Below are 455,966 nucleotides of genomic sequence, written 5' to 3'. Positions count from 1 at the left end.
CCTCACGCTCGCCGGCACCCGCTATGAGGTCATGAAGGGCGCACTCGACGTGGTCCTGGCGGCACCGGAGTTCGACGCCGTTGTGGCGGTTCCGGGCAGCTCCGCACGGTTCCACCCCGACTTGGCGGTCAAGCCGATCGTGGATTGCGCGGCGGGTGGCAAGCCCCTCGCGGCCTTCGTGATGCCCGCGGCGCCTGAGGCGTTGCGCCTGCTGAGGAGCAGCGGGGTGGCTGCCTTCCGGACCGCCGAGGCCTGCGCCGACACCGTCCTCGCGGTTTTCGGCCGCCGCGGACCGGCAGGGGGCGAGCGGCCGCGCCTCAAGGCGCCGGTCGGCGGGTCGGAGCTTCTGGACGAAGCCCGGTCGTATGAGGTCCTTGGTGAAGCAGGTGTTCCCTGTGCCCCGCACGCCGTGGTGACGGCGACGTCGTTGCCGTCCGACCTTCCCGTCGCGGGGCCGGTGGCGGTCAAGGTCCTCTCGTCCGAGGTACCGCACAAGACCGATGCCGGCGGCGTCGTCCTCGGCGTCACCGACGGCGCGGGCCTGCGGGCGGCGGTGGGCCGCATAGCCAGGACGGTGGGGGAGAGGCTCCCTGGAGTGGCGGCCGACCGCCTCCTGGTGCAGACGATGGTGCGGGGGGTCGGCGAGGCGCTGGTCGGTTTCCGGCATGACCCGGACGCCGGTCCGGTCGTGGTGCTGGCCGCCGGGGGAGTGCTCGCGGAGCTCTACCGGGACCGGAGCGTCAGATCCGCACCGGTCGACGCGGCGACCGCCCACGAGATGATCGACGAAGTCGTCGCCTTCCGCGCGCTCGGGGGATACCGGGGCGCTCCGGCGGGAGATCTCGACGCCCTGGCCTGCGCCGTCGTGTCGGTTTCACGGCTCGCCGAGACGGGCGGCGCGGCGATTCTCGAGGCAGAGGTCAACCCGCTGCTGGTGCTCCCCGAAGGCCATGGCGTCATGGCGGTGGACGCCCTCGTCCGCCGCGGGAGCGAGGACTGAGGAGATGACCGGGACGATCGGAACGGTCGTGGATGCCCTCACGGGCCATGCGATGGAACTTCGTGCCGCCTCGCTCAGGCCGGCCGTGGCCGACGCGGCGGAACTGGCCATCGTGGACTGGCTCGGGGTCACCCTCGGCGGCAGCACCGGCACTCCGGCCCGCGCCCTGCTTGACGGGCTCGGCCCCCTCCAGGGCCCCAGCCGTGTGGTCGGCGGAGAAACGGCGCCGCCCTCGCTGGCAGCCCTGGTGAACGGCACCGCCGCGCACACGCTGGAGCTCGACGACATCTACGCGCCCGGACTCTTCCACCCGGGCGCCCCGATCATCGCCGCGGCACTCGCGGTCGCCGACCAGGTGAAGGCGCCGGGAGAGAAACTGCTGCGGGCGGTGATCACGGGATACGAGGTGGGCTGCCGGGTGGCCGCGGACCTGGGTCCGGCGCACTACGAGAACTGGCACACCACCGGAACGGCCGGCAGCATCGGCGCCGCCGCGGCGGCCGCGGAGGTACTCGATGCCGACGGGGACGTCTTCTCGCACGCTCTCGCTTTGTCCGCGACCATGGCCTCCGGGTTGCAACAGACTTTCCGCAGCGACGCGATGGGAAAGCCGCTGCACGCCGGGAACGCGGCGCAGGCGGGCGTGGTGGCCGCCGCCCTGGCACGCGGAGGCGTGACCGGAGCGTCGGACGTCCTGGAGGGCGGGGCGGGACTCGGGACGGCGACCGGAGCGCCGTCCGGCTGGGAACGCTGCCGCGCTCCGCTGGGCGCGGACCTGGCGATCAACGCCGTCACGGTCAAGCCCTACCCTTGTTGCGGGCACGCGTTCGCGGTGATCGACTCGGCGCTGCAGCTGCGTGCGGAGGGGCTGTCGGCCGACGACGTCGTTCATGTGGAGGTCGGCACCTATGCGACGGCGCTGGCGGTCGCCGGCATCGCCCGGCCGCGCACCGTCGCCGAACGCAGGTTCAGCATCCCCTACCTGGCCTCGGTCGCGCTGATCGACGGTGCCGTGACCGCGGAGTCGGTCGAATCCGAGAGGGACGCAACGCGATTCTCGGTCCTCGTGGACTCCGTGCGCCTGGAGATCGACCCCATCTTCGAAGCGCGGTTTCCCAGCCGCCGCGGTGCACGGGTGACGGCGGTGACCCGCTCGGGAGCGCGGCTGACCGCGGAGGCGCCGGACCGTTCCGGCAGCCCGCAGAACCCGCTGCCGCCAGATCGGGTGCGCCAGAAGTTCCTCGGAACCGCGGCGCCGGTCGTGGGGACGCGGAGCTCCGAGGTGCTGGCACGGATCGCCTGCCTCCGCACCGGTGGCGACGTCACCGACCTCGATCTCGCCGCCACGACTTCGGCGTCGACGTGACGACGGCGATGCCGGCCGATCGGCCGACCGCCGAACCGATCGAGATCACCGCCACGGTGGTCGCCCTGCCCGAGGCGCTTCCGGTCCCGCCCGGGTCGTGGTCAGGAGCTGCTGGGAAGCAGACCGATGGGACGGCCGGCGGGCGCGGCGCCGTAAAGCTGAGGCAGGGCCTCGACCAGTTCGTCGGCGGTGATCGCCCCGCCGGAGCGGGCCGGGTGGGTCGCGGAGATCGTCCAGGACTGCATCCGGTTGAGCTTGTCGCCGTCGACCCTCAGGACCTGGCCGGTGAGCCAGCTCGCCGCGTCGGAGGCGAGGTAGACGACGACTCCCGAGGCATTGGCGGGGTCCAGGGGATCGAAGCCGTTCTCGCCGGCCGCGGTGTCCTTGAGCATCTCCGCCGTCATGCGGGTGGCCGCGATGGGGGAGATGGCGTTGACGGTGACGCCGTAGCGGCGCATCTCCATGGCGGCGATCGTGGTCAGGTTCGCGATGCCCGCCTTGGCCGCGCCGTAGTTGGACTGCCCGACCTGACCGAACAGGCCGGTTCCCGAGGTGGTGTTGATGACCCGTCCGGCGACCGGCTCGCCGCGCTTGAACGCCTCGCGCCAGTAGGCGCAGGCGTGCCGGGTGAGCCCGAAGGTCCCCTTGAGATGCACCGCGATCACGGCGTCGAATTCGGCCTCGGTCATCGAGAAGATCATCCGGTCGCGGAGGATGCCCGCGTTGTTCACCACGATGTCGAGCCGGCCGAACTCGGCGACCGTGTCGGCGACCAGAGCCCCGGTGGCCTGCCAGTCCGCGACCGAACTTCCGTTCGCGACGGCGCGTCCGCCGAGCTTGGTGATCTCGGCGACCACCTCGTCCGCCGGGGATTCCGCGGCCTCCTCGCCGTGCAGGCCGGCGCCGAGATCGTTCACGACCACGGTGGCGCCCGCTTCGGCCAGCGCCAGGCAGTGCGCCCGGCCGAGTCCCCGGCCGCCGCCGGTGACGATGGCCACCTTCCCGTCCAGAAGCCCCACGACATGCCTCCTCTTGCGTTGGTCGCACCCAACGTCCGACAAAATACTTTAATTATCTTACTGTATAACCTCTTCTCGGTGACCTAGACCTTGGCAGGTCTAGCTAAATAGGGTAGATGTTTAAGCGGAAGCGAGGTGGCGATGAAGGTCGGTGTCTGGTTCGACCTGCGCAACCCGCCGCGATGGCGGCGGGACCCGGCGCGCCTGTACGCCTTCGTGCTCGAGATGTGCGAGGAGGCCGAGCACCTCGGCGCGGACTCGATCTGGTTCACCGAGCACCACCGGTTCGAGGACGACTACCTGCCCCAGCCGCTGACGTTCGCCGCCGCGGCGGCCGCCCGCACCCGCCGGGTGCGCCTGGGGACGGGCATCCTGATCGCCCCGCTGCGCAAGACCGCCCAGCTGGCCGAGGAGGCCGCGGTCGTGGACCTCGTCAGCGGGGGAAGGCTCGACCTCGGACTCGGCGCCGGATACCGGGTGCCCGAGTTCGACCTGTTCGGAGCCGACATCGCCGCGCGGTACCGGACGCTGGACGCACAGGTCGGCGAGCTCCGGCGGCTGTGGGGCGAGGGCGGTGTCACGCCCGCGCCCGTCCAGGAGCACCTGCCGATCTGGCTCGGCTACCTCGGGCCGAAGGGGGCGCGGCGCGCGGGCCGCATGGGGGAGTGCCTGCTCTCGGCCGGCGCCGAATCGTGGCCGGAGTACCGAGCCGGACTCGCCGAGGGCGGGCACGATCTCCGCGGGGCCCGCATGGCGGGGGGCATCGACGGCTTCGTCAGTGACGACCCCGAGCGGGACTGGCCCCTGGTGGCACCGCACGTGGCCTACCAGTTCGACAGCTACCGCCGCTACATGGTGGAGGGCACCGGTCGTCCCGTTCCACGCCCCGTGGACCCGGACCTACTCCGGTCGCGCCCATCGAGAGGTCCGCTGTCCTCGTTCGCATTCGACACTCCCGAGAACATGGCCGCCCACGTCAGGAAGCAGACCGGGGCGGCGCCGGTGGAGACGGTGTGGTTCGGCGCCTCGGTCGCCGGGTTGCCCGAGGCCGCGGTGGCCGGGCATGTGGAAGTGATCTGCAGGCGGCTGCGTCCGCTGCTTCAGGAGGATGCTTCGTGAGCAGGCTGCACGGCAAGATCGCGGTCATCACCGGAGCCGCGTCCGGCATCGGCGCGGCGACCGCGCGACGCGTCGCGGCCGAAGGAGCGCGCACGGTCGTGGCCGACCTGAACAAGGACGGTGCCGCCATGGTCGCCGAGGAGATCAACTCGTCCGGCGGGACCGCGATCGCCGTGGAGATGGATCTGGGCGACACCGACTCGGTGCGGGCCATGGTCGAGAGCACTGTCGACGCGTACGGCGGCATCGACGTCCTGCACAACAACGCCGCCGCCACGCATCTCGCGGCCACGCGGGACCTGGCCGTCGCGGAGGCCGACCCGGCGGTGTGGGACGAGACCATGCGCGTCAACGTGCGCGGCACGATGGTCGCGATCCAGGCCGCCGTGCCGTACATGATCGCCGCCGGCGGCGGCTCGATCATCAACACCTCGTCGGGTTCCGGGCTCGCCGGGGACCTGCGCAATCCCGCCTACGGCGCGTCCAAGGCCGCTCTGATCAACCTGACTTGGTACGTGGCCACCCAGTACGGCAAGCAGGGCGTCCGGTGCAACGCGATCACACCCGGATTCATCGTGACCAGGGCGACCGGCCACTCCGCCTACGGCGCGATGCAGGAGACGATGCTGCGCCACCACCTGACGCCCAGGCTCGGGACGCCCGAGGACGTGGCCGCGGCGGTCGTCTTCCTGGCCTCGGACGAGGCGGGCTTCGTCACCGGGCAGACGCTCGGCGTGGACGGCGGACTGCTCGCCCACCAGCCCTACGTCGCGGACATGCGGCAGGGATAGCACGAGGGACACCCGCCGCCAAGGCCATGCCGGCGGTGACAGCGAAGGAGCGCCAGATGGTGAACGTTGACATCGAGTTGCACCGGCGTAGGGCAGCCGCCGATCTGCCGCGGCCGCGGCTGATCATCGGGGGCGCGGACGTCCTCGAAGCCAGCGGGGGCGTCCACGAGCACGTCAATCCGGCGACCGGTGAGGTGCAGGCCTCCGTCCCGCTCGCCGGGGCCGGCGAGGTCGACCGGGCCGTCGCGGCGGCGCGCCGTGCGTTCGAGGAGGTGTGGGGGCCGATGCGGCCTGCGGAGCGCCGCCGCCTGCTGACCCGCTTCGCCGCCCTGATCCGTGAGCGCATCGAGGACTTCGCCGCGATCTGCCCGCTGGAGAACGGGGTCTGCATCGGCGGATGGGCCGAAGGGGTGGGCCCGCACGTCGCCGAGTGGACCGAGTACTACGCGGGCTGGGCGGACAAGATCGAGGGCACCGTCTCCGCCGCCTACAGCCCGAACGAGTTCATGGAGTACACGGTCGCCGAGCCGTACGGGGTGATCGGGCACGTCATCACCTGGAACTCGCCGGCGCTGTCGCTGGCGATGAAGGTGCCGCCGTCGCTGGCGGCGGGCAACACCGTCGTGATCAAGCCGGCGGAGAGCACACCCTTCTCCGCGCTGCTGTTCACCGATCTGGCGCGTGAGGCCGGTATCCCGGACGGGGTGATCAATGTCGTCACCGGTCTCGGGGAGGCCGGGCAGGCGCTGGTGACCCACCCCGGGATCGACAAGATCTCCTTCACCGGCGGCCCGGTCACCGCGCGGCACATCATGGCCGCCGCGGCGGCCTCTCTCAAGCCGGTGCTGTTCGAACTGGGCGGCAAGTCGGCCAACCTCCTGTTCGCCGACGCCGACCTCGACACCGTCGGCCCCTACTGCGCCGCGTTCGCGATGAGCAATTCGGGTCAGGGCTGCGCGCTGCCGACCCGGCTGCTGGTGGAGCGTCCCATCTACGACGAGGTCGTGGAGCGGGTGGTCGGCACCGTGCAGGCGCTGCCGGTCGGCGATCCGCTGGACCCGGCCACCTATATCGGCCCGCTGATCAACCCGGCCGCGCGGGACCGCGTCCAGGACATGATCGAGAAGGCCGTCGCAGACAAGGCGGGGCGCCTCGTCTACGGCGGCGAGCGCATCGAGGCCGACGGCTATTTCGTCGCTCCGACCGTCTTCGCGGACGTCGAGAACAAGAGCGAACTGGCGCAGAAGGAGGTGTTCGGCCCGGTCCTGGCCATCACGCCGTTCGACACCGAGGACGAGGGTGTCGCCTTGGCCAATGAGAGCGAGTACGGGCTGTCGGCCTACATTCAGTCCCCGAACGTCGACAGGATCAACCGCCTCGTCCCACGGCTGAAGGCCGGCACCGTCTACGTCAATCCCGGCCCGAATCCGATCACCTGTGCCGGTACGCCCTTCGGCGGCGTCGGGATCAGCGGTTTCGGCCGCGAGGGCGGCAAGGCCGGATTGGACGAGTTCATCCACGTCAAGGGCGTCGGTGTCGGTCGCCTGTGAGCCCTACCCCCGGTCCGAGCTCCCCTCCTCGGACCGGGGGTGACGTGACCAAGATCGCAGCAAGGCGGCTTGACATGTGATGCCCCCGTAACATTGTGATCAACCGATTCCGATGTTACTGTCGGCCCGTATTTCGCCCGTTTCCTGGCCGTGTCCGGGCCGGCCATCGCGTTACTCGGCTCGCGGATGGTGCGTGATGAGCGATACAGACCTGCGGGAGGTCCTGGCCGGCGTCGACTGGGGGCTCTCGACGTCCGTGAGTCTCGCCGCCACCTCGGGCGGCTCTCCCGATTTCGTCCTGTCCGATTCCTCACGGCGGTGGTCCATGGATCTGGCCGCGGTGTTGGGCAGGACGCCGACCTCCTGCCAACTGGTCGCCGGCTGGCCGTACCTCCAGCCGACGCGCCCCGGGCACTGGGACCGGGCGGTGCTGGACCGCTGCGACCGCAGGTTGGATCAGCTGCTGGACCGCGGGATCAAACCGGGCGTCACACTTCTTCATGTCGACATGCCGCGCTGGGCGGATCAGTCCGGAGGCTGGCTCGACCGTGACACGGCGTCGCGCTTCGCCGACTTCGCGGCGGGGATGGGGGAGCGGTTCGGAGATCGCGTGTCCCGCTGGACGACCGTCAGCGACGTGTTGGTCCACTCGGTGGCCGACTACGTGGCGGGAATGCTTCCGACCGGCAGGGGCGTGGGGATGCGGGGCCTGGTGGCCCTCCACCACGTTCTCCTCGGGGCGGGCCTCGCGGTGCGGGCGCTCCGGCAGACCGCGAGCGGCGCCGAGGTGGGCGGCTCCCTGACGGTGATAGGCGGATACGCCGCATCCGACGACATCGAGGATTACATCGCCCTGGAGCGGCTCGAGAGCTGGGCGCACCGCCTCCTGCTCGATCCGATGCTGCTCGGCCGGCACATGGTCGCCGAGGGCGGCCGCTCGCCGGTGGAGGACTCGGGATGCGTGCGGCCCGGCGACATGGAGGCCATCGCCGAGCCCGCCGACGTACTGGGGGTGGTCTGGCACGTGCCCACGCGGGTGGCGGCACCGGAGAACCTGGCCAGGCTGCTGCCGGTACGGGAGTGCTTCAGTGCGCTCAACGACGCCAACCGCGTACTCGCCCGCCTCGGATTCGTGCTCGCGCCGATGGAGGCCGTCCAGACCAACCGCTACGGATGGCCGGTGGTACCCGAGGCGCTGGCCGATGCCGTCGCCGCCCTTCACGACATCTACGGTGACGCCCTGCCCTCGCTGCGCATCATCGACAACGGAATGTACGACCTGGATCCCGCCTCCGATACCGATGAGGAACGGGACCGCCGCCAGGCCGGCCTCACGGCCCAGCTGAAATGGCTGGCCCGGGTGATGGCGGAGGGGGTCGAAGTCAGCGGATACGAGTACTGGTCGCTGATGGACAACGCCCCATGGAAGCTGCGGTACACGCGGCATTATGCGATGGCGGCCGACAACCGGCAGTACCCGCCGCAGCCCGCCATCCCGCGCGACTGGCCCCATCAGCCGGCCTTCGGCGGCCCCCCTCCGGCCGGAAGGGCCGCCAAGCCCGGACGGCGCGCCCTCTACTCGGTCTAGGTCCGCTCCTGTAGGCCCGGGAGCGTCGACCCGGCCTTCGGCGGATGTCAGAGGCCTTCGACGGCGTCCTGCTCGGCGAGCCATTTCTCGTGACGGTCGAAGTGTCCCCGGTCGCGCGTGACCCAGATCCCGGACGCACGCGCCAGGAGCGCGCCGGCCGGCAGCAGTGTCATCTCACCCGCGATGTACCAGCGCGACCCCTCTCGGCGGTCCACCCAGGCCCTGATCTGGACGGGTCTTTCCACGGGGACGGGCTTGACGAAGCTCACCGTCAACTCGGCGGTGACCGAGAGCGTCCGGTTGAGCAACGGCACGTGGCCCAGGCATTCGTCCATGACCGATGCCGTCCATCCGCCGTGTGCGACGTTGGGGCCGCCCTCCTGGTCCCTCGGACAGGACACGTGGAACCAGGCGTTCCCCGCGTCGTCGAGGCGCTCACGCTGGACGCCGAGCCGGCACCGTCCGGCCGCGCGGCACGCGCCGCACAGTGCCACCCCGCCTTCGGTCCGCGGCGGGTCCTGGAAGTCGGAGCCCGCCCAGCGCCGGTTGGGTGTCCGGGCCTGGTCGCCGTCAGCCTGCATGAAGGGCTCCTCCGGTAGATGGTCTTGCGTATATCTTTTAAATAAGTTATCTATATCATGATATTACACACATCTCTCCGGAGGGCGACTCGTGGCCGACCCCTACGACCGCACGCGGTTGTCCGACCTGACCGGCAAGATCGCTCTGGTCACCGGCGGCAGCCGCGGTCTCGGCCGCGAGATGGTCCTGGGCTTCGCGGCCGCCGGTGCCGACGTGGTGATCGCCAGCCGCAAGCTCGCCGCGTGCGAGGAACTCGCCGAGACCGTCCGCCGGACCACCGGCCGGCAGGCGCTCCCCATCGCGTGCCATGTCGGCAGGTGGGACGAGATCGACCACATGGTCGACGCCGTGTACCGGCACTTCGGGCGTATTGACGTCCTGGTCAACAACGCCGGAATGTCGCCGCTGTACGACAGCGTCATGGACATCACCGAGGAGCTGTACGACAAGGTCCTCGGGGTGAACCTCAAAGGGCCCTTCCGGCTGATGGCCCAGGTCGGCACGAGGATGGCGGCCGGAGCGGGCGGTTCGATCATCAACATCAGCAGCATCGGCGCCATCCGCACCGGCAAGGACGTTATCCCCTACGCGGCGGCCAAGGCGGGGCTGAACAGCATGACCGCCTCGTTCGCCCACGCTCTCGGCCCTACCGTCCGGGTGAACGGGATCATGCCGGGCGGGTTCTTCACGGACGTGTCCGCGCACTGGGACCGCGAGGCGTTCGATCGGCACGCCGCCCAGACCTTCGCGCTCGGCCGCGGTGGGGAACCTCGCGAGATCGTCGGCACGGCCCTCTACTTCGCCTCGGAGGCGTCGAGCTACACCACCGGTTCCGTCCTCGTCGTCGACGGCGGCGTTCCGGCCTAGGCACGAAAGGGAAGACCATGGCAGAAGCGGGACGGCTCCAGGGCAAGGTCGCGGTGGTGACCGGCGCGGGCTCGGGCATCGGCAGGGCGATCGCGCTCAGGTTCGCGGCCGAAGGCGCCCGGGTGGTGGCCGCGGACATCTCGGGGGACCAGGAGAAGGTGGCCGCCGAGGCCCACGGTGACGTGGAGCCCTTCCCGTGCGATGTCAGCGACGAGACGGCGGTCCGGGCACTGATGGATCACTGCCGGGAGCGTCATGGCCGACTCGAGGTCCTGGCGAACAACGTCGGCATCTCGGGCGGCCGGGCCCGCGTCCACGAGACCGGCATGGACGCCTTCGACCGGGTGATGTCCGTGAACGTGCGAGGTTCCTACATGGTCCTCAAATACGCCCTGCCGCTCCTGCTGGAAGCGCCGAACGGGGCGTCGGTCGTCAACACCGCCTCGATCGGGGGATTCCGGGCCACGCCCGGCTCGTCCCCGTACATCACCTCCAAGGGGGCGCAGGTGATGATGACCAGGGCGGCGGCCTTGGAGTACGTCAAGGACGGGATCCGGGTGAACGCGGTGTGTCCCGGCACGACACAGACCGCGATCCTGGACGGCAGCCCCCCGGACCTGCTTCGGATGCTGTCGGAAAGGATCCCGATGGGTCGGCTGGGGACCGCCGACGAGGTGGCGAACCTCGCGCTCTTCCTGGCCTCCGACGAGGCGTCGTACATCACCGGACAGTGCTACGTGATCGATGGCGGCCGCAGCGCGGGCTGAGCGGCGATGAACGCACCAAGGCGGCGGAGTGCCCGGCACGGGCTCCGCCGCCTTGCGCGTTCGTGGAACGGTCCTTCAGACCGCCGCCTGCCGAGGCGTCTGCTCCGGGACGTTGAAGAGCTCGCTGAACGCGCCGCGGGTGACGCGTTCGCGGACCTCGTCCGGCACGCCGTCGAAAAGCCCGCGGAGCGTCTCCTGCGTGTGCCCGTACGTGCCCTCCAGATGGGGGTAGTCGTCACCCCACATGACGTTCTGGTAGTCGGTGTAGCGGACGGTGTCCACGGCGCTGACGTCGTGCTGGAATGACGCGTACACCTGCTGCTTCATGATCTCGCTGGGCAGGCGGCTGAGCTTGGGCCGCACGAACATGCCGTGCTGGCGGTAGGCCTCGTCCATCCGGTCGGCGATGGCCGGCAGCCAGGAGGCGCCGCCCTCGGCGATGAAGATCTTCAGGTCGGGGTGGCGGTCCAGGGCGCCGCCTGCGACCATGTGCGACACGACGCGCATGCCTGGGTAGGTGGTCTCCATGAAGTTGACCACCGCCCCGCCCGGCCCGCGGTAGAGGACCGTGTCGCCGCCGGTGCCGATGTGGAAGGCCAGAGTGATGCCGGCCCGTTCCGCGACGGTCCAGAGCGGCTCCCAGCGGTCGAGGCCGTACTCCTCTCCGGGGGCGGTCTGGGTGGGCAGGAAGACCGCCTGGAAGCCCATCTCGGCGGCGCGTTCCAGCTCGGCGACCGCGTCGTCCATGTCCGCCATGGAGACGCAGGCGGGCGTGAAGATCCGCTCGGTGCGCTGCATGATCTCCGCGTGCGCCCAGTCGTTCCAGGAGCGGACGACCTCGCGGGCCAGTTCCCGGTCGCGGATCAGCACGGACCAGAAGCCCATCGAGGGGAAGGCCACCTGGCCCCAGACGCCCTCCTGGTCGAGGTCCTTGAGGCGGACGTCCAGGTCGCGCGCGCCCGGTGGGCGGATGGCGTCCATCATGTCGTTGAGCTGACGGCTGACCCGGTCGCCGTCGATGTAGAGCACCTCGAACCGGTCGCCGCGCTCGCTGCGCGGGGCGCGATCGGCCAGCCGCTTGGGGAGCGCCTGGAGCCAGAGGTCGTCGGGCTCGAGTACGTGGGAGTCGGCCGAGTTGGCCCAGATCTTGGTCATCCGTCCTCCTGAACCTGCGCCGGTATAGTCCAACTATTCTATATATCTAGCTATATTCGGCAAGCCTGGCGAGCGTCGTCCTGAGGGTGGCGAGCTGCGCAAGCTTTGCTAAAGTAGTCTAATTATATACCTATATCTGGAAGGGGGTCCGATGGGTGGACTGGTCGCCTACGGCGCCTACGTTCCGCGCCACAGGCTGCGGCGAGCGGAGATCGCCGCCGTGCTGGGAGCCGGGCCCGCGCCCGGCTCGCGCACGGTGGCCGGGCACGACGAGGACAGCACGTCGATGGCGGTGGAGGCCGCGCGCGCCGCGCTGCGCGGCCTCCCCGAGGGCCACGCCCCTCGTCAGTTGCTCTTCGCCTCGTCGGCCCCGGCCTACACCGACAAGACGAACGCGACCGCCGTGCACGCGGCGCTGCGGCTCGACCGGACCGCTCCCGCGGCGGACATGTGCGGCGCCGTCCGGTCCGGCTTCGCGGCGGTCACGGCGGCTCAGGACTCTCCGGTGCCGACCCTGGCCGTCCTGTCGGATCTGCGTGGCGGGCTTCCCGGCGGCGCGGACGAGCGCGACGGCGGTGACGCGGCGGCGGCGTTCCTGTTCGCGGGCTCGGGAGACACCGCCCCCACCGCCCCGGTGATCGCGGACGTCCTCACCCGCGCCTGGTCCACCGCGGAGTTCCTGGACCGGTGGCGGATCCCGGGCGAGGCGTCGTCGCGGACGTGGGAGGAGCGCTTCGGCGAGCAGGCCTACGCACCGCTCGCCGGCGCGGCGTTCGCCGACGCGCTCAAGCAGGCGGAGCTGACGCCGGAGGACGTCGATCGCCTGATCGTCGCGGGCACCCACGGGCGTGCGGTCCGGAGCGCCGCGGCGCGGACCGGCGTCCCGCGCGAGGCCTGGGCGGACGATCTCGCGAGCACCATCGGGAACCCGGGGACGGCCCAGTTCGGCGTCGTGCTGTGCGACGTGCTCGACCGGGCCGGGCCCGGCGAGACCATCGCCGTCATGCTGCTGGCCGACGGCGTCTCGGTGCTCGTCCTGCGCACCACCGAGGCACTGGCGGCACGAAGGACGACGCCGGCGGTCGCCGAGCAGATCGAGAGCGGGAACGACTCGCTCACCTATGCGACCTTCCTCACATGGCGGGGCCTTCTCGACCGGGAACCGCCCCGCCGGCCCGACCCCGAACCGCCCTACGCGCCGCCCATGCTGCGCTCGGCCGAGTGGAAGTACGCCTTCGTGGCGGGCCGGTGCGCGGCCTGCGGCACCCGCCATCTCCCACCGGGCGACGTCTGCCGGGAATGCCGGCATGCCGGGCCGATGGAGCCCGAGCCGATGGCGGACGTGGCCGGGACGATCGCGACCTTCACCATCGACCATCTGGCGTACTCGCTCAGCCCGCCCACCGTCATGGCCGTCGTGGACTTCGACGGCGGCGGCCGGATGCGGTGCGAGCTGACCGACGCCGACCCCGGATCGCTCCGGATCGGGGACCGGGTGGAGATGTCGTTCCGACGCACCAGGACCGCACGGGGCGTGCACAACTACTTCTGGAAGGCCCGGCCTGCGCGCCGCGCCGCCGCACGAGGCTGAGGAGGAGACCGGTGGGATCGAACGGCATCCGGGATCGGGTCGCGATCGTCGGCATGGGCTGCACCGCCTTCGGGGAGCACTGGGGCAGGTCGGTGGACGGCATGCTGGTGGAGTCCACCACCGCCGCCGCCGAATCGGCGGGCGTCGCCCTGGCCGACGTCGACGCGTTCTGGCTCGGCACGCAGGGGTCGGGCGTCTCGGGACTGACGCTCAGCAGGGCTTTGCGCATCGCCGACAAGCCGGTGACCCGCGTGGAGAACTTCTGCGCCACGGGCTCGGAGGCGCTGCGGCAGGCCTGCTACGCGGTGGCGTCGGGCGCCTACGACATGGCCATGGCGGTGGGTGTGGAGAAGCTCAAGGACTCGGGCTTCTCCGGCCTGAGCGGGGCTCCCGTGCCCGACGACGGCACCGTCGGCATGAACGACATGACGGCTCCGGCGTCCTTCAGCCTTTTGGCACCTGCGTACGCCAGGCGGTACGGGGTCGACACCGCGGAGCTGAAGGACGTGCTGGCGCGGGTCGCGTGGAAGAACCATGTGAACGGCGCGCGCAACGAGAGGGCGCAGTTCCGCAAGGAAGTGCCGATCGAGCGCATCAAGGCGGCGCCGGCCGTGGCGGGCATGCTGGGCGTGTTCGACTGCTCCGGCGTGTCGGACGGGTCGGCGGCGGCGATCGTGGTGCGGGCCGAGGACGCCCACCGCTACACCGACAAGCCGATCTTCGTGAAAGGGCTGTCCTTCGTGGCAGGGGCGGCCACCGGCGCGAGCGATCCGGGTTACGACTTCACCACCTTCCCCGAAGTGGTGGCCTCGGCGCGGGATGCCTACCGGCAGGCGGGCGTGACCGACCCCCGGGCGCAGATCGCGATGGCAGAGGTGCACGACTGCTTCACCCCCACCGAGCTGGTCCTGATGGAGGACCTGGGGTTCTCTGATCGGGGCCAGGCCTGGAAGGACGTGCAGTCGGGCGTCTTCGACCTCGACGGGGACCTTCCGGTGAATCCGGATGGGGGGCTCAAGGCGTTCGGGCACCCGATCGGCGCGTCCGGGCTGCGGATGATGTTCGAGGCATGGCTGCAGCTGCGCGGTGAGGCCCCGCCTGAACGCCGGATCGCGTCCCTCGTCGAAGGACGCCGGCTCGCTCTCACCCAGAACCTCGGTGGCGCCCCGGGTGAATGCGTCTCCTTCGTCTCGCTGGTCGGCGCCGAGCCCGGCGCCTGATCTCCCCGCCGGAAACACGGAAGGACGACGGATGACCGTCACCAGGCCAGGCCCGCCGAGCGAGCAGGAACAGCAGGAACTGCGCGCGTGGTTCCGCGAGCACTGGGAACGCGGAGTCGAGTTCAACCGGGACTGCCGCATGAGCGTCAGGCGATGGGACCCGGACGGGGTCGAAATGGCGCTTCCGTTCGCCACACGCCTGACCGCGCACGACGGTGTCTTCCACGGCGGCCTGATCGCCGCCCTGATCGACACCGCCGGCGGTGGCGCCGTCATGGCCGGGCACGACTTCTCCAGGGGCAGCCGGATCAGCACCGTGTCCCTGTCCGTCCAGTACCTCGCCCCGGCACCGGGCCCCGAGGTGGTCGCCCACGCGCGTTGCGTGCGACGCGGAGGCCGCGTCCATTTCTCCGAGGTCGAGGTCCGCCGGGCCGACGGGGCCGTGTGCGCCCGAGGCCAGGTCGTTCTGACCGTGTCCGGAGAGCGGCCCGGTGTAGGGCGGCCGATCCCGAGCCGAACGACATGAGGAGCGAGTGATGTCCGAGCGAGCCGACGCCCGAGCCGATACGGATCTGGTCCTGTACGACGTGGACGAGGACGGCGTCGCCACCCTCACCCTCAACCGGCCGGAGCGTAAGAACGCGTGGAATCCGCTCATGGAGACGCGGTTCTTCGAACTGCTGGACCGGGCGGCGTCCGACCCCCGGGTCCGCGTCGTGATCGTCACAGGTACGGGCAAGGCGTTCTGCCCCGGCATGGACATGCAGCGGCTGGAGCAGAATTCCCAGCCGGGGGAGGGCCTGCACCTGGAAGGCCGCAGTCCCATGTACAGCCGGCGGCTGCTGCCGAAGCCGATGATCGCCGCCATCAACGGCGGGTGCGCGGGCATCGGCCTGATCCAGGCGCTGATCTGCGACGTGCGGTTCGCGGCGCGCGGGGCCCGCTTCAGCACCGCGTTCACGCGGCGCGGGCTGGCGGGCGAGTACAACCTGCCCTACGTGCTGCCCAGGCTCATCGGCCTGGAGAACGCGCTCGACCTGCTGCTTTCAGGACGGACATTCGACGCCGACGAGGCGAAGGCACTGGGCCTGGTCAGCCGGGTCGTGGAGCCCGGTGAGCTCATGGACGCCGTCCGCGCCTACGCCCGCGACATCGCCCGCAACTGCTCACCTCGCGCGATGGCCGTCGTCCGGCACCAGGTCTACGGCGACCTCGACCGGGACTTCACCGAGGCGCTTGCGCGCAGCTACTCGGCGATGGAGTACTTCGCGGGCTCCCCGGACTTCAGGGAAGGCGTGGAGAGCTTCACGCAGAAGCGCCCGCCGAAGTTCGCGGGGCTTCCCCCGGAGTTCGACCCGCAGGAGGCCACCCGCGATCCGTTCCTGCCCGGTTGAGCACGGAGAGGACGAACGTGCCCACTGTCAATTCTTCGACGGCGTCCGGCGGCGCCGTCGCCACTCCTTGGAACGCGGAGGCGTGGCAGAGCCTGCGGCCACTGCTGACGATCGAGCGCACCGGTCCGGACGCCTTCCGCGCTGCGGCGACGCTGACCAGCCGCGGAACGGTGTTCGGGGGCCTCGTCGCCGCCCTGGCGGTACTCGCCGCCGGGCACACGGCCGCTCCGGGGCAGACACCCCACTCACTGCATGCCTATTTCCTGAGACGGGGGACTGAGCATCCGTTCCTGGACATCGGTGTGCGCCGCGTGCGCGACGGCCGCTCGTTCGCCGTCCGCGAGGTGAAGGTCAGCCAGGGAGGACAGACCATTTTCGTCGCGACCACCTCCCTGCAAGCTTCCGAGGAAGGGGACGACTGGCACGCGGACGTGCCGGTGACCGACCCCGGCACGGCGGCCGAGACGCTGCCGACACAGCGGCTGAGCGATGTGGGACGGCCCTTTGAGATCCGGCATTTCGCCGCTCCCCGGAAGGACGGCTTCGTCCCGCTGCATCCCTTCTGGCTGCGTCATCGCGGTGCCGTCCCCGACGACCCGCTGTGGCAGATCGCCGCGCTGGCCTTCATCTCCGACCTCGGGGTCGTCATGGACGCCCGCCCGCCCGGCTCGTCGCTGCCGCATGACGTCATCGGCGTCAGCCTGGACCACACGGTCTGGTTCCACCGGCCCGCACGGGTGGACGAGTGGCTGCTGATGGAATGCGACCCCCAGAGCAGCAGCGGCGGCCGTTCCCTGGCCCACGCGCGCGTCAGCGACCGGGCCGGACGGCTCGTCATGACGGTGCTCCAGGAGGGGCTGCACCGCCATGCCCGCTGATCCGCGCGAGATCACGTGGTCGGAGATGGTGGCCGCGGCCTACGATCACGGCCGGCCCGCCACCGTCTACGGTGACGTGACCTGGAGCGGCCGCGAACTGCTCGATCGTGCGGCCGGAGCCGCTCACTGGATGGACTCGCTCGGCCTCCCGGAGGGGGAGGCGGTGCCCGCTCTGATCGCCTCCTCGCCCGGAGCCCTCGCGCTAGTGATCGCCGGAGCGGGCACCGGGCACCCGGTCGCCCCCCTGGGCACGCGGATGACGGCGCGCGAGATCGCGGCCGTGGTCGAAGGGCTCGCCGCACCGGTGGTAGTGGCGCAGCCGGAGTACGCCGCACTGGGACACGAGGTGGCGGAGCGGACCGGGCGCCGGCTCGTACCCGTACCCCCGTTCGAACCGGGGGAGCGGCCTCTGTCCGCACGGCCGGCGGACGTCGCCGTCGTCCTGCACACCTCCGGCACCACAGGGGCCCCCAAGCCGGTGCACATGCCCCAATGGCGTCTGGCCGCCCGAGCGAGCGTCAACGGCGCGCTCTGCGACCTGGGCCCCGACAGCCTCTACGGCGGCAGCGCGCCGTTCCACCATCTCTCCGGTCTGGGGAACGTTGCGGTCGCGCTCGCCGCCGGGGCGCGCATGACCGGGATTCCGCGCTTCACCGTCGAGGGCTGGCGGTGTCTGTGCGCCATGGGCGCCACCCACACCAGCATGGTGCCGTCCATGCTGGAGATGCTCCTGGCCGTCGGCGAGCTCGGCCCCGCGCGGTGGCGGGTCCTGCAGTACGGCGGTGCCCCCATGCGCCCGCAGACGCTGAGGGCGACGTACGCGGCGGTGCCCGGGGTCCGCATGCTCAACATGTTCGGGCAGACCGAGGGCTCGCCGATCTCGGTGCTCACACCCGGCGACCACCGCGCGGCGGTGGCGGGGCGCGAGGAACTGCTCCTGTCGGTCGGCCGGGCGGCCCCCGGCGTCGAGCTGCGCATCGACCGTCCCGGTCCGGACGGCGTGGGCGAGGTGCATGCGCGCGGAGACCACCTGTTCGTACTGGACGCCGAGGGCTGGCTGCACAGCGGGGACCTGGGGCGGATCGACCCGGACGGCTACGTGTACCTGTCCGGCCGCCGCAGCGACATGATCATTCGAGGAGGTGAGAACGTGCACCCGGTGGAGGTGGAGACGGTCCTCGCGGCGCATCCGGGGGTGGCCGACGTCGCCGTGGTGGGCGTGCCGGACGCGCGGCTCGGCCAGACCGTGGCCGCCTTCCTCGTCCCGGCGGACCCGGGCGCGCCACCGGAGCCCGAGCTGTTGAGGGCCTTCGTCCGCGCCGAGCTGTCCGGCTTCAAGGTGCCCGCGCACTGGCACTTCGTCACCGAGTTGCCGCGCAATGCGAACGGCAAGGTCCTCCGCCGCGTGCTGCGCGAGACCGCGCCCCGGTAGGGCGCCCCGTCCGAACGTCCTGCGCACGATGACCGAGGCGGGCCGTGTCCGATGTCCGGACACGGCCCGCCGCCGACCTCAGGCGCCGATGTAGCTGGCGAAGAGATCGCCGCGGAGCAGCTCCCCCGGCTCGCCGTCGTAGCCGATCCGGCCGCGCCGCAGCACGTAGGCGTGTGTGGCGATCTGCAGCACCCGCTTGGCGAACTGGTCCACGACCAGCAAGGACACTCCGCGCGCCGCCAGACCCTCCAGGAACGCGAACACCTCGTCGACGATCACGGGCGCGAGGCCGAGCGACGCCTCGTCCACCAGCACCACCGCGGGGTCGCGCAGGAGCGCCTGCGACATGGCCAGCATCTGCTGCTGGCCTCCGCTCAGGGTGCCGGCGGTCTGGTCGAGGCGGCCCGACAGCGCGGGGAACGCCTCGGCCGCCCGCTCGACGGCGGTGGGCCCGCCGCGGGGCGCGGCCTGAAGCGCGAGGTTCTCCCGTACCGTGAGATTGCGGAAGATACCGCGCCCTTCGGGGATGTAGCAAAGCCCGCGTCCGGTGCGCCGGTGGGCAGGCAGCCCGCTGACGTCCTCGCCCAGCAACTCGATCCGGCCCGCCTGGACCCGGTTCAGCCCGGCGGCGGTCCGCAGCAGGGTCGATTTGCCGGCGCCGTTCGCTCCGAGCAGGGCGACCACCGCCCCTTTCGGCACGGTCAGCGAGACCCCGTGCAGGACGGTGGTCTCCTCGTAACCCGCCCGCGCCTCGTGCAGCGAGAGCACCGCAGGTCCGTCAACGGTGGCGGAGTCGCTCATCGCTTGGCCTCCTGGACGTTGTCGACGCCCTCGATCTCGCCCTCGCCCAGGTAGGCCGAGCGCACCAACTCCGAGGACCGGACCGCATCCGGGTCGCCCTCGAACAGCATCTCTCCGAAGTCCAGAACATGGATGTGGGCGCACACGCGCATCACGAGGGACATGTCGTGCTCGACCAGGAGGATGCCCACACCGCGTTCACGGACGACCTCCTTGAGCACCTCGGCGAAGCGCTCCGTCTCTTCCTGGTCGAGACCGGAGGACGGCTCGTCCAGCAGCAGCACGTCGAACCGGCCCGCCAGGCATCGCGCCAGCTCGACGAGCCGGCGTTCGCCGGTGGAGAGCTCCCCCGCCTGCCGGTCGGCCAGATGCGTGATGCCGCACAGCCGCATCGCCTCGACGGCGGCGGCACGGGTCCGCCGCCACTGCGCGCGCGGCGCGGCCAGTTGCGACCACGGGCGAACGCCGGCCAGGGCGCTCTCGTGGCCGAGCGAGACGTTGTCGGCCACGGTGAGCGAGTCGCACAGGTTCATGATCTGGAAGGTGCGGCCGAGCCCGGCGCGGCCCCGGGTGGCGGGCGGAGTCCGGGTGATGTCCCGGCCGTGCATGGTGACCCGGCCGGAGTCCGGTCTGATCAGGCCGGTGCCGGCGTTGAACATCGTGGACTTGCCCGCGCCGTTCGGGCCGATCAGACCGGTGATCTGTCCGGTGGGCGCGTGCAGGTCGACGCCGTTGACGGCGGTCACGCCGCCGAAGCGCACGGTCAGCCCGCGGATCCGGAAGCCGTCCCCCGAGCGGGCGCCGGCCGCCGGGGCGGTCTCCTGCGCGGAGCCGCCGCCGGCCGACGCCGCATCCGCGGTACGCCGCTTCCCGCCCAGCCGTTCCAGGGCCTTGCGGAGGCGCTCGGGCATGGGCGGAGTCCCGCCGGACATGGCCACCTGGACGGCGAACAACCCGAACGCGGCGTTGAGCCAGTAGCCGGTGTCCGCACCGGGGAGGTAGCCGGGGATGATCGCGGTCATCCCGATGAAGACCGCATACCAAGGCTCGGCGAACGGCGCGAGTGCCAGCGTCGCCAGCAGGATGATCGAGTGGAACGAGGTGTAGTGCACGTCGGTCGTCCCCGCCGAGTGCAGCGTCGCCCCGTAGAGGATGCCCGAGATCCCGGCCACGAACGCGGAGAGGCAGAAGACCAGCAGCTTGGTCACGTTGGTGCTGAGGCCCGCCGTCGACACCGCGACCGGTGCCTCGGCCATGCCGCGCAGCATGCGGCCCAGCCGCGCGCGCTGCACGGCGACGGCGCCCGCGCCGATCACCACGACCGTCGCGAGGACGAAGTAGTAGAAGGCGCGGTCGTCCTGCGCGAACGACGGCCGGGGCATGTCCCGGCCGTTGCTCAACGGGGTGAACATCCAGTTCAGCGGATACAACAGCCGTTCCACCATGATTCCGAAGCCCAGCGTCGCCAAGGCCAGGAAGAGCCCTGAGAGCCGGATCGCGGGCAGCGCGACGAGCGCGCCGACCGGTACCACGATGAGCGCGCCCAGCAGCATCGCCACCAGCCACGGCAGGCCGTGGTCCACGGCCAGCTGGGAGAAGGCGACGGCGCCGATAGCGCCGAAGGCCGCGTGGCACAGGGAGACCTGCCCCGAGGTGCGTACCAGGAGCCCAAGCGACAGGAACATCACGACCTGGGTGAGCCCGACGATGTAGAAGGTCAGCTTCGTGCCGGCGAAGAGCGGGACCGCCGCGAGCAGGGCCACCACCACGACCGCCGCCGCGAGCCGGACCCGGCCGGGCGCCCGCCACTGCGGCGGCGGCCGGTGTTCGACGGCGGACGGTGGCCGGAGCCTGCGCTTGGGGGTGAACAGCAGCGCCGCGACCAGGATCACGAAGGGCAGGCTGGACGGGACACCGGACAGCCAGCTCACGTCCACCAGGTACTTCTTGGTGATGTCGCTCGCCACGCCAAGCGCGAGGCCGCCGAGAAGTGTCAGCGGGATGTTGGTGAAGGCGCCCATCGCGGCGGCGCCGAACGCGGTGACCACCAGGAACGTCAGGGCGATCGGCTCCAGTCCCACCAGGGGCAGCAGCAGCACGCCCGAGAGCGCGGCGAACGTGGAACCGATGAGCCAAGCGATCCGCCGCACGCGTATCGGGCTGATGCCCTTGACGTCGAGGAGGTCTGGGTCGTCCACCACGGCGCGCATCGCCAGCCCGGTCCGGGTGAAACGGAACAGGGCCCACAGCGCGGCGACCGCGACGACGGCGATCGCCGCCGTGAACACGTACTTGTATTGCACGTTGACCGACCCGACCGAGAAGGCTCCCTCCGCGTTCGGCAGGAAGCTCTGCACCATGATGGGATCGGGGCCGTACTTGATCGTCCCAAGGCCCTGCACGAGAAGGATCAGCCCCGCGGTGCCGACGATCTTCATGGGCACCCGCTGCGGGGCCAGCCGGCGGGCGATCAGCTCCATGACCAGCCCCAGCAGGGGACCTGCCAGCAGCACGGTCACCGCCGCCGACACCTGCCAGCCGAGGCCCTGGTCGACGTGCAGCCAGTAGAAGACGTAGGCCGCGACAGTGGCGAGCGCACCGTGGCCGAAGTTGAAGATGCCGGACGTCTTGTAGGTCACGACCAGGCCGGTGCCGATCAGGCCGTACACGGCGCCGATCGCCAGCCCGCTGACGATGAAGGGGATCAGCTCTTGCATCACGAATCTCAGCCCGCGGTGGGGGCGGTCACGCAGTCGGTCTTCAGCGGGCCGCTGGTGACGCTGTTACCGGACGGGCCGGAGAGCGGGGCGCTGGTGAACTTGCCGTTCTCCAGCTTGTACAGCCACACGCAGTTGATCGCAGGGCCGTTCTTGCCCTCCGCGTAGGTCAGCTTCTGGGGCAGCAGGCCGCCGAGGTCCTCGTCCTTGAACGTGTGCAGACCGGCGATGATGTCCTTGCGGGCCGGCTTGTCGCCGACGTTCGCAGCGGCCTTGCGGGTCACCTCGAGAGCGGTCCAGACCGCGGTGGCGGCCGGGTTCTCGTGGTCGGCGTCCGGTGCGTACTTCTGCATGGCGTCGCGGAACTGCGTGACCGGCTGGTCGTCGGCCCACCAGGGGAAGCCCTGGAGACCGCCGGCGAGCTTGACGTTCGGCACCTTGGTGAGCTCGGCGTTGACCGAGCCGGCGGTGGCGCCGAAGTAGCCCTTGTACCCCTGGGCGGTGCAGTCGGAGATGAGCTTGTGGCCGGCCGCCGGGGCGATCGAGATCTGGAGGAAGTCGGTGCCCTTCTCCTTGAGCCGCAGGCACTCGGCCGTGTAGTTGGGCGCCGTCGTCGACACGGCGACCGATCCGGTGAGCTGGAGGCCCACCTGCTGCGCGGCCGGCCCGTACAGGGCGGTGGCCTCCTTGCAGGCGGCGACTTCGGCGCAGTAGGCGGAGCCCCACTTGGTGGCGCCGACCGCCTTGGCCGCGGCGAACTGCGCGAGCACGTTGCCGGGGAACGCCTGAGGCGTTGTGGGGAAGTAGTTCGGGTACCCGGTCCAGATCTTGGTCTGGTAGCCGGTCGCGCCGATGATGGGGACGTCCTGGCCGCCGAGCACGGCGGACACCGGCTGCTCGGTGTTGGCGGCTTCGGTGCTGATCGACAGCACCTGCGGATCCGCGAGGAGTTCCTTGGCGGCGGCCGTCGCGCTGGCGCCGTCGCTCTTGTCGTCCTTGATGATCACCTTGACCGGGTGCCCCGCGATGCCCTGGCCGGCGTTGACCCAGCGCTCCCACGCAAGGGCGGCGTCCGCTCCGCTCTTGCTCGACGAGGAGCTGGCCCCGGTCTTCGACACGATCATCCCGATCTTGATCTCGGACTTGGTGAGGGCGGGGTTGACGGTGCCGCCCGACGCCTCCTCGCCGGAATCGCCGCAAGCGGCGAGGGTGAGAGCCGCGGCGCTGAGGCAGACGGTTCCGAGCAGGCGAAATGGTCTGGTCATCAGGTGTCTCCCTCGTAGACGGGGCGCCGGTGACAGAAGGGCGGCGGCCCCGAGGATTGCTCCAGGGCGCGCGCCGGACTCAGAGCCGTGCGCGTGTGAGGAACGTAACAGTGCAACAAGAACAAGTAAAGAGATTCGTTATATATTTAACCTGTATCTACGGGACGTCATCCCTGGTGACGGCCTGATGAGGGCGGCATGGGCGACGCCGCTCCCCGCCTACGGCGAACGCCGATCGACCTGGGAGGCCGTGATGAACCATCGGGACGCGGAGAGGGCTCGCAGCAGGGCCGCGACGCTGCGGCTGCGCGGGGACCGGCTGCACGGGCGCTCCGCTCTGGTGGCCGGCGGGGGCGGTGGCCCGGACCCGGGCTTCCTCGGCACCGGGGCGGCCACCGCGGTTCTTCTCGCCGCACAGGGAGCCACCGTGGGCGTGCTGGACACCGACGCCGAGCGTGCGGGATGGACCTGCGCCCTCATTGAGCGGCAGGGTGGGCGCGCGCTGCCGCTCGCCGCGGACGTGACCGACGAAGCGGACGTGGAGCGCGCCGCGGAGCGTCTCGTGACCGAGACGGGGCGGCTCGACGTGCTCGTCAACAACACCGGCGTCACCGGCGGGGCCGTGAACGACCCGGATCGGCGCCGGTGGGACCGGGTCGTCGAGGTCAACCTGCGCGGGACGATGGTCACGTGCCGCGCCGCGCTGCCGTACCTGCGGGCGTCCGGTGGCGGCTCCATCGTCAACGTCTCCTCGGTCGCGGCCGTCCGCGCATTCGGGAGCGGCGCCTACGGCGCCTCAAAGGCGGGGGTGATCGCGCTGACCGCGGACCTCGCCTACGAGTGGGGCCGCTTCGGGATAAGGGTGAACTGCCTTGTGCCCGGCCACCTGCACACCCCGATCGGGAACCACGGCGGGGATGAGGGCCGCGAAGCGCGCCGCAAGGCGAACCTGCTGCAGATCGAGGGCTGCGCCTGGGACGTCGCCTGGGCAGCGCTGTTCCTCGCCGGTGACGAGAGCGGCTGGATCACCGCCGCCGTGCTGCCGGTCGACGCGGGTGCCACGGCCGTGACGGCACTGGGCATGCTGTCCCGGATGTGATCCTGACCGGAGTGCCGGTCTCCCGAGGCCCATGCGTAAGTCGCTCCACCCGATGCCGGCCGGCTCGTGGTGGAACGGCTTACGTGTTGTGGCGGGAATCCTGGTCCGTGGTCGGGCCCGGTCAGGAGGACAGCAGGGGCAGCGCGTTGTCGCGCAGGAACTTCCTGCGGTTCTCCTCGCCGAGGCCGGCGACCTTCTCGAAGTAGTCCCGCGGGTCGGCCATCCCCTCCGCGTGGGGCCAGTCCGAGCCCATGACCAGCGAGTCCGCGGTCCCGAGCCGGTCGACGAGGCCGAGGATGTCGTCCTCGGGGTAGGGGACGACCTTGACGTGCTGGTGGAACACGCGGCTCGGCCGCTCGGCGAGCTGTCCGCCGAGCCAGACGCCGTTGCGGCCCATGCCGCGGCTCTTGTCCATGTGCTTGAGGAAGTGCGGCACCCATTCGGCGCCGAACTCGCTGACCACGACGTTGATGTTGGGGTAGCGGCCGAAGAGGTTGTCGAAGATCAGCGCCGAGAGGGTGTCGGTGATGGGCCGCTCGCCGTAGGTGTTCTGCCACTGCCAGGCGGAGAACTGGAAGGGCGGGACGAGGCCCCAGCCCCAGTGCGAGGCGACGTTGGCCTGGTAGTGGAATTCGGAGATGTGGAAGGCGACGTGCGCCTTGGCCTCGTTGATCCGCGCCCAGAACGGGTCGAAGTAAGGGTCGCCCGGAGACCGGCCGTAGGCCGGGCCTGCGGGGAGCAGGATGAAGCGGGCGCCGGCGTCGAGCACCGCCTCCAGTTCGGCGACGGCGTGGTCGAGGTCGCGCAGCGAGAGCATGGCGGGGGCGTAGATGCGGTCCTTGTAGGCGAAGCCCCAGTCCTCGTTCATCCACCTGTTGAAGGAGCGCAGGTTGTCGTACAGCGGCTCGATGCCGTCGAGGTAGGCCTCGGCGAGCAGGCCCCAGCCGCCGGGGTACATCAGCGCCCGCTCGATCTCCTGCTCGTCCATCTTGGCCAGGCGGGCGTCCCGGTCGAGGTACTCGTCCTTCATCTCCTCGAAGAACCGCTCGGCGTCCACGGCGTCCCCCTGGGAGCGCTGCCGGAGCATCTCGGCCAGGGATCCCGGCACGTAGGCCTTGTCCAGGTGGTTCTCGAGGGCGTTGACGATCCGGTGGTTGGCCAGCAGGGCCTGGTCCCCGGAGGCGAGCGTCACCGGCTGGACGGCGGTGTCGAGCCTGTCCTTCGGCATGAAGCGGGTGAAGCAGTCCGTGGTCTCGTAGGAGTGGGTGTCGAAGTCGATCATCTGGTACGGGAGTGCGCCGCTCATCGGCCGTCCTCTCTCGCGCGGAAACGTGTGTCCTCAATATAGCTATATAAATAAAACTTGCTAGCGTTAACTCCCTCGAGGAAGCGTGTGAAGGGTGAGGTGATGGCGCATGACGTCGGTGGACGTGGCGGCTCTGCTGGTGCGCGGGGTCGTGGGGGCGACCATGATGGCCCACGGCTACAACCACCTGTGGGGAGGAGGTGGCCTGGCCGGAACGGCCCGCTGGTTCGGATCGATGGGGATGCGCCCCCCGAAACTGCACGCGTTGCTGAGCGGGGCGGGCGAGATCGCGGCGGGCGCCGCCCTGGTTCTCGGGCTCCTCACGTCGTTCGCCTGCGCCTTCGTGGTCGGGACGATGGTGGTCGCGGGGGTGGCCGCCCATCGCGGGAACGGATTCTTCGTGTTCAAGGACGGATACGAGTACGTGCTCGTCCTCGCCGTGGTCAACGTGGCCCTCGCCCTGCTCGGCCCTGGGCGGATCTCCCTCGACCGGGCGCTCGGGCTGGATCGCGTCCTGGACGCGGGTGCCGGAGCGCTGACCGCCGGCGGTGCGGGGGTGCTGGGTGCGCTGGTCCTGCTCGCCGCGACATGGCGTCCGGCGGGCGAGGGGGCGGCCACGGGTGCCGATAGCTGAGATTATTCAGCTGAATCAGTTGACTGATTTGAGTGATTCAGGTGATGATGCCCCGAGGACGAGGAGGGCACATGCCGGATGACAGATACCTGGAGCCCGAGGTGGAGACGATGCCTCGGGAAGCGCTCCGGGAAGTGCAGGAACGGCGGATCCTGGAGCTGCTGCCCGCCGTCTACGAGAACTCGTCCTTCTACCGGGAGCTGTGGGACTCCCACGGCGTGCATCCGCGGGACGTCAAGACCCTGGAGGATTTCCAGGAGCGGATCCCCTCCTTCAGCAAGGACATGTTGCGCGAGTACCGGGCGCGCTCCGGTGACTCGTACGGCGGACTGCTCTGCGTGGCGCCCTCCGAGCTGACCTCGATCACGTCCAGTTCCGGGACCACGGGAGATCCGGAGTTCTTCGCGGAGATCTGGGACGGAGCCCCGCCCCTGGTCACCGCCCAGCTGCGGGACCTGTGGGAGCTGGGCCTGAGGCCGGGCGACCGGGTGCTCAGCCCGCCGGGAACCTTCCGGAACCTCATGGACTACGGCTACCACGCCCTCGGGGCGGTGGTGATCTCGGCCGACACCTGGTTCGGGCGCATGCCGGAGACGCTGGAGGTTGTCCGGCGCTACCGGCCGGCGTACATCCAGCTCATGTACCCGCAGCTCGTCGAACTGGAGCACCTGGAGCACGAGCACGACCTTAAGGAGATCTTCTCGTCCCTGAAGGGGGCCGCGTGCGCAGGGCAGCCGATCAGCCCGCGGATGCGGCGGAAGGTGCAGGACGAGTGGGGCATCGAGCTGTTCGAGTACACGAGCGCGGCCGACACCGGTACCGCCTGGGAATGCCGCGAGCACGACGGCTTCCACCTGTGGGAGGACACGGTCTTCGCGGAGTGCCTGGACCCTTCGACCTACGAGCCGGTGGACGACGGTGCGATGGGCGAGCTGGTCGCCACCGACCTGGACAACCGGGCCGCGCCGCTCATCAGGTACCGCAGCGAGGACCTGGTGCGCCTCACCCGGAACGGTTGCGCCTGCGGGCGCACGCACGCGCGCATGTGGGTGGCCGGCAGGCGCGGCGACGAGACCGTGGTCCGGGGAAGGCCCGTGGTACTGCGCGATGTGTGGCAGGCCGTGGAGGCGGAACCGGAGACGGCGGCCGGGGTCTTCCAGATCGTCCGGTCTTCGCGCGAGGTGGAGCGGCTGCACGTCCGGGTGGGGTACGACCCGTCCGCCACCGCGGACACCGGTGACCTGGCCGAGCGCCTCCGCGAGGGCATCGGCAAGCGAACCGGTGTTGAACCGGATCTGGAACTGCATACCGAGGAGGAGCTGATGTCGACCGTGCGGAGCGTGGCGAAGTTCCCGAGGGTGGTGAAGCAGTGATGGTGCGCAGGGACACGCTCGCCCGCGCCTGCATGCTCGATCACCCGGCCACCGCGTACCTCGTCCCCGTCAAGCGGCCGGACGGCGTCGCGGAGTACGAGGTCACCTGGGACGACCTCGCCCGGGACGCCGCCTGGACGCAGGAGCGGTTGCAGGCACTGGGCCTCGAACGCGGTCACTGTGCCCTGGTGAGCTTCTCGGGTCACGAAGGAGCCTGGTTCCAGCCGGTCATCGAGGCGCTGCGCAACCTCGGGGCGACCTACGGGACGGCAGAGGCGATGGGGTGGGACCACGCGCGCACCAGGGTCTTCCATCGCGAGCTGGACCTGCACGCGCTGCTCGGACTCTCCGCCGACACCCTTGAGGCGCTGAGCGGCCAGGTCATGATCGGTGATCTCTTCCACGACACGCCGGTCATCCTGGTCCGTCCCGGAGCGGCCGAGCGGCTGCGCGCGGCCGGAGTGCGAGCGGGGATCATCGCTCCGCTGGGGCCGGCGCTGGCGATCGAGTGCGCGGAGCGCTCGGGCGCCCACGTCAACCGGTCGGAATGGCACGTGTCGGAACGGGACGGAGTCCTCGCCGTGGCCGCCGTCAGGGAGAAGCGCGGCACCGGCCTGGACGAGATCGTCCTGGACACGCGGGGCCGGGTTCTCACCGAGCGCTGCGGCTGTGGCAGCGACGACCCCCGTGTGGTCCTCGGCTGAGCGGGGACCTGAGCGGGCGCTGAGCGGGCATGGCCTGGCCCCGGACGATGCGGAAGCACCGTCCGGGGCCACGTCGTTTCCGTCGGCGGCATGAACACGCTGAGTCCGGCCCGATCGGCACGGCTCAGTCCGAACCGGTACGGCCCGCCGCAGGCGCGGCGGGCCGTACCGGGTGGCGTAGGGAGATCAGATTCCGAGCCGCTCCAGGAGCCGCTCGTGGGACGCGGACGGCCCCCCGAACAGCAGCTGTGCGGACTTGGCCCGGCGGAAGTACAGGTGCGCCGGGTGCTCCCAGGTGAATCCGATGCCGCCGTGGACGTGGATGTTCTCCGTCGCGGCGACCAGGTACGCACGGGAGCACGTCAGGTGGGCGGCGGCGGCCGCCGCGGCGAACCCCGCGTCCCCCAGGTCGGCGAGCCGCGCCGCCTCCCGCGCGGCGGCCTGTGCCAGCTCCACCTGGACCAGCATGTCCGCGCACTTGTGCTTGACCGCCTGGAAGCTGCCGATGAGGCGGCCGAACTGTACGCGGGTGCCCGCGTAGGCGGTGCTGCTCTCCAGGCACCGTGCCGCGCCACCGGCCTGCTCGGCGGCCAGTCCCACGGCGGCGAGGTCGAGGATGCGTGCCATCAGCCGCCCGCCCGCGCCGTCGGCGCCCACCAGCAGGGCGGGCGTGCGGTCCATTTGCAGCCGTGCCAGGGCCCTGGTCGCGTCCAGCGTCTCCATCGGCTCGGCGGTGAGACCCGGGGCGTCGCGGTCGACCGTGAAGAGGGACGGCCCCGCCGTGGTGCGCGCGATCACCAGCAGCAGGTCGGCCGACGTGCCGTCGATCACGAAGGACTTCGTGCCGGTCAGCTCCCACCCTCCGGCGGCGTCCTCGCTCCGCCGGACGGCCTTCGTGGTGATCTGCACCGGGTCCCAGGCGCCGGTCCGTTCCGCGACCGCGAGGGCGGCCGTCGTCGTCCCCGCCGCGATCCCCGGGAGGTGGCGGGCGCACGCGTCGGCGTCGCCCGAGGCGAGCAGCGCCTGGGCGGCGAGCACCACCGTCGCGAAGAACGGCGAGCAGACAAGGGCCCGGCCCATCTCCTCCAGTACCGCGCCCAGCGCGACGTGGCCGAAGCCGTCCCCGCCGTACTCCTCGGGGATCGCGAGCCCTGGCAGGCGGAGCTGCTCCGCCATCTGCGCCCACACCTGTGGGTCGTACCTGGGCTCGCTCTCCATCGCCTTGCGGACCGCCTCCTCCGGCGACTTGGCGTCGAGGAAGGACCGCACGGCGGATCGCAGCTCGTCCAGCTCCGTCTCGGAGAGTTCGGCGACCTCGCTCATGCCGTCTCCTTCCCGGACCCGGAACGGCGCAGCTCACGGAACGGCGACTTGGTGTCGATCCCCGGTTCCTTGGGCAGGCCGAGCACCCGCTCGGCGAGGATGTTCTTCATGATCTCTTCGGTTCCTCCGAGGATGCGCAGGGCGGGCGTGGCGAGCAGCAGCTCCGACCACGCGTAGGTGCCCCACTCGCCCGAGTCCGCGATGGCGCGCGGGCCGAACACGTCGGTGACCAGATGCGCGGCGCGGGTGAGGTTCTGGGCGTACATCAGCTTGGACACCGACATCTCCGGGCCGGGCGTCACGCCGGCCTGCATACTCCGCCTCGCCCGTGCGTTGAGGTGGTCGGTGGCCATCACGTCCGCCAGTAGTTCGGCCACTCGTCCCCGGACCCCGTGGTCGTCCAGCGTCCACGTGGCCCGCATCACCCCGGCCAGCCGTTCCGGTGACAGTGCCCCGGCGGCCGGCCCGCCGTCGTCGCCGCCGACGGTGGCGCGCTCGTTCATCAGCGTGGTGAGCGCAACCGTCCAGCCGCCGTTCACCTCGCCCAGCCTGTGATCGTCCGGAACCCGGACCTCGTTGAGGAACACCTCGTTGAAGTCGGATCCGCCGGTCATCTGGCGGAGCGGACGCACCTCGACACCCGGAAGGGTCATGTCGACCAGGAACGCGGTGATGCCCTTGTGCTTGGGGGCGTCGGGATCGGTGCGGGTCAGCGCCAGGCCGATCCGGCTGTGGTGCGCCACCGACGTCCACACCTTCTGGCCGCTGATGACCCACGTGTCCCCGTCGCGGACCGCACGGGTCTGCACGCTCGCCAGGTCGGACCCCGCCTCGGGCTCGCTGAACAGCTGGCAGGCGATGGCATCGCCCCGGTACATCTCGGGCAGCCAGCGGTCCTTCACGTGCGGCCGGGCGTGGGCGAGGATCGTCGGTCCGATCATGCCCAGGCCGACGACGCTGAGGACGCCGGTGTCCGGCACGCCGTACTCCGCCTCGACGGCGTTGTAGACCATCTCGTGCACCGGGGTCAGCCCCCGGCCGCCGTACTCACCGGGACCGGTGATCCAGCCGAATCCGTTCTCGTAGCGGGTGCGCTGCCAGTCCCGCGCCTCCTGGATCTTGCGCTTCTCCACCTCGGGCGGATCCGAGCTGAAGTAGGCCACCCGATCGTCGCCCGTACCCCAGGCGAACGACTTACCCTCTCCTTTGCCCGCTCCCACGCCCCCGGCCGCGGCGTGGGCGTCGAGGAAGGCGCGGACCTCGGCGGTGAACGCCGGCAGGTCGCCGACGCCGCCGTCGGTTTCGTGGGCCATCGGTGTGCTCCTTGGGCGATTCGCCGACCGCGTGGGCCGGGTCAGGTGGACAGGATGGTGACGGCGGAGACGCCGGGCGCCCCGTACAGGTGCGTGTAGCCGACCCGAGGCGAGCCGGGGACCTGCCGTGCTCCCGCGGTGCCGCGCAGCTGGTGCACGATCTCGTGGATCTGGCGGAGGCCGGACGCGCCGATGGGCTCGCCGTTGCCGATCAGGCCGCCGTCGGTGTTGACCGGGAGCCGGCCGCCGGGCTCGGTCGCCCCCTCGGCGATGAGGAGCTCCTGCTCGCCGTCCTTGCACAGCCCGTTCTCGGCCATGTGGATGATCTCGGAGCCGGCGTCGGTGTCCTGGAGTTGCGCGATCTGGACGTCCTCGGGGCCGATCCCCGCCGCCTCGTAGGCCGCCTGTGAGGCGTCCACGCTCGGGCTCGGCGCGTGCTCTCCGGCGGGCATCGCCGGGCTCTGCACCTCGAAGGCCCCCAGCCTCCGGCTGCGCAGGACGCTCGCCCGGACGCGCACAGGGGCGGACGTGTACTTGTGCGCCTGCTCCGCGCGGCACAGCACGACGGCCGCCGCGCCTTCGTCCGGGCCGCAGTACATGTACTGCCGGAGCGGGTGGTTCAGCATCGGGGACGCGAGGATCTCATCCACGGTCAGCGGCGTGCGCCGCCACGCCTTCTCGTTGCCGGCGGCGTTGCGGAAGTTCTTGGCGGCGACCCGGGCCAGTGTCCGCTCGGTGATGCCGTGGTCGTGCATGTAGCGGTTGATCTTCATGCCGAAGAAATGGGTCGTGAGGAACATGCCGGTCTGCCCGTACCAGTCGGGCAGGCCCGCGACCGAGGGGTCCGCCGCGAACGCGCCGCGCGGATGCTTGTCCATGCCGATGGCGATGGCGAGATCGTGCTCGCCGGTCTCGATGGCCCTGGCGGCCATCGAGACCGCGGTGCCGGCGGTCGCGCAGCCGTTGAACACGCCGCGCAGGGGGATGCCCGTCAGGCCGAGCCGGCCGACGATGGCGTCCGGGTTGGCCACCTCCAGGCTGCCGATGAAGCCGCCCTGGATCTGGGGCCACGTGACGCCCGCGTCCGCCAGTGCGAGCCGGACGGCCTCGGCGCCCATGTCCATGGCCGACTTCCCGGGGAAGCGCCCGAACGGGTGCAGCCCGACGCCGATGATGACCGCTTCCATCACGCCTCCTCAGCGGCGCCGGCCGGCGCGAACGCGAACGTCAGGATCTGCGTGCCGTCGTCGGCGACGCTGTAGGGGACGACCACCATGCGCATCGGCTGCCCGATGGTCAGGGCCGCCGGGTCGGGCTCGGTCAGCCGGGCCTCCACCAGGACACCGTCCGGCAGTTCGATATAGCCGACCGTGTACGGCTGGAAGGTCTCGGCGGTGTCGTAGCCGTCGTAGGGCGGGGACGGCGGGCGGAACCCCTGGGTCGTGAACGTCCACAGCGTCCCCTCGTTCGACAGCGGCCGGCGGGCGGTCTCCTCGCTGCCGCAGCGCGCGCACTGGCCGGCCGCGGGGAAGGCGACCAGCCCGCAGCCGGCGCACTGCGAGCCGATGAGTCTCGGGTCGTCGGAGGGCCAGGTGAAGAGCTCCTCGGCGACCGGCTTGGCCTTGGTCTTCGTCATCGACGACTCCTTCGTTCCGGGCCGAGCCCGGCGATGTCATCCCGTTCGCAGCGTATCCAGAAAGAGCTAGATATGTAAATTAGTTAGCCTTTTTGTGTTCTTGGTGACGATGATGGCCCGAAGAGGCCGGGAGGGGGCCTCCTGGAGTGGCCTGGATCACAAGGCGGGGGTCTTGACGGAAGCCGCCGCACAATGGGGGATCCTGATACTCTTGTTGCGCTAGTTGAAATCATCTGACTGTTCTTGCAAGGTGTCCGGAGGGGTGTCAGAAGTGGCTGAGGTAGCGCGGGCCGTTCCATCGACGGAGGTCTCCGCCGTCCCTGTCGCGGGGCGTGCGCGAGTGGGCCGTCGGGTCCGGGTGCCCAAGACGGCGGAACTCGTGGCGAGCGCGTTGCGTCGTCAGATCATCCGTGGCGAGCTGGCGGTGGACGACGTCCTGCCGTCGGAGTCGGCGCTGATGGAGCAGTTCGGGGTGTCGCGCCCCACCTTGCGTGAGGCGTTCCGGGTGCTGGAGTCCGAGTCGCTGATCACGGTGCGCCGCGGTGTCCACGGCGGGGCGCGTGTGAGCGCTCCCGATCCCGAGGTGGCGGCACGGTACGCGGGACTGATCCTGGAGTACCGCCACACATCGCTGGGCGACGTGTTCGGGGCGAGCGCGATCATCGAACCGGCGTGCGTGCGGGCGCTGGCGCAGAAGCCGCCGGCGGGCGCCGTCGCCCGGCTGCGGGAGGCGCTGGACGCCGAGAAGGCCGCGCTGGAGGATCCGGACGCCCTGGTGGAGGCCCAGGACCGGTTCCACGGGCTCTTGGTGGAGCTGACCGGGAACCAGACCCTGATCCTTCTGGCCGGGATGCTGAGGTACATCGTGGACCGCGCGAACGCGGCGCATGTCGCCGCGGAGGGCTCCGACCCCGAGCACGCGGCGCAGGCGCGCAAGGGGCACCGGGCGCATGTGCGGCTGGTGAACCTCATCGAGGCCGGCAAGGCCGAGGAGGCGGCCAAGCTGTGGCATCGCCACATCACCGCGGCCGACGACGTGGTCAATTCCGCCGGGCCCAAGACCCTCCTCGAACTCATCGACTGACCGCGTCGTCCTCCGCCGCACACGCGCCGTCCCGTCCGCTCAGAGGTCGAGCGGGCTCTTCCGCCCCACCGCCTCGAAGTCGGGACGGCGCTTCTCCCTGTGCGAGGCCACGCCCTCCAGGACCTCCGGCCCGCCGAACCCGAGGAACTCGAGGCCGAGGGAGGCCTCGAAGATCGGGGAGGCGGAGCGGTACCAGTGGTTGAGGGAACGCTTGGTCCAGCTGATGGCGCTGACCGAACCCGCGGCGAGGCCGGTGGCCACGCGCAGGGCCTCGTCCTGCTCGCCGCCGTCGTCGACGCACTTGGACACCAGGCCGATCCGCTCGGCCTCCTCACCCGTGAGCGCCTCGCAGGTCAGCAGGTAGTACTTGGCCTTGGCCATGCCGCACAGCAGAGGCCAGCAGATGGCGGCATGGTCACCCGCGGCGACGCCCAGCCGGGTGTGCCCGTCGACGATCTTCGCGGTGCGGCCGGCGATGGAGATGTCCGCCATCATGCCGATCACCAGCCCGGCTCCGACAGCGGGCCCTTGAATGGCCGACACCACCGGCTTGGCGCAGTTCAGCACGCCGTAGACCATGTCGCGGGCCTCCCGCATCACGCGGACGCGCACCGCGTAGTCCTCGACCATCGCCTCGATGGAGTCGAAGGTGCCTCCGGCGGAGAACGCCTTGCCTGCGCCCTGGACCACGACGGCGCGCGTCTCCGCGTCACGGTCGATGACCGGCCACACGTCGGCCAGTTCGCGGTGCATCCGCGGGCCCACGGCGTTGAGGTTGGGGGCGTCCAGGACGAGCCGCAGCACGCCGGCGGCGGGACGGTCGAACTTCAGCGAGCCGAACCCGTCGTAAAGGTCGGTCATGGCATCTCCAATTCAGGGGGAACGGTCGGTGTGCGGGCCTGTGCCCCGAGGGCCTCCTAGGCCGGACGCGGCTCGCGCGGCAGGCCGAGCACCTTCTCGGCGAGGATGTTGCGCTGCACCTGGGAGGTGCCGGCGTAGATCGTCCCGGAGCGGGCGATCAGGTACGTGGCCGCCCAGGAGCCGGAGGAGTTCGCGGCGCCGGGATCGTCGGTGCGGTAGGTCCGCAGCGGTGGCCGGCCGGCGGGCACCTGGGCGTGCATGCCCATGATGTCCATGGCCAGGTCGGTGACCTGGAGGTGGTACTCGCTCCAGTAGAGCTTGGCGATGGACGACTCGGGGCCGGGCTCGCCGCCCTTGAGCCAGCCGGTCAGGATCCGGTAGCCCAGATGGCGCATGATCTCCACCTTCGACCAGCACCAGGCGATGCGCTGGCGGATCACGGGATCGCGGTCCCTGCCGTACGTCCGCGCCAGCTCGACCAGCCGTTCGAGTTCGGCCTTGAAGAGGATGGGGTTGGTGGCGGCCTCCTCGCCGCGTTCGACGCCGAGCAGGCTCTGGGCCACCGTCCAGCCGTTGCCGGCTCCTCCCACGACGAGGTCGGCCCGGGTGCGCGCCCCGGTGAAGAACACCTCGTTGAAGTGCATCTGCCCGCCGGCCATCCGGAACGGCCGCACCTCCACGCCAGGCTGGTCCAGCGGCACCAGGAGGAACGAGATGCCGCGGTGCTTGGGAGCCGCCTGGTCGGTCCGGGCCAGGACGAAGATCCAGTCGCTGTGGTGGGCTCCGGAGGTCCACACCTTCTGCCCGTTGATGACCCACTCCCCGCCCGCCTCACCGTCGCCCTTGTCCAGGTCGGCGCGGGTGGTCAGCGAGGCCAGGTCGGATCCGGCGTCCGGTTCCGAGTAGCCCTGGCACCAGGTGTCCTCGCCGCTCAGGATGCGGGGCAGGAAGTGCTTCTTCTGCTCCTCCGTGCCCCAGCGCAGCAGCGTGTTCGCCAGCATCTTGACGCCGAAGGTGTCCTGCGGCAGGCCGAAGGGGACGCCGGCGCGGGCCAGTTCCTCCACGAGCACGACCTGGTGCAGTTTCGAAAGGCCGCGGCCCCCGTACTCCTCCGGCCAGGCGATCGACAGGTAGCCGCGTCCGGCGAGCAGTTCACGCCATCGCCGGGCGAACTCCCACGCGGCCTCCTCGTCCAGTGCTCCGATTCCGGGCCAGTCCGCCGGAAGGTGCTCGGCGAGGAAGCCCTTGACCTCCGCCCGGAACGCCTCGGCCTCGGGCGGGTAGCTGATGTCCACGGAGCCCTCTCTTCACCTCATGAGTAGTTAGATGATTGTACTAGTTAGTTGATTCCGAAGCTCGGACGGGCTCGTTCCCCGGCCGGGTGAAGGTGCCCGGCCCGATGCCGAAGCGCTGCTTCAAGGGCTCCTTGCGGATCTTTCCCGCCGGGGTGCGCAGCGGCTCGCCGGTGAACTCGATCGAGCGCGGGCACTTGTAGCCCGCCAGGTGCGCCCGGCAGTGCTCGAACAGCCGCCCGGCCGTGTCCGCGTCCGCCGGCCGCCCCTCCTCCAGCTGGACGACCGCCTTGACCTGCTCGCCCATCTCCGGGTCCGGTACGCCGAGGACGGCGGCGTCGGCGGCGTCGGGATGGTCGACCAGGACGTTCTCCACCTCCTGCGGGTAGATGTTGACCCCGCCGGAGATGATCAGGTTGATGGCACGGTCCGTCAGGTAGAGAAAGCCGTCCTCGTCGAGCCGGCCCATGTCCCCGACCGTCCGCCATCCTCGGCGGTTCGTCGCCGCGGCGGTCTTGCCCGGGTCGCCGCGGTACTCGAACGGCGTGCCGCCCTCGAACCAGACCACGCCCACCTCGCCGGGCGGGAGTTCACCGCCGTGCTCGTCGAGGACGTGCGGACGCCCCATGAGCGGCCGTCCGACCGAGCCCGGCTTGCGCAGCCACTCCTCGGAGGTGATCGCGGTCGCGCCGATGCCCTCGGTCGCCGAGTAGAACTCGAACAGGATCGGCCCCCACCACTCGATCATCCGGCGCTTCACCGGCACCGGGCAAGGCGCCGCGGCGTGCACCGCCCAGCGCAGGCTCGACAGGTCGTACCGGTGGCGGGCCTCCCCGGGCAGCTTCAGCATGCGGACGAACATCGTCGGCACCCATTGGCCGTGCGTCACCTTGTGCCGCTCGATCAGCCGAAGCGTCTCCTCGGCGTCGAAGCGCTCCATGACGACAACGGTCGATCCCGTGCGGTGGCAGGCCATCGACCAGGCCAGGGGAGCGGCGTGGTAGAGCGGGGCGGGGCACAGGTAGACATCGCCCGGCCGCATGCCCAGGGACTCGCGGAGCCAGTGCCCGGGGACGTCCGGGTGGGTGCCCATGGGGGTCGCGCGCACCTCACGGCGGATGCCCTTCGGGCGTCCGGTCGTCCCGGACGAGTAGAGCATGATGTCGCCCTCGCACTCGTCCGGGATCGGGGTCTCCGGCATCCCTTCGAGAGCCTCCTCGTACGCCTCCCAGCCCGGGATCGTGCCACCGATCATGAGCCGTCGCTCGATGCTCGGGAGTTCTCCGGGGCGCAGGGCCTCGGCGGTTCCGGCGAGATCCCGCGTCGCCGCCACGACCCTGGCGCCGCTGTCACCGACGATGTAGGCCGACTCCTCGGGAGTGAGATGGTGATTGACCATCGTCAGCTGGAGCCCCGAGCGCTGGGCCGCCCAGGCGAGATCGAAGACCTCGGGCCGGTTCCCGCTCAGCACCGCCAGCGTGTCGCCCGGCCGCAGCCCCTGGCGGCGGAGCAGGTGGGCGATGCGGTTGGAGCGGCCATCGAGGTCGCGGTAGGTCACGACTTCGCCGGACCCGCCCATGATGACGGCCGGCAGTGCGGGGGACGATTCGGCGAACGTTCCTGGATACATGGTCCCTCCTGGTGGTTCCCGGTTCCTGGACGTGATGCCGCGGTCACAGGCCGATCGCCTCTGCCAGCAGTTCCCGGTGATAGGCGGAGTCGCCCAGCAGGAGTTGCGAGGTCTTCGCGCGCTTGAAGTACAGGTGCGCGGGGTGCTCCCAGGTGAACCCGATGCCGCCGTGAACCTGGATGTTGTCCTGGGTGGCCTTCACACACGCGTCCGAGCAGAACGCCTTGGCGAGGCTCGCCGCCGCCGGCAGGTCCGGATCGCCGTTCTGCGCGGCCAGCAGAGCGGCGTAGGCCGCCGCCCTGGCGGACTCGACCTCCAGGAGCACATCGGCCAGGAGATGCTTGACGGCCTGGAAGGAACCGATCGCCCGGCCGAACTGATGCCGCACCTTCGCGTACTCCACCGCCATGTCCAGTGCCCGGGAGGCCACGCCGACCTGCTCGGCCGCCAAGGCCGCGGCGCTGTGGTGCAGAACCAGTTCGACGAGTTCCCATGCGTCGCCCCGGGTGCGCAACCGATGCGCCCAGACGCCCTGGTACTCAAGGCGGGCCTGCCGCCGTGTGGGATCGAGCGTGGGCAGGACGGTGCGCGTGAGCCCGGTGGCGTCACCGTCCACCCGGAAGAGGCCGATCCCGTCGGCGGTCCGTGCCACGGTCAGGACGATGCCCGCCTGCGCGCCGTCGAGGACGAAGGTCTTGTGCCCGTCGAGCAGCCAGCCGCCGTCCTGGCAGGGGCGGGCCGCCAGCGTGACGCCCTGGCGGTCCCACCGTGCCGAATCCTCGGTCAGCGCCAGCGTCCCGATGCGCTCCCCAGCGGCCAGGGCGGGGAGGAGTTCCGAGCGAGCCCCCTCATCGTCGCTGTGCAGCAGCGCGGTCGTGGCCTGCACCGCGCTGGCCAGGTACGGCGCGCACAGCAGGGCGCGTCCCATCTCCTCCATGACCAGCCCGATCTCGACGGGACCGGCGCCCGCACCGCCGTGGCGCTCCGGCACCGCGAGCCCCTGCAGGCCGAGTTCGGCTCCCATCCGCTTCCACAGCGCGGGGTCGTACCCGGCTTCGGTCTCCATGACGCGGCGCATCTCGGATTCCGGCGCCGTGGCCTCCAGGAACGCGCGCACCGTCCGGCGCAGCTCCTCCTGGGCCTCGTCGAAGGCGAAGTCCATTTCCACTCCTGACGCGATCGGTGTGCCGCGGTGTGACGGCGAATCGGGCGAGCCCTGCGGGCAGGCTCCAGAACGTGCCGGATCAGCCCTTGGACAGGAGCTTCTGGACGATCTCGACGTGATCACGGGAGTGCATGCTCTCCCGCTCGGCGATCAGTGCGGCCTCCTGGACGCTCGCCATCGCCTGCTCCAGATGGAGGTTCACTGCTCGCTTGGTATCGCGCAGCGCCTGGACGGGCAGTTCCGCCAGGCGCCGCGCGAGCTTCATGGCCTCCTCCAGCACCGCGTCCTTGGGGACGACCGAGTTGGCGAGCCCCAGCCGGACGGCGTCCTCGGCATCGACCTTGCGGCCCAGGAAGAGCAGTTCCTTCGCGCGGGCCAGCCCTACGATCAGCGGCAGCACCAGCGCTCCGCCGTCGCCCGCGACAAGGCCCACCTGGACGTGCGGGTCGGCCAGGTGGGCGCCCTCCGCGATGAGCACGAGGTCGCTGAGCAGGGCGAGGCTGCAGCCCAGCCCGACCGCGGGGCCGTTGACGGCCGCGACCACGGGCAGGGGGCAGCGCACCATGCCGGTGACGATCCGGCGGGCCTCGTTGACATTCTGGTCCCGGAACGCCGCGTCGCGCTGAACCCGGGTCATCACCTCGAAGTTGCCGCCGGCGCTGAAGGCGCGCCCGCGCCCGGTGAGCACGACGGCGCGGGCCCCGGGGTCGGCCGCGATGCGGTCCCACACCTCGGCGAGCGCGGTGTGCAGGCCCTCGCTCGCCGAGTTCAGCTGGTCGGGACGGTTCAGCTCCACCAGCCGGATCGGCCCGTGGGCGGTCACCGCCAGGTCGGGGGACAGGCCGTACATCGGACCTCCACATGGGTTGCTCGTCAAAGGTCAGCATAGTTGAATGGTCTAACTAAATATACGAAAGAGCGTTTGATGTTCGCGATGGAGGGGTGGCCGTGACCGGAGGAGCCCGGCGGGAGTGCCGGACGCTGCTGACCGACGTGACGGACCATGTCCTGACGGTCACGCTCCATCGTCCCGACCGGCTGAACGCCTTCACGCCGCGCATGATGGACGACCTCCTCGCCGTGCTCGACGAGGCGGACCGCGAGGACGAGGTGCGCGCCGTGATCGTCACCGGTGCGGGACGGGCCTTCTGTACGGGCGCCGACGTGAGCGCGGGTGGCGGTTCCTTCGACCATCGCGAGGCGGGCCCCTGGCACCGGGACATCGGCGGCCGGCTGGCCCTGCGCCTGTACGCGTCGACGAAGCCGGTGATCGCCGCGATCAACGGCCCCGCGGTGGGCGTGGGGGCGAGCATGACCCTGCCGATGGACATCCGGCTCGCCTCCGAGACGGCGCGCTTCGGGTTCGTCTTCGCCCGCCGCGGGATCGTCCCCGAATCGGCGTCCAGCTGGTTCCTGCCGAGAGCGGTGGGGGTGCAGCGTGCGATGGAGTGGGTCGCCACCGGGCGGCTGTTCGGCGCCGGAGAGGCGCACGCCGCCGGTCTGGTCCTGTCCGTGCATGAGCCGGACGAACTGCTGCCCGCCGCTCGCGGGATCGCCCGTGAGATAGCCGACAACACGGCGCCGGTGTCGGTCGCGCTCGCCCGCCAGATGATGTGGCGGATGCTCGGTGAGCCGCACCCCATGACGGCGCACCGGCTCGACTCCCGGATCATGAGCCAGATCGGCGGCGGCCCGGATCCGGTCGAGGGCATCGAGTCCTTCCTGGCCAAGCGCCCGCCGGACTTCCCGGGGCGGGTCAGCTCCGACATGCCGCCGATCTATCCGTGGTGGGAGGACGAGGAGTTCCGGCCGCTGGACGAGGGGCGCGAGCGCCGTCCCTGACGATCGGCGCCACCCTGCCGACTGTGGCTATTTCAGCTAAATAGTTATACTATTCAAGCGGTTATCGCCCATTGAGTCCGCCCTCGCCCGTACAGGAGTGCCTGTGACCACGATCCGTCGCATGACCTTCGGTGATGTGATCCGCGAGCATCGCCGTTCCTACGCCGGCGCCGACGCGCTCGTCGACGGCGACCTGCGTCTCACCTGGTCCGAGCTCGACACCCGGACCGACCGGCTTGCCAACGCGCTCACCGGCGCGGGCGTGCGGACGGGAGACCGGATCCTGTGGCTCGGCCAGAACTCGTTCCGCGTCTACGAGCTGCTGGGCGCCGCGGCCAAGATCGGCGCCATGGTCTGCCCCGGCTACTGGCGCTGGGCGGTGCCGGAGATGGTCTTCGCGATCGAGGACTTCGATCCGAAGGTGATCGTCTGGCAGCAGGAGGAGATCGGCGAGACCGTCGAGAAAGCGCGCGCCGAGGTGGCCGGCGATACGGCACTGTGGCTGCGCCACGACGGTGACGGCGACGACGGGTACGAGTCCTTCCTCGCGTCCGGCGCCGACGAGGACCCCGGCCTGGAGGTCGATCCCGACACCGCGCTGATGGTCATCTACACGGCGGCGATCAGCGGCCGGCAGTGCGGGTCGATGCTCTCGCATCGCAACCTGCTGGCGATGGGCACCAGTTCCGCCTGGATGGGCGACATCGGCCAGGAGGCGGCCTTCCTCAATGCCGGCCCGATGTTCCACATCGGCAACTACCAGATCTGGGGAATGCCGGTGTTCGTCCACGGCGGTAAGAACGTCGTGGTACGCCGTGCCGAGCCCGAGCACCTGCTCCCGCTGCTCGTCCGTGAGCGGTGCACGCATGCCTACCTCATGCCGCCGACCATCGCCCGCCTCGTCGAGCTCAACAAGGACGCGGGGCACGACCTGTCGTTCCTGCGGGCCAGCATCGCCCCGCAGTTGTGGCAGGGCATGGCGACCACCGACACCAGCCGCTTCACCCGCAACGGCGGCGGCGAGGGCCGCGTCTACGGGCAGACCGAGGTGACCGGGCTCCCCGTCACGTCGGCGTTCGGGGGAGCCGGCATTGGGAACGCGGGCCGGCCGGGCCCGTTCGCGATGGTCCGGATCCTGGACCGCGATGGCCGGGAGTGCGCGGCCGGCGAGGCCGGGGAGATCTGCGTGCGCGGGGATCTGGTGCACCTGGGGTACTGGAACCGGCCCGAGATCAACGCCGAGCGCTTCCGGCACGGCTGGTGGCACACCACCGACCTCGGCCGAAGAGAGAGCGACGGCACGATCAGCTTCCTCGGCACCACGACCCGGATGCTCAAGTCCGCGGCCGAGAACATCTTCCCCGCCGAGGTGGAGAACTGCCTGGAGTCGCATCCGGCGGTGCGCGAGGCGGCGGTGATCGGTGTCCCGAACGAGCGCTGGGCGCAGGACGTCAAGGCGGTCGTGGTCCTCCACGACGGCGCCGAGGCCGGAGCGGACGAGCTGGTCGGGCACTGCCGCGAGCGCATCGCCTCGTACAAGAAGCCCAAGACCGTCGAGTTCCTCGACGCGCTTCCCCGTACGGCAGCGGGTGCCAAGGACTACGACGCGCTGGACGAGCGCTTCGGCGGCGGCGGCTACCCCGGCGCCGACACTCTCGGGGCGGGCCGCTGATGAGCCTCATGCCCGGCACCGGGGAGGCGGTGTGATGCCGCGCCAGGCCGTGGTCGTCGGCGTTCACGCCACGGAGCAGGCACTGTCGCTGCCGCACCGGACCGCGATGGATGTGGCGCTGGAGGCGGTGCGCGGGGCGATCTCCGATGCCGGACTGACCCCGGCGGACATCGACGGCGCCCAGCTCGACTGGCCGGGCCCCGGCGGCGTCGCGGGCGAGGGGAGCTCCTGGGCCCGCCTGTTCGGCCGGGACCTGCGCTGGACCAGCGACTCCATGCTGGACAATGCCGGTGCCCGCGGCTTGCTGAAGGCGGCCGCGGCGGTCACGGCGGGCTATGCAGAGACCGTCGCGGTGGGCGGCTGCCGCCTGGTGTCGCGCGGGCCGGAGAACGCGCCCGTGGGCGCCGGCGCGCCCCTGGAGTTCACCGACGTCTGGGGCTCCTACGTCGTCGCGCAGTTCGCCCTGATCGCCGCGCGGCACATGCACGAGTACGGCACCACCTCCCGCCAGCTCGCCGAGGTGGCGGCCACGATCCGCAACAACGGCTCGTCCAACCCCGAGGCGATGATGCACGGGAAAGGGCCCTACACCGCCGAGGACGTGCTCGCCTCCCGCATGGTCGCCACCCCGTTCCACCTCCTCGACTGCTGCATCGTCGGCGAGGGCGGCGCGGCGTTCGTGGTGACCACCGCCGAGCGCGCCAGGGACCTTCCGTGCACCCCGGTGGCCGTGCTGGGCGGGGGGATGGAGTACCACCAGGCGGCCTACGCCAACCCGGCCCTCTACCGGGAGGTCGGGCAGATCGGCCGGGACGCCTCGACCCGCGCCTACGGGACGGCCGGGGTCAACGCGCACGACATCGACGTCTTCTCGCTGTACGACCCCAACTCCTTCGAGATCATCCGCCAGCTTGAGGCCCTGGGAGTCTGCGCGGAGGGGGAGGGCGGACCGCTCGCGGAGAGCGGGGCCATCGCCCTGGACGGCAAGCATCCGGTGAACCCGGACGGCGGCTGCCTGTCCTACGCCTGGAACGGAACCCAGCAGATGACGCTCAAGGTCGTGGAGGCCGTCCGGCAGCTGCGCGGTACGGCGGTGCACCAGATCGAGGACGCGCGGCTCGCCGTGGTCGGCAACGCGGGCTCGGGTGCGCAGCACTACGAGATGGCCGTGCTGGGGGAGGCCCGATGAACCGGCCGCTGCCCGTGCCGACGCAGCTCACCCAGCCCTTTTGGGAAGGGACCCGCCGGGGAGAGCTGCGGATTCCGCGCTGTGCCGACTGCGGGGAGCGCTTCTTCGTTCCCGAGCCCGTCTGCCCGGGTTGCATGTCGGAGAACTGGAGCTACGAGCCGTCCAGCGGGCGCGGGAGCGTCTACTCCGTGACGGTCGTGCACCGGGCGCCCGGCCCTGGCTTCGAGGTGCCCTTCGCCCTGGCGGTGATCGACCTCGACGGCGGCGGAACGCTGCTCTCCCACGTCGTGGACGTGGAGCCGCACTCGGTGGCGATCGGAACCCGGGTGCGGGTCTCCTTCCGCGCGCTCGACGACATCATCACGTTGCCGTGCTTCGTCCCGGAGGATCACTCCGACCCTCAAATATAGTCAAATCATTAGACTGTTTTCGGTGGGTAGTCAGGAGGAGATGTGGAATTGCAGGGCAGGGTCGCGATGGTGACCGGCGGTGGCCGCGGCATCGGGGCCTCGATCGCCGACGCGCTCGCCGCCCGCGGCGCGGCGGTCGCGGTGTGCGACGTTGACACGGGCGCCGCCGAGAAGAGCGCCGCCGCAGTGGCCGGGCGGCACGGCGTCCGCGCCTTCGGCGTCGCCGCCGACATCTCTGACGGAGCCGCCGTCCGTTCCGCCGTGAGCGTCGTCACGGACGCGCTCGGGCCGGTCGATGTCCTCGTCAACAACGCGGCCGTGGACGTGGTGAAGAGCTTCGTGGACAGCACCGAGGAGGAATGGGACCGGATCATCTCGGTCAACCTCCGCGGCACCATCACCGTGACCCGCGCCGTACTCGACGGCATGATCGCCCGGTCCGGCGGGAAGATCATCAATATCGCCTCCGACGCGGGCCGGGTCGGTTCGTCCGGCGAGGTCGTCTATTCCGCCACCAAGGGCGGTGTGATCGCCTTCGGCAAGGCGCTGGCCCGCGAGGTCGCCCGGCACGGCATCACGGTCAACACCGTCTGCCCCGGCCCGACCGACACCGCTCTGCTCGGGCAGGTCGCCGACTACAGCCAGAAGATGTACGACGCGACGATCCGCGCGATACCGCTTCGCCGCTCCGCCGAGCCCGCCGAGATCGCGGGGGTCGTGGCGTTCCTCGCTACGGACGCCGCCGCCTACATGACCGGCCAGACGCTGTCGGTCAGCGGCGGCCTGACGATGCTGTGAGGAACGCCCGCATGCCCGAGACACTCACCACCGAGATCCTGACCACCGAGGTGCGAGGCCGCGTCGCCATCCTCACCCTGAACCGCCCCGGCAAGCTCAACGCCATCGGGACGCCCCTGCTCGACAGGCTGGAGTCCGAACTGCACCGGCTGCGCGGCGAACACGACGTCCGCGCGCTCGTCATCGCCGGCTCGGGACGCGCCTTCTCGGCCGGGGCGGACCTGGACGAGATCGAGGGCTGCGCCGGCCCCTACGACTTCCATGAGTTCGTCCACCGGACGACCGATGTGTTCGGCCTGCTGGAGGAGTATCCCAAGCCGTCGGTGGCCGCCGTCCACGGGTTCGCCTTCGGCGGCGGGCTCGAACTGGCCCTGGCCTGCGACCTGCGGGTCGCGGAGGCGGGCGCCCGGCTGGGCGTGCCGGAGATGAAGCTGGGCGTCCTGCCCGGAGCGGCGGGCACCCAGCGCCTTCCCAGGCTCGCGCCGCCAGCGATCGCCAAGCAGATGATCCTCACCGGTGAGCCCATCACCGCCGAGAGGGCCCACGAGGTGGGGCTGGTCAACGAACTCGCCGAACGCGGTGGCGCGCTCGACGCGGCGCTGGAACTCGCCGGACGGCTGGCGGCCGGCGCGCCGCGCGCCCTGGAGGCGGGCAAGCACCTCGTGGATCGCGGCCTCGCGATGGATCTGGGGCCTGCGATCGCGTACGAGCGGGAGACCGTGACGGCGCTGTTCACCACGCTCGACCGCGAGGAGGGCCTGAAGGCGTTCCGAGAACGGCGGGAGCCCGAGTTCCAGGGCCGGTGACCGGTGCCGAGACAAGGAAGATGACCATGGACTTCAGCTTCAGCGAGGAGCAGGAGGAACTGCGCGAGGTCGTGCGCTCCTTCCTCGCGGCGCATTCGGCCGAGGCCGACGTGCGCCGGATCTCCGAAGGCGGGCAGGGCCACGACCCCCAGGTGTGGGGGCGCATGGCCGGCGAGCTCGGGCTCCAGGGGCTCGCCGTCCCGGAGGAGTACGGCGGCGCGGGCTTCGGGTACGCCGAACTCGGGATCGTCTTCGAGGAGATGGGCCGGGCGCTGCTGTGCGCACCGTACTTCGCCTCGGTCGCCCTGGCCGCCGAGGCGCTGCTGCGCAGCGGTGACGACCTGGCCGCCAAGGACCTGCTCCCGGGGATCTGCGCCGGGACCACCGTGGCGACCCTCGCGTTGACCGAGGAGGACGGACACTGGACCGAGGACGGCGTCCGCCTCACCGCTGCGCGGGCCGATGACGGCTGGGCGCTGTCGGGCCTCAAGACGTACGTGCCGGACGGCCATCTCGCCGACCTGCTACTGGTCGTCGCGCGCGGCGAGGACGGCATCAGCCTCTTCGCGGTCGACGCCGCCGCGCCCGGCCTCACCAGGACCCGGCTGCCGACCCTGGACCAGACCCGCGAGCAGGCCCGGCTGGAGTTCGCCGGCACGCCCGCGCGGCTGATCGGGCAGGCCGGGACGGCGTGGCCGGTGGTCGAGCGCACCCTCGCCACGGCGGGGATCCTGCTGGCCGCCGAACAGGTCGGCGGTGCGGCGGCCACGCTCGCGACGGCGGTCGAGTACGCCAAGGCCAGGGTGCAGTACGGCCGCCCGATCGGGTCGTTCCAGGGCATCAAGCACCTGTGCGCCGACCTTCTGACCGAGCTGGAGTCGGCCCGGTCGGCCGCATACGGCGGACTGTGGGCCCTCCAGTCGTCCGACGAGCAGGAGATCCGCGTCGCGGCGGCCCTGGCCCAGGTCTGCTGCTCGGAGGTCTTCACGCGGGTGGCGGGCGGCAGCATCCAGGTCCACGGTGCCATCGGCTTCACCTGGGAGCACCCGGCACACCTGTACTTCAAGCGGGCGAAGAGCGCCGAGACCCTCCTGGGCTCGCCCGCCCACCACCGCGAGCTCCTGGCCTCGGCGCTGGGGCTGTGACCGCGTGGCACGCGGGGCCCGGCGCGGTCCAGAGGAGGAATCGATGATGGAGTTGCGGTTCGGCGCGGAGGTCGAGGACTTCCGTGCGGAGGTGCGTACCTGGCTGGCCGAGCACCTGGTCGGCGAGTTCGCCGCGCACCGCGGTGTGGGAGGCCCCACGGACGGTGAGGCATGGGAGGTCCGGCTCGCCTGGGACCGGGAGCTGGCGGCCGGGGGCTGGCTGGGCGTCGGCTGGCCGCGGGAGTACGGCGGACGCGGTCTGGGCCTGCTGGAAGAGATCGTCTTCGAGTACGAGTACGCGCGGTCCGGGGCCCCCTACCGGGCCACCGGCAGCGCCCTCGACCTGCTCGGCCCCATGCTGCTCGCGATGGGCAGCGAGGAGCAGAAGCGGCGTTTCATCCCGCGCATCCTGGCCGTCGAGGAACTGTGGGGCCAGGGGTTCAGCGAGCCCGGTGCGGGATCGGACCTGGCGTCCGTGCGCACCCGTGCCGAGCTGGACGGGGACGATTGGGTCGTGAGCGGCCAGAAGGTGTGGACCACCTTCGGCATGCACGCCGACTGGTTGTACGTCCTGTGCCGGACGGACCCCGACTCCAGGCGGAGCAAGGGTCTCAGCATGCTGCTCATCCCGGCCGACCAGCCGGGCGTCGAGGTCCGTCCCATCCGCTCGCTGGCCGGGCAGGACGAGTTCGCGGAGGTCTTCTTCACCGACGCCCGGACACGGGCCGACATGGTCGTCGGCGACGTGGGCCAGGGATGGCGGACCGCGATGGGCACGCTCGGCATCGAGCGGGGCGCCACGCTCCTGCCGCTGCAGCTCACCTACGAGCGCGAGATGGACGCGCTGCTGGAACTCGCCCGCGAGCGCGGCGCGCTGACCGATCCGATGCATCGGCGCTCGCTGCTGGACGCGTGGATGTCGGTGCGGATCATGCGCACCACCAACCTGCGCACGGTGTCCGAGCTGCTGCGGGGGCGCACCCCGGGCCCGCAGGCGACGACGGCCAAGCTGTACGCCTCGACCAACCACCAGCGGCTCGGGCACCTCGCGATGGAGATCGCGGGGGCGTCCGGGCAGATCGTCGGGGACGGGTACGGCCTGGACACTCGGCAGCGCACGTTCCTGATCTCGCTCGCCGAGACCATCTACGGCGGAGCGAGCGAGGTGCAGCGCAACATCATCGGTGAGCAGGTGCTCGGGCTCCCGAGAGATCCGAGACCGGTGTGAGCGGGGCCGGATCCGGGTCCGCGCCGTCCCCGGCCGGGCCCGGTCTCCTGGAGCGGCTCGACCGGATCGAGTCGCATCAGGCCATCGGGCAGCTGCCCATCCGCTATGCGATCGCGGTCGACTCCAGGGATCTGGACGCGTGGGTCGCCTGTTTCCGCCCGGACGTGGACATGGGCCGGCGGGGGACCGGCCGGGCGGCACTGCGCGCGTACATCGAGCCCCTCGTCCGCGGGTTCTACCGCTCGGTGCACCAGATCTGCGGGCACCGCATCGAGTTCACCGATCGCGACCACGCCACGGGCGCCGTCTACTGCCGGGCCGAGCACGAGGTCGGCGACCGGTGGATCGTGATGGCGATCTGTTACCTGGACGACTACGTCCGGGTCGACGGCGAGTGGTACTTCTCCCGGCGCAGGGAGAAGCACTGGTACGCCGCCGACGTGACCGAACGTCCCCAGGCGGTGGGGTTCACCGGCTGGGACGGGGCCGCCGAGCCTCCGCTGCCCGCCGGATTCCCGTCCTGGGCGCTCTTCTGGGACGGCGACCCGGCGGTCGAGGGGCTCACGGGACGGCCGTGAGCGGAGCATTCACCATCTTAGGAGCCAGTGCATGTCCGAGAAGAAACTGTGCGAGGGACGCGTCGTCGTGATCACGGGCGCCGGGAACGGGCTCGGGCGGGCGCACGCGCTGGCGTTCGCCGCCCAGGGTGCCAAGGTGGTCGTGAACGACCTCGGTGGGAGCCGTGACGGTGACGGTGCCTCCAGCGGTCCGGCGCAGCAGGTGGCCGACGAGATCGTCGCCGCCGGCGGGGAGGCCGCGGCCAACACCGACGACATCTCGTCCTGGGACGGCGCGCGGCGGCTGGTCGCCCAGGCCGCGGAGACCTTCGGCGGCCTGGACGTCCTGGTCAACAATGCCGGCATCCTGCGTGACCGGATGGTCGTGTCGATGACCGAACGCGACTGGGACAGTGTGCTCGCGGTCCACCTCAAGGGCACCTTCGCGACCCTGCACCATGCTGCCGCGTACTGGCGTGAGCAGGCTAAGAGCGGCCGGGCGGTGGACGCCCGGGTCATAAACACGACATCTCCTTCGGGGTTGTTCGGCAGCGTGGGCCAGGGCAACTACGGTGCCGCGAAGGCGGGGATCGCGAGTCTGACGATCATCGCCGCCGCCGAGCTGAACCGCTACGGCGTCACGGTCAACGCGGTGGCGCCCACGGCGCTGACCAGGCTGACGGAGGATATCGAGTTCATGCGGGACGCGGCGGCGAAGGCCGACCTGAGCCCGGAGGCGATCTCGCCGCTGGTGGTGTGGCTGGGCTCGGCCGCGTCCAGGGACGTGACTGGCCGGGTGTTCGGCGCGATGGGAAACCGGATCACGGTGCTCGAAGGCTGGGTCAACGGCCCGTCGGCCGATTCCGCGGACCGGTGGGAGCCCGCGACCCTGACCGGTGTCGTGCCGGAGCTGGTGGCCAAGGCCGCGCCCAACGCCGACGGGATGGGCGAGCGCGCCGTGCGCTGAACCGCATCCCGCCGTCGCCGGTCCACCGGCTTGCAGCTCACGCATCTCATAGAATAATCTAACTAAATTAACTCTTAGTGGAGCCGAGGTGGGTGCATCGTGGACTTCGCCCTGACCGATGAGCAGGAGCTGCTGCGTGCGACCGCACGCGAGTTCGTCGCGGACGTCTGCCCGGCCGAGCGGGCCAAGGAGTGGGACGAGCGGTCGACCGTGCCTCCGGAGCTGTTCAAGGGCATGGCGGAGCTCGGCTGGTTTGCTCTTCCCTTCGCCGAGGAGGACGGCGGCGACGGCGGAGGACCGCTGGAGCTGATCCTCATCGCCGAGGAACTGGGACGGGCGAGCTTCGATGTCGCGATGTGCTACATCGGCGTGCTGATCCCCGGGCTGACGGTGTTCCGCTGGGGTGGCGAGGCGCAGCGGGCCTTCATCCGCGAACAGGTCATGACCGGCCGCCACCGGCTCGCGGTCGGGCTCAGCGAGCCCGACACCGGCTCGGACGCGGCGGCGCTCCGCACCCAGGCCGAAGACCGGGGGGACCACTACCTGGTCAACGGGCAGAAGGCGTGGTGCACCGGGGGCGGGCTGCCGGACACCACGATCGCGACCTACGTCCGCACCGGCCCGCGCGAGCCCAAGCACGGCGGGATCAGCCTGCTGCTCGTCGACCCCGCGGCCGAAGGCGTCGAGGTCAGGCGCACGCCCACGCTCGCCCGGCACATCCTCGGCACCAACGAGGTCTTCTTCAACGACACGATCGTTCCGAAGGAGAACCTGGTGGGGCCGCCGGGCGAGGGTTGGAAGGTGATGCTCTCCAACATCGAGCTGGAGAAGGTCATCATCTCCGGCGGCTACCTCGGCGCGGCACAGGCCACGCTGGACGAGATGCTGGAGTACTCCCGCGAACGGCACGCGTTCGGACGGCCGATCGGCAACTTCCAGTCCCTGGGCCACGCCATGGCCGACCTGCAGACCGAGATCGACTCCGCCCGCCTGCTCGCCTACCGGGCCGCCTGGCTCCTCGCGCAGGGCAGACCCTGCACCCGCGAGGGGTCCATGGCGAAGCTGAAGGGGTCGGAGACCTACGTCAGCGCGGCGCGGCTGGGCATGCAGGTCTGCGCCGGGCACGGGTTCTCGACGGAGAGCGTCATGAGCTTCCGCTACCGGGAGTCGATCGTCGCCACGATCTCGGGCGGGACCAGCCAGATCCAGCGCAACGGGATCGCCCGCAGCATGGGCCTGCGTACCTACTGACCGTCCGGGCCCGGGGCGGATCGGTCCCGCCGGGCCGGCTCGCCGAAAAGGCCACCAGGGGAGGTGGATCATGATCGATCCGATGGACCCTTCGATCGTCGGCCCGCTGGCCGCCGGGGTCGATCCCGGCAGGCTGGAGGTGCTGTTGCGCCGGGTCAGGCTGGAGGTCGAGCACGGGTCGCTGCCCTCGGCCCAGCTGGCCGTCGCCCGGGAGGGACGGCTGGTCGCCTTCGAGACCTGGGGCGACGCCGATCCCGGCACGCGGTACATCCTGCAGTCCGTGGGCCGGTCGGTGGTGGCGGGCGTGGTGTGGAAACTGCTGGGGGAGGGGCATCTGCGCCTCGACGAGCGCATCGCCGAGATCATTCCCGAGTTCGCGCCGAACGGGAAGGAGGCGGTGACGGTCGAACAGGTCCTCACCCACACCGCCGGCTTCCCGTTCGCGCCGCTCGGCTACCCGAAGATGTGCGACCGCGAGCGGCGGCTCGCCGCGTTCGGCCGGTGGCGGCTGGACCACCCGCCCGGCACCCGGTTCCAGTTCCACCTGACCTCGGCCGCGTGGCTGATCGCCGAGATCGTGGAACGGCGGACGGGCCGGCCGTTCGCCGACTACCTGCATGAGCAGGTCACCGGCCCGCTCGGGCTTCGCAGTCTGGAACTGGGGGTGCCGGTCGAGCGCCAGAAGGACACCGTCGCCCCGATGATCGCCACCGACCGCACCAGCGAGGACCAGGGGGCCGACCCCTGGGGCGCCTGGTACCTGTCCGACCCTGAAGTACTCGCCGCGGGCGAACCCAGCCACTCCATCGTGGGCACGGCCGCAGACGTCGCGCTGTTCTACCAGGCCCTGGAGCACTCCGGGCTGTGGCGGCGCGAAGCGGTCGAAGAGGGCAGGCGGATGCGCTTCGCCGAGCGTCCCGCGGGAGACGAGCTTTACGGTGGCGGCAGCAAACGTGTCGGGATGGGCTTGTTCGTAACGGTCGCCGGCCCCGACGCCGGGGGCAACCTGCCCTCGACCGGCTCGCCCGCCCTCTACGGCAACAGCGGGGCCGCCTACCAGTTGGCCTTTATGGACCCCGAGACTGGCCTGTCGTTCGCCTGGCTGTGCAACGGCTTCCCGCTGGCCGGCTACGACCTTTCACGCCGGGGGAAGGCCCTGCTCACCAACGTCGCCAACCTAGCCGCCGACCTGCTCTGAGCCCTCCCCGGCCGGCGGGGGCGACCCCGGTTCCGAAGGACTCGGCAGGCCGTCCCGCAGGACGTGCTTGCGGATCTTGCCCGAGGCGGTCAGCGGGAGGGAGTCGAGGTCGTCGGACAGGCCCGTGGACGTCGCGTACGGGCTCTCGGACTGCCCGTAGGCGATCTCCAGCCGCGCCCCGAGTTCGGTTTCGAAGCGCCGGACGAGCTCGGGCGGCATGGTGGCCCCTCCGCCGCAGACCACGCGCAGGCTGCTCAGGTCGCGGGCACGGAGGTCCGGGCCGGCCAGGATGTCGGTCATCATCGTGGGGACGAGCCCGAGGATCGTGGCCCGCGACCGCTCGACCAGCCGCAGGACGGTCGTGGCGTCGAACGACGGGGCCAGGACGTGGGTGCCGCCGACGGAAGCGGTGGCGAGCACGGCGCAGACCGAGGCGCCGACGTGGTTGAGCGGCAGCGGACTGCAGTAGATCTCGTGGACGCCCGGCTCGTGCAGCGCGGCCATGCCGAAACGGCCGCTGTTCACGCAGGCCAGGTGGCTGAGGACGGCTCCCTTGGGGGTTCCGGTCGTGCCGGAGGTGTACTGGATGAGGAACGGCGAGCCGGGCTCCGGCGAGGGCAGATCCCCCGGCCGCGGAGCGGAACGCCAGGCGTCGGTGCCGAGGACCGGGCACGGGGCCGGAAGATCCGCCGTGAGCGCGCGGGCCCGTTCCCGCAGCGCCTTCCCGCGGAAGGTCTCGGGCGCCAGGAGCAGCCGGGCACCGGAGTCGCGGAGCTGGTAGGCGGCCTCGGCGTCGGTGAGGGCGGTGTTGATCGGGACCAGCGGCGTGCCGGCCAGTGCGGCCCCGTACTCCAGCACGACCCAGTCGGCCGAGTTCGCCGACCAGACGGCGACGGGGTCGCCGGTGGAGACCAGGCCGAGGATGAGCCCGGCCGCGCGCTCGGCCGACTCCAGCAGCTCCCGCCAGGTCATCTCCCCGAGCCCGTCCCCCTCCGGCCACAGCAGGGCGGCGCGGTCCCCATGCCGGGCGGCCGTGTCGCGGAGCAGGTCGCCGACCGTCGTCTCCCAGAGGGATTCCTCCTCGTCCGCCGGACGGTGCGCGATGGTCAAAGGCGCCGGGTCTCCGGTCTTCGGCATGGGCTCGCCTCCTGGCGTACCGGGTGGTCAGAGGCCCAGCGAGCGGCCGACGATCTCCTGCATGATCTCCGACGTGCCGCCGAACACGCGCTGGACGCGGTTGTCGCGCCAGATGCGGGCGATCTCGTACTCGTTGACGTAGCCGTAGCCGCCGAAGAGTTGCATGCAGCGGTCGATGACCGCCCAGGCGGTCTCTGACGTCCAGTACTTGGCGGCGGCGGCGTCCTCGGCGGTCAGGTGCCCCTCCACCAGGGCCATGGTGCAGCCGTCGACGTAGACGCGGGCGGCGTCGAGCTTCGCGCGCGCGTCGGCGAGCGCGAACCGGGTGGCCTGGAAGCTGCCGATCGGCTGACCGAAGGCGGTCCGCTCGCCCGCGTACTCCAGCGCGATCGTGAACGCGCGTTCGGCCGCCGCGAGCGAGGAGACGGCGATGGCCAGGCGCTCGGTGGGCAGGTTCCCCATCATGTGGTAGAAGCCGCGGCCCTCCTGCCCGATCAGGTTCTCCGCCGGCACCCGGACGCCCCGGAAGAACAGCTCGGCGGTGTCCTGCGCCTTCATGCCGACCTTGTCGAGCTTGCGGCCGCGTTCGAACCCCTCGGCGCCGCGCTCCACGACGATCAGGCTGATGCCCTTGTGCCCGGCTTCGGGATCGGTCTTGCAGGCGACCACCACCAGGTCCGCGAGGATCCCGTTGGTGATGAACGTCTTGGAGCCGTCGACCACCCACTCGTCGCCGTCCCGGCGGGCGGTGGTGCGGATGCTCTTCAGATCCGATCCGGCACCCGGCTCGGAGAGGGCGAGCGCGCAGATGGTCTCGCCCCGGACCACGCCGGGCAGCCAGCGGGCCTTCTGCTCGTCGGTGGTGAGGTTCATCAGGTACGGGGGGATGACGTCGTTCTGCAGGCCCAGCCCGATCCCGACCGAACCGGTCGCGGCCATCTCCTCGGCCATGATCGCGTTGTAGCGGAAGTCCCGGACGCCCTGCCCGCCGTACTCCTCGGGGAACTCCCAGCCGATCAGCCCGGCCTTGCCCGCGGCCGTCCATGCATCCCGGCTGACCTGGCCCGCGCGCTCCCACTCGTCGGCGTACGGGGCACACTCGCGCTCGAAGTACGCGTGGGCGGTCTCGCGGAACAGGTCGTGTTCCGCAGTGAAGATCGTTCGACGCATCTGGCTGCCTCCGGGACGGACGGGGGACCGGCCTGCACCGCGGCAGACCAGGCAGGTTGACGATAGATTAGTGTATATAGCTAAATGATTCATAGATGCTTCCGGTGACAACGGATGGCGGCCCGGTGCGGCCGATCGTGAAAGGACCAGACGCATGGCGATGATCAGGCTCCCGGTCGAACCCGGGCAGATGCTCACGTTCGCTCGCGCGATCGGCGACGACGATCCGGCCTACCTGGCCGCCCTCGCCGACCCGCACCGGCATGCGGTCGCGCCGCCGACCTTCGTCATGAGTTCGGCGCACTTCGATGACGACTACCCCCTGCGGCCCAAGCCCGGCGAGGAGTGGTTCGGTTCCGGCGCGGGTCCGGGGACGGCCAGGGAGGGCGGCGGTGGCCTGCACGCCGAGCAGCACTTCGAGTACCACCGGCCCGTGCACGCGGGCGATGTCCTGACGGCCGAGACCAGGCCGGGACGCAGCTGGGAGAAGAAGGGCCGGGCCGGGCTGCTGCGCTTCACCGAGACGATCACCGAGTACCGGGACGCCGAAGGCGGTCTCGTGGTCACCGCGCGTTCGGTGGGCGTGGTGCCCGAGGCGCCGGTGTCCGGGCCTTCGGCCCGCGGTGGAAGGGAAGAGACCTGATGGCTGTTCCGAGGGATGAGATCAAGATCGGCGAGACCCGTGAACACGTCGTCGTCGAGGATCTGAAGCGCACGCGGATCGTGCAGTACGCCGGGGCGTCCGGCGACTTCAACCCGCTGCACACCGACCAGGAGTTCGCGGTCGCGAGCGCCGGTTACCCGGGAGTGTTCGCCCACGGGATGCTGACGATGGGCATGACCGGCCGCGTGATCACCGAATGGTTCGGCAGGGAGAACCTGCTGCGGTTCGGCGTCCGTTTCAAGGCCCAGGTGTGGCCCGGCGACACGCTGACCGTCACCGCGACCGTCGAGGACATCGCCGCCGAAGATCACGGTCCGGTGGCCGAGGTGTCCCTCCGCACCGTCAACCAGGACGGTGTCGAGGTCGTTGCCGGCACGGCGGCGGCCCGGCTCGACGGCGGGGCCTGACCGTGCGACGCGAAGCGGAGGCGACGATGACCGGTGGACGTTCGGAGGCGGGATCCCGGGGGACGGACGAGGCGCCGGTCATTCTCAGCGAGCTGACCGATGACGGTGTGCTCCTGCTGACCCTGAACCGGCCGGAGCGCCACAACGCGTGGACGCTCGACATGGAACTGCTCTACAACGAGCTGTTCGACCGTGCCGAGTCCGACCTGGACGTGCGCGCGGTGGTGCTCACCGGCGCCGGCCGCAGCTTCTGCCCGGGGATGGACATGAGCGTGCTGGACGCCGCCTCGTCCGGGGCGAAGCCGTATCCGACGGACCGGCTTCCGCCGCGCACCCGTCCGCTCGACTGCCCCAAGCCCGTCATCGCCGCCGTGAACGGGGCCTGCGCGGGCATCGGGTTCAACCAGGCGCTCATGTGCGATGTGCGCTTCGCCGTGCCGAAGGCCAAGTTCGCCGCCGCCTTCAGCCGCCGCGGCCTGGTCGCCGAGGACGGCGTCGCCTGGATCCTGCCGCGCGTGGTGGGCTACGGGCAGGCGAGCGACCTGCTGCTGTCCTCCCGTCCGGTGACGGGGACCGAGGCCGTGGACATGGGGCTGGTCAACCGCCTGGTGGAGCCGGCGGACCTGCTGGCGACGGCGCTGGAGTACGCGGGCGAACTCGCCCGCCAATGCAGCCCGTACGCCATGTCGCTGATCAAGCGGCAGTTGCGAGACGACCAGGCCCGCGGGTTCGCCGAGGGCAACCGGGACGCCCGCGCGCTGCTCGTGGAGGCCAGGAAGGCCCCCGACTACCGCGAGGGGGTGCGCAGCTTCATCGAACGGAGGCCGCCGCGCTTCTCCGGCCTCGGTGACGGGAAGGAGGCCGGATGAACGGCGGCATGCGGCTGGACGGAAAGGTCGCGCTCGTCACCGGGGCGGGCCAGGGCGTGGGACGCGGCGTCGCGCTGGCACTGGCCGCGGAGGGCGCGGCGGTGGCCGTCACCGGCCGTACGGAGAGTAAGCTCCACGCCGTCGTCCGTGAGATCGCGGACCGCGGCGCCACGGCCCATCCCGTGACCGGCGACGTGGGGCGGTGTGAGGATGTCGAACGGATGGTCGCCGAATGCGTCTCCGCCTTCGGAAGGCTCGACATCCTGGTCAACAACGCGCAGTCCTCGGTCCAGCGGCTGCTGAAGGACACCGGTGACGAGGACATCGAACTGGCCTATGGCACTGGTCCGCTGGCGACCTTCCACGCAATGCGGGCAGCGCTGCCGCACCTTCGCATGCAGGGGGGAAGCATCGTCAATTTCGGATCGTCCACCGCCGTGCTCGGGGATCCCACGTTCGGCTCGTACGCGATGGCCAAGGAGGCGATCCGGGGCCTCACCCGGACGGCGGCCCGCGAGTGGGGACGCTACGGCATCCGGGTCAACACCATCTGTCCCGCCGCCCTGAGCCCGGCCGCCGCCGAGTACCGGGACGCCGATCCCGAACGCTTCGAAAAGGTCGTCCAGCAGATCCCGCTGGGACGCATGGGAGATCCGGAGCGGGACATCGGACGCGCCGTCGCGGCCCTGGTCAGCGACGACATGGCCTATCTAACGGGCGCCACGCTGATGCTCGACGGCGGCCGCACGCTCCTGGGCTGACCTCCGAGGCGCGAAAGGACCCGGCCCCCTGCGGCCGGGGCCGGCGTCCCGGTCACTCGTCGTCGCCCGGGGCGGCCCGTGCGAACAAGTCCAGGCGGGACCTGACACGGCGTTCCAGGAACTCGCCGAGTACCCGGTCGAAGACGGCGTTGTCATCGCCGGCGACCATGTGATGCGCACCCTCGACGTCGGAGAACTCGGCGTGCGGCACCAGTTCGAGGAAGCGTTTGGAGTCGGTGACGCTGAGCACGTCGGACTCGCCGCCCCGCACCAGCAGCGTCGGGACCCGTAGCGACATCGCCGCGGCGCCGAGCCGTGCGGGATCGATGAGCTTGTCGCGCTGGACGGCCTCGTCCGCGCGGCTGCTGAGGAAAGCCGGGTCCCAGTGCCAGAAGAACCGGCCGTCCACCTCGCGGAGGTTCTTGCGCAGCCCTTCGACGTTGCGCGGCCGTGGCCGGTGCGACAGGTAGGCCGACACGGCGTCGGCGGCCTCTTCCAGGGAGGTGAATCCTTCGGAGCCGGTGCTCATGAACTCGCGGATCCGGTCGGTGCCCTTCGGCTGCAGGAACGGCGACACGTCCACCAGCACCAGGCCGAGTGCGAGCTCGGGATGGTGGCCGAGGGCCGCCAGGGAGGAGTTGCCTCCCAGGGACGCTCCGACGAGGACGGGCGGGCGCCCGAGGAACTCGGCGATCCGCACGACGTCGGACGCGAACCTGTCCAGCCCGTACCGCCCGTCGGGAGACCAGCCGCTCTCACCGTGGCCGCGCAGGTCCGCGGCGAGCGTGTACCAGCCGGACATGGCCAGATCACGGGCGGTGGCACGCCAGGAATGCCGGGTCTGACCGCCGCCGTGGAGCAGCACGACAGGCGGATCGGCCGGATCCCCGTGCGCGTCCGCGACGAGCGTGACCTTGTCGTCACATTCGATTCCGAGCGTCGTCACATGCCCTGTGCCCACCGGGCGTCTCCCCTCTACCGTGAACGCACGCCTTCGACGGCTGCGACCATCGTTATGAAATAATTTAATTAGTTCACTCTAGTGTGGGAGTTGGTGTCATGCTTTTGCAGGGCAACGTCGCGTTCATCACCGGAGCTGCTCGGGGGCAGGGGCGCAGCCATGCCGTCCGCATGGCCCGGGAGGGTGCTTCGATCATCGCGGTGGACGTCTGCTCGCCCGTGTCGGCTGACAACGGCTACCCCGCGTCCAGTCCCGCCGATCTGGAGGAGACCGTCCGGCTCGTCGAAGCGGAAGGCGCCTCGATCGTGGCCCGCCAGGCCGATGTCCGGGACTCCGCCGCGCTCGAAGCGGTGCTCAAGGAGGGCAGTGCGCGGCTGGGCGGCCGGCTCGACGTGGTCGTGGCCAACGCGGGCGTCTGCAACTGGGGCCGGTTCTGGGAGATCTCGGACGAGCAGTGGCGGGCGATGATCGACATCAACCTGACCGGGGTGTGGCGGACGCTCAAGGCGGCCGTGCCGTACATGATCGACGCGGGCAACGGGGGGTCGATCATCGCCGTCAGCTCGGTCGCGGGCATCAAGGCGCTCCCGGGCCAGGGGCACTACAGCGCTGCCAAGCACGGCATCGTGGGACTGACCAAGGCGGCGGCCATCGAACTCGGCGAATACGGGATTCGGGTGAACTCCGTGCACCCATGGGGCGTGCTGACCCCGATGGGCGAGGACCCGAACGTGAATGAGCTGCTCTCGCGTCATCCCTCCTATGGAGCGTCGTTCGCCAGCCTCTTGCCCGGCCTTCCCATCGCCGAGCCCGGGGACATCTCCGACGGGGTGCTCTGGCTGGCGTCCGACCTGTCCCGGTCGGTCACCGGAACCCAGTTGACCCTCGACATGGGTGCCACCAAGGTCTAGGCGGCCTTCCGGCCCTGGACGTCTCACCGCGATGGGGGCGAGCCTGGCCTCCTCAGTCCGAGAGGCCGAGCAGGTCGATGGCCGCGACCACCATCGCGGCGGGATCGTCGCTCCCGTCGGAACGCACCCACGCGTTCCAGCCGACGATCGCGGCACTGGACACCGCTGCGGCGATCACGGCCGGGTGGATGTCGCCGTGCGCCGCCTTCATGCGGCGGCCCAACTCGGCCGGTACCGATTCGTCGAGGACCGTCTCGCCCAGATCCTTCGACCACAGGTCGGGCGCGGCCACCAGCACGCGGGCCACCGCGTGCACCCTGGGCCGGTCGCCGGGCTCGACATGCGAGGTCTGCTCGTACGCCGCACGAAGCGCGGCGACGGGTCCCTCACCCTTCGGCCGAGCCTTGAGCGCCTGGATGAGCCCTTGCCGCAACGAACGCCTGTAGCGCCGCAGCACCTCGTCCTTGGTCGCGAAGTAGCGGAAGAACGTGCGCTGTGACATGCCGGCGGCCTCGGCGATCTCGTCCACGGACACCGTGTCGTAGCCGCGCTCCGCGAACAGCCGGATGGCGATCCGGGCCACGTCGTCCTGGACGAGGCGCCTGCGCCTGGTCCGGAAGTTCTCGGCGGGGGCGCCGGAACTCGGAAGCGGGCCGGTGTCCAGCCCGCCGTCGGCGGAGCGATCGGGGAGCATGACGCCTCCTGGCGGTCACGGTCGTGGGGGTCTGCGTCGCGGTGCGTTCAGCATGGCATGCGGGTACCGGCGGTGAGTTCGCCACCTCAATCCGTTGACTAATGACAGAAGCAGACTTTATTGTCAGCCACTGTCACAGCCAAGTCAGCCCTGGAGCGCGTTCATGATCAGATCGGCCGCCGCTGCGGCGAGTACGTCCCTGCAACTCGATGTCGCCGCTCTCGCGGACTGGATCGACGGGCGCCTCGGCGATCCCGGCGCCCCGCTCACGGCGACGCGGATCGGGACGGCCACCGGCATCGGGAACGCACTGTTCGAACTGCGCGTGGGGGAGGACTCGTACGTCCTGCGCAGACCGCCGGCGGTGCTCAATGACGCGAGCGCCTCGAACATGCTCCGTGAGTGGCGGATCCTCACCGCGCTGGAAGGCACGCCCGTCCCGCACCCGGCGCCGCACCTGCTCTGTGAGGACCCCGGCGTGATCGGCGCGCCGTTCCTGGTGATCGGCAAGATCGTCGGCTTCACGCCGGGTTTCGAGATGCCGGAACCGTTCGGTTCGGACTCGGCCCTCCGGCGCGGGCTGGCGGAGGCCTACGTGGACGCGCTCGTCGACCTCGCCGAGGTCGACTGGTGCGCACGAGGACTCGAAGGGCTCGGCAGACCCGACGGTTTCCTGGAACGGCAGGTGCCGCGATGGCTGGCGCAACTCGACCGCTACCGCACGCGGGACCTGCCGGAACTGGACTTCGTGACCGGCTGGCTGGAGCGCAACCGCCCGTCCGGCAGCGCCCCCGCCCTCATCCACGGTGACTACAGCCCGTTCAATGTCATGGTCGACCCGGCCCCGCCGCCGCGGCTCGCCGCGGTCATCGACTGGGACACCGGCACGGTCGGTGACCCGCTGCTGGACATCGGCCACCTGGTGGCGCGCTGGACGGACCCGGGCGAGGAACCGGTCCTGACTCCGCTGCCCGGCCGTCCAGAAGGCGACCCCACCCGTTCGGAACTTGTCGCGCGTTACGCGCGGCGGTCGGGGCGTGACGTTTCCGCTCTGCCCTACTACGCCTGCCTGGCGCTGTTCAAGCTCGGCGTGATCCTGGAGGGCACCTATGCGCGGGAGGTGCGGCGGGGAGTGCCGGAGGAGAAGAACAGCATGGCCGTCATGGTTCCCCGGCTGATGGCCGCGGCGGCGGAGTTCGCCCGCGGCGAGCGCGGCCTGTGATGGGCGGGACCGGCCGCGGGCACTACCGGCGGATCTCCTGAGGAGGAACGGACATGTGGGAGTTCTACACCGAGCCCGATTTCGCCGCGCGCCTGGAGTGGATGCGCGAGTTCGTCCAGGAGGAGGTCGCGCCCCTGGAGGTCCTCTGGCCGCACCACCACCACCGGGTTCCGCCACCCTGGTTGAAGAAGGTGATCGATCCCCTCAAGGACGAGGTCCGCCGGCGCGGGCTGTGGGCCTGCCATCTCGGCCCGGAACTCGGCGGGCAAGGGTTCGGTCAGGTGAAGCTCAGCCTGATGAACGAGATCCTGGCGCCCTACCAGTGGGGACCCACGATCTTCGGTGTCCAGGGGCCCGACACCGGCAACGCCGAGGTCCTGGCGCATTATGGGACGGCCGAGCAGAAGAGGCGGTATCTGCGGCCGCTCCTGGACGGAGAGCTGTTCTCCGCGTTCTCGATGACCGAGCCGCACGGCGGCTCTGACCCCACCGGATTCCGGTGCCGTGCGGTCCGTGACGGCGACGGCTGGATCATCGACGGGGAGAAGTTCTTCACCTCCAACTCCGAGCAGGCGGCGTTCCTCATCGTCATGGCGGTGACCGACCCCGGCGCCGCCCCGCACCGCCGGATGTCGATGTTCCTGATCCCCCGCGACACCCCCGGTATCGAAACCGTGCGGCCGACCCGGTACATGGGCGAGCCCGCCGAGGCGATCGACCACGCCCTGCTTCGCTACAACGGCGTACGGGTGCCCGCCGATGGCCTGCTCGGCGAGCCTGGTCAGGGCTTCGAGATCGCGCAGACCCGCCTCTCCGGAGGACGCGTCCACCACGCCATGCGCGCCGTCGGGCAGGCCCAATACGCCTTCGACATGGCCTGCGAACGGGTGCTGAGCCGGACCACCCGGGGCAGTTCGCTGGCCGACCGGCAACTCGTCCAGCAGGCGATCACCGACAGCTACGCGCAGATCGAACAGTTCCGGCTGTTCGTACTGCGCACCGCGTGGCGGATCGACCAGGGGCACGGCTACACCGCCGAGGTCCGGCGTGACATCGCCGTGGCGAAGGTCCTCTCGGCGCAGGTCGCGCATGATGTCGTGCACCGCGCGATGCATCTGCACGGAGCACTGGGGGTGTCCGACGAGATGCCGTTCTCGACGCTGTGGCAGCTCGTCCCCGGCTATGGCATCTGGGACGGTCCGACCGAGGTGCACCTTTCGGCCGCCGCACGTCTGATCCTGCGGGACCGCGAGCCGGCGCCGGGGGACTGGCCCACGCAGTGGTTGCCCGCGAGGGTTGCCGCGGCCCGCGCCAAGCACACCGAGGCTCTCGCGGCCCAGGCCACCGAGGCACGGGAGACAAAGGAGCCCGGGGTATGAGCGGCCCGCCTGTGCGGACAATACGCGCCTGTCATCAGGCGGACGTGTAGCCCAGGTACATTCTGTTGCGCCACCGCTCAGCCGTCAGCTCGTTCGCCCGCATGTACAAGCCGTGCTTGCCGCCATAGCGATCGGGCACCGTGCCGGGGATCGACACCGGTGGCACTGGCGATCATCCGATGCTGCGCAAAGCGGGGCAGGGCGCTCAAGGGGCTGATGCCATGGCGGCGCCCGATGGGCGATGATGACCGGTAATGGATTCTCCCTCGCCGAGATCGCGGCGCAGTCCGTCGACGGTCCGGTCCCTGGTGCTGAGGGCCGCGCGAGAACTGTTCGCCGAGCAGGGATACGCCCAGGCCTCCACACGGCAGATCGCGCAGCGGGCAGGCGTCACGCAGGCGCAGGTCTTCCGGCATTTCGGCTCGAAGGCCAGATTGTTCGTAGAGGCCGCCTACCAGCCGTTCCGCGACTTCGTCGCCGACTATGTGCACCGCTGGGCCGAGCAGGGGCACGGCATGGACAGTTCCGTCCACGACGCCGAGGTCTTCGTCGACGGCCTGTACCGGCTCCTGCTGGAGAACCAGAGGCTGCTGGGAGCGATGTCGACCTCGGCGGCCGTCGACGTGCCGGAACTGGGCACCGAGACAGCGGCGTTCCTGCGCGAGGTCTTCGATCGCCTGCAGAGCGAGGTCGCGCTCGAGAGCGGGGCCAAGGGCGGCAAGACCATGGACCCCGCCTACGCGGTGCGGTTCGCTTTCGCGCTGGTCTTCGGCGTGTCCGCCCTGGACGAGGCGTTGTTCCCCACTGGCGACCGGCCGGGCCGCGCGCAGATCGTCGGGGAGATGTCCGGCTTCATCCTGCGCGGATCGTCCATCCCGGAGTCCTGACCGCCGCACGCGTACGGCGGGTTCATCGAAGGTAGCAGCGATATCTTGACGGGCTTCGCGCCGCCTGGCAGTGTGAGCTACAACGCAATCATTCAGCTATTTCAATTTTTTCGACGGTTGACCTCTGGTCGGCGACCGGAAGGAGCTGAGGCGTATGCGGGTCACAGTGGAGCCCACCCGATGTCAGGGGCACGCGCTGTGCGTGATGAACGCGCCGGGAGTGTTCGACCTGGACGACGAGGGACATGCCGCCGTCCTGACCGATCCGGTGCCGGATGACCTGGGCGAGGCGGCACGCGAGGCGGAGGGCGGATGCCCGGAGCGGGCCATCAGGATCGAGCAGCGGCCGCGCGGACGGCGCGGACAGGAGGGATGAGCATGGAGGACGAGTCGGCCGCCCCTGTGTTCTGTGCCGCACACGAGCTCTCGTCGTGGGATGAGCGCCATCCGCAAGCGGCCTTCACCGAACTGTCCGGGCAGGCCTGTCCGGTGCGGCCGGACGGCACGCTCGTCGTGGCCAACCGGCAGGAAGCGGTCGACTTCCTGCGCCATCCGGCCGTTCGCGCAACGGATGGCGTGCACTACAACCTCGGTGGCAAGCGTCCGCTGATCCCTCTGGATCTGGACGGTGACGCGCACCGCAAGTACCGGAGACTGCTCGATCCGCTGTTCACTCCCAAGCGGGTCGCCCGCCTGGAGCCGCTCATCCGCGCCCGCACCAACGCGCTGATCGACGCGTTCGCGGATGCGGGCTCCGCCGACCTGATGCCCGATCTGTGCGGGCCGCTGCCCACCCACCTGTTCATCGATCTGCTGGGCCTGCCCACGGCGGATCTTCCCCGCTTCCTTGAGTTCAAAGAAGCCGTCGTCCGGCCGAATGGGGCGACGGAGGAAGAACAGCAGGCGTACATGCGGGCCGCCGGCGACCGGATGTACGCGTACCTGGAGGCCGTGCTGGCCGAGCGCCGGTCGGAGCCACCGCGCGACGACGTGCTCGGCGGCTTCCTGACCACCGAGCACGAAGGCCGGCGGCTCACCGACCAGGAGATCATCGATGTCTGCTACCTGCTGGTGATCGCGGGACTGGACACCGTGACCTCCTCGCTGTCCTGCCTGCTCGCCTGGTTCGCCGAGCATCCGGTCGAACGCCGGCAGGTGGTCGCCCATCCGGGCCTGCTGAGGAAGGCGGTGGAGGAACTGATGCGCTTCGAGTCGCCGGTGCCGCTCGCCCACCGGTGGGTGGTCGAGGACATCGAGGTGGGCGGCCGCCGCTTCCCCGCCGGAGCGAAGGTCGAAGTGGTCTGGGCGGCGGCGAACGCCGATCCGGTTGCGTTCCCCGCGCCGATGGCGGTCGATTTCGATCGCCCGCGCAACGCGCACGTCGGGTTCGCTGCCGGACCGCATAGGTGCCTCGGCTCGAATCTGGCCCGCCTCGAGTTGCGGGTGGCGATCGAGGAGTTCCACCGGCGCATCCCCGACTACGAGATCACCCCAGGGGACGAGGTGGTCTACACGAACTACGGCGTGCGCGGCGCGATCCGGTTGCCGATCACCTTCCCGGTCCGCTGAGTCCGGCAGGGCTGCCCCCAATCACGAGGAGAGACATCATGAGCGGTCGTCTGGACGGCAAGATCGTCCTGATCAGCGGAGCGGGATCGGGCCTTGGGCGGGAGAGCGCGCTGCTGTTCGCAGCCGAGGGCGCGGCGGTGGTGGTCACCGATCTGATCCCGGACCGCGTCGACCGGGTCGTCGAAGAGGTGCGAGCCGCCGGCGGCCGGGCCGTCGGGACCAAGGCCGACGTGCGCGAGGCACAGGACAGCGTCGACGCCGTGGCGCTGGCCGTCGACACGTTCGGACGGCTGGACGTGCTGATGTGCTCGGCCGGGGTGCCCGAGGAAGGGTTCGGCACACTGGCGTTCGAGGAGATCTCCGTCGAAGGCTTCACCTCGATGCTGGCCACGAACCTGACCGGCGTCTTCCTGGCCGCGCGGGCCGCCGTTCCGGTGATGAAACGGCAGCGGCGCGGAACCATCCTCGCCGTTTCCTCCATGGCCGGCTACGTGGCCTACCCCGGGTTCCCGGGCTACGCCGCGGCCAAGCACGGCGTCAACGGGCTGGTGAAAGGCATGTCGCTGTCGCTCGGCGGTGACGGTATCCGGGGCAACGCGCTGTGCCCGGCGCACGGCATGAGCGTCAACTTCGCGATGCCGCCCGACGCCGACGTCCTCGGGAAGAGCTACGAGCAGATGCAGCCGTGGGATCCCGCGGTGACCTCGATCCCGTTGAAGCTCGACCGCCCGCCGACGCTTCGTGACAACGCCAACGCGGCGCTGTTCCTGGTCTCCGACGAATCGGCGTACATCTCGGGCGTGTGCCTGCCCGCGACCGACGGCGGCAACCTGGCTCGGACATCGATCATCTTCCCCGGCGACCTCGGTGGCGACGCCGGCGTCCTGCCACCACAACTCGCGGGCGAGATCAGCGAGGCTTGAACTTCGAGTGCGGCTACCGGTGGCTTCGCAAGCTTCTGCCGGATCGCGACGGTATTCAGAGGCTCGCCACTTGGGCGCGATGGCGAGCAGCCAATGCGACCAGACGCGGACTGCCGGGCACGGTTCCTGATTCGCTACGGCGACGGCAGGTGTCCGGTTCTTCGACTCCGTCGTGACCGCTAGACGGCGAGCAGCGCTTCGTCGGCCTGCATCTGATCTGCCTGCACCTGCGGAAGCTGGCCAAAGACTTGGGCGACGAACAGAGCCCTTTGGCCAGCTTCGCCTTCGACGGCGGCGACCTCAGCCAAGCCGTCTTCATTGTTCCAGGACGCTCGGTTCGAGAGCGGCATGGTCTACTCCGACGAAGCGACCGCGCGGAGACCCACGGGCCTCGCAGACAGCATGACCAGTCACTTGTCGTGAAACGACGTTTTCCAACGGTCACCGTGAACTGGGCCCCCAGGAGCCGCAGAGCCCGCCGGCGGGGAACCGGGGCTACTCCCAGCGCGGTTCGGCGACGCGGAACGCGTGGGTCGTGCGGGCTCGGGCACGCTGTGAGATCTCTCTCAGACATCGACGTACAGCTGAGACGGCCGTTACCGTGACGATCACCCGCAGTTGATCCCCGGGAGTGAGTACATGGGCGACGTGGCCCCTTCTGAACCGCCGAGCCAGGCAGCCGCCGCGCTGGCCGCCGAGCGCAGCCTTGGGAATTGGCTCTTCACGGTCGAGGCGAAGAAAGGATTCGGCCTGAAGAAGTGGCGTGACTCGCGCCTGTACATGCACCACAACGGCGCGGTCATCACCGGCCGGGACGGCTACATGGCTTCTTACGAGTGGCACAACGCGCGGATCTTGCAGAACCTCCGCACAGTGAACGGCATGAACGCGGACGCTCGCTACACGCTGATCGACCCGAACGGCGCGGCCCTGAGCATCGGCTTCGGGAGTTGGGCCTTCATCGGACGCCAGAAGGCACGTTCCTCTACCCGCACGACTGGGGACAGCACATCCAGGCCAGCATCAGGAACTTCCAGCTCCCGGAGGTTCTGGCGCGCATCGAACGCGGCGAGACGATCGACTTCGGCGTCTACCGGGCCGACAAACAGGGTGTGAGCGGCAGCAAGCACCGAGCCGACTGGGAGGAGATCACAGAGCTGGGATACGTCGTCGGCAAAGTCTGCTTCAACGGTTCACAGAAGCGCACGACCGTGGACTCGGAGCCGACCAGCTATGTCGTCAACCTGGACCTTTTTATGAAGCTCTGCCACCGTCTGGCCCCCATCGCAACGCGCTGAGCCCCTGACTCGTTTCACACTCCCGCCGATGGAATGGTGCGAATCGGGTCGCGGGGCCATGTCGGATCCCGAGCGTGGCCCTGCCCTCGCGGTGAACAGGGCCACAATGGCCGCAACAAGGGACTCCGTGAGCTCGTGGACTACGACCTCCTCGATCTCCAACGGCGCTCCGTTCCCCAGGTCGGCTTCGACGAGGCCTACCGGGCTCGCAACGCCTACCGCATCCCCCATCGCCCAGCGACTCACCACTCATCAGCCCACCCATCACCCACCCGGCGACGACCTCACCCCCTTCGGCTAGGTATTCAGCGGCGCTGGCGCTGGCTCAGTCGCTGCCCGTAGAGGGGCCGCGCCAAAGGCCGGGCAACAGTCTGCGCGAAGCGTCCGGGATCGGCCGTCGGGACGTGGTAGGTCGTCGTCGATCTGTGGCTGGGCGTACGTTCGGAACATGGTGTGGTGGCAGGCGGCGCTGTGGGGAATCGCCGGCGGTTTCCTGGTGGAGGCGCTGGAGCTGTACGCCTCCATCCGCCGCTCGACGCGCCGTTGGACCTGGCGCCGCCCGATCCCGCAGGGCATGGCCGCGTTCGTGGTGTCGATCGTGATCCGGATGGGGGCCGGTGGCACGGTGGCGGCCGCCCTGGCGCAGGACGGTCAGGTGGCGGGCGCGCTTGCGGCGCTCGGCCTGGGGGTGGCCGCGCCGCTGGTGATTGAGAAGCTGGCGCGGGTCGTGCCACTCAACGTGGACGTGCAGGCCGCCATGGAACCCGCGCCCGCGCCGTCGCCGTCATCCGGTGCTCCTCTGCCCGGTTCGGCGGGCCAGCCGGGAGGAGGAACCCATGCGCCCTGACTGGCGCGCGCGGCTGGTGGCCGCGCTGGCCCGCCCACCCGAACCCATCTGCTCCGCGCCGCGAGGCCTGCGAACAGACGAGCCGGCGGGTCGGCTGGTGGCCGCACTAGCCCGCTTCCCCGAAGACCCCACGTTTCTCCCGGAAGGCGATGTAGCCCCCGGGGTGCCTCGCAGCGCCATTCACCCTTATGCCCAGTTGACCCACGCGGACCTGACCCGTGCGGACTTGTCTGGCGCGGACTTGTCCGGCGCGGACCTGACCCGCGCGAGCCTGACCCGTGCGGACTTGTCCGGCGCGGACCTGTCCGGCGCGAACGTGACCCGCGCGGACCTGTCCGGAGCGGACCTGACCCGCACGAACCTGTCTGGCGCGCTCCTGTCTGGCGCGAACCTGGACGGCGCGGACCTGTCCGGCACGCACCTGGGCGGCGCGACCCTGATCGATGCGCACCTGTCCGGCGCGTACCTGTCCGGCGCGAACCTGGGCCGCGCCAACCTGGAGGCCGCACACATGGACGTCGCGATCCTGCCCGGCGCGAACCTGGACGGCGCGAACCTGTCCGGCGTGGACCTGACCCTCGCGCACCTGCCCGGAGCGGACCTGACACTCGCGAACCTGGAGGACGCGATCCTGACCCGTGCGGACTTGTCCGGCGCGAACCTGACCGGCGCGAACCTGACCCGCACGAACCTGGTCGGGGTGCGGTGGACGGTGCCGGATACGCGGTGGCCGGCGGGGCTGGCCGACACGATGCGGGCACAGTCCCGGGAGATCGAGCCGGGGGTGTGGGAGGTGGTCGGGGCGGACGGCCCGGACCGCGCCCTGGCGCCCGCCGGATAGCTCGGGTCGCGAGGAGCATCGGAACGGTCAGTGGCGGCAGCAGCCGTTCCGGCTGATTGCGAAGCGGCATCACGGCACGGGGAAGTCTTCCGCAAACAGGGCCTCCCTGGCTGCTGAACTCCAGGGGGCTTATTTTCTGAAAAGATCTCGCTCATCGCCACCATCACCATGGTCGCGATCTTTGGTTCCGAGCGTCGTCGGCATGCCGCTCCGGCCGTCCTTCAACTGCTGTTGGACCTGCGACCCGGCCGTGAGGTCCGGTCCGAACGATCTGAGCGCGGCCTGCCGCCGCCGAACCCGCCGGAGCAGGCGTAGCCGGGCCCCCGCATGTGCTGGAAGCTACGGCGACCTCGGCGGCACCCCCGATCCTCGTTCACGCCGCCAAGAAGGCGCGCGCCGCCTCCGCCAAGGCGCCAAGAACACCGAAGCCCTTCGCGCCGAGCGCGGCCAAGACGAGCGCGGCCAGGACGAGCGGGACGTCGCCAGCGACGCGGTCGGTGCCGAGCTGGCCGCGCTGCTCCAGCGGTGGACGGCCGTCAATGACGCGGCCGCCGACGCCGACCAGGCCATCGACGACCGGCGGGTTTACGACCCCTATGCCGCCGCGCACGCGATGACCACGCGCGGCCGGGCGCTGACGAGCCGGCCGTTCTGCTGTCGCTCGCCGCCCGCACCGGGCTGCCGGGTGAGGCTGGAGGGCGACGCCGTCCGGGTGACGGCGCTGGCCTGCCGCCGGGTCGGGGCGCTGGACGAGGCCGACGCCGCCCGGCACCGATCTTCACATGCGGACGGTCTGCGGTTGGCAGGGCGCTCCGAGGTATTCGATCTGCTTCTCGGCGGACGGGCAGCACCTGCCTGCCCGCAATGGCCCGTCGCGAGGCCCCGCGCGGGGTCCCCTCGCAAGTCCGGAACCGTCCTGCAGCACCGCGTAGACCATGTGCCACCTATGTGATCACGTGAGCCGTGGTAGGCCTTCGACTCCGGCTGGTTCAACAGGACTTGCTTCTCCAGCCCGCAAGGCCCGCCGTCGTCTGTGCTGTCCGCCGAGGTGTGCCTACGACTGGCGCCTGCGTCCACACTCCGTGCGCCCTGGCGGTGAACTGGCCGGGGCGCTTGATGAGTGGGGACTGTCCTTGGTGAGCCCTCTCCGAGATGCTCCCGCGTCGACTGCGCGGCCAAAGCAAGAGCAAGGACAGATCATGACAAACAAGACTCCCCGCCTGTCCGTGGTGTCCGCCGACACGATCTGCTACTTCGCGATCGTCACTTTCATGACCGAGACCGGGCCGGAAACCTTCGCGGAGACGGTTCACCTCGACCCGAAGATGAAGGACATGGATCGGTGCCGTGCGGTGTTCTCAGCGATCCCGGGGTTCCCCGGGAGGCAGGCGGTCGCGTTCTGCTCTGTGGAACCCAACCGGCTCAGCGAGGCGGGCGAAGAGTGCGAAGCGTTCGCGTTCTCCACCTACGTGGCTAAGGGCGGCGGAGTCAAGTACTCCAGCGACCGGGTCACCAACTCGGATCCGGCTCCTGAAGAGCAGATCCAGGGCCAGACCTGGACCGATCACTATCTCGAGGGTACGACCCGAGAGCTGCTCTACCGGGGGTTTGTCTCAATGGTCCCCATCGCGTCGTGGCCGTTCTCGGCTTCTCGATCGTCTTCAGCAAGATCGACTAGATCGGCGCCGCTAGACGGTCGATGAACCGCCCGGTGCTGGATCCTGAACAAGACACTCCTTGGTCGTGAGGCCATGGGGCTGCGCGCCGTACTAGGCGCGTCCGACTTGGGGCCCGGCAGATGCCGGGCCCTGTCTTTGTGTCAAGGCGACGCGTAGCGGCGCCCTTAACCCTGTAATGAAACTCCTCGACGCCGGGTGGTCCGGACTGGCTCGCCTTCCGCTCCTCGTCAGGCTCGGTGAGCTGCCTACGGATGGCTCTCGTCGCGCGGGCGGCAGAGCGTTATGGCGTGTACTGGCCGACCGCCAAACGCTGGGCCGGGCGGTACCGCCGCCATGGTGCGGCCGGGATGGCCGACCGATGGTCCCGGCCGCATCACAGCCCGTCCCGCACCCCGCAGCCGGTGGTCCGCAAGATCGTGCACCTGCGCTGGAAGCCGCGGCTGGCGCCGGTGTAGATCGCCGGGCGGCTGGCCATCCCGGCCTCGACCGTGCGCGGCCTCCCACTAGAGTGCCTGCGTTATGGCCACCGATACCAGGGAACTCACCAGGTGCGCTTCGATCGCCGTGGGCCTAACGCTGTCCGGGCTCGCGGCCGAAGTCGCCGGCCTCGTCATCGCACCCGCACACGACGAATTCCCGCCAACACTCCTGATCGTCGGCATGACCGCCGCCGCCGGGCTGTTCTGCACCGCCTGTTTCGTCTCGGCCGTGCGACGTTTCTGCGCCGCATTGGCGGCAGGAGTCTCGGCCGTCATCTGGCTCGTCCCTGGCTACAACGCGTTGCACAACACGACTGTGGGGGTCGTATCGGCCGCGTTGCCGGCGATCGCGCTCGGTGGCCTTTTGGCACTGATCGGTTCGGTTCTGCTTGCCCTACCTCGAACCTTGACGTTCCAGTTGCGATGGCGTGCGTTCCTTCCCGGGGGTGTCGCACTCGCCTCTGCCATGGTTCTGGTCGGCGTCATCGTCCCGGTATGGGTCGGGCTACCGGCCACCGTGACCACCACCACCGCAACCGGTGCGCCTGCGGTGCCGGGATCGGTCACAGCGGTGCGATGGTCCTGGAAGGCTCCGGGCCGGGTGAGTCACGTTGTCGCCGCCGGGACTGGAGTCGTCCTTGCCACGTCCGATGAGCTCATCGCGATCGACGGCACGAGCGGCAGGCAGCGATGGCGGCAGCGCCGCGACGGTGCCGCAGTCAGCGGTCTCGTTGCCACCCCGGACGGCCGTACGGTCGCCACGATGTCAATCGGTATTGACGCAAGCCCACCTGACGATGGCCTGGTCGCCGCCTTCGACGCGTTCACCGGCGAACAGCGCTGGCAGCGGCCGTCCGAGGACCTGTCCGTCCTTGGCGCCGCGACCAACGGCACGGTGCTGGGTATGAACGATCGGCTGAGTCAGCTGGTCGGCCTCGACCTCGCCGACGGCACGGAACGCTGGCGCCGCACACCACCGGAGCACTGCACACCGCCCGCAAGCGATGACCTGATCGTGGGTGCGGTGGGAGCCGTGCTGCTGCCGCTGTGCGGCCCGGATCCCGCGCATCCGTTCGTGCAGGCGCTGAACGATCGCACGGGAGAATCTCTGCATCGGGTTCCCGTGCCATCCACGAAAACGTCCGGACTTGTGCATGAGCCACATGTCGCGGTTCTGGCCGGCGGCACGATCGCGAAAGCGGTCAGTGACGCCGACCAGTACCGCACCCCGCCCGGCTCGGCGGTGACGTTCGATCCGCGCACTGGCGCGCCGCGTGCCACACCACCAGCCTCTCTGGTGTGGCCGTACGGCTCTCAGGTCATTCTCGCCGACGGCTCACAGCTGCGGTTGCGTGGCGGCCCCGACGAACCCGGCCGGGTGGAGCGGACCGCACCGGACGGGCAAGTGACGACCACCCCGTTGCCCGCGGGTACCAGCCTCAAGGCACTGTCGGAATTCGTGGTCGCGCCCGGCGCGATCGTGCTCTCGATACCGAACGATGATCGTGCCTCGCACTCGGCCCCAGCGTTGCTCGGTTTCGGTTGACCCGCCGACCACCACGGTTCTGGCCGGTAGCAAGCTTCTTGATCGGTTTACCTGAACCAGTCGTGCAGGCTGGCCCGCGAGTGCTCGGGGTGGACGACTCCGCGTTGCGGCAGGGGCGCACCCATGGCACGGTCCTCATCGACCTGGTGGCCGGTCGTCCCATCGACGCGCTGACCGACCGGGTGGCGGACACGCTCGCCGGATGGCTGAAGAGCCATCCTGGAGTCGGGATCATCTGCTGGGACCGGGCCGGTGGCCATGTCGGGGGCGCCTTCCGCGGCGCCCCGGCCGCGAACCGGACCGTTCGCCGACCGCATCCGGCAGCGACATGCCGCCGTCCACGAACTCCTCGCGCACGGTCACGATCTGCGAGCCATCGCACGGACACTCGGCTTGGCGCGCAACATCGTCCGCAAGTTCGCGCGGGCCGCCTCACCTGAGGAGCATCTGGTCGACACCGGGGCCGGCCGCCGCCCCAAACTGGCCGATGAGGGCTGGCGATGCCCCTTCGCGGCGAGCAGTGCGTCGCGAATCTGCCGATGCCGGAACCGGTAGCCGCGGAGGGCCCGTTCGCCCTCCGGTACCGCCAGCGCCGCGTCGAGGCAGTCGAACGCCTCGTCCTCGTCCGGCAGGCCGCACAGCGCGATGCACTCGTCGGTGTCGAACATCGATCCCGCGGTCTCGACGTGTTGGAGCGCGGTGCGCACCTGGGGCGACAGCACCGCTGGCTCGGCGTCGCGTCGACCACGTGGCTCCCGATGAACCCCGCCGCACCAGTAACGACCACCCGCACGCGGGCACTCCAATTCGCAGTAGCCCGAGCCGGAACAGGGCACGGTTCGCCTTCTCGGCGGCCTCTCGTTGTGGTATCCAGGCCGGGCGGCCTCGGCCGGACAACGGGGTCGCGCTTTCGCTCACGAGCGGTGGGGCAGAGCCGATGGGTTTGGACACCGAACTGCTGACTGAGGCGTTCCTTAACGGCGATCGGGGCCGGGCGGAGGCGCAGCCTGCTGCCAGGCGGCTCGTCGTGGTGGTGTTCGACGGAGCTCCGCTGGCGAGCATGTCCTTCGCCTTCGGCGCGTTCGGCATGGCCGCCCACCACGGCGCTCTGCCGGGTACCGACCTGCGGATCGTCGCGGGCGAGCCGGGCGCCGCGATCGTCGGCGGGGGCCTGTCGTGCCCCGTCCCGCATGACCTGGAGGCGATCCGGGCCGCGGACCTGGTCGTCGTCCCGTACCTGCCGCAGCCGACGGCCGAGGGTCCGCCCGAGCCGGTGCTGGAGGCGCTGCGCGCGGCCCATGCGCGGGGTGCGCGAGTGGCCGGGCTGTGCAGCGGTCCGTTCGTGCTGGCGGCCGCCGGCCTGCTGGACGGCCGGCCGGCGACCACGCACTGGTCGCTGGCGGCGCGGCTGGCCGAGCTCCATCCGTCGGTCCGGGTCGACGCGTCGGTCCTGTACGTCGACGACGGGGACGTGCTGACCGCGGGCGGCGGCGCCGCGGGGATGGATCTCGGGCTCCACCTGATCCGGTCCATGCTGGGCGCCGCGGACGCCAACCGGCTGGCCAGGGCGCTGGTCGTGCCGCCGCACCGGCCCGGCGGCCAGGCCCAGTACATCGAGGCGCCAGTGCCCGAACTCGACGCCGGGGACCCGGTGGCCGAGACGATCGCGTGGGCGCTCGAACACCTGGACTCGGCGTTCCCCGTGGCCGCCCTGGCCCGGCGGGCGCACATGAGCCGGCGCAACTACGACCGCCGGTTCCGGGAGATCACCGGCTCCGCGCCGGCGCAGTGGCTGGCCCACCAGCGCGTCATCCGCGCGCAGCGGTTGCTGGAGACGAGCGACCTGCCGGTGGACGAGGTCGCCCGGCACTGCGGGTTCCCTTCGGCCGCCGCGCTGCGCGCGCGCTTCCGGCAGGTGGCCGGGGTCACCCCCACCGCCTACCGCGAGACGTTCTCACACCGCGCAGAGGGTCGCGGGTTGTCCTGAAACCGTTGCTCGCTGGCTGGAATCGGGCTCACGCCTGCGCAGCCGGCAGATGAGAATCGGTCTCGTCGGAGCTTTCGCCAAGGTGCGTCGTGCCTCGCCGGAACCCCCGCCTCACAGCAACGGAACCCCGCCTGAACGGGAAGGGAAACCCCCACGCCATGCGCTCCCGAGGTTTCACGCTCGCCGCCGCGATTCTGGCCGAAGGGCCGGCCTGGCCGTGCCCACGTAGGCGTCCGCCACCGCACCGCGGGACACCGGACGGCCGCCCCGGCCCTCACCAACACCGCCACGTTGAACGACCCGCCCGGGAACAAGATCGACACGCACCGGGTGGGCGTGATCAAGAACGCCGAGCAGGGTTCGACGACCACGTTCACCGAGTTGCCGCAGGCACCAACGACCCGGTCCTGCCCAGCGGTCTCGACGGTGTGCGCCCCGGCCAGGTCGACATCGTCGGCAGTGGCAGCCTGCTGCAGCCTCCCGGCAGCGATCTGCGCTGGATCGGCGACGGCCTGCCGGTCGGCGACCTGAACGGGGACGGCAGGCCGGAACTCACGGTCGGGGTACCTGAATGGTCCACCCGGGCGGGCGCAACTACATCCTGCCCGGCGGGCGGGCTCGGGGCAGCACGACTATCAGCGGTGCCCAACTGGGTCTGACCCAGTAACCAGACGGCGGTTTCGGCCAAATCCTCCTGTCAGGTTGGCGTACGCCTGTATCTGCTCGGTCCCGAGGCCAGTCGGACTGGACGGCCGGCTATTGCTCCTCGAGCGAACCGTTGTTCGCGCTCAGGGACGGCGCGCCCGCGACTCCTTTGGAGAGGGGCTCAACAATCATGCAAGCGGCGGACGTGGCCCGGCCACAGTGGAAATCCGGCCCCGGGAACATCCCGAACGTGTTGGAAGCGGCGACGGATGCTTCTGGGCAGAAAGGCAATCAAGGCAGCCAGTTCTGCGCGCAAGCGGTGATACCTGCCCGTCATGCGCCACCGCCCGCGAGTCCGCTGGGGCTTGCCGGTTACAGCGGCAATGGGCCTGACCTCTGGTTCTCGTCATGCCACGGAGGGGCCGGCGCCTCCACGTTGGCCGCCCTCATTCCCAACGGTATGTGCGCTGGACGGTACTGGCCGATGCCCGAGCCCCCTGGACGTTCCCGGGTGCTGCTCGTCGCGCGCACCCATGCCCACGGTCTGTGCGCGGCCCAGGCCGCCGCCCGGCAGTGGGCTGCGGGTGTGCTACCGAATGTGCGGCTGCTGGGAATGGTGGTGGTCGCCGACGCCCCCGGAAAGCTCCCGAGGCCGCTGAAGGACCTGCTGCGCCTCATTTCCGGCGGCGTACCCCGGGTCTGGGAGCTTCCCTGGGTGGAGGCTTTGCGCCTCGGTGACCCACCAGGTCAGATCAATTTGCCGTCCGCCCATGCACGTCTGGCTCAGGACCTCAAGCACATCATCTCGGAGGACGCACATGCTTGATGTGACACTGCCGTGGGCAGTCGACCTGCTTCACCATGTGGCGCTTTTGGATCCGGCGGTCCCCAACCCGGGCGATGGGAAACAACCGCCGGGAGAAATCTCCGACAAGATTGAAACGCTACTCAAGTGGGGAGTGTGGGGTGCCCTCACCTGTTGCGTGGCGGGGTTCATAGTAATCGGAGCCAGAATGGGGATCAATCACAAGAGGGGCGAGGGTGGCTCCCACATGGGAAGCATGGCCATCGTTGGGTTCGCCACCGTCCTCATAGTGAGTGCGGCCGCTCTCGTCAGGGGACTCGCCGGAGGCGCAGGCTGATGACGCTCCGGCGCACCCATGCGGTATGCCGTGAGCGCCGCCAAGACCTGACGTGGTTGAGGCGGCGCGTGACCATCCTGTCTGCCGCAATCCTTGCGCACGGCATCATGTCGGGCGCGATCAGTTTTCCTGGTGGTCCCGCCCCGGAGGAAGTTCGCTCTGTCTCAGGCAGGCACGAGCCGGTGGAAATATCGCAGACGGCCGGTCGACCCCGTTTTGGGCCGGCGCAAACTCCAGCCGATGTCGGCCGGGCCGTTCAGGAACTTGGCCGTACGACCACGGTCGGCCTTGCGGCGCAATCGCTACTCCCCAGTGGCAATGGTTCCGCCAAGTGGGACGTCAGCATCCGGACCACCGAACTTCCAAACCCCTGGAAAAACGTCGGCGGCAAGCTGCAATTTAACCGCACCACTGGTCGGGTGAGTGTGAGCGACACCGAGGAGGACGGTCACCTCGTGCGCGGCGGAGTCGCTGAAGATGGCGTCCTAGTGGTCCGCCTGCGCGCAGGCGAACAAGGAAAAGAGGATGTGGCCACCATCCCCGATTACGATAAAAATAAAAATTACATCCTCAAAGTCTGCCTGGCCAAGAGTGATGTGACCTCCGACATGTTCTGCGAAAGCATTGACAGTCGCCCTGGAGCTGAACCGGACAGGGGAAAAGCGGATCCGTGTGGCGCCAATATTATTACCGCAGGATCAAGAGATAACTGCATAAATGGGAAGGGGGGGATATGGGGATTTGAAGGCAAGGATAAAGAATATGAGAAATGGAAGAACGCTATCCGGGGTCCGTCTCTTGACAAGCCGCCGCTTCCCCGTGGGCGCCCTCCATCCATCAATGATGAACCCGATATGCACTTGTCGAAGGGTCACGCAAAGGGAGCCTCCAGAGTCGCGGAACCCGCGGGAATAATCCTTAGATGGTTGATCTGGGCCGTTTATGGAGCCTGTGTGACAGGATTTGTGATCATCGGCGCCAAGATGGCGATCAAACATAAGAGGAGCGAGGCCGGTGCGCACGGTGCCGGTCTGGGTTGGGTGGCGATCGCGTGCCTCGTACCCGTTCTGGCCGCCGCCATGATCTACCTTCTGATTGATCCACTCGGCGCAAAAGAGCCGGACAAGAAAAAGGGATGCGACATGGCAACGGGACCGGCCAGGGACATTTGTGAAGAAGGGAAGTGATGAACCTGGCGGCGACGGCGATCCTGGTCCGGATGGTGATGGACTGATCCGCGAGAGCTTTCCGCGCACGGGAGTCGAAGGTCGCAACAACATCGGTTGAATTGCACAGTTGGCCTGAGATCGTTCTATGTCCTTTTAAACGAATCGTCCTGACGTAGAAGGCTGTTCGTGCCTGAGTCAATCGATTCCACAATGCTCATTCCAGACCATGGGGGATTTGTTGATATGGGCGTCAAAAGCGATGACGTGGGGCCAATCCTAGACGGCATATTCGATTGGCTTGCCGATAAAGTTATCGACTGGGCGCTGGGCGGTTTCCAGACGTTGGTGACTTATTGGATAAGTGATACCTATAGTGTGTCACTGAATGGGGAGGCTGGTGGTATACTTTACTTTTTGCGGGAGCATGCCAATTGGCTGACCCTGGTGATGGCGTTCGCGGGGTTTCTTGTCGCTGCCTTCCGGGTCGCCGTCCAGCGTAAGGGTGAGCCCTTCCGAGCAGCCCTTTCACAGTTTTTTGAATTGGCCGCGATAGTGCTGATTGTGGCCACTGTGGTAAATCTGGCGAATGTTGGCGGCGATAGGTATTCAGACTGGATCCTTAACGACGCGCGACCGAAGAACGACCAGTGGATCGATGACTGGAAATCTGGGTTCGGTCCGCTTAAGTCCGCTGATACGATGTTCATCCTTCTCATCTTCGGGCTCGCTGCGGCAGTCGCCACGGCAGTACAGTTCGCGTTGATGCTTTTCCGAAGTGGTGTTCTGATCGTACTGATCGGCATTCTCCCGACGGTCGCCGCTTCAAGGTTCAGCACATATGGAAACCAAGCCTATAGAAAATGTGTCGGCTGGTTGATCTCCTTCATATTGTACAAGCCGGTAGCTGCGACAATCTATGCCGCGGCTTTCAGGCTGATGGCGTCCAAATATGAGGCAGATCGTCTTTTTGGGCTGGCTCTCCTCGCCGGCGCAGTTTTCAGCCTCCCTGCGGTCATGCGCGCCGTAATGCCGGCAGTCGCGGAAGACAACAGCTCCTTCGGCATACGTCAGGTCGGCCATTTCGTGTTCGGCAGCAGCGCCGTGAACGCCGGCAAGTTGACCACCGTTGGGTCGGGTACTGGAAAGGGATTGCAGAAATTGTTCGGTGGTTCAGATGGCGGTCCGGAGGGGAGCGGCCGGAAGGGTGGTGGTCCGGGTCGTGGTGGTCCGGGTGCCCGCGGCGGTGCTCCATCTGGTGCAATGGATGATCAAGCACCGAACATTGCCGATCGTGGTATTCCGGGTGTCGTCTCTTCGGGCTCTGGCACTTCGAGCAGTACTTCGAAGAGCGCTTCTTTGAATAACGGTAGACCGAACGGCAGCGGCAAAGACGGGGCCCGAGGTGAGAGGTCTACGGTCGATTGGGCTTCCGGCAACCGCGCGATTCCGTACACCTCGCCTCAGGGCCCGTCTTCGCTCGGGTATTCGTCGCCAGGGTTCAACTCGCCTGGGTACACATCACCGGGTCGTCCTGATTTCAGCGATAACCCCACTGGCAATGACGGGAATCGTGACTGACCGGTGGCAGGTATGAGGGCCCTGAGGGGCCGAGCGGCGCTAACCGCTAAGGAATGAGGTGAGTTGCAGTGGCGTCCGAGTACCGTGAACCCACGTACGGGAACTGGCGCAAACCGGTTTCTCCGGGGATCGGGCGGCTGGGGCTGGCCGGCACGCTGATCCTCATGGTCGGGCTGATCGTCGTGACCATGATCGCGATGTTGTCGCCGGTGGCCAGCCTGGTCGCTGTCGTGGTGCTGGGGTTGGTCATGGTGCCGCTGGTCATCCAGGACCGGCATGGGCGGACCGCGCTTCAGACGCTCACGGCCCGGTTGAACTGGTGGTGGGGTCGTTCCCAGGGATGGCATCTCTACCGTTCGGGACCGTTGAGCGTCGTCCCGCACGGCTCGTGCCGGCTTCCGGGGCTGCTCGCCCAGTCCCGTCTGGTGGAGGGCCGTGACTCCTACGGGCGCCCGTTCGCCCTGATCGTGATCCCGTCCACGAGGCACTACACCGTGGTGTTCGAATGCAACGCCGACGGGGCGGCGCTTGTGGACCAGGAGCAGATCGACACGTGGGTCGCTCACTGGGGGCACTGGCTGGCCGCGCTGGGCTACGAGCCGGGGCTGGTCGCCGCGAGCGTGACCGTCGAGACGGCCCCCGACCTTGGGCACCGCCTCCGGGAGGAGGTTCAGGCCACCTTCGATCCGAAGGCTCCGGAACTGGCTCGGGCGGCCTTGGAGGAGATCGTCTGGAATTACCCGGTGGGCAGCGCGCGGGTCTCCACCCGTATCGCGGTCACCTACGCGGCGCTGCCGCATCCTGGCGGCAAGCGCCGTGACCAGGACTCGATGGTGCGGGAGATCGGGATGCGCATCCCCGGGCTGATCTCCGGGTTGGAGATGACCGGCGCCGGGTCCGCTCGCCCGATGACCGCTGACCAGCTTGCCCGCGCCGTGCGGCTCGCCTACGACCCGGACGCGCAGTCGGACATGGAGGCCGCCGAAGTCGGGGGAACACGCTGGGACGATGCCGGGCCCGCCGCGGCGCAGGAGTCGTGGGACCACTACGTGCACGACAGCGGCCATTCCATTACCTGGGGCATGTCGGAGGCGCCGCGGGGCGAGGTGCTGTCCAATGTGATGAGCAGTCTGGTGGCCCCGCACCACGACATCGCCCGTAAACGCGTCACCTTCCTCTACCGGCCGCACGACCCGGCCTCCGCGGCCCGGATCGTGGAACGGGACCGTAAGGACTCGCGTTTCCGCCTCGACGGTTCCGCCAGCGCCGCCCGGAACGAGATCGACGTCATCAAGAGCGACCAGTCGGCCCTTGAGGAGGCCAAGGGGGCGGGGGTGACCCGGTTCACGGTTCTCGTCACCGCCACCGTCCGGTCGGCCGAGGAGCTCCCGGTGGCGGCGGCCGCCGTCGACACGATCGCGGCCCCCGCCCGGCTGCGGTTGCGGCAGATGTACGGGTCGCAGGCGTCGGCGTTCGCGGCCGCCCTTCCACTGGGGATCGTCCTTCCTGATCACCTCAATGTTCCTGCGCTGGTAAGGGAATCTCTGTGAGCAGTCCATCGGAATCGATCGCGAGCAGCGCGGACGAAGAGCGGCTCGCCGCACAAGGTGCCGGAAAGGACAAGAAGCGCAAGAAGCACAAGGACAAGAAGACCGAACTCAAGCCTGGATTCAGGGGGTTCACCCGCCGGGGCGGGGGGCGGGCCTCCTTTGTGGAGATGCCTTCGGAATGGCGCGGGACCACGGTCCAGGTGTGCGGGCTGTGGCCGTTCGGGGCCGGTTCGGGGACCCCGATGGTGGGGGTGCCGCTCGGCCGGGAGCTGACCACCGGCGCGGCGCTGTGCTGCGATCCGATCTCGTGGTTCCAGCGCGCGAATCTGATCCACAACCCCTCGGCGCTGGTGCTGGGCAAACCGGGGCTGGGCAAGTCGACGCTGATCCGCAGGATGGTGCTGGGGCTGGTCGGGCAGGGAGTGTTCCCCATGGTGCTCGGCGACCTCAAACCCGACTACGTCGATCTGATCCGGGCGATGGGCGGGCAGATCATCAAGCTCGGCCGCGGGCTGGGATCGCTGAACGTGCTCGACCCCGGTGCGACGGCCGCGGTCGCGGCCAGGCTTCCGGAGCAGGCGCGGGCCAAGCTGATCGCCGACGCGCACGGCCGCCGGCTGAACATGGTCGCCGCGCTGCTCACGCTGCTGCGCGGGGGGCCGATCGCCGACACCGAGCGCACCGTTCTCAACGCGGCGCTGCGGGTGCTGGACGAGCGCCACCCCGGCGTGCCCGTCCTGCCCGACCTGATCAAGGTGATCGATGACGGGCCGGAACGGCTTCGCGCGGTGACCCTGGCGCGCGGCGACGAGGCGCGGTACCGCGCGGCCGTCGACCCGTTGCACGCCTCGCTGCTCGGGGTGCTGGACGGGCCGATGGGCGAGACGTTCGCACACCAGACCACCACCGCGATCGAGCTGGACAACCCGGGGGGCGTCTGCATCGACATCAGCGGGATCGACGACGCCGACGCCGAGTTGCAGGCCGCCGTCCTGCTGGCGTGCTGGTCGGACGGGTTCGGCGCGATCGAGGCCGCGCACGCGCTGGCCGACGAGGGCCTCGAACCGCAGCGGCACTTCTTCGTCGTCCTCGACGAGTTGTGGCGGGTGCTGCGGTCCGGGCGCGGCCTGGTGGACCGGGTCGACGCTCTCACCCGCCTCAACCGGCAGCGCGGCGCGGGGCAGGTGATGATCACGCACACGATGGCCGACCTGCTGTCGCTGAGCGACCAGGCCGACCGGCTCAAGGCCAAGGGCTTCGCCGAACGCGCGGGCATGGTGATCTGCGGCGGGCTGCCCCAGGCGGAGATGGCGATGGTGAACGAGGTGGTGCGGATGTCCTCCATCGAGGAACGCATGATCGTCGACTGGTCGTCGCCGCCGTCCTGGAATCCCGATCTCAAAAAGGACAGCGAACCTCCGGGCCGCGGCAGGTTCCTGGTCAAGGTCGGCGGCCGCCCCGGCATCCCGTTCAAGGTGGAGCTCACCTCCGTCGAAAAGGACGTCAACGACACCAACAAGCGCTGGACCAACTCGACCACGAGACCACCTGCCGACATCATCTGATTGCGCGCGACCGGCTTTCTGATTTTGCGCCGCCGGTATCGATCAAGCAGGCCAGGCAGGTCGTCGCGGTGGTCGCATCACCTGCCTTCTGGTCGAGAATGCGGCTGTCATTTACGACAAAATTTCGAACCATCGACTGGCGAGGGATGAAGGTCCATTGATCGCCCTCGACGGTATCTCCGCCGAAAGAGGAGTGGCGACGTGAGAAAGAAAACGACGCTATGGATACTTGGTATTTTTGCCGGGAGTAGCATAAGTCTTGTCGTGGTCTTCGTGATGTCGGCGGTTGTGGTTCTGCTGGTAATTAGTTCCAATGCTCCCGCCGGGGCATGTGCCCCGGAGGGAGAGGCGGGCGCGCTGCAGGCGAAGGCGTCATCAAAGGCAGGCGACATACCCCGGAACTACCTTAAGCTGTATGTTGAGGCCGGGAGAAGGTGGAACATCCCATGGAATGTGCTTGCCGGGATCGGATATATCGAGACCCGTCACGGTACGCCGGCGCAGGGCGTTCACTCCGGACAGAACTATGCAGGTGCCGGTGGTCCGATGCAGTTCCTCCAGGCGACGTTCGACGGGGTGGCGATAGATGGCGACGGCGACCGCACAAAGAGTCGGTATCAACCGGCTGATGCCATCTATAGTGCAGCAAAACTACTCAAGGTCCACATCATGGGAATCGATGCAAAGCCGCAGGAACTTAAACAGAGAACGCTGACGGCGGCCGAGATACGCAGATCGCTCTATTCATACAATCACTCGTGGAGCTACGTCAACGATGTGCTGGCGCAGGCTAACCGCTATTCCAAAGGTCACACTGTCGCGGCGGCCAACTATGCGGGCGCGGCCTGCTCGGAGGGGATGACACTAGGGTCGGGATCTTTCGGTCAACGCATAGCCAATGCGGCCGCATATTGGGCACGACGGGAACCGAATACTCCGCATCCGCCAAGTCAGATACGTAAGTCCGTCTTCTATTCATGGGGTGGGGGAGACTTCAGCGGCCCGACCAAAGGTCTCTGCTGCTCACCCGGCGGGTACGACGGGCGCGACCTCTCAGGTTTCGATTGCTCGGGTCTTGTGCAGCACGCCGTCTACGAAGCGTCTGACGGGAAGGTCAAGATGTACCCACCGGCGTCAGCGATGTGGAGCAGCGGCAAGGGAGTCAAAGTACCTCGAGACCAGCTGGCTCCGGGTGATCTGGTCTTCTTCAGCGGTTTGGGCCATGTGGCTATCTATTATGGCGAGTTCAAGGGTAAACGCTGGATGGTCGAGGCACCCGAAACCTGGCTGGCTCCAGGGGTTCGCGGCTACGTTAGATTCAGTGACTTCGACGCAAGATCGTCTTACGTGGGAGCCCTTCGTGTGACACCGCCGTCCGGCATGGCGAGCAAGTCTCCAGATGTGATTCACGCAATGGCTCGATCCGGTGCGGGTGTCGTCGAAGGTGCGATGTGACGAGCGGGTCGGCTACCGGAGTCCGTTTGGCATGCTGTGTCGTTTCGACCGTCGCTCTTATGGTCGGCTGTAGTGGCGGCTCGCGGGCACAGCGCGATGCGCGGACGTCCAGTCCCGGTTCGGCGAGCAGTATCCCTACGGTCCGTGCCGACACGCGGTCGCCGCCGTCGAGCCCCCGCCTACCTGACGGGCTGCCAGACCCCCGCCGAATCGATCAACAGGACCCGACCGCGTTGTCGAAGACCGCCCTGACCATCATGTACACGGTCGACAGTACTGTCGATGAAGGACTGCGGGACGCCAGACTGCGTGCCGCCCGCTACCTCACCTCCGATTACACGGCCAAAGTCAAGGCGGAGCCCAGGCAGTATCTGCCTGATATTTGGCGGCAGCACCGGGCCTACCTCGCGGTGCGCCTCAGGTCACTCGCCCGGGAGGCAGGGGCACCGTCCGATGGACCGGCCGCCGCCTATCGACAGTGGGAAATGACCACGACCCCCACAGGCCGGGATGAATGGCACGGAACTCCGGCCAAATTGGTGATTTTCCTGATGCTCGCCCGGCCGTCCAAACGCGATCCCTGGCGGATCTCCGACGTTCTCGTCAACGACGGGGGCTAGAACCTGGCAGATGCCGGCCGCAGCCGGTACGTAGTCGAACCGAGGAGCCATCGTGAGCAGCGAAGATGACGACGTCTACGGTTTCCTGTTCGCTATCGCTTTTATGGTCGTCCTGATGGGCGGAGCGGTCAGCTTCTTGATCTGGCTGGCCGGTCAACTGTCCGGTCTGCTTATGGGCGGTGGCTGGCCTGATTCAAACCCAGGGGACTCCCTGAGGGTCGCTTACAATTTCGTGTGCGATCCCAGCGATCCGCACGGCGCATGGCCGCCGGCGGCCGCGGCCGCGATGGGGCCTGCCACGCTGTTCTTCGTCTTGCTGGTCCTGCTTCTCGCTCTGGCGTCGATGGGGATCTACTTCTCGGCACGACTGTTCCTGAACGTGCGACGTCACCGGCCGCTTCGGCGGCTGCGCCTGGGCTTCGCCTCCGGCTGGGAGGTCCGCAGGCTTCTCAGCGCGCAGACTGTCCTGGGCAAGGCGCGGCAAGTCCGACCGTCCACCGCGACCCAGGCGGCGCGTGAGGGGAAACCCGAGGACGTCGGCTTCTTCCTCGGACGGGACATCAGATCCCGGCGGAAGTTGTACGCGTCGGTGGAGGACACCGCGATCGTCGTCGCGGCGCCGCGGCAGGGAAAGGACGTGCATTTCGTCACGCCGTTCACCATCGACGCGCCCGGCCCCTGCATCGTCACCTCCACCCGGCGCGAAACGTTCGTGAACACCGCGACGGCGCGGGCGCAGGTCGGCGAAGTGCATGTGTTCGACCCCTTCAACTGGACCGGATGGCCGAATCGGATGCGCTGGTCACCGTTGCAGGGATGCGAGGATCCGAACGTGTGCGCGGTCAGGTCGGGGACGCTTGTCCAGGCCAGCAATTTCGATATCAAGAGAGAGGGGACTCACCTCGCGGGGGTTCTTACCCTCATCCGCTGCCTGCTGCATGCCGGCGCTATCGGCAAGGTCAACTTTCGCGACGTGATGCGCTGGCTCCATGAGGTCGACGCCGACGACGCGATCGACATCCTGCGCCAGGGTGAACGCGAAGGCAAGGCCGCCCCGGGATATGCGACGCAACTCGAGTTCCACAGGAACAACGAGAGAGCCTGGTCCATTGCGATCCAGGTCATGCATTGTTTCTCGCACCCCAACGTATTGGAGGACTGCTCGCCGCCCCCTGGGGAGGAGTTCGACTTCATCAACTTCCTCAAGGGACGAAACACTCTGTACTTCGTCGGCAAGCAGCAGCCCGACTGGGGCGGGATCGCACCGGTCGTCACCACCATCATCGAACAGTACTTCAGATCAGCTCGCGGCACGGCGATGAAGAACCCGACCGGACGCCTCGACCCGCCACTCACCTTCGAATTGAACCAGGTGACCGACATCTGCCCGCTGGGCGGCCTTCCCGTGTACATGGGCGAGTCCGGTGGTTACTCCATCGCAGTGCACGTCTATCTGACCTCGCTTGCGGACGCACGTGCCAGATGGGGAACGGACGGCGCCGCGCGCCTTTGGGAGAACTCATCGATCAAGATCGTCTCGGGCGGCGCCGGAACCGCCAAGGACCTTGAGGAACTCTCCACTCTCGTGGGCAAGGATCACGGGAGGCAGGTGCTGCATCCCGAAGAACTCAGGACCATGCCCTTCGGCCGCGCGGCGGTCGTGGCGGGTACGGCCCGTCCCGTCGAAATGTGGCTCACCCCTTGGTGGAAGCGCAAGGACCGGGAGACCATCGCCCAAGGCAAGCAGGCAGTCGAGGAAGCCATTCGGAAGTACGCTGCAGTGGAGCAATTCAGTGCAATTGATACTTCCGACGCAATCACCTCGGACGATGAGGCATCCTGACCGCACAGTGATTCGTAGCACTCCTACTGATGACTTGAAAGTAAACAGAGAACCGGCCAAACACGCGTCAGTCGATCAGGAGACGAGAAACTGTGATGATTGCTACCCCGAATCTCATCGTCGCAGGCCACCACGGCCTCGCGCGGAGACTCCGGAACAGTGGACGGTTTCCGTCCGTACTCCGTGTCGCATCCGCCTCAGAACTCAGGGATCTGTCCGAGAGCGGCAAGGTTCGTCCGCCGGCAGCGTTCATGTTCGGGCCGGGGTTCAGCGAGGACCTCCCGGAAGTGAGGGTCACCGAACTCGCCAACGGACTCGCGGTGAACGGGTTCACCGTGCTCGTCCACGCCTTCTTCGCCGAGCGCGGCGACGTCTTCGATCCGAAAGTGGTCGCGAGCACAGAGCCGATGAGCATGTCGGACCTGCTGACAACGCTCGGTGCGGCCGAGCCGGACCTTCAGCCCGAGCCGCCAGCGGACCCTTGGACGGCACCCGGGGCCGTACCCGGACGCCCAAACCCATCGGCCGCCCATGGGGCCGAAGCCGCCTTCGGGGCGGCACCCGCTCAAGATCCGGGCAAGCGAGGCAGGATCATCGCGGTCGCCTCGGCGAAGGGCGGCGTCGGCAAGACCAGCATGACCGTGAATCTTGCCACTCACGCGGCGAGAGTGCTGTGGGCCGCCGGGAGGGCCGGGTCCACCGTGGTGGTCGACACCAACGTCCAGCAAGCCGACGTGGCCCGGTACCTCGATCTGAAGTCGCCGACCATCCTGGATCTACTGGACACACCTGAGGAGTTGTCGGCGACCTCGGTGCGCCGCTACCTCGCGCACAAGCCGGAGATCGGACTCCACGCGCTCCTCGGCCCACCGGACACCGTCAGCGCCGACCCGGATCTTCTCGACTCGACGCTGTTCCGGCGAATCCTCACCGTGCTGCGTGGCGCGTTCGACTTCGTGTTCGTGGACACGCCCGTCGCCAAGCCGTACCACCCCACCTTCACAGAGCTGCTCCTGCCGGAGTCCGACGCGATCCTGGTGCCGATCGCACCCAACCGGGTGGCACTGGAGACGGCTCACGCCTGGCTGACCGCGATCACCAGACCAAAGCCCATGGGCGGCGAAGTCTCTCCCGAGAAGATCTCACTGATCCTGAACCACACACGCTCCGATGCGGAATATGGTTCCGCGGAGGCCACCCGCCTTTTGCCGGGCTGGCAGTTCGTCGGCACGGTTCCCGAGAACAAGAGGTGGGTGAAGGCTGTGAACAACCACCAGATGATGGAACTGCCCACAAGTCCGGACCTTGATGTGACTCTGCGGGGAATTTTGAAGGCCGTCAGCGATGACCCTGTGTTCGCCGACCCGGGGGGAATGGTCAGGACCCGTGGATCAAGGTCTTTTCGGTTGCTGCTTGCGGGGTCTGGTCGTCGGGTCATTCGACGGGTCTGCCGTCCTTGAACACCGCGCCCACTTGGACGAGGGCGACGAGGCGGGGCGCGTTGACCGCGTACCACCGGGTCTGGGCGGACTCGAAGCCGCCCAGCGCGGCGCCGCCGGCCTGAACACCTGCAGAACGAACAGATGGCCAAGGAATCCAGGGCCAGGCTTACAGGTTCCTCGGGGCCACTGCTGCCAACGCCGAACACGAATCGCCCCCGTGGTCCTACCAGCCCGTGCTCGTCGACACCGCGCGACAACACGGCCGCGAAGCAGCTGCGGAGCTGACCCGCTGGTCGCTGCTCAGCGTGCGTCCCAGGATCCAGACCATCCTCGACCAGAGCCCGAGATGCCATGACCTCACCGATCGACAAGCAGTCTCCGAGAGGGACGGCGACCGCCACCTGCCACTGCGGACACGAACTGGTCTGCTGCACCTCCTGTGGCGCCGCGCGGTGCCTTCATTGCGACCCGTACCGCTCCGACGACTGCGGCAGCCCGAAGGCTGATTCGACGCCATGACCCACTCCGTGACCCACGCCGTTGCCCCGCCGGATGATCGCTCCTTCGTCGTCATCGGCGAAACCAACCTCGCACGCCGGGTATGCGCGTCCCTGCGCGACGGTGCGCGCACTGTCCGGCACCTGACCGGGCCCGGCGACGAGGAACTGCGCACGGCCATGACACCGCCGCCCGACGCGATGGCCATCCTCCTGCACGACGATGTCGCGGCACTGCGCTACGCCCTGGCCGTCGCCCACATCTCCCCGCGCACCCCGATCACCGTGACCATCTTCGACCGGACCATGGCCGGTGAACTTCTGCGCCTGCTACCGCAGTGCCACGTCACCTCCCCGGCCGACCTGGCGGCCCCCGCCCTGGCCGGCCCCTGCATCGACGCAGGGATTACCGCCCTGTCGCGCACCAACGGCCGCCCACATGCCGTCCGGGTCCCCGACGGAAAGTCGCCGACCACACGGCCCTGGAAGCGTGAGCGAGTCGGCCGCCGGTCACAACTCAAACGGCTGGCGGGACAGTTGCGCCCACACGACGCGGGAACGCGCCTGATGCTCACGGGGCTGCTGGGCATGCTCACCGTCCTCCTCGTCGACTTCGCCTGGCTGATCGCACTCGGGCACCACCCCGCACAGGCGCTGTTCGACTCCGCCCGGGTCGTCGCCACCGTCGGCCCGGCGGCCGCGCCCCGCCACTCCACCGTGTATCCGGTGGTGGCCAGCGCGTTCATGCTCAGCATGATCGTCCTGGGCGCCATGTTCACTGCCGGCCTCATCGACCGCATGCTCGGCCCCCGACTGGTCGGGCTGATCGGCCCCCGCACCATCCCCCGCGCCGACCATGTCATCGTCGTCGGCATCGGCCAGGTCGGACTGCGCCTGTGCAGCGAATTGCGGCGCCTGGGCATCCCCGTGGTCGGTGTGGAACGAGACCCCGACGCCCCGGGCATCCGCCTCGCCCGTTCCCTGGGAATCCCCGTCCTGGCGGGCCACGGCGGCGACCGGGCTGTACTGGAAAAGCTCCACCTCCACCTGGCCCGGTCCCTGGCCGCCGTCGGCTCCGACGACCTCGACAACATCGCCGTCGCCATCGCCGCGCACGGCGTCTCACCCGGAACACGCGTCGTGCTGCGGGCTGGCGAGCACGAAGCGATCGCCGAAACCCGCTCCCTGCTGCCCCTAGGCACCATCCGCGACGTCACTAGCCTGTCGGCCGCCTACGTTATGGCCCGCCTCCTGGACACGCCGGCCACCGGTGTCATCGCTTGCCAACACAACATGTTCGTCCAACTGTCCGCGGACACCTTCGCGTCCTGGCCCCTCGCGGCCCGCCACGGATGCGTCCACGTGGACACCGCCCTGTCCTCCTGAGTGGCCGCCGAGCGACTTCGGGAAGTACCCCAAATCGCTGGTAGGACTTCAAGCCTCCGCCAACTCCCGCGCAAACCGCGGATACGGTCCGATCGACCGAAGTCACCCACGACCCCCAGGACCGCCGCCAACCCGGACGCCGATCGACCTAACAATCAACCGTCAGGCTCTGATCCTTTGCAGGCGTATTCCGACCGCCCGCCATCACACTGCAGGCCGGAATGCTTCCCGCAGTTACTCGGCGGTGTCGGTGTCGTTGGCCAGAGCCTCACACGACCGATGGCGATTTGGGGATGTCCATGGTCAGGTTGAATCCAAGGTCGCCGATCCTGACGGTCTGCTTGCGGTGCGCCCAGGCGGTCTGCTTCGGCCACCGTGGCCGTTGCGGTTCGCACCCATTGATGTGGTCGGCCCTTCTTGAAGGCCGACCACATAATTTCCTGCCCCAGTGACGAAGGTCGCCGTCACATATGATCTAGTAGTTGTCCATCGAGCAGCGGACACCCCATACGTCGATCACGACCTGGGGAACCTTGGGGCAGATTTCCCCGCCGCTGTCACCGAGGTACTGCCATTCGTCAGGTTGGGGGCCGATCTTCTTCCATATGTGCGGCCCGTCCTGCCGGGACGCAGGATCATTCTTGTATCCCGTGTCGCCGATGGCCCAGTAGACGTCCTTCGCCGGAGACGAGCCTACGATCTTCCCGTAGTACACGTGCTCCGGGCCGATGACCTGATTCCGCGGGTCGCCATCAACAGGGGTCTTGCGACTTTTGTAGGTCGCGCCGTAGAAGGCGTCTGCCAGGAGTACCCGCACATCCTCCGGCAGCGTCAACTTGACGGCCCTTTCCCGGCTTGGCGGCGGCGGCGTTCGGGGAGCACCCGGGCCGGCGGGAGCGGAAGACTCTGCGGAGGTGGTGGACGGCGGGGGGCTGGCCGCGACAGGCGCCTCCCCAGACTCACACGCTGTGAGCGTTAGGGCGGCTAGCCCAGCAGCTGTGGCCAGCGCCGTTCTCGACATGATCTTTTGCATATACGCTTAGATGACGCCATGTGACCGAAGGTTCAATCGGAGCGGCACATTTATATGTGAGCGCCTCACATCGAGAGAGAGTTCGGAGTGCAACTGGCAATTGCCCAGCCCTGCCCACCACTGTCATCGTTTTCCGAGGCTCCGCAACGCCTGCGTACCGGAACAGATCCGCGGACATCTCCTGCTGGTTTCCAAAGTCGTCTGCACAGGCGTCCGAAGTCCTCTGCACACGCTCATTCCGGCCGCCGGTGCTTGAACCGACGTGGCCATGCTGATCACCAGGCGTGGACCGTCCTTGCCGCGCTACTACTGCTCGGAGGGCGACCAGGAAGTTCCGATGCGGTCTTCACGCACCGTGTTCGGTGTGATTGGCGCGCGCGTGGCAGAGCTTCATGCCGATAGGAGCGCATCCACTGCTAATGCGCCGATGACCAGGCTGGAAACGAGACCGGTCACGACGCGGCCGCGTTGCCCGGTGATGAACCACCCCAGCGTGGCCCCGCTGATGAGCGACTCCCTCGCTGACCCTCCAACGGCACACCAGCGCATACAACTGACCTCGCGAGATCCCCAACTCCCTCGCCGCCGCGTCCGCGGCCGATCCGTTGCTCCCGCGCCAGAGCACCAATCACCTCGGCCCTGCGAACCGTGATCGACCACGCTTCCTCCGGAGCTGTCAGCACACCCCCGGCTCGACGACCTCCGTGCTCTCGCCCAAGCCACGAGCCCATTCGGTCAGCGTCCTTGAAACCACCGGGTGACGGTATCGGCACGGCAGGTGGATGGTTGGGCCCGTCAACCGGTGTAGAGAGCGGGAGGGCAACTGTCGCCCATGGGGAGGCTGACGCGAACCTTGCCCGGATCAAAAGACACTGACCGTTCCCTTTTTCCCTCTTGGCCCTCCTGGCGGACAACTATGGTGTTGGCATCAGCGAACCGCACCGAGTCCAGACGATGGGCGCCGCTGTCGGACAAGCAGCCTAGATACGCCCGCTTGCTGAAGAAACCCTTCGTCGTTTGCAGGTATAGGCCATCCGGTCGATCGGTCAAGTTGGCTGACCGGTGGTCGGCATAGTATAGAACGACGGCGAATCGGCCATCAGAGGACACAGTCGCAATCCTCTGCTCATTCGAGTAATCCACAAGCATCGTGTTAAGGCCGCCCCAGGCAACGCCCACGAGGCCCGCCAGCGCCGTAACACCGGCCAAGGACGCCAGCAGCCAGCGCTGGATGCCCCGACATGCGGTCGCCAGCCACAGACCCGCGACGCTAAGCAGGCCGAACCCGGCGACCGCCAGCGAACACCAAAGCCAGAGCCAGTCGCCGAGGCCGATAAAACGGTAGGGGTTGATCACTGCTGGCCCTGTGGTGATGACCAGCAGACCACCCAGCACGAGCAGACAGTAGGTCCATCTCATTCCGGTATGATCGCGCATTCCGCGACAGAAGCAATAGTCACGACTTAATGACTTCCGAACGGCCGGGTCTCGATCAGGAACGTCTATTCAAGACCCGGGCCTGGTGAGCCCTCTCCACAGACTGGTGGAGTGATTCAAGGCCGATCCGTTCGTCCTTGGTGAGTAGCGGCCGGCGAGCATCAGAGACGCCCGGCAACCCCCTGGACCTGGAGTCCTTCTTTCAGGCCGTGCGGCTGGTGTCCGCTGGCCGCCATCTGCGAGGCCCGCCGCCGATCGACTGCTGGGAATGGTCATCCAGACGATCGGCAAACGCCTCCAGTACTCGTCGCAGCACCCAGCAGCAGTACTCCGACCAGAACCGCGAAGCGGCGCATTTACTCACCTCTGCACGTCAAGGAGTACGGCGACAGGTGTTGAGCTCGATCTGTCAGGCGGGCAGCTCGCCGCCGGCGGTCGCCGCCGTGAAGGGGGACTCAGGGCAGGAGGATCTGGCCGAAAACGCCGTCCGGCTGCTGGGTCCAGACCCGGCTGGGCACCGCTGATGGTCGTGCTGCCCTGATCCTGCCCGCCGGGCAGGATGTAGATGCACCCGCCAGTCTGGGTACGCCATTCGGCTACCCTGCCCGTGAGTTCCGCCTTGCCGTCCCCCTTCAGGTCGCCGATGGCCAGGCCGTCGCTGATCCAGCGCAGATCGTTGCCGGAGGCCGCGGCAGGCTGCCACTGCCGCTGATGTCGACCTGGTCGATTCGCACGCCGTCGGGACCGCCGAGCAGGACCGCGACGTTGATGTCTGCGGCAACTGTCACGTCCGCGGTGCCGTCGCTGACCGCACTGGCGACGCCGAGCAGGGCGAACAGCCCGATCTGGAGGTGGGTGAGGTGGTAACGACCGACGAGCAGGAAAGTCACGATGGTCCAGAAACATCCAAAGGCGCCGAATGCGCACCCGCAGTTGACCGCATGCCACCGCAGCACCGGCTGCGGTGGCATGCGGTGTGCACGACGCCCCGTAGTTGCGCCGCATAGCTGAGGGGTAACTCGCCGCCAGGCAGCTTTGCGCCGAGGGGGCGGCCGTGCCGGTACAACTCGATGTGACTGACTCTGCGCCGACGCCCTCCACAACGCCGACCGCCGCCACCCGCCCGAAACATCCGGCGCTAAAGTCACCCAGTTGCCTGGACGCTCCCGGCCCAGCGGTGACGTGGGTCCAGGTACCGATGCGGATCAGGATGAAGGCCGCGGTGCTGAGGGCACCGAATCCGACACCGACGCGGAGGCGTCCTAACGACAAGTACGGTTCATTGGCCGAAGCAGCCCCGCAGCGCGGCGGTACATGCGGCATGGCGGGTTCGGTCGTGCGGAAAGCGGTGTCGGCACTCGGCTTGGACCCAGCCCGGCACTTGATGCGCCTGCCGCGACCTCCGAATCCTCGGGCGCGGGTCCTGCGCTTCGGTGTGGCCGTGTTGCGTGGACGCGGAGGCTGTGCACGGCGGTTGCCGGGTGCAGCCGCCCGCTGCCACGTTGCTCTGGACCTCACCACCGCCGACGATCGTGATCATGCTGGGGGCGACTCGGGGAGCGTGCACTGTCGGGTGTTACAGGCCCTCCGGTCATGGACGGATCCAATCGGTGGCTCAGGTACGTCGCGTCCGCAATAGGGAGTGGCGGTGATGACGCTGAATCGGACGAGCCGATGAGGTGGAAGGCCGCCGCAGCGCCGAGGACGGCCAGTCCAGCGCTGACCACAGGAGCAGCCAGCGCCGGTTGCGAGGGCGCCGATGCCGATGGCGAGGACGGAGCCCGGGAGCGTGACCGACCGGACTAGCGGCGCATGACATAGGGGCGCGCCTCCACCGAACCCGGGACATACCAGTCTCCACTGAAGCCGGCGCGCTTCAAAGCCTTGTTCGGCTCACCGAACCCGTCAACGTTCAAGCGAAGTCACTGCCCGGGCGGTGGATCCCGCTCGCACCCTCGGGACGCCTCTCAAACGACTTTCCTGGCGGCCATGCGAATACCGGCGTGGCACACGGAATCTGTGGACCACTCGCGCTCCTCTCGCTGACGATGAGGGACGGCGTAGGTGGACGGCCAGGCCCGAAGCCATCAGACGCATTTGCGATTGGCTCGACAGACGGCACCGGAACGACGGTTCGTGTCCCTGGTGGCCGAACTGGGTCACAGGGGCGCAACTGTACGGCGCGCTTAGAGGTCGCGCAGATTGGTGACTAACACCAGCGGCGTTCGGACGGGTGTCCCAGCCGTGAGTGCTCCAGGCGCGGCAGATCAAGCTACGGATGGTGATGATTGCATCGGCGAGGTCGAAGAAGGCTTCGACGACGATCTCGCGGCGCTCGTAGCATCGCTGTCGGAGGACTGGGTCAGCTCGGGTCGATCGTGGAGACCAAGATTTCGAGGCGAATGCAGAAGAGGATCACTGCCACGACCAGAACCAGCAGGACCTTCAGAGGCAGTGGAGCCCGCGCCACGGCAAGACCGCAGCTGGCGGCCACCGGGAAGATCACCAACGTGATCAACACGATCGTCAGGACGGGACCGTGCGCCAGCGGCTCGTCACTGATGCGGCCAGTCGACAACTCGAGCAGAGGTGACGTACGCGCCCACGCGTCCAGTCGAGGCCGCGCAGCCCACACCGCCAAACCCACATCGATCAGACCAAGCACCATGCCGCCGCCGACCGCGACGATCGGCCGCATCCTCCTTGCCCCGGCGACCACCCCTGCGACCAGCGCACACAGCTGACCCACCAGGCTGCCCGCCGTGCAGGCCGCTGCGGCCGACAACTCCCACAGTGCCATCACCTGTCCGTCGGTCGTCATATCGTCCCACTTGAAAGGCCCGAATCGGATCCCGGCCGGAACGAGAGCGAACGCGGAGACACCGGTGACCATGACCAGGCACACCGACCACATCGCCAAGGACGGGTCGAACCGAAGGCGCAAGGTCATGCCGACCAACCGTCGATGGGTCTGTACGGTTTTCGGTGTAACTCCTGATCAAGGAGTGACGCCTGATGACGACAACTGATGTGAAGGTGGACGCCGCGGTGGCCACGTCCGACAAGCCGTCCGGTGAGCAGCCGGCCGGGGGCGACCAGGATCTGATCGGCCAGCTGGTGGCGCAGGCCCGTTCGCAGGGTCTGGAGCTGACCGGGGAGGGCGGGCTGCTGCAGCAGCTGACCAAGCGGGTGCTGGAGTCGGCGCTGGAGGGTGAGATCACCGATCACCTGGGCTATGACCGCCATGAGCGCACGGGTGAGGGTGGCGGCAACGCCCGCAACGGGCGCCGGTCCAAGACCGTGACCACTCAGGCCGGCCCGGTCGAGATCGCGGTGCCCCGCGACCGTGAGGGCAGCTTCGAACCGAAGATCGTGGCCAAGCGGCAGCGGCGGCTGACCGGGGTGGATGAGATGGTGCTGTCGCTGTCGGCCAAGGGCCTGACCCACGGCGAGATCTCGGCGCACCTGGCCGAGGTGTATGGCGCTTCGGTGTCCAAGCAGACCATCTCCACCATCACCGACAAGGTCATCGACGGTATGGCCGAATGGCAGAACCGGCCGCTGGACAGCGTGTATCCAGTGATCTTCCTGGACGCGATCCAGGTGAAGATCCGGGACGGGCAGGTCGCCAACCGCCCGATCTATGTCGCTTTGGCGGTCACCGTCGACGGTACTCGCGAGATCCTGGGGTTGTGGGCCGGGGACGGCGGCGGTGAAGGCGCCAAGTACTGGCTGCACGTGCTGACCGAGCTGAAGAACCGGGGTGTCGCCGACGCCTGCATGGTGGTCTGCGACGGGTTGACCGGGCTGCCCGACGCCGTCGCGCACGTCTGGCCGCAGGCACTGGTGCAGACCTGCATCGTCCATCTGCTGCGCAACTCCTTCCGCTACGCATCCCGCGCCGACTGGGCCGCCATCGCCAAGGCACTCAAGCCGGTCTACACCGCCCCGACCGAGGCGGCGGCGATGGAACGGTGGCTGGAGTTCGCCGAGACCTGGGGCGCCAAATATCCGGCGATCGTCAGGTTGTGGGAGAACGCCTGGGCCGAGTTCGTCCCGTTCCTGCAGTTCGACCCCGAGATCCGCAAGGTCGTCTGCTCCACCAACGCCATCGAGTCGGTCAACGCCCGCATCCGCCGGGCCGTCAAGGCGCGCGGGCACTTCCCCAACGAGCAGGCCGCACTCAAATGCGTCTACCTCGCGGTGATGAGCCTGGACCCGACCGGCACCGGCCGCAAACGCTGGATCTCCCGATGGAAAGCCGCACTCAACGCCTTCGAGATCACCTTCGAAGGCCGTCTGGCCGCAGCCCGCAACTAACCCGAACAGGATCGAGTTACACCCTTAACTGGACAGTCCCCCGTCGATCACATTCCTGGGAATGTCAACTTGGTGGCCGCGCGGATTGGCGGTTATCAGCGGCGGCGTTGGGGTCGGGTGTCCCAGCGGTGGGTGATCCAGGCGCGGTGGATCAGGCTACGGATGGTGATAATGGCTGTGCCTGCCGAGAATTATGTCCGTGCAGGTGGGGCGGGCAGGGAGTGGGCTCTGGTGCAGGGCTTGATCAGTCGCAGAAGCAAGCCGCAGCGGGGCGGTAGTCACGAGATGATGAGCGGCTGTGCTGTTGCGACTGGCCTATTTGACCGTGACGAATACGTTCGCGGGGCTGCGTCTACTTCCGGTGACCTATCGGGACAAGGACGCCGAGATCTTGGTGTTGCGGGATCAGATCGCCGTATTGGAACGCCGGCTGGCAGGGAAGAGGGTGCGTTTTACTGCTGCGGATCGGGCGCTGCTGGCGGCGCCGCTGCATCGGTTGCCTCCCGGAATACTGCGGCGGATGCGGCTCCTGGTGCGGCCGGACACCGTTGCGCTGGCACCGCGTCCTGATCGCCGGTCGGCACGCTGCCCGCTCCAAACCCAAGCGGCCAGGCCGCCCACCGACCGTCCGCTCCGTCCGCGCCCTCGTCCTTGGCCTGGTGCGGGAGAACCCGGGCTGGGGCTACCGGCGGGTGCACGGTGCGTTGCTGGTGCTCGGCATCAAGGTCGCGGCCTCCACCGTCTGGGAGATCCTCAACGACGCCGGTATCGACCCGGCGCCTGAGCATTCCGCCACCACCTGGGCCGGCTTCTTGCGCTCCCAGGCCGAGGCGCTGCTGGCGTGTGACTTCCTGGAGACCGTGACCCTCACCGGCTCCCGCATGTACGTGCTGGCGGTCATCGAGCACCACACCCGCCACATCCGGGTGCTGGGCGCCACCGCCCACGCGACCGCCTCGTGGGCAACCCAGGCGGTGCGGAACCCGGTCATGGACCTTGAGGACGCCGGCTGCTGGGCACGGTTCTTGATCCGCGACCGGGATGGCAAGTTCCCTGACCTCTTCGACGCCGTCCTGACCGATGCCAGCATCCAGACGGTGCTCACCGGGGTGCGGATGCCGAGGATGAACGCGGTGATGGAGCGGTGGATGCAGACCTGCCGCCGTGAGCTCCTCGACCGCACGTTGATCTGGAACCAGCGGCACCTGCTCCACGCACTCCGCGAGTTCGAGACCTTCTACAACGAGCATCACCCTCACCAGGGCATCGCCAATGCACGCCGCTGAAGCCGCTGCCTCCACCGATCAACGAACAAGACCAAATCGCCCTGGACATCCCAAGAAGACAACGGCTGGGCGGAATCCTCAACGAGTACGAACATGCCGCTTGACCTGCACGGACGAAGTTTTCGGCAGGGACAGGCCGAGAGAGCGGGAGCAGCGTGCTCCCGGGCGGACACTACCCATGGTCGGGTAGTCCGGGAGGGGGTGGGAGCAGCGTGCTCCCGATTTCGCGTCCAACTGCGTCAAACGAGAAAGCCCAGGTCGGCGCTTGTGGCCTGACCTGGGCTTGTGTGGTGGGCGATACTGGGATTGAACCAGTGGCCTCTACCGTGTCAAGGTAGCGCTCTCCCACTGAGCTAATCGCCCTTGCGAGGTGGAGACGGGATTTGAACCCGTGTACACGGCTTTGCAGGCCGTTGCCTCGCCTCTCGGCCACTCCACCAGAAGGAGACCTTCTGGGTCATAGCCGGAAAGGCCCCTCAGAGCGGAAGACGGGATTTGAACCCGCGACCCTCACCTTGGCAAGGTGATGCTCTACCCCTGAGCCACTTCCGCTTGCGCCCTGCGGCGACGGGGAAAACCTTAGCGCGTCCGCGGCGGTTCCCCAAACCGGTTTCGGGGCGGTGCGCGGGCCGGGACGCTTCGGCGCAGGTCGAAGGGTGGGTCGCTTAGGGTCGGTGGCATGGGCTCCGAACAGGTCGTGAGTGTGGACATCGCGCCGGTCGCGGCGCTGCTGGCCGACCGGGCGCGGGCCGCGATGCTGACGGCGCTGCTGGACGGGCGGCCGCTCGCGGCGGGGGAGCTGGCCCGGACGGCCGGCGTGAGCGCGCAGACGGCGAGCGCGCATCTGGCCCGGCTGCTGGACGGCGGTTTCGTCACCGTGATCAAGCAGGGCCGGCACCGGTACTACCGGCTGCGGGGGAGCGAGGTCGCGCAGGTGATCGAGGCGCTGTCGCGGATCAGCCCGCCGGTGGAGGTGCACAGCCTGCGGCAGTCGCGGGACGCGCGGCGGCTCCACGAGGCGCGGACATGCTACGACCATCTGGCCGGCATCGCCGGTGTGAGGTTGTTCGCGGCGCTGGTGGACGGCGGGCTGATCGAGGCGACCGACGGTGACGCGTACGAGGTGACGGAGAAGGGCGAGGACCGGCTGGGGGAGCTCGGCCTGGATCTGGCGGTGCTGCGGAAGACGCGGCGCAGGTTCGCCTGGCACTGCCTCGACTGGACGGAGCGGCGGCCGCATCTGAACGGGGCGCTGGGGGCGGCGCTGACGGACCGCATGATCGAGCTCGGCTGGTTCGAGCGGGGCAGGACGCGGCGCGCCCTGGTCGTGACCGACGCCGGGCTGAAGGGCCTCGCGGATTCGTTCGGGTGCGTGCTGGAGTGAACTTCGCCTACGCCGGGGGCATGCTGGCCACCGGTCTCGCCGATGTGACCACCGATCCGGCGGCGCTCGACTCCCGCGGCTGGTGGGCGGTCGTCGTGACCTACGAGCGCAAGGTCACGTGCGTCCGGTTCGAGACGGTACGGCCGGCCCCGCATCCGGGGGGTGTGTGGGCCGGCCCAGGGGAGTGGACGAGTTCCCTGAACGAGGCCGCTTACATCGCGGGCGTCGAGCGCATCCGCGATGCCATCGCCGACGGAGACGTCTACCAGGCGAACCTGTGCCGGGTGTTGTCGGCGGAGCTGCCCGCCGGCGCCGAGATCGCCGGGCTGGGCGCGAAACTCGCGGCACGGCATCCGGCGCCCTACGCGATGACGATCAGGGCGCCGGGCCTGGAGGTCGCCTCCGCTTCGCCCGAGCTGTACCTGAGGCGGGACGGGGACGTGGTCGAGTCCCGTCCCATCAAGGGAACGGCACGGACGGCCGGCGACCTGCTCCCCAAGGACCACGCCGAGAACGTGATGATCGTCGACCTGGTCCGCAACGACCTGGGACGGGTCGCGAAGGTCGGCTCGGTGAGCGTGCCGCAGTTGTGCGAGCTGGAGGAGCATCCCGGGCTCGTGCATCTGGTGTCGTCCGTCCGGGCGCGGCTCGCGGGCGGCGGCTGGCCCGAGCTGCTCGCCGCGACGTTTCCTCCCGGTTCGGTCACGGGCGCCCCGAGGTCGAGCGCGCTGACCCTGCTGGAAGAGCTCGAACCGGTCCCGCGGGGGCCGTACTGTGGGGCCATCGGCTGGGTGGACGCGGACTCCCGGCGCGGCGCCCTCGCGGTGGGCATCCGCAGTTTCTGGGCGGAGGACGGCCTGCTCCGGTTCGGCACCGGCGCGGGCATCACGTGGGGGTCCGATCCACGTCGCGAATGGCGCGAGACCGAGCTGAAGGCGGCTCGGCTATTGGAGGTGGCTTCCGGTGACGGCGCAGGCCAGGATCTGGCTGAACGGGCAGCTGGTCGACCCTGAAGAGGCGACGGTGTCGGTCTTCGACCACGGCATGCTCGTCGGGGACGGGATCTTCGAGACGGTGAAGGTGACGAACGGGGAGCCGTTCGCGCTGACCCGGCACCTGGCGCGGCTCGCCCGTTCGGCGGCCGGGCTCGGCCTGTCCGAGCCCGACCAGGACGCCCTCGCCCAGGGCACCCTCGAAGTGCTCGCCGCCGCGCCGAAGTGGCCGCTGGCCCGCATCCGCATCACCTACACGAGCGGTCCCGGCCCGCTCGGCTCGAACCGCGGCGACGAGGGGCCGACCGTCTCGATCATCGTCGCGCCGCAGGACCCGTTCCCGGCGGCGGCGGACGTGACGGTCGTGCCGTGGCCGCGCAACGAGCGTGGTGCCCTGTCCGGCCTCAAGACGACGTCCTACGCGGACAACGCCCTGGCCCTCGCCTACGCCAAGGAGCGCGGCGGCGGTGAGGCGATCTTCGGCAACACGGCCGGGAACCTGTGCGAGGGGACGGGCAGCAACATCTTCGTCGTCCTCGGCGGGCGGCTCGTCACGCCGCCGCTGTCGTCCGGCTGCCTGGCCGGGGTGACGCGCGCGCTGACGCTGGAGTGGTGCGGCGGCGAGGAGGAGGACCTCGCGCTGGACGACCTGTACCGCGCGGACGAGGCGTTCCTGACGTCCACGACCCGCGACGTCCAGCCGATCCGTGCCGTGGACGGGACGGTCCTCCCGGCCGCCCCGGGCCCGATCACCGCGAAGGCCATGGAGGCGTTCGCCACCCGCTCCGCCGAGTTGATGGATCCCTGACCGGAAGAAAACGATCTCCGGAGTCTTTACGTGATCGATTTTGTCGGTCACGTTATGTGGTGACGCTGTGTAGGAGGTCACCATGGTCTTCTCCGACAGGGACTTCTCCAGGAGGCGGATCGGCGCGGCGGCCGCGCTCGTCTTGGCGGGCGCGGTGCTCGCCGGGTGCGGCGGCGGCGGATCCTCGACGGATCCGGAGCGCGGCAAGGACGCCAAGAGCTTCTCCCTGACGATCACCCGCAACGCCATCGAGGGCGGCAAGAACACCGAAGAGGCCGAGTGGATCACGAAGACGGTGATCCCGAAGTTCGTCGCGGCGCAGAAGGCCAAGGGCGTGACCGCGAAGGTGACCTTCCGCGGGCAGGGCGTGGACGACGAGGCGTACAAGACGAAGCTGGCCCTCGACCTGAAGTCCCGGTCGGGGGCCGACATCATGGACATCGACGGCATCTGGGTGGGGGAGTTCGCCCAGGCCGGCTACATCAGGCCGCTGCCCGAGGTCGTGGGCCCGCCGGCGGACGTGTGGGACGGCTGGACGAAGATCCCCGGATCGGTGCAGCGCCTCGCGATGTTCGAGGGCAAGCGCTACGCCGTCCCGCCCGCGACCGACGGCCGCCTCATCTTCTTCAACAAGAAGCTGTTCGCGCAGGCCGGCCTGCCGGCGGACTGGCAGCCGCAGACCTGGCAGGACATCCTCGCGGCCGGGCGCGCCCTGAAGAAGGTCCCCGGCGTGACCCCGATCCAGCTGAACGCGGGCACCGCGATGGGCGAGGCCACCAGCATGCAGGGAGCGCTGCCCCTGCTGGCCGGCGCGGGCGCGGAGATCTACGCGGACGGCAAGTGGACCGGCGGCGGCCAGGCCGTCAAGCAGGTCCTCGGCCTGTACGCGCAGATCTACGGCAGTGAGGGGCTCGGTGACCCGAAGCTCCAGCAGGAGGCCAAGGGGCGCGACAAGTCGTTCGAGGAGTTCGCCGCCGGCAAGATCGGAATCCTGTTCGAGGGCGACTACTTCTGGCGGGACGTCCTGAACCCCAAGACCGGGGTCGCGAAGATGAAGACCCGCGACCAGGACGTCGGCTACGCGCTGATCCCCGCGGTCTCCGCCGGCAAGGGCGTCCGCGGGCAGTCGTTCGTGAGCATGTCGGGCGGGTCGGTCACCGTCCTCAACCCGAACACCAAGTACCCGCAGCAGGCGTTCGAGCTGCTGGCCTTCATGAACTCGGCGGAGATGACCAAGGCGCGGACGGCCGGCACGCCCGAGATCACGTCCCGGACGGACGTCAACAAGGAGATCCTCGCGGGCGACCCGTTCCTGACGTTCGTGTCGGAGAAGGTGCTGCCCGTCACGTCCTACCGCCCGGGCCTCGCCGTGTATCCGCAGGTGTCCACCGCTCTCCAGGAGGCCACCGCCGCCGTCGTGTCGGGCAAGAGTCCCGACCAGGCCGCCGCCGAGTACGGCAAGAAGCTCGAAGGGGTCGTCGGTGGCGCCGCCAACGTCACCCCGCGCTGACGTCAGGCCCGCGGCCGCGCCGTCCACCGGCGACGACGCGGCCGGCCTGGGGCGGGGACGGGCCGCCGTGTTCGTCGCGCCCGCGCTGGTGCTCATCGCGGTGTTCCTCGTGTTCCCCGCGCTCTGGACGCTCTACCTCGGCGCGACCGACTACCGGCTCACGGGCATCGCGGCCAGCGAGCCGAAGGTCGTCGGCGCCGCCAACTACCGTGACGTGCTCGGCGACGGCGACTTCCAGAGGTCGCTCTGGCTGACGCTGCAGTTCGTCCTCGGATCGGCGGTGATCGGGCAGACCGTCCTCGGGTTCGCGATCGCGTGGGTGATGCGGGACCGGACCGGTCTGGTCAGGCGGCTGGTCGAGGGGCTGGTCCTGCTCGCGTGGATCCTGCCGTCCTCGGTCATCGCGTTCCTGTGGATCGCGCTGCTGGACCGCGACGGGGGAACCCTGAACTCGCTGCTCGGCACGCCCGGGACGGCCTGGCTGCTCGACCATCCGATGGCGTGCATCATCGTGTTCAACGTGTGGCGCGGCACCGCGTTCTCGATGATGCTCTACGGCGCGGCGCTCGGGAACGTTCCACCGTCCCATCTGGAGACGGCCCGGCTCGCCGGCGCATCGACGTGGCAGACGCTCCGGGACGCGGTGTTCCCGCGCATCCGCGGCCACGTCCTGACGAGCCTGCTGCTGATCAGCCTGTGGACGTTCAACGACTTCACGCCCTTCCTGATCACCGCCGGCGGCCCGGACGGACGCTCGGAGATCATGTCGGTGTACGTGTACCGAACGGCGCTCGGCGACGGCCGGCTCGGCTTCGGCGCCGCCATCTCGCTGATCATGATCCTCATCAACCTGGTGATCGCCCTGATCTACCTGCGCGCGCTGCGCGACCGCAGGGCCAAGGGGGCGGCCGCGTGAACGACACCGTGCGCGAGGCGCTCCGGAGGATCGGGCTGGCCACGTTCGTCTCGGCCGTCCTCGGGTTCTTCGCCCTGCCACTGCTCTGGCTGGCGTTCGCGCCGTTCGACGCGAACCCGGGCATCTCGGCGTCGCTGCCCGAGTTCACGCTGCACAACTTCCAGGTCCTGATGGACAACCCGTATGCGCTCGCCTCGCTGCGCAACTCGGTGGTCCTCGCCGCCGGGACGGCCGCGCTCGTCGTCACGGCCGCGTCCCTGGCCGCGTACGCGCTGAGCCGGGTCCGCGTGCCCGGACGGGACGTGCTCCTCTACGTCCTGCTTCTGCTGTCGTCCATCATCACCGGCACCGCGGCGATGGTCCCGGTCTTCCTGCTGGCCTTCAACCTGCACCTGATCGACTCGCGGCTCGGGGTGATCCTGGTGCTGACCGGCGGGCTGCTCCCGGCGGCGATCTTCCTCCTGAAGGACTTCACCGACGCCACGCCCACGTCCTACGAGGAGGCGGCGCGGGTGTTCGGTGCGTCGCCGCTGCAGATCCTCCGGCACGTCGTCGTCCCGGTCATCCGGCCGGGCCTCGCGACCGTGGCGGTGTGGACGGTCGCGCAGGTCTGGGGCGACTTCCTGATGCCGTTCCTGCTGCTGCGCAATCCGGACAAGGCCCCCGCCTCCGTGATCATGTACACGTTCTACACCGAGGGCGGCCAGCCGGACCTGGCCCTGATCTCCACGTTCTCGCTGCTGTACTCCCTTCCGGTCGTGCTCATGTACCTGTTCGTCAGCCGCCGGTACGGATTCCGTTTCCACGGAGGGATCAAGCGCTGATGGCGGCCATCACCATTCGGGAGCTGACGAAGGTCTATCCGGGCGGCGTGCGGGCCCTGGACGCGCTCGACCTCGACGTGGCGGACGGCGAGTTCTTCGCGCTGCTCGGCCCGTCCGGCTGCGGGAAGACGACGCTGCTGCGCACGCTCGCCGGCCTGGAGACGGCCACCGGCGGGACGATCGTGCTGGGCGACCGGGACGTGACGCGGCTGCAGCCGGGCCGGCGTGACGTCGGGATGGTGTTCCAGGACTATGCGCTGTTCCCGCACATGACCGTCCTGGACAACATCGCCTACCCGCTGCGGATCAAGAAGCAGAGCCGCGCCGTCCGGTACCGCCACGCCGCCGAGGCCATCAAAGAACTCGGTCTCCAGGGGATGGAGCGCCGGCGCCCCGGGGAGCTGTCGGGCGGTCAGCAGCAGCGGGTTGCGCTGGCCCGTGCCGTGGTCGCCAACCCGGGGATCTTCCTGCTGGACGAGCCGCTGTCCAACCTGGACGCCCGGCTCCGCCTGGAGGCCCGCACCTTCCTCAAGGAGTTCCAGCACCGGCTCGGCGTCACCACCGTGTTCGTCACGCACGACCAGGCGGAGGCGCTGGCCCTCGCCGACCGGATCGCGGTCATGGAGGCGGGGCGTGTCCGGCAGATCGGGTCGCCCGCGGAGGTGTTCCGTCGTCCGGCGAACCTGTTCGTCGCCTCGTTCATCGGGTCGACGCCCATGAACCTCCTGCCGGGGACCATCCAGGGCGGATCCGTCGCGGTCTGCGGGGTCGGGCTGCCCATTCCGGACGAAGCGCGTGCACAGGTGCGCGACGGGCAGGAGGTCGTGTGCGGGGTACGTCCCGAGTACATGGAATTCAGCACCGAGCCGGTGGACGGTGCGATCGGCGGAAGGGTGTCCGTCGTGGAGAACCTCGGCGGCTCCTCCCTCGTGACCCTGGACGTGGACGGTGAATCGGTCCGGGTCGTCGTGGGGGAGGGCTTCGAGACTCAGTTCCACGCCGAGGGTTGGGCGTCGCCCCGCACGGGCCGGGTGCTGCTCTACCACGACGGTGAACTGGTGACAGGCGGCGATGGAGCGGGCCGGCCGGCTTCTCTGGCCAAGGACGGGGGACGTGGATGACCGTGCACCGTGGACGCTGGAGCCTTGAAGACCGCCTCGAACAGGGCCTGCGTGAGCTCCCTTTTGAGGTGCCGCCAGGCACGGCGTCCATCACGGTCGAGCTTGCCTTTGACGGTGGCGTCATCGATCTGGGCTGCCATGGACCGGAGGGGTTCCGTGGCTGGTCCGGTGGAGCACGCCGTCGGTACACGATAGGCGCGGAGTGGGCGACCCCTGGCTACCTGCCAGGGGAACTGGAGCCGGGCACATGGCACGTCTGGCTCGGGCTACACCGGATACCGCCGGACGGTGTCCCCTATGAGGTCATCGTGACCACCTCGGGGTCTTCCCTAGAGCGGCCTGACGAGACACCCCCTCCACGACCAGACCGTCCACCGCTCCGAGATCTGCCCGCGCCGGATGGAATGCGATGGCTTGCGGGCGACCTCCACTCCCACACCGTCCACAGTGACGGGACGCTCACCGTTCACGAACTGGCGTGCCTCGCCGCGTCGCGCGGGCTCGACTTCCTCGCGGTGACCGACCACAACACCGTCAGCCATCACCCGGAGCTGCCCGCGGCCGGCGCCCATGCCGGAGTCCTTCTGGTGCCCGGCCAGGAGGTCACCACCGACTTCGGGCACGCCAACGTGTTCGGCGACACCGGCTGGGTCGACTTCCGGCGGCCGAGCGCCGACTGGGCCGCGTTCGCGGACGCGCGCGGCGGGCTCATGTCGATCAACCATCCGCTGAGCGGCGACTGCGCCTGGCGCCGCCCGCTGCCCCCGGACTTCCGTCCGCGGTACGCCGAGATCTGGCATTCGTCCTGGTGGGACCGGCGCTGGGGCGCCCCGCTGGCCTGGGCGGACGTGTGGCGGCCCGGCGGCGTCGTCCCGCTCGGCGGCAGCGACTTCCACGACCCGGCGCAGCACAAGACGCTCGGCGAGCCCGTCACCTGGGTCCTCGCCGAGGGCGAGGACGTGCTGGGCGGGCTCGCGGCCGGCCGGACGTCCGTCTCCGCCTCCCCGGACGCGCCCGTCCTGCTGCGAATCGGTGACGAGCTGATCGCGATCGGCGCGGACGGGACCGTGCTCGTCCGGCCGGACGGGCGGCGCGCCGCGATCAGGGGAGACCGCGTCCGGACGCCGGCCGGAGGGCCGGGCATGCACCGCCTGGAGACCCACGAGAACGAGGTGATCGCACTGTGCGGGTAGAGGGTTCCGAGATCGTCGTCGTCCCCCACACCCACTGGGACCGCGAGTGGTACCTGCCGTTCCAGCGCTTCCGGCTCCGGCTCGTGTCGCTGCTCGACGGGGTCATCGCCGGGATGGAGGCCGACCCCCGCTGGCATTTCACCCTGGACGGGCAGATGGCGGCGGTCGACGACTACCTGGAGATCCGTCCCGAACGCCGGGAACGGGTGGCCGCGCTCGTCCGGGAGGGCCGGCTCGCCGTCGGCCCCTGGCAGATCCTGCACGACGAGTTCCTGTGCTCGGGGGAGAACATCGTCCGGAACCTGGAGCTCGGCATGCGGCGCGCGGAGGAACTGGGCGCCGTGATGATGGTCGGCTACCTGCCCGACCAGTTCGGGCACTGCGCGCAGATGCCGCAGATCCTCCGGCTGGCGGGGATCGAGCACGCGTGCGTGTGGCGCGGCGTCCCGGACCGGGTCCGGACCCGCGCGTTCGCCTGGGAGGCGCCGGACGGGACCGCGATCCGCACCCAGTACCTCCCGGAGGGCGGCTACGGCAACGCCGCGTCGATGTTCGAGGAGTTCGGGGATGGCGCGTCGCTGCTGCCGGGCCGCGTCGCCGGGTTCGCCGAGTCGATGGGCCGCTGGTATCCGGACGGCGGCCCGCTGCTGGCCATGTACGGTGCCGACCACACCGCTCCCGCCGCCGACCTCGCCGACCGGATCGCGTCCGCCGGGCTCGGGATGCGGTTGGACACCCTCGCCGGCTACTTCGCGGGCGAGGACCCCGTCGTGGACGGCCTGCCGCGCGTCCGCGGCGAACTGCGGTCGCACGCGCGCGCCAACATCCTGCCCGGGGTGATCTCCGCCCGGATCCGGCTGAAGCAGCTGATGGGACGCGCCGAGCGGCTGGTGGAGCGGTACGCCGAGCCGCTGACCGCGCTCTGGTACTCGGGGGACGCGGAGCGGTTCCTCGATCTGGCGTGGAGGCGTCTCATCGAGGTGAGCTGCCACGACTCGGTCACCGGCTGCGGCAGCGACGAGACGGCCGAGCAGGTCGCGGCGCACATGGCCGAGGCGGAGCAGCTCGGCCGCGCCGTCTGTGACCTGGTGACCGCGGAACGCGCCGCCTCGGTGCCGCTCGGCTCCCATCTGGTCTTCAACCCGACCCCGGCGGCCCGCGCGGGCCTGGTCACCCTGGACATCCCGTGTAAAGGGGAGCCCGGCCTGGTGACGGGCGACGGGCGGCCGGTCCCCGTCCAGACGCTGGAGATCGCGCCCACGGTGCTGGACGACGCCCTCCACCCGGCCTCCGAGCTGCCGATCCTGCTGGAGCGGGTGTACGGGCGAGTGCTGTTCGGGCAGGAGATCCGCGACTGGTCGGTGTCCCGGGAGGAGCGCACGCTCACCTTCCACGTCACGCCCCGCGCCGACGTCCCGTTCGACATCGGCGAGGTGCGGGAGGCACTGCGGGACGCGGACGGGGACTGGCGCGTCCGTATCCTGGCCGACCCGCGCCGGAGCGTCGCCGCGCTGGTCGACGTCCCCGCTCTGGGGCTGACGACCGTCCGGCCTGTGCCTCCGGCCGGCCCCACGGAGACACGAGTGAGGGCTGAGGAGAACGTCCTCGACAACGGGCTGCTGCGCGCCGAGGTGCGCGAGGACGGCACGCTCCGGCTGCGCACCCCGTCCGGCCATGTCGTCGAAGACGTCGGGCGGATCGTGGACGGCGGCGACCTCGGCGACTCCTACAACTACGCGCCGCCCGGCTCCGACCGCATCATCGGCGACTCGCTGACCGTCGACGTGAAGCCGGTCTGGGACGGGCCGCTCGTCGCCGCGCTCGACATCGTTCGGACGTACCGGTGGCCGGCGGCCGGGGACATCCCGCGTGACGCCCGATCAGAGGCCGAGGAGGACGTCACGGTCACCACCCGCGCCGAGTTGCGCGCGGACGAGCCGTTCCTGCGGCTGCGCGTCACCTTCGACAACCGCTGCGACGACCACCGCGTACGGCTGCACACGGTCCTGCCCCGGCAGGCCAGGACGTCCTTCGCCGAGGGCCAGTTCACGATCACCGAGCGGGGGCCGGCGGCCGAGGGCGGCTTCGGGGAACGTCCCGTGCCGACGTTCCCCGCGTCCGGGTTCGTCGCCGCGGGCGGCGTCGCCGTCCTGCTGGAGCACGTCACCGAGTACGAGGTCACCGGCGGCGGACGCGAGCTGGCGCTCACCCTGCTGCGCTCGATCGGCCATCTGTCCCGGGACCGCAACGCCTACCGTGACCAGCCGGCCGGGCCGCAACTCCCGACGCCGCAGGCCCAGTGCCGGGGCGAGCGGACGGTCGGCCTGGCGATCATGCCGTACACCGGCGAGCGCCCCGGAATCGACGTCCTCCAGGCGGCCGAGGCATACCGGCACGACCTTCTCACCGCCCCCGGTTACGGTCACTCCTCGGCGGACGTGCCGGCCTCCCGGGCGGGCGTCGCGATCACGGGTGACGGAGTGGTCATGACCTCGTTCCGGGCCCGCGACGGCTGGATCGAGACCCGGATGGTCGCCCAGTGCACCGAGCCCACCACGGCCGTCCTGCGCGGGGACTTCACCGAGGCGACCCGCGTCGGGCTGCGCGGCGATCCCGGCGTCCCGCTCGACGTGCACGACGGAACGGCCCTGCTCGCGCTGCGGCCCTGGGAGATCGCGACAGTGCGGCTCAGAACGCCCTAGCGCGCCGCCTCGGCCGTCCCGTTCGCGCGCTGCCGCCCGCCCGTCCGGCCTGCGGCCCGGACGTGGGCGGGCTCGGCGGTCTCCACCGGATGCGCCGCGGCGGCCGCCATCGCCGCGCCCACGATGCCCGCGTTGTTCACGAGCCGGGCGGGGACGATCTCGGCCCGCACGCCCTCGATCAGCGGCAGGAAGTGCTCCGACTTCCGGCTCACCCCGCCGCCCACGATGATCAGCGAGGGGGAGATCAGCGCCTCCAGATGGACCATGTACTCACTGAGCCGCTTCGCCCACTTCTCCCAGCCCAGATCGTGCTCGTCGCGCGCCTTCGCCGACGCGCGGATCTCGGCGTCCCTGCCGTCGATCTGGATGTGCCCGAACTCGGTGTTCGGGACGAGGACCCCGTCGGTGAACAGCGCGCTGCCGATGCCCGTCCCCAGCGTGAGCAGGACGATGGTGCCGCTCCGGCCGCGCCCCGCGCCGAGCCGCATCTCCGCCACCCCGGCCGCGTCCGCGTCGTTGAGCAGCGTGATCTCCCGCCCGGTCGCGTCCGCGATCAGGGACGCCGCGTCCAGCCCGATCCAGTGCTTGGACACGTTCGCCGCCGACAGCGCCACGCCGTCGATCACCACGCCGGGATAGGTCACGCCGACCGGGCCGTCCCACCCGAAATGGTCCACGACCTCGGCGAGGACCTTCGCGACCGCCTTCGGCTTGGACGGTTGCGGTGTGTCCACACGGAACCGCTCCCGGGCGAACGAACCGTCCGACAGGTCGACCGGCGCGCCCTTGATCCCCGACCCGCCGATGTCGATCCCCAGCATCTCCCTTGCCATGCCTTCACTCTGCCCGATCTTCGGGCTCCTATGAGCTTTCCATCACCTGAAGGCCGGCCACGCCGACGACGATGAGGGCGAGGAATCCCAGCCGGGCCGGCGACGCGCTCTCGCCGAACGCGACCACGCCGACGAGCGCGACGCCGATCGCCCCCAGGCCGACGAAGACCGCGTAGGCGGTGCCGACCGGCAGGGACCGCAGCGACAGCGACAGCACGACGACGCTGAGCACCGCGACCGAGAGACCGATGACGGTCGGCCAGAGCCTCGTCAGGCCGTCGGACTGCTTCAGCGCCGCCGCCCACACCAGCTCCATCAGCCCGGCGACCAGCAGAAAGATCCAGGCCATCCGACACACCTCCGATAACAGGAAAAGTTTCCGGTTAGGGAGGTTAATCGGAGAGTTCTCCGGATACAACTCCGGCTACGCTGCCGTACTGTGCCGAGAGGGGACGCGATGAGGGAGCTGCCGGTCGTGGGCAGCCCGCCCGCCGAGCGTGCGGACGCGGCGCTCAACCGCCGCCGCATCCTCCGCGCCGCCGCCCGGCTGATCGCCGCCCGCGGCCCCGAGGCCGTCTCCATGGACGAGGTCGCCCGGGAGGCCGGCGTCGGCGTCGGCACCGTCTACCGCCGCTTCGGCGACCGCGCCCGCCTCGTCTTCGCGGTGATCGACGACCGCGAGCGCGACTTCCAGGCCGCGTTCCTGCGCGGCCCGCCGCCGCTCGGCCCCGGCGCCACCCCGCCCGAACGCCTCCGCGCGTTCCTGCACGCGCTCGCCGACCGCACCGAAGCGCAGGCCGAACTGCTGCTCATGGCGGAGGCCGACCCGCCGGACGCCCGCTTCCGGGACGGCTCCTACGGCCTGTACCACATGCACCTGGCGATGCTCATCGGCCGGATCCGCCCCGGCGCCGACACCGACTACCTCGCCGACGCGCTCCTCGCCCCGCTGGCCGCGAACCTGTTCCTCCACCAGCGCCGCACCCGCGGCATGCCCCTCGACCGCGTCAAGGCGGGCCTCGACGCGCTCGCCGCGGGCATCGGCCGAACCAGGCCCGATCCGGATTGATCCTCCGAAAGCCCTTATCGGGAGGGCGGCGGGCCGTCAGACTGGGGGAGTGAACGACTTCGATCTTCTCGTGCTCGGATCGGGCCCCGGCGGGCAGCGCGCGGCGATCGCCGCGGCCAAGCTGGGCCGCAAGGTCGGCATCGTGGACCGCCGCGACATGATCGGCGGCGTCTGCATCAACACCGGGACGATCCCGTCCAAGACGATGCGCGAGGCCGTTCTGTACCTCACCGGCCTCAACCAGCGCGAACTCTACGGGCAGAGCTACCGGGTCAAGGACGAGATCACCGTCGCCGACCTCGGCATGCGGACCCAGCACGTCATCGGCCGGGAGACCGACGTCATCCGCAGCCAGCTCGCCCGCAACCACGTCACCGTGATGGCCGGCACCGGACGCTTCCTGGAGCCCAACACCATCGGCGTCTCCGGGGCCGGCGACCGCGAGCTGAAGGTCACCGCCGACCGCATCGTGATCGCCACCGGCACCCGCCCGGCGCGTCCCGGCACGGTCGAGTTCGACGACCGGACGATCATCGACTCCGACGGCATCATCCACATGGACCGCATCCCGGAGACCATGGTCGTCGTCGGCGCCGGGGTGATCGGCATCGAGTACGCCTCGATGTTCGCCGCGCTCGGCACCAAGGTCACCGTGGTCGAGCGGCGCGAGCGGATGCTGGACTTCTGCGACCTGGAGATCGTCGAGGCGCTCAAGTACCACCTGCGCGACCTGGCCGTCACGTTCCGGTTCCGGGAGAGCGTCGCGTCCGTCGAGCGGATGGAGCACGGCACGATCACCGTCCTGGAGAGCGGCAAGCGCATCCCCGCCGACACCGTCATGTACTCGGCGGGGCGGCAGGGCATGACCGGCGACCTCGGCCTGGAGGCCGCGGGCCTCACCGCCGACCACCGCGGCCGCATCAAGGTCGACGACGACTACCGCACCGAGGTCCCGCACGTCTACGCGGTCGGTGACGTGATCGGTTTCCCGTCCCTCGCGGCCACCTCGATGGAGCAGGGACGCCTCGCCGCCCACCACGCCTGCGGGGAGCCGGTCTCGGAGATCCACGAGACCCAGCCCATCGGGATCTACACCATCCCCGAGATCAGCTTCGTCGGCCGCACCGAGGACGCCCTGACCGAGGCCAAGGTGCCCTTCGAAGTGGGAGTGTCGCGCTACCGGGAACTGGCCCGCGGCCAGATCATCGGGGATTCCTACGGGATGCTGAAGCTCCTCGTCTCACCGGAGGACCGGCGGCTCCTCGGCGTCCACGTGTTCGGCACCGGGGCCACCGAGCTCGTCCACATCGGCCAGACGGTCATGGGATGCGGGGGCACCGTCGACTACCTGGTCAACGCGGTCTTCAACTACCCCACCCTCGCCGAGTCCTACAAGGTCGCCGCCCTGGACGCGATGAACAAGATGCGCCACATCGCCCGCCTGTCGGGCTAGGACGGCCAGAGCAGGTTCTCCAGCTCGGCGTCGATGTCGATGAACTCGCTCTCCTCCCCGGCGGGCACCGCCTGGTAGGTGCGGTGGAGGAAGTCGGCCAGCGGCGAGAGCGGCACCTCGAACAACGCGTCCCCGAACGGGGAGGACAGAGCGATGTTGAGCGAGCCGTCGTCCGCGGCCGGCCAGACCTCGACGTCCCCGTCCCCGACCTTGCGCACGATGCCGACCGTGAGGAGCTCCCGAGCGAAGATCCACTCCACCGGCTCGTCGTCGCCCACGTAGAAGGCCATCCGGATCGCGTACGGGTCGTCGGCCGCGTACTCCAGCCCCGCGAGCAGGGGAACGGTCGTGCGGTCGGGGACGACGAGACGAAGGCCCAGCTCTGCTGAGACGGTGGTACTGCTGTTCATGGCCATTCCTTCTTACGTCGGTCCCGCTGACTCGCGGGTGCGCCGGTGCGTGGTTCTCCCTCACACGGACATCCCCGCGATCTATGACGGCTAACTGCCTGAACTCGGCCGAACATTCCGGCGTCCCCGGCGTTTGTGATCCATCTCACCGTAGCAAAACCTGCGTCTGACCTGGGCAAAAGCGGATCTTTCGCAAGTATCCTTCGGCCGCCGTCGCCTGCCCCGTGGGCCGATCCGAGCCGTCTCCCGCGTCCTCGGCGGCCCATCTGCTGGCTTAAGGTAAATCCGTGGCAATAAATCATGAAAAGGAGGCCCCGCCGGAGGAGCCGGGCCTGTTCCAGCGCTTCCGCGCCCGCGTCCGGCGCAACCCCCTCCTCAACACCGCCTGGCGCGCCGGCGTCTTCGCGGTCGGCGCGGCCGTCCTCGTGGGCGGCCTCGTCATGATGGTGACCCCCGGCCCCGGCTTCCTCGGCATCGTCATCGGCCTGGCCATCCTCGCCACCGAGTTCGCGTGGGCCAAGCGCGCCCTCCACCGCGCCAAGACCGCCGCGGACCGCGCCAAGGAGAAGGCCCTCGACCCCCGCAAACGCCGCCGCAACACCATCCTCGGCACCGTGACCGCCGTCCTGGTCGCCGCCGCCGTGGCCGCCTACCTGGTCATCTACGGCGTGACGCTCCCCTGGGAGATCGAAGACCCCACCTTCTGGACGTGACCCCACCCCTTATCGATGCGCGTCCAACCTCCAACATGCGCTAGAGTTTCCGACGTCGGCACGCCCCACCACGGCGGCCACCGGGGCGATTAGCTCAGTGGGAGAGCGCTTCGTTCACACCGAAGAGGCCACTGGTTCGAACCCAGTATCGCCCACCCCAAGTTTTCGCAGGTCAGAGCGTTATCCGTGGCTCGCCCTAGTGTGTCTCGATGACCTCTTCGTGGCCCCGGGAGCCAGCGGGGGAGTCGCCGCTATCAGATTTGTGCGCTTCGTGGATTCTGAAGGGGTCACCCAAGCCAGTTCGGCATCACGATGCATTCGGTGACGGACCTTGTCGACTTGGTTGACGTAGCGTTTCGAGCGTCGGCCTGACCAAAGCATCCGTCGGCCGAGGTCGCCCGCCACGGGATTCACTGGCGTCGTGGAGACGCGGCGCTCCGGATTGGAGCGGCGCGGGAGTCCGCAGCATGACAGCCCTGGTCCCATCGAGGCGACACCGATCCATAAGGGCCGCCTCTGACCACACCACCCCCGGTGCCAGGCGGCTGGGTGGTAAACGTGGCGGCTGAGTTGAAGGTTTGTTCGCTGTCCGCGACCACCGAATTGGTGACCGCGTGCACGTGTTCGGCGCCGGACGCACCAAGGCCTGCCAGCTCGCCGGCACCGGCGACCTCCCTGCCGGGTCCTGCGGCTCGGTAGCAGCTGCCTGGTGGTGGCCGCCGACCTGATTACCGCCCTCGGCCTCACTGGCGCTTGAGCTTGAGCCTGTGCAGACCGGTCGAGTTAGGGCGGGCAGCCCTCACTCCAGGAGAACGACTGAAGGGCCGCAGGGGGAAGCATGTTCAGGCTCCGCGGATGCTGCGACCACAACGGCAGGCTGCCCGGCAAGGCCTGCCCGAAGCTGCGCCGTGGCGACGGCGGCTGGAGCAATGCCACGGCACCTGGCACCACCAGTTTGGAGTTCCCACCTACCGCGGCCGGAGGCGACGCAGCGGGTTCGCCTTCCAGGGCCGGGCCGCCGACGAACTCTCCGCATGTCAGCCATGCCTATGAGAGGCGGCGGACGGCGGCGGCTACGGGAGGCGATTGGGGCCTCGGGGCCCATCGACACCACCCACTGGCGGGCGGCACCCCACGGCCACGGCTCCGGGCGCCGCCAGCGCCAGGCCCAGCAGGACCCCGACAGCGGCGGCCGAAGTCGGGACCGCCGGTAGAACATCCGCTCATGCCGATGTGCGGAAGTTGGGCAATAGCAAGTTGGTCGATGGCCCCCGCCTGAGCTGTCTGGCGGTGAGGGGTTGGCCGGCTCGCCCGCCCACGCCGGAGCGGGCAGGGGTCAGAAGGCTTCCGGTGTCAGCCGGTGAGGCCGGCGTCGTGGGCGAGCAGGGCGACCTGGGTACGGTTGTTGAGATCGAGTTTGGTGAATATGCGGGAAATGTGGGCTTTCACGGTGGCCACGCTCATGAACAGCTCGCCCGCGATCTCGGCGTTGGACTTGCCCCGCCCGACGGCGATGGCGACCTCGCGTTCGCGTTCGCTGAGCTGATTCAGCGCGGTGATGGCGTGCTGTTGCCGGGCGGCGGCGCCGGTGTCGCTGAGGTGGGCGATGAGCCGTCGGGTGACGGTCGGCGACAGGGTAGGTTCGCCGGCTGCAACCCGCGCGATGGCGCGCAGGATCTCGGCGGGTGGCGTGTGTTTGAGCAGGAAGCCGCTGGCCCCGGCGCGCAGGGCGCGCAGGACGTATTCGTCAGCGTCGAAGGTGGTCAGGACGATGACCTCGGGTGGGTCGGGTCGGGCGCGGAGTCCTTCGGTGGCGGCGAGGCCGTCGAGGGTGGGCATGCGGATGTCCATCAGCACCACGTCCGGGGCGTATGCGTCGACGGCGGCGGCTACTTCGCTTCCGTCGCCGGCCTCGCCCACCACGGCGATGTCCGGCGAGCCGCCGATGACCATGGTGAGGCCGGCCCGCACGAGCGGGTCGTCGTCGACGATGAGGACCCGCACCGGTGCGTTCACGTTGGGCTCCTTGTGCGTGCTCACCTGGGCCGGAGGCCGGTTCCGACCGCGATCAGAGGGTAGGCCACGGTAGCCAGGCCCTGAGCCGGAAGTCACCGGCGGGGGTGGGGCCGTGTTCGAGGCGTCCACCGGCGAGGGCGGCCCGTTCGGTGAGCCCGATGAGGCCGATGCCGGCGCCGGGGATGCCGGCAGGGCTGGTCTCGGCCGGGTACGGGTTGCGGATCTCGACGGTTACGCCGTCGCCTGGGGTTGCCCGGACGGTGACGGCCACCTCGCCGTTGGGGGCGTGCTTGCGGGCGTTGGTCAGCCCTTCCTGCACGATCTGGTACGCGCTGCGCCCCACACCAGCCGGTACGGCGGAAAGCGCGTCGGTCTGCCAGTCGAGCCGTACCCGCATCCCGGCGCGCCGCGATTGGTCGACGAGGTCAGGGAGGTCGGCCAGGGTGGGCTGCGGCCGTTCCGGCGTCTCGTCGGACCGGTCGACACCCGTGCGGAGGACGCCGATCACCTCCCGAAGGTCCTCCAGCGCCTGGTAGGCGCTGTCGCGGACCACCCCGGCGGCACGGGCGACCTCCTCGGGTGCGGCGTCGGGGCGTAGCTCCAGCGCCCCGGCGTGCAGGCTCAGCAGGGACAGGCGGTGGGCGAGCACGTCGTGCATCTCCCGGGCGATCCGGTTGCGTTCGCTCTGGCGGGCTTCGGCGACGCGCAGTTCCTGTTCGGCCTCGACCCGCCCAGCCCGCTCCCGCAGCGATTGGCGCCGGGCCCGTACGAACATGCCCCAGGCGAGCACCGCGGCCGCGAGGACAACGCCCAGCACGATCTCCGACGGGGACCCGACTGGGACGTCGGGCCGAACCAGCAGCGTCAGGAACGGTACGAGCGCGTACCCGGCCACGATCGGGGCGACCACCGCGAAGCGCCGGTGCACCGCGACGGTGAACAGCGCGACGAGCGCCGCGCCCGACGCCGACGTCGAATAGACGCTGACCAGACCCACGACCACGGCCAAGCCGACCGGCCAGCGTCGGCGCAGCCACACCCCCAGACTGCACAGGCCGCCGAGGACGAGGTCGACAGTGAGCGGGACTGGTGCGATGTGTTGCGCGAGGCCGTCGGCCAGGGCGAGCACCGTGAGGCCGACGGCCAGCAGGAAACACGCGGCGTCGACCACCCGGCCGTGGATCGTGCGCCCGGCCGGGCGTACCGGATCGTGGTCAGGATCGCTGGTCACGCCCGCCGGTAGCGGACTCCGATCCTGCGGGTCCGCCGGGACCATCATGATCAAAGGGTACGGCCGGGTCGGGCCCCACGGCATCCGACCAAAGTCGATCCCGCGGTGTAGACCTTCGGCCAACCACCATCGACCTGGGCTCGTAGCGGCGTATCCCGCCGCTCCAGCAATCTGTTCCACATCACCGGAACGGACAGCCAAAGAAGACTCCGAAACCAATTCCGACCATTCCTGCGCCAACGAATGACGTGGTGTTGCACCGATCATCCGACCGCAACGAAGGAGTGAGATGAGATCACCGCATAACCCCGCCACCGCGCTGGAATCCTGCACGTGCCCGTGAGCGCGGCAGCGGCAACGACGGGGCCTACCCCGGCCCGAACGCTCCGAGAGCGGGTCGTGGGCGCGACGGCGATCGCGTTGGCAGCGTCGGTGGCGATCCAGAACGCGGTGGTGGTCTGGGCCGGAGCGCCAGACTACGGGGGCCCGATCAAGGAGGTGCTCGCCTTCCACGCGGAGCACCGGGTCGCGGTCGCGATCGCGGTCGGCCTGGAGGCGCTGAACCTGCCGCTGCTGCTCGGGTTCCTGACCGGTCTCCACGGGCTCGTCGAGCGCCGCGGGCGTGCGGGCGCAGACTGGTCGCGCCTCGCGGTGGCCGCAGGCGCGACCCTCTCGGCAGTCTTTGCGCTCTACGCCGTCCTGTGGAACGGTGTTGTGCTGTCCGCCGGCGAGCTCGCCGAGCCGAGCCCGGAGTTCGAACTCGCCTGGCAATTGCATGCAGCAGCCTTCGCGTTGGCGCTGCCGGCGCTCGGCACCACATTCATCGGCGCTGCGCTGGCGGCGCATGCGAGCCGGCTGACGCCGCCGTGGCAGCGTCTGCTCGCAGTGGCCGGGGGAGGCCTGCTGCTCGCCGCCGGGGCGGCCAACCTCGCGATCGCGGACGGCTCACGGCTCCTCTTCGTAGGGATGCCCGGCTACACCGCCTGGCTCGTGTGGCTGCTTGCGACCGGCGTACGGCTGGTGCGCGCTCGAACAGCTGACCGTCCTGACGACGCATCGGCCTCCGACGAGGAGGGATGATGGGAACCGACATCGAGGCAGCTGCGGTCGCCGCAGCGCTTGGGGCGTTCGCCGGCCGTGCGCCGGGGGTGCGATTGCCGATGCCGCGCTCGAGTTCGAGGGGAGCGGCAGTGGGCGTTCTCGGTAGCAGCGGCGGGCCTCGCCGCCCTGGGCGGCAAGGCGGGCGAGCCGCTCGCCTTGATGCCGCCGCACGGTCCGCGGCGGGATAGCTGATGGCCGACGCGGACGTCACGTCGGCCGCCGCTGGGGCGCAGTGTCCGCGCTCCGAGGCCGTCGTCTCGATATACGCGGGACCTCGTTTGCGGGGCGTGGCCGTAGTATCCGGCGGTACCCAGCAGGCTCGCACCACCACGATCAAGCTCGTCGACGCTACGGACACGCTGCGCCACGACAAGAGCGGCGGCGTAGTCCTTCCCTCCGCGAAAGATCGACTCGTAGGACGCGCGAACTGCCATGCGTGCTTCCTACCACCACCGCGCCACCGACCGCGCAGGAACAGGCCCGCGGAACTGATCGGAAGCCTGGCGTTCGCGCGCTTCCACTACCGAGGCCGCCGGTCCTCGAACCCAACGAAACATCCTCATCTGCCGCTGATGGCGCGCTGATGAGGTTCGCTGCCGGTGGTCAAAGATAGATGAGCTCGACGGTCACGGTCGCGATGTCACCAGCGTCGAAGTCTTCGGTGGGACGTATGGCGCGCTTGATCGGCAGTAGGTAGCTGGTCCATGCGCTGTCGGGGGAGATCGAGTTTGTCCAGGTGCTTCCGATGGTGGCCCGTACCCGAAGCGAGCCGAAGCCGATCGAGGTACTGGCGACAGGTCCTCCATCGCCGTACGGCAGCGGTAGATCTTGAAGGGTGTTTGATCGCCGACTATGGGGCCTCGTGTGGTGGCGGTGGACATCGGATCGGTGAAGTCGCCGTCGAAGTTCGCGTGGGCGGCGTTCGACGTTCCGGTCCAGGACGCGATCGCCGAAGGCGAGGACCCGAGCAGCGCAATGGAACGCGTGGCGGCCGGGCTCGCGGATGACCGGCAGGCGGTGCTGCTTCTTGAGTCGCCGATGTCGGTCCCCGTGCCGGACGCCGAGGACACCGGTTGGCATTGGTTGGGCAAGGCCCGGGAGGGCGAAGGTAACCGGCCATGGTCGGCAGGAGCAGGCGCCGGCGTGCTCGCCACCGGCCTTGCCCAGACGGCGTGGATGCTAAGTCGATTGGTGGTGGCGACACCCGATCTGATGGTGACGACGCAGCCCGTCCAGTGGCAGGCGGGCAGGGCTCGGCTTCTGCTCGCTGAGGCGTTCGTCTCAGGCGCCGGAAAGCCTGTTCCGGTCGTGGCTGGACAGCACGCCGCGGATGCGAACGCGGCCGGGCGTGCCCTGGTCAAGCGTTTGCGCGATGGCGGCCCGCTGGCTTCCGACGTGCGTTGCGCTCCGCACAACCCCTTGAATCTCCTTGCGGCCACGGCCCTATGGGCAGGGCTCGCTCTTAACCCGGACGAACTCCACAACGACGTGCTGGTCGTACGTGTCAAACCGGTACCCGCATAGCTGTGAGCCGTGCACACTCATGCCGCCGACCGCAGGCTCGATCCGACCGCGATGATCCGGAGCAGTTGCCCGACTGCCCGGTGGGCATATTGATGTTAGGAGACAACAAGGAGGCCGTGTGGCCGAGGGTACGGAGAATTGGCGGCTCATCCTCCAGGCGGCCCGCGCACTGACGGCCGCTGGGCAGACGCCCTTCACGCGGATTGCCATCTACGTGTGGATCTGGGCACGCTACCCGCGTCGTGATCACGACTGGCCAAGCCTCGACCCCACCTTCCAGGGCGTGATCAGTAATGCGCCTGGAGGACCGCCCAGCGCAGGTGGAACACCACTCCGCCGCACCGGCCGAGGACTGTACGTGCTGACCGATCCGCCCGGAGCCCCCGCGAAGACAGTGACAAGGCAAGACGCTGACACCACGGCCACCCGAGCCGCCTTCGGCCTACTGATCGAGGACGGCGAATAAGGGCGACCGGCAAATGAGGGGTGCCGGTTAAGTCGTAACAGACTGCAGGTATGGAATTTGATGATCGTGGTTTTGTGCTATGCGCCACTCGGGTTGGGCACGAGACGTCGTTGGATTTGAGCATGTCGGGATGCCGAAACTCTGCTGTGGTCAGCGACGCCGTGGTGACGAGGAGATGGTGATGCCCGGCCGTCTTGGGTGAGGGGAGCGCTGGATTCCGCGCGGCTGGACTCTCCCACTGCGGGAGCGTCCATGCTGGTCGAGTGAACAACGGATATCTGCCGATCGGGCGGTTTGCCCGGCTGTGCAGGCTCAGCGTCAAGCAGCTGAGGCACTACGACGATTTGGGGCTACTGGCGCCGGCGCACGTCGACCCCGACAACGGCTACCGCTACTACCGGCCTGGCCAGGCTCGCGAGGCGCTGCTGATCGGGCTGTTGCGCTCGCTGGATGTGCCTCTTGCGGAGGTCGGGCGGGTGCTGGCCGGCGAGGACGGAGTGCTCGGCGGCGTACGCGACCGTATGGAGGCCGACCTCGCGCGCCGAAGGCGCACCCTCGCGACACTCGATCGGGTACTCGCCGACGGGCTACCGCGGGCGGACGTGACGCTCGTACGAGAGCCCGCTCGCCGGGTGGTGATGGTGCGGGAGGTGGCCGATCAGGAGGAGATCGGCGCGGTCACCTCGGCGTGCGTGGCTCGGCTGATCGAGGCGACCGGCCCGCCGAAGATCCCGCTGATCGGGCTGTTCCCGCTCGACCTGTCGCAGCGGGTCGAGGTGGCGGTGGCCGCCGAGACCCCGGACGGGCCCGACCTCCTGCCGGGCGGCGTGTACGCCTCGGCGACCCACATCGGCCCCTACGACCAGGTCGCACTCACCGGACACGCTCTGTTCGCGTGCGTGGGCGATCACGGGCACACGCCGATCGGTCCGCTACGCGAGGTGTACGTCTCCGACCCGACCACCACACCAGCGGAGCAGTTGGTGACGCATCTGATGATCAAACTGGAGGACTCTGAATGAACTGGTATTCCGCTTCTGATTCCCCAGAGCTCGTCGAATTCGGCCCGGTGCACGGCCTATCGGTGACCGGGCAGGGCGAGCCAGGCGGGGCGGTGCACACCACGAGTATCCAGGCGCTGTACAGCGTTGCCGGCCCTCTGCTGGGCATCGCCGCCGCAGGCGGCGCGCCCTTCGAGATGCCGCCGTTGGAGGGCCGCTGGTGGGTGGAAGACGAACGGCCACCGCTTGATGTGCCGCGCGTGCAGTGGTGGTGGCATGTCTTTCTGCGGCTGCCGGACTCGGTGGCCGATGAGTGGTTCGACCAGGCCAGGCAGGCCTCCGACGATCCTGCTGCCGCCCGCGTCCAGCTTGTCACCTTCGCCGAGGGGCGGTGTGTGCAGGCGCTGCACCGCGGCGCATACGCGGATGAGCCCAGGACGCTGGCCCTGATGGAGAAGTTCATGGAGCGCTCCGGGCTGGTCATGAACGGCTTGCACCACGAGATCTACCTATCCGACGTCCAAGAGACAGACCCGGCACGGATGCGCACGATCCTTCGCCACCCGGTCCGCGCGGCCTGACCGCCTGCCCGAAGACAGCTACGGTCGTCTGTCCGGGCGGGCGGGCAGACTGCCCCGGCAGCACCCACTCACACACCGCCATCGCGGGAGGCGGTCCGTCAGCATCCTCTTCACCGCCACAGCCTGGGCGTCATCACCCAAGTTCCGGTCAGCCCCTATCCCGACGGCGATGCTCATCCGCAGTGACGTTTGATGCTCATCCAAGTGGCGCGTAACAGGTCTTGTGACAGTCCGTGATCTTCGAGGTGTTCGTGCCTGCTGTGCCAGCATGCGGCAGGCCCGCCCTCTGGATCAACCTCGGCACCCTGATCAACCACCTGCCCGCCGACACAATCTCGGCCTTCGCCGACGACCTGGTCGCCATCCCGCCCCTCGAACCCAAGATCAGCGACGCCCGCGCCAAGGACTACGCGGCATGGCCCTCGGTCGGCGTCGACGACCTCGCTGCAGACCCAGACAACCTCACCACCCTCACCCACGCACTCGACCGGCTCACCGGCCAGCCCCAGACCGAACAACGCTCCCATCGAACACGGAGCCGCCCAAAGGTTCCGGCCGGTCGGCTGGCCGTCCGCCGAAGCCGCCGAAGCCGCCGAAGCCGCCGAAGCCGCCGAAGCAACGCACGCACATGCCGCGTGTGGTCGGTCTAGTCTTGCGCCTGATGCGGGCGCAGCCTCGCAGGTATGACTTCGTTCGATGAGCTCTTGGGAGCGACGCCTGGCGCCGAGGCCGCAGCTATGACGTCATGCGGTTGGCGACGCTCGCCTACCTGGCCCGGTACAAGGGTGACTCACGCATGCGCACCGAGTCGGACCTGCGGATCTACCTGAACTGGTGCGCCGAACGGCACCTGGAGCCTTTAGCGGTACGGCGCGCGCATGTGGAGATGTACGTGCGGTGGCTGCAGGAGGTCCGCCGGTTCCGGCCCTCGACCGTGTCGCGGCGGCTGTCAGTGGTGGCCGGCTTCTACCGCACGTGCGTGATCGACGGGATCCTCGAGCACTCGCCCGCCGACCACGTCCGTCGCCCGAACGTACCGCCGGAATCGCCTACCCTCGGGTTGTCCCATCTGCAGTTCGAGGCACTGCTGATGGCTGCACGGGCATCGACCAACCCCAACGACTTCGCGCTGGTCACGATGCTCGGCCTACTCGGACTGCGGATCTTCGAGGCCACCGGGGCCGACATCGACGACCTGGGCGAGGAACACGGCCACCGGGTCCTACGCGTGATCGGCAAGGGCACCCGGATGGTGCTGATTCCTCTTCCACCGGCGGTCGGCAGAGCCATCGACCAAGCCATCGGTGATCGAACCGGCGGGCCGATTCTGCTCAACACCCGCGGAGCCCGGATGGATCGGCACGCCGCCACCCGCCGCCTACGCCGACTGGCAGCCGAATCCGTTGTCCGGTTGCCGAGGATGCATCCGCACATGCTCCGCCACACCTTCGTGACCACCATGCTCGACGCAGGCGTCGACCTCCGCGACGTGCAGATCGCCGCACGCCATGCCGACCCCCGCACCACCATGCGTTACGACCGAGCCCGCAACAACCTCGACCGACACCCCAACTACATCCTCGCCGCCTACATGGCCTCCGGCACCTGAACAAGGGTCCCAGACAGAAACGCGCTGCCGACGATCGGATGTTCCACAGGGGTGGGCGTGATCATCAGGCCGACCATGAAGGTCGGTGGACCACACCCGGTGGCGGACGGACTAGTTGTCAGCCTCCTCGAACTGTCCGTGTGCGTCAGCCATCGATGGCGTCCAAAGGTCGAGAGCCAGCAGCGTGATGTGGCGGGCCCGCCCTGAGAGGGGGGCGTAGGCCCAAGGGGTGCTGCTGTGCCGACCGCCGAGGTGGTGGAAGGGTCGAGCACGGCGCCCGCCGCAGTGGTCGAAGGGGCACAAGGCGCGCGCATGACCAGGCCTCTCGGGCGGGAACGAAAGCATTCGCCCGCAGCGTGCCGTGCAAGGCATCCACCCCGCAGCCAATCACCGGCCAGCCTGCCTGTCCGGTGATGTGAACATCACCCACCGGCGCAAACGCTGCATCTCCCGGCGTTCATGAGCAGGTGGCAGAGCGCACGAACACGCGCTTTCGCGAACGGAATTGGATCGGATCGTGCGGGCAGAGAGTGTGGGGCAGTCGCGGCTAGCTGAGGTCCCGGGCCAGTTGCGGCCGATCCCATGCCTGTGGACGAGTCCAGGGGGAGGTGAGGGGAGCGGGTCGGGCCGTCACCTAGATGATTGATTCCTAATGGTCGTAGGCGATGAGGCTGCACAAGCCGCAGGATCGGCGCTTGGGTCGGACTGATTTCCTAAGCGAACTTTTCGGCCACCGCGCGGATCCACTCCTCCGACCACACGAGCTCGCCAGACCGGAGCGCCGTTAGCACGCCCTCGATCCACTTCAACTCCGCCTCGCGGACCGCGATCGAGTACTCCTCGTCGAGGAGGAACAGACGTGGCAGCTCCGGCACGGCCCGGAGGGCCTCACGGTCGGCCGCCAGCGAGGTGGTCAGTTCGGCCACCCGCTTCGCCAGCCTGGCTGTCACGTCCTCCGGAGTCAGGACCATGACCGTGGCGAGCGCGGCCGGGAACTCCGGGAACTCGCGGGCCGGGCTCTCAAGTATCTCGGCGGTCCAGGTGCGCAGTGCGTCCCAGCCGGCGTCGGTGATCTCATACACCGTGCGTTCGGGCCGGCGCTCGTCGCGGGCGGTCTCCCGGACGGCGACGAGCTCGGCACGCATCAGGCGGTCGATCGTCTGGTAGACGCTGTTGCGTTGCGCCACGTTCGCGACCCGATCTTTGCCGCGCTCCTTGATCACCTCACGCATCCGGTACGGGTGCATCGGCTCCTCCGCCAGCAGGGAAAGCAGCACGAGTGCCAGCACGGACCGCCGATCGATGCTCCTCGCCACAGGACAGACCCTAATACCTCTTGCGTAGTCAGTCATTCTATGTATAGTCATAACATGACTAGAGCACTGATCATCGGCGGCGGTGTAGCCGGGCCGGTAACGGCGATGGCACTCCAGAAGGCCGGCATCGACGCGACCGTCTATGAGGCGTACGACAGCAGCGCGGACGGCGTCGGCGCTTTCCTGACCCTGGCGGTCAACGGCATCGCCGCGCTCGGCACGCTCGAAGCGCACCCGGTCGTGCGCGACAAGGGATTCGCGACCACGAAGATGTCCATCGGCATGGGTGGGAAGAAACCCATGGCGGAGTTCGGTTTCGGGGCAGCGCTACCCGACGGGACCAGCACGCAGACCATCACCCGCGCCGCGCTCTATGGATCGTTGCGGGATGAAGCCGTGCGGCGCGGCGTATCGATCGAGTACGGCAAGCGGCTGGTGGCCGCGACGCCGGCAAGGGACGGCGTCACCGCCACCTTCGCCGACGGCAGCACCGCGCACGCTGACCTGCTCATCGGCGCCGACGGCCTGCGCTCGACCGTCCGCACGATCATCGACCCAGAGGCGCCGCCGCCGAGATACGTGCCCTTGCTCAACACCGGCGGCTATGCCAAAGGACTGCGGCTTGACGCCGAGCCCGGCACGATGCACATGGTCTTCGGACGTGGCTGCTTCTACTGCTATGTCACCCACCCCAACGGCGACGTGTGGTGGTTCGCCAACCCACGCCAGCCGAAGGAGCTGTCGAGGGAAGATCTGGCCGCCGTCAGCGAGGACCAATGGCGGACCAAAATGCTCGACCTGTTCACCAAGGACGACGGCCCCGCCCGCGCCCTCGTCACCGCGAGCGACGAGATCTTCCCGGGCTGGAACACCTACGACTTCCCGAAGGTGCCGACCTGGCACCGCGACCGGATGATCATCATCGGGGACGCGGCACACGCCACCTCACCGGCATCGGGCCAGGGCGCGTCGATGGCGATCGAAGACGCGGTCACGCTCGCGAAATGCCTGCGCGACTCCGACAGCGTCCCCGCCGCGTTCACCACATACGAGTCATTGCGTCGTACACGGGTGGAACGTGTCGTCTCGCAAGGGAAGCGCAACGGCGACGGCAAGACCCTCGGCCCCGTGATGCGGCACGTGCTGCCGCTGCTCTTCAAGCTGTACACGCCAGGCCCAGACGCCATGAAATGGATGTACGGGCACCGCATCGACTGGGACTCGCCAACGACGGCCGCGCGGTGACCCCGGCAGTCCCAGCGGGCGGTCGCGCACGAGCGCCGGCGAGTCAGCTATGGCCGACCAAGCCGACGCGACGTCATGCTACGACCGTGGCGCGTCGCGAAATGTCCAGGCGAAGCCCGGGTGGCGGGTCGGCAAGGTCCGCCGGGAGGCAATCAAGGCGTTCCAGATCGACGATGCTTCGGCGGCGGATCTGGTCCTTCGGCTTCCGGACTCCAGCGAGGGACTCCCGCCAACTGACCCGATCGGCGGTTACACGGCCGAAGGCACCTGCTCGGTTGCACTCGACCTGGCTCCGCACGTCCGGGCGCAGGGGTGACGGCCATGCCGAGCCCCTTCCCCCGAGTAGATACGGCCCGGCTGCTCCCTGTCCGCTGCCAGTATTTCGTCTGGGGGTCGTGGATGCTGATCCCGCTGCTCCTGTTGACCGGGCTCTACCTCACCCTTCTGCTGCACGGGCTTGCATTTCCGGCATTTCCGGCTCGGTTCTGGCTGGCGTTCTTCAAACGCAAGGAGGGCGACGATGTCGATGGCGGCATCGCGCACTACCAGGCGCTGGCCGCCACTGCGGGCCTCGACAACATCACGGGTGTGGCGACCGCCATCGCGCGTACTGCGTGGTCAGCAGGGCGGTGCCGCTGCGGTCCGTCATCGACCGGATCAGCCGCCACGCCTCTTCCCGCCGGAGTACGCCGACACGCGCCGCCGCCTTGCACATGCCGAGCAGCCGCCCGATGAAGACGAGGTTCTCCGTCGCCGTGAGGTCCTCGTCCACCGACGCGTACCGCCCGGTGAGGCCGATCAGCTCCCGCACCCTGGCCGCGTCCCGGACGACGTCGAGCCCGCAGACCTCCGCCCGGGCCCCCGTCCGGGCGCAGCAGTGTCGCGAGGATCCGCACGGCGGTCGTCTTCCCCGCTCCATTGGGCCCCAGCACGCCGAGGACGGTGGCCGGCCGGCGCGGTCGTCTTTCCGAATCGTTTGACCAGGCCATCGGCCTGGAATGCGTAATTCATGCCGCCAGGCTGCCGCGGCGCGCTCACAAATCGCTCACACGCCTATCGGCGGCGGTCTCGTCAAATCACGCCGACGGCACGGGCGGCTGGGTCGTCCTCGGCACCGCCCACCGCTTGAGTGCGCCGGTAGGTGGCCTTGATGTGGGTCCCGCCCTCGGCTGCTCGGGGGGTCAGGGTGGCGTGGAGTTCGGCGAGTTTGAGGATGTTGGCCTCGGTGCCGGTGGCGCCTGAGGCTCGCGTCCGCCGTCATGGCGCGTGCAGGAGGTGGCGGTAGGACGGGAGCAGCCCGGCCTTGCGTACGATCGCGGCGCATTCGGGGTTGCTGGAGCATGCCTGACCCGGGTCGGCCGGCGGCAGTTTCGTGTTGGCGGCGAACTGCAGTCTCCGGGGTTCGCCGCACCCTTCTTCAGGGTTCTGCTCGTCGGCCGGAGGCCAGGCTCCCGGATAATCTTTGCGCTTCAACCATTCGGGTACGGCGTCGTCCCAGAAGTTCTCGCGGTACCGCACGTTCTGGACGGGACGCTTGCCCCACTCCTCACTGCAGCCGCCGATCGAGGCCACATAGTCGTAGACGACATTGCGATCGAAGGTGACCCAATTGGAGCTGTCGTCGGTGTAGATGCCGACGTTCCATTCGGGGTCGAACTTGCTTTCCGTGACGGCGTTTCCGCTGATGAGGGCCCCGTCCGCGAAGGATGCACCCTGCTGGCCCCGAAGGTAGATCCCGCCGCCGTCCGCCAAGAGCCGGTTCGTCCGGAAGACCCGGTTGTTGAGGATGCGGTTGCCGTGCATGATGCCCCGCAGGTCGTCGCTGGGGCCGGACAGGATCCCGCTGTAAGGCATGTCGTTGACCTGGTTGTGCGCGATGATCGTGTGCTGCGTCGCGGTGTCCCAGATGGCGGACGACGCGCGGTAGTCCATTCCGGTGCCGTGAATCCAGTTGCTGGTAATGCGGTTGCCGCGGTTGGTGCCTTTCGTGTCGGGCGGGACGACGCCCATCAAGATACCTCCGTCCGAGACGTCGGTGATGACGTTGCCGTCCACGACGTTGTACGAGCTGTTCTCGGAGAACTCAAGAGCCTGGGCGCCCAGGTGGACGAAGCGGTTGCCCTCCACACTGATCCGTTCCGCGGTGCGGAAGGCGACGTTGCCCGGCACTGTCAGCGCCGTCATTTCACCGTCCTTCCCCGGCCGCATGTACATGCTCCACGCCGCGGCGAATCCGTCCGGCTCGCTGGGCGCCAGCCAAGTGGCGTGCGCGAACGCCAGGCCCTTGAAGGCGACGTCATGCAATGGACGGCCCGGCTGACCTGTACCGTTGACGAGAGACTCCAGAACGGGAGCGGTGACCTGGGCGCGGCGCATGACCTCGCCTGGACGCGGGCGATACAGCAACACATGCCGTCCGGGCCGGGAGCGGTCGAGATACCAGCTGCCCGGCGCCCTAGGAAAGCTCGGGGAATTCTCCACCGCGAACCATTCTTTGGGCGCGTCCGCGCCGTACAGGTTCCGGAGCATGCCCCAGCAGGGCTGATCCATGGTGATGGTGGTCTGCCCGGAGCCGGAGCCGGAGATTCCGGCCACGCCGCACCGGCCTTCGGCATAGCCGTACCGATAGATGAACTCGATGTCGCGGGGGTTGCGCCACGTTCTCGGAATGCGGCTCGTGGTGGTGTAGCCGGTCTTCGTCGGCTTCAGCTTGTCCGCGAGACCCGAGTTGCCACGGACGAGTCGCGACGCCCGCCTGTCGTTGACATAAAGCTGACGGATGTCGGTTCCCCCGACGTCGGCGCGCCAGAATCCCTTCAGTTGCTCGTCGGGCCGCCATCCGCTGATCTGTCGGCCACCGCTGACGGTCACCTTCTCCTGGCGCGGCGTCCCGTAGCCGTATGCCTGGTAAATCACCCGATGGCCGTTGCGTCCCGAGTCGCCCGCCGCCTCCGTCAGGTTCAGCGGCGCCGTCAGCCGGTAGGTCCCGGACCGGAAGTTCACCACGATGTCCGACGCCATCCGCGCAGTCCGTGCCCGGGCGGCCTTCTGCGCGCGCGCCGGTGTGGCGAAAGGCCGTTCGATGGTGCCCGGCCAGGCGTCCTTGCCCCAAGGCGCGACGTACAACTGCTCGGGTCTTCGCCCGGGCAGCGCCGAAGCCGATGACGGCACCGCCACGACCGGCACGCCGATCGCCAGTACCGCCGCGACCGTTCCCGCCGCCCCTCGCGTCCCCTTGATTCTCACTCCGCCTCCAGGTCGGTTCGATGGGTCTCAGGCCAACCTTCACGGCGGGCGTGCCGGGCGCGCGTCGGCTGATCGTCGATCGGGCCGTCGTCCTCAGGTACCGAGATGTCTGGTCTTCTGGAGGAGGGCACAGCGACGATCGTCGGATTCGCCCGCGACCCCGGTTGGTTACGCTCGCGCCGTGGACCATGCGCGGGCGGTGTCGTCCCAGGAGCGGGGGCTGGAGCCGGTGGCGCGGCTGGCCGATCGCGCCGCGCCGTGGGCGCTGGGGCTGCTGCTGGCGGGCTTCGTCCTGCTCGACTACTGGGAAGAGCGGCCCGGCCGGGCCGAGGGTGCGCTGATCCTGCTGTCCGCCGCCGTCGCCGGGACGGCCGCCGCGACGGCCAGGCGACGGCTGTGGCCGCTGCTCACCTTCACCGCGTCCGCAGCACTGCTGTTCTCCTGGTGGCCCGGATTCATCGTCGCGTCCTACTACGCGGCGACGACGCTGCGGCGCAGAGCCCACCTGGCGGTGTTCACCGGCGGCTCCGCCGTCGCGCTGCTGGCACTGCCCCCGCTCTATGACGCCTTCGGCCTGGATTTCGTGCTCGGCCCCGGCAACCCCACGTCGACCTTCGACGGCGCCCTCTCCGCGCTGTTCCTGGTCGGTCTTCCACTGTTCGTGGGCCTGTGGATCAATGCCCGCCGGCAGGTCCTGGCCGGGCTCGCCGACCGCGCCGAACGCCTCGAACGCGACCAGGCCGCGCGAACCGAGCGGGCCCGCGCGGCCGAGCGCACCCGCATCGCGCGCGAGATGCACGACGTCGTCGCGCACCGGGTCTCCTTGATCGTCCTGCATGCCGGGGCCCTTGAGGTCGGCACGTCCGACCAGGAGTCGCGGAACACGGCGGAGCTCATCCGCGCCACGGGCCAGGCGGCGCTCACCGATCTGCGCGAGGTGCTGGGCGTCCTGCGCGCGCCCCCCGCCGACCCGAGCACCTCCCCTCCGGTTCTCGGCGATCTGGACCGGCTGCTCGACCAGTCGCGGTCGGCCGGCCTGTCCGTCCGCCGTCACGACGAGGGCGCGGCCCGCCCGCTGCCCGCAGCCGCCGAGCGCGCCGCTTACCGGGTCGTGCAGGAGGCGCTGACGAACGTCCACAGACATGCCGGCGGAGCCACGACGGACGTCGTCCTGCGCTACCGGCCGGACCACCTGGAGTTGACCGTCACCAACGAGCCGCCCGGCGGCCGGGCCGCGGCTCCACCACCGGGAGCACCGGACGCCGCGGCCCCGCCGCCGGGGGCCGGGCTCGGCCTCCTCGGCCTGCGCGAACGCCTCGAACTGATCGGCGGACAGCTGGAGGCAGGTCCGCGTCCGGACGCCGGGTTCACCGTCCGCGCCCGCATCCCCCTCACGGAGCCCGCATGATCCGCGTGCTGATCGCCGACGACGAGCGCCTGGTCCGGTGCGGCCTGCGCAGAATCCTGGAGAGCGACGGCGAAATCAGCGTGGTCGCCGAGGCGGGCGACGGGGCCGAGGCCGTCACGGCGGCCGCGCGGTGCCGCCCAGACGTCGTGCTCATGGACGTGCGCATGCCCGGCACGGACGGCCTCACCGCCGCCGGACGGATCGCCGCCGCACCCTCCCCGCCGAAGGTGGTCATGCTCACCACCTTCAACCTCGACGAGTACGTCCACGAGGCCCTGCGCGCGGGCGGCGTTGGGTTCCTCCTCAAGGACACCCCGCCGCGCGACCTCATCGCGGCCGTCCACGTCGTCGCCGCCGGGCACGCGATGCTCGCTCCCGCCGTCACCAGGAGGCTGATCGAGCATTTCGCCAAGAACGGCGCGTCCCGGGCCGCCGACGCCCGGAAACGGCTGGCCGTCCTCACCGACCGTGAACTGGACGTGGTGCGAGGCGTCGCGCGGGGGATGTCCAACACCGAGATCGGCCGCGAACTCACCATGAGCGAGGCCACTGTGAAGGCCCACGTGAGCCGTGCCCTCGCCAAACTCGGCCTCGCCAACCGGGTGCAGGCCGCCATTCTCGCCCACGACGCCGACCTGGCCTGACAATTCCCCTGGGGCGTTATGCGTCCGGTCCGTCGATGTTTCGCGCGAGCCATGCCGGAACGCGCGGGCGGGGATACGTGGGGAAAGGGCCTTCGCCGGCAGACCACTCCTGGGCCCGGAATTCATCGGAGGACGGCCGCCTGGTTCAAGGACTTCATAGAACAAATTTCACATCTTGACCCTCCCCAGTGCGGTCCTACGATGGTAGTTAAGTCCGCTGGGGGTGGAAGAATGCTCGGACGCAAAGAGGCCCTCGTGGCCTCCGCCTTGGTGGTGGCACTAGGTGCGGCTGGGTGCGAGAGTGCGAACGTGAACCGGACAGCCGACACCGGCAAATCGGGGCCCTCAAAGCAGGCTAAAAATGTGGCAAGAGTTGGTGATGCGGTCAAGATTACCGACAAGGCCCAAAGTATAGCCTTGAGGGTAACACTCGTTAAGGTAGTCAAGCGGGCCCATTCCAGTAACGAGTTCAGTACCCCCGGACCCGGTAAGCGTTTCGTTGCCGCAAAGTTCCGCATAGTGAACAACGCTGGTAAGGCTTACCAAGATTCTCCGAGTAACGGTGCGACCCTTATTGATACCGACGGACAAAGTTACAGCGCCGACATAGCCGATATGATCTCTGGCTGTCCGGATTTCGCGAACGGCGAAGTAACACTTACTAGTGGGGAGTCCCAGGTTGGTTGTGTCGCGTTCACTATTGCTAAGACCGCACATCCGGATCGAATTAGGTTTGCTGCGGCCTCGGGGTTCAGTGGATCCGCTGAGTGGAAGGTGCGGTAGCAAGACCTGCCAGCACGCTTAGACGATCCGTAGTGTCTGGTGTGGAGACGAAGAGGGTTCAATCCGCAGCCAGGATGGCCAAACCTCACCAGCAGCTCGTGGGATCGACCTGGTCGAGTGCTGCATACTGCCATCGAATTAACGACTCGGGACACTAGCTGCTCTGGGATGCCGGACGGCTTACGAGGTCTAGTCTGAGCTGTCCAGCGTCTCTTCGATGAACACTCGGACGGCGGAAAGCCTGGTGGGAGGGTCGGGAGTCGCCTGATTGGGCGGGTTCGTGCAGATCAATGCACAGGTTCGCCGAGAACGATACGTCGGCGAACATACTCTTCTGCCGCGAGTCGCGCGGTTTCGACCTCGGAGGCTGCTATTGGCGGCGCAGGACGCGGGTGAGTCCTGCGGCGATGGTGGTGGCCAGTATCCAGCCGAGGGTGATCAGGCAGTAGGTGATGCCTTGCTGCCAATCGTGGAGTGGCAAGTATGCCTTGCGTTGGCCCAGATCAACGATGGGGACCAACAGGTCGATGGTGTACACGAGGGAGTTGAAGGCGGGTGCCCGGGAGGGATTTATCGCGCGCGGCGGGGACAATTGGAACAGGACGGTGCCGATGACGATCAGGGCGGCGAGCCAGGTCGCGGCGCGGCGCGGTCTGTATCCGTAGCCGACGACGGCGTCCTGTAGGACGCCCCACGCCTTCACCGGCCAGGGGAGTCCTGATCGACGGCGCCGTTCCTTGGCCAGGAGGACCTCGCGGGCGAAGGCATCGTGACCCATGAGCCGGTAGGTCTTGGCGAGTTGTTCGTAGGGCTGCGGGCGGAACCCTGCAGGTTCGAGGCGTAGTAGATCGATCCCGGTCCTGACGTCGCCGGCGGGTGCGATCGCGTTGTAGGTGAGGCCGTCGAGCCGCAACTGCGAGGGAAGCGCGGTGGGCGCGTAGTTGAACAGCCCTAGATTGGCGAATCTGAGGTCGATGCGACCGTCGACGGGCCGGGCCAGCAGCAGGATCAGCTCGCGTGCGGTCAGGTACCAGCAGCCGAGACTCAACTCGCCGTCTTCGGCCAGTGTCGCGCCGTTGAAGTCGAGCGGGCCGATGATCCTCGCCCCGGACAGCCGGATCTCGCCTTGGACAGAGAATCCCATCCGGCCGTACATGCCGTCGGCCGTCAGGCCGCTGGCATGGATGGCTACGCCGTTAGGGTGCTGGATGGTGGCGGTGTCGAGGGTGACGGGGCCGCCTATCCGGGCGTTGAGGAGGCGAAGCCCACCCTCGGTCGTGAGTCGTGGGCAGCGCATCTCGCCCCGCACAATGAGCCCGGCCGCGGACAGAGCGTGACCTCGGGGCCGCAGAATTCGCGCCCCTTCGAGGCTGAGCCGTCCCTTGATCTCGGCGCCTTCGAGATTGACTTCGCCCTCGGCCTCGAAGGAACCGCGGCACAGCAAATCCCCGCCGATCGCGATCCGAGCCAGGTTCAGCACGCAACGGTCGGGATTGTTGAGCCGCGCATCATCGAGGTAGAGCGTGTCGCCGATCCTCGCCCCGGGGAGTTTAACCTCACCCATGGCGTGAAAACCCTTCGTGCATAGCATGTCGGCGTCCACCCGGAGCCCGTCGGCCTCGAACGCCGGGGTGGTGGTCTGTGTCTCGCCGCCGCGTAGCAGTGCGCCGTCCATGAGTACTGCTCCCGCGACATGCGCGGCGATCAGCCTGGCGGATTTGCTGATCCGGGCGTGTTCGAGCAGAAGGTGGCCATCGATCTCAGCTGTCGAGAGACGCAATCCCTCGGGTAAGTGCGAATCGACCAGGTCGATCTCCCGGCAGTGGATGCCATGCAGGTCGACCTTTGATTCGAAGTAGCAGGACCGCAGGCTCAGCGGATGGTTCACGGTGGCGAACCTCAAGTCAATCCGCCCCGTGATTCGCGCCCCCACCAGCCGCACTGCGGGTACCCCGCCATCGGTTGCGGGCTGCTCGCTGACTAACAGAGCTCTGATTACCTCCGCCCGAACGACCCGGTCGGCTCCCCAACTGGCGCCGTGCTCGGCATTCTCCGTTCCGAGAACCACCCGGCGGCCAGTGCCGAACGCCTCCCACAGCATTTTCTCCTGCCGTGTCAGATTCCGCATCCGCACCGGCACTCCCTCCGCCCCTCCCAGGCTGCCCGGGATACCGGCACAACTTCGCGTCACCTGACGCAAACACCCGGCCCAGTGCGCATCAGTGGAGATATCTCTCCCCAGACGGATGCACAACGCCCATCAGTTGCGTCCTCCCAGACAAGGCCCAGGGTTCGCACGACACCCCGCTCTCGGGAGACCACGCATCCTCCACGGCCTCCAGCCACGCACTCTCATGGCTCCGCTGGTCGGATGCTCGACCGCGCACTTGAAGCCCATCTGGAGGACGAACCCCATCCTCGTGCCGATGAGCGGATGCTCGCCGAGCCACGACTGCATCGCCGTACTGGTCGGAGGCGCGTATGCCCTCGTGCACTGTCGCGGTATCGGGTCCAGGGCCCCCGTCTCCGCGTTGCGTCGCTGCCTAGATGAAGGCGGTGACGCCCTCGTATTCGCCTTGGAGTGCTTGGCCTGTCGTCTCGTATTCGAGAAGCAGCAGGCCGGTCGGCGTCGCCTCGTGGTGGACCAGGCGGAGACCGGACGGGGCGCCCGGGCCGGTCAGAAGGCGCCGGCCGGTCCGGAGCACTGTGGGGGCGACCACGAGGCGGAGCGTGTCGATCAGGCCAGCCAGCAGTAGCGCGTCGCCTAGGCGGGCGCTGCCGTGGATCTGGAGTTCCCGTCCCGGTCGTGCCTTGAGCTCGGCGACCATCTGGACCGGGTCGCCCTTGAGCACGGTCGTGGGGTGCCAGGTCCCCTCGGTCAGGGTGTTCGACGCGACGTACTTCGGCAGGGTGTTCATCCGCTCGGCGAACGGGTCGGCCGGGTCGGTGATCTTCGGCCAGTCGCGTGCGAACGCCTCGTAGGTCCGCCGTCCGAGCAGCAGGCCGTCGGCGAGGTCGAGCCAGTCGGAGGCGCGCTGGACGAACGTTGCGTCCATGTGGGGGACGAGCCAGCCGCCGTGGGTGAAACCGTCGCTGGTGTCCTCGTCCGGCGAGCCGGGTCCCTGGCTGACCCCGTCGAGCGTGACGAACTCGGTGAGAGTGATCTTCATCGCGGAGCCATGCTCTCGGTGAGCGCGGCCAACTGGCCTGCGACCGAACCCCAGCCCTCGGCGAAGCCGAGCTTCTCGTGACGGGCGCGGGCGTCGGGGTCGCCGTGCCGGACGATGATCCGGTAGTCCGTGCCGTCCGGGTGATCGTTCAGTGTGATCGTGGCGGTCATCGGAACCGGGGCGGGGCTCGCGGGCCGCCACGCGCTGTCGATCGCATTGGTGAACACAATCCGCTCGAGCTCGTCCACGGCGAGGAAACACGCGTCCAAGTGCTGGACGAACTCGGCCCCGTCGTCACTCAGCCGCGTCACGAACGCCCCGCCGGGCCGCAGGTCCAGGCGGTCCACCCGGCAGCGGGACGGAGCCGGGACCCACCACTGCTCAAGCAGGGACGGGTCGGTCCAGGCGCTCCACACGGTCGCGCGCGGGGCGCGGATGATCCGCTCCAGGCCAAGGTCGAGATCGGGATTCACTGCCTGTTCTCCTCCGGGTCGGTGACGAACTGCTCGAGGCGGTCGGTGCGCTCCTGCCAGATCCGGCGCTGCTCCGCAAGCCAGTCGTCGAGCAAGGCGAGCCGCTCGCGGTTGAGCACGCAAGTGCGCACCCGGCCGGACTTGACCGTGCGGATCAGCCCGTTCGACTCGAGCGTCCGCACGTGCTTCATGAACGAGGGGAGGGTCATTGGGAACTCGCGGGCGAGGTCGCCTACGCTCGCGGGCCCGCGGCCCAGGCGCCGGACGACGGTGCGCCGGGTCGGATCGGCCAGGGCGACGAACACGCCGTCTAGTTGCACCGAATACTGTGCCATGAGGCTAAGTATTGGGGGGGATTGATGGTTAGCGCAAGGGCTAAGTGTCGAGTCGGTCGATTGGCGCCGGTAGCCGGATTGACGAGCCCGGCCGGGCGGCCCTGCCCTCGCGGCGCAGGCGTACCAGTGCGCCGGTGGCGCAAGGCCGGTCACATTCGGTGGTGTCCGGCCGCCCCCATCTGACACGAGCGACGCGCGCTCGGGCCGATGACGGTGCCGAAACGAGGCATCTCCACCTGACACCGCGGCCGCGTGCGCCCCTTGTAATTGAGTTGAGCTCAACTTAGAATCGCGTCCATGGAACAGCAGTTGTCCGCCCGGGGCTCGGCGGCTCGGCGGCGAATACTCGCGGCGGCCGCCGAGGAGATGGTCGCGACCGGCGACGTCGAGGTGGCCGCGGTGGCGCGGCGGGCGGGGGTGAGCGTCGGCCTGCCCTACCGCTATTTCGGCACCCGGAGCGGCCTGCTGAGCGCGATCATCTCCGCCTTCTACGACCGGCTGGACGAGGCGGTCACCAACAGGGAATTCGACGCCGACACCTGGTACGACCGGGAGCGGGCACGGGTCACCGCCTGGGTTGACCACCTGTACGACGATCCGCTCGCCCCCGTCGTGCTCGGCAGGCTGGGCGGCGACGCCGACACGGCGGGCATCGAGATGCACCGCCTGCACAAGGCCATCGAGCGGGGGGCCCGCAACATCGCGCGCGGGCAACGCGACGGCGACCTGCCTGCCGACCGAGACCCGGAACTGCTCGTGGCAGCAATCCTGGGCGGCGTCCACACGGCCGTCGCGGTCGCGCTGACCCGGACACCTCGCCCAGACCGCGCACGTGTCGCCGCCGAACTGTGGGCCTTCATCGCCGGGGCCGCCGGAGCCGGCAACACCTCCGAGAGGACATCATGACCGAGCAGCGCAAGAACCCCGAGGTGCACCGGCTGGAGGATCTGGCCGGAGATCTCGCCCGCGCCCACCGCACGACCGGCGGCGCTGACCGCGGCGTCAACCCGACGCAGGTAGAAGCTGACCTGGCCGCACTGAACCAAGACGGCTTCGTCATCCTGACTGGCCTGCTCAGCCCAGAAGAATGCGACGACCTCCGCGCCGAACTCACCCCGCTGCTCGGCCAGAGAGGGCGCAACGCCTTCGAAGGCCACCACACCCAACGGATATACAGCGTGCTCGACAAGACCCGTTCCGTGGACCGCCTCGTCGACCACCCTCGCGTCCTGGCCCTGCTCGACCGGTTGCTGCTGCCCAACTACCTCCGTCATGCCCGCCGGGTCTTGCGTGCTGTTCGTCGGCACCTTCTGGCACGGCGGCGGCGCCAACCGCAGCGCCGCACCCCGGCTGGCCGCCACCGCCCAGTACTGCCAGCCCTGGCTGCGCACACAAGAGGCATTCACCCTCTCCACCAGCATCGACGTCGTCCGTGAAGTCTCCGAGGACATCCGCCGGATGCTCGGCTACAGCATCCACCCACCCTTCGTCGGCATGGTCAACGGCATGCACCCCAACGCCTTCTGGACATCGGCTAACCCGGCCCTCTCGGACAGGCCCGCGTCAGCCAACCCGGCTAGCAATCGTGGTCACCGCAGTGGGCCGAAACGTCCGCTCATGGGGGGTATCTCTTCTCGCGTGGAAATGATCTTGGTGGGTAGATGATCGAGCAGGAAGATCATCCATCGAATTCGGGGGGATTCGAAGCCATGACCGTGGTCGAGGGAAATGGGAGTGTCGCCCAGTCTGGGGCCGGTGCCGGTGGGATGGTGCCGATGTCGGCCGAGAGCCTGGATGTGCCGATCCGGGAACTGCTGAGCGATGAGGTGCTGGATCTGCTGGCCGAGCGGTCCCGCGACGAGGCGGGGCAGTTGCGGCTGACCGGTGAGGGGTCGATGCTCGGCGAGCTGGTCAAGGCCGTCCTGGAGCGGGCGTTGGAGGGCGAGCTGACCGCGCACCTGGGCTATGACAAGCATGATGCGGCGGGGAACAATTCGGGCAATTCCCGTAACGGGCGGGGCAAGGGCAAGACGGTGCAGACCGGGGTGGGCCCCGTCCGGTTGTCGGTGCCGCGGGATCGGGCCGGGACGTTCGAGCCGGTGCTGGTGCCCAAGCGGGCCGGGCGCATCGCCGGCGGCCTGGACGACATGATCATCAGCCTGTATGCGCACGGCATGAGCGTGCGCGACATCCTGCACCACCTCAAGCAGGTGTATGGCACCGAGCTGTCGCACGAGCAGGTCTCCCGGATCACCGATCAGGTGATGGACGAGGTCAAGGCGTGGCAGACGCGTCCGCTGGACCCGACCTGGGCGGTGGTGTTCCTGGACGCGATCGTGGTGAAGGTGCGCGACAACCATGTGGTGCAGAACAAGCCCGCCTACATCGCGGTCGGGATCGACACCGACGGGCACAAGCATGTGCTGGGCATCTGGCTCGCGCGCACCCCGGCCGACACCGCCACCGCCGGGGAGAGCTCGCGGTTCTGGACCTCGGTGACCACCGACCTGCGCAACCGCGGGGTCCGTGACATCCTCATCGCCTGCTGCGATGGCCTGAAGGGGTTCGAGGACGCCATCAACGCCGCGTTCCCGGCCACGGTGGTCCAGACCTGCGTCGTCCACTTGATCAGGAACGCGCTTCGGCCGGTCGCACGCAAGGATGCCGGGGCGGTGGCCAAGGAGCTGAAGAAGGTCTACACCGCCGTGGACGCCGACGCGGCGCTGGAGGCCCTGGCCGAGTTCGCCGACACCGACCTCGGCAAGAGGTATCCCCAGAGCGTGCGGGTGTTCGAGGACGCCTGGGACCGGTTCACGCCCTTCTTCGCCTTCACCCGCCCGGTCCGCAAACTGCTCTACACCACCAACGGGATCGAGTCGCTGAACTACCAGCTGCGCAAGGTCACCAAAGCGCGCGGGCACTTCCCGACCGACGACGCCGTGGTCAAGCTGCTGTGGCTGGCCATCATCAACATCGAGGACAAACGCGCCCGGGAACGCGCCGCCAAGCGCCACAACGGCGACAAGCACGCCTTCTCACCCGCACGCCTGGTCGAAGGACAACGCGCCGCCGGATGGCGCGAAGCACTCAACGAACTCGCCGAGGCCTATCCAGGACGCATCAGGTAAAGCCGACTTCACCTTCTACCCGCAAGGTCTTTCCACACCTGAAGTTACAAGCTCGCTCATGCCGCGGAGAGCAGACTGACGGTGGTCGTCTGGTCAAATGCGTATGGCAAGTGACCTGCTGACGATTGCCTGCCGTTGTTGCCGCAGTGGCCCGCGCCAGCCCACCCGGGACGGTCGCCCCAACCCCGCGAGGCAAGTAGGGCGGCGATGTGCTGATGGCGTCCAACGCGGTTGCGTGGTCAGGGGCGGCGGTCGGGGTCGAAGCGGTCCGCGAGCTCTCTCAAGATCGAAGACCTGCGCTGCTCACGCTCGGCAGCGGTTTCGTCGGCTCGGGCCTTCAGCCGGTCGCCGGCGAGCGCGGCCTGGGCGGCCAGCATCCGCAGCCGCGGCCCGAGCAGAGCTAGCCCTTCGTCCGGCCGCACGGCCCGGGACAGCAGCTGCACAACCTCAGCGTCCTCGTTCTCCAACGCCCGCGCCACCGTGCTCGCGTCGATCGACGCACCTCGGTCAAGGAGGTTCCGGGCAAGTTCCAGGTCGACGGCATGCGCGCCGACCCGCAGCGAGTTCTCGACCGGAACACCCTGCTCGAGGAGCCACGGGACGACTGCGGAGGCTCGGTGGAGCAGGGCCACGTCGAGCGGGCTCAACCCGTTGCGGACCTCCTCTGCCGGATCGCAGCCCACCACCACCAGCCGCGCGAGCAACGCCACATCGTCACCGGCCGCCGCCCGTTCCAGGGCCGGGCGCCGGAGCCGGCGCTGCGTGGCGAGCGTGCCCTCGTCCAGCGCGCCGCGCCAGTCGAGCACGGTCGCCTGGACGAGCCGCGGCAGCTTCGCCGCGGCCGACCGGGCGTCCGGGTCGTCGCTGCCTCCGAGTTCGTCGACGGCGTCGCGCATCTCCGCGCCCGTGTCACGCTCGGTCTCCCAGGGATCCTGCTCCAGGACGAGACGTCCAAACAGCGCACCCAGGTCGTCTGCGAGCCGCCCGACGCGGTCGCCTGCAGACAGCTCCCATCCGGGCGGCAATCCCTCCCGCCAGCAGATGACAGCGCCGTTCCGGCCCTGCGGCAGTGTCCACGTAGACGCGCTCCAGATACTCGAAACCGCCGATCGGCAGATGGATGAGCTGGCCGGACCAGTCCGGCCAGCTCTCCTCGGCCAGTTCGCACTCGTGATCGATCCAGCCCCACAGGTCGTGGTAGCCGCCGCTGCCCGGATAGAACAGCTCCGCGAACGACAGCGGCACGTCCTGGCCGTCAAGATCAATGCGCAGGTCGTAGTCGAGCCGTCCACCAAAGGCGGTGCGCCACAACGCGATGAGCGGACCGGGCAGCGGCCCGGCGCACCGCTCGGCCACCGGACCAAGAACCGCATCATCGATCGGCGGCTGCGCGTCCAGAACCAGCCGTCCGGCGAACACGGCCAAGCCGGCCTCACCGACGACTCGAAGCTCCCGGCCAGAAAGCGGGCCGGGCAGTGCGCTGTCCGATAGGGCCGTCACGCCGCGCAGCCTAGAGGCCGGACGCGCCGCCCATCCACTCGGGAGCAGCGGCGAGCCCTCGCGCCAACGCCTTCATACGGGCTCAACGCAATCCCCGGGCCCCGACATCGCCCTCTTCTGTCGGGTGTGGTTGGTCTGGCAACAGAGCCACACCGGCTCCGGGGAGCGCGCCTCAAGGCATTACGCGGATGGCCACGCGGCGCGTCCGTGAGACGATGCGTAGCATCTATGAGGTCGCCATCAACGGTCTCCGCGCCCACATGATGGGATCGGATCCGTTCCAGCCAGGCTTCTCTCGTTGCCTGACCTCGGGAGCCATTTTCGGGGGCCAACGCATTCAGACTCTTATCGACGTGCCCCCGACTTGGTTAGGGCGTTTGTGCAGGTGAGAGGCTCCCCGCTGGACTCCGATCGACCTAGATCGACTTCTCTGAATTGCTTCACACCGAAGAGGTCACTGGTTCGAACCCAGTATCGCCCACCCTTCCCCGCCTCAGAGGCCTGCTCGCAACGCGACCAGGTCTCTTGGTTGTTGTTATACGGCGGGCCCGAAGTTCGGGTGGTGAAGGGGTGCGTGGCAGGTCAGCGGAAGTGTGGCCTATGACTACGAAACCTGCGGGGGACCAGGGAGGAGGCGGTGCGCGGCCATGAGGTCCAGGGTGTTGCCGGCGGTGTCGGGGGGAGTGCCGTCCGGTAGCAGGCGCAGCTGTACGTGGGTGACGCCCCAGTTGCGATACCTCTCCAGTCGCCCGGCCACGGTCTCCGGGGTGCCGACGAGCCAGGGGGACGGGTCGCCGGCGTCCGCGCCGATGTTCCACAGCCCGCGGGAATGGTAGTAGTCCCGGACCCGGCCAAAGGCCCGCTCCGCCTGGTCGAGGGCCGTGGCGGGGTCCTCGGCGACCAGGCAGAGCCGGTTGACCGCGATCGTCGATGATCGTCCCTCGGGCAGGTAGGCCAGGTAGCGGGCGCACTGCTCCGACAGCAGCCGATCGGAGTAGTTGGTGGCGGCGTAGTAACCGTCCGCTGTGCGGGCGGCGCGGCGGGCGGCGGCCTCGCCCTGGCCGCCGACCAGCAGTTCGGGGCCGCCCGGCCGGTACGGGCCGGGGACGGCCGGCCCGGTGGTGGACGCCGACCACGCTTCGCGCAGCTCGATGAGCAGCCGGTCGATCATCGCCCCGCCCGGTCGGTCGGGGCCGCCGAGGGTCCCGCGGAGGCCTGGGGCGCCCAAACCGAGGCCGAGGGTCAGCCGACCCGCGCTGATCTGGTCGACGAGCGCCGCCTCGTAGGCCAGCCGCGCGGGGTCGTACGCGCGGGCGAGGAGCACGCCGGTGCCGAGCCGCAGCGGGGTGCGGGCCGCCAGATGGGACAGCGTGATCAGCGGTGACGGCAGGTGGAACGACTGCGGGGACGAGTGGTAGCTCTCGCCCAGCCAGACCGATTCGACGCCCACGGCCTCGGCGTGGGAGAGCAGGTCCTCGGCCGCCCGCAGCTGCGGCGGCAGCGGGCGGTTGGACCCGAGGTCGACGGCGACCCCGAACGCCAGGGAACCCACGCCCATGTCAGTGCTCACCGTCGGCGAGCGCGAACTGGGGTAGCGCCTCGCCCTCCGCGGTCTTCTCGACGATCGTGACCACCCGCGTGCCGATCCGGACGGCTTCGAGGTCGTCGGTGACGACCCGCCCCATGGCCCGGGTGCCCTCGTCCAGATCTACCAGGGCTACGGCGTACGGGGTCAGCTCGGCGAATCCGGCGGGCGCGCGGTGAACGACCGTGTAGCTGTAGATGCTGCCGCGCCCGCTGACGGGAACCTGCTCGACCCGGCCGCCGCAGCCCACGCACAGGAGTCTCGGGTAGAACTGCGCGGAACCGCAGGCGGTGCACCGCTGGACGCTGCGCGTCCCCTGCTCGCGCAGCAGTTGCCAGTACGGTTCCGCGTCCGGAGTGACCTTCGGCAATGGACGATCGCTCATGCTGCCTCCCGGCGCAGAATCGCGGTGGCCGCGGTGGACAGCTGCCCGCCGGTGCCGTGGCACAGCGCGGTGCGCGGCGATCCGGCCTGGCGGTTCCCGGCCTCGCCGCGCAGCTGGCGCACCGCCTCGATGATCAGGAAGATGCCGAACATGCCCGGATGGCAGTACGACAGGCCGCCGCCGCTGGTGTTCAGCGGGAAGTCCCCGCCGGGGCGGATCCGGCCGTCCGCCACGAAGGCCGCGGCCTCGCCCTTTCCGCACAGGCCCAGGTCCTCCAGGCTCAGCAGGACGGTGATGGTGAAGGAGTCGTAGATCTGCGCGATGTCGATGTCGGAGGGGCCGAAGCCGGCGCGCGTGTAGGCCAGCCGGCCGCTCTCCCGCGCGGCGGTGTCGGTGATCTCGACCGCGTTGCCGATCGACTCGTGCGACTGCGCGTAGCCCGTCCCGCTGATCAGCACGGGGTCGGCGCGCAGGTCGCGGGCCCGTTCCGCGGAGGTCATGACGACGGCGCCGCCGCCGTCGGTGACCAGGCAGCAGTCGAGCCCGCGCAGCGGGGTGCTGATCATCGGTGACGCCAGGACGTCGTCGACGGTCAGGTCCTTGGTGCGGACCGCCTTGGGGTTGAGCCGGGCCCACTGCCGTGCCGCCACCGCGACCTCGGCGAGGTCGGCGGACCCTGCCCCGTACAGGTGCATGTACCGCTGGGCCGCCAGGGCGTATCCGCCGAGGGGCAGCGGGAGCCCGTAGGGGACCTCGAACTGGTAGCCGAAATCGGCGGGACGGCCGCCGAGCGCGCGGGTTTTGCTGGAGTACTGCGTCGAGCCGTAGGTGATCAGGACGGTCTCGCACAGGCCGCATTCGATCGCCGCTGCGGCCCGTTCCATGGCGGCGATGAATCCCGAACCGCCGATGTTGGTGTCGTCCACGTACCGGGGCCGCAGGCCGAGGTACTCGGCGGCGCTGACCGCCTGGCGCTCGGTGTAGGGGTAGCCGGACGTCATGAAGCCGTCCACGTCGGCGGGCCGCAGCCCGGCGTCCCGCAGCGCCGTCGCCATCGCCTGCTGCTGCAGGGAGAAGACAGTGTGGCCGGGGGTCTTGCCGATGTCGCTCTCGGCGACGCCGACGATGGCGGTCCGGTCCCGGAGGCCGGAGGGACTCATGCATGCTCCTTGTCGTACCGGCCGAGGGCCACGCGCACGGGCCCGCCGGTGTTGCTCAGCACGTCCTGGGCGGTCACTCCCGGGGCCAGTTCGGTGAGGACGAACTCTCCGCCGGTGATGTCCAGGACACCGAGGTCGGTGATCACGCGGTCGGCGACGGCCCGGCCGGTCAGCGGCATCGTGCAGCCGGACACCAGCTTGGGCCGCCCGTGCTTGTCGGTGTGCGTGGTGAGGATCAGCACCCGGCGGGCCCCGGCGACCAGGTCCATCGCCCCGCCCATGCCCTTGACCAGGCTGCCCGGGACGGTCCAGTTCGCCAGGTCGCCGTTGGAAGCGACCTGCATCGCGCCGAGGATCGCCAGGTCGATGTGCCCGCCGCGGATCATCGCGAACGACTGGGCCGAGTCGAAGCACGCCGCGTTCGCGGCGAGCGTGACGGTCTCCTTGCCGGCGTTGACCAGGTCCGGGTCGGCTTCGCCGGGCAGAGGGTGGGGGCCGACGCCGAGCAGCCCGTTCTCGCTGTGCAGTACGATGCCCGCGCCGTCAGGCAGGTGGTTGGCCACCAGGGTGGGCAGCCCGATGCCGAGGTTGACGTACTGGCCGTCGCGGGCCTCGGCCGCCGCGCGGCGGGCGATGTCGTCTCTGGTCCACGCCATGGTGCGGTCACGCCTCCCGGGTTGTGATCTTCTCGACGGGCTTGTCGGGGCGCTGCGCGACGGTGAGCCGCTGAACGAAGATCCCCGGGGTGTGCACCCGGTCGGGGTCGAGCCGGTCCACCAGGTTCTCGGTCTCGGCGATCGTCACCGCGCCGGCCATCGCCGCCGGCGGGTTGAAGTTGCGGGCGGTGAGGCGGTAGCGCAGGTTGCCCGCGCGGTCGGCCTCGTGCGCCCGGACGAGCGCGAAGTCCGCGCGCAGCGCGCGTTCGAGCACGTGCGGGCGGCCGTCGAAGTCGCGGGTCTCCTTCGGCTCGCTGACCTTCGCGACGGACCCGTCCGGCGCGTACCGCAGCGGCAGGCCGCCCTCGCTCACCTGCGTCCCGGCGCCGGTCGGGGTGTAGAACGCGGCGATGCCGGCGCCGCCGGCGCGCAACCGCTCGGCGAGCGTGCCCTGGGGGGTGAGGTCGATCTCGATCTCGCCTGCCAGGACCTGCCGGGCGAACTCCTTGTTCTGCCCGATGAAGGAGCAGGTGACCTTGCGCAGCCGTCCCGCCGCCAGCAGCCGGCCCAGCGCCTGGCCGTCGGTGCCGCAGTTGTTGGCGATCACGTGCAGGTGGCGGGCGCCCTGGTCGAGCAGGGCAGCGATCAGTTCGAACGGGGTCCCGCAGATCCCGAACCCGCCCACGGCGATCGTGGCGCCGTCGGGGATGTCGGCGATGGCCGCGTCCCCGGTCGTCAGGTCCGTGCCCACGTGGCCCTCCTCGATGTGTTGTGGTGCGCTGTGTCGCGGTGTGTCATGACGCGGGGCCGCCCATCCTCACGGTCAGCTGCCGGGCGGTGTCCAACAGCAGCCGCAGCTGCGGAGACTCGGGCTCCAGCGACATCGCCTGGACGGTGTTGAGCAGCGCCAGGGAGGCGCACAGGCCGTGCTCGTCGAAGATCGGGGCGGCGAGGACGGCGATGCCGCGGCCGTTGTCGACGGCGGAGTATCCGCCGACCCGTACCTGGCCGAGCCGTTCGCGGAGCCGGGTCTGCGCCTCGACCGGCCAGGTGGCGATCAGGCGTTCGCCCTGCAGCTGGTCCCGCTGGAAGGCCAGGAACACCGCGGCCTGCGCGGTGCCCAGGTCCAGTTGCGTGCCGACCTTGACCCGGACGGACACCGTGCCCGCGAGGTCCTCCTCGACCCTCGACACGACCGGCCCGGACGAGCCCCAGAGGCTGAGCACCGCCGTGGACCGGGCGCCCGCGGCCAGTTCGCTCATGTGCGGCGGCGCGAGGTCGAGGATCTCCCGGCGGGACAGCGCGAAGCCGCCGAGTTGCAGGGCGAGCGGGCCCGGCGCGAACGAGCCTTCGCCGCGGCGTTCCAGCAGCCCGGCCGAGGCCAGCGAGGTGCAGTAGCGGTAGGTGGTGGTGCGGTTGAGTCCGATGGCCGCGGCGGCTCCCGCCGCCGTGATCTCAGGGGTGAGCGGGCTGAAGAGCGCGAGGATCTGAGCCGCCCGGGCGACCGCCTGGATGTCGGCGGGCTGCCCTCCGGAGACATCGGTGTCAGGTCGAGACACCTGGCAACCTCCATGTTCACGATATGAACTTGACGTTCAGAACTGTAGCGAATCCAGCGCAAGGTTTTCAAAGCCACTAGGCATAATCGGACGACATCGGTCCAAGACCGAACGAACGTTGTTCATAATAAGGTCTTGACATTCACGATACGAACAGCACAGAGTGTCGAAGCCGAGCGCATTGGCCTCGGTCACGTCAGTCACAACCACGGGAGCAGCACACATGGCGTCACCGCCCCCCGCAGCGGAGGTCCTCACCGGTCTGGTCGACCTGCACTGCCACTCGGGCCCCAACCCGTTCGCCCGGGAGTTCGACCACGCCGAGGGCGCCAAGGACGGCGAGCGCCTCCAGATGCGCGCGATGCTGGTGAAGTCGCACCATCACAACACCGTGATGGACGTGCTCGCCATGAAGGACCGGCTGGCCGCGATCCGCACCGAGGTGTTCGGCGGCATTGCGCTCAACGCGCAGGTGGGCGGCATCAACCCCTACGCGGTCGCGATGTGCCTGCGGATGGGCGGCAAGGCCGTGTGGTTCCCGACCTTCTCGTCCCAGCGGCACCTCGACGCGCATCCCGAGGGCGGCGGCTTCCCCGTCGCGACGGTGGAACTGCCGTCCCGGATCGTGCCCATGTGCACCGAGGACGGCAAGCTCGTCCCCGAGGCCCACGAGGTGCTCGACCTGGTCCAGGAGACCGAGACCATCGTCTCGGGCGGGCACGGGCATCCCGACCACATCCGCGAGCTGTTCACCCAGGCCAAGGCGCGCGGCATCGAGCGGATGCTGATCAACCACCCGGACTTCGTGATCGGCGCCGACCCGGCGCTGTGCAGGGAGTTCACGGCGATGGGCGCGTTCGTCGAACACGAGGTCGGCATGTACGATCCGCTCGGCAACAAGAAGTGGGATCCGGCGAACCTCCTCACATGGATCCGCGAGGTCGGACCCGAGCACACCGTCATCGCCTCCGACCTCGGCCAGAAGGGCCGGCCCATGCCGGTCGACGCGTTCCTGCGCGTCGGCCAAGCGCTGCTGGACCTCGGACTGCCCGCGGCCGACCTGCGGCGCATGGTCCGCGACAACCCCTCGTTCCTGCTGCGCCTCCCCGGCTGAGGAGATCTCATGGCATACGCGTCCGACGACCCCCGGGCCGCCCTGGCCGTGAAGCAGGCCGGGGCCGCCGCCGACCCGCACGCGCCGATCGCGGCACCGGAGTACTACGACTTCGGCAGCTCGGGACCCGACGAGGTCTCCTCGAATGGTTCTCGCACCTGGATCGTCCGTGGCCAGAACGTCGTGCTCCTCTACACCCGGGCCTTGCCGGGCGAGCGCCTGGCGCGGGACGGCCAGCGCGACGAGTACGTGGTGGTCCTGCCGCACGACGACGCCAAGGTCGTCATCGAGTCCGGTGGCACCATCGAGACCGTGACCGGCAAGTCGATCGCGATCGTCCCGCCCGGCGACAGCGCGATCACCGTCGAGTCCGCCACCGACGTCGTCCGGCTGTTCACTCCGCACAACGACGACCTCGCCGGACGGGCCCGCAACGCCGACTCCTACGCCGCGCCCCACCCCCGCGTGGCGCTGCTGGAGGAGTGGCCCGAGCCGGCGGGCGGTGACCGGCTGCGGGTCTACTCCGGCATCGCCGACATCGAGCGCAGCCCGGACCGGCTGGGCCGCATCTTCCGGTCCCGTGCCTTCATGGTCAACTTCCTCTACCACTACGACGGCCCGCGCGACGCCACCAAGCTCTCCCCACACGACCACGCCGACTTCGAGCAGCTCTCCCTGGCCGTCTCCGGCGAGTTCGAGCACCACATCCGCACTCCCTGGACCAAGAGCCGGATGGCCTGGCGCGAGGACGAGCACGTCCGGGTCGGCAGCCCGTCGGTAGCGATCATCCCGCCGCCCACGGTGCACACCACCGAGGCGTCCGGGCACGGCCGCAACCAGCTGCTCGACATCTTCGCCGGCCCCCGCCGCGACTTCTCCGCCAAGCGGGGCTGGGTACTCAACGCCGGCGACTACCCGGAACCAGACGATCTGGAGGTGCGCTGATGACCTTCGAGAACGTCTTCGCCCACCGGCACGGCCCCATCCCCGTGGGTACCTGGGTCAAGCTCTCCGCCTCCGAGTCCGTCGAGGCCATGGCGCACGCCGGGTTCGACTTCGTCGTCATCGATCTCGAACACACCCTGCTGTCGGCCGAGACCGCCGCCCGGCATATCACGCTCGCCTCGGCGCTCGGCGTGCTGCCGCTGGTGCGCGTCCCCGACCACGCGCCGTCCACCGTGCAGCGCCTGCTGGACGGCGGCGCGGCCGGGATCCTCTTCCCCCACGTGGACGACGCGCAGGCGGCGCGGGAGGCGGCGGCGGCGACCCGTTTCCCGCCGCACGGGGGGCGCGGCAGCGGCGGGACGTCCCGCGCCGGCGGGTGGGGCACGCTGCCCCGCGCGGAGTACCTCCGCCGCGGGAACGAGGACGTGCTCTGCCTGCCGCAGCTGGAGAGCCGCGCGGCCATCGAGAACGTCGAGGAGATCCTCGCCGTCGACGGGGTGGACGGGGTGTTCGTCGGCGCCGCCGACCTGGCCCTCGACATGAGGCTTCCGGGCGGCGACCCGGAGATCAAGAAACTCGTCGAGCGGGTGAGCGTGGCCGCGCGGAAGGCGGGCAAGCCCTCCGGCGTCGCCTACGGGGCGAACCCGAAGGGCCTGGCCCAGGCCGTCCAGGGCGGCCACGGCTTCGTGATCCTCGGCAACGACACGTCGCTGCTGGTCGAAGCCGCCTCCGACCTGCTCGGCGCCGCGCACCAGGCGGTGGCCTCATGAGCGGGCCGTTCACGTTCGAACCCGGCCGGATCTACCGGATGCCCGTCATCTTCGGGCCGGTGCCCGGCCCCCGGCAGCGCTTGGACGACTCCCGCTGGCGGGGCGCGCCGTCCCCCCACCAGACGATGGTGTGGGCCGACTTCACCGCCGACCGCGGGCGGCTGGAGTCCCTGCTGCCCGAAGGGTTCCGGCTGGACGGGACGCCCACCGTCCGCGTGCGGTTCCGCTACCTGTCGCGGATCGCCTGGCTCGCCGGGCGCGGCTACAACATCCTCGACCTCGCGGTCCCGGTGGTCTACGAGGGCGGGGCGGACACCGTCCGCGGCGACCTGGTCCTGGTGCTGTGGGAGAGCCTCGCTGACCCGATCATCTCCGGCCGCGAGGAACTGGGCTACGCCAAGCTCTACGCGGAGATCCCGCCGGTTCGCGGCGCCGCGAACGCCGGATACGTCGCCGCGCACGCGTCGTGGGACGGCTTCACCTTCGCCGCGCTGTCCGTCGAGGGCATCGGCGACCCGGAACCGGCCGGGTCGGGGGACGCGGAAGCGCCGCTCCTGCACGTCAAGTACATGCCGTCCACGACCGGCACGGAGGTCCCGGACGCCCACTACGTCACAGTCACCCCCGCCGACTACCCCAAGCGGCGCGTACTCGACCGCCGCGCGGGCTCCCGAGCCACTGTCGCGTTCACCGCCGGCGACTTCGACCACCTGCCCACCCTCTACCACATCACCGGACGGCTCGCCGAGCTCGGCCTGTCGGAGACCACCGCCTGCGGGGTCCTGACCACGCTCGGCGGCAAGGACCTGTCCGACCAGTACCCGGCCCCCTGAGGCAGGAGCGCAGCCATGACGAGCGCCAAGCAGCCGATCATCGAGATCGACCATGTCGACAAGCAGTACCGATCCAGGCACGCCGAGAGCGTGCACGCCCTGCGGGATGTCAGCCTGTCCATCGAGGACGGCGAGTTCGTCTCCATCGTCGGGCCGAGCGGCTGCGGCAAGAGCACCCTCCTGAAGATCATCAACGGGCTGGAGCGGCACTCCGGAGGTGTGCTGCGGTTCCGCACCGCCGCCGAAGATCCGCGGCGGGCCATGGGCATGGTCTTCCAGCAGCCGCTGCTGCTGCCCTGGCGGTCCATCCTGGACAACGTGCTGCTGCCCCGCGACCTGCGCGGACGGCGCGGCCGCGACGCCGATGTGGAACGCGCCAAGACGCTCCTCCGCACCCTGCGCCTCGGCGATTTCATGGACCGGCATCCCAAGGAGCTGTCCGGCGGCATGCAGCAGCGCGTCGGCATCGCCCGGGCCCTGATGCACGACCCGCCCATCCTGCTGATGGACGAGCCGTTCGGCGCGCTCGACGCGATGACCCGCGACCAGATGTCCCTGGAACTACTGCAGATCTGGGAACGTGACCGCAAGACCGTCGTGTTCGTGACGCACAGCATCTCCGAGGCCGTGCTGCTCTCCGACCGCGTGGTGGTCATGTCGTCCCGGCCGGGACGGATCGTCAGCGTCGTCGAGGTCGGGCTGCCCCGCCCCCGCAGCCTGTCCGACATCAACACCGAGCGCTTCGGCGACTACGTCCGGGACATCCGCGACACGCTGGACTCCGAACACGAACTCACCACCACCTGACCGCATCCGTCCGAGGAGGAGAGCACAATGACGACGGTCGCGGATCGCTCTGGACCGCCCCCTGCCGGGGACACCCACACCATCGAGGCGCGCTCGGCCGCCGAGCGTCGCTTCCGGCTCGGCGACCTGCCCGGCTGGGCGCTGAGCTCGGCGCTGTTCGCCATCGTCCTGGCGGCCTGGGAGATCGTGGTCCGGGTCACCGGGGTATCACCCATCATCGTCCCGCCTCCCAGCGACGTCGCCGTCGCGCTGGTGAAGGGCCTGGTGGACGGCGAGCTGGTCTTCCACACCTGGATCACGCTGCAGGAGATCCTCGGCGGGTTCCTCATCGCGACGATCCTCGCGATGGCGCTCGCGCTCCTGGTCAGCCAGTCGACCCTGGCCGAGAAGGCGGTGCTGCCCCTGGTCGTGACGATCCAGGCGGTGCCGAAGGTCGCCGTGGCCCCGCTGCTGCTGATCTGGTTCGGGTTCGGGATGACCTCCAAGACCCTCACCACCGCGCTGATCGCCTTCTTCCCGCTGCTCATCAACGCGATCCTGGGGCTCAACTCGGCCGGCGCCGACGAGCGGAACATGCTGCGCTCGTTCGGGGCGTCCGAATGGCAGGTGATGCGCCGGCTGCGCCTCCCGTCCGCGCTGCCCTACGTGCTGGCCGGGCTCGACTCCGCCGCGATCCTGTCGGTGCTGGGCGCCATCGTCGCCGAGTTCGTCGGCGCGCAGGCCGGCCTCGGCTACGTCATCCAGGCGTCCAACACCCAGCTCGACACCGCGTCCATGTTCGCCGTCCTGGTGATCCTCTCGGTCATCGGCCTGGTGCTGCACTTCCTGATCACCGGCATCGGCCGCCGGGCCGTGTTCTGGTCGGCCGACAACGACGTGCGCGTCCAGGACGTCTGAGGAGGCCCCATGAAGTTCACGACCCGGCGGCGGGCCGCGACCCCGGCGGCCCTGATCGCGCTGACCGCGCTGACCGCGTGCGGGCAGCCGGTGCCCGGGGTGGGCGCGCCGGACGGCGACAAGGTCGTCATCACCCTGTCCGCCAAGACCTGGAACGCCGGCCTGGCCAGCCTCGCCGTCTCCGAGCGGCGCGGCTACTTCGCCGACGAGAACCTCAACGTCAGCTTCGTGCTGCTCGACGGGGCGACCATCCAGGCCCAGCAGGTCGCCACGAACAACGCCACCGTCGGCGCGATCACCCCGGAACCGGTGATCTTCGGCGACCAGCCGGGCAAGCGCCTCGGCCTGCGCTATTTCTCGTCCTTCTACCGCAAGAACATCTACGGGCTGCGGGTGCCCGCCAACTCGCCGATCAAGAGCCTGGCGGACCTGCGCGGCAAACGGATCGGCGCCGCGTCCCTGGGCAGCGCCGCGGTGACCAACGTGAAGGTGGCGCTGCGGGACGCCGGGATCCCCGATAACGCCGTGAACTTCGTCGCGATCGGCACCGGCGCGCAGCAGGCGACCGCCCTGAAGAACCGGGACGTGGACGCCGTCGCCCTGTTCGACACCCAGTTCCAGATCATGGAGAACAGCGGGATCCGGCTGCGCCGGATCCCGCTGCCGAAGATCGACGAACTGGCGGGCGGCGGCCTCGCGGCAACGTCCGCCAACCTCAGGAAGGACCCCGCCCTGTTCGCCCGCATCGGCCGCGCCGTCGCCAAGGGTGTCGTCTTCGCCCAGGCGAATCCGAAGGCGGCGATCGACGACCTCTACGCCGCACACCCGGACGCGCGCAACCCCGCGCTACCCCCGCAGAAGGCCCTCGCCAACGACACCAAGGTGCTCCAGACCCGCATGTACACCCTGGGCGTGCAGCCCGGCGAGCGGGAGTGGGGCCTCCTTAAAGCGGACGAACTGCAGCGCAACATCGACTACATGACCCGCGCCGGTCTGATCACCGAGAAGGTGGACGTGAACAGCGTCTTCACCACCGAACTCACCGGCCAGATCAACAACTTCGACGCGGCGGCCATCCAGGCCGAGGCCAAGCGCGCCGCCTCCTGACCGGCACCGACCAACGCCGCGTTCGGCTCGGGGGCGGCCCGTTCTTCGACGGACCCCCTCGCGCTCGTACCGCCGAGACGACCAGGCCGGGAACCGACCGATTAATGGACCGAGACCCGCCGCTACCTGGGCTTGGAGTTTCCGGTCCAAGGCCCAACGGGGGTGGTCGCCGGCACCACACCCGACCTCGAGATCGACAACCGACCGTGCCGGCCTCCGTCAGGGGCCGTGGTGATGCCTGGCGGCGGCGAGGACTTCACCGAGTGTGTTTCCCGTGGGCTCCCCCCTTCGGGTCCTAGCGCCGATCGGGTCCACGATCACCGCCGCGGAGCAACGATCGGCGCCCGATTCGCTTCACCGGCAAGTGACAGGGCGAGGCGTGCGTGTGGGGTCGGCTGCGGGCGGTCTCCGGAGTTGCGGCGGCGGAAGTGAGTACGGACTCCCGGGGCGCCTGAGTACGGCTACTCAGGCGGTGGGGCGATGGCCTCGGCAAAGTGGCGCTCGAGGTGATGTCAATGAGTATCGATCAGCAATCCCCGGGACGGGCCGCCGGCGGTTCGTCCGTCGCAACGGTCGTTGATGAGCTGGAGCTTCGTATGTCGTCCGAGGCGGACCATGAGTGGATCGGCCGTCTCCGGCATGAGATCTACGCGCGGGAACTCGGCCAGCACACTCCCAACGCCGCCGGCCTGCTCACCGATGACCTCGACGGGAGCAACGTCTACATCGTGGCGGTCCGTCGTGGCGAACCGGCCGGGTTCATCAGTGTGACGCCCCCGTGGGCAGGCCGCTTCTCGATCGACCGCCATCTCCGGAGGGACGAGCATCCGGAGCTGTGCGATGACGGCCTGTTCGAGATCCGGATCTTGGCCGTCGATCCGAGCCTGCGGGGCGAGATGATCGGCAGGCTGCTGATGTACGCGGCGCTTCGCTGGGTGTCGGGGCACGGAGGCAGGAGCATCGTGGCCTTGGGGCGGGTCGAGTTGCTGCCGATGTACCTGGCGCTGGGACTCGCGTCCACCAGCACGACGGTGCGTTCGGGGGCCGTGGAATTCCAGCTCCTGACCGGCGACGTCGCCGAGCTCACCGACCGGACCCTGCGACAGCACGGGCCGCTGCTGCGCGATCTGGGACGGAAGGTGCGGTGGAGGCTGGAGGTCTCCTTCCTGCCCGAGGCCGAATCCTGCGCCCACGGCGGCGCGTCCATCGAGGCGCTGGGACGAGGGTTGGACACCCTGGGCGCGCACGGCGACGTAGTCCCCGCCGACGTGCTCGACGCCTGGTTTCCGCCGGCTCCCGCCGCGGTCGCGGCCTTGACCGGCGGGCAGGAGTGGATCGCGCGCACGTCTCCGCCGGCGCGGGCCGACGGGCTCATCGAGGAGATCGCGCTTCGCCGGGGCCTGCCCGAGAACGCCGTCGCGGTCGGCGCGGGTTCCTCCGACCTGATCTTCCGCGCGTTCCGCACCTGGCTGGACGCCTCCAGCAAGGTGCTCCTGATGGATCCCTGTTACGGCGAGTACGCCCACGTCGTCGAGCGGGTGATCGGTTGTCGCGCCGACCGGTTCCCGTTGTACCGGGAGGAGGGCTGGAGGATCGACCCGGAACGTCTCGCCCGCGTCCTGCGGAAACACTACGACCTGGTGGTCATCGTCAACCCCAACAACCCGACCGGGGTCCATCTCGACACGGCCGGACTGCGGGAGGTGCTGGAGGGTGCGCCGGGCGGGACCCGATTCTGGATAGATGAGGCATACGCCGGTTACGTCGGCGCCGGGCAGACGCTGGAGCCTTACGCGGCGGAGGCCGGCAACGCCGTCGTCTGCACATCGCTGTCAAAGATGTACGCCCTGTCGGGCCTGCGGGCGGCCTATCTCACCGGACCTCCACCGATCGTGGCGGATCTGCGTCGCTGGACCCCGCCGTGGTCGGTGAGCCTGCCCGCCCAGATCGCCGCGGTGAGCGCGCTGCGCGATCCGGCGTATTACACCGCCCGATGGGCCCAGACGGCGGCGCTGCGAGCCGAGCTGGCCGCCGCGCTAGCGGAGGCCGACGAGAACCTGCGCGTCAGCGAGTCGGTGGCGAACTTCGTTCTGCTCACGCTGCCCAGGGGCGGGCTCACTGCGTCCCAGCTTGTCGACCGGTGCAGGCGGCGGGGCGTGTTCCTGCGGGACCTGTCGCCCATGTCCCCGGCGTTCGAGGGCAGGACGGTGCGAATCGCGGTACGCGACGCCGCAGCGAACGCCCGCGTGGCAGGCGCCGTCGCCGAGGCCCTGCGCGTTCCGCTTGGTATGGCGTGACCGAGGTCGCGGATCTGGTCCCTTACCTTGCCGGCACGCTGTTCGTCGGCGGCATCGCGGCCGGGCTGTCCAGGCGGCGTGAGTACGTGCTGCGGTGGTGCGCCTGGGCGGTGGGCGTGCCCGTCGTGGTCGTCGCCCTGAACATGGGCCCTGGCGGTGCGGCCGCCCTCGCCGCTTCGGCGGCAGTGGTGTGCGCCGTGGAATACGCCGCCTTGACCGGCCTGCCCCAGCTGGACCGCGCGGTGCTCGCCGTCGCCGTACCCGTGGCGCCGGTGACGGCCTGGCTGGCGCCCGGCCATCTGCCCCGGCTCCTCGCCCTCACCCTCACAGCCGTCGCCCTGGTGCCGGTCCTGGCCGGTGACGCGGCCGGCGGACTCTCCAGGCTGTGTTTCGGCGAGCTCGGAGTGATCTGGTTTGCGCCGCTGGCCGGCGTGGTCCTGCTAGGCCCGGAAATCCTGGTGTTGTTCGCCGCGGTGTCGATCGCCGACATCACCGCCTCGTTCGGCGGCCGGTCGCTCGGTGGGCCACCCCTTTCCCGGCTGTCGCCGTCCAAGCACTGGAGCGGCCTGCTGGCAGGGACCGTCACGGGACTGGGCACACTGGCCGTGCTCGGTGCGTTCACGCCGGCCTGGGCCGTCGCAGTGGCGGTCGGCGCCCCGCTAGGGGACCTGCTGGAGTCGATGGTCAAGAGAGGTGTCCAGACCAAGGACTCCGCCTCCTGGCTGGCAGGCGCCGGGGGCCTGCTTGACAGGCTCGATTCTTTCCTCATCGTCCTCGTGCTCGCCTTGGCACTCGGCTGATGGCCGCCCGGGTTCCACGGCGCCCCGCCGTGGAACCCGGCGGTCCGGGCGCGCTAGGCCGTTCGGGGCAGGCGAGGGCCGGCGGTCTCGTCCATGCCTGTCGGCTTCGGGGCAACCGGGACGCATTCTTGAAGCATGGAGCGGACCCGGCCCTCGAAGGCCGGCAATAGCAGAAACAGGCGCGTTGCACGGACGAGTGCGGGGCAGGCATGTGTTAGGGCGAACAAAGGTCGCTCTGAGGTCCTGCCCCACCTGGCCCGCGCAATCAGCGGTAGCGGAAATACCGTGTGTAGAAGGTGTGCATCACGGCATGCGATCCGTTCGCCGCCAAGTGCGGTTCTGATCCGTTCGCCGACCGCGCTCGGCCGGCCTCTCCATGAGGACCGAAGTGTGGGGCGGCCCCGGAGGTGATTGCTGAGCGCTACGCCTGACGTCAGGCCTGCGACCTGTTAAACGTGGGAGATCACAACGGGCTTGATCTTCCTTGAGGTGCGCTGTGATGTACCGAAGGGATGTGCCTGACCTGAGGTAACGTTGCAAGGTCGTATATCCGCGGCATGATCGATCGTGTTCACACCGAAGAGGCCACCTCCCGGAAGCCGTGAACACACGTCTGGCTGCTCACTGTAATCGAGGGTGCTCGTCGGACGTCAGGCGACCATGGGCCTGGATCGTGCCGGTAGGTGTGGTCAGGGGGTGGCCGGTTTGCGGGCGGTGAGCAGGCGGGTCGGGACCCACGGACTGCCCCACCACGCGCGCCAGCCGAGGCCGCGCACGCTGATGTCCTGGGCGTTCAGCCGGGCCAGCACCGCAGCGTACTCGCGGGGAGTCCGCGCCAGGTCGGCGATCAGCAGGCGGCCGCCCGGCCGCAGCACCCGGTACGCCTCGGCGATCGCGTGGGCGCGGGCGTCCGCGCCGAAGATGGTGTGCACCGTCAGGCTGGACACGACCAGGTCGAAGCTTGCCTCCGCGTACGGGAGTCTGCGCAGGTCACCCCCTTGCACGTGGACCCGGTCGGCGACGCCTTCGGCGCGGGCGTTGCGCAGGGTCGCCGCCGGGGTGTTGCCGGACTGGTCCCGTCCGCGCCACAGGTCCACGCCGACCGCCCGGCCCTGCGGGAGGTGCCGGGCGGCGGCCAACAGGACGGCGCCGCGTCCGCAGCCGAGGTCGAGCAGCCGTTCGTCGCCACGCAGGTCCAGCTCGTCCAGCACTTCCCGCCAGACCAGGAACTTGCCGCGCAGCGTGGCGTGCAGGCTCAGGGCCAGGCATCCCGCCAGCAGGGTGCCGGAGACCAGCGCGGGCAGCGCGGCGGACAGATCGGCGGTGACCGCCATCACCAGCCCGGTCACCCAGAACCCCAGCACGACCAAGCCCACGAAGCCGAACCCGTAGGGCGCATCCATCCCGTACCGCGCGCCAGGCATCCCGCCACTCTGCCACGAACCGGCCGCTCGGGGGCTGGCTACAACGCATTGGTCCACCGCGACCAGCTCGCCGCCGAGTACCCGACAACGTGGTGACGCCGACCCGGTCTTCATCCGGGACGGCGACGTGTGGACGGGCGCCGGGCTGAGCGCGTGCCCGGACCTGACGCTCGCGCTGGTCACCGACGACCACGGGCAGGACGTCGCGCTGCGCGTGGCACGGGCAGCTGGTGATTTACCTGAAACGGCCCCTGCGGGCCGGATCTGTTGTGCGTGGCTTGCGGACGTTCGGGTCGAACGACGAGCGGAAGCCGTAAAGCGGCTCGCTTGGCGCACCCGGTTCGGGTCTCCGCCGGTCTCATAGGTCCCTGAGCCGGTCTCGTTGAGGAACCCGGTCGTGGCCGGCTCCCTGATAGTGCGCTTCAGGGGCGGCGTCGGATATTAGGCAGTAGCCGGCGAACGGCAGGTGGAAACAGGTCTTTTCCAGCGGGCCGTTCTCCGAGGCGCCGCCGGGAGGTTACCGAGGCGGTGCCGAGGGTCGGCGGGCGAACAGGATCGCGCCCGGCTTCGGCTCGTCCGGATTCAGCAGATGCTGCGCCTCCACGGTAAAGCCCGCCTCGCGAAGCCAGTCGGCTACGCGGGACGGTTGGCGGTGGTGCACATAGGCCTGCAAGGCCTGGTCGCCGTCACCGGTCGTCTCGATTTGCGACTCGTTACCGACGTGGAAGCCTACGGCCAGCACCCCGCCCGGCCGCAGCACCCGGTGGAACTGTGCGAGTACGCCCGGCACCGCCTCGTCCGGGATGTAGATCAGCGACCACCACGCGAGCACACCGGCCAGAGAGTTGTCGGCGATCTCCAGGTCGGTCATCGAACCCACCTGGAATCGCGCGCCGGGGTGCTCGCGGCGTGCGATCTCGATCATCGCGGGTGACAGGTCGATGCCGAACGCGTCCGCGCCCAACTCCCGCAGCAGGGCGGTGGTGTGCCCCGGCCCGCAGCCCACGTCGGCGACCGGCCCGCCGCCGATCGCGCGGACCAGGTCGGCGAACAGAACCACCCCCGAGCGGACGTGGAGATGCCTGTCGAGCAAGTCGCGGGTCTCGTCGGCGTAGCTGGCCGCGACGGCGTCGTAGGAGTTCCGGGTATCGGTCAACCAGGTCATCAAGGGACCCTAGCTCTTTCAACCGAGCGTCTACAGGTGTGCGCGCCCTGCGGCATGTGCGGATGCTTGTGGGAGCTCTGACCTGGTGGGCCAGGTGGATCGGCGGCAACGGCGTGGACGAGTAGACCATCGCATGGCGTATCGCGGCCCGGTACGGCTTGCGCGTCTACCCGACCGACGACGTGATGCCGAACACGCTGACCGCAAGCGCGCGGGAGGACGCCTGTACAGGAGCGGGTTCGAGACCATGCGCATGGAGGAGCCCCCGGTGAACCGGTCTCCAGAGACGATGCTGGAGGCCCTTCCGCTTCCGGGGGCGAGGGCTTCGGTCTGATCGTCGAAGACCTGCCGGGGCCTGTCGGCCGATAACGGGGTGATCGTAGAGGGCGCCCGCTGGTCGTGATGTGTGACGGGTGGATGACCGTGGGGTGGCCGTGTGGTCGGCCGTGCTGGAATCTCGTAGGCGCTGAGATGGTTGGTGTCGGGTGTGAAGAAGATCGGCTTTCTCTCGTTCGGTCACTGGAGTGATAGCGCCGGCTCGCGGACCCGGTCGGCGGCCGACGCCCTGCTGCAGTCCATCGACCTCGCCATGGCCGCGGAGGAACTGGGTGCCGACGGTGCCTATTTTCGGGTGCACCATTTCGCCAGGCAGCTTGCGTCGCCGTTCCCGCTGCTGTCTGCGATCGGCGCGAAGACCTCGCGCATCGAGATCGGCACCGGCGTGATCGACATGCGCTACGAGAACCCGATGTACTTCGCCGAGGACGCCGGCGCCGCCGACCTGATCTCCGGCGGGCGACTGCAGTTGGGCATCAGCCGGGGATCACCGGAGCAGGTCATCGACGGGTGGCGGTACTTCGGGTACGAGCCGTCCGAGGGCGACACCGATGCCGACATGGCACGCAAGCACACCGAGGTACTGCTCACGGTGCTGCGGGGCAGAGGCTTCGCCGAGCCGAATCCGCGGCCGATGTTCCCCAATCCGCCCGGCCTGCTGCGCACCGAGCCGCATTCCGAGGGCCTGCGCGACCGCATCTGGTGGGGCTCGGGCTCCAATGCCACCAGTGTGTGGGCGGCCGAGCTGGGCATGAACCTGCAAAGCTCCACGCTCAAGGACGATGAGACCGGCGAGCCGCTGCACGTCCAGCAGCGCAAGCAGATCGAGGCCTACCGGCAGGCGTGGAAGGACGCCGGACACCAACGCCAGTCGCGTGTGTCGGTCAGCCGCAGCATCTTCGCGCTGACCAGCGATCTGGACCGCGCCTACTTCGGCCGGAACACCGACTCAGGCGACCACATCGGAATGATCGACGAGAACACCAGGGCGGTCTTCGGACGCTCGTACGCGGCCGAACCGGACGTGCTGGTCAAGCAACTCGCCAACGACGAGGCCATTCAGGCCGCCGACACGCTGCTGCTCACGGTCCCCAACCAGCTCGGTGTGGAGTACAACGCGCACGTCCTGGAGAACATCCTGACCCACGTCGCGCCCGAACTCGGCTGGCGCTGAGGGCCCAGCCAGCCCCGCCCTTGCGCATGTGTTCTCTCCTCAGGATCGGTTTTGGCCGCGGACGGGTGTGTACAGGTGCTCGACGGACCCGTCGGGGAAGGTGCGGGTGCCGGTGAGCTGGAGGGGAGCGGGGGTGCTCTTGTCCGTGGTGAGCCGGAGGCCGTCGCCGAGCAGGATCGGCATGACGACCACGCCGAGTTCGTCAGTGCGCCGATTTCGCGGAAGGCCTGGATGGTCTGCTGGCCGCCGACCAGGTGCACGTCTCCGGCGAAGTCTGCGTCCCGCATGAGGCGGAGCAGTTCGGCCGGGTCCGCGGCGGACACGACGTCGGCGGGCGTCCCCTCCGGGAGCGGACGGCCGGTCAGCACGAAGACGCGCAGGTTCGGCCACGGCCAGTGCGGCGAGCCGACCGCGGGCGCGAAGGTGTTGCGTCCCATGACCACCGCGCCGCAGCCGGCGATGAACTCCGGGTGGCCGTGCGAGACGCCGGACTCGAAGTCCGGTGCGGTCAGGATGGCGGGCAGCCCGTCCGGCGACGCGATGAAACCGTCGACGCTGACCGCGATGTGCGTACGGATGCGCATGAGATGTCCCTTCGATCGGGTGTCCGTTCAGGATGTCCGGTAGGAGGGCCGGGCACATTGGGCTGATGCCCTAAGCGGGCCGCGGCGACCTCTTTAGATCCGGGGCGCGGGCTACTGTGTGGCCCATGGCGAGCCGGTTGGTGAGCCCGGTGCTGGTGGGCCGGGAGGCGGAGCGGGCGGCCTTGCTGACCGCGCACCGCGATGCCGCGCTTGAGGCGATCGTGGTCCTCGTCGGCGGCGAGGCCGGCATGGGCAAGACCAGGCTGGTGCGGGAGTTCACGTCCGGGCTCGGCGCGTCCGCGCTGGCGGTGGCGGGCGGGTGTACCGATCTGGGCGTCGATGGGCCGCCGTTCGGCAGCGTCGTCACGGCCCTGCGCCGGTTGGTGCGGGCGATGGGCGTCCCCGCGGCAGCGGGCCTGCTGCCGGGAGGTGGGCGGCGCGGGCTGGCCCGGCTGTTACCCGAGCTGGGGGAGGACGACTGCGACCCGGACCGGGACCTGGGACGCGCCCGGCTCTTCGAGGAGGTCCTCCTGCTGCTGGAAGGCGCCGCGGCCGACCGTCCCCTGGTCGTGACGCTGGAGGACCTGCACTGGTCCGATCGGTCCACCGCCGAGCTCCTGGCGTTCCTGGCGCAGAACCTCAGCGGCCCGGGAATCCTGCTGGTCGGGACGTACCGGCCCGACGAGGTCGTCGCGGCGCATCCGCTGCGGCCGCTGGTGGAGCGCGGCGAGGACGTCCGCCGCATCGCGCTGGCCGGGCTTGCCCGGGACGCGGTGGCGCAGCAGGTCACGGCGCTGCTCGGGCACCGACCGGACGAGCCGCAGGTGGACCGGATCTTCCGTCGGAGCGAGGGAAACCCGCTCTTCGTCGAGGCACTGGTGGACGCCGGCGACGCCCCCGCGGAGTCGTTGCGCGAACTGCTGCGGAGCGACGTCGAGCGGCTGCCCGAGCCGAGCCGGCGTATCGTCCACGCGGCCGCTGTCGCTGCCAGTCCGGTGGAGCACGGTCTTCTGGCCGTGCTCGCCGGGATGGCCGAGGTGGATTTCGAGGACGCGCTCAGGCCGCTCGTCCGTCGCAGGCTCCTCGAAGTGGTCGAGGACGGGTACGCCTTCCGCCGCGATCTGATCCGCGAGGCCGTCTACGAGGGGCTGCTTCCCGGTGAACGCGTGCGGCTGCACCGCCGCTGTGCCGAGGCGATCAGCGCCGACCCGCGGCTGGCCGCCGCCGGTCGCGCACCGGCTGAGATCGCCGTCCACTGGCATGCGGCCGGCGAGGACGCCCGCGCCGCCGAGGCCGCCTGGCACGCCGCCGAGTCTGCCCGCCGGGCGTACGCGCACGCCGAGCGCCACCGCATGCTCGACCGCGTCCTGCGCCTGTGGGACCGGCTGCCAGACCTGCCCGGACGGATCGGGGCCGATCGGATCACGGTCATGGAGATGACCGCCGAGGCCTGCCTGAACGCCGGTGAGCTGGACGCCGGGACCGCCGTGGCGACCGCCGCACTGGACGAGTCGCCGGACCCCGAGCGCGCCGCCGCGTTACTTGAGATGCGGGCGGCGATGCGCGACCGCAACGGCCAGGACCCGCTGCCCGACCTGATGGAGGCCGCCCGGTCGCTGCCGGCGACCCCGGCCACTGCGGTGCGCGGCCGGGTGCTGGCCGAACTGGCCACGTCCCAGCGCAACCAACGCCGGTTCGCGCCCGCCCGGGCGTCGGCGGAGGAGGCGCTGGAGATCGGACGCCGGACGGGCGACCGTGCCGTCCAGGCCAAGGCGCTCGTCACGCTCGCCGCGCTGGCCGCCGTGAACGCGGACCTGACGACCGCGAAGGACCTGTTCGGCCAGGCCGGCGCCGCCGCCTCCGATGCCGGAGCCCACGACACCCGGCTGCTCGTCGCGGTCACCGAGTCGGACACCCTGGAGGCCGCCGGCGAGCATGCCGGGGCGGCGCGGGTCGCGCGGCAGGGCATGGCCCTCGCGGACGCCATGGGCCTGGCGCGCACCCGCGGCACGCTTCTGGCGCCGAACCTGTCCGAGTCTCTGCTCTCGCTCGGCCGCTGGACCGAGGCGAGCCAGGTCAACCGGGACGCGCTCCGCCTGGCGCCACCGCCGCTCTACCGGGCGTACCTGCGGATCATCCAGGCGACCGTCGATCTGAGGCAGGGGGACGCGGAGCAGGCCGCAGCGGCATCCGAGCAGGCCAGGACCGCCATGCGCGGCAACAACCGCGGCGAGGAGTCGTGCCTGGAGCCCGATCTGCTGGATTGCCGGCTGGAGCGCGAAGCTCACGGTCACCGGGCCTCTCCAGCGGGCGTACCGGCTGACGTTCGACGCCGAGCTGAGCCACGCGGACATCGCCGCGTGGCCCCAGGCGATAGCGGCGTGGCGCGACCTTGACCAGCCCTACGCCCTGGTAGAGACCCTCCTCCGCGCCACCAGCGCCGCGTTGTCCGCCCGGGACAGGAAGCAGGCGACCGCCCTCTTGACCGAAGCCGCATCGATAGCAACCGATCTGGGCGCACAACCGCTGCTGACCGAGATCGAACGACTGGCCAAGCGTTCCCGGCTCCCAGCCAATGCGACCACCACACCTGATCGGCCCGATACTCCCGCCGGCCTCACCAACCGAGAACTTGAAGTACTTGAACTGTTGACAGCCGGACTGAGTAACCGCCAGATCGGCGAGCGCCTGTTCATCTCCGCCAAGACGGCCGGCGTCCACGTCTCGAACATCCTGGCCAAACTGATGGTGACGACCCGCTTGGAAGCCGCTACCTGGGCCCACCGAACACACCTCTTCGATCAGAGATGACCGCGGACCCACAGCGTTCAGCGAGTGGGATCGCGTGGGCCCGATGTCGCGAAACGCGGAGCGGGCTGGTCGATGGTCCGGCTGGCGCTCTCGCCCGTGACCGCGTGTTCGCGGGCGCGGGTTATCGGCTGCGTCGCAGAGTCGTTCGCCAACCGACGGGAGTGTGCGGGCCGTGGAAGAAGGCGTTGCGCTTGTCACTGGAGCGTCCCGCGGACTGGGTGCCGTCATTGCGCGGCGCTTGGCCGCCGACGGCCTGGCCGTGGCCGTCGGATTCCGCTCCGGGGCCGACCAGGCCCGCCGGGTGGTCGAGGACATCCGCGCCGCGGGCGGTCGTGCCGAGGCGTTCTCCGCCGACGTCACCGAAGAGGCCGCCGTGGCCGACCTGATCGCACAGGTGACCGACCGGCTGGGCGCGGTCACCGTCCTGGTGGTCAACGCGACCGGTCCGCAGCCGGTGGTGGCGGTGGAGGATCTGACCTGGGAGGCTCATCTCGACCAGCTGCGATTCTTCGTCAAGAGCCCCACGTTGCTGTTGCAGGCCGTCCTGCCTGGGATGAAGGCTCGCGGGGGCGGGCGCGTCATCCAGATCGGCTCTGACATCTTCGAACGCGCCTTGCCCGGTATGTCCGCCTATGTCGCAGCCAAGGGCGCCCAAATCGGTCTGACCCGGACGTGGGCGCGGGAACTAGGTCCGTCGGGCATCACAGTGAACCTCGTTGCCCCTGGCTGGATCCCCGTCGAGCGGCAGATGAGTGCAATGTGGGGGCGGTGAACCAGCGTGGCAGCTTAGGGAACGATCGCTACGGCGCCTCGCACCGCGCCTTGGGCCAGTCGGTCGTGGGCCGCCGCCGCGTCGGCGAAGGGGTGCACCGCGGCGACCCGCAGCGGGATGTCACCGCTCTCCGCTCGTTTGACCAGGTCGCTCAGCCGGGAGCCGTCCGGTAGCACGTCCAGGCTGAACGTCCGGATTCCCCGCACCGGCTCCGGGCGCAGCGGGGGTGAGGCGGCCACAAAGACGCCGCCGTCCCTGACCAGTTCCATCAGTGAGGGGCCGATCACCGCCAGGTCGACAACGGCGTCGAAGTTGTCCGGCGCAGCCGCGATCGGATCGTCTGAGCGTGGCATGAACGCCGCGCCCTGCGACTCGACGAACTCGCGGTCGTCGGCCCCTGCGAGTCCCGTGGCGTGCAGGCCGGCTGCCCGGGCCAGGGCCAGGGTGAACCCGCCGACCTGCCCTGCGGCACCGGTGACGAGCACGGTCGAGCCCGCCGGGAGCGCGAGCAGGTCGAGGGCTTGGGCGGCGGCGAGGCCGTTGGTCGGCAGGGTCGCGGCCTCGGTGGCGGGAATGCCCTTGGGTGCGAAGGTCAGCCAGGCGGACTCCAGCACCACGTACTCCGCGTGGGTGCCGACCGTGGTGCGTACCCATGGCGAGAAGCCGATGACACCGTCACCGACATTGAAATCGCCGGCGGACGGACCCACCGCGTCGACCGTGCCTGCCACGTCCCAGCCGGGTGTGTACGGCAGCCCGGTCGGCAGTGGTGCCGGGAATCGGCCGGCGCGAATCATGAGGTCAACCGGGTGCAAAACGGATGCAGCGACCCGTACTCGGACTTGCCCAGGCCCTGGCTCGGGTATCGGTAGGTCCGCCGCCACGGACAGGACCTCCGGCCCTCCGAACTGTGAATAACTGACTGCGCGCATCGTCGTGCCCTTCGCTGTATGTCGTGGTTTCTCCACGGTAGGGAGATGGGGGCACCGTGAGAAAGTAGGTACCTTGGAGTGCCTAGGGCACCGAATAGGAGGTGGAACGTGGCGACAACGACTGCCGCACAACGTCGAGAGCAGGCCAAACGCGACTATGACGCGTTCTTGGCGGCTTGCCCGACCCGAGAGCTGCTGAGCACGCTGACCGACAAGTGGGCGGCGCTCGTGATCCCGGCCCTTGCCGACGGTCCGCAGCGGCACAGCGAACTCGCCCGCCGCATTGCCGGCGTCAGCCAGAAGATGCTCACCCAGACCCTGCGCAAGCTGGAACGCGACGGTCTGCTCACCCGCACGGTGACCGCATCGGTGCCGACCCGCGTCGACTACGAACTCACCCCGCTCGGCCAGGACCTGTTCCCGGTGATGGTCGCGATCAAGACCTGGGCGGAGACGCACATGGATCGCGTCTTCGAGGCCCGCGCCCAATTCGACGCACGTTCATGAAAACCGGTGGGCGCCCGGACGCACTCAACTCGGCAGCCCATTGCGTTCGAGCTGGGGCTCTGGCTCCGCCTGCTTGAGGCCTGCCGCGGCTGACCCGGGCCGTCTCGGCTTGAGGTCAGGCTGCGGACCCTTGGGGTGCGTGGTCGCTGGTCAGGAGCGCCGCTCGGCGAATCGAACCGGCGGAGGCGGCCAGCAACGGCAGCCGGACGGCCGGGCTGGGAATGCGTCCCTGGGCGTGCAGCACTCCCTTGATGACCGTCGGGTTCGGCTCGGCGAAGAGCGCAGCGGACAACCGGGCCAGCTCGGCTCCGAGTCGGCGGGCGGGTGCGCCGGAGCCGCGGCGCCACAACGAGATCAGTTCGGCGTAGTCGGCGGTGCGGAGATTGGCCGAGGCGAGGATTCCGCCGTGGGCGCCCGCCGCGACGAGCGGTGATATGACCACGTCGTCACCACCGAGCACGGCGAAGCCGGGCGGTGAGCAGTCGAGCAACTCGACCGTGGTCGCGTCGATCGCGCCGGTCGCGTGCTTGACCCCGGCGACCCCTGGTAGGCGGCCGAGCTCCGCAAGCGCGCGGGCGCTGAGAGTCTGCCCGGTGCGGTAGGGGATGTCGTAGACGATCAGCGGTATCCGGCCGTGGTCGGACAACGCGGTGAAGTGCGCCAGCGTCCCCGCTTCACCGGGTCGGATGTAGGGCGGCGCGGGAACCAGCGCCGCGGCCACGTCGCCGTTGGCCGCCAGCTCGCGCAGCGACTCGATGGCGGTGGCGGTGTCGTTGGTGCCGACCCCGACGACCAGCGGGGCGCCGTGTGCACGGGCGGCGGCGGAGCAGACTCGCACCACGGTCTGCTTCTCCTCTGCGGTCAACGTGGCCGATTCCGCGGTGGTGCCGAGCGCGACGAGCCCGGAGGCACCGGCCGACAGCGCCTCGTCGGCGAGTCGGGCCAGCGCCTCGGGAGCCAGGCGCAGGTCGTCGGTGAACGGAGTCACCAGGGGGACGTACAGGCCGGTGAACATCGGATCGGGCTTCATGCTTTCAACCCTTGCGCACCCTGATCCTGTAGGTCCATTTCTGATTTCTACCTTGATGCCTAAGCTGAGCTTATGCTCGATGTTCGTCGTCTCTACCTGCTTCGCGAGCTGGACCGGCGGGGCACGATCGCGGCCGTGGCCGAGGCGCTGTCCTTCACCGCATCCGCCGTCTCCCAGCAGTTGAGTGTGCTGGAACGCGAGGCGGGAGTGGCCTTGCTCGAACGCAGTGGCAGGCGTGTGGTCCTCACGCCCGCAGGCCGGTCCCTGGTCGCACACGCCGATGCCGTGCTGGAACGCCTTGAGCTTGCGGTCGCCGAACTCGCCGGCGCGAGGGAGGGCATCGGGGGGCCGCTGCGCATCGGAACCTTCCCCTCCGGTGCCCACACCATCGTGCCCGCGGCGCTGGCCGAGCTGGCCCGACGACATCCCGCGCTGGAACCGATGGTGCAAGAGATCGACTCGGCACGCGTTTCCGACGGCCTGCGCGCCGGCGAACTCGACGTGGCTCTTGTCCACGACTACGACTTCGTGCCCGCGCCACCGGACACAACGGTGGACGAGGTGCCCCTGCTGGAGGAGCCGATGTACCTCGCCACCAGCGCCGCGACCAGGACCACCGGCCTCGGCGACACGCTGACAGAGCTGCTCCGCCCCTATGCCGAGGTCCCGTGGATCACCGCACGGGACGGTACGACCGGTCACGCGATGGCCGTGCGCGCCTGCCAGGCGGCCGGGTTCCAGCCGAGAATCCGCCACCAGGTCAACGATTTCCGCACGGCGCTGTCCCTGGCCGCCATCGGGCAGGGGGTCGGATTCGTACCGGAGATGGCCACTGCACAGGCCCCCCGAGGCGTGGTGCTGACCAGGTTGCCGTTGTTCCGCCGATCGAAGGTCGCCTTCCGCGCGGGCGGCGGTGCGCATCCGGCGATCGCCGCGTTCGTGGCCGCGGCGAGAGCGGCAGCGGGCCGGTCATCGGGACAGCAGTCTGTACCTTGATACTGTTATGGATAACTGTCCGGTTCACCACTGAGGACGCCGATGTCGCTGCGCCACGCGCTGCTCGCCACCCTGACCGCCCAGCCCATGACCGGGTACGAGCTGGTCAAGTACTTCGACGGGAGCATCGCGTACGTATGGAGCGCGCCGCACAGCCAGATCTATCCGGAGCTGCGCCGGATGGAGCGCGACGGGCTCGTCACGGTGGAGGTCGTGCCGCGCGGCGAGCGGGCGGAGAAGCGGGTCTACTCGATCAATGAGGCCGGCCTTCGCGAGCTCCGGAGGTGGGAGCAGGAGCCGCTGCCCTACCAGTCCGAGCGGGATCCGTACCGGTTGAAGGTCGCGCACTTCGAGCAGGCGACGTACGAGGCGGCGCGCGGCCAGCTTGAGGCGCACCTGCACCATTTCACCCGTGCGCTGCAGGGGTGGGAGCAGATGCTGGCCGACCTGGACGCGCGCCGTGTCTCGCTGCTGCGCCGGCGGCTGGAGCAGCGTCCGGGGGAGGAGCACGAGGCGATCGTGGCGTTTCGCAAGCTCGCGTTCCGGGGCGAGGTCCTCAAGGCCCGGGCGGAGATCGCCTGGGCGAAGGAGGGCTTGGCCGTGCTGGACGAGCTGCAGGCCAAGGGCGTCCCGCTGCGCGGCGAGGAGATCGCCAAGCCGGCCCCGCAGTGAGCCCCGAGCGCGGCCGGCGCGCCTCGTCGCGCACCGGCCGCACTCCGCTGGTCGACGGCCGCGTCAGCGGAGCATCGCGCGGACGCGGCCGGGGGTGAGCGGAAGGGCCGTGAGCGCAACGCCCGCGCCGAGCGCGTCCGCGACCGCGTTGGCCACCGCCGCGGGCGTGGCGACCATCCCCGACTCGCCGACGCCTTTGGCGCCGAGCGGGTTGGACTGGGGCGGGCGATGCTCGACCACGACCGTTTCGATCTCGGGTAGTTCGGACGCCGTCGGCATCCGGTAGTCGCCGAACGTGGTGGACAGCGGCTGCCCCTGCGCGTCGTAGAGGAGTTCCTCCAGCAGCGCGCCGCCGATCCCCTGGGACGCGGCCCCGGCGAGCTGGCCGCGGACCAGGGCCGGGTTGATGGCCCGTCCCACGTCGTGCATGACGATGTGGCGCAGCACCCGCACCCGCCCGGTGGGGCGGTCGACCGCGACGACGGAGAGCGCCCCGCCGAACGAGAACGTCGGGTGGGGCTTGTCGAAGCGGCCGCGCCCCTCTCCCAGCTTTTCGGTCGGCAGGGAGACCCCGGCGGCGTGGACGGAGTTCCGCCCGAACTCGACGGCGTCCGCGTCGGCGCCCAGCGCCTCGGCGGCCTTGGCGCGCAGGTCGCGCGCGGCGAGCAGGGCGGCGTTCCCCGCGACCGGCGTCGACCGGCTCGCGAACGCCCCGAAGCCCATGGGGACCTCGTCGGTGTCGGAGAAGGCGACCCGCACGTCCTCCACCGGGACGCGCAGGACGTCCGCGACGATCTGTGCGAACACCGTCTCGATGCCCTGCCCGAGGGAGCCCGACCCGATATGTACGGTGAATCCCCCGGCGGGGTCCGGAACGACGCGTGCCTCTTCGAACGGTCCGATCGCGCCGATTTCGATGTAGACGGCGAGGCCGAGGCCCACGCACTGGCCACCCGCCCGGCGTTCGGTGACCTCGCGCCTAAGGCGGTCGTACTCGGCGGCGTCCAGCAACGTCTCGAGCGCTGCCGGGTGGTCGCCGCTCTCGTAGACGATGGCGGGGACTGCGGAACCCTCGTCCATGGCGAACGTGAAGGGCATCGCCGCGGCCGGGATCAGGTTGCGCCGCCGCAGCTCGGCAGGGTCCAGCCCGATACGGGCGGCGAGCATGTCGAGCAGCCGCTCGCGGGCGAACGTCACCTCGGTCATGCCAGGCCCCCGGTAGGTGCCGACCGGCGTGCGGTTGGTGATGACGCCGGTCGACTCGACGGAGAACGCCTTCCACTGGTAGGGGCCGGCGACCTGCTGTGCGGGCAGCAGTTCGGGCAGGATGCCCTGCGACCGGACGTAGCCGCCGTGGTCGGCCCAGGCCCGGTCGCGGAAGGCGAGGAGCCGGCCGTCCGACGTCGCGGCGATCTCCAGCTCGTGCTCCTGCTCGCGGGCGTGGTTGGTGGCGACGAAGTGCTCGGTGCGGTCCTCGACCCACTTCACCGGGCGGCGCAGGCGGAGCGCGAGATGGGCGACCAGGAAGTCCTCGGGGTAGGCCTCGCCCCGCACGCCGAAGCCGCCGCCGACGTTCACCTCGGCGACCCGGATCCGCTCGGCTTCGATGCCGAGCATCACCGCCAGCGCCTGCCGTACCGAGTGCTTGACCTTTGCGCCGCCCCACAGCGTGAGGCGGCCGGTGACCTCGTCGACTTCCGCGAGCAGGCCGCGGGTCTCCATCGGGACCGCGGTGTGCCGGTGCATCCGGAACCTCTCCCGGACGACGATGTCGGCGGCGTCGAACGCGGCGTCGACATCGCCGTGCCGGAGCGGGACCGTGTTGACGACGTTCGTCCCGACCTCGGGGTGGATCGGCTCGGCGGTCAGCGCCTCCGTCAGGCCGGTGACCGGGTCCAGTTCGTCCAGGTCGAAGTCGACCAGTTCGGCCGCGTCCTCGGCGACATAGGGATCGGTCGCGACGACCACGGCGATCGGCTCGCCCACGTACCGGACGACTCCCCGCGCGAGCGGCGGCTGCAGGAAGCGGTTGGCCTCGGGAGTCTCGAACATCGGAAGCCGGATGGGTATCCGGACGTCCGGCAGGTCATCGGCGGTGAGCACGGTCACCACGCCCGGGTACTCGGCGGCCTCGGTGACGTCGATCCCGGTGATCCGCGCGTGCGCCACGGGGCTGCGCACGACACGGACGTGGACCGCGCCTTCCCGGTGGAGGTCGGCCACGTACTGCGCGGTGCCCGCGAGGAGCGCCGCGTTGGCCGTCCTCCGCACATCGCCGCCGATGATGCCGGTCATGGCCTGCCTCCTTCGTCCATCAGCCGTGTGAGGGCCCGCACCACAAGGGTCTCGACGAGCTCACGGCGAAACTCCGCCCCGGCGAAGGCGTCCTCGCCTGGGTGGATCTCCGCCGCGGCCACGCGGGCGGCCAGCGCGGCCGCCCCCGGACTCAGCGCCACGCCGTCGAGGGACGCCCCGGCATCGAGCGCCCTGACCGGAGCCGGCCCGACCGAGCCGAGCACGATGCGGACCTGCCGCACCACGCCGTCCTCCCCGGTCGCGACGGCGACCGCGGCGGAGGCGAGCGCGAAGTCGCCCGAGCGGGCGGTGAACTCCTCGAAGGCGCTGCGCAGTCCCGGCGGCGGAACGGGGAAGTCGATTCTCACCAGCACCTCGGTCGGTTCGATGACCGTCATGAACGGCCCGGTGAAGAATCCCGCCGCCGGGACGGTCCGGGTGCCGGCGGCCGAGCGCAGCACGAACGCCGCGTCCAGCGCGGTGGCCACGACCGGCAGCTCGGCGGACGGATCGGCGTGCGCGATGCTGCCGCCGATCGTTCCGCGCTCCCTGATGGGAAGGTGACCGATCTGCGCGGCCGCCTCGCGGATCGCCCGCCACGGCCCGGCCAGCTCCGCGGAGCCTTCCAGCCGGGCGTGGCGGACGAGTCCGCCGAGGGCGAGCCCGCCGCCCGTCCGGTCGATGCGGTCCAGGCCGGGGAGGCGGCCGATGTCCACCAGGTGCGTCGGCCGGGCCAGCCGGTAGGACAGCAGCGGCAGGAGGCTCTGCCCGCCGGCGAGGAACTTCGCCTCGTCGCCGGCCTCAACGATCATGTCGAGGGCCTCGTCCAGCGTCGCGGGTCGCGCGTAGGCGAACGGTGGCGGCTTCATCGCGCGCTTCCTGCGGATCGCCGGGGGGCCAGTTCCCGCTGGGCGACGAGGACGGCCTTCACGATCGGCACACCGCCGGTGCACCGGCACAGGTTGGAGCTGACCACCTCGCGCACCCGCTCGGGGGACGCGTCCGGCTCGTCGCGCAGCAGTCCCGCCGCCAGCATCAGGAAGCCGGGCGTGCAGAAGCCGCACTGGAGCGCGCCGCCCTCGTCGAAGGCGCGGCGCAGCATCCCGAGTTCGGGCGCGTCCCCCTCGATCGTCTCGATCGGCGAGCCCTCCGCTTGTACCGCCAGCGCCAGGCACGACCGGACGGGACGGCCGTCCATCAGCACCGTGCAGGCCCCGCAGACGCCGTGCTCGCAGCCGAGACGCGTTCCGGTGAGTCCGTGGTCGCGCAGGGCGTCGGCCAGGGTCCGCCGCGGTGGGACGCTGACCGCCTCCTCACGGCCGTTGACGTCCAGTGCGCACGTCACCGGATCGTCCTCGGCTCTCCATCGCTCCATCTCGCTCACCTCACCTCGTTTATGTATCTACTTATGTATCAAGTTACATATACTCCGAAGCCGTCGCAACAGGTCAGCCCGAGAGCCGCTCGATCGCCTCGGCGATCCGCCCGGTGCCCCAGCCGGCCGCGAGGGCGAGCGAGAGCAGGACGCGCACCTTGTAGGAGTCGAGGGCGCCCCCGCTGATCAGCCCCTTGGACAGCAGGTCGATCTCCGAGCCCGGGAAGTCGTAGGTGCCGCGGAACCCTTCTCCCGCCCCGGTCCGGGAGGTCAGGACGACCGGCATCGTCTCGGCGAGACGAGCCGCGGCGTCGACCATCCGCTCCGGCAGGTGCCCCGCGCCGAACGCGGCCAGCACGACGCCCGCGAAGCCGAGGTCGGCCAGCCGGTCGAGGACGCGGCCGTCGTCACCGAGCGCGACACTGACCAGTGCCACCGGCGGCGGCTCCGCACCGGGCAGCGGGACGACGTGCACGCGGTGCCCCACGTGCAGCGGGACGCGGACGCGCTCCTCGGCGATCCAGCCGATCGGCCCGACCCCGGCCCCGCCGAACGCCGAGGGTCGCGACGTGTGCCTCTTGCGCACGAACCGGGCCGCGTGGATCTCGTCGTTCATCACCACCAGGGTTCCGAGACCGGACGCCGCCTCGCTCGCGGCGACCCGAACGGCGCCGAGCAGGTTCGCCGGGCCGTCCGCGCCGGGCATCGTCGGGTTGCGCATGGCGCCGGTCACCACGATCGGGCGGTCGGATTCGCATAGCAGGTCAAGGGCGAACGCGGTCTCCTCCAAGGTGTCGGTGCCCTGGGCGACGACCACTCCGTCCACGCCGTCTTCCAGCAGGTCGCCGATCCGCTCGGCGACCGCCTGGATGTCGCCGAGCCACAGATGCGCGCCCGGCACCGGCCGGACGACGTCGAAGTCGATCTCGGCGACGGCGGAGAGTCCGGCCACCCCGGCCACCAGGGCGCGGGCGTCGAGGGCGGGCCGGACTCCGCCTCCGTCGCCGGCCGAGGTCATCGCGATCGTTCCGCCGAGCGCGAGCACATGGACTCTGTTCCTCGTCGTGGTGGGGATCATGCGGGCCACCTCCTGGGGGCCGGACCCGGACCGGCCTTGACGGCCGTGACGCCATCCGGTTAGCGTTTAGGTATCGTTATACCTAAATAAGAACACACTTCCCGGTCTGCGGGAAGGCGCGCCCAGGAGAAAGGACGAACACGTGGTCTGCTGGCCGTTGCCCGTGATCCATGAGATGAGCGAACGACAGGAGGACTTCGTCCCCCCGAACCTCAGCCCGCGCGGTCTGCGGCTGCGGCCGGCCGAACTGGCCGACGGCGTGTACGCGCTGATGGCCAACCAGATCCCCAAGGACAACAACGGGCTGATCGTCGGCGACCGCGCCGCGATGGTGATCGACTCCGGCATCACTCCGGGCGTCGGCCGCTACCTGCAGGAGGTCGTCGCCGAACTCACCGACAAGCCCGTCCGGTATCTGGCCAACACCACCTTCCACGGCGACCACACGTTCGGGAACTCCGCGTTCGGGGACGACGTCACGCTCGTCTCGTCCCGGCTGAACAAGGCGTCGATGGCGACGATCTCGCTGGAGCACGAGAAGGCCCTGCGGCTCAGCAGCATGTACGGCGACGACGGCCTGGACGCGGTCGTCGCCTGGCGGCAGCCCGACCTGGTCTTCGACCGCTTCTGCGAGATCGACCTCGGCGGGCGCGTGGTCCACCTGTGGCATTTCGGGCCCGGCAACGGATCGGGCGACACCATCGTCCACGTCCCGGACGCCAAGGTCGCCTGGGTCGGCAACTTCCTCCGCCACCACGGCATCCCGCCGATGCTGCTGGCCGGCGACCCGGTCGGCTATGCGCGCTCCATCCAGGCGCTGAAGGCGACCATCCGGGTCGACACCCTCGTCCCGGGGCACGGGCCGCTCGCCGCCGCCGAGCCCGGCATCAGCTGGCACCTGCACTACCTGCACCGACTCGCCGCCTCGGTCTCCCGGCTGCGGGACGAGGGCGCGAGCGTCGACAAGGCCCTCGACGAGGTCGTGCTGGACGACCCGCTGCCGCTGTCGGAGGTCGTCCCGGACGCCGGCGCCGAGGAGCACGACCGGTTCGCCGCCCTGGTGCGGTCCAATCACCGGCTGAACGTCCTGCTGTCCTACCGCTGGCTTGCGGGCACGGCCGTCGCCGGTCACGGAGGCTGACATGCGGATCGAGAACACCTTCACCGTCCCGGTCGCGGTGGACGAGGCGTGGATCGTCCTCCTCGACGTCGAGCGGGTCGCACCCTGCATGCCGGGCGCGCAGCTCGAAACGGTGGACGGCGACGTCTTCACCGGGCGGGTCAAGGCGAAGGTCGGGCCCGTCACCCTCACCTACAAGGGCCGGGCGGAGTTCACGTCCCGCGATGCCGCGACGCACACGGCGACGCTCACGGCCAAGGGCAAGGACGCCCGTGGCGCGGGCACCGCCGCCGCGACGGTCACCATGCGACTCGCCGGCGAGAACGGGATCACCCGGGTCGAGGTGCACACCGACCTGGACATCACCGGGAAGCCCGCGCAACTCGGCCGCGGCGTCATCACCGACGTCGGCAACAAGATCATCGGCCAGTTCGCGGACGCGCTGGCCGGGCAGCTCGCGGCCGAACGCCCGGCGGCGGACCCGGGCGACGCCGCCGCCGCGGAAGCGGCGGGCGCCGGCGAGACCACCGCTCCGAAGAGCGCGGCCAACGGGAGGCACGCGCGCCCGGCCGACGACTCGATCGACGTACTGGGGCTCGCCGGCCGGTCCCTGCTGAAGGGCCTCCTCGCGGCGCTCATCCGCCCCTTCCGGCGGCGCCGCCCACCCCAGGAGAGGCACCTGTCATGACGCTCGGAACGACCGTCACCGAAGTCCGCACGGACTTCCTGTCCATCCCGCTCGACCGACCGCTCGTCACCGCGGCGTTCCCCATCCCGGCGATCGACACGGCCCTGGTGCGGGTGCGGACGCGCGACGGCCACGAGGGCGTCGCGTGGAGCTTCGCCTTCGGCCGCGGCCGCGTCGCCTCCCTCGTCGCGTTCATCGAGGACCTCGCCGAGACCCTCGTCGGCGAAGACGCCCTCGCCATGGAGTCCCACTGGCGGCGGATGTCGAACGCGTCGGGGTTCATCGGCCGCCGCGGCGTCGCGACCCTGGCGATGTCCACACTGGACACCGCCTGCTGGGACATCGCCGGCCAGGCGGCCGGCCTGCCCGTGCACAAGCTCCTCGGCGGGTTCCGCACGCGCATCGAGACCTACGCGAGCCAGGGCCTCTGGCTCGACCGGACCGTGGACGAGCTCGCCACGGAGGCGCGGGACCTGGTCGACCAGGGCTTCGCGGCCGTCAAGATGCGGGCCGGGCTCCCCGACCCGCTGGAGGACGTCCTGCGCGTCCGGTCGGTTCGCGAGGCGATCGGCCCGGACGTGAAGCTCATGATCGACGCCAACCAGGCGTGGGACCTCAAGCGAACCCTCCGCATGGCCGGGCTGTTCGAGGAGTACGACGTCTTCTGGCTGGAGGAGCCCATCCCGCACGGCCAGGTCGAGGACTACTCCGCCGTCGCCGCGCAGATCCCGATGCCGCTGTGCACGGGCGAATCGAACTACTTCAAGGACGAACTCCTCACGCTCGCCCGTACCCGGGCCACCGACTACGTCATGCCCGACCTCATGCGCATGGGCGGGGTCACCGAGTGGATGAAGGCCGCGCACGTCTGCGAGGCGTTCGGGCTGCCCGTCACCCCGCACCTGTTCATGGAGCACTCGGCGCATCTCGCCTGCGCAGCCCCCAACGCGGTGTGGCAGGAGTACCAGCCCTGGTGGCAGCCGATCATGAAGGAGCCGGTGCGGGTGGTGGACGGCCACATCCAACTGTCCGACACGGCCGGCTTCGGCATCCGGCTGGACACCACCGCCGTCGACGAGTACCGGGTCTGAGGACGTCCCGTGAGCTTCCTCGACCTCGTGATCTCCGGCGGCACCATCGTCACCCCCGCAGGACGCCGCCGCGCCGACGTCGCGGTGAGCGACGGCCGGATCGTCGCGCTCAGCGACCACGGGCTCTCGGCGCCGCGGACGGTGGACGCCTCAGGGCTGCTCCTGCTTCCCGGCGGTGTCGACACGCACGTCCATCTCATGGACCCCGGCGCCACGGACCGGGAGGACTTCCCGCACGGCACCCGTGCCGCGGCGGCGGCCGGGACGACGACGATCATCGAGCACGCGCACGGGAACCCGGTCCGCGGCGTCCAGGACCTCAAGGCGAAGATCGACCACCTGGACGGGCGCTCCAACGTGGACTTCGCCCTCGCCGCGCACGCCTGGCCGGGCGCGGAGCACGAGGTCGGGCCGCTGTGGGAGGCGGGCGCCGCGTTCTTCAAGGTGTTCACCTGCACCACCCACGGCGTGCCGGGCCATGACGCCGCCGCCCTGTGGCGGCACCTGCGCGCAACCTCCGCCGCCGGCGCGGTCAGCCTGCTGCACTGCGAGGACGAATCGCTGACCGAGGCCGCCGGCGCCGTCCTGCGTGACGAGGGCCGCGGCGACGGCGGGCTCATCCCGCAATGGCGGAACCGCGAGGCCGAGGTCGTCGCCGCGATGGTCGCGGGCGTCCTCGTCCGGAAGGCCGGGGCCCGGGCGGCCGTCGCCCATGTGAGCCATCCCGAGGTCGCCGAGTACCTTCGGCGGGAACGCGACGGCGGCGCCGGCCTGTTCACCGAGACCTGCCCCCAGTACCTGCTGCTCCGCGAGGACGAGGTCCTGGAGCACGGCCCGTTCCGCAAGTTCACCCCGCCGGCCCGTGCCCGGCACGACGCCGACGAGCGGGAGATGTGGCGGCTCCTCCGCGATGGCGTGCTCACCCACGTCTCGTCCGACCACGCTCCCTCGACACGGGAGCAGAAGACCTCCGGCGGCATCTGGGACGTCCACTTCGGGCTCCCGGGCCTGGACACCACGATGCCCGCGCTTCTCGACGCCGCCGCCCGGCAGATGATCGCCTACGAGGACGTCGCGCGGCTGTACGCGGAGGTTCCGGCCCGGCTGTACGGGCTGTGGCCCCGGAAAGGCCGCATCGCACCGGGCTTCGACGCCGACATCGCCCTGGTCGACCCGTCCCGCGAGTGGACCGTCCGCGACGCCGGCGTCCGCTCCAAGGCCGGCTGGACGCCCTACGACGGCCGGACGTTCACCGGCCGCGTCGTCCGCACCTACCTGCGCGGCGAGATCGTCGCCGAGAACGGCGAACCCGCCGACGGCCGCACCGGCCGATTCCTGCCCGGCCCGGGCCTCGGCCGATACCTCCCCGGCCCGGGCCTGCCGCCCGGCTGACTCCGGACCCCCGTTTCAACAGAGGAGTGGACCATGAAGTTCGGGATCGAGACCCCCAACTGCCTCGCCGGGATGATGTACCCGGTGCCGTTCGCCACGGCCCGGGACGTCGTCGACCTCGCCGTCGAGGCCGAGCAGCTCGGCTACCACGACGTGGGCTGCAACGACCACCTCAGCACCCAGCAGTACGTCCGGGACGCCTGGGTGACCCCGCCGGACTACTTCGAGCCCCTGATCACCCTGTCGCACATCGCCGCCCGTACCTCGGTGCTCAGGCTCTCCACCGCGATACTGGTGCTGCCGATGCGGTCGCCGATCCTGGCCGCCAAGCAGATCGCGACCCTGGACCACCTCAGCGACGGCCGCGTGATCATCGGTGCCGCCGTCGGCGGGTACCGGGACGAGTTCGAGACCGTCCTGCCGGAATGGGCCGACCGCTCGCGCGCGGAGCTGATGCACGAGGGCATCCAGGCTCTGCGGGTGCTGTTCGAGGCCCCCAGTTCGACTTTCGAGGGCCGGCACTACCGGTTCGAAGGGGTGGAGTCGTACCCCAAGCCCGTCCAGTCGCCGCTGCCCATCTATTCGGGCGGGAACGTGGAGGGCTCCCTGCGCCGCGCCGCCGAGCTGTGCCAGGGATGGCTGCCCGCGAAGCTCGGCCCCGGCCAGGTCAAGGAGAAGCGGGCCCGGCTCGACGCCTACGCGCGGGACGCGGGACGCGACCCCGCCGACATCACCACCGCCCTGCAGTCGGTCGTGTGCATCGGCGACACCCCGGAAAAGGCGCGGGAGCTGCTGGAAAAGTCGGCGTTCGACCTGTTCCGCAAGTCCCTGGCCAAGACCATGACCAAGGGCGTGGACATCGACCGCTACATCGACATCAACCTGATCGGCACACCTGACCAGGTGTGCGAGAAGGTGGCCGCGTTCCAGGACGCGGGCGTCGAGCACTTCTGCGGCACGTTGTTCGTCGGCAACACGGTCGAGGAGATGGCCGACCAGATCCGCCTGTTCGCCCGGCACGTGCTCCCGGCCTTCTCCGGCTAGGCACCGTCCGCGGAGAACCTGTACTGGAAAGGAGGGATCGTCATGGGGCCCGGGGCCGCGCTCCCCGGCCGCCTGGCCCGGACGCCCGCGACCGTACTCGCCGTCACCGTCCTCATGCTGGTGGCTCACGCCCCCGCCTTCGATCCCGGCGAGGTCCTCGCGCTGAACCGGCACGGCGGGCACGTCACCGCCGGCGCCGCGACGGGCGGGTACCGCCGCCTCTGGGCGGACCCGGTGACATGTGGGTCGCCCGAGGCACGGCGGCGATCCAGGCTCGTGCCATGACGAACCACCTGTGCGGGGAGGCCGTGCACGATGTGTGGTCGCACATTGTGCACGGCTTGCGCGAGTGCGCCGATGCCGCCCGATTCGCCGTCCACGGTCGAGTCCTCGCCATTCAGCGCATGAAGTCCGTCGACCGGTTACCCAGGATGCGGCTGCGTCCGCGGGTGTCCGCGCCCGCCGGCCGGGAGGCCGCTGGACAAGTCACCCGGCACGGGCGCCGATCGTGGCGGCCGCCGTCGCCATCGCCGGTTGGACCGGCGGACTGAAGCAGCAGGCTCGTCGGGATCACGTGTCCGGACGTCCGTTCGCAGCGGCGCACACGGCTGGGATGCACTGACCTGCGACGTGGGCGGTACGGGCGGGCCCAGCGTGGTCGCCGGGGCCGCCGTGCCCCTCACCCTCCCACGCGGCCACGTCACCGCCCTCGCCCCGAGTGGTGCGCCCGGTGTCCGCGCCCGCCCTGCTCGTCACCGTCCTCCCGCTGCGCGGCGAGCCCGACATGCTGGTCTTCGTTGCACTCGGCGGGTTCGCGCTCATCGCCTCGCCAATGCCGTGTCGTACACCGCCACTCACAGCGCCAATGTTCGCTCCGCCGCACGTTCGCGCACAGGTCTTCGTCACGAGCGGGGGACTCAAGGTCGCGCTCGCCTCGATCGGCGCCGCCGTCACCGGGTTGGCGGCGAGCCTGGGCGGAGGTGAGCCGGGTCTGCGCGAGGCACGTCACCGTGCGCCCAGGTACGCCCGAGGATTGTGGAGGTACTCGCGGTTCGTCCGGTTACAGGCCGGCCAGGCGCCCAGGAGGACGTCCTCAGCGTCGACGACGCTCCCCAGAATCTGGTAGGCGGTGAAGAATCGCAGCCGCTTGTGCCCGGGACGGCGGACTACAGCACGGCCCTGCGGGTGACACGCCCGCCCTTGGAGAGCTGCGGGGTCACGTTGAAGTGCTTGCTCATCCGGTACATCTTGGGCGGGCTGCCGCTCACCGTCTCCTTGTAGAAGACGGCCGCACGCCCCTTCAGATAGGTCCGGCGCGGGGTGTCGTCGGCGTGGGTGAACTGGACGACGCCGTCCCGGCGGCCGATGCTGACCGGCTGGTGGAAGTACCCGAACCGGAACGGCTTGACCTTCTTGCCTTGCAGCAGCCGGGCGATGGCGTCGGCGGTGTACGCGCCGGTGGGCATACCGCTCTGGCATGTGCCGTGGATCTGACCCCACGCCTGCCCGATCGCGGCGGTGTCGCCGATCGCGTGGACTTCGGGGTGGGACACCGATCGCAGCGTGCCGTCCACTGTGATCAGACCGCGGTCGTCAGTGTCGATCCCGGCATCGGCCGCCAGGGTGGGGACCTTCACACCCGCGGTCCACAGACAGGCGTCGGAGGGGACGACCCGGCCGTCCTCCAGTTCGATCCGGCCCGGTAGCACCTTGGCCGCTCCCGCGCCCACGACGAGCTGGACACCGATCCGCTCAAGGGCGCGATGCAGGTACGCGCGTGCCTTCTCGCCCATCATCGTGCCGGGGACGTCCCGGCTGATCAGCGTTACCGCCAGACCGGGACGGCCCTCGGCGATCTCGGCCGCCGCCTCGATGCCCGTCAGGCCCCCGCCGCAGACGGTCACCGCTCCCTGCGCGTCGGTCAGCTCGTCCAGCCGGGCGGCGAACCGCCGCGCCTCGGCCGGCCCGTTCAGGGTGAACGCGTGGTCGTCGGCCCCCGGAACGATGGAGGTGTCGGTGCTGCTGCCGAGCGCGTACACGAGCCTGTCGTAGTGCAGGATCTCCGTCTCGTCCAAGGTGACCGTGCGTCCGGCGGGGTCGATCGAGGTGGCCCGCCCCCGCTTGAAGACGACTCCGGTCCCGTGGAGCAGGTCGGGGATCTGGAGGTCGGCCAGTTCCTGGCCTGCCGCGACCTGGTGCAGGCGCAGCCTCTCGGTGAACCGCGCCGAGGGGTTGACCAGGGTGATCCGCACCGACCTGCGGCGGGTCCGGTGGGCCAGGCGGATCGCGCACATCATGCCTGAGTAGCCGGCGCCCAAGATGACTATCTGGTGTTCGTTGCTCATTCTTCGACTCCCTGTTCACGCTGCCGATGGCCTCTTGGCCGGTGACAACCTGGAGACAGTTGGCAGAGCTGGGAAGTGACATGACGTCCTCCGTGATGTGAGTCACGCGTCCGGCGCGGCCCACCGCACGCCGGTCAAGCCGAGCCGAGCTGGAAAAGCTCGCATTGCGCCGCGAAACAGGACGTGATCACATCGTTGGTCATGGACATCGTCGCCACCCTTCCCGCGTTCATCGTCGCCGTCGTGCTGATCTCGGCGTCACCGGGCCCTGCGATGGCGTTGATCATGCGTCGTGCGGCGCTGCGGGGTCTGTCCGGCGCCGTGCTGACCGTGCTGGGGCTGGAGGCCGGACTGTACGTGTGGGCGTTGTGCGCCGGCGCCGGCCTGGCCGCCCTGGTGGCCGCCTCAGAGATCGCCTACCTCATCCTCCGCGTGGTCGGCGCGGCCTTCCTGCTGTACCTCGGGGTGAAGTCATGGCGGGCCGCCTGGCGCAGCCGCAAGGCGGGACCGGTCGGCGAAGCCGACCAGGACCTGCCGGACGCCTCGTCGCTGACCTGGTGGAAGGCCTTCGGGGAGGGGGCCGTGGTGATGCTGGCCAACCCGAAGGCCGCCGCATTCATGATCGCGTTCTATCCGCAGTTCGTCCCCGCGGACCGGCCGCTGCTCGCCACGACCGCTCTCCTGGCGCTGCTCCAGGTGGCCGTCGAGATCGTCTTGTACCTGGCGTTGGCCGCCGTGGTCGGGCGCGCCGGCGCGTGGTTCCGCAGGCCGGCCGTCCGCCGCCGGCTGGACGCCATCAGCGGGACCGTGCTGGTCACCCTCGGCCTGCGGATGGCCGCCGAGAGTCGCTGAAGGCGGGGGTCGTCCACCGCTGACGGCACGCCCGAACGTGCCCGTTGCAGGCAGTCGAGGAATTGGATCGCGGTCTTCTGGTCAGGGGGCGTGGTGATGCCTCACGGCGGCGAGGACTTCACCGAGTTGACCTCGGGCCTGGGCGGAACGCAGGTGGTCCAGGTAATCACGGGATTCGACGATCTTCCCGTCGTGGACCCGCATGACGAAGACCGCCGGAACTGTGAACGGCTCGCCGGTCTCCACCACGATCCCCTCGTACCGGAACTCCGCCACGATGACCTCGGGATCTGCGGTCTCATGAATGGTGATGCCGGTCGGCCGGCGGCGCAGGGTGTGCCCTGTGTAGGCGCCAGGCGGGGCACCGACCCCAAAGTGTGCGCGCAGTTCTTCAAGAGATCGCATCGGGGGCGCTGCGAGTGGATGGAAAGGGTGCTCTACGTGGGTCTGCTCGGCGTAAAGCCCGACCACCTCTTCCCAGCGTTCCTCGCAGACACCGTGAACCAGCCTCAGAAAGACCTCGCGTGGAGTCAGGGGTTCGGGCATGAGACTTCTCCCATCAGAGATCGCCGTCACCGAATATAGTTCGTTGAAGAATTATTCGTCAAGGAACTATCTGTCTGGTCGCCCACCTCGGGGAGAGGCCGTCCTCCTGATGGGGCGCGGGGTATCCGGGCGTGTTCGACCGCTCAGATGATCCGGACCGCTTCCACCACTTCGTCGGCGTTCAAGGCATGCACGGTGCCCTGCCAGCACTCGAACGGCCCATAGTTGCCTCGGTCGAGGATGGACTCCCAGGATGTCTCGATCTCGTCCCGCAGGCCGGGGGGCCAGTCCCGAATCGGCGCGTCACGCATCCCGGCCGCCCGCAGACGGGCGTCGAACTCGTCGTACGCCTCCTCCCAGCGGGCGAACGCGTCGTCCTCGGACTCGCCCGGCAGCCTCGGCATCCCGAGGCCTCTGTTCAGGACCACGTGCCACTCATCGAAGTGTGAGAGGAGTACCCGCTCGCGCGGGACCCGGCAGATGAGCAGTACCTGACCACGCGAGCGGCGGCAGTTACCGACCAAATGATCGCGGCGGGTACGCGCCCAGAGCCATAGTGCACCCTGGCCGCTGGTCGGTAGGCGGGCCGCCATCATCCTGTACAACCAGTCGTAGGCTTCCGCGAACTCGGCCACCGCCAGGTCCGGGTCCGGCGTCAGTGTGCCCGTCGTGAGCAGGGCCTCGAACGCCTCGACCGACTGGATGGTATGCAGCAGCAGCCGTTCCGCGTCGAGGTCGTAGCCCATCCGGCCGGTGGGCAGGGCTTGCCCAGGCTCGGCGTCGCGGATCGGGAACGGGTGCACGCGGTCATCATGACGGCTCGGACGAACAGTCGTCGGCTCAATTCGGGAGGGCGGGGGTGAGTTTCTCGCGGGCGAAACGCTCGACCAGCACGGGCACGAAGTCCCGGACGGGTCTGTCGTCGAAGAGACGGTAGATGGCATCGACGGCTTGGGTCACCTGCTCGGGGCGATGACTGCCGGCGAACCTGCGGATGAGCCGATCGGTCACCTCTCGGATGACGTGCTCCTCGCGTTCCACATGATTCCCGGACGGCGTCATGGTCAGACCGCCTCGCCCCGGGGGTGGTTGGGGCATGAACCGCTCCGCGAGATGCGAGTACCCGAGCGGGCACGGGCCCACCCCCTGCCGTGCGGTGTCCCGTGCCGCCAAATCCGCCTTGATGGCGACGCTGACCAGGGAGACCAGTAACGCGACATCGTCGTGGCCGCCCAACCATATTTTCACCCAGCCTCCGCCGGGCCGGATCTGCACCGAGGCGTGCTCTTCGAGGGGCGCACGCAAACGCTGGACGAGCGGCCAGGTCAGAAACAGTTCGGCCTGATCGCTACCGTGCAGATGGACGATCTGATCGCCACCGCAGGCGAAAGCCTGGCCGAAGCCGCAATCGGCTCGGCATAACCTCAGCGCCGGCCAACCGCTCAGTTGCCCCACCGCGCGGTCGGTCAGGCAGATCCGCAGATCACCGGTCCCGTCCATGACCCGTAGGATCCTTCCCGGCCTGACCTGATCAATACCCGCACTGCGTATTCGTTACCGGAATGGTGCCAGGTTGCCCAGACCAATCTTGAGGTCGGCGAGCGGGATTAGATTGGGTGCGGTTCTTTCTCATTTTGGCTTCGGGTAAATCCCCATAAGGCCGGACAAGTGATGACTTGTCCGGCCCTGAGTGTCGCGATCACCGCGGGCCGCCCGGGCCTGCCTTCTTCCGGGACGTGGCGCGCCTGGGTTACGGTCCCGGAATGGATCTTGATCATCTGGTGTACGCCGGACCCGATCTGGCGGCGGCGGTCGAGGACGTCGCGCGCCTGACCGGGGTGCGGCCGGTTCCGGGCGGGTCGCACGTCGGCGTGGGGACCCGGAACCACCTGCTGGGGCTCGGGGGCGGCGCCTTTCTGGAGGTCATCGGACCAGACCCCGGGCAGCCCGATCCGGCAGGACCCCGGCCGTTCGGGATCGACGATCTGACCGAGCCCGGGTTGGTCGACTGGGCCGTGGCCACCGACGATCTGGACGAGACCATCGAACGCGCACGGGCGGCCGGATACGACCCGGGGCCCGCCCTGGACATGTCGCGTCGCCGTCCCGATGGCGAACTACTGCAGTGGAGGTTGACGGCGCCCCGGACGGAACTGGTGCCGTTCCTGATCGACTGGGGCGACACGCCTCACCCGGCACGTGAACTTCCCGTCGTGCGGCTGCTCTCGTTCGAGGTCGTCCATCCCGAGCCTGGGGCAGTGCGGAAGGATCTTGCCGCCCTCGGGGTCGAGTCGAATGTCCGAGAGGGCGCGCGCCCCGCGTTGGTGGCCCGCCTGGAAGGACCGAGCGGGCCGGTGAACCTCGTCTAGTCCCGTGCGTCAGCGCCGCCCGCGGAAGGTGCGGCGCAGGTCTTCGACCCATTCTCCGGGGGTCTCCCATGGGATGAAGTGGCCGCCGTGGTCGTGTGCGGTGAGGTTGACGTGGTTGTACCAGGGGGCTCGATCGCTGTCGAGGAAATGGCGGACCCGCTGCTCGGTGGTCACGCCCGGCGGGTTCTCGTACCCGACGAAGGTGATTCCGGTGGGGGCCTCCACGACCGGCCACCGGTCGTGTGCGGGGGTCCACGGGTAGCGGTTGTTGTTGGCGTAGGTGCGGATCGAGGTGCCGATCGCGTTGTTCACCCAGAAGATCATGGCGTGGGTGAGCAGGTCGTCCTTTGAGAAGACGGTCTCGATGTCGCCGCCGTCGTCGCTCCAGCTCATCCAGCGCTGGAGGATCCAGGCGAGCATCCCGGCGGGCGAGTCCGACAGCCCGTAGGAAAGAGTGGTCGAGTCGAGCACGTGCGCGGCGAGGTGGACGGCGAACCGCTTTTCCACGGCCAGGACCTGCGCGTGGACGTCTGCGGGCAGCCCTTCGGGGATGGGCCGGCCGCCGCTCAGGTCCCAGGCCCGGTCGCCGTTGAAGAAGCTGAGCTTCAGGCCGGAGCCGATGTGGATCGCATGAAGCTCGTCGGCGTACTTGTGCCCGAGCTGCCCGGTGACGAGCGCCCCGACGTCGCAGCCGCCGGCGGCGTACCGCTCGTGGCCGAGCGTCTGGGTCATCAGGGTGTGCCAGAGGTCGGCGGCCTTCCAGAAGTTCATGTCCGGGTGGTCCGGCAGCGGGGTGGAGAACCCGAACCCGGGGAACGAGGGCACGATCACCTCGAACGCCTCGGCGGGGTCGCCTCCGTGGGCGCCGGGGTCGGCCAGCGGGTCGATGACCTTGGACCAGTGCCAGAACGTCCAGGGCCAGCCGTGCGTGAGGATCAGCGGTGTCGGGTCGGGGCCGACCCCGGGCCGGCGCATGAAGTGCACCGGCACGCCGTCCACCTCGACGCGGTAGTGCTCGTAGGCGTTGATCGCCGCCTCGGCCGCGCGCCAGTCGTATTCGTCGCGCCAGTACTCGACGAGCTCCTGCAGGTAGGTGCGGTTGACGCCGTAGTAGGAGTCGTCGTTGCCCGCGTCGACCGGCCATCGGGTGAGGGAGAGCCGCTGCCGCAGATCGGCGAGCACATCATCGGGCACGTGGATGGGCGTTGGCGTCAGAGGGAAGTCGGTCATGCTCGTCCTCACTGTTGGTCCTGGGAGTCGCCGAGCTCGGCGATGCGGCGGAGGGCGGGCAGCGCGGCGGCGATCGCGGAGCGCTCTTCGGCCGAGAGCCGCTGCAGAATCGGCGCGAGCCGGGAGACCCGGTCGGCGCGGCGAGCCGAGACCACCTCGGCACCGGCGGAGGTGATGTGCACGAGCACGGCCCGGCCGTCACGGGGGTCCGGCCGCCGCTCGACCAGCCCGTCGTTCTCCAGCCGGGTCACCATCTGCGTGATGGCCGATTGGGTGACCTGCTCGGTCGCGGTGAGCTCGCCGAGCCGCAGCGGACTCCGCCGGGCCAGCGTGTGCAGCACCGACAACGTGGTGAAGCTGAGCCGCTGGATCGACGGCAGCCGGATGTAGAAGCCGTTGAACTCCTCGACCGCCGCCGCCATCTCGCCCGGATCCAGCTCGGGCGTCCCGTTCCCTGTCACACCGAAACTATATGAGCAATTTATTTAAGTGTCTAATGTATACGTGGTGGGAGGTCCTTCCCGCGCCGCGGGTGTCGGTGGCTTCGCGTTTAATCGAGGGGTGAATGTGAGTGAGCGCATCGCCGAGCTGACCGCCGAGGTCAAGCGGCTGAACGACCTGTACTACGGCACCGGTGACAGTCCTGTGCCGGACGCCGACTTCGACGCGATGAAGGACGAGCTGGCGGCGCTGGTCGCCGAGCACCCGGAGCTCGAGCCGGCCGACAGCCCGCTCGGCAGGGTCAACGCGCCGGCGGAGCTGGCCGCCCCGACCGTGCGGCACGCGCGCCCGATGCTCTCGCTGGCGAAGGCGACCGGCGGGGAGCAGATCAGCGCGTTCTGCGAGCGCTTCGGCGGCCAGGTCTTCCGGGTGTCGGAGAAGCTCGACGGGCTCTCGCTCAGCGTGGTGTACGCCGACGGAAAGCTCGACTACGTCGCCACGCGCGGCACCGGCACGGTCGGTGAGTTGGTGACCGAGAAGGTGCGCCATGTGATTCCCGGCCTGCCGGTCGAGATTCAGGCGCCGGGGCGCGTCGAGGTCCGTGGCGAGGCGGTGATGCTGCGGTCGGTGTGGGCCGCCTACAACGAGGCGCACCCGGACCGGACGCTCACCAACCCGCGGTCGGGTGCCGCCGGGACGCTGGTGTTGAAGGACCCCGAGGCGGCTGCGAAGGCCAAGCGGGTGTTGCGGTTCTTCGCGTTCGACGCCGATCGCGACGGTGCCGCGCTGGAGATCCCGGAAGGTTTTGAGCCGGTCGCCCGATACGTGTGCGCGAATGCCGAGGAGGTGCTGGAGGCGATCGGCGAGATCGGCGGCCGCCGCGACGGGCTGGACTACGACATCGACGGCGCGGTCGTGCGGCTGCACGAGCCGGCGGCGTTCGACGCGGCGGGCTTCAACAGCGCCGAGCCGCGCGGGGCGATCGCGTTCAAGTACCCGCCGGAGGAGAAGCTGACGAGGTTGCTGTCGGTCGAGTGGCCGGTCGGCAAGATCGGCCGCGTCCCGCCGCGCGCGAAGGTCGCGCCGGTGTTCGTCGGCGGCGTGACGGTGGAGAACATCACCCTCCACAACCCGCGGCTGATCCGCGAGCGCGACCTGCGGATCGGTGACACGGTGGCGGTCGTGCGGCGCGGCGACGTGATCCCGTTCGCCGGCCGCTCACTGCCGGAGGAGCGGGACGGGAGCGAGGTCGAGATCGTCCCGCCGGCGCACTGCCCGTCGTGCGGCTCCGAGCTGGAGGTCCGCGGCACCGGGGAGGAGCGCTGGTGCGTGAACCTGCAGTGCCCGGCGCAGGCGACGCGCAGGCTGATGCACTGGGCCTCGCGCCAGGCGGCCGACATGGAGGGCGTCGGCGACGTCTGGATCGAAAGGCTCGCCGAGGACGGCGTGCTCAAACGCCGCAGCGACTTCTATGACCTGACGGCCGACCAACTGCTCGGCTACGAGCGGATGGGCGAGGTCAGCGCCACCAACATGGTCGACTCGATCGCGTCCTCCAAGGGCATGGGGCTTCGGCGCGCACTGATCGGGCTGGCGATCCCGATGGCCTCCGAGGGGACGGCCAAACGCCTGTGCCTGGCCGGCTACGAGCGCGTCGAGGACATCGCGGCGGCGACGGTCGAGGACCTGGTGGCGATCCGCGACATCGGGCCGAAGGTCGCCGAAAGCGTCGTCGCGTTCTTCGCCCGCGCGGAGGTCCAGGAGGAGATCACGAGGCTGCGCGAGCACGGCGTGAACCTCGACGTACTGGACGAGGACCGGCCGGTCGACGCGGCGGCCGCAGCCGACTCGCCGCTCAGGGGCAAGGCGGTCGTGATCACCGGCGCGTTCACCGACCCACGCTCGGGCGCGAAGATCAGCCGTCCGGACGTCACACGCCTCGTCGAGCAGGCGGCCGCGACGACCGCCTCGTCGGTCTCGGCCAGCACCGACTACCTTCTGGCCGGCGAGAACGTCGGCGCGTCCAAGACCGGCAAGGCCGAAAAGCTCGGTGTCACGATCGTCCGGCAAGACGAACTGTGGCGTTGGCTGACCGAGGCGGGCGTGGTCTAGAGCGCCGTGGAAGTCGCCGGGCTCGCGGACGGTGGATGCAGCCCCCGGTGAGCCTGCGGTGAGTGTTCGGTGAGCGTCTGCCGCGACTGTTGGGTCATCGCCGGATCCGCCAAGGGCCGGCCACTCGACAGGAGCGACACGAATGAACGTTCTGACCGGCAGGACGGCACTGGTGACCGGCGGCTCGCGCGGGATCGGCCGGGCGGTCGCGCTGCGGCTGGCGGCCGAGGGAGCACTGGTGGCCGTCCACTACGGCGGTAACGACGAGGCGGCCAAGAAGACCGTGGCGCGGATCGAGGAGGCGGGCGGCCGGGGGTTCGCGATCCGGGCGAGATTCGGTGAGGACGGCGAGGTGGACCGGCTGTTCGAGGAACTGGTCGCGGGGCTGGCGGGGGTCGGGCTGGACATCCTGGTCAACAACGCGGGCATCAGCTCGGTCAACCCGATCTCCCAGGTCACTCCGGAGGAGCTCGGCAGGCTGCTGGAGATCAATGTCGCCACCCCGTTCTTCGTGATCCAGCGCGCGATGGCGCTGCTGAACGATGGGGGCCGCATCATCAACATGGGTTCCACGGCCAGCCGGTTCGCGGTCTCCACCCAGATCGGCTACACGATCAGCAAGGCGGCGCTGGAGTCGATGGCGCCGTCGCTGGCCAACGAGCTCGGCCGTCGCGGCATCACGGTGAACACGGTCGCGCCCGGCGCGGTGCGCACCGACATGACCGCGGGTTACACCTCCATCCCGGAGGTGGTCGCCGGGCTGGAGTCGATCACCGCGCTGGGGCGGCTGGGCGAGCCCGAGGACGTCGCGGACGTCGTCGGGTTCCTGGCGGGCCCGCAGGGCCGCTGGGTGACCGGCCAGACCATCGACGTCTCCGGCGGGACGTTCCTCGGCCCGATCGACCCATGATCGCCGCCGGTGGATAATCGCCGGTATGCGGTTCGGAATCCTCGGCGAGACCCGGGCCTGGCACGGCGACGGCGGCGAGGTCCCGCTGGGCGGCCCGGCCAGGCGGGCGCTGCTGGCCCTGCTGCTGGTGCGTCCCGGAGAGGTCGTCTCGGCGGACCGGCTGGCCGACGAGATCGACCCCGCCGGGGCGCTGTCGGCGCACTCGCTGCAGTCCCAGGTGTCCAGGCTCCGAACCGCACTGGGTGCCGGGGCCGCGATCGAGCGGGCCGGGGCGGGCTACCGGATCGTGGTCGAACCGGACGATGTGGACGCCTCCCGGTTCGAGCGGCTGGCCGGGGAAGGCCGGGCGGCGTTGGCCGAGGGCGACGACGCACGGGCGGCCGCCCTGCTGAACGAGGCCCTGAAGCTGTGGCGGGGACCCGCGCTGGCCGGCCTGCCCGAGAGCGACACGGCCCGAGGCGCCGCCGTACGGCTGGAAGAGCACAGGCTCGGGGCGCTCGAAGACCGCATCGAGGCCGGGCTCCGGCTCGGCGAGCACAGGGCGGCCGTCCCGGAGCTGCGCGAGCTGGTCGGCCGCCATCCGCTCCGGGAGCGGCTGGCGGGGCTGCTGATGCGCGCGCTGTTCGCCGAGGGCGGGCAGGCCGAGGCGCTGGTGGTGTTCGAGGAGACCCGGCGGCGCCTGGCCGACGAGCTGGGCGCCGACCCCTCGGCCGAGCTGACCGCGCTGCACCGGCAGCTGCTGAGCGCCGACCCGGCGCCGTCGCCCGCCGCGCCGCCCGCCCAGCTGACGAGCTTCGTAGGCCGCGCCGACGAAGTGGCCGAGGTCGCCGAGGTGCTGCGGGTGGCCCGGCTGGTCACCCTGATCGGGCCCGGCGGCGTCGGCAAGACCCGGCTGTCGGTCGAGGTCGCGGGCGCCGGGGGCGCCGCGGACCAGGTGTGCTTCGTGGAACTGGCCCCGCTGCGCGACGGCGCCGGGCTTCCGCAGGCGCTGCTGGGCGCGCTCGGCCTGCGCGAGAACGGGCTCCAGATGGACGGTGGCGCGAAGGCGCCGGTCGACCGGCTGATCGCGGCGCTGTCCGACCAGGTGCTGCTGCTCGTCCTGGACAACTGCGAGCACATCGTCGACGAGGTCGCCGAGCTGGCGGCGCGGCTGCTGGCGACCTGCCCGCGGTTGCGCGTGCTGGCCACGAGCAGGGAGCCGTTCGGCATCATCGGCGAGCATCTCTTCCAGGTGCGGCCGCTCGACGGTGACGCGGCCGTACGGCTGTTCATCGAGCGGGCCGGCGCCGTGCGGCGCGGCTTCGCCGGCGACCCCGAGGTCGTGCGGCGGATCTGCGCGGCGCTCGACGACCTGCCGCTGGCCATCGAGCTCGCGGCGGCGCGGTCGCGCACCCTGGACATCGACGACCTCGCCGGACGGCTGGACGACCTGCTCGGTGTCGCCGCCCGCGGCAACCGTACGGCCGACCGGCGGCACCGCACGCTGCGCTCGGTGGTCGCGTGGAGCTGGGACCTGCTCTCCGAGCCCGAGGAACGGGCCGCGCGGCGGTTCACGGTCTTCGCCGGCGGCGCGACGGCCGAGTCCGCGCTGCGGGTGTGCGGCACCGACGGCGAAACGCTGGAGTCGCTGGCCGACAAGTCGTTGCTGGAGATCTCGGGCGGCCGCTACCGGATGCTGGAGACGATCCGCGCGTACGGTGCCGAACGGCTCGACGCGGCGGGCGAGCGAGAGTCCGTACGGCGCGCCCACGCCCGGCGCCTCCTGGAGCTGATGCGGGTGGCCGACCCGCATCTGCGGCGAGGCGAGCAGCTGGAGTGGCTGCCCGTCGTAGCCGCCGAGCACGGTGACCTCTTGGCGGCGCTGCGCTGGGCGGTCGAGGAGCCGGAGGTGGAGACGGCCTTCGAGTTGCTCGCCGCGGCGTTCAACTTCCTGTGGATCCGGGGCGCGTCCGCCTCGGTCGCGCCGCAGGCGATCGCACTGCTCGCGGCGGTGGGCGGCGCGGTCCCCGACGGGCTCGGCGAGGAGTACGCGACGTGCGTGCTGCTCGCGGCGTCGGCGGCGTCGGGCGCCGGAGGGCAGGTGTGGGAGCGGCACCGCGCGGCGGCCGGTGAGGCGCTGGCGGCCGCGTGGCCCGGCGACCGGCCGGGTCGCTACCCGGTCGTCCTGCTGCTGTGGATGATGCGGAACGCGGGCGGACCCGACCCGCAGGGCGCGTTCGCGCTCGTCTCGTCCCAGCGCGACTGCCCCGAGCCGTGGGCGCGGGCCGCCGCCCACTACGTGTCGGGGTTCGGGCACCTCGGCGACGGGGACCCCGCGGCGGCCGAGGACTCCTTCGGCTCGGCCCTGGAGGGATTCCGTTCGCTCGGTGACCGCTGGGGCATCGCGCTGGCCCTGGACACGCTTGCGGGCGTGGCGGGCACGCGAGGCGACCGGGCGCGCGCGATCGCGCTGACCGACGAGGCCCTCGTGCTCACCGAATCGCTCGTTGCCCTGGAGGACGGCGCCGACCTGCTGGTCAACCGCGGCGATCACCTCGCCGGGGACGATCCGGCGGCGGCCCGTGCCGACTATGCGAAGGCCGCGGCGCTCGCCCGCCGCGCCGGCAGCTCCACCTACCTGGCGGCCGCCCTGCGCGGGCTCGGCGACATCGCCCTTGAGGAGGGCGACCTGGCCGAGGCGGAACGGCTGTACACCGAGGCGCTGGAGCGGATCGACCCGCACTGGATCAAGAGCCTGGGGCCCCGGGTACGCGCGCTCACCGGCCTCGGGCGCGTCGCCGTGGCCCGGAGCCACCACGCCGAGGCGCGCAAGCACTACCGGCAGGCCGCTGAAGTCGCCGACACGATGGGGGCGCCCGCCTCGGAGGTGCTGCGCATTCTGGGCTTGTCCGAGAACCTCGTCGAGTCCGTTCTCAAGGCCGTGACCTCGGGCCGGTGAGCGCGGTCATCCCGCCGCGGTGAGCGCATGGTGAGCCCGCGGTGAGCGCCCCCCTGGAAGCTCTGCGGCATGACGAACCTCAAGGTACTGATCTCCGGCGCCTCCGTCGCCGGCCCCGCGCTCGCCTACTGGCTCCACCGGCACGGCTTCCAGGCCACCATCGTGGAGCGCGCCCCCGCTCTCCGTGATGGCGGCTACGCCGTCGACTTCCGCGGCGAGGCCCACCTGACGGTCCTGCGCGGCATGGGCATCCTGGACGACCTCGAACGCGCCCGGACCGGCATGGGCCCGATGTCGTACGTCAACAGCGCGGGCAGGCCGCAGGCCAAGCTGCCCGCGGACATGTTCGCCGGGGACATCGAGATCCTCCGGGGAGACCTGGCCCGGATCCTGTACGACGCGACCAGGCAGCACACCGAGTACGTCTTCGGCGACTCCATCACCTCGCTCACCGAAGACGCCCACGGCGTGAACGTGACCTTCGAGCGCGGCGCGCCGCGCCGGTTCGACCTGGTGATCGGGGCGGACGGGCTGCACTCCAACACCCGCCGCCTGACGTTCGGGCCGGAGGAGCAGTTCGTGAAGCACCTGGGCGTGCACTGCGCGATCTTCACCACCGCCAACCGCCTCGGGCTCGACCACACCGGGCACGCCTACCGCACCGCGGGCAAGCTCGTCGCCATGTACAGCGCCCGCCACAACACCGAGGCCAGGGCCGTCTTCTACTTCGCCTCGCCGCAGCTGGACCTGGACCGCCGTGACGTGGCGCGGCAGCAGGCCGTCCTCGCCGAGACCTTCACCGGGAACGGCTGGGAGAGCGACCGGCTGCTGCACGACATGCGGTACGCGCCCGACTTCTACTTCGACTCGGTCGGCCAGGTCCGCATGGAATCCTGGTCCCGCGGCCGGGTCGCCCTGGTCGGCGACGCCGCCTCCTGCCCGTCCTCGCTGTCGGGCATGGGGTCGGGGCTCGCCCTGGTCGGCGCGTACGTCCTGGCGGGCGAGCTTGCCGTGGCCCAGGGCGACCACCGCGTCGCGTTCGGGCGGTACGAGGAGGAGATGCGCGAGTACGCCGCGGGCTGTCAGAAGATGGGCGACGGCGTCGCCAAGCTCATGGTCCCCGGAAACCGTGCCCTGGCCACGCTCCTCAACCGCTACTACAAGGTCATGCCGTACCTGCCGGGCAAGAACATGGCCTCCAAGATCGCCCGCAAGGCCGCGGAGAACATCACCCTCCGCGACTACCGCGAACTCACCCGGTCGTAGGCGGGACGCCCGGCTCAGCTCAGGGTGCGTCGCCTGCCTGGACGCGGGTCCAGGCGTGGGTGAAGCGGGCGGGCAGCGGCCGCCAGATGAAGGGGGTGCCGGTGTCCTCGGCGTCCGCCTCGGCATGGAGCTCGCTTTTCCATGCTTCCAGAGGGGTGCCGCCCTCGATCCAGGCGCCGGGGAGGAAGATCGTGCGTCCGGCGCGCGCCCGCTCGTCCCGGACCACCAGGTTCCGGGCCACCAGGGCGTCGGCGGCCTTGCGCCGGCGGGCCGGGGTCCAGCGATTCCACTTCCGCACGCTGCGGTCCGTCGGTTCGCGGAGGGTCAGCAGCTGGAGGTAGAGCGCGGCGGCGTCGGTCGGGACGTCCAGATGCCGGCCCACCTCCTGAACCAGGGACGGTGCCGACGCCGACGGATCGGCTTCGTAGGCCCCTTCCGGCAGTGTGCCGGAACTGATGCGGCGGGCGAGGGCCTTGGCCGCGTCACTGTGCAGCAGGCGTACGCGTTCGAAGGTGTGCCTGGTGTAGGCCCTGGACGCGTCCACTGCCTCGGCCAGGCGTTGGGTTCGGTCGTCCGCGCCGTACAGGGCGGGGCGGAAGTACAGGCTTGCCAGCCCCCGGCCGGTGACCACCTCGGCGACGGTGAGACCATCGTCGACGTACTCGACGGTGAGTTCGGCGGGGCCGAGATAGGGGACGGTACCGAACCTGCCGGTGATCGCGTCCGCTCCCTGCGGCCCGGCGGCGAAGGAGCAGACCGGCAGCAGCAGGCCGGGATGGGCGAGCCGCTGCAGCAGCAGCTCGTAGGCCGCGGGTGCGCCGTCCCGCACCGGATCACCGGCGGGAAGCTCCTCATAGGACCAGCGGAGCCCGAAGGTGACTGCTTCGATGAGGTTCCGCATCGTCAGCATCTCGGTGAACGGGACGCACTTCTGGTTCTTGTACTTGGCGCCGTCGGCGGATTCCAGCCAGGTGTCCAAGTCCTTGGTGAGCAGCGGGACCGCGTCGGGGTCGGAAAGCCATGCGCACAGCTGGCCACCGCTGACCTCTGGGGCCACGTGTTCGGCGGCTTGGACGGTGCCAAGGGGCACAGGCGTCTTCTTGCCGAACCTCTCATGCCACGCCTGCGACAAACGCAGAGCGACCTCGCTGAGCCCACCGGGCTCCCACAACCGTTCCGGATTCTGGGGGAGAACCTCGGCGAGCAGTTCGAGCCGATCCTCGTCGGTGTGCCCGTCCATGTCCCGGAACCACGCGTCGCTGACGTCGCCGACCCGGACCTTGAGGGTCTTGCGGGCCTCGGCGGTCAGCTTGTCCGCACGGGCGTTGGGGTGCCCGAGGAACCCGCACAGCGCCAGCGCGGCGGTGGCGCGTGACGTCCCGATCCCTTCGGCCAGGACGTCCACGGCCTTGCGATCCCAGGGCACCGGGCCGTTGGCGCGGGCCAACGCGACCAGCCGAGTGAGCTGATCGGTGTCGCCCCACCTCAAGGGGGCCTCGGCGACCTCCACGACAGTGCCGAGGGCGGGCGGTTCACCCTGCCCGAAGGCGCGATCGACGAAGACCATCTCCGGGTTCTTGCGCGCGATCCATTCCGCGTTGCCGCCTCCGACCGTCACGGCGACCCCGTGCTCGTCACGGGCGGCGGTGGCACTCGCGGACACTCTTCCCCTGCGCAGCCCGGCGGCGGGATCCGCCATCGGTGAGCGTGACCAGACCTCCAGCAGTGCCAGCAGGGCTTCGCGATAGTGGTCGGGGGTGACCGGCGAAACGCTCCGCAACGCCACGGCGCCGATTCGGCCGAGCAATGGTCCCCAGGGACAGATCTCGAACGTTTGCCTGGCCGCGGTCGTCGCCGGATCCTCCGCGCCGGCCAGGAAACGGCCCACCAGATCGATGTGAGCGAGCGTGCTCATGGCCCGCGCGTCGAACCCGTGTTTCGTAGCGAGTTCGCTCAGTGCACCCTGAAGATTGCGTTCATGCTCGGGAAGCCACGTGCGACCATCCGCCTGTTCGATCTCATCTGCCACTGCCGCAGCCTTTCACATCACTCCATGCCACACGGCCTCACTTGCAATGGACTTTTGGCCCTGTCGCCAATCCGGGCCAGGTGGTGCGCTTGAAGCAGAGAGGCTTTGGCATCCATCGACGGCGTCGTCCGCGAGGCGGTCGAGGACGCAGCCTGGGCCCCGTCCGTGCACAACACACAGCCGTGGCGGTTCAGCGTTCGCGGGTCGCGGATCAGCCTGCGGGCGGACGCGGCGGCTGGACGTGGCCGACCCGGACGGCCGCGAAATGCTGATCGGTTGCGGCGCCGCGCTGTACAACCTGCGGCTCTCATTGCGGGCGTGCGGATATGAACCGGTGGTGCGGCTGCTGCCCGATCCGGAGCGTCCACACCTGCTGGCCGACGTCTACGTCGACGTGGGCGTGGGCTCCGTGGACGACGAGGCCGTTCGGGATCACGCGCACATCAGACGGCGCCGCACTCACCGGGGCGGATTCCGCCCCGAGCCTGTGCCCGCGGGCGTCCAGACGGCTTTGCTTTGCGGTACGCGGTGGAAAACGAGGGTGCCAGGCTTGTCCAGGCGGTCGACCCGCACGTCAAGGGTGCGCTGGCCGCCCTGACCGACGCGGCCGAGCTGGCGACCGTGCGGCGCCCCGTCGAGGAGGTCTTGATCGAGGAGCCCTGACCTGCCGCGCCGGGCGTGGCGGTGGCCTTCCACGGTCACGGCGCGCTGGGCGCGGATCGGTATCCGCCCGTATTAGTCGCGCCTTTCCTGGGGGCGGGAAGAGGCGGCTTTGAGTTGGGCGGCGAGGGCGGCGGCCTGGGTGCGGCGGCTCAGGCCGAGTTTGGCGAAGATATTGGAGATGTAGTTCTTCACCGTTTTCTCGGCGAGGAAGAGACGTTCGCCGATCTGCCGGTTGGTGAGGCCCTCGCCGATCAGTTCCAGGATGTGGTGTTCCTGGTCGGTGAGGGGCTTGAGGGGGTCCTTCTTCTCCTGGCGGGTGCGGAGCCGCTCCAGCATGCGGGCGGTGCTGCGCGGGTCGAGCAGGGACTGGCCGGTGGCGACGGTGCGGACGGCGCCGACCAGGTCCGAGCCGTGGATCTGTTTGAGGACGTAACCGGCCGCCCCCGCCATCACCGCATCGAAGAGGGCGTCCTCGTCGTCGAAGGAGGTCAGCATCAGGCAGGCCAGCTCGGGCATCTGGGAGCGGATCTCGCGGCAGACGGTGACGCCGTCGCCGTCGGGCAGGCCGACGTCCAGGACCGCCACGTCGGGCCGGACGGCCGGGATCCGCGCCAGCGCGTCGGCCGCGGTGTCGGCCTCGCCGACGATCTCGGTGCCGTCCTCGGCGGACAGCAGCGCCGCCACGCCACGCCGGACCACCTCATGATCGTCCAGGAGGGACACCCGGATCGTCCCGGCGCCCTGCCGGGTCTCTGAGAACGCGCTGGCCCGGCGGCACGCGAGCGAGGAACGGCTCCGCCGCTTCGCCGCCGACACGAGCCACGAGCTGCGCACCCCGGTCGCCGCGATCCGCGGTCACGCCGAACTTGCCCTGCGCACGTCCGAGTCCGTGCCGCCGGAGGTGAAGCACGCGCTCGGACGCATCGAGGCTGAATCGGTGCGGATGTCCGAACTCGTCGACGACCTGCTGCTCCTCGCTCGTCTGGACGCCGGTCGCCCGCTGGACGAGCGCCCGGTCGACCTGACCCGGTTCGTCCTGGACGCCACCGCCGACGCCCGCGCCGCCGGCCCCGGGCACCGCTGGGAACTGGTGCTTCCCGAGGAACCAGTGACCACCACCGGAGACCCCTGCCGCCTCCACCAGCTGGTCGCCAACCTGCTCGCCAACGCCCGCGCCCACACACCCCCCGGCACGCATGTCACCGTCAGACTCGCCGCACGTGGAAGCGAGGTCGTTCTCGACGTGGAGGACGACGGCCCCGGCATCCCCGCCGAGCTCCGCGAAAAGATCTTCCAGCGATTCGTCCGCGCGGACCAGGGGCGCTCCCGCGTTTCGGGCAGCACGGGCCTGGGTCTGGCGATCGTCCAGGCGGTCGCCACCGCCCACGGCGGCGCCGCCGAACTCGTCGGCGGAGAGCACACGGTCTTCCGCGTCACCCTCCCGGTATCGGACGCGGAGGATCGGTGACTGCGCCGGGGTTCAGCCGAGGGCCAGGACGCTCATGACCAGGCGGGCTGTTCTGCCGCCCTCCTGCTCCGCCACGTCGAGCGCCGTGCGCACGTCGAGGTCGTCGAGCAGCGCCCGCGTTACGGCCGCCTCGGCCGCGGAGGAGGAGTTGCTGCGGCCGGCGGCGAGGTGGAGCCGGTCCAGGTCGGCCGCGGCACGGTCGACCGACTTGGCCGTGTAGTCCCACTCCTGTGTCCAGGGCTCGGTGATCAGCATGAACCGGACCGCCGGAGCCGGGTGATGCCGGATCAGGTCGGAGACCAGGACCAGGTTGCCGGTGGACTTGGCCATCTTGACGCCGTCCCGGCGGACCATGCCCACATGCAGCCAGGTCCGGGAGAACGGCCGGACACCGGTGAGCGCCTCGGCCATGGCCGCCTCGTAGGCGTGGTGCGGGAACCGCAGATCGGTGCCGCCGGCGTGCAGGTCGAGCGCGGGGCCGAAGGTCGTCATGGCCATCGCGGCGCATTCGGCGTGCCAGCCGGGCCGTCCCGCGCCCCACGGGCTGGGCCAGGCGGGCTCGCCCGACCGCGAGGGGCGCCAGACGGCGACGTCGAACGGGCCCTCCTTCCCGGGATCGTCGGGCGCGTCGCCGTACTCGGCCAGGAGATCATGCGCATGGTCGTCGCTCAGTCCCGCCCGCCGCGGGACGTCGGCGCCGCGGAAGTAGACAGCGCCGTCCCGGACGTAGGCGTGACCGGACGCGATGAGGCCCTGGGCGAGCGCGACGACCTCCCTGACGTGGTTGTGCGCGCGGGGCTGATGGTCGACGGCATGGACGCCGAGAGCGTCCAGATCGCCTTCGAAATAGAACTGCTGGACGGCGGCGAAGCTGTCGTAGGGGCTGCCGGCACGGTGCGCGGCCTGGTTCAGCACGTCGTCGACGTCGGTGACGTTGCGGCAGACGCGCACGTCGCCTCCCGCGTGGCGCAGGACGCGGGCGGCGATGTCGGCCCAGACGAACGTGCGGGCGTGGCCGAGATGGGTCGCGTCGTACGGGGTGATCCCGCAGACGTACATCCGGGCCGGCCCGACGACCGGGAGCGGGTGACCGCCGATCTTGAGGGTGCGGTCGGGTGCGTTGAGATCCACGAGAGTGCCGATCCTCCGGGTGGTCGAGGAGGCCGGAGGCGGCCCATGGCGCGGGCCCTCCGGCCTCCTCTCCGGCTCATACCCGTCGTCCGCGATCAACCCGCATGCGATCGCCGCCTACCTGCGCGGGCCGGAAACGCCGATCACGAACGTGCGCGCGTCAGGACGAGCAGGACGCCCGCTCCCGAGATCGCCATACCGAGGATCACGCTCGCGGTGATGTCCTGGCCGAGGATCGGCACGGCCAGCACGGCGGTGACCGGCGGCACCAGGTAGAGCAGGCTGGTCGCCGCACCGCCCGTGCCGCGCCGGAGCAGGACGAACAGCAGGATGAGCGCGCCGATCGAGTTGACGATCGCCAGCCACGCCAGTGAACCGAGCGCCTGCGTGGTGAGCGGAATGCGCAGCCCGCCGTGCGCCATGGCCAGCGGGAACGTGGTGAGGGTCGCACCGAGGAGCTGGACGGTGGTCCCCGTCCGCAGATCGACCGAGCCGCCGAACCGCTTCTGGTAGAGGGTGCCGGCGGCGAGACCGGCCAGCGCCAGCCCCGTGTACGCGTACCCGGCGCCCGCGGCTCCGCCCGACAGGTTCTCGCTCAGGCAGACGACCACGCCGGCCAGTCCCAGGGCGAGCCCGGCCCACTGGCGTCCGGTGAGCCGCTCGGAGAACATCGGGACCGCGACCGCCGCGACGATCAGCGGGCAGGCGCTGAGGATCAGCGACGACAGTCCCGCCGGCACTCCGTGCCCCAGCCCGAAGAACACCCCGCCGAGCTGCACCGTCTGCAGCAGCACACCCGTCACGAGCAGGTGCGCGTACATGCGCCGGTCCTTGGGCCAGGGCGCACGGGTGACGAGGGCGACCGTGCCCAGGACGGCGAACGCGGCGAGGAACCGCCAGGCGACCAGGGCGAGCGACGCTCCGCTGCGCGCCCCGATCGTCCCGGCGAGATACCCGCTGCTCCAGATCGGCACGAACACGACCGGCAGGGCGGCCGCCGCCGAACGTCCGATCGTCCAGGTTCGCGGCGCCGCCCGCGGTTCGCGGCATTCCTGTGCCGCGGTCACCGGGACTCGATGGCCTCGATGATCCGTGGACGCAGTTCCGCCGGGGGGATGACGGCGTCGACGGAGCCGACCTCGACCGCGCGCCGGATGTCGTGCACGCGGTCGAACTCGGCGGCCACCTCGCCGAGCTTCTCCGTGCGGACCGACGCGCGGAGCTCGTCGAGTTCCGCGATCAGCGCGGCCCGGTCGGGGCCGGGGACGGCCGCGACGCGGGCCTCCAGGTCCCGGACGCGGGGGTCGGCGGCCGTGCGGGCGTTGACGTCGCCGGCGAACACCGCCGCGGCGGCGGGGGCGCCGCCGAGCACCGAGGCGAACGAGCCCTCCAGCGCGAGCACGGTCATGTTCGGGTTCAGCGCCTTCGAGAACACCACGAACGCGCCGCCGTGGTACCGCGAGATCACGCAGAACACGATGGGGCCCCGGAAGTTGACGATGGCCCGGCCGATCTCGGCGCCGTACTCCAGCTGCAGCTTGCGCATCGACTCCGGCGATCCGTCGAAGCCCGACAGGTTCGCCAGCACCACCAGCGGCCGGTTGCCGCTGGCCGCGTTGATCGCCCGTGCCGCCTTCCTCGACGACTGCGGGAACAGCGTGCCCGCGGTGTAGGCGTCCGGGCCGTCGGTCGGCGGGAAACCGCGCCGCGGCACCGCGCGCGACTCGATGCCGAGCAGGCAGACCGGCATGCCGCCGAGATGGACGTCCTGCACCACCGCGGTCTCCGCGTCGGCCATGCCCGCCCAGCGCTCCAGCACCGGGTGGTCCTGGTCGGAGAGCGCCCGCATCACGGTCCGGATGTCGAACGGCTTCTTGCGGTCCGGGTTGGCCTCGGCGGAGAAGATCTCGCCGACGGTGGTGAAGTCGCTGCCCTCGACGGTGTGCGGGAAGTCGGAGACGTCCCGGCCTACGGGGTCGGTGGTCTTCGCCCGTCGCGGCGCGTCCTCGCCTGGCGCGACGTACGTGTGGTCGTAGTACGACATGAGCACGTCCCGCGCGGCGACCAGGCTGGGCGCCCAGTACTGCGCCTGCCCGTTCGGGCCCATCACCCGGTCGTAGCCGCCGATGCCGAAGTTGTCCTCGGCCGACACGCCGCCGGAGAAGTCGAGCGCCTGCTTGCCGGTGAGCACCATCGCGGAGTCCGGCGTCATCACGAGGACGCCCCGGGTGTGCATGAGCATCGTCGCCTCGGCGTTCCAGTACGGCTGCGCGCCGACGTTGATGCCCGCGACCACGACGTTGATCTCGCCGCCGTCCTGCGTGAACTCGACGATCCGCTTGAGCGCCGCCGCCACCCAGTCCATGTTCTCGGTGCCCGACTCCATGGAGACCCGGGCGCCGGCCGACAGCGCGTACCACTCCAGCGGGACCCGCATCCGCTCGGCCAGGTCCAGCGCGGCGATCACGCGGCGGCACTCCGGCTCCGACAGCGCGCCGAGCGCCTTCGTCGGGTCGCCGAGCAGCACGACCCTGGTCACGCCCTGCGGGTGCCGCCGGGTCCGGGTGGTGACGACGCCGGCGACGATCGCCGCGGTGTTGCGTCCCTTCGGCCGGTCGACCGGGACGAGCGCGTGGTCGTCATCGAGGTCGTGCTCCACGAAGTCGCCGAGCACCTCGGTCAACTCGTACGGGTAGACGGTGTTGCGGCTGCTCGCGCGCAGCACCTTCTGCCGGTAGCCGTCGATCGGCTCGATCGGTTCGTCGGACGGCTCGCCGACGGTCAGCCTGGTGCCGCCGGTCGCGTCGAAGGTGATGCGCACGGACGTCTTGACCAACTCCCCGGTCGCCCGGTCCCGCTGCCGCCCGATGAGCTCGATCTCCTCCAGCCCGGCGCCGGCCGTCGTCGGCAGCATGCGCTCGGCGAGCATCTCCAGCTCCGCGCGGGTGAGGTCGCTCGGCGGCCAGACGTAGATCACGATCCGGTTGGTGTTGAAGCGCTGCTTCGACGGCCGCAGCGCCTGCGCGCGGCGGATCGAGTCCAGGCAGGTGGCGATGGTGTACTCGGCCGTCGGGAGCGTGCGCAGCCTGCCGTCGTGGTCGCGCAGCTCGGTCAGGTCCCGCACCTGCGCGAAGGCGACGAGGCGGTCGTCGGACGGGTTGTCCCGCGCCACGCACTGGTAGAGGTAGACCTCCTCGTCCGAGGACGGCAGCCGGGTGAGGTCGAACCTGCTCAGCCGCTCCATCCGCATCCGCTGCGCGATGTAGGGGTGCAGGCCGCGGATCAGCCGCTCCTCGGTCATCCCGGCGGCGGACGGGCGGAACGTGAAGTGGTGGTGCATGACCGCGCCGCTGCTGCCCGCGACGGTGGCCGTGAGCCTGCGGACCTGCTCCGGCAGCGGGTGCGCGTTGACGGCCTCGTGCAGCGCGGCCACGAGCGCGTCGAAGTCCTCCGGCTGGTTCTCCCAGGAGAGGTAGATGTCGGCGTCGACGGCGTCCTCGCCGCCCGCCAGGTCCGCGAGCCCGCGCAGCGCTCCGCCCAGTGCCTCGAAGCTCACCGCCGCGGAGACCAGGCACGAGCCGGCGCGCTCGGCGACGACGAACGTGGAGCCCGCGACCTCGGCGGTGCGGACGCCCGTCAGGCCCTTGTTGCCGTAGTACCGGCGGGTCAGCACCTCCAGCATGACCGCGTTGTCCCGGTCGCCGCGGAAGAGGCGCCGGCCGAGCAGCCGGACCAGCGGCTCGGTGCTGCGCACCATCTCGGCGATGCGCTCGGCGCGGTCCGGGGCGTCCGGGTGCGCGTCGAGGTGACGCAGGTTCGCGCGGACACCGGCGTAGGCGCGGGCGCGGTTGCGGCGCAGCAGCGGCTGGGCGAACCAGGCGAACACCACGCCGCACGCCAGGTCGTAGACCACCGGGAAGCGGATCTGCGTCGCGGCGATCAGCCGTTCCAGCGCGAGCCCGGCGGGTTCGCGCAGCGCCTCGGCGGGCGGCGGCTCGCGCAGCCACGCGCGCAGCAGCGTCGCGACGGCGGTGGCGTCGGCGGACGCGCGCTGCTGGGCGAGGAAGATCCGGAACACCGCGGCCTCAAGCTCGGGGGAGCGGTCCAGTTCGGTGACGCCGTAGTGGCCGAGCGCCTTGCCGAGGCGGTCCTGGAACGCCGCGGGGAGCCCGGCCCGCTCGACGTCGAGGCTCTGCAGGTAGGTGTGGAAGTACTCGCGGGCGCTGTGGACGTGGCCGTCGCCGGCGCCATCCTCGCCCGCCGGGCGGTTGCGGCTCAGCTCGGCGAGGTCGGCGAACACGTCGATGAGGGCGAGTTCCCGGTCCAGCTGCCGATGGCCGTCCTCGGCGGCGGCCCGGCGCGCGGCGAGGTAGTCGTCGAGCACCCGGCGCTCGTCGTGGGGGTCGACGTCGAAGCCGAGCAGCAGGCTGCGCAGGTCCTCCTGGCCGCGGGCGGCGCGCGCCCGCGCCGGGATCGTCGCGGTGGCGGCGGGCAGGTCCAGTTCGACGGACGCGGTGGCCGAGGTGTCCCCGGCCTCGTCGTCGTCGCCGGCGAGCGGCTCCAGCCGCAGCAGCGGCGCGCCGGTCTCCACCTGGCTGCCGACGGAGACGACGCATTCCTTCAGCCGCGCCTTGAACGGCGCCCGCAGCACCGTCTCCATCTTCATGGACTCCAGTACCAGTACGGGCGCGCCCGCCTCGACCTCGGCGCCGGCCTCCAGCGGTGTGGCGACGACCAGCGCGGGCGCGGGGGAGCGGACGACGCCGCCCTCGTCGCGGCTGACCCGGTGCGTCACGCCGTCCACCTCGACCAGGTGGACCGGCCCGTGCGTGCCGGTGAGGAGGCGGTACCGGGTGCCGTTGACGACGATCTGCGCGGTGTGCCGGTCGAAGCGGTCGAGTTCGACGTCGGCGGTGCGGACGCCGTCGCCCGCTTCGACGCCGACGCGGAACCGGTGCGCGCCGACCCGCGCGACGCGCACGCGGTAGCCGGCGCCGCGCAGCTTCAGGTCCAGCGGGCGGCCGCTCTCGTGCCGCACCTGCGGGCGTCCGCCGGACGCCGTCGACAGCAGCCGCTGCCGCTCGGCGCGCTCGCCCTCCTCGTACGCCTCGATGGCGGCGGCGGCCAGCGCGACGGCGGAGTGCCGGTGGGAGACGAGTTCGCCCTCGGCGCGGACGCGGTCGATCCAGCCGGTGTCCGCGCTGGCGTCGATGACCTCGGGCCGGTCGAGCAGGTCGAGCACGAAGCTCTTGTTCGTCGCGCCGCCCTCGATGATCACCGTGGTCTGCGCCATCGCCCGGCGCAGCCGGCCGAGCGCCTCGTCGCGGTCGCGGCCGTAGGCGATGATCTTCGCGATCATCGAGTCGAAGTCGGCGGGGATGGTGTCGCCCTCGCGGACGCCGGTGTCCACCCGGATGCCGGGCCCGGCGGGCAGCGCCAGCCGCGCGATGCGGCCCGGGGACGGCGCGAAGTCGCGGTCGGGGTCCTCGGCGTTCAGCCGGGCCTCGACGGCGTGCCCGCGCTCCACCGGCGGCGCGCCTTCGAGCCGTCCGCCGGACGCCACGTGCAGCTGCGCCCTGACCAGGTCGAACCCGGTGGTGGCCTCGGTGATCGGGTGCTCGACCTGGAGGCGGGTGTTGACCTCCAGGAAGGCGAACATCCGGTCGCCGGGGTGGTAGAGGAACTCGACGGTGGCCGCGCCGCGGTAGCCGACCGCGACGGCCAGCCGCTCGGCGGACGCCTTGAGCTCGGCGGCCTGCGCGGGTTCGAGCACCGGCGACGCCGACTCCTCGATGACCTTCTGGTTGCGCCGCTGCACCGAGCAGTCGCGGACGCCGAGCGCCCACGCCGTCCCCTGGCCGTCGGCGATCACCTGGACCTCGACGTGCCGTGCGCCGGTGACCAGGCGTTCCAGGAACACGACGCCGCTGCCGAACGCCCGCGCGGCCTCCTGGCTGGTGCGCTCGTAGGCGTCGGCGAGCTCCGCCCCGTCCGTGATCACGCGGATGCCGCGCCCGCCGCCGCCCGCGGTCGCCTTCAGCATCAGCGGGTAGCCGATCTGCGACGCCGCCGCCAGGGCCGCGTCCAGGGTCTCGACCGCGCCGCGGCTCCACGGCGCGACCGGGACGCCGACCTCCTCGGCGATCAGCTTCGCGCCGATCTTGTCGCCGAGCCTGCGCATCGCCTCCGCGCTCGGTCCGACGAAGGTGACGCCGATCTTCTCGCACAGCTCCGCGAACGCCGGGTCCTCGGCGACGAACCCCCATCCGACCCACGCCGCGTCCGCGCCGGACTCGACCAGCGCGCGCTCCAGCACCGTCAGGTCGAGGTACGGGCGCGCGGAGGCGGGACCGAGGTCGTAGGACAGGTCCGCCTCCCGGACGAAGGTGGCGGTCCGGTCGACGTCGGTGTGCAGGGCGACGGTCTCGATCCGTGTCCCGGTCTCCGCGGCGAGGTCCCGTACGGCGTGGATGAGGCGCATGGCCGCCTCACCCCGGTTGACGATGGCGACACGACTGAACACCCGACCGAGCCCTCCTGTAGACAGCGATGCGACTGCCGGGGCACGGCGGTCCCCGGCAGTGTTCACCCTTCCGCCTACGGGCCCGGAGCGCCATGTCGCTGACATCGCACGCTGAGCGGCTCCAGTTGTGGGAAACGTGCAAAGCCGCCGGGCCGAGTGGTGCCGGGGCTCAGTACTTGATCATGCCGCGGATGTTCTTGCCGTCCCGCATGTCCTGGTAGCCCTTGTTGACCTCGTCGAGGGTGTAGGTGGTGGTGACCAGCTCGTCCAGCTTGAGCTTGCCCTCGTCGTACAGCCGCAGCAGGCGCGGCACGTCGCGGCGCGGGTTGGCGTTGCCGAAGATGCAGCCGACCAGCTCCTTGCGCTGCATCGCCAGGTCGAACAGGTTGAGCTTGACGTCCTCCTGGACGATCGGCGCGACCGCGGTGACGACGCCGCGCCCGCCCTTGGTGACCATGCCCATCATCGGGCCGATGAGGTCGCCGGTCGCGACGCCGGTGGTGAGGATGACCTTGTCGGCGTTGGCGCCCCAGGTGAGCTCGCCGACCTGGGCGGTGGCCTCCTCGATGGACGCGGCGGTGTGGGTGGCGCCGAAGACGCCGGCCTTCTCCCGCTTCCAGTCGACCGGGTCGACGGCGACGACGTGCCGGGCGCCGGCCATGGCCGCGCCCTGCACCGCGTTCATGCCGATGCCGCCGATGCCGATCACCACGACGGTCTCGCCGGGCCGCACGTCGGCGGCGTTGACGGCCGAGCCCCAGCCGGTGGTGACGCCGCAGCCGACCAGCGCGGCCTTGTCGAGCGGGATCCAGTCGTCGATCTTGATGGCGGTCGACTCGCTGACCACGGTGTACGGGGAGAACGTCCCCGTGCAGCACATGATGCCGAGGTCCTTGCCGCTCTTGGAGTGGTGCCGGGCGGTCATGTCGCCGATCTGCCGTCCGGCCAGCAGCACCGCGCCCAGGTCGCAGAGGTGCTGGCGGCCCCGGGCGCACGAGGGGCAGCGGCCGCAGGCGGGGATGAACGACAGGACGACGTGGTCGCCCTCCTGCAGCGTGGTGACGCCGGGGCCCACCGCGACCACCTCGCCGGCGCCCTCGTGCCCGCCGATGACCGGGAACTGCTCCAGCTCCAGCAGCGCCGCGATCTCGGGATCGAGCACCATGTCGCCGGTGACCATGTGCTCGTCCGAGTGGCAGAGGCCGGACGCGGCGAGCTTGACCTTCACCTCGCCCGCCTTGGGTTCGTCGAGCTCGATGTCCTCGATGCTCCAGTCGGTGTGCGGTTCCCACAGGATCGCCGCTCGTGTCTGCACTGGTGCCTCCCGATGGACGTACTGGAGCCGGATTCGTGCTTCTTAGATACTAGAACTTGATTCGGGAATCCAGGGTTCACCGGAATCGGTCATGCGCGGGCGCCCGCCGTTCGATCAGGAGCGCGCGTTCATCAGGGTGCCGCCAGGCGCCGGTGCCAGACCTCGTCAAGGGCGAGGCACAGGGCGCCGGTGAGGACGGTGTCCTCGGCGAGGCCGGAGAACTCCACCGCGGGCGGGCTGAGAGTGAGATCGGCCAGGTGCCGGGTGACGGCCGTGAGCAGGACGGACCCGGCGCGGGCGACCCCGCCGCCGATCACCACGGCGTCCGGGGCGAGGACCAGCACGGCCGGGGCGATGGCCTGGGCGAAGGTCGCCGCGACCTCGTCCACGATCCGCTGTGCCGTGGCGTCGCCGGAGGCGGCCGCGGCGAAGACGGCGGCGGCGTCCGGCGCACCGCTGTGCAGGGCGGACTCGGGGCGCCGGCGGGCGGCCCGGCGGGCCTGCTCGGCGATGGCCTCGGCGCCGATGGTGCGCTCCAGGGGGCCGCGGCCGTCGCCGGTGTCCGGGACGTCGCCGGGCGGGCGGATGAAGCCGATCTCACCGGCGGATCCGGTGCCCCGGTGAAGGCGCCCGTCGATCACGACGCCCGCGCCCAGGCGCTCACCCCATTGGACGGCCAGCAACGTGCCGCGCTCTCCGGCGACGGCCAGGGCGGCGAGGTTGGCGTCGTTCTCCACCTGGACCGGGCACCGGAAGCGGCCGCGGAGATGGTCGGACAGGTTCACCGAGGTCCAGCCCGGCACGCTCGGCGCCAGCAGGATCCGGCCGGAGCCGGGGTCGACGATCCCGGGGGTCGCGATGACCACCCCCGCGACGTCGTCGGCGCCGAGGCCGGCCTCCCTGAGGGCACGCTCGGTCACCTCGTCGACGACGCCGAGCAGGCGCCCGGCTTCGCCTTGTTCGTCGAGCGCTTCCGGGGGGCGTGGGGGGTCGTCCCCCCACCGGGGAACGGGCCGGCGCACGGCGGCCAGGCGGTGGCCGACGAGGTCGGAGATCCCCGCGCTGACCGTGTGCGGGCCGACGTCGAGCCCGAGCACGGGTGCGGCGCGGCCGCGGAGCGAGACCCGCACCGCCGGCCTGCCGCCCTGGCGGGAGGCGGCGGCCGGGTCGTGCTGCTGGAGCCAGCCGGCCTCGACCAGGTCGTCCACGGCCTGCCCCACGGTGGGACGGGTGAGGCCGGTCAGCTCGACCAGCTCGGCCAGCCGCACCGGATCGGGTGCGCGCTCGCGCACCGCGCGCAGCACCGCCGCGGTGTTGAGGCGGCGCAGCACCGGCGTGCCGACCGCGCGCTCCGCTCCCATGCCCCCTCCGGAAGATCGCCGCCGCACCCTTGACCGAGGGGTGCGGCGCGTTCATTATGAGCTCGATCCTAGTTTAGTAAGGACCTTAATAAACCTGCGGTGGAGGTGTCCGCCATGGTGTTGGGCCGACTACGGGAAATCGGTGGCCGCTCTCGGCCGGTCATCGTCGCGATGGCCGCGCTGCTCGTCGTGTCGCTGGCCGCGGCGGCGCCGACGGCGGCGGCCGAAGAAGAGCGCGCGGCACAGGTGACCGCGGCACGTGACGCCGGGCCCGCCGCCCGGGCGCTGGAGCGGATCCTCGGCAGGGACCGGGCCCGCCAGGTCACACTGCGGACGATCGGCAGGGGCGCCGGCGCCGACCGCTTCCAGATCTTCACAGAGAACGGGCGGCTGGTCATCGCGGGCACGTCCCCGTCCGTCCAGCTCACCGGATTCGGCCGGTACCTGCGCGAGGTCGCGCACGCCGACGTCGCCATCGGCGGCACGCAACTGGACCTTCCCGGACGGCTGCCGCTGCCCGCCGCGCCGATCGAGGCGGACGCCTCGGTCGCCCACCGGTTCGCGCTCAACGACACCAACGAGGGCTACGCGGGCGCGTACCTGAGCTGGCAGGAGTGGGAGCGCCGCATCGACGCGCTCGCCCTGCTCGGCATCAACGAGGTCCTGGTGTACGAGGGCCAGGACGCGGTCTACCAGCGCACCTTCCAGCAGTTCGGCTACAGCGCCGCGGACATGCGCGCGTGGATCCCGCAGCCGGGCCACCAGGCATGGTGGCTGCTGCAGAACATGTGCTGCACCGACTCACCGATCTCCCAGCAGCTGATCGACCGGCGCGCGGCGCTCGCCCGCCGCATGGTCGACCGGCTGCGTGAGCTGGGCATGACGCCGGTACTGCCGGGCTACTACGGCACCGTCCCGACCGACTTCGAGACCCGCAACCCGGGGGCCAAGACCGTCCCGCAGGGCACCTGGAACGGCCTGGAGCGTCCCGACTGGCTCGATCCCACCGGGCCGGAGTTCGGCAAGGTCGCGGGCGCGTTCTACAAGGCGCAGACCGACCTGTACGGCGCGAGCACGATGTACAAGATGGACCTGCTGCACGAGGGCGGCAGGGCCGGGGACGTCCCGGTGCCCGAGGCGTCCAAGGCCGTGCAGGACGCGCTCGAAGGCGCCCACCCGGGCGCGACCTGGATGATCCTCGGCTGGCAGAACAACCCCCGCAAGGAGACGCTGCAGGCCGTCGACCGTTCCCGGATGTTCATCGTGGACGGCATCACCGAGCAGCCGAACATCACCGATCGCGACAAGGACTTCCTCGGCACCCCGTACGCCTTCGGCACGATCTGGAACTTCGGCGGCCACCAGAACTTCGGCGCCGGCCTCACCGTCTGGAACGAGAAGTTCCACGCCTGGCGGGCCAGGCCGGGCACCGCCATGAACGGCATCGCGCTGATGCCCGAGGCCATCGACAACAACCCGGCCGCGGTGGCGTTCTTCGCCGACATGCCGTGGCGGGACGGCCCGGTCGACATGAACGCCTGGTTCGACGCGTACGCCACCGCCCGGTACGGCGCCGCCGATCCGCACGCGATCGCCGCCTGGCGGATCATCGGCAGAACGGTCTACTCCTGGCCGGCGGGCAAGGACACCCGGCACGTGACCGGCCTGTTCGACGACCAGCCGAACCTCGCGAACACCGGGACGCCGCTGCAGTACGACCCCGGCGAGTTCGAGAAGGCCCTGCGCGAGCTGCTCCGGGTCGATCCGCGGCTGCGGCGCTCCGGCGCGTACCGCTACGACCTCGTCGACGTCGCCCGCCAGGTGCTGGCCAACCGCGGCAGGCTGCTCCTGCCGAAGATCCGCGACGCCTACCGGGACGGCGACCGCACGGCCTTCGCGACGCTCACCGGCCGCTGGTCGTCCGAGCTCCGCCTCCTGGACGAGGTCCTCGGCACCGATCCGCACTTCCTCCTCGGCACCTGGCAGCGCGAGGCGGCCCGGCAGGCGGCCGACCCGCGGGAGGCCGCGACGCTCGACTACAACCTGAAGTCGCTCGTCACGCTGTGGGAGAGCGACAGTCCCGGGCTCCAGGACTACGCGCGCCGCGAGTTCAACGGCCTGGTCGGCGGCTACTACGCCAAGCGCTGGAAGATGTTCTTCGACGAGCTGGACCGCGCGCTGAAGACGGGCACCGAGCCCCGTCAGATCGACTGGCGCGCCGTCGCCGAAGGCTGGGCGCGCGCGGGCACCCGCTACACCGCCGAACCACGCGGCGATGCCTACCGGCTGGCCGCACGGGTCGCCGAGGAGCCGGCCGGCGCGCTGACCCTCGCGTCCGACCGGAAGGGCGTCGGGCCGGGCGGCACCGTTCGCGTCACCGCGACCTTCACCAACGAGTCGACGCTGAGCGCGGCCCGTGGGGTGCGGTTCCGGCTGACCGCGCCCGCCGGCTTCAAGGTCGTGACGGAGTCCGCCGGCTCGGGGGACGACGTCGATCCCGCGGGCACCGAAACGGCGACCTGGACGGTGACCGCACCGTCCGACGCCAAGCCCGGCACGCTGCCGAGCCTTGACGCCACGGTCTCGTGGCGTACCGCCAAGGGCGGTTCCGAGCAGGCGAGCGCGCACTCCCTCCTCATGATCGGCGGCCGTACGGTCGAGGCGCCTTACAAGGCCGCCGCGTCCACCGGAGCGGCGTTCGCGCAGACCGGCGACACGGTCGGCATCGCCGCCGGCGGCAAGGACATGTGGGGCGGCACCAACGAGTTCGCGACCGTCTACAAGGACGACGGGCTGACCTCGGGGCACGCGGTGTCCACGAAAGTGACCAGGCTGGACGGATCGTCCGACTGGACCCGCGCCGGTCTGGTCGCGAGCGACGACCTGGCCAAGACCGGGTCCGCCGGGTACGCCGACATCGCGGTCACACCGGCGCACGGGTGCGTCTTCTCCTACGACAGCGACGGCGACGGCGGCCTCGATCACTTCACCGAGGTCGGCGGTTTCACCGCAGGCGACGTCTACGTGCGGCTGCGCCGGGACGGCGACCGGATGACCGGCTCATGCAGCTCCGACAACAAGAACTGGGCGGTGGTCGGCTCCGGAACGGTCCCGGGCGGGGCGGGCGCGCAGGACGTCGGCATGTTCGCCAGCGCGGTCAACAGCCACACCTCGACGGAGGCGATCGCCCTCTTCGGTGGCGGGATCGCCGCGTCGCCCGACACGTCCCGCGACGGGTCCGGCGACGAAGTGCAGAGCCTCCGCAAGCCGGTGACGGCGTTCTCCTCCGAGCCCGGACGGCCGCCGGAGGCCGCCAACGACGGCAGCCGCGCCAACTCGCCCTACTGGGGCGGCCAGATGACCTACGGCGAGAACTGGTGGCAGGTCGATCTCGGTGCCGTCAGCGAGGTGTCCCGCGTCAACGTCCGCAACTACGTCGACGGCACCCGCTACTACACCTACCGGCTGGAGGGCAGTCTCGACGGCGTCCACTGGTTCACCATCGGCGGACGCAACGGGCCCCGTCCCGCCGCCGACGCGGGCGACACCATGAACACCGAGGCCAGGGCCCGCCACGTGCGGGTGGTCGGCTTCGGGAACACCGCCAACCTCACCTTCCACCTGACCGAGGTGAGCGTCTACGGCACCCGTGCCGCCTAGAACACGTCCCGGCGGCCCCGTTCACTCCTGGGCGGGGCTGCCGGTGGCGGCCTTGCGGCCGACGCCTCCGACGCTCCAGATCGGCCTGGACGCTTCTATCGCCTCATGGTCGGGACGCCATTGGGTCAGGTAGGCGACACCGGGCTCGACCAGGTCCCAGCCGGAGAAGAGCCGTTCGACCTCGGCTCTGGTTCGCACATTGGAGCGGGGCTCGCCGCGGATGACGTGGGTCTGCTGCTGGTAGAGGTGAGCGATCCGGGCGGTGACCTCGGGGCACAGGTCGCTGACCGGGTGTGAGATCGCCATGTAGCTGCCCGGCGCCATCAGGTCGCCCAGCCGGGCGACGCTCAGCGCCACCTCGTCGTCCTCGGGAATGGTGTACAGAACGTGGAAGAACAGCAGCGCCGTCGGCTGGTCGAGGTCGATCAGCTTTCGGAGGTTCGGGTGGCCGGCTATCAGCTCGCTGTCCCGCATGTCGGCCTGGACGACCGTCGTGAGCGGGTCGTTGTTCAGAATCGCCTGCGCGTGGACGCCGACCACGGGGTCGTTGTCCACGTAGACGACGCGGCAGTCCGGTGCGACCGCCTGCGCGATCTGGTGCACGCTGCCTTGGGTCGGCAGTCCGGTTCCGATGTCCAGGAACTGTCGGACGCCCGCGCCGGCGAGGAACCGCACGACCCGGTGCAGGAACTTGCGGCCCTCGCGGGCCAGGACCGGCAGCTCCGGTGCCAGCTCGATCGCCTGCTGCGCGGCCTGCCGGTCCGCGGCGAAGTTGTCCTTGCCGCCGAGGAGGTAGTCGTGCATCCGGCTCTCGTTGGGGACCGTCGGGTCGAAGGCAGGCGGCTCGTGCCCGGCGGGGAAGGTCATGAGTCCTCCGTTCGCCTGACATCCGATCAGCGCATGCTGGGCCCTACGGTCGGCGGGTGCACGGTCACCAGGTGTGACCGCTCGAATTATGGCACGCTACTCGCTGGTATGTGGCTGGGTGCACGATTCGCGTCATAGGTCGCGAGGGGTCATCGCCGCGCCGCCTCGTGCAGGGCCTCCAGGGCCCGCGCGATGGGCGGCTGCCGGTCGCTGCCCCGCCGGACGATCGCGATGATGCGCCGCGACGGCACCGCCTCGCCGCGCAGGGGCACCCGGACCACCTCGTCCTCGGGCGGCAGCGGGGCCAGCCGGGGCACCAGGCCGACGCCGAACCCGCGGGCGACGAGCGCCGAGACCGCGAACCACTCGTTGGCCTCGTGGGCGATGCGGGGCGTGTATCCGGCGGCGGCGCAGGCGGCGAGCATGAGCTGGTGCTGGTCGGGACGGGCCGGTGAGCCGATCCAGGGTTCGGCCGCCGCGTCGGCGAGCCGGGCCGACCCGCGCCCGGCGAGCCGGTGCCCGGCCGGGACGAGCAGGTCCTGCGGCTCGTCGAGGACGGGCCACTGCGCGAACCGGGCGTCGTCCGGGGCCGGGGTCTGCCCGCCGGGGATGACGACGGCGATGTCGCAGTGCCGCGCGAGGAGCAGATGGGCGGCGTCCTCGCTCTCCCGCTCGCTCATGTGGACGACGAGGTCCGGATGATCCTCGCGAAGCCGTGCGGCGGCCGGGGCCACGAGCGCGGCGAGGGCGCTGGAGACGCCGCAGAACCGCACCTGCCCGGACGTCCCGGCGCGATGGCCGGCGAGGTCGGCGCGGGCCCGCTCCCATTGGGCGGCCAGGACGTCGGCATGGCGCAGCACCGTGTGCGCCGCGGCGGTCAGCCGCACCCGGCGTCCCTGCGCCTCCAGCAGCTCCACGCCGAGGTCGCGGGCGAGCTGCCGGAGCTGCTGCGACACCGTCGAGGGCGTCAGGTGCAGCGCGTCGGCGGTCGCGGTCACCGTGCCGCGCTCCCGCAGCACGCGCAGCGTCTGGAGGCGGTGGTCGATCATTCGGCCATTCAACACGATGGTCTGCGGAATCTTTCGATGGACCCGAACGATTACCGGCTCCCAGACTGGCCTCATGGCTACCGCGACGGCCGGACGAAGCGTTCCCGCTCCGCTGCTGGTGCTCGGCAGCGTGGTCTCGGTCCAGGCGGGCCAAGCCTGCGGCAAGGCGATGTTCGGGGTGGCCGGGACGTCGGGCGTGGTAACGCTCCGGCTGGTGTTCGCCGCGCTGGTCCTGCTGGCGATTCGCCGTCCGTCCCTGCCGCGCCGGGACTCGATCGGCCTGATCGCCGCCCTGGGCGCGGCGATCGCCGGGATGCAGCTGATCTACCCGGCGATGGCGCGGCTGCCGGTCGGGGTCGCCTCGACGCTGCAGTTCCTCGGCCCGTTGACGCTCGCGCTGGTGCAGGCCCGGCGGCCGCGCGACCTGCTGTGGGCCGCGCTCGCGGGGACCGGGGTGGTCCTGCTCCACGGCCCGTCCGGCTCCCCGGTGCCGGTCACCGGGGTCATGTTCGCGCTGGCTTCAGGCGGATGCATGGCCGCCTACCTCGTCCTGAACAAGCGCGCCGGGACCGTGGACGGCACGCCGCTCACATGGGCCGTGGTCGTGGCCGCGCTTCTCGTCCTGCCTCTCGCGCCGATGACCGGCGGAGCGCCGCTGCGTCCGGGAGTCCTCCTCGCCGGGCTTGGTCTCGCGGTGCTCTCCGCCGTCGTCCCGTGGTCCCTGGACATGGCGGCGCTTCGCCGCCTCCCCGCTCGCGTGGTCGCGGTCATGGTCAGCCTGGAACCCGCCGCCGGCGCACTCGCCGGGCTCGTCCTGCTGGACGAGCACCTGGCGTGGCCGGGCTGGCTCGCCATCGCCTGCGTCTCCGCCGCTTCGGCAGGCGCGACCGCATCCGCGGCACCGCGAGACGGTCGCCCGCCTGGCCGAGACCCTTCTGTCATCGGTCCCGGACGGTTCGCACGAGAAGGTCGATCATCCCCTCGGCGTCGGTCTGCCACTTCTCCGGCGACAGGTGCCCGCTCAGCTCCAGATCCACGATGCCGTGCGTCGCCGCCATCAGCAGGCCCGCCACCGGAGGCGCGTCCCGTTGTCCGACGATGCGACTGACGATGGCCAGGAAGCCGTCCTGCGCCTGGCCCGCCGCCTGGGTCACCGCGGTCGCGTCGCCCGCCAGGGGAGCGAACATCAGCCGGTACAGGTGCGGACGCGCCCGTGCGAGCTGCACCAGCGCCCTCAGCGCATCGCGCAGCGCCTCATCTGGGCTCTGCGTCGTGTCGGCCTCGACCCCCTCCAGGTGGGTGGCGACCGCGTTCCACGCCGCCGCGGCCACCGCCATCAGCAGGTCATGCTTGTCGGCGAAATGGCGGTAGGCCGCCGATCGCGACACCCCGGCGCCGCTCCCGACGTCACGCAGCGTCACCGCGTCCACTCCGCCGCGGTCGAGGAGCACTGACGCGGCGTCCAGGAGCGCCTGCCGTGTCGTCGCCGCCGTCTCCGCTCGCGAGGCCATCCCCCACCTTTCAGTTGACAACGTCCACTGAAAATCGTCACGATGTTGACAACGTCAACTGAACTTCCGCGCCGAGCACGGCGACGGGCACCGCGCGTGCCCCGTCCCCTCCCGGGCGGCCGATGTGAGGGTACGGGACGAGCCATGCACACGCTGATCATGACCGGGGCGACGCGCGGGATCGGCCGCGTCGCGGCCGCGAACGTCCTGCGCGATGATCCGGACACCCACCTGGTCCTGCTCGCACGCAAGGAGTCAGGCCAGGACGCCCTGGACGAGTTGCGGGCCGTCAGCGGCAACGTCACGCTGGTGGACACGGACCTGGCGAGCATCGACGGCATCCGCTCGTCCGCCGAGGCCGTGGACCGGATGATCGACGAGGGTGAACTTCCCGCCCTTCGCGCGTTCGCCGGCAACGCCGGAGTCCAGTTCGTCGACGCCCTGCACACCACGCCGGACGGGTACGAGACGACCTTCGCGGTGAACGTGCTGGCCAACCACCTGCTGCTGCGCGCCTTCGAGCACCGGTTCCGCGCCCCCGCGCGCATCCTGATCACCGTGAGCGACACGCATTTCGGCGACTTCAGGCACACCTTCGGGATCGTCCCGGCGCCGCGCTGGTCCGCCCCGGAAACCGTCGCGCGGCCGAGCGCCTTCCCCAGGCCGGCGACCGTCGCGGCGGGCCGCACCGCCTACTCGACCAGCAAACTCGCTGCGATCTACCTTGTGCACGAGTGGGCCAGGCGGCTGCCCGAGGGCGTCGACATCGTCTCCTACAACCCCGGCCTCGTGCCCGGCACCGGACTGGCCCGCGCCGCCGGCCCCGTCGATCGCTTCCTCAACCGGTGGGTCCTCCCGGGGCTCTCCGTCACGCCCATGGCCGAGTCGGCCTCCGCCGCCGGGCGCAAACTCGCCGATGCCGTTCTCGGCCGCACGACCGCACCCTCCGGCTCCTACATCGACCGCACCCGGGCAGTGCCCTCGTCCGACGAGTCCTACGACACCACCCGAGAACGCGCCCTCTGGGACTTCGTCGAACAGGTCCGCACCGTCGGCTGACCTCACTCCGCCGGTCATCGGGGTTGCCGGTCGTGGCGGGTGGCCGGACCATGGCGCACATGATCGTTGGCACGCGGAGACGCGGCGGGATCGCGGTGGGGTGGGCGGCCGTGCTCGTCTGCCTGGTCATCGGGTCGGCGGCGGTGCAGATCGCGGGGCGCTCGGGTGCGGACGTCCGCCCGGTCCGTGCGCCGGTGGTGGTCATCGGCGTCGCCGGGCTGGCGTGGGGGGACATCCGCGCGGACCAGACCCCGCACCTGTGGCGGCTGCTCACCGGTGGCGCGGCGACCGGCGCCGCGACGGTGCGCACGACGGGAGGTTCGGCGTGCGCGTCCGACGGCTGGCTGTCGTTGTCGGCGGGGCAGGCCGGCGTGGGCCCGCGCACGGACGACGGCGAATGCGTCCCGCTCCCGGCGGTGCGGGACACCGGCGGCGGGGCGCGTGTGGGGCGGTGGGACCGGCTCGTCGACGCCCAGCGCCGGTCGGAGTTCTCACCGCGCCCAGGGGCGCTCGGCAGGGCGCTGTCGGAGCACGAGGGATGCGAGACCGCCATCGGCCCCGGTGCCGCGATCGCACTCGCGCGCCCGGACGGAACCGTCGGACGCTACAGCGCCACCGTGGACGACGCCGCCCTCGGCTGTCCGGTCACGGTTATCGACGGCGGCCAGGTCTTGGAGTCGGGATCGGGTCGGCTGAACTCGCTGGCGCGGATCGACGCGTTCGCGGGCGGGGTGCTTCAACGCCTCGACGACGAGGCCACCGTGCTGGTGCAGGGCGTGACCGAGCCGCCGGGCGGGACGCCCCACCTCGCGGTGAGCATGGTCCGCGGCCCGGTGACGGCTTCCCGGCACGATCCGGCGCTGCTGACGGTCACCTCGACCCGCTGGGGCGGGGTCGTCCGGCTGCTGGACGTCCCCAGCACCCTCCTGGACGCGGTCGGCGCTCCCGAGCCGGCCGAGTTCAGCGGCGCCCCGATCTCCCTCGGGCGGGCACGTCCCACCGATGCGACGAGGACCGTCCACGAGCTGGGGGCCGTGACCACGACCGACCAGGTGCTCCGGCGCTGGGCGGGACTGCTCCTCCTCACGGTGGCGGCGGCGCAGCTCGCGCTGTTCGCCGTGGCAGCGTTCGTGTGGCACCGCTCGTCCGGGAGATGGAGGCGCGGCTTCGCCGGCGCGACGCTCGCCTTCTCGGTGCTGCCGGTTTCGGTGTATCTGGTGTCGCTGACGCGGTGGTGGCACAGCCCGTTCCCGGACCTATCCCTCTGGGGCGCCCTGGCCGTCACCGTCGCGGTGGCGGTCGTTCCGGTGGCGCTTCTGCCCGCGCATCCGCTCTGGCACGCGCCCCTGGCGGTCAGCCTGCTCACCTTCAGCGTGCTGGTCGTGGACGCGGCGACGGGCACGCTGCTGCACCGTGCCAGCCCGTTCGGCCCGTCCGCGCTGTACGGCGGCCGGTACTACGGATTCGGCAACTCCACCTTCGCCGTCTTCTCCGTGGCCGCCCTGGTGCTGGCCGGGGCCGCCGCGGCCGAACTGACCGCCCGCGGACGGCGCCGGGCGGCGACCACGGCGGTCGCGGTCATCGGCGCCGTCGCCGTGGCGGTCGACACCTGGCCCGGCTGGGGCGCCGACGTGGGAGGCGGCCTGGCCCTGATCCCGGGGGTCGCGGTGCTGGCGCTCAGGATCGCCGGGGTGCGGCTGACACCGGTGCGGCTGGCGGCCGTCGGATCGGCGGCGGTCGCCGTGGTCGCGGCCGTGGGCGTGGCCGACTGGCTGCGTCCTCCGGCGTCGCGCACGCATGCCGGACGTTTCGTCCAGGAGGTGCTCGACGGGCAGGCATGGCAGCTTGTCGAACGCAAAGCCGGTTACGCGCTGGGCTCATTGGCGGGCGGCCCGGTGGCATGGGGGACCGCACTCGTCCTCGCGCTCCTGGTGCTGACGCTCGCGTGGCCCGGGCGGTTCTCACCAGCCTGGTTCGACGCCGCTCTGCGCGAGTGGCCGACGCTGCGTCCCACTCTCGTGGCGATCCTGACCACGTGCGTGATCGGCGCCGTGGTCAACGACTACGGCATCCGCCTCGTCACGTTCGCCCTCATCACGCTGCTGCCGATCGTCGTGCTGGCCTGCATCCGCGCGAGCGGCCAGGCCGGCGCCTTCCGGCTGGAAGCGGCGTTCAGCCCGGAGGAGTCGCGGAGCACGCTTGATGACTGAAGAGAACCAGGCAGAGTGATCTACGAAACTCTGTAGTGGCGAGAGTAGATATTCGTGGAGCGGTCGGGTACTGTTTGTGTCATCGAAGAGGGAAGAGTCCAGGAGAACCGGCAGAGGACGAACTGTCGGCAGGTATGGATGATGTGGATCAGGCGTGCCGGGGCCAACGCAGTGGAAGGGGCTCCGGCAGCCGGTCCCGCAGGTGGCCGCTGGGCCGCCTGGCGCAAGGAAACACAGGAAACACGCAGTACAGGTAGTGATGTCGAGGAAAGGAGGGTTCGACGCCATCGGGATCGCCCGCAGCAGGCTTCAGTCACGCCGTGCGGGTACCGCAGCTCCACAGATTGGACGGTGGTCTACGGTCACGCATCCGCGATCCCCGCGCAGCCGCTCCCATCGGAGTGGCCGACGCGGAAGACCGGCTCGTCAGGGCCGGTAGATGGTGTTGTACCTCTGGGCCCCGGCGCCGCAGTCTGGCGCCGGGGCCCCTGTTGTCGTCGCCGCCTGCCGAGCCCACGGCAGTACGGAAGGTTTTGTGAAAGCACCCCAGCCGGCCAGAGCCGGCGACCAGCCAGACCAGGACCGCCCGCAGACGGCCGAGCAGGACCAGGCCGACGGGCTTGAGGACAAGTTCGACGACGAGGATTACCCGGCCTACAGCATGGGCCGCGCCGCCGAGATGCTGGGCGTCACCCAGGCGTTCCTGCGCACCCTGGACACCGCCCGGCTGATCGTCCCGCAGCGCTCGCCCGGGGGGCACCGCCGCTACTCCCGCTACCAGCTGCGCCTGGCGCAACGCGCCCGCGATCTGGTCGACGAGGGCACAGCGCTGGAGGCGGCCTGCCGCATCATCATCCTGGAAGACCAGCTCGCCGAAGCCCAGCGCCTCAACGCCCGACTTCGGCAGGACCGTGTTTCCCGGCAGCCGCCCCAGGACCCGAGCTGACCTAGAGGCCGTCCTCGGTCCGATCCGGTGACCGCCGGTCGCCGGGCGGCTCGCCGAGGGCGGCCAGGCGCGCGGCGAGTTCGTCGCGTTCGCGGGTCATGGCGACCAGCTCGCATTGCAGCTCGATGATGCGGCGGATCGCCGGCAACGTCATGCCCTGGTCCATCATCGCCGTGACCTGCTGGATGCGGCCGATCTCCGCGCGGCTGTAGCGGCGCTGCCCGCCGGCCGAGCGCTGCGGGGAGACGACCTGCTGGGTGTCGATGCGGCGCAGGAACGCCTGCCGCACCTGCAGCATGTCGGCCACCTGGCCCACGGTGTACACCGCCGCATGCTCGTCATCGAACGGCAGCCTCATTCGCCGCTTCCCTTCCCTGGGCCCAGTCGCCGGCCCGGCGCATCGTGCTCTCCTCTACGATCTCGGCCTGGCGCCCACCGGGCCGTGACCGCCGACGACCGGCCCGGTGGGCGTGCGTGCCGCCCACCGGGCCGATCGCCGAGGACCTGCCGCATCGCCGGTCCGCCAGCCAGGGGATGTGGCGGCCATCAGGCGAACAAGCGTCGACGACGCCCGTCAGCTTTTGATCGCCTTGTGCTCGCTGGACTGCTGGACGGCGACCTTGCGCGGCCGGGCCCGCTCCAGCACGGGGATGCGGACGGCCAGCACGCCGTTGTTGTAGGCGGCCTCGATCGCCTCGGCGTCCAGGTGCTCCGACAGGTACACCCGGCGCGTGAAGGACCCCATGGGCCGCTCGCGGACGAAGACGCGCTCGTCCTCGCCGAACTCCTCCTCGCGGCGCGCGGTCACCGACAGCACGCCCCGGTCGACGGTGACCTCGATCGAGCCGGGGTCCACCCCGGGCAGATCGAACCGCAGCACGACATCGTCGGCGCGGCGGATCCCGTCCATCGGCATCCCTGCGCCCTCACCCCGGCCGCTCAGGCCGACCTGCCGGACCGCACGGTCGAACTGACGCTCGAACTCCTGCACGAACGGATCGATCGACGTCAGCAGCATCGTCGCTTCACCTCCGAAGATCCGCCGGGGACCTTCCACACCCCCGGCTCGCGTCTCCAGCCCCTCCACCGTGGAGGGAACCTACAACTCAAACTATAAGTATGTGGTCGCTGCGGTTGTCAAGTTCGCCTCGCTCGAGCGCGATCTCCCCACCTCGGAGAGCCGAAGCAGGACCTGCGCCGCCAGCGGTCTCCTGCGCACTCCACCAGGTCCGCCACTCAGCGCTGCAGCACGCCCGCGCGTCCGGCCGCTCCGCGGCCGGACGCGCGGGACCGAATCGTGATCGAGAGTCCGTATGGAGCGGTCCGATGGGGTGATCGCACGCCATAGGGTGGCATGTGAAGATCGGCGTGGCGGCTGGTGAGGAGACACGGTGGCAGGCGATCGGCTTCGGCCCGGCGGATTCGACCCGAATGTGCCGAACATCGCTCGGATGTACGACTACTACCTCGGCGGCAAGGATCATTATGAGGCCGACCGTGCCCGCGCCGAGGAGGCGAAGGCGGCCGACCCCACCCTGATCACCCTGATCAGGGAGAACCGGGCCTTCATGGGCCGCGCCGTCCGGTACATGGCCGAGCAGGGCATCGACCAGTTCCTCGACATCGGCACGGGGCTGCCCACCCAGCAGAACGTCCACCAGATCGCGCAGTTGGTGAACCCCGGCGCCCGCGTCGCCTACGTCGACTACGACGGCCAGGTCGTCGCGCACGGCCGCGCGATCCTCGCCGACTCGCCTGGCACGCGGATGGTCCAGGCCGACATCCGCCGCCCCCGCGAGATCCTGGAACACCCGGAGATCAAGGGGCTGCTGGACTTCGGCAAACCGGTGGCGCTGCTGACGATCGCGACCCTGCACTTCATCCAGGACGAGGACGACCCGCCCGGCATCATGTCCGAACTGCGCGCCGCGCTCGCCCCGGGCAGCCACATGGCGATCACCCACGCCTCGGCCGACGGCGTCCCCGACATCGTCGCGAAGGTCGTCGAGGTCTACAGAAGGACGAACGCGCCGGGCACGCCCCGTACCCGGGAACAGGTGACGGGCCTGTTCGGCGACTTCGAACTGCTCGACCCCGGCGTGGTCTGGGCGCCGCTGTGGCGTCCCGAGCGTCCGGTCACGCTGGAAGAGGCCCTGCCCATCTGGTTCTACTCGGGCGTCGGCCGCAAGCTCTGAGGTGTGCGCACCCCGCTCCCACGACCAGCCACCGGGACGAAAGAGGGCGACATGCGGGCAGTGACGGTCGGAGCCGCGCTTGAGGACGCGGCGGCACGGAGCAAGGCGTTCCTGCACGACGGCGACGGCACCATCACGTTCGCCGAGTTCGACGAGCTGACCGACCGGGTCGCGGCCGGCCTGCTGGCCCGCGGAGTCTCCCGCGGCGACCGGATCGGCCTGCTCGGCCTCAACACCCCGCAATGGCTGGCGGCGTTCTTCGGCGCGGCTCGGATCGGCGCCGTCGTCGTCCCGCTCAACGTCCGCTACCGGGAGCGCGAGCTGTCCTACATGCTCGGCCAGAGCGGGGCGCGGATGGTCATCAGCCTCGACGCCGTTCCGGACTTCGACTTCGCCGCGTTCTACAGGTCGTCACAGATCCCCGCCGTCTCCTTCGGCGCCGGCTTCGACGAGCTGACCGTGACGCCGCCCGACCCTGCGGTGCTGGCGGCGGCCCGTGGCGCGGTCGAGCCGTCCGACCCGCTGATGATCCTCTACACCTCCGGGACGACGGGCCGTCCCAAGGGCGCGGTCATCACCCACCGCAGCATCCTGGCCTCCGCCTCAGCGCAGGCGGACCACTTCGGGATGTCCGAAGACGACGTCCTCCTGGGCCATCTGCCGTTCAACCACGTCGGCGGCATCACCTGCACGATCATGTCCGCCCTGCGCAGCGGCGGCTCGGTCGCGCTGCTTCCCGCGTTCTCGCCGGACGCCGCCCTGCGCGCCGTCGAACGCCACCGGGTGACGTTCCTCGGCGCCGTCCCGACGATGTACGTGCTGATGCTCGGCCGCCCCGACTTCGCCGACCACGACGTCTCGTACGTCCGACTCTGCATGGCGGGCGGCTCCAACGTCGAACCGGCCCTCGCTGACGCGATCAGGCAGGGTTTCCCAGGGGCGCCGCTCTACGGCCTGTACGGACTCTCGGAATCCTCGGGCGCCTGCGTCCTGTCCCCGCTGGACGACGACCCCGAGACGGTCTCGCGCACCCTGGGCGCCATCATCGGCGACTTCGAGGCCCGGGTCGTCGGCCCCGACGGCGCCGCCCTGCCTCCGGGCGAGACGGGCGAACTCCAGATCCGCGGAGCCTGCGTCACCGCCGGCTACTGGGACATGCCTTCCGAAACCGCTGAGGTCTTCCTCTCCGACGGCTGGCTGGCCACCGGCGACATGGTCGCCATGGAACCCGACGGCCACCTGGTCCTTCGCGGCCGCAAGAAGGAGATGTACATCCAGGGCGGCTTCAACGTCTACCCGGTCGAGATCGAGAACGTCCTGACCACCCATCCCAAGGTCGCGATGGCCGCCGGCATCGGCATCCCGGACGAGGTCCTCGGCGAGGTGGGCCGCTTCTACGTCGTCCCGCGCCCTGATGCCGAGCCACCCACGACCGAAGAACTGACGAGCTACTGCCGCGACCGCCTGGCCGACTACAAGGTCCCGCGCCAGTTCGTCATCACCCCGGACGTCCCGGTGACCCCGGTAGGAAAAATCCACAAAGCCCTCCTAAAGGAACGCGACTCCTAAAGGCGGACCCGTCAGACCAGCGGGATGGCGGGGCGGACGAGGAGGTCGCGGGCCTCGTTGACGGTCTGTTCGGTATGGGCGTCGTCGCGGAAGGCCGTGGCGAGGGTGAGCCAGCCGCAGAAGAAGCCCGCCCCGCCCCCGATCATGCCGCCGCCGTCGCCGCCGCAGCAGACCGCCGAATCGGCAGTGCGCTCGTAGCGGTAGGGGTCCTGCGCGATGTTCAGGCCGAACGCGTTCGGCTCCAGCTGCGGACCGGTGGGGGACACGACCTCCCCGTCCCGCCGCATGCGCGCGGTCGGGTACCGGTCCGTGGGGCAGTCGTCGCCCCAGCGGAACAACGTGGTGGCGCCCCCGCCACAGGCGTGTTCCCACTCGTCCGGGGTGAGCAGCCGCATGCCTTCATCAGCCATGCGCGAGATGTCGTCGGCGAGCGAGAACATCAGCCAGGCGTCGGTGACCGATCCGTCGGCGTCCAGCATTATGCACGCCTGGCGGGCCGGCCGGGCACCGGGCGGCCAGGTGAGCCGGAGCTCCCGGCGGTCACCCGCATGGGCGGCGACCTCGGCGATGAGGGGATGGTCCGGGGCGACCCGGGTGAGCCCGGCGTCCCGCGCGTCCACCGCCACCAGCAGCGGCGGGATCTGCGCGGTGCGCGGCGGCGAGGTCACCATGTCGACGTACTCGCCGATCTCGGCGGGCAGGCCGTAGTCCTCGCCGGGCGCGCCGTACTCCTCGTACGACTCGGCGTACGAGGCGAGCTGCCGTGGAGAGGCGGTGAACCGGCCACCGTCATAGCCGACCTGGACGTCCCCACCAGGCACCAGGCCGTACAGGGAGTCGGCGCGCCGGAACAACGCGTATCGGCCGCCTGCGCGGCGGCCGATCTCCACCACCTCGGCACCCGTCCGCTCGGCGATCCGGCCCGCCAACTGCTCGGCGTCGCGGTCGCTCAGGCTTCGCCACTGCTCAAGATCGAGATCACCCAGGGCCACCGGAACAGGCTAGCCGCGCCGGTCCTGCTCCTCCCTGCCTTCAGGTCGACGCCGCCGATGGTGCCGTGGGACGTTTCGGGCCGCGGAGGAGATGACGCTGCGTGGTGGCCGGATTCTGACACGGAATCGGGCCGGGCCGGAGGCGGGCCGTCGATAGGATCGGGACCTGGCCAGGACGCGGGGAAGCGGGGTGCGGTGAGCGAAGCGCGGAGGCCCGTTCCCAGACCGCCCGCACCGGTCCGGCGGTGGTTTCAGGAGCGGGAGTCCCCCTATCCGTGGGAGCAGGACGGGCTCGACCACGTCAAGGGCCTGATGCACAACGTGGAGCCGTACCGGGCGTGGGCCACGTTCTCGTTCGTCGCGCCGTCCAGCCGGGTCCACGAATGCGACCTGTTCATCGCGACTCCCGGCGGCCTCTATCTCGTCGAGTTGAAGGGGCATCCCGGCCGGGTCGTGAACAGCGGCGCCACCTGGACGTTCTACGGCCAGGACCGCGCGCGCACCATCCGCAACCCGCTGAGCCTCACCGACTGGAAGTCCAAGGAGCTGAAGTCGCGGCTCATCTGGGCGGCCAGGCAGTGCGGCTTCTCCGCCATGCGGATGCCGAGGATCGAGCCGGCGGTGTTCCTCAGCGCCCCCGACCTACGGTCCGAGCTGGACACGGTGCAGAGCACCCGCGTCTACGGCAGGAACGACCGCGACACCGGGCTCGGGAAGATCTGGGACGACCTGCTCGGCAGGCCCACGGAACGCAACCAGCAGCCCATCAGCGCCGACTTCTCCAGGCGGCTCCCGCAGATGCTGGAGGCGATGGGCATCTCCCATTCGACGGCCCATCTCCGGTTCGGGGACGAGTGGCGAATGGAGCCGCAGGTCCTCGACGCCGGCCCCGGCTGGGAGGACCGGCTCGCCGAGCGCAAGGATCTCGTCCACGAAGAGGGACGCGTCCGGATCTACCTGGTCAACCAGCAGGCGACGGACGAGGCGCGCCGCGCCGTCGACCGGGCGGCACGCCGCGAGTACCAGGTGCTCCAGGGCATCAACCATCCGGGCATCGCGCAGGCGGTGCAGATCCGGGAGCATCAGGGCGGGTCGGCGATCCTGTTCCGGCACGACCACCGGGACCTCAGGCTCGACGCGTTCCTCGACGTCCACGGCCCCGAACTCACTCCGGAGACCAGGCTGAACATGGTGCGGCAGCTCGCCGAGGCCGTCCGGCACGCGCACAACCGGTCGCTCTACCACCGCGCCCTCGCCGCCCGTTCGGTCTATGTCAGCGTCAGGAACGACGCCCCCACCCTGCGGATCATCGACTGGCAGACGGCGGCACGCGACTTCGACACCGCCACCCCGAAGTCCATCGGCCAGTCCAGCGTGGACGGCGACCTCGTCGAGGACGCCGCCCAGGTCTACCTGGCGCCCGAGTTCGACATGCCGTACGCCGATCCCGTCGACCTGGACGTGTTCGGCATCGGCGCGGTCGCCTACCTCATCCTCACCGGCAGGACGCCGGCGCCCGACCGCGCCACCCTCATCGACACCGTCACCGGCGCGGGCGGCCTGCACCCGTACGCGGTCGTGGACGGTCTCGGCGAACGCATCGACAAGCTCGTCTTCGACGCGACGCAGGGCGCCCCGGCGAACCGGCTGGAGTCGGCCGACCGGTTCCTGGACGAGCTGGACCGCGCCGAGCAGGACGCCGCCCAGCAGACCCGGTCCGAGGACGATCCCGGCGTCGACCCGCTCACCGCGATGCCCGGCCAGACGGTCGACGGCGACGACGACGGCGCCTGGAAGGTCGAGCGCATCCTCGGCGCCGGCGCCACGTCCCGCGCGCTGCTCATCAGCCGCGCCACCGAGGACGACGACGCCGACCCCGAGGAACGCGTCCTGAAGATCGCCCTGGACGAGGCCAAGGCGAACCGGCTCAAGGCCGAGGCCGAGGCGCTCGCCAAGGTCGGCGGCGGCGCGATCGTCCGGTTGGTCCAGGGCCCCCGCACGCTCAACGACCGCACCGTCCTCGACCTGGAGTTCGCTGGCGACCGGACGCTCGCCGCCGCCCTCCACGACGACGGCAAGCTCACCTACCACCAGCTCGAACGCTTCGGCCGGGACCTGTTCCGCGCCCTGGACCAGCTCGTCGCCAAGGGGGTGCGGCACCGCGACCTGAAGCCGGAGAACTTCGGGGTGCTGCGCCGCGCCGACCGCACCTGGGAACTGAAGCTGTTCGACTTCTCCCTGACCGACGTCTCCGACCGCGACCCGACCGCCGGGACGCGCGGCTACCTCGACCCGTTCCTCGGCACCCCGTCCCGCCCCGACTTCGACGACCACGCCGAGCGGTACGCGGCGGCGGTGACGCTGCACGAGATGGCGTCGGGGGAGCGGCCGAAGTGGGGGGACGAGCGGACCGACCCGCGCACCACCGACGACGAGCACCCGTACCTGTCGGCGGAGCTGTTCGAGCCGGCGCTCCGCGACGGCCTGGCGGCGTTCTTCCGCAAGGCCCTGCACCGGGACGTGTCGCAGCGGTTCGACACGTTCGCGCAGATGGAGGCCGCCTGGCAGGACATCTTCCACAAGGCGGACGCGACGGCGCCCGCGACCACGCAGGAGACGCTGTCCGCGGCCGACGCGGGTCTCAGCCCGGACGAGCTGAAGGCGGCCCGCGACACCGCCGCGGCCGCCGCGACCCTGGACACCCCGCTGATCGCGGCGGGCCTGTCGCCGCGCGCGGTGTCGATCGCGGCCGGGTTCGACGCGACGACGGTCGGGCAGCTCCTGGACGTCCCGCAATACCAGATCGCGAAGGCGCGCGGCGCGGGCGCGGTCGCGAAGAAGGAGCTGAACCGGCGGCACAAGCAGTGGACGACGCGGCTGCAGGGCCGCGCCGACGTCCCGGTCGCCGGCCCACCGGACCCCGCCGCCGGCGCCGGGATGCGGGTGGACGATCTCGCCGCGCTGCTCGTCCCCGCCCTCGACCGGCGCAACGCGGGCAAGGTGAAGGCGCTCCGCCTCCTCCTCGGCCTGGACGGCGGCGCGGGCGACGCGTGGCCGACGCAGAGCAGCGTCGCGAAGAGGCTGAAGGTCGCGCAGGCGACCGTGTCCCGCCACCACAAGGACGCCATCGGGCGCTGGGCGCAGGCCGACTGGCTCATCCCCGTCCGGGGTGAGCTGGTCGCGCTGGTCCGCAACCACGGCGGGGTGACGACCGCGACGGAGCTGGCGGACCTGCTCCGCGTCCGGCACGGCGCCGCCGACGCCGACCCGGAGGTGACGCAGGCCCGCGCGCTCGCCGTGGTCCGCGCCGCGGTCGAGGCCGAGACGTTCACCGGCACCGGGCAGGCGGAGGGCCACGAACCCCGCCTGGACCGGACACGCCGCGCCGGCCGCGTCCTCATCGCGCTGGAGTCGCTGCCCGGCACCGACGACCCGGCGCCCGCCGAGCTCGCCGACTACGCGACGGAACTGGGCGTCCACGCCGACCGCCTCGCCACCCAGGACCCCCTCCCCGGCAGCGGCGAAGTCATCAGAGAGCTACGCGCGATCACCCCGCCTGAGGGCATGGCCCCGCTCGCCGACACCCGCCTCGTCCGTCTCGCCGCAGCCGTCGCCACCGTCGCGCTCGCGTCCCCGACGCTCCAGCTCTACCCGCGCGGGCTGGACCTGGCGAAGGCGCTGCGGCTGTCGCAGGCCGGCGCGGGCGTCCGGTACCCGCGCGGCATCACCCTGGACGACCTGCTGACGCGGGTCGCCGCCCGCTTCCCCGACCTGGACGCCTACACGCCGCCGCCCACCTACCTCCAGGTGGAGGACGCGCTCCGCGACGCCGGGTTCCCGCTCCTCTACGACGCCGGGACGCAGCGGTTCGTCGCCCCGGCGCCCGTTCGCCCCCGGACACCGTCCAGCAGCACCACCGCGACCCGCCTCGGCCCCGGCCTCGACGCCGCCGCGCAGGCGCCCGAGGACCTCGCGGACGCCAAACTCGCCACGGCCGCGCGGCAGGGCGGATTCCTCGCGCTGACCGTGCACGTCAAGCGGCTCGCGGGGACGGCGGACGCGATCGCCGCCGCGTACCCGGTCGTCCCGGTGAACGTCGCGGACGTGTTCCTCACCGAGTTCCGGGCCCTCGCCGCCGAGCACGGCACCGACTGGGGGCAGGTGCTCCGCGCGGACGAGCGCCTCACCCGCACCGGCGAGATGCCCGGCGGTCTCCGCTCGTTCCTCACCCGCGTCCTGGACCGGACGGAGAAGAGGCTGCAGGAGTACGCCGCGCCGCCCCGTACGGTGCTGTTCCTGCACAACGCGGGCGTGCTCGCCCGCTACTTCGACGTCGGCGGGCACGACGTGCTGACCCGCCTGCAGAACGCGGCGCGCCGCCCGTCGGACGCCCCGCACGGACTGTGGCTGCTGTGCCCGTCCGAGGCGCCCCGCGCCACACCCAACCTTGACGGACGGACGGTCGAGGCCCTCGGCCGCGCCGAATGGACGGTGCTGGACAAGGCGTTCATCACGCGCCTCCGCGGCACCACCGTCGCCTGACGTTGCCGAAGTCGAAGGAAAGGACCCGATCGAGTGAGCGTGGACAAGGCGGCCCTGCTGAAGGACCTCCGCAAGCAGGTCACCACCCTTGAGGACGACCTGCGCGACCGCACGGACCCCGGCCAGGAGTTCCACGCCAAACTCAAGGACGAATACGACCGCGCCCGCCAGCACCAGCGCACGGCGCTTTCGTTTGGGGCCTGGCGGGACGACCGGGTCACGCAGGCCGCCGTCGCCTGGATCCTCGCCACCGTCTTCGTGAGGTTCTGCGAGGACAACGGTCTCATCGCGTCTCCCCGGATCGCCGGCCCCGGCGAGGCCCTCACCGAGGCGGACGAACGGCACCAGCAGTTTTTCCGCGACCACCCGGACAAGAACGACCGGGACTGGCTCATCGCCGCGTTCGAGCACCTCGCCTCCACCAACGAGACCGTCGCGGGGCTCTTCGACCGGACACACAACCCGCTGTGGGGGCTGACGCCGTCCTATGAGGCGGCCAGCGCGCTCCTCAAGTTCTGGCGCCGCCTCGACGCGGACGGCCAGATCGTCCACGACTTCACTGACATTGAGGACCTGGACACCCGCTTCCTCGGCGACCTCTACCAGGACCTGTCGGAACACGCCAAGAAGACGTACGCGCTGCTCCAGACTCCCGAGTTCGTTGAGGAATTCATCCTCGACCTGACCCTTGAGCCCGCCGTTGAGGAGTTCGGTCTCGAACCGGCCTGGAAGCACAAGCCCGCCGGATGGCCCGGCGACGAGCCCGTCGTTCACGGACTCCGCACCATCGACCCGGCCTGCGGCTCGGGCCACTTCCTCCTCGGCATCTTCCGGCGTCTGCTTGCCAAGTGGGAGGTCCACGCCCCCGGCCTGGACACCTGGGAGAGGATTCGCAGGACGCTGGAATCCGTCCACGGCTGCGACAAGAACCCCTTCGCCGCCGAGATCGCGCGCTTCCGTCTGCTCGTCGCCGCCCTGAACGCCGCCGGCGAAACCCGCCTCGACCACGCCCCGGTGTTCCCGATCAATGTCGCAGTAGGAGACTCCCTCCTCCACGGCCGAGCCGCCCGCACTCCTACCGAGTCCCTATTCGGGGACGATGAACAGTTCACATACCAGACGGAAGACGTGAAGAAGTTCCAGGAATGCTGCGATCTTCTCGGCAGGAACTCATACCATGTGGTCGTCGGCAACCCGCCATACATTACGGTCAAGGACAAGCAGGAGAACGAGAATTATCGCTCGTATGAGACAACCTCGGGTCAGTACGCACTCTCGGTTCCTTTTGCCCAGCGCATCTTTGAACTTGCAATACGGACGGGCGGAGTTGATCGGGCAGCAGGCTTTACTGGCCAAATTACTGCTAACTCCTTTATGAAGCGGGAGTTTGGCAGAAAACTTATTTCGTGGTTCCATGGGCAGGTCGATCTCACTCAGGTGATCGATACATCTGGTGCATATATCCCCGGCCACGGCACCCCAACTGTCATTCTGGCCGGACGAAATCGCATTGCCTACAAGGGTGATCCCATTCGTGCTGTGCTTGGCGTACGTGGGGAACCTGCTCAGCCGAAGGAGCCGGCTGAAGGCTATGTATGGAAGGCAATTGTTGGGCAATATAGTCATCGGGGGAGCAGCGGGGAGTGGGTCAGCGTTGCCGACCTCGATCGCGCGACGCTCAAGTCGCATCCGTGGTCGCTCAGCGGTGGAGGCGCGGCCGAACTACTTGCTGCAGTTGAGGATTGTTCTACGCGCAGGTTGGGAGATATTGTCTCTGAAATAGGCACCGGAGCCCTTACGCGAGAAGACGGCGTATACATGATTGGCGCAGGAGCCTTGCGGCGTGCGCAAGTGGATATAGAGATGCAGCGCCCCCTCGTGGAGGGGGATACTGTCCGCGACTATTTGATTGACGAGCCCACTGTTTCGCTGTGGCCTTACGATTCGGATTCGCTTGAAGCTAGAGAGTCTGAATCAGTTGCCATGCTCCTCTGGCCCTATCGCACAGGGTTGCGCGGTCGTGTCGCATTTGGAAAGAATCAGTTGGAGCGAGGACTCAAGTGGTTTGAGTACTCGATGTTTTTCACTGGGCGCTATAGAATTCCGCTATCAATATCATTTGCTTTTGTGGCGACACACAATCACTTTGTGTTGGACCGGGGTGGAAGGGTCTTCAAACAGTCCGCGCCGGTGATCAAGCTTCCCGAAGATGCCGAAGAAAGCGAATTCTTGAAGCTCCTGGGTGTACTCAACTCTTCGGTGGCCTGCTTCTGGCTCAAGCAGGTTAGTCATGATAAGGGCAGCCAGTCGGGCACAGGTGGCTTCATGCACGACGAATGGGAGCGCTTTTTCGAGTTCACTGGGACCAAACTTCAGGAGTTTCCCCTGCCTGGCAGTGCTCCTGTAGAGATTGGTGCTACCTTGGATGCACTTGCGCAGGATGCTCTCGCTCTAGAGCCGAACGCCCTCGTCTCTGTCTCTGTGCCGTTGAGAACGAGACTTGATGACGCGCAAGGTAAATGGATGCATCTGCGGAAGCAGATGATTGCTCTCCAAGAGGAACTTGACTGGCAGATGTATGGGTCTTATGGCCTGCTAGAGAGTGACGCTCTGAAGGCAACAACGAGCAAGGACATCTCGTCGGTTCCGGATGTGCGACTCGGTGAGCGTGCATTCGAGATCTTTCTTGCGCGCAAGGTAGCCAAGGGTGCAGCGGAGACAGTTTGGTTCTCTCGTCATGGATCAGAACCGGTGACTGAGATTCCGGAGCGGTGGCCGGAGGAGTATCGGCGGGTTATGGAGGCTCGGATCGACTTCATTGAGAAGTTGCCCAAGGGCATTGGGTTGATCGAGCGGCCAGAGTACAAGCGGCGCTGGGCGGCCGAGCCTTGGGAGATTAAAGAGAAAGCTGCTCTTCGGAACTGGATCCTCGATCGTTGTGAGCGTGACGATCTGTGGTCTAGGATGCGGGACGGATTCAGGCAGCCGCGCACGCTGACTGTCAGCCAGCTCGCCGACCAGTTTAAAGACGATGCGGACATGCAGAACACGGCTGCCTTGTATGCCTCTGATCATCTCGAGAATCGAGATCTTCCGCTGTCGAAGGTCCTGGCGGAGATCGTGACGGACGAGCATGTCCCGTACTTGGCTACTTTGCGCTACAAGCCTTCCGGCCTGCGTAAGCGCAAGGACTGGGAGCAGGTTTGGGGGATGCAGCGCGAGGAGGACGAAACCGGGAAGCGGCTTGATATCCCCGTGCCATCGAAATATGTGACAGGGGACTTCCAGACATTCTCGTATTGGTCGCAGCGAGGACGCCTGGATGTGCCGAAGGAGCGGTTCGTCTCGTATCCAGGGGCCAGCCCGGACGCGGATGAGACCTTGCTGCTCGGGTGGGCCGGCTGGGATTACAAGGATCAGGCGCAGGCGCTCGCCAACATCGTCAACGACCGGACCGAGCAGGGCGGCTGGAGCGAGGAGAAGCTGACTCCGCTCCTGGCCGGGTTGCTCGAGGTGCTGCCGTGGGTGAAGCAGTGGCACGGCGAGTATGACGCGGAGTGGGAAGGTATCCCGGCCGAGGAGTTCGAGACCTTCCTTGATGAGCAGCTCAGGCGCTACGAACTGTCGGAGCAGGATCTCAAGGACTGGCGTCCGCCCGCGAAGGGGCGTGGACGTAAGAGCTGAATCTTCCCTGATCTTAGGGCTGGTTTATCCAGTACACATGAGGTGTAGTGCTGCGCGGGGCCACGCTCATCGACCGTCGCGGCCTAGTTTCATCCTTGCCATTGTTGGCCCCGCGGGCCGCGGTCCCTCGCGAGGAGAGGGCATCCAAGCGTCACGGACGTGGTGACGGCGCTCCTGGGAAGGAGCGAGGCGAGCCTTGCTCAGAAAGATCCGTGTTTCCACCGTATGAGGCAGCGCCAGAAGGACAGTATTATCTTTTTGCCGGCTCTTGCTACGCGTTAGTTGCGAGGTGGATGGATTGTGGCGCCGAACGTTCCCAACGACGATCCACACTGGCTGCGTAGCAACAAGGCGAAACTCGCGATCCTGTTGGCGATCATACCGATAATTGGCGCCATCGTTACGGGCATTACCCTGGAGTGGTTCAAGTCGTCGAACGGCACTTCGGAGCCCACTGGCAAGCCGTCATCGTCGGTTAGTTCGTCGCCTGTTGGTGGTCCGCCCGCCGGTGACTCGCCCACTACGCCAGCTCTCGGATCGTCCCCATCTCTAGATGTGCAGTACCTTTCCGACCTCAAGGCCGTCGACAAGGGGTTCGGAGTGGAGATCGGCGGAGCGGAGATCGATAAAAAGCAATACGCGCACAGCGTGTCGGTCGCGGTTGGCGCATGCAGTAATTCGGATCATGCGGTTACCTACAACATCGAATCCGACTGGAAGACGTTCACCACCTGGGTGGGCTTGTCGGAGAAGTCCGAAAAGCGGTACCGGATCTTCTTTCAAGTGTATGTAGATGAGAAGCCGGTCCCCGGCGGATACACCACCGAAGCTGATGTGTGGGCGCCTGCCTATAAAATCGAAGTGCCGATCTCATCCGCGCACCAGATAAAGCTTACCGCCACCTGGATGAAGGGCGGAGAGTGCAACGACGGTAACGTTAGTTACGCCACTTGGGGCGAAGCCATGTTCACGAAATAGGAATGGCTGAACCGGTTACCAACCTACGGGACCTCTGTTCCTGTCTGGAAACCGCGCGGCTGGGAAGGGACTGGAGGGGAACCTTCCCAGCCGCGCGGCTGATTGAGTCCCGACTAGTGGCGGGCGCGAGCGTTCTGGATGGCCCGCGTCAGGGCGTCCGGGTCGGGTGCGTTAACCAGCTTCCATTGTGTCCCACCGGGGATGAGCGCCCACCACTCCTCGGTGTGGGTGCCCCACCAGCAGATGACGCCAGAGCGTTGCTGCAACTCGGCAACCGTCGTCGCGCGGGGTTGGTCCGGATGGGGCCGGGGGATGGGACGTCGTTCGTCTGTCGCCTCCCGCTGGTGTGTCCGTGCGGCGAGGGCGGCGGTCACGTACGGGGTGAGGATCCGGGTGATCCGCTCGGCCGCGCGACTGGGTTTGTTGTGCGGGGCCAGGTCCTCGCCCGTGCTCGCCTGGTACCACCAGATGTCCGGCGTCCTGCCGGGGACGAGTGTGATGCTCTCCCCGAAGTCCGGCACGGCCGGATCGAAGACCCGGAGGAGTGGGTGCGGGCCGTCGTAGCGGGGGACGGCCTTCCATCCCTCCCGCATGACTTCTTGGGCAAGTCGGTCGAGATGGACCGTAATGGAAGAAGTTGGGGCAGCGGCCTTTAGATTCTTCGGTTCGACCCATCTCATCTACCAGTACACCCACTTACTGGGTTCGGACGTCCGTCGGGTGGACGCGCGATTGAGTTCGTCGGTGAGCGCCCTACGGAGTTCTTCTGCCGTGTTGCGTACAACGGTCGGATCTACACCGGCCTTAGGGTCGTGCAGAGTGGCGACCCAATCGCCGAGCATTCCGTCGTAGCGTGTTGCACGCCAGATTCGGTGACCCTGGAAGTCCTCGCGGAGTCGGGCCAACGCCTGGTCAGCGGGGTTGACGGGCGTGTCCATGATCAGTTTGAACTTTCGGTGCGATTTCTCTCCGTTACCGCTCCCAATCTTCCTGTGATCGGGTTATCTTCTGGAAGAGCAAGAAGCCCGGCGAAAGAAACCCCCCGCGTGCGATTAGAAAGTCGCAGCGCTTTCGAACCTTGGAGGCTCTCCGTGCCCCGTCGTCCGCGCGATCCCGGTGTCCCGTCCTCGCCGACCGAGTACTTCGGTACAGAACTTCGGGCTTACCGTGAAGCGTCCGGGTTGTCCCGGCCGCAGTTCGCGGAGAGGCTCGGATTCACGCCCCAGTGGATCGGGCAGATCGAGTCGGGCAGTTCGACGCCTTCCGATGACTTCGCCAGAGCGTGCGACACCTTCTTCGGGACGAACGGATCCTTCTGTCGCATCTGGGCGTGGATCCAGGACTTTGGGCGCCTCGCCGTACTTCCGCCAGGATTCCCCGACTTCATCGCGCGGGAGCGCGAGGCCACGGGGATGCACATCTTCGAGAACATGGTCATCACTGGCCTGTTCCAGACGCCTGAGTACGCATACGAAGTAATCAAGTCAGACAAGACGTCGGCGACCGTAGAGCAGCTCGTAGCGACTCGGATGGAGCGTCGGCTGATCCTCGGCCGAGAAGCCCGACCGAACATCGTTGCGCTCTTTGATGAAGGCGCCATCCGTCGGCCGGTTGGAAGCCCTGAGGTGATGAAGGCGCAGCTTGAGCACTTGATTGGCTTGGCGGACGAACACAACATCACGCTCCAGATCGTGCCAGGCTCGAAGGGCGCCTATGCAGGACTCCTGGGTGCATTCACGATCATGAGCTTCCTGGATGAGCCGGACGCAGTGCATGTCGAGGGCCATATTGGTGCTCAGCTCGTCGATCACCCTGACGCTGTCCGGAAGTTTGGGGTACGTTTCGATTTGATCAGGGGTGCAGCGATGTCTGCTGACGACTCCGTGGACATGCTCCGAACAATCTTGGAGAAGCTATGAACTCGCAGCAGGCGTCGGCTGTGCGGTGGCGCAAGAGCAGCCACAGCGCTGACACTGGTGGACAGTGCGTCGAGATCGCTTCGGTATCCATTAGCTGGCACAAGGGCAGCCAAAGCGACTCCTCCGGCGGCGCGTGCGTCGAGGTGGTGTCCATGGATCCGTCGGCCGCAGCGGGGTGGCAGAAGAGCAGCCGCAGTACGAACACCGGGGGACAGTGCGTCGAGGTGGCGGACTTGGCGGCGGCGGTGGCGGTGCGGGACTCTAAGGACCCGGACGGGCCGAAGTTGGTGTTCGGTCCGTCCGCTTGGCAGGCGTTCGCCGACCGGGTCAAGGGCGGAAGCCTCGACCTGACCTGAACCCGACAAGACAGAGCCCCTGGCCCGATCGATGCTCGCGGGCTGGGGGCTTCGTATGTGAGGTGTCCGTCCACGCTCGTCCGCATGTCCGCCGCTCTCGGACACGGACTCGCGCCCGCCACCCACTCGCCTAGCCTGCGCGCGCTATCAGCTCCGCGCCGCCCCGTCCCGTGCGCGTGGCGCTGTCAGACCGCAACTCCTCGCCGCCTGTTCCAGGTGCGCCGTACTGTGCCGCCGTGCGTCGTCCTACCGCGTGCCGCCCGCCACCGGGGCGCCCCGCCACCACTGCGTGCCGGTGCTGGCGATCAAGCGTTCGGCGCGGCGTGACCATACGGCCGGGCGCCGGGCGCGTTCGGCGCCTCTGTCCGTCCGCACGGGTGCGACGACGCCGCGCCCGTACACTCGGCGCCTCGTCCCGACTCGATACGGCGCCACCATGACCAGCGCGCCCGCCACCGCCCTCGCCTGGGCGCACACAACCGACATCCCGCGCCAGGTGTTGCCGTCGACCTGCGTTTAAGGCGGGTCAGAGAACCTTGTCGGTGTTAGGTTCTGAGTACTCACCACCACAGAGGGCTACGACGCAATGAGCGATGTAACAGGGGAGTTCTGATGACGGCTATGCCCGAAGAGCCGTCACATGTCCGTGACGACTTGCGCGAAGCGTTTGCTGCACTTGACGTGATGCCGGGCTTCCGCGCTGAGCTGATAGATGGGGAAATCATCGTGTCTCCGACCCCCGACGGGCAGCACGAGACCATCGTTGTGGCTGTGGACGATTGGGTTCGGGAGGTCCATGGGCTCCGCCTGCACCGGAACCTGACGCTGATCAGCCCGGAGGGGGAGTACGTACCCGATGGCATCGCCGCCCCAAAAGGCGCTTTCGCGGGACGCGAATGGCACAGCAAACCCGACGGGGCGGCGATGGTCCTGGAGGTGACCTCCGGCCGTCCGCGTGACCGGAAAGGCGCCGAACGCGACCGCGGGCCCAAGCGCCACGGATACGCCGCCGCCGACATCCCGCTTTACCTGCTGATCGACCGGCTGGAGGGCAAGTCCACGATCTTCTCCGAGCCAAGAGGCGACGACTACACTCACAGCGCCTCAGTCGCCCTGGGCGAGGATCTGTCCATCCCCGAACCGCTGGAGGGCGTCCTCCCCACCCGCGACTTCTGACTCTTCGCCCATCCTCTACGGCGCGGCCGGACGCGGTGCACGTCCAGACGCCGGCCGGACAGGTCCGAGGGTCCGCCTCTCACCCATGCCTGCCCCGCGTGAGGCGCCCGCCGGCCTCCGCTCGCCACGATGACCTCGATCCTGCCGGAGCAGGACGCCGGCAGAGACGAGACCAGCCGCTGCTCCCACCCCGGCGCCGATGGCCGCTCGGTTCCGCCAACGCACCGGCCGGGACTCCGTGCATTCACCTTCGACCGGCACCCGCGCCTCCGGCCTTGGCCTCGGCTCGTCCGTTCGTCCGACCCTCACCACGGCAAGGCGTCCGCGTGGGCGACTGCTCCGGCCCGCACCAGTTCGCCCGGCCCCGCCCCGACGTCCGCCGCGTCCGCGACATAGACCCGGCGTCACGTCCACCAAAGCCCGCAGGCCCCTCGATCGGCTCCACCAGGACGACTGCCGTCCCCACTCGGCTGGCATGCAGGCCTGCGGGCGGTAGTGAGTGGCCGCATGCCTCAACTCGCAACGAACCGTCGGAGTGGGAGGCGGTGGCTTCGCGCTGATCCGCGTGGACGCCGTCGACTCTCACTCCGCGTGCGCCGAGCCGCCCCGCGCCGCGTGCCGTTCTGCATTCCTTCGCGACAGCTGCGCCGGCATCCGGCATCCGGCACCGCGTGAGCCCACCGAGTCCCCACACGAGCGACCTCCTACCGTCCTGCCCAGGCCGCGGCCACGCGCGATGCACTCGCATCGCGTCCCCACACGTCGGCGAGACCGCCCACCCATTCGCCGCGCCGCCGGAGGCGTCCGGCACCCATCGCATCCCGCACCGCCCACCAGCCTGACGGCGCACACCGACCGCCATTCCGCCCTACTCGGCCCGGCCTCGCGCAGCTCCGCCCCTTCGCGGGGTTGATGCTGGTGAGCTCGCATAATCGGCTGGCGCGTATTCCCTGCCGTGAAGAGCGTCCGTCACCGCCATTAGGTGGGGTTGTGGGCGTAGGCTCCATGCCTGGAGCAGGGTGATCAGTTCTGCCTCGTCGGTGGCTGTCGCGTTCCGGATCAGGACGGCCCCGAGGTCGTAGTCGAAGCCGTCGATCTGGTCGGCGTCGTAGTCCCAGTGCGTCAGGCGGTATTCGCGGGTGTGGTCGGCCCGTTTCCAGCCTTCTTGGCGCGCTTGGTGGTCGGCAGGCGTGGTCACCGGGTTGATGGTGACGAAGGCTCGGCGGCCGGGGCCGCTGGCCGCGATCTCGACCGTCAGCGGCTGGCCGAGGCGCAACGCGGTCAGCTTGTCTGCAGGCCAGCGAGGTCCGTCGTCAGGGGTGCTCATGCAGCCGCCAGGGTGGTTTTCGATGGAGCGATGAACCGTGCGGCGGACTTTAGGATCATGATCCGCGGTCGGCAACTCGGTTCTCATCGCCTGGTGTGGTCACCGGGGCGTAGCGGTTCCAGGTTCGGTTGGCTTTGGCGGCGATGTGGGTGGTGCTCCTGTCGCGGAAGCCGAGCGAGCGGGCGTGCGGGGGCCTGTAGGACAGGTGGGCGGACGGCGGCGGGGCGGGCCTTGCTGCTCATGTAGCCGTGTTGGCGGAGTTGCTCGCGCAGGGTGCCGGGGTTGAGTGCCGGCCGGCACGTCGTCCGGGGGATGGCCATCGGGCGTCGGGGTCGGTCGTTCGAGCGGTCGGCAGCCAGTTCAAGGAGCAGGATCGCGCCGGTTCGGGAACTGGCGCGGGTGGCTCACCGAGCCTGATGAGCGCTTCGCCGTCCTGGTCGAGGATGTCGTCGAGGGGCAGCCTGCTGATGCGGCTGAGGGCCAGACGTAGTTCGTAACGTGAACGGGCGTGCGTGTGACATGGCCGCGCACACGGGAACCGCGGCCTCGATCCACAAGAAAGGCTGTGACCAGCCGGAGGCAGCCCGGGCGATATGATCAGGTCATGCCTCTGACGGTGGACGACGTCGACCGGTTCGAGTCGTCGAGGCCGCGTCTGGAGGCCATCGCCTACCGTCTCCTCGGCTCCGCGGACGAGGCACAGGACGTCGTGCAGGACACGTTCCTGCGCTGGCAGGCCACCGACGTCGATCGCATCGAGGTCCCCGAGGCCTGGCTGACGAAGGTACTCACCAACCTGTGTCTCAACCAGCTCACCTCCGCGCGGGCACGCCGCGAAACCTACGTGGGCCGGTGGCTCCCCGAGCCGCTGCTCGCCGGGGACCCGATGCTCGGTCCGGCCGACACCGCTGAGCAGCGCGAGTCGGTCTCGTACGCGGTCCTCACCCTCATGGAGCGCCTGTCCCCAAACGAACGGGCCGTGTACGTGCTGCGGGAGGCCTTCGACTACCCGCACCGGGAGATCGCCGAGATCCTCGACATCACCGAGGCCGCCAGCCAGCAGATCTTTCACCGTGCCAAGAGGCATCTCGCGGACGGCAAAGCCCGCACCGAAATCGACGAGGCCGCCGCTCAGCGGGTCGTCGAGGAGTTCCTCGCGGCCGCCACCAGCGGCCAGACCGATGAGCTCGTACGCCTGCTCTCCAAGGACGCCATCTCCATCGGCGACGGCGGAGGGAAGGTTCCGGCACGCACCAGGCCGTTCGAGGGAGCCGTCGCGGTCGCGAAGTTCGTGTGGGGCATGTTCAAGCCGGCCGAGGCCAAGCGCGCCGTCGTCGGCGGCTCGCCCGAGATATACGCCTGGACCGCCAATGGCGAACCCGCCATTGTGGCCGTCGTGGAAGGCCGGGTCGTCGCCATCATGTGCCTGGAGGTCACCGCCGAGGGCATCGCCGCCTGCCGTGCCCAGGCGAACCCCGACAAGCTCGAACGCGCGACCGAGCAATGGGCGGCGGCCGACCACGGGGAGCCTCTCCTCGTGCTGTGACGTGGATCACCTTTGATTCCTGTCAGGGAACGGCGGGCTGTCCGGTTCAAGTGACGAATCCGAACCGGACAGGGAGCTGACGATGCGAGTGTTGGTTGCAGGAGCGACCGGAGCGATGGGCAAGCAGCTGGTGCCGCGTCTGGTCGACGCGGGACATGAGGTGTTCGCCATGATCCGCAAGGAGTCGGACAAGGCCAGGGTGGCAGAGCTGGGCGCGGAGCCGGTCATCGCCGATGCTCTCGATCGCGCCCAGGTCGAGGCGGCCGTCCGCCAGGCGGCCCCGGAGGTGATCGTTCACCAGTTGACCGCCATCGGGCACGTCGACACCCGCCATTTCGAACGCAGCTTCGCCGCCACCGACCGGCTGCGGATCGAGGGGACCGACAACCTGGTCGCGGCGGCACGCGCCACAGGAGTACGGCGGTTCGTGGCCCAGAGCAACGGCGCGTTCACCTATGCCCGGATCGGTGGGCCGGTCAAGGACGAACAAGCCGCCCTGGATCGCTCACCGGTCGGCCAGATGGCCCCGATGATCGCCGCGATCGAGCACTTGGAGAAGGCCGTGCTGGGCGCCGACCGGATCGAAGGGATCGTGCTGCGCTACGGCGCGTTCTACGGACCCGGCACCTCCATGGCGCGAGGCTCCGAGCAATTGGAGATGATCCGCAAGCGCAAGTTCCCGGTCGTCGGCGACGGCGGCGGAGTGTGGTCGTTCGTCCACATCGCCGACGCCGCCGAGGCCACGGTCGCAGCCGTGGAGAACGGCGGCTGCGGTGTCTACAACATCGTCGATGACGACCCGGCCCCGGTCGCCGAATGGCTGCCGGCACTGGCGGCGATGCTGGGCGCCAAGAAGCCGCTGCGCGTCCCCCGGTTCATCGGACGGCTGGCCGCCGGACAGGCCGGCGTCGTGCTCATGACCGAACTGCGCGGCGCGTCCAACGCCAAAGCCAAGCGCGAACTGGGCTGGCGCCCGGCACACCCCACCTGGCGCCAGGGCCTCCAGGTGTGACGTGACTTGCCGAGCGTCGTTCTTCCTGCCTCGACAGTGACCGTCAGCAGTCGGCTGTTCCATTCCCCGAACTGATCGGTCAGTCCAGGTTTTCCGTCGCGCCGTGGCCCGCGGTCGTCACCCGGCGGAGGAAGTCGGTGATCAGAGCGAGGTCGGGCGGATCGTAGTCGGCGCAGATCTCGTCCAGGGCGGTGTTCATCCCGGAGAACAGGCCCAGCAACTCGGCGTTACGCTCCTGCAGCCTGCGGATCACCACGGCCCGCCGGTCGGACGGGTCCCGCTCGCGGGACACCCAGCCCCCCTTCACCAGCCGGTCGAGGACCCCGGTCACGGTCGCCGGGTGCAGCCCGGTCTCGCGTGCCAGGGCGCTCGGGCCGAGCGGGCCCAGTCGGCTGATCACATCGAGACAGTCGAGGTCGACGTCTTTCATCTCCAGGCGACCGCCGACCTTCCGGTTGAGCAGCGACAGCTGATTGCTCAGCTGTCGCAGCGCCTCCTTCAGCTCGACTCCGGCCCTCCGCTGGACAGGTGTTACGTAACTCATATTATCTGTCCTTCAAATGAATGTAGTATGACTCCCGTAATGTATGACAACTGAAGGGATGATGGCCATGTATCTCGTGACCGGAGCCACCGGAATCATCGGACGTCCTCTTGTGGAGGCCCTGCTCGCGGAGGGCGTCGAGGTCCGGGCCGTGTCCCGTGCCCCCGGCGCCGTGCTCCCGGCCGGGGTGGAAGGCGTCGCGCCCGAGGCGATCGGCGTGGCAATGAAGGGTGTTCGCGGACTCTTCGTCCATCCCCGCGCCGCCAAGGACGGCACCGAGGAGCTCCTGCGGCTGGCCGCCGACCAGGGCGTGCCGAAGGTGGTCGTGATGTCGGCGATCAACGTCGACGACGCCCCCGAGCACCAGCCGTCCAGGTTCAACGGCGACCGCAACACCGAGGTGGAGCGTGCCGTCACCGGAGGCGATCTACCGTGGGTCGTGGTGCGGCCGAGCTCGTTCGCGATGAACACCCTGGCGATGTGGCGCGGCCAGCTCGCCTTCGGCGACATCGTCCGGGGCCCGTATGCGGGGTTCGCCGAAGCGGTGATTCACGAACGCGACGTCGCCGAGGTCATCGTCCGGGCTCTCCTGGACGACACCCTCCTCGGCCGGACCATCCCCATCACCGGACCGGAAGCGCTCACGCCGCAGGAGATGGTCCCGATCATCGGCACCGCGATCGGCAGGCCCCTGCGGTTCCAGGAAGTCCCAGCCGACATGGCCGCCCAGGCGATGATCCGAAACGGCCTCGACGAACGCTTCGTCCGGGCGCTCATGGCGCGCTACGAGCGCGAGACGAAGCGACCCCCCACGGTCACCCACGAGGTCGACAAGATCCTCGGCCGTCGCGCCCGCACCTTCGCGACGTGGGCCGCCGACCACCGAGGAGCATGGTCATGACCTAGTACGCGCGCCTCCCCGCGCTGATCGCTCGCCGCGGTCCCGGCCTACCGCACCCGCCCTCCGACCGGGCCGACATCCGGGACCGCCGGCAGATCGCACACACTCTCCGCACCGCGGCAGGACTCCTCGCCTTCGCGGCACTCACCCTCGCCACCCATGGGACATCTTCGCCTCGGTCGGCCGAGGGGCCGGTCGGTCGCTTCGTTCCGCACATGCGCCACCAACCGGGCTGGCGTCGTCACACCCGGCGGCAGGACCTCGCCGGTGGGCAGGGCATCACTCAACACAGCCACCGCCCCGACCGCCGCGAGCCCCTCCCACCAGCACGAACACCCAGCTCAGACGCATCGGAACGACCAGTCACGGTAATCGCCGCTCGGGGCCACATCCGGACGATCGGGACTCAGGTCCTTGACCTCGGCGGAAACGATTTTGGAACGGGCCGGAAATGCCCCTGCGACGCCCGTGAATTGTAGTGATTTGGTAGCTAAGTCACGGATGTTAGCTTCTTGACATGAAGTCAATTAGCGCGTAGCTTTTCAATCAGAACTCGCGAGCCTTTCGGAGTTGCCTTGAAGTATCGGCCATGGGAAGCCGATGCCTCGGCGTCGTTCGCGCGGCGCCTCGGGAAATCGGCGCAGGAGTTGGACCGGACGACCGGGCGCGACGGATGCCCCGACATTTGGGAGCTGGACAACGGCGATATCGCGGTGATCGGCCGCGACCTCACCGCCGCCTACCTGCCAAGACTCCCGCAGGACGCCACCGTTGCCGCCGACGAGCGCATCGTCGTGATCCCGCGCGTCACCCTCATCGCCGCCAAGGCGGACATCCCCGATGCCTGATCTCACGACTCTCGATGATTCACTCGGGGAACGCCTGTCGCTCGACGACTACCGCCGTGACTTCCGTAATCGGCAATGGACGATCGACGGCGAGGATTCCTGGAAGCTGGAGCGCGCCCAGCATTTTATCGAGCCCGGTCTTCCCAGCTGGGACGCGTTCGCGCGCGGCGACTGGGACACGGCGTTGCACCTGGTCGACGCCGAACGGGAATGGATCGAGGAATTCTCGGCACAGGCCAGGCGGAAACGCATCCGGCTCTACCGCGTGCGGGTCGCCGAAGAACCGCTGACGCCCTACCTCCAGTGGGAGATGCACCTGCTGCGGCTGCGGGCCGAATGCGGTGAGCGCATCCGGATCGTGGACGGTGCCGCCGTCGCCCGGTTTGAGCGTGCCGGGCGGTCACTGCCCGAACTCGTCACCCTCGGCACGTCCACGCTGTACCGAGTCCTCTACGACGACGACGGGGCATTGGACGGCGCGATCCGGTTCGAGTCGCCCGACCTCGTCCGCGCCGTCACCGGCCTGACCCGCGGGCTGTTCCGGCGGGCCGAGGACGTCCGGAGCTACTTCCAGCAGAGGGTCGCCGACCTGCCGCCGCCCCGCCGGGACGTGCTGGCCGGGGCCCATGTCCGGCGATGACACCCGGGTCGAACCGTCCTCCGCCGACACCGGCGGCACCGTCCGAGCCGGGGCCGTGAACGGCGGCGCCGATGCTCACCGGCCATGGGAGAACGCGCCGCCGCCCCGGCAGCTGCCGGGCGCGGTGAACGGCTTCGTCGACCGGACGGACGAACTCCGCATGCTCGACCGGGCACTCGACGAGCAGCAGGACCACGGCACCACCCCGATCACGCTGGTCGTCGGCAGCCCCGGCGTCGGCAAGACGTCCCTGGTCGTCCGCTGGGCGCACTCCCGCCAGGACCGCTTCCCGGACGGTCAGCTCTACGCCGATCTGCGCGGCCACGCACCGGACGACCCCGTCACCCCGCTGCGCGCCCTGGAAGGCTTCCTGCCGCCGCTCGGCGTCGCGCGTGAGGCGATCCCCGGCGACCTGGACCACAGTGCCGCCCTGTACCGGACGCTGCTCGCCGGCCGCCGGATGCTGATCGTCCTCGACAACGTCGCCGACCCCGCGCAGGTCCGGCCGCTGCTGCCGGGCGTCCCCGGCTGCGCGGTCGTCGCGACCGGCCGCGGAACCCTGCCGGGCCTCGTCGCACACGACGGAGCCCAGCGGATCACGCTGCGCCTGCTCGCCGAAAGCGAAGCGGTGGCGCTGCTGCTGCGGGCCGCCGGTCGCACGCCCCTCCCAGACGACCGAGCGCGTCTCGTGGAACTCGCGCGGGCGTGCGCCTGCCTTCCGCTGGCGCTGCGCGTCGCCGCCGAGCGCGTCGCCGCCCGCCCGTGGACCCCGCTCGCCGAGCTGATCGCGGAACTGGAGGACGAGTCCGGCCTGCTCGAATCGCCTTCCTGGTCGGACGACACCAGCACCATCCAGTCCGTGTTCACCTGGTCGTATCGGGCGCTGCCCCCGTCCGCCGCCCGCCTGTTCCGTCTTCTGGCCCTCCATCCCGGCCCGGACTTCGCCGCCGGCGCCGCAGGCGCGCTCGCCGGTTCCGGCCCCTCCTTCGTGCGCCGCCCGTTGGAGGCCCTGGCCGGCGCCCACCTACTCGAACCGGGACCGGGCGGACGATTCCAGTTCCACGAACTGCTGCGGAGTTACGCGATGGACAGGTTCAGGCGGGAACACGGGCCGGACGAGCGGCGCCTCGCGATACGGCGTGAGCTGACCTGGTACCTCTACACGGCCGACGCGGCCCAGACCTGGATCAACCCGCAGGAGCGGAACGTCCGGCTGCCCGGCCCCGAACGGGACGTCGAACCGCTGCGGTTCGACTCCTACGACCGCGCCGTCCAGTGGTACGAGGCGGAACGCGCCAACCTCGTCGCGGCGACGCGGGCCGCCGCCGAGCACGAGATGCCCGAGCACGCGTGGAAGCTGTCGGTCGTCCTGCGCAACATCTACATGCGCTTCAACCCGTTCGAGGACTGGGTGACCACCAGCCGTATCGGCCTGGAGGCCGCGCGGCGGGCCGGCGACCGGGCCGGTGAGGCCGAACTGCTGGAGAGCCTCGGCATGGCCTACACGCAGGCGCACGAGCTGGCGAAGGGCGCGGAGTCGCACGGCGCCGCGCTGCTGATCCGCCAGGAGTCGGGCGACCGCGAGGGCGAGGCGCTGTCACTGAACGACCTCGGCCTGGTCTACCTGCGCAGCCGGCGGCTCGGCGAGGCGCGCGAAATGTTCGAACGCGGCATGGAGGTTTACCGGGTCCTGGACGACACGCACTGGGAGGCGGTGCTCGCCGCCAACCTCGGCGAGGTCCAGGCCGAACTCGGAGACCTCGACGGCGCCGAGAGAATGGTGCAGTACGCCCTCACCCTGTTCCGCGAGCGCGCGGAACGCGGAGGCGAAGGGAACGCGCTCAGGCTGCTCGCCATGATCCGGCGGTCCCGGTGGGACGTACCGGGCGCACTCGACGCCGCGGGCGGCGCCGTCGCGATCGCCCAGGAACACGCCAACCCCGCCTGGGAAGGCTACTGGCTGCTGGAGTTGGCGAGGGCGCTGCGCGCGGCGGGCGAGCCCGACGAGGCCCTGGACGCCTGCCGACGATCGGTGGAGCTACACCGGAGGGTCGGCGACAGCGTCCGCGAAGCCCTCGCGTGGGACGGCGCAGGGGAAGCCGCCCGCGACCTGAACCGCCTGGACGAGGCGGAGCCCGCCCACGGCCGGGCCGTCGAGATCCTCCGCGGCTACCAGGACAACCGCTGGCCGCTGGCACTGGCCCTGAACAACCTGGCCACCGTCCTCACCGACCTGGACCGTCGCCCCGAGGCTGTCGCCTCCTGGACGGACGCCCTGCACCACCTGGCCGACTACTCCGACCCGGCCGCGACCCGCCTCCGCACGGAGATCGAACGCGCCCTCGGCTCGTAAGCCACCTCGCCCGACCTGCGCACGCCCCGCCATGCGCCGATGATTCCGCTGTGAAGGAAATGCGAAAGTCCGCCTTGCGCTGCACGTTTCTGGAATGGCTCACTCGGGGAGGCGGTGCGCTCGCCGTAGTTGTCGGGCAGCCTTGATCATCGGCTGGTAGGGCAGCCGCACTTATTGAACGGCTGAGGCGTCCAGGACGGCCTACGAAGTGCTCATCAGCCGCCAACCTCTACGCCATAGCCGAACCAGTACCCGCACGGTTTCCATTCAGGGCCCGGGATGGAGGTATCCCCATCCGAGATGGGAGGGAAGTACTCGATATCCACCCGTGGTTGGAGCCACACCCCGGGCCGTCCGGAGGCGATCAGTGCGCCGGCGTTGACGTTGACCCGCCAGGTGAAGGTCCCGTCCCAAGGCTCGAGCCCAAAGGGACCCTTAACAGTTTGGTCGACGCTGAACCAGCCGGCCGACTCCGCGTCTGGTGCTCCGATGTCGAAGAGTAAGCGCTCACCGGCACTTGGACCGTGGAACGAGAACGAGATCTCGCTGCCACCGTAGGAGAGGTCGAGGTAGGTATCCGGAGATGAGGACAGCCTCCATCCCGGTGGGAGTGGCCGGGAGAAGCGACCCTGTTCGCTGACGGCCGGTGCGAGACCAGGTGATCGCACGCGTCCCCGTAGGTGGTGGCGCTCGTACCCGCCCTCGGCCGGCATGGTGATCTGCACGCCGGCTTGGACGTACGCGTCCGCAGGCACCGTGAACTGGTCGGTCTCGACCCGGAACCACGAAGCCGGGGTCCCCTCGTCCGGCAGGACGTCGAATGTCACGGTGACGGCGTCCGTGCCCGTGTTGTGGATGACGAAGGCGATCGTGCCGCGCAGCATCCCCGACCCGTCGTCGGCGACGTTCACATCGATCGGCGGGGTCTGGATCAGTCCGCCGGTGTACACCGAGATCTCCAGCTCACCCATTGTCGTCCCCTTCCGGCAGCCATCCGCCTGGGATCGGGATGTGGTCGATCAACACCGTGCGTTCGGTCAGCTCCGGCGGCTGCGCACCGAGGCCCTCCTCCGGGGCCGCGAGATCGCCGAGCGGAGTCAGGTCTTCGACCTCCCGCACCCGCAGCCGCAGCGGCCGGCCTCCGGGCGGGAGCGGCAGCTCGATCGGCGTGCCGGACGCGTCACCGGTCCGCGTGAACGTCGGCAGCGGGCGCCACGCGGGCAGGCCGGGGTCGGTGGCGGGGTCGACCGCGATCAGCTCCGGTGCCGGGCCGCCGTCCGGGGCCTCGTCGATGCCGACCTCGACCCGGTTCGGCGGCTGCGGCCCGACGCCGTGCACCCGTACGAGCAGCCGTCCCCCGGCGCGCTCGACGACGATCTCCCGATCGGGCAGCAGCGGCACCCGCTCCGTCGTGACCACCGGCGACAGTTCCAGCGCCGGCAGGCTGTACGGCTGGTAGCGGGCCACGGCCAGCCGTACGAAGGGCCGGTACGCGCGCATGTCGGCGGGCGGGGTCAGCACCACCTCGGCGCGCCACGCGTCGCCCTCGAGGGTGACCGGGCACGCGATCACCGATGCGGTCAGCTCACCGCCGGGCAGCCGCAGGGAACGAGCCTCGCCGCCGAACCACCCGGCCCCCGGGTACCGGCCGACGCGCGGCGATGCGTAGACGGGGTCTCCGGCCAGCTCGGTGACCAGATGCCCGGCATCTCCGGGGCTCTCGGACGCGACCACGCCCAGGCACTCGCCCGCACCGGTCGCGTACCAGGGGCGGGCCGGCTCGACCACCAACCGGTTGCCGGAGCGGCGGCGTACGATCCGGTCCGGCCCGGTCTCCGCCGACCAACGGAAACCGGGCAGCACCGCAAGCACTTCGAGTTTCGGCGGCCGGGCGGACGACGGCACCACCACGGTGCGCGGCTCGCCCGTGAGCTCGAACGCCCCCGGCGGGTCCTCCGGGGCGAAGTACGGCCGGTAGCGGCTCACCGCCTTCGCGGTATAGGTGACGTCGCGATGCCGGGTGTCACCGAACTGGTGCGCGAAGCGCAGTCGTGGCGCCTGGTCACGGTCCACGTCCCGGTCGTGCACGTGGCCTGCGGTCATCGGCCGTACGGAGTCATCCGACCATTCCTCCCAGGCGGCGGCGACCTCCACTCTGCCCGTGCTGGCGGTGTGCAGCCCGTCCTCGGCGAACTCCGCCGTGACGATGGCCGCCGTGTCGCCCTCGCCACGAGTCGCCTGCAGCTCCCGCCATACCGGGGCGATCCTGGGCCGGCGTACGGCGTGCACGGCGTGCACGGTCACCGGGGGTGAGAGCAACGGGTGCCGCCCCCGGAGCGCGTTCCCGCCGGTGACTCCGCCGGGGGCGGCGCGCGGCCCGAGCCACTCATGGACGGCGAAGTGCGGGAGGAAGCCCGGCGTGATCGTGGAGGAGAGTTCGACGTCGGCGCTCTCCCCGGGGGCCAGGTCGATCCGCAGCCGATCGTCGTTCTCCCAGCTGAGCACGACCGCGGTGCTCTCGGGCACGTGGTCCCCGACCACGACGGTCTTGGTGTCGGTGCCCGGCCAGGGGCGCCAGTCCGCCGCCGAAAACGGCCCGCCGGCGTACGCGGCCACGCCGGCCGCCGCCGGGTCCGGCAGAGAGAGCGCGGGCTCGTCGCCGGGTTCAACCCGCAACGCCTGCGCGGCGAGCCGCCAACTCTCGGCATCGGTCATCGAGTCGAGTACGCCGTGCTGCTCGATCAGCGCGAACGCGACCGCCGGCGGATGCAGCGTGCAGGCGTCCCGGGCGGCGTAGCGGGGTTCGGCGGCGGCGAACTCCTCGGCGGTCATGCCCTGGTCGCTGCGGATCACCAGGCGGTCGACGGCCGCGCCGGGCAGCGGTGCGGAGTCCACGTGCAGGCGGGGCGGCGCCACCGGCTCGGCCCGGCGGTAGGCGATCTCGTCGCTGGCGCAGTCGTCGGTGACGGCGTCCAGATCAGGGCCGCCGCCGGCGATGTCCGCCACGCGTACGCGCAGGCGGTAGCGCCGGCCGAAACGGAGCCGGGGGAGCGCTCCCTCCGGCACGTCGAAGCTCCAGTCCAGGTTGTACGGGGCGGCCATGCGCGGGGCGGCGGCCTGCCAGGTCCGGTCGGGACGGTGGGCGAGTTCGGGGGGCGGCACCGCGAGACTCCAGCCGTCCCACCGCACCACGATCTCGTCCGCGCGTATCACGCCGTCCTCGCCGCGTACGGCGGCCAGGTGCTTGACGTGGCCCTCCTCCCGGCGGCCCCGCCCGGTCCCGATCTCGATACGGTCGCCCGCCGCGTCGAGCACCGAGTAGTCGGCCTCGCGTGCGCACAGCGACCGCCACTGGGGGTCGTCGGCGTCGAACACGTCCACTCGGTAGCCGAGCACCAGCTCGGTGGCGTCCAGTTCGTCCTCGGCGTTGCCGTCGGTGGCGTGGACGCGGTTGTGAGTGCGCAGGGAGGCCCGGCCGAGTCGGTCTTCGAACTCGCGTTGCCGGTCAGGGCGGATCAGCATCAGCCCGGCCGACCGTAGCGCGGGCAGCTGTGCGCCCGGCCTGTTCGGCGCGGAGGGCCCGGCCGGCTCAGTGCCGGTGCCGGAGGCGAGCAGCCGTGCGGCCGCCCGCAGCCCGATCACCCCGCCGTCCACGTCGAAGGTCGCGATCGCCCATGGTGGCGTGTCGCGCGTCTCGTCCACCAGGTCGATCCGCGGTGCGTCCGACAGGTCGATGACCCCCCGCCGTACGCCACTGGCCTGTTCGGGGTCGGCACCCGGCCAGAATCCCTCCGTGCCGAGCTCGTACCACGTCCACGGCGAGGTGAGCACGAGGTCGGTGCCGTGCGCGCGCACCGACAGCCGATCGCCGTCGTCCAGCTCGTCGGCGTCGATCAGCAGCTCGAATATCAGCCCGAGGTCACGCAGCACCTCGGGATGCTCGCGTATCAGCCCGAACGTGCGCCGGAAGTCCATGGCCGAGTCCAGCAGCGGCGAGTCCCGCGGCGGTTCCGGCGGAGGGACGGCGGCCCACGGCCGCAGATACCGCGCCAGATCGGGGGTGCCGTCGGGCTCGGCCAGCACCTCGCTCACCTCGCGGTACGTCAGGCCGATCCGCCGGGCGTCGCCGTACCGAGGCGTCACCAGGGCGCTGTCCGGCTCACGCAGGCCCGCGAACAGCCTGGCCGCGTCGCCCCGGAACACGGCGTCCCAGACGTCCTGGCTGGCCACGGAGTCGTACAGCACCGGGCGGAACAGTGTCGCCTGTACGCCTGCGGAATTCTTGACGTACAGCCGGAAGTCCAGGTCGTCGAGCAGGATCCTCGGCCACGTGTCCAGCCCTTCGGTCGTCAGGGAGTTGCCGTCGAGCCTGGGAACCACGACGACCCGCAGTACGGCGGGCCGGCCGATCTCGTGGCCGGACACGTCGGCCGAGTTGAGCAGGCGGTTCGGGACCGCGATCAGCACCAGGTCACTCATCGCCCCGGCCTCGGTAGAAATGGATTCCGTCTTCGCAGGCGACGGCGAGCACCCTGCCGTCGGCGGTGAACCCCAGGTCGTGGGGAACGCCGGCCACCGGACCCCACCAGAACGCGTCCGTGTCGTCGCGATCCCCGCGCCCGACCGTCTCGCCGTCAAGGTCGAACATGTACAGGTACGGCTGCTCGGTCGCCACGAGCAGGGCGCGTCCCTTCGGATAGAACGCCAGCCGGCTGACCGGGTACGGCAGCCGCCACGCCGTGTGCGCGACACCGGGGGAGAAGACCGAGGTCACCCGCACGTCGTTGCCCGCCGCGGTCGCGAGCAGCCGGCCATCCGGGCTCACCACGACCTGGTCGATCCCCGTGTGATGGGGGATCGTCTCGGTGAGGCCGGTACGGACGTCCACGAGCACCAGCGCGGCGTCGGCGTTGCCGCTGGTGATCACCAGCTTGGCGCTCCCTTCGCCGGGCACGGCGAACGCCAGAGAGGTGATCTTGCCGTCGACGTCGGTCGGCTTCTCGATGATCTGCCCGCCGTCGTGGCGCAGCAGGCGGCAGAGGCTCCGGCTCGCCACCGCGATCACCGCGTCGTCGGGTGGTTCGGCCGGAAGCACCGCGACCCGCTCGAGCGGTTCGTCGAACTGCACGCTCGTCGGGTCCTCCTCGTTGACGTCGTAGAACCGCAACCACGTGTCGCCGCGTACGTCGACAAGCCGCCGGTCGTCGATGAATGCCGCGTCGCGCGGGGCCCGGGTGGCGGCGGAGGGCTGCCGCGGCCAGGACTGCAACGGCGTGCCGAGCAACGTACGGGCCACGAGCCTTGTGTCGGCCAGCCACACCGCGCAGTGGTCCCCGCTCGGGCTCACGGCCAGGCCGAGCACGCGCGCGTCCGGCTCGCTCCTGTACAGGTGCGCGGCGTCGCCGAGCCTGCGGAAGTACTCGAAGCCGCCGCCCCCTTCGCCTGCACCGACCACGCCGATCCAGGTGCGTTCCCGCTCCGGCGCCTGGGAGTCCGGGATCGTGGCGAGCACCATCCGGGACGGGGTGCCGCGCCGCTCCCACTCCTGCCGGTGGGTCCACGCGGCCGCCGCGACGTCGTCGATGTCGTAGCAGGTGACCCGGTTGCCGCCGCACAGGGCGATCCGGGTGCCGGAGGGGCTGAACTCGATCCGGCCGGCCTCGCCGTCATGCCGCCATAGGCAGGCGCCGGTGCCGGCCTCGAGCAGCGTCACCCCCGGGCCGGACGGGGTGGCGTTCACGGCCAGCAGCCCGCCGTCGGGGCTGTATCGGACGCAGCGTGGCCTGCCCGTCGCCGGGTCCAGCCGCAGCGTACGGAAATCCTCCGACGGGGCCAGCCCGGGCAGCGTCCGGACCGTGAGCTCGGAGCCCGAGGCGTACGCCACGAACTTCCCAGCCGGACTGGTGGCGATGCCGTGGTAGCCGACCGAGTCTCCGGCCGGGAGCCGGAACTCGACGTACCCGTCGCCCTCGAACTCCATGATCCAGCCGGAGGTGCCGGGTTCGCCACCCGCTTCGTCCACCCAGAAGTACTCGCCCACCGCGAGGAGGATCTCGCCGGCGGCCCACTCCAGCTGCTGGCACTCGCCGCGGAGGAGCCGCGTCTGCTTCGAAGGTCGCGGCTCGCCAGTAGCGCAGTCGACGATCGAGGGTGGCGAGCCGTACGCGAGCAATGAGGGCGAGCCGTCCGGCCCTAGGCACCACGGCTGGCTCAGCAACAGCGATACGGACCGCGTCCACCCTGCAGGATCGCCCGGCTCCATCGCGTAGGCGAGGAACCCGTCATCGGTCCACGCCAACAGGAACGGATCTTCGACCTCGCCGAAGGCGAGGTCCCTCGCGCCTTGGTACTGCCGCTGCCAGAACCGTTCACCGGTGTGCACGTTGAGCCCCACCAGCCGCTGGAACGGCTCGGTGTCGTGCGGAACCTGCATCCGTTCGGCGTACGCGCAGACCCCGTGCGCGGCCTGGACCGTGATCGCGGTGAGGGTGCCGCGGGGCAGGCCGCCCGGATCCTCTCCCCACGCGGGCTGAGCCTGCCCGCCGGACACCGACAGCTTCAGCGGGGGATCCGTGGTGCCGGTACGGGCGGCCAGCAGATGATCGCCGTCCGTCCAGAACAGCCGGTCCGGGGCGAACGGCAGGTCGAACTCGGCGACTGGCGGGACGCCGCTCACGGCTCCCTACCTTTCAGCTCATGGGTGGCCCGGACCGTCGTAGGGTTCTGGCGCCCAGGGGTGCCGGGTGTGGCTTTCACGGCTCTGCCGCCGATATGGCTCCGGAGGACTGGCCGCCCGGCACCCCCTGACGGCACGGCTGCTGATTGGGAGCTGCGAACTGATCGCCGTGTAGGGACATGCCAGCGTGGCCGTCTGCGGGATAGGTGACGTCGTCGTATGGGAGCGTGATGGGCCAGATCTGGGCTGGTGTCGATGCAGGGAAGATCCACCATCACTGCGTGGTCATCGACGGCGACGGCAAGCGGTTGCTGTCGAGGCCCGTCGCCAACGACGAACCCGAGCTGCTGAAGCTGATGAGCGACGTCCTGGATCTGGGTGAGGCGACCTGGGCGGTGGACCTGGCCGACGGCGGAGCGGGCCTGCTGATCGCGATCCTGGCCGCCCACGACCAGCCGCTGCTCTACATCTCCGGCCGCAAGGTCAACCGGGCTGCCGACGGCTACCGGGGCGAAGGCAAAACCGACGCGCGCGACGCCGCCGTCATCGCCGACCAGGCCCGCATCCGCCGGGACCTGCTTCCACTGCGCGGCGCCGACGAGATCAGCGTGGAGCTGAAGCTGCTCACCGCCCGCCGCACCGACCTGGTCCACGACCGAACCCGCGCCATCAACCGGCTGCGCGCCGCACTGACCAGCATCTTCCCAGCCCTGGAGCGGGCTTTGGACGTTACCAATGCGGGGCCGCTGATCCTGCTGACCGGCTACCAGACCCCCGCCGGGCTGCGCCGCCTCGGCCGCACCCGGCTGGAGGCGTGGTTGAAGGCCCGCCGGGTCCGCGGCGCGGCCCAGCTCGCTCAGGCCGCTGCCGACGCGGCCGGCCGCCAGCACACCACGCTGCCCGGCGAGACCCTGACCGCCCAGCTCATCGAGGCTCTCGCCAGGGAGGTGATGACCCTCAACGAGCACATCAAGGACGTCGAGCAGCTCATCGAGGACCGGTTTCGCCGACACGAGAAAGCCGAAGTGATCACCAGCCTGCCCGGCATCGGAGTCATCCTCGGTGCCGAGTTCCTGGCCGCCACCGGCGGCGACATGGACGTCTTCGGAAGCCCCGACCGCTTGGCCGGCTTTGCCGGCCTGGCTCCCGCCGCACGTGACTCCGGACGCATCCACGGCAACCTGCACCGCCCGCAGCGCTACCACCGCGGACTCCAGCGGGTCTTCTACACCTCCGCGCTGATCAGCATCCAGCGACATCCAGAATCGCGCGCCTTCTACGACCGGAAGAGGCGCGAGGGCAAACGGCACACCCAAGCCGTCCTCGCCCTGGCCAGACGCCGTGTCAACGTCCTGTGGGCCCTCCTGCGCGACAACCGCACCTTCCAGGCCACCCCACCCACGCTCAAGGCGGCATGAGCCCAGATCGTCAGTTGACAACGTCATTGGGAGTCCTCCTTCGAAGGCGCGGGCGCGAAGCGGCTGCGGTACCGCCGCCAGTTCTCCAGCCCCGGATCGTGGTCGCCGTCGGCGGTGAAGGCCGCGAAGGCCGTGGGCCGGGTCAGTGCCGGCGCGTCCCCGCCGACCAGGCGCCATTCGCCGCTGTCCAGCTCCACACGCTCGGACCAGAACAGGACCTCGATCTCGAGGACCACGGTGGCGCGGCCCACCAAGTCGTTCGTCGCCGACCGGTATGTCAGCTCCAGCCTCAGCTCCACCGAGACCGAGACCAGCCCCAGTACGTCCAGGGTGCCGCCGATCCGCAGGTAGCCGCTGACCTCCAGCTCGCCGGAGTCCCAGACGAACCGCACCCCGCCGAGTATGTGGGCCTCGCCGCGTGCGACGTAGAACTCGACGGCCACCAGCGCCCCGAACTCCAGCGCTGCCTCCAGCCGCCGCAGCCCGTCCTGGTTGGCGGCGAGCTCCAGGTAGCCGCCACCGCCGAACGCCATCACAGTCAGCACGAACGGGTTCGTCCGGCTGGCGAAACCGAGCACGACCTCGGGTGGTGCGCCGGTGAAGGACACCTCGACACCGGCCCTGAACAGCATGTTGCGCATCACGAAGACGCCGCATGTCACGGCGTGCAGCGGCAGCGCGTAGTCGACCGCGACCCCGCTGGTGGACGGTGTGATCTTCGGCCCGGCGTCGCCGATCGCGACGTTGTCGCCCAGCTCCTCGAGCAGCTTCAGGCTGCCCAGCAGCTTCGCCCCGAGGCCCTCGACGGTGAGCCCGTCGGGAGGCGCGCCCTGGCCCGGCGGCTCGGGCCCGGTCCGCCGGACGTACGTCACCTTCGCGAACGACAGCTCGAGCAGCGGGTTGGACGTGGGCAGCCGCAGCCCGAAGTCATGCAGTGTGCAGGTCACGCTCGTGCCGGTGTCGGACGCGACCACGTTCAGCTCGAGGCGGGTGGTGTCCTTGGCGACGAATCCCGGGAGGTTCTTCCGGAACGTGACGGCGCCCGGCTGTGACCAGCTCATCGTGACGACGGGGCCGCGGCCTGGCCGCATCTCCGAGGTGATCATCGGAGGCACGTCGATCTGTTCGATGATCTCGTGCAGCGGGTAGCCGAGCAGGCCGGCCCCGTCGTCGAACAGGTCGGCCGCGGTGGACACCAGGGCGCCTGCGTCGGCCTTGACGGGGCCGTAGTTCCGGGAGATCGCGTTGAACCGGTACGCCAGCGCCGCCAGCCCGCCGGAACGCTCCGCCCGCCCCGCGAAGTCGATCGGTATCGCCTCGCCTGCGGCGAGCTCGAGCATCGCGTACGCCGACTCGCCCTGCTCGGCGAAGGCGTCGGTGTACCGGAACGGATGGTAGGCGTCGGCCTGGTCCAGCAGCCGTCCCAGCGCCGGCAGCGTCATCTCCAGCTCCTCGAGGACGGCCCCCGGTTCGGCATGGCCTAGCCGGCCGCCGAGCGTGAAGCCGCGGACGAGATGGACGTCCGCCGGTGCGGCCTTGGGCGCCCGGACGAGGTCGAGCGGGGTGGGCGGAATCGCGACCGTGACCCGGCCGTAGAACCTCCCGAGTTCCTCGGCGAGCCGCGAGGTCGCCGCGGTGTCCAGCGACCGGTCCGCGACGAACACGAGCGGGACCTCCAGCCGGACGGGGCCGTTCGGCGCGTGGCACACCACCGGGAACAGGAGGGGCTGCCCGGCCGAGGCCATGGGCCGGAAGTACGTGTCCCTGCGTTGGCCGTCCCCGGCATCGAAGCTCTGCCAGTCGGGGTGCTCGAGCTCGGTGAAGACGGTTCGGGAGATCTCCACCTCGTCGAATGGGAACCGGCGGCGGATGGCCGGGTCCTGAGACCGGCCGCGTACCGGCTCGACGACTGTGAGCTGGTACGCGTGGCGAAGCACCGCGACCTGCTCGGCCGCATCGAAGGCGCGCACCACCGACTTCTCGTAGATGGCCCGGTGCCCGAACGGGTAGAGGTAGCCGCGGGCGAGGAAGCGGACGGACATGTCCCGGCCGAGTACGGCGCTGTGGTCCCATTCCGCCTCCGGCCAGCGTCCGGAGGCCACGAGGGAGCCCCCGAGCGCGCTCAGCTCTAACAGGCGTGACCGCGCCGGGGCCTTGCCCGTCAGCTCGGCAAGGGACTGCCGGGCGAACCGGTCGAGCGCCGGCACGAAGTCCGGAGGGTCGCCGATGCCTGCCGCCCTCTTGTCCACCACCACGAGCTCCACCCCCGAGCCGGGCTCGGAAGCGTGCAACCGGGTACGCCACAGCGGGTTGGTCTCATCCGGGATCGTGCCGACAGGGTGGCCGGCCCGCAGCGGGTGTCCGCCCTGGGCCTGGGGGCGTACTTTCAGCCGCCACGGCAGCTCAACCACGCTACCGGCGTCGACGGCGAGCTCGCCGGCGGCCCGGACCAGGCCTTCCACGGTGAGTTCGACCCTGTTCCCGGCCGGCACGACGAACCGCAGCGCGCTCGACCCGGACAGCCGGGCCCGCCGCCGCCCGGCGGCCCCGGCGGTCTCGGCGATCGTCTCCTCGGCCAAGTGCTGTGGCGGAAACCAGAGCGTAAGAACCCCGCCGCCCGGGTCGGCCACCAGCGCCGCCCCTCCGCCGGTGACGGTCATGCCGGACCACTCCACCCCCAGCAGCAGGTGGTCCGCCGGTCGCGCCACCAACGCCCTGATCATCGCCCCGTCCCCGTCACATCACCCTCATCCCACAAGGTGACTCCGAGCGCGGCCGCCACCGCCGAGAAGTCACAGGCGTAACCGGTGGTGTTATCGCCCGCGTGGTGCAGGCCGATGATCTGTGGTCCGCGTTGACCACCACTGAGCGTGCGTTGCTGATCGCGACGGGCTGGCCGGTACCGGCGAGGCCGCCATGGGTTTCGTGGCGGCCGACCTGGTGGCCGCCGAGCACGGGATCGTGCCGGGTGGCGCCCGGGATCACGGGTGTGGTCTCCAATGGGCCACCTCCTGGAGGAGCTTGCCACTCAGCCGCACGGACGGCTGCATCGCAGGCGACATACTGCGCGTGGACGAAAACCCAACTCGTAAGGCCAGACTCCGGAGTGGCGATCCTGGAGTCAAGACGCGCAAAGCGCGTCATGGCGTTAAGGCCACACATGGCCTCACGTCGGGCGCCCAAGGTACGGGGACTACATCCTCGGCGGCGGCCCGGAATCACTCGGCGCACTGGCCCCCGGCGCCGCCATGGAGATCCCTGACGACCCCGCACCATGGACTACGTGGCTCGCCGCCTGGGGCCGGGAAGATCACCAACTGCCGGCTCGCAGCAGGCGAGGGTGATGATCGAGCGGGCGGTGGCGGCCGGGCTGCCGTTTGCGCGGGATCTCGTTGCCGAGTCATCTCCTTATCTCATCTGATTGCGGCGGTACCTTTCTCCTCCTGATGCGCCGACAATGGGCGGTATGGCCGCGATCGAGGAGCGGGAGAAGCTGACGTCCGCGGTGCTGACCGTGGAGCGGCATCTCGCCGAAGAAGGCTGGGGAAGCCTGCCGCGCCTGTTCGCCTTGGCGGATCGGGACATGCTCGTCGCGACGGAACCGCAACTGGCGGAAGCCGAGATCGCCCCGCCGGGCACGTTGGTGCCGGTGGCCCAGTCGCTGGACGATCTGGCCGAGTCGCCGGACGAGCTGGACATCGATGAGGCCCTTGCCCGGATCAGGTGGCCCGACGACGTCGTCGGGTGCGTGCTGGCCAGACGGATCCTCGTCCTGCCGGGGGCCGCCAGAGCAAGCGTGGAGCAGGACGTGACCGCCGCGGCCCGGCACCCGGAGAGCCGGATCGCACGGTTGACCGTCGGAGTCCTGCGAGACGGCACATACTCCTCGTGCCTGCGGCTGCGGATGACAGGCGAACTCCTGGAGGACACCGAAGCGGCCGACCAACTGGTGGCCGCGCTTCTCAGCACGTTCTGACGTCCACTCCCAAGACGCTAGACATCCAGTTTCGGCCGATCCACCCGGACATCGACATCGTCGGTCCTCGTGTTGTCCTTACCGAGCAAGACCCCGGTTCCGCCGGTGACCTTCACGGACCGTCCCGGCATGGCGTCCAGATACCGCACCCCGCCGCCGCCTCCGCCGTAGGCGCTGTGCAGACGGTCCTCGACAGAACGCCGGACGGCGTCGTTGTGCGGATGCCTGAAGAGAACGGCCACGTCGCGCGCCAGTTTCGGATCGTCGCGCAACGCGCTTTCGAGAGGGACGGCCGGGTGCTCGACGCGATAGCGGAACGTGTTGCGCTGGAAGCCGCCGTCACCGACGACCACGCCGGAGGACCCGTGCACATGGACGCCGCCCGCGCCGGTGTGCGCCGCCGAGATCCGGACGCTGCCAGGACCCGGACCGTCGAGATAGCGGATCGAGTCCGCCGACACCTGGTCTGCTCCCGACAGCAGGCGTCGGAACCTGCGGTTCGCCTCGGCATCATCGGGACGTTCACTGAGGACCGCGAGGGCCCGCAGCCGCCGTGGATCGGCGTTCAAGACGTCCTGGAGCGAGGCGCGTGGAGGTCCGACCTCGTAGCGGTGGACGTTCACCTGCTGGTTGCCGTCCCCGACGACCACGCCGGTGCCCTGGACGTCCACCCGCTCGACATCCTTGGTCAGCCGCACCCGCGTGACGCTCACGTCCGGGGCGAAGGAGGCGCTGTCCGTCGCATCGGGCGTCCCCGCGCTCAGCTCTCCCGGTTCCGTCTCCGGTTCCGTCTCCGGTTCAGCGGAGTCCTGCTCCCACTGGCGTTCCAGGTCGCGTGCGCGCCTGCACGCGGACGCCAACTCATCACCGAGGCCGGTCGCCGTGTCGAGCTGCTCGCGCAGTTCCTCGCGCAACCTGTCCAAGGCCGCGTCCCCGTGGTGGGTTCGGTCTCGCCAACGGCCGCCGCCCCAGCCGGACCGCGCCGACTCTGAAGAGCGCCTGCGCGCGCGCATCGTGTTCTTGAGATCCCGTGAAGCCCGGTCAAGGCGTTGCTGGACTTCCCCCACCGACCCGTCGAGCTTGTTGAGAACTTTGAGCCTGTCCTGCACCTCTTCGGCGTTGCGAGCGCTCTCCAGTTCCTTCACCGCGCGGTCGAACTGCTCGCGCAGGCCCTCCAGCTCCGCCGCCCACTCCGTGGTATCGGTCTTGACCCGTGCCTTGAACTCTTCCGGCAGCCGGGCCTCGCGCGCAAAATCCTCGCCCGGCTTGTCGAGACCTTTGTCCCAGAGCTCCTCACTCTCCACGGCCGCGATCCGGTCGGCCGCAGGACTCTCCTCTTCGAGCCGGGGCTTGTCGGGCCCGATCAGCTCTACCGCTTTCGGCGCATCCGATGGGTCCTCATGAGACGGGACCACCTCCGGATCGGAGGTCTCGTCGACATCTTCAAGAGGCACAATCTCGCCGTACTGGGACATCGTCGGCGTCTCGGTCTGCTCAGGATCGTCCAGCGTCGGTGGCGGAAGGGTGAGGTCCGGCGGCGGTAGGTTCGGCGTAACTTCCGGCTCTTGCCACTCCCAGAAGGCCGTATCTGACATCGGCCTACTCCGGCGTGGGCGTCGCTTCGGAGGCCGGCCGCCCGTCGTGAGGCGGGTGGCTCACTTGATGCGCGTGGTCTCCCACAATGATGTTGTGGGAGTCGGTGATGGTCACCGCGTACTTGCCGAGCGGCCCGGTGCTGTCCGCGAGCGCGTCCTCCTCTTCCGGCTCTTCCGGGACGGGCGCGTCCAGGGCGGCCTGTGCCTGCTCGTCTCCGCCGAGGCGACGCCGGAGGAGCCCGCGCAGAGTCTCGTAGGCGTCGCGGGCCGCCGTGTTCATGACCTCGTTCATGCCCGCCGCGGCGCCGGCGACCACGGCCGCCGCGATCACGGTCACCGGATCCATGACCATTCCCCCAAGATCGGAGGTAACAGGTATTTCAGGCTAAAACGCGGCGCGAGGGCCGTGCGGTTTCGCCCTGAAATGTGTCCCACCGGTAAGCCCGCGGCAGGCCGTCCTCATCCGGTCAGTCCGCACCGGCCGGGGGGACGGTGTGGTTCAGGCTGTCCACCAGATCGGGTGGCAGGTCGGTCAGACGGGTCGACGCCCGGATGGCGATGAGCCGTTCGAGGGCGTCCACGTGGGAAACGGTCAGCGCGGCGCGGGCGGCCGCGAGCCGTTCGAGGTCGTTCCCGGATTCGGTGGCGAAGGCACGCCAGTCGGTGGCATTGCGCGGCACCTCGAACAACTCGGCGACCGTGACCATGATGAGCAGGAAGACACCGACGTTCGCCTCCAGAACCGTCGGGGCCGGCATCGCCCCGGAAGTCTGGGAACCGGCCGTCCAGCCGGCGAAGAGCGAGTCCAGCGGCAGGGCGGACAACCTGTCGGCCGTCTCGATCTTCTGCCGGGTGCTCATCAGCCACCGGCTCGTGACCCCTTCGCTGCGGACGCGGCGGATCGCCGCCTCGATCACCTCGGCGGTCTCCTCCTTGACCAGCCGGGCGGCCAGGTCGGTCACCGGAATCGGGCCGTCGTTCCGGTTGCACAACTCGACGCAGTGCCGCGCGGCCCTGACCAGGTCCCTGGGCAGCCCGCCCGCGATCACATGGCAGAGGAGGGCGGCCCACTCATTGAAAAGGGACGCCCTGCGGCGCAGAAGCGTCCATGAGTCGCCCGCGGTGAGCGGGCGGACCCGCATGACGGTGTCGAACGAGGAGTCGAATGCGTCGCGTACGGGCACACCCCGCAGCGCGAAGCTGTCCAGAGCGTCCTCACTCACCGATACGACGAAGTGGGTCTCGGTGATGTGGAAAAGGTCCTTCAGGCCGTTGACGGCCTCGATCGCCTTCTCCGCTGACGCGATCTTGTCGAGCTCGTCGATCGCGATCAACACGGGTGGGACCTCGGGGGCGCTTCGCAGCCGCAGCAGAAAGTCGCGGAGATCGGCCACGCGTTCGGGATGGCTGCGATCACGCTGGTCGAGTCCCAGCTGATCCTCGGTGTCCATGGTGAACGCCTGGAAGATCTTGAAGGAGTTCTTGTTCCTCGTCTGCAGCGTCGTCTTCCAGCGAAGCATTTCCAGATGTCTCTCCGCAAGATCGATTCCGTTCGCGATCCTGCGAATCCGTAGAGCCCTTTGACTCTTCGTGGTCGATCTGACCGCTGATGGCCGCCCGTGTGGTTTCCAGGGTGTGGACTCGGACCGTTTCGGTAAGTTCCGCACGGAGTACCTGCAGCATATCGTCCATTGACCTGGCGCCTTCACGAACGAACCACAGCCGGTAGCCGACGAACGTGGCCGTACCGGCCGCCAACAAGCCGGCGAGAACCAGTAACACGGCCGCCCCGGCGCTCTGTTTCAGGCCGAAGACCGCGAGCGAGAGGTAATGGACCGGCCAGGTCCAGCGAAAGAGCGCGTGTGCGCCGACCAAGGCACCGGTACAGGAGACGAGTACGGCGAGAATCCGGACCCAGCCCCGACGACCCCGGAAGGCGCGCATCTGATCAATGAAATCCTCCCGTTGGCTGACCCTGTTCTGGTAAGCGTCGTGCGTCCGCTGAGCAGCAGATTGGATCTGCGCCTCGGACTTGCGGACCTCCTGCCGCAGCCAGCCGCGTTCAACGGGAGGACTCTCGGCCGGATACGCCGCGAAGACCGTCTCGATCGCTTCATCGATCTGCTCGTCGCTGATGGTGACGTTCAAAGGGCCTCTGGGGGTCATTCGCACTCCGGGGCCGATGCTGGGCGACCATTACAACAGGTGATCAGGCGTGACCTCCTCGGCTCCGGCGGCCTTGGACCGCAATCGGCCATGGCCGCCCGCCGCGACCGCCGGCAAGGGGCCGACCGGCGGTCGTCACCGCACCTGAAAGGGACGGAGAGGACTATCTTTGAGGCGCGTCTCAAGGGTCGGGGACGCGCCGGGGAGCCGAGGGGAGTCGTGGGGTGGCGGAGCTTTACCTGCGGGACGTGCTGGACATTCCCGAAGAGGTCCTCGCCGGGGACTACAAGGTCGAGCTGACCGGCGGGTTCGACGAGGCCGAGCAGCGGATCGAGGAGTACGTCGTCACGCCGAGCCTGGAGCGGGCGTTCCGGGAGTCGCTGAATCTGGTGAAGGCGTCGGTGCTCGGTGAGAAGTCGAACGCGGCGTATCTCCACGGGTCGTTCGGGTCCGGTAAGAGCCACTTCATGACCGTCCTGCACGCCGTCCTGGAGAACCAGCCGGCGGCGCGGCGCAAGAACGAACTGCAGGGCGTCATCGCCGACCATGACGCGTGGCTGCGCGGGCAGCGGTTCATGATGGTCCCCTTCCACCTGGTCGGCGTCACCGACCTCGACTCGGCGATCCTCGGCGGGTACGCGGCGGAGGCGCGGAAGCAGGGGATGTCGAGCCCGCCCGTCTACCGGTCGGACGCGATGCTGGCCGACGCGCGCAGGCAGCGGGAGTTCCTCAAGGGCGACGCCAAGTTCGCCGAATGGCTGAACGACGAGAACGCGCCCGTCCAGGAACCCGATGACGATCTGCCCAACCTGGACTCGGCGTCCGGGTGGAGCAGCGCCGATCTCGACCGGGCGCTCGGCGCGCCCGCCGGGGATCCCCTGCGGACGGCGCTGGAGTCCGCGCTGCTCGACGGCCCCTTCTCGTCCTACGCGTACGGGGCGCGGGGCGCGGCGAACGCCTACCTGCCGCTGGAGAACGGGCTCGCGGCGATGAGCCGGCACGCGCAGCAGCACGGTTACAGCGGGCTGATCCTTTTCCTGGACGAGCTGATCCTCTGGCTCCAGGCCCACATGTCCAACCAGGAGAAGGTGAACAACGAGGTCGGCAAGCTCGTCAAGCTGATCGAGTCCGGCGAGGCCGACCGGCCGGTGCCGATCATCTCCTTCATCTCCCGGCAGCGGAACCTGTCGCAGCTCGTCGGCGAGGACGTCGTCGGCGCGGACGTGAAGAACCTGGAGGCGCAGGTCGAGTACCTCGCCGCGCGGTTCAAGGTCGTCCAGCTGGAGGACACCAACCTCCCCGAGATCATCAAGCGCCGCATCCTGCGCCCCAAGGACGCCATGAAGCCGGCGCTGGACGAGGCGTTCGCGAAGATCGAGTCGTCCAACCCGGCGGTGAAGGACGCGCTGCTGGACGCGCACGGCGCCACCCAGGCGAACTGGAGCGACTTCCGCGCCGTGTATCCGCTGTCACCGGCGCTGCTGAACGTGCTCGTCGCGCTGTCCGGGGCGCTGCAGCGGGAACGAACGGGCCTGAAGCTGCTCAACATGATGCTGTCGCGGCGACGCGACGACATGCGGCTCGGGCAGCTGATCCCGCTCGGCGACCTGTGGGACGTGCTGGGCCACGACGTCGGAGAGGCGTTCACCGACCATCTGAAGACCGAGGCCGACAACGCCCGGACGTTCCACACCAAGGTCCGGGCCCATCTGCGGGACAAGTACGGGTCGGAGGACGACGACCGGTTCCGCGCCGACGACCGGATCGTCAAGACGCTGATCCTGTCCGCGCTCGCCCCGCAGGTGACCGCGCTGAGCAGGCTCACAGGGGCGCGGCTCGCCGCGCTGAACCTGGGGTCGATCAGGTCGCGGGCCGTGTCGCCCGGCAGCGTCGTCGGCAACCGGCTGCGCGAGCTGATCGCCGCCGGGTTCGGGGAGATCCGCGCGGACGGCGACCGCGACCCCGTGTTCACCCTGCACCTGTCCGACCTGGACGTGGAGCCGCTGCTGGAGCAGGTCGGGCAGCAGGACAACCTCGGCGCCCGCCGCATCTGGGTGAAGAACAGGCTGTGGGAGCTGCTGAAGGTCCGCGACACGGGCGCGTTCGTGTCCGAGCGGGAGATCGTGTGGCGGGGGAGCAGGCGCACCGTCGAGTTCGTGTTCGAGAACGTCCGCGACCGCGCCGCGCTGCCGGACGAGCAGTTCCGGCCGTCGGTGGAGGGACGCATCCGGTTCGTCCTGGACTACCCGTTCGACGTGCACGACAAGTACCCGAGCGACGACGCCGCGCGGGTCGACGGGATGCGACGCGACGGATTCGAGGCCGACGCACTCGTGTGGCTGCCCGACCACCTGTCCACGCAGAAGTCGAACCAGCTCGGCCGGCTGCTGAAGATCCGCTACCTGCTGGAACGGGACCGGCTGGACGACTACGCCACCCATCTGGCGTCCGACCAGCGCATCCGCGTCCGGCACCAGCTCCAGGCGCAGGCCGACAACCTCGACTCGCAGCTCACCGCGCTGCTGCAGCAGCTCTACGGGATCTCCGGAGGGGACGAGGGGAACGTGTCGGCCGAGGTGCGGGACGGGCAGCACGTCCTGCCGCTGCGGCCCGGCCTCGACCGGCCCCGGCTGCTCGGCGGCGCCGGGTTCGAGCACAACATGCTCGCCCTGTCCGACGATCTCTACAGCCGGATCTACCCCAAGCATCCCGACCTGGACCTGACCAGAACGCGCAAGGCCGTGACGAACGGCGAGCTGAGGCCCGTCCTGGCGTGGATCACCAAGGCGATGGAGGACCGCTCGGGCCGGACCGTCGTTGACCGCGACAAACTCGGCCTGCTCAAGCGCATCGTGCACCCGCTGGAACTCGGTGAGGTCCACGACGGGCCGCTGAACGTCTCCACCGAGTGGCGGCGGCGGATCGAGCAGCTCGCCGAACGGCACGGCAAGGCCGGCGGCGACTACCCGGTCGAGGAGATCCGCCAGTGGATCGCCGAGTACGGCTGGACGGGCCTGGACAAACCCGTCTCCAGCCTGATCATCGCCGTGTACGCGCTGCTCGCCGACCGGGACTGGGTGCTGAACGGCGGCAAGCCCGAGCAGTTCCCCGGACTGGAGGCCATCGGCGGCGGGTGGGCGCTGCGCGACCAGCCGAAACCGTCCGAGGAGCAGTACGCGGCGGCCCGCGACCGCGCCGCCAGGCTGTTCGGCATCGCGGTGCCGGAGATCCTTTCCAGCCGGAACCTGCGGAGGCTCGCCGACGAGGTGCGAGGCCGGGCGGCGGAGCTGGAGGGGCCGGTCAACGACGTCCGGCGCGCCCTGGAGGTGCACGCGGCCGCGCTCGGCATCGACGACCCCGGCTGCCCGCGCCGCCGCTCCGCCCGCGACGCCGCCGACCTGCTCGCGCGGCTCGCGTCGGTCCGGCAGCAGAACACCCCGCTCGTGCAGGCCCTCGCGGACGCGTCCTACGAGGCCGGCGACGAGGTGCTCGGGTCGGCGCTCGTCTCCGCCCCCGCCGTGCTGCGAGCCCTGGACGGCGTCCAGTGGACGATGCTCGACGGCGTCCGCGGGCTCGCCGGACGCGGCGACGCCCTCGGCGACCAGGCCGCCCGGCTCATCGGCGACATCGCCGACGCGGCCGGGTCGCACGAGTTCGTCACCGCCCTGCCGCCGGTGCTGGACGGTGCGGGCGAACGCGCCGTCGCGCTGCTGACCGAGGCGAGCCGGCAGACCCCCGCGCCGCCGCCGGAGGATCCCGCACCGGCCGGGCCCGGCCAGGTGAGCCTGACCGACCATGGCTCGCCCGCCGTCCCGGCCACGCCCGTGGTCCCCGCCCCGCCGGCCGTCCCGCCCGCGGCACCCGGCCCGCGAAGGGGACGCAAGCGTGCCGAACCCGGCGAGCTGGAGCGGACGCTGACCGAGGCCGTCACCGAGATCCGGGCGTTCGCGCAGGCCAATCCGGGCGCCGCCATCGACATCGCCTGGCAGCGCGCTGACGCGGACGACGCCAGGTGAGCGCCCCGCCCGTCATCGACCGGCGCGTCCTGGAGGCGCTGCTCGACATCGAGCTGCCCCGCCGCGGCGAGGCCGGGCTGGTGCTCGTGCACGGCCGCTACCGGGACGGCGCTCCGGCCGAGTTCAGCGTCCGGTTCGGGGAGCGGAACCGGCGGGTCCGGGTCAGCGACCAGACGTCCGTCCTCGGGGTGATCGACGCGTGGGAGGAGCACATCGCGGACGCGTCCGACGCGATCCTCGTCGTCACCACCGGCGTCGACGACCACCAGCTCGGCGCCGACCTGCGCGGGCACGCGCTCGGCCGCCGCTCGCTCAGCGTCGACCGGGCGGAGATCGTCAAGCAGCGGTTCGGCGCCGCCGACCTCGACCCCCGCATCAGGCAGGAGCCGTGGCTGGTGGACGCCCTGCTGGACGCCGAACCGTCCGACGGGTGGCGGCTCCACCCGGCCGGAGCGGCGTGGCGGCGCGGCGGCGGCACCGTGCTCACCCGGGACGCCGCCGTGCACGCGCTCGTCGAGGCCCGGCTCGACCTCTCCGGAGTCTCCGGATACCGCGACCTGGACGCCGACGCCCTGCTCGCCTGGTCCCGTGCGCCGGGTGCGGCCGCCCGGTTCGCCGGGCTGGCCGCCGACGAGCGGGACGGCCTCGCGGCGTGGCTGCGGCTCAACGTCGGCGACGCGGCCGGGGTGCTCCTCGGGCTGGTCGAGTCGGGCCGGGGCGAGGACGCGATGGCACTCGGCGTGGTCGCCGCCGTCCTCACCGCCCCGGACCGGGCACCCGAGGCGGCGCTCGCCGTCGGCGGACTGTTCGCCGGCGTTTCGAGCGACCGGGACGAACTGGCCGCGTTCGCGTCGGCCGTGCAGGGGACGCTCGCACGCTGGATCGGCGAGGTCACGTCGGAGCGGCGCGGTCACCAGGCCGCCCGCGACCGCGTCATGGCCGTTCTGGACAGGGCGGACGAGCTGGCCACGTCCGCCGGGCTCGGCAGCGCGCTCGCCGGCGACCCGTTCCTGCCGTCCGGCCTGGACGCCCGGCTGCGGTCCTTCGCGGCCGCGCTCGCCGCATCGCCGCGCGCCGCCGACGAGGCCCTCGACGCCGTCACCGACCACCGCCTCGCCGATCTGTTCGCCGACCGGTGCGAGGTCGCCGCGATGGCCGCTCGGGTGCGCCGCTGGCTCGACTCCGGCACCGTGCCCGTGGACTCCGTCGCCGCGGGGGTCGCGCGGCACGTGGCCGAGTGGGGGTGGGCGGACCGGGCGCTCACCGTGCTGTGGGGCGGTGACCCCGGGCACGACCCCGTCCTCGGTCAGGCGTACCGGACGCTGTTCGAGCGTGCGCAGGCGCAGCGGGCCGTGCTGGACGAGGCGTTCGCCGGCCGTCTGCAGGGCGGTGCGGACGGCGCCCTGCTCGTGGAGTCGGTCCTCGACCGGATCGTCCGGCCGCTGGCCGGCGAGACCGCGCCGCTCGTGATCGTCCTGGACGGGATGAGCGGCTCCGTCGCCGCCCAGCTCGGCGAGGAACTGTCGCGCGGCGGACGGTGGCTGGAGATCACCGCCACGCCCGGCGCGCGGCGTGCGGCCGTCGCGATGATCCCGTCCGTCACGCGGGTGAGCCGCGCGTCGCTGCTGTGCGGGGCCCCGGCCGCGGGCGGGCAGGACACCGAGAGCACCGGGTTCGCCGCCTTCTGGAAACGGCACCGCCGGGAGGCCGCCCTGTTCCACAAGTCGGGTATTCCGGGTGGGCCGGGGCAGCGGCTCGCGCAGCCGCTCCTCGACGCGCTCGCCAAAGAAGGGGTCGTCGGGGTCGTCCTCAACACGATCGACGACGCGCTCGACCACGACCGGGAAGGCGACCGGACCGGGTGGCGCCTCGCCGACATCACGTTCCTCACCGACCTGCTCAACACGGCCCGCGACTACAAACGGCCGGTGGTCCTGGTGTCCGACCACGGACACGTCCTGGAGCGGGGCGGACCGGACGCGCTACGCGCCGTCGAAGGCGCCGGGGCCGCGCGCTGGCACACCGGGAACCCGTCCGACGGGGAGATAGAGCTGACCGGGCCACGCGTGCGTGAGGGCGGCGGCCGGGTCGTCGCCCCATGGCGGGAGGACATCCGGTACACGCCCCGCAAGGCCGGCTACCACGGTGGCGCGAGCCTCGCCGAGATGACCGTCCCGGTGCTGACCGTCGTCCCGTCAGCGGATCTCGTTCCCAAGGGCTGGACGATCCTGCCGCCCGAGGACACCGTCCCGCCATGGTGGACGGCCCGGCCCGCCCCCGCGCCGCCGCCCGCCCCGGCCAAGGCACGCAAACAGCCGAAACAAGACGAGACGCTTTTCACGGTCGACGAGCCCGCCGAGAAGCTCGGCATCCAGGTCACCGGCTCGACCGTTTACACCGACCAGCGCAGGTACCTGCGCAAGGCGCCCGACGCGCGGCAGGTCGCCGCCGTCATCGACGCCCTCGCCGACGCGGGCGGGCACCTGTCGACGGCGGCCGTCGGTGCCGCCGCGGCCGCCGCCGGAGGACGCGCCCCCCGCGACGCCGACCTGTTCATCAACGCCCTGCAACGCCTCCTCAACGTCGAGGGCTACCCCGTGCTCGGGCTGATCGACTCCGGCGGAACCGTCAAACTCGAAGTCGAATTGCTGCGCGAACAGTTCGGGGTGGAGGAATGACGCAGGTCAGCGCCGTCCGGCGCCGGGAGGTCATCGACGCGCTGCGGCGCGGCACCGTCCCGCGCGCCGGGCTCGACCTGTTCGCCGTCGGCCTCGACCGGTTCGCGGGCGCGCTGGACGACCAGATCGCCGCCGTCGGGAAGGGCGGCTCGGCGTTCCACGCGATCCGCGGCGAGTACGGGGCCGGCAAGACGTTCTTCGCCCGCTGGCTGGGGGAGCGCGCCAAACGCGCGGGGCTCGCCGCCGCCGAGATCCAGATCTCCGAGACCGAGACGCCGCTGCACCGCCTCGAAACCGTGTACCGGCGGCTCACCGAACGGCTCACCACCGCCACCCACCCCGCCGGGGCGCTGCGTCCCATCGTCGACCTGTGGTTCTACACCCTCGAAGAAGAGGTGCTCGACGCGGGCGAGGCCGCCGAAGACGACGCGCCCGGCCTGGCCCGCGCGGTCGACGAGCTGATGGAGCGCCGGCTCGCGTCCGTGGCGCGGACCACGCCCGCGTTCGCCGCCGCGCTGCGCGGCTACCGCAAGGCCCGCGAGGACGGCGACACCGCCACCGCCGAAGCGCTCATCGCCTGGCTCGGCGGGCAGCGGTCGGTGTCCGCGGCGGCACGGCGGGCCGCCGGCGTCCGCGGCGACCTCGACCACTTCGGCGCGCTGGGCTTCCTGCAGGGACTTCTCACGGTGCTGCGCGACTGCGGGCACCCGGGGCTCCTCGTCGTCCTCGACGAGACCGAGACGCTGCAGCGAGTGCGCGGCGACGTCCGCGAGAAGGGACTGAACGCGCTGCGGCAACTGCTCGACGAGATCGACGGCGGACGTTTCCCCGGCCTGTTCCTCGTCATCACCGGCACGCCGGCGTTCTTCGACGGGCGGCAGGGCGTCCAGCGGCTCGCCCCGCTCGCGCAGCGGCTCGCGACGGACTTCACCACCGACCCGCGGTTCGACTCGCCGCGTGCCGTCCAGCTCCGGCTGACGGGCTTCGACCTGCCGAAACTCGGCGAACTAGGGCGCAACGTCCGGGACCTGTACGCGGCCGGGGCCTCCGCACGCGTCCCGGAGAAGGTCGACGACCCCTATATCGCCGACCTCGCCGCGGCCGTCACCGGCGGACTCGGCGGAAAGGTCGGCGTCGCCCCCCGCGTCTTCCTCCGCAAACTCGTCGCCGACGTTCTCGACCGCGTGGACGAATTCCCCGACTTCGACCCGCGCCGCGACTACGCGCTCACCGTCTCGTCCAATGAGCTGACCGAGGCCGAACGCAACGCGGCCGGCGACGTTCACCTGGACCTTCCGTGAACCTTTCGCCGGTCCTGGTGCACCACATCGTCAACACGCTCGGCTGGCGTTCCCTGCGCCCCCTTCAGGAGGAGGCCGTCCAGCCGTTGCTGGACGGCACCGACGCCGTTCTGCTCGCCCCCACCGCGGGCGGCAAGACCGAGGCTGCGGCCTTTCCGCTGCTGTCGGCGATGGACGCCCACGGATGGACGGGCCTGTCCGTTCTCTACGTCTGCCCGCTCAAGGCGCTGCTCAACAATCTGCTGCCGCGGCTGGAGACCTACACCGGCTGGATCGGCCGCCGCGCCGCGCTCTGGCACGGCGACGTCGGTGCCGCGGCCCGGCAGCGCATCCTCAGCGACCCCCCGGACGTTCTCCTCACCACACCCGAATCGCTGGAGGCGATGCTTCTCAGCGCCAAGGTCGACCATTCGCGCTTCTTCGCCGACGTCCGCGCGATCGTGGTGGACGAGGTGCACGCGTTCGCGGGCGACGACCGGGGGTGGCACCTGCTGGCCGTCCTGGAACGCCTGACCCGGCTGGCGCGCCGCCCCATCCAGCGGGTCGGCCTTTCCGCCACGGTCGGCAACCCGGAGGAGCTGCTGCGCTGGCTGCAAGGCTCCGGCGACCGCCCCGCGCGCGTCATCGCCCCCCCGGCCTCATCGGCCGCGGAGATCTCGACGGAACTCGACTACGTGGGCTCGGTCGCGAACGCGGCCACCGTCATCGCCGCTCTCCACCAAGGCGAGAAAAGGCTCGTCTTCTGTGACTCCCGGCAACTCGTCGAAGAACTCGGCGCCGCGCTCCGCGCCCGCGGTGTCACCACGTTCCTGTCCCACGCGTCCCTTTCCCTGGACGAACGCCGTCGCGCGGAAGAGGCGTTCGCCGAGGCACGCGACTGCGTCATCGTCTCGACCAGCACCCTGGAACTCGGCATCGACGTCGGCGACCTGGACCGCGTCATCCAGATCAACTGCCCGCCGACCGTCGCCGCCTTCCTGCAGCGCATCGGCCGCACCGGCAGACGCGCCGGAACGTCCCGCAACTGCCTTTTCCTCACCCTCAACGAGGACGCCCTGCTCTCGGCCGCCGCCCTCACCCTGCTGTGGAGCCGCGGATATGTCGAACCGGTGCAGCCGCCCCCGGAACCACGCCATATCGTCGCGCAGCAGATCCTCGCCCTCTGCCTCCAAGAGCACAAAATCGGAAACCGCCTGTGGGTCGAGAACTGGAACGGGCTGCCGCCTTTCGACCGCAGTGCCGAGCCCATCGTCCGCCATCTCGTCGACCACGGCTTCGTCGAACAGGACGGCGAATTCCTGTTCATCGGCCCGGCGGCCGAGGCGAAGTTCGGCCGCCGCCACTTCATGGGCATGACGGCCGTCTTCACCGCACCGCCCGAGTTCACCGTCCTGTCGGGTCGCCAGGAGATCGGCCGGACCGACCCGATGCTCCTCACCGAACGAGTCGACGGTCCCCGCATCCTCCTGCTGGCCGGGCACAGCTGGCAGGTCACCTGGATCGACTGGAAACGCCGCCGCTGCTACGTCGAACCATCCGACCGTCCTGGCAAGGCCCGCTGGAACGGGACCGCCTTCAGCGGCTCCGGCTTCGCCCTCACCCGGGCCTGCCGCGAGGTCCTTCTCGGCGCCGACCCCCCCGTCGCGCTCACCGAACGCGCCGTCCGCTACCTCTCCAGGACCCGCGACGCCAACACCGCGACCGTGCACCCCGGCGGTGCCGTCATCACCCGCACTGGCGACGATGTCCGCTGGTGGACGTGGGCAGGGTTCCGCGCCAACGCCGTTCTCACCGCCACCCTCGCCGGACTCACCGACCAGAAACAGCGCTTCGAGAACGAATGGGTCCGGCTGCGCCCCGACCTCACCCCCGCCATGTGGAAGGCGGGCACCGCCGACGCGGCCGAGCGCCTCTGCCTCCCCGACATCGACGAACGCGCCCTGCGCGGCCTGAAGTTCAACGAGGCCCTTCCCGCCCGGCTCGCCACCGCCACGCTCGCCGCCCGCCTCGCCGACGTGGACGGCGCCCTGACCGCGCTCACCGAACCCACCCGCTTCGTCTCCGCCTGAACCGCCCAAAGCACGCCGGCGCCTGGAACGATTTGTTGGGGCCGGCGCACGGCGCGTTGGTCCTAGGGCCCTGGTTCCGGCATTCTCGTCCGAAATAACGTTCCCGGCATGTCGGCGAACGGATTCGTTCAATGCGAATCCGGAAACGAGGTGCGAAATGAAAAAGGTGGCGATCGTCGCTGCAGCGGGAACGATGGGGGCGGTGGCGGCCGTCGGCGGTCTTTATGCCACCGGTGGACACAGTACCGGTGCGGTGCAGAAGGTCTCGGACGACAAGGGCCTCGTCCAGGTGTCCGGCGATGACGCGCCGGACGACCCGGCAGGCGGCTCGGCGGGCGCGGCACGCCCCCGGACGCGCACCCGGACGGGCGCGACCGGGAGCCGCGGCGGCTCACCGGAAAAGCTCGCCGGGACGACGTACTTCGCCCATAGCGACAAACGCAAGAACGAAACGCTCACCCACCAGAGCGACGAGTTGTACGCGAGCTTCGAAGGGCAGGAGACCTGCCTCCAGGGCAAGGCGTGGACGATGGTCGCGGTCTTCTACGTCGACAACGTGACCGCCACCAGCGCCCACGTCAGCAAGATCGAGGCGACCTACCGCGCCCCGATCCCGTCCAAGAAGGTCTACCTCGGCGGCGAGCAGTTCTTTCAGGCCGACGGGAAGCAGCTCCTGCGCATGAACGTCACCCACGAGGTGGTGATACCGGGGGGCAGCATGGTGAAGCAGACGCATGTCATCAACAAGACGGTCGACTTCCGGGGCGGTCCGGCCACCTTCCGCCGCAGGGCGAACGTCGGGCAGTCCTCGGGGGGCACCGAGGCGAGATGGTGCGGGGTGTGCCCGCCCTGGAGATCAAGGTGCAGCCGAAGTGACGTCCGCGGAATAGGCGGGCTCCGCCGATCGAGGACGCCATCACCGCGAACCGGGGAAACACGGAGTGGAATTGAAGGAGACAGACCACACCCGGTCAGTGCCACACAGTCGGGTGGCGCATTCCGGTCACTCCATCCCTATCGCGGAATCTGCGCGGCATCATTGGCGCCATGGTGGCCGAGCAGGAAACCGAAACTGCGGCGGAGTCGACGCCGCAGGAACTCGAAGACGCGACAGAGTTGGCTTCGCGTGTCCGCAACTGCCTAGAGGATCCGCGACTCGCCACCTACGTCAAGCGCCATGTGGATTTCGAGGAAACCCGTAAAGAGGTCATGAGGCGTGGTGTGTTCGAGCCGGCCAAGCAGCTCGACAGCTACAACGAATACACGCGTTCCCTGGAGCAGGCCGTATCCCTCCGTCAGCGCATAGACGGGATCATGGAGCGGCGCGTCCTGAATGCGAAGACCGTGCTGCTCCTCACGGCCGCGGCCGCAGTGATCATCTTGGTCCTCAGCGAGATTCGAAAGCCGGATGACCAACAGTTTACCTACGTGTCCATCGCAGTCTTCACCGCGCTCTTCGCCGTTTGCGGCGGGTGGACGCTTTGGGCCGCCCTCATCGGACAGGTCCCACGCAAACACATCGTCTCCGGCTCGCTGATCACCATGCTGACGGTGTTCCCCGTGGGCACGACTTATGAGCACCTCGATGGCCTGAGATTTCAACCCGTGTTAAGTTTCTCCATCTTCCTGATCTCGTTCGTCGGCGGAGTCGGTATCGCCAAGCCTGAGACCAGGCAAGAGTTGATGGACATCAAGCAGGTCCTTGCGCTGATCCGCCTTGCGGGTCAGGAAAAGCACAGACGCGACGAACTCAGAAGCGCCTGGCTGGACGACGCCTTCGAAACAGTGCTCATACCGCTGAGCACTCAGGTGATAAACGATTTTCTGGGTGAGGACCAGGACAAGTTGCTGGTCGAGCAGAATTCCCAAGGGTTGAAGCGGCTGCACGATCTGCGGCTGGCCGTCGATACCCGTTCCCAGAGCAGAGTCTTCCGGACGCTCAACCGGATCGACGGCGGCAGTATCGCGATCGCCGGGCCGCGCGGTGCCGGCAAGACGACCTTGCTACGGCTCATCTGCAAGAGCACCGGGAGCGGTTCGTCCCGGGCGCCCCTCGCCGTCGGGGTGGCCGCCCCGGCCGAATACACGCCCCGTGACTTCCTGGTCGAACTGTTCCAGCGCTTGTGTGAAGCGTACATCACCGCCCAGGGGCACACCGTGGACCGGACCGCCGCGCACCGCTTCATCCTGCGCAAGAGGACGATGCGAGTGATCCGCGATGGGCTCTGGACGCTGTTTCGCGCCGCGCTAGCCCTGGCCTTGGTCCTCTTTGTCGTCTGGACCGCCCGGGTCGGCGTGAAGGAGATGATCGACCCGCTTCAGGCAAAGATCGACAGCCGCCTGGATGAATGGCTGGAACAGTGGCCGGACTTCTGGAGGGACTACGGCTGGGCATGTCAGTTGGGATTGCTGGTCGCCGCGGTCATCGTGTGGCCACGGCTCCGTATCTGGAGGCATCTGCGCTGGCACGCCGAGCCGCGCATGGTCACCCGAGCGCGCGAACATCTGCTGCGGCTGCAGGTCGAGCGAACCACCACCTGGGGGCTCAACGCCGGCCTGCCCGGGATCCACGGCGCCACGATGGGGCTGTCCAAGGGCGACTCGCTCAAGTACCTTCCATGGTCCTTCCCCGAACTCGTCCGAAATTTCCGGGACTTCGTGGAGGAGATCACCAAGGATGCCGGCACGGCGGGGCCGCCGGTCATCATCACGATCGACGAGGTCGACCGCATGGGGTCGGTCGAGAAGGCCGAGCGCTTCATCAGCGAGATCAAAGCGGTTTTCGGGATCAGGAACTGCTTCTACATCGTCTCCATCGCGGAAGAGGTCGGTTCCGTGTTCGCGCGCCGGGCGGTCGCCGGCCGTTCCATCTTTGAGAACGCGTTCGATGATGTCGTCGTCATCGAACCCCTCTACCTGGCCGAGTCCCGTCGGCTCCTGCTGCGGCGGGTGCCCGGATTCACGGACTCCTTCGCCTACCTCGCCCATTCTCTCTCCGGCGGCGTTCCCAGAGAACTGATTCGCGTGACACGCCGCCTCGTTGAAATCAACCTTGCGGAGAAGAAGTACGGACGAACCTTTCCTCGGTTGGACGGCCTCGCTGCCGCCCTGGTCAAGGAAGAGATGACCGAAACCTTGATCGGAATCCGTACCCAGCTGTCCTCCCACAGCCCGGCCGCTGATCTCGGTGGCGTTTTCGACTTCCTGCGAAGCATGCTACGGGACATGCGCCTTACGGTGCCGTGCGATATGACCCGTGTCCTGCCGCGACTGTACGAGCTCGCGCGCCTTGAGGTGAGCCCGCCGCCCGATGCCTCGGAGGCCGACCCTGTCGGGACCATCCTGATCCAGCTTTCCGGCGTCGCGCTCTTCTGCCTGACGATCATTGAGGTCTTCGAGGACGGCGTCTTCGAGCTGGGGCGTGCCCAGAACGTGAGTTTCACAGTGTCCCCGGCCTCATTCGAGGAACTGGCCGCCGCTCGCCGGGAACTGAGCGTGTCACCATCGAGCTGTCGCGCCATTCTCACCAGGTTCCGAGAAGCATGGAACCTGCCGCGTGTCTGATCAGCCCGGCGCCGGGCCATGCTGCGTCTCCAATCAGCAGGCGGCTCGGCGCAAGAACGGTTTGAAGAGCGGACTCGATGCTCCTTAGCGGGGGTTGTCGGCACGCCAGGTGATGTAGTCGGCGACCGCTGCGGAGACGTCGAAGTTCGGCGTGAAGCCGGTTTCGTGGGTGAGCCGGGTGGTGTCCAGATAGGGGTCGTTGCCGGGGCCGTTCTGCCGTCCGGGCAGGAGGTCGAGCCGTAGGCCCGGGGTGACCGCCTCCAGGGCGTCCGCGATGTCGCGGTTGGTGACCGGCCGTCCGCTCGAGACGTTGTAGGTGTCGTGCCGCAGGGTGCCCGCGGTCATCAGGAGGGCGATCGCGCGACCGGCTGGACGCCGCTGCCCTGGAGGCTGTGCGTGGTGAACGGCTCGACGGCCTTCTTGAAGGCGACGATCAGGTGCGGCAACTCCGCGGTGGGCAGCGCGAGGTCCTCGTGCCAGCGGGTCTCGGTCCGGCCGGCGTACACGCCGAGGCTGCTGGCGACGGCGAACCTGCGGACGCCCCAGGCGTGCGCGGCATCCAGTGCGTTGAGCAGGCCGGTCGTGTCCGTGCGGAAGTAGCGGACCGGGTCCTTGCCGGGGATGGAGCCGGCGAGGTGGACGATGTCGCTGATGTCGTGGCGAGCGGCGAGGGCGAGGAAGGCGTCCCGGTCGGTGACGTCGAGGGGTTCCACGGTGACCCGGCCGGCGAGGAACGACGGGACCTCGGCCCGGCGGTGCGTGGTGACGACGACCTCCTCTCCGAGGTCGACGAGCGCGCGGGCGGTGTGCGCGCCGATCATGCCCAGCCCTCCGGTGACGAGGATCATCGGACCACCTCGTAGCGGAGGTGGGTCACGCCGGGAGCCGGGACGGCCTCCAGCAGACGGAGGTTCACGTGCTCGGGGAGCTCCTGGAAGAAGCTGCGGCCGGCGCCCAGCAGAACGGGCACCTGGTGCAGGATCACCTCGTCGACGAGGCCCGCTTCCAGCGCGGAGGTCAGCACGCCGCCGCCCATGAGGGCGACGTCCTTGCCGCCGGCGGCCTCGCGGGCGGCCGCGACGGCGTCCTCGATGCCGGTGGTGACGAGCGTCTGCTCCTCGCTGATCTCGGGCGCCGGCCGGTGGCTGAGGACGAAGAGCCGCGCCGTCGGGTGGGGGCCGCCGCCTCCCCAATGGCCGGAATGCTCATAGGTGGTGCGTCCTGACACCACCGCACCCACCCGGGCCGCCGCGGCGTCGAACACCCGGGCACTCGGCTCGCTCAGCTTGAATCCGTCGAACAGCCGGCTCGGCGTGTCCCCGTCGAAGTACCAGTCGAAGAGCATGGGCGCGTCCCCGAGACCGCGTCCGAACTCCTTGTCGCCGTCGGGTGTTCGACCGCTGATGTAGCCGTCGACGGAGACGGCGTGGGCGCTGAAGACCTTGCTCATATCTCTCCTCCGCTATTGATCAGATTGCTTGGGGGAAGTCGAAGAACCGGTGCGGGTCGTAGGCGTTCTTGACCGCTGCCAGCCGGGGGTGGTTGCCCGCGTAGTACGCCACGGCCCAGTCGTCGAGCGCGGGGTCGGGGAAGTTGGGGTAGACACGCCCCGACCCCTCTGTGTGGGCGGTCGCCCAGGAATCGTCGACCCAGGGATCATCCGGCCCGGCGAGGTGTTCGAGAAGGAAGCGCTCGCTGCGGTGGGCGAACGCGGTGGCGTCCTCCGCGAGCCGGTTGTAGGCGCCACCCATCGCGATGAACGTGAGCCGTCGTCGGCCCGAGGTCCTCGGGGCGCCGAGCCCGGCCAGGAGCGACGCGAGCGTGCGGTCGGCCATCGCGTGGGAGAAGAACTCCGACCGGGTCCGCACCACGAGTTCGGACTGTTCCGGCGGGTCGGCCAAGGCGAGCTTCAGCCGGTGGTACTGCAGGTCCGCGTGCAACTCGGTCGTGGAGGCCATACCCGCCTGATCGGTGAACTCCTGCAGCAACTCCCGGGTCGGCTCTTCCGCGAGGGTCGAGGCGCCGAAGAGGGTTGCCTGGACGGGTTCGCCCGGGTCGGCCACGAGGGTGAGGTTGACGGTGACGTCGTCGGGCGCCACCGGTGCCCAGTCCTGCCAGGCGGTGACCAGTCTCTCCACGGCGATGCCGGACCACTGCGCCTCGATACGGGTGGTCATCGGCTCCGGCACGGTGTCGAACCGCAGCGACGTGACCACAGCGAACTGGCCGCCGCCCGCGCCGCGCAGAGCCCAGAACAGGTCCGGTTCGTGGTCGCGGTCGCAATCCACGACGCTCCGGTCGGGGAGCACGACCTGTGCACCGACAAGGCGATCGCAGGTCAGCCCGTGCTTGCGGCCGAGCAGACCGATCCCGCCGCCGAGCGTGAGCCCCGTGATGCCCACGGTGTCCCCGCACCCGGCCGGAATGGTCCGCCCGTACGCGTGCAGCGCGGCATACACCCGCCCTAAGCGGGCACCGGCGCCGATCGTCGCGATCCCGTCGTCGGACACGCTGATCCGGTCGAGGCCGGACATGTCGAGCACGATCCCGTCCGTCGACGATCGGCCCGCGAAGCAGTGCCCTCCGCCCCGGGGGACGATTCGGACGCCGGTGGCCGCCGCGTACTCCATGGCGCCGACGACGTCCGAAACCGAGCGGCACAGGACCACGAGCCGGGGCCGCACGTCACGGTAGGCGGCGTTGGCGGGACGGCGGACCGTCTCATAGCCCGATGAGCCAGGGCTGACCAACTCACCGTCGAGCGAGGCGCCAAGCTGCGCTAAGTCGAACATAGATCGAGGCTATGGACGTTGTGGCGATCGTTCTTGAACGAATCGCGCAACTTCAGGCAAGCAGCAGCGGCGTTCTGCGCCCCGCGAGGAAGGGCTGGTAGGAGGCGGAGTGCTCATGACCGCAGGCGCACCGGTCGAGGTCGCCGCCGAGGAGCCGCCGCGGGGTGAGGCCTGTCAGGCGGAGGCATTCCCGGCTGAGGTGCGCCTGGTCGGCGTACCCCACGTCGACCGCCAGCCCCGCCATGCCGTCCGCGCCACGCCGTCCCGTGGCGGTCGCACCGGCCTGGGCCAGCGCGAGGAATCCCTGGAACCGCAGCATCCGCTGGAGGGCCTTGGGACTCATCCCGACGGCATGCAGGCAGCGGCGGCGCAGCTGGCTCGCGGAGAGCGCCAGGTGGGTGGCCAGGCTGTCGATGTCGACCGGCTGCCAGGGCATCAGCGCCTTCACGGCTTCGCCCACCAGCGGATCCACGCGGACCGCACGCCGATACTCCCGCAGGAGGTGGGTCTGCAAGAACATCAGCGCCCGCTCGGGCGTCCCGGCCTGGGCCATCGTCTCCACGAGGCCATCCACCGGACTTCCCCACAGCTCCGCCAGGCCCAGGCGCTGGTCCACCAGGTCGTCGAGCACCGTCGGGAGGGGCGGCGCGCTCCCTGGCTGGAAGCGCACTCCGACCATCGTGGTGTGCGCCGGTATGACCTCGACCTCCGGACCGGTCAGCGGGCCCACCAGCTGGGGACGGCCGCCGATCGGAAAGTGGATCTCGACCCCGCCCGTGGGCAGGTGGCGCTGCACGTACGCCGCCTCACCCGTTCGCTGGATCCAGACCGTCCGCACCACACCTGCCAAGGCCGGCAACGGCGGATGCTCGACGTAGGAATCCATCGCGGTCATCCTCGCATCGCCCGAGCGGGATCGGCACCTCCCGGCGCGTCCGGCCCTCGACCCGGGTATGCCCGCCAGCTCGTGATCAGCGCCATGCACATGGCGGTGGCTCCGCCGAGCGTCATGACCGTTGGAAGGGACGTGGCGTCCAGGACGATGCCGCCGACCAGGGCTCCGGTCGACAGCGTCGCCTGGAAGGACGCCGTGAACAGCACCAAGGCCGCTTCCGGTGCGTGCGGGGCCGCCCTGGCGAACAAGGTCTGCGAACAGACCGGGACGGCGCCGTAGCCCACACCCCAGACGATCAGCAGCGCGACGGCGCCCGGCTCCGATCGTCCGAGAAGGGGCAGCGCCAGCGTCGCGACGGCGATCAGGCTCCCGGCGGCGGCGAAGACGGCGTGCGGATGGCGTGCGACGGCCGAGCCCGCAAGGAAGTTGCCGGCGACGCCCGCGACGCCGTACGCCAGCAAGAACATCGTGATCGACCCGGACGACACATGCGTGACCCGCTCCAGGAACGGTGCGACATACGTGTATGTGGCGAAATGTGCGAGCACCACGAGGACGGTCACCGCCAGCGCGAGCTGTGTGCCGCGGCTGCGGACCATGCCGCCGAGGACGTCGAGCCGGGTGACGTTTGCGGCGGGCAGCGGCGGGACCAGCACGGTGAGCGCGATGAGCACCGCCACCGACAGCAGACCCAGGATCACGAAGCTGACCCGCCACCCGGCCAGATTTCCGATCAACGTCCCCAAGGGCACACCGAGAACCGACCCCAGCGGAACGGCCGAGAAGATCACCGCCGTCGCCCGCCGCGCGGACCTCGCCGGTACCAGGCGGCCCGCCAGCCCCGCCCCGATCGACCAGAAACCCCCGATGACGACCCCGACGAGGACCCGCGAGACGAGCAGCGCCCAGTACGCCGGCGCGGCGGCGGCGATGAAGTTCGCCGCCGCGAGCAGGAACATGAGGGCGCACAGCATCACCCGCCGGTCGATCCTCGCCGTCACGACGGTGACCGTGGGCGCCGAGACCGCCGCCAGATACCCGGGCATGGTCATCATCAGCCCGGCCGTCCCGTCCGAGACGGTGAAGCCTGCCCCGATGGACGTCAGCAGCCCGATCGGCAGGATCTCGGTGGTGACGATCGCGAAGATCCCGGTTGTCACCGACAGCACGGCCGGCCATCCGGCCGGTGCCGGTCGGGCGGTCGTATCAGGGGTGCCGGACGAAGTGGTGAGCATCGATTCCCGTCCTGAGGTGGGTGGTCATGCCTGCGCAATCCACCCAACAGGCGCCGCCGCCCGACCCCTGGCGGATTCCCGACGTCACCGTGCCCCCGGGACCACGACGTCGTTTTCCCGCCATCCGGCTCCGGCTGCGGGCGCAACCTGCTGGTGCGGGCGACGGTGTCATCGGACGACGACGAACGGAGCCGGCGGCTCAACCGGGCCTACGCCGCCGCGATGAAGATCGCCCCCATGCTGAAGCCCTGAAGGAACCTCAGCCATCATCCCGGCGGTCGGGGGCCCAGAGGCGGTCGGCGTCGCCGGCTTCGAGGCGGCCTCGGTAGACGTCGATCTTGTGGTCGATGAGCTTGAGGTTGTCCTGGATCTCGGCGAGCCTGGCGGAAACGTCGGCGCGGTGGGCCTCCAGGAGCGCGAGCCGTTCCTGCTCGTTCCCGCGTCCGGCGGAGACGAGCTCGGCGTAGCGCCGGATGGTCCTGATGGGCATGCCGGTGGCCCGCAGCCTCGTGCAGATCTTGATCCAGTCGAGGTCGAGCCGGTGGTAGCGCCGCCGGCCGGTGGCCGTGCGGTCGACGGGGGCGACGACCAGGCCGGCGCGCTCGTAGTAGCGCAGGGTGTGCACGCTGACACCGGTGCGCCGGGCGGCCTCGGCGATGGTCACGCCCGCGTCCGTCATCGGCTGCCTGTTGACTTCGAGCACACTCTAAATTCTAGCGTCCGTGTCATGAGTGACTCGACGCTCCCCACCACGGCCGGCGCGCTGGGCCGGCGCCGCCGGCTGCTGGTGCTCGCCATCTGCTGCGCCAGCGCCTTCGTCGTGGTCATGGACATCTCCATCGTCAACGTTGCGCTGCCCGCGATCCGCGGCGACCTGCACACGTCGGTGTCCGGCCTGCAATGGACGGTCGACGCGTACACCCTGGTGCTGGCCGGCTTCCTCGTCCTGGCCGGATCCACCGCCGATCGGGTCGGACGACGGCGCGTGTTCCTGGTCGGGCTCGCGGCCTTCGGGCTCGGCTCGCTGCTGTGCGGTCTGGCGCCGGGCATCGGATGGCTGATCGCGGCGCGGGCGCTGCAGGCCGCCGGCGGGACGATGCTGAACCCGGTGGCGATGGCGATCGTCGCCGACACGTTCCCCGAACCGGGGGAGCGGGCCAGGGCCATCGGCGTGTTCGGCTCGGTGACCGGCCTGTCGCTGGCGCTGGGGCCGATCCTCGGCGGCGCCCTCGTCGACGGCCTCGGCTGGCGCTCCATCTTCTGGATCAACATGCCGGTCGTGGCCGCCGCCATCGTCTGCACGGCGTTGTTCGTACCGGAGTCCCGCGCCGCCCGGCCGCGCCGGTTCGACCCGGTGGGGCAGACCCTGGTGGTCCTGCTGCTGGCCGGCGTCGTCTACACGATCATCGAGTCGCGCGGTTCCGGCTGGCCCTCTCCGGTCGCCATCGGACCGCTGGCCGTCGCCGCGCTCAGCGCCGCGGGCCTCCTCGCCTACGAACCGCGCCGCGCCGACCCGCTGCTGGAACCGCGCCTGTTCCGCAGCGTGCCGTTCGGTTCGGCGATCGTGATGGCGCTGCTGGCCCTGTGCGGGTTCGGCGCGTTCCTGTTCGTGACCACCCAGTACCTCCAGGACGTTCGCGGCATGTCGGCCTTCACCGCCGGGCTGTGCCTGCTCCCGGTCGGGGCCCTGGTCGTGGCGCTGTCCCCGTTCACCGGACGGATGGTCGGCGCGCGAGGGCCCCGGCCGCCGCTGGTGATCGCCGGGGCGGCCCTGGCGCTGGGCGGTGGCGCGTCGCTCTGGCTCGGCCCGGACACCCCGCTCCCGGCCGTCCTCGCGATCTACCTGCTGTTCGGCGTCTTCCTCGGCACCGTCAACCCGCCGATCACCAACACGGCCGTGTCGGGAATGCCTCGCTCGATGGCCGGGGCCGCGTCCTCGCTTGCGTCCGCCGGACGCCAGACCGGCACCACCTTGGGCGTCGCCATCTCCGGCACGATCGTCGGCTCGTCCCTGTCCCAGGGCGGGACGGCCTTCACCGATGCGGAACACGGTGTGTGGTGGCTGGTGCTCGGCCTTGGCATCGGCGTCCTGCTCCTGGGGATCCTCAGCACCGGCCGCTGGGCCCTGAGCACCGCCGACCGGGCGGCGTCCCTGTTCGAGGACGTGGACCGCGGCTCCAGGACGCCTGCAAGGCCGGTTGTCAGGCGCGGGGCGCGTACATGATGGTCAGGACGCCGAGGATGCAGATGGCGGCGCCGATGACGTCCCAGCGGTCGGGGCGGAAACCGTCCATGACCATGGCCCAGGCGAGGGAGCCGGCGACGAAGACGCCGCCGTAGGCGGCCAGGACGCGGCCGAAGTGCGCGTCGGGCTGGAAGGTGGCGACGAAGCCGTAGAGGCCGAGCGCGACGAGGCCCGCGCCGACCCACCAGAACCCCCGGTGTTCGCGGACGCCCTGCCAGACCATCCAGGCGCCGCCGATCTCGGCGAGCGCGGCGAGCACGAACAGGGCCAGGGACCGGACGACCGTCATATGCGGAACCGTACCGACCCGGTCAGGACCGGTCCCGCGCGGTGCCCGGGCCCGCGAGTTCGGCGAACGGCAGGGGGCACCGCGGTTCCGCGGCGCAGGTCATGAGGTCGTCGCAGCCGGCGTCGACGGCGTCGTGCAGGGCGGCGCGGATGACCTGCAGGTCGGCGATGCGGCGTTCCACCTCCTCCAGTTTCGCCCGGGCCCGGTCGGCCAGGCCCGCGTCGGAGCGGCGGGCGATGCCCAGCAGGTCGGCCACCTCGTCCAGGGTGAAGCCGAGCCGCTGCGCGGCCTTGATCACCCGCAGCACCGTGACGGTCTCGGCCGGGTAGAGGCGGTGACCGCCCAGGGACCGTGCGGGCCGGTCCAGCAGCCCGCGCCGCTCGTAGTAGCGCAGGGTTTGCGGGTTGACCCCGGCGGCCGCAGCGACCTGGCTGGAGCGCAGCCCCTCGTAACGGCCGCTCATGTCGTCCAGCCCTTGGCCACGACGTCTGTCGTCGCGCCGCGCTCCGCGAGGGACTGCAGCCCGTCGAGGGTGGGCCCGGCGTCCGGCGGAGCGATCACCTCCACCACGAGACCGGCCTCGGCCCAGGCGAAGGCGAACCGCAGAAACGCACAGCACCGCTGCTCGGCGGCGAGCAACTCCCGGATCGCCGTCTCCCGTCCGGCGTCGGCGTCGAAGGTCAGCGTCAGCCGCAGCGGCGCGCGGTCCAGCCCGACGAGGCAGGCGGCGAACAGACTCTCGAACTCGCCCAGCCGGCTCACCAGGCCGTCCGGCGGCAGCGTGCACATGATCGGAACCTCGTGATCGCCCATCCGCGCTCCTCGTCACGGCCGCACCCGACGGCGGCCACACAACGACGGTAAGCCCGTACTCGGGTACCGGGTGCAAGCGGGCAGGGCACATGGCGGTGGTCACATTCGCCGAGAGGGCTTTGCATGTTCATGCAGTAGCGTGCATACTTCTACTTATGTCGAAAGTGCTGACCTCCCTGCCCGTCGGTGAACGCATCGGGATCGCCTTCTCCGGTGGACTCGACACTTCGGTGGCGGTCGCCTGGATGCGCGACAAGGGCGCGATCCCGTGCGCCTACACCGCCGACATCGGGCAGTACGACGAGCCCGACATCGCCTCGGTGCCCGGCCGCGCCACGAAGTACGGGGCCGAGGTCGCGCGCCTGGTCGACTGCAGGGCCGCGCTCGTCGAGGAGGGGCTCGCGGCGCTGGCGTGCGGAGCGTTCCACATCCGGTCCGGCGGCCGCAGCTACTTCAACACCACCCCGCTCGGCCGGGCGGTCACCGGCACCCTGCTGGTCCGCGCGATGCTGGAGGACGACGTCCAGATCTGGGGCGACGGCTCCACCTTCAAGGGCAACGACATCGAGCGGTTCTACCGCTACGGGCTGCTGGCCAACCCGTCCCTCCTGGTCTACAAGCCCTGGCTGGACGCCGACTTCGTCACCGAGCTCGGCGGCCGCACGGAGATGTCGGAGTGGCTGCTCGCCCACGGCCTGCCCTACCGGGACAGCGTGGAGAAGGCGTACTCCACCGACGCGAACATCTGGGGCGCGACCCACGAGGCCAAGGCCCTGGAGCACCTCGACGCCGGCATCGAGCTCGTCGAGCCGATCATGGGCGTGCGGTTCTGGGACCCCGCGGTCGAGATCACCGCCGAGGACGTCACGATCGGCTTCGAGCAGGGCCGCCCGGTGACGATCAACGGCAAGGAGTTCGGGACCGCCGTCGACCTGGTGCTGGAGGCCAACGCCATCGGCGGCCGGCACGGCATGGGCATGTCCGACCAGATCGAGAACCGCGTCATCGAGGCCAAGAGCCGCGGCATCTACGAGGCGCCCGGCATGGCGCTCCTGCACGCGGCCTACGAGCGGCTCGTCAACGCGATCCACAACGAGGACACCCTCGCCACCTACCACGCCGAGGGACGGCGGCTCGGCCGCCTGATGTACGAGGGCCGCTGGCTCGACCCGCAGGCGCTGATGCTGCGCGAGTCCCTGCAGCGCTGGGTCGGGACGGCCGTCACCGGCGAGGTGCGGCTGCGGCTGCGGCGCGGCGAGGACTACTCCATCCTCGACACGTCCGGGCCGGCGTTCAGCTACCACCCGGACAAGCTGTCCATGGAACGTACCGAGGACTCCGCCTTCGGGCCCGTCGACCGCATCGGCCAGCTGACCATGCGCAACCTCGACATCGCCGACTCCCGCGCCAAGCTGGAGCAGTACGCCGGGCTCGGCATGGTCGGCAGCTCGCACCCGGCCCTGATCGGCGCCGCCCAGGCCGCCTCCACCGGCCTCATCGGCGCGATGCCCGAGGGCGGCGCCCAGGCGATCGCCTCCCGCGGCAAGGACTCCCGCGACGCCGAGGTCCTCGACCGCGCCGCGATGGAGTTCGGCACCGACTGACCGCTGCGGACGTACGGCCCGCCTGGTTCAGTGGTGGGCCAGGGCGGTCCAGCTCTCGTCCCAGAGGCAGTCGCGGCGGCGGTCGCAGCGGCGGCGGACGAGGAGGTAGACCGACAGGAGCGGCAGGCCCACGACCGTGAGCGCCATGGCCGCGGCGACGGACGTGGTCGCGAGGGTGTCGGTGCGGGTCTGCGGTCGCCGGACGGGGTTGCCCGCGGCGTCCACCCATATCTGGTGTCCCATGCCGGGCCGGACGGACTTGTCCGCCGGGACGACGGTGGTCCGCGGTCGGCCGTCGAGGGACGTCCAGACCAGCTCGGCGTAGGTGTGGTGCAGGCCGGCGCCGCCCTGCGAGTCGATGCGGGTGATCTGCGCGGTGATCCGGTGGACGTACCGGTGCTCGGCCTTGACGCCGCTGTAGTAGGCGTCGGCGCCCAGGATCGCCGAGCTGGGCGGGGCGAGCACCGTGAACAGGGCCGCGGCGCCGACGCCGACGGCCCACTGGCGGCGGTCGACGGTGCGTCTCAGATCATTGCGGTCGAAGCCGAACCGGCGGCGGACGCGTCCTAGCCTTCTCATTGCCTCCTCCTTGTCCGTGACAGTAATCGCTCATGAAAGTGGTCAGGCACGCGCCAGGGACGAAAGGCCCTTCTGGTGTGCGCCGCGGGCGCGCAGACTGGCAGGAGGAGGGCAGGCACATGGAGGGCGTAGAGAGGAACCAAGAAGGGCACGTCCTGTTCGGTTACGACGGGACGGCGCACAACGACGCGGCGTTGCGCTGGGCGGTCGAGGAGGCGCGGCTGCGCGGGGTGGAGCTGGTGATGTGCCACTGCTGGCACTGGCCCTACCCGGAAGAGCATGAAGACCGGCGGTGCGAAACGATCATGAGGCGCCGGGGGGAGAACCTCCTGGAGCAGGGCACACGGCGGGCGCGTGAGCTGGGCGCGCCCGGGACGGTGCGCAGGCTGCTGGCGCGGGGGCCGGTACCTGAGGCCCTGCACCGCGCGTCCGGCAGGGCGGAAGTGATCGTGGTCGGGGCACGCGAGCAACTGGACGAAGGGTCGACGGCGCTGGAACTGTCGGCGCGTGCGGGCCGACCGGTGGTCGTCGTCCGGGACGGGACTGGCCCGCGCCGTGTCGTGGCCGGGGCCGACGGGTCGGCGTGGTGCGACGCGGCGCTGGGATTCGCCGCGAGCGAGGCGGCCCTGCGCGAGTGGGACCTGCACGTCGTCTACGGGGCCTGGGAGCCCGGCGCGGTCGCCGATCACGAGCTGGCCCTGTTCAACGACCGGGAGCTGCTGGAGAAGACGCGCACCGCCGAACTGGAGGAGGCCGTCGGGCCATGGCGGGAGCGGTACCCGAAGGTCGAGATCCGGGTCTCGCTGACGCTGGAGCGTCCCCACGAGGCACTGTGCAACGCGGCGGACGACGCCGGCCTCCTGGTGCTGGGCGACCGGAGCGCCGGCACCGGCCCGCTGGGCTCGACCAGCTCGGAGATGCTCCGGAGCGCCCGCCGCACCGTCGCGATCGTCCCCGCCCGGCCCGCCTGAGGGCCGTCAGGGGTCGGCGACCAGGGCCTCCGTCGCGTGCAGGGCGGGGTCCGCGGGCAGGTCGGGGTCGAGGATCAGCTGGAGCATGAGGCCGTCCAGCATCGCGGTGAAGAGCATGGCGGTGCCCTCGCGGCGCTCGGCCGGCCAGTGCGGGCACAGCTGCTCCAGCCGGGCGGCGATCCGGCCCCGGACGGCCCGCGACCAGTCCCGCCGCTCGGCCCCCATCCGCGGGTCGCGCAGCGCCCGGACCAGCAGTTCCGCGGCGAGCCTGAGGTTGCGCTCACCGGCGATCATGCCCGGCACCAGGTCGCGCAGCGTGCGCAGCGCGGCCGGCGTGTCGGGCGCGGCGACCAGCGCGTCCACCACCGGATCGATGATCGTCTCGCTGGCGCGCTGGGCGACGGCGACGTGCAGCCCGGGCAGCCCGTTGAAGTAGTGGTGGAGCAGGCCCGGCCGGATGCGGGCGCGGTCCGCCACCGCCCGGGCGGTGATCGCGGGCCAGCCGCCCTCGGCGAGCAGATCGAGACCGATCCGGACGAGCTGGTCGCGGCGCGCCCGCCCGCGAGGAGTCGACGCGCGATTGTCCTCGTGGGTCATGCCGTTCAAGCTATCCCAACGGTTGCACCCTGCAAAGATCATGATCGCCGGAGCCCGCGCGCCGTCGCCGGGCGGGCTCCGGCGGATCAGGACGCGCGATCGCGCTCGGCGGCGAGCTGGAGGGCCACGTCGATGATCATGTCCTCCTGGCCGCCCACGTAGCCGGCCTCCCCGACCTTCTGCAGGATCTCGTGCGCCGGGACGCCGTACCGCTCGGCGGCCCGCTCGGCGTGCAGCAGGAAGCTGGAGTACACGCCCGCGTACCCCTGCGTGATCGCGCCGCGGTCGGCGAACGGCAGCCGGTTCAGGAACGGCTTCACCACGTCGTCGGCCGCCGCCAGCGCACCCTGCACGTCCACGCCGGTCGGGACGCCGAGCCGCTCGAACGTCGCGACCAGCACCTCGGTGGGGGAGTTGCCCGCCCCCGCCCCGAGCGCGCACAGCGCACCGTCGATCTGCCGGGCGCCGTTCTGCTGCGCCAAGACGGAGTTCGCGACGCCCAGCGACAGGTTCTGGTGGCCGTGGAATCCGACCTGCGCCTCGTGCCCGATCTCCTTGACCAGCGCGCTGATCCGCTCCTGCGCCTCGCCGAGGACGAGCGCGCCGGCGGAGTCGACGACGTAGACGCACTGCGCGCCGCCGTCCACCATGATCCGCGCCTGCCGCGCCAGCTCCTCCGGGCCGACCCGGTGCGACAGCATGAGGAACCCGACGGTCTCCATGCCGAGCTCGCGGGCGGCGGCGAAGTGCTGCAGCGACACGTCCGCCTCGGTGCAGTGCGTCGCGACCCGCGCGACGGAGGCGCCCGCGTCGTGCGCCATCCTCAGGTCGTGCACGGTGCCGAGGCCCGGCAGGAGCAGCACGGCGATCTTGGCATGGGTCGCCTCGTCCACGGCGGCGGCGACGAGCTTGACGTCGTCCTCCAGCGAGAAGCCGTAGTTGAAGGACGAGCCGCCGAGGCCGTCGCCGTGGGTGACCTCGATGACCTCCACCCCGGCGGAGTCGAGGGCGTGCACGACGCCGCGGACCTGCTCCTCGGTGAAGCGGTGCGCCATCGCGTGGCTGCCGTCCCGCAGCGTCGAGTCGGTGATCCTGATCTTGTCGATGACGTCGCTCATGAGGTGACCTTCCTGCGCGCGAGCTGCTCGCCGACCCGGGCGGCCGCCGCGGTCATGATGTCGAGGTTGCCGGCCCAGGGCGGCAGGTGGTCGCCGTTGCCGCGGACCTCCAGGAACACCGCGACGCGGGCCATTCCGTTCCAGATGTCGCGGGGTTCGTCGAACTGCGGCTCGACCCGCAGCGTGTAGCCCGGGACGTAGGCGGCGACCTCCGCGACCATCTTCTCGATCGACTCGGCGACCGCCCGGGTGTCGGCGTCCGACGGGATCGCGCAGAACACCGTGTCCCGCATGATCATCGGCGGGTCGACCGGGTTCAGGATGATGATCGCCTTGCCCCGCCCGGCGCCGCCGACCTGCTCGATGGCGCGGGCCGTGGTCTCGGTGAACTCGTCGATGTTGGCGCGGGTGCCCGGCCCCGCCGACCGGGACGCGATGGACGCCACGATCTCCGCGTACGGCACCGGGACCACCGACGACACGGCGTGCACGATCGGGATCGTGGCCTGCCCGCCGCACGTGATCATGTTGAGGTTCGGGGCGTCCGACAGCGAGTCCAGGTTGACCGGCGGGCACACGAGCGGGCCCGTGGCGGCGGGCGTCAGGTCGATCGCCGTGATCCCCGCCTCCTCGTAGCGGGGGGCGTTCGCCAGGTGCGCCTTCGCCGACGTCGCCTCGAACACGATGTCCGGCAGGGTCGGCTGCTTCAGCAGCCAGTCCACGCCCTCCGCCGACGCCGGGACGCCCATCGTGCGGGCGCGCTCCAAGCCGTCGGACTCCGGGACCACCCCCACCATCGAGTGGACGTCGATCAGCTCGCTGCGCGTCAGCTTGACCAGCAGGTCGGTGCCGATGTTGCCCGGCCCGACGATCGCAGCGGTCAGCTTGCGCTCGGTTGCCTGCGGGGGGACGACCCCCCCCGCCCCCCGGTTCGCTTCGCTCATGTGAGCTCCTCCTTCCCGAAACGGGCGGTGACCGACCCGATTCCGGCGAACGTCGCCGTCAGCGTCTCCCCGGGCGCGACCGGCACCGCCGCGGTGATCGAGCCGGGCAGCACCACGTGCCCCGCCTCCAGGTCCACGCCGCGCTCACCGAGCACGTTGGCCAGCCAGACCAGCGCGTTGATCGGCGAGCCGAGGACCGCGCCGCCCGCGCCGGTGTCGATCAGGTCGCCGTTGCGCCGCAGCAGGCAGCCCATCAGCGACAGGTCCTGGTCGGCCGGCCGGACCGGACGCGTGCCGAGCACGACACCGCCGCTGGACGCGTTGTCCGCGATCGTGTCCGGCAGAGTGATCTTCCAGTCCGCGATGCGGGAGTCGATGACCTCCAGCGCCGGCAGCACGTACTCGACGGCCGCGACGGCGTCCGCCGCGGTCGCGCCCGGTCCGGACAGCGGGCGGCCCAGCACGAACGCGATCTCCGGCTCGATCCGCGGCTGCAGGAACCGGCCGGTGTCGATCGGGCCGCTCTCCGGCAGGAACATCGTGTCCAGCAGGACGCCGAAGTCGGGCTGGTCCACGCCCATCTGGCGCTGCATCGCGGCCGAGGTCAGCCCGACCTTGTGGCCCTTGATCCGCGCGCCCGCGGCCGTCCACGCCTCGACCTGGGCGAGCTGGACCGCGTAGGCGTCGGCCACCGACATGTCCGGATGGTCCTTCGTCAGCGGCGAGATGGGAGTGCCGGTGGCGTACGCGTCGAGCAGCGCCGCCGCGGCCTTCTCCACGGAACCCGGGTCCATGAGCGTCCTTTCGTTCGTACGGGCAGGCCGAGCCTCTCCCGCCCGGACCACCGCGGGCAACGCGCCCGTCCCGCGTGGTGGGACACTTCTTGCATGCCGCCGCCCGTGCCGTCCGAGGACGGCTTCCTGCGCCGCGCCGTCGCGGTGCTGAGCGCCTTCCGCGCCGACGACGACGCCCTCGGCGCCGCCGAGCTCGGCCGGCGCAGCGGCCTGCCGAAGTCGACCGCGCACCGGATCGCCCTCGACCTCGTCGAGGCGGGGCTGCTGGAGCGGCAGGGCCCGCGGGTGCGGCTCGGGCTGAAGCTGTTCGAGATCGGGCAGCGGGTGCCGCGCCAGCGGGTGCTGCGGGACGCCGCCGCCCCGTACATGTCGGACCTTAGGGAGGCGACCCGGCAGACCGTCCATCTCGCGGTGCTGGAGGGCGGTGAGGTCGTCTACGTGGAGATCCTCGGTTCGTCCGGCGGGCCGCGGCTGCCGTCGCAGGTCGGCGGCCGGCTGCCCGCGCACGTGACCGGGGTGGGGAAGGCGATCCTGGCGTTCTCCCCGCCGGACGTGGTGACGGCCGTGCTGGAGTCCGGGCTGGTCAAGACCAGCGAGCGCAGCGTCACCGCGCCGGGCCTGCTCGCCAGGGAGCTGGAGCGGATCCACCGCGAGGGCGTCGCCTACGACCGGGAGGAGTCGGGCGCCGGGATCGTGTGCGCGGCGAGCCCCGTCCTCGGCCCGGACGGTCTCGCCCTCGGCGCCCTGTCGGTGTCGGGCTGGTCGAACAAGATGCGGCTCGCCGCCGCCGCGCCGGCCGTCCACACGGCCGCGCTCACGCTGTCGCGCACCCTGGGCGGCTAACGGTCCGGCAGGTGGCGGGCCAGGAGCTGCGCGAGGTGCTCGCCGTCGCGCTGCGCCAGCTCATGCAGCTGTGTGCGGCAGCTGAACCCGTCGGCGAGGACGACGTCGTCCTTCCCCGCGTTCCGGACGGCGGGGAGCAGCTGCTGCTCGGCGACCGCGACCGACACGTCGTGGTGGCCCTTCTCGACGCCGAAGTTCCCGGCGAGCCCGCAGCAGCCGCCGAGCCTGCCTACGTCCGCGCCCGCCTTCCTCAGCAGGGCGGCGTCCTTCGTCCAGCCCATGACGGCGTGGTGATGGCAGTGCGGCTGCGCGATCCCGGTGACACCGGAGAGGTCGGGCGGTGTCCAGTCCTCGGTCTCGGCGAGCAGTTCGGCGAGGGTGCGGGTCGCGGCCGCCACCTCGCGCGCCGCCGCCGCGTCCACCCCGCTCAGCAGCTCCTCGGCGTCGGAACGCAGCACGCCCGTGCAGGACGGCTCCATGCCGACGACCTTCGCGCCGCGCCGGACGAACGGCAGCAGCGCCCGGACGGTCCGCCGGGCCTGAGCGCGCGCCCCATCCAGCTGCCCGGTCGAGATCCACGTGATCCCGCAGCAGACCGGACGCTCGGTCACCGCCACGCGGTAGCCGGCGTGCTCCAGCACCTTCACCGTCGCCCGGCCGACAACGGGGGAGAACGCGTCGGTGAAGCTGTCCACGAACAGGACGACCTCGCCGTTGCGGCCCTCCGGGCTGCGATGGGACGCGAACCAGCGCCGGAAGGTCACGGGCACGAACGCGGGCAGCGTGCGCCGCCGGTCGATGCCCGCACCCCACGCGACCAGCGGTTTCAGGGCGCGTGACCGCATCGCGGCGTTCATCACCCTGATCGTCGCGGGCGCCCTGGCGGCGAGCCGCGTCCAGCGCGGAAGCCAGCCGAGCGCGTAGTGGGCGCGCGGCCGGAACCTCCTGCGGTACCGCTGGTGCAGCGCCTCCGCCTTGTAGGACGCCATGTCGATCCCGGTCGGGCAGTCGGAGGCGCAGCCCTTGCACGACAGGCACAGGTCGAGCACGTCGTGCAGGGCCTCGGACTTCCAGCCGTCCGGGCCGAGCTTGCCGCTGACGACCTCCTGCAGGACCCGGGCGCGCCCGCGCGTGGAGTCCTTCTCCTCGCGGGTGGCGAGGTAGGAGGGGCACATCACGCCGCCCGCCGCAGTGTTGTCGGCGCGGCACTTGCCCACGCCCGTGCACCGGTGCACGGCCCGGGAGAGGTCGCCGCGGTCGTCCCGGTAGGCGAGGCCGAGACCCCGGTTCAGCGGGATCGTCTGCACGGCGCGCAGATCGGCGTCCACCGCCGCCGGGCGGACGACGATACCCGGATTCAGCAGGTCGTCCGGGTCGAAGACGTCCTTGACGGCCGAGCACAGCGCCAGCGCCTCGGCGGAGTACATGTGCGGCAGCAGCTCGCTGCGCGCCCGCCCGTCGCCGTGCTCGCCGGACATCGTGCCGCCGTGCGACGCCGCGAGCGCCGCCGCGTCGTTCAGGAAGTCCCGGAAGATCCGCGTTCCGTCCGCCCGCCCGAACGGGAAGTCGATCCGCACATGGATGCAGCCGTCGCCGAAATGCCCGTACGGCACGCCGAAGAGGTCGTACTGGCCCAGCAGCGCCTCGAACTCCCGCAGGTAGGGGCCGAGCCGCTCCGGCGGGACGGCCGCGTCCTCCCATCCGGCGTGCGCCTGCTCGCCCTCGGGCGTGCGCGCGACGAGCCCCGAGCCGTCCTCGCGGATGCGCCAGAGCGCGTCGGCCAGCGCCATGTCCTCCACCAGCATCGAGTCGGCGCAGCCCGACTCGCCGACGAGCTTGCGCGCGGTCGCCCGCAACGCCCCGAGCTCGGGCCCGGCGAGCTCGACCAGCATCCACCCGGACCCTGCCGGCAGCGCCGGCACGGCGTCGGCGCCCCGTCGCTCCCGCACGACGTTCGCGATCCGCGCGTCCAGCCCCTCGCAGGCGACCGGCTCGTGCGGCAGGATCGCCGGGACTGCGTCGGCCGCCTCCGCCATCGACCCGTACCCGAGCACCACGAGCAGCCTGCACGCGGGCTCCCGCACCATGCGGATCCGCGCCGCCAGCGTCAGCGCGAGCGTCCCCTCGCTGCCCACCAGCGCCCGCGCGACGTCGAAGCCCTTCTCCGGCAGCAGATGCTCCAGCGAGTAGCCGGACACCTGCCGCCCGAACCGCCCGAACTCGGTCCGGACGAGCGCGAGGTTCTCGCCGACCAGCTCGCGAAGCCGGTCGAGAAGCCCGCCGCCCGCGGCGTCCCCGGGCACGTCCCCGAGCCGCAGCCGCTCGCCGGAGCCCGTCACCACGTCGAGCCCGAGCACGTTGTCGCTGGTCCGCCCGTACCCGAGCGCCCGCGACCCGCACGCGTTGTTGCCGATCATCCCGCCCAGCGTGGCTCGCGTCCGGGTGGACGGATCGGGTCCGAACCGCAGCCCGTGACCGGCCGCCATCTGGTGCAGCCGCGCCTGCACGATCCCCGGCTCGACCAGCGCCGTCCCGGCCTCCGGGTCGATCTCCAGCACCCGGTTCAGGTGCCGGCTGACGTCCACGACGACCCCGGGCCCGACCGCGTTGCCCGCGATGGACGTCCCGCCGCCGCGCATCGTGAGCGGCACGCCGGCCTCCCGGCACACCCCGAGCACGGCCGGCAGCTCGCCCGCCTCCCGCGGCGTCACCACGACCCGCGGCGGGACGCGGTACAGCGAGGCGTCCGACGAGTACATCGACCGCGCGAGCGCGGAGTCGTCCACCCCGCCCACTCCGGCCGCACGCAGCGCCGCCACCAGCTCGTGATGATCGCTCAAGCCCCGCCTCCGTCTCCACGATGGGACGGTTCCAACGGTAGGTCATGGCGCTCGCGGGGACGCGCCCAGGCGCGCCCGGACCCGCTCCGCCTGCGGGGCGCCCAGCTGCTCGAAGATGCCGAGCGCCTGCCCCCACAGCCGCCGTGCGGCGGCGCCGTCGCCGGCGTCGTTCCTGATCTTGCCGAGGTTCAGCAGCGCGAAGCCCTCGCCGAGGCGGTTGCCGATCGCGCGGGCGGCGCTCAGGGCCCGCCGCGAGTGGTCCTCGGCCTCCTCCAGGCGGCCGAGGTCACGGTAGGCCTGGCCGAGCGCCCACAGCGTCCGGCTCACCCCCCAGTGGTCGTCGACCTCCTCGAACAGCGCCAGGGCCCGCCGGGAGTGCTCGATGCCCTCGGCGGGGCGGCGGACCCTCCCGCAGATCTCCCCGAGCTGGTAGCGGACCCACGCCTCGCCCCACCGGTCGCCCAGGGCACGGAAGATCCTCTCCGCGCGTTCGCAGTCGTCGGTCGCCTCGTCGAACCGGCGGAGATCGGCGAGCGCCACGCTGCGCAGGGTTCGGGCCGACGCCTCGATCCACGGTTCGCCGATCTCCCGGCCGATCGCGACGGCCGCCGCGAACCGCTCGAACGCCTCGTCGAAGCGCTGCACATCCCGGTAGGCGTTGGCGATGCTCGTCAGCAGATGTGCTTCGCCGTACCTGTCGCCGCTCCCGCGGACGGCGTCGAGGCCGATGTCGTGCGTGACGATCCAGTCCGTCCACCGGGTGCGCAGGCTGAAGTAGCTCCAGAGCGTGAACGGGAGCTTCCACGCGACGTCGTGCAGGCCGGCTTCGGCGGCGTGCCGCGTCGCCGCGACCAGGTTGAGCCGCTCCTCATCGCACCACGTCAGCGCGGCGCCGGCGGAGGTCAGGACGGCGGGCCGGCATTCCGGCCGCGGCGGGTCCAGCGGAACGCGCCGGCGGCCGGGCATCAGGACCCGGTCGGCGGCGTCGGCCATGTGCAGGTACCAGTCGAGGACCCGCCGGACGGCCGCGTCCCGTTCCGGTTCCGGCTCGTCGGCGCCGGCGCGGTCCCGGGCGTAGACGCGGAGCAGGTCGTGCATCCGGTAGCGCCCGTGCGTCGTCTCCTGCAGCAGGTGCACGTCGGTAAGCGCTTCCAGTTGCTGCCGCGCGCGCTGCGTCTCCTGAGCGGTGAGGACGGCGGCCGCGTCCAGGCTGATGTCGGGCCCCGGGTGCAGGCCGAGGAGGCGGAACGTGCGGGCCGTGTCCGGCGGCAGCGCCCGGTACGACCAGCGGAACGCCGCGCGCACCGCCACGGTCTCGTCGTCGGCCGCCGCGAGCAGATCCAGCCGGCGGCGCTCGTCCTGGAGCTCCTGGGTCAGCTCGGCCAGCCTGAGGTGCGGGCGGACCGCGGCGCGTTCCGCGGCCAGCCGCAGCGCCAGCGGCAGGTTCGCGCAGAGCCGCGTCAGCTCCACCGCCGCCTCGGGTTCGGCGTCGACCCTCGCCGCCCCCATCACCTCGCGTAACAGCGCCAGCGACTCCGCCTGCGACAGGAGGTCGACGCGGATCCGGTGCGCGCCCGTGCGGACGACGAGGCCGGACATGCTGCCGCGGCTGGTCACGATCGTCATGCAGCCGCCCGTGCCGGGCAGGAGCGACCTGACCTGTGCCGACGAGGCCGCGTTGTCCAGCACGATCAGCATGCGCCGCCGATCGAGCTGAGACCGGTACATCGCGGCCCGCTCCTCCAGCGTCGAGGGGATCGCCGCGGGCGGAACATGGAGGGCGCGCAGGAACACGTCGAGCACCTCGTCCGGCCGGGCGGGCGGGCCCACCCGGCCGAAACCCCGCAGGTCCACGAACAGCGTCCCGTCCGGGAAGCGTTCGCGCACGCGGTGCGCCCAGTGCACGGCGAGGGTCGTCTTGCCCACCCCGGCCATGCCCGACATCGACGCGAGGACCACGGTGCCCGGGCGCGTGCCGATCTCCAGCAGGCCGGCGAGCCGTCCGAGCTCGTCCGTCCGGCCGCTGAACCCGGACACGTCGGGTGGCAGCTGCTGGGGCGCGGGCCAGGCCGGTCGTCCGCCCTGCGCGGCCCGCGCCGGGGCGGGGAGGTCCAGCGACGGGTCGTTGGCGAGCACCGCCGCCTCCAGCCGCCGCAGCCGGAGGCCGGGTTCGATGCCCAGTTCCCCGGTGAGCACGCGCCGGGTGTCGCGGTAGACCTGCAACGCCTCGGCCTGCCGGCCGGAGCGGTACAGGGCGAGCATCAGCTGCTCCCGGAACCGCTCCCGGAGCGGATGCTCGGCGGCCAGGGTGCGCAGCTCGGGGACCAGCTCGCCGTGCCGGCCCAGGTCCAGGCCGGCGGAGACCCGATCCTCGATGGCCGCCAGGCGCAGTTCGTCCAGGCGCACGGCCTCGTCGCGCAGCGGCGGGGACTCGCTGAGTCCCGCGTAGGCGTCCCCGCGCCAGAGCGCGAGCGCCTCGCTCAGTGCGGCGTGCGCGGCGGCGGGGTCCGCGCACTCACCGGCCGCACGCCCTTGGGCGACGAGGTCCGTGAAGCGCCGCGCGTCGAGCTCCCCGGGTTCCACGGTGAGCGCGTAGCCGGGCGAGATCCTGGCGATCCGCTCCGGCCTCTCCAGCGTCCGGCGCAGCGTGTGCACGTACATGCGCAGGTTCGCCGACGCCGACCGGGGCGGCCGCTCGCCCCACAGGGCGTCGGCGAGCAGATCGTCGGAGACCGGCGTATTGGCGTGGCGGAGCAGGACCGCCAGCACAAGGCGCAATTTGAACGACGTCAGTTCGAAGGCCCGCTCGCCTTCGGTGACCGAGAGTGGTCCTAATATTCCGAAGCGCATAGAGATGCCCCCGTCCCCGTACCGGGGACCTTAACACGCGGCGCGCTCCGGAGATCGGTGTTTCCCGCCGAACTGTAAATGATCAAGAAGGACGCCAGGCAGCCGTCCTCATGCTGATCTGGGACGCATATATACGGCGGATATACGGCGCGTGTACACGGCATTCTTAACGTGCGGCGCGTACCCACTTCCCGAGGAGAAAAGGGGATCTCATGCGGAACAGGTTCGCACGCACGACGGCCCGCGCCGCCGTCCTCGGCGCGTCCGCCGCGCTCGTCGCGACTGCGGCGCCCGCCGCCTTCGCGCAGGACGCCGCGCCGGCCGCGCCCAACCGCGTCTGCGTGCTGAAGGCGGGCGGCGGAGCCGACTGCGGCAGCGCCGCCCAGCGCGTCGCCGCCGGCCCGTGGGCGATCAAGGTGCACCAGGACCCGAACTACGAGCGCGCGGAACTCACCATTTACCTTCCGGCCGGAGTGAGCCAGTGCACCGGGCCGTTCGAGAACGAATACCCGGTCAACATCGGGCACGGTGACTTCTGGGACAACCGGATCAGCTCCGTGCAGAGCAACGACGCCACCAACTGCAACATCAAGCTCTACGACGGGCACAACCTCACGGCGAACACCCGGGGCAGCACCGGCTTCGCCGACCACTGCAAGAAGCTCAGCGACCCGTCCACGTGCGTTTACTACACCGACCCCAAGAACAAGGCTTTCGACAACGTCACGAGCTCCTACATCATCTCCTGACACCACGAATCGGTCGCCCGCCCTCCCGGCCGGAGGGCGGGCGACCGCGCGTGCTTTCGGGACGGGCGGTAGCGTCCGGGAGGACGACCCCGATCACCGCCCGGTATGTCCTCGGAGGCCCCTCGTGCTCGCCGTCACCACCGCCGACGTGCGGATCTTCCTGCATGTGCTCGCCGCGACGATCTGGGTCGGCGGGCAGATCACGCTCGGCGCGCTGGTGCCCGCGCTGCGCGGCTACGAGGGCGTCGCCAAGGCCGCGGCGCGCAGGTTCAGCGCGATCGCCTGGCCCGCGTTCGCCGTCCTCGTCCTCACCGGCGTCTGGAACATCACCGCGGGCGATCTCGGCGATGAAGCGAAGCGGACCCTGGAGGTGAAGCTGGCGTTCGTGCTGCTGTCGGGGGTCGCCGCGTTCCTGCACGCCCGTGCGGGCTCCAAGGCCGGCCTGGCGGTCTGGGGCGCCCTCGGAGCGCTCGGCGCCCTCCTCGCCCTGTTCCTCGGCGTCCAACTCGGCTGATCGCCGGTGCCGTCCCGCACCCGCCGGGACCTGGAACGACGCGAGTCAAGACCTCCGTCCCCTTTCTTTGGTGCCACGGTCACGCGCACGCTGGAACCATGGGGCCTCGCCTGGTGCGAGGGGTGGGCGAGACCCGCCCGGCCCTCCCTCGCAGCTGCCCATCGGGGGACGACATGAGGCAGATCATCATCGTGGCGGCGGCCGCGCTGGCGGCGGCGGTCGTGGCGTGCGCCGGCGCCATCGCTTTCATCAAGCTGGACCCGGGAGAGTCACACGACGCCGGCAGGGTCGCCCAGAGCCACTCGTCCGCGCCGCCCCAGAGCCACTCGTCCGCGCCGGCCCGGAGCGGGACGCCCGGGCATAGGGAGGCGCCGCGGTCGACCGTCACCGTCACCGAACCGAGGACCGAGCGGGCGCCGGCGCCGCAGGTGCCCGACCAGGGCGATGCCGACGCCAACTTTCTGTCCCTGATCGCCGCGGAGGGGATCAAGGCCCCGGACGACTGGGCGATCAAGGCCGGCCACGCGACCTGCGGCGAGGACTATGACACCGCCTACCGGTATCTGACGGACGGCGGTCTCTACGGCTACCACGTCCAGACCTTCCTGGACGACTGGACGATCACGCACGGCGGCTGCTGATCCCGGCCTTGCAGCGTCCGGCGAGGGTGTCCAGGGCGTCCAGGAGTTCGGGGGGTCCGTCCACCTCGAAATCGGCTTCGAGCATGAGGATGTTCAGCGCGAGACGGTAGGGGGTGTCACCGCTCGCCAGGACCACGCAGCTCTCGTCGCCCAGCGGCTCGACGAGGACGGACGCGGGCACCCGGCCCGTGATCTCCTCGGCCGGGGCGTGCACGGTGACACGGGCCCGATGGTGCGCCAGCGCCGCGTCCACACCGCGCGGCACCAGGTCGGCGGGCGGGGTCTCGCGCGGTGTGAAGCGCGGGCCCTCCGGAGTGCGGAGCGCGATCCGGTCGACCCGGAACGTGCGCCAGTCGTCGCGGGAGACGTCCCACCCGATCAGGTACCAGCGGCGCCCGGTGTGGACGAGGCGGTACGGCTCCACGTCGCGGGCGCTCTCGCCGCCGTCGTGCCGCCGGTAGCCGAACCGGAGCCGGCGATGGTCCCGGCAGGCGGCGGCGATCGTGGCGAGGGTCTCGGCCGCGACGGCCGGCCCGCCCGGCCCGAGCCGGGTCGTGTACCCGTGCAGCGCGGCGACGCGGCGCCGGAGCCTGGACGGGAGGACCTGCTCCAGCTTGGCCAGCGCCCGCACGCTGGTCTCCTCGATCCCGGCGACGGTGCCCCCGGCGGCGGTGCCCAGGCTGACCGCGACGGCCACGGCCTCCTCGTCGTCCAGCAGCAGCGGCGGCAGCGCGGCGCCCGCGCCGAGCCGGTAGCCGCCGGCCGCCCCCGGGGCCGCGTGCACCGGATAGCCGAGGTCGCGGAGCTTGCCGATGTCGTAGCGGACGGTCCGGACGCTGACCCGCAGGCGTTCGGCGAGTTCGGGGCCCGTCCAGTCCGTGCGGCTCTGCAGCAGCGACAGCAGGCGGAGCAGGCGGGCGGATGCTTCGAGCATGCCGCCATTCTCTCCGCGATCGCGGCAAGGATCTTGCCGCATTGGCCGAAAGGCTCGGGTCATGAGCGAAGACATCAGCCCTTTCCGCATCGAGATTCCGCAGGCCGACCTCGACGACCTCCGTGACCGGCTCGCCCGGACCCGGCTGCCCGGCCAGGTCCCCGGCACCGGCGCCGAGCGCGGCGTCCCCGAGGACCGGCTGCGCGAGCTGATCGAGTACTGGGCCGGCGGCTACGACTGGCGCGCCCACGAGGCCCGGCTGAACGAGCACCCGCAGTTCGTCACCGAGATCGACGGCCAGCGGATCCACTTCCTGCACGTCCGCTCGCCCGAGCCGGACGCGACGCCGCTGATCCTCACGCACGGCTGGCCGGGCTCGATCGTCGAGTTCCTGGACGTGATCGGCCCGCTGACCGACCCGCGTGCGCACGGCGGCGATCCCGCCGACGCCTTCCACCTCGTGATCCCGTCCATTCCCGGCTTCGGGTTCTCCTCGCCGCTCGCCGGCACCGGCTGGGACCTGGGCCGCGTCGCCGGGGCGTGGGCGGTGCTGATGGAACGCCTCGGTTACGACCGCTACGGCGCCCAGGGCGGCGACTACGGGTCGGGGATCTCCCGCGAGCTGGGCCACGCCGCCCCCGACCACGTGATCGGCGTGCACATCAATTTCCTGCTCACGTTCGGGTCTCCGGAGGGACTCTCCGAGGCGGACCGCGAGCGCCTGGCCGGGCTGGAACGCTTCACCTCCGACATGGGCGGCTACATCGCCGTCCAGTCGACCCGCCCGCAGACCCTCGCCTACGGCCTCGCCGACTCCCCGGCGGGGCAGCTCGCGTGGATCGCCGAGAAGTTCACCGAGTGGAGCGAGCACGGCGTCGACCGCGACGCGCTCCTGACCGACGTCACCCTCTACTGGCTGACCAACACGGCGGGTTCGTCCGCGCAGCTGTACTACGAGGCGTCGAGGACGTGGGGCGGCAAGGGGCCCTCGCCCGTCCCGACCGCCGTGGCCGTGTTCCCGTTCGAGGCCGCGCTGCCGGTCCGGGCGCTGGGGGAGCGGACCGACACGATCGTCCGCTGGACGGAGTTCGACCGCGGCGGCCACTTCGCCGCGCTGGAGCAACCCGGACTGCTCGTGTCCGATATCCGGGCGTTCTTCCGGGACCTGAGCCGGGAGCGGATCGTCTAGGTTTGCCCCATGAGCGATTCTGTGGCGGTGGGGCTGGTCGGCGCTGGTCCCTGGGCCGGGATGGTGCACGCGCCCGCGCTGGCGGCGGGACCGGCCACGCGGCTCGCGGGCGTGTGGGCGCGGCGGCCGGAGGCGGCCGCGGAGCTGGCCGGCAAGCACGGCGCGCCCGCGTTCGAGCGGATCGAGGAGCTGTTCGACGTCTGCGAGGCCGTCGCGTTCTCCGTCCCGCCGGACGTCCAGGCCGACCTCGCCGAGCGGGCCGCCCGCGCGGGCAAGGCCGTCCTGCTGGAGAAGCCCCTCGCCATGGACCTGGACGGCGCCCGCCGGCTGGCGGGCGCCATCGCCGAGGCCGGCGTCGTCTCGCAGATGGTCTTCACCCTGCGCTACTCGCGGGCGGCCCGCGCCTTCCTCGACCGGGCCGGGGGACTGGAGCCGTTCGGCGGCTACGGCTCGTTCGTCTCGTCGGTGCTGAGCGGCGGGCCCTTCGCCACCCCGTGGCGGCTGGAGAAGGGCGCGCTGCTCGACCTCGGCCCGCACATCGTCGACCTGCTGGACGCCTCGCTCGGCCGCGTCGCCGGCGTCCGGGCGCACGGCGACCCGCTGGGCTGGCTCGGCCTGACGCTGGAGCACGAGAGCGGCGCGGTCAGCCAGGCGTCGGTCTCGATGGCCGGGATGGGCGAGCTGCCGCCCGCCCGCGTCGAGGTGTACGGGCGGAAGGGGCACGCGCTGCTCGACTGGTCGCAGCTGGGCGACGACGCCTTCGCGACGATGGTGACGGAGTTCGGCTCGGCCGTCCGGGGCGGGTCGGCTCCCTTGCTGGACGCCGCGCACGGCCTGCGCATCCAGAAGATCCTGGCCTCGGCCGAGGCGCAGCTGGCGACGGAGTCCTAGTTTTCCAATTGGCTCAATAGGAAATCTGCTGTCATCCTGGATGCCATGGCTCGCACTATCGATGAGATCCTCGCCGCCGCACGCGGCCGGCTGGAACGCGTCCACCCTGATCAGGCCCATGCCGAGGCCCGGGACGGCGCGGTCCTGGTCGACATCCGCCCGGCCGCCCAGCGGGCGGACGAGGGCGAGGTGCCCGGCGCGCTGATCGTGGAGCGCAACGTCCTGGAATGGCGCTTCGATCCGGCCTCCGCCGCCCGCCTGCCCGAGGCCACCGGCCACGACCTGCGCGTCATCGTGCTCTGCTCGGAGGGCTACACCTCCAGCCTCGCCGCCGCGGCGCTGCACGACCTCGGGCTGACCCGCGCGACCGACGTCGTGGGGGGATTCCAGGCGTGGCGCGCAGCCGGCCTGCCCACGACCGGGGGATCGGGCGGGTGAGCCTCGTGGCGCTGGTGGGCAATCCCCGGCCGCGGTCGCGCACGCTCGGGGTGGCGCTCACGGCCGCCCGGGCGATCGGCGAGCGGGTCGGGGAGGCGGGCGAGACCGAGACGGTCGACCTGTCCGCCCTGGCGCCCGACCTGCTGAGCGCCGCCCCGCCGCCCGCGGTGCGGCACGCGCTGGACGTGGTCGGCGGCGCGGACGTCCTGGTCGTCGCGAGCCCGACCTACAAGGCCACCTACACCGGCCTGCTGAAGGTGTTCCTCGACCGCTTCGGCGCGGGCTCGCTCGCGTCCGCGGTCGCCCTGCCGCTGCTGGTCATGGGCGACCCCAAGCATTCATTGGCCGTGGAGACGCATCTGCGGCCGCTGCTCGTCGAACTGGGGGCGAGCGTGCCGACCCCGGGCCTCGCCCTGCTCGAATCGCAGATCCCGGACGCCGAGGAGATCGTCGGCGCATGGGCCGGCCGGGTGGCGCCGCAGGTGAGCGGCTTCCTCGCCGGCCGGACCGCCCCCGGCTGAGCGGCCGGCTCCGGCGGCCGGTGTGACTCCCGGAGTTGAGCTCTTAACATTCGTGGTGTTAACTTTTGCCCTGTCATCGCACGGCAGGCACGTGATCGGGCCGTTCCGCCGGCCCGCCGCCCGCCGTGAGGCGAGAATCGACGCCATGGGGCGAGCGTGCACGGCGGTGGCACCGGCGTCCGGACGGAGGAGCGGGGCATGAGCGACCGGCAGCGGCGGGGGCCCGCACAACGGCAGGACGCGATCGCCGAGGCGGTGCTCGCCGAGGGGTCGGGCTCGGCGGCGGAGTTCGCCGAGCGGTTCGGCGTCAGCCTCATGACGATCCACCGCGACCTGGACGAGCTGGAGCGGCAGGGCATCGTCCGCAAGTACCGCGGCGGGGTCACCGCGCAGCGCTCCGGGGTGTTCGAGAGCAGCGTCGCGTACCGGAACAAGACGATGCGCGAGGAGAAGGAGGCCATCGCCGCGCGGGCGGCGGAGCTGGTCGAGCCCGGCATGGCGATCATGCTGGACGACTCGACGACGGCCCTCGCCCTCGCCCGGCGGCTCACCGGCCTCGGCCCGCTGACGATCGTCACCAACTTCCTGGACGGCCTGAACCTGCTGGCCCCGGTGCAGGGCATCCGGCTGATCGCGCTCGGCGGCGACTACGACCCGCTGCACAACTCGTTCATGGGCGTCTCGTGCGTCGAGATGATCGAGTCGCTGCAGGTCGATCTGTGCTTCGTGTCGACCTCGGCGGTGTCGGGCGGCAACGCCGGGCACCAGGAGCAGCGCGTCGTCGTGGTCAAGCGGGCCATGCTGCGCAGCGCCGTCCGGAACGTCCTGCTCGTGGACCACACGAAGCTGGGCCGCACCGCGCTGCACCGGGTCGCGCCGCTGAGCGACTTCGAACGGGTGATCGTGGACGACGGGGCGTCTCCCGACGCGCTGGGCGACCTCGCCAAGCACAAGGTCGACTACGACGTCGCGGCCCGTCCGCTCGGCCGACCTTCTCTGTGAAAGTCGAACGTTACAAGTAACGCCATCTGACCCGTGCGTGCCTAGAGGCCGTGCGGGATCGATGCTGAGCTGTGACCAGCGCTTTCGGCGCGATCGGCATCCAGCTTCACGATCTTCGATGTTAGTTAACGTTCGAGTATTGACACTTCTAACGTTCCTGGTGTTACGTTCTCAGCGCGGTGCTCGCCGACCCCGGTCGCGCGGCCGCCGCATCGGCTCCATCGCCCTTCTTCACGGGCGTACCACCGAGGAGAACTCAGTGAAGAAGCTTTCCTTCAGGACGGCCGCCGCGGCCGCCGCGGCCCTGGCGGTGCTCGCCCCCGCCGCGGCGTGCTCGTCCAAGAGCTCCGGATCATCCGGCGGCGGCGACGCGAAGAACGCCAAGATCGCGTTCCTCATGCCCGACATCGCCTCGACCCGCTACGAGCTCTACGACGCTCCGCTGTTCAAGGCCAGGATGAAGCAGCTGTGCGGCGGCTGCTCGGTGCTCTACCAGAACGCCGGCGCCGACGCCTCCAAGCAGCAGCAGCAGGCCAGCTCGGTGCTCGCCCAGGGCGTCAAGGTGATCGTCATCGACCCGGTCGACTCGGCCGCGGCGGCGTCGATCGTCCGGATGGCGCAGTCCCGGGACGTGAAGGTGATCGCCTACGACCGTCCCATCCCGCAGGCCAAGGCCGACTACTACGTCTCGTTCGACAACGAGAAGATCGGCGCGATGATCGGGCAGTCGCTCGTCGACCACCTGAAGAAGGAGAAGGCCAAGGGCGGGATCCTGGAGGTCAACGGATCGCCGACGGACGCCGCCGCGAACCTGATCAAGAAGGGCATCCACAGCTCCGTCGACCCGAGCGGGTTCAAGCTGCTCGCCGAGTACGACACCCCCGGCTGGGAGCCCGCGAAGGCGCAGGAGTGGGTCAGCGGCCAGATCAGCAAGTTCCGCGGGCAGATCGCGGGCGTCGTCGCCGCGAACGACGGCACCGGCGGCGCCACCATCGCCGCGTTCAAGGCCGCCGGCCAGGACGTTCCGCCGGTGACCGGCAACGACGCCGAACTCGCCGCCGCGCAGCGGATCGTCGCCGGCGACCAGTACAACACGATCTCCAAGCCGATCAAGATCGTCGCGGAGGCCGCCGCGAACGCCGCCTACAAGCTGGCCCAGGGCGAGACGCCGAAGGGCAACACGACGCTGTTCAACACCCCGTCGGAGCTGTTCACCCCGACCGTCGTCACCCAGGACAACATCGGCAAGGTCCTGCTCGGCCCGGACGGCGCCCTCAAGGCCGACAAGGTCTGCACCGCCGAGTACGCGGCGGCCTGCACGAAGCTCGGCGTCAAGTAGCGATCTCCCGAAGGTTCGTCATGTCACCATCGCCCACTCCACCGGCCGGCGCGGCGGGCACGCTGCTGTCGCTGCGCGGCGTCAGCAAGGCGTTCGGCGCCGTCGCCGCCCTCACCGACGTCTCGCTGGACGTCGCCGCCGGCGAGGTCGTCGCCCTCGTCGGCGACAACGGCGCCGGCAAGTCCACCCTGGTGAAGGTCCTGTCCGGCGTGCACGCGCCGGACGGGGGGACCATCACCTTCGAGTCGCGGGAGGTGAGCATCCCCACCCCCGCCGCCGCGCAGAACCTCGGCATCGCGACCGTCTTCCAGGACCTAGCGCTCTGCGAGAACCTCAACGTGATCGAGAACCTGTTCCTCGGCCGCGAGATGAAGGCGCTGCGCCTGGACGACGTCGCCATGGAGGTCCGCTCCCGGGAGCTGCTCACCCAGCTCTCGGCGAAGATCCCCTCGGTGGGGGTGCCGGTCGCGGCACTGTCCGGCGGCCAGCGGCAGACGGTGGCGATCGCCCGGTCGCTGCTCGGCGATCCGAAGATCATCATCTTGGACGAGCCGACCGCCGCGCTCGGCGTCGCGCAGACCGCCGAGGTGCTCAACCTGATCGAGCGGCTCCGGGAGCGCGGCCACGGAGTCATCATGATCAGCCACAACATGGCCGACGTGAAGGCCGTCGCCGACACCGTCGCGGTGCTCCGGCTCGGCCGCAACAACGGCGTGTTCGACGCGCGGAAGACGTCGGCCGAGGACCTGGTGGCGGCCATCACCGGCGCCACCGACAACGTGGTGAGCCGCCGCGCGGCCAACGGACGTCCCGAGGCCGGAACCGACCCGGCTCAGGACGACCCGGCCGAGAGCGAGGCGGCCGAGGCCGCCCAGGACGGGGCGGATCAGGACGGGGCCCGCGAGGGCGAGGAGTCCGTGGACGACGACACCGGTGAGCCGGGCGGCGAGCGCGCCGCGCGGGTCGCGCCGGGCGGCTTGAGGAAGGGAGCCGGCGATGAGTGACCTCATGGCGCCGCCGGAGGTGAAGACCGGCCTGCCGGGACCGTCCGGGGACCGCGGCCTGCGCGGTGCGCTGGCGGCGATGACCGACCGGGTCCGCGGCGGCGATCTCGGCGTCGCGCCGGTGGTCGGCGGGCTGATCGTGATCTGGACCGTGATGCAGATCCTCAACCCGGTCTTCCTGTCCAGCGCCAACCTCGTGAACCTCGCGCTGGAGTGCGTGCCGGTCGGCGTGATCGCGCTCGGCGTGGTGTTCATGCTGCTGGTCGGGCAGATCGACCTGTCGGTGGGGTCGATCAGCGGGCTCAGCGCCGCGGTGGTCGCGGTGCTGTTCGTCGACCACGGCTGGCCGTCCTGGCTGGCGATCCTGGCGGCGGTCGTGCTGGCCGTCGCGCTCGGCTGGTTCTACGCGCAGATCTTCAACCGGCTCGGCGTGCCCAGCTTCGTGATCACGCTGGCCGGGCTGCTCGGCTGGCTTGGCCTGCAGCTGTGGATCCTCGGGCCCAAGGGGTCGATCAACCTGCCGTTCGACTCCCGGCTGGTGACGTTCGCGCAGCTCGACTTCGTCCCGCCGTGGCTGGCGTACACGCTGGTCGTCGCCGGCGCCGCCGCCCTGTACCTGACCGGCCACAACCGGGCGGTGCAGCGCCGCAGGGCGGGCCTGCCCGCGACGTCCGAGCGCACGCTGATCCTCCGCAGCGCCGCGCTGCTGGCCGGCCTCGGCGTCGCGGTGTGGTACCTGAACCGGGACCGCGGGGTCGGCTGGATGTTCGTCCTGTTCCTGGGCCTGGTGCTGGTGACGCACTACGCGCTGTCCCGGACGAAGTACGGCAAGTCCGTGTACGCGATCGGCGGCAACGTCGAGGCGGCCCGGCGCGCCGGTATCAACGTCAAGACCATCTACACCACGGCGTTCGTCATGTGCACGACGCTCGCCGCGATCGGCGGGATCCTCGCGGCGGCCCGGCTGGCGGCGGCCAACCAGAGCAGCGGCGGCGGCGACGTCAACCTGAACGCGATCGCGGCGGCGGTCATCGGCGGGACGAGCCTGTTCGGCGGGCGCGGCAACGCGTTCGCCGCGCTGCTCGGCATCCTCGTGATCCAGTCGATCTCCAGCGGGCTGACGCTGCTGAACCTCGACTCGTCCTACCGCTTCATGGTCACCGGCGCCGTGCTGCTGCTGGCCGTGGCGCTGGACTCGGTCGCCCGCCGGTCGCGGGCCTCGCATGGCCGGGCCTGACCGCACGATGGGATCACCGAACGACGGACGGGGGAGCCGATGACGGTCGTCTGCGTCGACGCCGGCACCACGATGATCAAGGCGGTGGGATACGCCGGGGACGGCACCGAGCTGGTCGTCGTCCGGCGGCCCACCGAGGTGACGCGGCCCGCGCCGGGCCACGCGGAGCAGGACATGGCGTCGGTCTGGCGGGCCGTCGCGGACGGCGTCCGCGAGGTGCTCGCCCGGACCGGCACCGGCGTCGACTTCCTGGCGCTCACCGCGCAGGGCGACGGAAGCTGGCTGGTGGACGGCGACGGCGCCCCCACCGGCCCCGCCATCCTGTGGAACGACGGCCGCGCCGCCTCCACCGTCGAGCGCTGGGCGGCGTCCGGCGTGCTGGAGGAGGCGTTCCGCGCCAACGGGTCGCTGCACTTCGCGGGCCTGCCCAACGCGATCCTGACCTGGCTGCGCGACCACGACCCGGACCGGCTGGCCCGCTCGGCGGCGTCCCTGACCTGCGGCGGCTGGATCTTCTCCCGCCTCACCGGGGAGATCGCCGTGGACCGCTCGGACGCGTCCGCCCCGTTCATGGACATCGCCGGCCTCCGCTACTCCGATGATCTGCTCCGCCTCTACGACATGGAGTGGGCCCGGCGGCTGCTGCCCGACCTGCGCGGCGACGACCGGCGGGTCGCCCCCCTGGCCGACGACGTCGCCGACGAGCTGGGCCTCCCGGCCGGACTGCCGGTCGTCCTCGCCCCGTACGACATCGCGTCCACCGCGATCGGCGTGGGGGCGGTGGACACCGGCCAGGCGTGCACGATCCTCGGCACGACGCTGTGCACGGAGATGGTCGTGGACGGCCCGCGCCTCGCCGGCGAGCCGTCCGGCCTCACGGTCGCGATGGGCCTGCCGGGCCGCTACCTGCGGGCGTTCCCGACGCTCGCCGGCGGCCAGGTCGTCGACTGGGCGTGCCGCCTCCTCGGCCTCACCGACCCCGCCGACCTCGCCACCCTTGCGGCGCGCGTCCCGCAGGGCGCGGACGGGCTGATCTTCCTGCCCTACCTGTCGCCCGCCGGCGAGCGCGCGCCGTTCCTCGACCCGCAGGCGCGCGGCGCGCTCCACGGCCTGACCGTCGACCACGAGCGCGAGCACATCGCCCGGGCCGTCCTCGAAGGGCTGAGCCTGGTCGTCCGCGACTGCCTGACCGCGGCCGAGACCCGTCCCACCGAACTGCGGGTGAGCGGCGGCGGCTCGGCGAGCCCCATCTGGCTGGGCATGCTCGCCGATGTCACCGGCGTCCCGGTCGTCCGGTCGGCCGACACCGAGGCCGGCGCACGCGGCGCGTTCATCATGGGCCTCCTCGCCACCAGCCGCGCCGCCGACGCGCGCGAGGCCGCCGACGCCCACGTCCGCCCGGGCGACACCTACACTCCCGACCCGGCCCGAGCCGCCCACTACGCCCGGACCTACGAGGACTTCCTGGCGATCCGAACCGCGACGGCCCCCGCCTGGCCCACCCTCGCCGAACTCCGCGCCCGCACGGCGGGCGACCGGCCGCGGGAAGAGGGAACGGGCCTGTGAGCGCCGTGTCCGATTCCGTGTCCGATGTCGAGGCCGTATGGGTCGGCGTCGACCTGGGGACGCAGGGCGTGCGGGCGGTGGCCGTCACCGCCTCGGGCGACGTGGCCGGGAGCGGCGGCCATCCGCTGACCGGCCGGCGGGACGGGCCCCGGCACGAGCAGGACCCGGAGGACTGGTGGACGGCGGTGGGCGCCGCCTGCCGGCAGGCCCTGCGGGACGTCCCGGCCCAGGCGGTCCAGGCCGTGGCCGTCGACGGGACGTCCGGGACCGTCCTGCTCACCGACGACGCCGGACGGCCGCTGACCCAGGCGCTCATGTACGACGACACGCGGGCGGCGGAGCACGTCCAGCGGGTGAACGACGCCGGCGGCGAGGTGTGGCGCAAGCTCGGATACCAGCGCATGCAGCCCGCCTGGGCGCTGCCGAAGCTGCTGTGGCTCCTGGAGCACCATGCGCGCGACGGGGCCCGGCTCGCCCACCAGGCCGACTTCGTCAACCGGAGGCTGACCGGTCATCCGGTCGCCGCCGACCTCAGCAACGCGCTGAAGACCGGAGCCGACCTCATCGCCGAGGCATGGCCGGAGGACGCTCTCGACGCGCTGGGCGTCCCGGCCGGTCTGCTGCCGCCGCTGGAACGGTCCGGCACGCCCCTGGGGACGGTCTGCGCGCGCGCCGCCGAAGCTACCGGAATCCCGGAAGGGACGCCGGTCATCGCGGGCGCCACCGACGGGTGCGCCGCCCAGCTCGGCACCGGACGGCTGACCGTCGGCTCCTGGAACTCCGTGCTCGGCACGACGCTCGTCCTCAAAGGCGTCACCGACGACCTCGTCCAGGACCCGTTCGGCGTCGTCTACTCCCACAAGGCGCCGGACGGCAGATGGCTGCCCGGCGGTGCGTCCAGCACCGGCGCCGGCGCCATCGCACGCGACTTCCCCGGCCGCGACCTGGCCGACCTGGACCGGCGCGCGGCGGGCCACGAGCCGGCGACGGCGCTCGCCTACCCGCTCGTCCCGGCGGGGGAGCGGTTCCCGTTCCTCGCACCCGACGCCCGCGGGTTCCGGCTGGACGGGACGGGCGACGAGGCCGACGACTTCGCCGCCGTCCTGCAGGGCGTCGGCTACCTGGAGCGGCTCTGCTTCGACCACCTCGACCTCCTCGGCGCGCCGACCGACGGCGACCTGACGCTGACGGGCGGGGCCGCGCGGAGCGAGTACTGGTGCCGGCTGCGCGCCGACATCCTCGGCCGCCCGGTCGTCCTGCCCCGGCACGCGGGCTCCGCGCTCGGCGCCGCCGTCCTCGCCGCCTCGCCCGGCCGGGACGTCGCCGAGGTCGCCGGGCGGATGGTCGACGTCCGGACCGTCATCGACCCGCGCCCGGACAGGGCCGGCGTCTTCGACGCCCCCTACCTGCGCCTGGTCGGTGAGCTGGAGAGCCGCGGCTGGCTGCCCGCCGAGACCGCCGCGCACGCACGCGAGAGGACATCCCGATGACGCGCCTCATCCTCGTCCGGCACGGGGAGACCGAATGGCACGCCGAGAACCGGTACGCCGGGGTCAGCGACGTCGCGCTGACCCCGCGCGGACTGGAGCAGGCCCGGCTCCTCGCCGCGTGGGCGAGGACGGCCCGCCCCGACGCGGTGTGGTGCTCGGACCTGTCGCGCGCCCGGCTGACCGCGGCGCCGTCCGCCGAGGCGATCGGCGCGCGGCTGCACGTCGACGAACGCCTCCGCGAGCTGGACTTCGGCCACGGCGAGGGCCTCACCCGCGCGGAGATGGAGCGGAAGTTCCCCGACGAGCTGCGCGCGTTCCTGGCCGATCCCGTCGCCGGACATCTGCCCGGCGGCGAGGACCCCGTCGCCGCCGCGCGCCGCTACACCGGCTGCCTGGACGACATCGCCCGGCGCAACCCCGGCGGCCGCGTCCTCGTCGTCGCGCACTCCACGGCGATCCGGCTCGCGCTGTGCCGGCTGCTGGGGGTGCCGCTCAAGGACTACCGGCGGCGGTTCCCGTCGCTGGGCAACTGCGCCCTGACCGAGATACGGCTCCGGGACGGCGACGCCGCCCTCCTGGAGTTCAACACCCCACTGGAGCGATGAATGAGTACCCGCGTGCTCGCGGCCGGTGACCTTTTCGTCCGCAACGAGTTGTTCGTCGAGGCCCTGCGCGCCGAGGCGCCCGGCGACCTGGCGTTCTCCGAGGTCACGCTGCCGTGGCCGGTGGAGCCTTTCGGGCGCGTCGCCGAGGTGGACGAGGCGTCCGGGACCGAGGAGCAGCTCATCGAGGCGCTGCGCGGCGCCGAGGTCTGCGTCACCCAGATGGCGCCGCTGACCCGGCGGATCCTGGAGGCGTCGCCGGACCTGCGGCTCTTCGGCATCAGCCGCGGCGGGCCCGTCAACGCCAACCTGGAGGCGGCGACCGAGCACGGCGTGGCCGTCTGCTTCGCCCCCGGGCGCAACGCCGACGCGACCGCCGAGCACACCCTCGGGCTGATCCTCGCGGCGGTGCGGCGCATCCCCCAGACGCACGTCGACCTGATGGCGGGGCAGTGGCGCGGCGACTACTACCGCTACGACGACGTCGGCATCGAGATCCTCGGCAGCACCGCCGGGCTCGTCGGCTGCGGCGCGGTCGGCCGCCGCGTCGCCCGGATGCTCGCCGCGCTCGGTGTCCACGTCCTCGTCCACGACCCCTACCTGGACGACCTCGGCGACCTGGCCGACATCGCCGAGCTGGTGACGCTCGACGAGCTGCTGGCGCGCGCGCAGATCGTCACCCTGCACGCCCGCGCGACACCGCAGACCACCGGCATGATCGGCGCCGAGCAGATCGCCGCGATGGCGCCCGGCTCGATCATCGTCAACTGCGCCCGCGGGTCGCTGCTGGACTACGAGGCGGTCTGCGACGCCACCGAGTCCGGGCACCTGTTCGGCGCCGCGTTCGACGTGTTCCCCGAGGAGCCCATCCCGGCCGGGTCGCGGCTGCTGACCACCCCGAACATCATCGTGACGCCGCACCTGGCCGGGGCCAGCAAGCAGACCGCCGCCAACGCCGCCCGGATCATCGCCCGCGACGTCGGCCGCCACCTGCGCGGCGAGCCGCTCGTCCACTGCGCCAACCCCGAGGTGCTGGAGACCGCCCGGCTGACGCACCCCTGAGCCCTCCCCTCGAAACCCCCACCACGAGGAGGCACGAATGCAGAAACCCGGACTCGGCGAGGTCGCTCTCACCCGCCGCGGAGTCCTCGGCTACGCGGGCGCCGCCACGCTCGCCGGAGCCGCCGTCCTGGCCGGGGCCCGGCCCGCCGCGGCCGACGGACCCTCCTACACCTTCGATCTGGTCTTCGACGTCCCCCACACCGACAACATGCAGGGGCTCGCCTACGCGCGCGGACGGTTCTACGTCGGCTTCGACGTGGGCGGCGGCAACGGCGTCATCCGCGAGTACGACCGCGACGGCACCACGCTCAAGGAGAGCGCGCCGCTCGCCGTCGGGCATGCCGCCGAGATCAGCGTCCGCGACCGGGACGGCCGCCTCTACGTCGCCACCGGCGGCGGGACCAACCCGACCAAGGTCAACGTCGTCGACTGGCGCGGCGAGCCGGAGATCGTCCGGACCATCGACTTCGGCTCCCTCGGCAACTCGGGCCTGGTCGCCGTCGACAACCGGCGCGACGGCCTGCTCGTCCACGCGGGACCGGGCGACCTGGGCCCGTTCGTGTTCGCGTTCACCGACCTCAAGGGCAACGTCCGCTCGACCTTCGACCTCGGCTACCAGGGCGTCCCGCAGGGCCTGGAGATGGCCGGCGACAAGGTCCTCTACTACACGAACAACACCATCACCGTGCTGGACCGGGCCGGGACGATCCTGGACGCGATCACGATCCCGCTGACCGGGGAGAGCGAGGGCCTGGCCGTCGCACCCGCGGGCCGCGGCACCCGCGTCTTCTTCGGTTACAACAAACCCAATCGCGTGTACGCGATGAAGCCCGTGTTCCGCTGACCGGCCAGGCGCGCGGCCGGGTTCCGTCCGTACCTCCCGTCCCGGCCGCGCGCCATCCCCGGATTTCCCTACGCTTTATGCTTGTTCTCGCCCGGCGATATCGCGTTCGACTTAGCAGTCGAACCCCGCCGTTTAGCGGAATCCGATAAAATGTGAGCCTCTTTCTGATCGGGCCTTGATTTCCCTGGCCACTCGGGTAGAAAAAATCAAATCCCTCTCCCCGAGGAGGAAACCCCCGTGAAGGCTCCCCTCAGGCTGGCCGCGCCGCTCGCGGCCGCGTCCGCCACGCTGGCCCTGACGGCGACCGGCGCGTCCGCCGCCACCACCACGATCCACGAGGAGACCGCCGCCGGAGCGCCCTACTCCGGCAACTGGCAGGTCTCCACGGTCGGGACGATCGACTTCTCCGTCAACTTCCTGGGCGCGAAGGTGACCGGCTCGTGCGACGGCGCGAAACTGCAGGGAACCGTGGTGCCGACCGGTGCCGGCGAACTGACCGCCGCGTCGATCGGCGCGTGCCGGACGTCCAACGGCCTCAGTTCCCCGGCGACCGATCTCGACCTCGGCGACGTGGCCGACAAGAGCGGCCAGGTCGCCTACGACCCCGTCGAAGGCGGACGCGACGGCGTCCTTTCCATCAACGGCGACCTGCGATTCAAGATTGAGGGAAAGGTTCTCGGCATCACCGTCACCTGCTATTACGGATTCCGGACGGGTAACACCGACGGGCTCGTCATCGACGTCTACAACCGCGACAACCCGAACCGCCCGCTGCCCGGTCAGGACGACGCGCAGGGCCGTTCTGACAACATCACGCTCGTGCGGGAATCGGGAAGCAGCGGGCTTTGCCCGTCCAACGGCACCGGCACCGGCGCCGGAATCGCCCGCGGCGAGAGCACACCCGGATCGGGGGTCTTCGACCGCAAGCTCTACCTGACCTCATAGCCCCGGCAGAGCGCGCGGAGAGGCGGCCGGCCCCCGAGGCCGGTGCAAGGGAGTGGTCATCCTCCCCGGGGCCCGGCCGCCCTCACTGTGCCCTCGCGGTGCTGGGTCGCCGTGTCGGAACGACCGGGGGCGTACGGCCGGAATCCTCCTGGACGAACGCGAGGAATTCGAGCCTAACTCCGCAGGTCAGCACTGTGTAATGACAGCGTGCTTACAGTTGTTTCCCACTCGTGTCCAGATTGCGTCGTGGCAAAATCACTCGGTTGGAAACGGCATGTGGCCTGAATCACATCCCGGAACGTCACGCCGCGAGAACCTGACCCGTCCTGTTGCCGAAGCATCGTTTCCCGGCGGCGGCGCCGGGACGGACCAGGGAGTCGTCATGCGTGTTCTCGTCGCGGGGTCGACCGGCGTCATCGGAAGCAGGCTCGTCCCGCTGCTGGACGCCGTCGGCCACGAGGTGGTCGGCCTCGCCCGCTCGGCGGACCGGGCCACCGGCAGGATCGTCACCGCCGACGCCCTCGACCGGGACGGCCTCGCCCGCGCGGTGGCCGAGGCCGCACCGGACGCCGTCGTCAACCTGCTCACCGCCATCCCGGCGGCACCCGACCCCCGGCATCTGGCACGTGACTTCGCCGTCACGAACCGCCTCCGCACCGAGGGCACCCGCAACCTCTACGAAGCGGCGGAGAGGGCGGGCGCGACCCGCGTCCTCGCGCAGGGCCTCGCCTACGCCTACCAGCCGGCCGGCGGCCTCGCCGACGAGGACGCGCCGCTGTGGACCGACCACACGCCCAAGCAGTTCGCGCCCGTCCTGCGGGCCCTCATGGAACTGGAACGGCTGACCGCCGGAGCCGGGGGCCTCGTGCTGCGGTTCGGCCACCTCTACGGGCCCGGCTCCGCTTATGCACCCGACGGATCGTTCACCGCCCAGGTCCGAGCCGGAAAGGTCCCCGTCGTCGGCGGCGGCCACGCCACCCTCTCCTTCACCCACGCCGACGACGCCGCCACCGCCCTCGTCGCCGCCCTCGACAAGGACGCGACCGGCGCCCTGAACGTCGTCGACGACACCCCCGTCACCATGGGCGAGTTCCTTCCCGAGTACGCGGAGATGCTCGACGCGCCGGCGCCCAAGCGCGCCCCCGCCGCCCTCGCCCGCCTCGCCGTCGGCTCCTGGGGCGTGGCGTTCATGAACGGGCTGCGCGGCGCCGGCAACACCCGCGCCCGCCTCCGGCTCGACTGGCGCCCCCGGTACGCGTCCTGGCAGGACGGGGTCGGGTCCCCGGGCGACACCGCCCGGGCGGCATGATCGTCCCATGGACGCGACCGGCTTCGCCGAGCACCGCCCGCTCCTGCTCGGGCTCGCCTACCGGCTGCTCGGCAGCATGTGGGACGCCGAGGACGTGGTGCAAGAGGCCTTCCTGCGCTGGACCCGGACCGACGCCGCCGAAGTCCGGGACCGGCGCGCCTACCTCGTCACCATCGTGTCGCGGCTCGCGCTCGACCAGCTCCGCTCCGCGCGCGTCACCCGCGAGGCGTACATCGGGCCGTGGCTGCCGGAACCCGTCCCCTCCACGGCGTTCGGGCCGCTGGAGACCGCCGAGATGACCGACACCCTCTCCTACGCGACCCTGCACCTGATGGAGCGGCTGTCACCGCCGGAACGCGCCGTGTTCGTCCTGCGAGAGGCGTTCGAACTGCCCTACGACCAGATCGCCGGCATCCTGGACGTCCCTGCCGCGACCTGCCGCCAGCACCACCGCCGCGCCGCCGCGCGCCTCGCCCAGGGGCGAGACCGCTTCCATCCGGCGCCCGCCGACCACAACGAACTGCTCGGCCGCTTCCTGGCCGCGGCGCGCGGCGGCGACCTCGCCACCCTCACCGACCTGCTCGCCGAGGACGTCGTCACCTGGAACGACGGTGGCGGCCGCACCCGTGCCGCGCTCCACCCGGTCGAGGGCCGCGACCACGTGGCCGCCTTCGTCGCCGGCCTCTCGTCCCGCTACGGCATCGGCGCCACCGAGATCGTCGAGGCCAACGGGGCCCCCGCCGTATGGACCCACGTGGACGGCCAGGAGCAACTGGCCCTCTTCGACATCCGCAACGGCCGGATCCACGCGATCTACGCCGTCCTGAACCCGGACAAACTCGGGTTCGTCCGCCCATCCGCGTGACCACTCGACAAGCCTGAACTCGCCGCCTGTGCCGATCCGCCTACGGCCCGTTCCGCCCCGTGCGGGACAATGGGACGCGTGAGAGCGGTGGCCATCTCCGACACCCACGCGCCGCGCCGCTGGAAGACGTGCCCGCCGCGAGTGGCCGAGCACCTGCGGGACGCGGACGTGATCCTTCACGCCGGAGACGTGTGCACCGCGTCCGTCCTCGACGAACTGGCCGAGTACGCGCCCGTCCACGCCGTCCTCGGCAACAACGACGGGCCGGACGTCGCCGCGTGGGGCGCCCCCGAACGCCTCGAACTCGACCTGGACGGCCTCGCCGTCGCGATGGTCCACGACAGCGGGCAGGCCCGCGGCCGGACCGCCCGGATGCGGCGCTGGTTCCCCGGCGCGGACCTCGTCGTCTTCGGGCACTCGCACATCCCGCTGGACGAGACGGGCGACGGCGTCCGCATCTTCAACCCCGGCTCGCCGACCGACCGGCGCCGCCAGCCGCACGGCACCATCGGCCTGCTCGACGTTCACGACGGCCGGCTCACCGGCGCGCGGATCGTCCCGGTGACCTGACCGCGCCCTCGACGGGCGGGACACCGCATGGAATCGTCCCCGCAGAGACGATCGCGAAGAGGAGGGGCATCGGCATGACCGACCGCGTCACGGTGAACGTCCACGAGGGAGTCGCCGACGTGCGGCTCAACCGTCCCGGCAAGCTCAACGCCCTCGACATGGCCACGTTCGACGCGCTGGCCGAGACGGGGGACGCGCTCGCCGCCGACCCGTCCGTCCGGGCCGTGGTCCTGTCGGGGGAGGGGCGCGCCTTCTGCGCCGGCCTGGACTTCGCCAACTTCGCCGCCATGGCCGGCGACGGCGCCCCCGACGGCGGATCCGCCCGGTTCAAGCGGCTGGCCGACGACATCACGGCGCGCGAGCCCGGCCGCATCACCAACCTCGGCCAGCAGGCCGTGCACGTCTGGCGGGAGCTGCCGCAGCCGGTCATCGCCGCCGTCCACGGCCACGCCCTCGGCGGCGGCCTCCAGATCGCGCTCGGCGCCGACATCCGGATCGTCGCACCGGACGCGAAGCTGTCGGTCCTGGAGATCCGCTGGGGTCTCGTGCCGGACATGACGGGCACCGCCGCGCTGATCCGCCTCGTCGGCGAGGACGCCGCGAAGGAGCTCACGTTCACCGGCCGCATGATCTCCGGGGAGGAGGCCGTCCGCATCGGCCTGGCCACCCGCGCCGCCGGCGATCCGCACGCCGCCGCCACCGAACTCGCCGGCGAGATCGCCGGCAACAGCCCCGAGGCCGTGCGCGGCGCCAAGCGCCTGCTCAACCGGGCGGCGGACGCCGATCTTGCCGGTCAGTTCCTCGAAGAGTCCCGGACGCTCGGCGCGCTGCGCGGCGGCCCGAACCAGGTCGAGGCCGTCCACGCCTACTTCGAGAAGCGCCCGCCGAAGTTCACCGACCCGGCCTGAGGGGGCTGCGGCCCGCGCCGGTCCGCCCGGGGGCGGGCCGCCTCTAGCTCCAGAAGGCGCCGATCCGCCCTGCCGCCGCCCGGCCCTGTGCGAGCCCCGCGTTGGCGGACGGGGTGCGGGTGGCCGGCGACAGGGGGTCGGTGCCGGCCGCGGTCCGCGAGGCATCGTCCGGCCGGACGACCTCGACGCGCCCGCCCTTGCCCTCGACGACGGCGATGTCCGCCGCCAGACCAGGGTCGTCCATCGGAGAGATCACCAGCAGGCGCTCGTGACCGGCGGCGAGGTCGAGGTTGTTCATCGACCGTATCCCGCCGTCCACATACCGGACGCCGCCGATCGTCGTCGGCGGCCAGATCATCGGCAGCGCACAGCTCGCCGCTATGGCGTCCACCAGTGGGACGCCCGAGTCACGGTCGAACACGCGCAGGTCCCCGGTCAGCGCGTTCACTGCCGTCACCAGTAGCTTCCAGGACGGCCACTCGTGCACGGGAAGGCGCCCCTCGATCACCGTCCGCCGCTCCGGCTCGCTCAGGGTGTCGGCGGCCAGGGCCCGGGCTCCGAGGCCGCGGCGGATCGCCGCCGGGTCGTCGTCGGCCTCCGCGAGCCGCTGCCAGATCTCCATGAAATCGGCGATGGTCACGCTCCCGGACGGGACGAGCTCGCGGTTCTGGAGGGCCGGGTCGGCCTGGCGCTCGAACAGGTCCCCGATGGGCAGGCCACTGCCGATCTGCGCGGCCACCACGGAACCCGCCGAGGTGCCCACCATCAGGTCGGCTCCGGTGACGTCCGTGCCTTCGGCGGCGAGCCCGGCGATGAAGCCCGTCAGCCAGGCGATGCCCGCGACGCCCCCGCCGCCGAGTACGAGGGCGCGTCCGTTGTCGCTCATGAACAGTCCTTCCCGTCGTGATCGTCAGAGCGCAGGGCCACCGTGGTGCATTCCCGAGACCGGATCACGGACCGGTCAAGCGGCGAGAAAGGATCCGAACGGCAGGTTCCGGACCACCCAGAAGGCGACGACCGTCCCGAAGAGGAGCCAGATAAGGGCCGGATGGGCCACCTTGGTGCGGACCGGACGATCCAGGGCGCAGGCCCTCGCCCATCTGAGCCAGAAGAACGCCAGGAGCGGAAGCATCGCCATGGTCAGCACGTTCAGGCCGAAAGCCTCCTGGACGTGACCACGGGCCAGTGCGTGAATCGTGCGCATCGATCCGCAACCAGGGCACTGGAACCCCGTCAACGCGAGGAACGGGCACGTCGGATAGTGGCCCGCCTCGTTCGGATCGACCGCGGCTACGTAGGAGACGGCCGAGACGGTCAGAAGGAGCACGGCTCCGGGGCGGAGCAAACGCGACGCCGTCGCGGCCGCCCCGCCACGGGAGAGGCCCGCTCGTCCCGGAAGCGGCCCGCCCGGCGAAGGCAGGGCGGGCCGCCGCTCGTCCGTCATAGGTCAGGAGCCGCCGTTGGCCACGGCCGCGAAGAAGTAGATGACACCGACGATCACGCCGAGGACCGCGGACACGATCGCCCAGGTCTTCGCGTTGTTGGAGGCGTTGATCGAGCCGGCGTGGTCGCCGGCCATCCACTTGGAATTGACCTGGGAGGCATAGACGATGGACACGATCCCGGCCGGCAGGCAGCAGAGGATGGTCGTCGCGATCGCCCACGGAAGGTGGTTCGGCGGCGGCGCGCTCGGGCTGGGACCAGCGGTCGGCGGTGGGTAGGCCATGTTCGTGCCTCCGTTGCATGGACTGGGTGATTCACGTAGATAGATGGTGACAGGGCAGGCGCGGTTCCCGCTGATCAGCGAGAACCTGCGGTGACCCGTTCGCCGGAGCGTCGATTTGACGTGGGGGCGGCGAGCGCGTAAGTTAACCCCTCGTCCCCACACGGATGCAGGACGCCCGCATGGCGGCCGACCGACACTGGGGAAACCACTGACGAATCAGCCGACACGGCTTTGCCGTGCCTGCCGTGCGGTCGTGGGTCGGAAAGGTTCGATTTTGACAATCGGGCCGGATCTGATGAAATAGCTCCACCGCCCGGAAGGTGCCGCTCAAACGGCATTGGAAAGGCGTATCGGAGAAGCCCGGAAATTGACAGCCCGGACGGATCCGATAAAGTAAGACGAGTCGCCCCGGGGCAGGAAACGCGAAAGCGGATCCAGCGCGGTGGGTGTCCGTTTCTTGAGAACTCAACAGCGTGTTAAAAGCCAGTGCCTTTATCGGCCCGGTCTGTTTGTTGGCCGGGTCGCCCCGTGGCCGTCTTTGGATGGTCGGGGATTTCTTTGAGGCAATGCGGTCCTTCTCGTGTGAGGGGGATCGTGGTGCTGGGATTGTTTCCTGAGGTTTGGCCTGCTGGGGTTCGCCCCCTGGTTGGTCGTTGGACCTTGATGGAGAGTTTGATCCTGGCTCAGGACGAACGCTGGCGGCGTGCTTAACACATGCAAGTCGAGCGGAAAGGCCCCTTCGGGGGTACTCGAGCGGCGAACGGGTGAGTAACACGTGAGCAACCTGCCCCTGACTTTGGGATAAGCCTGGGAAACCGGGTCTAATACCGGATATGACCATTCTCCGCATGGTGGGTGGTGGAAAGTTTTTCGGTCAGGGTTGGGCTCGCGGCCTATCAGCTTGTTGGTGGGGTGATGGCCTACCAAGGCGACGACGGGTAACCGGCCTGAGAGGGCGACCGGTCACACTGGGACTGAGACACGGCCCAGACTCCTACGGGAGGCAGCAGTGGGGAATATTGCGCAATGGGCGGAAGCCTGACGCAGCGACGCCGCGTGAGGGATGACGGCCTTCGGGTTGTAAACCTCTTTCAGCAGGGACGAAGCTAACGTGACGGTACCTGCAGAAGAAGCGCCGGCTAACTACGTGCCAGCAGCCGCGGTAATACGTAGGGCGCAAGCGTTGTCCGGAATTATTGGGCGTAAAGAGCTCGTAGGCGGTTTGTCGCGTCTGTCGTGAAAGCCCACGGCTTAACCGTGGGTCTGCGGTGGATACGGGCAGACTAGAGGCAGGTAGGGGAGAATGGAATTCCCGGTGTAGCGGTGAAATGCGCAGATATCGGGAGGAACACCGGTGGCGAAGGCGGTTCTCTGGGCCTGTACTGACGCTGAGGAGCGAAAGCGTGGGGAGCGAACAGGATTAGATACCCTGGTAGTCCACGCCGTAAACGTTGGGCGCTAGGTGTGGGGTTCTTCCACGGATTCCGCGCCGTAGCTAACGCATTAAGCGCCCCGCCTGGGGAGTACGGCCGCAAGGCTAAAACTCAAAGGAATTGACGGGGGCCCGCACAAGCGGCGGAGCATGTTGCTTAATTCGACGCAACGCGAAGAACCTTACCAAGGCTTGACATTGCCGGAAAACCATCAGAGATGGTGGGTCCTTTTTGGGCCGGTGACAGGTGGTGCATGGCTGTCGTCAGCTCGTGTCGTGAGATGTTGGGTTAAGTCCCGCAACGAGCGCAACCCTCGTTCCATGTTGCCAGCACGTTATGGTGGGGACTCATGGGAGACCGCCGGGGTCAACTCGGAGGAAGGTGGGGATGACGTCAAGTCATCATGCCCCTTATGTCTTGGGCTGCAAACATGCTACAATGGCCGGTACAGAGGGCTGCGATACCGTGAGGTGGAGCGAATCCCTTAAAGCCGGTCTCAGTTCGGATCGAAGTCTGCAACTCGACTTCGTGAAGTCGGAGTCGCTAGTAATCGCAGATCAGCAACGCTGCGGTGAATACGTTCCCGGGCCTTGTACACACCGCCCGTCACGTCACGAAAGTCGGCAACACCCGAAGCCCGTGGCCCAACCACCTTGTGTGGGGGGAGCGGTCGAAGGTGGGGCCGGCGATTGGGACGAAGTCGTAACAAGGTAGCCGTACCGGAAGGTGCGGCTGGATCACCTCCTTTCTAAGGAGCACACAGCTGGCCCGAGCTGCTTCCCCTTTCCGGGAAGGCTCAGGTCGGTGGCCGCCAGTGACGGCGCATGTTCGTCAGGTGGCTGCTCATAGATGTGGAGCACTGGCTATTCATCACGCCGCTCATGCGGCTCGGCAAGTACCGCCCTGAAGCCTTTGGCTTCAAGGGAGTGGGAACGGCGGGTTCGGGTGGGTGGTCTGGTGGGCACGCTGTTGGGTCCTGAGGGAACGGGCTTCGCCCGGGTGCCTCTGGATCGCGGGACCAGGACCACATTCCTTCATCGGGGTGTGGTTTTGGTGGGCCCGGTTGTTTTTTGAGAACTGCACAGTGGACGCGAGCATCTCTGGCGAATGATGAGATCTTGCAGGCTGATCCCTTTGGGGGTTGGTTTTGTGGGGTTTTGTTGTTTGTCTGCGATTTGTTTTGATCGTTTTGTGTGTTCAAGTTTTTTAGGGCATACGGTGGATGCCTTGGCATCAGGAGCCGATGAAGGACGTGGGAGCCTGCGATATGCCTCGGGGAGTCGGCAACCAGACTTTGATCCGGGGATTTCCGAATGGGGAAACCTGGCACTCGTCATGGGGTGTCGCCGCCTGCTGAATGTATAGGCAGGTTGGTGGGAACGCGGGGAAGTGAAACATCTCAGTACCCGCAGGAAGAGAAAACAATTGTGATTCCGTGAGTAGTGGTGAGCGAAAGCGGAGGAGCCTAAACCGTGCGCGTGTGATAGCCGGCAGGCGTTGCGTGTGCGGGGTTGTGGGACCATCCGGGTCCAGCTGCCGCTGGATCGAGGAGTTATAAACTGCTCGGATAGTTGAACGGCTTGGGATGGCCGACCGTAGACGGTGAGAGTCCGGTAGACGAAATTCGAGTGGCTTCTGGGTGTGTTCCCGAGTAGCACGGGGCCCGTGAAATCCCGTGTGAATCTGCCACGACCACGTGGTAAGGCTGAATACTTCCTGGTGACCGATAGCGGACTAGTACCGTGAGGGAAAGGTGAAAAGTGCCCCGGTGAGGGGTCGTGAAATAGTACCTGAAACCGTGTGCCTACAAGCCGTCAGAGCGTCCTCGAGGGGAACTTGTTTCTCTTGTTCGTGATGGCGTGCCTTTTGAAGAATGAGCCTGCGAGTTATGGTGTGTGGCGAGGTTAACCGGTGGCGGGTAGCCGTAGCGAAAGCGAGTCTGAATAGGGCGTTTTAGTCGCATGCTGTAGACCCGAAGCGGGGTGATCTAGCCATGGGCAGGGTGAAGCGCCGGTAAGACGGTGTGGAGGCCCGAACCCACCAGGGTTGAAAACCTGGGGGATGACCTGTGGTTAGGGGTGAAAGGCCAATCAAACTCCGTGATAGCTGGTTCTCCCCGAAATGCATTTAGGTGCAGCGTTGCGTGTTTCTTGCCGGAGGTAGAGCTACTGGATGGCTGATGGGCCCTACAAGGTTACTGACGTCAGCCAAACTCCGAATGCCGGTAAGTGAGAGCGTGGCAGTGAGACTGCGGGGGATAAGCTTCGTAGTCGAGAGGGAAACAGCCCAGATCATCGGTTAAGGCCCCTAAGCGTGTGCTAAGTGGGAAAGGATGTGGAGTTGCTGTGACAACCAGGAGGTTGGCTTAGAAGCAGCCATCCTTGAAAGAGTGCGTAATAGCTCACTGGTCAAGTGATTCCGCGCCGACAATGTAGCGGGGCTCAAGCACACCGCCGAAGCCGTGGCATTGCATCCTTTTGGGTGTGATGGGTAGGGGAGCGTCCTGCGTCCGGTGAAGCCTCGGGGTGACCCAGGGGTGGAGGGTGTGGGAGTGAGAATGCAGGCATGAGTAGCGAATCACACGTGAGAAACGTGTGCGCCGGATGACCAAGGGTTCCTGGGGCAGGCTAATCCGCCCAGGGTAAGTCGGGACCTAAGGCGAGGCCGACAGGCGTAGTCGATGGACAACGGGTTGATATTCCCGTACCCGCTGGTATGCGCCAACGCTGAACCCTCTGATGCTAACCACCCGAACCGTGGTTCGGGCCTTCGGGCCTGTTCTGCGGGGAGCGTGGGGCCCGAGGGGGTAGTAGGTGAGTGATGGGGTGACGCAGGAGGGTAGCTCAGCCCAGGCGATGGTTGTCCTGGGGTAAGCATGTAGCCCGGTGTGCAGGTAAATCCGTGCACCGTTTAAGGGTGAGATGTGATGCCGAGCCGTTTTAGGTGAAGTGAGTGATCCCATGCTGTCGAGAAAAGCCTCTAGCGAGTGTATCGGCGGCCCGTACCCTAAACCGACTCAGGTGGTCAGGTAGAGAATACCAAGGCGATCGGGTGAACTGTGGTTAAGGAACTCGGCAAATTGCCCCCGTAACTTTGGGAGAAGGGGGACCACGCTTGGTGAACGCCCTTGCGGCGGGAGCTGGGTGGGGTCGCAGAGGCCAGGGGGAAGCGACTGTTTACTAAAAACACAGGTCCGTGCGAAGTCGTAAGACGCTGTATACGGACTGACGCCTGCCCGGTGCCGGAACGTTAAGAGGACCGGTTAGACGCTTTCGGGTGTCGAAGCTGAGAATCTAAGCGCCGGTAAACGGCGGTGGTAACTATAACCATCCTAAGGTAGCGAAATTCCTTGTCGGGTAAGTTCCGACCTGCACGAATGGCGTAACGACTTCCCCGCTGTCTCAACCACAGGCCCGGCGAAATTGCAGTACGAGTAAAGATGCTCGTTTCGCGCAGCAGGACGGAAAGACCCCGGGACCTTCACTACAGCTTGGCATTGGCGCCTGAAGCGTCTTGTGTAGGATAGGTGGGAGACTGTGAAGCCCAGACGCCAGTTTGGGTGGAGTCATTGGTGAAATACCACTCTGGTCGTTTTGAGCGTCTAACCCGCACCCGTGTATCCGGGTGGGGGACAGTGCCTGGTGGGTAGTTTAACTGGGGCGGTTGCCTCCCAAAGAGTAACGGAGGCGCCCAAAGGTTCCCTCAGCCTGGTTGGCAATCAGGTGGCGAGTGCAAGGGCACAAGGGAGCTTGACTGTGAGACGGACGTGTCGAGCAGGTGCGAAAGCAGGGCCTAGTGATCCGGCACCTACGTGTGGAAGTGGTGTCGCTCAACGGCTAAAAGGTACCCCGGGGATAACAGGCTGATCTTCCCCAAGAGTCCATATCGACGGGATGGTTTGGCACCTCGATGTCGGCTCGTCGCATCCTGGGGCTGGAGTAGGTCCCAAGGGTTGGGCTGTTCGCCCATTAAAGCGGCACGCGAGCTGGGTTTAGAACGTCGCGAGACAGTTCGGTCCCTATCCGCTGTGCGCGTAGGAGAATTGAGAGGGTCTGTCCCTAGTACGAGAGGACCGGGACGGACGAACCTCTGGTGTGCCAGTTGTCCCGCCAGGGGCACGGCTGGTTGGCTACGTTCGGTCGGGATAACCGCTGAAAGCATCTAAGCGGGAAGCCTTCCTCGAGATGAGTTCTCCCACCCCCTTTGTGGGGTGTAAGGCCCCCGGTAGACGACCGGGTTGATAGGCTGGAGATGGAAGCACGGTGACGTGTGGAGTCGACCGGTACTAATAGGCCGAGTGGCTTGAACACACTGAACGTTCAAAGCATCTCGCTGCGAGACGATGTTCGCGTCCCTGTGTGGTTCCCAGGAAACAACCGGGAACCCGCATATAAATAGAATGATCGAGCCTTGGTTGCTCGGACGAGTTCTTCCCGCACCCGCAGGGGTGTTGGGGGTTGGTCGTTCGGTGGTTTTGGCGAGGGGGAAACACCCGGTCCCATCCCGAACCCGGAAGTTAAGCCCTTCAGCGCCGATGGTACTGCATGGGAGACTGTGTGGGAGAGTAGGACACCGCCGGACTTGAATTGGTCGAGGGTCGCCCCGATTTCCGGGGCGGCCCTCGACGCATGTCGTGGTCCAGTCAAAGTAGGCTGAAGAGACCACCGAACCACCATCAAGAACAGTGACGGACGTGATGAGCGCGGAAGAGGACGGCCGGGGCGACGAGAGCCGCGAGCGGCGGGGCGACAAGGGGCGGCGGGGCACGCCGGCCCGCCGCGGAGGCACGGCCGGAGGCGGCCAGGGAGGGCCTGGTGCCCGCAAGGGCGGTGGCCCTCGTGGTGGCGCCCCTCGTGCCGGTGGCCCGCAGGGCGGGCGCGGTCGTCCTGGTGGCTCCAAAGAGCGGGACGGTCGCGGTAAGCGCGACGACCGCAAGCCCGGCGGTCCGTTCAAGCGCTCCGACGATCGACGCGCCGAATCCCGTGAGGGACGTCCTGGAGACCGTCGTGAGGGCCGCCCAAGCGGCCCCCGCGGAGAGCGCAGGGGAGGCCGGTTCGACGGCCCCCGCGCGGGCCAGGGCAAGCCGGGAGAGCGGCGCTTCGGTGGCCAGGGCGGTGAGCGCCGCGAAGGGCGCTCCGCCGGTCCGAAGGGACCACGTGCGGGTCAGGGCGGCGGTGGGCCGCGCCGCGAAGGGCGTCCAGGTGGCCCCCAGGCCCGTGGCGGCCAGGGCGAGCGGCGCTTCGAGGGACGACCGCAGGACCGTCCGTTCAAGGGTCGGCGTGACGAGCGCGACGAACGCCGTGCAGGTGGGCGGCGGTTCGAGGGCAACCGCGAAGACCGTGCAGGTGGGCGGCGGTTCGAAGGTAACCGTGAGGGCCGTCCGGGTGGGCGGCGATTTGAGGGCAACCGCGAAGAGCGTCCGGGCGGACGGCGGTTCGAAGGTAATCGCGAAGACCGTGCAGGTGGGCGGCGGTTCGAAGGTAACCGTGAGGGCCGTCCGGGTGGGCGGCGATTCGAGGGCAACCGCGAAGAGCGTCCGGGTGGGCGGCGGTTCGAAGGGAAGCGCGAAGGGCGTCCGGGCGACCGTGACAGGTTCAAGGGCCGTGGCGGGCCGAAGCGTCCCCACGACGGCGGCGGGCGATCCTACGGGCCGCCCCGCGACCGCGGGGACCGGCGCGGACGCTACGAGGAGCGTGAGCGTCCAGCGCCGAAGCACGACGATCCGCTACTGCCGGACGACGTCACCGGCGAGGAGCTGGACGCGGACGCGCGGGTGGAACTCCGCACGCTGCCGAAGGAACTGGCCGCGAAGGTCGCCCGTCACCTGGTGATGGCGGGGCGGCTCGCCGAGGAGGAGCCGGAGCAGTCCTACCGGCACGCGAAGGCCGCGCGGAGGCTCGCGTCCCGCGTCGGGATCGTCCGGGAGGCCGCGGGGATCGCGGCGTACCACGCGGGCGAATGGGCGGAGGCCCTCGCCGAGCTGCGGGCCGCACGTCGGCTCGGCGCCGGCGACGACTCCTACCTGCCGGTGATGGCCGACTGCGAGCGCGGTCTCGGTCGTCCCGAGCGCGCCCTCGACCTGGTCAAATCGCCCGAGGCGGCGAAGCTCGACCCGATGGGACGCGTCGAGCTCCGCATCGTGGAGTCGGGTGTGCGCCGCGACCTGGGGCAGATCGACGCGGCCGTGGTCACGCTCCAGATCCCGGAACTCCGGGACCGGCGGCTCCGCCCGTGGTCGGTGCGGCTGTTCTACGCCTACGCGGACGCGCTGGCCGAGGCGGGACGCGAAGCGGAGGCGTCCGACTGGTTCGCACGCGCCGCCGCGGCCGACCGCGACGGCGACACCGACGCCGCCGAACGGTACGCCGAGCTTGAGGGCCTCCACATCCTCGACACCGAAGAGGACGACACCGAGAACGACGCCCTCCCGGAAGACGAACCGGCGGACGAGCCCCAGGCGGCGGCCCCGGCGGAAGTCGAGCCCGCGGCGGCCACCGAGCCTGAGCCCGCGGCGGCCACCGAGCCTGAGATCGACGCGACGACGGAATCTGGGGCCGCGCCGACGGATATCGAGTTCAAGCCTGCCGAGCCCGAGGTGCTGGACACACCGGAAGACGACGCTCCACAGGCGCCGGTGGTGTTCCTGGAGCCGAAGCCGACGGACGAGGAGCAGCCCCCGCCAGGGGAATGACACCCGGTACTTGACTGGCGAGTAGGTTTCTCGGATATTCACGGGACCGTGCCGTTCGGGGGCCGCCGGATCGGTCCGGCGGTGATCGCCTCTGGGAGTGTCATGTCCCCGAACCGACGTACGTTCCTGCGCGCCACGGCTCTCGCCGGCGCCACGAGCGCCTTCTCGGGCACGCTGTGGCAGCGGGCCTTCGCGGCGGGCCCACGGTATCTGCTACTTCACCACGAAGGGCGACAACCGGGTGTGGGCGTATGACATGGAGATCAACCTCATCACGACGGACGGGGTGGTGACGCCGTTCTTGCGCGTCGTTGGCCACGACGAGTCGGAGATGACCGGACCCGCGTTCAGCCCGGACGGGTCGCGCCTGTATTTCTCGTCGCAGCGCGGCAAGAGCGGATTCATCGGCGGCACGGATGGCTACACGTTCGAGGTCACCGGCCCGTTCCGCCGTTGACCGAATCTCAGGCGTGCCTGTCGAGGGCGTGCATGATGCCGGCGACGTTGCTTTCGGCGCTGTTCAGCAGTTCGTACTTGGCGGCCAGTTCGGGGTCGACGTCGTCGCCGGTGATGGCGTAGCGGTCCTTGGTGCGGTCGGCGACCATCGCGACGGCGTGGTCGAGGTCGAGGCCCTGGTCCCTGGCGTCCCGGACCGCGTCCACCCAGATCCGCAGTTCCTCGGCCGAGCGTTCCAGTGTGTCGTCCACCTCGGTCACGGGACCGTAGTGCGCGAACAGGAGCCGCTGCGGGCCCAGTGACCGGAACCTGCCGAGCGACGCCAGCGCCGTGTCGAGGTCGAAGTCCGGTGGCGGCGTCGCGGGCTTCACGTCCGCCGTCTCGGGGATGTAGATGCCGGCGGCGTCGCCCACGTACAGGTCGCCGGTGTGCGAGTCCATCAGCCCGACATGGTGCTTGGCGTGGCCGGGGGAGTAGTGCGACTCCAGCCGCCGCCCGCCGCCGAGGTCGACGACGCCGGTGTCCTCGACGGCCCGGATACGGGCGGCGTCCGTCGGCTTCAGCTCGCCGAACAGCGTGTCGAGGGCGTCCCCGTAGACCATGCGGGCGCTGCGCATGAGCCGTGACGGGTCCGCCAGGTGCCGCGCGCCCTTCTCGTGGACGACGATCTCCGCCCGCGGGTGCGCCTTCGCGATGTCGCCGACGCCGCCCGCGTGGTCGAGGTGGATGTGCGTGACGACCACGCTCGCCAGGTCGTCCTGCCCGACGCCCATCTCCCGCAGCGCCGCCTGCACCACGGGCGCCGAACCGGACGTGCCCGGCTCCACCAGGCACGGCCGGTCGGACAGGATCAGATATCCGGCGGTGATGCCGGTGTAGCCCGCCATCCGCGTGTCGATCTCGTAGACGTCCCCGCCGAGCGGCGTGATCGTGGTCGTGGTGTCCATCACCCGATCATCCTGCCCGGCGGCCCGCCCGGACCGCCAGGCCCCTCAGCCGAGGCGGCCGTCGGCGCGCAGGTCGTCGAAGATCAGCTTGTCGACGGGCGACACCCGGTACCGGTCGGCGTGCGTGAGCCAGGCCAGCTCCTCGATCTCGCTGCTGGGCTCCAGGACGCCGGTGTAGTCGGAGGTGTAGCAGGTCATCCGGACGGTGACGCCGGCGGCGTGACCGTCCGCCTGGGCCTCCCAGGTACCGAGATGGAAGACCGTGTGCGGCACGACGTCGACGGCCAGCTCTTCCCGGATCTCGCGCGAGAGGGTCTGCATGTCCGACTCGCCGGGCTCGCGCTTGCCGCCCGGCAGGTAGTAGACGTCCTTGCCGCGGGACCGGGTGCTGAGGACACGGCCGTCCTCCAGCCGGATCCACGCCACTTTGTCGATCATCGGTTCCCTTCGGGGTCGAGGAGGCGCAGGACGAGGCCGGTGCGGGGCTTGGGGCCGAACGAGGTGGACTTGCGCGGGACGCGCTCGCCCTGCCCCGCGATCGCCAGTACGTCCGCCACCTTGAGCGGGTTCAGGATCACGGCCGTGCCCCCGGTGCGCCGTGCGCGGGCGACGGCGGCGGACGCGTCGTCGTGCACCACCTCGATGGCGTTCTCGTTCTCCGGGAGGTTCCACACGCCGCCGATGAGGAGGTGGTCGAGAACGGCCGTGTCGAGCGCGCACCACCGTGCGGAGTGCCCGGACGGCATGGATCGGCTGAGCGCCTCCGGATCGGGCTCCGTGAGCAGATGCAGGGCGTCGCCACCACCGAGGAGGAACGCGGGACCATCCGCGGCGGCGAGCGCCTCGACCGCGGCGTCCTCGGCCGGGAAGCCGGTCACGCGGAAGACCCTGCGTGCTCTGTCCAGTGCGTCGTCCGGGCGGAGGTCCGGCAGGACGCGGTGGATGGCGCCGAGATGCGGCGGATACCGAGTGGAGTCGACCAGCAGCGCGAGGCCGGCGTCCCACGGGCCTGGGCCATCGCCCGCGGCGCGGTGGCGTGCCTGAAGGGCGCGGTAGGTGGCGTAGCGGTGGTGGCCGTCCGCGATGAGGGCCTGCTTTCCGCGGAGGTCGGCCGCCACCCGTGCGTGCGAAGCGGGGTCGGTGACGCGCCACAGCCGGTGCGTCAGCCCGTCGTCCGCGTCGAACTCCATCAGCGGGGCCCCGGCGGCGGTGTCGTCGACGATCCGGGCCGCGTCCCCGTCGCCCTCGTACACCAGGAAGATCGGCTCCAGGTTGGCGTTCGCCGCCGTCATCAGCGCGAGCCGGTCGCGGACCGGGCCGGGGAAGACGTTCTCGTGCGGCAGCACGACGCCCTCGGCCTCCGCACGCAGCCCCAGCCCGCCGATCAGGCCGCGCTGCAGGACGGTCCCGGCACGGGCCGCCTCGTAGACGTACAGGGCCGGGTCGGGGTCGATGGCGAGCGCGCCCTCGTCCAGCCAGCGGCGCAGCCGCCGGCCCGCCGCGTCGTAGCCCTCACCGGACGCGCGCGGCAGGTTGAGCCGGACGATGTTGTGGCCGCCGCCCGCCAGCAGCCGCATTGCCGCCGCCTCGTCGATCAGGTCGTACGGCGGCATGGTCACCGCGGCCAGGTCGCCCGCGACCTCGGGGACGAAGCGGACACCGCGGAACGGGGCCAGTTCCAGGCCGCCGTCCGTCCGCGGCCCGTCCGCGCCGAAGATCCGGGCGCTGAACTCCTCAGGCCCGAGCCCGGAGGGGAGGTCGTCGTCCACGGTGGGCATGGTATTCACCGGAGGGCGCCCGGCGTCCTGCCGGGTACGGTCATGGTGATCGATGTCCGAGGGGAGGTCCACATGAGCCATCAAGGGCCTGGACGGCCGGAGGATTCCCCAGGAGACGACCCCGGCGAGCATGCGGCCTCGCCGGGAGGCGGGGTCTACGAGTGGTACACGCGGGGCCTGGAACTGCTGCGGTCGGGCAGTGCGGCGGCGGCGCTGCAGCTGCTGACCAGGGCGGCCGAGGCGGAGCCGCAGTCGCACAGCATCCGGGAGGCGCTCGCCCGCGCGCAGTTCGGGGCACGGCGGTTCGACGCGGCGGCCGCGAGCTTCCGCCGGATCGTGGAGGCGGAGCCCGCCGAGGACTACGCGCGGTTCGGGCTCGGGCTCTCCCTCAGCCGCATGGGGGACTTCGAGGGCGCCGTCGAGCACCTGGCGCTCGCCTCGGCCATGCGTCCCGAGAACCAGGACTACGCGAAGGCGCTGCGGCACGCCAGGGCCACCCTCGCGGCCCGGCGCTGAGCCGTCCCCTACCAGTGAGTGACGACCCCCTGTGATCGCAGGCGTGAGGAGCGCGATGAAAGGCAGCGACCGTCCCCTGAGCGAGGCGTACGACGTCGCCCTGCTCGACCTCGACGGGGTGGTCTACATCGGCCGCAGGCCCGTCCCGGCGGCGTCGGAGTCGCTCGCGAAGGCCCGCGCGGCGGGGCAGCGGCTCGCGTTTGTGACCAACAACGCGTCCCGGACGCCGTCGGCGGTCGCGGCGCTGCTCACCGACGTGGGCGTTCCGGCCGGGGCCGAGGACGTCGTGACATCGGCGCAGGCGGCCGCGCGGCTGCTCGCGGAACGACTGCCCGCAGGGTCGGACGTGCTCGTGGTGGGCGGCATGGGGCTGCGCCACGCGCTGTACCAGCAGGGCCTGCGTCCGGTGTCGACCGCGGCCGGACGCCCTGCCGCCGTAGTGCAGGGCTACCATCCGGAGCTCGGCTACGGGCTGATCTCCGAGGGGGCGCAGGCGGTCAGCATGGGCGCGCTGTTCGTCGGCTCCAACGGCGACCTGACCATCCCGGGCGGCGACGGCCCCCCGCACCCCGGAAACGGATCGCTCCTCCGCGTGATCAGCTCCGCCACCGGCGTCGAGCCGATCGTCACCGGCAAGCCCGAACGGCCGCTGCACCAGGAGTCGATCCTGCGCACCGGCGCCAAGCGCCCGCTCGTGGTCGGCGACCGCCTCGACACCGACATCGAGGGCGCGCACAACGGGGACGCCGACAGCCTGCTCGTCTTCACCGGCGTCACCGGCCACCTGGAGGCCCTCACCGCCCCGCCGGGACGGCGTCCGACCTACCTGGCCCCCGACCTGACGGGGCTGCTCGTCCCGCATCCGGAGATCGTCCGGGTGGACGGCGGGCACCGGTGCGGCGGCTGGACGGCGCGCCGCGACGGCGGCACGTTCGCGGTCAGCGGATCCGGCGACCCCTACGACGGGCTCCGCGCCCTCGCGTCCGCCGCCTGGGAGACCGAGACGCCGCCGCCCGGGGAGGCTCTCGCGGAGGCCCTGGAAACGATCGGCCTCTAGAGGAGTTTGCGCAGGCGGAGAAGGTCGAAGATGCTCGCCTCGATCTTGAGCCGGCCCGCGGCCCACGCCTTGGCGGGGTTCAGCTCGTCGTAGGCCATCGCGACAAGGTCGTCGCTGTCCATGGTGAGGCGCACCTGCGCGGCCTTGGGGTCGTCGTCGATCTCGAACGGGTCGAGGCCGCCCTCGTGGAGGCGGGACCGGTAGGCCACCCCGAGGTCGGCGACGCGACAGCTGATCGTCCGCTCGACGACGTGCTCGGCGAGCCGGTCGGCGTCCACCTCCGCCAGGCGCGCCGCGACACGCTCCAGCGCCGCACGGCAGTCCTCCTCGTTCGCCATGGTCAGGCCGTTCCCCGTTCGTCCGGCAACGATGTCGTTCAGGGACGGTAGCGTTCAGGATGAGCCGGAAGCGACTCGTCGCGGGCGCTCCGGGAGCACTGGGAGGTAAACGTGATGTCCGACGAGGCCGTGGAGAGGGTGCCGGAGGAGCCGGAGTTCCCGGCCGTGCCGCCGCCCGACCCCACCGGCGACCCGCGCGTGGACGCCGTCGTCGCCCGCCTCGGCGAGCTCGGCGGGCGGCCCGTCCCCGAGCACGTGGAGATCTTCGAGGACGTCCACCAGCGGCTCCAGGAGCTCCTCGCCTCCGCGGGCCAGGAGGAGCGGCCCGAGCCGCCCCGTCCCGCGTTCCCCGACGCGCTCCGCCCCCGCCCGTGACCAGGCGGAGGCTCGACGTGGAACTGGTCCGGCGCGGGCTGGCGCGGTCGCGGGAGCAGGCCGGGCAGCTGATCGGTGACGGCCGGGTCCGGGTCGGCGGGCAGACCGCGGCGAAGGCGGCGACCCAGGTCGAGGCGGGCGCGGCGATCGTCGTGGCCGACGCCGGTGACGGCCCCGAGTACGTGTCGCGCGGCGGGCACAAGCTCGCCGGCGCGCTGGAGGCGTTCCACGGCCTGGACGTGAAGGGCCGCGTCTGCCTCGACGCCGGCGCCTCGACCGGCGGGTTCACGGACGTCCTGCTGCGCGCGGACGCGGCGCACGTGTACGCGGTCGACGTCGGCTACGGGCAGCTCGCCTGGTCGCTGCGGACCGACGACCGGGTCACCGTCCTGGAGCGGGTCAACATCCGCGACCTGGAGCCCGGCATGCTCGGCGACGCGCGCCCGGCCCTGGTCGTCGGCGACCTGTCGTTCATCTCGCTGAAGCTCGTCCTCGCCCCGATCCGGACCTGCGCGGCGCCGGACGCCGACTACGCGCTCATGGTCAAGCCGCAGTTCGAGGTCGGCAAGGACCGGGTCGGCGCGGGCGGCGTGGTCCGCGACCCGGAGCTGCGTGCCGACGCGGTGCGCGGCGTGGCCGGGCACGCGGAGACCCTCGGCCTCGGCGTCCTCGGGGTCGCGGCGAGCCCGCTGCCGGGTCCGTCCGGCAACGTGGAGTATTTCCTGTGGCTGCGCGCCGGGGCCCCGCCCTTGGACGAGGCCGTTTTGGCGAAGGCGATCGCGGAGGGCCCGCAGTGAGCGGCACCGGGTCTCAACGCGTACAGAAGGCGTCCGAACCGGGAACGTCCCCGCGAGGGATGTTCGTCCAGACGTCTGTACGCCGGAGCGCGTCGGGGAGTGGGGCGAGAGCATGAGCAAAAGGTCGGTGCTGGTGGTGGCGCACACCGGGCGGCCCGAGGCGGTCCGCAGCGCGCAGCTGGTCATCGAGCGGCTCAGCGAGGCCGGGATCTGCGTGCGGGTCCTGGACGAGGAGGCCGAGCAGATCGGCTGCACGGGCGTGGAGGTCATGCCCAGCAGCGCCGCGGCGGCCGACGACGCCGAGGTCGTCATGGTCCTCGGCGGGGACGGGACGCTGCTGCGCGCCGCCGACCTGACCCGCACGTCCGGCACCCCGCTGCTCGGCGTCAACCTCGGCCACGTCGGGTTCCTCGCCGAGGCCGAGCGGGAGGACCTCGCCGCCACCGTCGACCGGGTGTGCACGCGCCGCTACGAGGTGGAGGAGCGGATGACCATCGACGTCACCGCCCGCCGCAACGGCACGGTCATGGGCACCACCTGGGCGCTGAACGAGGCCAGCATCGAGAAGTCCGAGCGGGAGCGGATGCTGGAGGTCGTCGCCGAGATCGACGGGCGCCCGCTGTCGAACTGGGGCTGCGACGGAGTGGTGTGCGCCACTCCCACCGGCTCCACCGCGTACGCGTTCTCCGCCGGCGGACCGGTCGTGTGGCCGGAGGTGGAGGCGATGCTGGTGGTGCCGATCAGCGCGCACTCGCTGTTCGCCCGCCCGCTGGTGGTGTCGCCGCGCTCGTCGGTGGCGGTGGAGGTGCTGCCGGACACGCCCCGCGCCGTGCTCTGGTGCGACGGGCGCCGCACGCTCGACCTGCCGCCGGGCGCGCGGGTGGAGGTCCGCCGCGGCGCCGAGCCGGTGCGGCTCGCGCGGCTGCACCTCACCCCGTTCACCGACCGGCTGGTCACCAAGTTCGGGCTGCCCGTGACGGGCTGGCGCGGGCGGGTCCGCCAACCCTCCCGCCCGTCCCCGCCGCTCGGGGACTCGCAGGTCGGGGACGCTCCGGCGGCCGGCGGCGTCGCCGGCTACCCCGGTCCGGGCTTCGCGCCGGAGGGGGTGCCCCCCGAGTCGGACGGGGAGGCGTCCGGCGGGCAGAGGGGATAATCTCCACAGGCGCTGACCGGGGATCTGTTTGCGGAGGGTTGTGACGCTGGTGCGTCCGATGGTCGATGAGGTGCGGATCCAGGGCCTCGGGGTGATCGACGAGGCCGTGCTCGATCTGTCGCCGGGTTTCAACGTGGTGACCGGTGAGACCGGGGCCGGCAAGACCATGGTGGTCACCAGCCTCGGCCTGCTGTTCGGCGGCCGCGCCGACCCGCAGCGGGTCAGGCCGGGCGCGGACCGCGCCACGGTCGAGGGCCGGATCGTCGTCGATCCGGGCGGGCGCGTGGTGGAGCGCGTCGATGAGGCCGGCGGCGAGCTGGACGACGGCGCGCTGATCGTCACCCGCTCGGTGTCGGCGGAGGGCCGGTCCCGCGCGTTCCTCGGCGGCCGGTCCGTCCCGGTGAGCATGCTGATCAACCTGGCGGACGACCTGGTCGCCGTGCACGGCCAGTCCGACCAGCAGCGGCTGCTGCAGTCGTCCCGGCAGCGCGGGGCGCTCGACCGGTACGCGGGCGGCGCGCTGACCAAGCCGATGCGCGCCTACACCAAGGCGTACCAGCGGCACCGCCAGGTCTCCGCGCTTCTGGAGGAGCTGACCACGCGCGCCCGCGAGCGGGCCCAGGAGGCCGACCTGCTCCGCTTCGGCCTGGAGGAGATCGAGAAGGTCGACCCGAAGGACGGCGAGGACACCGACCTCGCGGCCGAGGAGGAGCGGCTCGGGCACGCCGACGCGCTGCGCGGCGCGGCCGACACCGCGCACGAGGCGCTGCTCGGCGATCCGGCGGCCGCGTTCGAGGCCGCGAACGTGACGAGCCTGCTCGGCCAGGCCCGCAACGCGCTGGAGGCCGTCCGCGACCACGACCCGGAGCTGGCGGCCCTCGCCGACCGGCTCACCGAGGCCGGCTACCTGGTCTCCGACGTCGGCACCGACCTCGCGTCCTACGCCGAGTCGGTGGACGCCGACCCGGCGCGGCTCGCCGTCGTCCAGGAACGGCGCGCCGAGCTGACCGCGCTGACCCGCAAGTACGGCGGGGCGGAGGGGACGGTCACGGCGGTCCTGGAATGGGCCCGGGCGTCGGCGTCGCGGCTGGCGGAGCTGGAGGGCGACGACGACCGCATCGAGGGGCTGCGCGCCGAGCACGCCGAGCTGACCGAGCGGCTCACCGCCGAGGCGGCGGAGCTGACCGCGGTCCGCACCCGCGCCGCCGAGCGGTTCTCCGATGCCGTCACCGAGGAGCTGACGGCCCTCGCGATGCCGCACGCCCGCGTCGTCGTCACCGTCACCCCGACCGGGGACTACGGCCCGCAAGGGGTCGACGAGGTCGAGGTGCGGCTCGCGCCGCACCCGGGGTCGCCGCCGCTGCCGCTGCACAAGGGCGCCTCGGGCGGTGAGCTGTCCCGGGTGATGCTGGCGATCGAGGTCGTGTTCGCGGGCGCCGACCCCGTCCCGACCTTCGTGTTCGACGAGGTGGACGCCGGCGTCGGCGGCAAGGCGGCGGTGGAGATCGGGCGGCGGCTGGCGCGGCTGGCCCGCAACGCCCAGGTGATCGTCGTCACGCACCTGCCGCAGGTCGCCGCGTTCGCCGACCAGCACCTGCTGGTGGAGAAGTCCGACGACGGCACCGTGACCAGCAGCGGCGTCACCGCTCTGGACCAGGAGGGCCGCGTCCGGGAGCTGTCCCGGATGCTCGCCGGCCTGGAGGATTCCGAGCTCGGCCGGGCCCACGCCGAGGAGCTGCTGGCCATGGCCGCCGAGGAACGCTGAGCTCCCGGCCCCGGGAAAGATCGCGAATCAGTGCCGGGGCCGCCCCCGCGCCCCCGGCAAAGATTACAGAGGGTGAGCGAACGGACACGCCTGGACAGTCGGCCTTTCCGACGTACGCTCCTGTGCTCTGGCAGGATGGCAAGCGATGAACGACTCGTCACCCACCGCAGAGCGGCGCGTCCGGCTGACCCAGAAACTGCCGAGGCGCGTGCTCACGCTGGGCCGCGGCCGCGACGGGCGGCCCGGGGTCAGCGCCACGGTCCGGCTCGACCGCCGCACCAAGGACCTGACCAAGCGGCTGCAGCCCGGCGAGGTCGCGGTGATCGACCATGTCGACCTCGACCGGGTCAGCGCCGAGGCGCTGGTGTCGCGGGAGGTCGGCGCCGTGGTGAACGTCGCGCCCAGCATCTCCGGCCGGTACCCGAACCTCGGCCCGCAGATCCTGATCGAGGCCGGCATCCCGCTGGTGGACGACGTCGGCCCGGAGATCTTCACCAAGCTGCGCGAGGGCGACCAGGTCCGCGTCGAGGGGACCACCGTGTTCCGCGGCGAGGACGTCGTCGTCAAGGGCACCGAGCAGACGGCCGAGACCATCGCCGAGGCGCTGACCGAGGCCAAGGCCGGGCTCGCCTCCCAGCTGGAGGCGTTCGTCGCCAACACGATGGAGTACGTCAAGCGCGAGCGCGACCTGCTCATCGACGGCGTCGGCGTCCCCGACGTGGCCACGAAGATCGCCGGGCGGCACGCGCTGATCGTCGTGCGCGGCTACCACTACCGCGAGGACATCGCGACCCTGCGGCCCTACATCCGCGAGTACCGTCCCGTCCTGATCGGGGTGGACGGCGGAGCCGACGCGCTGCTGGAGGCCGGCTACCGCCCCGACATGATCGTCGGGGACATGGACTCGGTCTCCGACGACGCGCTCAGCTGCGGCGCCGAACTCGTCGTGCACGCCTACCGGGACGGCCGGGCGCCCGGGCTGAAGCGCGTGCACGAGCTGGGCCAGGAGGCCGTGGTGTTCCCAGCCGCGGCCACCAGCGAGGACATCGCGATGCTGCTCGCCGACGACAAGAGTGCGACCCTCATCGTCGCGGTCGGCACGCACGCCAACATGGAGGAGTTCTTCGACAAGGGGCGCGCCGGCATGGCCAGCACGTTCCTCACCCGCCTCCGCGTCGGCAGCAAGCTGGTGGACGCCAAGGGCGTCAGCCGGCTCTACCGCAGCCGGATCTCCACCTGGTCGCTGCTGTTCCTCGTCCTCGGCGCGTTCGTCGCCATCGTCACCGCCGTCGCCATGTCCCCGGCGGGGGACGTCATCAGTCCCCTGCTCGCCGACCGCTGGCACGCCTTCCTCTTCTGGCTGACCGGACTCTTCACGTGATCGATTTCCGATACCACCTCGTCTCCATCGTCGCGATCTTCCTCGCGCTGGCGCTCGGCATCGTGCTGGGCTCCACCACCCTGTCGAACTCGGTGAGCGACACGCTGCGCCAGCAGGCCAACTCGGCGGCCAAGACCGCCCAGCAGGCCCGGCTCGCGCAGCGCGACCGGCAGCGCCAGGTGGACGGTGACGAGCAGTTCACCAAGGTGCTCTCGCCGCAGCTCGTCGCGAACCGGCTGAAGGGCCAGTCCGTGGTGCTGATCGAGACGCCGGGCGCCGGCAACGACAGCATCGAGCAGATCAGCGAACTGGCCAAGAACGCCGGAGCCGCCGTCACCGGCCGCGTCACGATCCAGAAGAAGCTCCTGGACGACGACCAGCAGGCCACCGTCGACGAGCTCGCCACGCAGCTGAAGGCCGACGACGTCAAGTTCCCGTCGGACGCGAACGCCTACGGCAAGGCGGGCGCGGTCCTCGCCAACGCGCTCGTCACCAAGGACCCCGCCAAGTCCGGCCGCGAGGACGCCGCCGGAGGCGCCGTCCTCAACGGCTTCAAACAGGCCGGATACGTCACCACCAGCGGCAAGCCCGGGCAGCACGCGACGGTCGCCGTCATGGTCGCCCCCGCCGCCGCCTACGCCTACGGCGGCGGAGGCGACGACAACAAGGCGCTGATCTCGCTGGCCTCCGCACTCGACGGCGCCGGGCGCGGTACCGTCGTCGGTGGCCCGTCGACCTCCGCGCAGGAGGGCGGGCTGATCGCGGCGCTGCGCGACTCCGACGCCGCCGACTCGGTCTCCACCGTCGACGTGGTGGACACCGCGTCCGGCCAGGTCGTGACGATCCTGGCGCTGCAGAACGAGATCGGCGGCAAGTCCGGGCAGTACGGCACGGGCGCCGGCGCGAGCGGCTACCTGCCCTCGCCCGCGCCCACGGCGGGGAAGAACGGGTGACCTGATGAAACGAGGCATCGGCAGGGGGACGCGGCTCGTGGCCGGGCTGGGCCTGGGCGCGGTGGCCGCGCGTGCCGCCTACGCCGCGCTGACGCGCCGTCCGCCCGGCCTGAACGGCCTGCCCGGCGAGGACGTCTGGGGCCGCACCAACCACCGCGACGAGCCGGTGACGCTGCTGGAGGGGCCCGCGTTCGTCGCGGGCGCCGCCGCGGCCGGGCTGCTCACGCCCGGCGTCGCCTGCCGGCTGCGCGCGGCGGCGCTGCTCGCGGGCGCCGGGTCCGGTGTGCTCGGCGGCTACGACGACCTCGCGGGCTCCGGGGCGTCCCGCGGGTTCAAGGGCCACCTGTCCGCCCTCGCGCGCGGCGAGGTCACCAGCGGCGCGGTGAAGATCCTCGGCATCGGGGCGACCGGGCTCGCCGCCGCGGCCGTCGCCGGGTCGCCCGCCCCGTCCCGGACGGGCCGCGCGTTCGACACCCTCGTCAACGGCGCGATCATCGCCGGGTCCGCGAACCTGATGAACCTGTTCGACCTGCGCCCCGGCCGGGCCGTCAAGGTCGGCCTCATCACCGGCACGCCGCTGGCGCTGACCCGGTCCGGGTCCGCGGTGGTCGCCGCGCCGCTCGGCGCCGCCGCAGCGCTCCTTCCCGAGGATCTCGGCGAACGCGCGATGCTCGGCGACACCGGCGCCAACGCGCTCGGCGCGCTGCTCGGCCTCGCCGCGACCCGGCTCGGGCGCGGCCCGCGGCTCGCCGTCCTCACCGGGCTCGCCGGGCTGAACGCGGCCAGCGAGTTCGTCAGCTTCACCAAGGTCATCGCGGGCAACCCGGTGCTGAACCGCATCGACATGCTGGGCCGCCGCCCGGCCGCCGCACCCGTCCCCGCGCCGGCGGAAGCGGAAGCCGAAGCGGAGAAGCCGGTGACGGAGGACGCGTTCCGCGCGTCCGTCCCGCCGCAGGCCGGACCGGCGGGCGACGGTGTCGCCGCCGACCCCGCCTAGCCGCGCGCCGGACGCCCCCCGCAGACCCATACCAGCGTGCCTTCATCGACCGTGCCCCCATCCGAAGCGTCCCCGCCGACCCGGCGGCCGTCGGCCGTGCGCCGACTGACCGGCGGGCTCGCCGGCGCCGCCGTCGTCATCGCCGTCATCACCGTGCTGTCGCGGCTGGCCGGGTTCGGGCGCACCTACGCCTTCTCCCAGACGGTCACCACGTCCTGCCTCAGCCAGGCGTACTTCACCTCGACGCAGTTCCCCAGCATCGTCTACGAGATCGTCGCGGGCGGCGCCCTCGCCAGCATGGTCGTGCCGGTGCTGGCAGGTCCCGCCGAACGCGGCGACCGCGACGAGGTCCGCCGGATCGGGTCGGCGCTGCTCACCTGGATCGTCCTGCTGATGGTGCCGCTGTCGGCGCTGATGGCGCTCGGCTCCCGGCCGATCATGGAACTGCTGGCGGGCGGCTCGCTGAAGGGCTGCTCGCGCGGCGAGATCGTCGACGTCGGCTCCACCATGCTCACGATCCAGTCGGCGCAGATGGTGATGTACGGGATGGCGGTCGTCCTGTACGGGCTGCTGCAGTCGCACCGCCGGTTCGTCGCGCCCGCGCTGGCGCCGCTGATGTCCAGCCTGGTGGTCATCGTCGCCTACATCGTCTACGCGCCGCTCGGCCGCGGGTTCGAGAACGACCTCGCCGGGCTCCCGCTGGACGCCATGCTGACGCTGTCGATCGGGACGGCGCTCGGCGGCGTCGCGATGGCCGCCACCGCCGGGATCGCGGCCTGGCGGCTGAAGCTCCGGCTGCGCCCGACACTGCGTTTCCCGGACGGGGTGGCGCGGCGCGTGCGGCGGCTCGCGGTCGCCGGCCTCGCCACGGTGGCCGCGCAGCAGCTGTCGGCGCTGCTGGTCGTCCGGCTCAGCTACGAGGGCACGGGCGGCGCGCTCGCGAACTACCAGTACGCGTGGGCGATCTACCTGCTGCCGTGGGCGATCCTGGCGGTGCCGATCGCGACCAGCGCGTTCCCGCTGCTGTCGGCCCGGATCAGCGCGGGGCAGCAGGAACGGTTCGACCAGGTCACCGCGTCCACCACCCGCGCGGTGATCCTGGTGTCGTGCGCGGGGGCCGCCGCCCTGGCCGCCGTCGCCGTCCCGGTCGCGGCGGTGTTCAACCCGGGCCATCCCGACCAGCAGGACGTGCTGTCGCGCGCGGTGCTGGCGTTCGCGCCCGGTCTACTCGGCTACGGGCTCGTCGCGCACCTCGGGCGCGTCCTGTACGCGTGCCACCGGGGCCGGATGGGCGCGATCGCGGTCGTCGCGGGCTGGCTCGTGGTCATGGTCGCCGACGTCGCGCTGGTCTTCTCGGTCGACCGTCAGTGGGTCGTCGCGGCCCTCGGCGTCGGCAACGCGGCCGGGATGACCGTCGCCGGCGTGCTGCTGCTCGGGACGCTCGTCCGCGCGAGGGGCGCCGCGGCCGTGCGCGGGATTCCGCGCGCGCTGGCCGCCGGGGTGCTCGGCGGCGCCGCGGGAGGCGCCGCCGGTTACGCGACGGCCGCGCTGCTCGGCCTCGGCGGGACGGGCCCGGCCGGGGAGCTTCGCAACGTCGGGACGGGGGCGCTCGCCGCGCTCGTCGCCGGCGCGGTCTTCCTGATCATCGCATTCGTGCTCGACGGCCGGGACCTGCGGGCCGTCCTCAGCCGGAAGGTCACCCGCAATGTCTGACATGGAGCTGGGCGGGCTGCGCGTCGCACTCGTCCTCGGCACCAGCGCCGGCGGCGTGGGCCGCCACGTCCGGTCCGTCGCCGAAGGGCTGGCCGGACGCGGTGTGCGCGTCCTGGTCTGCGGGCCCGCGTCGACGGAGGAGCTGTTCGGGTTCGCCGGCGGCGGCGTCCGCTTCGCCGAGGTCGACCTCGCCGACCGGCCCCGCCCGGTGAGCGACGTCAGGGCCGTCGCGAAGCTGCGTTCGCTGCTGAGCGGCGCCGACGTCGTGCACGCCCACGGCCTGCGGGCCGGGGCGCTCGCCGTGGCGGCCTGCGCGCGCGTCGCCCCGGGCCCGCTCCGGTTCTCGAAGGGGGGGCCCCCGCTGGTCGTCACGCTGCACAACGCCGTCATCGCGGGCGGGCGGACGGCGGCCATCTACGGGACGCTGGAGCGAATCGTCGCCCGCGGCGCCGCCCAGGTGCTCGGGGTCTCGCCCGACCTGGAGGAACGGATGCGGGCCCTCGGCGCCCGGTCGGCCGGGCACGCGATCGTCCCGGCGCCCGCGCCGCAGGCGCCGCCGGGCCCGGCCGTGCGCGCCGATCTGCGGGCGGAACTGGGTGTGGGGGAGCGGCCGCTGATCCTCACGGTCGGGCGGCTCGCGGAGCAGAAGGGCCTGCCGACGCTGCTCGCCGCGGCGGCGGCCTGGGCCGGGCGCACCCCGCCGCCGCTCGTCGCGATCGTCGGGGACGGGCCGCTGGAGGACGAACTGCGCGTCCGCATCGAGGCCGAGGACCTGCCCGCCAGGCTGCTCGGCCGCCGCTCCGACGTCGCCGGGCTGCTGGCCGCCTCCGATGTGGCGGTGGTGCCCAGCGTGTGGGAGGGGCAGCCGCTGATCGTCCAGGAGATCCTGCGGGCGGGCCGCCCGCTGGTCGCGACCCGCGTCGGCGGGATTCCGGACCTGGTCGGCGCCGGGGCGGAGGACCGGTCCGCCGGGGCGTCGCTACTGCACGGGCCGGAGAGCGAGGCGGCGCTGCTGGTGCCGCCGAACGACGCCGAGGCGCTCGCGCGGGCGGTGGACCGCGTCCTTGACGACCCGTCGCTCGCCGCTCGGCTCGGCTCGGCCGCGGCGCGGCGGTCGGCGCTGCTCCCGGGCGAGGACGACGCCGTCGAGCAGCTCGCGGACCTCTACCGGGAACTGGTGGACGCCCGCCGCCGGCCCGCCGGGTGACCGGACCTTAGACGCGCTTTCCGGGGACACGGTTCGGATCGAGATCGAGAAAGTTCTCCGACGGGGGAACCACGCCCTTCCGGCCCGCGTTCAAGTAGGTAATCGGAGGGGAGTATCCCCGCGCACGGTTCCCGACAGTACGGCCGGTCCATATCGGCCCGGGTTCCGCGGCCCTCGCTCGTCAGGGCGGGAGAGACCTCCGGCCACACGTTCGTGTCCGCCGGAGGTGTTCACGTTGTCAGTCGCTCCGTGGGTCTGGGCCCTCACCATCGCGGGAATTCTCGCGATCATCGCCGCAGACCTCTTCGTCATCCACCGCAACGACACGCGGGAGTTCACCACCCGCAGGGCCGCGTTCTGGTCCGTGGTCTACATCGGTCTCGCCGTGCTGTTCGGCCTCGGCGTCTGGGCCTTCTCGGGCGGCCGGTACGCCGCCGAGTACTTCGGCGGCTTCGTCACCGAGAAGAGCCTCAGCGTCGACAACCTGTTCGTGTTCATGGTGATCCTCACCCGGTTCGCCGTGCCGAAGCACGCCCAGCACACCGTGCTGATGGCGGGGATCGTGATCGCGCTGGTGCTGCGCGGCGTCTTCATCGCCGTCGGGGCGGCGGCCATCGCGACGTTCACCTGGGTCTTCTTCATCTTCGGCGCGTTCCTCATCTGGACGGCGATCGGCCTGGTCCGCGGCGGCGACGAGGACGAGTACAAGGAGAACGCGCTGCTGCGCTGGGCGAAGCGAGTCATCCCGACGTCGGACGAGTACGACGGCTCCCGGTTCGTCACCCGGCGCGACGGCCGCCGGCTGGTCACCCCGATGGCCATCGTCATGATCGCGATCGGCTCCACCGACGTGCTGTTCGCGCTGGACTCGATCCCCGCGATCTTCGGGCTGACCACCGAGCCGTACCTGGTCTTCACCGCCAACGCGTTCGCGCTGATGGGCCTCGTCCAGCTGTACTTCCTGCTCGGCGGGCTCACCGACCGGCTCGTCTACCTCGGGCACGGGCTGGCGTTCATCCTCGGCTTCATCGGGGTCAAGCTGATCTTCCACGCGCTGCACGAGTACGGTGTCGCCTGGGCGCCGGAGGTGCCGATCTGGCTGTCCCTGGCGGTGATCGCCGGAACCCTGGCCGCCACCACGGTCGCCAGCCTGGCCGCCGGGCCGAAGCGGTCCGGCGAGGAGCCGGCCGAGAAGCAGGTCGAGCAGCAGGCGGACGCGGACGCCGCCGCGACACGCGAGGGATGAGAGCGGCGTCACCTCGACACATGACCCGAATCCTGTTCTAGAATCTCGGTCAAAGGGTCTGAGAGAGGGTGACGCATGGCCATCGGGCTGACCGAGGAGCACGAGGCGCTCGCCGAATCGGTGCGCGGCTTCGCCGAGCGCAACATCCCCGCGACGGCCGTGCGGGCCGCGCTGGACGCGGACGAGGAGGCCAGGCCCGGGTTCTGGCCCGCCCTGGCCGAGCAGGGCCTGCTCGGCCTGCACCTGGACGAGGAGCACGGCGGGCAGGGGTTCGGCCTGCTCGAACTGTCGGTCGTGCTGGAGGAACTGGGCCGCGCCGCCGCGCCCGGCCCGTTCCTGCCGACCGTTCTCGCGAGCGCCGTGATCGACGCGTCCAGCAACGCCAAGCTCCGCGCGGAGCTGCTGCCCGCCCTCGCCGACGGGTCGAAGACGGCCGCCGTCGCGCTGGACGGTGCGCTGACCGGCCGCCGCGACGGCGACTCCCTCGTCGTGTCCGGGACGTCGGCGACGGTGCTCGGCGCCGCGCTCGCCGACGTGCTGGTGCTGCCGATCGCGGCCGGCGACGGCGAGCAGTGGGTCGCGCTGGACGCCGCCGACCTCACCGTCACACCGGTCACGAGCCTGGACCGGGTCCGCCGCGTCGCCGCCGTGGAGGTGTCCGGCGTCGCGGTCGGCGCCGACCGTGTCCTGGACGGCGTCACCGCCGGCCAGGTCAAGGACGTCGCCGCCGCCCTGTTCGGCGCGGAGGCCGCCGGTCTCGCCGGTTGGCTGGTGGCGACCGCGGCAGAGTACGCCAAGGTCCGCGAGCAGTTCGGCCGCCCGATCGGGCAGTTCCAGGGCGTCAAGCACAAGGCCGCCCGCAGCCTGATCGCGCTGGAGCAGGCCCGCGCCGCCGCCTGGGACGCGGCCCGCGCACTGGACGAGGGCACCGAGGAAGCCGGCTTCGCCGCCGCCGTCTCGGCCGTGATCGCGCTCGACGCGGGCGTGCAGACCGCCCGCGACGCCATCCAGATCCTCGGCGGAATCGGCTTCACCTGGGAGCACGACGCGCACATCTACCTGCGCCGCGCCCTCACGCTCCGGGCGCTGCTCGGCTCGTCCGAACACTGGGCCGCCAAGGTCGCCGCGCTCGCGCTGGACGGCGGGCGCCGCGAGGTCGTGCTGGAGCTCGACGAGGACGCCCGGCCGCTGCGCGAGCGGATCCGCGCCGAGATCGCCGAGCTGGCCGCGACCGAGGACAAGGACGCCCTCGCCGCGAAGCTGGGCGACGAGGGCTGGACCGTCCCGCACTTCCCGAAGCCGTGGGGCCGGGAGGCCGGGCCGGTCGAGCAGATCCTGATCCAGCAGGAGCTGAGGGCCGCCAAGGTCAAGGCCCCGAACCTGGGCATCGGGGCCTGGCTCGTGCCCTCCCTCGTCCGGTACGGGACCGAGGAGCAGAAGGAGCGGTTCCTGCGGCCGACGCTGCGCGGGCAGATCGTGTGGTGCCAGCTGTTCTCCGAGCCGGGCGCCGGCTCCGACCTTGCGTCCCTGTCGATGAGGGCCGAGCGGGTCGAGGGCGGCTGGAGGCTAACGGGCCAGAAGATCTGGACCTCGCTCGCGCACCACGCCCAGTGGGGTTTCTGCATCGCCCGCACCGACCCGGACGCTCCCAAGCACGACGGCATCACCTACTTCCTCGTGGACATGAAGTCCGAGGGGGTGGACGTCCGGCCGCTGCGCGAGCTGACCGGTGACGCCCTGTTCAACGAGGTGTTCCTGGACGGCGTGTTCGTCCCGGACGACCGCGTGGTCGGCGAGGTGAACAGGGGCTGGCAGGTCGCGCGCAACACGCTGTCCAACGAGCGGGTGTCGCTGTCCACCGGCGGCGGCCTCGGCATGGGCGTCCCCGAGCTGCTGAAGTTCTTCGCGAAGCGGGACATGGACGCCGTCGCCGCCGCCGAGGTCGGCCGGCTCGTCGCGCAGGGCCAGTCGATCGACCTGCTCGGCCTGCGCACCACGCTCAAGCAGCTGAACGGTGTGGAGCCGGGCGCAGAGGCCAGCGTCCGCAAGCTTCTCGGTGTCCAGTTCAACCAGGACGTCGCCGACCACTGCTGGGCCGCGCAGGGCACGGCCGGGGCCACCGAGGTGCCGATGGCCGAGAGCGGCATCGTGGGCCGGGCCATGCTGTTCAGCCGCGCGATGACGATCTACGGCGGCACCACCGAGGTGCAGCTCAACATCATCGGCGAACGCATCCTCGGCCTTCCGCGCGACCCCGAACCGGGCAAGTAGCCCTAACGCCGCGGCCGGAAGGTGTAGGTGACGTTCACGAGGACGATGCCGGTGATGACGAACAGCAGGCCGGGGAGGCCGGCGTTGACGACGCCGATCGCGCTCAGCGGGATCGCGGCGATCAGCGACAGCACCGCCATGGCCAGGCTGTGATCGCGTTCGCCGTGCCGCGGCGCCGGGCTCGGGCGGGACCGCGGCCGGGGCGCGGCGGTGCGCGCGTCCAGGGCCTCCTCGATGCGGTCGACGACCGTCTCGATGAAGGCGTCGTCGTACTCGGGCCCGAGCTCGCGCCGGGCCGCCATGGCCGCCGTGAGGTCCTCGCGCGGCAGTCGTGGGCTCGTCATGGTTCCGTTATAGGCGGACGCGGCCGCGGGCCGCGTCACCCCTCGGGGCCAGCTGCCCGCTACCCCTCAGGTGTGAGCGGGTCCGCAGGTAAACTTCCGCTTCCGCCCCAGATCATCCGGAGGTCCCCGTGACACCGCGGACCCGCTCGACCGTCCTCGCCGTCTGCGCCTGCGTGGCCGGGCTGGTCCTCGCGGGCTGCGGCGGCGGGGAGGAGAAGAAGTACGCCGCCGAACCGTCCGCCGCGCCGACGACCCTGGCGCCGCTCCCCGCGGTGCGGCCCGCCGACGTCAAGCCGCTCGTCGGACGCTGGGTCGGCACCGCCAAGGACTACTTCCAGTTCAAGGCGGACGGCAGCGGAGTGTGGGTGCGGGGCGGGCAGAAGCTCTGGAGCGGCTCGGCCATTCCCGAGGGCGGCGGCAAGTACCGCTTCTCCTGGAACGGCGGCGACCCCAAGACCGCGTCCTACTGGGGGGTCTCCCTGGACGGGAACAAGACCTCGCTCGTGTTCGCCGGAACCAACCAGACCTACAAGAAGGCCGTCGCGAAGAAAGGCAAGGGATGACCGACGGGATGTTCGCCTCACCGGCCGACGTGGCGGGCAGGCTGGCCGGTGTCCGCTACCTTGCGGACGAGGCGATCGCGACCACCGTGTTCCTCGCGCAGGCGCTGGGCAAGCCGCTGCTGGTGGAGGGGCCCGCCGGGGTCGGCAAGACCGAGCTGGCCAAGGCCGTCGCGGCGGCCACCGCCGCGGAGCTGATCCGGCTCCAGTGCTACGAGGGACTGGACGAGGCCCGCGCGCTCTACGAGTTCAACTACAAGAAGCAGCTCCTCGCGATCCAGGCGGCGCCGGCGGACCGGGCCTGGCAGGAGACCCACGACGACATCTTCTCCGAGGAGTTCCTGCTGGAGCGGCCGCTGCTGGCGGCGATCCGGCGCACGAGCCCGACGGTCCTGCTCATCGACGAGGCGGACAAGGCCGACGTCGAGGTGGAGGGCATGCTGCTGGAGGTCCTGTCGGACTTCCAGGTCACGATCCCCGAACTGGGAACGGTCGCGGCCGTCCGGCGGCCGTTCGTGCTGATCACCTCGAACGCGGCGCGGGAGCTGTCGGAGGCGCTCAAGCGCCGCTGCCTCTACCTGCACCTGGACTACCCGGCACCGGACCGGGAACGTGACATCGTCCTCGCGCAGGTCCCGGGGATCGAGGCCGAGCTGGCCGAGCAGCTCGTCCGCACCGTCGGGACGCTGCGCGACCTGGAGATCAAGAAGGCCCCGTCGATCGCCGAGACCGTCGACTGGGCGCGCACCCTGCTGGCCCTCGGGCTGGACGACCTGGACGAGGCCGCCGTCGCCCGGACCCTGGGCGTCGTCCTCAAGCATGTCTCCGACCAGGAACGCGCGGCCAGGGAACTGGGGCTGAGGGGCTGACATGGCGTCCCTCGTCGACCGGCACACCGGGTTCGTCGCGGAGCTGCGCCGGGCCGGGCTGCCGGTGTCGGTCGCCGAGGGACTGGACGCGGTGCGCGCCATGCAGGCCGTCGACCTGCTGGACCGCGAGTCGCTGCGCGCCGCCTACGCGGCGACGGTCGTCAAGCGCCCCCAGCACCGGCCGACGTTCGACACCCTCTTCGACCTGTGGTTCCCGGCGGCGGTCGGGGACGGCGCCGGGACCCGGCACGATCCCGAGCGCCCTTCCCGGACGGTGGGCGACGACGGACGTCCCGTCCCGCCCGCGCTGGACCCCCTGGTGCAGGAGCGCCGCGACGAACTCGCCGAGCTCCTGCTCTCCGGGGACGACGCCGGGCTGCGGCAGTTCGCCCGCATGTCCGTCGCCGAGTTCGGCCAGACCCCCGGGCAGGAGTCGTGGTTCTCCTCGGGCGTCCTGAACGCGCTGTCGCCGGAGACCCTGATGGCGCGGCTGCTCAGCGCCGTCCTCGGCGGCCAGGAGCGCGGCGGTATGGCTGAACGCGTCGCGCGCCGGACGTTCCGCGATCGCATCGCCCGGTTCCAGGACCTCGTCGCGGGCGAGGTGCGGCGCCGCATCGCCGAGGACACCGGCGTCGAGCGGACGGCGCGGATCGCCGTCCGCCCGCCGCTGGAGCGGCTCGACTTCGCGGGCGCGAACCGGACCGAGATGGAGGCGCTGCGCCGCGAGGTGTATCCGCTGGCGCGCAAGCTCGCGTCCCGGCTCGTGCAGAAGCAGCGGCACGGCAGGCGCGGCCGGCTCGACTTCCGCCGGACGGTCCGCGCGTCCCTCGCCAGCGGGGGAGTGCCGCTCACCACCCACCACCGGCCCCGCCGCCCGCACAAGCCGGAGCTGGTCGTGCTGTGCGACGCCAGCGATTCGGTGTCGGCGTTCGCGCACTTCACGCTGCTGCTGACGTTCGCGCTGCGGGAGCAGTTCAGCAAGGTCCGCGCGTTCGCGTTCATCGACGCGACCGACGAGATCACCAAGTACTTCGCGCCGGGCGTGGACGTCGCCGACGCCATGACCCGCCTCGCCGCCGAGGCCGACCTCGTCTGGATCACCGGCCGGTCCAACTACGGCCACGCCATCAAGGTGTTCGACGACAAGTACCGCGACGCCATCACGTCCAAGACGTCCCTGCTCGTCCTCGGCGACGCCCGTTCCAACTACGGCGAGCTGTCGCTGCCGATCCTGCGCTCGATGGTGGGCCGTGCACGGCACGCGTACTGGCTCAACCCCGAGCCGCGCGGCCAGTGGGACACCGGCGACTCCGCCGCGTCGCGCTACGGAGAGCTCGTCCCGATGTACGAGTGCCGCAACCTGACGCAGCTCGCCGCCTTCATCGAGGAACTGGCCTAGGCCTTCTCGCGGATCACCAAGGCCAGGGCGGCGTAGGCGAGGGCGATGACCGCCGAGGCGACCATCGCGACGTTGGTGCCGTGCGCCAGCGCGGACGGGTCGTGCCCGGAGCCGGTGGCGACGGCCCCGACGATCGCCACGCCCAGCGACGCTCCGATGTAGCGGGCGGTGTTGTTGGCGCCGGCGCCCATGCTCGCGCGGTCGGCGGGGACGCTCTCGACGGCGAGCCGGGCGAGCATCGCGTTGGTCAGGCCGCTCGCGACGCCGGCGACGGCGAGGCCGGGGGCGAGGCGCCACCAGTGCCCGTCCGGCGCCATGTCCGCCATCGCGAGCTCGCTGATCGCGGCGAGCGCGAACCCGGCGGCCAGCAGCCGGCGGACGGGAAGGTGCGCCGGCAGCCGGTGCGCCTGGAGCGCGACGACGAACGACAGTGCCGACCAGATCGCCAGCACCAGCGCGGCGGCTACCGGCGACAGACCCATCACCAGGCTCATCATCGTGGCCAGGTAGGTCATCACGCCTATCACGGCGAGCCCGGTGACGAGCGCCCCGGTCACCGACAGCAGGAACGCGGGCCGGCGGAACAGCCTCAGGTCGATCATCGGCTCCCGGCGCCGCGCCTCGACCACGGTGAACGCGGCCAGCAGCACGGCGGCCGCCGCGAACAGCGCGAGGACGCCCGGGGCCGTCCAGCCGGTGCGGCCCCAGGTGATCGCCGCGACCAGCGCCGCCACGCCGAGGCTCATGGTGACCAGGCCGGGCACGTCCACGCCGCGCGGGCGCTCGGCCCGGGACTCGCCGAGCGCCCGCGCGGCCACCAGGGCGAGCAGCGCCGCCGCGGCGACGGTCGTCCAGTACCAGAGCCGCCAGCCGCCGAGCACGGTCAGCCCGGCCGCCGCGATCGGGCCGAGGGCGATGCCGAGGCCGACCATCGCGCCCCACATGCCGGTGGCCCGCGCCCGCCGCGGGCCGGGCTCGAACGAGGCGCCCACGATGCCGAGGCCGGTCACCAGCAGCGCGGCGCTCGCCGCGCCCTGCGCGATCCGGCCCGCGATGAACACCGAGGCGTTCGGCGCGAGAGCGCAGGCGACGCTGGAGACGGCGAGGGCGACCGCGCCGATGACGAACGTCCGCTTGCGGCCGTGGTCGTCGGCAAGGCTCCCGGCGGCGAGCAGGGCCGCCGCGAGACCCAGGCTGATCGAGCTCATCAGCCAGATCTGCGCGGTCCCTCCGGCGCGCAGCCCGCGGGCGGTGTCGGCCAGCGTCGCCGCCGGGGCGCAGTAGTTCATGAGGGCCAGCAGGGTGGCGGCGGCCGGCAGCGTCAGCGCGGCGGCGGTGCCGGGCACGCGGTGCGCGGCCCGGGGAGTCGCCAGAGTCGTCATGCGGTCTCCAAGTTCATTGAACGAACCGAATGGGGCGACGGTAGCACGACTAAGTTCAATCAATGAACCCCCTGGCGGGTACTGTGGTGCACATGGCACTCGGGAAGGACTACGCGGCGCAGGACTGCTCGCTGGCCCGCGCGCTGGAGGTCGTGGGGGAGCGCTGGACGCTGCTCATCGTCCGGGACGCCTTCTACGGCGTCCGCCGGTTCAGCGACTTCCTCATCCACCTGGACATTCCCCGCGCGGTGCTGTCCGCGCGGCTGCAGTCGCTCGTCGACACGGGCGTCCTCGTCAAGGACGGCCACGACTACGTGCTGACGGACATGGGCAAGGAACTGTGGCCCGTCGTCCACACGCTCGCCCGCTGGGCGGAGGACCACCTGTCCGCCGAGCCGTGCCGCATCTTCGTCCACGCCGCATGCGGAACCAAGGTCGGCCCGGACGGGGCGTGCGCCGCCTGCGAGCGCCAGGTCCGGCCGGAGGAACTGGAGATCCACGCAGGTCCCGGCGTCCGCCGCCGCACCGACCCGGTGAGCATCGTCCTGCGGTCCCCCCACCGCCTCCTCGACCCGATCCGCACCTAGGTGAGCAATCCCTCCCCGAGGTCGCGCAGGCGGCGCGGGGATATGGGGGATTCGACCGGCTAACCTGCACGCTCATGGAGACCGAGAAGGCCGAGCCTGCGCCGCGGCCCAGGCGGACCCTGTTCGGTCCTCCCGCGCGGGCCGACGACCGGAGCGAGCCGGCACCCGTCGCCCTGCCCGCGCTTCGCTCCGGCAAGCGGCTTCGCCCCCTCTGGCGGCTGATCGACGGCGCCCCCGGCGACTCGCGCACGCGGATCGCCCGCCGGGCCCGCGTCCTGGTCACGATCGCCGCCGGCCTCGCCAACCTCGTCGGCGCGCTCGTCGTGCTCGCGTTCGCGGTGGTCGTCCCCGACCCGGTCGGGCACGTCTCCGAGCGGCTCCAGCTCATCAACCTGGTCGTCTTCACCGCCTACGTCTCCGCGGCGCTGCCCGTCGGCCTCGTCCTCGGCGAGCGGTTCTTCCGCCGCGTCCGCCGCCTGGTCGAGCGGCACGACGAACCCGACCGGCACGAGCGCGCGCTGCTGCTGTACGGGCCGCTGCGGCTGATGGCCCTGCACCTGACGCTGTGGGGCATCGGCACGGTCGGCTGGGTCGCCGTCAACGCCCCGTTCTCCGGGCTGCTGGCCGTCAAGCTCGGCCTCACCAGCCTGCTCGGCGGCCTCACCACCTGCACGGTCGTCTACCTGCTGACCGAACGGCTGCTCAGGCGCGCGGTGACCACCGCGCTGCGCAGCGAGCTGCCGCGCCGCACCGGCCTGCCCGGCGTCGTCGCGCGCTCGGTGCTGGCCTGGGCGCTCGGCACCGCGATCCCGATCCTCGGGCTGATCACCCTCGCCATCGGCACCTTCCTCATCGCGGAGATCACCGTGCGGGACTTCGCGATCGCGGTGCTCGCACTCGGCGGCATCGCGCTGGTCGTCGGCCTCGGCGTCACCTACACCGCCGCCCGCGCCATCGCCGACCCGGTCGAGTCGGTACGGCTCGGTCTCGCCCGGGTGCAGCGCGGCCAGCTGGACGTCGAGGTCCCCGTCTACGACGCCAGCGAGGTCGGGCTGCTCCAGGCCGGGTTCAACCACATGGCCGCCGGGCTGCGCGAGCACGAGCGGCTCCAGGACCTGTTCGGCCGGCAGGTCGGCGCGGACGCCGCCCGCCTCGCCCTCGAACGCGGCATCGACCTCGGCGGCGAGCTGCGCGAGGTCGCGGTGGTCTTCGTGGACATCATCGGCTCCACCCGGCTCGCCGCCGGCAGCCCGCCCGCCGAGGTCGTCCGGCTGCTGAACGACTTCTTCGCCGTGGTCGTCGAGGTCATCGGCGCGCACGGCGGCTGGATCAACAAGTTCGAGGGCGACGCCGCGCTCGCGATCTTCGGTGCGCCGCTGGCGCTGGAGGGCGCGCCCGGCCGCGCCCTCGCCGCCTCCCGCGAGCTCGCCCGCCGGCTGCGCGAGGACGTCCCCGGGCTGCGGGCGGCGATCGGCGCCTCGGCGGGCGAGGCCGTCGCCGGCCACATCGGCGCCGAGGAGCGTTTCGAGTACACGGTGATCGGCGACCCGGTGAACGAGGCGGCCCGCCTCACCGACCTCGCCAAGAACACCGAGGCGCGGGTGCTGGCGGCCGGGTCCCTCCTCACCGGTGCCGACGCGGACGAGGCGCGGCACTGGTCGCTCGGCGAGGAGGTCACCCTCCGCGGACGGACGCGGGTCACCCGCCTCGCCTCCCCGCACCCGCCCGAACGCGTCGCGTCCTAGGACGCCCGGGTCAGTGGCCGCGGGCCATCCACTCCTCCAGGTGCGGGGCCTCCGCGCCGATGGTGGTGGAGTCGCCGTGGCCGGTCCGGACGATCGTGTCCGGGGGGAGCGTCAGCAGCCGCTCGCGGATGGAGGTGATGATAGTCGGGAAGTCGGAGAAGGACCGGCCGGTCGCGCCGGGGCCGCCGCTGAACAGGGTGTCGCCGGAGAAGACCGTGCCCAGTGCGGGCGCGTGGAGGCAGACCGCGCCGGGGCTGTGGCCCGGCGTGTGCAGGACGGTGAGGTCCGTTCCCGCGACGGTGATGACCTGGCCGTCCGACAGGTCGCCGTCCGGGGAGGCGTCCGGGTGCTTCTGCTTCCAGAGCATCAGGTCGTCCGGGTGCAGCAGGACGGGCGCGCCGGTGCGGGCCTTGAGGGCGGGCGCGGCGTCGATGTGGTCGTCGTGCCCGTGGGTGGACACGATCGCCACCAGCCTGCGGCCGCCGACCGCGGCCGCGATCGCCTCGGCGTCGTGGGCGGCGTCGATGACGATCGCCTCGCTGTCGTCCCCGACGATCCAGACGTTGTTGTCGACGTCCCAGGTGCCGCCGTCGAGCGAGAACGTCCCGGACGTGACGACGTGGTCGATGCGGGCCGCCATCAGAGGACCACCACCGAGCGCAGCACGTCGCCGTGGTGCATCTTCTCGAACGCGGCCTCGACGCCGTCCAGCTCGATCGTCTCCGACACGAACGTGTCGAGGTCCAGGCGGCCCTGGAGGTAGAGGTCGATGAGCATCGGGAAGTCGCGGGAGGGCAGGCAGTCGCCGTACCAGGACGACTTCAGCGACCCGCCGCGCCCGAACACGTCCAGCAGCGGCAGCTCCAGCTTCATCTCGGGAGTCGGGACGCCGACGAGCACGACCGTCCCGGCGAGGTCGCGGGCATAGAACGCCTGCGTGTAGGTCTCCGGGCGGCCGACGGCCTCGATGACGACGTCGGCGCCGAAGCCGCCGGTCAGCTCCCGCACCGTCTCGACGACGTCGGCGTCCTTGCCGTTGACGGTGTGCGTGGCGCCGAGGGAGGACGCGGTGGTGAGCTTGCGCTCGTCCAGGTCCACCGCGATGATCTTCGCCGCGCCGGCCAGCCGGGCGCCGAGCACGGCCGCCGCGCCGACGCCGCCGCAGCCGATGACCGCGACCGAGTCGCCGCGTCCGACCCCGCCGGTGTTGATCGCCGCGCCGAGCCCGGCCATCACGCCGCACCCCAGCAGGCCCGCCACCTCCGGCTTGGCCGCCGAGTCGACCTTCGTGCACTGCCCGGCGGCCACGAGCGTCTTGTCGGCGAACGCGCCGATTCCGAGCGCGGGCGACAGCTCGGTGCCGTCCTCAAGGGTCATTTTCTGCGCGGCGTTGTGCGTGTTGAAGCAGTACCACGGACGTCCCCGCAGGCAGGCCCGGCACTGGCCGCACACCGCGCGCCAGTTCAGGACGACGAAGTCGCCCGGCTCCACCTGGGTGACCCCGTCGCCCACCGACTCGACGACCCCGGCGGCCTCGTGGCCCAGCAGGAACGGGAACTCGTCGTTGATCCCGCCCTCGCGGTAGTGCAGGTCGGTGTGGCAGACCCCGCACGCCTGGACCTTGACGACCGCCTCTCCGGGACCGGGGTCCGGAACGACGATCGTCTCGATCCGCACCGGCTGTCCCTTGCCGGGTGCGACGACCCCGCGTACCTGCTGCGCCATGCTGCCGCCTCTCGTCGTCTCGATCTTCCCCCGACCCTATCCATGCCCTCGCCGACCTGCCGTGTCGCTTCTGACAGGCGGAAGGCACCGCGCATCAGGCGCCGCGGCCGGTGAGCGGCGAGTCCGTCAGGTGAAGCGGATGGCCTGCAGCTTGTCGGCGGCGTCGCGGTCGAGGACCGTGACGCCGGCGGCGGGCGGGAGGGGGCCGCCGCTGCGGGCGCGGGCGATGAGGGGACGCCAGCGGCGGCAGTGCCGGGCGAACGTGGTCGAGGTGGTGACGCGGCCGCGGGCGAACTGGCCGGCGCGGGCGGTCTCGGGGGCCACGTCGATGAGGATCAGGTGCAGCCGGCCGCCGCGGCGGCGGGCCAGCCAGGCGAAGAGGTGCAGGATGTGCGGCCAGGTGCCGCGCGTGTGGGCGACGACGCCGTGCCCGGCGACGATCGCCCGTCCGATGCGCCAGACGTGGGTGGCCTGGACGATCGGCGTCCGCAGCCGCACCGGGACGGGCCGCAGGAACCGTGCCCACCAGTTGCGGGACTGGCGTGAGTCGATCACGCGGACGTCGCCCGCGCGCACCGGCTCCGTCTCGTCGCCGTTGAGCCCGTACAGGCGGTTGAGCAGCGTGCTCTTGCCCGCTCCCGGAAGGCCGGCGACCAGCACCAGGGAGCCCGCCGGGTAGCGCAGCGCGGGGCCCGGGTCCGCCTCGTGGGGTTCGCGGATGGTCGCCTCCTGGGCTCGGGCCGGAAGTGTGTTGTGGCCAACGAACACCCGGCACCGCTTGTTCCGGGGCGACCCGGGAGAGTCACCAGCCGCGGGCGCGCCATTCCGGGATCGAGGGACGCTCCCGGCCGAGCGTCGAGTCCTTGCCGTGGCCCGGGTAGAACCAGGTGGCGTCGGGGAGCCGGTCGAAGACGCGCTCCTCCACGTCCGAGAGCAGCTGCTTGAAACGCGTCGGGTCGCCCCAGGTGTTGCCGACGCCGCCGGGGAACAGGCTGTCGCCGGTGAACAGGTGCGGGCGCTCGGCGAGCTCGCCGCCGGCGTCGTACAGCAGCGCGATCGAGCCGGGCGTGTGACCGCGCAGGTGGATGACGTCCAGGGACGCGTCGCCGACGGTGACCGTGTCGCCGTGGTCGACGGGTTCGGCGACCGGCTCCGGGAGGGGCGCGGCGTCGCGCGGGTGGGCCACGACGGGGGCGCCGGTGGCCCGCACCACCTCGCTCAGCGCCATCCAGTGGTCCTCGTGGCGGTGCGTGGTGACGATCCGCGCCAGGGGACCGTCGCCGATCAGCTCCAGCAGCCGGGACGCCTCGTTCGCCGCGTCGATGAGGAGCTGCTCGCCGGTCGCGGTGCAGCGCAGGATGTAGGCGTTGTTGTCGTACGGGCCGACCGCCACCTTCGTGACCGTCAGCCCGGGCAGCTCCCGGACATCGGGACGTCCGCCCGCCTCGACGTTCCCGGTGTAGGTCATGGGTCCTCCCGTGGGTCGTTCGAAGACCATCTTCCATCATCGGCGCCCGCGATCTCCGGTACCCCGGGTACGTGGCGCGAATGAGTCACCAGACGCAGCCGAACCGTGCGCATACGGACGGACGTTCCCGTCTTGCCAGCGCAGTATGAGAAATGGAAGATCAGGATCGACCCCGTGAGGACGGTGAAGCGTTGGTAACCGCATTCCGTCCCGGACCGGACAGGGAGAAGCCGGAGGACCTCCTCCGGCACGCCTGCACGCTGGTCCGGCTGTGCGGCCGGGACTCCGCCATCGCCGCGGTGTTCCTCGCCCTCGTTCTGGTCGGAACCGTCACCCGGCTGGCGGCCGGTCTGCCCGGCCTCGCCGCGCTGGCGCTGCTGCCGGTGCTGTCCGGCTCGTTCGCGATCTCGGCCGGCTACGCGGTCCGGTCGCGCCGGACGCTCGTGGCGGTGCTCGGCGAGGTGCGCGGCCGCACCGGCTCGCCCGTCGACCCGGGCGCGCCGTGGACTCCGTTCGCCTCGTCGGTCGCGCTGGACGACCGGGTCCGCGACGTGGAGCTGCGCCGGCTGCTGTCGGCGGCGCACCGCTGCGGGGAGCTGTCCTGGCAGGCCGTCGCCTGGGCGGTGGCCACCTCGGTGCTGTTCCTGTTCTGGACGCTGGCGGCGGCGATGGCGGGAGGATGACCGGGTGATCGGCGACGTTCGCGGCGGGGGGACGGCCCCGGGGTTCGCCCTGGACGTCCGGCCGGGCAGCTTCTGGGAGCGGCTGGCCCCCACCGACCGGCAGGCCCTGCGCGCCATGGGCCGGCGCACCGACATCCCGCCCGGCGGCATGCTGTGCCACCAGGGATCGGTCGCGCCGGCCGTCTACGTGGTGTTCAAGGCGTCGCCGCGGGCGGCGAGCAACGCGGTGGCCAAGGAGTTCGTGGACTCCAGCGACGGCGACGAGTCGATCATCGACCTGTTCGGGGCCGGGGACCTGGTCGGCGTCCTCGGCCCGTGGGGGCATCCGCAGCGCGGCACGGTCTCCGCGCTGGACCATGTCACGGCGCTGCGCGTGGACCGCGGCAAGTTCCGCAGCCTGCTGGCGGCCAGCCCACAGGTCGCCGAAGCGATGATGCACGCGATCTCGGAGAGCGTCACGTACGGCGGCCGCCGGCACGCGGTGCGGGCGGCCGACCATCCGCAGCGGCTCGCCTACCACCTGCTGGAGCTCGCGCACCGGTTCGGTGAGCCCCGCCCCGGGCCCGGGACGCAGATCCCGCTGCGGCTCAGCCAGGCGGAACTGGCGAACTGGGCGGGGATCTCCCGCGAGACGCTGGTCCGGTGGTTCCGGATGTGGCGGTCGAAAGGGATCCTCGACCGGCGGGCCCGCCCGCTGACCGTGCTGGACATGGAGCGGCTGCGCCGCGCCGCCAGCCCGTGGGGGGACGAGTGGCCGGCCGCCGAACCCGAGCGGGGACCCGAGACCGGGCGGGGACCGGAGGGGGACGCCGGGATCGCGGCGCGCGAGCCGGTGCGCCTCGACACCGCGGGCGGGGACACCCCGGGCGGTCCGCCCGCGGTGCGCCTGCCCGCCGACAACCCCTACTTCGCGGGCCGGACGGTCAGCCTCGGCAAGCTGGACCTGCTGGTCGGCCAGTCGGCGTGGCCGCGCGCGGTGATCGTCCAGGGGATGGCGGGGGTGGGCAAGACCACCCTGGCGCTGCACTGGGCGCACCGGGTCGTCGACCGGTTCCCGGACGGCGTCCTGTTCGCCGACCTGCGCGGCACGTCCCGCAGCCCCGTCACCCCGGCGGAGGCGATGGGGCAGGTGCTGCGCGCGGCGGGCGTGCCAGGCGACCAGGTCCCGCGGACGGAGGCGGAGCTGGCGGCGCAGTGCCGGTCGCTGCTCGGCGACCGCCGCATGCTGCTGATCCTCGACAACGCCGTCCAGCCCGAGCAGGTCAGGCCGCTGCTGGCCGCGATGGCGTCCGGGCTGGTGGTCGTGACGAGCCGGCGGCGGCTGCCGGCCCTGCTCGAAGGCGCCGACATCCGGACGCTGGAACTGCGGGAGATGGCGACGCAGGAGGCGGTGGACCTCATCTCCAACGTGCTCGGGCCGGGGGACGCCCGCGTCCGGGACGAGCACCGGGCCGCCGTGCGGCTCGCCCGCGAGTGCGGCCACCTGCCGCTGGCGCTCGGCGTCATGGCCGGGCGGCTGGCCGAGAACCCCGGGGTGTCGATCGCCGGGACCGTCCGGGAGCTGGCCGCCCGGGACGTGCGGGACGCCGCGCCGTACGGACCGGGCCTCGCGGGGGCGGGCCTGGGCGACGGCGCGGCGCACGGCGCGTCCGGGCCGGGGCTGAGCGCCGTCGTGAACCCGACGTTCGACGTCGCCTACCGGGGCCTGCGCCGCGGGCAGCGCCAGGCGTTCCGCAGGCTCGGCCTCGTCGCGGGTCCCGACTTCACGCCCACCGCCCTCGCCGCACTGCGGGACGGCACGGTGGACGAGGCCCGCGAATGCCTGGAGGGCCTGCGCCAGGCGTACCTGGTCCACGACGTGGGCCCGGACCGCTACCGGATGCACGATCTGCTCCGCGAGTTCTCCCGCGAGCGCGGGCTCCTTGAGGACTCCGACGGCGAGCTGCAGGCGGCGCAGCGGCGGCTCCTCGCCGGCTACCTCGCCGAGGCGCGCGAGGCGGGCGCTGCCATCGCGGGACGGCCCCGCCCCGCGATGCACCAGGGCGAGACGCGGGAACGTCCGTCCAGTGCCGAACGCGCCTCCGCGCTCGCCTGGTTCGAGGCCGAGCGGCGCAACCTGGTCGCCGCGGTGCACCAGGCCGCCCGGCTCGGCCTGCACCGGACGTGCTGGGAACTCGCCGACGCGCTCTTCGACTTCCAGGAGTTCCGCCGCTACAGCGAGGACAACATCGCCGTCCACCAAGTGGGCCTGCACGCCGCCCGCACGGAGGAGGACTGGGCGGCGGCGGCGGTCATGCTGCACAACCTGGCGATGGCGCACTTCGAGCTGGGCGGCTCTGTCGAGGCCATCGGGTACGGGGAGGACGCGCGGCGCGGGTTCCGGGCCGTCGACCCACCCGACCGGTACGGGGAGGCCGCCGTCCTGGCCACCCTCGCCGGCGTCCATGTGACGCTGGGCCGGTACCTGACGGCGATCGACCACGCCCGGCGCTCCCTCGACATCCACGAGCAGCTGCGGAACGACGCGGGCGCGGCGAAGAGCCGCAACACGCTCGCCCGCGCCCATCTGGGCCTCGGCGACTATGAGACGGCTCTGGAGCACGCCGCGAAGGCGCTCGGGGTCCGCCGCCGGATCGGAGACCAGGCGGGAGTGGCCGAGACCCTGCTGATCGTGGCCGGCGTCCACCGGCGGCAGGGAAACGTCCACGGTGCGGTGTCGCACGCGCTGGAGGGCCTGTCCATCCGGCAGGAGCTCGCCGACATGCACGGCGCGGCCGAGGCACTGACGGAACTGGCGCGGATGAACGCCACGCTCGGCCTCCGCGACATGGCCCAGCAGGACGCCGAACAGGCACTCCGCACCTATCGCGCCCTCGGTGCGCGCCATGGGGAGGCGCGGGCGCTGACCACGCTCGGCATGCTCATGTGCGACGCCACCAGGTTCGCCGAGGCGTTCACCTACTGCGGGCAGGCGCTGCGGCTGCACCGTGACACCAGCGACCGGCACGGCGAGGCCGAGGCGCTCGCGCAGATCGGGATCGTCCACTGGCGCCTCGGGCGGTACCGGGAGGCGCGCGAGCACCTGCTGCGCGCGCTGGAGATCCGGCGCGAGATCGGCGACCAGCACGGCGAGGCCAACGACCTGGAGCACCTGTCGGTGGTGATGCGCCGGCTCGGCCGCAACCAGGAGTCGTTCGTCCTCGGCCTGGAGGCACTCGACCTGTGGCACCAGCTCGGCGCGCAGGGCGGGATGGCCGGGACGCTCGGCAGCCTGGCCCGCACCTACTCGCGGCTCGGCCTGCCCGAGGACGCCGAGCGCGCCGCCCGGCAGGCGCTGGGCATCCGCGAGTCCGGCGGCGACTGGTACGGACTCGGCGTCGGCATGGACACCCTCGCCGCCGTGCTGCGCCGCGCCGGCCGCCCCGAGGAGGCGCTGGAGCGGGAGCTGGAGGCGCTGCGCTTCCTCGGCGAGGTCGGCGACCGGCACAGCGAGGCGACCGGCCTCGTCCACCTCGCCGCCATCCACCTCGATCTCGGCCACGCCGACGAGGCGCTGGAGAACGGGCGGCGGGCGCTCGACCTGGCCGCCGAGCTCGGCGCCACCCGCGAGCAGGCGTACGCGCTGCACACGATGGCCCGCGCGAGCCGGCTGATCGGCAAGCACGCCCGCGCGGTGGAGCACGTGACCGCCGAGATCGTCATCCGCCGCGACATGGACGACCGGCGCGGGCTGCGGCAGGCCCTGGAACTGCTGCGCGACCTGCACCAGGCGCTCGGCGACCAGGCCGCCGCGGCGGACTGCGTCCGGCGCGTCCGGGCCCTCGACAACCTGCTCGAATCCGAAAGATCACTCGACATGTGACAAACGACGTAGTCCATCGGCGCAGCGCCGCGTTCACTGGACACGAGGCACCCGATCATGGGCTGCCGCGGTCCCGGCCCGGGGTCGGGTCCGGTGAGGAGGCGAGATGGAGACGACCCGGTTCTGGGACGCGCTGACCCCGCGCGCCCAGGAGGCGCTGCGGCAGGCGGGCGCCACCGTGGTGATCAGGCCGGGAAGGTTCCTGATGCGCGAGCACACCCGCGCGTCCCAGGTGTTCGTCCTGCGCTCCGGCGCGGTGAAGGTCTGGGTGGACCGGGCGGGCGAGATCGCCATCCTCGACGTCCTCGGGCCGGGCGACCTGGTCGGCGAGCTGGAGGCGGTGGACGGCGGCATCCGGCACGCCAACGTCGAGGCGGCGACCCGCGTCGAGGCCCTGGTACTGCCCGCCGCGCGGTTCCGCGGCGTCCTGGAGGCCCACCCCGGCGCGGTGTGGGCCGTCGCCGCCGTCCTCGCCGAACGGCTCCGCGACTCCAACGAGCTGCGCGTCGCCCACTTCCCCGACGACCCCGAACGCCGCCTCGCCGGCCGGCTGCTGCGCCTGGTGGCGCGGTTCGGCTCCCCGGCCAAGGAGGAGCGCCCGGACGGCGTGACCGAGGAGGGCGTCCTCGTGCGGGTGCCCGTGTCCCAGCAGGACCTCGGCCGCTGGGCCGGCATGGGCCGCCGGAAGGTCGCGCAGATCCTGGCGGCCGAGCCGGTCCGCGACGGCCTGACCGTCGCCCGGAGCGCGATCATCGTCCGCTCGGCGGACGTCCTGCACCGGCTCGTCGGCGACGACGACTAAGTCGACACGCCAGGGCTTCGATTGCATGTTCGATGATGGTGACGTAACGTGTCCGTCATGGAACAGTCTGCTATCGGCCATGCGGGGAATGGCGCCCATACGGCGGCTGTCCCGTCCGTTCCCGCTGCCGGGCGTCGCCACCGGGGCAGGAACAAGGCCGTGGCGTGGCGGCGGCCGGACGAGGTGACCGTGGTGCGGCTCAGGCTGGCGCCCGACCCGGCGGCCCGGTACCGGCTGGAGGGCCTGTTCCAGGCGGCGTGGAATCTGAAACGGGCGGTGCGGGGTGATGCTCGCAGTCGTGCGGCGGCGTACCGGGCGGGGTGGCGGCACCGCCGCACACCGGCCGAGGCCGCCGTATGGCGCGAGCGTCTGGGGCTGACGCGGGAGGCGTTGGAGCGGGCGGCCTACCGGCATCTTGACGCCGCCGGGCACCTGCGGCATCACCTGTCCAAGGCCGTGGCCATGCACATCGCCGACGAGGTATGGGCCGGGGTGCAGCGGCATCTGTTCGCCGATGCGTCCGGCCTCCGCCACGGCCTGCCCGCAACCGGCTCATGGCACGAGTTCACCCGTATCCCGGGCCGGGCCCGTTCGCACACGACGGCCCGCAAGTGGGAGACGTTCCGGTTGCACGGCACTCTGACCGGTCACCTATCGGCCTACGCCGCGCCCGGCCTGCCCCAGGACGTGACACCCCAGCAGGCGGCAGAATTGCCCGCGGGGGCCAGTGTGCTGGCCCAACGCCGCACCCCGCCGACGCCCGTGGCGCCGCGGATGCGGGGCGGCAAAGGCGTGTGGTGGGAGTATGCGGGGCCGCTGGTGCTGGTGTACTCGGGGGGCCCGGACGGGCGGCGCGGGGACGTGGTGGTGCCGGTGCGGCTGCCGCAGGGCGCCGGGCAGTGGCCTCATCTGGTGCACACGCTGGGGGATCCTGGCGTGTGGCACAAGGTGGATCTGGTGCGCCGCCGCGATCCAACCGAGCCCGGCGGGTGGGCCTACGAGGCGCATCTGATGGTCCTCAAGCCCGCGTTCGTGCCGGTGTCGACGGCGGCACGGCGGGCGGCGGCCCCAGCCGACCGCCGGGGCGGGGTGGACGGCAACGTCTCCAACCTGGCGGTGGTATCCCTGCCCGCCACGGCGGCACCCGTCGGAGACGAGCCCGGCACCGCGGCCGGCACGGCCGGTGCAGCGACCGGCCCCGACCCGGGAAACGGCAACGGCACGCCGGACGCCGAGCAGGCGGCGGGCCGCGCGATGGTGATTTTCTCCGCAGTGGCGTCGTCCAAGGTGGTGCCGACCCCTGCCGAGCAGGCCCGCACCGCCCGCCGGGAACGCAAACAGCGGGGTCGGCGGCGGGCGCTGGAACGCTCCCGCCGCGCCACCAACGCGGCCCACTACGAGCTCGGCCGACGGCAGCGCGAGCGCGAACAGCGCCGCGTCGCCGCCGGTCTCCCGCAAAGACAGGTCCCAGTTCCCGGCGGACCCCGCATCGCCCGGGCGGACGGCAAACCCCTTCGTTCCGCGCGCCGCGACAGCCTGTCGAACTCCTACCGGCGGCTGCGCGCCCGCGACGCAGCCGACGCCCGGCGCGCCGCCCAGTCGCGGGTCACCCGGGCGCGGGATGTCGCCGGCCAGATCGTGGCGGTGCACGGCGCGAACCTGATCGTCGAGGACTGCCGCATTACCGGCTGGTTCCGGCTGTGGGGGCGGGCCTGCGCCCGGTTCACCCCTGGCATGCTCATCGCCGCTCTGGCCACCGAATGCGCCAGGACCGGCGGGCGGCTGCTGCGCGCCTCCACCCACACCACCGCGCTGTCGCAGCACTGCCCCTGCGGACGCCGCACCCCCAAACACCTGGGCGTGCGCACCCACACCTGCCCCGTCCACGACGGCGGCTGCGGTCTCACCGGCGACCGTGACCTGGTCTCCGCCTCCCTCGCAGCCTTCATCCACTTCGACGATCCCGAAGATCCGTCCACCGCACGGGTGGACTTCCACAGCTCCCGCCACGCCCTGCGCGCCGGCGGGCCAGGGCTGCCTGGAGCCCTGTCCGAGTCAACCGCACCCATCCCCTCCCCCGGTTCCGGCGGTTCCGGGGGAGGGGAGGCGGCAGCCGACCCCCACATCACACGCCGCCGTCGCGACATCCGGCGGCGGGACTGGTGGCGGGCGGCCTCTGCTCGGCGAACCCGGAACAGTACGGTGCCGACCCCGGATGAACCACTTCCGCCCACACCGGGCGGCGCGGTGGTCACGCCGGGCAGACACCGACCACGAACCCGGCTGTCCAACGAACCCCCACCGGGACTTCGAAACAGACCTTAGAAGCCGGCCGGCTCGTGCGGCCAGGGCGGCGGCACCGGCAGCGGCCCGTCCGGCCGGACGCCGACGCCCGCGCCGTCCGACCGGCCGCTCAGCCAGCCGAGCAGCGCCCGCGCGGATCCGGACGCCTCCGGCGCCCCGGGCGCCCAGCCGAGGTCGGCGGTGTCCCCGGAGTCGGTCGCGGTGATCCGGTATCCGGCCAGCGCGCCCAGCGACTTCTCCGGCAGCGCCGCCATGTCCGCGAGCGTGGCGGCCGACGCCCATCGGACGTACGGCTCCGGCCAGTCGGCCGGTCCGTACCCGGCGGCGAGGTCGACATGGTGCGCCTCCACCTCGTGCCAGCGCCGGAACACCGTGTACCAGGCGGGGTGCGGCCAGCCGAGCATCGCCTTCACCGGAGCGTTCCAAGCATCCTCGGGAAGGGTCCGGGCCTGCTCGGAGAACCGCGCCGCCGTGGCGATGACGTCCTCGATCAGCTCGGGCCCGCCGCGTCCCGCGCCTTCGTCCAGCGCCGCGTTCCGCGCGTCCAGGCTCGCGTACTGAGGGATCTCGACGCCCGTCCGCGCCCCTTCGAGCAGATTCCACAGGGAGTCGGCGTTCCGCGCGATGTGCGTCGCCACATGCCCCCGGCTCCACCCCGGCAGCGCCGACTGCCCCCGCAGATCATCGTCGGTCAGCTTCCCCAGCGTCCCGGCGATGCGCTCCACGCCCGCGTCCACCTCGTCGATCACGTCGCGCCAGTCCATGACCGTTCCTCATCAGTTTCCAGGAGTGAGTCTTGCCCACACATCCTGGCACTGCGCGCATCCCGAACGGTGTTGGATGCGCTGGTTCCCCGCGTTCTGGTTGCGCCTGTCCGGCGGCGTGCATCGAGTGCACGGTCCGTGACGGGGTGGCGGGGTCCCTCACGTCCTGGGGCCTCATGATCGGCCTGGATGCTCCGATGCCCGTGCCCATCGCTCTGGTGGGTACGGGGCGGTGGCGTCCGTCGCCGGATCGCATGCCCGAGGGCGCGTCGCCCGATCGCGATGCTCGCCGCATCGTGCCGGGACACCTTCCTGCTCTTGCCGGTCAAGGGCTCCCGCCAGTTCCGGGCCCATTTTGTGGTGTAGGCGGGGTCCACGGCCACGATCGCCACACCGGCCTCGGCGGCCATCGACACCAGCCGGGCCCTGAGTCGCCCGGTCGGCATCCCGCAGATCAGCTGCCGGAACCTCTTACGGTGGCCGTGCTTCTCGCGGGTCTTCTCGGCGGCGAAGTCGAGGTCCTCGATCGCGATGGCGGCCACCCCGCAGCTTTCGGCCCAGTGCAGCAGGCGGGTGATGGCGTGCCGGATCTGGGCGTCCCGATGGGCGGCAGGCCCGGACAAGGCGTACTCGAACCGCATGGGATCGCCGATCGGGTTGCCGTGCCGGTCGAGCCGCCACGCGGCGAAATGGTCGGCGTTGGTGTCGACACCGATCACGCCGCAGGTGCGTACGGCGTCCAGAGTGATTGTCGGGACGGTGGCGCGTTGCCGCGACGCGGTCAGATACCAGCGGCCCCGGCCGGGATCCAGGTGGATGCGGTAGGCGACCGCCCGGTTCGCCTCGACCCGGTCGGCCCATTCGACGCCCCGATGGGGGAAGGTGACCCGGGCCGTCAGCATGTAGCGGCCTCCCATTGCTCCCGCCATTGGGCTTCGATGAGCCCGGCCGTCTCTAGATGATCCCGGGTGTTGAGCAATCTGCGGCCACCTCGCACCAGCCGCACGAGTCCGGCGTCCCAGTCGGCGTGCCCGGCGGTGAGGCGGTCCCGCAGGACCCAGACGGCGCGACTTGGCGAACCACTCCTTCTTGGAGCGGTAACCGCCCAGCGCCCTCCGGGTGCCCCTCTGCCCGATCGGCAGCGACAGCCTGTGCTCCAGCGTCCGCCCCCCGGCCTCAAGAGACTGGATGTGAACGAGTTTGCCCCGGCGGGCCAGCGCCCACTGATCGTGCATGGCCTTGGTGATGCTCCCGGCCCACCGCGCCGACGACTCGGCGGTCAGTTCCCGCTTGCGGGCCGCCCAGCGATCGGCGTCGTGATCCAGGGCATCGGTGCAGCGGGCCTTCAGATCACGACCGGCCAGCGACCCCAGATGCGCGCCGACCAGCCGCAGCACCCGCTCATCCCCGGTCGACAGGCCCTTGAGCCGGTCACGCACCGCCACCCCCGATGGCCCGCCCGCCACGAACGGTGCAGCAACCGGTCTCAGCCGATCCAGCGCGCCCCCGGCCACGTCCCCGGGCTTGCTCGCAGCTCGGGTCTCGATCCCGGTGTCGGTTTTGGCCGCGGGTTGGACGTCCGGGCGCTGCACAATGGTGATCATGGAGTTTCCGATCTGCGTGACGTGCGGCGTCCAGTACGGCGGGCCCCGTCCGGACTGCCCGATCTGCGAGGACGAGCGGCAGTACGTGGGCTGGGACGGTCAGAAGTGGACCACCCTGGAGCGGTTGCGCGCCGATCACCAGGGCCGGGTCGCCGAGGAGGACCCGGGCGTCGTCGGGATCGGTGCCGAGCCGTCCACCGCGATCGGCCAGCGCGCCCTGCTCGTCCGCACGCCGTCCGGCAACGTCCTGTGGGACATGATCACTTACCTGGACGACGAACTGGTCCGGCGGGTCGGCGAGCTCGGCGGCGTCTCGGCCATCGCGATCAGCCACCCGCACTTCTACGGCAGCATGATCGAGTGGGCGCACGCGTTCGACGCCCCCGTCTACATCCACGAGGCCGACCGCCAGTGGGTGGCCCGCCCGGACGACGCGGTGACCTTCTGGACGGGCGAGACCCACGAGCTGGCCGACGGCCTCACGCTGATCAACGCGGGCGTCCACTTCGACGGCGGCCAGGTCCTGCACTGGCGGGACGCCCGCGCGCTCTTCTCGGGCGACATCCTTACCGTCGTCAACGACCGCGACTGGGTGAGCTTCATGTACAGCTACCCGAACTTCATCCCGGAACGTCCCCGTGCGGTCCGCCGCGCCCTCCGCCTCCTGGAGCCCTACGACTTCGACCGCGTCTACGGCGCCTGGTGGAAGAAGATCGTCCACACCGACGGCAAGAACGCCGTCCGCCGCTCCGCCGACCGCTACCTGAACTTCGCCCTCGACGACGAGTAGCTCAGGAGATCGCCGCTTCGATCGCGGCCCGGTCCTGGTACTCGCGCCAGCGCACGATGCGCCCGTCCCGCGCTCGCAGCACCGTGACGAAGTTCGCGGACCCCCGCCTGCCCGTGCCGGGGATCGCTGCCACCAGTTCGTACTCGGCGACGATTACCTCGGGGTCGGCGGTCTCGTGCACCACCACATCGCGGAACTCCTCGAAGACGATCGGCAGCGCCGCGCGACCCTCACGCAGCCTCGCCGCGATCGCGTCGCGCCCCTCGGAGCGCCGCTCCTGCCCGGCGGGCGCGAACGGCATCTCGATCACGACGTCCTCGGCGAGCATCTCCTCGTCCAGGCCGGCCCGCCCGGCGAGGGCGTTGCGCTGGAAGCGTGCGAACAGATCCTTCGGACTCTGTACGGGCATGGGTCATCCCTTCGAACTAAGATGAGTTGCGACTCACGTTCAGAAAATATGAGTCGCGACTCATCTTGTCAACGGGTGGACGAATGACACCGAGCAGACCCATGCGCGCCGACGCCCGGCGCAACCGCGCCCGCATCCTCGCCGCCGCCGAAGAGGTTTTCGCCGAGCGCGGTGCGTCCGCGTCCACCGAAGAGGTCGCCGCCCGCGCCGGGGTCGCCATCGGCACGGTCTTCCGGCACTTCCCGACCAAGCGCGACCTGCTCGCCGCGATCATGAAGGAGCTCCGGCAGCGCCTTGTCGACAGGGCCGAGAAGCTCACCGCGGAGGGTGACCCCGCCACCGCGTTCTTCGACTACTTCACGTACCTCGTCGAAAGCTCGGCCGAGATCGGCACCGTCGTGAGCCTCCTTGCCGAGGAGGGCACGTCCATCGAGCCCGACGACCAGATCATGGCCCTCACCCAGGCCTTTGGCAGGCTCCTGGAAGCCGCGCAACAGGCCGGCACCGCTCGCCCTGACGCCCGCCTGGACGAGGTCATGGCCCTGGTGACCGCCACCACCCACGGCGCCCTGGCCGGGTCATGGCCCGACGACCTCCGCCGCCGAACCCTCACCCTCGTCTTGGACGCCCTCCGCGTCCGTTAGACGGTGCCCGGGTGTTCTGGTGGCGGGGGGTGTTCGAACACGTGTACGGTGCGGTGGTGCCGTCCGGACCGGTGGGGACGGGCGGGTAGCTTCATGAAATGCAGCGGTGAGCGCCGCTGTTGAGGAGTCGGGGGATTCTGTCGTACCCCGTGGCTAGCCTTGAATCCGACCTGTATCTCCCTGTCGCCGCGCCCAGAAGAGGAACCGGAAGAACGCCGTGCATGACCGACTCATCGTGCGTGGAGCACGCGAGCACAACCTGAAGGACGTCTCGCTCGACCTCCCGCGGGACTCCATGATCGTGTTCACCGGTCTGTCGGGTTCCGGGAAGTCGAGCCTGGCCTTCGACACGATCTTCGCCGAGGGCCAGCGCCGGTACGTGGAGTCGCTGTCGGCGTACGCCCGGCAGTTCCTCGGGCAGATGGACAAGCCCGACGTCGACTTCATCGAGGGCCTGTCCCCGGCGGTGTCGATCGACCAGAAGTCGACCAGCAAGAACCCCCGGTCGACGGTCGGGACGATCACCGAGGTGTACGACTACCTGCGGCTGCTCTACGCGCGGATCGGGCATCCGCACTGTCCCGAGTGCGGCCGGCCGATCAGCCGGCAGGCGCCGCAGCAGATCGTCGACCGGGTGCTGGAGCTGGACGAGGGCACTCGGTTCCAGGTGCTCGCGCCCGTCATCCGCGGGCGCAAGGGCGAGTACCTGGAGCTGTTCCGCGAGCTGCAGTCGAAGGGGTACTCGCGGGCGCTCGTCGACGGGCGGATGATCCGGCTGGACGAGCCGCCCAAGCTGAAGAAGCAGGAGAAGCACGACATCTCCGTCGTGGTCGACCGGCTCTCGGTGAAGGACTCCGCGCGGCAGCGGCTCGCCGACTCGGTGGAGACGGCGCTGGGCCTCGCCGGCGGCACGATCGTCCTCGACTTCGTCGACCTGCCCGAGGACGACGAGCACCGCACGCGGATGTACTCCGAGCACCTCTACTGCCCCTACGACGACCTGTCGTTCGAGGAGCTGGAGCCGAGGTCGTTCTCGTTCAACTCGCCGTACGGCGCGTGCCCGGACTGCACGGGTCTCGGGACGCGCATGGAGGTCGACTCCGAGCTCGTCGTCCCCGACGGGGAGCTGACGCTGGGCGAGGGCGCCATCCAGCCGTGGTCGAACGGGCACGTGAGCGACTACTTCCTGCGCCTGCTGTCGGCCTTGGGCGATGCCATGGGGTTCGATCTGAACACGCCGTGGGACAAGCTGCCCGCCAAGGCGCGCAAGGCGGTCCTCAACGGGCACGAGACGCAGGTCCACGTCCGCTACAAGAACCGCTACGGCCGGACGAGGTCGTACTACACGTCCTACGAGGGTGTGATCCCCTACATCCAGCGGCGGCACGCCGAGTCCGAGAGCGACTCCAGCCGGGAGCGGTTCGAGGGCTACATGCGGGAGATCCCGTGCCCGACGTGCGAGGGCGCCCGGCTCAAGCCGGTCGTGCTGGCGGTCACCATGGGCGGGATGTCGATCGCCGAGGTCGCCTCGATGCCGATCGGCGAGGCGGCGAAGTTCCTCCTCGCGATGGAGCTGAGCGAGCGCGAGACGCACATCGCCGAGCGCGTCCTCAAGGAGATCAACGCCCGGCTCGGATTCCTGCTGGACGTCGGCCTCGACTACCTCACCCTCGACCGGGCGTCCGCGACGCTCGCCGGCGGAGAGGCGCAGCGCATCCGGCTGGCGACGCAGATCGGCTCCGGCCTGGTCGGCGTCCTCTACGTGCTGGACGAACCGTCCATCGGCCTGCACCAGCGCGACAACCACCGGCTGCTGGAGACGCTGCTCCGGCTCCGCGACATGGGCAACACCCTGATCGTCGTCGAGCACGACGAGGACACCATCGCCGCGGCCGACTGGATCGTCGACATCGGCCCCCGCGCGGGCGAGCACGGCGGAGAGATCGTCGTGTCCGGCACTGTCGAGGACCTGAAGAAGTCCGACCGCTCCCTGACCGGCGCCTACCTCGACGGGCGCCGCGAGATCGCCGTCCCGCAGATCCGGCGGCCCCGCACGAAGGGCCGTGAGGTCACCGTCAAGGGCGCCCAGCAGAACAACCTGCGCGACGTGGACGTCGCGTTCCCGCTCGGCGTCCTCACCGCGGTGACGGGAGTGTCGGGCTCCGGCAAGTCGACGCTGGTCAACGACATCCTGTACAGCTCGCTCGCCAAGAAGCTGAACGGGGCGAAGACCGTCCCCGGCAAGCACAAGCGCGTCAACGGCGTCGACCAGCTCGACAAGGTCGTGCACGTCGACCAGTCGCCGATCGGCCGCACCCCGCGGTCCAACCCGGCGACCTACACCGGGGTGTTCGACCACATCCGGAAGCTGTTCGCGCAGACGACCGAGGCGAAGGTGCGCGGCTACCAGCCGGGCCGGTTCTCCTTCAACGTCAAGGGCGGCCGCTGCGAGAACTGCTCCGGCGACGGCACCATCAAGATCGAGATGAACTTCCTGCCGGACGTCTACGTCCCGTGCGAGGTCTGCCACGGCGCCCGCTACAACCGGGAGACCCTGGAGGTCCACTACAAGGGCAAGACGATCTCCGAGGTGCTCGACATGCCGATCGAGCAGGCCACCGAGTTCTTCGAGCCGATCAAGGCGATCCACCGCCATCTGAACACGCTCAACGACGTCGGCCTCGGCTACGTCCGGCTCGGCCAGCCCGCCCCCACCCTGTCCGGCGGCGAGGCGCAGCGCGTCAAGCTGGCGTCCGAACTGCAGAAGCGCTCCACCGGCCGCACCATCTACGTGCTGGACGAGCCGACCACCGGCCTGCACTTCGAGGACATCCGCAAGCTCCTCGGCGTCCTGAACGGCCTGGTCGACAAGGGCAACACGGTGATCGTCATCGAGCACAACCTGGACGTCATCAAGACCGCCGACTGGATCATCGACATGGGCCCCGAGGGCGGCTCCCGCGGCGGCACCGTCGTCGCCTCCGGCACCCCCGAGGACATCGCCAAGGTGGACGCCAGCCACACCGGCCAGTTCCTCCAGAAGATTCTGGACTAGTGGCCGACGGGACGCTGTGGGAGGACCGGGAACCCGGGCACTCCTACGACGTCGTGATCGTCGGCGCGGGCGGGCACGGGCTCGCCACCGCCTACTACCTGGCCCGCGACCACGGCATCACCGACGTCGCCGTCCTCGAACGCGGATGGCTCGCCGGCGGCAACATGGCCCGTAACACCACGATCATCCGCTCCAACTACCTCTGGGACGAGAGCGCCGCCATCTACGAGCACTCCCTGCGGCTCTGGGAGGGCCTGGAGGACGACCTCGGCCACGACCTGAAGTTCAGCCCGCGGGGCGTCCTCAACCTCGCGCACAACCTGCCGGACGTGCGCGAGGGCGTCCGGCGCGTCAACGCGAACCGGCTGAACGGGGTCGACGCCGAATGGCTCACCCCCGGGGACATCAAGCAACTGGTCCCGATCCTGGACACGAGCCCGTCGGTGCGGTTCCCCGTCCTCGGCGGGACGTTCCAGCCGCGCGGCGGCATCGCCCGGCACGACCAGGTCGCCTGGGCGCTGGCGAGGGCGGCGCACGAACGCGGCGTCCACCTGATCCAGAACTGCGAGGTGACCGGTTTCCGCCGTACCGCCGGCGGTGCGGTGACCGGGGTGGAGACCTCACGCGGTTTCATAGCCGCGGGACGGGTCGCTTTGTGCGCGGCCGGGCACACCTCCGTGCTCGCCGACATGCTCGGTTTCCGGCTGCCGCTGCAAAGCCACCCCCTGCAGGCGCTCGTGTCGGAACTGCTGGAACCGGTCCTCGACACCGTGGTGATGTCGAACGCCGTGCACGTGTACGTCAGCCAGGCTCACAAGGGGGAGCTGGTCATGGGGGCCGGCATCGACGCGTACAACGGCTACGGGCAGCGCGGCTCGTTCCACCTCATCGAGCAGCAGATCGCGGCGGCGGTGGAACTCTTCCCCATCTTCGCGCGAGCGCACGTCCTGCGGACTTGGGGCGGCATCGTGGACGTCTCCCCGGACGCCTCACCCATCATCGGGCCGGCACCCGTGGAGAACGTATTCATCAACTGCGGCTGGGGGACGGGAGGTTTCAAAGCCACGCCTGGGGCCGGACAGGTGTACGCCGACACCATCGCCCATGGACGTCCGCACCCTCTCGCGGAGCCGTTCGGGCTGGAACGCTTCACGACCGGCGCGCTCATTGACGAACACGGCGCAGCCGCCGTCGCGCACTAGGGAGGAACCCGTGCTGCTCATCCCCTGCCCATGGTGCGGAGACCGCGACGAGGTGGAGTTCCACTACGGGGGACAGGCGCACGTGGCGTACCCAACCGATCCCGAAGCATCGGACGATGCCGCCTGGGCCGACTACGTGTTCATGCGCGACAACCCGAAAGGATGGTTCCGCGAGCGGTGGATGCACAGCGCGGGCTGCCGCCGCTGGTTCAACGTGCTCCGCCACACCGTCACGTACGAGATCGCGGGTTCGTACCGTCCCGGAGACGTCCCGCCAGGGGCCGCCTCATGACCGGGCCCTTCCGCATCGCGTCGGGCGGCTCGCGGATCGACCGTTCGCGCACGCTCAGCTTCGCCTTCGACGGAAGGTCCTACACCGCGCATCCCGGGGACACCCTGGCGTCCGCGCTGCTCGCCCACGGGGTCCGCATCGTCGCGCACGGCCCGTACACGGGCCGCCCGCGCGGCGTCTACAGCGCGGGTGCCGAGGAGCCGAACGCGTTCGTCCAGGTGGAGTCAGGGCTTGGAGAGCCGATGGTGCGGGCGACGCGCCTGGAGGTCCACGACGGGCTGGAGGTCTCGTCCCTGCCCGGGCGCGGGCGGCTCCCGGGCGGCCCCGACACCGGCCGCTACGACAAGACGTATGCCCACTGCGATGTGCTGGTGATCGGCGGAGGGGCGTCCGGACGCGCGGCGGCCAGGGACGCGGCCGAGGCCGGCGACCGGGTCATCATCGCCGACGACCGGCCCGGCATCGGGATCGAGGCGTCCGGTGAGCTGACCGTACTGCCTCGCACGACGGTGACCGGCTATTACGACCACGGATTCTTCGTGGCCGTCGAGCGCCGCACCGACCACCTGGGCGAGGCCGCTTCCGCCCGCATGGCCCGGCGGCGGCTCTGGCACATCCGGGCGCGGCGGGCCGTGCTGGCGACCGGCGCCCTGGAACGTCCCCTCCTGTTCCCGGACAACGATCGTCCAGGGATCATGCTCGCCGGTGCCGCGGCCGCTCACGTCCGGCGCTACGGCGTCCTTCCCGGCCGCGCGGCCGTCGTCTTCGCCGCCCACGACGGCGCCCTGCGAGCAGCGCTCGATCTTCTGGACGCCGGCGTGGAGATCGCGTGCGTCGCCGACCTCAGGCCGTCGACGGGCCCGCTCGGCGAGCGGCTCAGAGCACGCGGCGTCACCGTCCGCGAAGGGCAGGCCGTCACCGGCACGGAGGCCGACGCCGCCGGAGTCCTCACCGCGGCACGCATAGGGGACGACCTCGTGCCCTGCGACCTGCTCGCCGTCTCCGGCGGCTGGAACCCGGATCTGCACCTGTACACCCAGGCCGGCGGACGCACCCGCTGGTCCGGAGAGCACGCGGCCTTCGTCCCGGACGAGGCGCCCCGCCCGCGCATGGACGTCGTCGGTTCGGCGCGCGGCATGCCGGGCGAGGCGGCGGGCCACGTCCCCGAAGGCGCCGACGAGCGGGTCTTCGTCGACCTGCACCGTGACGCCACCCTCGCCGACGTGCGCGGGGCGCTCCATGCCGGCATGACGTCGAACGAGCACGTCAAGCGGTACACGACGATCGGTACAGGCGCCGACCAAGGGCGTACCTCCGGCGTCCCCGCGGCCGATGCGGTGGCGCGGCTCCTCGGCCGTGCGTCCGGCGAGATCGGCACCACTACGCAGCGCCCGCCCGTCGAGCCGATCCCGTTCGCCGTGCTGGCCGGACGCGACCGGGGCGACCTGCTCGCCCCCGTCCGCCGGACCCCCATGCACGCCTGGCACGAGGAGCACGGCGCGGTCTTCGAGGACGTCGGCGAGTGGAAACGCCCCTGGTACTATCCGCGCCCCGGTGAGCCGGCGGGCGACGCGGTGCTGCGCGAATGCCGGACGGTCCGCTCCCGCGCCGGCGCCCTCGACGCCTCCACTCTCGGCAAGATCGACGTCCAGGGCCCCGGCTCCGCCGCGTTCCTCGACCGGATCTACACCGGCCGGATCTCGACGCTCGCACCCGGCCGCTGCCGCTACGGCGTGATGTGCGGCACCGACGGGATGATCGTCGATGACGGGGTGGTGGCGCGGCTCGGCCCCGACCGGTTCCACCTCACCACCACCACCGGGAACGCCGCCCGCGTCCTGGACTGGCTGGAGGAGTGGCTGCAGACCGAGTGGCCGGACCTGCGCGTCCGGTGCACGTCGGTCACCGACCAGTGGGCCGTCGTCGCACTCGCCGGTCCCCGCTCGCGGGACGTCCTGACCGCCCTCGCCCCCGGCCTCGACGCCGGCGCGTTCCCGTTCATGTCCCTGCGCGAAGCCGATGTCGCGGGCCTCCCGGCCCGCATCTTCCGGATCAGCTACAGCGGGGAGCTCGGCTACGAGATCAACGTCCCGTCCTGGCACGGCCTGGCGCTCTGGGAGGCGGTCCTGGCGGCGGGCGAACCGCACGGCATCGCCCCCTACGGCACCGAGACCATGCACGTCCTCCGCGCCGAGAAGGGCTACATCGTGGCGGGCCAGGACACCGACGGCACCGTCACCCCGCACGACGCCGGCCTCGGCTGGGCCGTGAAGCCCGGCGGCGGCTGGATCGGGCACCGCTCGCTGCGGCGTCCCGACACCGCCCGCGCCGGACGCAAGCGCCTCGTCGGGCTGCGGCCGCACGATCCCGCCGTCGTCATCGCCGAGGGCGCACAGCTGGTCGCCGAGCCGCCGCCAGCGGAGATCACGCGTCCGATCCCGATGCTCGGCCACGTCACCTCGTCCTACCGGGGAACGGTCGGCTCGTTCGCGCTCGCCCTCCTGCGGGACGGCCTGGAGCGGGAGGGCGACACCCTCTACGCCATCGACTCCGGACGCGCGGACAGGGTCGTCGTGACGCATCCCGTGCACTACGACAGGGAAGGGGCCCGCCGTGACGGCGATGGCTGAGGGACGGGCACCGCGCAGCGCCGTCGCCCACCTGGCGCCGGACTTCCCCGACCGTCCCGGCGGCGCGGTCCGCCTCCGCGAGGTCGCATTCCCCGCCCAGATCGAGCTGCGCCTGGACGACGAGGAGGCCGGCTCGTTCGGCCCCCGGGCCGGCCGGCTCCTCCGCTGCGACATTCCCGCTCGAGGGCATGTCACGGGTGTCGGCGACCCCTGCGTTCTGTGGCTCGGGCCGGGCCGGTACCTGGTCATGGACCGTCCCGGCAGCGCGCACGGCCTCCTCACCGGACTGGAGGACGCCCTCGGCGCCGACGGCGGTGGCATCCGCGGCTCGGCGGTGGACGTGTCGGCGGCCCGCACCGTCCTGGACCTGTCCGGCCCGAGCGCGCGTGCGGTGCTGGCCCACGGCTGCCCGCTCGACCTGCACCCGAGCCGGTTCGGGCCCGGACGCTGCGCGCAGACCGTCCTGGCCCAGGCGCAGGTGGTCCTGCACCAGACGGGCGCCACGGACTACCGGATTCTCGTCCGGGCCTCCTACGCCGACTATCTCGCCCGCTGGTTCCTCGATGCGATGACCGAGTACGTCTAGCGGGCGGGTCGATGCGGGACTGATGGGTCCGTCCACCAAGATGGAGCCATGGGAGAAAACGTGACGCCCGAGGCCGGGCGGGCCGCCAGGGGCGGCGGGATCGGCCGGCGCGCGGTGCTGTACGGCGGAGCCGGGGCCGTCGGCGCCGCCGCGCTCGCCGGATGCGGGGCGGGGGGCGGCGGGGCCAAGTCCGCCGCGGACCTGAAGGGCAAGGAGATCGCGAAGGTCGCCGACGTCCCGGTCGGCGGCGGCAAGGTCTACGGGGACGAGAAGGTCGTGGTGACGCAGCCTGCCCAGGGCTCGTTCAAGGCGTTCACGGCGGTGTGCCCCCACCAGGGCTGCACGGTGGGCAGTGTGGCCGGCGGACTCATCAAGTGCCCCTGCCACGGCAGCGAGTTCAAGGCCGCGGACGGATCGCTGCAGCGCGGCCCGGCGAAGGAGCCGCTCAAGGAGTACCCGGTGCAGGTCAAGGGCGACGGCATCGTCGTCACCTGATCAACGTTTTGGTTCCGGTTTGAACCAACTCGCTCGCGCATCCGTGCTTCCTGGTGACGTACAGGAACCGAAGGTCATCGAAGGTCACCGGAGGGGCGAGAATGCCACAGAAGTCCGAGACGCAGGCGGACGGGACGGAGCAGAAGCCGGGGGAGACACCGGCCGGAGGCACCCGCAGAGGACTTCTCATCGGGGTCGGGCTCGCGGGCGTGGCCGGGCTGGCGGCGGCCTGCGGCGACTCCGGCGGCGATGACGCGGGCGGCTCCGGCGGGGACTCGGGCGGCTCCGGCGGCGAGGCACTGGCGGCGGCGAGCGAGATCCCGGTCGGCGGCGGCAAGGTCTTCGAGGACGCCAAGGTCGTCGTCTGCCAGCCCCAGCAAGGCCAGTTCACGGCGTTCTCCGCCACCTGCACCCACCGGGGGTGCAGCGTCGGGTCCGTGTCCGGCGGCACGATCAACTGCCCGTGCCACGGCAGCAAGTTCAAGATCACCGACGGGTCGGTGGTGAACCCGCCCGCCGACAAGCCGCTGGAGGAGAAGAAGGTCACCGTCCAGGGCGGCAAGATCACGCTCGCCTGAGCGGCATGCCGTGCGACGGGCCGTCCTCCCGGGGGACGGCCCGTCCGCCGTCCGCGTGCCGCCCCTCCGCGGCGCCGTCCACCGCGACGTCGGCGTCCGGCGCGGGCTCGGCGTCGTCCGCGACCGGGGCGGGGTCGACACGGAACCGGGGGAGTGCCTCGGGATGGCGGTCGCGGATGTGGGAGACCAGGTGCTCCCGGACGTCGCAGCGCAGGTCCCAGGTGCTCGCCGAGTCGGCGGCGCTCATCAGCGCCCGGAGCTTGACGACGCCGTTCGGCAGGACGTCCACCACCTGCAGCATCCACTCCCGCCGGTCCCACAGCGGGTTCTCCTTCAGTGCCGTGTGGAGCTCGGCGCGCAGCTCCTCGACCGGCACCGTCCAGTCCACGTGCAGCTCCACCGAGCCGAGCAGCCGGCTGGAGTGCCGGGTCCAGTTCTCGAACGGCTGCTCGGTGAAATGCGACACCGGGAAGATCATCCGCCGGTCGTCCCAGAGCTGCAGCACCACGTAGGAAAGGGTCAGCTCCTCGACCCGTCCCCAGATGCCGTCCGTGACGACGACGTCGTCCAGCCGAAGCGCGTCGCTGAACGCCAGCTGCAGCCCGGCGAGCAGGTTGCCGAGCGTCGGCCGCGCCGCGATTCCGACGACCAGCCCGGCGACGCCCGCCGAGGCCAGCACCCCGGCGCCGACGGCCCGCACCGCCGGGAACGTGAACAGCGCCGCGCCGACGGCGAGGATCACGATGATCACGGCCGCGATCCGGCGCAGCAGCAGCATCTGCGTGCGGGCCCGCCTGGCCCGCCGGTTGCGTTCCCCCTCGATGCGCATCAGCCGCGCCAGCGGCGGGTCGCTCAGGGCGTAGCCGATCCGCAGCACGAGCCAGGTGGTGGCGCCGATGGCCGCGATCCGCAGCGCGTGCCGGACCGCGCCCTCCGACTGGTCGCCGATCAGCTGGTACGGCATCGCGGTGCTCGAACTCGTCACCGCCGCGAACGCGAACGCCGGCGCGGCGCAGCGCCGGGCGACCCGGCCGGCGCCCGGCCACCGCGCGGACAGACGGCCGGCGAGCAGCCGCCGGCCTCCCTCCACGATGATCACTGATGTGGCGACGACGGCCGCCAGGACGATCCATGCCCAGAACGCGGACACCTGCGCAACGACCCCCTTCCGGCTGTGCCGAATGTCTGCTCGACCTGCGCTCGCCCTTCCCTTTCCGATCAATTTGCGGTCATCCGGGCGCAAAGGGGAGATCTACGTCACCCTCGGGCGCGCCGGGCCGGGGGGTGGAAGGCGTCGGGCCGCGGGCCGGAACATGCGCGGGCGCACGGCGTGTCGGTGCGGCCCATTAGGCTTTTGAACGTGGCAGATCCGGCGACCTACCGACCCGCACCGGGCTCCATCCCGGATTCCCCCGGGGTGTACCGATTCCGCGACGAGCACGGCCGGGTCATCTACGTGGGCAAGGCCAAGAGCCTGCGCTCGCGGCTGAACTCCTACTTCGCCGACTTCTCCTCGCTGCACCCGCGCACCCAGACGATGGTGCAGACGGCCGCGAGGGTCGACTGGACGGTCGTCGGCACCGAGGTCGAGGCCCTCCAGCTGGAGTACTCCTGGATCAAGGAGTTCGACCCCCGGTTCAACGTCCGTTACCGCGACGACAAGTCGTATCCGTATCTCGCCGTCACCCTGAACGAGGAGTTCCCGAGGGTGATGGTGATGCGGGGCGCCAAGCGGAAGGGCGTGCGCTACTTCGGGCCGTACTCCCACGCGTGGGCGATCCGGGAGACGGTCGACCAGCTGCTGCGCGTGTTCCCCGTCCGGACCTGCAGCGCCGGCGTGTTCAAGCGCCAGCACCAGCTCGACCGGCCGTGCCTGCTCGGCTACATCGGCAAGTGCTCCGCGCCCTGCGTCGGCCGCGTCTCCCCGGAGGAGCACCGCCTGCTCGCCGAGGACTTCTGCGACTTCATGGCGGGCAACACGTCCCGGTTCATCAAGCGCCTCGAACGCGACATGCGGGAGGCCGCCTCGTCCCAGGAGTACGAGCGCGCCGCCCGCCTCCGCGACGACATCCGCGCCTTGGAGCGCGCCCTGGAGAAGCAGGCGGTCGTCCTGCCGGACCGCACCGACTGCGACATGATCGCTTTCGCCGAGGACGAGCTGGAGGCGGCCGTCCAGGTGTTCTACGTGCGCGGCGGCCGCATCCGCGGGCAGCGCGGCTGGGTCGTCGACAAGGTCGAGGACGTCACCACCGCCGACCTGGTCGAGCACTTCCTCATCCAGATCTACAGCGAGAGCGAGTCGGTGCCGCGCGAGGTCTTCGTCCCGGCCCTGCCGCCGGAGGAGGACGCCATGGCCGAACTGCTGGCGGAGCAGCGCGGCGGGCCCGTCCGGCTGCGCGTCCCGCAGCGCGGCGACAAGAAGACGCTGCTGGAGACGGTCGCGCGCAACGCCCACGAGGCGCTCAAGCAGCACAAGACACGCCGCGCGTCCGACCTCACCACCCGCAGCCGCGCCCTGCAGGAGATCCAGGACGCCCTGGAACTTGACGACGCCCCCCTGCGCGTCGAGTGCTACGACGTCTCCAACCTGCAGGGCACCAACGTGGTCGCGTCCATGGTCGTCTTCGAGGACGGGCTGGCCCGCAAGAGCGAGTACCGCCGGTTCACGATCAAGGCCGTGGAGGGGCAGGACGACGTCCGCTCCATCCACGAGGTCATCAGCCGCCGGTTCCGCCGCTACCTCGCCGAGAGCGAGAAGACGGGCGAGCTCGACGCGCTCGGTGATCCCGAGGAGGAGGGCGCGCACCAGCCGATCGACCCGGAGACGGGCCGGCCGCGGAAGTTCGCCTATCCGCCGAACCTGGTGATCGTCGACGGCGGCCCGCCCCAGGTCGCCGCGGCCCAGCGCGCCCTGGACGAGCTGGGCGTCGACGACATCGCGGTCTGCGGGATCGCCAAGCGGCTGGAGGAGATCTGGCTGCCCGGCGAGGACGACCCGGTCATCCTGCCGCGCAACAGCGAGGGCATGTTCCTCGTCCAGCGGGTACGCGACGAGGCGCACCGGTTCGCCATCACCTTCCACCGGCAGCGGCGGTCCAAGTCCATGACGGTCAGCGAACTCGATAACGTTCCGGGTCTGGGCCCGGCGCGGCGCGCGGCGCTGCTGAAACACTTCGGTTCGCTGAAGCGGCTGAAGGACGCGACGCCCGAGCAGGTCGCCGAGGTCCCGGGGATCGGCATGCGCAGCGCCGAGAGCATCGTCGCGGCGCTGCACGGCGGCACCGTCCCGGCAGGCGGCGGCGCGGGCGACGGGGAGCACAGGGGGAGACGGCCATGACCAGCGAGACGAAGATCCCGGACATCGTGATAGTCACCGGCATGTCCGGGGCGGGCCGCAGCACCGCGGCCAAGTCCCTGGAGGACCTCGACTGGTTCGTGGTCGACAACCTGCCGCCGGGGCTGCTGGCCACGATGGCCGACCTCGGCGGGCGGGTGAAGAACGCGGTGCCCCGCATCGCCGTCGTCGTGGACGTCCGCAGCCGCGGCTTCACCGAGGACCTGCACTCCTCGATCGCCGAGCTGGAGGCGCGCGGCGTCCACCCCCGGGTGGTGTTCCTGGAGGCGAACGACGCCGACCTGGTGCGCCGGTTCGAGAGCGTCCGGCGCCCCCACCCGCTGCAGGGCGAGGGGCGCCTCGTCGACGGCATCGCCCGCGAACGCGAACTGGTCCGCGAGGTCCGCGCCGAGGCCGACCTGGTCATCGACACCAGCGGCCTCAACGTGCACGAGCTGCGCAACAAGATCATCGGGTTCTTCGGCAACGACACCGGCGAGTCCAGCCTCCGCGCGACCGTCGTCTCGTTCGGCTACAAGTACGGCCTGCCTGTCGACGCCGACCTCGTCGTCGACTGCCGGTTCCTGCCGAACCCGCACTGGGTCCCGGAGCTGCGCCCGAAGACGGGCCGCGACGCCGCCGTCCGCGACTACGTCCTCGGGCAGCGCGGCGCCAAGGAGTTCCTGGACGCCTACTCCGAGGTCCTGCGGCTCCTCGCCGACGGATACGAACGCGAGGGCAAGCACTACGTGACCCTTGCCGTGGGATGCACTGGCGGAAAACACCGTAGTGTTGCCATGGCGGAACAGATCGCCGCCCGGCTGCGGGACGAGGGCATCGAGGTGCAGGTCGCCCACCGTGACCTCGGCCGCGAGTGACGGCCCGCGCCGGGACCCGGCGGGGGTCCCGGACGAGGAGAGAGACGGCACGGTGAAGCCCCCTGCCTCGGAGGCGGGCCCAAAGGTCGTCGCGCTCGGCGGGGGCCACGGCCTCTACGCCTCGCTGTCGGCGCTGCGCCGCGTCACCGACCGGCTGACCGCGGTCGTCACCGTCGCCGACGACGGCGGCTCCAGCGGCCGGCTCCGCCGCGAGCTCGGCGTGCTGCCGCCCGGCGACCTGCGGATGGCGCTCGCCGCCCTCTGCGGCGACGACGAGTGGGGGCAGACCTGGCGGGACGTCGTCCAGCACCGCTTCCGCAGCCAGGGCGACCTGCAGGACCACGCCGTCGGCAACCTCCTCATCGTCGCGCTGTGGGAGCTGCTCGGCGGCGCCGCCGCGCCCGGGTCCACCGTCGCCGGTCTCGACTGGGTCGGCCGGCTGCTCGGCGCGCACGGCCGGGTGCTGCCGATGGCGGCCGTCCCGCTGGACATCGTCGCCGAGGTGCGCGGCGCCGACCCGTCCCGTCCCGGCGAGATCACCCACGTCAAGGGGCAGGTGGCGTGCGCGAAGACGCCCGGAAGCGTGCTCGGCGTGTCGCTCGTGCCCGCCGACCCGCCAGCGTGCCCGGAGGCGCTGGCCGCCGTCGACGAGGCCGACTGGATCGTGTTCGGCCCCGGCTCGTGGTTCACCAGCGTCCTGCCGCACCTCAAGGTGCCCGCGCTGGCCCGCGCCCTCACCACGGCCCGCGCCCGCCGCGTCGTCGCGCTGAACCTCGCGCCGCAGCCCGGCGAGACCGACGACTTCTCCCCGCAGACCCACCTGGAGGTCCTGCAGGCGCACGCACCCGGCCTCAGCGTGGACGTCGTCATCGCCGACCGAGGGGTGGTGGACGACCCGGCGGCGCTCGACAAGGCCGTCCAGGACCTCGGCGGACGCCTCGTCCTCGCCGACGTCGCCGCCGACGACGGCTCGCCGCGTCATGAACCCGCCCGGCTGGCCCAAGCCTTCGTACAGATATTCACCGAGTGACGACCGGCCGGGCCGGAATCGGCCAGACTGCTGGAAGTCCGATAGGGGGAGGGTTCATCAGATGGCGATGACCGGTGTGGTCAAGGACGAGCTGAGCAGGCTCACGGTGCTGAAGCCGTGCTGCCGCAAGGCCGAGGTCTCGACGCTGCTGCGCTTCGCGGGGGGCCTGCACCTGGTCAGCGGGCGCATCGTGATCGAGGCCGAGATCGACACCGGCGTGGCGGCCCGGCGGCTGATCAAGGACATCTCGGAGGTGTTCGGGCATACCTCCGAGGTCGTCGTGCTCGCGCCGAGCGGCCTTCGCAAGGGCAACCGCTACGTCGTCCGCGTCTTCCGGGACGGTGAGTCGCTCGCCCGGCAGACCGGCCTCATCGACAACAACGGCCGGCCGGTCCGCGGCCTGCCCCGGCACGTGGTCGCGGGGGCGGCCTGCGACGCCGAGTCGGCCTGGCGCGGCGCGTTCCTCGCGCACGGCTCCCTCACCGAACCGGGCCGCTCCATGTCCCTTGAGGTCACCTGCCCCGGCCCGGAGGCCGCGCTCGCCCTCGTCGGCGCCGCCCGCCGCCTCAAGATCCACGCCAAGGCCCGCGAGGTCCGCGGTGTCGACCGCGTCGTCGTCCGCGACGGCGACGCCATCAGCGCCCTGCTGACCCGGCTCGGCGCGCACGACAGCGTCCTCGCCTGGGAGGAACGCCGGATGCGCCGCGAGGTCCGCGCCACCGCCAACCGGCTCGCCAACTTCGACGACGCCAACCTGCGCCGCTCCGCCCGCGCCGCCGTCGCCGCCGGCGCCCGCGTCGCCCGCGCCCTGGAGATCCTCGGCGACGACGCCCCAGACCACCTCGTCAACGCCGGTCGCCTCCGCCTGGAGCACAAGCAGGCGTCCCTGGAGGAACTCGGCCAGCTCGCCGACCCGCCCCTCACCAAGGACGCCATCGCCGGCCGCATCCGCCGCCTCCTCGCCATGGCCGACAAGCGCGCCGGCGACCAGGGCATCCCCGGCACCGAGGCCAACCTGACGGCCGACATGCTCGCGCAGTGACCCCCAGGGGGACGACCCCCTGGAACCCCCGTTGCGACGCAGGCGATCCTCACGCCGCCGTTGCGGCGTGTCGTGCCTGTGGCGGTTTTGTGGCGTCGCTGCGGTCGCCTGCGTCGGCGGGCATGCGCCCTCCGCTCGCTGCGCTCGCTCCAGACGCCTGCCCGTGCCCCGGCTCAGGCAGTTGCTCCAGGGGTGTGCGGGCGCTGGGTCAGTCGCCTCTGAGGATGCGGTGGATCAGGTCGTCGCGTAGTTGGCCGTAGCCGGTTTCGGCCCAGACGCTCTTGGACGGGTCGGCCTCGTAATAGGGGACGTCGCGGCCGTCCCGGCGGTCGGTGAGGGTGTCGGGGGTCTGCTTGTCGCGGGCCGCGCGGGCGCAGGCGCGGCAGGTCTGGACGCGGAGGCGTTCGCGGGAGCCGATGGGCCGCCAGTCGAGCCGGTTCGTGGCGTCGCCGTGGAGCGGGTTGAAGAAGCACAGCGGGACCGGCGGGACCTCCGGCCTGCCCTTGGCGACGGCCTGGGCGGAGGAAAGGGCGTCCCGGCCCTGGTCGAGCAGGACGAGGACGCCGGCCAGGTCGGGGACGCCGCCGGCCGCGTCGAGGGTCTTGCCGGCCGCCTGGTAGGCGTCCAGGGCCCTGGCCATCAGCACGCGCGTGCGCTCGCCGGTGGTGGGGACGGTGGTCTCGTCCAGCAGCTCGCCGAACGCGATGACCTCGCGGGACGCCTGCTCGCGGAGCTGGTCCTCGGTGGCGCGGCTCGCCGTGGCGAACACCGTGCGCGGCATCAGGAGGGCGTCGCCCTCGCGGCGGACGGACGCCATCCGGCGCCGCCGCCACAGCAGGAACCCGGCGACGCCGGCCACGGCCGCCCCGGCTCCGGCGGCGCCGAGGGGGAGTGCGAGGCCGCCGCCGTCGTCGGCTTGGGTCGTGTCCTTGGGCTCGGCGCTGTGCCGCGCGTTGTAGCGCTTGTCGATCTCGGCGGAGATCCGGTCGTACTCCTGCTTGCCGGTGCCGGAGATGATCAGGTCGGCGATGCGGGACAGCCTGGCCGCGAGCGGCGCGTCGTCCATGGTGCGGTCCAGGGTGACCGCCCAGGCGGCGTCGCGGGCCTGGTGGTCGCCGCCCCACTCGCGGGCGGTCAGGTCCTCGGTGGCGTCGTCGAAGGTGATGAAGATGCCGTCGCGGCCGAGGCGGTCGTGGACGACGGTCGCGAGCTGGTCGGCGTCCGCCCAGGTGCCGCCCTTGACGATCGGCACCAGGACGACGAAGACCGGTGCCGGCGCCTTCTTCAGCTTGGCGATGAGCTTGCGGCGCTCCGCCGTGGGGAGCGCGGACGCCAGGGACGGGTCCACGTGGATCGGGGAGCGGCGGAGGGCGGCGGCCAGCCGTTCGCCGGGGGAGGGGTCAGTCAACACCGAGGTACCTCATCACACGGGGAAGGAAGTTCTTGCCGCGGGCGCCCCACGCCGTGTCCCGCCACACGCCGGGGACGAGGGTGTGCGGACGGCGGCCGTCAGGGCCCGGGATCTTGAGAAGGCGGGCCTCGGTCAGCCCGTGCCGCTCCTCGGACTCGCCGCAGGTCTGGCAGAGGGGGCATGGCTTGGGCAGGGCGTCGTGCTCGTCCAGCCTTGGGAGCCGCTTGCGCACGGTGGACTCGCCGTGCAGCGGGTTGATCAAGCATGGGGCGGGCGGCGACGCTGTGTCGCGGGTCAGCGCGATGCGTCCCTGCCGGGCCAGGACGATCGCGCCCACCAGATCGATCGCCTTCTCCTCGTCCGCCTTGGCGTCGTCGTAGAGGATCTGGGCGGCGTCATAGGCGGAGACGGCGTAGGGGCGGCCCTGCTCGGCGTCGGCCGTGGTGAGCAGGCGGCGGAGCCGCTCCAGTTCCTTGGCCGCGTTGCGGCGCAGCCAGCGGGTGCCGGGGGCGGTGGGTGCCCAGGTGTGCTTTTCGATCTTCCGCTCGTCCGGCTCGGCGGTACGGCCTCGACGCAGGACGAGGACGCCGAGACCCAGCCAGTACAGGACGGCGGCCCCGATGGGCCCTGCGAGAAGGAGGCCCGTCAGGAACGGCGCCTTGATCTCGGGGTCGCTGGGCGTGAACGTGTCCTCCTTGCCGAACGGGTCCGGGCTGGAGTACAGCGTCGGCATGGTGGGGGACGCCGAGGGCGCGGTGGCGTAGCCGTCCAGCCGCTGCGTGATCCGGCCGGCTAGCCCGGCGAACGGGTGATCGGAGTCGGCGGGCCGGGAACTGCCCGGCTCGTCCTCGTCCAGCGAGGAGTAGTCGTAGCGGCGCGGCACGTTGAACGCCTCGGACTCCAGGGAGCCTCCTGAGTTGGCCATCACATAGAGCCCGTCGCGGCGCGTGCGGTCGTGCAGCATGAACAGGAACGCGTCGTCCCGGCCTTGTGACTCCGAGTCGTTCGGATTCGGGATCACCACGACGTAGACGGGCGTGCCGATCCGCTTGGCGGCCCTGCCGGCGGCCGCGCGGAGCCGGGCGCGGTCGGCCTCGCCGAGGGCCTCGCCGACGTCCGGGTCGACGAACAGCGGATCCTTGGCGAGCGCGGCGCCGACCCGGTCCAGCCGGTGGTAGGCGTACGGCGGCGGTTCGTCCGCGGCGGCGCCGGCCGGCCAGGCGGCGAGCGCGGCGAGGACGAGGGCGGCGAGCAGTCCCCGGGCGCGGACCCGTCTCATCGGCGCCCCTTCGCCTTCTGCCTGTTCGGAGATTTCTTCCTGACCGGCTTTTTCCCGGCCGGCTTCCGTGCGGGTTTCGGCCGTGGCTTCGAGCGGCGGACGCGGTGGCGGATCAGCAGGGCGAGGATGGTCCCGCCGCTGAGGGCGGCGCCGCCGGCAAACACGCCCCACTCCAGGTAGCCCGCCCGCCGGTCCGCCGCGTCGTCGGCGTCCAGGGCCTTGCGCAGTTCAGACTTCGGCTGCGGGCGCGGATGATCGCGGCGCTCCCTGGCATGGCCGGACAGCGCGATCTCCACGAACCGCTCGATCATGTCGGCCGCGCCCGCGTCGTAGGGCATCTCGAAGTCCGCGGCCCACCAGGCGTCGTCGACCGGAAGCCGCCGCGTCCCGCCGAACTGCCGCGCCTCTCCGTGACCTCCGGACGGTGAGACCACGATGTAGATCCCGTCCTTGCGCAGCCGGTCGCGGAGCAGCGCCACGAACGAGTCGCCCGGATTCTCCTCCCCGAGGCCCAGCGTGGGCGTCACCGCCACGTAGGTGGGGACGCCGAGCCGGGCGACGGACGCCTTGATCCGCGCGGCGGTGTCGGGCGGCAGCGACCGCGGAGAGTGGTCGGTGACGTACACCGGATCGCGGCGGAGCGCCGCGGCGATGCCGTCGGCCCTCCCCGCGGGCTTGGCACGGTCCACCGGCGCCGCCGCGACCGGGCAGCCGAGCAGTAGGGCCCCCGCAAGTCCTGCCATCAGGACGAACCACCCGCGCCACATGAACCGGGAGTTTAGTGATGATCGCCGGAGGTCGTGACGGAGACGGTGCGCGGCGATCCCCCGGGCGGGGGAACGGGGGCTCACCCCGTTTTCCCACGAAAGCGGTGGCAAGCTACCCGCGGGTCATTGGATAGGGTCAGGGGCGGGGGAGAAACCCCGGATGGACCGTAGTTAACAGTCCGGCCGGCGCCGGGCGATACGACGTACGAGGAGAGCCGTTCCGTGACCATCCGAGTAGGCATCAACGGGTTCGGCCGGATCGGCCGCAACTTCTACCGCGCGGTGAAGGCGTCCGGGGCCGACATCGAGGTCGTGGCGGTCAACGACCTGACCGACAACACCACGCTCGCCCAGCTGCTCAAGTACGACAGCATTCTCGGCCGTTTCCCCGAGGACGTGCGCGCGACCTCCGACGAGATCGTCGTGGGCGGCAAGGCGATCAAGGCGTTCGAGGAGCGTGACCCCGCCAACCTCAAGTGGAGCGATGTCGGCGCCGACGTCGTCGTGGAGTCCACCGGCTTCTTCACCGACGCCACCAAGGCCAAGGTGCACGCCGACAACGGCGCCAAGAAGGTGATCATCTCCGCGCCGGCCAAGAACGAGGACCTCACCGTCGTCCTCGGCGTCAACGAGGACAAGTACGACCCGGCGAACCACACGGTGATCTCCAACGCGTCCTGCACCACCAACTGCCTGGCCCCGCTGGCGAAGGTGCTGCACGACAACTTCGTCATCGAGAAGGGCCTGATGACGACGATCCACGCCTACACGCAGGACCAGAACCTCCAGGACGCGCCGCACAAGGACCTGCGCCGCGCCCGCGCCGCCGCGCTGAACGTCGTGCCGACCTCCACCGGCGCCGCCAAGGCGATCGGCCTGGTGCTGCCGGAGCTGAACGGCAAGCTGGACGGCTACGCGCTGCGCGTCCCGGTGCCGACCGGCTCGGCCACCGACCTCACCGCCACGCTGTCGCGCGAGGTGACGGCCGAGGAGGTCAACGAGGCGTTCAAGGCCGCCGCCGAGGGCCCGCTGAAGGGCTACCTCACCTACACCGAGGACCCGATCGTCTCCAGCGACATCGTCACCGACCCGGCGTCCTGCATCTTCGACTCCGGGCTGACCAAGGTCATCGGCGACCAGGTCAAGGTCGTCGGCTGGTACGACAACGAGTGGGGCTACTCCAACCGCCTCGTCGACCTCGTCAAGCTCGTCGGCTCGCAGCTGTAACCGAAAACCGTCACCGCCGTGGCCGTGCGCCGTCCGAGGACGGGGCGCGCGGCCACGGCGCGGCCGTGTACGGAAGGACACCGCATCCCGATGCGCACCATTGACGACCTCGACGTCGCCGGAAGGCGCGTACTAGTCCGCGCGGACCTGAACGTCCCGCTGGCGGACGGCGCCATCACCGACGACGGGCGGATCCGGGCCAGCCTGCCGACGATCGAGACGCTGCGGGCCCGGGGCGCCAAGGTCATCGTCTGCGCCCACCTCGGCCGCCCCAAGGGGCAGGTCAAGCCCGAGTTCTCGCTGGCCCCGGTCGCGAAGCGGCTCGGCGAGCTGCTGGGGACCGACGTGACGTTCGCGGCCGACGTCGTCGGCGACTCGGCCCGGGCCGCCGCAGAGGGCCTGGCGGACGGCGGCGTCGCGCTGCTGGAGAACCTGCGCTTCGAGCCGGGCGAGACCAGCAAGGACGACGCCGAGCGCGGCGCGCTGGCAGACCGGCTCGCCGCCCTCGCCGAGATCTACGTCGGGGACGGGTTCGGCGCCGTGCACCGCAAGCACGCGTCCGTCTACGACGTGCCGCAGCGGCTCCCGCACGCCGCCGGCGGGCTGATCGCCGCCGAGGTCGAGGTGCTGAAGAGGCTCACCGAGGACGTCGAGCGCCCCTACGCGGTCGCGCTCGGCGGGTCCAAGGTGTCCGACAAGCTCGGGGTGATCGACAACCTGCTCGGCAAGGCCGACCGCATCCTGATCGGCGGCGGCATGGTGTTCACCTTCCTCAAGGCCCAGGGCCACGAGGTCGGTCAGAGCCTGCTGGAAGAAGAGCAGCTCGACACCGTCCGCGAGTACCTGCGGCGCGCCGAGGAGTCGGGCGTGGAGTTCGTCCTGCCCGTCGACATCGTCGCGGCCGCCGCGTTCGCGGCCGACGCCGACCACGACGTGGTCGCGGCCGACTCGATCCCGTCCGACCGGCTCGGCCTCGACATCGGCCCCGAGTCGGGCAAGCTGTTCGCCACGCGTCTCGCCGACGCCAGGACGGTGTTCTGGAACGGCCCGATGGGCGTGTTCGAGATGGAGCCCTACTCGCACGGCACCCGCGCCGTCGCGCAGGGCCTCATCGACTCCGGCGCGTTCACCGTGGTCGGCGGCGGCGACTCGGCCGCGGCCGTCCGGCAGCTCGGCTTCGACGAGGCCGCCTTCTCCCACATCTCGACCGGCGGCGGCGCCAGCCTCGAATACCTCGAAGGCAAGACGCTGCCCGGCCTGCAGGCACTGGAGGACTGACCGATGGCTCCCGCGACCCCTTCCGGTAAGCAGAGCGGCCGCAAGCCGCTGATGGCCGGCAACTGGAAGATGAACAACACCCACCTTGAGGCGATCGCGCTCATCCAGAAGCTGGCGTTCGCGCTCAAGGAAGCCGACTACGACGCGGTCGACGTCGCCGTGGTCCCGCCGTTCACCGCGCTCCGCTCGGCGCAGACGCTGATCGAGGCGGACAAGTACGCGATCCAGTACGGCGCGCAGGACGTCTCCCAGCACGCCTCAGGCGCCTACACGGGCGAGATCTCCGCCGCCATGCTCGCCAAGCTCGGCTGCACCTACGCGGTCGTCGGGCACTCCGAGCGCCGCCAGTACCACGCGGAGGACGACGCGATCGTCAACGCCAAGGCCAAGGCGGCGCTTGCCGCCGACCTCACCCCGATCCTGTGCATCGGCGAGGGCCTGGAGGTCCGCAAGTCCGGCGGGCAGGTCGCGCACTGCATCGCGCAGCTCGACGGCGGGCTGGAGAAGATCCCCGCCGACCAGGTGCGGCGCACCGTCATCGCCTACGAGCCCGTCTGGGCCATCGGCACCGGCGAGGTCGCCACCCCGCAGGACGCGCAGGAGGTCTGCGCCGCGATCAGAACGCGGCTCGCCGAGCTCTACGACGGCGGAGTGGCCGACGAGACGCGTATCCTGTACGGCGGTTCGGTGAAGAGCGGCAACGTCGCCAAGCTGATGGCGCAGGAGGACGTGGACGGCGCCTTGGTCGGTGGTGCCAGCCTGGACCCGGGAGAGTTCGTCAAGATCTGCCGGTACCGGGATCTCCTCGCCTGATCAAATCTGATCAATTCTGCGTGAACTGGGGGTTCTTGCCGAACCAGCGGGCACTTCGTCGTACCCTTCGTAGCTGACGGGTAAACCGCCCGGCCGACCCTCCGTCCTGGAACTACAGACAAGGCGCTGAAGAATCGTGATCATCGCAACGTCCATCGTGCTCATCGCCTCGAGCCTCCTGATGGTGGTCCTCGTCCTGATGCACAAGGGCAAGGGCGGCGGACTGTCCGACATGTTCGGCGGGGGCGTCACGTCGTCCCTGGGCGGGTCCTCGGTGGTCGAACGCAACCTCGACCGGCTGACCATCGGCGTCGGGGTCGTCTGGTTCGCCTCGATCATCGTGCTCGGGCTGCTTTACACGCACAAGGGCGTCGGCTGAGCCGCCCGTTCAACACATGCGAGCGCCGCGCCGTCCTCGGAGGTCACGGGCGGCGGCGGAACACCAAGCGAGGAGTAATCCGTGGGTAGTGGCAACGCGATCCGGGGCAGCCGTGTCGGGGCCGGTCCGATGGGAGAGGCGGAACGCGGCGACGCCGCGCCCCGCGTCTGGGTGACCTTCTACTGCGCCAACCGGCACGAGACCCGCCCCAGCTTCGCGACGGACGTCGCGGTTCCCGACACGTGGGACTGCCCGCGCTGCGGGTTCCCTGCCGGTCAGGACTCGGAGAACCCCCCGGCCCCGCCGAAGACGGAGCCTTACAAGACGCACCTCGCGTACGTGAAGGAGCGGCGCAGCGACGAGGACGGCGAGGCGATCCTCGAGGAGGCGCTCGCCAAGCTCCGCAAGAAGCGCGCCGCCGTCAAGCAGGCCATGGAGGCCGCGGCCCGCTGACACCATCGGCATCGACGTGGCCCGGTCCCCGATCGAGGGGGCCGGGCCACGGCCTGTTCAGGGGTCGCCCGATGTGGTCTCCGACCAGGCGTGATATCGGTTCGCGTATTGAGTTGCGAGCAATATCCATATTGGACGTCGCCAGGGCGTATCTGGTCTGCTGGGCGCGATCGACGCCCGCGCCGAAAGCAGGTACGACCGCATGTCCTCGGAACGCTCCGTTCCGTCTTCACGGGATCCGCTGGTGGGCGCGGTCGCGCCGCCGCCGGCGGGGTGCACGTCGCCTCCGATTTCGGCCGGGCTCCGCCTGTGATCGTCGCCGCTCCAGCACCCGCCGAAGCGCCGCCGGCCGCGGACCCGTCCGATCGCCGGGTGATCGTGACGGTGGTCGCGATCCAGTCCATCGCCTGTATCGGGTTCTTCTCCGTGATGGCGCATCTGGTCGCGCACCTCCGGCACGACCTCGGCCTGCTCGCCGGCACGGTCGGGCTGATCCTCGGCGTGCGGGTCGGCCTGCAGTTCGCGCTCCTGCTGCCGGTGGGGACGCTCACCGACATGATCGGCCCGCGGCTCACCGGGGCGCTCTCGTGCGCCGTGCGCGCCGTGGGGTTCGGCCTGCTCGGGGTCGCCGACGGCGTGGGGGCGCTGCTCGGCGCGGCCGTGCTCGTCGCCGTGGGAGGCGCGCTCTACAACCCCGCGGTCCACACGATCCTGGCCGGCGTCGAGCCCGCCCGCCGGTCCGGCGGCTTCGCCGCCTACGTGACCACCCAGCACCTCGCGACGGTCACGGGCCCGCCCGCGGGGCTCGTCCTGCTCTCCTTCGGGCCGGGGTTCGCGCTCATCGCCGGGACGGCCGCGGCCCTGTGGGCGGTCGCCGGCGTCCTGTTCCTCCTCCTGCCGCGGCGCCGGACGCGGCCGGTGCAGGCGGGCCTCCGCGACGTCCTCAGGGGCGTGCGGGCGGTGCTCGGCGACCGCGCGTTCCTGCTGTTCGCGCTGATGACCGCGCCCACGACGCTGCTGGCGAACAACATCATGACCGCCGTGCCGCTGCTCGGCTTCGGGTCCGGTGCGGCGACCCTCAGCTTCTGCCTGCTGGCCGCCGTCGCCGCGGCCGTGCAGCCCTTCGTGGCCGCGCGGCACCGGGGCGAGCGCCCGTGGGTGCTGCGCCTCGGCCTGCTCTGCTCGGCGGCGGCCTTCTGCGTCCTCGCCGCGCTGGACGGCACGCAGTCCTGCCCGCTGATGGTCGCCGCGGTCCTGAACGGGGTGGCGAACGGCCTGGTCCAGCCGTCGATCTTCCAGCGCGCCGCCCGGCACGCCCCGCCGGAGCGCTTCGGCTCGTATTACGGCGTCCTGGCGTTCTGCGCCGGCATGTTCGCCTTCGCGGGGGACCTGGTGATCGGCAGGCTGTTCGATCTCGGTCCGGCCGGCGCGGCGGGGGCGCTGATCGGGGTCGGCGCGTTCGCGTTCGCCGCCGCGATCGGCACCCGGGGCCCGTGAGGCGGTCCGCGTCGAATAATCTTCGGGGGACGGGACGTCCGGGCGCGTTTCCCGCGCGGGAGTTCGGCGTCCGGGAAGGACTTCGGGAGGACGCACATGGACGCGGTCGACCAGGCGATCCTGCGGCGCCTGCAGCGCGACGGGCGGCAGACCAACCGGGAGCTGGCCGAGGCGGTGGGAATCGCCCCGTCCACGGCCCTGGAACGGACGCGGGCGCTGCGTTCCCGGGGCGTCATCACCGGATTCCACGCGACCGTCGACCTGGAGCGGCTGGGGCGCGGCGTCCAGGCCCTGATCTCGATCAGGATCCGCCCGCAGTCGCGCGAGGCCATCGAGTCGGCCCGCGACAGCATGGCCTCGATGCCCGAGACGATCGGGGTCTTCGTCGTGACCGGCAACGAGGACCTGCTGGTCCACGTGGCCGTGTCGAGCACCGCCTACCTCCGCGATTTCGTGCTCGACCGGCTGGCCCGCCGCAAGGAGTACGTCGACGTCCGCACCATCGTCGTCTACGACTACGTCCAGCCGGTGGAACAGTCCGAACTTCCCTCGGCCGGGCGACTTGAAAGCCGAACGCCGTACAGCTGACCCGTGATTTCGAGCCGCGGAACCGAATGATCGACGGGCAGGGCCCCTGCACCCGAACGAACGACGGCTGTCTGAGTGCAGAACCGCATGTTCTCCTAGCGTCGGTGCCATGGACCGACGAAACAGTTCATACGGTGCATTGATGGTGCTGGCCGCGGGTGTGCTCTGGGGGACGGTCGGGCCGGCCCAGGTGCTCGCCGCCTCGTCCGCGAGCCCGGTGGCGGTCGGCGGCGCCCGGATCTTCTCCGGCGGGCTGATCCTCGCCGCGCTGGTGCTCGCGACGAACCGGCGTGCGTTCCGCGCGCTGACGCGGCGCGCCTGGCCGCCCCTCGCCGCGGCCTCGGCCGCCACGGGCACGTTCCAGGCGGCGTTCTTCAGCGCGGTCGACCGGACGGGCGCCGCCGTCGCGACCGCGGTCGTGTTCGGGCTCGCGCCGGTCTCCACCGGCCTCTGCGAACGCCTCGTGCTGGGCACCCGGCTCAGCCGCCGCTGGTGGGCGGGGACGGCCTGCGCGGTCGGCGGCGTCGCGCTGCTGATGGTCCCGGGCTCGGCGGTCCACGTCGACCCGGCCGGGATCGCGCTGAGCCTCGTCGCCGGGACGTGCTTCGGCGTCTACACGGTCTCCGCCAAGGTCCTGACCGGCCGGGACGTGGGCATGGCCGCCGCGGTGTCGGTGACCCTGCTGGTCGGCGGGGCGGCCCTGCTGCCCTGGACGCTGGGCGAGCTGCCCGCCCTGGCCGCGCCCCGGTCGGCGGCGCTGGTGGCCTGGCTGGGGATCGCCGCGACCGCCGCCGCGTACATGTTCTTCGTGACCGGGCTCGGCCGCGTGACGGCCGCGACCGCCGGCACGCTCAGCCTCGCCGAGCCGCTCGTCGCCACCGGGCTCGCCATCGCCGTCCTCGGGGAGCGCATGTCCGTACAGGTCGCCGCCGGGTCGCTCCTCCTTCTCGGCGGCCTGTTCGTCGTCTCGGTTCCGGCGCGGGCGCCGCGCGGACGGGAGGCGGCTCGGTATGATGGCGGCCACGCGACTGGCGCAGTCAAGGTGGAGATGACCACCGGGGAGCGAAAGTAGTCCGCACACCGCGCGCCTGGGTGTACGGGTCCCCATCGCCGGGGCGCCCGAAGCCCCGGCGCGAGCAGCGCGGAGGCTTGTGATGCACGAACCGGCCGTACCCCATCTGCAGGGCCAGGACCCCGAGATCGCGGGGCTGGTGGAGGCCGAGGCCCGCCGCCAGTACGAGAAGATCCGGCTGATCGCGTCGGAGAACTACGTGTCGGCGGCGGTGCTGGAGGCCGCCGGCACAGTCCTGACCAACAAATACTCCGAGGGCTACGCGGGCAAGCGGTACTACGAGGGCCAGCAGAACGTCGACCCGATCGAACTGCTCGCCATCGACAGGGCGAAAGAGGTGTTCGGCGTCGAGCACGCCAACGTCCAGCCCTACTCCGGTTCGCCCGCGAACCTCGCCGTCTACATGGCGTTCCTGGAGCCCGGCGACCCGGTGATGGGCCTGTCTCTGCCGATGGGCGGGCACCTCACGCACGGCTGGTCGGTCTCGGCCACCGGCAAGTGGTTCCGTCCCGTCCGGTACGACGTGCGCGCCGACACCGGCCGCGTCGACATGGACCAGGTGCGCGACCTCGCCCTCAAGGAGCGGCCGAAGCTCATCTGGTGCGGCGGCACCGCCATCCCGCGGACGATCGACTTCCCGGCCTTCGCCGAGATCGCCCGCGAGGCGGGGGCGGTGCTCGCCGCCGACATCGCGCACATCGCCGGCCTGGTCGCGGGCGGCGCGCACCCCTCGCCGGCCGGGCACGCGGACGTGATCTCCACGACCACGCACAAGACGCTGCGCGGCCCGCGCGGCGCGATGGTCATGTCCACGGCGGAGCACGCGAAGGCGATCGACAAGGCCGTGTTCCCCGGCCTGCAGGGCGGCCCGCACAACCACACCACCGCCGCGATCGCCGTCGCGCTGAAGGAGGCGGCGCGGCCGGACTTCGCGGTGTACGCGCGGCAGGTCGTCGCGAACGCCAAGGTCCTGGCCGCCGCGCTCATGGACCGCGGTTACGACCTGATCTCCGGCGGCACCGACAACCACCTGATCCTGATCGACCTGACGAACAAGGGCGTCGCGGGCAAGCCCGCCGCGCAGGCCCTCGACCGCGCCGGGATCGAGCTGAACTACAACGCGGTCCCGTTCGACCCGCGCAAGCCGTTCGACCCGTCCGGGCTGCGGCTCGGCACCGCCGCCATCACCACCCGGGGTGTCGGCGAGGAGCGGATGCCGCAGGTCGCGGCCTGGATCGACGAGGTCGTGCAGGCCACCGCCAAGCAGGACGAGACCGTCGTCGACCGCGTCGCCGGGCAGGTCCGAGAACTCCTCGCGTCCTACCCGATGCCCGGCTGGACGTCCGGGTCCTGACGGGCGGCGTCCAGGCGGAGCAGCGTGATCATGCGCCAGGCTTCCGGGTCGGTGAGGGCCACCGTGCTCTCGCCGGCCCCGAAGTCGCCGTACTGCGCCACCACGGCCAGGCCGCCGGCCAGCCGGATCGCGGCGTCCAGCTCGGTGGCGCTCCAGAACCGGTAGGGGACGACGTCCTGGATGGTCCGCGTCGCCCCGTCTCCGGTGATGGTCATCGTGACATGGTCGTCGGCGATCTGGGTGACCGGGTCCAGACGGTCGGTCGGCTCGCCCCAGCGCACGCTCGCCCGGACGCCGTTCCGCTCGACCGTCCAGCCCGTGCTGACGCTCGGGTCGCCGCCCAGCCGGTCGCGCGGGTGCGACATCTCCACGATGTAGAGGCCGCCGGGGGCCAGGTGCGCGGCGACGCGGCGCAGATGCGCGACGAACGCGTCCAGTGTCATGAGGTGGGACGTGGAGTCCAGCATGGTCACGACGAGGTCGAACCGGCGGCCCAGATCGAACCGGGTCATGTCGCCTCGGACGACCTCCAGCTCGACGCCGCCGCGATCGGCTTCGCGGGCGGCGTGGGCGCACATCTCCGGGTTCAGGTCGAGCGCCGTCGTGGCGACGCCCCGGCGGGCGAACTCGCGGGCGTGTTCGGCCGGGCCGGCGGCCAGTTCCAGCACCGTCGCGGGCCGCGCGCCGCGCTCGGCGCACCAGCCGAGGAGCACGTCCACCTCGGCGGGCACGTCGCGGAACGAGCACGCCAGCTCGTACGCCCAGGGGTCGTCATAGATGCCGCTCACCCGGCCATCCTGCCAGCGCCCGCGGCCCGGCGGGACGGCCGGGGATCAGGGGCGCCGGGCGTGTGACGCGACCGCTACGTCATCGTGTGCCAGGGGTTTCACATTCCGGACGGGGGGTTGAGCCGCCCGCGCCGACCGCCTAGCGTGCGGTGAGTGATCGACCCCGTGAGCGGTGAGCACGTCAACGATCGACCCCGGCCCGCGCAGGCCCCGGCGCGACTGCCGCTGCTGCTCCCCGGTTCGCTGAGCGACGAGCAGCGCGCCGTCTACGAGGCCGTGATGGGCACGCGCCGCACCCCCGGCCAAGCCCCGCCGTTCGGCCTCGTCGACGACATCGGACGCCTCCAGGGCCCCTTCAACGCCATGCTGTACAGCCCGTCCGTGGGACTGCCCCTCCAGGACCTCGGCGCCGCGGTGCGCTTCCGCACCGGGTTCACCAAGCGCGAGCGTGAGATCGCGACGCTGGTCGTGGCCGCGCACGTCCGGTCCGACTACGAGTGGTACGCGCACGAGCGCATCGGGCGGCGCCACGGGCTCGGCGAGGACGAGATGGAGGCGCTGCGCGAGGGACGCGCCCCGATGCTCGCCGACGTCCGCGAACGCGTCGTGTACGAGGCGGCCCGGCAGCTCGCCGCCGAGGGCGACCTCGCCGACGCCGTGTTCACCGAGGCGGTGGCGACGCTCGGCCGTACCGCCGTCGTCGAGCTGGTCACCCTCGTCGGCTACTACAAGGCGCTCGCGCTACAGCTCCGCGTGTTCCGGGTCGGCGTCCCGGACGGTGAGAGCTCGCCCGACTGGCCCCCCGCGGGGGATGAGGATGAGTGAGGTGCTGCGCACGGTGCGGCTCGTCCTGCACCCGGTGTCGATGCGCGACCACCGTGCCCTGCTGACGCACTGGACGGGGCCGCTCGTCCGGCGCCACCTCTTCGACGACCGGGTGGTCACTCCCGTTCAGGTCAGCGAGATCATCGAGGCCAGCGAGCGGGACTTCGCGACCGAGGGCTACGGGCTGTGGGCGCTGCGGCCCGCCCCCTGGTCCACCGGGATCGACGCCCCCGTGCCGGGCGACCCGCTCGTCGGGGTGGCCGGGCTCAGCCATCACGAGGGGCCGCTCGGCCACGGTGTGGACGTCGAGATCCTCTACAGCCTGGAGCCCGACCACTGGGGGCACGGGCTGGCCGCCGAGGCGTCCCGCGCGGTGCTCGACTACGCGTTCGGGGTGGTCGGAGTGCATCGGATCACCGCCGAGATCGACATGGCCAACGCGGTGTCGGCGGAGATCGCCCTGCAGCTCGGGATGCGCCGGTGGCGGGACGGCGCCGCCGGTCCCGACGGCGCCGCCTACTATGCGGCCGACCGCTCGCGCTGGATCGGATCCCGTCGAATCGTCGATGCTGTTCCATAGAATCCGTCGTCAATAGTTACTTTCGATGTGGAATACAGCAGTATGAGCGCATGAGCTCCTCCTCGGGCCGGGCGCCGCTCGCTCCCGGTTTCGTCAACGGCGGCGTGTCCTTCTGGTACCGGGCGGCCGGGCGTCCCGCCCCCGGGCCCGGCCTGCCGGGCCCGCGCAGCGCCGACGTGTGCGTCGTCGGCGCCGGCTACACCGGCCTCTGGACGGCCTACTACCTCAAGCGCGCCCGTCCCGACATGCGGATCGTCGTGCTGGAACGCGAGTTCGCGGGGTTCGGCGCGTCCGGCCGCAACGGCGGCTGGGTGCTGGGGGACATCGCCGGGTCCCGGGAGCGCTACGCGGCCCGGGACGGCCGCGCCGCGGCGATCGCGTTGCAGCGCGCCATGTTCGCGGCGGTGGACGAGGTCGTCCGCGTCGCCGCCGACGAGCGCGTCGACGCCGGCCTCGTCAAGGGCGGCGTCCTGCACGTCGCCCGCAACGCCGCCCAGCGCGCCCGCCTTGCCGCCATGGTCGGCGAGGCCCGCGAGTGGGGCTGGACGGACGACGACCTCGTCCCGCTGCCCGCCGCCGAACGGGACGACCGGCTGCGCGTCGAGGGGGCGACCGGCGCCGCGTGGAGCCCGCACTGCGCCCGTGTCCAGCCCGCCGCGCTCGTCCGCGGACTCGCCTCGGTGGTCCGGCGCCTCGGCGTGGAGATCTACGAGGGGACGCCGGTCGTCCGGATCGTCCCGCGCCGGGCCGGCGGCCCGGCCGCCGCCGTCACCCCGCGCGGAACCGTCACCGCCGACCACGTGCTGAGGGCCACCGAGGGGTTCACCGCCGCGCTCCCCGGCCACCACCGCGACTGGCTCCCGATGAACAGCTCGATGATCGTCACGACGCCGCTGCCCGCGCGGACCTGGAAGGCGATCGGGTGGGAGCGCCGGGAGCTGCTCGGCGACATGGCGCACTACTACATGTACGCGCAGCGCACCGCCGACGACCGCATCGCCTTCGGCGGCCGCGGCCGCCCCTACCGGTACGGGTCCCGCATCGACGACGGCGGCCGGACCGAGCCGGCCACGATCGACGCGCTCTGGACGATGCTGACCGCGATGTTCCCCGCCGTCGCCGACGAGGGTCGGATCGACCACGCCTGGTCGGGCGTCCTCGGCGTGCCCCGCGACTGGTGCGCGACGGTCGTCCTCGACCGGGCCACCGGGCTCGGCCACGCCGGCGGCTACACCGGTCACGGCGTCGCCACCGCCAACCTCGCCGGCCGCACCCTCCGCGACCTCGTGCTGCGGGACGACACCGAACTGACCGCGCTGCCCTGGGTGGACCGCCGCGTCCGCCGCTGGGAACCCGAACCGCTGCGCTGGCTCGGCGTCCACGCGATGTACGCCCTCTACCGCGCGGCCGACGCCCGCGAGTCGTCCGCGGGGTCAGGCCGTACGTCTTCCCTGGCCCGCATCGCCGATCGGATCACCGGTCACTGACGAGCCGCTGCACGTCGCCGTACGTGGGCGCGGGGCGCTCCCCGCCGTCGCCGGTGACGGCCAGGGCCGCGACGACCGTGGCCTGCAACGCCTTGCGGAACAGCAGCGACCCGGTGCTCACCCGGTGCACGCCCAGCCGTGCGAGCCGCGCGTACTCGGTCCTGCCCGGCAGGTACAGGACGTTCAGCGGCAGCTCCGCGGCCTCCAGGACGGCGCGGATGTCGGCGTCGTCCACGATCCCCGGCACGAAGATCCCGTCGGCGCCCGCCTCCGCGAACGCGCGCGCCCGCCGCAGCGTCTCGTCCCGGTCGGGGTCGCCCAGCCAGAACGTGTCGGTGCGGGCGTTGAGGAACACCTGCGGCGCGGCCCGCTTGACGGCGGCGATGACGGTCGTCTGATGGCCGATCGGTGCGAGGGTGCCGTCGGAGCGCCCGTCCTCCAGGTTGATCCCGGCGATCCCGAACGAGGCCAGCTCGGTGACGAGCCCGGCGACGTCGGCGGCCCGGTCGGAGAACCCGCCCTCGATGTCGACGGTGACCGGCACCGGAAGCCGGGACAGCGTCCGGGCGAGGGCGAGCGTCTCCTCGCGGGTGCCGCCGGCCGCGTCCGGCTTCCCGGCCGCCGCCGCGACGCCGAGGCTCGTCGTCCCGATCGCGGGGAACCCCGCCTCGGCCAGTGCCGCGCCGCTCGCGAAGTCCCACGCGTTCGGCAGCACCAGCGGACGATCACCGTGATGCAGCTCCCTGAAGCTCATCGGGCGGCCTCCGTTCCGTGCTCGACGGCCTCGATCACACCGGCGGTCAGCTGCAGCGCGTGACCGGTGCCGGGACACGGCCGCCGGCCCGCGCCGAACGTCAGGTGTGGGCGTTCCCGCCGGCCGGGATCGAAACGGCCGGGGTCCCCGAACACGTCGGGATCCCGGTTGGCGGCCCGCAGATCCAGCGTCACAAGGGTGCCCTGAGCGATCGCGCGGCCGTTCAGGCGGGCGTCCTCGGTGGCGACACGGCGCATCGCGGGGACGGGCGGGTCGAACCGCAGCGTCTCGGCGATGACGTCCTCGACGGGCCGGCCTTGCGCCTCCGGCCGGCGGCCGTGCCGCAGTACCGCCCGCACGAGCGCGCCGGTCGCCGCGTACGCCTGCATGAGGACGGCGATCCGGCCGGCGACCACGTCGTCCGGGCCGGGCCCGAGGAGCCCGGCGAGTACGGCGACGGCCTCGTCCGACCCGTCCTGCCCTTGGCCGGTGAGGTAGCCGGATGCCGCGACGGGCACGGCCCGCGCCAGCGCGGCCGGGTCGGCGACTCCCAGTGCCTCGCCGAGGACGAGGCACGCCACCTCGCCCGGGTCGCCGCCGTCCTGCGCCAGCACGCGGGCGCGGCGGCGCAGGTGCGCGGGATCCATGGCGTCCAGTGCTTCCACCACGAGGGCGCGGCGGCGCTCGTGGTCGTTGCCCTCGCTGAACCGGCTCACCGTCCGCCGGAGCCACGCCAGCGAGCGTGGCGGTTCGTCGTCAGCGGGCGCGAGCGGCGGGACGATGAAACGCGCATCGGACAGGACGGCGACGACGTCGGCGTACCGGGTGATGACCAGCGCTGTGTTCTCCACGTCCCCGAACTTAGGGACGGCTTGTTTCACCGCCGGTCGAAATGTCGGCCGCGTGCTCGACGACCCCGGAGAGGAGCGCGACGAGCCGGTCGCGGTCGGCGGGCGTGAGCCAGCCGAACAGCCGGGCGCTCACCGCCGCCGCCGTCTCCGCGGACGCCCGCGCGTGCCGCCGTCCCTCGCCGGTCAGCTCGACCGCGTAGGCGCGGCGGTCGTGGGCGTCGCGGTTGCGCACCGCGAGACCGAGCCGCTCCAGCTCGTCCATGATCCGGACGACGGCGGACTTGTCCAGGCCGAGCAGCGCGCCGAGCCGCCGCTGGCTGGTCGGACCGAGCCGGTCGAGCGCGGCCAGTACGGCGAAGTGCCTGGTCTCGATCCCGAGCGGCCGCAGCTCATCGCTCAGCGCACCGCGCGCCCCCTGGTGGGCGGAGGCGAGCAGCATTCCCAGCGCGGCGTCATCGGTGTGCGGGTCACCGAGCGCGGTCGGCTCGGCAGGTTCGGTGTCCACCCTCCGGATTTTAGGGGTCGGCGATATAGTCTCAGACGAGACATTCTCGTATGATCCTATATGGCGCGGCTTCGATGAGGGGTTGGAGACACACATGCGCGACGAGGACGAGGACCGCAGGGCGGACGGTCCGAGCCGGCGGCGGGTGATGAGGACGGCGGCGCTGGCGACGGCCGCCGCCACCGTCACCGGGCTGGGGCCCGCGGGCACGGCCGCCGCCCGGGCGGGCGGCGGCCCGCGGACGGGGCGGATCGACACCCACCACCACGCGCTCCCGCCCGAGATGAGGCGGTGGGCCGTCGAGCACGGTCTGCTGCCGCCCGAAGGCGGGCCGAACTGGGGCCGGTGGGACCTGAACAAGACCCTCGACACCATGGACGACCTGGGCATCGCCGCGGGGGTCGCGTCGGCGCCCGCGCCGCCCGAGATCTTCCGTGACCGGAAGCTCGCCGTCTCAGGGACGCGCGTCTTCAACGAGTCGCTCGCCGGACTGGTCCAGGACCATCCCACCCGGTTCGGCTTCTTCGCCTATCTGCCGCTCCTCCATGTCGACGTGGCGATCCAGGAGGCGGCCTACGCGCTCGACGAACTCGGCGCCGACGGCGTCCTGCTGATGGCCAACGCCGGCGGGCGCTACCTGGGCGATCCCGTGTTCGAACCACTGTTCGCCGAGCTGGACCGGCGCCGCGCGGTCGTGTTCACCCATCCCGCCGGGCTGGCCGACGCGCGTCCCGTGCCCGGGGTCGAGGAGTGGATCGCCGACTTCATGCTCGACACCACCCGCACCGCCCTCAGCCTCGTCAACGCGGGAACCCTCGACCGGTACAGGCGCCTGTCGGTGATCCTCTCCCACGCGGGCGGCTTCCTGCCCTATCTGGGCGGACGGGTCGAGCACGCGGGCCGCCAAGGTGAGGGGCCGAGCCCGGAGGCGTTCCGGCGGGCGGTACGGCGGTTCTACTACGACACCGCCATGCCCGCCTCCCCGTACGCGACGCCGACCCTGCTCGCCGCGGCGGGCGCCGGGCGGCTGCTCTTCGGCACCGACTGGCCGCAGGTCGTCCGCCCCGAGGTGGACAGGACGACCGCGCTGCTCGACCGCGACCCGTCGCTGAGCCGGCGGGCGCACGCCGCCGTCAACCGGGAGAACGCACTGCGGCTACTGCCGGCGCTGGCGAGGCGGCTCAGGAAGTAGCGGCGGGGCCGCCGCGCCAGGCGGGAAGAGCGCGGCGGCCCACCGCCACGTCGAAGGCGGCGCGGGCCAGGAGACGGGTCGAGTCGAGCGTGGGCAACGGCGAGACGCCGGGTGTGACCAGGAGCGGGATCTCCGTGCACACCAGCGCGACGGCGTCGCAGCCGCGTTCTGCCAGGCGGCCGATGATCCGGACGTACTCGCGGCGCGAGTCCTCGGTGAAGACCCCGTTGACCAGCTCCTCGAAGATGATCCGGTCGACGGTCTCCCGGTCGGCGGCGTCCGGGACCTCGGCGGCGATGCCGCGCGCCTCGAACTCGCGCGGGTAGACCGGCCCGTCCATGGTGTAGCGGGTGCCGAGCACGCCGACGTGCGTCCGGCCGTCGCCGGCGGCCCGGTCCGCGACGACCTGGGCGATGTGCAGGCCGGGCAGGGCCAGGTCGCCGCCGGGACGTTCAAGGGCCATGTGCGCGGTGTTGTCCGGGCAGACGAAGAAGTCCGCGCCCGCCGCCGCGAGGCGGCGCACGCTCTCGGCCAGGACGGCCCGGATCGAGTCGTGGTCCCCGGAGTTCCACGCGGGCATGCTGCGCGCCAGCGCGATGAGGTCGAGCGTCACGTCCGGATGGTCGTCCGGGCCCAGCTCGCGGAAGCCCTCCTGGCAGAAGGTGCGGAAGCACAGCGCGGCGCCTTCCGCGCTGTGGGCGAGAATGCCGAGATGCCTCATGCTCAGTTCCTGTTCGATGCGGCGAACAATCGTCCAGTAAGATGAACATACCCGAGATTGTTCGCTGTGCTGAACATCTGGACGTCTGGAGCGAACACATGGACCTGATCGCGTCGATCGCCGCGTCGATCCGCCGGGAACGCGAGCGCGCCGGGCTGTCCCAGACCGAACTGGCCAAACGGGCCGGACTGGCCAAGTCGACGCTCTCCCAGCTGGAATCGGGCACGGGCAACCCGGGCGTCGAGACCCTCTGGGCCCTCGGCACGGCCCTGAACGTCCCCTTCAGCCGACTGGTCGACCCGCCGCGCCCCGCCGTCCGGGTGCTGCGCGCGGGGGAGGGCCCGGCGGCGCACTCGCAGCGATCCGACTACACGGCCACGCTGCTCGCGTCCTGCCCGCCGAACGCCCGGCGCGACCTCTACCGCGTGACCGCGGAGCCGGGGGAGCCGCGCCGCTCCGACCCGCACCCGCCGGGCACGACCGAGCACGTCGTCCTCAGCGCAGGCCGCGCCCTGGTCGGCCCGCTGGACGACGCGGCCGAACTGACCCCCGGCGACTACATCACTTACCCGGGCGACGAGCCCCACATCTTCGAGGCCCTGACCCCCGGTACGTCGGCGATCTTCCTCATGGAGCACATTTAGCGTCGGCCCAGCAGGGACGTCAGCCGACCCAGGTCCGCCAGGCCGGCGAGGCCGTAGGTCAGTTCGGTGATCTGCCCGGCCTGGGAGTCCGGGATCCGGCGGGCGGCGTTGAGGCGGAACTTCGTCGCCAGTTCGTCCGCCGAGAGCGGATTGCGGGGGCCGCCCCTGTTGACGTCCACCCGTTCCTCCAGCACGGCGCCGTCGCGGGTGCGGACGCGCAGGACGGCCGGGAACTGGTGCGGGAAGATCTCGTCGCAGTGGGCGTCGGGCACGCAGCGCACCTTCGCGGCCAGCGCCAGCCGGGCGGGGTCCGCGGCGGCCGCGTCGGTGAAGTCCTCGTGGAAGACCCCGAGGCCGCCGCCGCCGAGGAGGGCCGCCGCGATGGTGTAGGGGCCGGAGAACGCGGCGTGGTAGCCGGACTTGGGCCGGATCTTGTCCTCGCGCGGCTCCCCGATGGTCCGCAGCACCGGACTCGGCGCGCCCAGCTCGATCGACTCGATGCCGGCCGGGTCCAGGCCGCGGGCGCGCAGCCGCAGCGCCGCGTCGATGCCGGCATGCGTGAAGTGGTTGCACGGATACGGCTTGAAGAAGACGCCGGGAAGCTCCCAGTGCTCGCCGAGCCCCGTGGTGAGGGCGTCCAGGTCGACCCGGTCGCCGCAGAACGCCTGGAGCAGTCCGAAACGGCCTTCCAGGACGGTCGGCGGCCCGGTGATCCCGGTCCGTGCGAGCCCGGCGGCGGTGACGGCGGCATGCGCGGCCCATCCGCAGTGGATCCGCTTGACCGTGCCGCCCGTCCGGTTGGCCTCCAGGATGCCCGAGCCCATGCTCGCGGCGATGCCCATGGCGTCCGCGATCCCGGCGGAGTCCAGGCCCGAGAGCATGGCGGCGGACGCGGCCGCGCCGACCGCCCCGCAGATCGCCGTCGCGTGCTGGCCGCGCTCGAAGAACACCGAGTTGCCGAGGTCGCGGTCGTACCCGGCCATGCCGAGGCGGACGGTGATCTCGACGCCGACGCCGACCGCGTCCAGCAGGCGGGCCCCGGCCGCGCCCCGCGCCTCCGCCACGGCGAGCGCTGCGGGGACCACCGACGCCGACGGGTGCAGGACGGACGGCAGGTGCGTGTCGTCGAAGTCCAGCGAGTGGGCGAGCGTCCCGTTGAGCAGGGCGGCGCTCGGCTCGGGGAGGCGGGCGCCGGTCCCGATCGCGGTGGCCCGGCCCGACCCGCCCCACTCGGCGACGAGTTCCCCGACGGCCTGGGCGGGACGTTCTCCGGTGGCGGCCAGGCTGTTGCCCAGCACGTCGAGAACCCGCCGCGCGGCATCGGCCCGGAGTTCCGCGGGCAGTCCGCGGGAGGCGGCGGAGGCCGCCAGACCGGCGAGCCGCTGGACCGGCGTCACGCCGTCACCGCCGCGAGCGGCCGGACGGGTGAGCCGGTGCCGCCCTTGATCCGCAGCGGGGCCAGCACGAACACGAACTCGTGCAGACCGGCCTCGGCGAGGGCCTCCAGGGTGAGGTGTTCCAGGATGAAGATCCCGGACTCGACCAGCAGGATCCGGTGCACGGGCAGGACCGCGTGCCCCGCGCCCTCCGGGATCTGCTCGTAGGCCGTCGTGTCGGCGCCCGTCGCGACGACGCCCCGCTCGGCCAGCCAGCGCGCCGCCGACGGTGTCGCGCCCGGCACGCCTGTCTCCTTGCCCAGGTAGGCGGTCGTGTCGCCGAAGTTGCGCGCCCAGCCGGTGCGGATCAGCGCCACGTTGCCCTCGCCGGGCTCGGCGCCCGCGCGCTTGGCGGCTAGGTCCAGGTCCTCGGCGGTCACGCCGTAACCGGGTGGCAGTGTCGCCACGTCGTGGACGGCCGCCACGTCCAGCAGGACACCCCGCCGGAGCAGGCCAGGGAGGTTCTCCGCGCCGTGCTGGGTGAAGACGCCGCCGCGCTGCGCGTCGGCGGCCGAGATCCCGCCGTGCAGCTCCCCGTCGTGGCTCACGTGCGACAGCGCGTCGATGTGGGTGCCGACGTGGCCGCCGGTCACGATGATCTCGTTCGCCGCGGATCCGCCGTCCGGACGCTCCATGTCGCCGTGCCGCCGGATCAGCGTCATCCGGAACCCGGGATGGTTGGGGGAGCAGGGCATGCCGGTGAAGAACGGCTGGCCCAGCTCGATCAGCCGGACGCCCCCGGCCACCGCGGCGAGCAGCGGATCGGTCATGAGGTGTGGCCTTCCTTCACGTTGACGGGGGGATGGTCGGCGGCGACGTCGAGCAGCCACCTGGCGCGCTCGACGACGGCCTTGTCCACGAAGCGGCCGTTGGAGTCGATCCAGGCGGCATTGCTCCCGGCTGCGTTGTTCTCTGCCGCACCGCCGCGCTCGGCCAGCCGGCTCATCAGGTCGCGCGCCCAGGCGACGTCGTCCGGGTCGGGGGCGCACGCCTCGTGGACCACGGGGATCTGCGCGGGGTGGATCACCGAGCGGCCGAAGAACCCGGCGCGCCGTCCCGCGACGGTGTCGGCCCGCAGGCCGTCCAGGTCGCGGACGGCGGTCCACACGCTCTGCGGCGGGGACGGCAGCCCGGCGGCCCGCGCGGCCACCACGACCCGGGACCGCGGCCACGCGAGCGCGTCGCCGCCGGACACCCGCAGGTCGGCCGCCAGGTCCGCCTCGCCGAGCGAGATCCCGGCGACGAGCGGGTGCGCGGTCGCCAGGGCCAGGGCGTTCTCGACGCCGAGGGCCGACTCCAGTACGGGGAAGACCGGCACGCCGAGCGTCTCGGCGACGCGGCGCAGCTCGTCCGGGTCCTCGCACTTGGGGACTCGTACCCCGGCCGGGCCGTCCGGCACGGCCGCGAGAACGGCGATGTCGTCGGCGCCCTCCGGGGTGGCGGGCGCGTTGATCCGCACGTGGGAGGTGCGCCCGGAGGCGAGCGTTTCCAGGACGTTGCGGCGCGCCCGGTGCTTGGCGGCCGGTGCGACCGCGTCCTCCAGGTCGATGATCACCGCGTCCGCGGCGGAGGCCAGCGCCTTGCCGATCCGGTCGGGGCGGTCACCCGGCACGTAGAGCCAGGAGCGCGGCGTCACTTGATCACCCCCTTGGCGCGAAGGTCGTCCAGTCCGGCCTCGTCCACGCCGTAGCGGGCGAGGATCTCGGCGGTGTGGGCGCCGAGCGGCGGGCCGGCCGACTCGATCCGCCCCGGCGTCCGCGACAGCCGGAAGAGCACGTTCTGCATCTTCACCGGACCCAGCTCGTCGTCCGGGACGGTCGCGATGCTGCCGAGCGCCTCGAACTGGGGGTCGGTCATGACGTCGGCGGCGGTGTAGATGGGCGCGACCGCGGCCTGCGCCTCCTCGAACGCCTTGACGACCTCGTCGCGGTCGCGCGCGGCGATCCACGGTCCGACGGCCTCGTCCAGCACGTCGGCGTGCCCGGCGCGCTCCGCTCCGGTCGCGAACCACGGCTCGTCGATCAGTTCGGGCCGGCCGACCAGCCGCATGACCCGCTCGGCGATCGACTGGGCGCTCGTGGAGATCGCGACCCAGCCGCCGTCCCGGGTCCGGTAGGTGTTGCGCGGCGCGTTGTTGTGCGACCGGTTGCCCGTGCGGGCCTGGAGCTCGCCGAGCTGGTCGTAGGTGATGATCTGCGGACCGAGCAGGGTGAGGATCGGCTCGATGATGGCGAGGTCGACCACCTGCCCCTCACCGGTCGCCTCCCGCGCCCGCAGCGCCGTCATCACCGCGAAGGCGGTGGTCAGCGCGGCGATGCCGTCCGCCAGGCCGAACGGCGGCAGGGTCGGCGGGCCGTCCGGTTCCCCGGTGATGGCCGCGAACCCGCTCATCGCCTCGGCGAGCGTCCCGAACCCGGGCCGTCCGGCGTACGGGCCGGTCTGCCCGAACCCGGTGACCCGCGCGAGGACCAGCCGCGGATTGATCTTCTTCAGCTCGTCGTAGCCGAGGCCCCAGCGCTCCAGCGTCCCCGGCCGGAAGTTCTCGATCACCACGTCGGCGTCGGCGGCCAGGCGCCGGAACAGCTCCTGCCCCTCGGGCGAGCCGAGGTAGAGCGTCATCGCCTTCTTGTTCCGGCCGAGCATCTTCCACCAGAGACCCACGCCGTCGCGCTGCGCGCCATGGCTGCGCACCGGGTCGCCCCTCGGGTGCTCGATCTTGATGACGTCGGCCCCGTAGTCACCGAGCAGCGTCGCCGCGAGCGGGCCGGCGAACAGCGTGGCCGCGTCGAGGACCCGGACTCCGGACAGGGCGTCGGTCATGGACGGTACCGCCTTCTCGGGTGATCGTTCCTCTAAGAGAAACGCTTGTCGATATCTCGTCCGAATCGCTGCCGCGACCCGGACTTCTCAAGTTGGCACTGCTTGTTGAGTTACGTCAAGTTTCACCTAGATATTGACCCGATGGCGTGACGGGTGCCACGATGACGCATCAGTGACCTGCTGTTCCTCTAGGCGGAACATCTCTTGCAAGGGATCAGGGCAGATGCGGCAGGAGAGATGTATGTCGGCTCGAAAGCTCGCCGCCGGGCTCGGCGCCTGCGCGGTCCTGCTGGCCGCGGCCGGCTGCGGCGGCTCGGCGCCGTCCGGCGCGGCCGGGGTGGCGGCCGGACGCGACCGGGGCCCGGTCAAGATCGGCGCCCTGCATCCGGTCAGCGGCGCCAACGCGGTCGACGGCCAGCAGATGCGGCGTGGCGCGCAGCTGGCGGTGGAGGCGATCAACGCCGCCGGCGGCATCAGATCCCTCGGCGGGCGCAAGGTCGAGCTGGAGACGGGCGACACCCAGGGCAAGGCGGAGGTCGGCCAGAGCGAGGCCCAGCGGCTCATCTCCGAGGGGTCCGTCGGACTCGCCGGCACGTACCAGAGCGCCGTCAGCACCAACGTCGCCGTCGTCGCCGAACGCAACCGGGTGCCGTTCGTCATGGACGTCACCGCCTCGGACGCGATCTTCGCGAACGGCTACCGGTACTCGTTCCGGGTCCAGCCGGGCAGCGCCGCCATCGCCGGCGCCGCGGCCCGCTACCTCAAGGAGGTGTCGGACCGGGCGGGCAGGCCCGTCAAGAAGGTCGCGTTCCTGCACGAGCAGACCGACTTCGGCAGCGGCGCGGCCGAGGCGTTCACCAAGGCGGCGAAGAAGCTCGGGATCGAGGTCGGCCCGAACATCAGCTACGACGCGCTCACCGTGTCCGACCTCACGGCGCAGGTCACCCAGGTCAAGGCGTCCGGCGCGGACGTGCTGGCGGTCGCCGGCTACTACCGCGACAGCCTGCTCGCCGCCAAGGCGATCGCCGCGGTGAAACCGGACCTGAACGCGGTCTGGGGCGTGTCGAACGGCGCCTACGACCAGCCGAAGTTCGTCACCGACGGCGGCGCCGCCGCGGAGCGGATCTTCAGCACCAACTACCACTTCGATGCCCAGAACCCGCAGACCGTCAAGCTGCGGGCCGAGTACCAGCGGCGCTACGGCGCCCCCATGCGCACGGGCGCGGTCCTCGCCTTCGACGCGGTCCAGGTGATCGCGCAGGGCGTGGAACGCGCGGGCACCACCGACGCGGAGAAGGTGCGCGACGCGATCGCGTCCTCGAAGGTCGAGCCCCTCACGGTCGGCACCGGCCCGATCACCTTCGCCCCCAACGGAGACAACGCCAACGCCCTGCCCGTCCTCATGCAGGTCCAGGGCGGCCAGGTCAAGCAGGTCTATCCGCCGGAGAAGGCCGAATCCAAGCCCGACTACTCGGTGACGTGGCGGTCATGAGCACCATACGAACCAAGACGCAGTCCCCTCCCACCCCCGCCGTCCGGCGCCGCCCGCTCCTCGGCGGCGACGGGACCGGGGCCGTCCTCAAGCGCGCCGCCGTGACCGGCGGCCTTGTCGCGGCCGCCATCGCGGTCGCCCTGATCAAGTCCGGCAGCGGCCTGGTCGTCTGGCAGTCGGTGGTGACCGGCCTGCTGATGGGCGGGCTGTACGGGCTCATCGCGATGGGCCTCACCCTGATCTTCGGCGTGCTGGACATCGTCAACTTCGCGCACGGCGCGCTGCTCGCCATCGCGATGTTCATCGCCTTCGGCGTCGTGCAGGGCACCGGCCTGCACCCCTACCTGACCCTGCTCGTCGCGGTGCCCGCGCTGTTCCTGATCGGCGCGGCCGTGCACCGCGGCCTGCTCGGCGGGACGGGCGGAGCGTCGCTGGAGAACCAGCTGCTCATCACGCTCGGCCTGTCGCTGCTGCTGGAGAACGGGCTGCTGATGTTCTTCGGCGCCGAGCCCAAGACCGTCGCGCTGCCCGGCGACTTCCAGTTCTCCCTGTTCGGCGCGGTCGTCCCGGGCGCCCGGCTGTATGCGTTCGCCGGCGCCGTCCTGATCGGCGCGGCGCTGTTCTGGCTGCTGCGCCGCACCCGGTTCGGGACGGCGATCCGCGCGGTCGCCGCGAACGGGCAGGGCGCCGAGCTGGTGGGGGTGAACGTCCGGCGCGTCCACACGCTCACCTTCGCCATCGGGACGGCCTGCGCCGGCGCCGCGGCGGTCCTCGCCGCGCCGCTGGTCACGGTCACGCCCACCCTTGGCGAGCAGTTCAACATCACCGCGTTCGTCGTCGTGGTGCTCGGCGGCATGGGCAACGTCGCCGGCGCGCTCGTCGGCGGACTGCTCATCGGGCTGGTCGAGCAGCTCACCACGATCTACATGGACGGCCAGAGCTCCCTGCTCGGCGTGTTCGCCGTCTTCCTGATCGTGCTGTTCCTCCGCCCGCAGGGACTGTTCGGGAGGCGCGCATGACCGGCATCACGCTCACCGGCCGCCCAGACGCGGGCGCGGCCCGCCCGGTGAAGGCGCCGCCGCTGCGGCCGCAGAACCGGCAGCTCGCCGTCCTCGCGGTGCTGCTGCTGGTCGCGATCCCGCTGCCGCTGGTGCTGCCGCCCGCGCAGGGCGCCGTCGCCGTCCGCATCCTGATCTTCGCGCTGATGGCCATCGGCTGGAACGTGATGAGCGGATTCGGCGGGATGTTCAGCTTCGGGCACGCCGCGTTCTTCGGCCTCGGCGCCTACACCAGCGCGTACCTGCTCGTCGAGCACCACGTGTCCCCGTGGATCGGGATGCTCGCCGGGATGGCGGTCGCCGCGGCCGTCGCCGTGGTCATCGGGTTCTTCGCGTTCCGGTACCGGCTGCGGGGCGCCTACTTCGCGCTGGCGACGTTCGCGTTCGCCGAGATGCTCCGCCTCGTCGTCACCACCACGGAGTTCACCAACAAGGCGGTCGGGTTCACCGTCCCGCTGATCCAGGGCTCGTCGTTCTGGAAGATCCAGTTCGCCGCGGACTCGCCCGCCTACTTCTGGATCGCGCTCGGGCTCGCGGGCGCCGCGGCCCTGGTCAGCATCCTGTTCCTGCACTCGCGGACCGGACGCTACGTCACCGCGATCCGCGACGACGAGCTCGCCGCGGCGTCGCTGGGCGCGCCCGTCATGCGGTACAAGCTGGTCACGGTCGCGCTGTCGGCCGCGATCACGGCGGTCGCCGGCGCCTTCTACACGCAGTACTACCTGTTCGTGAACCCGGACCTGGCGTTCGGCTCGTCGGTGTCCATCCAGGCGATCGCGACCGTGGTCATCGGCGGCATCGGCACGATCTGGGGCCCGGTCGTCGGCGCGATCATCCTCGGCGCGCTGTCGGACGTCACCGCCACGCTGCTGCGGACCCCGCCCGACTCCCTGGGCTTCCTCCAGGGACGCAGCGGGCTGGACGTCGCCGTCTACGCGGTCCTGCTGATCCTGATCGTCCGGCTGCTGCCCAAGGGCATCGTCGGCACGATCGCCGAGAGGCGGCGCAGATGAGCATCCTGACGGTTTCCGACGTCGGCAAGGGCTTCCGGGGCCTGCGGGCGCTCGCGGAGGTCGACTTCCAGGTCGGCGAAGGCGAGATCCTCGGCATCATCGGCCCGAACGGCGCCGGCAAGACGACGCTGTTCAACGTCATCTCCGGCGCTCTCGCCCCCGACACGGGGCAGGTCGTGTTCGGCGGCCAGGACATCACCGGCTCCTCGCCCCACCGCATCGCGAGGGCGGGCATGGTCCGGACGTTCCAGCTGATGCGGCCGTTCGGGAGCATGACCGTCCTGGAGAACGTCGGCCTCGCCGCCCAGCACCGCCGCCAGACGCCCCATCGGCTGCGCAAGCGGTCGCTGGACGTCGTGGAACGCGTCGGCCTCGGGCGGTGGGCGCACTGCAACGCCACCGAACTGCCCACGGCCGGGCTCAAGCGCCTCGAACTCGCGCGGGCGCTCGCGATGCGGCCGAAGGTCCTGCTGCTGGACGAGGTGCTGGCCGGGCTGGTCCCGGCGGAGCGCGAGCCCGTCCTGGACCTGCTCGCCGCGCTCCGCGAAGAGGACGGGACGACGCTGCTGTTCGTCGAGCACATCATGGCGGCGGTGATGCGGCTGTCGGACCGGGTCCTCGTCCTGGACCAGGGCCGGGTCCTGGCCGCGGGCTCGGCCGAGGAGGTCACCTCCGACCCGCGCGTGATCGAGGCGTACCTGGGAGAGGAGCCCGGTGGTGGCGAGGACCGAGATGCTGAGGATTGAGAGGCTCTGCGCCGGCTACGGCCGCATGCGGATCCTGCACGACATCGACCTGCGGCTCGGCGAGGGCGAGATCGTCGCGCTCGTCGGCGCGAACGGCGCGGGCAAGACGACGACGCTGCGGACGGTGTGCGGGCAGCTGCGTCCGGCGTCCGGGACGATCACGTTCGCGGGGTCGTCCACGGCCGGGCGCCGCCCCGACCAGCTCGTCCGGGACGGCCTGGTGCACGTCCCCGAGGACCGGGCGCTGTTCGGCACGCTCACCGTCGAGGAGAACCTGCGCATGGGGGCGTGGACCCGCCCCTCCGGCGAGGTGGACGCCGCCATGCGCGAGGTGTTCGAGCTGTTCCCCGTCCTCGCGGAGCGCCGCACGCAGACCGCGCAGACGTTCAGCGGCGGGCAGCAGCAGATGCTCGCGATCGGCCGCGCGCTGATGGCGCGGCCGAAGCTGCTCATGCTGGACGAGCCGTCCACCGGCCTGTCGCCGAAGCTGACGTGGGCGGTGCTCGACGCGGTCAAGCGGATCCGCGACACCGGCGTCGCGGTGCTGCTCGTCGAGCAGAACGCGAAGCAGGCCCTGGGCATCGCCGACCGCGCCTACGTGATGGAGAGCGGCTCGACCGTCCTGCACGGGACGGGCAGCGAGCTGGCCGGGTCCGCCGAGGTCAGGAAGGCGTACCTGGGGCTGTGACGAACGCGGGGAAGGCCACGGCGCGCCTGGGGGAGTGGGTCGCGCGGCTGGACGTGGCGGAGCTGCCGGGGCCGGTGCTCGACCGGCTGTCCCTCGTGCTGCTCGACGTCATGGGCGTGACCGCGCTCGGCGCCGACCAGGACGAGACGCGCACCCTGTGCTCGGCCTGGAACGCGCCCGGCGGCCCGGCACCGCTCATCGGCGGCGGGCGGTGCGTGTCGGTCGACGCCGCCGCCTGGCTGAACGCGGTGGCGCTCGTCTGCCTTGAACTCGACGAGGGCAACAAGTACGCCAAGGGGCATCCGGCGGCGCACGGGTTCCCGGCCGTCCTGGCGCTGGCGGGCGAACTGGACGCATCCGGGCGCGACACGGCCGCCGCCCTCATCGCGGCGTACGAGGTCGCGTCCCGGTTCGGGCGCGCGTCCCGGCTGCGGCCGGGCGCGCACCCGCACGGGAGCTGGGGCGTCGCCGGGGCCGCCGCCGGATGCGCCCGGCTGCTCCGCCTCGGCCCGGACGCGGTCGCCGCCGCGATCGACACGGGTGCGGGGCTGCCGGTCGCGGGCCACTTCGCGTCCGCGACGGACGGGAACCCGGTGCGGAACGCCTGGATGGGCGCGTCCAACATGTCCGGCCTGGTCGCCGCCCGGATGGCGTCCGTCGGCGTCGCCCGCAACACCGGGACGGCAGCGCTGTCGCTCGGGACCCTGCTCGGCGAGTTCGACGCGTCCGAGCTGACCGTTGGTCTCGGCGACCGGTGGGACATCACACGCGGCTACTTCAAGCGGCACGCCTCCTGCTCGTTCACCCATCCGGCCGCCGACGCGGTGCTCGGCCTGCGCGCTGGCCTCGATACGTCCCGGATCACACGGATCCTGGTAGAGACGCACGCGCTCGGAGCCGGCCTGGCCTCGGCGGAGTGGGACAACCGGCTGTCGGCGATGTTCTCGACGCCGTTCGCCGTCGCCGCCGCCCTGCTCGACGGCGAGGTCGGGCCGCGCGCGAGCCTCGACGGCCCGGCCCTGCGGGCGCTGGCGCGGCGCGTCCGGCTGACGGAGGCGGGCGACCTGACCGCGCGCCTCCCGGACGAGCGCGCCGCCCGCGTCACCGTCGAACTGGACGACGGGACGGCCCGGACCCGCGAGGTGCCCAACCCGGTCGGCGACGCCGACCACCATCCCCTGGACGAGCGACACGTCCTGGCGATGCTCAAGGGCTGGCTGCCCGGCCGTGAGGACCTGATCGAACGGGCCGCGGCCCTCTCCCGCGAACTGCCCGGCCTGGACCATGTCGGCGAACGCCTCCGCGCCCTCGCCGGCGACGACACCGAGGAGCCGAACTGATGCGCGCCCTGGCCATGACGCCGATCCATCTGCCGCCGGACGAGATCCGGCGCCGGCAGGCCCGCTACGACCGGCTCGCCCCGCCCGGCCTGACGGTCGAGCTGCGCGACGTCGGCCCGGCCGCGCCCGGATCGCTGGACGACGAGGCGGCGGTCCGCGCCTCCGAGCGGGAGGTCGCCGCCGCGCTGGCCCGGGCCGGGGACGGCTGGGACCTCGCCTTCCCCGACTGCGTGCTCGACCCGGCCGTGCCCGACGCCGTCGGTGACCAGGGCATTCCGGTCCATGGCCTGCTTAGGCTGACTGGTATGCACCTTGCCGCGATGAATGTTCGGTTCGGTGCGGTGGTGCGGAACGAGGCGATCGGCGCGGAGCTCGGCCGCCGGCTCAAGGCCTACGGCTTGGAGCCCTACGCCGCCGGGATCGCGATCCTGGAACTGCCCTTCGACGCCATCGCCGACGCCGGCGCGTGGAACGCCGCCCTCGGTGAAGCCGTGGACGCGCTCGCCGCCGCCGGCGCCACCGCGGTGATCAACGGCTGCTCGGCCGTCGACGTCGAGGAGGACCGGTTCACCGCCCGGGTCGTCGACCCCACGGCCCTCGCCCTGAAGCTGATGGCGATCGGGAGGAGCGCCTGATGGACGGACCCGACCTCGTCATCGCGGGTGCGGGCGGCGGGCTCGCCGGGGCGCTGCGCGCCGCCGAACTCGGCCTGAGCGTGGTCGTCGTCGAGTCGAGCGAGCATTTCCGGCGCGGCAACAACACGTCGATGTCGACCGCGATGTTCCCCGGCGCGGGCTCCCGCTGGCAGGCGTCCGAGGGCGTCGACGACTCACCGGACCGGTTCGTCGCCGACATCATGGCCAAGACCCGGGGACGGGCCGACGCCCGCCTCGCCCGGACGCTCGCCGAGGTCAGCGGACCGCTCGTGGAGTGGCTCGCCGACTCGGCCGGGCTGCCGCTGTCCCTGGTGACCGACTTCAACTATCCGGGGCACTCCGTGCCGCGCTGCCACTCGGTCCCGGGGCGGCACGGCTCCGGCGTGATCGACCACCTGGCGCGGCGCGTCCGGGAGCATCCGGACATCGACCTGCTCGTCCCGGCCCGGCTGGTGGACGTGACGGTCGGCGGGGAAGGAGCCGTGCGGGCCGCCGTCGTCCAGTACCCGGACGGGAGGCAGGAGGAGATCCCGACGCGGGCCGTGCTGCTGGCGACCAACGGGTTCGGCGCCGACCGCGCGCTCGTGGAACGCCACCTCCCCGAGATCGCCGGGGCCCTCTACCAGGGCAGCGACCAGTCGCTGGGCGACGCCCTCCGGATCGGCGGCGGTCTCGGCGCCTCGACCGGCTACCTGGACGCCTACCAGGGCCACGGTGCCGTCGCCGCCGGGGCGGGCACCCTCGTGGGCTGGGCCACGATCATCCACGGCGCGATCATGGTGGACCTCGGCGGGCGCCGGTTCGGGAACGAGACCCGCGGCTACTCCGAGTACGCCGCCGAGCTGGCCGCCCGTCCCGGCGGCACCGGCTGGATCGTGCTGGACGAGACGATCTTCGGGCAGTGCGAGCGGTTCAAGGACTTCCGCGACACCGTCGAGTCGGGCGTCCTCGTCTGGGCGGACGACGCCGAGGGCCTCGCCAAGGCCACCGGCCTGCCCGCCGGCGCCCTCGCCGACGAGCTGGCGGGCAGCGCAGCCGCCGCCCGCGGCGAACGTCCCGACGGGCACGGCCGCACCAACTGGGAGCGGCCCCTCGCCGCGCCGTACGCCGCCGTCCGCGTCGTCCCGGCCCTGTTCCACACCCAGGGCGGGCTGATCGTCAACGAGGACGCCGCCGTCGTCGACCCGGGCGACCGTCCCATCCCCGGCCTGTACGCGGCGGGCGGCGCCGCCGCAGGTATCTCCGGCCACGGCGCCGACGGCTACCTGCCCGGCAACGGCCTGCTGCCCGCCTTCGGGCTCGCCTACCTGGCGGCCGGTGCCGTCGCCGGCCGCACCACCACCCGCGACAACTGAGGAGAGATTCGATGGCGACGACCGAGCTGCTGCTGAAGAACGTGCGGGTGGTCCGCCCCGACGCGCCCGAGGGCACCGAGCCGGAGCTCGCGGACATCGCCGTCGACGACGGCACCATCGTCCGCGTCGCGCCCGGCCTGCCGGACGACGACGCCGCCACCGTGGTCGACGGCCGCGGGCGGCTCGCGTTCCCCGGCGTCGTGGACGCCCACCAGCACTGGGGCATCTACAACGAGCTCGCGACCGACGCGCGTACCGAGAGTCGCGCGAGCGCGCAGGGCGGTGTCACCACGTCCCTGACCTACATGCGCACCGGCCAGTACTACCTGAACAAGGGCGGGCCCTACCGCGAGTTCTTCCCCGAGGTGCTGAGCGCCGCGCAGGGCAACGCCTACGTGGACTACGCCTTCCACCTCGCGCCGATGATGGCCGAGCACATCGAGGAGATCCCGTACCTCGTCGAGGGGCACGGCGTCACCTCGTTCAAGATCTTCATGTTCTACGGAAGCCACGGCCTGCACGGACGCTCGTCCAGCCAGAGCGACTTCCTCATGACGCCGCCGGACGAGCGCTACGACATCGCGCACTTCGAGTTCGTCATGCGCGGCGTTCAGCAGGCCCGCGAGCGGCTCGCCGAGTACGCGCCGCACATCTCGCTGTCGCTGCACTGCGAGACCGCCGAGATCATGACCGCCTACACCAGGATGGTCGAGCGGGACGGGGCGCTCACCGGGCTGCGCGCCTACAGCGCGTCCCGCCCGCCGCACTCGGAGGGCCTCGCGGTCACGATCGCGTCCTACCTGGCGCACGAGACGGGCCTGCCCAACATCAACCTGCTGCACCTGTCGTCGGAGAAGGCGCTGTCGGCCGCGCTGACCATGGCGGGCGCGTTCCCGCACATCGACTTCCGCCGCGAGGTCACCATCGGGCACCTCCTCGCCGACGTCGACACCGCGCACGGCCTCGGCGGCAAGGTCAACCCGCCGCTGCGCGACCGCGCCGACGTAGAGGCGCTGTGGCGGCACGTCCTCGCCGGCGAGGTCGACTGGGTCGTCAGCGACCATGCCTGCTGCCGGGACGAGATGAAGTTCGGCTCCGACCGCGACGACGTCTTCCTCGCCAAGTCCGGCTTCGGCGGCGCCGAGTACCTGCTGCCGGGACTCGTCGGCGAGGGCCTCAAGCGCGGCCTGCCGCTGCAGCGCGTCGCGCAGCTGACGTCATGGAACCCGGCACGCCGCTACGGGCTGCTGAACAAGGGCACGATCGCCGAGGGCTACGACGCCGACATCGCGCTGGTCGACCCGGACGCGTCGTGGACGGTCCGCGCCGCCGAGTCCGAGTCCACGCAGGAGTACACGCCGTTCGAAGGGTTCTCCATGACCGCGCGGGTCACCGACACCTTCGTCCGCGGCCACCACGTGTACGCCGGCGGCACGATCGCCGGGGACCCGGTCGGCCGTTACCTCCACCGCGGCCGCTGAATCCTAGGATCGACGGGTGACCAACCAGACCACCGCCGCCCCGCCCTCGGGGGGAACCGAGGTCGCCGGGCGCGTCGCCGACGTGCTGCTGCTGTTCGCCGGTGGGCCCGAGTACCTCGGCGTCACCGCCATCAGCCGCGAGCTGGGCATCTCCAAGGCCGTCGTGTACCGCATCCTGCAGTCGCTGGTGTCACGGGAGATGCTGGAGGCGGGCACGTCCGGCTACCGGCTCGGCCCCGCCTCCGTCGCCCTCGGCGTGAGCGCGCTGCGGCGCTTCAACGTCCGCAACGCCGCCGCCCCCGTGCTGCGCCGGCTGCGGGACGAGACCGGCGAGACGACCACGCTGTCCGGGCTGGTCGGCGACGAGCGGGTCTACCTCGACCAGTTCGAGAGCCCCCGCGAGGTCAAGATGACCGTCGAGGTCGGGCGGCGGTTCCCCCTGCACGCGGGCTCCTCGGGCCGGGTGATCCTCGCGTTCCTGCCCGAGGAGCGGCGCGAGCCGATCCTGGCGCGTCCCCTGGCGGCCGTGACCGACCGGACCGTCACCGACGAGGCCGCGCTCCGCGCCCGGCTCGCCGACACGGCCCGGGACGGCGTCGGCGTCTCCCTCGGCGAACGCCAGGCCGACGCCGGCTCGGTGGCCGCGCCGCTCTTCGGCCCGGACGGCGAGGTGCACGGCTCGATCAGCGTGTGCGGCCCCCGGCACCGCTTCACGCCGGAGGCCGTCGAACGGTACAAGGCGCTCGTCCGCGACGCCGCCGAGGAGATCACCCGGACCTGGATCACGCACCGCTAGACGGTGCGGTAGTGCGTCGTCAGGCGGCCGTCGTCGTCCAGGAGATGGAACGCCATGCCAGGGGGAGCGTCGTAGTCGGCGATGTCGCCCCCCTGCCAGGGCAGACGGAGCGTGGAGACGACGCCCGGCGCGACGAGCAGCGGCCGCCCGGCGAAGGTCGTGGCCGCGGCGCTGTGGTTGTGTCCGCACAGGACGGCCTTCACCTGCGGATGCCGTCCGATCACTTCGGCGAGCCGCTCCTCGCCGAACTGCCGGATCCCGTCCACGTACGGAATGCCCTGGGTGACCGGCGGGTGGTGGAAGCAGATGAACGCCGGGGTCTCGGGGTCACCGGCGAGTTGCCGGTCGAGCCAGCCGATCGTCTCGTCGTCGAGGAATCCGTGGTCCTTGCCGGGCACCGTCGAGTCGCACATCGCGAACACCGCGCCCGCCCCCCTGTGCACCCGGTTGATCGGACCGTCGCCGGGCGGTTCGTCCAGGAGAACCTCCCGGTACGGGGCTCTGACGTCATGGTTGCCGGGGCACTTCAGCACGGGGTGCGGCGACTCCAGTACCTTCCGGGCCTGCTCGTACTCGGCGGGCTCGCCGTGGTCGGCGATGTCGCCGGTGACGAGGACGGCGTCGATCGGCAGCCCGTTCAGGTGCTCCATGACCCGCGCCGCGCGTTCGGCCCGTTCGTCCCCGGTGTCGAGATGGGTGTCGCTGAGCTGGGCGAAAACAATCATGGCCATGAATCTAGGTCACGACCGGACCAGGATTAAGATCCGGTTCCATGCCGAAAAGCTGGTCCGGTTCGGTCGACCTGCATCTGGACATCGACACCTCCGGCGGCCGCCGGGCGGGTCTGGAACGCGCTCTCCGCGCCGCCATCGTGGCGGGACGCCTCGCTCCCGGCACACCGCTCCCTTCGACGCGCGCCCTCTCCGCGGAACTGGGCCTCTCCCGCGGGACGGTGAGCGCCGCCTATGACCAGCTCATCGCCGAGGGGCACATCATCGCCGTCCCCGGCTCCGGCACCCGCGTCGCGGACATCGCCCACCGGGCGGATCTGGCGCCGGTGTCGGCCCCCTCCACCTGGGCGGGTTCCGCGACCGCGACGGCGGCAGGTCTTTCTTCCGGGGAAGTGCGGCGCGGGGAGAGCCGTCGGACACCGGTACACGATCTGCTGCCGGGAAGACCCGACCTGAGCACGTTCCCTTCGGCGGCGTGGCTGCGCTCGACCCGGCGTGTCCTGGCGGAGGCGCCGTCCGAGGTGCACGCGCTCAGCGATCCGCGCGGTCGTCCTGAGCTACGCGCGGCGCTGGCCGGCTACCTCGGACGCGCGCGCGGCGTCCACGCCGACCCTGAGCGGATCGTCGTCACGTCCGGCTACGCCCAATCCCTCGGCCTCCTGGCCTCCGTCCTGCGGGAGGCGGGGACGGCGGCGTTCGCGATGGAGGAGCCGGGGCATCCGTTCCACCGCGCCATCGTCCGGCGGGCCGGGCTCGGCGTCGTCCCGCTGCCGGTGGACGACATGGGCGCACGTCCCGAGCCCCTCGACGGGGTGGGCGCGGCCGTGCTCACCCCGGCGCACCAGTACCCGTCCGGAGCGACCCTCGGCCCCGACCGGCGCCGCGCCTTCGTCACCTGGGCTCGCGACGCCGGCGGACTCCTCGTCGAGGACGACTACGACGGCGAGTTCCGCTACGACCGCCAGCCCGTGGGCGCCCTCCAGGGAACGGCGCCCGTCCACGTCGTCTACGGCGGAACCACGTCCAAGACCCTCGCCCCGGCGCTGCGGCTCGGGTGGCTCGTGCTGCCCGCGCATCTGGTCGAGCCCTTCGCCGAGGCCAAACGGCTCGCCGACGCGCACACCCAGTCGCTGGGGCAACTCGTCCTCGCCGACCTCATCGGCACGCACGCCTACGACCGCCACGTCCGCGCGTCCCGCCTCCGCTACCGCCGCCGCAGGGACCTGCTCGTCAGAACGCTCCGTGCCCGCGTCCCCCAAGTCCGCGTGCTCGGCATCGCCGCAGGACTGCACGCGCTTGTGCTGCTCCCGGACGGCGGGCCGGGCGAGGACGAGGTCATGCGGCGTGCCGCGGCCCATGACCTGGCCCTCATGCCCCTTGGCGGCCACTGGCACCATCCCGCCGGACGGCCGCAGGGCTTCGTCGTCGGCTACAGCACCCCACTCGGCGCCGCCTACCCGGCCGCCCTGGACGCCCTGTGCGCCGTGCTCACCACGCGTCCGGCATGATCCGGCGCGCCCGGCTCACGTTCCCGGCCAGAACGGGTCGCGGCCGATGAAACCGATCAACCTGGTCTGGGCGTCCGCGCCGCCCGGAACCTCGACCCGGGGCCCGTACTGTCCGGACGAGCGGAGGACCTCCTCCATCTGCTCCATCCCGTCGAGGAGCCGTGCGCAGAAGTCCGGGTCCAGCCGGTCGTCCTGGCCGGTGGCCCTGGAGAGATCCCAGGTGTGCATGAACACGTCGGCTGTGTAGAACTGGTCGATCGCGGCGTCCAGAGGCAGGCTGCCGATGTGCGGGTTCGTGAGTTTCCGATGCTCCGTCTCCGGATCGTCGAGCAAGGCCTGCACCCCGTCGTAGTGAACCTGCCACGCGGCGACCGGGTCCTCGTCCACCGACGGTCCGCGGGGCAGGTCGATCCCCGCGCCGGAGGCGAGGAACCCGGGGAACCAGTCGGTCAGGTGACGGACGACGTCGCGGGCGGTCCAGCCGGCGACCGGTGCCGGCGCGTCCCACGACCGGGTGCCGCGGACCCGGTCGGTGAACAGCCCGGCGACCTGCCGGTGCCGCTCGGCCGGGCGGTCAGACAGCGTCATCACCGATCATCCTTTCGAGCTTGGCGTAGCCCTCCTCGACGCCGACCTCCATGCCGCTGCGCAGGATCGCGTCGCGGCCTTCGAAGCTGTCGACCAGCGCCTGCGTCCGCAGCCGGGTACGGCCGGAGCCGAGCTCCTCGAACCACAACGTCTCCAGCGCGACTCCGTCGGGTTCGCCGTCGAACGTGAAGGTCTGCACGATCCGGTCGGGCCGTACCTCGTGGAAGCTGCCGTGGAAGCCGTACTCGGTGCCGTCGTGTACCGAGACGTATCGCCAGCTGCCGCCGGTGTGCGCGTCCCAGTGCTCGATCCGGGTGGTCGTGACGTCGGGCCCCACCCACCGGGCGAACAGCGCCGGATCGGTGTGGGCGCGGAACAGCTGCTCGGGCGTCGCCGTGAAATCACGGCTCGTCCGGATGACCGGCAGCTTCGGGTCCGCTTCGATGACCGTCTTCTTCGGACTGTTCATGCTCGTCTCCCTTCATCTCCGCCAGGACGGCGTCGAGGCGGCGGTAGCGCTGCTCGACTCGGCGCCGGTGACGCTCGATCCAGGTGTCCATCAGTTCCAGGGCCTGGACTTCCAGGCGCACGGACCGGGGTTGCGGCCCTCGCGGCCGGCTGACGAGCCCGGCGTCCTCGAGCACGCGCAGGTGCTTGTAGACCGCCTGCAGCGACATCCGGTACGGCTCGGCCAGCCGGCTCACGGTCGCGTCGCCCTCCGAGAGCCGGGCCACCATGTCGCGCCGGGTCGGATCCGCGAGGGCGGCGAAGACTTTGGACAGCGTGTCCGCGGCCATCGCCCCTCCAGTTTTCAACTCAACAGTTGAAACCATGGTAGACCGCCACCCGCCCACTTGTAAACCAAAAGGTTGAAAGCACTGCTCGCTGGTGGCCTGGAACCGATGTGACGGTCGTCGTCAGGGGCGCTCCAGTGCCAGCTTCGGGAGGCGCCTGGCGAGGGGGGCCGGGAGCCACCAGGCGTGCCTGCCGAGCACCTGCATGACGGCCGGGACGATCAGGCAGCGGATGACGACCGCGTCCAGGAGGACGGCCACGGCGAGGCCGAGCCCGAACTGCTGGAGCATGCGGTCGGGGCTCAGCACGAACGCCGCGAACACGACGATCATGATGGCGGCGGCGGCCGTGATGACCTTGCCCGTGGCGGCCAGGCCCTCCCGCACCGAGCGGGACGGATCTCGCGTGCGCTCCCATTCCTCGTGGATGCGGGACACCAGGAACACCTCGTAGTCCATGGAGAGGCCGAAGACGATCGCGAAGATCATCACCGGGATGAACGCCTCGACGGGGCCGCTCTGCGCGCCGAACCGGCCGTCCTGGAACACCAGGGTGATCGCGCCGAGCGCGGCCGAGATCGACAGCAGGTTGAGCAGCGCGGCCTTGACCGGGATCAGCACCGAGCGGAACACCACCGTCAGCAGCAGGGCGGACAGGCCCACGACGACGGCGACGAACAGCGGCATCCGCGCCGACACCGAGTCCGAGAAGTCCTGGGCCGCGGCGGTCGGGCCCCCGACCAGGTAGCCGGTGCCGGTGCGGGCCGACAGGGACGGCAGCACGTCGTCGCGCAGTTCGTGGACGAGGCGGGCGGTCGCCTCGTCCTGCGGCGCGGTGGCGGGGTAGGCGATGACGGCGGACACCGCGCCGTCCGCGGACGGTATCGGCGGGGTCGCGGCCGCGATGCCCCTGGTCCGCGTCAGCGCCGTCCGGAGCTCCTCGGCGTCGCCCCGGGCCACCACGATGAGCGGCCCGTTGAACCCGGGGCCGAACCCCTCCGCCAGCAGGTCGTACGCCTGCCTGCCGGTCGTGGACGGGGCGTCGTTGCCGGCGTCGGCGAAGCCGAGGCGCATGTCCAGCGCGGGCGCCGACAGGACCAGCAGCGCGGTGACGGCGACGAGCAGCGCCGGGACGGGACGGCGCTGGACGGCCGCGGCCAGCCGCCGCCAACCGCCGTCCTCCGGCGGGCCCGACTTCGCGGCCCGCTTCAGCACGAGCCGCTGGATGCGGCCGCCGAAGACGCCCAGCAGCGCGGGCAGCAGCGTCAGGGACGCCGCCATCGTGACCAGCACGGTCAGGGCCACGGCGAGCGCGACTCCCTGGAGCGATCCCAGCCCGAGCGCGATCAGGCCGAGCAGCGCGATGATGACGGTGCAGCCGGCGAAGAAGACCGTCCGCCCGGCCGCGTCCAGCGCCCGGCGGGTGGCCGCGGCGGGATCGGCGCCGTCCCGGAGTTCCCGCCGGTACCGGTAGAAGATCAGCAGGGCGTAGTCGACGCCGACGCCGAGCCCGATCAGCATCATGATCGGCGGGGTGAAGTCGGCGACCGTGAAGACGCGCGAGGCCAGCGTGATCAGCCCGATCGCGCCGCCCACCGCGAACAGGGCGGTGACCAGGGGGAGCGCGGCGGCGACGAGGGAGCCGAACAGCAGCACGAGGATCACCAGGGCCGCCAGCATTCCCGCGCCCTCGGCTCCGCCGCCTCCGCTCTCCTCGGCGCCGCGGACCGGGTCGCCGCCGAGCTCGACGCGCAGGCCGTGCCCGGAGGCGGCCCGGGCGGTGTCGATGATCCTGGTCACCCGCTCCTTCGGGACGTCCTGCGCGGCGGCGTCGAGCGTGACGGTGGAGTAGCCGATGGTGCCGGACCGCGAGATCGTCAGCGGGCCCACGTCGGTGACGGAGGGGAGCCCGCGGATCTCCGCCAGCATGGCGCCTATGTCCTGGCGTTCGGCTGCGAGGCCCTGCGCGTCCTGGACGACGATCTGCACGGTGGCGTCCGCCTGCCGCGACCCGTGCTTCGCCATCAGGTCGGCGGCCGCCTGCGAATCGGTTCCGGGCAGGGAGAAGTCGTTGTGGTAGGTGCTGCCGGCGGCCTGGGAGCCGACCGTGATCGCCGCGACCACGGCGACCCACAGGACGAGCGCGGCCCAGCGGTGCCGCTGCGACCACGCGGCCAGGCGTCCGAACCGGCCCGCCGGGGGAGTGCCGGGGGCGGGCATGTCAACCTCGGTTCCTGAAGCGGGCGCCGGCGACGGCACCGGACACGGCGGACAGGATCGGCACGACGACGAAGGCGGCGAGCAGGACGGGGGTGCCGTCCACGTCGAGCGCGCGGTCCAGGACGAAGGTGAAGAACGCGCCGACGGTCTCGGTCAGCAGGAAGCCCGCGGCCCCGCCGACGAAGAACCCGATGAAGGCGCCCGTGATGTTCATGCCCTCAAGCGTCGGGACGCGGTGTGCCGCCGGGCATCGGCCCCGGGCGGGCATCCGGGCCACCCCGCCGGTTGCGGGGCGGGCGGGCCGGCTACCTCCCGGGTCGCATCCAGCGGGGGTTGACCATGCCCGACTCGTAGGCCATGACGACCAGCTGGGCCCGGTCGCGCGCGCCGGCCTTCGCCATGATGCGGCTGACGTGCGACTTGACGGTGGCGGAGCTGAGGACGAGGCGCGCGGCGATCTCGTCGTTGCTCAGCCCGCCGGCGACGAGGAGCATGACCTCGCGCTCCCGGTCGGTGAGGGCCTTCAGCCGGGGCCCGGGCTCGGGCGCGTCGACCCGCCCGGCGAACTCGCCGATCAGCCGGCGGGTGACGGACGGGGTGATCAGCGCGTCCCCGCGCGCCGCGACCCGCACGGCGTGGATCAGCTCGGCCGGGTCGGTGTCCTTCAGCAGGAAGCCGGTGGCGCCGGCGCGCAGTGCGCCGTACACGTACTCGTCCAGGTCGAACGTGGTCAGGATGACGACGTGGACGCCGTCCAGCCGCGGGTCGGCGGTGATCCTGCGGGCGGCCTCCAGCCCGTCCATCCGGGGCATCCGGACGTCCAGCAGCGCCACGTCCGGGCGCAGGTCGCGGCAGGCGGCCACGGCCCGCTCGCCGTCGGCGGCCTCGCCGGTCACGGTGATGTCGTCCTCGTCGTCGAGGATGGAGCGGAACCCGGCGCGGACGAGGCCCTGGTCGTCGGCCAGCAGGACCTTGATCATCGGACCGGCGCCCCGTTCCGGCTCGGCGCCGGGTACGGCAGCCGGGCCCGGACGAGGAAGCCGCCGCCCGGCCCGGGTCCCGCGGTCAGCTCGCCGCCGAGCGCGCGGGCCCGCTCCCGCATGCCGTCCAGCCCGCTCCCCGGCGCGCCGGGGGAGACGGCCTGGCCGGGGCCGTCGTCGGCGACCTCGATGCGAAGCTCGCCCTGTCCGTGCTCCACGCTGACGGTGACCTCCGCGGCCGAGGCGTGCCGCGACACGTTGGTAAGGGACTCCTGGACGATCCGGTAGGCGGCCAGTCCGACCTCGGTGGGCGCGTCCGCCGCCCCGGCGAGACGGCTGTGCACGGTGAGCCCCGCCGACCGCGCCGACCCGATCAGCTCGCCGATCCGGTCGAGGCCGGGGGCCGGGGCGGTCGGCGCCTCCTCGTCGGCCTGCCGGAGCACCCCGAGCGTGGCGCGGAGGTCGCGCAGCGCCTCCCGGCTCGACTCCTTGATGGCGGCGAGCGCGGCCTCGCCCTGCGCGGGGTCCCGGTGGAAACGGTGCAGTGACGTCCCGGCCTGGACGTTGATGAGCGAGAGGTGGTGCCCGACGACGTCGTGCAGCTCACGGGCGATGCGGAGCCGCTCCTCGCCCGCGGCGACGCGCTCGGCCTCCCGCAGGTAGGCCAGCCGGCTGTACCGGACCCAGCCCAGCGCGACCATGGCCACGACCCAGCCGGTCAGCATGAAGAGGGCGACGCCGTTGACGTCCTTGTTCCCGAGCAGCGTCCCGGTGCCGGTGCAGATCACGGTGAGGGCGGCGAGGACGACCGCCGCCTGCAGCCTGCCGGCGGCCGCGACGAGGTACAGCGCGGCGATGACCGCGATCATCAGCCCGCCGTCGTGGACGCTGGTGACGTAGTAGACGGCGGTGGTCACGAGGACGAACGCGGCGACGGTCACCGGGTACCGGCGGCCGAAGTACAGCGCCCCGCAGGCGAGGAGGATCAGCGTCCAGCTGAACGCCGTGGCCGTCCAGGGCTCCGCCGAGGCGGCGGTGAGTGACTTCAGGCTGCTGACGGGGACCACCAACAGCGCGCCGCCGGCCAGGGCCGCGTCCCGGACCCGGCCGCGCGGAGCGCGGGGACTGCCGCGACCACCCATGTGATCAGCCTAGACGGGTGGGCCCGCCCGGACCGTCCTCCGCGCGGCCCAACGCCCTGGGCCGGACCCGCAACCGGGGGTGTAGGCGGACGGTCCGAACCCGCAACCCGGGGGTGACGCGCGTCCGGCGCCCGGCCGGTCAGGCCGTGGACGCCGGGAGCCGGGCGCACTCCCGGCAGGCACGGGAGGAGGCCGCGACCACGGCGTGCGAGGCGGCCGCGAACCCGCCGGAGAGCACCATGAGCGGCCAGTCGCCGGCCAGTGCGGCGACGGCGACCAGGGCGAGCGCGGCGACGGCCATGGCCACGGCGGAGGCGGTCCCGGTCCAGGCGACCGTCAGGGGAAGCCGGGACGGCAGGGGCAGCTGGCGGGCGATCGGGCCCGTCGCGGCCAGCGTCGCCGCGGCGAGCAGGCCGGCGGTGGCGGCGACGCAGGCGAGGTGGACGGCCAGCAGCCGCATCGGCCAGCCGCGGTCGAGCCCTGACGTCCAGATCAGCAGCCAGCAGCCGGCCAGGAAGGGGACCGTCAGGGCGGCGGCGCGGGCGGTGCGCCGGGTCTGGGCGATCGTCAGCTCCCGCTGGCAGGCCGGGACCAGGTCGTCGGCGGCGCCGAACTCGTGCAGGGCCCTGCGGACGGCCTGCTCGTACGGCAGCCCCTGGTCGGTGTGGGCGGTCACGGTGTCCGCGAATCCGTCGCGGATCTCCTCGACCATCCGGGACTTGGCGCGTGCCGGGCCGCGCAGGGCGCCCGCCAGTGCGGTGGCGTACTCCTCGGCCGGGTCGGCCTCGCCGATGCGGGCGCTCATGTCGCCGGGTTCAGGACGGAGCCGATCGCGGCGGTGAACTCCCGCCAGGCCGCGCGCTCGTCGGCCAGGGCCCGCCGTCCCGCGTCGGTCAGCTCGTAGCTGCGCCGCCGCCGTTCGCCGACCGCGTCCCAGGAGCTGCGCAGCAGCCCGAGCCGCTCCAGCCGCTGCAGGGTCGGGTAGATCGTGCCCGTGCGCAGCTCCAGCGCCCCGCCGCTGCGGCGCTGGACCGCGGCGATGATCGCGTAACCGTGCAGGGGCCCCGGCTCCAGCACGGCCAGCAGCAGGCCGTCCAGATGTCCGCGCACCGCGTCCGCCCTCATGAGTAGGCAGCCTACACAAAATTAATGTAGGCATGGTACCTATTGGCAGCCAATACATAGGGAGAGAAGACATGGGAGCCGGATCATGACCAAGGTGCTGCTGTCCGTGCACGTGCTCGCGGCGATCCTGGCGATCGGGCCGATCGCCGTCGCCGCGTCGGTGTTCCCCCGCTGCGCGCGCGAGGCGAAGCCGGGCGACGGGACGGCCGCGTTCCTGCACCGCGTCTGCCGGAGCTACACGGTCGTCGGTGTCGCCGTCCCCGCCTTCGGGTTCGCGACCGGCGCGAGGATGGGGGTGCTCGCCGACGCGTGGCTGATCGCGTCGATCGTGCTGACCGCGATCGCCGCGGGCGTCCTCGCGTTGGCGATCCTGCCCGGGCAGCGGCGGCTGCTCGCCCTGCCGCCGGGGGAGGACGTCCCGGCCGGGGCGGTGGCGCGGCTGGCCGGTCTCACCGGCGTGTTCAACCTGCTGTGGGCGATCGTCGTCGTTCTCATGATCGTCCGTCCCGGCTCGACCACGGGAGCCTGAGCGCGCGCTCCCCGCGGCGGCTCGCCGCCCGGGAGGGTCAGCCCTCGTAGGTGTGGACGAAGCGGGCGAGGAGGCGGGCGAACTCCGCGCGCTCCTCGTCCGTCCAGTCCCGCATGGCCTTGGCGAAGTGCTCCTGCCGCGTCCGGCGGGTGGCGTCGACGACGGCCAGGCCGGCGTCGGTGAGTTCCAGGTGGATGCGCCGGCCGTCCTCCTGGGACGCGACGCGGCGGATGTAGCCGCACTTGACCGCCTCGGCGACGATCCGGCTGCCGCGCGAGGCGTCGACGCCGAGACGGGCGGCCACCAGCCCCACGCTCATCTCCTCGCCGGGCCGGTCGGGGCCCTCGTCGACGACGTCCACGACGTGCAGGACCTGGACGTCCACGGGGAGGTTGTGCTCCCGGATCGCCGCCTTGCCCAGCCGCTGCCGAGACATGCCGCGCCGCAGCCTGACCATGCTCCGCTCGACCGTGTCCAGTGCCTCCCGGTTCATGGCGGCAAGTCTAGCTAGCTTGCGCCGCTCATCTGTCTGTGTTTAGCATCTACATGTCTTAAGCATAGAAATGTGAGGTGCACATGGTCGCGATGATGCCGCCGATGAGCCGCCGGCACCGGCTGCTGGTCTTCGGCGGGCTGATGCTCGCCGGGCTGATGTCCTCGCTGGACGCGACGGTCCTCGGCACCGCGCTGCCGGCGATCGTCGGGGACCTCGGCGGGCTCGGCCGGCTCGCCTGGGTGTCGACGGGGTACGTGCTTGCCACCAGCGTCACCGTCCCGCTGTCGGGACGCCTCGGCGACCTGTTCGGGCGGCGCCCGATCCTGCTGACCGGGCTCCTCGGGTTCATGGCCGGGTCGGCGGCGTGCGGGGCGGCGCCCACCATGACCTGGCTGATCGTGTTCCGCGTCGTGCAGGGCGCCGCCGCCGGGTGCCTGATGAGCTCGATGTTCGCGCTCACCGGAGACCTGTTCGAGCCCCGCGAGCGCGCGAAGTACCAGGGGTACTCGGCGCTGATCTTCGCGGTGTCCAGCATCGCCGGCCCGCTGGTCGGCGGGTTCCTCACCGACCACGCCTCATGGCGGTGGGTCTTCTACGTCAACCTGCCCCTCGGCCTCGCCGCCACCGCCACGACGGTGCTGTTCCTGCGGCTGCCGAGACCGGAGGGCAGGCCGCGGATCGACTACCCGGGCATCGTCCTGCTCGGCGCGGCGGTCACCTGCTTCACCCTGTTCACCAGCTGGGCCGGGACGCGGTACGCGTGGGGCTCGCCCGTCGTCCTCGCGCTGGCGGCGGGATCGGCGGTGCTCTTCGCGGCGTGGGCGCTCGCCGAGCGGACGGCCGCCGAGCCGGTGATCCCGCCGCGCCTCTTCCGCGACCGCTCGTTCGGCGTCGCCTGCGTCATCGCGGCCGTCGGCGGGGCGACGGGATTCGGCCTCGCCACCTACCTGCCGATGTTCTTCCAGGTCGTCGGGGGAGTGGGGGCGACCAGATCGGGCCTGCTGCTCCTGCCGATGATGGCCGCCCTGGTGGCCGCCTCGATGGCCGCCGGAAGGTACATCCACCGGACCGGGCGCTACCACCGGCTGCCCGCCGCGAGCATGGCGATCAGCGCGGCCGGCGTGGCGCTCCTGGCGAGCATGGACGCCGGGACCGGGCTGTTCACCGCCGGCTGCTACATGGCTGTGCTCGGGTTCGGGGCCGGGCTGTCGCAGCAGGTCGTCATGCTGATCGCGCAGAACGCGGCGCCGCGGGCGGACCTGGGGGCGGCCAGCTCCGGCGTGTTCGCGACCCGGATGCTCGGCACCGCGGCCGGGATGGCGGTCTTCGGCGCCATCGTGGCGAACCGGTTCGCCGAGGAGGTCGGGCGGCGCGTCCCGGACGGGCAGGTCCCCGCGTTCGACGACGCCGTCCGCCCCGAGGTGCTCGACACGCTCCCCGCGCCGGTGCGGGACGGTGTCGCCGAAGCGTTCGCGGACGCGTTCTCCACCCTGTTCCTCGTGGCCCTGCCCGTCCTTGCCGCAGGACTCGCGGCGGCGCTTCTCCTCCGGCACGTCCCCCTCACGTCCGGCGGGCGGGAGGACTAGTCGTCGAGGGCGGCGTCGTGGACGAGCAGCGCGATCTGGACGCGGTTGTTCAGGTCCAGCTTCGTCAGCAGGCGCGACACGTACGCCTTCACGGTGGCGACGCTCAGCGACAGCTCCCGGCCGATCTCGCCGTTGGTCCGGCCGCGTCCGACGAGTGCGGCCACCGCCCGCTCGCCGTCGGTGAGCCGGGCCAGCAGTTCGCGGGCCCGGGCCTGGCGAGGGTCGACGCCGCTCTCGGCCACGTACGACATCATCTTGCGCAGCACGGCCGGTGACATCATCGGCTCACCGGCCGCGACCTGCCGGATCGCACGGACGATCTCCGGCGGCGGGGTGTGCTTCAGCAGGAAGCCGCTCGCGCCGGCCCGCATGGCGCGCAGGATGTGGTCGTCGGTGTCGAACGTCGTCAGGATGATGATCTCCGGCGGCTCGCGGCGGCCGCGCAGCAGCTCCGTCGCCGCGAGGCCGTCGAGCCGGGGCATCCGGATGTCCATCAGGACGACGTCGGGGCGGTGCTGGTTGACGGCGGCGACGACCTCGGCGCCGTCGGCGACGTCGCCGACCACGTCCAGGTCCTGGGCGCTCGACAGCATCATCGACAGGCCGGCGCGGACGAGCGCGTCGTCATCCACGATCAGCACGCGCACGGGAGGGGAGTCCATTCCGCAACCCTACGGCCCGCGACCCCCTCGGTCCCGTGCGTCAGGGCCGGTGCAGGCGGCGCCCGGTGACGTCCATCGCCGCCAGCCGGAACCACGTCTCGCGGTCGCCGCCCGGCCACGAGTCGACCTGCGGGACCTTCGCCTTCTCCGGGGCCGACAGGTGGTGGGCCCCGCCGCGCAGCAAGACGCTCCAGCCCTCGTGGTTCGACTCGTCGAACCGGTCGACCTGGAACGCCGCCCGGACCTCCCCGCCGGCCACCGACGTCAGCAGGCTGCGGTTCAGCCGCCCGGACGAGGACGTCCGGAAGATCACCGAGTCCCCGTCGACGGCGTAGTTCACCGGGACGACCGTGGGGCCCTCGCCGTCGTCGAACGCGACCCGTCCGATGCTGCCGCCGCCGATGAGCCGCATGCACTCGGCGCGGTCCAGTTCCTCCAGCAGGGGCCGGTCAGAGGAGTTCGCTGCCATGCGTATCACCCTTCCCTCCGGCCCCGGCGCCATGCGCGATCTCCAGCGGGAGCAGGGCACGCAGCCGGAACCGGCCGTCGCCGGTGCGGCCGTGCTCCAGCGTCCCGCCGAGCAGCGCCACCCGCTCGGCGAGGCCGACGAGCCCGGCCCCGGACCCGGGCAGGGGCCGGGCGGGCGGACCGGGCGGCAGCGCGTTGACGATCTCGATGTCCAGGTCGGTCCCGGCGCCCAGCGACACCAGGACGTGCGCGCCCGGCGCGTGCTTGCGGGCGTTCGTCAGCCCCTCCTGGACGATCCGGTAGGCATGCCGCCCGACACGGGACGGGACCGACGCCGCGTCGGGCACGCCGTCCTCCAGCGTGACGTGGGCGCCGGCGCGCCGCGACTCCCGGACGAGCCCGGCGACGTCGGCGAGCGTCGGCTGCGGACGCTCGGGCTCGGCGCCCGGCGAATCGTCCCGCAGCACGCCGATCACCTCGCGCAGGTCCTCCATCGCCTCGTAGGCGCTCTGCCGGATGATCCCGGCGGCCTCGCGCTGCTCGGCCGGCGCGTCCGGACGGAACTCCAGCGCTCCCGCGTGCACGGCCAGCAGCGAGATCCGGTGCGCGAGGACGTCGTGCATCTCGCGGGCGATCCGCTCCCGCTCCAGCAGCCGGGCCTCCTCGACCCGCAGCCGCTGCTCGGTCTCGGCGGCACGGGCGCGCTCCCTCAGCGACGCGATGAGCTGCCGCCGGGACCGGACCAGCATTCCGGTGGACAGCAGCGCCACGTGCAGCAGGCCGAACGCGACGATGCCCTCCCGGAACTCGCGCTCGGACAGCGGCGCGAGCCAGAACAGCCCGAGGACCGTCAGCGCGGTCGTGGCGGCGACCGGGACGCTCGTCCGCCAGGGCCGGAGCATCGCGACGGAGAACACCGCGGCCATGGCGGTGCCGAGCACGGTCGAGGCCGTCAGTTGGCCCGCGGTCATCACCAGGGCGATGGCGACCGGATACCGGCGCCGCCACAGCAGCATGACGATCCAGGACACCACGCCGATCGCGATGTCCCGGGGGATCGCGGTCTTGGAGTCCTCGGGGAAGTCGTTCAGCGACGCCTGGAGCATCAGCAGGCCGAGCAGCACCGCCGCCGCGGTGACGGCCACGTCGCCGAGCCAGTCGCGCCACGATCGCCTGAGGTTCACCCGCACAACGGTAGCCATGCGCCCCGGCCGGAAAAGCATCCCGAGGTCGGCGGCGCATCGACTTTGGTAGGCACGCCGAAGGGCCGCGCGGTGTGCGCGCGGCCCTCCGGAGGGGGATCTCAGCGGCGGCCGGGCAGGAACCGGACGGACAGCGCCGCGGTTGCCAGGATGACGGCCGCGGTGACCAGGACGCCGAGGTCGGCGCCGTGGACGAACGCCTGGGCGGCGCTCTCGCGCAGGGACTGCGCCGCGGGGCCGGGCAGGTGCTGCGCGATCCCGGCGGCGGCGCCGATCGACTCGCCCGCCGGTCCGTCCGGCATGCCGCCGGAGTACGTGGTGGCGGCGATGCTGCCGACGACCGCGACGCCGAGGACGGTGCCGAGGTTGCGGGTGGTGTTGCTGACCGCCGACCCGATCCCGGTCTTGGCGGGCGGCAGCGACGACATGACCGACTGGGTGGCGGGGGCCATGGTCAGCCCGATCCCGGCGCACAGTACGATCGAGGCGATCATGTAGTGGAGGTAGCCGGTGCCGCCGGACGCGGTCGCGAAGAACCCCAGCCCCGCGGCGGCGGCCAGCAGCCCGGCCGTCATCGCGGTGCGGATCCCGAAGCGGGCGGCGAGCCGGGTACCGGCCGGCGACGCGACGGTAAGGGCGAGCGCGCCGGGCAGCGACCGGACCCCGGCCTCCAGTGGCGAGTAGCCGAGGACGAACTGGTAGATCTGGGTGACCACGAACGTGATCCCGGCGAGCCCGAAGAACAGCGCCATCACCGACATCGCGGCGGCGGTGAACCGGCCGTCCCGGAACAGGCTCAGGTCGAGCATCGGGTGGTCGCCGCGGACCTGCGACACACCGAAGGCCGCCAGCAGGACGATCGCGATCGCGAACCGCAGCAGCGTCCCGGACGAGGTCCAGCCGCTCTCGCCGGCCTGGATGACCGCGTAGGTGAGCGAGCCCAGGCCCGCGGCGGCGAGGACGGCGCCGGTCATGTCGATCCGCGGCCGGTGCGGCGCCGCCGAGGCGGGCACGAAGAACCGGCCGGCGGCCAGCGCGACGAGCACGACCGGCAGGTTCACCGCGAAGATCGCGCTCCACGAGTAGTGCTGGAGCAGCCAGCCGCCGGCGGTCGGGCCGATCGCGACGCCGACACCGCTCACCGCCGACCAGAGGCCGATCGCCCGGGCCCGTTCGCGCGGGTCGGTGAACACGGCGGTCAGCAGCGCCAGCGTGGCGGGCATGATCAGCGCGGCGCCGGCGCCCATGACCGCGCGGGCCGCGATCAGCTGGCCGGCGGTGGCCGACATCGCGGCACCGAGCGAGCCGGCGCCGAAGACGAGCATCCCGGCGGCGAGCGCCCGGTGCCGGCCGAACCGGTCGCCGAGAGTTCCGGCGGGCAGCAGCAGGGCGGCGAAGACGAGGGTGTAGGAGTCGACGATCCAGGCCAGCCCACCGGCGCTCGCACCGAGCGAGGACGCCAGGGTGGGGATCGCGACATTGACGATCGTCGTGTCGACGACGATCACGAGCAGCGACAGGCAGAGCACGGCCAGCGTGTACCAGCGGCGAGGGTAGGAAACGGGGGCCTGTGCGGCCGCCGATGCGCTCTTCTGCGCGTCAAGGGCGGTGGGGGAGGACATCGGGACTCTTTCTGATTGATAGACCTATAAATCGACGGCCGAAAAAGGTCCCGTCCGCAGCCGGACGGGAGGGGTCAGGGGGTCATGTGCGTGTACTCGGGCGGAAGTCCGAGCACCGTGCCGAGGTTCAGCAGGTTGCCGGCGGCCATGAACCGGACGACCGTGGCGCGGTCGGCCCCGGTCATCTCCATGACCAGGTCGGAGGCCTCGATGAACCCGCGGCGCATGAACGCGCGGATCTCGGGGTCGGCGGACGCGGCGTGCCCCTGTAGTTGGCAGCGCGGAGCGTCGGGGTTGGCGAGGACCTTGTGGTAGTTGCGGCCCAGTGCCATGAGCGACTGCTCGGGCGTGTCACCGGGCCGCCAGGCCTCGGTGAACGCGTCCCGGATCTGCTCGCGCACGCGCTGCAGGCAGGCGAGGAACAGGGTCTTCTTGTCGTCGAACAGGGCGTAGATGTACGGCTGGGAGATGCCGGCCCGCTTGGCGATGTCGGCGGTCTTCGTGGCGTGGTACCCGAACTCCGCGAACACGCTGATCCCGGCTTCGAGCACCTGCTCGCGGCGCTCCTCCGCGGTGGGCCTGCGCGTGCCCCGCTTCGTCGTCCCTCGGCCTGTCGTCATGGCTTAATTATTGATACACCAATCAAAACTTGTCAACCCCTGTCTTCCAGGGGTGTGCGCTCCGGAGGGGAGGTGACGCCCGGAGTGGTCAGCCGGGCTTGGCGACGGTGAGCAGGACGGCGGCGTCCTCCACGGCCTCCAGGCTGTGCCGCGCATCCGGGACGATCAGCAGGTCGCCGGACATCCCGTCCCAGGAGTTCTCGCCCGACAGCAGCCGCACCCGCCCGCGCAGCACAAGGACCGTCGCCTCGCCGGGATTCTCGTGCTCGGCCAGCGTCGTCCCCGACGTCAGGGCGATGAGAGTCTGGCGCAGGACGTGCTCATGTCCGCCGTAGACGGTCTCGGCGCTGCGCCCGGTCGAGGCCGCGGCGGCGCGCTTCAGGTGGTCCCGTACCTGTGCGTCCAACGAGAGCTTCTGCATGCGGCCAAGTCTGCCAGTGACGCCGGGGACGGCACGTGAGCCGGGTCACTTGAGGGGCGTGCCCATGACCGGCTTGCCCGTCGCGCTGCCCTTCAGCCAGGCGTCCCACGACTTGGCCCACGGCGTCGGCCCGTTCCCGAACTGCAACTGCCGCGTGGTGCCCGTCACCTTCACGATGTCGCCGCGGTTGGTGAAGTTGTAGAACCACTTGGCGTCCGAAGGGGCCGCGTTCACGCATCCGTGGCTGACGTTGTCGTTGCCCTGCGCGTCGGTCGACCACGGGGCCGAGTGGACGAACGTCCCGCTGTAGGTGAGGCGGACGTTCCACTTGGTGGGAATCCGGTACTCGCCCGGGTCGCCGGTCGTGGCGGAGTCCATGACGATGTTCGCCGCCTTCTCCTGGGCGATCATCGTCCCGCTGTAACTGTCGTGGCCCGGCTTGCCGAGGCTGACCTTCATCGTCCGGACCGTCTTGCCGCCGTCGGTCACCGTCGCACGGTGCTTCTTGGCGTCGATGGTGGTGACGTGCCGCGGCCCCACGGTGAAGCTGACGCTGCGGTCCTTCGTCCCGTACATGCCCTCGCCGGCCTTCAGCCCCGCCAGGTGCGCGACGACCTTCACCTTCTGCCCGGACGGCCAGTACTCGTGCGGCCGGAAGTCGACCTCCTTGTCGCTGATCCAGTACCAGGCGCCCTCGACCGGCTTGGACATGCGGACCTCAAGGGCCTTCTCCACCGCCACCTTGCCGGCCTTGGTGCTGACGGGTTTGGACAGCAGCAACTGCACGGGCATGCCGACGCCGACGTTCTCGCCGTCCAGCGGCGACATGCCGCTCTCCAGCTTCTTCTTCGGTGTCAGCGTCGTGAACGTGGACGTCGTGGTGACCTGCTTGCCGCCGTCCCCGGTGCCCTGCGCGGTGACCGTGTACGTCGTGGACGGCCGCAGCGTCCACGACGACTTCCACGACTTCCCGTCCGGAGCGAGCGTGCCCTCCGCCTTGGTGTTCTTCTTGCCGTAGGTGAGGGTCACGCTGGTCAGCTTGCCGTTGCCGGCGGTGACGGTGACGGGCTTGTCGGGGGCGGCCTCCTTGGTGCCGGTCGTGGGGGTGATGGCCAGCTTCACGGCGTCGGCGGCCTTGCCGCCGCCGTCCCCGCCCTTGCCGCCGTCGCCGCCGCCGGACGAGCAGCCCGCGGCGGCGATCGCCACCGCCCCGAGAATCGCCGCACTCGCCGTCCCTGCCCGACCCTTGAGCACCAGAGAACTCCTCACGCTCGACGGGGGTAATCCCTTCGCCAGGGTATGCACGGTTCCCGGCAAAAGACCCAACATGCGCAACATTCCGCCGGTCCGCCAAGCGGACGGACCGGCTCCCATCGCTTCGGGAGCCGGTCCGTTCGTCGCGCGGTCCGGAGTCAGCCGGGCGGGAGCTCCGAGGCGGCGGCGCGGTCCAGCAGGAAGAGGGTCCGCCGCCGGCCGCGGGCCCCCGAGCACGGGGCCTGCGTGCGCGGCGTGTCCGGCGACAGCCCCAGCCGGACGGCCTTGGCCTTCGGCTCACCCGACGCCAGCAGCCACACCTCGTCCGCGGCCCGCAGTGACGGAAACGTCAGCGAGATCCGGGTCGGCGGCGGCTTCGGGGCGCCGTGCACCGCCACCACCGCGCCCTCGTCGTCCAGCGCCGGCATCTCCGGGAACAGCGACGCCACGTGCGCGTCCGGCCCCACGCCCAGCATCAGCACGTCGAATGCCGGCACCGGGCCCGCGTCCGGCGCGGCGGCCCGCAGTTCGGCGGCGTACCGCTCGGCCGCGGCCTCCGGGTCGTCACCGTCCGGCCCGTCCGTCGCCGGCATCGGATGCACCCGGGCCGGGTCGAGCGGTACGTGGTCGAGCAGCGCCGCCCGCGCCCCGGTCTCGTTGCGCTCCGGGTCGCCGGCGGGCAGGAAGCGCTCGTCGCCCCACCACACGTCGAGGCGGCCCCAGTCGATCGCGTCGCGCGCGCCGGTGGCGGCCAGCGCGGCGAGCACCGCGGTGCCGACCCCGCCGCCGGTCAGCACGACCGACGCCGACCCGCGCTCCGCCTGGGCGTCGGCGATCCGCGTCACGAGCCGCGCCGCGACGGCCTGGGCGAGGACGTCCTGGTCGCGGTGCACCAGCACCGCCGGCGGTGGAGTCACGCGTCCCCCGACTTGCCGCGCGGCCGCTTCGCCGGCCCGGACGACGACCGGGACCGGGACGGCTTGGCCGCCTCCTTCTTGGCGGGCGCGGTCTTCGCCGCGCCGGCCGTCGCCGACACCGGCTCGCTCGCCACGCCCGGCTTCTCCGACCCGCCCGCGAGGTCCTTGGCGAACCGCGCTGCGGCCTCGCGGTAGACCTCGTCGGGGTCGAGCCGCCGCAGCTCCTCGGCCAGCAGCTCGGCCATCGGGCGGCGCATCAGCGACACCTGCCGGTCGGGCTGGCCGGGGCGGCACAGCGTCGCGACCCGCCCGTCCGGGCGGTCGATGACGCTGTCGCCGCCGGTCGTCGCCAGCCGCACGCCGGTGATGCCGGGCCCCTCGGAGACCGTCCGGCCCACCGGGACGCCGAGCCGGATCGACAGCCATGCCGCCAGCAGCTCCGCGCTCGGGGAGTCCGGTTCGGCCATCACCTCGCCGGCCGTGACCTCGTCGTGGTCCTGGTCGAGTGCGGCGGCCAGCAGCGACCGCCACGAGGTCAGCCGGGTCCAGGTGAAGTCGGTGTCGCCCGGCCGGTATCCCTCGGCGAGCTGGGCGAGGGTGCCGAGCCGGTCGCGGGCCGCGTAGGAGTCGGTGACCCGGCGCTGCGCCAGCCGGCCGAGCGGGTCCTGGGCGGGCACCTTCGGCACCTTGCCGCCCGGCCACCACGTCACCACCGGGGTGTCGGGCATCAGCAGCGGCACGACGACCGAGTCGGCGTGCTCGGCGAGCGGCCCGTACATGCGCAGCAGCACCGTCTCGCCCGGGCCGGTCTCGCCCATCCGGATCTCGGCGTCCAGCCGCGAGGAGCTGCCGCGCGGATCGCGGGAGATGACGGTGAGCACCCGGCAGGGGTGCTCGCGCGCCGCCTCCGTCGCCGCGCGGACCGCGTCGTACTGCGCCGACTCGTCCGTCACGATGATCAGCGTGAGCACCATGCCGACGGCCGGGCCGCCCATCAGATGCCGGGACTGGGTCAGCGCGTCCTGGATCTTGCGGGTGGTCGTGCCGGTCAGATCGATGTTCATCTCTCAGAGCCTCTGTTCATCTAGAGCCGCCGCCAGGTGCGGCCGTCGCGCGCCATCAGCTCGTCGGCGCTGTCGGGTCCGTAGCCGCCGGACTTGTACTGGTCGAGACCGCCGCGGCTCGCCCAGTACTCCTCGATCGGGTCGAGGATCTTCCAGGACAGCTCGACCTCCTCCTGCCGCGGGAACAGCGGCGGGTCGCCGATCAGCACGTCCAGCAGCAGCCGCTCGTAGGCCTCCGGCGAGGCCTCGGTGAACGACTCGCCGTAGGCGAAGTCCATGTTGACGTCGCGGATCTCCATCGAGGTGCCGGGCACCTTCGAGCCGAACCGGACCGTGATGCCCTCGTCCGGCTGCACCCGCATCACCAGCGCGTTCTGCCCGAGCTCCTCGGTGTCGGTGTGCGAGAACGGCAGGTGCGGCGCCTGCTGGAACACCATCGCCACCTCCGTCACCCGGCGGCTGAGCCGCTTGCCCGTGCGCAGGTAGAACGGGACGCCCGCCCAGCGGCGGTTGTCGATCTCCAGCTTGACCGCGGCGTAGGTCTCGGTGCGGGAGTCGGCCGGAATGCCGTCCTCCTCCAGGTAGCCCCGGACGTTCACGCCGCCCTGCCAGCCCGACGCGTACTGGCCCCGCGCGGTGGACTCGGCGAGGTCGCCGGCCACCCGCACCGAGGAGAGGATCTTGGCCTTCTCCGCGCGGACGGCGTCGGCGCGGAACGACGTCGGCTCCTCCATCGCGGTCAGCGCCAGCAGCTGCAGCAGATGGTTCTGGATGACGTCGCGGGCGGCCCCGATGCCGTCGTAGTACCCGGCGCGGCCGCCGATCCCGATGTCCTCGGCCATCGTGATCTGCACGTGGTCGACGAACGAGCGGTTCCAGATCGGCTCGAACATCGTGTTGGCGAACCGCAGCGCCAGGATGTTCTGCACCGTCTCCTTGCCGAGGTAGTGGTCGATCCGGAAGATCGACTCCTCGGGGAAGACGCGGTGCACGGTGTCGTTCAGCTCCAGGGCGGTCTTCAGGTCGCGGCCGAACGGCTTCTCGATGACGACGCGCCGCCAGGAGCCCTCCTTGCGGTCGGCGAGGCCGCTGCGCTGCAGCTGCTCCACCACCTGGGGGAACGCCTTCGGGGGGATCGACAGGTAGAACGCGTAGTTGCCGCCGGTGCCGCGGCTGTCGTCCAGCTCCTTGACCGCCATCGACAGCGCGTCGAACGCGCCCGGGTCGCCGAACTCGCCGGGGACGAAGTGCATCCCCTCCGACAGGTGCGTCCACACGTCCTCGCGGAACGGGGTCCGCGCGTGCGCCTTCACCGCCTCGTAGGCGATCTGGCGGAAGTCCTCGTTCTCCCAGTCGCGCCGGGCGAAGCCCACCAGGGAGAAGCCCGGCGGCAGCAGCCCCCGGTTCGCCAGGTCGTAGATCGCCGGGAGGAGCTTCTTGCGCGACAGGTCCCCGGTGACCCCGAACAGCACGAGCACGCACGGCCCGGCCACCCGCGGCAGGCGCTTGTCCCGCGGGTCGCGGAGCGGATTGGCTGTGTTGGTCACGTGGCCCCCTCTGATCGCACTGCGCCTTCTTCGATTACTGCTGCAAGCATCCTGCCCCAACTCGTATCGCGGGCCTCAACCGGGAGTCGCCCCCTGTCCGGCCACGGTTTCCAGCCCCCGGCGGGGGCTCTCATCTCTCTCCTCTGGCGCAGTCGAGCAGCCGGGTGAGCCCCGCCCAGCGGTTCTGCAGATGCAGCCGCACCACCGGGCGGCCCGCCGCCCGCGCGTCGCGGGCGTCCCCGAGCGCCCGCGCGAGCTGCAGCATGCCGAGCCGGTGGTGGCGGCCCGGGACCGGCACGTCGCGGACGACGTTCCCGGTCACCAACAGGTATACGCCCGCATCCGGATGATCATTCCCGATCGCAGGCGGCGGCGCGCTCCAGCCGAGCTTGACCGGGCGGCCGCAGCGGGCGGCGAGCAGCGCGGCCAGCCGGCGCACCTGCGCGCCCTGGCCGCGTGCCTCGTCGGGGTCCAGGTAGGCGAGGACCGCGAGGTGCTCCTCCGGGCCGACCCGGGCGGCCAGCGCGTCCAGCAGTTCGGTGAGGCCGGACGTGTCCGCGAGCGCCGGGACCGTCGTGTGCACCTCGACGGCCCGGCCGTGGTCGCCGTCGGCGAACAGCGGCTCGCCCGTCCCGTCGTCCAGGGTCATCGGCGCGGGACGTGCCACCGGGGCCAGCGGATCGGCCTCCAGCAGGTAGGACGCGACGGCGGCGGCGTACTCCCACACGACGAGCTGCGCGGCGAGCGGCCCGGCGACGGTGGCGTCGTCCTGGTGGGGGCGGCCGTCGAACGTCACCAGGAACAGATCGTCGGCGGGGACCAGCGGCAGCCCGCCGTCCTGGACGATCGGCGTCAGCCGGCCGTGGGTCGTCTCGTCGAGCAGCAGCGACACCCAGCGGGCGATGCCCGGCAGTGCCGCCGGGTAGCCGCCGAGCACGGCCGTCCGCCGCCCGGCGCGGACGGCGCCGCCGAGGATGGCGCCGAGGACGAGGCCCGGGTTGTTCTCCGGCCGGGTCAGCGACGGCAGTACCGCGGTGGCCTCGTCCAGCAGCGTCGCCATGTCGGCGCCGGCGAGCGCGGCGGGCACCAGCGCGTAGGGGGACAGCGCGCCGAACGCCGTGGCGGCCGGCGCCTCCACCAGCGGGTGCCCCTCCTCCGTCGCCTGCTTGGCGGCCGCCGCGCGCGGCTCGGCGACCGTGACGAACCGCCGTGCGACCCCGGCGGGGGACAGGCCGCGGTCCCGCAGCGCCTCCGCGAACACCCGGCGGAGCGTCTCGGTGCCCGGGTCGTCCCCGGTGACCACGACCATCGTCCGGTCCAGCCGTTCCGGGTCCTCCCGGATGCGCAGCAGCGGCCCCGGCTCCGGGCCGTCCAGGACGAGGAGCGGCGCGCCGTCCCCGTCCGGCCCGGCGAGGCGGTGCGCCCGGGCGATCAGCTCGGCGGCGCGGGCCGGGGCGCCGCCGCCGAGCAGCACGACGTCGGTCAGCCCGTCCTCGCGGGCCTGCGCGCGCAGCTCTCCGGCACGGTCCAGCACCGCGCGGCCGGGCCCCGGCTGGCCCGGCCAGCACAGCGGGCGGCCCTCCACCCCGGCGGTGGCGGCCGACGGCCACAGCGACGCGTCCTCGGAGGCGAGCCGGACCGGCACCTGGTCGATCCACAGCCGGCCGAGCACCCGCTCGGCGTCCTCCTTGAGCGGCCCGCGGGCGGTGATGGCCGTCTCCCCCGAGACGACGGCGGTGAAGCTCACGGTCTGCGCGCCCCCGCCACCGCGCGGACCGCCTCGGTCAGCCGGCCCACGCCCTCGACCGGGTCGCGCAGGTGCAGCCGGATCACCGGCAGCCTCCGCTCGCGGAGCGCCCGCAGCTCGCCGAGGGCACGCGCGATCTGCAGCTTCGCCAGGCTGTAGGGGCGGCCGGGGACGGGATGCGCCGCGAGCTCGTCCCCCGGTGCCGGGTCGCCGGTGATGATCAGGAACGCGCCGTTGCCCGGGCCGTCCTTGTGCACCGGCCCGGTCGCGTGCGGGTAGCCGGGTCCCGGCCCGTAGGCGACGGGGCGCCCCGACGCGCGCGCCAGCGACGGCGCGAGGTAGCGGCCGGAGAAGTCGCCCGACAGGTACGTCATCACCGACAGGTAGCCGTCGGACGGCACCGAGGCGACCAGCCCGCCGAGGACGGTCTGCAGCTCGGCGCCGGGCGGCCAGGGGAAGTCGGCGTGCACCTCGATGCCGTCCTCGACGTACACCGGCCGCTCCGCCGTCAGCGGGCCGCCGCCGGCCGTGCGCAGCAGCGTCGCCGCGTCGTCCTCGGCCTCCTGCACGACCGTGCTGCCCGCCTCGAACGGGTTCACGCCGAGCAGCCAGCCGGCCACCGCGGTCGCGTACTCCCACAGCAGGAACTGCGCGCCGAGCGGCGCCCACACGGAGGTGTCGGACTCGTCCTGAGCCGCCGACCGCGGGTTGATCGAGACGCCGTGCACGTCGGGGAAGTCGCCGCGCCCGCCGGGCGGCTCGAACGCCAGCACGCCGCGGCCCCGCTTGCCGGTGCCGACCGCGAGCAGCTGGGAGATCCAGGCGCTCAGGGCGCCCGGGCCGCCCGGCTCCCGCAGCAGGACCTTGTCGCGGGCGAGCCCGCCCGGGCCCTGCTGCGCGCAGCCGCCGAGGACCGCGCCGAGCAGCAGCCCCGGGTTGTCCTCGTCCTTGGCCAGCGACGGCACCAGCGACGCCGCCTCGTCCAGCAGCCGGTCGGCGTCCGCGCCCGCCAGCACGGCCGGGACGAGCCCGTACGCCGACAGGGCGCCGTAGTGGCCGGGCAGGTACGGGTCGGTCAGCCCGATCCGGTAGCCGCACTGCCGGGCGAAGTCGTGCAGCGGGCTGCCGTGGTCGGTGACGACCAGGAACCGGCTCGCGATCTCCCGCTCCGACAGGCCCCGCTCGCGGAATGCCGCCGAGAAGATCCGGCGGTAGGCGTCGCCCTCCAGGGACACGCCCGCCTTGCTGGCCAGCACGACCAGCGTGCGGTCGAGCCGCTCCATCGCGAACGCGAGCGCCGCGGTGTCGCCGCCGTCCAGCACGGTCAGCTCGCCGGCCGGCCGCTCGGGCCCGGCGGCGCCGCCGGCGGCGCCGGCCAGCGCGGGCGTCTGCGCCTCCATCACGGCCTGCGCCGCGAGGCTCTCCGCGCCGACGCCGATCAGCACGATGTGGTCGAGGCCCGAGTACCGGGCCTCCGAGACCAGGCCGCCCAGCTGGTTCAGCAGCCCGCGGGAGGCGAACGGCAGATCGAGCCAGCCGAGCCGGCTGTGGTCGACCGCCCGCCGCCCCCACAGCCGGGGGTCCTTGGCGGCCAGCGCGCCGGGGACGCCGCAGCTGACGAGGTAGTCCCTCGCCTGCAACGCCGAGTCGAGCACGTCGCCGCGCGTCAGTACGTCGAATCCGGACACCGTTACCCTCCCGCCCCCCATCGTTTCAGGAGAGAAAGGGCATTCGCGACCATCTCCATCGATCTTCTTGGTCGCGTCCCGGATCCGGCCGGTCGCCCTGCGTCGGGAGGGCGGCCCGGCCGGTCCGGCGGGTGCCGCTCAGCCGAGCGCCGCGGTGAGCTGCGCGAGGCCCTCCGCGCGGTCGCGCAGATGGAGCCGGAAGGCGGGACGGCCGAGCGAACGCAGCACCCGCAGGTCGCCGAACGCCTGGGCGAGCTGCAGTTCGCCCAGGCTGTAGGGCCGTCCGGGCACCGCGACGTCGCCGGCGGCGGCACCGGTGATCTGCAGGAACGCCCCCTTCGCCGGTCCGCCCTTGTGGTACTGGCCGGCCGTGTGCAGGTAGCGCGGCCCCCAGCCGAACGTCACCGGAGCCGGATGCCGGCGGACCTTGGCGCCGCGCGCCGCCAGCAGTGGACGCAGCCCGGCCGCCGCGGCGTCCGCGGACCGGTCGAGGTAGGCGAGGACGGCCAGGTAGCCGCCGTCCTCGACGCCCTCCAGGATCGTCCCCAGCGCCTCGGTCAGCGTCTGCGCCCCGCCCAGCGCGTCCTCCGGGGTGTGCAGCTCGACCGCGCCCTCGACGAGTTCGGGCGGCCGCCGCACGACCGTCGGCGCCGTGCCCTCCTCCGACCGCAGCAGCGCCGCCGTGCTCTCCCGCGACTGGCCGGTGTCCGGCTCGGCGAACGGGTCGACCCCGATCACCCGGCACGCCACCGCGACCGCGTACTCCCACAGCAGGAACTGCGCGCCGAGCGGCCCGGCGACGCTCACCCCGGCCTCGCGCCCGGGACCGGGCTCGTCCGGGCGGCGGCCGAGGATGATCCGCCGCAGGTCGTCGGTCAGCTCGAAGCCGGGGGAGTCGACGCCCTCCACCACGACCGGCAGCATGCCCTTGCCGTCCTTGCCCATCGCCCCGGCGACCAGCTGCTCCGCCCATGCGGCGAAGCTGGCCAGGCCGGAGCCGAGGTCGGCGATCACCAGCTTGTCGCGGGGACCGAGCGCCGACGAGCCCAGCGCCGCGCCGAACGCCAGCGCCGGGTTGTCGTAGGGCTGTCGCAGCGCCGCCGCGAGCCGGGACGCCTCCTCCAGCACGGCGTCGATGTCCACGCCCGCGAGCGCGGCCGGCACCAGCGCCCGCGCGCCGAGCGCGCCGAACCGGTCGTCGACGTCGGGTTCGGCCAGGACGAGATGGTGGCCGACCTCACGGGCCGCCTGGGCGAGCTGGGAGTCCTCCTCAGCGACGACGACGAACCGGCGCGCCAGTTCCGCGCCGCTCAGCCCCGCCTCGGAGAACGCCCGCCCGAAGACGCGGCGCAGCGACTCCGCCTCGACGCCGTCGTCCGCCACGACCACGAGCGTCCGGTCCAGGTCCCCGGCCAGGACGCCGGACACCTCGTGCGGATCGGTCGTGTCGAGGACGACGAGATCGCGCCCGGCCGTCCGGCACATGGCCTCGGCGGCCAGCGCCGTCCCCCCGGAGGCGACCAGCACGATCCGGTCGAGGCCGGCGTCGCGGGCGTCGGCCGCGGGCCCGGCCAGCCGGTCCCGCAGATACCGCGAGGTCTCCGGCAGGCCGAGCCAGCCGAGCCGGCGGGCGGCGAGCGGGGCCGCGTCGGGCCCCCACAGCTTGGCGTTCCGGGACGCCAGCGCGCCCGGTACGCCGTCGGAGACGAGACGGTCCAGGACCGTCTCGCTCTCGTCGACGACGACGCCGCGGATGGTGACCGAGATCCCCCCGGCGGTCACCACCGAGGTCACGCGCCGGCCCTCTTCGCCTCCAGCTCGCCGGTGATGGAGTCGAGCATCTCCTTCCAGGAGACCGCGAACTTCTCCACGCCCTCGTCTTCCAGCACCTTGACGACGTCGTCGTAGTCGACGCCCGCCTCCTTCAGCGCCGCCATGTGCGCGCGGGCGTCGTCGTAGGCGTCCCGCACGGTGTCGCCGCGGACCTCGCCGTGGTCGGCGACCGCGTCCAGCGTCGCCTCCGGCATCGTGTTGACGATCCCCGGCGCGACCAGCTCGACGACGTACAGGGTGTCGGGGAGGTCCGGGTCCTTCACGCCGGTCGAGGCCCACAGCGGCCGCTGGGGACGGGCCCCGGCGTCCTTCAGCGCCTTCCACCGGTCCGTGCCGAACTTCTCCTCGTACAGCGCGTACGCGAGCCGGGCGTTGGCGAGGCCCGCCTTGGAGCGCAGCGCCTTCGCCTCGTCCGTGCCGATCTTGTCGAGCCGCTTGTCGATCTCGGTGTCCACCCGGCTGACGAAGAAGGACGCCACCGACGCGAGCTTCGACACGTCGTGGCCGTTCGCCCGCGCCTGCTCCAGGCCGGCGAAGAACGCGTCGATGACCGCGCCGTAGCGCTCCAGCGAGAAGATCAGCGTCACGTTCACGCTGATGCCCTCCGCGAGCGCCGCCGTGATCGCCGGCAGGCCCTCCTTCGTCGCGGGGATCTTGATGAACAGGTTGGGCCGGTCCACCAGCCACCACAGCGCCCGCGCCTCCGCGACCGTCCTGCGGGTGTCGAGGGCGAGCCGCGGGTCGACCTCGATCGACACGCGGCCGTCCAGGCCCTCCGTCCGGTCGTACACCGGCCGCAGCACGTCGCAGCCCCAGCGGATGTCGTAGGTGGTGATGGCGCGGGACGCCTCCTCGACGTCCACGCCGCGCACCGCCAGGTCGCGGACCTGCTCGTCGTAGGCGTTCCCCTTGCTCAGCGCCTTGGCGAAGATCGTCGGGTTGGACGTGACGCCGACGACGTGCCGGTCCTTGACGAGCTCCTCCAGGTTGCCGGTCCGCAGCCGCTCCCTGCTGATGTCGTCCAGCCAGATCGAAACGCCCTCGTCGGAGAGCTTCTTCAGAATGCCGCTCATCGCTTTCTCCTCGTCTTCACCGTTGCGCCGGGGGCCGGGGCCGGCGGAGCTCCGGGCGCGCGGGGCTCCGCCGGCCGCACGGGCTCGTTGTCAGTTGCCGGTCGTCTCGCCGCGCCCGGCGTGCTTCACGCTCGCCTTGATCAGGCTGGCCTTCGCCGCCGCCACCACACGCTCGGACGTGAGGCCGAACTGCAGGAACAGCGTCTTGTAGTCGGCGGAGGCGCCGAAGTGCTCCAGGCTCACCGACTCGCCGGCGTCGCCGACGTAGGTGCGCCAGCCGAGCGCGATCCCGGCCTCCACCGACACGCGGGCGCGCACCCCCGGCGGGAGGACCTCCTGCCGGTAGGCGTCGGTCTGCTGCTCGAACCACTCCACGCAGGGCATCGACACGACACGGGTCGGGGTGCCCTCGGACTGCAGCGTCTCCCGGGCCTCCAGCGCCAGCTGCACCTCGCTGCCCGTCGCGATGATGATCACGTCGGGCTGCCCGCCCTCGGCGTCCGCCAGCACGTATCCGCCCTTGGCGACGCCCTCCGCGGACGCGAGGTCGCCGCCGCGGTCCAGCGTCGGCAGCTTCTGCCGGGTCAGCGCGAGGCCCGCCGGGCGGTCGGTGTGCCGCAGGACGGTCCGCCAAGCGACCGCCGTCTCGTTGGCGTCCGCCGGGCGGACGACGTCCAGGCCCGGGATCGCCCGCAGCGCCCACAGGTGCTCGACGGGCTGGTGCGTCGGGCCGTCCTCGCCGAGGCCGATCGAGTCGTGCGTCCACACGAAGGTGACCGGCAGCTTCATCAGCGCCGCCAGCCGGACCGCCGGGCGCATGTAGTCGCTGAAGATCAGGAACGTGCCGCCGTACGGACGGGTGCCGCCGTGCAGCGCGATGCCGTTGCAGATCGAGGCCATCGCGTGCTCGCGGACGCCGAAGTGCAGCGTCCGGCCGTAGCGGTGGCCGGGGAACTCCTTGGTCTGGAACTCCTCCGGGATGAAGGACGGCTCGCCCTTCATCGTCGTGTTGTTGCTCTCCGCGAGGTCGGCCGAGCCGCCCCACAGCTCCGGCAGCACCGGCGCCAGCGCCGCCAGCACCTCACCGGACGCCGCACGGGTCGCGATGTCCTTGCCGGGCTCGAACTCGGGCAGCGCTCCGTCCCAGCCGGCCGGGAGCGTGCGGGACGAGATCCGGTCGAACGCGGCGGCCCGCTCCGGGTTCGCCGCGCGCCACGCCTCGAACGTCTTCTTCCACCCGGAGTGGTCGGCGCGGCCCCGCTCGCAGACCTGCCGGGCGTGGGCCAGCACGTCCTCGGGGACGTGGAAGCTCTCGGCCGGGTCCATGCCGAGGATCCGCTTGGTCGCGGCGACCTCGTCGGCGCCGAGCGCCGACCCGTGGACCTTGCCGGTGTTCTTCTTGTTCGGCGCCGGCCAGCCGATGATGGTCCGCAGCGCGATGAAGGACGGCCGGGACGTCTCCGCCTTCGCCGCCTCGAACGCGGCCGCGAGCGCGGCGACGTTCTCCTCGTAGTCGCCGTTCTCGGTCCAGTCGACGTGGTGGACGTCCCAGCCGTACGCCGCGTAGCGGGCCCGCACGTCCTCCGACAGCGCGATCGCGGTGTCGTCCTCGATCGAGATGTGGTTGTCGTCGTAGAGCAGGACCAGGTTCCCGAGCCGCTGGTGGGCGGCCAGCGCGCTCGCCTCGTGGCTGATGCCCTCCTCGATGTCGCCGTCGGACGCGAACGCCCAGATGGTGTGGTCGAAGGGGGACTCGCCCTGCGGCGCGTCGGGGTCGAAGAGGCCGCGCTCGCGGCGCGCCGCCATCGCCATGCCCACCGCGTTCGCGATGCCCTGCCCGAGCGGCCCGGTGGTCGTCTCCACACCCGCCGTGTGCCCGTGCTCCGGGTGGCCGGGGGTCAGGCTGCCCCACTTGCGCAGCGCCTTCAGGTCTTCGAGCGTCATCGGGTAGCCCGACAGGTACAGCTGGATGTACAGGGTCAGGCTGGAGTGTCCGCAGGACAGCACGAACCTGTCCCGTCCGGCCCAGTGCGGGTCCGTCGGGTCGTGCCGCAGGAACCGCTGGAAGAGAAGGTAGGCGGCGGGCGCGAGGCTCATCGCCGTCCCGGGGTGGCCGGAGCCGGCCTCCTCGACCGCGTCCATGGCGAGGGCGCGGATCACGTCCACCGCGCGCCGGTCCTGGTCGGACCATTCAAACGTGCTGTTGTCCCTGCTCACGGAACGCCAGGCTCCTCTCGAACCGGTGTGAGAACCACTCTGTGATGTTGTGCGCCGGAGGCCCTGCAGGCAATAACGTCCGGCGGCGTGGCGTCTCTTCCCCCGTGGCCCTGCGGCCGCCCGTCCGCGGCCCGCGAAGATCATGCCGCGCTCATCGCGAGCCTATCGCGCGGGGGGCCGCCGCAGGCGGGAGCGGGGCGCCGGACGCCGCGCTCCAGGGTCCCGGGCGCGTCGCCGCTTCAAGCACCCTTGCCCGAAGGCCCGGCGGGCTAACCCCCTCGCAAGGGGGATCCGGCGGGTGATCCGGGTGAGCCCGGACACGGCGCGAGACGGGGCCGCGCGCCCCGGCACGGCGCGTCCGGCGACCCGGTGCGCGACCTCCGGAGGGGGCGGACTACAGTGATTGCGCGGCTGACGGCAGCGGCCGCGGGCAAGACGACCGAAGCCGAAGTCGAACCACGCCGAGGCCCGCCAGGATCGTGCGGCACCGCCGAGGTGGTACCGATTTCTCATCCCTAGTCAGACGTGGACCCGATTGTGACGGTGCTCAGTAACAAGCGCGGGATCGAGCTCGACGAGCAGGTGCCGGACATACCGGTGACCCAGCTCGTGCCGGTGCCCGCCGGGCGGGCCGCCCGCCGGACGCTCGGCGCCAGTGTGCGCGCCTACGTGGCGCTGACCAAGCCGCGCGTGATCGAGCTGCTCTTGATCACCACCATCCCGGTGATGTTCCTCGCGGCCGAGGGCGTCCCCCCGCTGTCCACCGTGCTGCTGACGCTGGCGTTCGGCACCATGTCCGCCGGCGCCGCCAACGCGATCAACTGCTACATCGACCGCGACATCGACGCCAAGATGCGCCGCACCCGGCGCCGCCCGCTGGCCCGCCACCAGGTCACCCCGGCCCGCGCCCTGATCTTCGGGGTGACGCTCGCCGCGCTGTCCACGGCCGGGTTCCTGCTCACGGTCAACCCCGTCGCCGCGGCCGGCTCGCTGTTCGCGATCCTGTTCTACGTCTTCGTGTACTCGCTGCTGCTCAAGCGGCGCACCTCGCAGAACGTCGTGTGGGGCGGCATCGCCGGGTGCATGCCCGTCCTCATCGGCTGGTCCGCCATCACGGGGGACGTCGCCTGGACGCCGTTCGTCCTGTTCGGCGTCGTCTTCCTCTGGACGCCGCCGCACACGTGGACGCTCGCGATGCGCTACCGCGAGGACTACGCCGTCGCCAAGGTCCCGATGCTGCCGGTCGTCGCCACCGAGCGCCGCGTCGTCACCGAGAGCCTCGTCTACACCTACGCGACCGTCGCCTGCTCGCTGCTGCTGTGGCCCGTCGCCGGGATGGGCCCGGTGTACGGGGCCGTCGCCGTGGTGCTGGGCCTGGTCTTCCTCGCCGAGGGGCACCGGCTGCTGAAGGCGGTGCGCGCCGGGGTGACCGGCGTCCACCTCCGGCCGATGCGGTTCTTCCACCTGTCCAACGTCTACCTGGCGCTGCTGTTCACCGCCGTGGCGGTCGACCCGCTCCTGCACTGACCCCGGCGGGGCGTGCGGGCGGCGGCCTTCCGCGGCGACCGCGCTTTAGCGATCGGCACGACCTGCCGTTACGCTTCGCGCTATGGCGCGAATGGACCCCAAAGCGGTGCTCGAAGGCCGCATTCCCGGCAGGCCCCCGGTCGGCCTGATCCTCGGCATGACGGTGTCCGGGCTGTGCGCCGTGGTCGCGCTCGGCGCGGACGCCGTGCTCGGCGGGGCCGGCTTCTGGGTGGGGCTGGTCCTCGCCATCCTGCCGATCCCGGTGCTGATCGCCCTCGCTCTCACCCTCGACCGGCTGGAGCCCGAGCCGCCGCGCGCCCTCGCCTTCTCGTTCATGTGGGGCGCGGGCGTCGCCGTGCTCGGCGCCCTCGTGCTCAACACGGCCGGGCTGCTGTACGTGACCGTGCCGATCTTCGGTGAGACGGAGGGCCACTTCGTCAGCGCCACCTTCGGCGCGCCCCTCATCGAGGAGACGCTGAAGGGCGCGGTCCTGTTCGGCCTGCTCTGGTTCCGCCGCAACGAGATCGACGGCTTCGCCGACGGCATCATCTACGCCGCCATGGTCGGCCTCGGCTTCGCCATGATGGAGAACGTCACCTACTACATGCGGGCGTTCGAGGACGGCGGCGCCCAGCAGCTCCAGGCGGTGTTCATCCTGCGCGGCCTGATCGCGCCGTTCAGCCACCCGCTGTTCACCTCGATGACCGGGCTCGGCGTCGCCTACGCCGCCACCCACCGGCGCGGCCAGATCCTCGCTCCGCTCGCCGGGCTGCTCGGCGCCATGATCCTGCACGGGCTGTGGAACGGCGCCGCGTCGTTCGGGCTCGGCGGCCTCGGCGTCGTCTACCTGCTGGACTTCTGCGTCCTGGTCACGCTGATCGTCATCGTGTTCGTCGAGCGCCGGCACACCGTCCGCCGCATCGAGACGTACCTGCCGATGTACGCCGGGACGGGGCTCGTGACGCCGCAGGACGTGCGGATGCTGCGCTCCATCCCGTCCCGCCGGGCCGCCCGCCGCTGGGCCCGCAGGGTCGGCGGCGCGCCCGCCGGCCGTGCCATGGGCGACTACCAGCTCGCCGCGACCGAGCTGGCGCTGCTGCACAAGCGCGCCGACCGGGGCGTCGCCGACCAGGGCTGGTTCGTCGCCCGCCGCGACGCGCTGCTCGGCCTCATGTCGATGGCCCGGCAGGCGTTCCTGCGCACCCCGCCGCGTCCCGGTGCGTACCGGCCGGCCGGCCCGCCGTGGGCGGGACAGGGCCCGTCCGGATTCATGCCGCCGCAGCCGCCCGGCCCGTACGGGGGGTAACCGGGGGCCGGGTCACGGCCCCGGGGACCCGCCCATACGATTGATGCCGTGGCAGAGCGACAGTCGTCCAACCTCCTCGTCCGGACCTGGAACGCCGTGTGGCGTCCGACCCCCGGATCGCTGCGGCTGCTCGCGCTCCTCGGCGTCATCGGCAACGTGGTGATCGTCGTCAGCGGCGGTGCCGTGCGCGTCACCGAGTCCGGTCTCGGCTGCCCCGAATGGCCGCGCTGCTCCGGCGACAGCCTGGTGCCCACCCGCAACCCCGAGCACCACGTGCTCAACATGTCGATCGAGTTCGGCAACCGGCTGATCACCTTCGTGGTGCTCGGCATCGGCGTCCTCGTGTTCGTCGCGGCGCTGCGGCTGCGCCCGCGCCGCCGCAGCCTGGTCCGGTGGGCGCTGGCCCAGCCGATGAGCGTGGTCGCGCAGGCGGTCATCGGCGGCATCGTCGTGCTGACCAAGCTGCACCCGGCCGCCGTCTCGCTGCACTTCCTGGTCTCGCCCGCGCTGCTCGTGTTCTGCGTGGCCCTGTGGATCCGGGCGGGCGAGGGCGACGAGGCGCCCCGGTACCTCGCCGGGCCCTGGACACGCCGGCTCGCGGCCGCCCTCCTGGTCTCCTGCGCCGCCGTCCTCGTCGCGGGCACCGTCGTCACCGGAACGGGTCCGCATGCGGGCGACACCGAGTCCCGCCGCTACGGCTTCGACATCACCGACGTCGCCCGCGTCCACGGCGAGCTGGCATGGCTCACGATCGCGCTGACGGTGATCGCCATCGTCGTCCTGCACCGCACGGGAGCCCCCGCCGCCGCGCGCCGCCGCGCCCACGAGCTGGCCGGCCTCATCGTCGTCCAGGGCGCCATCGGCTACGCGCAGTACTTCCTGGGCGTCCCCGCCGGGCTGGTGCTCCTGCACATGCTCGGCGCGGTGCTCATGTGGATCGCGGCGTTCCGCCTCTTCTTCGCGCTCCGCGACCGAGGCCCCGTTCCCGCCGTGGAACCGGCCCCGGCCGCCCCGCGTGCGGCCGAGGCGCCGCAGCCCGCCTGACCCGCGCCTCAGCCCTTGCGGAGGAACGCGCGCAGGCGGTCCAGCGGCCAGGTGTTGATGACGTCGTCGGGGGTCAGCCAGCCCCGCTGGGCCGTTCCGACGCCGTAGCGGATGTTGCGGTGGTGCCCCACGGAGTGGGCGTCGGTGTCGATGGAGAACTTCACGCCGAGGCGCTTCGCCCGCCGGATCAGGTCGGCGGGCAGGTCCAGGCGGTCGGGGAAGGAGTCGATCTCCATCGCGGTGCCGGTGCGGGCGGCCGCGCGGAACACCTCGTCCCAGTCGGCGTCCACTGGCGGACGGCGGCCGATGCTACGGGCCGTGGGGTGGCCGATCACATGGACGTGCGGGTTCTCGCACGCCCGGACGAGCCGCCGGGTCATGTCCTCCTCGTCCTGCGTGAAGTGGGAGTGGACGGAGGCGACGCAGATGTCGAAGCCGGAGAGGAAGCCGGCGTCCCAGTCGACCTCGCCGTCCGGGTCGATGTTGAGCTCGGTGCCGTGGAGGAGCCTGAGGCCCGGATGGCGCTTCTGCAGTTCGGCGACCTGCTCGCGCTGGGCGAGCATCTTCTCGTCGGTCATCCGCTGCATGAACAGGTTCGGCGCGTGATCGGTGATCGCGTAGTACTCCAGCCCGCGCGCCTGCGCGGCGGCGACCATGTCCTCCAGTGACGCGACGCCGTCGGTCAGGTCGGTGTGGCTGTGCAGGTCGCCGCGCAGGTCGTCGACGGTGACGAGGCGGGGAAGCTCGTCCTTGAGGGCCGCCTCGATCTCGCCGGCGTCCTCCCGGAGGGCCGGGTGCACCCACGGGAGGCCGAGCCGCTCGTACACCTCCTCCTCGGTCTCCGAAACGATCAGCTCGTTCGACTCGGCGTCGAACAGCCCGTACTCGGAGAGCTTGAGGCCCGCCTTCACGGCGATCTCGCGGGTGCGGATGTTGTGCGCCTGCGAACCGGTGAAGTACTGCAGCGCCGCGCCCCACGACTCGGGCGGGACGACCCGCAGGTCGACCTGGAGGCCCTTGGCGGTGCGGATCGAGGTCTTCTTGTCGCCGCCCGCGATGACCTCGGCGACGAACGGGAGGGCTGTGAACGCCTCCATGATCGGGTGGGGGTCGCGGGACGCGGCGAGGACGTCGACATCGCCGATCGTCTCGCGCATGCGGCGCAGCGAGCCGGCGTGCGCGCAGCGCTCCACCTGCGGCAGCGCGGAGAGGGCCGCGACGATCTCGTCGGCGACGTTCGCGGCGGCGTCGACCAGAACGCGCTCCCCGGAGCTCTGCATCAGCTCGATGCCGCGGAGGATGTTCTCCTCGGTCTTGGCGCCGAAGCCCTTGAGGCCGCGCAGCCGCCCTTCCTTGATCGCCGTGCCCAGCTCGTCCACCGACGAGATCCCGAGCTCCTCGTAGACGGCCAGGGCCTTCTTCGGGCCGAGGGTCGGGATGGCGGTGAGGGCGCGCACCCCGGCGGGGATCTGCGTGCGCAGCTCCTCCACCTGCCTGATCGTGCCGGTGGCGGTGTAGTCGAGGACCTTCTTGGCGATCGCCTCGCCCACCGTCGGGATCTTGCGGAGCCCGGCCAGGTCGAGATCGGCGATGTCGTCGGGGTGTCCCGCGATCGCCCGCGCCGCCTTCTCGTACGCCCTGATCTTGAAGGCGTCGCCGCCGGTGATGGACAGCAGGTCCGCCAGTTCCTGGATGAGGGCCGCAGCCTCGTCGTTCGCCCGTGCCATGAGGCGAGTCTAGAAGCCGGATACGACGTTCCCGAAGATCAGCGGAGCGGTGCGACGGGTCCGCCGGGGCGGTCGGCCCGGGCCCGCATGACCTCCCCGGCGATCGCCGACACCTGCTCCTCGGGCAGCCGCCGGTAGCCGTCGTCGGTGACGACCGCGATCGTCGGGTAGATCCGCCGCGTCGGGTCGGGGCCGCCGGTGGCCGTGTCGTCGTCGGCCGCGTCGTAGAGAGCCTGGACGCAGACCGTGGCGGCGTCCTCCAGGGACAGGTCGTTCCGGTAGAGCTTCTTCAGAGCGCCGATCGCGTAGGGGGAGCCGGAGCCGTCCGCGTGGAAGTCGCGGGCCTCCTGCGGGGCGCCGGTGATGTCGTAGGTGTAGATGCGTCCCTCGCCCGAGCCGGGCTCGTACCCGGTGAACAGCGGGACGACCGCGAGCCCCTGCAGCGCCTGCGCGAGGTTGGCCTGGATCACGGCGCCGAGACGGCGGGCCTTGCCCGGCAGCGACAGCGGGACGGTCTCCATCTTCTCGTAGTGCTCCAGCTCGACCTGGAACAGCCGGACCATCTCCAGCGCCAGCCCGACCGTCCCGGCGAACGCGACGGCGGAGTACTCGTCGGCGCGCTGGACCTTGTCCAGTTCCCGGTAGGCGATGCGGTTGCCCTGGGTGGCGCGGCGGTCGCCGGCCATCATCACCCCGCCCGGGAACGTCAGCGCCAGGACGGTCGTGCCGTGCGGCAGCTCGGGCGCGTCGCCCTCGGGCACCCGGTTGACGGGCAGCAGCTCGGGGGAGTGCAGGCGCAGGAAGTCGACGAACGACGCCGACCCCGCCTCGAAGAACTCGGGCGGCATCCCCTGGTCCTCGCTCCGGCCGATCACGGCGGCTCCCTTCCGCATGCTGGACGACCCGTACATCGTGATCCTTCCACGCTGCCACACGAAGCCGCCACTCAGGCTTCCGGCGCCTCCGGCGGTTCCTTCTGGCTTCTGGTGGCGCCCGCGCAGGCGACGATGACGCAGCCGATCGCGACCCACTGGTGTCCGGTGAGGATCTCGCCGAGGACCACCACGCCGACCAGCGCGGCCACGGCGGGCTCCAGGCTCATCAGGATCCCGAAGACCCGGGCGGGCACCCGCCGCAGCGCCTCCAGCTCCAGCGAGTACGGGATCACCGACGACAGCAGCCCGACGCCGAGCCCGATCAGCAGCAGCGCCGGGTCGAGCAGGGCGCCGCCGTCCGCGGCGGCACCGGCCGCGATGCCGCCGGGCAGCATGACCAGCGTTCCGATGATGCTGGCCAGGGCCAGCCCGGTGGTGCCGGGGAAGCGCTGCCCCGTGGCCGCGGTGAGCAGGATGTAGGACGCCCATCCGACCGCGGCGAGCAGCGCGAACACGATGCCGAGCAGGTCCACGTCGCCGCCGCCCCGGGCGAGCATGACCACGCCCGAGCCCGCGAGCACGACCCACACGACGTCGCGCGGACGGCGGGAGCCCACGATGGCGACCGACAGCGGGCCGAGGAACTCGATCGTCACCGCCACGCCCAGCGGAATCCGGGACAGTGACTGGTAGAACGCGAAGTTCATCCCGGCGAGGGAGACCCCGTAGCCGGCGACGACGGCCAGGTTCCTCCAGGAGTGGTCGCGCAGGACGGTCCGCAACGCCTTGCGGGCCAGGAACCCCAGCACGAGCGCCGAGGCCAGAAGCCGGATCGACACGACGGAGGTCGGCGGCAGCCGCTCGAACAGGTGCTTGGCCAGGCCCGCGCCGACCTGCACGGAGACGATGCCGAGCAGGATCAGGGCGGGCGGCGGCACCGAGCCCAGGGACAGCGCGCGGACGCGTGCGGGGGCGCGGCCCGCATCACCGAACGAACCGGGCGCCTCAGCGAGGGCCACGTATCACTCCCATCTGAAGAAACGGGCGGCGAGCGCGAGGCCTGCGAGGGCCCACACCGCGAGCACGAGCAGGGGCTTGCCGGGGAGCGCGGCTCCGTGCTGGACCACGTCCCGCAGGCCCTCGGCCAGCGCCGAGATCGGCAAGAGCTCCAGGACCGCGCGCACCGAGCCGGGGAACCTGTCCAGCGGGAAGACGACCCCGCCGACGGCGAGGAGCAGGATGTAGACGAGATTGGCGGCGGCGAGGGTCGCCTCGGCGCGCAGCGTCCCCGCCATGAGCAGCCCGAACCCGCTGAACGCGGCGGTGCCGAGCAGCAGCAGGACGATCACCGAGCCGGGGTCGCCGTGCGGATGCCAGCCGAGCGCCAGCGCCACCGCGCAGATCAGCGCGGCCTGCACCGCCTCGACCGCGATCACGCTCAGCGTCTTGGCGGCGATGAGCCCGCCGCGCGGCAGCGGGGTGGCGCCGAGCCGCTTGAGGACGCCGTAGCGCCGCTCGAAGCCGGTGCCGATCGCCTGGCCGGTGAACGCGGTGGACATCACCGCGAGCGCGAGGATCCCGGGCGTGAGGAAGTCGACCCGGCGGCCCGCGCCGAGGTCGAGCAGGGACGTGGCGCTGAACAGCGTGAGCAGCACCACCGGGATGATCAGCGTGAGCAGCAGCTGCTCGCCGTTACGCAGCACGGCGCGGAACTCGTAGCCGGCCTGGGAGAGGATCATCCGGTGCAGCGGCACGGCCCCCGGCGCCGGGGACAGGTCCAGGGTCGCGGTCACGAGCGCAGCTCCCGTCCGGTCAGTTCCAGGAAGACGTCCTCCAGGGTGCGGCGCTCGATCCGCAGGTCCTCGGTCATGACGCCGTGCGAGGCGCACCAGGCGGTGACCGTGGCCAGCAGTTCGGGCCGGACGTCGGCCTCGATCAGGTAGTGCCCGGCGGGCGACTCCTTGGCGGCGCTCCCGGCGGGCAGCGCCGACAGCAGCTCCTCCAGGCCGAGGCCGGGACGGGCGCGGAACCGCAGCTGCCGCTCGGCGCCGGTCAGCTCCTCCGGGGCGCCCTCGGCCACGACCTTGCCGTGGTCGACGATCACGACGTGGTCGGAGAGGCGCTCGGCCTCCTCCATGTTGTGCGTGGTGAGGACGACCGAGACGCCGGCGGCGCGGAGCTCTCCGATCAGCTCCCAGGTGGCGTGCCTGGCCTGCGGGTCGAGCCCGGTCGTGGGCTCGTCGAGGAAGACGAGCTCGGGCCGTCCGACCACGGCGACGGCCAGCGACAGCCGCTGCTGCTGCCCGCCTGACATCCGCCGGAACGGGGTGCGGGCGTGCTCGGTGAGGCCGAGCCGCTCCAGCAGGACGGACGTGTCGAGCGGTGTGGCGTGGAACGAGGCGACCAGCCGGAGGAACTCGCCGGCCCGGGCCGTGCCCGGCACGCCGCCGGACTGCGGCATCACGCCGACCCGCGGCTTCAGC

General features: G+C 71.0%; 402 protein-coding genes, 4 tRNA genes, 3 rRNA genes, 7 pseudogenes and 1 riboswitch (2 of these 417 cut by a window edge). Of the genes and pseudogenes, 246 read left to right on the top strand and 170 right to left on the bottom strand.

What is annotated here, in order from left to right:
- On the top strand, positions 1-1,000 hold the end of the coding sequence (locus tag ACQPXG_RS27030) for an acetate--CoA ligase family protein (RefSeq protein ID WP_433461917.1). Its footprint begins 1,082 nt before the window's first position; the window shows 1,000 of its 2,082 coding nt (coding positions 1,083-2,082); its start codon lies beyond the left edge, outside the window; the stop codon is at positions 998-1,000.
- Between the two features lie 4 nt (positions 1,001-1,004).
- The gene (locus ACQPXG_RS27025) at positions 1,005-2,366 is read left to right on the top strand and encodes an MmgE/PrpD family protein (protein ID WP_433461916.1); all 1,362 of its coding nucleotides are present in this window, start codon (positions 1,005-1,007) and stop codon (positions 2,364-2,366) included.
- Between the two features lie 101 nt (positions 2,367-2,467).
- Here ACQPXG_RS27025 and ACQPXG_RS27020 read toward each other — a convergent pair whose 3' ends face one another.
- Entirely contained in the window at positions 2,468-3,385 is a 918-nt protein-coding gene (locus ACQPXG_RS27020; RefSeq protein ID WP_433461915.1) for an SDR family NAD(P)-dependent oxidoreductase, read from the bottom strand.
- Positions 3,386-3,526: 141 nt separating this feature from the next.
- On the opposite strand from ACQPXG_RS27020, the gene ACQPXG_RS27015 reads away from it, so the two are divergent.
- The 4 genes from ACQPXG_RS27015 to ACQPXG_RS27000 all read left to right on the top strand — a co-directional run bounded on the left by ACQPXG_RS27015 (position 3,527) and on the right by ACQPXG_RS27000 (position 8,433).
- Entirely contained in the window at positions 3,527-4,504 is a 978-nt protein-coding gene (locus tag ACQPXG_RS27015) for an LLM class flavin-dependent oxidoreductase (RefSeq protein WP_433470057.1), read from the top strand.
- Entirely contained in the window at positions 4,501-5,295 is a 795-nt protein-coding gene (locus ACQPXG_RS27010; protein ID WP_433461914.1) for an SDR family NAD(P)-dependent oxidoreductase, read from the top strand. Before ACQPXG_RS27015 ends, ACQPXG_RS27010 begins: the two co-directional genes overlap by 4 nt.
- A 56-nt stretch (positions 5,296-5,351) precedes the next feature.
- Positions 5,352-6,845 (top strand): aldehyde dehydrogenase family protein, encoded by a 1,494-nt coding sequence (locus ACQPXG_RS27005; protein ID WP_433461913.1) that lies wholly within the window; start codon positions 5,352-5,354, stop codon positions 6,843-6,845.
- A 196-nt stretch (positions 6,846-7,041) separates the two neighbouring features.
- A complete protein-coding gene (locus tag ACQPXG_RS27000; protein ID WP_433461912.1) occupies positions 7,042-8,433 on the top strand; it encodes a family 1 glycosylhydrolase in 1,392 nt (463 codons plus the stop codon).
- A 47-nt stretch (positions 8,434-8,480) separates the two neighbouring features.
- On the opposite strand, the gene ACQPXG_RS26995 is transcribed toward ACQPXG_RS27000, so the two are convergent.
- Positions 8,481-9,014, bottom strand: a complete 534-nt coding sequence (locus tag ACQPXG_RS26995) for a PaaI family thioesterase (RefSeq protein WP_433461911.1) — start codon at positions 9,012-9,014, stop codon at positions 8,481-8,483.
- Between the two features lie 91 nt (positions 9,015-9,105).
- On the opposite strand from ACQPXG_RS26995, the gene ACQPXG_RS26990 reads away from it, so the two are divergent.
- Positions 9,106-9,882, top strand: a complete 777-nt coding sequence (locus ACQPXG_RS26990; protein WP_433461910.1) for an SDR family NAD(P)-dependent oxidoreductase — start codon at positions 9,106-9,108, stop codon at positions 9,880-9,882.
- 17 nt (positions 9,883-9,899) lie between these two features.
- Positions 9,900-10,649 (top strand): SDR family NAD(P)-dependent oxidoreductase, encoded by a 750-nt coding sequence (locus ACQPXG_RS26985; RefSeq protein ID WP_433461909.1) that lies wholly within the window; start codon positions 9,900-9,902, stop codon positions 10,647-10,649.
- Between the two features lie 75 nt (positions 10,650-10,724).
- On the opposite strand, the gene ACQPXG_RS26980 is transcribed toward ACQPXG_RS26985, so the two are convergent.
- Positions 10,725-11,804, bottom strand: coding sequence for an amidohydrolase family protein (locus ACQPXG_RS26980; protein WP_433461908.1), 1,080 nt, complete (start codon positions 11,802-11,804; stop codon positions 10,725-10,727).
- A gap of 151 nt (positions 11,805-11,955) precedes the next feature.
- Between ACQPXG_RS26980 and ACQPXG_RS26975 the strand changes: the two genes are divergently transcribed.
- The 6 genes from ACQPXG_RS26975 to ACQPXG_RS26950 are packed head-to-tail and all read left to right on the top strand — an operon-like array spanning position 11,956 to position 18,319.
- A complete protein-coding gene (locus ACQPXG_RS26975; protein ID WP_433461907.1) occupies positions 11,956-13,395 on the top strand; it encodes an OB-fold domain-containing protein in 1,440 nt (479 codons plus the stop codon).
- A gap of 11 nt (positions 13,396-13,406) precedes the next feature.
- Positions 13,407-14,615, top strand: coding sequence for an acetyl-CoA acetyltransferase (locus ACQPXG_RS26970; RefSeq protein WP_433461906.1), 1,209 nt, complete (start codon positions 13,407-13,409; stop codon positions 14,613-14,615).
- A gap of 31 nt (positions 14,616-14,646) precedes the next feature.
- Positions 14,647-15,141 (top strand): PaaI family thioesterase, encoded by a 495-nt coding sequence (locus ACQPXG_RS26965; RefSeq protein ID WP_433461905.1) that lies wholly within the window; start codon positions 14,647-14,649, stop codon positions 15,139-15,141.
- Between the two features lie 10 nt (positions 15,142-15,151).
- Positions 15,152-16,009, top strand: a complete 858-nt coding sequence (locus tag ACQPXG_RS26960) for an enoyl-CoA hydratase-related protein (RefSeq protein ID WP_433461904.1) — start codon at positions 15,152-15,154, stop codon at positions 16,007-16,009.
- 17 nt (positions 16,010-16,026) lie between these two features.
- On the top strand, positions 16,027-16,887 hold the full coding sequence (locus tag ACQPXG_RS26955) for an acyl-CoA thioesterase (RefSeq protein WP_433461903.1): 861 nt from the start codon (positions 16,027-16,029) through the stop codon (positions 16,885-16,887).
- Positions 16,877-18,319, top strand: coding sequence for a class I adenylate-forming enzyme family protein (locus tag ACQPXG_RS26950; RefSeq protein ID WP_433461902.1), 1,443 nt, complete (start codon positions 16,877-16,879; stop codon positions 18,317-18,319). The genes ACQPXG_RS26955 and ACQPXG_RS26950 overlap by 11 nt, the downstream gene beginning before the upstream one ends.
- Before the next feature lie 78 nt (positions 18,320-18,397).
- Here ACQPXG_RS26950 and ACQPXG_RS26945 read toward each other — a convergent pair whose 3' ends face one another.
- From ACQPXG_RS26945 to ACQPXG_RS26935, 3 genes are read right to left on the bottom strand one after another with little or no spacing between them, the layout of a single operon-like run.
- The gene (locus tag ACQPXG_RS26945) at positions 18,398-19,120 is read right to left on the bottom strand and encodes an ABC transporter ATP-binding protein (RefSeq protein ID WP_433461901.1); all 723 of its coding nucleotides are present in this window, start codon (positions 19,118-19,120) and stop codon (positions 18,398-18,400) included.
- Positions 19,117-21,837: an ABC transporter permease subunit gene (locus ACQPXG_RS26940; RefSeq protein WP_433461900.1), complete on the bottom strand. Its 2,721-nt coding sequence runs from the start codon at positions 21,835-21,837 to the stop codon at positions 19,117-19,119. The genes ACQPXG_RS26945 and ACQPXG_RS26940 overlap by 4 nt, the downstream gene beginning before the upstream one ends.
- 8 nt (positions 21,838-21,845) lie before the next feature.
- Positions 21,846-23,102, bottom strand: a complete 1,257-nt coding sequence (locus ACQPXG_RS26935; RefSeq protein WP_433461899.1) for an ABC transporter substrate-binding protein — start codon at positions 23,100-23,102, stop codon at positions 21,846-21,848.
- 187 nt (positions 23,103-23,289) lie between these two features.
- Here ACQPXG_RS26935 and ACQPXG_RS26930 point away from each other — a divergent pair, with 187 nt between their 5' ends.
- Positions 23,290-24,201 carry an SDR family NAD(P)-dependent oxidoreductase gene (locus ACQPXG_RS26930; RefSeq protein WP_433461898.1) on the top strand — a complete coding sequence of 304 codons (912 nt, stop codon included), beginning with the start codon at positions 23,290-23,292 and terminating at the stop codon, positions 24,199-24,201.
- A 121-nt stretch (positions 24,202-24,322) separates the two neighbouring features.
- On the opposite strand, the gene ACQPXG_RS26925 is transcribed toward ACQPXG_RS26930, so the two are convergent.
- A complete protein-coding gene (locus ACQPXG_RS26925) occupies positions 24,323-25,507 on the bottom strand; it encodes an amidohydrolase family protein (RefSeq protein ID WP_433461897.1) in 1,185 nt (394 codons plus the stop codon).
- Positions 25,508-25,616: 109 nt separating this feature from the next.
- On the opposite strand from ACQPXG_RS26925, the gene ACQPXG_RS26920 reads away from it, so the two are divergent.
- The 3 genes from ACQPXG_RS26920 to ACQPXG_RS26910 all read left to right on the top strand — a co-directional run bounded on the left by ACQPXG_RS26920 (position 25,617) and on the right by ACQPXG_RS26910 (position 28,218).
- Positions 25,617-26,141 (top strand): DoxX family protein, encoded by a 525-nt coding sequence (locus tag ACQPXG_RS26920; protein ID WP_433461896.1) that lies wholly within the window; start codon positions 25,617-25,619, stop codon positions 26,139-26,141.
- 71 nt (positions 26,142-26,212) lie between these two features.
- Entirely contained in the window at positions 26,213-27,514 is a 1,302-nt protein-coding gene (locus tag ACQPXG_RS26915; protein ID WP_433461895.1) for a phenylacetate--CoA ligase family protein, read from the top strand.
- Positions 27,514-28,218 (top strand): hypothetical protein, encoded by a 705-nt coding sequence (locus ACQPXG_RS26910; protein WP_433461894.1) that lies wholly within the window; start codon positions 27,514-27,516, stop codon positions 28,216-28,218. The genes ACQPXG_RS26915 and ACQPXG_RS26910 overlap by 1 nt, the downstream gene beginning before the upstream one ends.
- Positions 28,219-28,404: 186 nt before the next feature.
- On the opposite strand, the gene ACQPXG_RS26905 is transcribed toward ACQPXG_RS26910, so the two are convergent.
- Genes ACQPXG_RS26905 through ACQPXG_RS26890 form a run of 4 tightly spaced genes read right to left on the bottom strand, consistent with a single transcriptional unit; the run spans position 28,405 to position 32,490 of the window.
- Positions 28,405-29,541, bottom strand: coding sequence for an acyl-CoA dehydrogenase family protein (locus tag ACQPXG_RS26905; RefSeq protein WP_433461893.1), 1,137 nt, complete (start codon positions 29,539-29,541; stop codon positions 28,405-28,407).
- Entirely contained in the window at positions 29,538-30,854 is a 1,317-nt protein-coding gene (locus ACQPXG_RS26900; protein ID WP_433461892.1) for an acyl-CoA dehydrogenase family protein, read from the bottom strand. The genes ACQPXG_RS26905 and ACQPXG_RS26900 overlap by 4 nt, the downstream gene beginning before the upstream one ends.
- Positions 30,855-30,895: 41 nt before the next feature.
- Complete coding sequence (locus ACQPXG_RS26895; protein ID WP_433461891.1) at positions 30,896-32,041, bottom strand: thiolase family protein; 1,146 nt, start codon at positions 32,039-32,041, stop codon at positions 30,896-30,898.
- Positions 32,041-32,490, bottom strand: coding sequence for a Zn-ribbon domain-containing OB-fold protein (locus ACQPXG_RS26890; protein ID WP_433461890.1), 450 nt, complete (start codon positions 32,488-32,490; stop codon positions 32,041-32,043). Before ACQPXG_RS26890 ends, ACQPXG_RS26895 begins: the two co-directional genes overlap by 1 nt.
- Before the next feature lie 340 nt (positions 32,491-32,830).
- Here ACQPXG_RS26890 and ACQPXG_RS26885 point away from each other — a divergent pair, with 340 nt between their 5' ends.
- A complete protein-coding gene (locus ACQPXG_RS26885; RefSeq protein ID WP_433461889.1) occupies positions 32,831-33,574 on the top strand; it encodes a FadR/GntR family transcriptional regulator in 744 nt (247 codons plus the stop codon).
- Between the two features lie 39 nt (positions 33,575-33,613).
- On the opposite strand, the gene ACQPXG_RS26880 is transcribed toward ACQPXG_RS26885, so the two are convergent.
- From ACQPXG_RS26880 to ACQPXG_RS26860, 5 genes are all read right to left on the bottom strand, one after another.
- Positions 33,614-34,435, bottom strand: a complete 822-nt coding sequence (locus tag ACQPXG_RS26880; protein WP_433461888.1) for an enoyl-CoA hydratase/isomerase family protein — start codon at positions 34,433-34,435, stop codon at positions 33,614-33,616.
- A gap of 56 nt (positions 34,436-34,491) precedes the next feature.
- Positions 34,492-35,730 carry an acyl-CoA dehydrogenase family protein gene (locus ACQPXG_RS26875; protein WP_433461887.1) on the bottom strand — a complete coding sequence of 413 codons (1,239 nt, stop codon included), beginning with the start codon at positions 35,728-35,730 and terminating at the stop codon, positions 34,492-34,494.
- A gap of 40 nt (positions 35,731-35,770) precedes the next feature.
- Entirely contained in the window at positions 35,771-37,357 is a 1,587-nt protein-coding gene (locus ACQPXG_RS26870) for an acyl-CoA synthetase (RefSeq protein WP_433461886.1), read from the bottom strand.
- A 43-nt stretch (positions 37,358-37,400) separates the two neighbouring features.
- The gene (locus tag ACQPXG_RS26865) at positions 37,401-38,519 is read right to left on the bottom strand and encodes an acyl-CoA dehydrogenase family protein (protein ID WP_433461885.1); all 1,119 of its coding nucleotides are present in this window, start codon (positions 38,517-38,519) and stop codon (positions 37,401-37,403) included.
- Between the two features lie 82 nt (positions 38,520-38,601).
- Positions 38,602-39,372, bottom strand: a complete 771-nt coding sequence (locus ACQPXG_RS26860; protein ID WP_433461884.1) for an enoyl-CoA hydratase/isomerase family protein — start codon at positions 39,370-39,372, stop codon at positions 38,602-38,604.
- A 98-nt stretch (positions 39,373-39,470) separates the two neighbouring features.
- Between ACQPXG_RS26860 and ACQPXG_RS26855 the strand changes: the two genes are divergently transcribed.
- The 12 genes from ACQPXG_RS26855 (at position 39,471) to ACQPXG_RS26800 (ending at position 51,585) form a co-directional block, all read left to right on the top strand.
- Positions 39,471-40,364, top strand: a complete 894-nt coding sequence (locus ACQPXG_RS26855) for a crotonase/enoyl-CoA hydratase family protein (protein WP_433461883.1) — start codon at positions 39,471-39,473, stop codon at positions 40,362-40,364.
- A gap of 121 nt (positions 40,365-40,485) precedes the next feature.
- A complete protein-coding gene (locus ACQPXG_RS26850; protein ID WP_433461882.1) occupies positions 40,486-42,036 on the top strand; it encodes an AMP-binding protein in 1,551 nt (516 codons plus the stop codon).
- A gap of 34 nt (positions 42,037-42,070) precedes the next feature.
- Positions 42,071-43,225 (top strand): thiolase family protein, encoded by a 1,155-nt coding sequence (locus ACQPXG_RS26845; RefSeq protein WP_433461881.1) that lies wholly within the window; start codon positions 42,071-42,073, stop codon positions 43,223-43,225.
- Entirely contained in the window at positions 43,222-43,635 is a 414-nt protein-coding gene (locus ACQPXG_RS26840; protein WP_433461880.1) for a Zn-ribbon domain-containing OB-fold protein, read from the top strand. The genes ACQPXG_RS26845 and ACQPXG_RS26840 overlap by 4 nt, the downstream gene beginning before the upstream one ends.
- A 42-nt stretch (positions 43,636-43,677) precedes the next feature.
- On the top strand, positions 43,678-44,433 hold the full coding sequence (locus tag ACQPXG_RS26835) for a glucose 1-dehydrogenase (protein ID WP_433461879.1): 756 nt from the start codon (positions 43,678-43,680) through the stop codon (positions 44,431-44,433).
- 11 nt (positions 44,434-44,444) lie between these two features.
- Positions 44,445-45,239, top strand: a complete 795-nt coding sequence (locus ACQPXG_RS26830; RefSeq protein ID WP_433461878.1) for an enoyl-CoA hydratase/isomerase family protein — start codon at positions 44,445-44,447, stop codon at positions 45,237-45,239.
- 26 nt (positions 45,240-45,265) lie between these two features.
- A complete protein-coding gene (locus ACQPXG_RS26825; RefSeq protein ID WP_433461877.1) occupies positions 45,266-46,384 on the top strand; it encodes an acyl-CoA dehydrogenase family protein in 1,119 nt (372 codons plus the stop codon).
- Between the two features lie 43 nt (positions 46,385-46,427).
- A complete protein-coding gene (locus tag ACQPXG_RS26820; RefSeq protein ID WP_433461876.1) occupies positions 46,428-47,612 on the top strand; it encodes an acyl-CoA dehydrogenase family protein in 1,185 nt (394 codons plus the stop codon).
- A complete protein-coding gene (locus ACQPXG_RS26815; RefSeq protein WP_433461875.1) occupies positions 47,609-48,190 on the top strand; it encodes a nuclear transport factor 2 family protein in 582 nt (193 codons plus the stop codon). The genes ACQPXG_RS26820 and ACQPXG_RS26815 overlap by 4 nt, the downstream gene beginning before the upstream one ends.
- A gap of 31 nt (positions 48,191-48,221) precedes the next feature.
- Positions 48,222-49,136 (top strand): SDR family oxidoreductase, encoded by a 915-nt coding sequence (locus ACQPXG_RS26810; RefSeq protein ID WP_433461874.1) that lies wholly within the window; start codon positions 48,222-48,224, stop codon positions 49,134-49,136.
- Between the two features lie 99 nt (positions 49,137-49,235).
- Positions 49,236-50,387 (top strand): acyl-CoA dehydrogenase family protein, encoded by a 1,152-nt coding sequence (locus ACQPXG_RS26805; RefSeq protein WP_433461873.1) that lies wholly within the window; start codon positions 49,236-49,238, stop codon positions 50,385-50,387.
- A 70-nt stretch (positions 50,388-50,457) separates the two neighbouring features.
- Positions 50,458-51,585 carry a serine hydrolase domain-containing protein gene (locus ACQPXG_RS26800; protein WP_433461872.1) on the top strand — a complete coding sequence of 376 codons (1,128 nt, stop codon included), beginning with the start codon at positions 50,458-50,460 and terminating at the stop codon, positions 51,583-51,585.
- Here ACQPXG_RS26800 and ACQPXG_RS26795 read toward each other — a convergent pair.
- Together ACQPXG_RS26795 and ACQPXG_RS26790 are read right to left on the bottom strand one after the other, a co-directional pair.
- A complete protein-coding gene (locus ACQPXG_RS26795; protein ID WP_433461871.1) occupies positions 51,565-52,722 on the bottom strand; it encodes a class I adenylate-forming enzyme family protein in 1,158 nt (385 codons plus the stop codon). The genes ACQPXG_RS26800 and ACQPXG_RS26795 overlap by 21 nt on opposite strands.
- Positions 52,723-52,749: 27 nt before the next feature.
- On the bottom strand, positions 52,750-53,892 hold the full coding sequence (locus ACQPXG_RS26790; protein WP_433461870.1) for an acyl-CoA dehydrogenase family protein: 1,143 nt from the start codon (positions 53,890-53,892) through the stop codon (positions 52,750-52,752).
- Positions 53,893-54,046: 154 nt separating this feature from the next.
- On the opposite strand from ACQPXG_RS26790, the gene ACQPXG_RS26785 reads away from it, so the two are divergent.
- The 4 genes from ACQPXG_RS26785 to ACQPXG_RS26770 are packed head-to-tail and all read left to right on the top strand — an operon-like array spanning position 54,047 to position 56,593.
- Positions 54,047-54,535, top strand: a complete 489-nt coding sequence (locus tag ACQPXG_RS26785; RefSeq protein WP_433461869.1) for an FAS1-like dehydratase domain-containing protein — start codon at positions 54,047-54,049, stop codon at positions 54,533-54,535.
- The gene (locus ACQPXG_RS26780) at positions 54,535-54,963 is read left to right on the top strand and encodes a MaoC family dehydratase (protein ID WP_433461868.1); all 429 of its coding nucleotides are present in this window, start codon (positions 54,535-54,537) and stop codon (positions 54,961-54,963) included. The genes ACQPXG_RS26785 and ACQPXG_RS26780 overlap by 1 nt, the downstream gene beginning before the upstream one ends.
- 26 nt (positions 54,964-54,989) lie before the next feature.
- The gene (locus tag ACQPXG_RS26775; protein ID WP_433461867.1) at positions 54,990-55,832 is read left to right on the top strand and encodes an enoyl-CoA hydratase-related protein; all 843 of its coding nucleotides are present in this window, start codon (positions 54,990-54,992) and stop codon (positions 55,830-55,832) included.
- Positions 55,829-56,593, top strand: coding sequence for an SDR family NAD(P)-dependent oxidoreductase (locus ACQPXG_RS26770; protein WP_433461866.1), 765 nt, complete (start codon positions 55,829-55,831; stop codon positions 56,591-56,593). The genes ACQPXG_RS26775 and ACQPXG_RS26770 overlap by 4 nt, the downstream gene beginning before the upstream one ends.
- Before the next feature lie 52 nt (positions 56,594-56,645).
- Here ACQPXG_RS26770 and ACQPXG_RS26765 read toward each other — a convergent pair whose 3' ends face one another.
- Positions 56,646-57,554, bottom strand: a complete 909-nt coding sequence (locus ACQPXG_RS26765) for an alpha/beta fold hydrolase (protein ID WP_433461865.1) — start codon at positions 57,552-57,554, stop codon at positions 56,646-56,648.
- Positions 57,555-57,652: 98 nt separating this feature from the next.
- On the opposite strand from ACQPXG_RS26765, the gene ACQPXG_RS26760 reads away from it, so the two are divergent.
- On the top strand, positions 57,653-58,465 hold the full coding sequence (locus ACQPXG_RS26760) for a mycofactocin-coupled SDR family oxidoreductase (protein WP_433461864.1): 813 nt from the start codon (positions 57,653-57,655) through the stop codon (positions 58,463-58,465).
- Positions 58,466-58,517: 52 nt separating this feature from the next.
- Here the strand turns inward: ACQPXG_RS26760 and ACQPXG_RS26755 are convergent, their stop codons facing one another.
- Positions 58,518-59,159 carry a TetR family transcriptional regulator gene (locus ACQPXG_RS26755; RefSeq protein ID WP_433461863.1) on the bottom strand — a complete coding sequence of 214 codons (642 nt, stop codon included), beginning with the start codon at positions 59,157-59,159 and terminating at the stop codon, positions 58,518-58,520.
- Between the two features lie 163 nt (positions 59,160-59,322).
- On the opposite strand from ACQPXG_RS26755, the gene ACQPXG_RS26750 reads away from it, so the two are divergent.
- The 6 genes from ACQPXG_RS26750 to ACQPXG_RS26725 all read left to right on the top strand — a co-directional run bounded on the left by ACQPXG_RS26750 (position 59,323) and on the right by ACQPXG_RS26725 (position 65,139).
- On the top strand, positions 59,323-60,381 hold the full coding sequence (locus ACQPXG_RS26750; RefSeq protein ID WP_433461862.1) for a phosphotransferase family protein: 1,059 nt from the start codon (positions 59,323-59,325) through the stop codon (positions 60,379-60,381).
- A gap of 53 nt (positions 60,382-60,434) precedes the next feature.
- Positions 60,435-61,760, top strand: coding sequence for an acyl-CoA dehydrogenase family protein (locus tag ACQPXG_RS26745; protein WP_433461861.1), 1,326 nt, complete (start codon positions 60,435-60,437; stop codon positions 61,758-61,760).
- 254 nt (positions 61,761-62,014) lie between these two features.
- Positions 62,015-62,647 carry a TetR/AcrR family transcriptional regulator gene (locus ACQPXG_RS26740; protein ID WP_433461860.1) on the top strand — a complete coding sequence of 211 codons (633 nt, stop codon included), beginning with the start codon at positions 62,015-62,017 and terminating at the stop codon, positions 62,645-62,647.
- 154 nt (positions 62,648-62,801) lie between these two features.
- Complete coding sequence (locus tag ACQPXG_RS26735; RefSeq protein ID WP_433461859.1) at positions 62,802-63,023, top strand: ferredoxin; 222 nt, start codon at positions 62,802-62,804, stop codon at positions 63,021-63,023.
- A 2-nt stretch (positions 63,024-63,025) separates the two neighbouring features.
- Positions 63,026-64,216 carry a cytochrome P450 gene (locus tag ACQPXG_RS26730; RefSeq protein ID WP_433461858.1) on the top strand — a complete coding sequence of 397 codons (1,191 nt, stop codon included), beginning with the start codon at positions 63,026-63,028 and terminating at the stop codon, positions 64,214-64,216.
- Between the two features lie 38 nt (positions 64,217-64,254).
- Positions 64,255-65,139, top strand: coding sequence for an SDR family NAD(P)-dependent oxidoreductase (locus ACQPXG_RS26725; RefSeq protein WP_433461857.1), 885 nt, complete (start codon positions 64,255-64,257; stop codon positions 65,137-65,139).
- 179 nt (positions 65,140-65,318) lie between these two features.
- On the opposite strand, the gene ACQPXG_RS26720 is transcribed toward ACQPXG_RS26725, so the two are convergent.
- Entirely contained in the window at positions 65,319-65,489 is a 171-nt protein-coding gene (locus tag ACQPXG_RS26720) for a hypothetical protein (RefSeq protein ID WP_433461856.1), read from the bottom strand.
- Between the two features lie 289 nt (positions 65,490-65,778).
- Here ACQPXG_RS26720 and ACQPXG_RS26715 point away from each other — a divergent pair, with 289 nt between their 5' ends.
- The 8 genes and pseudogenes from ACQPXG_RS26715 to ACQPXG_RS26680 all read left to right on the top strand — a co-directional run bounded on the left by ACQPXG_RS26715 (position 65,779) and on the right by ACQPXG_RS26680 (position 71,829).
- Positions 65,779-66,255, top strand: a complete 477-nt coding sequence (locus tag ACQPXG_RS26715; protein WP_433461855.1) for a hypothetical protein — start codon at positions 65,779-65,781, stop codon at positions 66,253-66,255.
- The gene (locus tag ACQPXG_RS26710; RefSeq protein WP_433461854.1) at positions 66,252-66,437 is read left to right on the top strand and encodes a hypothetical protein; all 186 of its coding nucleotides are present in this window, start codon (positions 66,252-66,254) and stop codon (positions 66,435-66,437) included. The genes ACQPXG_RS26715 and ACQPXG_RS26710 overlap by 4 nt, the downstream gene beginning before the upstream one ends.
- A 448-nt stretch (positions 66,438-66,885) precedes the next feature.
- Entirely contained in the window at positions 66,886-67,284 is a 399-nt protein-coding gene (locus ACQPXG_RS26705) for a hypothetical protein (protein WP_433461853.1), read from the top strand.
- Positions 67,274-68,125 carry a pentapeptide repeat-containing protein gene (locus tag ACQPXG_RS26700; protein WP_433461852.1) on the top strand — a complete coding sequence of 284 codons (852 nt, stop codon included), beginning with the start codon at positions 67,274-67,276 and terminating at the stop codon, positions 68,123-68,125. The genes ACQPXG_RS26705 and ACQPXG_RS26700 overlap by 11 nt, the downstream gene beginning before the upstream one ends.
- A gap of 202 nt (positions 68,126-68,327) precedes the next feature.
- Positions 68,328-69,077: a hypothetical protein gene (locus ACQPXG_RS26695; RefSeq protein WP_433461851.1), complete on the top strand. Its 750-nt coding sequence runs from the start codon at positions 68,328-68,330 to the stop codon at positions 69,075-69,077.
- 247 nt (positions 69,078-69,324) lie between these two features.
- On the top strand, positions 69,325-69,828 hold the full coding sequence (locus tag ACQPXG_RS26690; protein WP_433461850.1) for a hypothetical protein: 504 nt from the start codon (positions 69,325-69,327) through the stop codon (positions 69,826-69,828).
- A 227-nt stretch (positions 69,829-70,055) separates the two neighbouring features.
- A pseudogene (locus tag ACQPXG_RS26685) lies at positions 70,056-70,256 on the top strand (helix-turn-helix domain-containing protein); the annotation flags it as partial.
- A gap of 67 nt (positions 70,257-70,323) precedes the next feature.
- A complete protein-coding gene (locus ACQPXG_RS26680; protein ID WP_433461849.1) occupies positions 70,324-71,829 on the top strand; it encodes a PQQ-binding-like beta-propeller repeat protein in 1,506 nt (501 codons plus the stop codon).
- Positions 71,830-72,188: 359 nt separating this feature from the next.
- On the opposite strand, the gene ACQPXG_RS26675 is transcribed toward ACQPXG_RS26680, so the two are convergent.
- On the bottom strand, positions 72,189-72,497 hold the full coding sequence (locus ACQPXG_RS26675; protein WP_433461848.1) for a hypothetical protein: 309 nt from the start codon (positions 72,495-72,497) through the stop codon (positions 72,189-72,191).
- A gap of 269 nt (positions 72,498-72,766) precedes the next feature.
- On the opposite strand from ACQPXG_RS26675, the gene ACQPXG_RS26670 reads away from it, so the two are divergent.
- The 13 genes from ACQPXG_RS26670 to ACQPXG_RS26610 all read left to right on the top strand — a co-directional run bounded on the left by ACQPXG_RS26670 (position 72,767) and on the right by ACQPXG_RS26610 (position 88,708).
- Positions 72,767-73,816: a GlxA family transcriptional regulator gene (locus tag ACQPXG_RS26670; RefSeq protein ID WP_433461847.1), complete on the top strand. Its 1,050-nt coding sequence runs from the start codon at positions 72,767-72,769 to the stop codon at positions 73,814-73,816.
- 158 nt (positions 73,817-73,974) lie between these two features.
- Positions 73,975-74,475, top strand: a complete 501-nt coding sequence (locus ACQPXG_RS26665) for a hypothetical protein (protein WP_433461846.1) — start codon at positions 73,975-73,977, stop codon at positions 74,473-74,475.
- A gap of 176 nt (positions 74,476-74,651) precedes the next feature.
- Positions 74,652-75,287, top strand: a complete 636-nt coding sequence (locus ACQPXG_RS26660) for a DUF6668 family protein (RefSeq protein ID WP_433461845.1) — start codon at positions 74,652-74,654, stop codon at positions 75,285-75,287.
- On the top strand, positions 75,280-75,603 hold the full coding sequence (locus tag ACQPXG_RS26655; protein ID WP_433461844.1) for a hypothetical protein: 324 nt from the start codon (positions 75,280-75,282) through the stop codon (positions 75,601-75,603). Before ACQPXG_RS26660 ends, ACQPXG_RS26655 begins: the two co-directional genes overlap by 8 nt.
- Before the next feature lie 68 nt (positions 75,604-75,671).
- Positions 75,672-76,790 carry a hypothetical protein gene (locus tag ACQPXG_RS26650; protein WP_433461843.1) on the top strand — a complete coding sequence of 373 codons (1,119 nt, stop codon included), beginning with the start codon at positions 75,672-75,674 and terminating at the stop codon, positions 76,788-76,790.
- Positions 76,791-76,958: 168 nt separating this feature from the next.
- Positions 76,959-78,350, top strand: a complete 1,392-nt coding sequence (locus tag ACQPXG_RS26645) for a hypothetical protein (protein ID WP_433461842.1) — start codon at positions 76,959-76,961, stop codon at positions 78,348-78,350.
- A 68-nt stretch (positions 78,351-78,418) separates the two neighbouring features.
- Positions 78,419-79,900, top strand: coding sequence for an SCO6880 family protein (locus tag ACQPXG_RS26640; RefSeq protein ID WP_433461841.1), 1,482 nt, complete (start codon positions 78,419-78,421; stop codon positions 79,898-79,900).
- Positions 79,897-81,465, top strand: coding sequence for an ATP/GTP-binding protein (locus ACQPXG_RS26635; RefSeq protein WP_433461840.1), 1,569 nt, complete (start codon positions 79,897-79,899; stop codon positions 81,463-81,465). The genes ACQPXG_RS26640 and ACQPXG_RS26635 overlap by 4 nt, the downstream gene beginning before the upstream one ends.
- A gap of 201 nt (positions 81,466-81,666) precedes the next feature.
- Positions 81,667-82,920: an NlpC/P60 family protein gene (locus ACQPXG_RS26630; protein WP_433461839.1), complete on the top strand. Its 1,254-nt coding sequence runs from the start codon at positions 81,667-81,669 to the stop codon at positions 82,918-82,920.
- 233 nt (positions 82,921-83,153) lie between these two features.
- Entirely contained in the window at positions 83,154-83,540 is a 387-nt protein-coding gene (locus ACQPXG_RS26625) for a hypothetical protein (protein WP_433461838.1), read from the top strand.
- A gap of 52 nt (positions 83,541-83,592) precedes the next feature.
- Positions 83,593-85,383 carry a type IV secretory system conjugative DNA transfer family protein gene (locus ACQPXG_RS26620; protein ID WP_433461837.1) on the top strand — a complete coding sequence of 597 codons (1,791 nt, stop codon included), beginning with the start codon at positions 83,593-83,595 and terminating at the stop codon, positions 85,381-85,383.
- Between the two features lie 95 nt (positions 85,384-85,478).
- A complete protein-coding gene (locus ACQPXG_RS26615; protein WP_433470056.1) occupies positions 85,479-86,843 on the top strand; it encodes an AAA family ATPase in 1,365 nt (454 codons plus the stop codon).
- A 497-nt stretch (positions 86,844-87,340) separates the two neighbouring features.
- Positions 87,341-88,708 (top strand): potassium channel family protein, encoded by a 1,368-nt coding sequence (locus ACQPXG_RS26610; RefSeq protein ID WP_433461836.1) that lies wholly within the window; start codon positions 87,341-87,343, stop codon positions 88,706-88,708.
- A 475-nt stretch (positions 88,709-89,183) separates the two neighbouring features.
- On the opposite strand, the gene ACQPXG_RS26605 is transcribed toward ACQPXG_RS26610, so the two are convergent.
- The 5 genes and pseudogenes from ACQPXG_RS26605 to ACQPXG_RS26585 all read right to left on the bottom strand — a co-directional run bounded on the left by ACQPXG_RS26605 (position 89,184) and on the right by ACQPXG_RS26585 (position 94,128).
- Complete coding sequence (locus ACQPXG_RS26605; RefSeq protein ID WP_433461835.1) at positions 89,184-89,543, bottom strand: hypothetical protein; 360 nt, start codon at positions 89,541-89,543, stop codon at positions 89,184-89,186.
- A gap of 993 nt (positions 89,544-90,536) precedes the next feature.
- Positions 90,537-91,160 carry a hypothetical protein gene (locus ACQPXG_RS26600; RefSeq protein ID WP_433461834.1) on the bottom strand — a complete coding sequence of 208 codons (624 nt, stop codon included), beginning with the start codon at positions 91,158-91,160 and terminating at the stop codon, positions 90,537-90,539.
- Between the two features lie 650 nt (positions 91,161-91,810).
- A complete protein-coding gene (locus tag ACQPXG_RS26595) occupies positions 91,811-92,068 on the bottom strand; it encodes a hypothetical protein (RefSeq protein WP_433461833.1) in 258 nt (85 codons plus the stop codon).
- 1,336 nt (positions 92,069-93,404) lie between these two features.
- A pseudogene (locus ACQPXG_RS26590) lies at positions 93,405-93,524 on the bottom strand (IS5/IS1182 family transposase); the annotation flags it as partial.
- Positions 93,525-93,540: 16 nt separating this feature from the next.
- Entirely contained in the window at positions 93,541-94,128 is a 588-nt protein-coding gene (locus ACQPXG_RS26585; RefSeq protein WP_433461832.1) for a hypothetical protein, read from the bottom strand.
- A gap of 65 nt (positions 94,129-94,193) precedes the next feature.
- Here ACQPXG_RS26585 and ACQPXG_RS26580 point away from each other — a divergent pair, with 65 nt between their 5' ends.
- Positions 94,194-95,498, top strand: a complete 1,305-nt coding sequence (locus ACQPXG_RS26580; RefSeq protein ID WP_433461831.1) for an IS256 family transposase — start codon at positions 94,194-94,196, stop codon at positions 95,496-95,498.
- A gap of 659 nt (positions 95,499-96,157) precedes the next feature.
- The gene (locus ACQPXG_RS26575) at positions 96,158-96,784 is read left to right on the top strand and encodes an integrase core domain-containing protein (protein WP_433461830.1); all 627 of its coding nucleotides are present in this window, start codon (positions 96,158-96,160) and stop codon (positions 96,782-96,784) included.
- 288 nt (positions 96,785-97,072) lie between these two features.
- Here ACQPXG_RS26575 and ACQPXG_RS26570 read toward each other — a convergent pair.
- The 3 genes from ACQPXG_RS26570 to ACQPXG_RS26560 all read right to left on the bottom strand — a co-directional run bounded on the left by ACQPXG_RS26570 (position 97,073) and on the right by ACQPXG_RS26560 (position 97,336).
- Positions 97,073-97,147 (bottom strand) — tRNA-Val (locus ACQPXG_RS26570).
- A 5-nt stretch (positions 97,148-97,152) separates the two neighbouring features.
- Positions 97,153-97,223, bottom strand: a tRNA-Cys gene (locus ACQPXG_RS26565).
- A gap of 41 nt (positions 97,224-97,264) precedes the next feature.
- A tRNA-Gly gene (locus tag ACQPXG_RS26560) sits at positions 97,265-97,336 on the bottom strand.
- A gap of 127 nt (positions 97,337-97,463) precedes the next feature.
- On the opposite strand from ACQPXG_RS26560, the gene ACQPXG_RS26555 reads away from it, so the two are divergent.
- From ACQPXG_RS26555 to ACQPXG_RS26515, 9 genes are all read left to right on the top strand, one after another.
- Positions 97,464-98,168, top strand: coding sequence for an ArsR/SmtB family transcription factor (locus ACQPXG_RS26555; protein WP_433461829.1), 705 nt, complete (start codon positions 97,464-97,466; stop codon positions 98,166-98,168).
- A gap of 20 nt (positions 98,169-98,188) precedes the next feature.
- Positions 98,189-99,181: a chorismate-binding protein gene (locus tag ACQPXG_RS26550; RefSeq protein ID WP_433470055.1), complete on the top strand. Its 993-nt coding sequence runs from the start codon at positions 98,189-98,191 to the stop codon at positions 99,179-99,181.
- Positions 99,132-99,968, top strand: a complete 837-nt coding sequence (locus tag ACQPXG_RS26545; protein ID WP_433461828.1) for an aminotransferase class IV — start codon at positions 99,132-99,134, stop codon at positions 99,966-99,968. The genes ACQPXG_RS26550 and ACQPXG_RS26545 overlap by 50 nt, the downstream gene beginning before the upstream one ends.
- Positions 99,969-100,050: 82 nt before the next feature.
- Positions 100,051-101,478: an extracellular solute-binding protein gene (locus tag ACQPXG_RS26540; RefSeq protein ID WP_433461827.1), complete on the top strand. Its 1,428-nt coding sequence runs from the start codon at positions 100,051-100,053 to the stop codon at positions 101,476-101,478.
- The gene (locus ACQPXG_RS26535) at positions 101,450-102,394 is read left to right on the top strand and encodes a carbohydrate ABC transporter permease (RefSeq protein WP_433461826.1); all 945 of its coding nucleotides are present in this window, start codon (positions 101,450-101,452) and stop codon (positions 102,392-102,394) included. The genes ACQPXG_RS26540 and ACQPXG_RS26535 overlap by 29 nt, the downstream gene beginning before the upstream one ends.
- Positions 102,391-103,218 (top strand): carbohydrate ABC transporter permease, encoded by an 828-nt coding sequence (locus ACQPXG_RS26530; RefSeq protein WP_433461825.1) that lies wholly within the window; start codon positions 102,391-102,393, stop codon positions 103,216-103,218. Before ACQPXG_RS26535 ends, ACQPXG_RS26530 begins: the two co-directional genes overlap by 4 nt.
- Entirely contained in the window at positions 103,218-104,339 is a 1,122-nt protein-coding gene (locus ACQPXG_RS26525; protein WP_433461824.1) for an ABC transporter ATP-binding protein, read from the top strand. The genes ACQPXG_RS26530 and ACQPXG_RS26525 overlap by 1 nt, the downstream gene beginning before the upstream one ends.
- A gap of 404 nt (positions 104,340-104,743) precedes the next feature.
- A complete protein-coding gene (locus ACQPXG_RS26520) occupies positions 104,744-105,532 on the top strand; it encodes a CehA/McbA family metallohydrolase (protein WP_433461823.1) in 789 nt (262 codons plus the stop codon).
- Positions 105,523-108,234: an alpha-mannosidase gene (locus ACQPXG_RS26515; protein ID WP_433461822.1), complete on the top strand. Its 2,712-nt coding sequence runs from the start codon at positions 105,523-105,525 to the stop codon at positions 108,232-108,234. Before ACQPXG_RS26520 ends, ACQPXG_RS26515 begins: the two co-directional genes overlap by 10 nt.
- Here ACQPXG_RS26515 and ppgK read toward each other — a convergent pair.
- Positions 108,231-109,067, bottom strand: a complete 837-nt coding sequence (ppgK, locus tag ACQPXG_RS26510) for a polyphosphate--glucose phosphotransferase (protein ID WP_433461821.1) — start codon at positions 109,065-109,067, stop codon at positions 108,231-108,233. The genes ACQPXG_RS26515 and ppgK overlap by 4 nt on opposite strands.
- Before the next feature lie 28 nt (positions 109,068-109,095).
- Entirely contained in the window at positions 109,096-109,416 is a 321-nt protein-coding gene (locus ACQPXG_RS26505; RefSeq protein WP_433461820.1) for a DMT family transporter, read from the bottom strand.
- A 108-nt stretch (positions 109,417-109,524) separates the two neighbouring features.
- Between ACQPXG_RS26505 and ACQPXG_RS26500 the strand changes: the two genes are divergently transcribed.
- Both ACQPXG_RS26500 and sthA read left to right on the top strand, forming a co-directional pair.
- Complete coding sequence (locus tag ACQPXG_RS26500) at positions 109,525-110,136, top strand: TetR/AcrR family transcriptional regulator (RefSeq protein WP_433461819.1); 612 nt, start codon at positions 109,525-109,527, stop codon at positions 110,134-110,136.
- Between the two features lie 49 nt (positions 110,137-110,185).
- Positions 110,186-111,589: a Si-specific NAD(P)(+) transhydrogenase gene (gene sthA, locus ACQPXG_RS26495; RefSeq protein WP_433461818.1), complete on the top strand. Its 1,404-nt coding sequence runs from the start codon at positions 110,186-110,188 to the stop codon at positions 111,587-111,589.
- On the opposite strand, the gene ACQPXG_RS26490 is transcribed toward sthA, so the two are convergent.
- Positions 111,586-111,999, bottom strand: coding sequence for an SsgA family sporulation/cell division regulator (locus tag ACQPXG_RS26490; protein WP_433461817.1), 414 nt, complete (start codon positions 111,997-111,999; stop codon positions 111,586-111,588). The genes sthA and ACQPXG_RS26490 overlap by 4 nt on opposite strands.
- 287 nt (positions 112,000-112,286) lie before the next feature.
- Between ACQPXG_RS26490 and ACQPXG_RS26485 the strand changes: the two genes are divergently transcribed.
- Together ACQPXG_RS26485 and ACQPXG_RS26480 are read left to right on the top strand one after the other, a co-directional pair.
- A complete protein-coding gene (locus tag ACQPXG_RS26485) occupies positions 112,287-112,712 on the top strand; it encodes a TIGR02611 family protein (protein WP_433461816.1) in 426 nt (141 codons plus the stop codon).
- 83 nt (positions 112,713-112,795) lie between these two features.
- A tRNA-Val gene (locus ACQPXG_RS26480) sits at positions 112,796-112,867 on the top strand.
- A gap of 1,198 nt (positions 112,868-114,065) precedes the next feature.
- Here the strand turns inward: ACQPXG_RS26480 and ACQPXG_RS26475 are convergent.
- Both ACQPXG_RS26475 and ACQPXG_RS26470 read right to left on the bottom strand, forming a co-directional pair.
- Complete coding sequence (locus tag ACQPXG_RS26475) at positions 114,066-114,728, bottom strand: response regulator (RefSeq protein ID WP_433461815.1); 663 nt, start codon at positions 114,726-114,728, stop codon at positions 114,066-114,068.
- Between the two features lie 52 nt (positions 114,729-114,780).
- The gene (locus ACQPXG_RS26470) at positions 114,781-116,007 is read right to left on the bottom strand and encodes a sensor histidine kinase (RefSeq protein WP_433461814.1); all 1,227 of its coding nucleotides are present in this window, start codon (positions 116,005-116,007) and stop codon (positions 114,781-114,783) included.
- Between the two features lie 351 nt (positions 116,008-116,358).
- Between ACQPXG_RS26470 and ACQPXG_RS26465 the strand changes: the two genes are divergently transcribed.
- Positions 116,359-117,039, top strand: a complete 681-nt coding sequence (locus ACQPXG_RS26465; protein ID WP_433461813.1) for a hypothetical protein — start codon at positions 116,359-116,361, stop codon at positions 117,037-117,039.
- 624 nt (positions 117,040-117,663) lie between these two features.
- On the opposite strand, the gene ACQPXG_RS26460 is transcribed toward ACQPXG_RS26465, so the two are convergent.
- Positions 117,664-117,840, bottom strand: coding sequence for a DUF1905 domain-containing protein (locus ACQPXG_RS26460; RefSeq protein WP_433470054.1), 177 nt, complete (start codon positions 117,838-117,840; stop codon positions 117,664-117,666).
- Between the two features lie 84 nt (positions 117,841-117,924).
- Here ACQPXG_RS26460 and ACQPXG_RS26455 point away from each other — a divergent pair, with 84 nt between their 5' ends.
- The 6 genes from ACQPXG_RS26455 (at position 117,925) to ACQPXG_RS26430 (ending at position 122,241) form a co-directional block, all read left to right on the top strand.
- Positions 117,925-118,584: a hypothetical protein gene (locus tag ACQPXG_RS26455; RefSeq protein ID WP_433470180.1), complete on the top strand. Its 660-nt coding sequence runs from the start codon at positions 117,925-117,927 to the stop codon at positions 118,582-118,584.
- Between the two features lie 118 nt (positions 118,585-118,702).
- Positions 118,703-119,050, top strand: a complete 348-nt coding sequence (locus ACQPXG_RS26450) for a DUF7669 domain-containing protein (protein WP_433461812.1) — start codon at positions 118,703-118,705, stop codon at positions 119,048-119,050.
- Positions 119,051-119,313: 263 nt separating this feature from the next.
- Complete coding sequence (locus ACQPXG_RS26445; protein ID WP_433461811.1) at positions 119,314-120,072, top strand: MerR family transcriptional regulator; 759 nt, start codon at positions 119,314-119,316, stop codon at positions 120,070-120,072.
- Positions 120,069-120,632, top strand: a complete 564-nt coding sequence (locus ACQPXG_RS26440; protein WP_433461810.1) for a GyrI-like domain-containing protein — start codon at positions 120,069-120,071, stop codon at positions 120,630-120,632. Before ACQPXG_RS26445 ends, ACQPXG_RS26440 begins: the two co-directional genes overlap by 4 nt.
- A gap of 251 nt (positions 120,633-120,883) precedes the next feature.
- Positions 120,884-121,282: a hypothetical protein gene (locus tag ACQPXG_RS26435; RefSeq protein ID WP_433461809.1), complete on the top strand. Its 399-nt coding sequence runs from the start codon at positions 120,884-120,886 to the stop codon at positions 121,280-121,282.
- Positions 121,283-121,377: 95 nt separating this feature from the next.
- Complete coding sequence (locus ACQPXG_RS26430) at positions 121,378-122,241, top strand: tyrosine-type recombinase/integrase (RefSeq protein WP_433461808.1); 864 nt, start codon at positions 121,378-121,380, stop codon at positions 122,239-122,241.
- 713 nt (positions 122,242-122,954) lie between these two features.
- Here ACQPXG_RS26430 and ACQPXG_RS26425 read toward each other — a convergent pair.
- Positions 122,955-123,593 carry a PadR family transcriptional regulator gene (locus ACQPXG_RS26425; protein ID WP_433461807.1) on the bottom strand — a complete coding sequence of 213 codons (639 nt, stop codon included), beginning with the start codon at positions 123,591-123,593 and terminating at the stop codon, positions 122,955-122,957.
- Positions 123,594-123,611: 18 nt separating this feature from the next.
- Here ACQPXG_RS26425 and ACQPXG_RS26420 point away from each other — a divergent pair, with 18 nt between their 5' ends.
- Both ACQPXG_RS26420 and ACQPXG_RS26415 read left to right on the top strand, forming a co-directional pair.
- Positions 123,612-124,802: an FAD-dependent oxidoreductase gene (locus ACQPXG_RS26420; protein ID WP_433461806.1), complete on the top strand. Its 1,191-nt coding sequence runs from the start codon at positions 123,612-123,614 to the stop codon at positions 124,800-124,802.
- A gap of 49 nt (positions 124,803-124,851) precedes the next feature.
- Positions 124,852-125,118, top strand: a complete 267-nt coding sequence (locus ACQPXG_RS26415) for a hypothetical protein (protein WP_433461805.1) — start codon at positions 124,852-124,854, stop codon at positions 125,116-125,118.
- Positions 125,119-125,496: 378 nt separating this feature from the next.
- Here the strand turns inward: ACQPXG_RS26415 and ACQPXG_RS26410 are convergent.
- Both ACQPXG_RS26410 and ACQPXG_RS26405 read right to left on the bottom strand, forming a co-directional pair.
- A pseudogene (locus tag ACQPXG_RS26410) lies at positions 125,497-125,813 on the bottom strand (ATP-binding cassette domain-containing protein); the annotation flags it as partial.
- 246 nt (positions 125,814-126,059) lie between these two features.
- Positions 126,060-128,048 (bottom strand): right-handed parallel beta-helix repeat-containing protein, encoded by a 1,989-nt coding sequence (locus tag ACQPXG_RS26405; protein WP_433461804.1) that lies wholly within the window; start codon positions 128,046-128,048, stop codon positions 126,060-126,062.
- Between the two features lie 181 nt (positions 128,049-128,229).
- On the opposite strand from ACQPXG_RS26405, the gene ACQPXG_RS26400 reads away from it, so the two are divergent.
- Genes ACQPXG_RS26400 through ACQPXG_RS26390 form a run of 3 tightly spaced genes read left to right on the top strand, consistent with a single transcriptional unit; the run spans position 128,230 to position 130,883 of the window.
- The gene (locus ACQPXG_RS26400; RefSeq protein ID WP_433461803.1) at positions 128,230-129,456 is read left to right on the top strand and encodes a sensor histidine kinase; all 1,227 of its coding nucleotides are present in this window, start codon (positions 128,230-128,232) and stop codon (positions 129,454-129,456) included.
- Positions 129,453-130,100 (top strand): response regulator, encoded by a 648-nt coding sequence (locus ACQPXG_RS26395; protein ID WP_433461802.1) that lies wholly within the window; start codon positions 129,453-129,455, stop codon positions 130,098-130,100. The genes ACQPXG_RS26400 and ACQPXG_RS26395 overlap by 4 nt, the downstream gene beginning before the upstream one ends.
- A gap of 18 nt (positions 130,101-130,118) precedes the next feature.
- The gene (locus tag ACQPXG_RS26390; RefSeq protein WP_433461801.1) at positions 130,119-130,883 is read left to right on the top strand and encodes a DUF4352 domain-containing protein; all 765 of its coding nucleotides are present in this window, start codon (positions 130,119-130,121) and stop codon (positions 130,881-130,883) included.
- A 370-nt stretch (positions 130,884-131,253) separates the two neighbouring features.
- On the opposite strand, the gene ACQPXG_RS26385 is transcribed toward ACQPXG_RS26390, so the two are convergent.
- The 4 genes from ACQPXG_RS26385 to ACQPXG_RS26370 all read right to left on the bottom strand — a co-directional run bounded on the left by ACQPXG_RS26385 (position 131,254) and on the right by ACQPXG_RS26370 (position 134,861).
- Positions 131,254-133,011 (bottom strand): hypothetical protein, encoded by a 1,758-nt coding sequence (locus ACQPXG_RS26385; protein ID WP_433461800.1) that lies wholly within the window; start codon positions 133,009-133,011, stop codon positions 131,254-131,256.
- A 415-nt stretch (positions 133,012-133,426) separates the two neighbouring features.
- Positions 133,427-134,053: a dihydrofolate reductase family protein gene (locus ACQPXG_RS26380; RefSeq protein WP_433461799.1), complete on the bottom strand. Its 627-nt coding sequence runs from the start codon at positions 134,051-134,053 to the stop codon at positions 133,427-133,429.
- Positions 134,050-134,526: an SRPBCC domain-containing protein gene (locus ACQPXG_RS26375; RefSeq protein ID WP_433461798.1), complete on the bottom strand. Its 477-nt coding sequence runs from the start codon at positions 134,524-134,526 to the stop codon at positions 134,050-134,052. Before ACQPXG_RS26375 ends, ACQPXG_RS26380 begins: the two co-directional genes overlap by 4 nt.
- Positions 134,523-134,861, bottom strand: coding sequence for an ArsR/SmtB family transcription factor (locus ACQPXG_RS26370; protein ID WP_433461797.1), 339 nt, complete (start codon positions 134,859-134,861; stop codon positions 134,523-134,525). Before ACQPXG_RS26370 ends, ACQPXG_RS26375 begins: the two co-directional genes overlap by 4 nt.
- A gap of 297 nt (positions 134,862-135,158) precedes the next feature.
- Between ACQPXG_RS26370 and ACQPXG_RS26365 the strand changes: the two genes are divergently transcribed.
- The 3 genes from ACQPXG_RS26365 (at position 135,159) to ACQPXG_RS26355 (ending at position 137,989) form a co-directional block, all read left to right on the top strand.
- Positions 135,159-135,767, top strand: coding sequence for a TetR/AcrR family transcriptional regulator (locus ACQPXG_RS26365; protein ID WP_433461796.1), 609 nt, complete (start codon positions 135,159-135,161; stop codon positions 135,765-135,767).
- A gap of 366 nt (positions 135,768-136,133) precedes the next feature.
- Positions 136,134-136,526 (top strand): phytanoyl-CoA dioxygenase family protein, encoded by a 393-nt coding sequence (locus tag ACQPXG_RS26360; RefSeq protein ID WP_433461795.1) that lies wholly within the window; start codon positions 136,134-136,136, stop codon positions 136,524-136,526.
- A 101-nt stretch (positions 136,527-136,627) separates the two neighbouring features.
- Positions 136,628-137,989 (top strand): IS256 family transposase, encoded by a 1,362-nt coding sequence (locus ACQPXG_RS26355; RefSeq protein ID WP_433469908.1) that lies wholly within the window; start codon positions 136,628-136,630, stop codon positions 137,987-137,989.
- A gap of 239 nt (positions 137,990-138,228) precedes the next feature.
- Here ACQPXG_RS26355 and ACQPXG_RS26350 read toward each other — a convergent pair whose 3' ends face one another.
- The 8 genes from ACQPXG_RS26350 to ACQPXG_RS26315 form a co-directional block, all read right to left on the bottom strand.
- Positions 138,229-138,885, bottom strand: a complete 657-nt coding sequence (locus tag ACQPXG_RS26350; protein WP_433461794.1) for a hypothetical protein — start codon at positions 138,883-138,885, stop codon at positions 138,229-138,231.
- 13 nt (positions 138,886-138,898) lie between these two features.
- Entirely contained in the window at positions 138,899-139,414 is a 516-nt protein-coding gene (locus ACQPXG_RS26345) for a hypothetical protein (RefSeq protein WP_433461793.1), read from the bottom strand.
- 679 nt (positions 139,415-140,093) lie between these two features.
- A complete protein-coding gene (locus ACQPXG_RS26340; protein ID WP_433461792.1) occupies positions 140,094-141,047 on the bottom strand; it encodes an LLM class flavin-dependent oxidoreductase in 954 nt (317 codons plus the stop codon).
- 1 nt (position 141,048) lies between these two features.
- Positions 141,049-141,459: a Zn-ribbon domain-containing OB-fold protein gene (locus tag ACQPXG_RS26335; protein ID WP_433461791.1), complete on the bottom strand. Its 411-nt coding sequence runs from the start codon at positions 141,457-141,459 to the stop codon at positions 141,049-141,051.
- The gene (locus ACQPXG_RS26330; protein WP_433461790.1) at positions 141,456-142,619 is read right to left on the bottom strand and encodes an acetyl-CoA acetyltransferase; all 1,164 of its coding nucleotides are present in this window, start codon (positions 142,617-142,619) and stop codon (positions 141,456-141,458) included. Before ACQPXG_RS26330 ends, ACQPXG_RS26335 begins: the two co-directional genes overlap by 4 nt.
- The gene (locus ACQPXG_RS26325; protein ID WP_433461789.1) at positions 142,616-143,275 is read right to left on the bottom strand and encodes a 3-oxoacid CoA-transferase subunit B; all 660 of its coding nucleotides are present in this window, start codon (positions 143,273-143,275) and stop codon (positions 142,616-142,618) included. Before ACQPXG_RS26325 ends, ACQPXG_RS26330 begins: the two co-directional genes overlap by 4 nt.
- A 7-nt stretch (positions 143,276-143,282) precedes the next feature.
- Positions 143,283-144,026 carry a CoA transferase subunit A gene (locus tag ACQPXG_RS26320; RefSeq protein ID WP_433461788.1) on the bottom strand — a complete coding sequence of 248 codons (744 nt, stop codon included), beginning with the start codon at positions 144,024-144,026 and terminating at the stop codon, positions 143,283-143,285.
- 43 nt (positions 144,027-144,069) lie between these two features.
- Complete coding sequence (locus ACQPXG_RS26315; RefSeq protein WP_433461787.1) at positions 144,070-144,834, bottom strand: IclR family transcriptional regulator; 765 nt, start codon at positions 144,832-144,834, stop codon at positions 144,070-144,072.
- A 223-nt stretch (positions 144,835-145,057) separates the two neighbouring features.
- Here ACQPXG_RS26315 and ACQPXG_RS26310 point away from each other — a divergent pair, with 223 nt between their 5' ends.
- The 9 genes from ACQPXG_RS26310 (at position 145,058) to ACQPXG_RS26270 (ending at position 154,404) form a co-directional block, all read left to right on the top strand.
- Positions 145,058-145,948: a DUF6282 family protein gene (locus tag ACQPXG_RS26310; protein WP_433461786.1), complete on the top strand. Its 891-nt coding sequence runs from the start codon at positions 145,058-145,060 to the stop codon at positions 145,946-145,948.
- A 9-nt stretch (positions 145,949-145,957) separates the two neighbouring features.
- Entirely contained in the window at positions 145,958-146,893 is a 936-nt protein-coding gene (locus ACQPXG_RS26305) for a hypothetical protein (RefSeq protein ID WP_433461785.1), read from the top strand.
- Positions 146,893-147,663: an HpcH/HpaI aldolase family protein gene (locus ACQPXG_RS26300; protein ID WP_433461784.1), complete on the top strand. Its 771-nt coding sequence runs from the start codon at positions 146,893-146,895 to the stop codon at positions 147,661-147,663. Before ACQPXG_RS26305 ends, ACQPXG_RS26300 begins: the two co-directional genes overlap by 1 nt.
- A complete protein-coding gene (locus ACQPXG_RS26295) occupies positions 147,660-148,496 on the top strand; it encodes an acetoacetate decarboxylase family protein (protein WP_433461783.1) in 837 nt (278 codons plus the stop codon). The genes ACQPXG_RS26300 and ACQPXG_RS26295 overlap by 4 nt, the downstream gene beginning before the upstream one ends.
- Before the next feature lie 15 nt (positions 148,497-148,511).
- Positions 148,512-149,303: an ABC transporter ATP-binding protein gene (locus ACQPXG_RS26290; protein WP_433461782.1), complete on the top strand. Its 792-nt coding sequence runs from the start codon at positions 148,512-148,514 to the stop codon at positions 149,301-149,303.
- Positions 149,304-149,330: 27 nt separating this feature from the next.
- The gene (locus ACQPXG_RS26285) at positions 149,331-150,200 is read left to right on the top strand and encodes an ABC transporter permease (RefSeq protein WP_433461781.1); all 870 of its coding nucleotides are present in this window, start codon (positions 149,331-149,333) and stop codon (positions 150,198-150,200) included.
- Between the two features lie 9 nt (positions 150,201-150,209).
- On the top strand, positions 150,210-151,307 hold the full coding sequence (locus tag ACQPXG_RS26280) for an ABC transporter substrate-binding protein (protein WP_433461780.1): 1,098 nt from the start codon (positions 150,210-150,212) through the stop codon (positions 151,305-151,307).
- A 515-nt stretch (positions 151,308-151,822) separates the two neighbouring features.
- Positions 151,823-153,604 carry an aminotransferase class I/II-fold pyridoxal phosphate-dependent enzyme gene (locus ACQPXG_RS26275; protein ID WP_433461779.1) on the top strand — a complete coding sequence of 594 codons (1,782 nt, stop codon included), beginning with the start codon at positions 151,823-151,825 and terminating at the stop codon, positions 153,602-153,604.
- On the top strand, positions 153,601-154,404 hold the full coding sequence (locus ACQPXG_RS26270; RefSeq protein ID WP_433461778.1) for a phosphatidate cytidylyltransferase: 804 nt from the start codon (positions 153,601-153,603) through the stop codon (positions 154,402-154,404). Before ACQPXG_RS26275 ends, ACQPXG_RS26270 begins: the two co-directional genes overlap by 4 nt.
- Positions 154,405-155,093: 689 nt before the next feature.
- On the opposite strand, the gene ACQPXG_RS26265 is transcribed toward ACQPXG_RS26270, so the two are convergent.
- Both ACQPXG_RS26265 and ACQPXG_RS26260 read right to left on the bottom strand, forming a co-directional pair.
- Positions 155,094-155,828 carry a class I SAM-dependent methyltransferase gene (locus tag ACQPXG_RS26265; RefSeq protein WP_433461777.1) on the bottom strand — a complete coding sequence of 245 codons (735 nt, stop codon included), beginning with the start codon at positions 155,826-155,828 and terminating at the stop codon, positions 155,094-155,096.
- Between the two features lie 517 nt (positions 155,829-156,345).
- Positions 156,346-156,993, bottom strand: coding sequence for a class I SAM-dependent DNA methyltransferase (locus ACQPXG_RS26260; RefSeq protein WP_433461776.1), 648 nt, complete (start codon positions 156,991-156,993; stop codon positions 156,346-156,348).
- Between the two features lie 487 nt (positions 156,994-157,480).
- Between ACQPXG_RS26260 and ACQPXG_RS26255 the strand changes: the two genes are divergently transcribed.
- Positions 157,481-158,503, top strand: a complete 1,023-nt coding sequence (locus tag ACQPXG_RS26255; RefSeq protein ID WP_433461775.1) for an LLM class flavin-dependent oxidoreductase — start codon at positions 157,481-157,483, stop codon at positions 158,501-158,503.
- Positions 158,504-158,542: 39 nt separating this feature from the next.
- Here ACQPXG_RS26255 and ACQPXG_RS26250 read toward each other — a convergent pair whose 3' ends face one another.
- Positions 158,543-158,695, bottom strand: coding sequence for a hypothetical protein (locus ACQPXG_RS26250; protein WP_433461774.1), 153 nt, complete (start codon positions 158,693-158,695; stop codon positions 158,543-158,545).
- Positions 158,696-159,212: 517 nt separating this feature from the next.
- On the opposite strand from ACQPXG_RS26250, the gene ACQPXG_RS26245 reads away from it, so the two are divergent.
- The 3 genes from ACQPXG_RS26245 (at position 159,213) to ACQPXG_RS26235 (ending at position 162,670) form a co-directional block, all read left to right on the top strand.
- On the top strand, positions 159,213-161,483 hold the full coding sequence (locus ACQPXG_RS26245) for an ATP-binding protein (RefSeq protein WP_433461773.1): 2,271 nt from the start codon (positions 159,213-159,215) through the stop codon (positions 161,481-161,483).
- 85 nt (positions 161,484-161,568) lie between these two features.
- Positions 161,569-161,898 (top strand): helix-turn-helix domain-containing protein, encoded by a 330-nt coding sequence (locus ACQPXG_RS26240; protein WP_433461772.1) that lies wholly within the window; start codon positions 161,569-161,571, stop codon positions 161,896-161,898.
- 163 nt (positions 161,899-162,061) lie between these two features.
- Entirely contained in the window at positions 162,062-162,670 is a 609-nt protein-coding gene (locus ACQPXG_RS26235; RefSeq protein ID WP_433461771.1) for an SDR family NAD(P)-dependent oxidoreductase, read from the top strand.
- 14 nt (positions 162,671-162,684) lie between these two features.
- Here ACQPXG_RS26235 and ACQPXG_RS26230 read toward each other — a convergent pair whose 3' ends face one another.
- The gene (locus ACQPXG_RS26230) at positions 162,685-163,602 is read right to left on the bottom strand and encodes an NADP-dependent oxidoreductase (protein WP_433461770.1); all 918 of its coding nucleotides are present in this window, start codon (positions 163,600-163,602) and stop codon (positions 162,685-162,687) included.
- A gap of 108 nt (positions 163,603-163,710) precedes the next feature.
- On the opposite strand from ACQPXG_RS26230, the gene ACQPXG_RS26225 reads away from it, so the two are divergent.
- Positions 163,711-164,109 carry a winged helix-turn-helix transcriptional regulator gene (locus ACQPXG_RS26225; RefSeq protein ID WP_433461769.1) on the top strand — a complete coding sequence of 133 codons (399 nt, stop codon included), beginning with the start codon at positions 163,711-163,713 and terminating at the stop codon, positions 164,107-164,109.
- 115 nt (positions 164,110-164,224) lie between these two features.
- Here ACQPXG_RS26225 and ACQPXG_RS26220 read toward each other — a convergent pair whose 3' ends face one another.
- The gene (locus ACQPXG_RS26220) at positions 164,225-165,139 is read right to left on the bottom strand and encodes a 4-hydroxy-tetrahydrodipicolinate synthase family protein (protein ID WP_433461768.1); all 915 of its coding nucleotides are present in this window, start codon (positions 165,137-165,139) and stop codon (positions 164,225-164,227) included.
- 72 nt (positions 165,140-165,211) lie between these two features.
- Between ACQPXG_RS26220 and ACQPXG_RS26215 the strand changes: the two genes are divergently transcribed.
- Positions 165,212-166,135, top strand: a complete 924-nt coding sequence (locus ACQPXG_RS26215) for a LysR substrate-binding domain-containing protein (RefSeq protein ID WP_433461767.1) — start codon at positions 165,212-165,214, stop codon at positions 166,133-166,135.
- Positions 166,136-166,177: 42 nt separating this feature from the next.
- The gene (locus ACQPXG_RS26210) at positions 166,178-166,807 is read left to right on the top strand and encodes a PadR family transcriptional regulator (protein WP_433461766.1); all 630 of its coding nucleotides are present in this window, start codon (positions 166,178-166,180) and stop codon (positions 166,805-166,807) included.
- 63 nt (positions 166,808-166,870) lie between these two features.
- Here ACQPXG_RS26210 and ACQPXG_RS26205 read toward each other — a convergent pair whose 3' ends face one another.
- The 4 genes from ACQPXG_RS26205 to ACQPXG_RS26190 all read right to left on the bottom strand — a co-directional run bounded on the left by ACQPXG_RS26205 (position 166,871) and on the right by ACQPXG_RS26190 (position 171,555).
- Positions 166,871-169,102 carry a xanthine dehydrogenase family protein molybdopterin-binding subunit gene (locus tag ACQPXG_RS26205; protein WP_433461765.1) on the bottom strand — a complete coding sequence of 744 codons (2,232 nt, stop codon included), beginning with the start codon at positions 169,100-169,102 and terminating at the stop codon, positions 166,871-166,873.
- Entirely contained in the window at positions 169,099-169,971 is an 873-nt protein-coding gene (locus tag ACQPXG_RS26200) for an FAD binding domain-containing protein (RefSeq protein WP_433461764.1), read from the bottom strand. The genes ACQPXG_RS26205 and ACQPXG_RS26200 overlap by 4 nt, the downstream gene beginning before the upstream one ends.
- Complete coding sequence (locus ACQPXG_RS26195) at positions 169,968-170,477, bottom strand: (2Fe-2S)-binding protein (protein ID WP_433461763.1); 510 nt, start codon at positions 170,475-170,477, stop codon at positions 169,968-169,970. The genes ACQPXG_RS26200 and ACQPXG_RS26195 overlap by 4 nt, the downstream gene beginning before the upstream one ends.
- A 73-nt stretch (positions 170,478-170,550) precedes the next feature.
- The gene (locus tag ACQPXG_RS26190) at positions 170,551-171,555 is read right to left on the bottom strand and encodes an asparaginase (protein WP_433461762.1); all 1,005 of its coding nucleotides are present in this window, start codon (positions 171,553-171,555) and stop codon (positions 170,551-170,553) included.
- A gap of 175 nt (positions 171,556-171,730) precedes the next feature.
- Here ACQPXG_RS26190 and ACQPXG_RS26185 point away from each other — a divergent pair, with 175 nt between their 5' ends.
- Genes ACQPXG_RS26185 through ACQPXG_RS26160 form a run of 6 tightly spaced genes read left to right on the top strand, consistent with a single transcriptional unit; the run spans position 171,731 to position 177,175 of the window.
- Positions 171,731-172,696, top strand: coding sequence for an MBL fold metallo-hydrolase (locus ACQPXG_RS26185; protein WP_433461761.1), 966 nt, complete (start codon positions 171,731-171,733; stop codon positions 172,694-172,696).
- 1 nt (position 172,697) lies between these two features.
- Positions 172,698-173,363, top strand: coding sequence for an SRPBCC family protein (locus ACQPXG_RS26180; RefSeq protein WP_433461760.1), 666 nt, complete (start codon positions 172,698-172,700; stop codon positions 173,361-173,363).
- Complete coding sequence (locus ACQPXG_RS26175) at positions 173,360-174,454, top strand: mandelate racemase/muconate lactonizing enzyme family protein (protein WP_433461759.1); 1,095 nt, start codon at positions 173,360-173,362, stop codon at positions 174,452-174,454. Before ACQPXG_RS26180 ends, ACQPXG_RS26175 begins: the two co-directional genes overlap by 4 nt.
- A gap of 9 nt (positions 174,455-174,463) precedes the next feature.
- A complete protein-coding gene (locus ACQPXG_RS26170; protein WP_433461758.1) occupies positions 174,464-175,846 on the top strand; it encodes a dihydroorotase in 1,383 nt (460 codons plus the stop codon).
- A 33-nt stretch (positions 175,847-175,879) separates the two neighbouring features.
- On the top strand, positions 175,880-176,890 hold the full coding sequence (locus ACQPXG_RS26165; protein ID WP_433461757.1) for an LLM class flavin-dependent oxidoreductase: 1,011 nt from the start codon (positions 175,880-175,882) through the stop codon (positions 176,888-176,890).
- Between the two features lie 42 nt (positions 176,891-176,932).
- Entirely contained in the window at positions 176,933-177,175 is a 243-nt protein-coding gene (locus ACQPXG_RS26160) for a hypothetical protein (RefSeq protein ID WP_433461756.1), read from the top strand.
- An 881-nt stretch (positions 177,176-178,056) separates the two neighbouring features.
- Here ACQPXG_RS26160 and ACQPXG_RS26155 read toward each other — a convergent pair.
- Positions 178,057-179,235 carry an NAD(P)/FAD-dependent oxidoreductase gene (locus ACQPXG_RS26155; RefSeq protein ID WP_433461755.1) on the bottom strand — a complete coding sequence of 393 codons (1,179 nt, stop codon included), beginning with the start codon at positions 179,233-179,235 and terminating at the stop codon, positions 178,057-178,059.
- Between the two features lie 201 nt (positions 179,236-179,436).
- Between ACQPXG_RS26155 and ACQPXG_RS26150 the strand changes: the two genes are divergently transcribed.
- Positions 179,437-180,087, top strand: coding sequence for a LysE family translocator (locus tag ACQPXG_RS26150; protein WP_433461754.1), 651 nt, complete (start codon positions 179,437-179,439; stop codon positions 180,085-180,087).
- Between the two features lie 81 nt (positions 180,088-180,168).
- Here ACQPXG_RS26150 and ACQPXG_RS26145 read toward each other — a convergent pair whose 3' ends face one another.
- From ACQPXG_RS26145 to ACQPXG_RS26135, 3 genes are all read right to left on the bottom strand, one after another.
- Positions 180,169-180,663, bottom strand: coding sequence for a nuclear transport factor 2 family protein (locus ACQPXG_RS26145; protein ID WP_433461753.1), 495 nt, complete (start codon positions 180,661-180,663; stop codon positions 180,169-180,171).
- A gap of 113 nt (positions 180,664-180,776) precedes the next feature.
- Positions 180,777-181,436, bottom strand: a complete 660-nt coding sequence (locus ACQPXG_RS26140; protein WP_433461752.1) for a DUF3841 domain-containing protein — start codon at positions 181,434-181,436, stop codon at positions 180,777-180,779.
- A 37-nt stretch (positions 181,437-181,473) separates the two neighbouring features.
- Positions 181,474-182,133: a three-helix bundle dimerization domain-containing protein gene (locus tag ACQPXG_RS26135; RefSeq protein ID WP_433461751.1), complete on the bottom strand. Its 660-nt coding sequence runs from the start codon at positions 182,131-182,133 to the stop codon at positions 181,474-181,476.
- A 263-nt stretch (positions 182,134-182,396) separates the two neighbouring features.
- Between ACQPXG_RS26135 and ACQPXG_RS26130 the strand changes: the two genes are divergently transcribed.
- On the top strand, positions 182,397-183,002 hold the full coding sequence (locus ACQPXG_RS26130) for a VOC family protein (RefSeq protein WP_433461750.1): 606 nt from the start codon (positions 182,397-182,399) through the stop codon (positions 183,000-183,002).
- A 9-nt stretch (positions 183,003-183,011) separates the two neighbouring features.
- Here the strand turns inward: ACQPXG_RS26130 and ACQPXG_RS26125 are convergent, their stop codons facing one another.
- Together ACQPXG_RS26125 and ACQPXG_RS26120 are read right to left on the bottom strand one after the other, a co-directional pair.
- The gene (locus ACQPXG_RS26125) at positions 183,012-184,232 is read right to left on the bottom strand and encodes an epoxide hydrolase family protein (RefSeq protein WP_433461749.1); all 1,221 of its coding nucleotides are present in this window, start codon (positions 184,230-184,232) and stop codon (positions 183,012-183,014) included.
- Between the two features lie 8 nt (positions 184,233-184,240).
- On the bottom strand, positions 184,241-184,693 hold the full coding sequence (locus ACQPXG_RS26120) for a MarR family winged helix-turn-helix transcriptional regulator (RefSeq protein WP_433461748.1): 453 nt from the start codon (positions 184,691-184,693) through the stop codon (positions 184,241-184,243).
- Between the two features lie 106 nt (positions 184,694-184,799).
- Here ACQPXG_RS26120 and ligA point away from each other — a divergent pair, with 106 nt between their 5' ends.
- The 4 genes from ligA to ACQPXG_RS26100 all read left to right on the top strand — a co-directional run bounded on the left by ligA (position 184,800) and on the right by ACQPXG_RS26100 (position 191,899).
- The gene (gene ligA, locus ACQPXG_RS26115; protein ID WP_433461747.1) at positions 184,800-186,785 is read left to right on the top strand and encodes an NAD-dependent DNA ligase LigA; all 1,986 of its coding nucleotides are present in this window, start codon (positions 184,800-184,802) and stop codon (positions 186,783-186,785) included.
- Between the two features lie 142 nt (positions 186,786-186,927).
- The gene (locus ACQPXG_RS26110) at positions 186,928-187,695 is read left to right on the top strand and encodes an SDR family NAD(P)-dependent oxidoreductase (protein ID WP_433461746.1); all 768 of its coding nucleotides are present in this window, start codon (positions 186,928-186,930) and stop codon (positions 187,693-187,695) included.
- 25 nt (positions 187,696-187,720) lie between these two features.
- Positions 187,721-190,633, top strand: coding sequence for a BTAD domain-containing putative transcriptional regulator (locus ACQPXG_RS26105; protein WP_433461745.1), 2,913 nt, complete (start codon positions 187,721-187,723; stop codon positions 190,631-190,633).
- A 69-nt stretch (positions 190,634-190,702) separates the two neighbouring features.
- The gene (locus ACQPXG_RS26100) at positions 190,703-191,899 is read left to right on the top strand and encodes an FAD-dependent monooxygenase (protein ID WP_433461744.1); all 1,197 of its coding nucleotides are present in this window, start codon (positions 190,703-190,705) and stop codon (positions 191,897-191,899) included.
- Positions 191,900-191,918: 19 nt separating this feature from the next.
- Here ACQPXG_RS26100 and ACQPXG_RS26095 read toward each other — a convergent pair whose 3' ends face one another.
- The gene (locus ACQPXG_RS26095; RefSeq protein WP_433461743.1) at positions 191,919-193,814 is read right to left on the bottom strand and encodes a hypothetical protein; all 1,896 of its coding nucleotides are present in this window, start codon (positions 193,812-193,814) and stop codon (positions 191,919-191,921) included.
- Positions 193,815-194,033: 219 nt separating this feature from the next.
- Here ACQPXG_RS26095 and ACQPXG_RS26090 point away from each other — a divergent pair, with 219 nt between their 5' ends.
- A complete protein-coding gene (locus ACQPXG_RS26090) occupies positions 194,034-194,258 on the top strand; it encodes a nitroreductase family protein (protein WP_433461742.1) in 225 nt (74 codons plus the stop codon).
- On the opposite strand, the gene ACQPXG_RS26085 is transcribed toward ACQPXG_RS26090, so the two are convergent.
- Entirely contained in the window at positions 194,236-194,364 is a 129-nt protein-coding gene (locus tag ACQPXG_RS26085) for a hypothetical protein (RefSeq protein ID WP_433470179.1), read from the bottom strand. The genes ACQPXG_RS26090 and ACQPXG_RS26085 overlap by 23 nt on opposite strands.
- A gap of 92 nt (positions 194,365-194,456) precedes the next feature.
- Between ACQPXG_RS26085 and ACQPXG_RS26080 the strand changes: the two genes are divergently transcribed.
- Positions 194,457-194,591 (top strand): hypothetical protein, encoded by a 135-nt coding sequence (locus ACQPXG_RS26080; RefSeq protein ID WP_433461741.1) that lies wholly within the window; start codon positions 194,457-194,459, stop codon positions 194,589-194,591.
- Between the two features lie 72 nt (positions 194,592-194,663).
- Here ACQPXG_RS26080 and ACQPXG_RS26075 read toward each other — a convergent pair whose 3' ends face one another.
- Positions 194,664-195,320, bottom strand: a complete 657-nt coding sequence (locus tag ACQPXG_RS26075) for a response regulator transcription factor (RefSeq protein ID WP_433470053.1) — start codon at positions 195,318-195,320, stop codon at positions 194,664-194,666.
- Here ACQPXG_RS26075 and ACQPXG_RS26070 point away from each other — a divergent pair.
- Positions 195,319-196,059 (top strand): sensor histidine kinase, encoded by a 741-nt coding sequence (locus tag ACQPXG_RS26070; RefSeq protein ID WP_433470052.1) that lies wholly within the window; start codon positions 195,319-195,321, stop codon positions 196,057-196,059. The two genes, ACQPXG_RS26075 and ACQPXG_RS26070, sit on opposite strands and share 2 nt — an antisense overlap.
- A 12-nt stretch (positions 196,060-196,071) precedes the next feature.
- Here ACQPXG_RS26070 and ACQPXG_RS26065 read toward each other — a convergent pair whose 3' ends face one another.
- From ACQPXG_RS26065 to ACQPXG_RS26045, 5 genes are all read right to left on the bottom strand, one after another.
- Positions 196,072-197,190 carry a class I tRNA ligase family protein gene (locus ACQPXG_RS26065; RefSeq protein ID WP_433461740.1) on the bottom strand — a complete coding sequence of 373 codons (1,119 nt, stop codon included), beginning with the start codon at positions 197,188-197,190 and terminating at the stop codon, positions 196,072-196,074.
- 143 nt (positions 197,191-197,333) lie between these two features.
- Positions 197,334-198,257, bottom strand: coding sequence for a DMT family transporter (locus ACQPXG_RS26060; protein WP_433461739.1), 924 nt, complete (start codon positions 198,255-198,257; stop codon positions 197,334-197,336).
- Positions 198,254-203,713: a carboxyl transferase domain-containing protein gene (locus tag ACQPXG_RS26055; RefSeq protein ID WP_433461738.1), complete on the bottom strand. Its 5,460-nt coding sequence runs from the start codon at positions 203,711-203,713 to the stop codon at positions 198,254-198,256. Before ACQPXG_RS26055 ends, ACQPXG_RS26060 begins: the two co-directional genes overlap by 4 nt.
- Before the next feature lie 169 nt (positions 203,714-203,882).
- Positions 203,883-205,028: an NDMA-dependent alcohol dehydrogenase gene (locus ACQPXG_RS26050; protein ID WP_433461737.1), complete on the bottom strand. Its 1,146-nt coding sequence runs from the start codon at positions 205,026-205,028 to the stop codon at positions 203,883-203,885.
- A gap of 131 nt (positions 205,029-205,159) precedes the next feature.
- Positions 205,160-206,389, bottom strand: coding sequence for an ROK family transcriptional regulator (locus ACQPXG_RS26045; RefSeq protein WP_433461736.1), 1,230 nt, complete (start codon positions 206,387-206,389; stop codon positions 205,160-205,162).
- Between the two features lie 114 nt (positions 206,390-206,503).
- Here ACQPXG_RS26045 and ACQPXG_RS26040 point away from each other — a divergent pair, with 114 nt between their 5' ends.
- On the top strand, positions 206,504-210,049 hold the full coding sequence (locus ACQPXG_RS26040; RefSeq protein WP_433461735.1) for an alpha-N-acetylglucosaminidase TIM-barrel domain-containing protein: 3,546 nt from the start codon (positions 206,504-206,506) through the stop codon (positions 210,047-210,049).
- Positions 210,050-210,070: 21 nt separating this feature from the next.
- Here the strand turns inward: ACQPXG_RS26040 and ACQPXG_RS26035 are convergent, their stop codons facing one another.
- Both ACQPXG_RS26035 and ACQPXG_RS26030 read right to left on the bottom strand, forming a co-directional pair.
- Entirely contained in the window at positions 210,071-210,916 is an 846-nt protein-coding gene (locus ACQPXG_RS26035; protein WP_433461734.1) for an SAM-dependent methyltransferase, read from the bottom strand.
- Positions 210,917-211,065: 149 nt separating this feature from the next.
- The gene (locus ACQPXG_RS26030) at positions 211,066-211,965 is read right to left on the bottom strand and encodes a LysR family transcriptional regulator (protein ID WP_433461733.1); all 900 of its coding nucleotides are present in this window, start codon (positions 211,963-211,965) and stop codon (positions 211,066-211,068) included.
- A gap of 16 nt (positions 211,966-211,981) precedes the next feature.
- Here ACQPXG_RS26030 and ACQPXG_RS26025 point away from each other — a divergent pair.
- Positions 211,982-212,827 (top strand): annotated as a pseudogene (locus tag ACQPXG_RS26025) (EamA family transporter); the annotation flags it as partial.
- Between the two features lie 76 nt (positions 212,828-212,903).
- Here the strand turns inward: ACQPXG_RS26025 and ACQPXG_RS26020 are convergent.
- On the bottom strand, positions 212,904-213,476 hold the full coding sequence (locus tag ACQPXG_RS26020; RefSeq protein ID WP_433461732.1) for a TetR/AcrR family transcriptional regulator: 573 nt from the start codon (positions 213,474-213,476) through the stop codon (positions 212,904-212,906).
- A gap of 144 nt (positions 213,477-213,620) precedes the next feature.
- Here ACQPXG_RS26020 and ACQPXG_RS26015 point away from each other — a divergent pair, with 144 nt between their 5' ends.
- The 3 genes from ACQPXG_RS26015 (at position 213,621) to ACQPXG_RS26005 (ending at position 217,691) form a co-directional block, all read left to right on the top strand.
- Entirely contained in the window at positions 213,621-214,535 is a 915-nt protein-coding gene (locus ACQPXG_RS26015; RefSeq protein WP_433461731.1) for an SDR family NAD(P)-dependent oxidoreductase, read from the top strand.
- Between the two features lie 59 nt (positions 214,536-214,594).
- Positions 214,595-216,745 carry a hypothetical protein gene (locus ACQPXG_RS26010; protein WP_433461730.1) on the top strand — a complete coding sequence of 717 codons (2,151 nt, stop codon included), beginning with the start codon at positions 214,595-214,597 and terminating at the stop codon, positions 216,743-216,745.
- A 661-nt stretch (positions 216,746-217,406) separates the two neighbouring features.
- Positions 217,407-217,691 (top strand): MerR family transcriptional regulator, encoded by a 285-nt coding sequence (locus tag ACQPXG_RS26005; protein ID WP_433470051.1) that lies wholly within the window; start codon positions 217,407-217,409, stop codon positions 217,689-217,691.
- Position 217,692: 1 nt separating this feature from the next.
- Here ACQPXG_RS26005 and ACQPXG_RS26000 read toward each other — a convergent pair whose 3' ends face one another.
- Both ACQPXG_RS26000 and ACQPXG_RS25995 read right to left on the bottom strand, forming a co-directional pair.
- Positions 217,693-218,049, bottom strand: a complete 357-nt coding sequence (locus ACQPXG_RS26000) for a helix-turn-helix domain-containing protein (protein WP_433461729.1) — start codon at positions 218,047-218,049, stop codon at positions 217,693-217,695.
- 216 nt (positions 218,050-218,265) lie between these two features.
- Positions 218,266-218,709, bottom strand: a complete 444-nt coding sequence (locus ACQPXG_RS25995; protein WP_433461728.1) for an Hsp20/alpha crystallin family protein — start codon at positions 218,707-218,709, stop codon at positions 218,266-218,268.
- Between the two features lie 373 nt (positions 218,710-219,082).
- Between ACQPXG_RS25995 and ACQPXG_RS25990 the strand changes: the two genes are divergently transcribed.
- Positions 219,083-219,886 (top strand): SAM-dependent methyltransferase, encoded by an 804-nt coding sequence (locus tag ACQPXG_RS25990; RefSeq protein WP_433461727.1) that lies wholly within the window; start codon positions 219,083-219,085, stop codon positions 219,884-219,886.
- 51 nt (positions 219,887-219,937) lie between these two features.
- Positions 219,938-221,455, top strand: coding sequence for a class I adenylate-forming enzyme family protein (locus ACQPXG_RS25985; protein WP_433461726.1), 1,518 nt, complete (start codon positions 219,938-219,940; stop codon positions 221,453-221,455).
- 11 nt (positions 221,456-221,466) lie between these two features.
- Here ACQPXG_RS25985 and ACQPXG_RS25980 read toward each other — a convergent pair whose 3' ends face one another.
- On the bottom strand, positions 221,467-222,447 hold the full coding sequence (locus ACQPXG_RS25980) for a hypothetical protein (protein ID WP_433461725.1): 981 nt from the start codon (positions 222,445-222,447) through the stop codon (positions 221,467-221,469).
- Between the two features lie 195 nt (positions 222,448-222,642).
- On the opposite strand from ACQPXG_RS25980, the gene pglW reads away from it, so the two are divergent.
- The 3 genes from pglW to ACQPXG_RS25965 all read left to right on the top strand — a co-directional run bounded on the left by pglW (position 222,643) and on the right by ACQPXG_RS25965 (position 231,651).
- A complete protein-coding gene (gene pglW / locus ACQPXG_RS25975; protein ID WP_433461724.1) occupies positions 222,643-226,989 on the top strand; it encodes a BREX system serine/threonine kinase PglW in 4,347 nt (1,448 codons plus the stop codon).
- 33 nt (positions 226,990-227,022) lie between these two features.
- The gene (gene pglX / locus ACQPXG_RS25970) at positions 227,023-230,673 is read left to right on the top strand and encodes a BREX-2 system adenine-specific DNA-methyltransferase PglX (RefSeq protein WP_433461723.1); all 3,651 of its coding nucleotides are present in this window, start codon (positions 227,023-227,025) and stop codon (positions 230,671-230,673) included.
- Between the two features lie 300 nt (positions 230,674-230,973).
- A complete protein-coding gene (locus ACQPXG_RS25965; RefSeq protein WP_433461722.1) occupies positions 230,974-231,651 on the top strand; it encodes an NPCBM/NEW2 domain-containing protein in 678 nt (225 codons plus the stop codon).
- 113 nt (positions 231,652-231,764) lie between these two features.
- Here ACQPXG_RS25965 and ACQPXG_RS25960 read toward each other — a convergent pair whose 3' ends face one another.
- The gene (locus ACQPXG_RS25960; RefSeq protein WP_433461721.1) at positions 231,765-232,244 is read right to left on the bottom strand and encodes a hypothetical protein; all 480 of its coding nucleotides are present in this window, start codon (positions 232,242-232,244) and stop codon (positions 231,765-231,767) included.
- Positions 232,245-232,523: 279 nt separating this feature from the next.
- Here ACQPXG_RS25960 and ACQPXG_RS25955 point away from each other — a divergent pair, with 279 nt between their 5' ends.
- From ACQPXG_RS25955 to ACQPXG_RS25945, 3 genes are all read left to right on the top strand, one after another.
- Entirely contained in the window at positions 232,524-233,570 is a 1,047-nt protein-coding gene (locus ACQPXG_RS25955) for a helix-turn-helix domain-containing protein (protein WP_433461720.1), read from the top strand.
- Positions 233,567-233,926 carry a DUF397 domain-containing protein gene (locus ACQPXG_RS25950; RefSeq protein ID WP_433461719.1) on the top strand — a complete coding sequence of 120 codons (360 nt, stop codon included), beginning with the start codon at positions 233,567-233,569 and terminating at the stop codon, positions 233,924-233,926. Before ACQPXG_RS25955 ends, ACQPXG_RS25950 begins: the two co-directional genes overlap by 4 nt.
- A gap of 612 nt (positions 233,927-234,538) precedes the next feature.
- The gene (locus tag ACQPXG_RS25945) at positions 234,539-235,102 is read left to right on the top strand and encodes a Uma2 family endonuclease (protein ID WP_433461718.1); all 564 of its coding nucleotides are present in this window, start codon (positions 234,539-234,541) and stop codon (positions 235,100-235,102) included.
- A gap of 868 nt (positions 235,103-235,970) precedes the next feature.
- Here the strand turns inward: ACQPXG_RS25945 and ACQPXG_RS25940 are convergent.
- A complete protein-coding gene (locus tag ACQPXG_RS25940; RefSeq protein WP_433461717.1) occupies positions 235,971-236,429 on the bottom strand; it encodes a hypothetical protein in 459 nt (152 codons plus the stop codon).
- Positions 236,430-237,033: 604 nt separating this feature from the next.
- Between ACQPXG_RS25940 and ACQPXG_RS25935 the strand changes: the two genes are divergently transcribed.
- Positions 237,034-237,975: an RNA polymerase sigma-70 factor gene (locus ACQPXG_RS25935; RefSeq protein ID WP_433461716.1), complete on the top strand. Its 942-nt coding sequence runs from the start codon at positions 237,034-237,036 to the stop codon at positions 237,973-237,975.
- A gap of 82 nt (positions 237,976-238,057) precedes the next feature.
- Positions 238,058-238,987, top strand: coding sequence for an NAD-dependent epimerase/dehydratase family protein (locus ACQPXG_RS25930; RefSeq protein WP_433461715.1), 930 nt, complete (start codon positions 238,058-238,060; stop codon positions 238,985-238,987).
- Between the two features lie 79 nt (positions 238,988-239,066).
- Here ACQPXG_RS25930 and ACQPXG_RS25925 read toward each other — a convergent pair whose 3' ends face one another.
- Positions 239,067-239,531, bottom strand: coding sequence for a MarR family winged helix-turn-helix transcriptional regulator (locus ACQPXG_RS25925; RefSeq protein WP_433461714.1), 465 nt, complete (start codon positions 239,529-239,531; stop codon positions 239,067-239,069).
- Between the two features lie 67 nt (positions 239,532-239,598).
- On the opposite strand from ACQPXG_RS25925, the gene ACQPXG_RS25920 reads away from it, so the two are divergent.
- The 4 genes from ACQPXG_RS25920 to ACQPXG_RS25905 all read left to right on the top strand — a co-directional run bounded on the left by ACQPXG_RS25920 (position 239,599) and on the right by ACQPXG_RS25905 (position 244,273).
- Positions 239,599-240,432 (top strand): SDR family oxidoreductase, encoded by an 834-nt coding sequence (locus ACQPXG_RS25920; RefSeq protein WP_433461713.1) that lies wholly within the window; start codon positions 239,599-239,601, stop codon positions 240,430-240,432.
- 575 nt (positions 240,433-241,007) lie between these two features.
- Positions 241,008-241,280, top strand: a complete 273-nt coding sequence (locus tag ACQPXG_RS25915; RefSeq protein ID WP_433461712.1) for a hypothetical protein — start codon at positions 241,008-241,010, stop codon at positions 241,278-241,280.
- Positions 241,273-241,920 (top strand): DUF6879 family protein, encoded by a 648-nt coding sequence (locus tag ACQPXG_RS25910; protein ID WP_433461711.1) that lies wholly within the window; start codon positions 241,273-241,275, stop codon positions 241,918-241,920. Before ACQPXG_RS25915 ends, ACQPXG_RS25910 begins: the two co-directional genes overlap by 8 nt.
- Positions 241,907-244,273, top strand: a complete 2,367-nt coding sequence (locus ACQPXG_RS25905) for an ATP-binding protein (protein WP_433461710.1) — start codon at positions 241,907-241,909, stop codon at positions 244,271-244,273. The genes ACQPXG_RS25910 and ACQPXG_RS25905 overlap by 14 nt, the downstream gene beginning before the upstream one ends.
- A gap of 215 nt (positions 244,274-244,488) precedes the next feature.
- On the opposite strand, the gene ACQPXG_RS25900 is transcribed toward ACQPXG_RS25905, so the two are convergent.
- Genes ACQPXG_RS25900 through ACQPXG_RS25890 form a run of 3 tightly spaced genes read right to left on the bottom strand, consistent with a single transcriptional unit; the run spans position 244,489 to position 250,949 of the window.
- Positions 244,489-245,244 (bottom strand): hypothetical protein, encoded by a 756-nt coding sequence (locus tag ACQPXG_RS25900; protein WP_433461709.1) that lies wholly within the window; start codon positions 245,242-245,244, stop codon positions 244,489-244,491.
- Positions 245,237-248,752 carry a hypothetical protein gene (locus tag ACQPXG_RS25895; RefSeq protein ID WP_433461708.1) on the bottom strand — a complete coding sequence of 1,172 codons (3,516 nt, stop codon included), beginning with the start codon at positions 248,750-248,752 and terminating at the stop codon, positions 245,237-245,239. The genes ACQPXG_RS25900 and ACQPXG_RS25895 overlap by 8 nt, the downstream gene beginning before the upstream one ends.
- A complete protein-coding gene (locus ACQPXG_RS25890; protein WP_433461707.1) occupies positions 248,745-250,949 on the bottom strand; it encodes a hypothetical protein in 2,205 nt (734 codons plus the stop codon). Before ACQPXG_RS25890 ends, ACQPXG_RS25895 begins: the two co-directional genes overlap by 8 nt.
- A 230-nt stretch (positions 250,950-251,179) precedes the next feature.
- On the opposite strand from ACQPXG_RS25890, the gene ACQPXG_RS25885 reads away from it, so the two are divergent.
- Positions 251,180-252,367 carry an IS110 family transposase gene (locus ACQPXG_RS25885; protein ID WP_433461706.1) on the top strand — a complete coding sequence of 396 codons (1,188 nt, stop codon included), beginning with the start codon at positions 251,180-251,182 and terminating at the stop codon, positions 252,365-252,367.
- Between the two features lie 23 nt (positions 252,368-252,390).
- Here the strand turns inward: ACQPXG_RS25885 and ACQPXG_RS25880 are convergent, their stop codons facing one another.
- On the bottom strand, positions 252,391-255,090 hold the full coding sequence (locus tag ACQPXG_RS25880) for a hypothetical protein (RefSeq protein ID WP_433461705.1): 2,700 nt from the start codon (positions 255,088-255,090) through the stop codon (positions 252,391-252,393).
- 743 nt (positions 255,091-255,833) lie between these two features.
- On the opposite strand from ACQPXG_RS25880, the gene ACQPXG_RS25875 reads away from it, so the two are divergent.
- Entirely contained in the window at positions 255,834-256,343 is a 510-nt protein-coding gene (locus ACQPXG_RS25875; RefSeq protein ID WP_433461704.1) for a PPA1309 family protein, read from the top strand.
- A 17-nt stretch (positions 256,344-256,360) separates the two neighbouring features.
- On the opposite strand, the gene ACQPXG_RS25870 is transcribed toward ACQPXG_RS25875, so the two are convergent.
- The 4 genes from ACQPXG_RS25870 to ACQPXG_RS25855 all read right to left on the bottom strand — a co-directional run bounded on the left by ACQPXG_RS25870 (position 256,361) and on the right by ACQPXG_RS25855 (position 260,086).
- Entirely contained in the window at positions 256,361-257,797 is a 1,437-nt protein-coding gene (locus ACQPXG_RS25870) for a hypothetical protein (RefSeq protein WP_433461703.1), read from the bottom strand.
- Between the two features lie 145 nt (positions 257,798-257,942).
- The gene (locus ACQPXG_RS25865; protein WP_433461702.1) at positions 257,943-258,284 is read right to left on the bottom strand and encodes a hypothetical protein; all 342 of its coding nucleotides are present in this window, start codon (positions 258,282-258,284) and stop codon (positions 257,943-257,945) included.
- A gap of 121 nt (positions 258,285-258,405) precedes the next feature.
- Complete coding sequence (locus tag ACQPXG_RS25860) at positions 258,406-259,458, bottom strand: hypothetical protein (RefSeq protein ID WP_433461701.1); 1,053 nt, start codon at positions 259,456-259,458, stop codon at positions 258,406-258,408.
- Entirely contained in the window at positions 259,352-260,086 is a 735-nt protein-coding gene (locus ACQPXG_RS25855) for a hypothetical protein (protein ID WP_433461700.1), read from the bottom strand. Before ACQPXG_RS25855 ends, ACQPXG_RS25860 begins: the two co-directional genes overlap by 107 nt.
- Positions 260,087-260,328: 242 nt before the next feature.
- Here ACQPXG_RS25855 and ACQPXG_RS25850 point away from each other — a divergent pair, with 242 nt between their 5' ends.
- From ACQPXG_RS25850 to ACQPXG_RS25825, 6 genes are all read left to right on the top strand, one after another.
- Positions 260,329-264,120, top strand: coding sequence for a PglY protein (locus tag ACQPXG_RS25850; RefSeq protein WP_433461699.1), 3,792 nt, complete (start codon positions 260,329-260,331; stop codon positions 264,118-264,120).
- A complete protein-coding gene (gene pglZ, locus ACQPXG_RS25845; protein ID WP_433461698.1) occupies positions 264,117-266,798 on the top strand; it encodes a BREX-2 system phosphatase PglZ in 2,682 nt (893 codons plus the stop codon). Before ACQPXG_RS25850 ends, pglZ begins: the two co-directional genes overlap by 4 nt.
- Positions 266,795-268,099: a BREX system ATP-binding protein BrxD gene (gene brxD / locus ACQPXG_RS25840; RefSeq protein WP_433461697.1), complete on the top strand. Its 1,305-nt coding sequence runs from the start codon at positions 266,795-266,797 to the stop codon at positions 268,097-268,099. Before pglZ ends, brxD begins: the two co-directional genes overlap by 4 nt.
- Positions 268,096-270,168, top strand: a complete 2,073-nt coding sequence (locus tag ACQPXG_RS25835; protein WP_433461696.1) for a DEAD/DEAH box helicase — start codon at positions 268,096-268,098, stop codon at positions 270,166-270,168. Before brxD ends, ACQPXG_RS25835 begins: the two co-directional genes overlap by 4 nt.
- Positions 270,169-270,325: 157 nt before the next feature.
- Positions 270,326-271,312: a hypothetical protein gene (locus tag ACQPXG_RS25830; RefSeq protein ID WP_433461695.1), complete on the top strand. Its 987-nt coding sequence runs from the start codon at positions 270,326-270,328 to the stop codon at positions 271,310-271,312.
- Complete coding sequence (locus ACQPXG_RS25825; protein WP_433461694.1) at positions 271,216-273,732, top strand: hypothetical protein; 2,517 nt, start codon at positions 271,216-271,218, stop codon at positions 273,730-273,732. Before ACQPXG_RS25830 ends, ACQPXG_RS25825 begins: the two co-directional genes overlap by 97 nt.
- 84 nt (positions 273,733-273,816) lie before the next feature.
- Here the strand turns inward: ACQPXG_RS25825 and ACQPXG_RS25820 are convergent, their stop codons facing one another.
- The 7 genes from ACQPXG_RS25820 to ACQPXG_RS25790 form a co-directional block, all read right to left on the bottom strand.
- On the bottom strand, positions 273,817-274,077 hold the full coding sequence (locus ACQPXG_RS25820; RefSeq protein ID WP_433461693.1) for a hypothetical protein: 261 nt from the start codon (positions 274,075-274,077) through the stop codon (positions 273,817-273,819).
- Positions 274,077-274,580, bottom strand: a complete 504-nt coding sequence (locus ACQPXG_RS25815) for an NAD-dependent epimerase/dehydratase family protein (protein WP_433461692.1) — start codon at positions 274,578-274,580, stop codon at positions 274,077-274,079. Before ACQPXG_RS25815 ends, ACQPXG_RS25820 begins: the two co-directional genes overlap by 1 nt.
- Positions 274,577-275,182, bottom strand: a complete 606-nt coding sequence (locus ACQPXG_RS25810) for a dihydrofolate reductase family protein (RefSeq protein WP_433461691.1) — start codon at positions 275,180-275,182, stop codon at positions 274,577-274,579. Before ACQPXG_RS25810 ends, ACQPXG_RS25815 begins: the two co-directional genes overlap by 4 nt.
- A gap of 19 nt (positions 275,183-275,201) precedes the next feature.
- A complete protein-coding gene (locus tag ACQPXG_RS25805) occupies positions 275,202-276,524 on the bottom strand; it encodes an FAD-binding oxidoreductase (protein ID WP_433461690.1) in 1,323 nt (440 codons plus the stop codon).
- 52 nt (positions 276,525-276,576) lie between these two features.
- Positions 276,577-277,410: a DUF6597 domain-containing transcriptional factor gene (locus ACQPXG_RS25800; protein ID WP_433461689.1), complete on the bottom strand. Its 834-nt coding sequence runs from the start codon at positions 277,408-277,410 to the stop codon at positions 276,577-276,579.
- Positions 277,411-277,415: 5 nt separating this feature from the next.
- Positions 277,416-278,588 (bottom strand): MFS transporter, encoded by a 1,173-nt coding sequence (locus ACQPXG_RS25795; RefSeq protein ID WP_433461688.1) that lies wholly within the window; start codon positions 278,586-278,588, stop codon positions 277,416-277,418.
- A 325-nt stretch (positions 278,589-278,913) separates the two neighbouring features.
- A complete protein-coding gene (locus tag ACQPXG_RS25790) occupies positions 278,914-279,357 on the bottom strand; it encodes a MerR family transcriptional regulator (RefSeq protein WP_433461687.1) in 444 nt (147 codons plus the stop codon).
- Between the two features lie 24 nt (positions 279,358-279,381).
- On the opposite strand from ACQPXG_RS25790, the gene ACQPXG_RS25785 reads away from it, so the two are divergent.
- Complete coding sequence (locus tag ACQPXG_RS25785) at positions 279,382-280,878, top strand: MFS transporter (RefSeq protein ID WP_433461686.1); 1,497 nt, start codon at positions 279,382-279,384, stop codon at positions 280,876-280,878.
- Here ACQPXG_RS25785 and ACQPXG_RS25780 read toward each other — a convergent pair.
- The 3 genes from ACQPXG_RS25780 to ACQPXG_RS25770 are packed head-to-tail and all read right to left on the bottom strand — an operon-like array spanning position 280,856 to position 282,001.
- Positions 280,856-281,188: a YnfA family protein gene (locus ACQPXG_RS25780; protein ID WP_433461685.1), complete on the bottom strand. Its 333-nt coding sequence runs from the start codon at positions 281,186-281,188 to the stop codon at positions 280,856-280,858. The two genes, ACQPXG_RS25785 and ACQPXG_RS25780, sit on opposite strands and share 23 nt — an antisense overlap.
- A gap of 22 nt (positions 281,189-281,210) precedes the next feature.
- Positions 281,211-281,651, bottom strand: coding sequence for a MerR family transcriptional regulator (locus tag ACQPXG_RS25775; protein ID WP_433461684.1), 441 nt, complete (start codon positions 281,649-281,651; stop codon positions 281,211-281,213).
- Entirely contained in the window at positions 281,648-282,001 is a 354-nt protein-coding gene (locus ACQPXG_RS25770) for a hypothetical protein (RefSeq protein WP_433461683.1), read from the bottom strand. The genes ACQPXG_RS25775 and ACQPXG_RS25770 overlap by 4 nt, the downstream gene beginning before the upstream one ends.
- A 155-nt stretch (positions 282,002-282,156) precedes the next feature.
- On the opposite strand from ACQPXG_RS25770, the gene argG reads away from it, so the two are divergent.
- On the top strand, positions 282,157-283,605 hold the full coding sequence (argG, locus tag ACQPXG_RS25765; protein WP_433461682.1) for an argininosuccinate synthase: 1,449 nt from the start codon (positions 282,157-282,159) through the stop codon (positions 283,603-283,605).
- Positions 283,606-283,632: 27 nt separating this feature from the next.
- Here argG and ACQPXG_RS25760 read toward each other — a convergent pair whose 3' ends face one another.
- Positions 283,633-284,184, bottom strand: coding sequence for an Rv1733c family protein (locus tag ACQPXG_RS25760; protein ID WP_433461681.1), 552 nt, complete (start codon positions 284,182-284,184; stop codon positions 283,633-283,635).
- A 119-nt stretch (positions 284,185-284,303) separates the two neighbouring features.
- Between ACQPXG_RS25760 and ACQPXG_RS25755 the strand changes: the two genes are divergently transcribed.
- Positions 284,304-285,155: a universal stress protein gene (locus ACQPXG_RS25755; RefSeq protein WP_433461680.1), complete on the top strand. Its 852-nt coding sequence runs from the start codon at positions 284,304-284,306 to the stop codon at positions 285,153-285,155.
- A gap of 6 nt (positions 285,156-285,161) precedes the next feature.
- Here the strand turns inward: ACQPXG_RS25755 and ACQPXG_RS25750 are convergent, their stop codons facing one another.
- The 4 genes from ACQPXG_RS25750 to ACQPXG_RS25735 all read right to left on the bottom strand — a co-directional run bounded on the left by ACQPXG_RS25750 (position 285,162) and on the right by ACQPXG_RS25735 (position 288,608).
- Positions 285,162-285,752, bottom strand: coding sequence for a TetR/AcrR family transcriptional regulator (locus ACQPXG_RS25750; protein WP_433461679.1), 591 nt, complete (start codon positions 285,750-285,752; stop codon positions 285,162-285,164).
- An 86-nt stretch (positions 285,753-285,838) separates the two neighbouring features.
- Positions 285,839-286,870 carry a 4-hydroxy-2-oxovalerate aldolase gene (gene dmpG / locus ACQPXG_RS25745; protein WP_433461678.1) on the bottom strand — a complete coding sequence of 344 codons (1,032 nt, stop codon included), beginning with the start codon at positions 286,868-286,870 and terminating at the stop codon, positions 285,839-285,841.
- Positions 286,867-287,814, bottom strand: a complete 948-nt coding sequence (locus ACQPXG_RS25740) for an acetaldehyde dehydrogenase (acetylating) (protein WP_433461677.1) — start codon at positions 287,812-287,814, stop codon at positions 286,867-286,869. Before ACQPXG_RS25740 ends, dmpG begins: the two co-directional genes overlap by 4 nt.
- Complete coding sequence (locus ACQPXG_RS25735) at positions 287,811-288,608, bottom strand: 2-keto-4-pentenoate hydratase (protein ID WP_433461676.1); 798 nt, start codon at positions 288,606-288,608, stop codon at positions 287,811-287,813. The genes ACQPXG_RS25740 and ACQPXG_RS25735 overlap by 4 nt, the downstream gene beginning before the upstream one ends.
- A 93-nt stretch (positions 288,609-288,701) precedes the next feature.
- Here ACQPXG_RS25735 and ACQPXG_RS25730 point away from each other — a divergent pair, with 93 nt between their 5' ends.
- Complete coding sequence (locus ACQPXG_RS25730; protein WP_433461675.1) at positions 288,702-289,451, top strand: IclR family transcriptional regulator; 750 nt, start codon at positions 288,702-288,704, stop codon at positions 289,449-289,451.
- On the opposite strand, the gene ACQPXG_RS25725 is transcribed toward ACQPXG_RS25730, so the two are convergent.
- A complete protein-coding gene (locus ACQPXG_RS25725; RefSeq protein WP_433461674.1) occupies positions 289,448-292,291 on the bottom strand; it encodes an FAD-binding and (Fe-S)-binding domain-containing protein in 2,844 nt (947 codons plus the stop codon). The genes ACQPXG_RS25730 and ACQPXG_RS25725 overlap by 4 nt on opposite strands.
- A 42-nt stretch (positions 292,292-292,333) precedes the next feature.
- Positions 292,334-295,060, bottom strand: coding sequence for a BTAD domain-containing putative transcriptional regulator (locus ACQPXG_RS25720; RefSeq protein WP_433461673.1), 2,727 nt, complete (start codon positions 295,058-295,060; stop codon positions 292,334-292,336).
- 293 nt (positions 295,061-295,353) lie between these two features.
- Between ACQPXG_RS25720 and ACQPXG_RS25715 the strand changes: the two genes are divergently transcribed.
- From ACQPXG_RS25715 to ACQPXG_RS25705, 3 genes are all read left to right on the top strand, one after another.
- A complete protein-coding gene (locus ACQPXG_RS25715) occupies positions 295,354-295,890 on the top strand; it encodes a hypothetical protein (protein WP_433461672.1) in 537 nt (178 codons plus the stop codon).
- A gap of 124 nt (positions 295,891-296,014) precedes the next feature.
- A complete protein-coding gene (locus tag ACQPXG_RS25710; protein ID WP_433461671.1) occupies positions 296,015-296,404 on the top strand; it encodes a hypothetical protein in 390 nt (129 codons plus the stop codon).
- 173 nt (positions 296,405-296,577) lie between these two features.
- On the top strand, positions 296,578-297,045 hold the full coding sequence (locus ACQPXG_RS25705) for a DUF732 domain-containing protein (protein WP_433461670.1): 468 nt from the start codon (positions 296,578-296,580) through the stop codon (positions 297,043-297,045).
- Here ACQPXG_RS25705 and ACQPXG_RS25700 read toward each other — a convergent pair.
- Entirely contained in the window at positions 297,026-297,979 is a 954-nt protein-coding gene (locus ACQPXG_RS25700; protein WP_433461669.1) for a helix-turn-helix transcriptional regulator, read from the bottom strand. The two genes, ACQPXG_RS25705 and ACQPXG_RS25700, sit on opposite strands and share 20 nt — an antisense overlap.
- Positions 297,980-298,040: 61 nt before the next feature.
- On the opposite strand from ACQPXG_RS25700, the gene ACQPXG_RS25695 reads away from it, so the two are divergent.
- From ACQPXG_RS25695 to ACQPXG_RS25610, 18 genes and pseudogenes are all read left to right on the top strand, one after another.
- Positions 298,041-299,168, top strand: a complete 1,128-nt coding sequence (locus ACQPXG_RS25695) for an epoxide hydrolase family protein (RefSeq protein ID WP_433461668.1) — start codon at positions 298,041-298,043, stop codon at positions 299,166-299,168.
- Between the two features lie 9 nt (positions 299,169-299,177).
- Positions 299,178-300,059, top strand: coding sequence for a Gfo/Idh/MocA family protein (locus ACQPXG_RS25690; protein WP_433461667.1), 882 nt, complete (start codon positions 299,178-299,180; stop codon positions 300,057-300,059).
- Positions 300,060-300,104: 45 nt separating this feature from the next.
- Entirely contained in the window at positions 300,105-300,497 is a 393-nt protein-coding gene (locus tag ACQPXG_RS25685) for a rhodanese-like domain-containing protein (RefSeq protein ID WP_433461666.1), read from the top strand.
- Complete coding sequence (locus tag ACQPXG_RS25680; RefSeq protein WP_433461665.1) at positions 300,494-301,018, top strand: NADPH-dependent FMN reductase; 525 nt, start codon at positions 300,494-300,496, stop codon at positions 301,016-301,018. The genes ACQPXG_RS25685 and ACQPXG_RS25680 overlap by 4 nt, the downstream gene beginning before the upstream one ends.
- Positions 301,019-301,216: 198 nt before the next feature.
- Complete coding sequence (locus ACQPXG_RS25675; protein WP_433461664.1) at positions 301,217-302,020, top strand: DeoR/GlpR family DNA-binding transcription regulator; 804 nt, start codon at positions 301,217-301,219, stop codon at positions 302,018-302,020.
- A 259-nt stretch (positions 302,021-302,279) separates the two neighbouring features.
- Entirely contained in the window at positions 302,280-303,359 is a 1,080-nt protein-coding gene (locus ACQPXG_RS25670; protein WP_433461663.1) for an ABC transporter substrate-binding protein, read from the top strand.
- Between the two features lie 20 nt (positions 303,360-303,379).
- Positions 303,380-304,156: pseudogene (locus ACQPXG_RS25665) on the top strand (ATP-binding cassette domain-containing protein); the annotation flags it as partial.
- Between the two features lie 199 nt (positions 304,157-304,355).
- On the top strand, positions 304,356-305,600 hold the full coding sequence (locus ACQPXG_RS25660; protein WP_433461662.1) for a sugar ABC transporter permease: 1,245 nt from the start codon (positions 304,356-304,358) through the stop codon (positions 305,598-305,600).
- A gap of 39 nt (positions 305,601-305,639) precedes the next feature.
- Positions 305,640-307,166 (top strand): FGGY family carbohydrate kinase, encoded by a 1,527-nt coding sequence (locus ACQPXG_RS25655; protein ID WP_433461661.1) that lies wholly within the window; start codon positions 305,640-305,642, stop codon positions 307,164-307,166.
- A 5-nt stretch (positions 307,167-307,171) separates the two neighbouring features.
- Positions 307,172-308,656: an FGGY-family carbohydrate kinase gene (locus ACQPXG_RS25650; protein ID WP_433461660.1), complete on the top strand. Its 1,485-nt coding sequence runs from the start codon at positions 307,172-307,174 to the stop codon at positions 308,654-308,656.
- Positions 308,653-309,261, top strand: a complete 609-nt coding sequence (locus ACQPXG_RS25645; RefSeq protein ID WP_433461659.1) for a histidine phosphatase family protein — start codon at positions 308,653-308,655, stop codon at positions 309,259-309,261. The genes ACQPXG_RS25650 and ACQPXG_RS25645 overlap by 4 nt, the downstream gene beginning before the upstream one ends.
- A complete protein-coding gene (locus tag ACQPXG_RS25640) occupies positions 309,262-310,320 on the top strand; it encodes a 2-hydroxyacid dehydrogenase (protein ID WP_433461658.1) in 1,059 nt (352 codons plus the stop codon).
- Between the two features lie 37 nt (positions 310,321-310,357).
- Positions 310,358-311,164, top strand: a complete 807-nt coding sequence (locus ACQPXG_RS25635; protein WP_433461657.1) for a hypothetical protein — start codon at positions 310,358-310,360, stop codon at positions 311,162-311,164.
- A 237-nt stretch (positions 311,165-311,401) separates the two neighbouring features.
- Positions 311,402-312,109, top strand: coding sequence for a hypothetical protein (locus ACQPXG_RS25630; protein ID WP_433461656.1), 708 nt, complete (start codon positions 311,402-311,404; stop codon positions 312,107-312,109).
- Positions 312,110-312,491: 382 nt separating this feature from the next.
- Positions 312,492-313,418, top strand: a complete 927-nt coding sequence (locus ACQPXG_RS25625) for an NAD-dependent epimerase/dehydratase family protein (RefSeq protein ID WP_433461655.1) — start codon at positions 312,492-312,494, stop codon at positions 313,416-313,418.
- Positions 313,419-313,425: 7 nt separating this feature from the next.
- The gene (locus ACQPXG_RS25620) at positions 313,426-314,283 is read left to right on the top strand and encodes an RNA polymerase sigma-70 factor (protein ID WP_433461654.1); all 858 of its coding nucleotides are present in this window, start codon (positions 313,426-313,428) and stop codon (positions 314,281-314,283) included.
- Between the two features lie 69 nt (positions 314,284-314,352).
- Positions 314,353-314,853 carry a metallophosphoesterase family protein gene (locus ACQPXG_RS25615; RefSeq protein WP_433461653.1) on the top strand — a complete coding sequence of 167 codons (501 nt, stop codon included), beginning with the start codon at positions 314,353-314,355 and terminating at the stop codon, positions 314,851-314,853.
- 74 nt (positions 314,854-314,927) lie between these two features.
- A complete protein-coding gene (locus ACQPXG_RS25610) occupies positions 314,928-315,761 on the top strand; it encodes a crotonase/enoyl-CoA hydratase family protein (RefSeq protein ID WP_433461652.1) in 834 nt (277 codons plus the stop codon).
- A 43-nt stretch (positions 315,762-315,804) separates the two neighbouring features.
- On the opposite strand, the gene ACQPXG_RS25605 is transcribed toward ACQPXG_RS25610, so the two are convergent.
- The 3 genes from ACQPXG_RS25605 to ACQPXG_RS25595 form a co-directional block, all read right to left on the bottom strand.
- On the bottom strand, positions 315,805-316,647 hold the full coding sequence (locus ACQPXG_RS25605) for a patatin-like phospholipase family protein (protein WP_433461651.1): 843 nt from the start codon (positions 316,645-316,647) through the stop codon (positions 315,805-315,807).
- A gap of 75 nt (positions 316,648-316,722) precedes the next feature.
- Positions 316,723-317,205 (bottom strand): DUF2752 domain-containing protein, encoded by a 483-nt coding sequence (locus tag ACQPXG_RS25600; RefSeq protein ID WP_433461650.1) that lies wholly within the window; start codon positions 317,203-317,205, stop codon positions 316,723-316,725.
- A 3-nt stretch (positions 317,206-317,208) separates the two neighbouring features.
- Positions 317,209-317,487, bottom strand: coding sequence for a CD225/dispanin family protein (locus ACQPXG_RS25595; RefSeq protein WP_433461649.1), 279 nt, complete (start codon positions 317,485-317,487; stop codon positions 317,209-317,211).
- A 660-nt stretch (positions 317,488-318,147) separates the two neighbouring features.
- Between ACQPXG_RS25595 and ACQPXG_RS25590 the strand changes: the two genes are divergently transcribed.
- From ACQPXG_RS25590 to rrf, 3 genes are all read left to right on the top strand, one after another.
- A 16S ribosomal RNA gene (locus ACQPXG_RS25590) occupies positions 318,148-319,668 on the top strand.
- 447 nt (positions 319,669-320,115) lie between these two features.
- Positions 320,116-323,230: ribosomal RNA gene (locus ACQPXG_RS25585) — 23S ribosomal RNA — on the top strand.
- A 154-nt stretch (positions 323,231-323,384) separates the two neighbouring features.
- A 5S ribosomal RNA gene (rrf, locus tag ACQPXG_RS25580) occupies positions 323,385-323,501 on the top strand.
- The 16S, 23S and 5S rRNA genes sit together here, the layout of an rRNA operon.
- A 94-nt stretch (positions 323,502-323,595) precedes the next feature.
- On the opposite strand, the gene ACQPXG_RS25575 is transcribed toward rrf, so the two are convergent.
- The gene (locus ACQPXG_RS25575) at positions 323,596-324,636 is read right to left on the bottom strand and encodes a hypothetical protein (protein ID WP_433461648.1); all 1,041 of its coding nucleotides are present in this window, start codon (positions 324,634-324,636) and stop codon (positions 323,596-323,598) included.
- Positions 324,637-324,693: 57 nt separating this feature from the next.
- Between ACQPXG_RS25575 and ACQPXG_RS25570 the strand changes: the two genes are divergently transcribed.
- Both ACQPXG_RS25570 and ACQPXG_RS25565 read left to right on the top strand, forming a co-directional pair.
- The gene (locus ACQPXG_RS25570; protein WP_433461647.1) at positions 324,694-325,611 is read left to right on the top strand and encodes a hypothetical protein; all 918 of its coding nucleotides are present in this window, start codon (positions 324,694-324,696) and stop codon (positions 325,609-325,611) included.
- A 256-nt stretch (positions 325,612-325,867) separates the two neighbouring features.
- A complete protein-coding gene (locus tag ACQPXG_RS25565; RefSeq protein ID WP_433461646.1) occupies positions 325,868-326,068 on the top strand; it encodes a hypothetical protein in 201 nt (66 codons plus the stop codon).
- Positions 326,069-326,075: 7 nt separating this feature from the next.
- On the opposite strand, the gene ACQPXG_RS25560 is transcribed toward ACQPXG_RS25565, so the two are convergent.
- The 3 genes from ACQPXG_RS25560 to ACQPXG_RS25550 are packed head-to-tail and all read right to left on the bottom strand — an operon-like array spanning position 326,076 to position 328,792.
- Positions 326,076-327,014 (bottom strand): MBL fold metallo-hydrolase, encoded by a 939-nt coding sequence (locus ACQPXG_RS25560; RefSeq protein WP_433461645.1) that lies wholly within the window; start codon positions 327,012-327,014, stop codon positions 326,076-326,078.
- Between the two features lie 45 nt (positions 327,015-327,059).
- Positions 327,060-327,452, bottom strand: a complete 393-nt coding sequence (locus ACQPXG_RS25555) for an NUDIX hydrolase (RefSeq protein WP_433461644.1) — start codon at positions 327,450-327,452, stop codon at positions 327,060-327,062.
- Positions 327,449-328,792 carry a DUF1015 family protein gene (locus tag ACQPXG_RS25550; protein ID WP_433461643.1) on the bottom strand — a complete coding sequence of 448 codons (1,344 nt, stop codon included), beginning with the start codon at positions 328,790-328,792 and terminating at the stop codon, positions 327,449-327,451. The genes ACQPXG_RS25555 and ACQPXG_RS25550 overlap by 4 nt, the downstream gene beginning before the upstream one ends.
- A 72-nt stretch (positions 328,793-328,864) precedes the next feature.
- On the opposite strand from ACQPXG_RS25550, the gene ACQPXG_RS25545 reads away from it, so the two are divergent.
- Together ACQPXG_RS25545 and ACQPXG_RS25540 are read left to right on the top strand one after the other, a co-directional pair.
- Positions 328,865-329,308, top strand: a complete 444-nt coding sequence (locus tag ACQPXG_RS25545; RefSeq protein ID WP_433461642.1) for a tetratricopeptide repeat protein — start codon at positions 328,865-328,867, stop codon at positions 329,306-329,308.
- 55 nt (positions 329,309-329,363) lie between these two features.
- A complete protein-coding gene (locus ACQPXG_RS25540; RefSeq protein WP_433461641.1) occupies positions 329,364-330,365 on the top strand; it encodes an HAD-IIA family hydrolase in 1,002 nt (333 codons plus the stop codon).
- Here the strand turns inward: ACQPXG_RS25540 and ACQPXG_RS25535 are convergent.
- Complete coding sequence (locus ACQPXG_RS25535; RefSeq protein ID WP_433461640.1) at positions 330,362-330,703, bottom strand: SCP2 sterol-binding domain-containing protein; 342 nt, start codon at positions 330,701-330,703, stop codon at positions 330,362-330,364. The two genes, ACQPXG_RS25540 and ACQPXG_RS25535, sit on opposite strands and share 4 nt — an antisense overlap.
- 111 nt (positions 330,704-330,814) lie before the next feature.
- Between ACQPXG_RS25535 and ACQPXG_RS25530 the strand changes: the two genes are divergently transcribed.
- The 11 genes and pseudogenes from ACQPXG_RS25530 to ACQPXG_RS25480 all read left to right on the top strand — a co-directional run bounded on the left by ACQPXG_RS25530 (position 330,815) and on the right by ACQPXG_RS25480 (position 344,561).
- On the top strand, positions 330,815-331,078 hold the full coding sequence (locus tag ACQPXG_RS25530) for a hypothetical protein (RefSeq protein ID WP_433461639.1): 264 nt from the start codon (positions 330,815-330,817) through the stop codon (positions 331,076-331,078).
- Positions 331,075-331,875 (top strand): TlyA family RNA methyltransferase, encoded by an 801-nt coding sequence (locus tag ACQPXG_RS25525; protein WP_433461638.1) that lies wholly within the window; start codon positions 331,075-331,077, stop codon positions 331,873-331,875. Before ACQPXG_RS25530 ends, ACQPXG_RS25525 begins: the two co-directional genes overlap by 4 nt.
- 112 nt (positions 331,876-331,987) lie before the next feature.
- Positions 331,988-332,875, top strand: a pseudogene (locus tag ACQPXG_RS25520) (NAD kinase); the annotation flags it as partial.
- A gap of 211 nt (positions 332,876-333,086) precedes the next feature.
- Complete coding sequence (gene recN, locus ACQPXG_RS25515; RefSeq protein WP_433461637.1) at positions 333,087-334,793, top strand: DNA repair protein RecN; 1,707 nt, start codon at positions 333,087-333,089, stop codon at positions 334,791-334,793.
- 145 nt (positions 334,794-334,938) lie between these two features.
- A complete protein-coding gene (gene steA, locus ACQPXG_RS25510; protein ID WP_433461636.1) occupies positions 334,939-336,174 on the top strand; it encodes a putative cytokinetic ring protein SteA in 1,236 nt (411 codons plus the stop codon).
- Entirely contained in the window at positions 336,171-337,127 is a 957-nt protein-coding gene (locus ACQPXG_RS25505; protein ID WP_433461635.1) for a copper transporter, read from the top strand. The genes steA and ACQPXG_RS25505 overlap by 4 nt, the downstream gene beginning before the upstream one ends.
- 4 nt (positions 337,128-337,131) lie before the next feature.
- Positions 337,132-338,124 (top strand): hypothetical protein, encoded by a 993-nt coding sequence (locus ACQPXG_RS25500; RefSeq protein ID WP_433461634.1) that lies wholly within the window; start codon positions 337,132-337,134, stop codon positions 338,122-338,124.
- A 96-nt stretch (positions 338,125-338,220) separates the two neighbouring features.
- Complete coding sequence (gene murJ, locus ACQPXG_RS25495) at positions 338,221-339,837, top strand: murein biosynthesis integral membrane protein MurJ (RefSeq protein WP_433461633.1); 1,617 nt, start codon at positions 338,221-338,223, stop codon at positions 339,835-339,837.
- 1 nt (position 339,838) lies between these two features.
- The gene (locus ACQPXG_RS25490) at positions 339,839-341,044 is read left to right on the top strand and encodes a glycosyltransferase family 4 protein (protein WP_433470050.1); all 1,206 of its coding nucleotides are present in this window, start codon (positions 339,839-339,841) and stop codon (positions 341,042-341,044) included.
- Positions 341,045-341,279: 235 nt separating this feature from the next.
- On the top strand, positions 341,280-342,290 hold the full coding sequence (locus ACQPXG_RS25485) for a TerC family protein (RefSeq protein WP_433461632.1): 1,011 nt from the start codon (positions 341,280-341,282) through the stop codon (positions 342,288-342,290).
- A 75-nt stretch (positions 342,291-342,365) separates the two neighbouring features.
- Positions 342,366-344,561, top strand: coding sequence for an acyl-CoA dehydrogenase (locus ACQPXG_RS25480; RefSeq protein ID WP_433461631.1), 2,196 nt, complete (start codon positions 342,366-342,368; stop codon positions 344,559-344,561).
- A gap of 2 nt (positions 344,562-344,563) precedes the next feature.
- Here the strand turns inward: ACQPXG_RS25480 and ACQPXG_RS25475 are convergent, their stop codons facing one another.
- A complete protein-coding gene (locus ACQPXG_RS25475) occupies positions 344,564-344,905 on the bottom strand; it encodes a hypothetical protein (protein WP_433461630.1) in 342 nt (113 codons plus the stop codon).
- A gap of 128 nt (positions 344,906-345,033) precedes the next feature.
- Here ACQPXG_RS25475 and ACQPXG_RS25470 point away from each other — a divergent pair, with 128 nt between their 5' ends.
- Genes ACQPXG_RS25470 through ACQPXG_RS25460 form a run of 3 tightly spaced genes read left to right on the top strand, consistent with a single transcriptional unit; the run spans position 345,034 to position 347,733 of the window.
- Positions 345,034-345,468 carry a hypothetical protein gene (locus tag ACQPXG_RS25470; RefSeq protein ID WP_433461629.1) on the top strand — a complete coding sequence of 145 codons (435 nt, stop codon included), beginning with the start codon at positions 345,034-345,036 and terminating at the stop codon, positions 345,466-345,468.
- Positions 345,465-346,334 carry an AAA family ATPase gene (locus ACQPXG_RS25465; protein ID WP_433461628.1) on the top strand — a complete coding sequence of 290 codons (870 nt, stop codon included), beginning with the start codon at positions 345,465-345,467 and terminating at the stop codon, positions 346,332-346,334. Before ACQPXG_RS25470 ends, ACQPXG_RS25465 begins: the two co-directional genes overlap by 4 nt.
- Before the next feature lies 1 nt (position 346,335).
- Positions 346,336-347,733, top strand: coding sequence for a vWA domain-containing protein (locus ACQPXG_RS25460; protein ID WP_433461627.1), 1,398 nt, complete (start codon positions 346,336-346,338; stop codon positions 347,731-347,733).
- Here ACQPXG_RS25460 and ACQPXG_RS25455 read toward each other — a convergent pair.
- On the bottom strand, positions 347,730-349,115 hold the full coding sequence (locus ACQPXG_RS25455) for an MFS transporter (protein WP_433461626.1): 1,386 nt from the start codon (positions 349,113-349,115) through the stop codon (positions 347,730-347,732). The two genes, ACQPXG_RS25460 and ACQPXG_RS25455, sit on opposite strands and share 4 nt — an antisense overlap.
- A gap of 92 nt (positions 349,116-349,207) precedes the next feature.
- Between ACQPXG_RS25455 and ACQPXG_RS25450 the strand changes: the two genes are divergently transcribed.
- A complete protein-coding gene (locus ACQPXG_RS25450) occupies positions 349,208-349,702 on the top strand; it encodes a winged helix-turn-helix transcriptional regulator (protein ID WP_433461625.1) in 495 nt (164 codons plus the stop codon).
- Between the two features lie 74 nt (positions 349,703-349,776).
- Entirely contained in the window at positions 349,777-351,447 is a 1,671-nt protein-coding gene (locus tag ACQPXG_RS25445) for an adenylate/guanylate cyclase domain-containing protein (RefSeq protein WP_433461624.1), read from the top strand.
- Between the two features lie 10 nt (positions 351,448-351,457).
- Here ACQPXG_RS25445 and ACQPXG_RS25440 read toward each other — a convergent pair whose 3' ends face one another.
- The 4 genes from ACQPXG_RS25440 to ACQPXG_RS25425 form a co-directional block, all read right to left on the bottom strand.
- Positions 351,458-352,087 carry an MBL fold metallo-hydrolase gene (locus tag ACQPXG_RS25440; protein WP_433461623.1) on the bottom strand — a complete coding sequence of 210 codons (630 nt, stop codon included), beginning with the start codon at positions 352,085-352,087 and terminating at the stop codon, positions 351,458-351,460.
- Positions 352,087-353,172, bottom strand: coding sequence for an S-(hydroxymethyl)mycothiol dehydrogenase (locus ACQPXG_RS25435; RefSeq protein WP_433461622.1), 1,086 nt, complete (start codon positions 353,170-353,172; stop codon positions 352,087-352,089). Before ACQPXG_RS25435 ends, ACQPXG_RS25440 begins: the two co-directional genes overlap by 1 nt.
- 126 nt (positions 353,173-353,298) lie before the next feature.
- Positions 353,299-353,940, bottom strand: coding sequence for an ATP-binding protein (locus ACQPXG_RS25430; protein ID WP_433461621.1), 642 nt, complete (start codon positions 353,938-353,940; stop codon positions 353,299-353,301).
- A 34-nt stretch (positions 353,941-353,974) separates the two neighbouring features.
- Positions 353,975-354,640, bottom strand: a complete 666-nt coding sequence (locus ACQPXG_RS25425) for an MBL fold metallo-hydrolase (protein ID WP_433461620.1) — start codon at positions 354,638-354,640, stop codon at positions 353,975-353,977.
- Between the two features lie 191 nt (positions 354,641-354,831).
- Here ACQPXG_RS25425 and ACQPXG_RS25420 point away from each other — a divergent pair, with 191 nt between their 5' ends.
- From ACQPXG_RS25420 to ACQPXG_RS25405, 4 genes are all read left to right on the top strand, one after another.
- Entirely contained in the window at positions 354,832-355,323 is a 492-nt protein-coding gene (locus ACQPXG_RS25420) for a hypothetical protein (RefSeq protein WP_433461619.1), read from the top strand.
- A 4-nt stretch (positions 355,324-355,327) separates the two neighbouring features.
- A complete protein-coding gene (locus ACQPXG_RS25415; RefSeq protein ID WP_433461618.1) occupies positions 355,328-359,185 on the top strand; it encodes a tetratricopeptide repeat protein in 3,858 nt (1,285 codons plus the stop codon).
- Positions 359,186-359,291: 106 nt separating this feature from the next.
- The gene (locus ACQPXG_RS25410; RefSeq protein WP_433461617.1) at positions 359,292-359,987 is read left to right on the top strand and encodes a Crp/Fnr family transcriptional regulator; all 696 of its coding nucleotides are present in this window, start codon (positions 359,292-359,294) and stop codon (positions 359,985-359,987) included.
- 159 nt (positions 359,988-360,146) lie between these two features.
- Positions 360,147-362,312: a hypothetical protein gene (locus ACQPXG_RS25405; RefSeq protein WP_433461616.1), complete on the top strand. Its 2,166-nt coding sequence runs from the start codon at positions 360,147-360,149 to the stop codon at positions 362,310-362,312.
- Here ACQPXG_RS25405 and ACQPXG_RS25400 read toward each other — a convergent pair.
- Together ACQPXG_RS25400 and ACQPXG_RS25395 are read right to left on the bottom strand one after the other, a co-directional pair.
- Positions 362,309-363,055 carry a maleylpyruvate isomerase family mycothiol-dependent enzyme gene (locus ACQPXG_RS25400; RefSeq protein ID WP_433461615.1) on the bottom strand — a complete coding sequence of 249 codons (747 nt, stop codon included), beginning with the start codon at positions 363,053-363,055 and terminating at the stop codon, positions 362,309-362,311. The two genes, ACQPXG_RS25405 and ACQPXG_RS25400, sit on opposite strands and share 4 nt — an antisense overlap.
- Positions 363,037-364,659 (bottom strand): IS200/IS605 family accessory protein TnpB-related protein, encoded by a 1,623-nt coding sequence (locus ACQPXG_RS25395; RefSeq protein ID WP_433461614.1) that lies wholly within the window; start codon positions 364,657-364,659, stop codon positions 363,037-363,039. Before ACQPXG_RS25395 ends, ACQPXG_RS25400 begins: the two co-directional genes overlap by 19 nt.
- Here ACQPXG_RS25395 and ACQPXG_RS25390 point away from each other — a divergent pair.
- A complete protein-coding gene (locus ACQPXG_RS25390; protein WP_433461613.1) occupies positions 364,658-365,449 on the top strand; it encodes an MBL fold metallo-hydrolase in 792 nt (263 codons plus the stop codon). The two genes, ACQPXG_RS25395 and ACQPXG_RS25390, sit on opposite strands and share 2 nt — an antisense overlap.
- A 1-nt stretch (position 365,450) precedes the next feature.
- Here the strand turns inward: ACQPXG_RS25390 and ACQPXG_RS25385 are convergent, their stop codons facing one another.
- Positions 365,451-365,858 (bottom strand): nuclear transport factor 2 family protein, encoded by a 408-nt coding sequence (locus tag ACQPXG_RS25385; protein WP_433461612.1) that lies wholly within the window; start codon positions 365,856-365,858, stop codon positions 365,451-365,453.
- An 83-nt stretch (positions 365,859-365,941) separates the two neighbouring features.
- Here ACQPXG_RS25385 and ACQPXG_RS25380 point away from each other — a divergent pair, with 83 nt between their 5' ends.
- The 8 genes from ACQPXG_RS25380 to ACQPXG_RS25345 all read left to right on the top strand — a co-directional run bounded on the left by ACQPXG_RS25380 (position 365,942) and on the right by ACQPXG_RS25345 (position 375,340).
- Positions 365,942-366,502 carry a TetR/AcrR family transcriptional regulator gene (locus ACQPXG_RS25380; protein WP_433461611.1) on the top strand — a complete coding sequence of 187 codons (561 nt, stop codon included), beginning with the start codon at positions 365,942-365,944 and terminating at the stop codon, positions 366,500-366,502.
- Positions 366,503-366,719: 217 nt separating this feature from the next.
- The gene (gene uvrA, locus ACQPXG_RS25375) at positions 366,720-369,557 is read left to right on the top strand and encodes an excinuclease ABC subunit UvrA (RefSeq protein WP_433461610.1); all 2,838 of its coding nucleotides are present in this window, start codon (positions 366,720-366,722) and stop codon (positions 369,555-369,557) included.
- Positions 369,557-370,759, top strand: a complete 1,203-nt coding sequence (locus ACQPXG_RS25370; protein WP_433461609.1) for a sarcosine oxidase subunit beta family protein — start codon at positions 369,557-369,559, stop codon at positions 370,757-370,759. Before uvrA ends, ACQPXG_RS25370 begins: the two co-directional genes overlap by 1 nt.
- Before the next feature lie 10 nt (positions 370,760-370,769).
- The gene (locus ACQPXG_RS25365; protein WP_433461608.1) at positions 370,770-371,051 is read left to right on the top strand and encodes a sarcosine oxidase subunit delta; all 282 of its coding nucleotides are present in this window, start codon (positions 370,770-370,772) and stop codon (positions 371,049-371,051) included.
- Positions 371,048-373,681 carry an FAD-dependent oxidoreductase gene (locus ACQPXG_RS25360; RefSeq protein WP_433461607.1) on the top strand — a complete coding sequence of 878 codons (2,634 nt, stop codon included), beginning with the start codon at positions 371,048-371,050 and terminating at the stop codon, positions 373,679-373,681. Before ACQPXG_RS25365 ends, ACQPXG_RS25360 begins: the two co-directional genes overlap by 4 nt.
- Positions 373,674-374,267 (top strand): sarcosine oxidase subunit gamma, encoded by a 594-nt coding sequence (locus tag ACQPXG_RS25355; protein WP_433470049.1) that lies wholly within the window; start codon positions 373,674-373,676, stop codon positions 374,265-374,267. The genes ACQPXG_RS25360 and ACQPXG_RS25355 overlap by 8 nt, the downstream gene beginning before the upstream one ends.
- A 48-nt stretch (positions 374,268-374,315) precedes the next feature.
- Positions 374,316-374,762: a Rieske (2Fe-2S) protein gene (locus tag ACQPXG_RS25350; protein WP_433461606.1), complete on the top strand. Its 447-nt coding sequence runs from the start codon at positions 374,316-374,318 to the stop codon at positions 374,760-374,762.
- A 101-nt stretch (positions 374,763-374,863) separates the two neighbouring features.
- Positions 374,864-375,340 (top strand): Rieske (2Fe-2S) protein, encoded by a 477-nt coding sequence (locus tag ACQPXG_RS25345; RefSeq protein WP_433461605.1) that lies wholly within the window; start codon positions 374,864-374,866, stop codon positions 375,338-375,340.
- On the opposite strand, the gene ACQPXG_RS25340 is transcribed toward ACQPXG_RS25345, so the two are convergent.
- Positions 375,327-376,490 carry a mechanosensitive ion channel family protein gene (locus tag ACQPXG_RS25340; RefSeq protein ID WP_433461604.1) on the bottom strand — a complete coding sequence of 388 codons (1,164 nt, stop codon included), beginning with the start codon at positions 376,488-376,490 and terminating at the stop codon, positions 375,327-375,329. The two genes, ACQPXG_RS25345 and ACQPXG_RS25340, sit on opposite strands and share 14 nt — an antisense overlap.
- Before the next feature lie 210 nt (positions 376,491-376,700).
- Between ACQPXG_RS25340 and uvrC the strand changes: the two genes are divergently transcribed.
- The 4 genes from uvrC (at position 376,701) to whiA (ending at position 381,624) form a co-directional block, all read left to right on the top strand.
- On the top strand, positions 376,701-378,677 hold the full coding sequence (uvrC, locus tag ACQPXG_RS25335) for an excinuclease ABC subunit UvrC (RefSeq protein ID WP_433461603.1): 1,977 nt from the start codon (positions 376,701-376,703) through the stop codon (positions 378,675-378,677).
- Positions 378,674-379,552, top strand: coding sequence for an RNase adapter RapZ (gene rapZ, locus ACQPXG_RS25330; protein WP_433461602.1), 879 nt, complete (start codon positions 378,674-378,676; stop codon positions 379,550-379,552). The genes uvrC and rapZ overlap by 4 nt, the downstream gene beginning before the upstream one ends.
- Positions 379,553-379,604: 52 nt before the next feature.
- On the top strand, positions 379,605-380,582 hold the full coding sequence (locus ACQPXG_RS25325; protein ID WP_433470048.1) for a gluconeogenesis factor YvcK family protein: 978 nt from the start codon (positions 379,605-379,607) through the stop codon (positions 380,580-380,582).
- A 61-nt stretch (positions 380,583-380,643) separates the two neighbouring features.
- Entirely contained in the window at positions 380,644-381,624 is a 981-nt protein-coding gene (gene whiA / locus ACQPXG_RS25320; protein WP_433461601.1) for a DNA-binding protein WhiA, read from the top strand.
- A 208-nt stretch (positions 381,625-381,832) separates the two neighbouring features.
- Here the strand turns inward: whiA and ACQPXG_RS25315 are convergent, their stop codons facing one another.
- Genes ACQPXG_RS25315 through ACQPXG_RS25305 form a run of 3 tightly spaced genes read right to left on the bottom strand, consistent with a single transcriptional unit; the run spans position 381,833 to position 385,081 of the window.
- Positions 381,833-383,035 carry a hypothetical protein gene (locus ACQPXG_RS25315; RefSeq protein ID WP_433461600.1) on the bottom strand — a complete coding sequence of 401 codons (1,203 nt, stop codon included), beginning with the start codon at positions 383,033-383,035 and terminating at the stop codon, positions 381,833-381,835.
- Complete coding sequence (locus tag ACQPXG_RS25310; protein ID WP_433461599.1) at positions 383,025-384,314, bottom strand: hypothetical protein; 1,290 nt, start codon at positions 384,312-384,314, stop codon at positions 383,025-383,027. Before ACQPXG_RS25310 ends, ACQPXG_RS25315 begins: the two co-directional genes overlap by 11 nt.
- Entirely contained in the window at positions 384,311-385,081 is a 771-nt protein-coding gene (locus ACQPXG_RS25305) for a hypothetical protein (protein WP_433461598.1), read from the bottom strand. Before ACQPXG_RS25305 ends, ACQPXG_RS25310 begins: the two co-directional genes overlap by 4 nt.
- Before the next feature lie 222 nt (positions 385,082-385,303).
- Between ACQPXG_RS25305 and gap the strand changes: the two genes are divergently transcribed.
- The 9 genes and pseudogenes from gap to glyA all read left to right on the top strand — a co-directional run bounded on the left by gap (position 385,304) and on the right by glyA (position 393,742).
- On the top strand, positions 385,304-386,308 hold the full coding sequence (gene gap, locus ACQPXG_RS25300; protein ID WP_433461597.1) for a type I glyceraldehyde-3-phosphate dehydrogenase: 1,005 nt from the start codon (positions 385,304-385,306) through the stop codon (positions 386,306-386,308).
- A 90-nt stretch (positions 386,309-386,398) separates the two neighbouring features.
- On the top strand, positions 386,399-387,586 hold the full coding sequence (locus ACQPXG_RS25295; protein ID WP_433461596.1) for a phosphoglycerate kinase: 1,188 nt from the start codon (positions 386,399-386,401) through the stop codon (positions 387,584-387,586).
- A 3-nt stretch (positions 387,587-387,589) separates the two neighbouring features.
- Positions 387,590-388,399 carry a triose-phosphate isomerase gene (gene tpiA / locus ACQPXG_RS25290; RefSeq protein WP_433461595.1) on the top strand — a complete coding sequence of 270 codons (810 nt, stop codon included), beginning with the start codon at positions 387,590-387,592 and terminating at the stop codon, positions 388,397-388,399.
- A gap of 136 nt (positions 388,400-388,535) precedes the next feature.
- Positions 388,536-388,778: a preprotein translocase subunit SecG gene (gene secG, locus ACQPXG_RS25285; protein ID WP_433461594.1), complete on the top strand. Its 243-nt coding sequence runs from the start codon at positions 388,536-388,538 to the stop codon at positions 388,776-388,778.
- A gap of 81 nt (positions 388,779-388,859) precedes the next feature.
- Positions 388,860-389,231, top strand: a complete 372-nt coding sequence (locus ACQPXG_RS25280) for an RNA polymerase-binding protein RbpA (RefSeq protein WP_433461593.1) — start codon at positions 388,860-388,862, stop codon at positions 389,229-389,231.
- Between the two features lie 372 nt (positions 389,232-389,603).
- Positions 389,604-390,728, top strand: coding sequence for an MFS transporter (locus ACQPXG_RS25275; RefSeq protein ID WP_433461592.1), 1,125 nt, complete (start codon positions 389,604-389,606; stop codon positions 390,726-390,728).
- A 96-nt stretch (positions 390,729-390,824) separates the two neighbouring features.
- Positions 390,825-391,316 (top strand): Lrp/AsnC family transcriptional regulator, encoded by a 492-nt coding sequence (locus tag ACQPXG_RS25270; RefSeq protein WP_433461591.1) that lies wholly within the window; start codon positions 390,825-390,827, stop codon positions 391,314-391,316.
- 109 nt (positions 391,317-391,425) lie between these two features.
- Positions 391,426-392,226: pseudogene (locus tag ACQPXG_RS25265) on the top strand (DMT family transporter); the annotation flags it as partial.
- Positions 392,227-392,330: 104 nt separating this feature from the next.
- A riboswitch (ZMP/ZTP riboswitch) is annotated at positions 392,331-392,417 on the top strand.
- Positions 392,418-392,470: 53 nt separating this feature from the next.
- Positions 392,471-393,742 (top strand): serine hydroxymethyltransferase, encoded by a 1,272-nt coding sequence (gene glyA, locus ACQPXG_RS25260; RefSeq protein WP_433461590.1) that lies wholly within the window; start codon positions 392,471-392,473, stop codon positions 393,740-393,742.
- Here glyA and ACQPXG_RS25255 read toward each other — a convergent pair.
- On the bottom strand, positions 393,709-394,530 hold the full coding sequence (locus ACQPXG_RS25255; protein WP_433461589.1) for a class I SAM-dependent methyltransferase: 822 nt from the start codon (positions 394,528-394,530) through the stop codon (positions 393,709-393,711). The genes glyA and ACQPXG_RS25255 overlap by 34 nt on opposite strands.
- Before the next feature lie 153 nt (positions 394,531-394,683).
- Between ACQPXG_RS25255 and ACQPXG_RS25250 the strand changes: the two genes are divergently transcribed.
- Genes ACQPXG_RS25250 through ACQPXG_RS25240 form a run of 3 tightly spaced genes read left to right on the top strand, consistent with a single transcriptional unit; the run spans position 394,684 to position 397,422 of the window.
- Complete coding sequence (locus tag ACQPXG_RS25250; RefSeq protein ID WP_433461588.1) at positions 394,684-395,355, top strand: carboxymuconolactone decarboxylase family protein; 672 nt, start codon at positions 394,684-394,686, stop codon at positions 395,353-395,355.
- Positions 395,348-395,935: a GNAT family N-acetyltransferase gene (locus ACQPXG_RS25245; protein ID WP_433461587.1), complete on the top strand. Its 588-nt coding sequence runs from the start codon at positions 395,348-395,350 to the stop codon at positions 395,933-395,935. Before ACQPXG_RS25250 ends, ACQPXG_RS25245 begins: the two co-directional genes overlap by 8 nt.
- Positions 395,936-395,985: 50 nt before the next feature.
- Complete coding sequence (locus tag ACQPXG_RS25240; protein ID WP_433461586.1) at positions 395,986-397,422, top strand: NAD(P)/FAD-dependent oxidoreductase; 1,437 nt, start codon at positions 395,986-395,988, stop codon at positions 397,420-397,422.
- Here ACQPXG_RS25240 and ACQPXG_RS25235 read toward each other — a convergent pair.
- The 3 genes from ACQPXG_RS25235 to ACQPXG_RS25225 are packed head-to-tail and all read right to left on the bottom strand — an operon-like array spanning position 397,409 to position 399,532.
- Positions 397,409-398,176, bottom strand: coding sequence for an isocitrate lyase/PEP mutase family protein (locus tag ACQPXG_RS25235; protein WP_433461585.1), 768 nt, complete (start codon positions 398,174-398,176; stop codon positions 397,409-397,411). The genes ACQPXG_RS25240 and ACQPXG_RS25235 overlap by 14 nt on opposite strands.
- On the bottom strand, positions 398,173-399,027 hold the full coding sequence (locus tag ACQPXG_RS25230) for a cytochrome P450 (protein ID WP_433461584.1): 855 nt from the start codon (positions 399,025-399,027) through the stop codon (positions 398,173-398,175). The genes ACQPXG_RS25235 and ACQPXG_RS25230 overlap by 4 nt, the downstream gene beginning before the upstream one ends.
- Before the next feature lie 10 nt (positions 399,028-399,037).
- Positions 399,038-399,532, bottom strand: a complete 495-nt coding sequence (locus ACQPXG_RS25225) for a MarR family winged helix-turn-helix transcriptional regulator (RefSeq protein WP_433461583.1) — start codon at positions 399,530-399,532, stop codon at positions 399,038-399,040.
- Positions 399,533-399,626: 94 nt separating this feature from the next.
- Here ACQPXG_RS25225 and ACQPXG_RS25220 point away from each other — a divergent pair, with 94 nt between their 5' ends.
- Complete coding sequence (locus ACQPXG_RS25220) at positions 399,627-400,724, top strand: amidohydrolase family protein (RefSeq protein WP_433461582.1); 1,098 nt, start codon at positions 399,627-399,629, stop codon at positions 400,722-400,724.
- Here the strand turns inward: ACQPXG_RS25220 and ACQPXG_RS25215 are convergent.
- The gene (locus ACQPXG_RS25215) at positions 400,714-401,445 is read right to left on the bottom strand and encodes an aspartate/glutamate racemase family protein (RefSeq protein ID WP_433461581.1); all 732 of its coding nucleotides are present in this window, start codon (positions 401,443-401,445) and stop codon (positions 400,714-400,716) included. The two genes, ACQPXG_RS25220 and ACQPXG_RS25215, sit on opposite strands and share 11 nt — an antisense overlap.
- A 98-nt stretch (positions 401,446-401,543) precedes the next feature.
- Between ACQPXG_RS25215 and ACQPXG_RS25210 the strand changes: the two genes are divergently transcribed.
- Positions 401,544-402,089: a helix-turn-helix domain-containing protein gene (locus ACQPXG_RS25210; RefSeq protein WP_433461580.1), complete on the top strand. Its 546-nt coding sequence runs from the start codon at positions 401,544-401,546 to the stop codon at positions 402,087-402,089.
- Here the strand turns inward: ACQPXG_RS25210 and ACQPXG_RS25205 are convergent.
- The 4 genes from ACQPXG_RS25205 to ACQPXG_RS25190 are packed head-to-tail and all read right to left on the bottom strand — an operon-like array spanning position 402,086 to position 406,345.
- A complete protein-coding gene (locus ACQPXG_RS25205; protein ID WP_433461579.1) occupies positions 402,086-403,486 on the bottom strand; it encodes an MmgE/PrpD family protein in 1,401 nt (466 codons plus the stop codon). The two genes, ACQPXG_RS25210 and ACQPXG_RS25205, sit on opposite strands and share 4 nt — an antisense overlap.
- Positions 403,483-404,295 carry a cyclase family protein gene (locus ACQPXG_RS25200; RefSeq protein WP_433461578.1) on the bottom strand — a complete coding sequence of 271 codons (813 nt, stop codon included), beginning with the start codon at positions 404,293-404,295 and terminating at the stop codon, positions 403,483-403,485. The genes ACQPXG_RS25205 and ACQPXG_RS25200 overlap by 4 nt, the downstream gene beginning before the upstream one ends.
- Positions 404,292-405,161 (bottom strand): HpcH/HpaI aldolase/citrate lyase family protein, encoded by an 870-nt coding sequence (locus tag ACQPXG_RS25195; protein WP_433461577.1) that lies wholly within the window; start codon positions 405,159-405,161, stop codon positions 404,292-404,294. The genes ACQPXG_RS25200 and ACQPXG_RS25195 overlap by 4 nt, the downstream gene beginning before the upstream one ends.
- Positions 405,158-406,345, bottom strand: a complete 1,188-nt coding sequence (locus ACQPXG_RS25190; RefSeq protein ID WP_433461576.1) for a CaiB/BaiF CoA transferase family protein — start codon at positions 406,343-406,345, stop codon at positions 405,158-405,160. Before ACQPXG_RS25190 ends, ACQPXG_RS25195 begins: the two co-directional genes overlap by 4 nt.
- Positions 406,346-406,586: 241 nt before the next feature.
- Between ACQPXG_RS25190 and ACQPXG_RS25185 the strand changes: the two genes are divergently transcribed.
- The 10 genes from ACQPXG_RS25185 to ACQPXG_RS25140 are packed head-to-tail and all read left to right on the top strand — an operon-like array spanning position 406,587 to position 416,970.
- Positions 406,587-407,837: an ABC transporter substrate-binding protein gene (locus tag ACQPXG_RS25185; RefSeq protein ID WP_433461575.1), complete on the top strand. Its 1,251-nt coding sequence runs from the start codon at positions 406,587-406,589 to the stop codon at positions 407,835-407,837.
- Complete coding sequence (locus ACQPXG_RS25180; RefSeq protein WP_433461574.1) at positions 407,834-408,856, top strand: branched-chain amino acid ABC transporter permease; 1,023 nt, start codon at positions 407,834-407,836, stop codon at positions 408,854-408,856. Before ACQPXG_RS25185 ends, ACQPXG_RS25180 begins: the two co-directional genes overlap by 4 nt.
- Complete coding sequence (locus ACQPXG_RS25175; protein WP_433461573.1) at positions 408,853-409,908, top strand: branched-chain amino acid ABC transporter permease; 1,056 nt, start codon at positions 408,853-408,855, stop codon at positions 409,906-409,908. Before ACQPXG_RS25180 ends, ACQPXG_RS25175 begins: the two co-directional genes overlap by 4 nt.
- Positions 409,905-410,654 carry an ABC transporter ATP-binding protein gene (locus ACQPXG_RS25170; protein WP_433461572.1) on the top strand — a complete coding sequence of 250 codons (750 nt, stop codon included), beginning with the start codon at positions 409,905-409,907 and terminating at the stop codon, positions 410,652-410,654. The genes ACQPXG_RS25175 and ACQPXG_RS25170 overlap by 4 nt, the downstream gene beginning before the upstream one ends.
- Positions 410,626-411,342 (top strand): ABC transporter ATP-binding protein, encoded by a 717-nt coding sequence (locus ACQPXG_RS25165; protein ID WP_433461571.1) that lies wholly within the window; start codon positions 410,626-410,628, stop codon positions 411,340-411,342. The genes ACQPXG_RS25170 and ACQPXG_RS25165 overlap by 29 nt, the downstream gene beginning before the upstream one ends.
- Positions 411,339-412,682, top strand: coding sequence for an MmgE/PrpD family protein (locus ACQPXG_RS25160; RefSeq protein ID WP_433461570.1), 1,344 nt, complete (start codon positions 411,339-411,341; stop codon positions 412,680-412,682). Before ACQPXG_RS25165 ends, ACQPXG_RS25160 begins: the two co-directional genes overlap by 4 nt.
- Positions 412,682-413,317: an aspartate/glutamate racemase family protein gene (locus tag ACQPXG_RS25155; protein ID WP_433461569.1), complete on the top strand. Its 636-nt coding sequence runs from the start codon at positions 412,682-412,684 to the stop codon at positions 413,315-413,317. The genes ACQPXG_RS25160 and ACQPXG_RS25155 overlap by 1 nt, the downstream gene beginning before the upstream one ends.
- Positions 413,317-414,693, top strand: coding sequence for an FAD-dependent oxidoreductase (locus tag ACQPXG_RS25150; RefSeq protein WP_433461568.1), 1,377 nt, complete (start codon positions 413,317-413,319; stop codon positions 414,691-414,693). Before ACQPXG_RS25155 ends, ACQPXG_RS25150 begins: the two co-directional genes overlap by 1 nt.
- 11 nt (positions 414,694-414,704) lie before the next feature.
- Positions 414,705-416,174 (top strand): dihydroorotase, encoded by a 1,470-nt coding sequence (locus ACQPXG_RS25145; RefSeq protein WP_433461567.1) that lies wholly within the window; start codon positions 414,705-414,707, stop codon positions 416,172-416,174.
- Between the two features lie 16 nt (positions 416,175-416,190).
- On the top strand, positions 416,191-416,970 hold the full coding sequence (locus tag ACQPXG_RS25140) for an IclR family transcriptional regulator (protein ID WP_433461566.1): 780 nt from the start codon (positions 416,191-416,193) through the stop codon (positions 416,968-416,970).
- On the opposite strand, the gene ACQPXG_RS25135 is transcribed toward ACQPXG_RS25140, so the two are convergent.
- Entirely contained in the window at positions 416,967-417,695 is a 729-nt protein-coding gene (locus tag ACQPXG_RS25135) for a phosphodiesterase (RefSeq protein ID WP_433461565.1), read from the bottom strand. The two genes, ACQPXG_RS25140 and ACQPXG_RS25135, sit on opposite strands and share 4 nt — an antisense overlap.
- Before the next feature lie 47 nt (positions 417,696-417,742).
- Here ACQPXG_RS25135 and ACQPXG_RS25130 point away from each other — a divergent pair, with 47 nt between their 5' ends.
- The gene (locus ACQPXG_RS25130; protein ID WP_433461564.1) at positions 417,743-419,209 is read left to right on the top strand and encodes a PLP-dependent aminotransferase family protein; all 1,467 of its coding nucleotides are present in this window, start codon (positions 417,743-417,745) and stop codon (positions 419,207-419,209) included.
- A 15-nt stretch (positions 419,210-419,224) separates the two neighbouring features.
- Here ACQPXG_RS25130 and ACQPXG_RS25125 read toward each other — a convergent pair whose 3' ends face one another.
- From ACQPXG_RS25125 to ACQPXG_RS25085, 9 genes are all read right to left on the bottom strand, one after another.
- Entirely contained in the window at positions 419,225-419,797 is a 573-nt protein-coding gene (locus ACQPXG_RS25125; protein ID WP_433461563.1) for a TIGR03086 family metal-binding protein, read from the bottom strand.
- The gene (locus ACQPXG_RS25120; RefSeq protein WP_433461562.1) at positions 419,784-420,266 is read right to left on the bottom strand and encodes an SRPBCC family protein; all 483 of its coding nucleotides are present in this window, start codon (positions 420,264-420,266) and stop codon (positions 419,784-419,786) included. Before ACQPXG_RS25120 ends, ACQPXG_RS25125 begins: the two co-directional genes overlap by 14 nt.
- Positions 420,199-420,594 carry an ArsR/SmtB family transcription factor gene (locus ACQPXG_RS25115; RefSeq protein ID WP_433461561.1) on the bottom strand — a complete coding sequence of 132 codons (396 nt, stop codon included), beginning with the start codon at positions 420,592-420,594 and terminating at the stop codon, positions 420,199-420,201. The genes ACQPXG_RS25120 and ACQPXG_RS25115 overlap by 68 nt, the downstream gene beginning before the upstream one ends.
- Positions 420,595-420,714: 120 nt before the next feature.
- A complete protein-coding gene (locus tag ACQPXG_RS25110; protein ID WP_433461560.1) occupies positions 420,715-422,811 on the bottom strand; it encodes an MMPL family transporter in 2,097 nt (698 codons plus the stop codon).
- Position 422,812: 1 nt separating this feature from the next.
- The gene (locus ACQPXG_RS25105; RefSeq protein WP_433461559.1) at positions 422,813-423,025 is read right to left on the bottom strand and encodes a hypothetical protein; all 213 of its coding nucleotides are present in this window, start codon (positions 423,023-423,025) and stop codon (positions 422,813-422,815) included.
- Between the two features lie 91 nt (positions 423,026-423,116).
- Complete coding sequence (locus tag ACQPXG_RS25100; RefSeq protein ID WP_433461558.1) at positions 423,117-423,791, bottom strand: response regulator transcription factor; 675 nt, start codon at positions 423,789-423,791, stop codon at positions 423,117-423,119.
- Positions 423,788-424,933: a sensor histidine kinase gene (locus ACQPXG_RS25095; RefSeq protein WP_433461557.1), complete on the bottom strand. Its 1,146-nt coding sequence runs from the start codon at positions 424,931-424,933 to the stop codon at positions 423,788-423,790. Before ACQPXG_RS25095 ends, ACQPXG_RS25100 begins: the two co-directional genes overlap by 4 nt.
- A gap of 139 nt (positions 424,934-425,072) precedes the next feature.
- Positions 425,073-425,738, bottom strand: a complete 666-nt coding sequence (locus tag ACQPXG_RS25090; RefSeq protein WP_433461556.1) for a permease prefix domain 1-containing protein — start codon at positions 425,736-425,738, stop codon at positions 425,073-425,075.
- A complete protein-coding gene (locus ACQPXG_RS25085) occupies positions 425,735-426,058 on the bottom strand; it encodes a PadR family transcriptional regulator (protein ID WP_433461555.1) in 324 nt (107 codons plus the stop codon). Before ACQPXG_RS25085 ends, ACQPXG_RS25090 begins: the two co-directional genes overlap by 4 nt.
- Positions 426,059-426,143: 85 nt before the next feature.
- On the opposite strand from ACQPXG_RS25085, the gene ACQPXG_RS25080 reads away from it, so the two are divergent.
- Positions 426,144-426,587 carry a hypothetical protein gene (locus ACQPXG_RS25080; RefSeq protein ID WP_433461554.1) on the top strand — a complete coding sequence of 148 codons (444 nt, stop codon included), beginning with the start codon at positions 426,144-426,146 and terminating at the stop codon, positions 426,585-426,587.
- A 37-nt stretch (positions 426,588-426,624) separates the two neighbouring features.
- Here ACQPXG_RS25080 and ACQPXG_RS25075 read toward each other — a convergent pair whose 3' ends face one another.
- Positions 426,625-427,080 carry a MarR family winged helix-turn-helix transcriptional regulator gene (locus tag ACQPXG_RS25075; protein ID WP_433461553.1) on the bottom strand — a complete coding sequence of 152 codons (456 nt, stop codon included), beginning with the start codon at positions 427,078-427,080 and terminating at the stop codon, positions 426,625-426,627.
- An 83-nt stretch (positions 427,081-427,163) separates the two neighbouring features.
- Here ACQPXG_RS25075 and ACQPXG_RS25070 point away from each other — a divergent pair, with 83 nt between their 5' ends.
- Positions 427,164-428,669, top strand: coding sequence for an MDR family MFS transporter (locus tag ACQPXG_RS25070; RefSeq protein ID WP_433470047.1), 1,506 nt, complete (start codon positions 427,164-427,166; stop codon positions 428,667-428,669).
- Here the strand turns inward: ACQPXG_RS25070 and ACQPXG_RS25065 are convergent.
- The 15 genes from ACQPXG_RS25065 to tkt form a co-directional block, all read right to left on the bottom strand.
- Positions 428,666-429,331 carry a response regulator transcription factor gene (locus tag ACQPXG_RS25065; protein WP_433461552.1) on the bottom strand — a complete coding sequence of 222 codons (666 nt, stop codon included), beginning with the start codon at positions 429,329-429,331 and terminating at the stop codon, positions 428,666-428,668. The genes ACQPXG_RS25070 and ACQPXG_RS25065 overlap by 4 nt on opposite strands.
- 40 nt (positions 429,332-429,371) lie before the next feature.
- The gene (locus ACQPXG_RS25060; RefSeq protein ID WP_433461551.1) at positions 429,372-429,800 is read right to left on the bottom strand and encodes a pyridoxamine 5'-phosphate oxidase family protein; all 429 of its coding nucleotides are present in this window, start codon (positions 429,798-429,800) and stop codon (positions 429,372-429,374) included.
- On the bottom strand, positions 429,781-430,983 hold the full coding sequence (locus ACQPXG_RS25055) for a sensor histidine kinase (protein ID WP_433461550.1): 1,203 nt from the start codon (positions 430,981-430,983) through the stop codon (positions 429,781-429,783). Before ACQPXG_RS25055 ends, ACQPXG_RS25060 begins: the two co-directional genes overlap by 20 nt.
- A gap of 119 nt (positions 430,984-431,102) precedes the next feature.
- Positions 431,103-432,623, bottom strand: coding sequence for a DHA2 family efflux MFS transporter permease subunit (locus tag ACQPXG_RS25050; RefSeq protein ID WP_433461549.1), 1,521 nt, complete (start codon positions 432,621-432,623; stop codon positions 431,103-431,105).
- Positions 432,624-432,697: 74 nt separating this feature from the next.
- Entirely contained in the window at positions 432,698-433,243 is a 546-nt protein-coding gene (locus tag ACQPXG_RS25045) for a TetR/AcrR family transcriptional regulator (RefSeq protein WP_433461548.1), read from the bottom strand.
- 88 nt (positions 433,244-433,331) lie between these two features.
- Positions 433,332-433,664 (bottom strand): cupin domain-containing protein, encoded by a 333-nt coding sequence (locus tag ACQPXG_RS25040; RefSeq protein WP_433461547.1) that lies wholly within the window; start codon positions 433,662-433,664, stop codon positions 433,332-433,334.
- Positions 433,665-433,709: 45 nt separating this feature from the next.
- Positions 433,710-434,918, bottom strand: coding sequence for an Ig-like domain-containing protein (locus tag ACQPXG_RS25035; RefSeq protein ID WP_433461546.1), 1,209 nt, complete (start codon positions 434,916-434,918; stop codon positions 433,710-433,712).
- A 158-nt stretch (positions 434,919-435,076) separates the two neighbouring features.
- Positions 435,077-435,835, bottom strand: coding sequence for a 6-phosphogluconolactonase (pgl, locus tag ACQPXG_RS25030; RefSeq protein WP_433461545.1), 759 nt, complete (start codon positions 435,833-435,835; stop codon positions 435,077-435,079).
- Positions 435,832-436,899, bottom strand: a complete 1,068-nt coding sequence (locus ACQPXG_RS25025; RefSeq protein ID WP_433461544.1) for a glucose-6-phosphate dehydrogenase assembly protein OpcA — start codon at positions 436,897-436,899, stop codon at positions 435,832-435,834. The genes pgl and ACQPXG_RS25025 overlap by 4 nt, the downstream gene beginning before the upstream one ends.
- A gap of 20 nt (positions 436,900-436,919) precedes the next feature.
- Positions 436,920-438,446 carry a glucose-6-phosphate dehydrogenase gene (gene zwf / locus ACQPXG_RS25020; protein WP_433461543.1) on the bottom strand — a complete coding sequence of 509 codons (1,527 nt, stop codon included), beginning with the start codon at positions 438,444-438,446 and terminating at the stop codon, positions 436,920-436,922.
- A gap of 130 nt (positions 438,447-438,576) precedes the next feature.
- Positions 438,577-440,193 carry a hypothetical protein gene (locus ACQPXG_RS25015; RefSeq protein ID WP_433461542.1) on the bottom strand — a complete coding sequence of 539 codons (1,617 nt, stop codon included), beginning with the start codon at positions 440,191-440,193 and terminating at the stop codon, positions 438,577-438,579.
- Entirely contained in the window at positions 440,190-441,881 is a 1,692-nt protein-coding gene (locus ACQPXG_RS25010) for a phosphoheptose isomerase (protein ID WP_433461541.1), read from the bottom strand. Before ACQPXG_RS25010 ends, ACQPXG_RS25015 begins: the two co-directional genes overlap by 4 nt.
- Positions 441,882-442,019: 138 nt before the next feature.
- On the bottom strand, positions 442,020-443,675 hold the full coding sequence (locus ACQPXG_RS25005; protein ID WP_433461540.1) for a glucose-6-phosphate isomerase: 1,656 nt from the start codon (positions 443,673-443,675) through the stop codon (positions 442,020-442,022).
- Complete coding sequence (gene tal / locus ACQPXG_RS25000) at positions 443,672-444,787, bottom strand: transaldolase (protein ID WP_433461539.1); 1,116 nt, start codon at positions 444,785-444,787, stop codon at positions 443,672-443,674. Before tal ends, ACQPXG_RS25005 begins: the two co-directional genes overlap by 4 nt.
- A gap of 90 nt (positions 444,788-444,877) precedes the next feature.
- Positions 444,878-447,004 (bottom strand): transketolase, encoded by a 2,127-nt coding sequence (gene tkt, locus ACQPXG_RS24995; protein WP_433461538.1) that lies wholly within the window; start codon positions 447,002-447,004, stop codon positions 444,878-444,880.
- A gap of 537 nt (positions 447,005-447,541) precedes the next feature.
- Here tkt and ACQPXG_RS24990 point away from each other — a divergent pair.
- The 3 genes from ACQPXG_RS24990 (at position 447,542) to ACQPXG_RS24980 (ending at position 450,881) form a co-directional block, all read left to right on the top strand.
- A complete protein-coding gene (locus ACQPXG_RS24990) occupies positions 447,542-448,531 on the top strand; it encodes a heme o synthase (RefSeq protein ID WP_433461537.1) in 990 nt (329 codons plus the stop codon).
- Positions 448,532-448,613: 82 nt separating this feature from the next.
- Positions 448,614-449,837 carry a PrsW family intramembrane metalloprotease gene (locus ACQPXG_RS24985; protein WP_433461536.1) on the top strand — a complete coding sequence of 408 codons (1,224 nt, stop codon included), beginning with the start codon at positions 448,614-448,616 and terminating at the stop codon, positions 449,835-449,837.
- Positions 449,838-449,885: 48 nt separating this feature from the next.
- Entirely contained in the window at positions 449,886-450,881 is a 996-nt protein-coding gene (locus tag ACQPXG_RS24980; RefSeq protein WP_433461535.1) for a COX15/CtaA family protein, read from the top strand.
- An 8-nt stretch (positions 450,882-450,889) separates the two neighbouring features.
- On the opposite strand, the gene polX is transcribed toward ACQPXG_RS24980, so the two are convergent.
- The 5 genes in view from polX to ACQPXG_RS24955 are tightly spaced (at most 53 nt apart) and all read right to left on the bottom strand, a layout consistent with a single transcriptional unit that may run on beyond the window.
- Complete coding sequence (gene polX, locus ACQPXG_RS24975) at positions 450,890-452,608, bottom strand: DNA polymerase/3'-5' exonuclease PolX (RefSeq protein ID WP_433461534.1); 1,719 nt, start codon at positions 452,606-452,608, stop codon at positions 450,890-450,892.
- Between the two features lie 38 nt (positions 452,609-452,646).
- On the bottom strand, positions 452,647-453,501 hold the full coding sequence (gene prcB / locus ACQPXG_RS24970) for a proteasome subunit beta (protein WP_433461533.1): 855 nt from the start codon (positions 453,499-453,501) through the stop codon (positions 452,647-452,649).
- Between the two features lie 53 nt (positions 453,502-453,554).
- Entirely contained in the window at positions 453,555-454,502 is a 948-nt protein-coding gene (locus ACQPXG_RS24965; RefSeq protein WP_433461532.1) for an EamA family transporter, read from the bottom strand.
- A gap of 3 nt (positions 454,503-454,505) precedes the next feature.
- Positions 454,506-455,222, bottom strand: coding sequence for an ABC transporter permease (locus tag ACQPXG_RS24960; protein ID WP_433470046.1), 717 nt, complete (start codon positions 455,220-455,222; stop codon positions 454,506-454,508).
- Between the two features lie 50 nt (positions 455,223-455,272).
- Positions 455,273-455,966 carry the 3' portion of an ATP-binding cassette domain-containing protein gene (locus ACQPXG_RS24955; RefSeq protein ID WP_433461531.1) on the bottom strand. 245 nt of this gene lie beyond the right edge of the window, so the window shows 694 of its 939 coding nt (coding positions 246-939); the start codon falls outside the window, past its right edge; its stop codon occupies positions 455,273-455,275.

It is taken from the genome of Spirillospora sp. CA-128828, assembly GCF_050945415.1.
Classification (GTDB): Bacteria; Actinomycetota; Actinomycetes; order Streptosporangiales; family Streptosporangiaceae; genus Spirillospora.
Note: the sequence above shows the minus strand (reverse complement) of the source record. Positions and strands in the feature narration are given on the sequence as shown.

What these genes read in the sequence shown, in the direction of transcription:
- ACQPXG_RS25180 (WP_433461574.1), top strand. Translation starts at nt 407,834, where the DNA reads ATGAGCACCATACGAACCAAGACGCAGTCCCCTCCCACCCCCGCCGTC.
- ACQPXG_RS26155 (WP_433461755.1), bottom strand. Translation starts at nt 179,235, where the DNA reads ATGAGCAACGAACACCAGATAGTCATCTTGGGCGCCGGCTACTCAGGC.
- ACQPXG_RS25660 (WP_433461662.1), top strand. Translation starts at nt 304,356, where the DNA reads ATGAGTGACCTCATGGCGCCGCCGGAGGTGAAGACCGGCCTGCCGGGA.
- ACQPXG_RS25145 (WP_433461567.1), top strand. Translation starts at nt 414,705, where the DNA reads ATGGCGACGACCGAGCTGCTGCTGAAGAACGTGCGGGTGGTCCGCCCC.
- ACQPXG_RS25925 (WP_433461714.1), bottom strand. Translation starts at nt 239,531, where the DNA reads ATGAGTTACGTAACACCTGTCCAGCGGAGGGCCGGAGTCGAGCTGAAG.
- ACQPXG_RS25465 (WP_433461628.1), top strand. Translation starts at nt 345,465, where the DNA reads ATGACCGACGGGATGTTCGCCTCACCGGCCGACGTGGCGGGCAGGCTG.
- ACQPXG_RS26735 (WP_433461859.1), top strand. Translation starts at nt 62,802, where the DNA reads ATGCGGGTCACAGTGGAGCCCACCCGATGTCAGGGGCACGCGCTGTGC.
- dmpG (WP_433461678.1), bottom strand. Translation starts at nt 286,870, where the DNA reads ATGAGCGACGTCATCGACAAGATCAGGATCACCGACTCGACGCTGCGG.
- ACQPXG_RS26040 (WP_433461735.1), top strand. Translation starts at nt 206,504, where the DNA reads ATGGTGTTGGGCCGACTACGGGAAATCGGTGGCCGCTCTCGGCCGGTC.
- ACQPXG_RS25550 (WP_433461643.1), bottom strand. Translation starts at nt 328,792, where the DNA reads ATGCCCACCGTGGACGACGACCTCCCCTCCGGGCTCGGGCCTGAGGAG.
- ACQPXG_RS25735 (WP_433461676.1), bottom strand. Translation starts at nt 288,608, where the DNA reads ATGGACCCGGGTTCCGTGGAGAAGGCCGCGGCGGCGCTGCTCGACGCG.
- ACQPXG_RS25475 (WP_433461630.1), bottom strand. Translation starts at nt 344,905, where the DNA reads ATGACGAGCCCACGACTGCCGCGCGAGGACCTCACGGCGGCCATGGCG.
- ACQPXG_RS25085 (WP_433461555.1), bottom strand. Translation starts at nt 426,058, where the DNA reads ATGAGGGCGGACGCGGTGCGCGGACATCTGGACGGCCTGCTGCTGGCC.
- ACQPXG_RS25690 (WP_433461667.1), top strand. Translation starts at nt 299,178, where the DNA reads ATGAGCGATTCTGTGGCGGTGGGGCTGGTCGGCGCTGGTCCCTGGGCC.
- ACQPXG_RS25395 (WP_433461614.1), bottom strand. Translation starts at nt 364,659, where the DNA reads ATGATCACCATTGTGCAGCGCCCGGACGTCCAACCCGCGGCCAAAACC.
- ACQPXG_RS25155 (WP_433461569.1), top strand. Translation starts at nt 412,682, where the DNA reads ATGCGCGCCCTGGCCATGACGCCGATCCATCTGCCGCCGGACGAGATC.
- ACQPXG_RS26000 (WP_433461729.1), bottom strand. Translation starts at nt 218,049, where the DNA reads ATGAGGCTGCCGTTCGATGACGAGCATGCGGCGGTGTACACCGTGGGC.
- ACQPXG_RS25245 (WP_433461587.1), top strand. Translation starts at nt 395,348, where the DNA reads ATGAGTGAGGTGCTGCGCACGGTGCGGCTCGTCCTGCACCCGGTGTCG.
- ACQPXG_RS26785 (WP_433461869.1), top strand. Translation starts at nt 54,047, where the DNA reads ATGGCGATGATCAGGCTCCCGGTCGAACCCGGGCAGATGCTCACGTTC.
- ACQPXG_RS26440 (WP_433461810.1), top strand. Translation starts at nt 120,069, where the DNA reads ATGAACTGGTATTCCGCTTCTGATTCCCCAGAGCTCGTCGAATTCGGC.
- ACQPXG_RS26020 (WP_433461732.1), bottom strand. Translation starts at nt 213,476, where the DNA reads ATGGCCTCGCGAGCGGAGACGGCGGCGACGACACGGCAGGCGCTCCTG.
- ACQPXG_RS26260 (WP_433461776.1), bottom strand. Translation starts at nt 156,993, where the DNA reads ATGACCTGGTTGACCGATACCCGGAACTCCTACGACGCCGTCGCGGCC.
- recN (WP_433461637.1), top strand. Translation starts at nt 333,087, where the DNA reads ATGGTCGATGAGGTGCGGATCCAGGGCCTCGGGGTGATCGACGAGGCC.
- tal (WP_433461539.1), bottom strand. Translation starts at nt 444,787, where the DNA reads ATGAGCGGCATTCTGAAGAAGCTCTCCGACGAGGGCGTTTCGATCTGG.
- ACQPXG_RS26370 (WP_433461797.1), bottom strand. Translation starts at nt 134,861, where the DNA reads ATGGCACAGTATTCGGTGCAACTAGACGGCGTGTTCGTCGCCCTGGCC.
- ACQPXG_RS26890 (WP_433461890.1), bottom strand. Translation starts at nt 32,490, where the DNA reads ATGACGAAGACCAAGGCCAAGCCGGTCGCCGAGGAGCTCTTCACCTGG.
- ACQPXG_RS25555 (WP_433461644.1), bottom strand. Translation starts at nt 327,452, where the DNA reads ATGATCGACAAAGTGGCGTGGATCCGGCTGGAGGACGGCCGTGTCCTC.
- ACQPXG_RS26695 (WP_433461851.1), top strand. Translation starts at nt 68,328, where the DNA reads ATGCCGCTCCGGCCGTCCTTCAACTGCTGTTGGACCTGCGACCCGGCC.
- ACQPXG_RS25240 (WP_433461586.1), top strand. Translation starts at nt 395,986, where the DNA reads ATGAGCTCCTCCTCGGGCCGGGCGCCGCTCGCTCCCGGTTTCGTCAAC.
- ACQPXG_RS26380 (WP_433461799.1), bottom strand. Translation starts at nt 134,053, where the DNA reads ATGAAGATCACTCTCACCGAGTTCGTCACGCTCGACGGGGTCAGCCAG.
- ACQPXG_RS25410 (WP_433461617.1), top strand. Translation starts at nt 359,292, where the DNA reads ATGGAGACGACCCGGTTCTGGGACGCGCTGACCCCGCGCGCCCAGGAG.
- ACQPXG_RS26365 (WP_433461796.1), top strand. Translation starts at nt 135,159, where the DNA reads ATGGAACAGCAGTTGTCCGCCCGGGGCTCGGCGGCTCGGCGGCGAATA.
- ACQPXG_RS26740 (WP_433461860.1), top strand. Translation starts at nt 62,015, where the DNA reads ATGGATTCTCCCTCGCCGAGATCGCGGCGCAGTCCGTCGACGGTCCGG.
- steA (WP_433461636.1), top strand. Translation starts at nt 334,939, where the DNA reads ATGAACGACTCGTCACCCACCGCAGAGCGGCGCGTCCGGCTGACCCAG.
- ACQPXG_RS26125 (WP_433461749.1), bottom strand. Translation starts at nt 184,232, where the DNA reads ATGACCGACTTCCCTCTGACGCCAACGCCCATCCACGTGCCCGATGAT.
- ACQPXG_RS25310 (WP_433461599.1), bottom strand. Translation starts at nt 384,314, where the DNA reads ATGAGACGGGTCCGCGCCCGGGGACTGCTCGCCGCCCTCGTCCTCGCC.
- ACQPXG_RS26030 (WP_433461733.1), bottom strand. Translation starts at nt 211,965, where the DNA reads ATGATCGACCACCGCCTCCAGACGCTGCGCGTGCTGCGGGAGCGCGGC.
- ACQPXG_RS25355 (WP_433470049.1), top strand. Translation starts at nt 373,674, where the DNA reads ATGGCTGAGGGACGGGCACCGCGCAGCGCCGTCGCCCACCTGGCGCCG.
- ACQPXG_RS25920 (WP_433461713.1), top strand. Translation starts at nt 239,599, where the DNA reads ATGTATCTCGTGACCGGAGCCACCGGAATCATCGGACGTCCTCTTGTG.
- ACQPXG_RS26725 (WP_433461857.1), top strand. Translation starts at nt 64,255, where the DNA reads ATGAGCGGTCGTCTGGACGGCAAGATCGTCCTGATCAGCGGAGCGGGA.
- ACQPXG_RS25490 (WP_433470050.1), top strand. Translation starts at nt 339,839, where the DNA reads ATGGAGCTGGGCGGGCTGCGCGTCGCACTCGTCCTCGGCACCAGCGCC.
- ACQPXG_RS25800 (WP_433461689.1), bottom strand. Translation starts at nt 277,410, where the DNA reads ATGGATTCCTACGTCGAGCATCCGCCGTTGCCGGCCTTGGCAGGTGTG.
- ACQPXG_RS25940 (WP_433461717.1), bottom strand. Translation starts at nt 236,429, where the DNA reads ATGAGCACCCCTGACGACGGACCTCGCTGGCCTGCAGACAAGCTGACC.
- ACQPXG_RS25400 (WP_433461615.1), bottom strand. Translation starts at nt 363,055, where the DNA reads ATGGACTGGCGCGACGTGATCGACGAGGTGGACGCGGGCGTGGAGCGC.
- ACQPXG_RS25455 (WP_433461626.1), bottom strand. Translation starts at nt 349,115, where the DNA reads ATGACGACTCTGGCGACTCCCCGGGCCGCGCACCGCGTGCCCGGCACC.
- ACQPXG_RS25235 (WP_433461585.1), bottom strand. Translation starts at nt 398,176, where the DNA reads ATGAGCTTCAGGGAGCTGCATCACGGTGATCGTCCGCTGGTGCTGCCG.
- ACQPXG_RS25950 (WP_433461719.1), top strand. Translation starts at nt 233,567, where the DNA reads ATGAACTCGCAGCAGGCGTCGGCTGTGCGGTGGCGCAAGAGCAGCCAC.
- polX (WP_433461534.1), bottom strand. Translation starts at nt 452,608, where the DNA reads ATGGCACGGGCGAACGACGAGGCTGCGGCCCTCATCCAGGAACTGGCG.
- ACQPXG_RS25350 (WP_433461606.1), top strand. Translation starts at nt 374,316, where the DNA reads ATGGGAGAAAACGTGACGCCCGAGGCCGGGCGGGCCGCCAGGGGCGGC.
- ACQPXG_RS24985 (WP_433461536.1), top strand. Translation starts at nt 448,614, where the DNA reads ATGGCGCGAATGGACCCCAAAGCGGTGCTCGAAGGCCGCATTCCCGGC.
- ACQPXG_RS25270 (WP_433461591.1), top strand. Translation starts at nt 390,825, where the DNA reads ATGGACGCGGTCGACCAGGCGATCCTGCGGCGCCTGCAGCGCGACGGG.
- ACQPXG_RS25090 (WP_433461556.1), bottom strand. Translation starts at nt 425,738, where the DNA reads ATGAGCGCCCGCATCGGCGAGGCCGACCCGGCCGAGGAGTACGCCACC.
- ACQPXG_RS26550 (WP_433470055.1), top strand. Translation starts at nt 98,189, where the DNA reads ATGCTGGCCACCGGTCTCGCCGATGTGACCACCGATCCGGCGGCGCTC.
- ACQPXG_RS25095 (WP_433461557.1), bottom strand. Translation starts at nt 424,933, where the DNA reads ATGGGTGGTCGCGGCAGTCCCCGCGCTCCGCGCGGCCGGGTCCGGGAC.
- ACQPXG_RS26205 (WP_433461765.1), bottom strand. Translation starts at nt 169,102, where the DNA reads ATGACCGGCATCATCGGCGGCGATGTGCGGAGGACGGCCAACGCGGCG.
- ACQPXG_RS25620 (WP_433461654.1), top strand. Translation starts at nt 313,426, where the DNA reads ATGGACGCGACCGGCTTCGCCGAGCACCGCCCGCTCCTGCTCGGGCTC.
- ACQPXG_RS26770 (WP_433461866.1), top strand. Translation starts at nt 55,829, where the DNA reads ATGAACGGCGGCATGCGGCTGGACGGAAAGGTCGCGCTCGTCACCGGG.
- ACQPXG_RS26520 (WP_433461823.1), top strand. Translation starts at nt 104,744, where the DNA reads ATGCGATGGCTTGCGGGCGACCTCCACTCCCACACCGTCCACAGTGAC.
- ACQPXG_RS26425 (WP_433461807.1), bottom strand. Translation starts at nt 123,593, where the DNA reads ATGACTGACTACGCAAGAGGTATTAGGGTCTGTCCTGTGGCGAGGAGC.
- ACQPXG_RS26265 (WP_433461777.1), bottom strand. Translation starts at nt 155,828, where the DNA reads ATGCCTGGCGCGCGGTACGGGATGGATGCGCCCTACGGGTTCGGCTTC.
- ACQPXG_RS25565 (WP_433461646.1), top strand. Translation starts at nt 325,868, where the DNA reads ATGGAGATCAACCTCATCACGACGGACGGGGTGGTGACGCCGTTCTTG.
- ACQPXG_RS25615 (WP_433461653.1), top strand. Translation starts at nt 314,353, where the DNA reads ATGGGACGCGTGAGAGCGGTGGCCATCTCCGACACCCACGCGCCGCGC.
- ACQPXG_RS25640 (WP_433461658.1), top strand. Translation starts at nt 309,262, where the DNA reads ATGAGTACCCGCGTGCTCGCGGCCGGTGACCTTTTCGTCCGCAACGAG.
- ACQPXG_RS25805 (WP_433461690.1), bottom strand. Translation starts at nt 276,524, where the DNA reads ATGTTCGACTTAGCGCAGCTTGGCGCCTCGCTCGACGGTGAGTTGGTC.
- ACQPXG_RS26960 (WP_433461904.1), top strand. Translation starts at nt 15,152, where the DNA reads ATGTCCGAGCGAGCCGACGCCCGAGCCGATACGGATCTGGTCCTGTAC.
- ACQPXG_RS25050 (WP_433461549.1), bottom strand. Translation starts at nt 432,623, where the DNA reads ATGTCCTCCCCCACCGCCCTTGACGCGCAGAAGAGCGCATCGGCGGCC.
- ACQPXG_RS26715 (WP_433461855.1), top strand. Translation starts at nt 65,779, where the DNA reads ATGGGCGACGTGGCCCCTTCTGAACCGCCGAGCCAGGCAGCCGCCGCG.
- ACQPXG_RS26385 (WP_433461800.1), bottom strand. Translation starts at nt 133,011, where the DNA reads ATGCGGAATCTGACACGGCAGGAGAAAATGCTGTGGGAGGCGTTCGGC.
- ACQPXG_RS25440 (WP_433461623.1), bottom strand. Translation starts at nt 352,087, where the DNA reads ATGGCGGCCCGCATCGACCACGTCGTCACGTCCGGGACGTTCTCGCTC.
- ACQPXG_RS26470 (WP_433461814.1), bottom strand. Translation starts at nt 116,007, where the DNA reads ATGATGGTCCCGGCGGACCCGCAGGATCGGAGTCCGCTACCGGCGGGC.
- ACQPXG_RS26505 (WP_433461820.1), bottom strand. Translation starts at nt 109,416, where the DNA reads ATGGCCTGGATCTTTCTGCTGGTCGCCGGGCTGATGGAGCTGGTGTGG.
- ACQPXG_RS26975 (WP_433461907.1), top strand. Translation starts at nt 11,956, where the DNA reads ATGGGTGGACTGGTCGCCTACGGCGCCTACGTTCCGCGCCACAGGCTG.
- ACQPXG_RS25560 (WP_433461645.1), bottom strand. Translation starts at nt 327,014, where the DNA reads ATGGACACCACGACCACGATCACGCCGCTCGGCGGGGACGTCTACGAG.
- ACQPXG_RS26800 (WP_433461872.1), top strand. Translation starts at nt 50,458, where the DNA reads ATGATCGATCCGATGGACCCTTCGATCGTCGGCCCGCTGGCCGCCGGG.
- argG (WP_433461682.1), top strand. Translation starts at nt 282,157, where the DNA reads ATGTCGAAAGTGCTGACCTCCCTGCCCGTCGGTGAACGCATCGGGATC.
- ACQPXG_RS25770 (WP_433461683.1), bottom strand. Translation starts at nt 282,001, where the DNA reads ATGGGCGATCACGAGGTTCCGATCATGTGCACGCTGCCGCCGGACGGC.
- ACQPXG_RS26285 (WP_433461781.1), top strand. Translation starts at nt 149,331, where the DNA reads ATGACGACGGTCGCGGATCGCTCTGGACCGCCCCCTGCCGGGGACACC.
- ACQPXG_RS26675 (WP_433461848.1), bottom strand. Translation starts at nt 72,497, where the DNA reads ATGTTCGACACCGACGAGTGCATCGCGCTGTGCGGCCTGCCGGACGAG.
- ACQPXG_RS27005 (WP_433461913.1), top strand. Translation starts at nt 5,352, where the DNA reads ATGGTGAACGTTGACATCGAGTTGCACCGGCGTAGGGCAGCCGCCGAT.
- ACQPXG_RS27025 (WP_433461916.1), top strand. Translation starts at nt 1,005, where the DNA reads ATGACCGGGACGATCGGAACGGTCGTGGATGCCCTCACGGGCCATGCG.
- ACQPXG_RS25210 (WP_433461580.1), top strand. Translation starts at nt 401,544, where the DNA reads ATGGACCTGATCGCGTCGATCGCCGCGTCGATCCGCCGGGAACGCGAG.
- ACQPXG_RS26985 (WP_433461909.1), top strand. Translation starts at nt 9,900, where the DNA reads ATGGCAGAAGCGGGACGGCTCCAGGGCAAGGTCGCGGTGGTGACCGGC.
- ACQPXG_RS26810 (WP_433461874.1), top strand. Translation starts at nt 48,222, where the DNA reads ATGTCCGAGAAGAAACTGTGCGAGGGACGCGTCGTCGTGATCACGGGC.
- ACQPXG_RS25675 (WP_433461664.1), top strand. Translation starts at nt 301,217, where the DNA reads ATGAGCGACCGGCAGCGGCGGGGGCCCGCACAACGGCAGGACGCGATC.
- ACQPXG_RS26215 (WP_433461767.1), top strand. Translation starts at nt 165,212, where the DNA reads ATGCTCGATGTTCGTCGTCTCTACCTGCTTCGCGAGCTGGACCGGCGG.
- ACQPXG_RS25830 (WP_433461695.1), top strand. Translation starts at nt 270,326, where the DNA reads ATGAAAAAGGTGGCGATCGTCGCTGCAGCGGGAACGATGGGGGCGGTG.
- ACQPXG_RS26330 (WP_433461790.1), bottom strand. Translation starts at nt 142,619, where the DNA reads ATGAGTCCCTCCGGCCTCCGGGACCGGACCGCCATCGTCGGCGTCGCC.
- ACQPXG_RS26880 (WP_433461888.1), bottom strand. Translation starts at nt 34,435, where the DNA reads ATGACCGACCTTTACGACGGGTTCGGCTCGCTGAAGTTCGACCGTCCC.
- ACQPXG_RS26820 (WP_433461876.1), top strand. Translation starts at nt 46,428, where the DNA reads ATGATGGAGTTGCGGTTCGGCGCGGAGGTCGAGGACTTCCGTGCGGAG.
- ACQPXG_RS24960 (WP_433470046.1), bottom strand. Translation starts at nt 455,222, where the DNA reads ATGATCCTCTCCCAGGCCGGCTACGAGTTCCGCGCCGTGCTGCGTAAC.
- ACQPXG_RS26220 (WP_433461768.1), bottom strand. Translation starts at nt 165,139, where the DNA reads ATGAAGCCCGATCCGATGTTCACCGGCCTGTACGTCCCCCTGGTGACT.
- ACQPXG_RS25740 (WP_433461677.1), bottom strand. Translation starts at nt 287,814, where the DNA reads ATGAGCGAAGCGAACCGGGGGGCGGGGGGGGTCGTCCCCCCGCAGGCA.
- ACQPXG_RS25655 (WP_433461661.1), top strand. Translation starts at nt 305,640, where the DNA reads ATGACGGTCGTCTGCGTCGACGCCGGCACCACGATGATCAAGGCGGTG.
- ACQPXG_RS25075 (WP_433461553.1), bottom strand. Translation starts at nt 427,080, where the DNA reads ATGAACCGGGAGGCACTGGACACGGTCGAGCGGAGCATGGTCAGGCTG.
- ACQPXG_RS26865 (WP_433461885.1), bottom strand. Translation starts at nt 38,519, where the DNA reads ATGGACTTCGCCTTCGACGAGGCCCAGGAGGAGCTGCGCCGGACGGTG.
- ACQPXG_RS25600 (WP_433461650.1), bottom strand. Translation starts at nt 317,205, where the DNA reads ATGACGGACGAGCGGCGGCCCGCCCTGCCTTCGCCGGGCGGGCCGCTT.
- ACQPXG_RS26420 (WP_433461806.1), top strand. Translation starts at nt 123,612, where the DNA reads ATGACTAGAGCACTGATCATCGGCGGCGGTGTAGCCGGGCCGGTAACG.
- ACQPXG_RS26525 (WP_433461824.1), top strand. Translation starts at nt 103,218, where the DNA reads ATGGCGGCCATCACCATTCGGGAGCTGACGAAGGTCTATCCGGGCGGC.
- ACQPXG_RS26845 (WP_433461881.1), top strand. Translation starts at nt 42,071, where the DNA reads ATGCCGCGCCAGGCCGTGGTCGTCGGCGTTCACGCCACGGAGCAGGCA.
- ACQPXG_RS26660 (WP_433461845.1), top strand. Translation starts at nt 74,652, where the DNA reads ATGCAAGCGGCGGACGTGGCCCGGCCACAGTGGAAATCCGGCCCCGGG.
- ACQPXG_RS26925 (WP_433461897.1), bottom strand. Translation starts at nt 25,507, where the DNA reads ATGAGCGGCGCACTCCCGTACCAGATGATCGACTTCGACACCCACTCC.
- ACQPXG_RS26110 (WP_433461746.1), top strand. Translation starts at nt 186,928, where the DNA reads ATGAACGTTCTGACCGGCAGGACGGCACTGGTGACCGGCGGCTCGCGC.
- ACQPXG_RS26860 (WP_433461884.1), bottom strand. Translation starts at nt 39,372, where the DNA reads ATGTACGGCCTGTCCCCCGACCTGGCGGTGACCGCCCACGGGCCGATC.
- ACQPXG_RS26490 (WP_433461817.1), bottom strand. Translation starts at nt 111,999, where the DNA reads ATGAACAGCAGTACCACCGTCTCAGCAGAGCTGGGCCTTCGTCTCGTC.
- ACQPXG_RS26670 (WP_433461847.1), top strand. Translation starts at nt 72,767, where the DNA reads ATGGGTTTGGACACCGAACTGCTGACTGAGGCGTTCCTTAACGGCGAT.
- ACQPXG_RS25025 (WP_433461544.1), bottom strand. Translation starts at nt 436,899, where the DNA reads ATGAACATCGATCTGACCGGCACGACCACCCGCAAGATCCAGGACGCG.
- ACQPXG_RS25815 (WP_433461692.1), bottom strand. Translation starts at nt 274,580, where the DNA reads ATGATCCTCGTCACCGGAGGGCTGGGCATGATCGGCGCGCACACCGCC.
- ACQPXG_RS26655 (WP_433461844.1), top strand. Translation starts at nt 75,280, where the DNA reads ATGCTTGATGTGACACTGCCGTGGGCAGTCGACCTGCTTCACCATGTG.
- ACQPXG_RS26600 (WP_433461834.1), bottom strand. Translation starts at nt 91,160, where the DNA reads ATGAGATGGACCTACTGTCTGCTCGTGCTGGGTGGTCTGCTGGTCATC.
- ACQPXG_RS26195 (WP_433461763.1), bottom strand. Translation starts at nt 170,477, where the DNA reads ATGGAGCGATGGAGAGCCGAGGACGATCCGGTGACGTGCGCACTGGAC.
- ACQPXG_RS25910 (WP_433461711.1), top strand. Translation starts at nt 241,273, where the DNA reads ATGCCTGATCTCACGACTCTCGATGATTCACTCGGGGAACGCCTGTCG.
- ACQPXG_RS26745 (WP_433461861.1), top strand. Translation starts at nt 60,435, where the DNA reads ATGTGGGAGTTCTACACCGAGCCCGATTTCGCCGCGCGCCTGGAGTGG.
- ACQPXG_RS26920 (WP_433461896.1), top strand. Translation starts at nt 25,617, where the DNA reads ATGACGTCGGTGGACGTGGCGGCTCTGCTGGTGCGCGGGGTCGTGGGG.
- ACQPXG_RS26610 (WP_433461836.1), top strand. Translation starts at nt 87,341, where the DNA reads ATGACCCACTCCGTGACCCACGCCGTTGCCCCGCCGGATGATCGCTCC.
- ACQPXG_RS26360 (WP_433461795.1), top strand. Translation starts at nt 136,134, where the DNA reads ATGCCCGCCGGGTCTTGCGTGCTGTTCGTCGGCACCTTCTGGCACGGC.
- ACQPXG_RS25480 (WP_433461631.1), top strand. Translation starts at nt 342,366, where the DNA reads ATGGCCATCGGGCTGACCGAGGAGCACGAGGCGCTCGCCGAATCGGTG.
- ACQPXG_RS25760 (WP_433461681.1), bottom strand. Translation starts at nt 284,184, where the DNA reads ATGAGAAGGCTAGGACGCGTCCGCCGCCGGTTCGGCTTCGACCGCAAT.
- ppgK (WP_433461821.1), bottom strand. Translation starts at nt 109,067, where the DNA reads ATGGCAAGGGAGATGCTGGGGATCGACATCGGCGGGTCGGGGATCAAG.
- ACQPXG_RS25995 (WP_433461728.1), bottom strand. Translation starts at nt 218,709, where the DNA reads ATGCTGCTGACGTCGATCGATCCGTTCGTGCAGGAGTTCGAGCGTCAG.
- ACQPXG_RS26690 (WP_433461850.1), top strand. Translation starts at nt 69,325, where the DNA reads ATGACAAACAAGACTCCCCGCCTGTCCGTGGTGTCCGCCGACACGATC.
- ACQPXG_RS25860 (WP_433461701.1), bottom strand. Translation starts at nt 259,458, where the DNA reads ATGCTTCGCTGGAAGACGACGCTGCAGACGAGGAACAAGAACTCCTTC.
- ACQPXG_RS26965 (WP_433461905.1), top strand. Translation starts at nt 14,647, where the DNA reads ATGACCGTCACCAGGCCAGGCCCGCCGAGCGAGCAGGAACAGCAGGAA.
- ACQPXG_RS26175 (WP_433461759.1), top strand. Translation starts at nt 173,360, where the DNA reads ATGACGCTCGGAACGACCGTCACCGAAGTCCGCACGGACTTCCTGTCC.
- ACQPXG_RS26555 (WP_433461829.1), top strand. Translation starts at nt 97,464, where the DNA reads ATGGGCTCCGAACAGGTCGTGAGTGTGGACATCGCGCCGGTCGCGGCG.
- ACQPXG_RS25595 (WP_433461649.1), bottom strand. Translation starts at nt 317,487, where the DNA reads ATGGCCTACCCACCGCCGACCGCTGGTCCCAGCCCGAGCGCGCCGCCG.
- ACQPXG_RS25865 (WP_433461702.1), bottom strand. Translation starts at nt 258,284, where the DNA reads ATGGATCCGGTGACCGTGATCGCGGCGGCCGTGGTCGCCGGCGCCGCG.
- ACQPXG_RS26995 (WP_433461911.1), bottom strand. Translation starts at nt 9,014, where the DNA reads ATGCAGGCTGACGGCGACCAGGCCCGGACACCCAACCGGCGCTGGGCG.
- ACQPXG_RS25135 (WP_433461565.1), bottom strand. Translation starts at nt 417,695, where the DNA reads ATGATTGTTTTCGCCCAGCTCAGCGACACCCATCTCGACACCGGGGAC.
- ACQPXG_RS25100 (WP_433461558.1), bottom strand. Translation starts at nt 423,791, where the DNA reads ATGATCAAGGTCCTGCTGGCCGACGACCAGGGCCTCGTCCGCGCCGGG.
- ACQPXG_RS26900 (WP_433461892.1), bottom strand. Translation starts at nt 30,854, where the DNA reads ATGGCCCACGAAACCGACGGCGGCGTCGGCGACCTGCCGGCGTTCACC.
- ACQPXG_RS25705 (WP_433461670.1), top strand. Translation starts at nt 296,578, where the DNA reads ATGAGGCAGATCATCATCGTGGCGGCGGCCGCGCTGGCGGCGGCGGTC.
- ACQPXG_RS27000 (WP_433461912.1), top strand. Translation starts at nt 7,042, where the DNA reads ATGAGCGATACAGACCTGCGGGAGGTCCTGGCCGGCGTCGACTGGGGG.
- ACQPXG_RS26350 (WP_433461794.1), bottom strand. Translation starts at nt 138,885, where the DNA reads ATGCGCGACGCCGTCGACGAACTCGGAGGCAGCGACGACCCGGACGCC.
- ACQPXG_RS26895 (WP_433461891.1), bottom strand. Translation starts at nt 32,041, where the DNA reads ATGGAAGCGGTCATCATCGGCGTCGGGCTGCACCCGTTCGGGCGCTTC.
- ACQPXG_RS25820 (WP_433461693.1), bottom strand. Translation starts at nt 274,077, where the DNA reads ATGACCGCGGGCACCCTGCGGCACGACACCTACAACGTCTCGAGCGGA.
- ACQPXG_RS26915 (WP_433461895.1), top strand. Translation starts at nt 26,213, where the DNA reads ATGCCGGATGACAGATACCTGGAGCCCGAGGTGGAGACGATGCCTCGG.
- ACQPXG_RS26430 (WP_433461808.1), top strand. Translation starts at nt 121,378, where the DNA reads ATGCGGTTGGCGACGCTCGCCTACCTGGCCCGGTACAAGGGTGACTCA.
- ACQPXG_RS26585 (WP_433461832.1), bottom strand. Translation starts at nt 94,128, where the DNA reads ATGACCTTGCGCCTTCGGTTCGACCCGTCCTTGGCGATGTGGTCGGTG.
- ACQPXG_RS25130 (WP_433461564.1), top strand. Translation starts at nt 417,743, where the DNA reads ATGCCGAAAAGCTGGTCCGGTTCGGTCGACCTGCATCTGGACATCGAC.
- ACQPXG_RS25220 (WP_433461582.1), top strand. Translation starts at nt 399,627, where the DNA reads ATGCGCGACGAGGACGAGGACCGCAGGGCGGACGGTCCGAGCCGGCGG.
- ACQPXG_RS25930 (WP_433461715.1), top strand. Translation starts at nt 238,058, where the DNA reads ATGCGAGTGTTGGTTGCAGGAGCGACCGGAGCGATGGGCAAGCAGCTG.
- ACQPXG_RS26830 (WP_433461878.1), top strand. Translation starts at nt 44,445, where the DNA reads ATGCCCGAGACACTCACCACCGAGATCCTGACCACCGAGGTGCGAGGC.
- ACQPXG_RS26310 (WP_433461786.1), top strand. Translation starts at nt 145,058, where the DNA reads ATGGCGTCACCGCCCCCCGCAGCGGAGGTCCTCACCGGTCTGGTCGAC.
- ACQPXG_RS25435 (WP_433461622.1), bottom strand. Translation starts at nt 353,172, where the DNA reads ATGGCGCAGCAGGTACGCGGGGTCGTCGCACCCGGCAAGGGACAGCCG.
- ACQPXG_RS26940 (WP_433461900.1), bottom strand. Translation starts at nt 21,837, where the DNA reads ATGCAAGAGCTGATCCCCTTCATCGTCAGCGGGCTGGCGATCGGCGCC.
- ACQPXG_RS26790 (WP_433461870.1), bottom strand. Translation starts at nt 53,892, where the DNA reads ATGCGTCGAACGATCTTCACTGCGGAACACGACCTGTTCCGCGAGACC.
- ACQPXG_RS25305 (WP_433461598.1), bottom strand. Translation starts at nt 385,081, where the DNA reads ATGTGGCGCGGGTGGTTCGTCCTGATGGCAGGACTTGCGGGGGCCCTA.
- ACQPXG_RS26910 (WP_433461894.1), top strand. Translation starts at nt 27,514, where the DNA reads ATGGTGCGCAGGGACACGCTCGCCCGCGCCTGCATGCTCGATCACCCG.
- ACQPXG_RS26760 (WP_433461864.1), top strand. Translation starts at nt 57,653, where the DNA reads ATGCTTTTGCAGGGCAACGTCGCGTTCATCACCGGAGCTGCTCGGGGG.
- ACQPXG_RS25985 (WP_433461726.1), top strand. Translation starts at nt 219,938, where the DNA reads ATGCGGGCAGTGACGGTCGGAGCCGCGCTTGAGGACGCGGCGGCACGG.
- prcB (WP_433461533.1), bottom strand. Translation starts at nt 453,501, where the DNA reads ATGCGGAAGGGAGCCGCCGTGATCGGCCGGAGCGAGGACCAGGGGATG.
- ACQPXG_RS25170 (WP_433461572.1), top strand. Translation starts at nt 409,905, where the DNA reads ATGAGCATCCTGACGGTTTCCGACGTCGGCAAGGGCTTCCGGGGCCTG.
- ACQPXG_RS25810 (WP_433461691.1), bottom strand. Translation starts at nt 275,182, where the DNA reads ATGAGCAAGGTCTTCAGCGCCCACGCCGTCTCCGTCGACGGCTACATC.
- ACQPXG_RS25900 (WP_433461709.1), bottom strand. Translation starts at nt 245,244, where the DNA reads ATGGGTGAGCTGGAGATCTCGGTGTACACCGGCGGACTGATCCAGACC.
- ACQPXG_RS25935 (WP_433461716.1), top strand. Translation starts at nt 237,034, where the DNA reads ATGCCTCTGACGGTGGACGACGTCGACCGGTTCGAGTCGTCGAGGCCG.
- ACQPXG_RS25065 (WP_433461552.1), bottom strand. Translation starts at nt 429,331, where the DNA reads ATGGACTCCCCTCCCGTGCGCGTGCTGATCGTGGATGACGACGCGCTC.
- ACQPXG_RS26135 (WP_433461751.1), bottom strand. Translation starts at nt 182,133, where the DNA reads ATGGACGGGACCGGTGATCTGCGGATCTGCCTGACCGACCGCGCGGTG.
- ACQPXG_RS26130 (WP_433461750.1), top strand. Translation starts at nt 182,397, where the DNA reads ATGGATCTTGATCATCTGGTGTACGCCGGACCCGATCTGGCGGCGGCG.
- ACQPXG_RS26825 (WP_433461877.1), top strand. Translation starts at nt 45,266, where the DNA reads ATGGACTTCAGCTTCAGCGAGGAGCAGGAGGAACTGCGCGAGGTCGTG.
- ACQPXG_RS26280 (WP_433461780.1), top strand. Translation starts at nt 150,210, where the DNA reads ATGAAGTTCACGACCCGGCGGCGGGCCGCGACCCCGGCGGCCCTGATC.
- ACQPXG_RS25360 (WP_433461607.1), top strand. Translation starts at nt 371,048, where the DNA reads ATGACCGGGCCCTTCCGCATCGCGTCGGGCGGCTCGCGGATCGACCGT.
- ACQPXG_RS25125 (WP_433461563.1), bottom strand. Translation starts at nt 419,797, where the DNA reads ATGACGCTGTCTGACCGCCCGGCCGAGCGGCACCGGCAGGTCGCCGGG.
- ACQPXG_RS25345 (WP_433461605.1), top strand. Translation starts at nt 374,864, where the DNA reads ATGCCACAGAAGTCCGAGACGCAGGCGGACGGGACGGAGCAGAAGCCG.
- ACQPXG_RS25960 (WP_433461721.1), bottom strand. Translation starts at nt 232,244, where the DNA reads ATGCGGGAGGGATGGAAGGCCGTCCCCCGCTACGACGGCCCGCACCCA.
- ACQPXG_RS26160 (WP_433461756.1), top strand. Translation starts at nt 176,933, where the DNA reads ATGGGGCCCGGGGCCGCGCTCCCCGGCCGCCTGGCCCGGACGCCCGCG.
- ACQPXG_RS26165 (WP_433461757.1), top strand. Translation starts at nt 175,880, where the DNA reads ATGAAGTTCGGGATCGAGACCCCCAACTGCCTCGCCGGGATGATGTAC.
- ACQPXG_RS25295 (WP_433461596.1), top strand. Translation starts at nt 386,399, where the DNA reads ATGCGCACCATTGACGACCTCGACGTCGCCGGAAGGCGCGTACTAGTC.
- ACQPXG_RS25380 (WP_433461611.1), top strand. Translation starts at nt 365,942, where the DNA reads ATGACACCGAGCAGACCCATGCGCGCCGACGCCCGGCGCAACCGCGCC.
- ACQPXG_RS25785 (WP_433461686.1), top strand. Translation starts at nt 279,382, where the DNA reads ATGAGTGACTCGACGCTCCCCACCACGGCCGGCGCGCTGGGCCGGCGC.
- ACQPXG_RS26190 (WP_433461762.1), bottom strand. Translation starts at nt 171,555, where the DNA reads ATGATCCCCACCACGACGAGGAACAGAGTCCATGTGCTCGCGCTCGGC.
- ACQPXG_RS26185 (WP_433461761.1), top strand. Translation starts at nt 171,731, where the DNA reads ATGAGCGAACGACAGGAGGACTTCGTCCCCCCGAACCTCAGCCCGCGC.
- ACQPXG_RS27015 (WP_433470057.1), top strand. Translation starts at nt 3,527, where the DNA reads ATGAAGGTCGGTGTCTGGTTCGACCTGCGCAACCCGCCGCGATGGCGG.
- ACQPXG_RS26930 (WP_433461898.1), top strand. Translation starts at nt 23,290, where the DNA reads ATGAGGGCGGCATGGGCGACGCCGCTCCCCGCCTACGGCGAACGCCGA.
- ACQPXG_RS26325 (WP_433461789.1), bottom strand. Translation starts at nt 143,275, where the DNA reads ATGGCGTGGACCAGAGACGACATCGCCCGCCGCGCGGCGGCCGAGGCC.
- ACQPXG_RS25070 (WP_433470047.1), top strand. Translation starts at nt 427,164, where the DNA reads ATGGTCGCGATGATGCCGCCGATGAGCCGCCGGCACCGGCTGCTGGTC.
- ACQPXG_RS25610 (WP_433461652.1), top strand. Translation starts at nt 314,928, where the DNA reads ATGACCGACCGCGTCACGGTGAACGTCCACGAGGGAGTCGCCGACGTG.
- ACQPXG_RS26720 (WP_433461856.1), bottom strand. Translation starts at nt 65,489, where the DNA reads ATGCCGCTCTCGAACCGAGCGTCCTGGAACAATGAAGACGGCTTGGCT.
- ACQPXG_RS25425 (WP_433461620.1), bottom strand. Translation starts at nt 354,640, where the DNA reads ATGACCTACACCGGGAACGTCGAGGCGGGCGGACGTCCCGATGTCCGG.
- ACQPXG_RS25460 (WP_433461627.1), top strand. Translation starts at nt 346,336, where the DNA reads ATGGCGTCCCTCGTCGACCGGCACACCGGGTTCGTCGCGGAGCTGCGC.
- ACQPXG_RS25150 (WP_433461568.1), top strand. Translation starts at nt 413,317, where the DNA reads ATGGACGGACCCGACCTCGTCATCGCGGGTGCGGGCGGCGGGCTCGCC.
- ACQPXG_RS25535 (WP_433461640.1), bottom strand. Translation starts at nt 330,703, where the DNA reads ATGGCGAACGAGGAGGACTGCCGTGCGGCGCTGGAGCGTGTCGCGGCG.
- ACQPXG_RS26850 (WP_433461882.1), top strand. Translation starts at nt 40,486, where the DNA reads ATGACCTTCGGTGATGTGATCCGCGAGCATCGCCGTTCCTACGCCGGC.
- ACQPXG_RS26300 (WP_433461784.1), top strand. Translation starts at nt 146,893, where the DNA reads ATGACCTTCGAGAACGTCTTCGCCCACCGGCACGGCCCCATCCCCGTG.
- ACQPXG_RS25385 (WP_433461612.1), bottom strand. Translation starts at nt 365,858, where the DNA reads ATGCCCGTACAGAGTCCGAAGGATCTGTTCGCACGCTTCCAGCGCAAC.
- ACQPXG_RS26945 (WP_433461901.1), bottom strand. Translation starts at nt 19,120, where the DNA reads ATGAGCGACTCCGCCACCGTTGACGGACCTGCGGTGCTCTCGCTGCAC.
- ACQPXG_RS26395 (WP_433461802.1), top strand. Translation starts at nt 129,453, where the DNA reads ATGATCCGCGTGCTGATCGCCGACGACGAGCGCCTGGTCCGGTGCGGC.
- ACQPXG_RS26905 (WP_433461893.1), bottom strand. Translation starts at nt 29,541, where the DNA reads ATGAGCGAGGTCGCCGAACTCTCCGAGACGGAGCTGGACGAGCTGCGA.
- ACQPXG_RS26870 (WP_433461886.1), bottom strand. Translation starts at nt 37,357, where the DNA reads ATGTATCCAGGAACGTTCGCCGAATCGTCCCCCGCACTGCCGGCCGTC.
- ACQPXG_RS26980 (WP_433461908.1), bottom strand. Translation starts at nt 11,804, where the DNA reads ATGACCAAGATCTGGGCCAACTCGGCCGACTCCCACGTACTCGAGCCC.
- ACQPXG_RS25685 (WP_433461666.1), top strand. Translation starts at nt 300,105, where the DNA reads ATGGCTCGCACTATCGATGAGATCCTCGCCGCCGCACGCGGCCGGCTG.
- ACQPXG_RS25200 (WP_433461578.1), bottom strand. Translation starts at nt 404,295, where the DNA reads ATGACCGATCCGCTGCTCGCCGCGGTGGCCGGGGGCGTCCGGCTGATC.
- ACQPXG_RS25390 (WP_433461613.1), top strand. Translation starts at nt 364,658, where the DNA reads ATGGAGTTTCCGATCTGCGTGACGTGCGGCGTCCAGTACGGCGGGCCC.
- ACQPXG_RS25700 (WP_433461669.1), bottom strand. Translation starts at nt 297,979, where the DNA reads ATGCTCGAAGCATCCGCCCGCCTGCTCCGCCTGCTGTCGCTGCTGCAG.
- ACQPXG_RS26305 (WP_433461785.1), top strand. Translation starts at nt 145,958, where the DNA reads ATGGCATACGCGTCCGACGACCCCCGGGCCGCCCTGGCCGTGAAGCAG.
- ACQPXG_RS26275 (WP_433461779.1), top strand. Translation starts at nt 151,823, where the DNA reads ATGAGTATCGATCAGCAATCCCCGGGACGGGCCGCCGGCGGTTCGTCC.
- ACQPXG_RS26540 (WP_433461827.1), top strand. Translation starts at nt 100,051, where the DNA reads ATGGTCTTCTCCGACAGGGACTTCTCCAGGAGGCGGATCGGCGCGGCG.
- ACQPXG_RS26935 (WP_433461899.1), bottom strand. Translation starts at nt 23,102, where the DNA reads ATGACCAGACCATTTCGCCTGCTCGGAACCGTCTGCCTCAGCGCCGCG.
- ACQPXG_RS26705 (WP_433461853.1), top strand. Translation starts at nt 66,886, where the DNA reads ATGGTGTGGTGGCAGGCGGCGCTGTGGGGAATCGCCGGCGGTTTCCTG.
- ACQPXG_RS26390 (WP_433461801.1), top strand. Translation starts at nt 130,119, where the DNA reads ATGCGTCCGGTCCGTCGATGTTTCGCGCGAGCCATGCCGGAACGCGCG.
- ACQPXG_RS25040 (WP_433461547.1), bottom strand. Translation starts at nt 433,664, where the DNA reads ATGCAGAAGCTCTCGTTGGACGCACAGGTACGGGACCACCTGAAGCGC.
- ACQPXG_RS26200 (WP_433461764.1), bottom strand. Translation starts at nt 169,971, where the DNA reads ATGAAGCCGCCACCGTTCGCCTACGCGCGACCCGCGACGCTGGACGAG.
- ACQPXG_RS26665 (WP_433461846.1), top strand. Translation starts at nt 73,975, where the DNA reads ATGCGCTCCCGAGGTTTCACGCTCGCCGCCGCGATTCTGGCCGAAGGG.
- ACQPXG_RS25045 (WP_433461548.1), bottom strand. Translation starts at nt 433,243, where the DNA reads ATGACGACAGGCCGAGGGACGACGAAGCGGGGCACGCGCAGGCCCACC.
- ACQPXG_RS25875 (WP_433461704.1), top strand. Translation starts at nt 255,834, where the DNA reads ATGGCCGCGATCGAGGAGCGGGAGAAGCTGACGTCCGCGGTGCTGACC.
- ACQPXG_RS25540 (WP_433461641.1), top strand. Translation starts at nt 329,364, where the DNA reads ATGAAAGGCAGCGACCGTCCCCTGAGCGAGGCGTACGACGTCGCCCTG.
- ACQPXG_RS25895 (WP_433461708.1), bottom strand. Translation starts at nt 248,752, where the DNA reads ATGAGTGACCTGGTGCTGATCGCGGTCCCGAACCGCCTGCTCAACTCG.
- ACQPXG_RS25945 (WP_433461718.1), top strand. Translation starts at nt 234,539, where the DNA reads ATGACGGCTATGCCCGAAGAGCCGTCACATGTCCGTGACGACTTGCGC.
- ACQPXG_RS26730 (WP_433461858.1), top strand. Translation starts at nt 63,026, where the DNA reads ATGGAGGACGAGTCGGCCGCCCCTGTGTTCTGTGCCGCACACGAGCTC.
- ACQPXG_RS26335 (WP_433461791.1), bottom strand. Translation starts at nt 141,459, where the DNA reads ATGAGCGATCGTCCATTGCCGAAGGTCACTCCGGACGCGGAACCGTAC.
- whiA (WP_433461601.1), top strand. Translation starts at nt 380,644, where the DNA reads ATGGCGATGACCGGTGTGGTCAAGGACGAGCTGAGCAGGCTCACGGTG.
- ACQPXG_RS26780 (WP_433461868.1), top strand. Translation starts at nt 54,535, where the DNA reads ATGGCTGTTCCGAGGGATGAGATCAAGATCGGCGAGACCCGTGAACAC.
- ACQPXG_RS26340 (WP_433461792.1), bottom strand. Translation starts at nt 141,047, where the DNA reads ATGGGCGTGGGTTCCCTGGCGTTCGGGGTCGCCGTCGACCTCGGGTCC.
- ACQPXG_RS26775 (WP_433461867.1), top strand. Translation starts at nt 54,990, where the DNA reads ATGACCGGTGGACGTTCGGAGGCGGGATCCCGGGGGACGGACGAGGCG.
- ACQPXG_RS26415 (WP_433461805.1), top strand. Translation starts at nt 124,852, where the DNA reads ATGGCCGACCAAGCCGACGCGACGTCATGCTACGACCGTGGCGCGTCG.
- ACQPXG_RS25215 (WP_433461581.1), bottom strand. Translation starts at nt 401,445, where the DNA reads ATGAGGCATCTCGGCATTCTCGCCCACAGCGCGGAAGGCGCCGCGCTG.
- ACQPXG_RS25645 (WP_433461659.1), top strand. Translation starts at nt 308,653, where the DNA reads ATGACGCGCCTCATCCTCGTCCGGCACGGGGAGACCGAATGGCACGCC.
- ACQPXG_RS26005 (WP_433470051.1), top strand. Translation starts at nt 217,407, where the DNA reads ATGGGCCGCGCCGCCGAGATGCTGGGCGTCACCCAGGCGTTCCTGCGC.
- ACQPXG_RS26840 (WP_433461880.1), top strand. Translation starts at nt 43,222, where the DNA reads ATGAACCGGCCGCTGCCCGTGCCGACGCAGCTCACCCAGCCCTTTTGG.
- ACQPXG_RS26755 (WP_433461863.1), bottom strand. Translation starts at nt 59,159, where the DNA reads ATGCTCCCCGATCGCTCCGCCGACGGCGGGCTGGACACCGGCCCGCTT.
- ACQPXG_RS25695 (WP_433461668.1), top strand. Translation starts at nt 298,041, where the DNA reads ATGAGCGAAGACATCAGCCCTTTCCGCATCGAGATTCCGCAGGCCGAC.
- ACQPXG_RS26580 (WP_433461831.1), top strand. Translation starts at nt 94,194, where the DNA reads ATGACGACAACTGATGTGAAGGTGGACGCCGCGGTGGCCACGTCCGAC.
- ACQPXG_RS26015 (WP_433461731.1), top strand. Translation starts at nt 213,621, where the DNA reads ATGCACACGCTGATCATGACCGGGGCGACGCGCGGGATCGGCCGCGTC.
- ACQPXG_RS26355 (WP_433469908.1), top strand. Translation starts at nt 136,628, where the DNA reads ATGGTGCCGATGTCGGCCGAGAGCCTGGATGTGCCGATCCGGGAACTG.
- ACQPXG_RS25750 (WP_433461679.1), bottom strand. Translation starts at nt 285,752, where the DNA reads ATGACCCACGAGGACAATCGCGCGTCGACTCCTCGCGGGCGGGCGCGC.
- ACQPXG_RS26245 (WP_433461773.1), top strand. Translation starts at nt 159,213, where the DNA reads ATGGCGAGCCGGTTGGTGAGCCCGGTGCTGGTGGGCCGGGAGGCGGAG.
- ACQPXG_RS26700 (WP_433461852.1), top strand. Translation starts at nt 67,274, where the DNA reads ATGCGCCCTGACTGGCGCGCGCGGCTGGTGGCCGCGCTGGCCCGCCCA.
- ACQPXG_RS26295 (WP_433461783.1), top strand. Translation starts at nt 147,660, where the DNA reads ATGAGCGGGCCGTTCACGTTCGAACCCGGCCGGATCTACCGGATGCCC.
- ACQPXG_RS25730 (WP_433461675.1), top strand. Translation starts at nt 288,702, where the DNA reads ATGCCGCCGCCCGTGCCGTCCGAGGACGGCTTCCTGCGCCGCGCCGTC.
- tpiA (WP_433461595.1), top strand. Translation starts at nt 387,590, where the DNA reads ATGGCTCCCGCGACCCCTTCCGGTAAGCAGAGCGGCCGCAAGCCGCTG.
- ACQPXG_RS25120 (WP_433461562.1), bottom strand. Translation starts at nt 420,266, where the DNA reads ATGAACAGTCCGAAGAAGACGGTCATCGAAGCGGACCCGAAGCTGCCG.
- ACQPXG_RS26230 (WP_433461770.1), bottom strand. Translation starts at nt 163,602, where the DNA reads ATGCGCGCAGTCAGTTATTCACAGTTCGGAGGGCCGGAGGTCCTGTCC.
- ACQPXG_RS25115 (WP_433461561.1), bottom strand. Translation starts at nt 420,594, where the DNA reads ATGGCCGCGGACACGCTGTCCAAAGTCTTCGCCGCCCTCGCGGATCCG.
- ACQPXG_RS25110 (WP_433461560.1), bottom strand. Translation starts at nt 422,811, where the DNA reads ATGCCCGCCCCCGGCACTCCCCCGGCGGGCCGGTTCGGACGCCTGGCC.
- ACQPXG_RS25755 (WP_433461680.1), top strand. Translation starts at nt 284,304, where the DNA reads ATGGAGGGCGTAGAGAGGAACCAAGAAGGGCACGTCCTGTTCGGTTAC.
- ACQPXG_RS26045 (WP_433461736.1), bottom strand. Translation starts at nt 206,389, where the DNA reads ATGGGAGCGGAGCGCGCGGTCGGCACGCCGGTGCTGCGCCGCCTCAAC.
- ACQPXG_RS25625 (WP_433461655.1), top strand. Translation starts at nt 312,492, where the DNA reads ATGCGTGTTCTCGTCGCGGGGTCGACCGGCGTCATCGGAAGCAGGCTC.
- ACQPXG_RS25775 (WP_433461684.1), bottom strand. Translation starts at nt 281,651, where the DNA reads ATGAGCGGCCGTTACGAGGGGCTGCGCTCCAGCCAGGTCGCTGCGGCC.
- ACQPXG_RS25080 (WP_433461554.1), top strand. Translation starts at nt 426,144, where the DNA reads ATGACCAAGGTGCTGCTGTCCGTGCACGTGCTCGCGGCGATCCTGGCG.
- ACQPXG_RS25190 (WP_433461576.1), bottom strand. Translation starts at nt 406,345, where the DNA reads ATGACCGACGCCCTGTCCGGAGTCCGGGTCCTCGACGCGGCCACGCTG.
- ACQPXG_RS26750 (WP_433461862.1), top strand. Translation starts at nt 59,323, where the DNA reads ATGATCAGATCGGCCGCCGCTGCGGCGAGTACGTCCCTGCAACTCGAT.
- ACQPXG_RS26210 (WP_433461766.1), top strand. Translation starts at nt 166,178, where the DNA reads ATGTCGCTGCGCCACGCGCTGCTCGCCACCCTGACCGCCCAGCCCATG.
- ACQPXG_RS26795 (WP_433461871.1), bottom strand. Translation starts at nt 52,722, where the DNA reads ATGCCGAAGACCGGAGACCCGGCGCCTTTGACCATCGCGCACCGTCCG.
- ACQPXG_RS25445 (WP_433461624.1), top strand. Translation starts at nt 349,777, where the DNA reads ATGGAGACCGAGAAGGCCGAGCCTGCGCCGCGGCCCAGGCGGACCCTG.
- ACQPXG_RS26290 (WP_433461782.1), top strand. Translation starts at nt 148,512, where the DNA reads ATGACGAGCGCCAAGCAGCCGATCATCGAGATCGACCATGTCGACAAG.
- brxD (WP_433461697.1), top strand. Translation starts at nt 266,795, where the DNA reads ATGACGCAGGTCAGCGCCGTCCGGCGCCGGGAGGTCATCGACGCGCTG.
- ACQPXG_RS25885 (WP_433461706.1), top strand. Translation starts at nt 251,180, where the DNA reads ATGGGCCAGATCTGGGCTGGTGTCGATGCAGGGAAGATCCACCATCAC.
- ACQPXG_RS25450 (WP_433461625.1), top strand. Translation starts at nt 349,208, where the DNA reads ATGGCACTCGGGAAGGACTACGCGGCGCAGGACTGCTCGCTGGCCCGC.
- ACQPXG_RS25825 (WP_433461694.1), top strand. Translation starts at nt 271,216, where the DNA reads ATGGTGGCCGAGCAGGAAACCGAAACTGCGGCGGAGTCGACGCCGCAG.
- ACQPXG_RS26105 (WP_433461745.1), top strand. Translation starts at nt 187,721, where the DNA reads ATGCGGTTCGGAATCCTCGGCGAGACCCGGGCCTGGCACGGCGACGGC.
- ACQPXG_RS26615 (WP_433470056.1), top strand. Translation starts at nt 85,479, where the DNA reads ATGATTGCTACCCCGAATCTCATCGTCGCAGGCCACCACGGCCTCGCG.
- ACQPXG_RS25715 (WP_433461672.1), top strand. Translation starts at nt 295,354, where the DNA reads ATGCGGAACAGGTTCGCACGCACGACGGCCCGCGCCGCCGTCCTCGGC.
- ACQPXG_RS26180 (WP_433461760.1), top strand. Translation starts at nt 172,698, where the DNA reads ATGCGGATCGAGAACACCTTCACCGTCCCGGTCGCGGTGGACGAGGCG.
- ACQPXG_RS25545 (WP_433461642.1), top strand. Translation starts at nt 328,865, where the DNA reads ATGAGCCATCAAGGGCCTGGACGGCCGGAGGATTCCCCAGGAGACGAC.
- ACQPXG_RS25105 (WP_433461559.1), bottom strand. Translation starts at nt 423,025, where the DNA reads ATGAACATCACGGGCGCCTTCATCGGGTTCTTCGTCGGCGGGGCCGCG.
- ACQPXG_RS26010 (WP_433461730.1), top strand. Translation starts at nt 214,595, where the DNA reads ATGATCGTTGGCACGCGGAGACGCGGCGGGATCGCGGTGGGGTGGGCG.
- ACQPXG_RS26150 (WP_433461754.1), top strand. Translation starts at nt 179,437, where the DNA reads ATGGACATCGTCGCCACCCTTCCCGCGTTCATCGTCGCCGTCGTGCTG.
- ACQPXG_RS26500 (WP_433461819.1), top strand. Translation starts at nt 109,525, where the DNA reads ATGAGGGAGCTGCCGGTCGTGGGCAGCCCGCCCGCCGAGCGTGCGGAC.
- ACQPXG_RS25635 (WP_433461657.1), top strand. Translation starts at nt 310,358, where the DNA reads ATGCAGAAACCCGGACTCGGCGAGGTCGCTCTCACCCGCCGCGGAGTC.
- rapZ (WP_433461602.1), top strand. Translation starts at nt 378,674, where the DNA reads ATGACCAGCGAGACGAAGATCCCGGACATCGTGATAGTCACCGGCATG.
- glyA (WP_433461590.1), top strand. Translation starts at nt 392,471, where the DNA reads ATGCACGAACCGGCCGTACCCCATCTGCAGGGCCAGGACCCCGAGATC.
- ACQPXG_RS25060 (WP_433461551.1), bottom strand. Translation starts at nt 429,800, where the DNA reads ATGGCAGCGAACTCCTCTGACCGGCCCCTGCTGGAGGAACTGGACCGC.
- ACQPXG_RS26095 (WP_433461743.1), bottom strand. Translation starts at nt 193,814, where the DNA reads ATGAGCACGCTCGCTCACATCGATCTGGTGGGCCGTTTCCTGGCCGGC.
- ACQPXG_RS25880 (WP_433461705.1), bottom strand. Translation starts at nt 255,090, where the DNA reads ATGATCAGGGCGTTGGTGGCGCGACCGGCGGACCACCTGCTGCTGGGG.
- ACQPXG_RS26100 (WP_433461744.1), top strand. Translation starts at nt 190,703, where the DNA reads ATGACGAACCTCAAGGTACTGATCTCCGGCGCCTCCGTCGCCGGCCCC.
- ACQPXG_RS25605 (WP_433461651.1), bottom strand. Translation starts at nt 316,647, where the DNA reads ATGAGCGACAACGGACGCGCCCTCGTACTCGGCGGCGGGGGCGTCGCG.
- ACQPXG_RS25905 (WP_433461710.1), top strand. Translation starts at nt 241,907, where the DNA reads ATGTCCGGCGATGACACCCGGGTCGAACCGTCCTCCGCCGACACCGGC.
- ACQPXG_RS25185 (WP_433461575.1), top strand. Translation starts at nt 406,587, where the DNA reads ATGTCGGCTCGAAAGCTCGCCGCCGGGCTCGGCGCCTGCGCGGTCCTG.
- ACQPXG_RS26680 (WP_433461849.1), top strand. Translation starts at nt 70,324, where the DNA reads ATGGCCACCGATACCAGGGAACTCACCAGGTGCGCTTCGATCGCCGTG.
- ACQPXG_RS26035 (WP_433461734.1), bottom strand. Translation starts at nt 210,916, where the DNA reads ATGACCTTCCCCGCCGGGCACGAGCCGCCTGCCTTCGACCCGACGGTC.
- ACQPXG_RS25780 (WP_433461685.1), bottom strand. Translation starts at nt 281,188, where the DNA reads ATGACGGTCGTCCGGTCCCTGGCCCTGTTCGTGCTCGCCGCGCTCGCC.
- ACQPXG_RS25500 (WP_433461634.1), top strand. Translation starts at nt 337,132, where the DNA reads ATGAAACGAGGCATCGGCAGGGGGACGCGGCTCGTGGCCGGGCTGGGC.
- ACQPXG_RS25175 (WP_433461573.1), top strand. Translation starts at nt 408,853, where the DNA reads ATGACCGGCATCACGCTCACCGGCCGCCCAGACGCGGGCGCGGCCCGC.
- ACQPXG_RS26950 (WP_433461902.1), top strand. Translation starts at nt 16,877, where the DNA reads ATGCCCGCTGATCCGCGCGAGATCACGTGGTCGGAGATGGTGGCCGCG.